The organism is Daejeonella sp. AP26, from assembly GCF_056680515.1.
Map to the genome: position 1 here is coordinate 1,439,809 of NZ_CM155286.1, position 461,373 is coordinate 1,901,181.

Sequence of the window (461,373 nt, forward strand, 5' to 3'; positions counted from 1 at the left end):
CCGTGAGGAATTGCAAGAATTTAATGATAAGAACCTCTTGTTTTTATCCGTCAAGCAGTCGTCTAGTTCCCTTTGAAAATGAAATTATCCATTGTAGATATATCAACAGTTTTACCGGGAGAAACGAGGCATGATGCACTAATGCACAGCATTGAGCTTGCCAAACATGCAGAAGTCTTAGGTTACAACCGGATTTGGCTGGCTGAACACCACGGAGCAGGTTTTATTGCAGGCAGAGCACCGGAAGTCCTGATTGCTGCTATTGCTGCCAATACTTCAAGCATTCGTGTTGGATCAGGCTCAGTATTACTTAACCACTACAGCTCTTTCAAAGTTGCCGAAGTGTTTTGCACTTTGAACGAGCTTTATCCGGGACGGATAGATTTAGGCGCCGGACGGGCAACCACCGGTCCGGTAACTGATTTTGCTTTACAACAAGACAGAAGCAAACAGTTTAACAGCGATTCAAATCAGCAAATAGCAGAGTTGGTAGCGTGGCTGGATAACAGTTTTCCTGCTACCCACCCCTTCTATCAGTCTCCACTGCACACTATCGACTCTAAGCCGCAACTACATTTGTTAGGTTCAAGTCCCTGGAGCGCTTCTGCAGCTGCTGAACTTGGATTGCGTTATGTGGCTGCAGGCTTTATCAACCAACGCGGAGCTTACCAGATCATTGAATCCTACAGGAATAGTTTTAAGCAATCTCAAACATGCAGCGGCATCCAGAAACCGGAGGTTATTCTTGCCATCCACGCCGTTTGTGCAGACACAGAGGAAGAAGTCCGTCGTCAGCTAGCGCCTGTTCATGTAATGTATAAAAACCTGTCTCTTGGCAAACTTGATGACCCAATACCTGCCGCTGACCAAGCAGTTGAAGAGCTGGGCGGCTTACCAAAACTAGAAAAGTACATTCCTGAATCCGGTATATTGCCTAAGTTTATCGGTGGAACGCCCGAGAGTATACGGGAACAGTTTGAGCAAATTGCTCAAGATTTTGCTGTTGACGAGATCATGATTCAAGATATGATCATGGACCAGGAAGCACGTTTGCGTTCTTATGAATTACTCGCTGCGGCATTTAAAATTGAAACCACATAGATGAAGACTCTAATTGTTACGACTGATTTTTCTAAAGAGGCAGAAAATGCGATAGAGTATGCCGGTGCCCTCGCGCAGCAGATGAAGAGAAAAGTAATTTTATTTAATTCATTCACCATTCCGGTCCATGCTACCAATTCCTTGCTGCCCGCTTCTGCTTTTCAGGAGATGGTTGTTAGGAACAGAGAGATCCTCGAAGCCCGGGCCCTTAAACTAGCTCAGACTTATCTTATTGAAGTTGAGTACGAGTCTGGTTTATTGGATCTGAATGAAGGAGTAGAAGATCTGATTGAGAAACATAATGGTTCAATAGTTATTATGGGTATGGCCGCAAAGTCCATTGATCAGGATCTTTTTGGCAATACCACCACCTCGTTAATGATGAAGTTGAAATATCCGGTTCTGGCTATACCGATCGGGTCGACCTTCAAGGGTATAGACCGGATCCTGTATGCTTGTGATGAATTGCAGGAGAAACCTATATTGGATATGATCAGAGAAATTGCGAAAGTATTGCAGGCAGAGGTTGAAATCTTCCATGTAGGCAAGCATGTGGCGCGATTGGCAGACGAGGAAGCAGAAATTCCTTATGCGAATTCAATTGACGAAGCATTGGAAGAGGTTCCTCATTATTACAAGAACGTTCAATCAGGAGAGGTGATCAATGAAATTGAAGCTGAAGTCCTTAAAAGTAGTATAGACCTTTTAATAATGGTTCCCCATAAGTATGGGTTCCTTGATTCTCTTTTGCACCGCAGTAAAACCAGGGTAATGGCATCAAACAATAAAGTACCGCTTCTATCGATACCTTTTAAGGCAGAGAAGAAATAGCTCTTGTTGTTAGAAAAATTATCTGCCTATCCCATAGAGGATAAAGTCAACAATGCGATCACACGATTTCTCACTGGCCGTCAGGCAAGCTGAAGTACTGGAAGGTAATTGAAGGCCGCTGAAGGCGGCGGTAGTCCAGATGCTATAAAAGGAAATCTCTTCATCGCAAAGGTCTTTAAATTCACCACTCTGGACTCCTCCGGCAACTATCTCCTTGATGAAGTCCACCTGCACATTTTCAAACTGTACCTTGATGCGGCAGATCTCCGCGTAGTTATTGAAGATATCATTATAAACAACCTCTCCCAGATTTTGAACCTTCTCACGAAGTTTTAAGCGAACCATCAGAAAGGCTTTAAGTTTTCCTTTAGAAGTGCTTTCAGCGTTTATTGCCTGACGAATCGCTTGGATCAGCCGCTTTAACTCATCATTTACAACGGCTTCAAACAACTCCGTTTTACCCGGGAAGTAATAATAAAGTGTGCTCTTTCCTTTGCCTGTAGCCTTGCCTACATCTTCCATGGTAGTCTTTTTCAAACCGTATTGCGAGAACAGACGCTTGGCCGCCTCAAGGATCTCTCGGACTACTTTTTCATCCCTTTCAATTAACTCACTCATTCGACTGATCTAATAATTTAGTCTAATATACGAAAATTATTCCAATTAGGCTTACCAGGCTTGCATAGGTTATCCAGAAATGTGTTTCGACATTGTGCACTCGCTTCAAATAGGGCTAAAACGCCCCTATTGTCAATTACATGCAACCTTATCGTCAGAAAAGGATCATACAAGCAATAAGTCAGGCACTTAGAAACGGGCCGGGTTTGTAAAGGTAGTAATCACTTGACTACTTCAGAATATTGGACTATATTTGTATCACAGTCGAAAGACATAAATTAAATAGAAAACAAAAAACACAAAATCATGAAAAAACTAATATTATCCGTAACCGCTGTATGTGCTATTCTTTTCAGCGCGAGTGCTCAAACCGAGAAAGGGAAATTCCTGTTAGGCGGAACAGCCTCCTACCAATCCACTAAATCAGATGCCGATGGAGCCAAAGCTGATCAGAATCTAAGTTTGGTACCTAACCTGGGCTACTTTGTGGCTGATAACTTTGCCCTGGGTACCGGCTTGGGATACAATTACTCTAAAGTGGGAACTGCCAGCCCTGCTGGTCAGAACGAAGCGATCGTCGTCAGTCCCTTCGGACGGTACTATGTAAATTTAAGTGAACAATTTAAGTTCTTCGGGCAGGCTTCAATACCAATGGCCTTTGGCACCGTGAAAGCTACTGATGCCAACGGCGATTCAGGAGCAAAAGCAGGTACTTCTACCTCAATTGGCGTGGCTTTGTCACCAGGATTTGCTTACTTCCCGACTAAAGAGATTGGTATTGAATTCGCTTTCCATGGAGCCTCTTACAACAATTATAGCGTTGAAGATGCAAACGATAATGACATTGCAGGTGCAGGCCGCGAAGACTTTAGTGTTGGAACCAGCTTCTTTACCCCTAAAATCGGGTTACAGTTCCATTTCTAATAACTGATACCTTTATTCGAAAGGCGCCTCAACAGGCGCCTTTTTTTGTGACTTTAATTATCGAAATTCTTTCGGAGCAAATAAATCTACATTGTTGTCTGTCTGACCGTGGAAGATTGACCCATTATTCGTTTTTGAATAATCAAAAAACTGTATGAGCAAATAATTTAATGGACATGCAGGCTTATACTTAGTCGCTTTAAGCTCATTACATTTAAGACTCTTCACGTCATCGTTTTATCTGCAGGTTTTCATCAAAGAAGCCTGTAATTCTTTTATACATCTATTTCATCTCCAGAACCTGCTAAGCCATTATAAGGTGAAGAATGCATTCATAGCCGAAGGTGGCGAGGCAACGCTGGCCGCTAAAAGAAAGGTTTCAAATACCAACTAACACGTGATTGATTAGTGATTCGATTAAATAAATAAGCGATGATGAGAAATGATAAAACTATTAGCCTTATGCTCATTCTGGGCGCGGTCGGCGTTTTTCTCCCTTACACCATCTTAACAGTCATATTTAGTTATCCTGACATTCTCCGGCAGGAAACTGGAGTTATCCTGACCCGGTTTCATCAAGGCGGTTCGTCACTCATATTCACCTGGCTTGCCTTTCCCATGCCTGGTGTTCCTTTGCTTATGGCGTATGCCATGATTGGGCAAAAAGTAGAAAGGCAATTACCCTATACAAAGTGGATTACTAATTTCGGGATTATCTCTGTTGTGCTGCAAATAATCGGCCTTTTGCGCTGGGTATTTGTGGTGCCCGTTCTCGCCAGAGATTTCATTAGTACGAATAATGCAGCCACCCGGGAGGCAGTTAAAATTACTTTTAAGGCCGTTCATCAGTTTGGCGGGGTACTTTTAGGCGAACACCTTGGGCAGTTGTTTACCATTATCTGGACCGTTTTCATTGCATCCGCTCTTTCTAAAATAAATGTCATCCCTAAATGGCTTGCCTTATGGGATATGCAGCTTTTTTATTTATTTGCTGGCCAGGCAGAATTGTTGGCTACAGTAATTCACGATTTTCCTGTTCTTGATTTAGCAGGGTTCATTGGAAGCACCCTCTGGTTGATATGGCTCATCTTACTTGGCATTAACTTTTTAAAATAGAAAGACGACGTGAAATCTGAAAGTTAAGCGAACTATCGCTGACGTAACATCAATTACTGACCGTGGGTGGTTCCCAGAACATCCAACCACCACTCCGAACAGCCTGGCGTAGTGCATATTGTAAAATTTTTTACCGGCCAACTGTTCACAGTAAATATTATACTCAGTAAATTTGTAAATAAACAAGAACGTCATGGAAGATAATATCCCAACTCTAAAAAGTTTGCACGACCTGCTTGATTATGATGCAAGTAAGTTTACCAGTGCGGAAATTCAATTGTTGAAAACCATTCCTGGATGGATTAACAAGGCAAGTTCTCTGAAGTTAAAAGCTGTTTTGCAGAAGTACAGAGATTTATTACAACAACATATTCGAAAAATGGAAGAGTTTTTCGAAGAAGAAAAGTTTAGTTCACTAAGTCTGAACAACAGGATAATGCAGACTTTTATAGAAGAAGCGGAAGAAAAGCTTTCGATTTGTGGCGAACCGGATGTTAAAGATGCCTGCCTGCTTGCGAGTATTCAAGCTATTAATCATTTCAAGATCAGTGCATTTGGCACTGCAGCAGCATTTGCCCACACGCTGGGAATGGAGAAACATGCAGCAATTTTTCATGAAGCAGAAGTTAATGAAAAACAGATTGACGATCGCCTGTCGCAGTTAGCCGAACATGAGATTAATATCAGGGCAAAGGAGATTGGCATGTTGCCGAATGATTGAATAGCTTTAATTTCAAAAATTGAATTTCCGGATTTGGTTATACGGGAAGTAGATAGATCGATTTCGGATTATTTAGGATTGGAGCCTGCATTGCGTAATTTCATAAGCATAAACAGACCAAAGCTAATCTCAATTGCCGAAGCAGTTAATATGGAAATATGAGGTTGTGCATCTAATTTGAATAACAGATATGCAGTAACTCCCAGCACTATCCCTAATACCCAGTAAGTTCGCGCACCAAATAGCGTAGCAAAGGTTAGGTACCGGCCTCCGATGATTAACAGCATGCCTTGAAAAAACCATTCTACTTTTTGCAATGACAAGGCATAGGCTAAGGGCATGCACATAATCATGAATATTGTGCCTTCCATTGCAAGCTGGCCTAAAGGATTGTTTGGTGCATGGGAACCACAGGCACCGAAAGCTTTGTTGACCAGGATGGCAATAGGATGAATGAAAGCACCACTAACAAGCAATGTCCACATAGCCTGCATTGGTGAAAAATAAAGGGCTACGATTCCAGCAATAAGCCAAACTACTCCCGACACCATAACACCGGTAAAACCATTTAAATAACCGACACGCATATTGAGTTGTGCATGTTTTATATTCAACATATCAACTTCTTCGGCAATTTTATTCGCTGGTGATTGGCGGTAGATTTTTTCCTTATTCATGCTTGTTAGAACACTGGAACTGTGTTTAGTTACAGCTTCAGTTAATCTGCCGCCATTCATATTGTAATTTAGAGCTAAGCTAACAGATACAAACGGCGACGCACTTCCGGCAAGGAGTCAAATGAGCTAACTCTTTACAACCCGACTCCTGCTATCTACTTTCGGACGCTTCTCTAAGAATGGATTTAAAATCTTCAATTTGAAAAGGCTTGCTGATATAATCATCCATACCCGCAATAAAACATTCTTCCCTGTCTTCCTTATAAGCACTGGCTGTCATGGCTACAATTCTCGGCTGCTCTCGCAATTGGCTTCTAATCTGGCGGGTGGCTTCTAAACCATCCATCTCTGGCATCAGGAGATCCATAAGAATTAAATCGTAGGGATGTGCAGAAGACATTTCCAGAGCCTCACGACCATTATTAGCTAAGTCTGGATTATAACCAAGTTTGTTCAATATCCGAATTGCAAGCTTCTGATTGATCAGATTGTCTTCAGCCAGAAGGATCCGTAAAGGAAAGTCAGATGCAAATAGTTCTGAAAAGACGTAATTTTCCTTCTTCTGAACCTGAATGTCTTTACATGCATCGGCACTTCTGCTTGGTATTGTGAAGGTAAAGGTACTTCCCAAACCGGCCTCGCTTTCCACATCCATTTCACCACCCATCAGTTGAACCAGGCGGTCGCAAATAGCGAGGCCCAAGCCAGATCCACCGTATTTCCGGGTCGTTGAGGCATCCACCTGGATAAAGGGATGAAATAACCTTGGTAACTTCTCTAAAGGGATTCCAATTCCCGTATCCTTCACGGTAAATAAAAGATTGAATTCCCCTCCGGAGAGTTCTTTAAATCCTACGTTCAGAACGATTTCACCCTTTTCGGTAAACTTCAACGAGTTATTGATCAGGTTAATAAGGATCTGACGAATACGGAGATTATCACCCTTTAGCATGTCGGGTACCCGCCGGTCTATCTCATACTTTAATGATATACATTTCTCGGAAGCCATTCCTGTAAACAAGTTTACAGCATCATCAACACAGGATCTTAGGTCAAAATCATTTTCTTCGATCTCCATATTTCCGGACTCAATCTTAGAAAAATCCAGAATATCATTGATTACGGACAACAAAGCTTCACCACTCGATGTGATCATCTTTACGTATCCCTGTTGTTCGTCATTAAGCGGTGTTTCATTTAAAAGCGATGACATTCCAATCACACCGTTCATTGGTGTTCTGATCTCATGGCTCATCGTCGCTAAAAAAATACTTTTCGCCTTATTAGCTTCTTTGGCTTTTCTTTCTGCCACCTCAGCCAGTGTTTGTGCCAGATAGGCTTGTTCTTTTTGCTTTTGCAGTTCTTCATTGATCACATAGACCTTATCTGATTGCTTCTGCAATTCCTCAGACTGCGACAGCAATTCTTCATTTAAAGATTGTAGGTCCTCTGCCTGCGATTGAATAGTTTCAAGGAATGAGCGCTGCCGGGTAATATCTTTCGCGATAGTATGCACTCCAATGACCTTCCTATCTACAATCACCGGTATTTTGGTTACATCTAAAAGCAGGCTATGACCGTTTTTCCCTATGCGGCGTTCAAACTTAACCGGTTCCTTCTGAAGCAGACTTTCGGTTGAAAAATCATAGTCCAGGCTTAGATCGGCTGAACGATGACTGTTGATAATCTGATCTGCAGATTTATTTAACAGATCTGCTCCTGCTGTGTTGATTTGGAGGATCAATCCCTCATCATCTTCATAATAAACAAGATCAGGATTGTTATCAAACAAGGTTTTATACTGTCTTCGGCTTCTTCTAAGTTCCTTATCTCTTTTCACCCGTAAAGTAATATCACGCATGCTAATAGCAACTGCTCCAATGTTCGGATTTTCTATGTGATTAGATGCCTGGCCTTCCATCCAAATCCACTCTCCCGTTGCATTTTTTATACGAAACTCCGCACTTTGGTCAGTTTTCTTAACAATAACGTCCAAAAGTACCTGCTCTAAGTCACTGACATCATCTGGATGCAACAGGTCAAAGCCACTAGTACCGACGAGTTCTTGACTTTTATATCCTAGTATCCTGTAAAAGTTATTGCTCACCATCGTGAACGTGCCTTCGTGGTCTATAAGGGCCAACAAATCGAGTCCCTGTTCAGCCAGAGTCTGATAAAGTTCTTCTTTTTGAGCTACCTCCCGCCGGGCTATTTTAATGGCTTCCAGTGATTCCTGCAGGATTAATTCTTTCCGCTTCGATTCGTTTATATCCTGTATCATCCCCCTAATACTGGTAACATTTCCGTCAGTATCTGTAATTGGCTGTCCAATTATTCTTACCCAGCTATTAAGACCTGGTCGAAGCAGCTCAACTTCTAACTCATAGCGTTCTTTGTTTGTTAACGCCAGGTGAAAGTGACTAATTATAGCATCCTGCGACTTAGGGTTAAAATATTTGATAGTCTCTTCAAAGGATATTTCACGAATATCTTCCAGACCTAATAACAGCAACCCTTCCTTAGTCAAAGTTATCTTCATGGAGGGTATAAATACTTCCCAGCCTCCCACACGCGCCAATGTGTTGCTCTCTTCCAGCAGGAATTGAGACTGCTCAAGTTCTTTTCCTTTTCTGATCACAGGTCATTCTTAATGATATCCCGGCTTTCGTTAATCTTATTGAGCTGAAATGAACTGTATAACAATTGAACGGTTAGAAAAATTATAAAACCGGCAACCATTACTACTACCCCGTCCTCCTGATCATAGTATCCTAGTTGTTGCCCTTTCAATCTTAAATATCCAGCAACAAAAGGGATCAAAACAATCAGTAAAAGAACTTTTTTAATAGCCGCGCCACTATTTTCAGTTTCGAAAAACTTCAAAAAACCTTCCTTACGGGAAAAAAGCAGCAGACAGGATGCAGCCAGCAGAAAAACGAAATTTAATAACAATGAAAGGTAGTTGGTGCCTGTATCTGTTACTAATAATTGATGCAAAAGGTAGCCTTCAAAATAGATAACACCTAAACAAATTGAAAGAATAATTAATACCTGGAAAAAATAGGTGCTTTTAAAAAAGGCTCTTGCAAGAAGACCGAAGCAAGCCAGTAATAGATTGATGAATATAAAAGGGTTTGTACGAAAACCGTCACTGGCAAAAAGATCATCAATCGTCAAATAGCTGCTTATCAGATTTCTGCATCCAACAGCGACCGTTAAAAGAATGATTACAGTTATTACTTTTAAAAGAAGAGAAAAGAGAGATTTTACCCTGCTAGTTTGGTTATATAGAAGTATCCATACACCTAGCAAGACAAAACTAAATGGTGCATAAACGTCAAGTTGCAGCAACCCCGGAATGATATTAAGTAGATCTGTGTACTTTGTCAAATAAACCGACAGCAACATAAAGCCAGTACCCGATGTCAAAAAACCGATAAAAACAGGTAGCTTAAACCCCTCCCCACTTAGCCTACGAAAAAACATATATATAAATATCCCCGGGCGGGAATACGAAACTGGCCTGCTAAAGTTTCAATATTATCGTTAAATATACAGGACTTGCGTTGACGGATAGACTTTTGTAATGTTTTGAACAATTATTCTATTAGATTACCAGAGATGCCCTTCTTTGAAGAGCCCGAAAAATCAAGCGGCTGGATAGCTGAACCCCCGCCCTACTCAATCCCAGCGTTTAAAGATAGAAGGGCAATATCAATAGTAAGAAAACCTGGTCGATTGCTAACAGTCACAGGAAGTTACATAAAATGGTGCAGTTATTTGATTTATTCACTCCGATCCGTTTCCTGAGTTGGTTTCTCTCCCAGAAATTCCACCCATGCCTTTTTCATACAAGGATAGTGCTTGGATGCTTCCACAAGGTTCAAGAATCCGATAAGGTTGTCTTCAAACCTTTTTGACAATGTGTCATCCTTGAGAATGCCCTTGTCGTCAAAAGACTCATGGGCCACAGCTAATGAAAACATGTTCGGATAAACTCTTGCACCAAGATGCTCAAAGGGAACTCTCAACGACCATAACCCCCTGTTACCGCCAGCCATAGAAGGGGATGCAGACATTATTAAGCCGTGACGCTCATTGAAAGGTTGGGGACGAAAACGTGAAACCCAGTCAATCACATTTTTCAGAAACCCGGGCATGGAGCCGTTATACTCTGGCGATGCAATCACAAACGCATCATTTGCCAAAAGACGCTCACGAAACGCTTCGGCACCTTTCGGGTGATAGCTGTCTTTTTCCAGATCCTGATTGAAAGAAGGACAATCAAAGTCATTCATACTTGCAAAATCCACCCTGCCACCATTCCTCTCAATGATAAGGGCAGCCAATTTTGCTAATTTTGTGTTCAATGAATCACTTCTTAAAGATGCGGAAAAAACAAGAGTACTTGTTTGGCCTCGTTCATTGTTTTTTTGTTGCTCTTCCATTTGATCTTTTTTATGACCAGGGTGTTTGTGTTTCCCTGTCAATATAAAGCTAAAAAACGGCGAAGTGTTTAAGTAGTGTTGTAATTATAATAGCAAGATATAGGTAAAGAAGGATGATATCGTTTGAAACTTCCCTAGCCTAGTCGGAGGAAAGCCCACAATTCTTATCACTAATTATTATGCCCGTGGCGTAAACAAAAAAAAGCACCCCTACCACAGGGTGCTAAAGCTTAACCAACCAACCAATCAATCATAATAGAAATGAAAATCAAAGGTATCCCTGCTGGCGGTGTTTTACAATCCATAAAGGTTATCTTTATATTAACTTTTTGCTGAACATGATGAGATAATTAAAATCAATAATCTGCAGGTCGTAGTATTCGAAGATCTACTCCTTGTAATATTGTGATTCATCTATTACCTTCAGGCGATTCAGCCCTGCTCAGTTGACCCCGTTAGTTCGAAAGTCAGCATTGTTCGTTAATAAATTGATTACGTAATCATAATATTAAATTCACACAGACCATTTAACTTAGAAAAGGTCCTTTCCTGCGCTAATATTTAACATCATGGAACTAAATATCGCAATCATCTCAGTTGTCGTGATCTTGGCAATCCTGCTTGTGATCTTTATTATCCGTAAAAACTTCAGGGATCAAAGGGAACTGGAGGAAAAGATAAAAAAAACCGAACTAGGCACCGATCACCATAAAGAAGAAAAAATTTAGATGGGTTTCAGGGAGTAATTTATTGGCTTAACTCATCTTGCAGATCGCAACTAATTGCCTATAACAATTGATGCATTATGATAAATTCTTTAACGGAATTTTAGTATGCATCCGCTACCTTTAGTCACTTTCTCCGACAGATGGAGGTCTGAAAACAAATAACCAGTGCCCAACTTCCCATACCTACCAGGAACTAATTCAAATTATGGATTTCTTTGAGTTTGAGAAATCCCAAGTCGAATTGTTTAACTTCTGATCTTCATATTCTTTAATTAGCCTTAGTAAAGATTCCCGTTCCTGATACTCAGATGTACCCGGGAATGCCTTATAAGTATTAAGAACACTGCTCAATGCTTCAACATATTCAGCCTTATTAGTTATTTTTTTCAAGCTTTTCATTTGTGCTCACTTTAGAACTCGGAATTTATATAGTCTCTTAAAGATATTTATTAAGTTAAAGTTATCCCACATTATGTAATACTTAATGAATAATCGTATAGGTTATGGTAATTTTGAAATATCTTGCTGTTATCAAGGAATTAACTGTGTCTTAAAACTTTTGCAGCTGAAGATGACTGTAACAAATTACTAATACACTCGAGCTGCACTAAAATGATTTTTGTTAAAGATTGGGCTAAGAAGTGTGACTGCCCTTTAATTCAAAACAGAATAAACACTTCGCGGTTATCCTACTATCTGCCTTACTTACGCCTACAACTTTCTAAACATTTAATAAACCGGTATAAGCTAACCAAACTTAGCTACTATGAGAAAGGTATTATTCTTCATCCTCAAGGGATTGCTATATCTTATTTCCATTTTGCCTTTCTCGATTATTTACCTTCTTTCAGATATCCTATATATCTTTTTCTACTATGTATTTAAATACAGAAAAAAGGTGGTTTACGAAAACCTAACCAGATCCTTCCCTGGAAAATCGAGAAATGAAATTGAAGCTATTGCGAAAAAGTTTTACAAATTCCTATGCGACCATATTCTTGAGTCTGTTAAAATGCTCACTATTTCCGAGGACACAATCAGAGCAAGGTTTCGAATAAACAATATTGAAGAGATTCAAAAGCATTTAAATGACAACAGATCAATTATAGCTGTCACAGGCCATTACGGAAATTTTGAGTGGGGTATACTGATTTTGTCCATCCATATCAAAACACCTGTGTTTATTGTTTACAAACCCATTAAGGATAAGCGCATTGAAGGCATGGTCAATAAAATGCGGGCAAAATTTCACGCAGTTTTAGTTCCAATGCGAAGTATATTAAGGAAGATGTCGGAGAGTAGAAACGCATCTTATGTTGCAGTTTTAGTGAGCGATCAAACACCGGCAAAGTCAGAAATAACATACTTTATCCAGTTTTTAAACCAGAAAACTCCTGTTTTCCTGGGTGTGGAAAAACTGGCAAAGATGACTAATGATCCTGTGGTCTATTGCCACATCGATCGACCAAGACGTGGATATTATGATTGTACGTTTGAAACTCTAATTGAGGAGCCGCAGCTTCATCCTGAAAAGCACATCACTGAGTGCCATACCAGGAAGCTAGAGGAAATAATCCGGAAAAAACCAGAACTCTGGCTCTGGTCGCACAGAAGGTGGAAATACAGTATTTAATTTATGAAAAGGTCTCCTTTCCATTTTCCAGTGACAGCATTAGTTAAAATCTTTTTCCATAGTGATCACCACATTTCCAACTTTTTCTCCGGATGCTACATACTTATAGGCGTCCCTGATTTGTTCCAGCGGATATTGTCTATCTATAAGTGGTTTGAAACTTCCATTATCTATTAGCTTTCCGAAAAATTGAATACTGGATTTAATTTCAGAAGGAACTGGAAATATCACTTTCTTCTCACCCACTACTTTCGTTATAAGCTAGTACTGAATTTTGTATCATGGGACCCAGTTCGGATGAGATATATACACCACTCTGTTTGAGCAGAGGCTTGCATTTGGAAAAATTGCTTTTGCCTACAGCATCAAAAACAAAATCATATTTTTCATTATCTTTTGTAAAATCTTCTCGCTTATAATCGTCTACCTTATTAGCTCCTAATTCCCGTATCAACTCCATATCTTTAGTACTGCACACCGCAGTAACATCGAGGTTAGAATATTTTAGCATTTGAAGAAGCGCTGAACCTATGGCTACTGTTGCACCATTGAGGAGAACTTTATTGCCCTCCTTTAAGTTTATTTTATTGATGAAATTATAGGCATAGTGGCCACCTTCAATAATTGCAGCTGCTTGTTCGTAAGAAACGTTATTGGGGATTAGTGTTAACGGCCTATCTTCTGAAAAGACCATATATTCTGCATGTGAACTTGAGCCCAGGTCATTAAATCCCCAAACTTTGTCAGACCGCTTAAAGTTTTTCACGCTTCTACCAACATCGACAATTATACCGGCGAAATCTGTCCCTGTAGTTGCCAATTTTGGGTTAAAAAACACCGGTAAATAATCTCATTATGTACGGTTTGCCGGTTAGTATGGCACAGTCAGCTCGGTTGACTGTACTGGCATATACCTTAATCAGTACCTCGTTACCCATAGGCATAGGTATAGGCACGTCGTCAATTGCAAGTGTATCGAACGAACCGTATTTTCTACGAATGGCAGCTTTCATCATATTATTTTAAACCTTAGGTATAGACTTCGACAACTTAAGGTAAGTACTTTCTTATGATTGCAAGATTAAGTAGATTAATGCTGCTAGGATTAAGGTCAACAAAGAAAAATATTTCTCAAGAAGCGTTTTGGCAAACAAGTTCCCAACTGTGTTAGCAATAAACAACAGCAGAAATACCCACAGTGTCCAGGTTACAGCGTTATCAGATAACCCATTTGTTAAAATATTAGCTTTAAGTAATAGCACCCATGATAGAAACAAGTTGATCCCGATGGAAACAATTTCAAAAATGTACATCTGGGAATCGCTTTTTAGCCGCCCGCCCCAGGCAATGTGATACGGAACAACCTTCACCAGCATCAACGTATGAAATAAAATTATTATAAATTGTAAGCCGAGTATGATTTTTATGGCATGACTTGAAATATATTCCATGTGACCCTGTAAAAACTATTAAATCTATTTGCATTACCCCCCTTTGGGGCCAAACTTCATCTAATCCAGCCCGGTGCTCTAAATGCCGAATTCTTCGGACGATTAGTCCTGTAACCTAAGTTTGACATTGCACAGAGATGATCCTTTTAGAGTATCATACTGTAATCAATCTAACTTTGCTCTCCTAACTCCCTCAAACGTGATCTTGACAGGAAGGATGGAATCCCCTCTGAATTTCATTTCATCAATACAGGTCACCCGGCGATTTCGGTCTGTTTCACCCAGAGGTCGGCGGTGATAGACCAAATACCACAGGTCTTTTTTCGGATGCTGTATTATCGAATGATGTCCAGCACCGGTAGCAACGGCAATATCTTGTCTCAAAATCTTATCAGCTCTTTTGAAAGGGCCAAAGGGCGAATCAGCAATTGCGTAGGCTACCGAATAATCCGGACCAGTCCAGCCACCTTCTGACCACATAAAATAGTATTTCCCGTTTCTCACAAACATTAATGGCCCTTCCACATATTGATCGGGTGTAATCTCTTTAAATACAGAGCCGTCGGGAAATGGTACAAAACCAGTAAAATCCTCATTGAGCATGGCTATATTACAATGCTTCCAGCCGCCATAAATTAGATAATAGCGGCCGTCGGTGTCTTTAAATACAAATTGATCAATAGGCTGAGCGCCGTTATGGAACTTGCCAATTAACGGCTTACCCAGGTGATCTTTAAAAGGACCTTCTGGCTTATCTGAAACCGCCACCCCTATTCCACCGATCTCCTGGTTACTTTGAATATCATTCGCTCCAAAAAACAGAAAATAACGGCCATCTTTTTCAGTAATGGAGGGCGCCCAGATGGCTTTCTTCGCCCACTTAATTGACGCAGTGTCTAAGATCCGGCTATGTTTCTGCCAGTTCACCAGGTTGTCAGAGGAAAACGCGTCAAGAAATACCTGTTGCTCATATGGCGCTGAGTAGGTAGGATAAATAAAATATTTGTTGCCAAAAATCACTCCTTCCGGATCGGCATACCAGCCCGCAAAGACAGGATTCCCTGATTTTACCGGCCTTTGCACCAGACAGCTGCCGAGCACAGCACATAAAATAATACTGAATGCTAATTTCAACTTCTTGATTTTAGTTTTTGCTAAAAGCCCCCGCATCATTAAATCTAAAGTTCTTATGTTATTATTAAAAATAGTTTATTCCTGTTTGATATCTATTGTGGGTGGTCCAACAATTTCAAATCCCCAGCTTTTTCCTTTTTCTGTGGCTGGAACACCTTTCTCCATCCAATGTGGCGCGGGTTTTCCTTTAAGATAGTGGTCGAAGAACTGCTGTTCCCTGATCTGAATATCTTTACGGTTTTGGCGTTGCACAAGGTTATGGGCTTCATTATTGTAATTCAGCATCCACACAGGTTTATTCAATCGGCGTAAAGCTGTGAACATTTCGATCCCCTGATACCATGGCACCGCTCCATCTGCATCGTTGGCCATAATCACAACCGGAGTGTTTACCTTAGGCAAGTGGAAAAGTGGTGAATTCTCGATATATAATTCCGGTTTCTCCCAAAGGGTAGCACCTATCCGACTCTGAGTCTTTTCATATTGGAACTGACGATTCATACCGCTGTCCCATCTAATACCACCATAGGCCGAGGTCATATTCACGACAGGTGCGCCAGACCAGGCCGCTGCGTACATATCCGTTCTGGTGATCAAATGAGCAACCTGGTACCCTCCCCAGCTTTGACCTTGGATGCCTATTTTAGAACCATTAACCCATGCATTCTTTTTTAAGCTTTCAACACCCGAATTGATAAATTCTTCTGCTGATTTGCCCGGATAACCGATCTCGTAGCTGACATCCGGTGCAAAAACTATGTAACCATTACTTACAAAGTATGATATGTTTAAACGTGACGGAGTAGGTGTTGGGGCGATGTAAGTATTCAGACCGTCAGAAAGTTTCTCATAAAAGTAAACGATCATTGGATATTTCTTGTTCGGATCAAAATCCTCCGGTTTGTACAGTATCCCTTCAGATTTGTAGCCTTTAGGGGTAGTCCAATTAACCAGTTCTGCGGTTCCCCAGTTGTACTGACTTTGCTGTGAATTAATGGCGCTCAGCTTTGTCTCCTTTTTAAAATCATTTGAAACGTACAGGTCAGGACTTGATTGATAATTGCCTTTGGTATATACGAATGAACTGCCGTCCCTTGCAATAAGTGGTTTTGAATAGCTATGGGACGACATAATAATCCTTTTAGGATTATTAACACTAGTTACACTGGCCGTGTACCAGCCACTTTCTTTAGTGACATTGTTAAAAGCACTTAATATAATTGGCAGCTTCGAATTAATTACTTTGTCATCAACACTAAATCGTCTGAAAGTACGCGGCGCATCGAAATCAATGTAACGGAAGGTAAGCAAGTTTTTTCTGCCATATCCATTAGTTATTATTTTTGGAGTTCCTAAGGCCGGATTAAAACTCCAGATATCGTAACGATCATTAATTAATACTTGTTGATCGTTTTCCGTCCACGTAGCGATGCCGTAAGGGCTTGGATCGTCTGGAACGTCATTCAATTCGCTATAGAATGGTGTATCCAGACCCTTGTTCAAAGCAAGTGTAACACCTGTTTTAATGCTGTAGGTATACCAGTTTCTGTCGGTATGGTCGTACCATATTACGTAATTAGCTCCCGGGGACAGATTTGCGCCACCACGAATCTTCGAAGCAATCTTCTGTCGCTTTCCAGTTACTGTTGACAACAGGTGAAGATCTCTATAAGTTGAACCTGTCCACTGGATCTCTTTTCTACTTTCGATATCACCTGAAACCAACGCATATTCACTATTGCCTTCATCACCTAATTCAATATCAGGAATTTCCAACGACCCTAACTGAAGTATCCTTGGTAAATTGTTTTTTGGATATATGACTGCCATGTAGCTGCGTTTTAATTCCCGCTCCACGTTCTTTAGTTGCATGGGCTGCAGATAATCATCCTTGTAATTCCACACGTCAACCTTTGCTACTTCAAACTCGACAATATTAGTGTCCTTGGGTGCAATGATTGGGGAGGTACCAAAGAACAGTTTTTCAGAATTTTTGCTAAAGAAAACGCGCCCCTCAACATTGACGTTCCAGTCGGCAGGCATTCCCATAGTGGTTTTATCTGCAATCACCCTTGCACTGTCTAACAGGGGGGTGTAATAATACAAACTGTAGAACTTTTGAAGTGATTTTTCAGGTCCCTTTTCTGCGGTAAAGGCAAATTGCTGATCCAAATCGTCAAAAGCCAAATTCTTATAATTTCCCTTACCTGAGCTGATGTATTTCAATTGATCTTTCTCAACATCATACCAAAAAAGTCCCGCCTTAATTACTGAATCTTTTTTAGAACCACTGCTTACAAATGCAAGGATCTTACCATTATTACTCAATGAGTAATCTGTAACATACTTGAAAATCTTCTGGGTTCCTCCTGTTAGCTTATGTAACACCAGGTCGGTTCCTTCTACTTTAGCAGCATTTGATGGTGAATCCTCATCAGCCAGAAAATCTGAATCGGTTATTCTATTAGTTTCCTTTTTCTTTTTAACTGTATCGACTGGTGCTTTGTCCATTAGGTAGACCACGACGTTTGATGCGTTTTCCGGAAGTTTATAAGATTTAACACGCCCAACCTTTAAAACCGGTGCCTGTCCTAAAGCCATAATACCTAAGGTATCTTTAGGCATATCATCCGCTTTTTTCTTCTTGATTTTGGCTAACCTGGTCTCCTGATAAAAGGGCTTGATCAGAAATACGGCATACCTTGAATCCTCAGAAAACTCGGCTGAGTTAACTCTTTGAACATTGGAAATAGCTTTTGTTTTAAGATTGGTTATTGCAAGTTTGGCGTCTCCTTGCTGAGGGGTGACAGCATACATCACCCAGAGGCCATTATTACTTATCCGCTGGGAATTAATTGATTGCCAGGCATCGTAAACCTGATGATCTAATGGCTTTTTTGACGGTTGCTGCCCAATGGACAAAAAGGAAACCGATGACAGAATTATAAAGAGTAAAGGTTTTCGCATATGTTCTTTAGCATTTTATGAGTTAGTGCTAAAGATGCGAAATTTGGGTTGAACGGAATGGGCATAGCTGGTTTAATTAGTCAACTTCAATATAATGGTTACATAATATAAGATCTGGGCGCTCTTTCTTTGACCCTGCAAATCCACAAGTCTCGCCTGCTTCTATCAATTATATTTCATAAAGAGTCCTCAAACATCAGCATCGCCTTTTGTGTTGAATTGAGAGAATATTTTATGAGTAATAACCCTAAACACACTGACTACAAACAAAAGTTTGAAGAATGTAACGATAAATTTGAGACAATATTCAGATTAACATCCGTTGCATCTAAGATCATTAATTCAGATCTCACCATTCTAAAGGTCAACAAAGCACTCACCGAACTTTTAGGTTTTTCTGCAGAAGAAATTGAGGGAACAGAGATTCTGGATTATGCCTGTGAAGAGTTCAAAAAACACTGGCATGATCTGCAGGATGAATTATGGAGCAAGCAAAGTCCATTCTTTAAATTAGATGTCTGTCTGATAAGAAAAGATAAATCACTCGTCTGGGTAAATGTAACCACTGTCTTATTCAATGAAGATGGTATTACCTACGGCTATTCGGTTTTGGATGACATCACCGGGAAAAAGCATTTTGAAGAAAGTGAAAGAAGGTTGAATCTGGCTTTACAATATTCGAAGATGGCTGCCTGGGAAATGAATCTGGATGATCATTCAGTCATCCGATCACAAAACCATGATCAGATTTTTGGCTATAAGAATCCGATTAACCAGTGGAGCCTTGAACATTATTTGATGCATCTTCTTCCGGAAGATTCCGTTCGTTTCCAGGAGGCCGTTCAATCACTATCCCATCAGGGCCTGTTAGATTTTAAAGGACGAATCCATACCGACAATCTGTCTTTTAAGGTAGTACACTTTCAGGCTGAGGCTGAATTCAATGCGGCTGGCAAGGCTGGCAAGGCTGGCAAGGCTGGCAAGGTAATCGGCACCGTTAAAGACATTACCAAAGAGAAATTATTGGAAAGACAAAAAGAGGATTTTATCAGTATCGCCAGTCACGAATTAAAAACTCCAATTACAAGTTTAAACGCTTCGTTGCAATTGATCAATAGAAAATTAAGCAGTCAGGACGAGAAGATTCAGGACCTGGTTAACATGGCCAATAAAAGCATGACGAAGGTAAGCGGATTGGTTGAAGATCTGCTTAGTGCGACTAGCATGAGCAAAGGCCAAATGCACTTAACTAAATCAAATTTCAACCTATCGGAGCTGATAGCAGATTGTTGTGATCACATACGCTATGGCGATGAATATTCTATAAAAACGAACGGAGATCTAAATTTGACAATTCATGCTGATGCAGAACGCATTGAACAAGTAATTACCAACTTAATTAATAATGCAGTAAAATACGCACCGGATTCGGAGGAAGTAAACGTGTTTATCGAAAGACTTGATCACATGGTAAAAATATCAGTCGTAGACAAGGGGCCAGGAGTTCCCCCTGAAAAAATTGTCCATTTGTTTGACCGATTTTATAGGGTTGAAAGTGGTGGAAGTCGATATTCAGGTTTGGGATTGGGCCTATATATCTCGTCGGAGATCATCAAAATGCATGAAGGTGAAATCGGTGTTAACAGCGAAGTCGGTAAAGGCAGTACTTTCTGGTTCACCTTACCGGTGGAACAATTTGCCATCTCGGTTTATTAACGTCTTTATTGAACTTATCATCTCTAACTAATCAGGGCTGCCATTCGTTTTACTAACCTTGAATTGAATAAACTTTCTCAATGCAATTTAAATAATAGAACAATCACCATCCTCGATTTTGTTATAGAAGCTCGCATTGCCGCAATCAGTCAATCGATGAAGGTTAAACGCATTCTGCCATTTCGGTTACGACGAATGGTTGGTCCTTTTATCTTTATGGATCACGCCGGCCCGGTACTGCAGGTGAATTCAAAACTTTCTTCACTAGATGTGTTGCCACACCCGCATATTGGACTTTCTACAGTAAGCTACCTGTTTGGTGGACAAGTAACACATCGCGACAGTCTGGGCGTTGAACAGATCATCCGACCGGGAGAAGTAAACTGGATGACGGCAGGTAGTGGTATAGCTCACTCAGAGCGGTTTGAGGATCCGGCTGCACTGGCTGGAGGAAGGTTAGAAATGATACAGACCTGGGTAGCCCTACCCGAAAAAGATGAAGAAACCGCACCTGCGTTTAACAACTACACTCCTGATCAGTTACCTGTTTTTACCGACAAAGGAGTTTGGATGAGGCTGATAGCCGGCGATGCTTACGGACTGACTAATGATGTAAAGACAAAATCTCCGCTGTTTTATCTTCACGTAATTCTTCAGAAGGGTGCACAATTTGAACTTCCAAAAGAACATTCAGAACGCGCTTTTTATATCGTGAAAGGAACTGTTGCAATATCAGGCACAACTTATCCTGAAGGACTAATGCTGGTCTTCAGCAAAGGGGTTGATCCAATACTAACGGCAAAAGAAACTACAACTTTAATGCTGTTGGGTGGTGAACCTTTAGGCGAACGATTTATTTGGTGGAATTTTGTGTCTTCACGAAAAGAACGAATTGAGCAAGCGAAAGAAGACTGGAAGCAAGGGAGGATAGTATTGCCACCAAGCGATAACCAAGAGTTTATTCCACTTCCTGATGATTCATCCAAACCAGCGGGCAGCGCACCGAGGCCTGAGCCGCTTTCATAAGAGAAACTCATAGGGCTCTCTTAGAAATTGTATAAAAGCCTTATTTAAATTCCTATTATTCTATAGAAAGGTTCAAGTCCAGGAATCTTATGGAATTGAACCTTTCTGTAAGTTTCTCAAGCCGGGAAATACAAACCCTTAAAACCATTCTTGAAGCCCGTTATGGCCACGTATCTATTTTACCGGTGTAATAACAATCTTTCTGAACTCGATCGGCCCATGATCTCCCTGGATATATATCGGACCAGGTTCGCCCTCATTACTATCCAATGCGCCACCAGTAATTCCAGGAATTTCCTGGTTGCTAATGATCGTTTTACCGTTTGCAACGACCGTAACCATGCGACCAACTAATGTAATATCATAAGTTTGCCATTGATCAGGTCCCAAAGCAGCAATCTCACTAGGTGTCAGGAATCCATAAACACCTCCGAACAAGACATTCGACGGGTGTGCATCTTTTGGCGCATCTTCAATCTGTACTTCATACCGTCCTCTTAAATAGACCCCACTATTACTGCCTTTTGGATATTTGAACTCTACACGTAGTTTGAAGTCTGTAAACTTTTCGTTTGAAACCAGGTTAGCGCCTGATTTAGGACTGGTTAGAATACCGTTTTTAACTGCCCATTGATTCTCACCCATTGCTTTCCAGCCACTAAGGTCCTTACCGTTAAACAATTGTACGGGCGATCCCCAAGCGGGCGGCGATGTTCTTGTAAGATAGGGCGCTTTCACACCTTTCCAACTATGGTTCTTTCCCTCACTAGTAGTTATTGTACCACTAATTGTTGCACCAACAAGCTTACCTTCAATTAAAAAATCCTGCTCACCACTCTCCCACTGCGGCGGAATAGTAAAGTTAAATTCACCGTTGTTAAACTTAACTTCGGCTACCGGACGTGCACTGCCGGATATGCCTACGAAACTACCTACTAAAGTCTTGTTTCCCGAAAGCTTCACTTCTAACCAGGATGGCCTCGGCTTGCCGTTTTCATCGATGGTAATATCCCAGCGTCCTATAAGGTCTTTTGATTCGACTGTATTTTGCATACTGGAACTTGAAGTGTTTGCAGCCATTAAAGAATTAGCAGATCCTAAAGTTAAAAGACCACCCAAGGTCAGTACAAATAGTGTTTTACGCATACAAAGTTTAAATTAAGTTAAAATTAGCTCTCCGGTAAATACATTTCAATGCTCCGATAGTACCGTAAGATAGGATTTATTGATTGGTTACACCAAATTAAATGAATGAAGCTCGCTAGAATAATTGCTTTATGGCACCGCCGGTATTCACGAATTACGTTCTTAAGTCGTTTTACTTCCTCAATATGTTGACCTAACGTCAGTTGGGTTAGGTCAGCATTTGTTTCCATAACTTTAAAACTAGGGCTTTAAAGTCATGAAGCCTCAGAGTGCTTGCATCGCAGGTAAAAAAGCTGTGTTCTAAATTGCAATATGGAACTGAGATTAGTCTAAACAAATCGTTTAATGACGTTGATCATCTTCTTCCGATGCCTTAAGTCACTCTTTAGTTTACACTTTTTGCTGAAATTTATCAATTAAAAGCATTGAGTTATGGAAAATCAGACATTAAGTGCCGAAAGTAACACCGTGGCTGCAACAGGCAGACTAATGAGAGGTTTGGTCTATGGCGGACCAGGTATCATTGAGTTAAAAGAGATTTCCGTTCCGGTGATTGAAAAATCGACAGATGCCCTTGTAAAAATATTAAAGACAACCATCTGCGGAACCGATCTTGGTATTCTACATGGAAAGACGCCAAGCTGTAAGCCTGGTACTACCCTTGGCCACGAAGGGGTCGGGGTTATTGAAGAGGTTGGTGCATCGGTTAGAAATTTTAAAAAAGGAGACCATGTAATCATCTCGTGTATCACATCGGATGGTACCTGCGAATACTGTAAAAAACAGATGTACTCACACTGCGAAGACGGAGGCTGGATACTTGGCCACCTGATCAATGGTACCCAAGCTGAATATGTACGTATCCCCCACGCTGATAATAGTCTCCATGCAATACCAGCAGGAGCTGACGAAGATGCGTTGGTTATGCTTAGTGATATATTGCCAACAGGCCACGAGATCGGTGTGCTGAGTGGCTGTGTTAAACCGGGAGATACAATTGCAATTGTTGGTGCCGGACCCATCGGTATGTCGGCGTTGCTAACAGCACAGTTTTATTCACCCGCCAGGATCTATATGATCGATTTGGATGACAATCGTTTGCAAGTGGCGAAAAAGTTTGGTGCAACGGATATCATCAATTCTGCCTCGGAGGATGCGGTCAAGAGGATAATGTCTGAAACAAAAGATGGCGTTGATGTGGCCATCGAGGCTGTCGGAGTTCCTGCCACTTTTGATGTTTGTCAGAGAATTGTTCGTCCAGGCGGACATCTGGCAAATGTTGGCGTACATGGGAAAAGTGTAGACCTTCAAATTCAAGATCTTTGGATCCAAAACATCACAATTACCATGGGATTGGTTAATACAGATACAACCCCCATGTTATTAAAAACAGTTTTATCAGGAAAGATCAATCCGGGTCAACTGATAACACACCACTTTAAATTAGATGAAGTACTTAAGGCTTACGAAGTATTTGGTAACCCGGCCAAAGAGAAATCTCTAAAAGTCATTATCGAGCCGTAGTAAGCGCTACTTTAAGATATCCTAGCTGGATTGTTGAAAAGGCCGCATTGGTAACCCGTGCGGTTTTTTTTACCTGGTGATATATATAAACACTTAGAATTACCGCTTTAGAAAATTGTCTTAACAAACAAAAAACGTCAAACAATGAAAACATCAGATTTCACTACTGCCATATTGGTAAACCAGACTCCGAAAGAGGTATTTGATGCCGTCACGAATGTTCGCGGATGGTGGTCACAAGAAATTGAAGGCCCAACAGCTAAACGGGATGACGACTTTAGATACCATTATGAAGACGTTCATCGCTGCCATATAAAATTAATAGAAGTCATTGCTGACGAAAAAGTCGTTTGGCTTGTGTTGGAGAACTATTTTAAGTTTACGAAAGACAAAAGCGAATGGACAGACACAAAAATGATTTTTGAAATCTACAAAAAGGATAATAAGACCCAACTCCGCTTTACTCACGAGGGCCTGGTTCCTGAATATGAATGTTTTGAGGTTTGTTCAAATGCGTGGACACACTACATCCAGGAGAGTCTATTCAAACTGATCACTACGGGTAAGGGAGAGCCTAATAGTACGGGCAAACCGCAAACTGCTGATGAGGAGAGGCTCGGTTCACGACACAAGTAATGTTGATAATTTTGAGATTCTAAATTAACTGGTATTGATTTTCAACATTAATTAATGGCTTAGAAAGATGACTGATCAGCAGGAATTTGATTTTCCATAATGAAATACATAATTCGAACATTGCCGATTCATTTCTTCTGAGCCTGTCACAATCATCATAAGTAGTAATCGAGATCATTGGCTTAAAATTTAATTTTTCTTATATTGATAGTATTCCATTTTAAACAAAATATTCGCCCTACTATAGAAAAAGCGCCGAATTAATCTTAAAAAGAAACCGAGAGTCCGAATTCTTGGACCAAATTTCTCATTGAGCGAAATATCAGATCCAATCGATAAAGCAGAATTGATATATAATAGCACAACTTCCGAATACAACCATATTTAATATTTAAATATTAAAGCCTGTATTATGAAAAAGTCCTTACTATTTATTATTTGTCTTTTGACCTGTATGGTTTCTGTGAAAGCACAGATTTTGTTTGGCACCACCTCTGGCGGGGGAAAAGGCGGAGGTGCCATCTACAAGCTTGTACTCGAAACAAATAAACTAACCGTTGTTAAATCTTTCGAAAGCCTTGCCAAAGGACCAAGCTCTAAATTAATCCAGGGTAGCGATGGATTGTTATATGGCATGACACAGCTTGGGGGAAGGAGTAACAGCGGCGTTATCTTTGCATTTGACCCGCTCGCAAAAATATATAGAAGACTCTGGGATTTCGACCACATAAATGGACAATACTCTGAAGGTATCCTATTACAAGCAACCGATGGGAAACTTTATGGAATGACTTCTCAGGGCGGGGCTAATAATCTGGGGGTGATCTTCTCCTTTGACCCCTCCTCCGGGAATTTTAAAAATTTATTAAATTTTGACGGAATAAATGGCAGTGGGCCATTAGGAGGCCTTGTTCAAGCGAAAGATGGAACTTTATATGGCATGACAACTTTTGGCGGAAGCACTAATAACGGGGTAATTTTTTCGTTTATGCCTTCATCCTCAACTTATACTAAACTGAAAGATTTTAACGGGGTTAATGGAGCTCACCCTTATGTGAGCCTTGTCACCCGGCGTTTACCTGGTCAGGCTTTCTATGTCTCAAAAAGCAGAAACTTTTAAGATAATAATTACTGAGTAACAGAGCAGAAAATGCAAAAAATACAAAGCAAATATTATAAAAACTGATACGATCCCGATCAAACGTATCCACTTGAACGCATTGAAAGAAATACCCACTTGGATTATTTCCTTTTCGTCTCATATCAATCCTACTTTCCGATACAGAATATTTACAAGCCTCCTTAAAGCCTCTGTACTTAACTATTCAATTATTAAAATCTGTATTATGAAAAAGATTTTTCTAACATTCATTTGCTTGACATTAGACCTGTGCGTACCTGATCTCGTTTTTGCGCAACCTGGCACGCTTGATAAAAGCTTTGGCACGAACGGACGTGTTGTGGTTCCACGAAGTGCAAATCCATATGTTTTTGGGAGTATTGGGGGTAAGGAATATGGGTCAATGGCTATACAAAAAGATGGAAAAGTATTAATAACTGTAGGCGCTCTTCATTCTACGACGAAAATGGCCGCTTTTGGAATTGTGCGCTTAAATCATAATGGAACATTGGATGAAAGCTTCAGCGATGACGGAAAAGCCTTTGCAGAAATGTCCAACTTCTATGCGGTTCCATGGGATATATGTATAGCTCCTGATGGAAAAATAATCGTCACCGGCGAAGTAGCGAATTCCCGCGGTGAAGATATGATTTATCACAGGTTTGCAGCCGTTCGTTTAAATCCGGACGGCACGCACGACAAGAGTTTTGATGGCGACGGAATCCTTTTGCTTGAAGAAGATTCCGGAGGTGATAGCTACAGCGTAGCTGTACAGGAAGATGGTAAGATTTTACTGGCTGGCTATGGCATAAACCCAAAAACCAATGAACCTAATTTCAAAATTATACTTCTTAATGAAAATGGGTCTATTGATACTGGTTTTGTGGAAAAGGGAATGCTTTTTATTGACCTGACGTTAGGTAACAAAATAAGATTACAACCAGATAAAAAAATATTGATTTCCGGAGATGATTCATTTGATTTGAATAGTAGTTTCGACTTCACAATCGTTCGTTTGAACCCCGGGGGAAGCCTGGACACCAGTTTTGGCTCGGGAGGAAAAACTTATATTGATTTCGACGGAAACACTGACCACGCAAATGACCTGGTAATTCAGGATGACGGAAAAATACTTGTGTCGGGAACCACATACAGTCGAAATACGCCGACTCTTTTTACTGGTGATTACGCATTAGCACGGTTAAATGGAAACGGAACTTTAGATAGTAGCTTCGCAGTAAATGGTAAAAAAATAATCGACTTCGCTAATTCCGATGATCTGGGGGGCGGCGTAGCCGTTCAAAAAAACGGAAGTATTTTAATGAATGGATCTTCGCCTGCCGAGATTGAACTTACGCCTAACTCCTCAAAAAGGAATTTTGGAATAGTGCGGCTATTGCCCGATGGAAGTTTGGACACTGCTTTTAATGGAGATGGAAAACAATTATTAGATTTTGGTTCTTCAAGCTGGGGTTTTGGTGTGCTTATTCAACCGGATGATAAAATTGTCGTAGGTGGTACACAATTTGGAGTCCCTGCCCTCGCAAGATTGATGTTTGATGACAGCCCCCCTCCAGTTAATTTACCCCCATCTTTTACAAAAGGTCCTGATCAAACCATATTAGAAGATACTGAGAAATTTATAGAACACTGGGCGACTGATATATCTCCCGGTGAAGGTGAAGCTAATCAAACTATAAGGTTCATCGGTGCTAGTAAAAATAAAGATTTGTTCCAATTTCCCCCGTCTCCCAGTGTGAATGGAGATTTGTTTTTAAAACCGCTATTAAATGCAAACGGCTCTGACACGATAACCCTGGTTCTAAAAGATAACGCCGGGACAGACAATGGAGGGATTGATGAAAGCAGTCCTAAAGCTTTTACCGTAACGGTAATACCCGTCAATGATGCGCCGGCCTTTACTTTAAATACCATTCGCTTTGTAACAAAGGTTAATAGTGGTCCTCAGTCAGTAAAAGAATGGGCGTCCGAACTTTCCAAAGGTCCTGGAAATGAATCCGGACAAAAGCTCCGGTTTTTAGTGAGCAATAATAATAACAGCCTGTTTTCAACCCCACCATCTATTGATACAAGCGGAACATTACAATTTACAGGCGCTAAAAGTGCGACTGGTATAGCGGAGGTTACCGTTACTCTAAAAGATGACGGCGGCACTGAAAATGGCGGAATAGATCAAAGTCGTTCTCTCACTTTTACCATTACTATAAATTCTGCAAATGAAAAGATAGTGACTTTATATAGCACCACGTCTGAGGGAGGGACAGGAAATGGCGGAACTATTATAAAATTTGTCCCTTCTTCCAATAACTTAACTGTTCTCAAATCATTTGATTTGAACTCGAAAGAAGATGGATATTCTGTAACCGGCACCCTGGTTCAGGGTAATGATAAAAAACTTTACGGTATGACCACCTTTGGAGGTAGCAAAGGCTATGGGGTGATCTTTTCCTTTGATCTTGCGAAATCGAAATACACCAAACTTAAGGATTTTGATAACGCTAATGGGGCCAATCCAAAGGGTGGGCTCCTGCTGGCCAGTAATGGGAAGTTATATGGGATGACAGCAAATGGGGGAAGCAATAACAAAGGGGTTATTTTTTCCTTTGACCCCAGCAAACTTGCTTATACTAAGCTAAAGGATTTCACCGGCCCAGACGGTGAGAATCCTCATGGAAGCCTTATGCAGGCAACTGATGGAAAACTATATGGCATGACAAGAAATGGCGGTGCGGGCTCAGGCGTGATTTTTAACGTTGACCCTACTAATTCCAATTTTACTAAACTAAGGAATTTCGATAATGAGGTAATATTCGATTTCAGCGAAGGACGCTTCCCTTATGGAAATCTGATTCAGGCGAATGACGGAATCCTTTACGGCTTGACATCCAGGGGTGGTTTTGACACAGGCGAGGGCGCTATTTTTTCATTTGATCCCAAATCCTCCGTATATAATTTAATTTATAATTTTTTTTCTCAGGGAACAGAACCGAATGGAAGTTTGATACAAGCAAACGATGGTAAATTATACGGTATGACCACGTGGAATGGAGAGTTTGATTCTGGAGTTATTTTTTCCATTATTCCTTCCCAACAATACTCTCGACAAGCATACTCAGTACTTCATAATTTTGATTTCGCAGAGGGCTCTCGACCAAGAGGCACGTTAATTCAGGCTAGCGATGGAAAGTTATATGGCATGACCCAGGAAGGTGGAATCAGTACTAAAGGAGTTATTTTTTCTTTCGATTCTCCAACTGGTGTGTTTTCTAAGCTGAAAGATTTTAACGGTGATAACGGCGCTTCTCCAGATCTCGGCTCTAGCTTTATTGAAGTTAGCATCGATGAAATTAACACCGCTCCGGTTCTTACAGCCATTGGCAATAAATCTATTAATGAACTGGAAGATTTCAGATTTACTGCGAAAGCTACCGATGAAGACTCACCGGCTAACACATTAGAATTCTCACTGGCTAATGCTGCTGCAGGAAAATTCCCTGAAGGAGCTACTATTGATAAATCCAGCGGCTTATTTTGCTGGACACCTACCGAAGCCCAGGGTCCGGGAACTTACCGGGTTAAAATTGTGGTTTCCGATGGTGCATGTACCGATGAGGAAGAAATAGAAATCAAAGTTTGTGAAGTCAACTCTAAACCAGTTTTAGCTACCATCGGCGACCATACAGTGGACGAAAATAAGATGCTGACTTTTACAGCCAAAGCTGTCGACAAAGATATTCCGGAGAATACCTTAAAATTTTCGCTTGCTGATCCATCTACAGGCGACTTTCCAACCGGTGCAAGCATCAATTCCTCTACCGGAGCATTCAACTGGCTGCCCTCAAAAACTCAGGTTCCCGGAACTTTTAGGATTAAAGTGATTGTTTCTGATGGCACTGCCACAGATGAAGAGGAATTTGCAATCAATGTTCGGAAAACCAGTCCTGCATCCCTTACTGCCTTTCCCAATCCATCTGCTCAACATGCGACTGTCCGGTTTGCAGTTCCAACTGATGAAGCAATGGTTACACTGGTAGTTTATGATTTTAAAGGACAGCAAATAAACCGGCTTTATGAGGGGCGCGCGGAAGCAAGCAAACCTTACAGCTTTGATCTAGACGGTTCTAATCTGTCACCCGGCGTATACCTGATCAGACTTTCTATGTCGCAAAAGGCCGAAACATTTAAGATAATAATCACTGATTAACAGAGCAGAAATGCAAAAGAAATAATCACAGATATTGCAGAAGCACACGGATCGACTGTATTAGATTGACACTTGGTGAAAGTATCTTCACAGTTAGGATATTCCTATCTGTTGCCTTCTATTTCCCGATACAGAACTTGGAGAAAATGTTCTCCAGCAGATCATCTGTGGTCACTTCGCCCGTAATTTCACCCAGGTAATACAGCGCCTGTTTGATATCCATGGAAAGGAAGTCGGAAGTAACGTTACCATCTACGTTATCTAAAACTCGTGAAAGAGCTTCGCTGGTCTTTTGAAGGCTTTCCAGGTGGCGGATATTGCTAACCAGTACGTCATCAGTGTTAATCTTTGCAAGATTAACTTTCCGCAGAATTTCATCCTTAAGCTCGTCGATACCGTCTTTATTTTTTGCGGAAATATAATTAGGATTAAGGTGAGCAAATTCAACCTGCTGTTGCGGGCTAAGAAGATCGGATTTGTTAACGACCATTACATAGGGGATGTTAAAGGCGTCGAGTTCTTCCAGCTGACTTTCAATCTCTTTAATAGGTTGCAGAGGATCTACCAGGTAGATAATCAGCTTGGCGGACTTCATTTTTGCGTAGGTACGTTCCACGCCCTGCGCTTCCACGATATCTTCGGTGGTACGAATTCCGGCTGTGTCAATAAATCGGAACGTGATGCCATGGATATTAATCTCATCTTCAATGGTATCACGTGTAGTGCCAGCAATTTCAGATACAATGGCACGCTCTTCATTCAAAAATGCATTCAGCAAAGTAGATTTACCTACGTTTGGTTTTCCGGCAATAACCACCGGGACGCCATTCTTCATCACATTGCCTTGTTCAAACGAACTGATCAATCGCTGAAGAACATGATTGATCTTATAAATGAGTGCTTTTAAATCATCCCTGTTAGCAAACTCAACATCCTCTTCAGCAAAATCAAGTTCCAGTTCGATCATTGAAGCAAAGTGGATCAGTTGCTCACGTAAGCCCTTCAACTCATTAGAAAAGCCGCCACGCATTTGCTGGAGTGCCATTTGATGAGAAGCTTCAGAGTTAGAAGCGATCAGATCTGCAACAGCCTCCGCCTGAGAAAGATCAAGAGCGCCATTGAGGAATGCCCTTAAGGTGAATTCTCCGGGTTTAGCGGGCCTTGCTCCGTGCTTCATGCCCAGCTTTATAATTTGTTCTATAATAAACTTAGAATTATGGCAGGAGATCTCGACTACGTCTTCTTTGGTATAAGACGACGGTGCGATAAACAGAGATACCAAAACCTCATCAATTACAACATCATTCTCTCTGATAGTACCAAAATGAATAGTATGGCTAGCCTGTTTACTGAGGTCTTTACCTTTGAATAACTGATTGGTAATAGATACAGCCTGTGGACCAGAAAGACGAATCACTCCTATGGCCCCGCTCCCTGCAGGAGTTGCCAAAGCAATGATAGTATCTGTATGGTAGTTCGTAGCTGCGCTTGAGTTCATGCAGGCAAAGGTACAAGCAAATTAGCAAATGTGCGGATGAGTGAATTAGCAAATGAGAGGAATAGTAAATGAGCAAATTGATGATCGAGTAGTCAGCTAAAAAAGTTTGCTCATTAACTCATTTTCTAATTCCCAAATTTGCTCATTTACTCATTTCCATGCTCATCGGCTCATTCCTTTATAGATCATCTCCGAAACCTTCGCCATAACCTCCTTGCCCGCTTCTTCATCTTCCAAACCTTTTGATAAGATTACAAGCACATATTTGCGACCATCAGGAAGATAAACAATTCCGGCATCATGCTGTATTCCGGTAATCGAACCCGTTTTATGAGCTATCCTCACCTCTTTCGGAAGCCTGGCAGGAATAACATCGTTGAACTTTTGGTCAAGTAAAATGCCGATCATTGCTTTAGAGCTTTGAGGATCGGCAACGTTGCCCTGTGCCAGCGCAGAGTAGATTACCATTTGATCGTAAGCAGTGGTTGTATTATTCAGGCCTTTCTCATAAGCTTTTATATCTTCCACACCTCGCAACACCTGAATATCATTGGCACCGAGGTTTCGCATAGTCTGATTGACATTTTCAGCTCCTACCAGTTCAATAATCATATTGGTTGCCAAATTACTGCTTTGAATAATCATCCGGTAAAGCAGGCTGTAGATATCCAGTTTACCGCCTATTAACTTATAAAGTTCTTGGTCGCTGTCGCTGCTTTGGTCTAATACGTATTCAGAGCTATCAGCTATGCTTTTGAAGTTCTGGTGCACCGTCAGCGAGTCTGTTAATGCAATTTTCCCGGTTGATACCTGTCTATAAGATTCCATCAGAACCGGCGTCTTCATGGTACTTGCCGCATGGAATGACTTCCGCTCATTGATTAGAATTTCTCTTCCCGATTGCAAATCCCTGAAAGCAAGAGCAAATTCTCCTTTTACAGAGGAAAAGTGTTTATTAATTTGACCCTTCAAGTTAGTATCTACTGGTGAAAACGAGGAAGACGCTGACGTGAGGAAAATTAGAAATAACTTGAACATGCGTCAAGATAGGCAAAATACACACAAGTACTAAAATCAGCGAATTAACGTGTTTTGTTTAGACTAAGTGAGGTTAACAAGTCGGTTTTATTTGATAAACACAAGAGAACAGTGACCTTTATATTTCGGTTTGAAAACCAGGTTAGTCGTTTCGGCAACACCGTTTAAGTGACGGATCCATGCGATCACTATTTCCTCCACGACGCCGTTTTCTGAATCAGTTCGATGGAAAGGAAATACCCTTATCCTATGAGGCGGATGAATTGGAAACGAAGCTTTGACCAAAGTTATCATCGTGTAGAACCATTCGCACGAATACTCTGGATCATCTAATTCAAAAATATCTCATCAACAAATAGCCACGCCGGTTCACCTTTACCAGGATGCCAAGCCGGAAGTTTCTTCACATTCTTAGCTACGATCTTCAGGAAGGAGATCCGTTGCGGTTTAAACTTAGCCTCCACTTTAATGAACGACTCCTCATCACCTTTCATTGTGGTTTTTGGTTTCGTGACGCCTAATAACCGCAGGTTACTTTTAGTGCTGCCGCCCCAGATTTCGATCCCGGCAGGAGGGAAAATATAGGTTGGTAATTGTCGCAGCACATTTAACGTTACTGATTGCACGTTTACCGGTTGTTTAAAGAACAGCATGGCCTCCATGTTATTCTCTCTAAAGCCAATCCACTTTCCGGTATTAATATCATAATCCCCCAGTTGCTTATCGGTCAGGATTGTTGCCCCCTCTGACCTGTATTTTTCATTAGGCGGCAATAGAAACAGAATGCTATCAGGTTTGTAGGTACTCTTGTAAAAATTGGTAGTTACCGCATCGCTGCCATACCAACCGGCCTTGTAAGCCCGGGCTTTCAAAGTAGTATTTTCTTTAACTAGGATTTCTTTGTTATAGATAAGAGATTTAAGGCTATCCGGTTCAGACCCATCTGTGGTATATCGGATCTTAACTCCATTTATCGGATGTTTTATTTCTACCGGGATGGAAGTTCTAAAAACAGCTGCTTCTGTATTAATGCGTGGCTGATTTAACTTAATAGGATGATTCCCGTCATCTTTAAAGCCGGCGATTATAGCTATGCCCCTGGTTGTTTTTTGTAGCTGCTGAATTTCTGATTCGCTAACCCTGGTATTCCATAGCGTCAGTTGTTTAAGGCTATTCATCTTCCCGGCCTGCTCAACAAAATTATAACTCACCTTCGTGCCGGATAAAGACAAAGCCTCTAGATGTTTCAGGACCAGTAACTGTTTTAATCCTGCGTCGCTGACTTCGGTAAAATTAAGGTTCAGTCTCCGAAGGTTCTCAAACCTGGCAATTATTTTCAGATCATCATTACTTACAGGGATCTTGTTCAAATTCAGTGACACGATTTGATTTCTGATCGGGCTAAGCTCCTCTAATATCTTTGATTTGTAGGAACTTCCGTTGTAAATATTCACAGCCAAAGCCGGAGACTCTTTAGCCAGAGGAGAAACAATCCGGTAATTATTGTTGAGTTTTTTTATCGTGTTTTCATCAGCCGCAGCAAATTCATATTTTTCTGCGGGGGTTTCTGTTGGTGTTAAAAATGTTGTTGCCAGCAATCTTAAAGAATCATCAGGCGGTAAATCAATTACTTTTCTTTTCAATTCGGCGTTGTTTTTTATCCATAGGTGCAACAGGGTAATTTCTTCCTTTGTCAATTGCGCTTTATCTTTGGGGGGCATGTGTTTCTTTTCATCCAGCGGCAGATGTATACGCTCGAGCAAAAGGCTGATCTCCGGTTTTCCGGGCACAAATAATTTCCCTGTTTTTCCGCCTTTTAGTAAGGATTGGACATTATCCATCATCAAACTTCCTTTGGCTTTGTCTATGTTGTGGCAGCTCAGGCACTTTTGCGTAAAAATGGACATAATCACATGATCAAAGACTTTGGCCTCAGCTATCGGCACTGCAGCAACTTCTGCCGGGGATGTCACTGATTCAAGAACAAAGTTATCTCCATGAGTTAATGTAGCACCGTAGTGACCGGCCACAATTACACAGACGGCCGTGAGAATAGCTCCCGCCCTGGCCGCATACGTATTATACCAGGAAGAATTTCTGCACCAGTAAATAATGGAGGCTATAAAAACAATGGCTACGCCTGTCCATTTATGCCACTGCAATATGTCTCCGGAATATCCATCTTCCATAGATAAGAAGAGTCCCATAACTACTGTTACGGCTGAAAAAAGTGCTCCTGCGAGTAATAAATTCGAAGTGAATTTTTGATATAACTCCTCTCTTGAGTTAGCGTCCTTAAAACGAAAGAACTCGAGAAACATGGCCAGCATCAGGATTACTATCGGGAAGTGCAATACCATCGGATGCATCCTGCCTAAGGGCTGCAACCAGTAGGGAACCGTGATTTGATCTTCAAAAACCAATAAAAAAACAATAAAGATATTGGCCGCAAAAAGTACATTCTCAGCAAGACCTTTAACAGTAACTTTCATAGCACGTTATACGCGGGTAAATTTATATGGATAGACTTTTCCGGAAGCCCATTGCGCTACGTAGAGGTTTTCATCATCATCCACACATACATCGTGCGGGTTTAACAAAATCTTTTCAGCTTGCGCCATAGGTTGCAGCACACCGTCTATATAATTGGGTGGGGTACCTCCGATATTGGATACAACCTGATTGTTTTTGTCTAGTATCGTAGTAAAACCACTCCCATCTTTGCTCAAATCAGGCGATCTTAATACAGCTGCATACAGGTGATCATTTTTTATGACCGGCCTGCAAACACAGGCTCCGGGCAGATTGATTATCTCTTTCAAATTGCCCTGCATATCAAAACGTTTAAAGCAATTACGAGTACGGTCTGTAACCAACAGCGATGGTAAGCCCTGCCGGGTATCAATACAGATTCCATGGGCATTATCCAGGTTTTTGGGCTCCTCTCCTCTGCCACCAAAATAGCTCAGCAGTTTGCCATCAGCACTGTAATGAAAAACATATTGCAAACCATAACCATCGGCGATAAAGAAATCCCCATTATCGGCCACTGCTGTCTCGGTAGGTACAAACTCCTCATTTTTCTTATATAAGCCAGTCTCCATTGGACAATCAATGGTCATCAGGATCTTCCCATCCAGGGTGGTTTTATATACCTGATGCCTGTTGGTATCGGTAATGAATAAAAACTCTTTGCCATTTTCCTTTGCCAGGGTCAAGCCGTGAGCACCGGGAAATTCATGCCCCCATGAATTCAGCAGTTTTCCTGATTTGTTATAAATAAGGATATTGTTTTTAGTCTCATTAGTTAGTAAAATGATCCTTCCCTTCGCATCCTGTACCATTTCATGACAATCGTTTACCGGATGTTTTAGGGGATTTAATTGTCCCCATTTTGTATCCAAACGGTACCGCATGTTATTATGTCCATAAATAGGCCCTTTGGGTTTTGCAAACAGGTCGCTGGCTATAAAAAAGCTTGCCGAAGCTACCGATGTATGCTTTATAAATTCTTTTCTATTCATCTTAAATAGTATTGAGATGTGAGTAGTGAGTATTGAGATGGATTTTCATGCGCCTTCGATTTCCAGAATGGTCATATGGATTTCATAGAGTGTCCTTAAAAGTATTTTTTTTCTTAATTTCTAATTTTAATCTGCTTCGTTTTGCACGCAGAGTTGGATATAGGCACGCAAAGTCTACATAGTCTTACACAATGGTTCTAAGATTAAACTTTGCGGCCTCTGCGCCTTCTTTGCGGCCTTTGCGTGAAATAACCAATGTCTTAAAGTTAGCATCCATGTTTTATCATTCCCATGATCTTGGAATCTGTGGTGGCCCTCTTCAGATTTGTTAAATGGAAGAATGAGCCAACAGAAACCATAAGCGTTATACTAAAATGTCTTTCACAACTTTTCCGGCAACATCAGTAAGCCGGTAACGGCGCCCCAAATGTTTAAATATTAATTTCTCATGATCTAATCCTAATTGATGCAGAACTGTTGCCTGGAAATCATGCACATGTACCGGGTTTTTAAGCACGTTGTAGCCAAATTCATCCGATTCACCATATACAACCCCAGGCTTAATTCCACCTCCGGCCATCCAGATGCTGAAACAGCGGGGATGGTGGTCACGTCCATAATTATCTTTTGTCAGTTTCCCCTGACTGTAATTGGTCCGGCCAAATTCGCCGCCCCATATAACCAGCGTTTCATCAAGCAGCCCCCTTTGCTTCAGATCAGTAATCAATGCTGCCGAGGCCTGATCTACATCTTTCGCCTGGCCGGCCATCTCTGAGGGAAGGTTACCGTGCTGATCCCAGCCCTGGTGGTATAATTGCACAAAGCGGACACCATTTTCGCTTAATTTACGGGCAAGCAAACAATTAGCCGCAAAAGTCCCCGGCACCAGGCAATCGGGTCCGTAAAGCTTTATAATATCATCCGGTTCTTTAGAGAGGTCGGTAATTTCAGGAACAGCGGTTTGCATCCGGTAGGCCATTTCGTATTGCTGCACCTTCGCATTGATCTCCGGGTCACCAAATTTCTGGTACGACAGATCGTTCATTGCAGCCAGATTATCCAGCATTTTTCTCCTTTCAAACCTGTTGAATCCTTCAGGATCTTTCAGGTAAAGTACCGGATCTTCACCACTGCTAAACTGTACTCCCTGGTGGGTTGAATCCAGGAATCCATTTGTCCAAAGTTTCGAATATACGCCCTGGCCGTTGCCTTTACCCCGTGAAAGCAGAACGGTAAAAGCTGGCAGGTTTTTATTCTCGCTGCCTAATCCATAACTCAGCCAGGCACCCATACTGGGCCTGTTTCCTTGTTGTGCCCCGGTTTGAAAAAAGGTTAAAGCCGGATCATGATTGATCGCTTCAGTATGCATGGATCTGATGATACAAATATCATCCACCACTTTTGCGGTATAGGGAAAGAGATCACTGATCCATGCCCCGGACTGACCGTACTGTTTGAAGTCATAGTATGAACCAACCAGTGGAAAAGAAGCCTGATTAGATGTCATCCCCGTAAGTCTTTGCCCTGCACGGATGGATGGAGGGAGTTCCTGCCCCATCATTTCCCTAAGCTTAGGTTTGTAATCAAAAGATTCCAGCTGAGATGGAGCGCCGTTCTGGAATAAATAGATCACCCTTTTCGCCTTAGGTGCAAAGTCCGGAATTCCCGGCGGAAGGCTTGTGTCATCCATTCCCCCGGTAAAAAGATCTGGTATAAGCAGGGAACCCAAGGCAACACTACCAAGTCCTAAGCTTAACCTGGATAAGAAACGGCGCCTGTTATAGTTAAGGCCATGTTCTAAAAAATCCTTTTCCATATATCAGGTTTTTGTAATGGTTTCTTCTAAATTATAAATGGTGGTGATTACTCCCATCATTGCCGCCAGGGCAGTTTTGTTGATTTTCGCAGGAACTGGATACTCTCCTACAGCTAATACTTTCGCAGCATTAGATTTTTGCTGAAATACCTTTAACTGATCTGAGTAGTAGGCTGTAAGCAGGCTAATTTCTTTTTCAGTGGGGTTACGACAAACGATCAGACGAAACGCCTTTCTAACTTTTGCTTCAGCCTGGCTATTCTCCTGTAATAATTTAGCTGCCAAAACACGGGAGGCTTCCAATACGGCAGGGTCGTTCAGCATGACCAATGCCTGCAGCGGGGTATTAGTATTTAACCGCTTCACTTCGCACTGATCCCGGTTGCTTGCATCAAAAATGCCCATCGCAGGTGGCGGAACGGTCCGCTTAATGAACGTATACATTCCTCTACGGTAGAGACTTTCACCATGATCCTGCTTATAGTTCGCCAGCAGGCCCCGGCCAGATGTTGCGCTTTCCCAAAGCCCTGCAGGCTGGTAAGGCTTTACACTTGGGCCGCCTATCGTTTTGACGAGCAGTCCGCTGCTGGCTAAAACCAGATCTCTTACAAACTCTGCCGGGATCCGGTAACGTGGTGCACGTGCAAGCAGAAGGTTTTCCGGATCCATTCGTAATTTTTTGGATGATATTTCTGCCGACTGCCTATAGGTGCTCGAAAGGACGATCAGTTTTACCAAGCGCTTGATGTTCCAGCCATGGTTCATAAAATCTACCGCCAGCCAATCCAGCAATTCCGGGTGAGACGGAAGCTCGCCCTGCATTCCAAAATCTCCGGACGTTTTAACAATACCGCGTCCAAAAAACTCCTGCCACACCCGGTTCACGAAAACCCTTGAGGTAAGGGGATTTTGCTTGTCGAATAACCATTGCGATAAACCCAGTCTATTTTTAGGATACTTGTCACTGAAAGACAACAAAGCTTTCGGAGTTCCCGCCTGTACTTCTTCCCCATGCGAATCGTATACGCCCCTGTTGAGGATATGTGTTTTTCGAAGTGTATCCCTTTCACCCATAACTGAAACTATCAGTTTGCCGGTATCCTGCTTGTTCACAAACGCCAGTACCTTTTTTACATCATCGTTACTGATTTCCATCAGCGGTTTTTTAGCAAATGTTTCAGGGCCACCGACTGTTGATTCCAGACCTACTTCCTTAACGTTGTTGAAAAAAGCATATACCTGGTAATATTCCTTCTGCGAAAAAGGATCGTATTTATGATCATGACAATGCGAGCACTCTAAGGTAGCCGCAAGCATGGCCTTGCCGAACGTATTAGTGCGATCGGTAACATATTCTACACGATATTCTTCATCAATAACTCCTCCTTCTTCGGTGATCTTATGATTCCGGTTAAAGCCTGTGGCCAGAATTTGCTCTTTCGTAGCGTTTGGCATCAGGTCGCCCGCCAATTGCCAGGTGATAAACTGATCATAAGGAATATTTTTATTGAAAGCGTGAATTACCCAATCTCTCCATGGCCATTGCGAACGATAGTTGTCATCCTGGTAACCATGCGAATCCGCGTAGCGGGCAACGTCGAGCCAGTGCAGGGCCATTTTTTCTCCGTACGCCGGACTTTGCATCAAGGAGTTTACCATTTTTTCATAGGCATTGCTGCTATTATCTGCCATGAACTTGTCCATCATCTCAATGCCGGGAGGCAAACCGGTAAGATCAAGACTGAGCCGTTTCAACAATCTTTCCTTATCAGCTTCCAAATTAGGCTTAAGCTTTTTTTGCTCCAGTCTTTGCAGGATAAAATGGTCGATCTCGTTGGTTACCCAATCTTCGTCATTCACCTTTGGAATAGCCGGTTTCTTTGGCGCAGTGAAAGCCCAGTGACGCTCATACTTAGCCCCCTGTTGAATCCATTTTTCTATAATTGAAATCTCATAAGCTGATAACTTGAGGTTTGAAGATTGCGGGGGCATCAGAAAAGCCGAATCCTGTGAAGAAATTCTTAAAAACACTTCTGATTCCTGGGGTTTAAAAGGAACAAGGGCGTGAGCTGAAGGCTTTTCTTTTAAGGCTTTATAAGCTTCTTCAGCGATATCCAACCTTAAACCGGCTTCACGCTTATTGGCATCCGGGCCATGGCAAGCGAAACACTTATCGGAAAGAATGGGCCTGACGTGAAAGTTATAACTAACGATATCAGGCACGTCTTCTTCACCTACTGTACTTGTTGACGAACTATTACACGCTTGAATAGCATAGGTAATAACCGAAAATGTCAGCATTAAATAAAACAGTCTCCGATACATATCAAGAATTAATTGGTTTGACAGGTTAAAGTTACATTCCCACCTTCAGTAAATTTATAATATTCCAGCCCGATAATTTAGTGAATATGCCGGAAATTATTGAGCTATTCTACCATTTTCAATAATTGTTTAAGTTTTTAGCCCGCCGGATGAAAGGAATATGGGGTATACGGAAGGAAGCTTTATATTTATGGTTGTGTGGAAGGATCTGTTTGCAGTATGACAGCTAAGTTTCCGTGAGCCAGCTCCTAATCTTCAATCCCTAACTGGATTGTAATGACGGGCCCGTGGTCGACGTCCCACAGGGAAATGTTATTTACGCAATATCGCTACATTAGATGGTTTGGAAGGACCAGGTCTTCTGTACCTGTCGGACAATTGAGGCAACACTCCATCCCAGAAAATATTTAATAATATTCCCCGCCTTAGTTAATTAGCGATAATATTGCATACCGTTAATCAGGATGCAATACGCCTATAAGTTGATGTATAAGAATAAACAGTCCGAATCCATTTATACTTTACAATTCGGGCTTGTTTGTTTAAGCTCTTTTCTATTTTCAGCCAGTTTTAACATGCTGATTCCTGAGCTGCCGGAGTATTTGAGTGCGATGGGGGGTGCAAACTACAAAGGATTGATCATTGCGTTATTTACCCTTACTGCCGGATTTTCCAGACCATTTAGCGGGAAGCTGACCGATACTATCGGGCGGGTACCGGTTATGGCCGTAGGGTCCATAGTTTGTGTGATCTGCGGGGTCCTTTATCCGGTATTAACCACAGTATCCGGCTTCCTCTTTTTAAGGCTGCTCCATGGTTTCTCGACCGGATTTAAGCCCACCGCAACGTCAGCATATGTGGCCGACCTGGTGCCTGAAAACCGATGGGGAGAAGCCATGGGTGTTCACGGCGTTTGCTTCAGTACCGGGCTGGCTATCGGCCCTGCCATTGGCAGCACGATTACGGATAATTATTCCATCAACACCCTGTTTTACTGTTCTTCCCTATTTGCGTTTCTATCTGTTGTCATTTTGGGCCATATGAAAGAATCGCTCGAAGCTAAGCAGCCTTTTCGGCTTGCCCTCTTAAAAATAAATAGAAATGAAATTATTGAATTCAAGGTAATCCCCGCGGCACTGATCACCTTTCTGAGTTACATTAGCTATGGAGCGATACTCACAATCATTGGAGACTGGGGAAATTTCCTCGGAACAAGTAACAAAGGACTGTTTTTTATGGTATTCACCTTGGCTTCCCTGATGATCAGATTTATCGCAGGCAAGGCATCGGACCGTTATGGCAGGGTCGGGATTATTAAGATCTCACTTGTGCTGCTCGCAGTTGCCCTTATACTGATAGGTCTCGCTAGTTCCTCATTTTATTTGATGTGCGCTTCGGCACTCTACGGCGTAGCTACCGGTATGCTTTCCCCCTCTGTCAATGCCTGGACCATTGACTTAAGCGATCCCTCCCACCGCGGTAAGGCTATTGCGACCATGTATATCGCGCTTGAAGCTGGTATAGGGCTTGGTGCCCTCATTGCCGGCTGGTTGTTTATCGATGATATTGCCATGATTCCTGTTACTTTTTACATCTGTGCCGGAATCACGGTCGCTGCCCTTGGGTATTTATTCATTAAGCCTTTAAAAAATCGATCTTAAAATATTTAATTCTGCTACGAAATTAGTATTCTAATATAAAAGGAGTAGTCATTGCCCTCTCCAGTCTAAAGTTTTGCCAGTTTCTATTTTGGCTTTTGAGTTGACATCTTCAAGCCTGTAGTTTCAGCTTCTACGGGCACTTTGCACTTAACCAGCGGTCCCGGTAGGTAGTACAAAACGCAATTTTTAAAAGGCTTCGTAAATAATCCTTCAGACGTGGAACCTAAAGCGCTTTTTGTTTGTTAAGAAATTTTACTTTCTAAACTAAAAGCGCAGGAAGATTTCTTTTTCTAAAATTAATCAGATCACTAAACTCAACTATCAAAAGCAAATTTATACTAATGAAAAAACCTCAAAAACCAACGGCATCAGTAGCCAATGAGAAAAAGGCAAAGCTGGAATCTAACACGACCGAAGACACCGGTCAGTTTATGACCACCAACCATGGAGCGCGTATAAATGATGATCAAAATACGCTGAAAGCAGGAGAGCGCGGATCTGCCTTGCTCGAAGATTTTATCTTTCGTGAAAAGATGACTCATTTTGATCATGAGCGGATACCCGAACGGGTGGTACATGCCCGTGGTTCAGGGGCTCATGGCGTATTCCAGGTTTATGAGTCGCTCTCATCTGTTACCAAAGCTAAATTCCTTTTAGATCCTACCGTAGAAACTCCCGTATTTGTGCGTTTCTCTACGGTAGCGGGCTCCCGGGGTTCAACAGACCTGGCCAGGGATGTGCGGGGCTTCGCAGTCAAGTTTTATACCCAAGAAGGGAACTTTGATCTGGTAGGCAACAATATGCCGGTGTTCTTTATCCAGGATGCCATTAAGTTTCCCGACTTGGTACACGCCGTTAAACCGGAGCCCGACAATGAAATACCACAGGCAGCTTCTGCCCATGACACCTTCTGGGACTTTATCTCCCTGATGCCGGAGTCGGCACATATGATCATGTGGTTAATGAGCGACCGGGCGATCCCGCGCAGTTTTAGAATGATGGAAGGCTTTGGGGTACATACTTTCCGTTTGATCAATGAAGCAGGGACATCCAGCTTCGTCAAATTTCACTGGAAACCTTTGCTGGGCGTCCATTCAGTGGCCTGGGACGAGGCTCAGAAGATCTCAGGTAAAGATCCCGATTTTCACCGCCGCGATTTATGGGAGGCGATAGAATCCGGCGCTTTTGCCGAATGGGAATTAGGATTACAAATAGTACCTGAGGAGGATGAATTCAAGTTCGACTTTGATCTTCTCGATCCTACTAAAATAATTCCCGAAGAACTCGTTCCGGTACAACGGGTAGGTAAAATGACGCTAAACCGGAATCCGGATAACTTTTTTGCCGAAACGGAACAGGTAGCTTTCCACCTGGGCCATGTGGTCCCAGGAATAGACTTTACCAATGATCCACTTTTGCAAGGCCGGCTTTTTTCTTATACCGACACCCAGTTAATTCGCCTGGGGGGACCGAATTTTCAGGAGATTCCCATTAACCGTCCAATTGTACCTGTGCATAACAACCAGCGGGACGGGCATATGCGACAAACTATCAATAAAGGTAAAACAAGCTACAATCCGAATTCATTAGGCAACAATGACCCTGTGCAGGCTAAAGCGGCTGAAGGCGGCTTTACTTCTTATCCTGAACGTGTGGACGCGCAGAAAGTAAGAGCCAGAAGCAAAAGTTTCTTTGATCATTTTAGCCAGGCCCGGTTGTTTTTCAACAGCCAGTCTGATCCGGAAAAGAACCACCTGGTTGATGCGCTTACATTTGAACTGGGCAAAGTAAAGTCAATGGCCATCAGAGAACGGATGCTGGGTATTCTCAAACAAATTGATAAAAAACTCGCCTCTCAGGTAGCCTATGGTATCGGTGTAGACGTACCGCAAAACCCCGAACAACCCATGAACCGCAGCATACCCGCTGACGGAAATCCCGCTGATTTTCAGCCTGTACCAGTGGAGGGTTCCCTGGCTAAATCTGAAGCTTTAAGCATGGCCAAAACCATAAAGAACTCTATCAAAAGCCGCAGAATTGCGATTCTGGCTGCCGACGGTGTTGACATAAAATCACTGAGCAGGGTAAAGCAGGCACTTTTAGCTGAGGGTGCGATGGTTGAAGTGGTCGCTCCTAAACAGGGCTTTCTGGCAGGTGCGGGTGATGATGATGAGCCGATCATGGCCGATCAGAGTTTCCTCACGACTGCTTCTGTAGTTTATGATGCCGTATATGTCCCCGGCGGAACTACCAGCGTGGCTACCCTGGAGGCGGAACCAGATGCCGTACATTTCTTAAACGAAGCCTTTAAGCATTGTAAGGCTATAGCCGCCGATGAGCAGGCCATACAGGTCCTGAAAGCGACTTACTTTAGTAAAAAACTTCCATCAGATTACAGTGATGAAAGCATTTTAGAGGAAGGTATTGTTATTAGTGATAGTCTGGACAAACTGGCTATGCAGTTTATTGCCGCCATTGCGCAGCATAGATTCTGGGAGAGAGAGAAACCTCGAAAAATACCCGCCTAATAATACTTCCCCCTAAAATTCAAAAAAGGCCTGTTCTACGACAGGCCTTTTTTATGAGATCTTTACCGTAGCAAACCAGCTAGTTCTTTGGGATTTGCAAGCCCGCCGCTAATTAAACGTGGAATTGAAACCCGTCAAAAAGAGTATAAATTTCCAATTGGTATTGTTATAAATCAATCTATACCTTCTAACGAATCAAGATCATCTTCACCTTTTCCTTTATTGTTTCAGTTAACTTCCTTCATAAATACTTCCTTGTAGTTTACTAGTACTTGATCCCTACGAAGTCCCTAGAAAACCCCTAGGAAACTACTACTAAACTACTAGGAAACCCGACGGAGTTAGATTGCTTAGTAAATCCGAATTTAACTTAAACAATAATTGCTATTGCTTTCTGGGTAGTCGGTGAGTTTGGATAATCCCTGCAAAATTATAGCCGTCACCAGAACAAAACCTGTATCGAAGACCTTCCCACCATTCCAAATAACGTTCGCTACTGAAGAATGCGCTTCCGTATCGAGCATGTTGGCAAATTCTATGTCAGTCATTTCTTCCTGAAGCTTTTTTTAACGCTATTCATAATTTAGTCAATACCGATTTTGCGCCTGCATGGTAATGTCTTTGGCCGCTGAATGAAGTTTAGATTGATACCAACCATAACTCTTAGGGTCCCTACCTAGCGTTTCTTACAATCTTTAAAATCCCCGAGGCTTGTGAATTGATAGTTTTTCGTACCACCTCTTACACCATATCTTAAAAGGTTTCAAGGTCAGGCAATAGATCCGGTTGTTGTTCGGGATTTTAGGTTTGCAGCAGACTATTAACAAATAGTTCACCCATTCCAACTGCGGTGCATTTTCAATCCTTCCTGGGCAGTAGGATGTCCTAATTTATGCAGGACGAGAAAACCAAAGAATGGCATCATGCTGTAGGAGACGTGGAGATTTACCATACGCTTTCGCAACCTGTGCTGCCAGCGCTGACGGAATCTGATCTACGGGAGTAAAAGCTGCGCTAAAAGTCATTATCCTCGGAAGGCACGGCCAGGCGGACATGGTCTAAAATGTGAGAAATTACCATCGACTATCCGGCCCATTGATATGGGATTGTTGCTGTAGATTATCAATGATTGAAATGGTGTTGGAGGATAAGAAGTCACAACCTCCTTAATATTTTCCGGCAATAACACGTTCCCCGTTGATAGGTTCAGCACATATTCCTGTAAAGCCGGTGCGGTATGTAAATTTTAACCTCCAATTTAGTGAATGCTTAGATAACGTTGTTATTTATGTTTTTTTAAAGCTTAACGCAGGATTAGTAAAATGGATAATCGTGTCAACTAAAGCTTAGATTTCATTCGTTATTTCTATGGGAATAGAGAACATTCCCGGTTCGGTTTCTTTTTTTGGGTTTGCTTAGCCCGGCAGTAAATGCCATACTGCTAACGTTTTGAGGCTTGCCGAAGGGCGGGATTTATTACTAAAGTTCGAACGACGCACAGTATTTGATGAGCACAAATGCCTATACGAAGTACGTCATCACGCCTTTTGGCACAACATTGTTAGGTGTTCGTTGCTTTCTTCGACTAAATTTGTCCCTTATAATTAGGATCAAAATCTACCATCCATTCAATTCCATATTTGTCTCTGAACATACCAAAGTATGACCCCCAGGGGCTGTCGACAATTGGCATTTCAATTTGTCCGCCTGTTGAAAGGCCGCTAAATAGTTTGTCAGCTTCTTCTTTACTTTCTGCACTGATGACAATTTTACTCCTGTTCTCATTTTCGTTTGTTCGTCCCATACTTTCAGGAACGTCGTTGGCCATTAGAACGTCCTTCCCAATAGGCAAAGCAATGTGCATTATTTTATTTGCTTCGCTTTCTGCTACTTGAAATTCAGCACTCGCAAGGTCTTTGAAACGCATAATTTTTGAGAACTCTCCGCCAAAGACTGATTTGTAGAAATTAAATGCTTCTTCAGCATTTCCGTTGAAGTTAATGTGAGGGTTGATTGCTGCCATAATTCTATTTTTAGTGTTATTTAGTTTTTTAATGTCAGTTTCAGTCCGGTGTAATACATGCCTAATTGCACCTAAAGGTTAGGGGTTGAAGTTGTAGCGGATTGTTCCACTTAGCCTGCCTTATCACTAAAGTAGGTAGAAAGCAGTTAGTTTCAAATTGCTGTGACCGATATAGCTTGAAGCCGTTTGTTAGCAGCTGTGTTGTATGTCGTTTCTTGTCAGGCATTAAGTTGTCCCGTTTGGATAAGCCTGTTTTTAATTCGTCTTTGTGCTTCGTCGTTTGTTATGCCTGGTAATAGTCCCTTACAAGTGGACGGGCAAAGTCCTGATGCAGTATATCTTCTGGTTGTTGGTTGCCTGTTAGAGTTTTTACCTTTGTCGGTACGCTTAGAGTATTGTCATAGTCGGATAGGCTATTGCAAAGGAATATATAATAATTTATATAGCAGACCTGATTCATCCACAGATAGCCTTCCATTTTTATCGCCGCAAATAAATGGTAGATAAAGTCCCTGATGATTCTGCTGATCTTAAAGCCATGCTCTCACCCATCCACTGATCCACGGCGCTGGAGTAAACTTTTCATCTTCGCCACAGTCTGAAGAGTATAAACGCTGCTGATACCAGGCAAATTAAATTATCAACGTGGAAAGCATGGTGGCTTTTATTACCAGAGTTGTTTTTATATCCGGAAGTTCATTTAATCTTCATGTTCAGGCCTCAACTTTACTAAACCTTAATATCAATAAAAACAAATACACACGAAATGCGCAGAATCCTATTATTGGCTGTCCTCTTTGTAGCATTGGGAGCAACCACATCATCAGCACAATACAGCAGCCGCGACAGGGTCGATAGAAGAGTAACAGAACCGGGAGTATATCAGGATGATAGAGGCGACTACCAGTGGCAGACCGTTGAAAGACGGGTTTGGATTCCGGAACGCCGCACATCTGGAGTATTCGGCATTGGCTCACGAACCATACCCGGACATTACGAAATGCGCACCGATCGCGTTAAAGTTTACCGGAACGGAAGTAACCGTAACGACCAGTATGGCTCAAAACGAAAGGGATGGGAAGGAAAACATCCTCATGGAATGCCGCCGGGACAGCGTAAAAAAATGGAAAACAGAAATGACGACCGACGTTATGACGACCGCCGTTATGATGACAGACGCTATGATGACCGCCGTTATGATGACAGGGACGATCGTTATGATCGTAATTACCGGGATGATTCCAAATCAAATAGCAAAAAGAAGGGTAAGAAAAATTAATACTCTTTTGTAATATTTTCAAGTCCTCAGAGGTCACTCTCTGAGGACTTTTTTATTTTATTAGCTTTGGCCTGAAATAATAACGTGCATGAAAATTAATACCAAAATAGCAGCATTAGCTGGGATGATGGCGCTCGCCATTGCAGGCACTTCCTGGAAAGTATTCGAGGAAGGAATGTTTCCTTTAAGTGAGATCAGTAAACTCGACTTAAAGAAAGCGGGATTGAAAATTGATCAGAAAGATATTTACAATCCTAATGGAGTAAGTTTAATAGATGCCCTGGTGAATGTAGGTGGCTGTACCGGATCGTTTGTATCCGATGAAGGGTTGATCATCACCAATCATCATTGCGCCTTCGGTGCCGTGCAACAAGCCAGCACACCTGAGAAAGACTACCTTACCAATGGCTTTGTAGCTCGTGAACGGGAACAGGAAATTGAAGCTAAAGGCTTAACATGGCGTATAACAGATAGTTATGAAGATGTGTCGGCCCGCATATTAGGTGCTGTTGCAAATGAGAATGACCCCTCTAACCGGATCAGGATCATCACTGAGCAGATGAAAAGTATCGCCGAAGAGGCAGAAAAAGAAGATTCAAGCATTAAGGCAGAAGTCTCTGAGATGTTCATTGGCAAAAGTTATGTGCTGTTCAGATACAAGACTATCCAGGATGTACGACTGGTTTATATCCCACAACGCTCTATCGGCGAATTTGGAGGAGAAACCGACAACTGGGTGTGGCCACGTCATACCGGCGATTATTCGTTTATGAGAGCTTATGTGGCTCCGGATGGTTCGCCAGCAAAATTCTCTAAGGATAATGTTCCGTACAAGCCTAAAAAGTTTTTAAAAGTTAATCCCAAAGGAGTTAATGAAGAGGATTTCGTATTTATTCTTGGTTATCCGGGCCGTACTTTCCGTCACCGCCCCGCACAGTTTATAAAATTCCAGGAAGACTTTTTACTGCCATACGTATCAGAGCTTTATGACTTTCAGAATAAAACTATGGAAGAAGCCGGTAAGAAGGATAAAGCTTTGGAGCTTAAGCTAGCTACGCGAATTAAGAGAAACGCGAATGTTATGAAGAATTACCGCGGCAAACTGAAAGGATTAAGTGGCTTGCAACTGGTTGACCAGAAAAAGAAAGAGGACGAAGCTTTGGCCCAGTTCATCAATTCAAACGCAGAGGCTAAACAAAAGTATGGTTCGCTAATGCCGGATATCGATAAGCTTTATAACCTGATCTATAGCGACGCAGCACAGGATATGTGGTTAAGCCAGATCTACGCCAGCACCAGCCTGTTGAACGTAGCTCGTCACATCAACAACTTTAAGCAAACTCTGGCGGCTCAACCGGCAGCGAATCGTGCTGAGTATTACAATGCTAATATTGCTAAGCTTGAGCAGACTGTAAGAGGCGTATACGACAGCTATGATCTCAATACCGATAAAACTATTTTTAAACGAATGGTCAACGATGCTTCTGCCCTGCCGCAAAACCAGCGGATTAAGGCGGTAGATAAACAATTAGCGAAAGGGTTTGATAAGAAAGAGCAGGCTAACAAATTTGTAGAAAGCACCTTACAGTTTACTAAACTGAAAGACCTGAACTATACGCTTAACACAATTTTCAAATCTCAAAAAGCTTTAACCGATTATAATGATCCCCTTTTAATCTTTGAACAGGAAGTATCTGCAGAAGCTACGAAGCTGAAGGTAGAAAAAGATCGCAGGAACGGCTTGCTGAACAAATTGATGGGCGACTATGTGGCAGTCAAAGAGAAATTCCTGAAGAAGGACTTCGTTCCGGATGCTAATAGCACCCTGAGATTGACTTATGGTTATGTTCGCGGATATTCACCGGCAGATGCTTCTTACATGAAACCCTTTACAAGCGTAAAGGGAATTATCGAAAAGGGAAGCACCAACAATCCGGAGTTCGCCTACCCTCCTCAAATTAAAGATCTCTGGCTTGCGAAAGACTTCGGCATCTTTGCAAAGAAAGATATGAACGATGTTCCTGTTGCGCTTTTATATGACATGGATACAACAGGTGGCAACTCCGGCTCTCCTATTATGGATGCAAATGGTCAGCTGATTGGTGTAAACTTCGACAGAGCTTACGAGGCTACGATTAATGACTACGCCTGGAATCCAGATTACAGCCGTTCTATTGGTGTGGATATTCGGTATGTACTCTGGGTAGCATCTAAAATTGATAAGGCCGACTTTTTATTAAAAGAGATCGGAATCTAAAACCTGATTATACCCCCGGTGAATAAATTGCCGGGGGTATTTTTATATTTTTTTTTAAAACGATGATCGTCTCCATTAGCATTGTGAAATACCGGAGTTTATATATTCCGTTTGCGTTGCTGGCGATGGCATTACATCGTATCCCCCTGATGCTCGATAAAAGTTGCACCTTCTGGAAACTGATGGGTTCCGGCAAAGACGGAAAGTTTACACTAAAGCCCGACTGGCAAATGTGGGTTACTCTTGCAGAATGGAAAACCTCGGAAGACTTTAATAAATTTTATCAAAACTCCTTTATCTCAGTTTGGTGGCGAACGTTTGCAACAGAGGAGTGGACAATCTTATGTGAACCTTTAGCATCACACGGAAAATGGTCTGGTAAAGAGCCATTTAAAAATAAATCAAGAGTTCAAGAGAGCACGGTTTCAGAGCCTATAGTAGTGTTAACCAGGGCCACCATCCGGCCTTCGAAAGTAAAAAGCTTCTGGTCGAATGTCGGTTTGGTATCCGCAATGATGGATACCTCTAAAGGTTATATCACTTCATTCAGTATGGGTGAAGCACCGTTTTATCTACAAGCCACGCTATCAATGTGGGAAAGTATGGATGACGTGATTAATTTTGCTTACAAATCTCCTGAGCACGCGGAAGTGATCCGTAAGACGCGCTCCGAGAACTGGTATAGTGAAGAATTGTTTGCACGTTTCAGGCTGGTGGCGAGTTATGGAAGCTTGAATGGGAAAGATCTCTTTGCCGAATTTCAGAAAGCTAAGGGCGTTTGTAAAAACTGATATTTGATAGCGCCCGCAAACTTTTGACTAGTAAAAACCTGATTTACAGATATTCCCGATGGCCGCTCTTCGACTCCGCTAAGAGGGACATGCTGCGATGGGCAACCCGCTAACAAGGTCTGATTCGCCATAGGCCCGCTCATAGTTACACTACCCGATTAAAATTATCGACTTATTTCGACTTGTTGAGCGGACCGTGTTATCCTGCGCGGAGTCGACGGAGACTTCCATCGGGATAAAAATAGTTTACGACAACTAGTGATAAAGACTCTTGGGTGGCTCCTCTTCGGCTCCCCTCAGAGTGACATACTCCGATGGGAATTATTAGTTAATTAAAGAATATATTCCCTGGCATTCGACATGTCCCGATCTTTTATCGGGAGAGTAAAGGAAAGGATTCTTAATAAAGTCCACTTCACAAATCAAACAATCAAAAATTAATCTGTTATAGATAGTAGCACTTTCTTCGTAATTTAAAAGTTATTTCAAACTGTGCTCCTAATTCGCATCATAAAATTCACATCATGGGAAAAGATCCGTACCAGATTAAAAAGATTTTAAATACCAAAAACGGCACCTACACTTATTACAGCCTTCCGGAACTTGTTAAACAGGGTCATGCGATCGATAAGCTCCCCTTTTCTATTCGCATATTACTGGAAAACGCACTGCGTAACTTCGATGATTTTGCAATCACCACCGAGAATGTAGAAACTTTGTTGAACTGGAAACCTGAGGCCTCTGATAAAGACATTCCATTCAAGCCGGCAAGGGTGCTGATGCAGGATTTTACCGGCGTGCCTGCTGTCGTTGATATTGCTTCATTACGGGCCGAGATAGCCCGGAAAGGTAAAAATCCCGACGAGATCAATCCTCTAATCCCAGTTGACCTTGTCATTGACCATTCGGTACAGGTAGATTACTTCGGGACCGATTACGCCTACGACCGTAATATGGATGAAGAATATAAGCGCAATAAAGAGCGCTACCAGTTTTTGAAATGGGCTCAAAAATCTTTTACCAACTTCAGTGTAGTTCCTCCGGGAATGGGGATCTGTCATCAGGTAAACCTGGAATACTTGTCGAAGGGCGTCATTGAACGAAACGGCGAAGTATTTCCGGACACCTTGGTGGGCACCGACAGCCATACACCGATGGTGAACGGAATTGGTGTGGTAGCCTGGGGTGTGGGCGGAATTGAAGCTGAGGCTGCCATTCTTGGTCAGCCCATCTATTTCATTATGCCGGAAGTGATCGGATTACGCTTAACAGGCAAATTACCGTTGGGCTCGACAGCAACGGACCTGGTGCTGACTATCGCAGAGCTTCTCCGGAAGTACGGCGTGGTAGGGAAATTTGTTGAGGTGTTCGGGTCAGGGCTTGATAATCTTTCTGTTCCCGACAGGGCTACCATCGGCAATATGTCGCCAGAGTTTGGTTGTACTATCACCTACTTCCCTATTGACGATAAAACGTTGGAATACATGTGTAAAAGCAATAGATCTGAAGAACAAGTTAAACTGGTAGAAGATTATTGTAAGGCTAATATGCTTTGGAGGACAGGTGACGAAAACATCACTTACACCGATATCGTGGAGTTAGACCTGGACACTATAGAACCAACCGTTGCGGGGCCCAAACGTCCCCAGGATAAGATCTTATTAAAGGACTTTAAACCCACTTTCATTGATTTGCTGCACAGCACCTTTGGCCGGAAATATATTAAACCGCCGGATTTGACCAGATGGTACGCCGAAGGGGGCAGCCAGCCGGTAGATAGTCCGGTAGACATGCCTCCGGAAACCAAGATTGAAGAAAAAATTGAAGATGGGATGAAGAAAGTATGGGTAACACTGGGACAAAGGAAATTCGAGGTTTCGGATGGCTCTGTCGCTATTGCCGCCATAACTTCCTGTACAAATACCTCTAATCCTTTCGTCATGATCGGCGCCGGTTTAGTAGCCAGGAAGGCCCGTGAACATGGTCTTGACACAAAGCCCTGGGTTAAAACCTCCCTGGCTCCCGGTTCTAAAGTAGTAACCGACTACCTCGAGAAGGCAGACCTGCTGGACGACCTGGAAGCTTTGCAGTTTCATGTGGTTGGTTATGGCTGCACTTCCTGTATCGGCAATTCGGGACCGCTGCCCCCTTACATCGCAAAAGCGGTGGAAGAACACGACCTGGTAGTTGCTTCTGTACTTTCAGGAAACCGGAATTTTGAAGCACGTATTCATCCGCAGGTTAGGATGAATTTCCTGATGTCGCCTATGCTGGTTGTCGCATACGCCATTGCCGGTCGCGTTGATATTGACCTGATCAATGAGCCGATAAGCTACGACCCCAACCAGCAGCCTGTTTATTTGAAAGATATCTGGCCTTCAGATGATGAGATCAACGATTTGATGAGCAGTGTCTTATCTCCTGACCATTTTGCTAAAAGCTACGGCGAAATCTTTGAAGGCAATGAGATCTGGCGTAACCTGGAAGTACCTAACGACCAGCTTTATGTTTGGGACGATGAGTCAACCTACATCAAAGAAGTGCCCTTCTTTTACAATATCTCTGATGATGCAGAGCCCTTAAAAGATATTAATGATGCAAGGGCCTTGCTGGTATTGGGTGATAGCATCACAACAGATCATATTTCACCGGCAGGATCATTTAATGAACACTCTTCTGCCGGTCAATATTTAACCGGAAGAGGGATCGATAAAGCAGACTACAATTCTTATGGCTCCCGTCGTGGTAACGATGAAGTGATGGTACGTGGGACCTTCGCAAACGTAAGGATCAAAAATCTGCTGGCAGGCAAAGAAGGTGGTTATACCTCGTTTTTACCCTCCGGCGAAGAAATGTCTGTTTATGATGCATCGCTAAAGTATAGAGACGCTAAAACGCCGCTGGTGGTATTAGCAGGCAAAGAATATGGAAGTGGCTCTTCCCGTGACTGGGCAGCTAAAGGCACCTTCCTATTAGGAGTAAAAGCAGTGCTCGCTGAAAGCTATGAGCGTATTCACAGAAGTAATCTGGTAGGTATGGGCGTTTTGCCCCTTCAGTATAGGGTTGGAGAATCTGCTGCTACACTAGGACTTACCGGTCGTGAGATATTTAGCATCACCGGGATTGCAGAAAGCATCAGTCCGTTAAAAGTGCTGGATGTAATTGCGAAGCGAATTGACGGCCAGGAAATCCGGTACCAGGCCATTGCCAGGCTTGACTCTAAGATTGAAATTGAATATTACCGGCATGGGGGAATATTGCAATATGTGCTACGTCAATTTTTAGACAAAGCAAATGAATAGATCCTAGATATGAGATGCCAGATATGAGACAATAAATCATATTGAAGATAGAGCGGCGTTTATGATTGTACGGAGTTTTAGTGTACGTTCGTCCCATATTTTATTTACTATCCCAATCCTAAAACAATGAGAGTAATCGCAGAACTCCCGCACCCTGTATGCAAGATCACCATTTTTTCCATGAACCAGAAGTTTATCATTAAGCTAGAAAAGGGTGTGTATGAGCAGAGTTATAAAGTTTCCGAAATCGATCTGACCGATGGCGTAGATGGTGTCTTCAAGATTCTGGATGATGAATTTATGGCTACCGTTGCTGAGCGTTTCCAGCAAATGCGTGCTGACTTTGGGGCCGCTTTTAACAGGTATGAGGTGTTGTAATAACTCCCTTTGAAAAGCGTAAAGTCTAACTCTCCGTCGTTAAATATAATCACTCTTACTCATCACCGTAACATGTTGAGTGGCTAATCCAAACTAACAGCATTGACTTAATAATTCAAATCGTCTATTTGGCGGATCTGTATAAAATTCTGTTACCCATACACATAGGTTTTTAATGTGCATAATGATTATATTTAAGAAGAAATCATTGTTTAAGGTGACCTGAAGGATTAAATGGCTGTTTGGCAAGTATTCTATTTATACCAGGTTTCCTGACTAATTAAAGCCAAAAAAATGTCGATGCATCTTCCCAGATTTCCGATAACAGTGTTTTTAGTGATATTTTCCCTAATTGCTTGCAAGAAGAAAGAAAAAGAACCGTTTGTTATATATACGTTTATTGGAAATGGTTCGGGTAGTCAGGTTGTTCCTTCTGTGACAACTAATGGGACCGCTACTTTTAAAGCTCAATATACGAGGCCAACACTTAAGCTCTTTGTTTACAGTGTGTTTTACAAAGATCTTTCGGGTCCATGGACTAAAGTTAGTATTCATGGTCCAGCTATGCCTGGAGTTAATACACAAGAAATCACCGTCGCTGAGGGGAATCTTGCTTCAACATCCGGACAAGTTGATGGAAGTTACCCCATTCCGGATTCCCAGGTGAATGATCTTCTCAATGGTCAGTGGTACTATATAATCCATACAGAGAAATTTCCCGACGGAGAAGTAAGGGGTCAGATTATTAAAGAGTGATTCAAAAGTTTGATCAATTTGAATGCTCAACGAGTTTTTCGATCAATGCACTTTCAGCAATGAACTATTTCAGCACCTTTATCTTCCTCAACCATTTCTTCACTTCTTCCTGCTCTTCTTTCTCTTTTTCACCCTTTATCACAAAATAAACACCGTCTCTCTCCACCCCACCTTTAATTGAAAATCCATCCAATACAGTGCTGTTGGGAGCCATCTTTTTCAACGTTTGAAAACTGCTGCCGACTCCATAACCTGCATTGGTATTGAATGGTATAACAGTCTTCCCGCTTAAGTCATACTGCTTCAAGAAGCTCTTCATTGGCGGCGGCAGCTGCATTCCCCAGGTAGGAAAGCCTATAAACACCACATCATACGTATCCATACTGTCGATTCTTGTTTTGAGGGGTGGTAAAAAGCCTCTTTCATTCTCGTTGGCCACCTGGTTAACGATTGTGCGGTAGTCTTTAGGATAGGGGTTTACGAGCTCCAGTGAAGCCAGCGTTCCGCCCACATTTTTATGGATGATCTCCGCAATAGCCTTCGTATTGTTGGTTCTTGATAGATATACAATCAGTATCTTATTATCGGCAACCACACTCTTAGATTCATTTGCTGAATCCTGCGCATTGGAACAACCGGATAACACACATAGCAGTATGGTTACCATTAAACCAGTGGATTTTATTAATTTCATATGCCTTTCTTTCAATCTAATCCGAGCTACCCTGTTAGAGAATTTCTGCGTTAAATTCTTCCTGTCGTTCTCAAAAGAATTGTTTTTTTACGGTGCGCTTGTTGGCGCCGGTCTACCGTACTCCTGATCGGTAACTTTTGTTAACCATTTGGTTTTCCCGTTTTGTGCAGGTGAAATTGCAACATAGTTAACGCCACCTCGGGTGTTGCGCCATGCCAGTGCTCTACGCCCGGAAGGCATTTGACAACATCGCCTTTACAGACTGTCTGCTTTGGTTTGCCTTTCTCCTGAGAGTAGCCGATGCCTGCAGTGATCATTAAATTTTGCCCGGCGGGGTGCATATGCCAGTTTAATCGGGCACCCGGATCGAAGACCGCCACAGAGGTGCTATAAGTAAAAATACTGTCGGCTTCATTTAGTTCTATGAGCCAAACGTTTCCTGTGTGATTAACAACGGCACCCTTCCCTCCTTTAGAAAAAACAGGCGCATTCCTGAGCATGGCTTGCCCAGAATAGACCACAGTAAGTGCGATCGTATACAATGCTTGTTTTATCATGTTATATTTTGCTGTGATATCTAAAAATCCAATCCTTCCAGAACACCTGAGACCTTTATATCGTCAATTTATCAACGGTCGATCATTTTTTGTGCTTGTTCTGAATAACGGTCACCCTGCACATCGAGCTTGGAGATGGCTCCGTTTATTTCCTGAAGATCATCGTTGGAAAGCACTATGTCTGCTGATCCAAGATTCTCGTCCAGCCGGTGTAATTTAGTAGTGCCCGGAATTGGCACGATCCATGGCTTTTGCGCCAGTAGCCAGGCAAGGGCTATTTGAGCGGCACTTGAACTCTTTGTCTCGGCTAGGCTGGCCAGCAGATCAACCAGCGCCTGATTAGCTTTACGGTTTTCTTCAGAAAAGCGGGGAACCGTATTCCTGAAATCATTCTTGTCAAAGGACGTTGTCTCATCAATCTTGCCCGTCAGAAATCCTTTACCAAGTGGACTAAAAGGAACAAACCCGATTCCTAATTCCTCCAGGACGGGCAATATTTCCTGTTCAGGCTCTCTCCACCAAAGCGAGTATTCACTCTGGAGGGCGGTTACCGGCTGAACGGCATGGGCTCTGCGAATAGTCGCCACGCCAGCTTCGGATAAGCCAAAGTGCCTTACTTTTCCTTCCCTGATTAAATCCTTAACGGCTCCTGCAACTTCTTCAATAGGAACATTGGGATCTACCCGATGCTGATAAAATAAGTCTATGACGTCTGTCCTGAGTCGCTTCAGCGATGCTTCGGCAACTGCTCTCAGGTTTTCCGGCCGGCTATCAGTGCCTGCAATAGCTCCGTTATCGAATTTAAAACCAAACTTGGTAGCTATAATCACCTGCTCGCGAAACGGCTCTACAGCTTCCCCCAATACTTCTTCGTTGGTGTATGGTCCGTAAGCCTCAGCCGTGTCAAAAAAGGTGACGCCGCGCTCGAAAGCCGCCCGGATAAGTTTAATCGCATCGTTCTTTGCCGTTACTGTTCCGTAACCAAAACTTAATCCCATACATCCCAAACCAAGAGCGGAAACTTCTAAACCACTCTTACCTAATATTCGTTTTTTCATGGTCTTCATTTTTTAATTTAGTACCGAAATTGTTTACTCACCAAACTGGATACACCTACACTGCGTAGATTTTCGTAATGCTTGCTAAAAATATTAAGGACTGAAAAAAGGTTTTGTGTGATTTGAACCCATTTTCCCTTATTGTCTGTTACAAAGGTCCTCTGAATAAGCGGCTAACCTGGTAGACGGATTACGGTTTTATCAACCAATTTTACTGATTATCAAATTGGAAGATTACTAAGGCTCATAAAGTCTAATTTTGAGTTGGAAAGACCGATGATAAACAATGAATTACTACTTTAGAAAAGCAAACCCTTCTGAGATTCCGCAAATCTGGGAGATCCTACAAAAAGCGATCGTTCGCAGAAAACAAGATGGCAGCGATCAATGGCAGGATGGTTATCCAAATCCGGAAGTCATACACCAGGATATTAAAAAAGATGCCGGATTTGTTTTAACGGAAGGAGAAACAATTATCGGTTACAGTGCAGTATTGGTGAATGACGAACCCGCTTATGCAAAAATCGAAGGAAAGTGGCTATCCAACGATGATTTTGTCGTTTTGCACCGGATAGCCATTTCGGACCAGCATATAGGCAAGGGTCTGGCGAAAAGGATCCTGGCATTTATAGAAGAATTTGCAGTAATTAATAACATCTACAGCATTAAAGCAGACACCAATTTTGACAATCTTGCCATGATGAAAACTTTTGAAAATGCAGGTTATACTTACTGTGGTGAAGTTTACTTCAGGGGAAGCCCAAGAAAAGCTTACGAAAAAGTGCTGGCCAGGCCGGCTGAGGAAAAGTAATTATCATACCTCATGACCTTCTATTTTTAACTTTAAAGCTGCTGATACGGTTAGCGCTTCAGTTTAACTGATTCAGAAGCCGTGTCGCCATTTACCAGGTTATTAAAATCATAGATATAGCGCCTTCCACAATAGTAACCAGCTCGACATCTTTTTCTTTCCCTACCGGCTGCAAATTTAAGCGCATGATAGCCGTCATTTCGGCCGATCTAATGGAAGCTGTTCTGGATGGTAAATAGTTGCAGAATTGATGCAGTATGGGGCTACTATTTGTCACAGGAGGAGGACATGGAAGGAATTGCTTAGATGAGCCCCGAAGTTGAGATCCAAGCGGACTTCCCGATGGCACAAAGCTCGTCACGGTACATGAACCTATCTGATACCATCTATAAACCTATATAGATGATACCCAAAGAATGTTTTCTAAAAAATGAACCAATTAAATAAACCAATGGGTGCCGCACAGCTACTGTAACCGTGGTTAATGCTACACTTTGCCGGCGCGCTGGCACCGAAAAAGAAAGGCTGCCCGGGGGCCTGAAATTAAATATCCCGAATCAAACTTCTCGGTTTCTCCCGGGGTTAGATGCATTCGTATCGATCTATAATTTTTTATGCATCGAAGCAATAAGTGGCACAGATTGCTTTCTATTACAATGATATTTATTCATATTTTTAATATTTTATAGTATATTATTAGTTTTATGGTCTGAAATAATCATATATTTTCTAAAAGCACCAATAATTATAGATAAAAGACATAATAATTGTCATTTTCTAAACGGTAATAGATAAAAGAACAAATTAAATTGCATTTATAATTATAAATAGATATTTTTTAGCAACACAATTGAGTAAAAGTCAAACAATATGATGATAACCTTAATAAATTTTTTATTTTACTTGCATAAGTGTTATCAGTACACTATGTTTGTATCGGTTTATATCTGTGGTTAGTTGTAAACTTTATTGGTTGGTTAAGAACATCTCCATTCTCCCCGTTTGGAGATGTTCTGTTTTATACTAAATCATATTCACCATCTTTTTAATGGCTTCCCATTTTTAATTGAGACCGCCGGTTGAAGAACCCGATATCGAAATAAACTCGAATGGCAGAGCTTAGGCTAATGGACTGTTCCTTTCCGATCCTCAGGCAAGGTATATCATCACGAAAATCAACACGCATCCATACATACAGAATGAAACTTGCTTGACCTGATTCCAGCCAGCTGACTGTTCTTATACACTTATAGCCAGACCTACAAAAAAAGGTGGAGTGACAGTGATTATTTAGGAGCGGCAGGAATGGCTAAATGTGGTTGAGGAATAAGGGTCCGCATTATGAATTTGGGCAATGGTAATGAAGAATTAAGCACCCGGTGGCATTTTTATAAAGAAACGATTAGGAAGAGTAAATAAATTGCCTATGCGCCAGCTTTTTTTGTAAGAAGCCAAACTAAGTCTGGACTGCACCGCTGAGATTTTTCGCTATTTGTTGATTTTAAATGGTTGTACTACCGTTTTCTGCTGTTATTTAACACTTGGGATTTTGATTTATCCATTTGTTTAATTCATTTAAGTAGTATGGCAAGTCGGCGAGCAGAAAATACAGCCGTTAACCTGATCAAAGTGATTTTTGGCCCGTTGTACGGCCCCGGCACAGGAGTAAAATTCGCTCAAATAAAATCGATTTTTTACACCTGGTAAATAGCGGCAAAATTCATCGTGCACTTCATGATCTCCATTCTCTTGGGCTTGGTGGTTTACGTAATACTTCTTCATTTATCTGGAATTTATAATCAAAGTTAATCAGACATTACCCACCGTATTTACGGGAAACCGTAACGGACCATTTTTATAAAGAAGTTTAATAGAATAGCGGGATTTTAGAATTCAGGATATTCCTTAGCATTTAGGTAAACAAGGTTTTACAGCTCCGCTTTTACCATTTAGGAGGACTAAATGATGCCCATGTCTTTACAATACGCAACCAACTGCTCGTTTTTTGAAAAACCGAGAGACTCTTTCATCAGGTTAAGACGCTTCTCGACACTGCTCAGGCCAGAGGGGCGAATTTGGTTTTGATCGAGGTAAGTTGGTATATCTTTCTGAAGCGTTCCTCTCGACAAAAGCGTGATGACGGTGACATCAAAGTCTTTAAAATCATGCGTATTCTTTAACTTAATCGCTTCGCGAAAGTGGACAGGCAAGTGGCGATTACCATTAAATAGGCTTTGCACGGCCTCTTTAAGTTCCAGAGCATCCCGGCGTGCTTTACGAACATAGCCATTAATTTTATAGTCACGGAATAATCCTTCAATAACTGCCGGCCGGTGTTCTGCCGAAAACACGAGGATTTTTAAATCAGCATGCACCTGACGTACGGCTGCAACGAGCGCCGCACCACCGTCAAGATTCTGTACGCGATTATCCTCCTCGAATGAAAGATCAGTGATCAACAGATCATACGGATCTCCATCAAACAAGGCTTTCTGTACCCTGCTCAGCGCATCATCACAATAATATACATATGTATGCTTAATGCCGAGGTCATCGAGGGTTTTCCGAAGGGAGATGCTCGCGCTTTCGTGGTCCTCTGCTATTAGTACACTTTTGAACATGATTGATCCTTTAAGTACACCGGGAAGGAAATCGTAATTGTAATTCCAAGTCCGTTGGTTTGGTCAAAAGTAATTGTACCTTTTAAACCTTTAATACGGTTTCCCGTATTTTCAAGTCCGTTGCCATACCTAACATCTTCGGGAAAGCCTATGCCATCGTCCGAGTAGGTAATGTTGATGTGGTCATCAATCTGGCCAAATTTAATCAGCACATTGCTTGCCTGGCTATGCTTTTTCATGTTTACCATTAGTTCCTGAAGTATGTGGCCTACCTCCTGCCTGGCGCTTTCATTAGTGCTTTGCCATAAATTTTTGCTGTTTCCCTGCAGCAACACTTTTGTCGTGCTGCTAGCAAACGATTTGACCAATTGGGCAATGGTCTTTTGGAAATCGTCAGTTGTAAACGCCGTCTTTTCATATGAGAGGTCTCGCGAACGCTCGTACATGTCCTCGATCTTATCCAACAAATGATCTTTGTTGACCTCGCTCCCGTTCTCAATTTCCGACATCATTCTATAAAGACCATTGGCAACCACATCATGCACCCTTTTGGATATTCTGAGTTGATTTTCCTTGATTTCATTCTGCGCTTCGAGATGCAGCCGCTGCTTTCTTTTCCGGTACCAGAAAATAAAGCTTACACATACTGCCACCAGCAACGCAATGGCAATTTTCACCTGGTATTCTTTCTCGGAGTTGTCTTTTGAAAGCCTGAGGTTATCCGTTTCATGCTTTTCGGCTTCGTAACGGATCAGGGCGAACTGATTGGCGGCTGCATTACGGGCATAGAGAACACTATCGCTCAAGTGCTGGTACACAGCAAAGTAACGCTTTACAGACTGAGGCGGACTCAGGCTGATCAGTTTCTGCAGAGCTTCAAGCTGATCTACCGGACTGCTTAGTTTTCTTGCGATATTATACATGCTTTGCGCATAGAACAGCGCCGAATCGGGACGTTCTAAAGTATAATAATCAGAAAGATGAAAGTAGCTCGAGTTTAATCCCCAGAGGTCCTTTTCTTTTTTCCGGATCTGCAGGCCTTTCAAGAGTTCAGGCGCTGCGTTGTAATCCGGGTTCTGAAGCCACTTAGTTTTCGCCGCATTGGTTAATACCCTTGCGTAGGATAATGGTTCCCCCCGTAGCTCGGCAAGAATTTCCTGGTATAACTTCAATGCTTCCGGATAATTTTTTTTCTTCTGGTAAACCTTTCCTTTATTGTTGACGATAGTAAGCCGGAATCCCTTATCGTCAGAGAATTTTATGGCCCGATTGTAATAAGTAAGGGCCTTATTATAGTTCAACAGGTTTAAACTGGTAGTTCCCAATTCATTATAGTTTGATGCAAGGCACCACCGGTGTGCTTCTTTTGTTTCATTTAAAAAATTCAGGGAGGTGAGCAAGTTTTCCTGGCTGCCGAAATAGTCACCGGCATCCGACAGGATAACGGCCATGTTGTTGTAGGCCATTGCCACTTCGAGACTGTCTTTAGAACGAGTGACAACCTTATTGAAATAATAAAATGCAGAATCATTTTGGCTATGTATGAAAGACTCTCCTTTTTTGTAATCCTTCCCTTCGGCAACAATTGGAGAATAGTTCTTTTGACAAGAGCAAATGGTCAAAATGAAACCCGATAAGAAAACTAGTAGCCTTTGCAAATTCTGTTTTTTTTCTAAAAATAGAAAAAAGAGATTGCCTGACACTAAGCACCGTAATGTTAATCTTTGTTACGGGACTTTACAGCAAAACGTAAGTCAAGAATGCTTCGCTGCCTGATAAAAACCATAAGGTTTAGGTGGTTACGGGGAGCGTGACAGGGTATCAACGCCGGTGCAGTATCTTCATTAGTATTCGAGCTGGTGTCATCTTTTGCGAGGGCAATTTCTTTCGGGACTCTGAATCGGATAGAAAATTCATTACTAGTTTCTCTAATCCGGATGAAAATTATGATAACAACAAACGACAGTAATTGCGAACTTATTTAAGTTTTAAACGTAAGCGCGTTTAAATATTCTGTTCTTCATCTCTTCTTCATGTTGGAAGGCTATTTTTAATTATCCAAATGAAAGACAAGTGAGAATAGAGGCCTTTGATATTGAAGTGAAACTTAGCACCCATGATGTAACACTGTTTGTGGTACCCTTTGAGATTCATTCCACAGCACCAACAATTGGCTATTTGCTGGTCAGAAATAAAGAAAGCCTTGGTTCGATCTTTCTAGGTGAAGATTATCGATGGACAACCAGAGAAACACTTCCCTGGAATTCGCAGGACCTTCAACTGATTGGTAACGAGATCGAGTCTCTTTATTTTCTATTCCAGGATTAAAGGCATTACAATTTACCTGACTACTTCTTAATCTGGTGAGTATCCCGCACACTGCTGAATGTCAGTGCCAACAATTTCCAATCTCTGCCTCGTTTTAGATAGACTTCGGTTACAGTGAATTCAGTTAAAGCCTCATTTCCCCTGACAATTGCCGCAAGAGTGATCCGGTTCCAGACAATGGCCGTCTTCTCAAACATTTCTACCGCTACATCATGAACTTTAGCCTCTTTATACCAGATTTTCCCCGTTTTTATTATATCGAGCTCCTCGTCCTTTTTCCAGGTGCCGCTCATGTGAACAAACTTTGATTTGTTGTCGAAGAGGCGTTGCAGTTTTTCTACGTTCTTATCTGCCATCCATTGCCATTTGTCTTTTGATAACTGGATAATTGTTTGTTCCTCTTTTGATAATTGAGCGAATGAACATGTGGTACTCAATAGGAATAAGGCTAAGCCCAGGATATGTTTTGTCATTTTATTTGGTGTTTATATCTTAAATTATTCGCTTGCATAGTTGTTTTTAGAAACCTAAATCAATCAAACTTACCCTATAGTTTGAAAGTAAAGTACTTCCCCACTCATTATCAGTAATAATGGTTCATTAATCAGTAATATGTATCCTATTAACAAAAATAAAATGACCGACTTTTGAGGGAGCACTCCGAAAAACACTTTGGCGAAAGGAAAAGTGACGGAAATACAATTGCCAGAAATTTAAGATTACCTAGAAGATCTAAAGACATGAAAAAATTGATTATTGCCATGCTATTATGTATCGGTACTGTACAGCTAACACATGCTCAGGCTAACCTGCCATCTTCAGAAACGACAGTCAAAACTAAAGACGAGCAGGAAATTATAGAACTTTCCAAAAGTAAATGGGCCTGGATGGCCGAAAAAAACGTGGAAGCTTTAGGCGGTTTGTTCGATGAAAAATCTGTTTTCGTTCATATGGGTGGTAGTTGGGGAAAGGGCCGGGAACTTGACGTGATAAAAAGCGGCGGAATCTGGTATAAGAAAGCAGAGGTTTATTCAGCTGCTGTAAACTTTGTGGGTAACACTGCTATTCTGTTAAATGATATCGACCTGGTGGCAGTCGTCGGCGGAAATGAAGTGGTCAACCCATTTATGGTGACTGAAGTATATGTTAAAGAAAATGGGAATTGGAAAATGGCCTCACTCACATTTTCGAGATTGCTCAGGCCGGTAAAAATTATTAGCAATAATAACGATCCTGAAAAAAAGCCCTGACATTAAGATGATACCCCGAGGTTTTACAAAACAGAGCTGGAATAGACAAAACTTAATTGAATGAAACAGGAATTACTGAAATGCCTCGTTGCTTTGACTTTATTGCTGACCACCTCAATATCAGTCACCGCCCAGAATAAACAAAAACCGTTAATTATTGCCCGCCAGGGCAGCTTTGCTGTTGGAGGTACTAAGATTACAAAGCCCGGGAATTTCGATCTGAATGATGCCCTGAAAGGCCAAGGTCAGACCTTCCACGGTGATCATGCATATGCGTTTTATCAAATTCCCGTAAAGGCTCGCCGATATCCCTTAGTTTTTTTGCATGGAGCTGGTCAGTCTAAGAAAACCTGGGAATCTACACCGGACGGAAGAGAAGGTTTTCAGAATATTTTTGTGAGAAGGGGTTTTAGCGTTTATCTGCTCGATCAGCCGCGGCGTGGCGACGCTGGGAAGAGTACTGTGCCTGTAACGATCACCCCTGCCCCTGACGAACAATTCTGGTTCACACAATTCCGGATCGGTAATTATCCTGATTATTTTCCAAACGTACAGTTTCCAAAGGATTCTGCTTCGCTGGAACAGTTTTACCGGCAGATAACCCCAAATACCGGCGAATTTAATGCGGAAGTTATTTCTGAGTCAATTTCCGCGTTATTCAATAAGATCGGAGAAGGTGTTCTGGCAACCCATTCGCAGGGAGGTGGCCCGGGTTGGCTTACAGCTATCAAAAATGATAACGCAAAAGCTGTTGTAGCTTACGAACCATACAGCGGTTTCCCGTTTCCTGAAGGTGAATTGCCCCAGCCTATACAATCAAAGGGCCTGTTAGGTGAACTTAACGGAGTGGAAATAGCGCCATCCGATTTCAAAAAGTTAACCCGTATTCCCATTGTTATATACTACGGAGATAATATTGCGCTGGAGCCGACCAATGTATGGAATAAAGACCATTGGCGTTCAGGGCTTGAAATGGCGAGAATTTGGGCCTCAGTTATCAATAAACATGGAGGAGATGCAACAGTCATTCATTTGCCGGAGGTTGGTATCAAAGGAAATACGCACTTTCCGTTTTCAGGCCTGAACAATCTCCGCGTAGCGGACGAATTGTCGAGATGGTTAAAAGGAAAAGGATTGGATAAGTAACATCTTCTTCTACTGTTTCGCACCATGACTAGTATCTCTACAAAAATGAACTACTCAGGAGGCGAAATTGCCCGATGTCAATTTTTGCCGGCGAGGCTTAGCGAATCCCACATGGTAGCCAAAGGAAAGGCCGGAAAAGTAATTTTGGTACATAATACCGTAATATGTATACGAACTTCTACCGCGCTAACTCCGAAGTTTATATCATCACTTCTCCGGTACAAAAAACATCTATTCGATTGAAGTGAAAAACGAGATTAACTATGATTAAATTATTGAAATCTATAACGATTACCCTACTCCTCTCGACTGCAGCAAGTGCGCAAACCAATACCGAGAAAAAGCTTAGCGTCAGGGAGCAGGCAATTGTCCGTATTTCAGCTGCTACCGGAAAAGGCGACCTCCCAAAATTAAAAAAGGAACTTAATTCAGGTCTTGAAGCTGCATTAACTGTTAACCAAATTAAGGAAGTCCTAATCCATGTATACGCCTATGCCGGATTTCCCCGGAGCATTCGGGGCTTGCAAACTTTCATGGCTGTATTGGAAGAACGAAAAGCCAAAGGCAATAACGATGTGCTGGGTACAGAAGCATCTCCTATAACAAATGATCGCAGCAAATACGATCGTGGAAAGCGGATTTTAGACAGCCTGCTAGGCGCTCCCCAAAATGGCCCCGCACCGGGTTATTCAGCCTTTGCGCCGCAGATAGAGATCTTTCTTAAAGAGCATCTTTTTGCTGATATTTTTGAACGCGATGTGTTAACCTATGCTGAAAGGGAGTTGGCTACGGTATCGGTGCTCAGCAGTATTGGAGGCGTTGAACCTATGCTCCGTTCACATTTAAATATTTGCCTGAATGTTGGCCTACACCCGATTCAATTACAACAATTTGTAGGTGAGATAAGATCAGGCATAGGTGAAAATGAAGCAAAGGCAGCCCAGGCTGTATTGGATGAAGTATTAAAAGCAGGTAAATTTTAATAATGAAAAAATTAACATCAATAATTGCATTAGCTATTTCAGTTGCAACTATCGATTCGGTAAATGCACAGAAGGTGCGGCAACAAAATCCCTACACCCTGGTATATGAAGGAGCCATTTCTAAAAACGAAAAAGGAAAGGTAAACATCCACCAGGTGAGTTATAAAATAGAGGATATTACAATAGCTGCCAATGTTTACACCCCACCTAACTACGATGGTTCAAAGAAATACCCGGCTGTAGTTGTAGCCCACCCTAACGGAGGCATAAAAGAACAAGTTGCAGGCTTATACGCTCAGCGATTATCGGAGCAGGGTTTCATTACTATTGCAGCCGATGCCGCTTACCAGGGAGCCAGTGGTGGAAAGCCCCGCAATGTGGATAAGCCAGCAAACCGAATTGAGGATATTCACGCCATGGCCGACTTTATCTCTCAATTCAAAGGTGTTGACACAGCAAAACTTGGTTTACTCGGCATTTGTGGCGGCGGCGGTTACTCGTTAAAAGCGGCTCAATCTGACAAAAGATTTAAAGCAGTTGCCACATTAAGTATGTTCAACTCGGGTTTGGTAAGGCGTAATGGTTTTATGAATTCACAATCGTCAATGATCCAGGAACGATTAAAACAAGCATCAGATGCCCGGGCACAGGAAGCGGCAGGTGGTGAAGTAATTTATGCAGGAGTGGTAAACCCGACAGATGAGGAAATTGCTAAAATACCAACAGATCTGTACCGGGAAGGCTACGAATACTATTACAGAACCCATGCACATCCAAATTCAACCTTCAAATACACGATGAGCAGCTTAATGGACTTGATGACTTTTGATGCCAACACCAATATGGATCTAATAAACCAGCATCTATTGATGATCGCAGGTAGCAAAGCCGACACTTATTATATGACGGATGAGGCATTCAAGAAAGCAACCAACCCTAAAAGTAAGGAGTTGTTTCTGATTGATGGGGCTACTCATATACAGACTTATTGGAAACCTGAATACGTATCGCGAGCTTTAAATAAACTGGTTAATTTTTATCAGGCCAACCTGGAAATTTAAATGACTGATTTCAGAAGATTCACCGGCAGAATCAGATTACAATAAATTCAAAGTTTTTAAATCGGAGAATAAAAGACATCAGTCATGAATATAACAGTATTAAAAATCAGTGGTTTAATTTCCATCATTGGTATTTCGACGGGATTGGGCTCTTGTAATAATACCAGGGAGCAACATTCCGAAACCGAGCAGCCCGCAGCCACTATGGTTTTTCCAAAAGGGCAAAAAGTGACGAATAATAACTTCACCGGAACGGTATGGCTCAATTATCTGGCAGAAAATGATACTACCTACAATGTCAACATTGGTTCAGTAACTTTTGAGCCGGGTGCAAGAAGTAATTGGCACTATCATAAAGGTGGGCAAATACTCTTGGTGACGGAAGGGAAAGGATTATACCAGGAGAAAGGGAAACCAATTACAGTAATTGAAAGGGGCGATGTGATTAAATGTCCTCCAAATATAGAACATTGGCACGGAGCCTCCCCTGCCAATTCAATGACACATGTTGCCATCGGCACCAATACGAAGCTAGGCGGAGCAGTATGGTTGAAGCCAGTAACGGATGCAGAATATAATAAATCACCCATTGACATCGATGAATCGTAGTAAAGCGGTATTTTAGTTTAGTGTAAATAGTCGTTACATCTCTTCATAAAAATCACAGATGACAAATCAAAAAACTTCCATTTCCAGGCGATCATTCCTGAAATCTTCGGCACTTGCGGGAGGCGGACTGATGATAAGTTTCACCTGGTTGTCAGCATTCACCGCCCCCGGTAAGATCAGTGACCCTGAAGGTAGTGAGTGGTTAGAGTTAAATGGGTACATAAAGATCACCCCCAATAACATTGTAAAAATTCTTAATCCTAATCCCGAGTTTGGGCAGAACGTGATGACCTCACTTCCAATGATCGTAGCCGAAGAGTTGGAGGCAGACTGGCAAAAAATAATAGTCGAAATGGGTCCACATGACAATGTAAAATTAGGACCTCAGTTTACCGGGGGAAGCAATTCGGTGCGGATGTATTGGAAACCGCTTCGTGAGGCCGGAGCTGCAGCGCGCTATATGCTGATTGAAGCCGCAGCTCAGATCTGGAGCGTACCCTTGGATGAGATTACAACTAAAGCCGGAATGGTATATCACCAGAAGAGCGGCAAATCAGGAACGTATGGCAGTTTTGCATCAAAAGCTGCCGGCATACCCATACCCAAAGAATTGAAGTTAAAGGACGTGAAAAACTTTAATGTAGTTCGCAGCTCAAAGAAAAACGTAGAAGGAGTAAAAATTATTTCTGGTAAGCCCCTTTTCGGAATAGACTATAAACAGAAAGGAATGTTGATTGCCATGATTGAGCATCCACCTGCTTTTGGGATGAAGCTAAAATCATTTGATGCATCGCAAACCCTGAAAATGCCGGGCATCAAAGATGTTTTTAGTCAGAAGTTATATGAAGATGGTTTTGAGCAAGGCGGATTCGATACACGCACATTTAATGATTTACTGGTGGTGGTTGGAAGTTCCACCTGGGAAGTAATGCAGGCCCGGAAAAAACTAAAAGTAGTTTGGGAGCCGGCCGGCGATACGAGGGATACTATGGGAGGCAGGGGCCCGAAACGAGAGGTTGTTATACCGGAAGAGCTTGAGAGTACAGAGGGAATGCTTAAGAAAATGCAGGAACACGCAAGTAAACCAGCCCAGGAATTAAGAAAAGACGGCGATCCGAAAACAGCGTTTAAAAATGCAGCTCAGATTATCGAACGTACCTATAATGCTCCATTTTTGGCTCATAATTGCCTAGAGCCGATGAATTTCTTCGCCCATGTTACGGATGAAAAGGCCCTGGTAGCTGGTCCTTTGCAGGCACCGGGTTGGTCGGAGCCTACCCTTGCAAAACTTTTAAACCTGCCGGCAGAAAAGATCGAAATTCAGATGACACGCATGGGTGGCGGCTTTGGTCGCAGGGCCTACGGTCATTATCTCTACGAAGCGGCCCTGATCTCTAAAAAAGTAAAAGCTCCGGTCAAATTGGTTTACACCCGAGAGGACGACATGACTTATGGTATTTATCGCCCGATGTACACCGCTACTTACCGGGCGGCTCTTGATGTCAATAAGAATTTAATCGCGTTCCATGTAAAAGGTGGCGGAATTCCTGAACATGCCATCCATGCCAACAGGTTTCCGGCAGGGGCAGTTGATAATTATCTTGCTGAGGGCTGGATGATCCCCTCAAATATCACCATTGGAGCATTCAGGGCGCCACGATCAAACTTTAATGCGGCTGCAGAACAATCTTTTTTAGATGAACTGGCGGAGGCAATGGGCAAAGATCCTATCGACCTTAGATTGGAGTTATTGAAAAGAGCCAAAGAGAACCCGGTTGGTAAAAATAATGATTACGATGCTGATCGCTACGCTGAAGTGTTAAAACTGGTAAAAGAAAAGTCGGGATGGAATAAAGCTGAGAATAGCAAATTCAACCGTGGAGTTGCTGCTTATTTCTGCCATAATTCTTATGCGGCCCATATAGTAGATATGGTAATCAGGGACGGGCAACCTTATGTGGAAAGAGTAGTTAGCGCCATTGATTGTGGCATTGTTATAAATCTGGATGCGGCAACAAATATGGTTGAAGGCGCCGTTATTGACGGGATTGGAAATGCTCTGTATGGCGGATTAACACATAAGGATGGTGGCGTGGAACAGAATAATTTCCATAACTACAGAATAATCCGAATGCACGAAGCGCCAAAAAAGATCGAAGTTCACTTTGTGCAGAATGATATCGATCCTACAGGCTTGGGTGAACCACCGTTTCCCCCGGTATTTGGAGCTGTAGCAAACGCACTGTACAAAGCTGCCGGCAAGCGTTTTTATCAGCAGCCGTATGATCTGGAGTTGAAGAGTAAACCTTCTATGTAATCAATTGATAATCATAATAATACTATCCCCTATGCTCAACTTAACCATCAATAAAAAATCCTATAAAGTAGATGTAGATCCGAACACCCCGTTGCTGTGGATACTCAGGGACACCCTTGGTCTTGTTGGAACAAAATATGGCTGTGGGGCTGCACAATGTGGTGCCTGTGTAGTTCACCTCAACGGTGAAGCTGTTCGTTCATGTGTTACAAAAGTTAGCCGGGCCGCCGGAAAGGAAGTTGTAACGATCGAGGGATTATCAAAAACTAATGAACACCCACTACAAAAAGCCTGGCTCGAGCTGGATGTACCTCAATGTGGATATTGCCAGTCAGGTCAGATCATGTCAGCGGCGGTGCTTCTGATAGAGAATAAAAACCCGACAGATGAGGATATCGACGCGGCTATGGCCGGGAACATATGTCGCTGCGGAACTTATATGAGAATTCGTAGCGCGATTCATTTAGCAGCCGAAATGCAGAGGAATGAAGGTTAGCAGAACTCTTTTCTAAGTGAGAATAATTTATTATAAACATCCAGACCATACTCAATGCTAAAAAAAACTATCCCTATTCTGGCAATAATCATCTCTGTAGTCATTTTCCTGAGTTTCGGTGTAGAAAATCAAAATAAGCTAAGCACGGCGAAGATCGGGTCTGTTAATAAAGATAGTGTTGAATCGGTTAAGGCATTTATGACTGCCTACGCGGTTTTAATGAGTCCCCGTTGTATGAATTGTCATCCCTCAGGTGACGTGCCATTACAGGGCGACGACAGTCATCTGCACACGATGCTGCCACGCAGGGGGTTAGATGGAAAAGGAGTTTATGCTATGAAATGTTCGAACTGCCATCAGCCGGCCAATGTGGAAGGTTTACATAAACCACCCGGCGATCCTGACTGGCACCTGCCGCCGGCGGATATGACGATGGTATTCCAGGGAAAGACACCTAATCAACTTGCCAAACAATTGGTGAACTCGCAAACAAACGGCAATAAAACGTTGGAGCAGTTGATAGAACATGCCGATGACGGCTTGGTAAAGGCGGGGTGGAATCCGGGCGAAGGCCGTACACTGCCTCCCATCAGCCATAAGGAATTTAAAAAGGCATGGATCACCTGGATTGAAAAAGGCGCATATGCGCCTGCTGGTAATTAAGCAATTTATGAAACCAGCACACTTTCTTTTCGTAAATTAAATTGACTTTATTTTTTGCCGATAATTGCTGAAATCCAATACTTATTCTATAGAAATCTGACGTTGAAAATCATTTATTTTTTAGAAAACGCGTATCTTATTTGATTTCAGCCAGCTATCAATACTACTCCCGGTTTCTTTCAGGTAACCGACAGCAAATTAGTAATCTTCTGATATAATAGTTTTTGATCCACCGGTTTAGTCATCCAGTCATCAGCTCCCAGGTTAAGAATCCGTTCCCGGGTAGATTCCATCACATCTGCCGTAATTACAATGATGGGAACCAACTTATTTTTTAGTCCGGATTCGCCATTCCGAATAGCGGCAGTTGCTTCATACCCATCCATCACTGGCATCTGCAGATCCATTAAAATAATATCAACATCAATGTTCTTCAAAGCTTCCAGACTTTCAGCGCCGTTATTCGAAAAAGTAAGAGTGGTATTCAACCATTGTCTCATCATCATTTTAATGACCATCTGATTCATTGGGTTGTCTTCAACAACCAGAACATGCGTGCCGAGCAAATCATAAGACTCATCCGGGAACTTGTTTACCGGCTTCACTTCTTCTGCAGGCATAAAATATTTTAGGGAAATGCTGCAGTCTGTCCCCCTGTTTTCTATACTGGTTAATCTGATAACTCCGCCATGCAAATTAACCAACGAATTAACTATACATAGCCCAATGCCAAAGCCGCCATATCTGCGTCTATCGCTAATATCCACCTGCGAGAACATTTCAAAGACAGAAGCCAGCTTTTCCGGCGCTATTCCAATGCCTGTATCACGAATAGTCAATACCAAATCCAGATGGCCCTCAGTTTCTACTGATTTAGCATCAAACGAAATACAACCCGACGAGGTAAATTTTAACGCATTGCTTAATACATTATTTACCATTTGTTCCAGGCGGTTTGGATCCCCCAATACCCGGATAGTCTGCTTCAAATTGGTAGAAAACTTAAATTCCAGGCCCTTTTTTGTGGCCTGCTTTTGGTAATTTAACCTGGCTTTCTCTAAAATAGAAAATGGCGAAAATATTACACGATCAAGCCGGATCTGCCCCTTCTCGATCTTAGAAAAGTCCATGATATCATTGACAGAAGAAATCAAGCTAAAAGCCGCATCTTTTATCTCCTCACAGGTAGCTTTGATCTTTTCGTCTGCAATTTCACTTTCCATGCTGTTAGTCAGACCGAGTATCGCGTTCAGCGGTGTTCGCAACTCATGGCTCATATTCGAAAGAAAGTACGACTTTACATCGTTCATTTCCTGCGACTTTTGCAGCGCTATTGCTTGCAGCTCCTCCTTCTTACTTTTAAGCACCCTGATCCGGTTCGCCATCGACAATGAAAGCGCAATAATTTCAAGTCCGATGCCCGGTTTAGTAATATTTTCAATAGAAAAACTGGTTATAAGTCCAAAGTTTAGCAGAATAGCTAGCGTAAAGCAAATAAAGAGAATGGCAATTCCAGCGGTGTAAAAAAGGTCTAATGGCTGTTTCTTTACAAAAAGTACAATGATTGAAAGAACAATCAGCAGCATCCCAACCAGCGTTAAAATGTTAACAGCAGGGTATGAGATTTTTAAGAACGAGGGAAATAAAACGATGCCTGATAAGACGATAGCTAACAATATATATAAAACTTTGAATGCTATATAAACACCCTTACTATTCTGTTTAATATTCAGAACCAGTTCGCTGTACTTGCCAAAAAGATAAGCTGCCGAAATAGCAAAAATTATAACTGCATGCAGATTTATCCATGAATTGCTCCGGTCAATGAACTGGTGAAAAAAACCGTCAAGGGCAAACTGGCATAAACCTACGCAGGCTACATATAAAGAATAGTATAGAAAAATGCGCTCGTTTAAAGCAAAGTAAAAAAACAGGTAGGTAATGGTAATGATAAATAAAATGCCATAAAAAATTCCCATTACCAGCTGGTCATGGTAAATTATTTCCAAAAACCGTTCAGGACTGATCAGGTTTAGCGGCAGGTTATTTTTTTCCCCGTCATTCTTCACTTCCAATAAAGCCTGTTTTTTTTCTCCCGGTTCCAGTTGAATCTTAAAAATGGTTTTTCGAAATGCAACGCTCCTTTCGGCAAAAGACAGGTTATCGCCGCTCTTCTGGGTTGTGAACGAATTTGCTTCGTCAAACAAATAAAAGTTTACATTATCGGTCACAGGCTCAGCAGTCTCCAGGTAATAGAAAAGTGGCCTGTCTGATTGATTTTGGAGCTCAAACTTCACCCAGTAGGTACGATCTGTAAAGCCAAGGTTACCGTTTATTCCTTTAATCGGCCTGAATTGAAGCCTGTTCGGCTTGTTTCTTACTTCATCGATCGATAGCTCGCGGTCACCTGCATCAGCGATACACGCGTATTGAATAAGAGATATTTGATTAGGAATCGAACCGGGTTTGAAAATGTACTCTGCACTGACGCCGTGAAAAGCAAAAAATAACAACAAAAAGAAGAAGGCCCTTTTCAATATAGATGAGATGTACGTGTATAAGTAACGAGAATATAAATGAGAGAGTCTGTAAAACTACTACAGAAAGGATAAACTGCAAATAAATCCGAAGAATGTTTTCAATGGAAATCTAACGGATTTTCTGATTCTGTGATGGCATGGAGTAATAGAAGTACACGTTTAAATTTCGTTTGCTATCACAGCAAGCCGCTTGCGACCAAGGATACCCACATCCTCTAGCCCGATATAGATACCAATAAGGAAATGTCTTTTACGTTGTGTTCGTTATCTGCAGAATCGTTTTTCCGATGGTCTGCAAATACAAGCAATAGATTTTACTCTTCACTAATCGGGGCCAGGTCAGTCGGCTCAGTCCTGTCGGCAATTTTCCTCAAAATATCATCGAGTTCTCTTCCCGAAGCGACAAGGTATTTTAGTAATTCCCCAAACTCCGGTGAATGTTTTTCTACATCCTCAAACAGGTTGATAATCTCCATCATCCTCGCTAAAGGCGCCCGTACAACGTGCGACTGCATAAAAGCAATGTCATTAAGCTTTTGATTTTGCTCTTCCAGGGCTAATACACTCTGCACACGTTCTGTAATGTCATTTGACAGCATTAATGCAGCCATAGAACCGTTGAAATCAATAATATTCTTTTGAATTTCCACATAAATAATAGCACCATTCTTCTTTTCATGCCTGTGTAAACCGCTTGAAAACATTTGTGGGAACTTTTTAGCAAAGTGTACGGCCTCAAATAACCCCAACCTATCGCCGTTAAAACTAATATCATTGATCGACATGTTGAGGAATTCTGCACGGCTATATCCGTATTCCAGAACAGCAGTTTCATTAACATCCAGAATTTGATAAGTATCTATATCATAAATCCACTTAGAAAGAGGGCTGGTTTGGAAAAGCAATTCATACTTTTTTTCCGACGCTTTTAAAATTTCCTCCGCCTGTTTTTTCTGTGTAATGTCTACCATTAGCCCACGCAGCAGTTCTGGCTTCCCATCCACACTAATTACAGATACAATATCTTCAAGCCAAATTATTTCCCCATTGGCTTTAATCATCCTGTATTCAAACCGGTGGTTTTCACGCGCAAGGGTCATGGCCTGGCAAAAGTTGATGGCGTTATCGAGATCTTCCGGGAAAACATGCTTTTGCCAGAATTCAGCCTCGCCCATCCATTTTTCCGGGGTATAGCCCAATATATGCTCGGCCTGTGGACTTACATAGGTAAAGGCAATAGTGTGGGCGTCAGCCTCCCAAACAATTCCATCAATGCTCTGAACAAGATTTTCAAATTTTTCCTTAACAACTCTGGCTTTTTGCTTTAGTTCCACCTGAGTTTTAACCTCCGCTGTTATATCCTGAACGGTGTGGATAATATACACCGGCACGCCGTCAACTAAAACAGGGATATTCTCGGGGTTCCAGTACCTGGCTTCATATTCATCGGTACCATAGGTAGGTAGAAAATATTTCTGAACCTCCATTTTATGGGGCACACCGGTCTGTATCACCTCACTAAGCGAGAGAGCCAGGTTATCTGAAACACCGGTGGAATTATCCGGGAAAGCCTCAAATACGCCTTTGCCAATTAAATCATCTTCATTCATTCCGGTAACCTTCAGGTAAGCGAAGTTCACTTCTGCAATGGTGAAGAGGGGCGCATCACTTAATAGTAGCAGGCTCGGTAAAGGTGTAGCCTTAAAAATTTTGTTGAAATATTCGTTTTGAATCACAATAAGTACTTAAATATATATCTGAGGCGGCTTTTTCTTAAATGCGGATATAGTTCTACGATCTGGGTGCCGTAAAAACGCTTTATATGAAATAACAGTTAATGAGAAAAATTTAAAGATTCTTAAAATGATTCCTGCGCGAGCAAGCCAGGGTACAAAAATATGAATTTAAACGAGCAATTCAATTCGCTCATCACCCACCGCAGCGAAACAAGGGAATTTAGTCTGGTTTGTGTTAACCTCAATGATTGCGCTATTTGAATAAAAATTCACTCGCTTAACTTCTATATAAATACAAATCCGCTACGGATTCAAAAATATTCCTGCCAGATACCATAGAGTAAAGTTCTAACTATTTTTTGATTTCACCTTCTGCCGGGTTTGAGTCAATTGTCGTTCAGTGTCGTTGATGTTAACACTCTGTTGTTTGTGCCGCTAAATCTGGAAGTGTCTATAACTTTTCTTCCTGCTTTAAGCCGGTCATTAATAATTACCCCCATTGCATTCCCGGAAAAGCCCTCCTTACAGAATATGTAAAAAGACCTTCAGCAAAGATCTCCGTATTGAATTGATGGCCGGATGAATCCGGTGATTGATATTTAAAGCTTACTGTCAATTCCTAAAAAAACTATACACTAAAATCAGTGTATGGAAACCAAAGAAAAGTTAGAGCCGTTCGTAGTACGGCATCACAAAACTCAGCCGTTTGATAAGCGGTTGATCAAAGAGATCGTCTCGCTTGTTGAGGGCGGCCTGCCCCGAAGCGCAGCGGTTGAAAAGTATGGGATGGTGAAGTCTACCCTGGGCTTGTGGATGACCACCTATGGATCTAAAGAATACCAAAGTAATAAACGGTGTGCTTATCCGCTCACGCTAAGGCGTTCCGTTTTGCGGGCTATAGAGTCGGGAATGACGATCAGTCAGGCCCGCATTACCTTCAACGTAAAAAGCGTTACGGCCATTAAGCATTGGATTAAGGCCGATCAGCAGGAAAAATACGATCTTGTGGGTCATCAACCCGCACCATCGATGGCCAGGACATCCCAAAAGAAAAGTAAAGATGAAGTAAAAGACCTTCAGAAGGCTCTTGCTGAAGCTGAACTAAAGATAAAGGCGCTTGATACCTTGATCGATATCGCCGAAGAACAGCTTCAAATTGATATCAGAAAAAAGTCTGGTGCCAAGCAGTCGGAAGAATGAAACAGGACTTTCCCCAGCAGGGGATCAAGACCCTGTGTCGACTGTTTGGCAAAACAAGACACGCCTGGTACGACCACCAGTGGCGCACTCAGGATGAAGGCTTAAAAGATGAGATCATCCTGCAAAAGGTGCTTCAGATCCGCAAGACACTTCCGCGGGTGGGAACCTTAAAGCTGCATTACATGCTCAAGGAAGAGCTACAGGAACAGCAAATAAAGATTGGAAGGGATTATTTATTTGACTTGATGCGGACGCACAACCTGCACATCCGGCGACGTAGAAGAAGAGTCATCACGACCGATTCGAAGCACTGGATGCGTAAATATGCCAATCTGGTAAAAGACATGATCATCTACAGGCCAGAGCAACTTTGGGTAAGTGACATCACCTATATTCGAATGATCGGACAGTGGGGATACCTCAGTCTGATAACAGATGCGCATTCACGAAAAATCGTTGGCCATGCCTTTCGTAAAGACTTATCTGCGCAGGGATGTATCGATGCATTACAGATGGCACTGCAGAGCCGGATGTACAGCGAGCAGCTGATTCACCACTCCGACCGGGGATCTCAATATTGTTGCAAGGCCTATGTGGATCTTTTAAAAAGAAATCAAATCGCCATCAGTATGACGGAGAACGGGAACCCTTATGAAAACGCTTTAGCAGAACGGGTCAATGGAATTCTCAAATCAGAATTCGATCTGTATAGCACCAATGTGGGACTTGCCAAGTCCAGGACTTTGATCGCTAAAAGTATCCAGGCCTATAACCAGGTTCGGCCGCATAGCAGTTGTGATTATCTGACACCCGAAAACGCCCACTTGAAACAGGAAATTCTCACGAAACGATGGAAGAAAAGACCAATTAAAAAAAGGGAAAAAGATAGTTGTATAACTAAATCCCAATTACCAAATTGCAATGTATAGTCTATCTACAATTAATTCATAAACCTGTATAGCTATTTTAGGACTAGACATACAACTTTGAAATTACCCCTGTGTTGGGCTCTGGTTCGGGTCGTGCTCGGTTCCTGTTCGGCTAAAAGTCCCTTTTTCCCAGTTCCAGCCCAACACTGTCCCTATCTGAACCGAACCAGGTAGTAGTTTGGTAAGTGGCAGAAGAGGTTAGAAGGTTTTGAGAGTCATTGTTCGCGGTTATTTATGGATAATTTATGAAAACCGCCAAAAATATTTACCGATTATCAAATATACCCTTCAGTTCAATTCGCCCAGAGCTCGTTGCGTGTGTATTACTGCATTCAGGGTCTTAACCTATTTGAGATTTGTAGAAAAACCGCTGCTACTTGCGAAATGAATCAATATAGGAGCCCCACAGCATATAGATGGACGCTGTCCTCGATGCGACCGGTTCCTGTCGTAATCAGGAGTTATGTAAATGTGCAGGCAATTAAAGCTGTTGACTTAGCAAATTGCAAAACATGACCTTCCTCCTGTTAATAAACTGCTAAATATTTTGTCAGACCATTATTCTTTAAAAATTCTAATTTTTTTTGGTGTAAACTCTATTCATAACTCTTATCTGCTATAGCGAAGAGCTTGCTCTAACTTACGTGGCAGTCGGGATATTCTTTCCATATTACTAAAACTTTAATTCAATAAGGGGTGTTGCTTCTAAACATTTAAATACTTTTTATGAAAGCAGCAGTTTTTCACAAAATCGGAGACATCAGTGTTGACAATGTGGATGATCCACGTATCGAAGATCAGGAAGACATTATTGTCAGGGTAACCTCTACTGCCATTTGCGGCTCCGACTTACATATTTTCAATGGTTTTTTCCCCCAGTTGAAGGATATGGTAATGGGCCACGAGTTTATGGGAGTTGTTGAAGAGGTTGGCACATCGGTTACTCACATTAAAAAGGGCGACCGCGTGGTGGTTCCGTTTGTGATTGCCTGTGGTGCTTGCTTTTTTTGCTCTCATAACCAACATCCTCACTGTGAGAATACGAATCCCGAAATGTACGGGCCGGAAGGCCATTTGATGAAAGGTAAAGGAAGCGGTCTTTTCGGATTTACAGACATGTATGGTGGCTATGATGGTGGTCAGGCTGAGCTTGTCAGAGTTCCAAAGGCTAATACTGGGCCACGTATCATTCCGGAGGATTTGACCGATGAGCAGGTTTTATTTTTAACCGATATTTTTCCTACCGGATGGTCCGCTGTTAAATGGGCCAAAGTAAAACCAGGAAGTACGGTCGCCATCTTTGGCAGTGGTCCGGTTGGCTTGATGGCCCAGAAGTCTGCATGGTTAAACGGCGCCGAAAGAGTGATTGCGATCGACCCTCTGGATTACCGTCTGCAAAAAGCTAAGAACGTCAATAATGCAGAGATATTAAATGCGCATGATGAGCATTTGATGGATAAGATTAGGGAGATGACCGGCGGACGTGGTGTGGATTGTGCTATCGACGCAGTGGGCTTCGAAGCAGAGCGGGGATTCCTGGGAAAGCTGAAAGCGGTGGTTAATTTAGAAAAAGGAACTTCTAAAGTTATCGAGCTCTGCATAGAGGCTGTTCGAAGGGGCGGATCAATAAGTGTAGTTGGTGTGTACGGAAGTAACTATGATAATTTCCCCGTTCACCAACTTTTTGAAAAGGGACTAAACATCCGTTTCGGCCAGGCTTATGTGCAGAAGTATATTGACGAGCTCTTCAAAATTGTTCAGGACGGTAAGGTAACCCTTGATGATATTATTACTCATCGTATGCCTCTGAGCCAGGCTGCAGAAGCCTATGATATTTTCAAGAACAAGAAAGATGATTGCGTTAAAGTGGTCCTTACACCTTGATGCGCAGAAGAAGTATAGATTATGAACTTAGCCATCGCCATGGAGAAACACAGAAGTAGCCCCATGGCGATGAGCTTAGATCGCTTGTTGGAAATAAACTAAATAATCAAAACACCAGTGAGGTCATCGGAACTAATTGGAGCCGACGTATGCTGATGAATCACCTTCCATCCTTCTTCAAATTTTGAAAATCCAAGTGTCATTCTATTTTTCATGCTTCTTAAAACCTCGCCATCGCTTGAAATTGCCTGAAACTGAATCAGCGCACTTGCAAATCCAACGTTGCCTGACTGATTAATTTTTATCATTTCGAATTTCACTTCTACTTTTTCGTTACCCAAAGAACCAAACCAGTTTTTAATACTTTTAGCCCAATCTGATAGATTTAAATGAAAACCCTGGTCCCACATATCGAATATGACGACTTGCTCGTCATATAGATCAATCATAGCATTGGAGTCCTTATGCCAGGCTGAATTTCGATAGGTCGTGAAAAAGTCTTTGATCTCCATATAAATTATTTAAAATTTTCAGATTACTTTTTTAGAATCACCCGCAACGGAATTTAGACTATAAGCCTCTGCCAATTGCCAGCTAAAGATATAAACTGTTATTAGCTTAAGGTACTTGTTTTTTCCCGGAACCACACATTTAAGGCGTATAGATCAAGTAGGTTCTTTTGCCATGAGAATGATAAAGTGACGCGAGGTTGTAATCTTACCTTCGAGAAAATGATTCGATTGGTCAAGTAAATAGCTATACAGAGAATATCGTAGCAGAAATTAGAGTTTTCAATCCCGATGGTATTAGAAAATACCTTAATCCAACTAATTTAGCGTTCGGAATTCCAATGGCGAGCGGCCGACACGCTGCTTAAATACCCGGGCGAAATGCTGGGGATATTTGAAGCCTAATTCATATGCAATCTGGCTAACCGATTTGCTGGTATCAAAGATCCGCTCCTTTGCAATATCAATTAACTTGGATTGAATATATTCCTGGGGTGATTTTCCCGTTTCCTTTTTGATCAGATCGCCAAAATAGTTAGCAGACAGGTTGAGCTCATTGGCGCAATATGCAACTGTCGGCAATCCAATGGTCTGTGGTTTGTCAGACAGAAAATAATTTTGCAGCAGATTTTCAAATCGTTCCAGGATACCATTATTTACATTATCACGCGTAACAAATTGACGGTCGTAGAAGCGGACACAATAGTCCAGCAACAGTTCAATATTGGAAGCAATGAGTCTTTTGCTATGCTTATCGATCGCACGGTCCAACTCATACTCTATTTTTGAAAAACAATCAAGTATTAATTTTCTTTCACGTTCTGAAAGGTGAAGTGCTTCGTTTGACTGATAGCCAAAGAATGAATAATCCTGAATGTGGCGACCGAGTGGCGTACCATGTATTAAATCGGAATGAAAAACAAGTGCATAGCCCTTCGGCTGATAAAAATCGCCATTGCTGTTAACGCCAGCCACCTGTCCGGGAGCCAGGAAAACCAAAGTCCCTTCCTGGTAGTCATACGTATTTCTACCATACACCAGGTCGCCACAAACGACCTGCTTAAGAAATATCGTGTAAAATCCAAAGTACATGCGTGACCCTTGTCTGGGGTCGGCCTTTGATAAATCAACAACACTCACCAGCGGGTGGCGGGTTTCATTCTTATTGAAAGCATTGTACTCAGCGATAGTATTAAATCGAAGCATTTCCATAGCATTTGTATGAATCAAACCAAAGTTATCACTTTATTCATTCCCTGATTGATTGATCAGCCGGATCAGTAATAATGGTATACAAATCAGTAATCTGTATCCGATACAAACAGATAAAAGATAACATCTTTGATTTGATAAGAAGGTCAATTATTATAGAAAAACTATTAATAGGGTTGGCATTGCCATTGATTTTCACCAGTTCATTATATGCACAGCAATCGTTGCCCACTCCTTTCGCTCCAACGGTTCGTACGCGTTCCGGTGTGTTGCGTGGAGTTAGTGAAGGAGTGTCGCCAGCTTTTAATGGAAATAACTCATCACATGCAAACAAAGCGATTATATTGGTTATTATCGTTAGTGACAAAACTCATTTAGCTGCAATACAAATGTGAGCGGTTCCTGAAATGATTAATTTCACTTAAGTCATCGCCAATAAACTCTTTACATCATTAAGTTATGGACGAAAAAGAATGTCTCCACAATAAGAAAGATCAGTCTGTACCTAATGAAGCCAGGCGGGACTTCTTAAAGAACACCTCACTGCTGGCGGCTTTTGCAACCATACCCCCGTCGCTGTTACACGCAGCTGAATCTCAATGGGACGAAAAAACAGCCGCCTTTTTTGAAAAGATGTCACTGTCGTTGGAAGTCAACGGCACCGCACATCAGTTATCAGTTGAGCCCCGCGTAACTTTGCTGGATCTGCTCCGTGAGCAGTTATCTTTGACAGGGACGAAGAAAGGTTGTGACCATGGGCAGTGTGGTGCCTGTACCGTTCATGTCGACGGCAAGAGGGTGCTCTCCTGTTTGTCGCTAGCCGTAATGCTTGAGGGAAAAAAGGTTACTACGATCGAAGGCTTGTCTGCCGGTGATAAGCTTCATCCCATGCAGGAGGCATTTATAGAACATGATGGTTTCCAGTGTGGCTATTGTACTCCAGGTCAGATTATGTCAGCCGTTGCCTGTATCAAAGAAGGCCATGCTAGTACAGACGAAGAAATCCGTGAGTACATGAGCGGCAATATCTGCCGCTGCGGCGCCTACCCAAATATTGTGAAAGCCATTAGCGATGTGAAGAAGGGAGGCAGGATCATATGATAGGCTTTGATTATGTGCGTGTTTCCAGTGTTAAATCGGCTATAGAAGCTATAGTTAAGAACAGTACTGCTCAATGGATTGCAGGTGGAACCAACCTGGTTGACCTGATGAAAAAGGGAGTGGCCGGCCCTGAGAAGCTGGTGGATATCAACAACCTCCCTCTGAAAGAGATCTCAAAACAGGGCAGCAATTTACGCATTGGCGCTCTTGCCCTTAACAGCGAAGTTGCCGAGCATGAATTAGTAGTGAAAGAGCAACCGCTGCTTTCTCTGGCGCTGCAAGCCGGTGCTTCGCAACAAATACGGAATATGGCCACAGTTGGCGGCAATATGATGCAACGCACCCGCTGTCCTTATTTCTACAACACCGACATGCCCTGCAATAAGCGTGAGCCGGGATCAGGTTGCGGCGCGCTGAAAGGTTTCAACCGGATGCACGCCATTTTCGGTGGTTCAGACAAATGCATAGCCGTCCACCCGAGTGATATGTGCATAGCATTGGTCGCTTTGGATGCCACCGTTTTGGTGACGGGACCAAATGGTGACCGTAAAATTGCCTTTCAAAACTTTCACCGTTTGCCGGGTGATACTCCGCAAAAAGACAACACACTGAAGAAAGGTGAACTGATTGTGGGACTGGAAATACCGGAGAATGAGTTTGGGAAACATGTGCACTATTTAAAGGTTCGCGACCGCGCTTCATATGCCTTTGCATTAGTGTCAGTAGCCGCGGCGCTGGATATCAAAGGGAACACCATCAGGGATGCGCGGCTGGCTATGGGCGGGGTCGCCCACAAGCCATGGCGGCTGACCGAAGCGGAGAATTTTCTAAAAGGAAAACAGGCTTCAGAGGAGGTCTTCCGTCAGGCGGCAGAGTTAGCGCTCCGCAATGCGAAGGGCTATGGTCACAACAATTTTAAGTTAAAGCTGGCGCCGAACACGATTGTTGAAGCTTTGAAAACAGCCACGGGGAAATCATAAGCAATATGGAGAAAGACAAGACAGCCGATCGCATTGACCGTGTAGACGGCCGGGCAAAGGTAACCGGCAACGCTTCGTATGCCGCGGATCATAAAATACAGAATACCGTTTATGGCATGCTGGTTGGAAGTACGATCGCTAAAGGTCGTATCAAAACCATTGACACAAAGAGTGCCCTTCGCGCCCCCGGCGTACTGGCCGTAATTACTCATTTAAATGCACCCAAACTGCCCGGATATACCACCGGAAAAGACCCGGCAAAACCGCCTTCGGGAGGTGCACCGCTGCGTTTCTTCGCAAGCAATGAAATTCTGTATTATGACCAGGCAATTGCCCTGGTCATAGCCGATACTTTCGAGCGCGTAGTACATGCTACGCGCCTGGTAAAGGCTCAGTACGATAAAGCAGTCCATAAGACAAATCTGCATGATAATTTGGATGATGCTAAAATTCCTACAGGACCGCGGTTTGAAGATTATAAGCGCGGGGACGCCGAAGCTTTTCAAAATGCAGCGGTTAAATTAGACCAGGAATATTATCATCCGGCGGATGTTCACAACCCGATGGAACTGGCAAGCATCATGGCTGTTTGGGAAGGTGCCGACCGGGTTACAGTGTATACAAAAACGCAGGGCGTACAGTCTACCCAGCGATCGATAGGCGAAGCATTTAAGCTTCCGTTGGAAAATGTAACCGTTCATGCCGAGCATATCGGTGGTGCCTTCGGAATGGGCCTTCGTACCTGGCCTTACGAGATCGCCGCGGTTATGGGCGCCCAAAAGGTAGGTAAGCCATTAAAATTAGTTCTGCATCGCGAACAAATGTTCACTAACGTAGGCTACCGGCCCGTAACGATTCAGAGAATGAGAATGGGTGCCACAAGGGATGGGAAGTTAACTGCGTTGTCACATGAGGCCACCGGTAACACATCAGCTTATCAGGAGTTTACTGAAGCAACAGTTAATATCTCCCGTTTCATGTATACCTGCCCGAATGTCACCACGCGTTATCGTCTTGTTCCTTTAAACATCTGTACTCCTATCTGGATGCGCGGGCCTGGTGAAGCCACCGGCTCTTTTGCCCTTGAATCGGCTATGGACGAGTTAGCATTCAAACTGAACCTGGATCCGCTTGAATTCCGGATCCTTAATCATTCGGATAAAGATCCGGAGAACAACCTGCCCTGGTCAAGTAAATATTTAAAAGAATGTTACCAGCTGGGTGCTGACCGGATCGGGTGGAAGCACCGGAAAATGCAGCCAAAAAATATCAAGGAAGACGACTGGTTGGTCGGTTATGGCATGGGTACGGGTGCTTTCGGTGCCTTTCGCGGCGCGGCAACAGTGAAAGCCCGGTTGATGCCCGACGGTAAGCTGCTTTTACAATGTTCAGTAAATGACATGGGCCCGGGGACAGCTACTATGATGACTGCCATAGCTTCGGAGGCGATGGGCTTGAAGCCTGATCGCATCAGGGTGCAGATGGGAAGTACCGGCTTACCACCGGGACCTATGCAAGGCGGATCTACTGTAACATCAACAGTCGGTTCCGCAGTGCACGATGTCTGTTTAGCATTGAAAGAGCAGATCGCCGAGCTCGCAGTTAAGGATGGTTCTGCATTCCGCAAATCGGACCTGCAAACACTAAAAGCAGCTGATCTGAGCTTTTCAGAAGACGGCATTTCACTGGAGAAAAATTCTTCCGTAAGAATGTCGTATAGCGATCTCCTAAAACAGAACAACTTATCGGTTATTGAAGTCACCCGCGAATCGAAAGGGAAAGAACAGCCTTACTCTAGCTATTCGTTCTCGGTACACTTTGTCAAACTCCGCGTCCATCTCGCAACGGGAAGAATAAAGATCGACCATGTAGTATCCTGCGCTGATGCCGGTACTATTGTCAGTGCTAAAACTGCGGAAAGCCAGATGATTGGCGGCGCAGTTGGTGGCATTGGGATGGCCCTTATGGAAGACCTGGTTATTGACCATCGTTTTGGAAGGCCCATCAACAATAATTTCGCTGATTACCATGTGCCGGTCAACGCGGATATTCCGAAGGTGGACGTACTGTTCGTTAATAAAAAAGATCCGTACATAAATCCGCTGGGTTCAAAAGGTCTCGGGGAGATTGCACTGGTTGGGGTTGCTCCCGCTATCGCCAATGCGGTCTTCAATGCAACGGGGCAGCGGATACGGTCTTTGCCGATCACCGCGGATAAACTGATTCAGACTGAGGCATAGTTTACGCAACTGTGAGCAGATCTTTAAATGTTTCTTCTAACACTTGAGTGAAACTGCTCTAAAATACTGACCAACAACTCCTTATGAAGGAAATTACTGATATACTGAAAGCTTATCAAATCGCCCGAAAGGAAAAACTAAAAACGGCCCTGGCTACTGTTGTCAGAGTTGAGGGCTCCTCCTACCGAAGACCGGGTGCACGCATGCTGATCACCGAAGACGGCCATCTAACAGGTGCTATCAGCGGAGGTTGCCTGGAGGGAGATGCATTAAGGAAAGCCCTTTCGGCTATTGTGCAGCAGGAAAACAAGCTAATTACTTACGACACCACAGATGAGGAGGATGCGAAGATCGGCGTACAGCTGGGCTGCAACGGAATTGTGCACATTCTTTTCGAGCCGGTCAATGCGGACGATCCGTTAAACCCTATTGACATGTTAAGCACCTTGCAAAGCGAACGCAAAAATGCGGTAGTGGTCACCCTTTTTTCCCTTGAAGGCAAAATACAACCCGGGACTAGTATGCTATACCGGGAAAATACACTAGAGACAAAAATCCCCGCTTCTATAAGTGCGCAGGTAATCAAAGATGCAGCTGATTCATTAGGCAATAAGCTTTCAGATTTCCGGACTTACGATGTTGATGATCGTAGAATTGACGGCTTTCTGGAATTTATTCCGCCGCCTGTTTCCCTTATTATTGCCGGTGCCGGGAATGATGTGCAACCACTGTCGGAGATTGCTTACCTGCTGGGCTGGAATGTAACTATTGCTGACGGCAGACCTTCGCATGCTTCCGTTCAGCGTTTTCCAATTGCGAACCGGGTGTTAGTTGTGAAGCCGGCTCAGCTCTTATCGGAAATAACGATTGACGAGCAGACTGCCATTTTACTGATGACCCACAATTACAATTATGACCTCGAACTGCTTGACCTTCTGTTGAAAACAAATGCGCCTTACATCGGCAGCCTGGGACCAAAGAAAAAGCTGCTCAGAATGCTGGATGAACTGGGGCAGAATACTGAAGAAAACCGTTTGCGGGTACATGGCCCGGTAGGCTTGGATATTGGTGCGGAAACCGCCGAAGAGATTGCTATCTCGATCATTGCCGAGATTAAGTCAGTTTTTTCGGGTGGCTCGGCCAGGTCTTTAAAAGAGAAAGCGAATCCTATTCATCAAAACTGGTAATATTTATGAACACAGGAATCATCATATTAGCGGCGGGAGAATCAAGCAGGTTGGGCAAACCCAAGCAACTGCTAACCTACCGGGGAAAAACGCTTTTGGAAATCGTAAGTGATGCGGCAATAGACTCCGGTTTTGAGGTTATTGTTGTTGTACTCGGAGCCTATGCCGATGAGATTTCAAAACAGCACCATCATCCGGATATTACTTATATCATCAATGATAGTTGGAGGGAAGGCATGTCGTCGAGTATCGCTGCCGGAATGTCGGCTCTTCTGAGTGAGGATAAAGATCTGGAAAACGTGATCATCGCGGTTTCTGATCAGGCCTATATAACCGCGGAAATATTTAAGAACCTTTTGAACAAGCGGGAAAAGACAGGCAAGCATATTATTGCGAGCCGTTATGCGGAAACGACAGGCACCCCTGCACTTTTCAACAAGGAATACTTCGATGACCTTATATCGCTGGAAGGCAATAAAGGAGCAAAGGAACTGCTTAGCAAGTTCCCCGATGATATCGAAACTGTTGATTTTGAACTTGGCTATATTGATATTGACACTGAAAAAGATTATATGAATTTAATTGATCACAGATGATAGCGGATTCCTTTAGACGAGTGCATGATTACCTGCGGATATCGCTTACCGATAACTGCAATTTCCGCTGCTTTTACTGTATGCCGGAGGAAGAATATGACTTCACTCCCGCTTCCCGGCTGATGCAAACGGATGAAATTGTCAGGCTGGCAAAGATATTCGTAGAACAGGGTGTGAAAAAGATACGTTTAACCGGCGGCGAACCGCTGGTTCGTAAAGATGCTGCGGAAATCATTTCCGAGTTGGGTAAACTGCCTGTCGAATTGGTGATCACCACCAATGGAACCCGTATTGCCGAACTTTTGCCCACGTTAAAAAACGCCGGCATCAAAACGATCAACATCAGCCTCGACACGCTTCAGCCGGAAAAGTTTCTGTTGATCACCCGTCGCGATGTGTTCCACCAGGTTCGCAGCAATATAGAATTGCTTTTGCAGGAGAAGATCACCGTAAAGATCAACATGGTGGTGATGAAAGGACTTAATGATGGCGAGATCAAAGACTTCATCGACTGGACAAAGCATTACCCCGTTCAGATCAGGTTTATCGAATTCATGCCGTTTAGCGGGAACAAATGGACCAGCAATAAGATGTTTTCCCTCCAGGAGATCCTGGCCGCAATAGAGAAGGATTTTACCGTACTGCCGGTTACCGACGAACCTCACGATACAGCCAAGAGTTTTTTGATCCCCGGTCATGTGGGGTCCTTTGCCGTCATCAGCACGATGACCGCCCCATTTTGCAGTACCTGCAACCGGATGCGGCTGACCGCCGATGGGAAACTTAAAAATTGCCTGTTCAGCGATGGCGAGACAGATCTGCTTACCGCGCTCCGGAATAATGAAGACGTACTTCCTCTTATCAAGGCTTCGATCTGGAGTAAGAAAAAAGAGCTCGGTGGGCAGCTGACCACCCAGTTTGAAAACCTGGATGCGGCGGCTATCCATAACCGGAGTATGATCACCATTGGAGGATAATTGCAATATGATCAGTGTTTCCGAAGCCAAATCCCTCATAACAAATCACATCACACCTCTAAAACCTGTTCGTATCAGTCTGGAAAAGGCTGCCGGCCTGGTGCTGGCATCCGACATTTACGCCGGGCTTGATCTTCCCCCCTTCAGGCAATCGTCGATGGACGGTTATGCTTTAAGGTTTGAAGACAGGCAGCGAGCGCTCCGGCCTGCCGGTGAAATGGCGGCTGGAGCAGCAGAGATCATTTCGCTAGAACCCGGAGAAACCTGCCGGGTGTTTACCGGGGCACCTCTTCCCGAAGGTGCCGACTCGGTGGTCATGCAGGAAAAGATCATTCAGCAGGATGGCAGGATTATCATTCAGGACAAGGATTTGACGGCGGGATCAAATGTTCGCGAGAAAGGCAGCGAGATCCGGTCGGGCGAAATGGCCATGAGAAAAGGTAACCTGCTAACTCCGGCAGCGATAGGCTTCCTTGCCGGCTTAGGTATTGCAGCAGTTGATATTTTGCCAACGCCCCGCGTGTCAATTATTGTCACCGGGAATGAGCTGTGCAAACCGGGATTGGACTTAAAGTTCGGTCAGGTGTACGAAGCAAATTCCTATGCGCTTTCGGCAGCCCTGAAAAACGAAGGCATTGAACATTTCCGCATTAAAGAAGCAGAGGATGATCTTGAAATATTGACGAATGTATTAAAAAGTGCTTTGCAGGATGCTGATGTTATATTGCTTTTCGGTGGCATGAGCGTTGGCGATTATGATTTCGTAGTCGAAGCATCACAGCGCTGCGGAATTCATCAGGTATTCCATAAAGTAAAACAGAGACCCGGCAAGCCGCTTTTTTTTGGAACACTTGCTAATAAGTTAATTTTCGGGCTACCCGGAAACCCCTCGTCGGTTTTGAGCTGCTACTATAATTACGTGCTGCCGGCCCTGAAACAGTTGTCCGGAAAGAAAAACTCCTTGATAGAATTAACGGTGGAACTGGCTGAAGGCTATAAAAAAAACACCGGGCTTACCCATTTCCTGAAAGGTATTTATGAGGATGGCAAGGCGACGCCGCTTAGCGCACAGGAATCCTTCAGGCTGAGCTCATTTGCCCATGCAAACTGCCTGATCCGTTTAGACGAAGACCGGCAAGACTTTAAAGCCGGCGACCAGGTTACGATCATGCTTTTACCAGCTTAGAAAGTGGAGGAATACTATATACTTTTTTATGTCCTGCTTTTCATCGTAGCCTTTCTGTATGCGTCTATTGGGCATGGTGGGGCAAGCGGTTACCTAGCCCTGATGGCCATATTTGCGGTATCACCGGCCATTATGAAACCAACTGCCCTACTGCTAAACCTTTTTGTTTCCTCCACTTCTTTTATCCAATTTTACCGCGGCGGACATTTCAGGTGGAAAACGTTCTGGCCTTTTGCTATGACCTCTATCCCACTCTCCTTTGTGGGCGGAACCATGGCAATTGAAAGCTCTGTGTATAAAAAGATTCTCGGTGTTCTTCTGGTGATTCCGGTTATAAGGTTTTTTTTCATAGATAGTGACCCAAAGGAACTCAGGAATTCAAATACTATTCTTTCAATCGCAATTGGCGGCGCCATAGGCTTGATATCCGGAATGATCGGTATTGGCGGCGGCATCATCCTCTCCCCCGCCCTGATCTTGTTGAAATGGGCCGATCAAAAACAGGCGGCTGCAGTGAGCGCAGCATTCATTTTCGTCAACTCTGCTGCAGGGCTGGGAGGTCAGATGTTGAAGGGTTTTGAATTCAACCAGTACATGGTGGCTTATGTGGCCGTGGCCTTTACAGGCGGCATCTGCGGCGCTTACTTTGGAGCTCTAAAGTTCCCGCAAACCGTATTGAAGAATGTGCTGGCCGGAGTACTGGCACTGGCCGCTTATAAATTATTGTTTACACAAGCGTAGCCCTGAAGATGATCTGCAAAAGGCTGTTAAATTGTATCTAGACCAGTGAAAAAGACGCAGAGTACATTGACTGATGAAATTTCAGCATCTTAAGTTTAAATTAGCAGAATGGAAATCGAGATCATCAGTTTTGGGAGAATATCCGAATTCATCGGGAGCCAGAGAATTGAAGTATCCGGAACCGGCAACACGGACGAGCTAAAAGGATACTTGGAAAAATCCTTTCCGATGCTAAAAAACGTAAAATATAAGCTGGCTTTGAATAATAAGATTGTACAGGGAAATCTGCCGATCCTAAATAATGATAAAGTAGCCATTATGCCACCGTTCTCCGGAGGTTAAAAAATATGTCAGCAGAAAGATATAACCGGCAGATCATCCTTAGCGGATTTGGAGAAGGCGCACAGCTTTTGTTGTCGCAGGCTCGGGTTTTGGTGTTTGGCGCGGGCGGTTTGGGCTGCCCCGCAATGCAGTACCTTGCTGCCGCGGGCGTCGGGCACATCGGCATTGTGGATGACGATACAATCGCGTTATCGAACCTGCACCGTCAGATACTTTTCACAACTGCCGACCTGGGCATGCTGAAAGTTGAGGTTGCCGCCTCCAGATTACGGCAAATGAATCCGCAGATTGAAATTATACCGCATTCGGTGCGCATCGTTAAAGGCAATGTCCTCAGTCTGCTGAAAAACTATGACCTGGTACTGGATGGAACGGACAATTTTGAATCTCGCTACCTGATCAATGATGCCTGTGCACTCCTTAAGAAAACGCTGGTATTTGCGGCGGTTTCCGGCTATGAAGGTCAGGTGGCGGTATTCAACCGAACAGATGATCATGGCGAAAGCATCAACTACCGTGATCTTTTTCCGGTTTGCCCAACCCCCGGCGAAGTGGCTAATTGTGCCGAAGGTGGCGTCCTCGGTGTTTTGCCGGGAGTGATTGGCACCCTGGCGGCCACAGAAATAATCAAGCTGATAACCGGAGTCGGAAAGCCGCTGGTTAACAAATTGCTGCATTACAATCTATTTACTAACGAACAAAATATCATGAATATCAGTCCGGGGCAGGATTACAAGCTGGCCACTACCGAGGAGGAGTTTTTCGACACGGAGTATCATACTTCCTGTAAGATCCGGGAAGGCTATCTCGAAATTGATGCCCTTCAGTTAAGTTCGCTTCGGCAACAACCTTCTACCCTTATTCTGGATGTTCGGGAAAGGCATGAGTTGCCTCAGCTCGACAGCAGGATCTTTAAGCAGGTTCCCATGTCTGAATTCGCCGATTTCCTGGAGACCGAGAGCCTGGAAGAAAACATCATCCTGATCTGTCAGCATGGCATCCGGAGCGCAGCAGCCGCTGAAGACTTGTTCGAGAAATATCACGATACCAAAAAGATATATAGTCTAAAGGGCGGGATAGCCAAATGGAGAGATCATTTTTAAAGATTATATGAGCGACAGAAAAGTAAAAAACATATTTGTTAACGGAAAGATAGATCCCACTTTCATAGCTGAAAGAATTTCTAAGCACAGTACGAAAACAGCCATTGGCGGCCACAGCATATTCATGGGGCAAGTTAGAAAGGATGAGATTGAAGGCAAGTTTGTATTAGGTATTGAATACACTGCCTATGAAGAACTGGCCCTGGAAAAAATGCACCAGATCAGGGAAGACATCTTTCAAAAATACCCGCTGCACTGCCTTCATGTGCACCATAGTCTGGGTTTAATAAATGCAGGAGAAATCTGCTTGTTTGTATTTACCTCTTCGACGCACCGCAAACCGGCTATTGATGCCTGTTCAGAGCTCGTGGAAAGGCTAAAAGCTGAATTGCCCATCTGGGGACGCGAAATATTCGAAGACGATACACACCAGTGGAAAGAAAATAATTAGATGGTAAATATTACAAAGAAATCCAGCACGCTAAGGATTGCCATTGCCCAGGCCACCGTGAGCGTATCCAAGCAGGAAACTATTGATGCGGTCGAACAGAAAAAGATCCCCAAGGGTGATGTATTCGAATTTGCCCGCGCCGCTGGTCTCCTGGGGGTAAAGAAAACCAGCGACCTAATTCCTGATTGCCACCCCCTGCCCATCGAGTTTACTTCAATCACTTATGAAATCGCCGGACTGGATATTTTGATCACGGTGGAAGTGCATACCATTTACAAGACCGGTGTAGAGGTTGAGGCCATGCATGGTGCCTCAATCACTGCACTGACCATGTACGACATGCTGAAGCCAATTGATAAGGGCGTAGAGATCCGGAACATCCGGTTGCTGAAGAAGTCCGGAGGGAAATCTGACTTGTCGGCCGCTCGTTTTGAACATATCAAAGCCGCAGTGGTCGTTTGCTCAGATTCTGTATCGGCAGGCATTGCACAGGATACGTCAGGCAGAGCGATCATTGACCTTCTCGATCAATTTGCTATCAAAACGTTGGCATATGAGATCGTGGCAGATGATGTCTGTGCGATCAAAGAAAAAGCGCTGGAACTCTGCGGACCGGAGCACCAGTTGCTCATATTTACAGGGGGAACCGGCCTTTCTGCCAGAGACGTAACCCCCGAGGCTATCCGCCCGCTGATCGACCGAGAGATTGATGGTATCATGGAAGCGGCAAGGCGATACGGCCAGGAACGGATGCCCCATGCCATGTTATCGCGCGGTGTCGCCGGATTTATCGGCGAAACGCTGGTGCTCACCTTTCCAGGCTCCAGAAATGGCGTGGAGGAATATATCGCTGCCTTATTTCCACAGGTGTTGCACCTTTTCAGCGTGAAACAGGGTCAGCAACATTAAAATTAACTCAGGCACGTATAAGTATTTTGAATATAGACACCCAGTATTTTAAATAATTGTTCTATACGGCAATTTATGTCGCGTCGGGTGGAGCTTGGGATAGCAGGAACGTTTTTCGGATGGAGGATTATTGCAAATGAGATCACTATCGAAAAAGCAATGTTGCAAACAGGCGTAAAGCACCTATTAGGATAGAATTAAAAGTTTATATAGAGTATACTAACACCTTTAAAATGAACTTTTTACGAAACTAAATTCGACGTTACAATTTTTTTCTACATTATCTTACATATTTACGATTGGCACAATGATTAGCAAGACCTCAAAAGCGCCTACGACCAATATAAAAAAGTCTAAAGTACCAGCACTGATCAATACTAGCTTCTACCCTCAATACGCATAATTAGAAATTTCAGATCTCTTGGGAATGCAAAACTAGCTATCGAGGTTTGTAAAACTTCAATTTTAAAAAAATCATATATCTATTTCATCTTTATAGTTTTATATAGTCATACATGGTTCTACACTTTAAGTAAATAAACTTGACAGGCGCCAAAATTATCCCTGTAAGCGCCTTACTCCCTTCTTTTTCGCGGCCGGAACCTTATATAGCTGTGTCGCTAGTTTAAACTCCAGCTACGGAATTCCATGATGATCTTTGAAAAAGGATCTTTTTAGTACCAAAATACAGGGTGCTCCTTCTAAACCAATGAATCCGCAAGACTCTAAGAATTTGTTAACAATTTCCTTACAGGTTGCTTACTATCTGATCACAGCTTTACGATATAGTGATGACATAGTAAGCACATACTAAGCACATACTAAGTTCGGTCTGAGGTGAGGATCAGATCTACTGTCCTTCGGTCCGCAATTTTCGTGGAGCAGGAGGAATTAATACTGCATTACAGCCACATTCGGCAAGCAACTCTTACTAAATCTAGACGAAGTGCGGGGATCTTTAAAAACTTGTTCAAATAATCGGTTTTAAATCAATCGAAATGTCATTCTGTACGTTTTTTGTGAATTCGCTTATAAAGCTTGGTCTAAAGTTTAATTACAGTTCCGAATACTAGAGGGAGATAATCTGATCATTTTAACCGCTGGATAAAACTGACGCCTGGAGATTTGTGTTCAGGCGAATACGATATCGGGACTTCGTTCATGTTTGTCAAATAATACTAACCCATCGGTAGATAGACCAGAAATCCTTAGAGCTTAAAAAGCGAGCTCAATAGCCTTAAAAATTGGATATAAATACTTGATATTAAGTAATTTATTAGATGAAACAGAATTTAATTTGGCAAACAGCCACTCCCATATATATAAAAGTCATTCTTATATGGATAAGCACTCTATATAGAGTTATACAAGTAGCTGATAAATAGACTATTGTAAAACGTGTCGAAATTTTATTCTGACGGTCAAAAGTGCCAAATAAAGGAGATTTAAATACCTGATGATAGATTTTTATTTCACAGCATAGCATCCAAAAAAAAATCATAATTTTGGTGCATGACAGAACAAATCAGATCTCCGAGATTTTTAGTTTTAACTATTCTAATAATCTGCGCAGCCTTAACCAGAGCATTACCCCTGTTAATTCCACATATCTGGAACTTCACTGCTATTGGCGCGTTAGCAATATTTTCAGGCGCTCAATTCAATGACAGACGCCTGGCCTTTATCATGCCTTTGGCAGCTATGGCGATTTCAGATCTATTTATCGGTAATGGTTTTAGTATGATCGTTTACCTGGCATTTACTGCTATGGTTCTCTGCGGATTTCTAATCCGTGAAAAAGTTTCGGTTCCTAACGTTGCTTTGTCATCAATAGGGGGTGCTCTGATATTTTATCTGCTTACTAATTTTGCATTGCTCTATCCGGTGAGTTTGTATCCGCACAACATGCAGGGGATCATTGCTTCATATGTTGCGGCTCTTCCATTCTTGAATAACATGGTTGTTGGAAACCTTCTTTTCAGCGGTGTTCTTTTCGGAAGTTTCTATTTGTTATCTAAGCGTTATCCAGTATTAATTAACAGGTAACCGTTTTTACATATACATAAATTGAAAAACCCCGGACGCTAAAGCCGGGGTTTTTCAATTATAACAAAACTAGTGTTGAGTGTTAGGGGTTGTTCAGCTTCTTTCCATCAGATCGTTAACTAGCATACGTACTCCGCGGACTGCCTTCTCTTTGATGTGAACGATCTTATTGGAATGAGTCACGGTTGTTTTTGGGTCAACCAAGAAAACTTCAGTATTTAATGGAAGTACATCCAGCAAACCCGCAGCCGGGTATACCTGCAATGATGTACCAATAACGATTACCATATCAGCCACACTACAGATCTCAATAGCTTTTTCAATCAACGGTACCGGCTCGCCGAACCATACAACATGCGGTCTGAGTTGATATCCTCTTTCACACAGGTCTCCCATCTTTAGGTCGGAACCTTGGATATCATAAGTGAGGTGTGGATACTTTTCTGACTGGGCTTTGGTAATGATGCCATGCAGGTGAATCACTTGTTTAGAACCCGCCCGTTCATGCAGGTCGTCAATGTTCTGCGTGACAATGTGCACATCGTATTTGTCTTCCAGCAATACCAGGGCTTTATGTGCATCATTAGGCTGGGCTTTCAGAACAGACCTTCGGCGGATGTTATAAAATTCCTGCACCATCACCGGATCTCGTTGCCAGGCTTCAGGGGTGGCAACATCATAGACGTTATGTCCTTCCCATAAGCCATCCGCATCCCTGAAGGTTTGCAGGCCACTCTCCGCTGAGATACCTGCCCCTGTTAATACCACAATCTTCTTTCTGCTCATATAATGTCAATATATGCAAATGTGTTCCTGACCGTTTTATTCGTTGACTTGATGTCAAATGATTCAAAATGGCTTGCGCCTGCTTCAAATTTAACGGGCTGTTTGAAAACTGGTCCGTCAAAACAGAATGTATGAAATTCGCCATTTTCGCCTGCAGGATCAACACCTTCAGGTAAATCTTCCAGAAACCGGTTATTCAATTCCTTACCTAACAAACGCTCATCCAGAACAGCATGATCAATGCAGCAGGTGATGGCTTTAAATCCTGATTCGATGAAGTCATTCATTAGCACGCCGGATTCAATTTGCCATAAAGGAAAAAGAGCGGTCATTCCTGCTTTGTGCAGCAAGTCTTCTCGGTAGGTTTTTATATCCTGTAAGAATATGTCCCCGTAAATAACGGTGCTGATGCCTTCGTCTTTTAATTGGGCAGAGATTTTAAATAATTCATTCTCATATTCATTATTGTCCGACATCGCATTTACCCACATTTTATGTAAGGGTAAACCGGTTTGTAACGCCTGCCTGGCGAGCACGGATTCCTTGATCTTGTGGCCTGCCGTTTCGTTTGTTCCCTTGTGGAGAGTAGTAACTAATCCGACAACGTGGGTCTGGAGATCCTGTTGTGCTCTATGTAACGCCATAGCGGCATCCTTACCGCCGCTCCAGAAGACTACTGCTTTGCTCATCTTTATATTAGGATATTCTAGTCATTTTAAAATTAAAAGCTTGCTGAGTATTTCGCAAAGTAGCTAAGAAAACGCAAAGCGCGCAAAGCATAGCACCTAAACCTATTCTCTTTTCGATCTCTGCGATTAACTTTGCGCGCTTTGCGTGAAACCACGATAACGCTTAAACCAAAAATAGCGATGAGATCCCTCCCATCGCTATTCAAATAACAACAACCCTTACCTGATCTCTAACCTTAAACCGGCGTTGAAGTTTAAACCCCGGGTGGTGTACCCGGCGAACTCGAGGTAATCCTCGTCTAATAGATTTTTAACATCCGCGAACAAAGTAAGTTTAGAAGCCGGCTTGTATTGAATATAAGCATCCAGCATATTATAAGAAGCTAACGTGGCGCTCACCTGGTTAAATGAAGAGTCAAAATAGAAGTCTTCCCGGTTTCCGGTGAACTTATAAGTTAAATTAACATCAACCTTCGCTCCCATGCTAATTCCCATACTGGCACCGAAGGTGTTTTTAGGACGCCTGAACAAGTTAAATGCAGTGGCGGATGGCGAGGTCATCTCACCGTCTACATAGGCATAGAACGCATTTAAACTCACCGCCTGGAAAGGATTAGTACTCAGTTCTATTTCAAAGCCCTTGTCTTTCTGCTCATTCTGATTGATATAGCCGAATTGATTCGGACTCAGCTGACCGAAATCAATTACATCTTCGATCTCCCGATTGAAATATGAAACATTAACATTCAACTTCTGCGGAAGCAGATCAAAGTCAAAGCCAGCTTCATAGGTGCGCGAGGTCTCGGGTTTTAGATCCAGGTTGCCATACTCTGAAAACAACTGGTATAGCGAAGGAACGCGGTAGGCAGAAGAAACGTTTACAAAGAACTTGTACCGGTCATTAAATACATACGAAGGGTTGACGGTGTAAGTGAAATTTTCGCCATATTGGCTATGATCATTCACCCGTCCGCCCAACTCTGCATGGAAACCGCTGTTGGTTTTAAAGAACAGCGAGGTGAATAAGCTCTTGATATCGTTATCAGCCACAAGTGCAGCGGAATATGGATTGCTTTGTTCTGTAGCTGATCGTTTAAAACTGGCCCCGCTGGTGAGATCGAGGAAGCTCAGCAGCTGATAATTCACACCTGCTTCAATTTGAGAGATCTCTCCTTTGTTATTCGTTATTGACTCCTGGTTGTCGAACAGGTTTTTCACATTATTTTGACTCAGGTTAAAGTTGAAGTCGCCGTTATTGAAGTTTAGCTTTCCGCCTAAACCAGCAAGAATAGAGTTTTTGCGATAATTGTAGTCGATAGCATCGGCGAAAGCGCCATTATCCAGGCCGGCCTGGTTACCGTTCGCCTGTACATTCGCTCTTAGTAGAAAACTTTCTGAGACCTGCTGCCCGAGATTTAAGCTTACGGACCGTTGTGTAAAGTTGTCTTTATCGAAGTTCGTTTCTCCCTGCGCTGGAGAAGCAGTAGAATAGTTCTTCGAATCTAAATTCGAGCCATTGATAGCGATAGATGTTTTACCGATCTGGCCATTCAGCCCTAACACCTGCTTGTAAGTCTCGTAGCTTCCGCCTGTAGCCAGTAAGCTTGCGGTGAGTTTGCCAGAGCCTTTTTTGGTGATGATATTTATAACACCTGCAACGGCATCAGAGCCATATAAGGTGGAATTCCCGCCTTTCAAAATCTCTATGCGTTCGATCTGCTCAACCGGCAGGGCTGCGATATTATACTCGCCGCTAATATTCGAAGCGTCATTAACGGGAATCCCGTCAATCAGGATCAGCGTGTTTCCAGGCGCGGCGCCTCGCAGATAAACAGCTTTGATGTCGCCGGGCGTATTGCCATTGCCGCCGATAGTTAATCCTGCGACGTTGTTTAAGATCTCAGGGAGACTGCGGCCCTGGCTTTTTGAAAGGGTTTCGGCGGAAATCACCCGGACAACTTTACCAATTTCAGACTGTTTCTTGGAGGATCGGGTTGCGGTTACAACCACTTCATTCAGGTCTCGCACAGGCTCCTGCTGAGCCAGGGCATTGCCGCTCAGCAATACCAGTTGTGCAAGCCCCAGGCCTGCAGCAACATAATTCTTTTTTGTTTTCATTTTGTTGTGAGTGATAAATACTCACAGCAAACAGTACATCAGAATACTTTAAATGACCGTATACGGTAACCGTAAACGCTCATTCAAGCTTCAATCCCCGAAAGCTATGAATTAATAAATCTTTGGCAGGTCTTCTGACTTACTCCCCTTGGTTCGTCTTCCCATTCTACAGAACAGTGACTTAGATTGAACGCCGGTACTTGGAGCTTACAGCTGCGGGACAGTAACGGATTTACACCGTTTTCCCTTTTCATCCCGATTGCGACACCGGGAACCAAAAGCGCTGCAAATGTAAAACAACCTGAAGTATTTACAAACCCATTCTGCCAATAAATCATCCTGACATATTCTTTATATTTAGCAGATGAAACAAGGCATGTTAATCTTTTTATTGATTCTAATGATTTTCCAGAGTTCTTATAGCCAGTCAAAAGATTATATCGATACTCAATATTTAGAGAAATTACTGAAGGACAACCAGGTGCTTTTCGGCAATATCTTAAAGAATCCCACTAAAAATGAAATACAGATACTCTTTACCCGAATAGAACGGGATGAAGATAACATGCCGCATTTCAAGTCATTTGGCTATCGTCTGGATCCGTCCTGGTACTTCTATCCGGCCAGTACAGTAAAGTTGCCCGCTGCCATTTTTGCTTTGGAGAAAATCAACAGCTTAGATATCAAAGGGCTGACTAAGGAGTCGACCATGCTGACCGACAGCAGTTTTGCCGGACAAACCAAAGTGCGGAGAGACAGTTCATCTCAGACAGGATTACCCAACATCGATCACTACATTAAAAAAATTCTTTTAACCAGTGATAATGATGCTTACAACCGGATCTATGAATTTGTGGGCAGGGCTGAGATCAATAAAAAGCTTCAGAAAAATGGTTTAACAAAGAGCAGGATCTTAAACCGGCTGGCGATTGGCGATTCCGGAGAATCAGCGAAGCATACTAACCCCATCTCTTTTTACAATGGCGATAAATTGGTATACAGCCAGAAAGCTCAATACGACCCGAAGGATTACCCCCTTGAACTGCAGAACCTGACTCGGGGAAAGGGTTATATGGACGCAAATGATCATCTGGTTAATGAACCCTACTCCTTTGCTGATAAAAACGTTTATACCGTTGAGGACCAGCAACTGGTGCTGAAAAAGCTCTTCTTTCCGGAAGCTTTCCCTAAAAAAGAACGTTTTAATCTTAGAGCGGATGATTATAAGCTGATCTACAAATACATGTCGATGCTGCCTTCCGAAAGTGACTTTCCTAAATATGATTCAACAGAATTCTGGCCTTCTTATAGCAAGATGCTGTACTACGGACGCGAAAAGGACGCCGTGATAGACCCTGACGTCCGGATCTTTAATAAATACGGGGATTCGTACGGCTATATTATCGACAATGCCTACTTCGTGGACTTTAAAAATAAGGTAGAATTTATGCTGACCGCGGTGGTTCAGTCAAATGAGGATGAAATTTATAACGACAGCAAGTACGAATACGAGACTGTATGCTATCCTTTTATGAAAAACCTTGGACGAGTTCTGTATTCTCATGAATTGAAACGGGAGAAAAAGCATTTGCCCAGCCTGCATAAATTTCAGTTCAGGTATTAGTGTCGGGTATTTAAGTTGACTCCAACTTTATCGAGAAGCTCATTGAACCGGGGATCAGAATGCAAAGAGTCAAACTTGGGATCAATTTTAAGACTGCATAAGGATTCCTCGTGCCTTTCATAACTTTTTTGAAGCCATTCAAATGCCTGATCTTTTTCTCCGAGTGCGGCATACACCAGGGCCATTGCGCGATGATCATTGGGTCCGAATTCAGTTGATTTTATTTTTTTGATTAGAGGCTGTGCTTGTTCTTTACGCCCGGAAGCGGCGCAAATATGAGCCTGCGCCAGGTCTGTTTTAACTTTGTTTTTCGTAAACTTTCCCCACCGCCGGTTTTCAGCGATAGCCTTGTCGATCATGCCCTTAGCCTGGTAGCAAAGAGATAGAAGTCTGTAGGTAGGTACAAAATCCGGATAGATTTCCACTGTCTTTAGGCCGACTTCTATAGCCTTATCAAACTGACGGGTATAATAGAGGTGGATGCCTTTGTCTTTCAGAATTCCAGGGGAGACTGGATCAAGGTCTACGGCCTTAGAGATCTCGCTCACTGCTTCCTCAAATTTTCCGGTAAAAAGCAACCATTCGGCATACCAATGCCTTCCAGTGGCATAATTGGGATTGAGCTCCAGGCCCCGCTTAAATTCCTTCTCAGAGTTTATCCAGTCCCAATCATTGAGCATTAAAGACGTAGCCAGGGAAATGTGAGCCTCGCCCAGGTTAGGGTCTATCTCTAAAGCTTTATTAACGGCCGCCATTTGCTTTGGATAAAGTTCTCTTCTGGAAATATTGGTGTATTCACCCATCAGGCTGTATGTATCGGCCAGGCCGGTCCATGCTAGGGCATAGTCAGGATCTTTTTCCAGCGCCTTTTCAAAAAGCAGGATGGCCGCTTTCATCCCTTCTTCATTTCGCCGATTCCAATAGAAGCGACCCTGCAGGTACAGTTGGTAGGCCTCCGGATTTTGTGTATGCGTTTTAGTAATCCGTTCACGGTCGTTTCCGAGTAACGTTACCCTTAATTTCTCTGTGATAGCTAGTGCGATCTCATCCTGAATAGCAAATACATCCTCCATTTCACGATCATAACGTTCGCTCCATATATGAAATCCGTCTTCAACATTGATTAGCTGGGTCGTTATCCGAAGTCGGTTTCCTTGTTTACGAACGCTACCTTCGAGCACTGTGTTTACTCCTAATTCCTCCCCAATGATCCGCAGGTCAACATTTTTACCTTTGAATTGGAACGAAGAAGTCCGGCCGGCAACCTTCAGGTCTTTAACATGTGCCAGGGAGCTAAGAATTTCTTCAGCCATCCCGTCACTGAAATATTCCTGTTCTGGATCATTACTCATGTTAACGAATGGGAGGACAGCAATGCTTTTTTCAGGAAGTTTTTTAGATTGATCATTCACTTTCGAAATATTTAAGCCGGGATCTGTCACTATTTTATAAATCTTGACCGGGAGCTTTACGTTCTTTAGCGATTCCTGCCGAACAAACTGGGTAACTATGCCGTGTTTATTAGAAACATTATTGTAAACAGAATCTGAGATATAAATATCACCCGGTGCGGCTATTGCCTGGATTCGCGAAGCAATGTTTACTCCATCTCCAAATACATCGTTGTCCTCAAATACTACTTCACCGAGATGAATTCCAATACGTAATTGAAATTCTTTGGCCTGCTTGCATGCTTCCTGGATTTTAATGGCTGCATTTACTGAGTCACTTACGGTTGAAAAACTGGCCATAACACCATCACCCAATTCCTTTAGCCACTTGCCCCCATACTTTTCTATTATAGGCCGCTGCATCTGTCGGTTCTTAGTGAGCAAACTAAATGCATGTTCCTCGTTATTACCCATAATGGAGGTGTAACCGACAATGTCGGTAAACATAATAGCAGCTAATTGGCGGGATTGCGACACGGTAACTTTTTTTTGCAGCATTAAGTTAAGAAAACAGATGCGTTATGAACGCATAATCGATGTTGGTTAAATCTTTTATAGCGATCAGATTTGCCTTTTTAGGCAAGAATGATTATGAAGTGGTTAAAACAGCAAAGGCCTAATTCTGTTATCTAATCACAAACCATCACAAAAAGAAAATCTCTATGCTAGAATCAATCACGAACAAGCTTACTGATGCTGTAAAAGGTCCGTTGCTTCAGGAAAATGAAAATGCCAATGTAAATATGCCCGAGCGGATTTTGTCCATTCTGGCCGGTGCTGTTATCACATATAAAGGTATTAAACAGATCACAAATCACCCGGTAATTGCTTTACAAGAAGCTATGGTAGGTGGTATTTTATTATATCGTGGTGCTACAGGCGTTTGTCCCATTTACTCCAGATTAGGAAAAGACAGTACGGACACGAAAGCCATTAGCATCACTGAGCGGTTTATTGTTAACAAACCGAGGGAAGAGGTTTATGCTTTCTGGAGAAACTTTGAAAACCTCCCGAGGTTTATGAAACATCTTGCTTCGGTGGAGGAACAAGGTAATAATCGTTCGCAGTGGAAAGCTAATCTTCCTGGCGAGATAGTTAAGTTAACCTGGAATGCTGAAATTACACGCGAAGAAGAGAATCGATACATAGGCTGGCAATCGATAGAAGGATCGATGGTTGACAATGCTGGAAAAATCGAATTTAACGATGCGATCAATGGTTCAGGAACCGAGTTAACTGTTGAGATCAGCTATTTCCCGCCTGCCGGCAGCTTAGGCCAGGGAATCGCTAAATTATTGAATAATGTTTTCGAAGATAAGATCCGTGAAGATGTAACTAACTTCAAACATTATGTAGAGGGTGAAGAATATCAAACCTATGTCACCTCCCCAAGCTTTGTAGAAAAGCTTCAGAATACCTTTAAAAAGGAGTCTTAAGGTTTAGCAATAGCATAAATAAAAAAAGCCATAGTATCCCTTTGTATATCATCAGGAGACTATGGCTTCTTTATTTGATCTGATCTAGCTATAGATCTTGCCTTTGACAGGAACAACCCGGTCCAATGCACCCATCGTGATCAGGTATTGGGCAAGCATATAGGTGGCGATAATCAACACTCCTGAAGATTCAAAATGTTGTACAAATTTATTTATAGCCAGAAGCGTATCTGAGATAACAAACAGGATGGCGCCGGCTAATATTAGTTGAAAGCTCAGCAAATTTACGCGCTGGTATCGGAATCCCGCCATAATGACCATTATAGAAATAATCACCATGTAGGCCATCACCGGAATCTTCATATCACCTAAATATGATCGTATGAAGATGTAAAAGCCAACTGTAAACGCCGCCATTATGAATAGTATCATATTTCCATGCTTGTTTGAACCCGTCGGGTCGTATCGGTAATCTCTGAAAAACGCAATGGAGTAAAAAACATGAGCGATTAAGAAGGCTATCAGACCTATTAAAAAGAAGGTTGCATTAGTGTCAGCAAACAATAAGGCCAGGTCACCGGCTAATGAAAATAATAATCCTCCGAAGATCAATTTACTGAAATGACCATAAAGCCTTGTCCTGCTCACCAGATACCCGGTTAATATGAGACAGATCAACGGCTTTACTAAAAATCTGGCTTCAGCAATATTTAGCAGCTCGACAATCAGATACAACATGGCTATTAAGCCATAGCTTACACTAAAGCTGAGATGACGTTTCCACATAAAGCAAATTTGGTTTGATCAGGTGAAACCAAACAAATGAAAAAATACACAAGAGTGCACTTACATATATTAGTGGGACATTTCCCGCCTCAGCTTTGTATGTAAAAATCGTGCCTAGCCAAAATAACAGCCTGAAGTATTCGAATTTCGCCAACCACCTTCTTTGTTCCAGAAGCGCTCCGCAGGTGGTCAAAGACAGAATAACCAACAACGTGGATGTGATTAATTGTAAGGTAGTTAGTTTGCTGTAGGTAAACAGAATCAATGTTGCTAGCGATAAAGCGAAAAGGAATTGTACCAAAAGGTACCAGTTTAGTTTGCTGTTATATTGAGGACTGAATTTCTCACGGCTGCTGCTATTCGAATAAGAATTATTCGGCTTATGGTCGCCCTCACTTTCTGGCTGCCAGCCGGGGGGCTTAATAAAGACATTTAATTTATTCCTCACCGATGATGTTTTCCCAGCCATATTAAAAAGGTCGTACCAGTAATGAAAGTTCGCCCAAATAGGGTTCCAGCTGGCCAACGGTTTTGTAATGCCGTAGACCACCTCTTCTTCTTCTGCCTGGAATGTACCGAACATCCTATCCCAGATTATTAATGAGCCTGCATGATTTTTATCTATGTACTTTTTGTTTGAACCGTGATGTACCCGGTGATGCGAAGGGGTATTAAAGATCCATTCCAGGGGTCCCATTTTTCCAATCGTACGGGTATGTATCCAAAACTGATATAGTGTGTTGAAAGAGCTTACGGTAAGGAACATGAGGGGATCAAACCCGACGATGGCAAGAGGCAGGTAAAAAGCCCATGAGAAGCCGCCCTGAAACCACGACTGGCGCAACGCGACTGTCAGGTTATATTCCTCTGATTGGTGGTGGACGATATGCGAAGCCCAAAGCGCATTCACCTCGTGGCTCATACGGTGGAACCAGTAATAGAAGAAGTCGACACCAAGAAAAAGAAGTAACCACGTCCAGAAAGTATTTGGGAAGGTGTAGATGCGCCAGTTATCGAATAGGTACAAGTACCCAAAGAAGGTGACTGTTTTAAGGAAGATGCCGACCAGCTGTGAGCCGATCCCCTGACTTAGATTGGCGATTGAATCATTGAACCGATAATAATTGAGCTTCTTACATAAAGAGTAAATGACCTCTACTCCAATGAGGATAAAAAATAAAGGGATTGAAAGCGCAATGTAATCGACCATTATAAACCAATTTAAGCATTTAACACTGATATCGAAATACACAGACTACGATTCCTGATTCGCAAATGATATACATATTTCTCAGTTAATATCTATCTTCACCACCTTTAATTTATTACTATGATAAAGAAATTAATCTTATTAGCTGCACTGGTCCCAATGATTGCCAATGCGCAGAAGAAAAATAACCAGCAGGTAAAAGCAGCACACCCAGCTATTTTAAAATCGGCAACCGATTCTGTAAGCTATGCTTTCGGATTAAAAGTGGCCACGGACTTAAAAGCTGGCGGAGTTGAGAGTTTGAATTATGCTTTGTGGAGCAAGGCAATGGAGCAAGTATTTAATGGCGAAAAGGCGGAAATGACTGATGAGGAAGCCCAAAATGCGATTACGAGATTTATGACTTCAAAAGGTGAAAGGAAATCGGCGGAAACGAGTGCTGATGGAGATAAATTTCTGGCAGAAAATAAAACGAAGCCGGGAGTTATAACTACTCCTAGCGGCCTACAGTATATCGTATTAAAACACGGCAGCGGCCCGAAACCTAAACCTAACGCCGAAGTAACTGTTCATTACAAAGGGACGTTGCTGAATGGAAAGCAATTTGATAGCTCAATTGACCGCGGAGAACCACTTACCTTCCCACTTTCCAGAGTGATTCCGGGATGGATTGAAGGGTTGCAGCTTATGCAGGAAGGCTCAACTTATCGCTTTTTTATTCCATGGAAGCTTGCCTACGGTGCACAGGGTGCCGGACAAGATATTCCGCCTTACAGCGTTTTGATCTTCGAGATTGAATTGTTAAAGGCAGGTAAGTAATGTCCCCATCAATCAACAACGTATTAGTCCCATTAAAAGAGTAAGGTCGCTGATCTTACTCTTATCATTTATAAGCATAGATTATGAAATTCAAATTAGGAGATTTTGTTCGTTTTGTTGACGAGCGGATCGAAGGATATATTACCCGGATCATCAACGAAGAAACTGTTGCGGTGACAGACCAGGATGATTTTGAAATACCCGTTCTGATATCACAAATAACCTGGGTACATGGCCATGAACCCGCTGATAATAAGAAGCAGGAAGAGAGTGAACCAGTAGATGGCGGGAACTTCCAGCAGCAGGGAATTTTTTTGGCTGTTGCTGCCGATGACCGCACGTCATCGGTTGTTCATTTTCACTTGCTTAACCAAAGTAACTTCAAGCTGCTGGCTACTTTTAAGACTGAGAAAGACGGACATTTTAAAGGAGAGTTTGCGGCGGAACTACCAGAGCAGTCTATCCAGAAGGTTTACTCAGCTAACTTGTCCGAATTGGATAAATGGCCGGAATTTCATATTCAGGTACTGCGTTACACCGGCAGAGATCTGAAACCCGATTTGCCGTTATTTATCAGCAGAAAGTTTCGAGGAAAAGATTTTGCAGGTGCGAAGAAACAAATCCCTCTGACTAAAAGCAGCGGATGGCTAGTTCAGCTTGATGAACCTGAAATGAAAATCGATGCACAAAAGCTAAAAGAAAGCTTTCATAAACCGGCAATCGAAAAAAAGGAGATTGAAAATCCAGGGAAACAAGTGGATCTTCATATAGAAAAACTTCGTGACGATTACCAGTTCTTGAACAGTTCTGAAATATTAGATATACAGCTTAATTTCTTTAAGAAGTCGCTTGAAGCGGCCATTGTGCATAAGCTTGATTCTATCATCTTCATACACGGAACTGGTAATGGGGTATTAAAGAACGAAATCCACAAGTTAATTAGTAAGCATCTACAAATTAAGACTTTCATGGATGCTCACAAAGAAAAATTCGGCTATGGGGCTACGCAAGTTGTTCTGAAATAGCATCTAATTTACTTTTTTCTCTTCTCTTCTTCTTGTTAAGTCGCTGGATCCACATGATGGTGCCGGTTACCGGGAAGGTGGCACCCAGCAAACAGGTGATAAAAGCGATCACCTTTGAATACACTCCAAAGATTGAACCTGTATGTACGGGTTTGAAACTGGAACGTACACGCTGTCCCAGATTTTTATCACTAAACATCAGCGAACCGATTACTTTTCCACTGTATTGATCCAGGTAATAAGTATTGGATGCCATGTCATAAGCCTTCTCAGGCAATACAGTTACGGAATACGCTCCTGCTGAATCCTTTGGTGCGGAGATGTTATAATACAATACATCTTTAACTTCTTTGGAAGCACGGCTTAACACTTCATCATACCCGATAGTCGCAGATCCTGGAATCAGGGTTGAGGAAGGTGGCTCAGCAGGTGGTTTCATCTCTGATCTTGTAACTGTGTAGATACCTTTGTTGAACCACTGGAAGGACCAGGCAAGACCTGTGAAAGAAAATATAAAAAGGAAGATAGATGTATAGAATCCGAGTACTATATGGAAATCATGGTTTAATCTTTTCCAGCTTCCGTCCCATTTAATCTTAAGGCGCTGTTTAAGAATATTTCGGGTCTTAGGCCACCATAAGATTACTCCGGTGATCAGGATAAACAAAAAGATCAGAGTAGAGGTCCCCACAATATATTTTCCAATTCCATCATTTTTACCAAGCAGCCAGCGGTGAAGAGCAAATACCTTGTAGAAAAATGTTTCGCGATAGCTGTAAAGTTCCACAACCTTTCCGGTGTAAGGATTTACAAAGGCTGTCTTTCTAGCCCCTTCGCCCCCCTTTTTCGCTTGATCCTTACCCTCTTTTCCTGCCTTCTCTTCAATGATAGGTTTACCTGAAGATTCTCCTTTCGGTGCTTCCGGACTGCTGACCCCAACTTCAACCGTGCGGTTCGGATCTGTGTAAGCCTTCAACGAACCTATTTTAACATCCGGATATTCAAGCCTAACTCTTGCGATCAGTTCATCGGACGACAAGCGCCGCCCTTCTGGCTTTGCAAAATATCTGTCCGAACTGAATGTTTCCTGCAGTTCCTTCTCGAACACCAGTATTGCACCCGTAAAACAGGCGATCAAAATGACTATTCCTGCTGCGAGACTCAAGTACAGGTGGATATTACGGAAGAATACCTTCATAAAAACGTTAAGAGGACAGTGCTGATTAACTAAGTTAAAACTTGTAGGATATAGTTGTGAAGAGTTGACGCGGCGCAATCGGGTTGATGCTATTATCATCATGGGCATTGTAGCTTAGCTTGTTTGTTAGGTTTGAAACTTTAACACGAAAAGCTAAACTTTTGTACTCATAACCAGCAGATGCATCAATCATCGTGAAAGCAGGAAGTGGCATCAGCTTAAACGCATCGTTCGCTACGGTCAGACGAGTTGAACGGCCCGCAAACCGGTCGCCGAAATAAAGGGCGCCCAGACCCAGATTAAGCCCCTGGAACTTTCCGTTGTTGAATCTGTAGTATAAGTTTGCGTTAGCAGTACTTGATGGGTTATATCTTAGTTTACTGCCCACTTCGTAGATAGTGCTCTTGGTATAGCGGGTATCGTTATAACTGTAACCGGCCATTAATGAAAATCCTTTGTAAGATTTACTCGACAGATCAACCTCAAAACCTTTGCTTGTTACTTCACCTGCCAACTCCTGAGCTGTAGGATACAGGGTGTTATATTCAGGAGAGCCCGGAAGAATAGCCTGAGCCTGATCACTATTAACAATCTTATAAACGGTAACATTAGCTGAAAGTGCCCCCTTCAGAAAATCATTTTTGATTCCGGCTTCATACTGATTCAACATTGATGGAGCCAAAGCAGAACCGGTGTTATCAATACCAGAATTCAGGTTAAATGAATTCGCGTAGCTTGCAAACAAGGCCATTGTTTTTATTGGCTGATAAACAACCCCTACTCTTGGCGTGAAAGCGTCGTCGTAACGGGGCTTTCCAAAGGCAGTCACATTAGTAGCTTTCCTCAGCACATTATTTTTGGTTTCCATATAGGAATAACGTAAACCGGCGAGAACTTTAATTTTGTCAGTCAAACTGATCAGATCCTGAGCATATACTCCTGCCCTGTTCACCGGGTTGATATTAACTGTAGTAATTGTTGATTCAGGAATATCAGTTCGCTGAGCTGACTGGTCAAAATTGAAAATATTCACCACATCGTATGTAGTTGAACTAGGATCAAGGGGGTCGAAGACAAAAGAAAATGCATTTGTACGGGTATTATACTTATCAATATCAGCACCTACAAGTACACTATGCTTGATATTCCCCGTTAAGAACTCGCCAGTTAGATCTAGTTGACCCAAATAATAGTCCTCTGAAATTTTGCTTCTCTGTAATCCTCTGTTCCAGGTTCCATCAGCTTTAATATTAGTGGGCCGTGAAGTGCTGAACTGATCCAGGTTATAATTCTGTGCAGAAGCAATGGCTTTTATCTGCCAGGTCGTATTTAAATTATGCGTTAATGTCGCAGTTGAAGAAAGCTGTCCAACGTTATAGTTAGCCCAGGAGGCACCAATAAATTGATTCCTTGGAACATTAGCAATCTCATAGTTTATAGCCCCGATTCCAAAGTCAGGTTTGCGATCATCATTTAAATAATCGACTTCAACCAGTAACTGAGTTGTATTGCTGATCTGGTATAAGAGTGACGGATTGACATAGAAACGTTCTGAGTTTACGTTTTTACGGAAACTTCCGGCATTTTCATATGTGGTATTCAGTCGGTAAGCCAATTTGTTACTTTGACCTACGGCCCCATATACATCAATTGCTGGTTTATAGAAATCGTAGCTACCGGTTCTGAATGAAACCTCGCCGCCATTTTCAAACTTAGGTTTCTTAGTGACAAGGTTTAAAATTCCACCAGCACCGACATTACCAAATAAAATAGCGTTGCTTCCCTTTAAAATCTCTACACTTTCCAGTGAACTGATCTCAGGCATCACACCATTATTGAAACGAGACCCGTTTTTAAAAGTATTATTACTGCCGAAGGCAAAACCTCTTCCGGCAATTTCCTCCTGTGTGCCACCGGTCGTACCCATTATATAAACGCCATTTACATTTTTGAGCACATCGCTCATTCGTAGCGTTTGTTGCTGAGTTAGAACTTCATTGCCAATGATAGCAACACTTTGCGGCATATCAAGAGGTTTAATATTTGCTTTTCCTGCCCTTGCTGGAATTTCATTAATAGTTCTTCTGATGGCAGTAACTACTATCTCGTTCAACTGCATAGCATCTTCTACCATGATAAAATTCGCTTCTACTGTTTGGCCAGATCGCACATAAACAGTTTGCGTTTGTTCTTTAAGTCCAATGAAGCTTGCCTTTAATGTATAGGTTCCTTCTTTGATATTCTTTAGTGTATAGTCTCCCTGATCATTTGAAGTTGTTCCGCGATTTATTTCAAGCAATGAAACGTTTACAAAAGCTGCTGCCTTACCATCAGCACTTTCAACCGATCCAGTGATGGTTCCACCCGGAGCCTCCGCCCTTAATATAGTTACACACGCTAAAATAATAGCTGGAGCTGCAACCAAGACCCTTTTTAATGTAGAGATATATTTCATTGTTATTTAGACTAATTCTAATTTACTGCAAATCTACAAGAGAAATTTAATTATCAAAACATTATTTAGAATTATTATCAATAAGGATTAACATCGTTAGTCGGGCTATAATCACGTTATTAGTCTCTGTAAATTACTAATTTTGTTAGCAGATGAAACGTTCAGGCTCTGCAGATCTGCCCCTACATTATGGTTATGTACCCACATGGCTTGCTGAGCGTATGTCAAAGCTCGGACTAGCAATTATCGAAACTATTGTTGCTGAATACGGCAATGCCGAAGTTTTAAGAAGACTGAGCGATCCTTTTTGGTTTCAAAGTCTGGGTGCTGTGATGGGAATGGACTGGCATTCTTCAGGCATAACAACTTCAGTTATGGGGGCTTTGAAACGAGCTATAAATCCTCACTCCAAAGAATTGGGAATTTATATTTGCGGTGGAAAAGGAAAGTATTCCAGGAACACGCCTGCTGAGCTACATAGAATAGGCGAACATACAGGACTCGACGCAGACTACCTGGTTCGATGCAGTAAACTAAGTGCTAAGATTGATAATACGGCCGTTCAGGACGGATTTCAATTATATATGCACAGCTTTATTGTTAACGACAAAGCGGACTGGGCTGTAGTGCAACAAGGCATGAGTGGAAGCAGTTCTACCGCACGAAGATATCATTGGCACTCTCCTGAAATCAAATCATTTGTGGATGAGCCTCATAGCTTTGTCTACGGTCAAAACCAAGGCGAGATACTTAACCTGGTGGATCACGAAGCATTTGCAGTTCATGATGTGATGATTGAGATGACAAGGGAGAAACCACAACTTTTATTGAGCGAAGCCCAAAAGCTGGTCATGCCGGCTCATCATGATGTGAGAGTTAAAGATGTTGATTTAAAAAGGCTCGGCGCGATGCTGTGGCTGGCTCATGAAAAGAAACCTTCCGACTTTGAAGGACTGTTGTTGCTAGAGGGCCTTGGACCGCGAACGTTGCAATCGCTCGCATTAGTCAGTGAAATAATCTACGGCACACCTTCCCGTTTCAAGGATCCGGCGAGATTCTCCTTTGCCCATGGCGGTAAGGACGGTCACCCTTTCCCAGTGCCCTTAAAGGTATATGATGAAAACATTGGCATTTTGCACAATGCGGTCCGAAAGTCGAAACTGGGTATCAATGATAAAAATGAAGCTATCAGGCGTTTGTCTGCAATTTCCATTGAGGCTGAGAAAGATTTTACTCCAAACACAAACCTGGATGCCGTGATTGAAAAAGAACGTAGTAATTCATGGAAATACGGAGGCCGAACTGTTTTCGGTAAAGCCAAACCTCCGGTTAATCAGCAACTCAAACTATTCTGAAGTATCCTTCCTTAATCTTTTAATTAATGTATAAGCTGATAACGCCGCCAGTGCAAAGATAGATGCACTCAGCAAAGGATCGAATGGTTTTGGCGGAAGATACTGTACACCATCATCATCCATGATTGCGGGGTCGTCAACATACCGACCATGTTTTGGCACGGCGGTTTGCTTAAAGTTCTCTACCAGCTTTTTAAGATCCTGAGCTAGTTCCTCGCCGCTCATTGGTACTCCATGCCCGGTGGCCGCTACTGAAGGTTTAAGGTCGGCAAGTTTTCTTACAGACTCTTCTGCTGCAACCCAATTATTGGTAAAGTACCGTGGTGGTCCTGATAGATGCTTTTTCTGCGTTAAGGATGCAAAAGCAGATTCCTGCCTGGTAGTTACAAACGCATCGCCTGCAATGAGCGTGCGATCACTTTGTCTAAACAGAGATATATGCCCCGGAGCATGACCGGGTGTGTGTATATATTTCCAGTTTTCTATGAAAGGAATCTGTCCGTTATCAGGCAACGCTTTTACCATTCTTCTCAAATTAATCGGACCCGTTGGAAAAGCCCACGAAAGAGAACTCATTAATCCTCCGCCTACTGAAGGATCTGGTGGTGGATACGCAGATTTTCCGGTCAAATAAGGCAGCTCAAGATGATGCGCATAGACCGGTACCTGCCAATGTTTCAATAAATCTTTTAGTGAGCCTACATGATCGAAGTGGCCATGGGTCAAGATAATTGCAGATGGAGGAGTGCCGATGCCGAAAAGGTGCTCAGCCATTTGTATTATTTTTTTCGATGAGCCTGGAACCCCTGCATCAATTAGCACCCATTCTTTGGAACCGGGTGATTTGGATATCATGTAAACATTCACGAAAACTATCTTCATGCCCCATACTCCCGTAGATACGTTGAAATAATTTACTTCTTTCTCCTTTGGTTGTGGTTCAATTAATTGATTTTGCATAGGACTCTTTTTAAACTTTCAATTTAGCCAACCGCCATTAGAATATACAATTAGCCTCTTATTTATTTAATCCATCCCTTATCTTCTGCGCTGCGTTAAGATGTTTGGCTAGTACAGGTAAAGTTTTACTAGCAAAGTCACTGATTTCAGCGTCATTTATTTTTGCTGCCCGTTCAAAGAGCTCGATATCTTTCTTATGGTCGTCTACCATCATGTCCATATATTTTTCATCAAATTCTGCACCGCGTAGTGTGATCATTTCATTAATATGCCTTTCATGATTTTCGTTGACCGATGATGGAAGGTCGATTTTCTTTGCCAATGCTATAGCGTTTAACTCTTCATTGGCCTTTCCGTGATCTTTGATCATCATTATTCCAAAGTTTTTAACCCCCTGGCTTTTCGAATTCTTTTCTGCCATCTCTCCCAACTGAACTTCCATGACACCACCACTCGCAGCTTCGATTAGAAATTCCGATATATCATCATCGAGGGTGCTTGAAGTATCGGCCATTGTCTTCCCATTTTCGTTATAACTACCTGATTTTGACCCACCGGTGCAGCCGTGGATAGACCAAATCACTACAATTACGAGTAAAAGAAAATCCGCTTTTTTCATATTTACCATAGCATGAAGGTACTTTTATTATTTTGGAACAGGTTGAGTGTTTGAAGGTTTTATCTTAAAACAGGTATTTTTTGCATTAAAAATTCTTTTTTGATTTTAATTTTATTCCATACCTTGCAGTAATAATTAATAAACCAACACAATGAAAGAAGGTACAGTAAAGTTTTTTAATGAAACTAAAGGATTCGGGTTCATCGTACCCGCAGAAGCAGGTGAAGAAGATGTATTCGTACATTCATCTGGTCTAATTGATCAAATTCGTGAAAACGATAAAGTTCAGTACGATGTTGAGCGTGGCAAAAAAGGCCTTAACGCTGTTAATGTGAAAGTTGTTTACTAAAATCAACATATATCATTGAGCAAAAAAGCATGTCGAGAGACATGCTTTTTTGCTTTATACCCATCTCCTCGATTACAACAGATCATTTGCCAGGTTCGCCAGTTCACTTCGTTCACCCTTTTGAAGAGTAATGTGAGCGTGCAAAGGATGGTTCTTCGCCTTATCTATTAAATACGATAATCCATTACTTTCAGCATCCAGGTAGGGAGTATCAATCTGGTAGATATCGCCCGCAAATACAATTTTTGTATTTTCCCCAGCCCTGGAGATAATCGTTTTAACCTCGTGGGGTGTCAGGTTCTGCGCTTCATCAACAATAAAAAATATCCTCGATAGCGTTCTCCCCCGAATAAACGCCAGCGGTGCAATCACAATCTTCTCATTCGCCACCATCTCATCGATACGAGCTTGCGCTTTAGTGTCTTCAGCAAATTGCTCCCTGATAAACCGCAAGTTATCCCAGATCGGTGCCATATATGGGTCCACCTTTGATTTAGCATCACCGGGGAGAAAGCCGATGTCTTTATTACTAAGCGGAATGATCGGGCGCGTTATAAATATTTGTCGGAAATTTTTCCGCTGTTCTAAAGCACTTGCTAAGGCCAACAAGGTCTTGCCCGTGCCTGCATTACCCTGTATAGTCACCAGTTTAATTTCATCACTAAGTAAAGCATGGATTGCAAAGGCTTGCTCTGGATTCTTGGGGTGAATTCTGAACACAGACCGGTCTACCATATATTCCAGCCTGTTTACTTTGGGATCATAGTAGGTATTGATAGTCGAGCCGTTCGCTGGTATTGTATAGTAATGGATGCTTTGTAAAATAGGAAGATTCAACTTATCCGCTGGCAAGGATCCTGTTTTGCTTAATTCAGAAACCAGTTTACCGGGTACTTTTGCCAGATCTGTTTTACCACTATATAACTCCTCAACATTTTTCACTTTGCCGGTCTCATAATCTTCAGCTGGCAAATTAAGGGCTTTAGCTTTCAACCGAAGACAAATATCTTTAGATACAAGGACAACTTTTTTATCAGGATTGTGATCTTGAAGGTTTAAGGCGGAGTTAAGGATTCGGTGATCAAACTTTCCCGCACCAAAGATATCTTCCGCATCATTTATGGCGGGCTTATCGTCCATAATGATCTTAAAGTTCCCATTACCTTTGCCTGGCAAAGGAAGCCACTGATTAATGAGGTTATCTTTAGAAATCTCATCAATGAGCCGGATGAAACTACGTGCTTCAAAGTTGCGGGTTTCATTTCCCGCTTTCATATTATCGAGCTCTTCCAGCACTTGGATAGGAATAGCAACATCGTGTTCCTGGAAATTTTGAAAAGCGGCGTGATCATAAAGAATAACCGAAGTATCTAGTACAAAAATCTTCTTTCTGGTAATAAGTGAGTTCTTAGCCATAAGGCTAAAATTACAGAAAATAGGATAAAGTCTTTGGCGGGAAGTAGGGAAAGTCACTACAAACAAAAACGGAAATCCGCCTCTTTCGATTTAGATTCCCGTTTTAACTTTTTCCGTAACCTTAGTTACGTAAAAGTACCAAGCCTCTGTATCTTCAACCAATTCGTAGTCTATATGTCTTTTCAAACATTAGTACCCGTAATTCTTTACTTTGTCATTGCATTTCATCCATAGACTCAACTGCAACATAGGTAACGTCTGCCTTTTGGGACTTAAGTGTTCAGTCTTGATCTTTCGATTTCCGATCTGAGTTTAAGCTTAAAGTATCCAAAACCGGTGAAGCCTAAGCTTTTCGTATTTTTCGTGGACTTTTATCAGACTGTCAAAGTACTTCGTTCTTGATAATTCTAAGGTAGGCAATTACATGTATACGTGTCAAGTAAAAAATGAAATTTCTTTTAAACAATTTATTAACAGCTTTATACCGGTTATCAACAGTGAGAATTCCTCTTAATTACCCTTTTAAGCCCTTTATCATCGGTTTATTAACAAATCCCTCATTCGGTTAATTCACATAAATGAAGAGGATCGCTTTTAACAAAAGCTTATTCGATCCCGAGCATTATCCTATATCTGAAAATCTTATCGAAATAATTTCGCCTCTTGGCACAGTATTTAAACAAAGCAGGGCATGAATAAGCTATACACAGCTGTTGTCACAGCTAAAGGAGGCCGAAACGGCCATATCAAATCGTCTGACGGTATTTTAGAGATGGATCTGCGAAAGCCACATGAGATGGGTGGTCAGGGTGGTGCATCTAACCCGGAACAACTCTTTGCAGGAGCGTGGGGTTCTTGCTACCTGGGTGCTCTATCTGCAGTAGCCGAGAAAGATGGTATTGATCTGTCTGAAGCGAAAGTTGATGTACACGTATCATTTAATGAAGATGGAAATTCCTTCGCACTCTCTGCGGAGCTGGATGTTCACATTCCTGGAATTCCTGTTGAAGAAGCTCAAAACCTGGCAGATAAAGCTCATCGCGTTTGTCCTTACTCTAAAGCCACTAAAAACAATATAGAAGTTCGGGTAACCGCAATATAATTCACCTCTTCTAAAGCCCTGTATCCTATTCCCAAAGAAAGTCGATGCAGGGCTTTTCTGTGTCTGATTTATAATGGCACGACAAAACATTATCTTAGCACTTTTACAAACCTTTTTTAATGATTCAAACCAGAGAGGTAAAAAGCTTCATTTTCAGCCAGTATTTCTCTGACGGCCTTCTGATTACTTGCGGTGTCCTCCTGCCCTCTTTAATCTTTTATCATTACAATCAGATAGAGGTTGGCATTACGATATCTCTCGGAGCAGTGGCGGTTAGCATCGCGGACAATCCCGGACCCGTTATTCACAAAAGAAACGGAATGCTAATTTGTAATCTCTGCGCTTTCCTAACTGCTATTATAACTGGTTTGATCAATCAATCTCCCATTCTGCTTGGTATCGAGATCCTTGTTCTTTGCTTCTTTTTCTCGATGTTTTCGGTTTATGGGACCAGGGCCTCATCAGTTGGTACGGCCGCCTTACTGATCATGATCATCAGCATCGATCAGAAGTTAACTATGGCCGGCACTCTCCGCCATGCAATCTATGTACTAACCGGCGGTATCTGGTATATGCTGCTGAGCTTATCCGTAGCTCAGATACGACCCTATCGAGCCGCACAACAGGCCCTGGGCGAGTGTATTAAACAACTGGCGAAGTATGTTCGGTTAAAAGCTGCCTTTTATGACACCGATGCCAATTATGAAAAGAACTATAAAGATCTGATTGATCAGCAGGTTATCATTCACCAGCTACAGGATTCAGTTAGGGAGATTCTCTTTAAAAGCCGGATGGTAATGAAGGATTCGACTCCTACCGGACGTATGTTGATCCTGACTTTTGTGGATATCATTGATCTTTTTGAACAAACCATGGCAACCTTTTATGATTACCAAGCACTAAGAAATACATATGGAAAAACGGAGGTACTTAAGGAATTTAAGGCCATCATCAATAAAGTTGCAGATGAACTGGAAGACCTAAGTTTTATAATTACCAGCAATTACGCGGTTGCACGAATGAATAACCTCCAATCAGAGCTGGAAAAATTAAAGACTAAAATCGATTCTGTGGAAACAGAACATGGTTTGAACAACCTGCTTCTCAAAAAGATCCTGATCAATGTGCGTAATATGATTAACCGTACGCAAAAGATCTACTCCTATTTCAATCCTAAAACCTTAGCTCAGCAAGAGATCAGGTCAAAGTCAGACCTATCTAAATTTGTGTCCCATCAGGACTACGGCATTAAGTTTCTGCGGAATAATCTAAATATGGAGTCGGGAAATTTCAGGCATGCCATACGGGTTGCACTGGTTATGCTCATCGGCTACCTGGTTTCAAAACTATTTCCCTTTGGCCATCACAGTTACTGGATATTATTAACCATCCTTGTGATCTTAAAACCCGGATTCAGTTTAACTAAAAAACGAAATTATGAACGTCTGATAGGGACCTTAGCCGGCGGGTTGGCTGGTGCCTTTATTTTGATGGTAATTAAAGATCAGACTGTATTGTTCAGCTTACTATTGTTATTTATGGTCGCCGCATATAGCTTTCAAAGGCTTAATTATATAATAAGCGTCCTTTTCATGACGCCTTACATCCTTATCCTTTTCCATTTTATTGGAAGTTCAAACAATTTGCTTATAGCTCAGGAAAGAATTACGGACACATTGGTCGGCTCCGCCATCGCACTGCTAGCTAACTATTTTATTCTTCCTACATGGGAATATCAGCAATTGAATAGTTCAATGCGCGAAGTGTTGGTCGCTAATTATAAATACCTGCTGAATGTGGCCGACATGCTGACAGGTAAGCACTGGGATGTCACCGCCTATAAGCTAACCCGAAAAGCGGTATATGTAAGTTCAGCAAATATTGGGAGTACTTTTCAACGAATGATGTCTGAACCAAAAAGCAAGCAGAAAAGCGTGAAGGATCTTCACAAATTTGTTGTTTTAAATCATGTACTTTCTTCTTATACGGCTACCCTTATTTCTACTTTGCAAGAAAATAAGTCAGAGAACGTAAATATGGATCACATAAAACTTATCCGGAAATCTCTGCACCATTTAAACGAAGCGATCTATCAGTTAGGTGACCCTAAGTTTCCGGCAATCAAAGAGATAGAATCACAAAACGTTCTAACTACGGAAATCAGAGATTCGGAAAACCTTGATTACGACTCCCGATTTTTGACCGAGCAGCTTGAGCTTGTTAAAACAACCACCGCCGATATTTTGAAAGTGAGCAACCTGCTGTCTTCCCAAGGTTAAAGTCCTATCTCCTGTTTAATATTGTTAATCCTAAGTTCCATAGTTTCATAATCAGCGTACCCCTGGGCTATCAGATAAAATTTCATTTCTGATTGCTGTATGAAAGCAGAAGGATAACTACTCACCTGCAATTGTTTACCTAGTGCAAGATCGTAGCGCGCCGCTTCTTTGAACTGCTCATCATTCATTCTGCTTTCGAATGTATCAGGATCAATACCATAATTAACGGCGAGGTACCGATATAATTCAACATCATTTGCATCCCTACCATCAAAAAAGATTGATTCCTGAATGTTACGGGCAAAATCCAAGGCTTTTTCAACGAATAAACTTTTGAATACAGAAAGGGCAATAGCTGGAATCTCAGAGGACATTAACATTCCGCCCTTATCCAAATTTTGCAGAAAAGCCGGGCCAAATATAATGCCGGTGATCTCTGAAACTTCCTTGTACTTATCATAATCAGAACCGGTTAGCAGTGACCCCGGCGTTGCTATTTCTCCCAATACCATTCCGCCGCTCAATACCTCAAAGTCAAATTCATGGCAGTAATTGTCGTGTATGGCCTGCATCACAGGGCTAAAAGCGTAACACCAGCTACATAAGGCATCGTAAAAATAAATGATCTTGGGTTTCATGCATTTAGTTGTTGTCTAACACTTTAAACCTATTATTCATCGGGTCTGTTTGACCAATATTAGTAGAATGATTCTTTCCCGGACTTTCAATCCAAATACGTATCATTCATAAGTTTTCTCTTGGGGCAATTATTTCGATATCCTCATCAGCAAGTTGCTCCTCTAATTTCCTAAACGTGAAAGCTGCAGTAATACCATGAATAATTATCGAAATAAAAACAACAAATGATACGATGGCCCAGAGTTCTTTACCATGGTTGAAAAAGGTTTGATTTAAAGCAAACGAAAGGTAAAAGAATGAGCCAATACCGCGAATTCCAAAGAAACTGATAATGCCTTTTTCTTTGTAATGTAGATTAGGTCCGGTTAAAGCGATATAAGCGGTCAGTGGTCGTATGATAAAGATGAAGGCAATTCCAAATAACGCCATTTCCCAGGTGAGACTTTTCAGGATGCCGGTTACTAAAATGCCTCCGAATAAAATCAATACAATTGCGAGTAAGATCCGTTCGATCTGATCTGTAAATTCATGTAGTTTTTTATGAAATTTGTGCTGCCGCTCGTAGGCGCGCATTGTTATAGCACAAACAAAAACCGCTATAAAGCCATAACCATGAATTAATTCGGCAATACCGTATACAAGCAAGGTAGCCGCGATGGCAATAAAGCCATCTCTGGTTAGTAAAAAATTCCTTTTCTCTGGAAGGTCAAAAACCAGGTAACCAAGAATTTTACCAAGAATAAAACCACAGGCTACGCCAGCGGCAATCCGGTAAAATACATCCATCAAAAGCCACTCCTGTATGCTTGCGTTGCCATTGCCAGCGATTATGGCAAGCGTTATTGCAAGCCATACAAAGGGAAAGGCAGAGCCATCATTCAGTCCCGCTTCAGCAGTTAATGAAAACTTGACGTTATCCACCTCCTCTTCATGGGGCGGTCCCACCTGCACGTCAGATGCCAGAACTGGATCCGTTGGAGCTAATACAGCACCCAGCAATAATGCCGAGGCCCAGTCAAATTTAAAAGCCCACCAACCCATTACCGTAACCAGTGCAATACACAAAATCATGGTGATGATGATAAGCCTGAACGGAACCCGCCAGTTTCTGAAAGAAAATGGCTGATCAATTTTAAGTCCCGTTCCCATTAGGGAGATTATAACTACCAGTTCGGTCAAATGAACCGCAACGACCTCATGCCGGTCAACGTCAGGTTTTGGTAGAAAGTCGAAGAAACTATATAATAACGCTCCAAAAGCGACATAAATAATTGAATAAGAAATTCCCGTCTTTGCAGTGATAGCCGGCATCCAGGCCATGGAAAGAGCGGCAAAGCCTATTACCGTGAGTATCAGTATATATTCATTCATTCCTATCTTGAACAACCAACTTTAAAAATGTTTTTATGAAAAACGATGCAGCCATCAAGAATGGATTGAGAGACACAGCTGAATGTTATACATCAGGCAATCAAAATTAACTCAAAGTGTTTTCTGATGACTAAAAGCATTATAAAGTTAAAACCGTATGATCGAAAGGCATGTAAAGTTTATTCAGTATGACATTTATATTTGTCAAGCTTAATCCCTAATCCGTTCGCTATCTGCAAAGCTATTTCAGGATAACACATACTTCCTTCCTACCTACCTGGTTCGTAGCATGTTCGTGTCTTGCCGCTAAATTAGTGGCAAAACACGAAGAAGACCCGAACAAGACCCGACCGATGTATTGATTTGATGCATGGTTTATCTTGAAGATGCTGAAGAATGGACAGGCTAATCCTCTAATTATTTAATTAGCTGACTAGAAAAAAACATGATCGCTAATGAGGGTTGTAAATGCTTCCTGTAAAACTATCAGAGATTAGAATTTTCGTTGAACGGAAACCGGTTTATTAAATCACTGTGGGATGTTTTACAATAAAAGTTTGCTCGCTAAACCTAGTAACAACAGGAAGCCGAATACATCGGTAAAAGTGGTAATGATAATAGATGAAGCGATAGCGGGGTCAATACCTACACGTTTCAACATCAGGGGGATTGCTGAACCAGCGACACCCGCAATAATCAGGTTGCCGGTCATAGCGGTAAAAATAACTACACCAAGCATTGGATTTTGATCGTAGAAAACAGCGAAGAGAAAAATGATCAAGCCGTTAGTTGCTCCATTTATTAAACCTACGGTAAACTCCTTTAATACAGTTCGATAAGCCTGGTTATCTGTCAGATCAGTTAAGGAGATCCGCCTTACGGTAACCGCCAAAGCCTGGGTTGCGGCGTTCCCGCCCATACCAGCAATCATGGTCATGTAACCTGCCAGGATGCCTAGTCTTACAATGGTGTCGTCAAAATAGCGGATCACCGAGGCAGCCAGGAATGCTGTTCCGAGATTTAAAATAAGCCAGGGAAGGCGACTCTTTACGGCTTCCTTCCAATTACCTGCAAGTTCCTCATCCTCAGATACTCCCGATATTTTCAATATATCCTCGGTATTCTCCTCCTCCATAACGTCGATAACGTCATCGAAAGTGATACGGCCAAGCAAATGCATTTGGTCGTCGACAACTGGAATACTAGTTAGATTGTATTGTGAAATTAAACGTGCCACTTCCTCCTGATCGGTTTCAGCTTTCACGTATACGAAATCAGCCTGTATCAATTCGCTGATTTGAACAGTGTTACGCGATTTAATAATATCTTTTAATGAGACGATCCCCTTGAGAACATTGTGCCTGTCGATAACATTGATGGTATAGAATTCCTCCATCTCTTCGCTTTGGCGGATAATTTCATCCAGCGCTTCTTTCTTGGTTAGATCTGCGTTGATTTTGATTACCTGGGTGTTCATTATACCACCCGCTGTATCTTCTTCGTACTTTAATAAAGAGCGAATATGGGAAGCATCTTCTTCGTCTATGTGCTTCAGAATTTCCTGCTGCTGTGCTTCAGGGAGCTGGCTGATTAAATCTGTCGCATCATCATAGTCAAGCTCTTCAACAATTTCAGACCGACGCTCAGGATGCAGATTTTCAAGAAGCTTTTCAGGATGGAACTCAGCATCCATCTCTGAGATGATCTCAGAGGCGGTATCAGCAGGAAGAATACTGATAATTCGAGCACGCGACTCTTGTGGAAGACTTTCGAATAAGATCGCAATCTCTGAAGCATGGTATTCTGATACCAGCTTCAACAGCTCTTCATCATCGCTTTCAAGGGCTTGCTTGAAACGAAGAACATCGGTTTTATTTAACTCAAAAGATTGCATCAGGCGCTAAAAATAGGAAAACAGGGCGACAAAACTTCCTTTTGGCTGAATTCTATTCTTTGAGGTTTTTGTAAAATTATTTATCAGAGAACACTCTGGCAAAATTTATCGGTTTGTTCCTGCCGGGGGGCAATGTTAAAAATCGCATGAAAAAGTTTACGGTTCAAAAGTAACCGTTTGGACCAGTGCATAAATTAATTCCTGGAATTTAACCAGCCTTTGCGCCAGAAATAAATGATTTGGATAAGAGCGATGAAAAACATGGCAATCATTGTATAAACATAGCCGTTCTCTGCATAAAGTTCAGGCATATTGTGTTTCAGAATCTTACCAGTTTCCGGATCCTGATATGAAAAGTTCATCCCATATACGCCCGCGATGAAGGTTAAGGGAATGAATATGGAGGAGATAATTGTCAACACTTTCATAATTTCATTCATTCGGTTACTGATGATGGAAAGATTCATATCAATTAAGCCGGTGGTGATATCACGGTAGCTTTCCACCAGGTCAATGATCTGCATGGTATGGTCGTAGGTATCGCGCAAAAAGGTTTTGGTTTCCGCGAGTATCAATGGCGAATCGCTGCGAATCATGTCATTAATCTTATCCCGTTCAGGCCATACAGCGCGGCGAATAAATATCATCGCTCGTTTAATAGCCTGAATATCATACATCATTGATTTGCGGGGTTGCCGGTATAACAATTCCTCCAGCGTTTCGAGTTCATCGCCTAAACGATTGATCAGTTCGAAGTAGTTATCGACAACAACATCCATTAGTGAATACAGCATATATGAGGACCCGCTTGTGCGAATGCTGCCTTTATCAGTCTTCAGACGGTTAATGACAGGTTCATAAAATGAAGTGTAGGATTGTTGAAAGCTGATCAGAATCTTTGAAAAAAGAAGATAGGAAAGCTGTTCATTATCAACTTCCAGGTTTTCGTTGATGTACAATGAACGGCTGATTGCGAATAAATAATGCTCAGATTCATCCAGTTTAGGCCTTTGACGGCTGCTGCTGATATCTTCCAGAACGAGCTTATGGATATTAAACCTCTGCTCGAGGTACTCAAATAATTTCTTGTCGCCAAGGCCCTCAATGTGAACCCAATGTGTATAATTCGGAAATTTAGCTAACTGTTCATCAATTTCCGTGTATTTTTCTGTTACTTTTTCTTCATAGTGATCATCGTCATATGAATGAATAGTGATTTTTGGCTTAAGGTCAGACTCTAGTAGTTCGAGTAACCCGGGACTACTTCCCGGCGTGGTTCTGTGGTTATTTGATTTAACCCGGATACGTTTTATCTTTCCCATTACATAAGATATTTGCTGCTCTGTGGACCCTGGTTAAATAACAGATCAAGAATGCTTAAATTTTTCAGGAAGCCGTTTTTTTCTTCAAACACCTGAAAGTAGGTTTTAAAATTTATTGGGGATTCTTTCTTCGGATGAATGATCTCGCGATAGTCAGTAAGATCTGCGTAGGAACTTTCATATTCATCAGTAAACTGATAATTGACGTTAAGCTTCAGAGCCCCTAGCAGGAAGAGCAGGATAGCCTCATTATAATCGCAAAGAAATTCCCATTTCTTTTCGTAAAAAGGGAGAAGACTGTCTTCGTAAAATTCGAAGTAAGCCGAACTTCTGTATGAGGTTTGCAAACTCATCAGGTGCATACGTTGCCAGTTAAACTCATAACTTATGCGGACGTCCTTAAGCGGAGTATGCACGTTTGATCCTTTGATAACGGGAACAATCAGGTCTAACTTTCCATTAGGCGAATGGATAGATGCGCGATTCCGAAATGTTTGTTTTGGGAAATGCTCATGCTTTTCGAGCAGAACATTTTCTTTATGTGTTATTAAACGGCTAAAGTACTCTACGGGCGGGTGATAAAATAACGGGAAAATTGCTCCTTTTTGCATCGTATACGTTAAGTTTGCAGACAATTTTTTTGTCGAAATTAAGGATTAAAGCTTCCGGCTCCAAAAGAACCGTAAGAATAACAAATTACATTACCGGCAAACTTAAAGGCCTTAAGCAGTCGATAATCCCAAGCAGATGAATACGAGTCTAAGCAGGCTTAATACATTTTTTCTATCTCTTATCTCCCATCTCCCCTTTTGGTTGTTGTACCTGCTTGCGGATCTTGTATTTATCGTACTCTTCTACCTCGTAAAATATCGCCGAAAGGTTACCCAATCCAACCTTGCGAATGCTTTTCCGGAAAAATCAGATGAGCAAAGAAATCAGATTGAACGGAAGTTCTATCGTTTCCTGGCAGATATGATTATGGAATCGCTAAAAATGAATTCCATTTCCGCAAAAGACATTACAGCCCGCTGTCATATTACTAATCCTGAATTACTTCAGGGGTATTTTGATCGTGGTCATTCTGTTCTATTGGCCACCGGTCACTACGGAAATTGGGAATGGGGCAATCTTTTTATGCCGCTGCGATTCAATGAAAATATGCTTGTCATTTACAAACCCCTCAGTGATAAAATTTTTGAAGGATATCTTAACAAGATGCGGTCGCGGTTTGGGTCAGTAATGATTCCGATGAAGCTTACCCTGCGTAAGATCATTGAGATGAAAAATGAAAAGTATATGGTTGGTTTTGCAAGCGATCAAACACCTACCAGGCATGAATCAAAGTATTTCACTAACTTCTTAAACCAACCTACAGCAGTGTTCCTTGGACTGGAGAAAATCGCCAGGGCGACCAATCACCCGGTCATATTTGTACAGACAGAGCGCCCAAGAAGAGGGCATTATCAATATACTTTTATCACCATTACCGAAAATCCTGCTGTTACTTCCGAATATGAAATTACGGATTGGAACGCTCAACAGTTAGAACAGATAATCCGTCGCAGGCCCGAATTGTGGCTTTGGTCGCACAAGCGCTGGAAGTTCACTCCTCAAGAAATTAATCTATAATGTATTTTCCTAAAGTTGCCGTTGTTATTTTGAATTGGAATGGGAAAAATTACCTGGAAAAATTTCTTCCATCGGTATTGGCAAGTTCCTATCCAAATTTGGAGATAGTTGTGGGAGATAATGCTTCTACAGATCAGTCTGTGGCATTTATTAAAAGGAATTATCCATCAGTCAAAGTAATTTCCACAGGAAAAAACCTGGGATTTGCTGGCGGATATAACGAAGTTTTAAAGCAGGTAGAAGGCGATTATTATGTCCTTCTAAATTCTGATGTAGAAGTAACTGTCAATTGGCTTGAACCTGTTATTGAACTGATGGAGAGTGACCGGGCTATTGCGGCTGCGCAACCGAAAATACTCTCCTATCACAATAAAAAGGAATTCGAGTACGCAGGCGCGGCAGGCGGATTTTTAGACCGCTTCGGCTATGCTTTTTGTCGTGGACGAATGTTTGACGCGGTTGAAAAAGATGAGGGACAATATAATCAGGCAACTGAAATTTTCTGGGCATCGGGTGCCGCGTTTTTCATAAGAAAGGCAGTCTGGGATGAATCAGGGGGATTGGATGCTGATTTCTTTGCTCATATGGAGGAAATCGATCTTTGTTGGCGGTTAAAGAATAAAGGTTTCAAGATCATGTATTGCCCAGCTTCCGAAGTTTATCATGTTGGCGGAGGGACCCTAAACGCGGAAAGCGCTTACAAGACTTATCTGAATTTTCGAAATAACCTGGTAATGCTTCAGAAAAATCTTCCGCCAGGAAAGGCTTTTCGTATAATTTTCGTCCGTTTTTGGCTCGACCTGTTATCATTAGTTAAGTACCTCCTCCAGGGAAGCGCAAAAAATGCGCTAGCTATAAGCAAAGCGCACTTTTACTTTTTTGGCAATCTGAACGGCAACCGTAAAAAGAATCATACCGACAAGTCACGGTTCAACTCTGCCGGACTATATCGTGGAAGTGTGGTTTGGGATTTCTTTGTTCGAGGAATCAAGCGGTTTTCTGATTTGAAGTTTTAAGCATCTGTCTTGGCCAGGTTCATAAAATAGGAGGTAAAACTTTCAAAGTCATCAAATTTTAGATCGTATTGATCTGTTTTCCCGAATCCGTAACTCAGAAACACAAATGGCACTTCTGCCATCCGGCTTTCTTCGCTGTCGGTTTCAGTGTCTCCAATATACACCGGGTTGCTAAGCTTATACTTGTCAATAAGCAACCTGATATTGTAGTGCTTGGGTTTTGAATTTACCCCATGGGCCATTTCATCGGTAATCAAATGTTCAATATTTGCCCACTCCATAAATTGTTTGATTACGTTATCCGGGCAATTGCTTACTATAAATAACTGATATTTAGTGGCTAGCTGCTCCAGCCCTTCCTTTACGCCTCCGTAAAGGACGCCACCCATTTGCGGGATCAGTTCCGCTCGCACTTCGTTAATTGACCTGAAGATCCGCTCTTGCTTTTCTTCATCGAAATCGGGCATCACATGTTCTAGGACTTTTCGCTTTTCCCAACCCATCATGTGACTGAGATCTGCGCGGCTTATAATCTTATCTATATTCTCATTTTTGAAACCCTCATTCCATGAAGCCACATACGTATCGGCGGCATCCCAAAGGGTGCCGTCCATATCAAAGATTAAACTGTCCGGTTTATTTATCATAGTATTGAGTAGTTAGTAATTAGTACGGAGATTGGAATCAAATACCAATTATATTAAACACATGTTTTAAAATTACGTTGATTTTATTTACCGAAGATATAAGAACTATTAGGATGGCTGATTGGAAGAAATTATTTAGTGATGTGAGTTCCGATGTTGAACAAAAATTTGACGACCTGTTTTTTAATCTCAGGAAGCGACTTAAATTAAATGATCCGCTGCAGATTGTCACCTACCGAAGTTATGGAACGATGAATAGGTTGTATATAAAGGGTCGCGTGCTAGAGGATAAAGGCATTGATGCTGCTACCGATAATGATACGATCGTTAATAACCTGGTTAATATGTACCATCGCTTTCAAAGTGATGAGATTCCGGGCGCATCTTTGAAAGTATGTTTCCAGGACCAGGAGCACATCGTAGTAACAGATGAAGAAGGTTACTTCATGCTAAACCTTGCTCCGGAAACACCTATAGAATGGATGGATATGTGGCATGAGATAGACATTCAACTAATGAAAGCTCCTGTCCCATTTTCGCCTGGTTTAAAGGGTATAGCCGAAGTTTTAGTGCCTCCTTTAGACGCTGAGTATGGTATTATAAGCGACATAGACGATACTGTGGTGCAAACCAGCGCGACGGATGTTTTGGCTATGTCAAGAAAAGTTTTTCTTCACAATGCACGTACCCGGCTTCCTTTTGCGGGAGTATCTGAGTTTTATAAGGCTTTGCAGCTCGGCCGGAATGGACAGCGAAACAATCCATTCTTTTACGTATCCAGCAGTCCGTGGAACATGTATGACCTTCTGAAAGACTTTTTAGATTTAAATGAGATTCCCGAAGGTCCGCTTCTTCTCCGTGATTTTGGCCTTCAGGATAATAAGTTTATCAGCTCGGGTCACATGGGGCATAAATTTAAAGAAATTGAAAATATTCTCCTTACTTATCCCCTTTTAAATTTCGTTTTAATTGGGGACAGCGGACAGGAAGATCCAAAAATTTACAGAGAGGTTGTAAAGAAATACCCCGGCCGCATTCTTGCAATCTACATTCGTGATGTTCAGTTAGCGCAACGGGAGAAAATAGCAACTGATATTTCAACAGAATTAAAGGACTACGTGGAACTGGTGATAGTTGATAATACTGTTGAGGCAGCTGAACACGCTGCTAAAACCGGACTTATTTATTCCGAGGCAATTGCGGAGATTAAGTTAGACAAAGAAAAGGATAAGGGTGAGACTGCGGGAAAAGAAGAAGCAACAGCAATGGAAATAGATTAAAAACCTGTTGTGAAGGATTCAAGGACTTCTAATTGCCAGCCCCTATCCACTTAGACCATGTCCTTTTTTGTTAGAGTTGGATTGTCTATAGGGTAAAGAAAAGACTACAATACGGAGTGATTTACTTATCTCAAAAAGTGAGATAAATTACACACCAGTATACATTTATCTTCCCAACAACTCTTTTTCATAGGCTTTAAGCAAGCATTAAGGTAAATTTATTTACCTAAAATCATCTGCTATGAAAACTAATTACGGTCTTAGGAAACGAAGCTTGCTTATTCTGGTAATTTTTTTTGGCGCATGCGATAAAGAACACGCTCAATTTGTGAACACAAGTGAAGATTTAAGCTTGGAAGTGTATGCAGGAACAACCGCAGGCCGCAAAAACGGACCTGTGCTAGAGGCGCAGTTTCTATACCCAACCCATATTGCTATTGGTCCTGATAAATCACTTTACGTAGTAGATGGTGGATCAGCGATTGGCAAACAGCCTTTTTTAGTTACGGGCACTAAAATCAGAAAAATCACCCCGGATGGTATCGTATCAACATTTTTCGATGTTGCCAGTTCACAATCGGGAATACAAAGCATTAACGGAATTGCGGTAAACAAAGCTGGTGATGTTTATATTTCTGAAGGTAATCAAATCAAAATGATCCGCCCTGATGGTAGAAGCGTCGGATTAATCGCTGGAACTTTAGGCCAGGATATCATGAAAGATGGGCCTGCTATAGAGGCAACCTTTCACGAACCATCGGGCTTAGCTTTCGATAAAAACGATTGCTTGTATATCCTGGATACAAAAAATAATGCAATTCGCTTTTACTCAAACGGAAAGGTGAGTACAATTGCCGGTGGGAATAATAACTTTATTCCCGGTAACGCACCTATGGACGGAACTGGCCCTCAAGCTCAATTTGATTATCCGCAATTTATAACATTAGGGCCCGATGGGTCTATTTATGTGAGTGGTGGTTATTTTCCAATTATTCGAAAAGTAACCCACTCCGGGGAAGTAACAACATTAGTGAAAAGTTCAAGCGAGTATGAACCGGGGAATGTCCATACCATCAGAGGAATTACATTTGGGCCGGAAGGCAGGCTTGTTGTGAATCTTAATTCTGGAAAACCTTCCAGAAAGACTTTTTCTTTTTCGGTGTCGGCGGTTTCTGTTGAAGATTTGGCATTTACTGAACTTGCCTCAAACTCCTACGAAATAAACGATCAATATCCCTACGATGATGCAGATGGTTTTCCGAGTTCCCGGGAAGAGGGTTTAAATTTTCCGACAGGTATGCTGGTTCATGAAAAGACTTTATATATCGTTAACTCGAACAGTCATAAAATTCTTACAATAAGCTTAAAGTAGTTTTGAGGCTTTTTGTTTAGCGAAACAAAAACAATTGGAAGAATACATTGTCACTACCTTCAAACAGACTGAGCAGTCTATAACGCCAATCTCTGAAAAAACTAGAATAGAACGACTATTTCACGGCTCTATAAAAAACTCTCGACAGCAAGCCTGTAGCCATCCAACCCAAAACCAGTAAGCACACCTTTGCAGTTCTTGCCGGTTAACGAAACATGCCTGTATTCTTCGCGAGCATAAATATTAGAAACATGCACCTCAACTACGGGCGAATTTATAGCCGCAATTGCATCTGCGATGGCTATCGATGTATGGGTGTAGCCCCCAGCATTCAAAATGATACCATCAAAGCTAAAGCCCACTTCATGCAGCTTATTGATCAATTCACCTTCCACATTGCTTTGGAAGTAATCTATTTCAAGGATGCTGTATTTCCCCTTAAGATCTTCCAAAAATGTAATGAAATCGCTGTTTCCATAAATAGATTGTTCGCGAACTCCTAATAAGTTTAAATTTGGACCGTTAATTATCTGAAGTTTCATTCGCTGAAATATGAGATTTTTGAAATTAGATTTTTGAAATTAGTAGTAGTTTAAAAGCCCCCGGCTTTTAATATCCAAACTTATAAAAACAAATTGGACTGGCAATCAGCTTTAAAAGGCTTCAAAGTATATCTGCGTCTTGAAAGATCTTTGTCTTCTAACACTATTGAAGCGTACATTCATGATGTTAGAAAGCTTCAGCAGTATTTAACTGCTCATGAACTGGATCGGGATCCTTTACAGATAACAACTGATGACTTAAAAAACTTTGTTTTTTGGGTTGCTCAGCTGGGGATGCTTCCCGCTACTCAGGCAAGGGTCATATCAGGATTAAAGGCTTTCTTTAAATATCTTCTATTGGAAGACCTCCTCCAGGCAGACCCCTCCTCTTTGCTGGAAAGCCCGCGCATGAGCAGAAAATTACCGGATACACTCAATATTATCGAAGTAGATAAGCTGATATCTGCTATTGATTTATCAACTCATGAAGGGATGCGAAACAAAGCAATGCTTGAGGTTCTTTATGGTTGTGGGTTGAGGGTCACCGAATTGTGTAGCCTTAAAATATCAAACCTGTTTTTGGATGTCGAGTTTATTAAAATAACGGGCAAAGGAAATAAAGAACGACTAGTGCCCATCGGTTCAGAAGCGGTGAAATTTCTTAGGATCTATCTGGATGATATCAGGGTGCATCTAAATATTAAAACTGGCAAAGAAGACTTCGTATTTCTTAACAGAAGGGGAAGTTCGCTGTCAAGAGTTATGGTCTTCATTATCATAAAGAATCTTGCTAAAGAGATTGGATTGAAGAAAAGCATCAGTCCGCATACTTTCCGGCATTCCTTTGCTACTCACCTGGTGGAAGGTGGTGCTGATTTACGAGCCGTGCAAGAAATGCTTGGCCATGAAAGCATTACTACCACTGAAATCTATACACATCTGGATCGAAATTATTTACGCGAAGCAATCATTCAGTATCACCCGAGAAGTTAAGAACTTTCTGGTTTTTTGCCTCAATCCACCTTGACATAAATTTGGTACTTGCCATTGTATGATGCATTAACATCGATCCGGTAAAATTATTCAGCCGGTGGACTGCTAGCTCATCCCTAAGGTTTGTAAGCTTGGTAGAAAAGTTTGCGTTGAAATGTTCGTCAGAAAAAAAGTGATTTACAATCTGTACTCCGTTTTGCTGGGCGTTGGTCCATAACCTTTTATCAGTATACAGCTTGATAGCAGCTTCAGCAATTTGATTCGGGTCGTCGAAGATAGCTCCATTCCAAGGCAAGCTTTCATGCATTGCTTCTGCGCCAATAGTTGTTGTTACGCTCGGGGTTCCACACTTCATTGCCTCCAGCAACTTACCTTTTAAGCCTGCGCCAAAGCGTAAAGGTGCCAGGCACACCCGGGCGTGCTCCATCACCGTCATCGCATTATCTGCTCGTCCTTTTATCAGAAAACCTTCCCTCGGGTTATGTAGCTGAAGGACCTTTTGAGTCGGATATGCTCCATAAATATGTAATTCAGCTTCCGGCAGAGATTTTCTGATTAATGACCATATGTCTTCTCTTAAAAATTTAACAGAGTCAAAGTTAGGCTCATGGAGGAAATTACCAATGCTTATAAAATTCTGACGCTCTGTGAATGACAGCTTCTGTGAAATCTGTTTCAAGTCGAGCCTATGGGTCATAAATGGGAGGTAGTATAGAAGACTTCCATCTACTTTAAATACTTCTTTAAGAAGTTTTAACTCGTAACTGGAAATAATAAGTGAAATATCACTTCGCAATATGCTTGCGATTTCCCTCCTTGCCACATCAGTCGAAAGGAGATCATCTGTGTTGAATTCCCTTAACTCCTTGATGGCTTGGTGGCGAGCACGGCGTAAACAGTGCAGATCTTCTGTATCTAGAATCCGCAAAGCATTTGGACATTGCTCTGATACCCGCCATCCGAATTGCTCTTCTACCATAAACCGGTCAAAGACAACGATAGACGGACTTAACTGACGAATAAATCGATCAAAGTCCGAACTATTCAACTCCACTTTTGCTTTCTCCACATGTAAGCTTGATAAATCTGCGCAATAAGGACTGTCGGCGGCAGCACTGGCAAAAGTTACCTTTGACCCATTAGAAAGGAAAAATTTAATCAGCTGCATCATTCTGACACCGGCTGCCGAGGATTGAGGTTCGGGCCAAACTGAACCAATAATTAGAACATTTTGATTTTGGGTCATTGAAATACTAATCAAATTTGACGATACTTCACAAAGATAGGTTTATCAAGCCATCGGTTTCGGCAGCAATATATTATCGCCGCTTATTGTCAGGAAAAACTGCTTACAAATAGTCCCTTTACAAATTACCTTTTTAGAGAAATAATTATTTTTATTCTATATTTAAAATATTCAACTTAAAACCTTAAAGCCATGAGTGTAATTTCAGAATTTAAAGAGTTTATTTCCAAAGGCAATGTAATTGATCTTGCCGTCGGTGTGATCATTGGTGCCGCATTTGGTAAAATTGTAACATCCCTGGTAGATGACATCATTATGCCTCCCTTGGGTTACATTCTGGGAGGAATTGATTTTGCAGAAAAGAAGTGGGTACTTGTACCTGAAGATACTTCTACAAAGGTGACTGAGGTGGCAATCCGTTACGGAAATTTCATAAATATTGCAATTCAATTTTTAATAATAGCAGCCTGTATTTTTGCAATTATTAAATTGATTAACAGTTTAAAACGAAAAGAAGAAGCTGCACCTGCTGCAGCCGTTCCTACAAAGGAAGAAGCTTTACTTGCCGACATTCGCGATATTTTGCGTTCACAAAACAGATAATTGTTTTCCAGGTTGTTTTCATCTTGTGAACTAGCAGGATGAAAACAACCATTAATTTTCCACACTATTTAAAACAAGGTTAATTTCAGACTAATTGCCTTCGACGTATTTCTTAAAATTATCTAATATCGCCTGCCATCCGCTCCTTTGTAATTTAACTGAATTTGTGCTCTCAGGATCAAATATCTCAGATATTTGGGTTGAGTTCCCCTGATCTGTAAAAGTTATTTGAACTTTTCTGCCGTCACCAAGAGTATAAGCAATGTATTTGTTCGGAATTACTTGATCGTAAATTCCTTCGAAGTCAAATCCAAAACTCTTGTCTCTGGCTTCCATTCTTGATAAGAATTTGCCACCCACTCTAAGATCGTTTATTGAATGCGGAGTGTGCCAATCGTCAGAAGCATTATTCCACTTCATTATATGATCAGGCTCAGTCCAGTATACCCAGGTTGTTTCTACCGGTGCGTGAACAGTGGTTTCGACCATTATTTTTTTTTCTTGTGTTTCCATAACCGTTGCTGTTAAAATTGATGACTATTGAGTTCGGTTTGAGAACTCTAAGTCGTCAGGTATACTAATTTAATGATTAAAGATTTTTCTTTTGATCCGAACGACAAATAATCAGCGATAACTTTTTCGACCTTGCTAGTTCATGTTTGACTTGTTAATTCAAATGCGGGGAAGCGGGTTCATATGTCAACCACTCACCGCACTTTTGATTATAGTTATTCAAAATCACGTGAACCAATGGCAAAGGGCCACCAGAGCGTTTCGGATTCCTACCGAGTGTTTCTCAAGAATTTTCAATCGTTCTGAGGGGCACTAAAGCGATTCCACTGTTCCAGGAGTACAAGGAAAACAAGAATGTCTAATGAGAAATACTTTATGATAAATCTTTCATTAAAAACGAGCCTGAGGTATTAGCGAACTAAAGATACAGTTATTAGCAAAGCAAAATTGACAGGAAGCAGCCAGGTGGAATTACCCTGGTTGAAGATTTTTTTCTATCAAGAGTTGGATTATTCCGTCAACCAGTCCCACTCTGGGAACAAAAATCTGTTTTACCCCTCCCCATTTCATCACAGTAAGGTAAATCTCACTAGCCGGAATGATTACGTCGGCCCGGTCTGGATTCAACCCCAAAACATTAATACGCTCTTTTAAAGAGTATGAATTTAAATAAGAATGAAGCGACCTTAATTTAGTAAAACTCATTGGTATACCCTCCTTCTCATCAGCCATTTTATACAAACGGTTTATATTTCCACCTGTGCCAATACCGAGGAGATTTTTATGTGTCCGGTTTTGTTCTTTAATCCAATCTCTCATTTCAAACCAGGTTTCTTCTTTATCCTGATTATCAAGAATGCGTATTCCTCCGAGATTGAAGGAACGGGAAGAAACTATCTCCCCCGCAGAAAACACAGATAATTCTGTGCTTCCGCCGCCTACATCGATGTACAGATAATTCTTTTTACGATCAAGGTGCTGTTCAATATGGCTACTATAAATGATATTTGCCTCTCGTTGCCCTTCGACAATTTCGAGGTTAATGTTCGCTTTAGACCGAATCAGCTTGACCATCTCCGGGCCATTTGTCGCTTCCCGCATTGCAGAGGTTGCACAAGCCATATAATCTTCTACGTGATAAACATCCATCAGATTACGGAACGCCTGCATAGTCTTCAAAAGCTCTTCAGCTTTCTTAGAAGATATTTTTTTATCCAAAAAAGCGTCGTCTCCCAATCTTAAAGGCACCCGAACAAGGGTGTTTTTCTTGAAGGAAGTCTCCTTTTCACTCTCAATTATATCCGCAATAAGAAGTCTTATAGCGTTTGATCCAATGTCAATAGCAGCGTATCTCAAGGTTTACTGTTTTTATATTTCAAATAAGTGTAGATATCCGATTGAGCACGATATGCTGTTTTAAGACGGCCACGAAGATACCTGTTATTATTGTACTGGTTAATTTCTCTGGCCTTCGTATTATCCTTCAATTGAATATCAATAATATCTCTGATCTCCTGCTTGATATCCTTATCAAAAATCGGGAAGCCAACCTCCACCCGATGATCAATATTTCTGGTCATCAAATCTGCCGAACTAAGGTACATCAACTCCTTGCCGCTGTTAGCGAATATCCAAACCCTTGCATGTTCCAAAAATCTATCAACGATACTTCGCACCGTTATATTCTCGCTATACCCTTCAAGTCCGGGAATTAAGCAGCACATACCGCGTATGATGAGCTGAATCTGAACTCCTGCATTGCTGGCATCATACAGTTTCCCGATCATGCCCTCATCACTCAGACTGTTCATCTTCAAAATCATATAAGCCGTATTACCGGCTTTGGCCTGTTTAATTTCGTTATCAATCAGGGCGTATAACTTTTCGCGACTTTCAAGTGGGGAAACGATCAGGTGTTTGTACCCACGGTAAAACACCTTTTTCTCTAAGCCAATAAACAACTTGCCAAGTTCGAGTGTAATATTTGGATTTGCGGTGAAAAGACTGTGATCACAGTATGTTCGGGCAGTTTTTTCGTTAAAATTACCGGTGGCTAAATTAGCGTAATAAACACTTTTCCCTTTTTCAATACGTTTAACAAGGCAGATTTTTGAATGAACTTTATAATCGGGCATTCCATAATTAACAATTATTCCCTCTTCCTCCAGCCTTGTAGTCCAATAAATATTGGCTTGCTCATCAAACCGGGCCTTCAATTCGAGCAGGCAATTCACCTTCTTGCCGTTCTTTGAGGCATTTATTAACGCATTAATAATTCTTGAATTCTCGGCAAGCCGATATAATGTTACGCTGATCTCTTTAACCTTCGGATCTATAGCAGCTTCTCGTAAAAAATGTATAATGTAATCAAATGCCTGGTAAGGTAAATTGATAAGAAAGTCTTTGTGCGCGATTTGTGCGAACATACTTTCGCCTGTATTCAGATCCCTTAGAGGCAATGGGGGCGTTTTTCGATATTCTAACTCCGGCCCTCCGACATTTGGGAAATTAATAAAATCCTTAAAATTATGATACCTGTTTCCCGGAATTAACCCATCGGCCGATAAATCTAATTGGGCAACCAGAAAGGTGAGCATATCAAGCGGCATTGCCGTATCATAAAGCAATCGCATTGGCTTACCCTTCCCCCGTTTCTGTAAACTTTTAGCAAGAGCATCAATAAATTTCTCACTTACTTGTCGGTCAAGATCCAGCTCTGCATCGCGTGTAAGCTGAATTGAAAAGGCTTCTATCTTATCAAAATCGAAAATGAAAAATATCTCATCCAGACAATACCGGATTATATCATCCACCAGAATCACATATTTCAATTGATTGGTTTCGGGCAGAACCACAAATCGGTCCAGATCACTGGTTGGAATCTCAATGAGAGCAAATCTTGCTTTTGGGCTGTTTGACCTGGTCAGCCGAACTAAGAAATAAATACCGCGGTCTTTAAGCTCCGGAAACGGATCTTCGAGGTTCAACATAACCGGCACAAGTGTACTCAATACTCGTTCACGAAAATAGTTTTTAACAAACTGGCCTCTCGAGACATTCAGCTGCTGTTCGGTGATTATAAAGATTTTTTGAAGAGCAAGTTCCTTTATAATGTCATCCTCATACAAGTGGTTAAACTTGCGCTCATGCCTTACCACTATACTTTTGATCTGTGCTAAAGTTTTTTTGGGGCTATATCCGATTAACTCCTTTGCCTTATTATTGATTTTTGAAAGGCGGTTCAATGTAGCCACCCTAACTCTATAAAATTCATCAAGATTAGATGAAAATATAGCCAGGAATCGTACACGCTCTATTAAAGGAACAGTTTTATCCGCCGCTTCCTGCAAAACCCGGTCATTAAAAGATAACCAACTGATTTCTCGATTAATCAGCGGAATGTTTTTAGGCATGGTATATAAATAAACAATCCCGACCGAAAGAAGTCAGGAATGCAAATATGAAAAATATCTTGTTAACTGAATATTAACCTCAGATTAACATACTATATCGTGTTGTTATTTTCATCCTGAGGGTTGCCGTTTTGTTCGGTAGCTTTTGGAGCAACAGTTGGTGGTTCTGCTTTAGCCGAAACTTTCACTTTTGGCGTCCTGGAAGTAGCGGGCTTCTTCGCAATCGCTGATTTTGGTGCCGAAGGTTTGGAAGCTTTAGAAGCGCTTGAGATAGCCCTCTTTTCTCCGTCCACCGGAATTATGGCACGACGAGTATAAGCTCGTTTAGGTTTTACCTCAGCATTAATTCTACTAACTCTCGCTACAACCTTCTCTGCTTTCGCAACCGATTTAGAAGTTGGAATTCTGGGAGTAGTTAACGGCTTTTTTATTTTTACCTTGCTCTTGTTAGAAATCTCAATTTTATCCCCTACCGCTTCTTTGACTTCGTGAAATTTATCGGCAAGCTTTTTTGCGAGTTGTCTGCTTGCCTTTTGAATGTCTTTCCCTAATTTACTGGCGTCGTGTCCTAAGTTCGAAATCACCTCGCTGAACCTATCCATTATCGATTCCTCTAATTCTTTCTTTTCGGCCCGACGGGTAGTTTTTTTAGCAGCTTTCTTGTTGGTTTTGCTTTTACTTGACTTCATAATTTAAGGTTAGGGAATTTAAAGTGATTAAAGCTAAATTTGCAGACAATTAAATATATCAACAAAAACTTAATTTCCCAATAGTATAAGAATTATGCCAACATTCGATATAGTAAGCAAGGTAGACGGTCAGACATTGGACAACGCAATTAATACCGCAAAAAAAGAAATTTTGAATCGCTATGACTTCAATGATTCGAAGAGCACTATCGAACTTGATAAGAAATCCAGTGAGCTAACTATTGTAACTGAAAACGATATGCGTCTACGTGCCATCGAAGATACAATCATATCAAAGATGGTTAAACAGCAACTTGATCCGGATAGTATGGATCGCGGCAAAGAACACTATGCATCAGGAAATATGATCCGCAAGGAAATTAAGATCAAAGAGGGACTTGATAAGGAGACCGCAAAGAAGATTGTGAAAGCGATAAAAGACAGTGGTTTAAAGGTACAGGCTTCTATCATGGATGACCAGGTTAGGGTACAGGCCAAAAAAATCGACGACCTGCAAGGTGTTATAGCCCTCTGCCGTAAAGAAAATTTTGGTCAACCATTGCAGTATATCAATATGCGAGACTAATAATCGGGAATCATGTTGAGGAATAATGATGTTCAATAGCGAGCCCGATGTTCTCTAAAAAACCTACATCTGCGTAGTGATCATCCGTTAACCGCCAGCAACCATATTTATTTGCTATGAAGAAGCTCGAACCGTTTTCATACAGTATTCGATAACCCTGTTCGCCGTTGTACCTTTCAGGTTTTGCTTCCAGCGAATAAATTAATCCGGTGGAAGGATCTTTCGCCTTGAATTTCATGGTTAATTTATTAGAGTCCGCCTTCTATTACAGATTGTAAATGTTTCTGAAACCACCCAAGAGCAAGGACGGCTACTTCCTCCAATTTTCCTGGCTCCTCAAACAGATGACTTGCATCTTCAACAATCGCGATCTTTTTCTTCGTGTTTAATAGATTAAAGGCTAATTCGTTCAATCCAATAACTTCATAATCAAGACTGCCAACAATAAGAAGAGTTGGAGCAGTAACTAAAGGCAATTTGTGGGCGGCCAAATCTGGTCGGCCGCCTCTTGAAACAATGGCATATACCATAATTCCTAAAGCGGCGGCCGCTTCCAGTGCTGCCGCTGCGCCAGTACTGGCTCCAAAAAAAGCTATTTTTAACCCGGTTGTTCTCTTATCTGTTGTTAGCCACTCTGTAACCCGAATTAATCTATTTGTCAACAGATCGATGTCGAATCTTCGGGTGGTATCCCTATCCTCCTCCAAACTAAGCAGGTCAAATAATAATATGCCAAATCCTGCCTGGTGCAACATGTCTGCAACAAGCTTATTTCTTGGACTTTGCCTGCTACTACCACTTCCATGCACAAAAACTACGATAGCTTTAGCGCCTTGTGGAATTATCAACGATCCTTTCAAACGGGTGGTTCCAACCGGTATTTCGATCTCGTCGTTTACTTCTTGAATTACCATACGTGTACCTTAGAGAAAATCATCTAATGCACTTTGCACCGACATTTTGAGGTTATTATTTCTGTACAGTTCTAATATTTTTCTGCTTTTTCCAGCAATGCCATTAATTTTTCATCGTCAAACTCGCTAAAGTTCTCGTAAACCTGCCCTACAGCATAAAATGAAGTCGGCTTAATTAATACTTCAATTGCGTCTGCTTCATTAAGTCTTTCATTATAACTGGTACCTGAAACAGGTGCCGCAAGTATGATTTTCGCTGCCTTCTTTTTCCTGCAAAGCAAAATAACCGGAACGAGGGTGACGCCCGTCGCAATACCATCATCTACAATGATAACTGAACGTCCTTTCATCTCAGGAAGAGGCATTCCATGCCGGTATTTTTTAATCCGACGCTGTACTTCCAGTTCCTGGTCTGCTATGATCTGATTAATCATTTCTGGCGACAGCATATTTTCGACTTTAGGGGAGACGTAAATTGAATTTTCTTCGCTTACTGCACCGATACCGAATTCAGGTTGTTGCGGCAGGGGAAGCTTTTTAGAAACAATGATAGATAGCGGCGTATGCAATTGCTTGGCAACATAAAAAGCGACTTCAACTCCTCCACGTGGTATTCCAAAAACCATAGGATTGAGATTCCTATACTTCCTTTCCAACAGAAGCCCCAAATCATAGCCAGCCTCTTTTCTGTCCCTGAAAAACCGTCTGTTCTCTGCATAAACCATTTTAATAGATTTACAAGTCGCAAGGTTGCAACTAGAAGGCCTTTATAAAGTCAACCTATAAAGAAATAAAAAGTTTAAAAAAATATGAGTGTGATAAAGTTGCTTAAATCGGTTTCAGTTAAAAGACATATCTTAGAAATTACCATGAATAAGGTGTTCAAATGTATATATTTTTACAATCTAAACGCCCTTTACATCTTTAGTATCATAATCGTCGATATCCGTGATGTAATTATTTTGAATCAAAAACTCAAACAATGGTTTCGCTTCCGCAGATACAGGCATATTCCGGGTTGTAATAATCTCGTTTGACTTTTTATTTAGATATGGATAAGCATATAACTTAACGTTTCTGCTGAACAAGTCACTGATATAGGCCAATAACTCATCAGTATAGTTTGCCCCATAGTTATCTGAATTAAAAATATTCTTAAGATTTGAAATATTGGTTGATATGCCCACGCTATTTGCGTTGCAACGTGATAAATATTGGGCTAATTTATGGTTGCGCGCAAAATCTGATACAATTACATAGTTGCCGGTTGCACAAAGTTCTTCCGCGCGTTTCGCAAAGGTTTCCAGATCCTCATTATTAAATTCCCGGTTATCATCAAGTAAATTCGTCATCAATACTTCTACAAGAACAATCATGTTTTCGTCCTTCACAAGTTGCGAGCGTTTAAACTGTTCTACTGCCCGGTTGAAAAGATCAAAGTTTGGAGTCGATTTCTGGCCGAACTTCGTACGTAATATCATTACATCCTTTTTATATAAAAGATCTTTACTCTGTCTGGCTTCACCGCTAGCATCAAAAATGGCGGCTCCCGAAAAACCTTTCGCAATCAGGTACAGATTAACCAGTCGATCGTTTGCATTTTTAAAAGCAGGCCCCTTAATGCTCACCAGATCAATTTCCACCGAGCCGATCGATAAATTATCAACCAGTGATTCAATCATTGTCTGAACATCGTCATTGTGGAAGTAAGCCGCATAGACTAAGTTTACACCCAGAACACCTAAAACATTTTGCTGGAGGTTGGCATCGCTATCGAGAAGCCGCACATGAAAAACGATATCGTTAGACTCCCCGCCCGGAGTAACCTGGAAACGGATACCCAACCATCCATGCGGATCATTACTCTTGCTAAAATTTAATGTAGTTACAGTATTGGCAAATGCGAAAAATGTTTTAGTCTCATATTTTGGTCCGTATAAACGTTCCGTCAACAGATTAAACTCATGACTGATCATTTTATCCAGCCTTGATTTGGTCACATATCGTCCGTTTTCCTCCGCACCATAAATAGAGTTGCTAAAAACCATATCATATGCGGACATGGTTTTAGCTATCGTACCGGAGGCAGCGCCGGCAGTAAAAAAATTCCGTGCAACCTCCTGCCCTGCTCCAATTTCAGCAAACGTTCCATAAATGCTGCTATCTAAGTTAATCTTTAACGCTTTACGCTTATTCTCTAATATTTCCCTGACCATATCGGCTAAATTACAAAAATTGCAATGTCGCTTAAAAGAAAAGGTGCCATGCTTTCACAAGGCACCTTTTCAGGAATTAACAAACGTTAAAATGAAACCAGCAAATTCTTATTGGATAGAAATCTCGCGAGACTGCATTTTAGCTTCCTCTTTTTTAGCTACAGCCACCTTTAAAATCCCATCTACATACTCAGCTACAATCTTAGTGTAGTCAGCGGTATCAGGAAGAGTAAAAGTTCTTACGAATGAATTATAGCTGTACTCGCGCCGGTTGTATCTTTTATCCTGGCTGGCTTCTTCACTTTCTAATTTAGTTTCGGCAGAAATACTTAAGATATTTCTATCCAGGTTAATTTTAAAATCATCCTTTTTCATTCCAGGGACCGCCAGTTCAATATGAAATTCATTCTCAGTCTCAGCTATATTCACAGCAGGAACACGAGAAGTTAAGCGATCGGATACAAATGAATCATTGTTAAAGAGTGATTCAAAAACATCGTTAAACAATGGGCTTAACGCTTGTGATTTGTTGCCATTTGAAAACTTTACTAGTGTCATTTTTTGGTCCTCCTTTAAGTTTTTTTATTGTTATTTGATAACTGCTAAACAATCGGTATACCAAGCGGGTTTAATCACTATCCGGAAGGACTTTTAAGACAGTTTGGCACTGAAAAATTTTCACATACGACAATATGACATATGACCTTATTAACTGATTTCCATTATAAATCCCCGATTGCGGTACGCTTTGCGGATATTGATGCTTTCGGACATGTAAATAATGCGATATATCTCACTTATTTTGAGATAGCCCGCTCAAGTTATTGGAGTGAAGTGGTTCATTGGAACTGGGAGAAAATGGGAATCATTATCGGAAGAGCAAACATTGATTATTTGAAGCCGATCGGGCGAAATGACCAGGTGTTTGCTTACGTACGTACATCACGGATAGGCAAAAGTAGTTTTGACCTTGAATATGTCCTGGTGAGATCAGACAACGGAGTTGAGGAGATTTGCACCACAGGCAGCACCGTTTGCATTTCATTTGATTACCATCTTAACTCTTCTTCACCTATTCCGGAAGAATACAGAATTAAAATGCAAGAATTTGAAGCACTAGAAATTTAAATCTCAATTATTTCATGCTCAGATAGAAGTCTTTCAGTGAAGCGCTTTACATTTTTTTTATTCCCGGAAACTTCCATTGCTACTCTAAAACAGTTGTCCTTTTTGTAGAAATCTTTTTGCAGAAGTTTTAGGCTGTGCTCTTTAACCAATTCTTCTACCTTATCAAAACTTTCCAGGTTGGTATTATTGAAGGTCAAAGTGTATTTTTTGCGATGATTAGAGATATCTATCAACATCTCCATCTTTCCAAACACTGATAATATTAAAAGAACAAACAGGGCAAGTAAAACGCTCAGCAAATAATCGCCGATGCCAATCAACATTCCTATAGCAGCAGCAACCCAGATTACTGCCGCAGTGGTAAGGCCTTTTACATCAAGGCTGCCTTTAAAAATCACCCCAGCACCTATAAACCCAATGCCGGTAATAATATTAGCAGCAATACGGTCGTCACTTCCACCAATGCGTTGAGACACTATAGTAAAAACCGTGGCACCTAGGGAGATTAATATAATTGTCCGAAAACCAGCAGACTTGTTCTGATATTCTCGTTCAAATCCGATAATGCCTCCGCAAAGCACAGAAAGCAAAATCTTAATAACATCTTCAGAAAAGATTTCCATCTGTAAATTTCTTCAAAGGCAATAATTAATTTTCTTAATATATAGTATTTCCCTCAATAATTTCAGGAATCATCTTCCCGGGATTTAAAATACCTTTAGGATCAAAAGTATTTTTTATCCCACGCATCAGACTAAAATGAATTTCTGAATATTTCAAAGGCATATATTCCCGCTGCACAAGACCGATTCCATGTTCACCTGATAAGGTTCCGCCAAGCTTTACGGTCAGCTCAAATATCTCCCTTATCCCTTCCTTTAGTTTTGTTCTCCAATCTTCATCACTCATGTTTCCTTTTATGATGTTTACATGAAGATTTCCGTCTCCTGCATGGCCATAACAAACGGATTCAAAACCATAGCTCTTACCAATTTCCTTTATGCCATGAATCAAGGCCGGTAACTCAGCTCTTGGAACTACCGTATCTTCTTCCTTATAAATTGAGTTTGATTTAACTGACACAGCCATGGTGCGGCGCATTCGCCATATATCCTCTTTCTGAGCTGAGGAATCAGCGAAAAGAACATCAGTGCAGCCGCTTTCCTCTAACACTCCGTTTATCAATTCAGCTTCAGCGAATAAAGTATCCATGTTGGTCCCGTCTACCTCAACCATTAGAAAGGCCTCAACACCATCTTTTAAATCGAACCGTATATGGTCAAATCGAATAACCCATTCAACTCCTTTCCTTTCCATAAATTCAAGAGCTGAAGGTGTAATGCCGGCTCTGAAAATCGCTGAGACAGCCGCACACGCTTGCTCATTACTAGGAAATGAGGCAAGCATCAATACATTATGTGCAGGTCTTGAAATTAGCTTTACAACTATCTTCGTGATGATACCCAGGGTACCTTCCGAACCGATCATCAATTGCGTAAGATTATAGCCTGATGCATATTTAAGAGTGTTAGCACCGGTCCAGATGATATCCCCTGACGGAAGAACCACTTCGAGGTTTAATACATACTCCCTTATGGTCCCATACTTAACCACTCTCGGGCCACCACTTCCATGGGCTATATTTCCGCCCATGAAACAGGTTCCTTTACTGGAAGGATCAACTGGATAAAGCAAACCTTTTTCTCTGACCGCGTCCATAAACTCTTCAGTTATGACCCCCGGTTCTACTGTAGCCTGAAGGTTGCGTTCATCAATTTGGATAATATTAGTAAAACGCTCCATTGAAACTAGGAGTCCACCCTTAACAGGTAGTGCTGCACCACTTAAACCAGTTCCACCTCCCCTCGGCGTTACTGGAATGAAAAACTCATTGCACAATTTTAGTAAGGCAGAAATCTGTCCCGGAGTCTCCGGTTTAACCGCTACCTCCGGATAATAACGAAGATCTTCGGTTTCATCGTGAGCATATTTTTCAAGTTCCGAACGATCGGTCAGCATATTATCAGCACCAACAATTTGTTCAATTTGATCGGCAATATCTGCGGTTATAAGTTGAAAGGGCATTATCTGTTAAAAATTAATTCAATTAAAGAGTTTTCTACCTGACCCGCGAGCGGTGGATGCATTTTGCGGATTGCAACCCGGATAACTTTTACCGCAAGAAACTCGTGTCTTATCTTCTCAAGTATACCATGTGCTACTGTCTCAATAAGCTTACGAGGTATATCCATCTCCGCTTTAGCAATATTGAACAAGCGTTCATAATTAACCGTGTTATTTATGTTATCGTCGCCATGTCCATAGACCTCCAATTCAGTATCAATATCTACAATGAACTCACAGCCTACAATCTGTTCGTCCGGGTAAAATCCATGATAGGCAAAAAACCGAATTCCTTGCAAAGCTATTTTCTGCCGTATAATTCCCATACAGGCAAAAATATAATATTGATTGACATAAGGGACTCTATTTATATGATTTTGATACCCGGGAAAAGAGTCTGTGGGCGTAAATACTTATTCAGCTAATTTACTAATTTTGAAAAGTACTTTAAAGTCGTGGGTGTTAAGAGTAACATCCAAGTGATTGATTTAACCGAAAGATCGAAAAAACCATTCCTAGCCATTATTTATCTAAACCAACAATTTATGCATACCCTAACACCTGAACACGAAATCCGCCGCTCATTAAAAAAGGATTTGTATGAAGCCCCGGATTATTACCAGATTGATGAGTTGTTAACCGATGAACACAAGCTTGTTCGGGATAGTGTGCGTGATTGGGTTAAGAAAGAAGTGAGTCCAATTATCGAAGACTTCGCCCAGCAGGCAAAATTCCCGAAACACCTTATAAAAGGCCTGGCAGAAATAGGAGCCTTCGGCCCTACTATACCAACGGAATACGGAGGTGCGGGCCTTGACTATATATCTTACGGTTTAATCATGCAGGAAGTCGAGCGTGGAGATTCTGGCATCCGTTCCACTGCCTCGGTGCAAGGCTCTTTGGTGATGTATCCAATATTCGCATATGGATCTGAAGAACAGAAGCGTAAATACCTCCCCAAGCTTGCCTCAGGCGAATATATGGGATGCTTTGGTTTAACCGAACCAAACCACGGCTCAGATCCTTCCAGCATGGAAACCAATATAAAAGATAAGGGGGACCATTACTTGCTGAACGGTGCCAAGCTGTGGATATCCAACTCCCCTTTTGCGGACATCGCGGTAGTATGGGCGAAGGATGACCAGGGAGATATCAGGGGAATTGTCGTTGAACGCGGCATGGAAGGTTTCTCGACGCCGGAAACACATAATAAATGGAGTTTACGAGCTTCGGCAACAGGTGAGTTGGTCTTCGATAACGTTAAGGTTCCAAAAGATAATCTGTTCCCCACTATTAAAGGCCTTAAAGGTCCCCTGGGATGCTTAAACCAGGCCCGCTACGGCATTGCATGGGGCGCATTAGGTGCGGCTATGGATTGCTACGATACGGCTCTGCGTTATTCTAAGGAAAGAATGCAATTTGATCGTCCTATCGGCGGATTTCAATTACAACAAAAGAAGCTTGCGGAGATGATTACTGAAATAACCAAGGCGCAGCTGCTTGTATGGCGATTAGGTGTCCTTAAAAATGAGAACCGTGCAACCCCTGCGCAGATCTCAATGGCTAAACGGAATAGTGTGGAGACGGCATTAAATATAGCTCGCGACGCCCGCCAAATGTTAGGCGGCATGGGCATAACAGGCGAGTTCCCGATCATGAGGCATATGATGAATCTGGAATCAGTTGTAACTTATGAGGGAACCCATGACATCCATTTGTTAATCACAGGAATGGATGTAACCGGACTAAATGCCTTTAAATAATTTAAAAGAAACCTTTACTAAAAGAGACACCCTTAGCGTGTCTCTTTTAGGTTAATAGGTTATGCTGAAACAGCCTTTAATCCAATTAAAGAAGAAATCAGGGTTGTCAGAAAAAATAATCTCCAGAAAGTAGCCGGTTCTTTAAAGATGAAAATCCCAATTAGCACGGTCCCTACAGCGCCAATACCTGTCCAAACAGCATAGGCGGTCCCGATAGGCAACGTCTGTGTTGCTTTATAGAGCAGGAACATGCTGATCGTAAGACATACAAAGAACCCACCCATCCAATAGGTGGCTGTCATCCCGCTAGTCTCCTTTGCTTTCCCCAGGCAAGAAGCAAAACCCACTTCAAATAAACCTGCAATTATTAATATGATCCAATTCATTAGATAGACGACAAAACAGAAAAATGAAAATTAAAACCTGCCCGAAGAATAAGAGAATGATCTTTCACTTATATCGATTGCCAAAAGACGGCAATTAATACAATAATCGCTACAAACATCAGCACAATTCCCACTAAATCCTGACGTCTTTTCCGAACGACCTTCTCGCGGTTTTCATTCAGGTAATATCGACCATCATGAATTGCTACTAACACCCCATTCCTGACCATATTATTAAACAGGCGTCCTTTCGCGACTCCGTGCTCCAATGGAAAAATCGCATTGAAAGACGTTAAGGCATCAGCCTTCCGGAATATATTAATCATTTTTTCCTGCCTTGTCATTACATCCGAACGCCTGGTTATTGAAAATCGTATTATCAGTTGAAGCTATCTAATTTACTTCAAAAATGCATTTTTATATCTCAATACCGTTTTATTATTCGGTTAATGTTAATAGTTTTGCCGCTGCATCCACCGTCTATGACCTTTAAAAATTTTTCTCTGTTACTCCTCTTTCTCCTTATTTCCGATCAAACTTTTAGTCAGAGCAGTGCGACCCTCAAAAAAAGAAAAGAAACTTTAAACCGGGAAATTGAAAACCTTAAACGAAGCAGAAGTAAGGTTGATAAAAATAAAAAGCTTTCCTTACAACAGATTCAATTAATTAATGCTCAGATAAACCTCAGGGAAGAGAAAATTAACACCATAAATTCTGAGGTGAAGATTCTTGAAAGCAAGATACAGGACAATACGAGCGAAGTGCGCAGCCTTCAAGGCCAGCTAGGCAAGCTAAAGGCTGACTATGCCAAGATGCTGCAGTTTGCGCAAATGAACAAGAACTCGTACAATAAACTCATGTTTATTTTTGCTGCCCAAAACTTCAACCAGGCTTACATGCGATTGAAATATCTTCAGCAATTCACATCATACAGAAAACGTCAGGCGGGATATATTCAGAATACACAAAGCAACCTAAAGGTTCAGATAAACAAACTCGATAGAAATAAGAAAGAAAAAACTATTCTACTTCACGATCAGGAGGCCGAAAAACAAGATCTCGGAAAGGACAAGGAAAACAAGTCTGAGGAACTAAATAAATTAAGCAAACAGGAAAAAGAGCTAAAACTTCAGCTCTCTAAAAAGCAGAGGCAAGCAAATGCTTTAAACAGTGCTATTAAAGCCGCTATCCGGAAAGAGATTCTGGCTGCACAGCGTCGCGCCGCAGAAGCAGCCCGTGTTGCTGCTGCAAAGGCAAAAGCAGCAAGTGTTAAAGCTCCCGTTGCCAAGCCTGAGGCCAAAGGCACGTCCATCCTCGCATCAAGTCCTGCTGATGCAAAGCTTTCAAGCAGCTTTGCCGGAAACAGAGGACGCTTTCCAAAGCCGGTGAGTGGCGTTGTAGTAGAAAGTTTTGGATCACATAAGTATGGGAATGTAACGGTTTACAACCCTGGAATCAACATTAAAGCCACGCCGGGTGCAGCGGTGCATGCAGTTTTCGATGGGGAAGTTTCAAACGTAGTATTTATTATAAATACCTATACCGTCATCTTAAGACATGGGGAATATTTTTCTATCTATTCGAAACTAAAAAGCGCCAGTGTTTCTAAGGGCCAGAAAGTTACTACCAGGCAAGCTATCGGAATTGTAGCCACAGAGGGTTCAGAAGGTACAACCGAGCTTCAGTTTCAGATATGGAAAGGCGGAACTCCCGTTAATCCATCGAGCTGGGTTGGCGGTTGATGGAAGAAGACACTTTCTTTTCTGATGATGATAAGAAATTCTCATATCTTTTCAATCTAATCGCTGAAAGTTTAGTCCTTAACGACTATGCCCAACTGATTTAAAAGCATAGTTGCATTAAAGGTTTTGCACTCTCCTACCTTTAATTTATAATCGAATTGCATCTCCTGGTCCTGCACCCATATATCGAAGTAGAAGTTGCGGACGTACTCTGGATAGTCTTTCTCCAGGTGCGCTATCTGCAGATCATGAGTAGCCACAATCCCAACGGCTTTTTCGGCAATCAATTTCTCGATTACCGCTTTAGAACCTTTGTATTTATCTATTGAATTGGTTCCCCTCAGCATCTCATCAATTAAGAAAAACACCTTACCTTCCTTGCTCAGAACTTGCAGTAAGAGCGCTAAGCGATCTAATTCTGCCTTAAAAGTTGATGTGTTTTCATTCAAAGAATCACGTATGCGCATGTAGCTGAATACCGTCATAGGCGTTACCTGCATGGCGGCAGCACAAACAGGTGCACCACATAAAGCCAGCACGGTATTTATTCCCAATGTTCTCAAAAACGTTGATTTACCAGCCATATTTGATCCGGTAATTATATCGATCTTCAGTTCATTAAGTAAAGAGTAATCATTTAAAACCCTGACTTTAACCGGGATAAGCGGATGCCCGACAGCGGAGGCGGTTAAGGTATAAAATTCATCAGCAGTAATTTCCGGAAAGTGATACTCATCATGATTGATCTTTAAACTTGCCAGACTGTACAGTGCTTCAAAATCCGCAATCACCTCGAAAGAAGCCGCGATATTTTGACTGTTATTCCGTTTCCATTCTTCGATTGCCAAAAACTGGCGAATATTCCATAGCATTGAAACTTTAACGACGAAGCCAACTAAAGGCACTGAACCTAAATTCATCCGGTTAGTTAAAACAAACAAACGTTTAACCTGGCTCGAGATGCCTTTACCTTCAGCTCCCCGTAATCGTTCGGCATACAGTTGACACAAGCCTGATGTCCAGGTCTCTTTCTCGATCAGCTGAAATGAATCCGAATATCCAGAAAGGGTGACTCCGGCTTTTGAAATCAACAATTCCGTTCTTTCAGTGACCGGCGAGGTCATTTGAATAATGAAAAGATTGACAATCGCCAGTACAATCACTGCGAGCCAAAGCACCGGAACAAATATTGAAACCACAACTAATGGAATAAAGATCCAGCCAATGATCCTCACATAGATGGTTAAACCATTTGATATCGTCTGCGGCTCTAAGTCAAGGTATTGGAGCAGGCTCCCGATGTGATCTACACCCGGCTTGTTTGCAAATAACAACCGGGCTTGAAATTCCAGTTTCCAGGCAGACTTTCCAGCAAGTTCTGAAACTGCTTCCTGTCTTTTTTTAATTGCCGGACCCTCTGAAGGGTGTAGTAGCCAATCCGCCAGCTTAGCATTTCCAATTATGGTAGCACAGCGATTTATTAACTGAAATAAAGAACCTGTACCGAATATGTCAAGATCGGATGTATAAACATGGCCATCATTCTGCCATTTAGAACCATTGGAATAGATGTTATTATAAGTATGGATGCTTTGGATTTCATTTTCATTGACGGTCCTTAGGTCTTTATGAAACTGCATATTTTTCTCAAACCGGCTCTGTTTGCTGACAAGCCAGGCGAAAAAAATAACCACTGCAAAAAAAACGAGTTCAGTAACCCAGATCAACTCAAATTTGAGAGATTGGTAGATCAGAATAAAGCCTAATGCTATCACACAAAGGCGTAAAAAAGAATAAATGTTGATTAATTTATCCGCCTTTTTTATCTCCAGCTCAGCGACCGCTATGTTATCCTGGTAACTTTTGATAATTTTTTGAATCATTTCTTTAGGGGTGTATATTACCTGATCAGTCCGAATAGACCGACCGAACCCTCTCACGAAGATTGTATCCCGAAGACATTACTTCTCCATATGCCCCAGCCGTTCGTATGGCCACCAGGTCTCCTCGTCTGGTTAAAGGCAGATCAACTTCTTTTCCAAAACAATCGGTGCTTTCGCAAATTGGACCTACCACATCATATTTTAACGTCAGGCGCTTATCTTTGAGAACTTCGGATTGCGTAAGTTGCTGGTGGTCTGTGCTTAGATTTTCAATGTGGTGATACGCCTGATATAAAGCCGGGCGCATCAGCTCGGTCATACCCGCATCCAGAATAACGAAGTTTTTCTTTAGGCCATTTTTCACAAATAACACCCTGCTTATCAGGCTGCCACAACTGGCAACTAAAGCTCTGCCTAGTTCAAAATGAATTTCCTGTCCGGGCTTTCTCTCAAGAAACTTATCAAAGATTTCAAAATACTTTTCAAAATCTACGATCGCACGAACGTCCGGATGATGGTAATCTACACCCAAACCACCCCCGACATTTAAGATCTTTAACATAAATCCCCGCTCAGAAAACCACTCATGTATTTCATTCACCTTTATACAAAGGCTCTTAAATACGTCGAGATTTGTTATTTGAGAACCTACATGAAAATGAATTCCAACAAATTCCAGGCTTTTCGTTTTCTTTAGAACTTCTACACAATTCGGCAGTTCCCACTGATTAATCCCGAATTTATTCTCCTCCAAGCCTGTGGTAATATATTGGTGGGTATAGGCATCTACGTTCGGATTAATCCGAAGGGCGATTCTCGCGAGCTTATTCTTTTTAGCAGCCAGGGAGTTAATTACCTCAAGCTCTTCAACAGATTCCACATTGAAGCAAAATATATTGTTGTCAAGCGACTCATTAATCTCTTTATCCGACTTTCCGACACCTGCAAAAACAACTTTCTCCGGGCTAAAACCAATTTCAATTGCTTTTTTGACTTCATTTCCGCTAACGCAGTCCGCACCAAAACCATTACGATTAATGGCTTTTAAGATCTCCGGGTTGAAATTAGCTTTTAAAGCATAATGAACATGAAAACCATATTTGTCAGCGGCAAGCTTACAGCTGTCGAGCGTTTGGTTAAGTAAAATAAGGTCGTAATAGTAAAAGGGCGTCTCTATATCTTCAAAACGCTTTAAGATATCCTGATCGAACATGTAATTTAAAATAGGCGGCTGTGAAGAGATCTTAATGCCTCCACTTTATCAGCCGTATTAAGCAAAAGAGAAATATTGTAGCTGCTGCCTCCGTAAGAGATCATCCTGATCGGAACATGTTTAAGCGCCTCAAATACTCGTGAAGCATAACCATGGCGATGAGCACCGAAATCCCCGACAACGCAGATGATCGTTTGCTCAGCATCAACCTCAACGGTCCCAAACCCGTTTAATTCGTTAATAATATCCGATAAATGACGGGTGTCATCGATGGTTAACGATACGGCCACTTCAGACGTAGTGATCATATCAATGGGAGTCTTATAGCGTTCGAAAACTTCAAAAATGCGTCTCATAAATCCATAGGCCAGCAACATCCGGCTCGATTGGATCTTAATTGCGGTAATGCCGTCTTTCGCAGCTATCGACTTGATCTTTCCTGGTTCACTATCATGACTGATCAGTGTTCCCTCTGCCTCGGGATCCATAGTATTTAACAACCGTACCGGTATCTTGTATTTCTGAGCCGGAAAAACACTTTGAGGATGTAGTATTTTTGCTCCGAAGTAAGCTAGCTCGGCAGCTTCATCAAATGATAACCTGGCGACAGGTTTAGTGCCTTTAACAATCCTTGGATCATTATTATGCATCCCATTAATATCCGTCCAGATCTGAACTTCTTCTGCTTTGATGGCGGCGCCAATAAGCGATGCAGTATAGTCACTTCCCCCACGCCGAAGATTGTCGATCTCACCAAACGAGTTGCGGCATATGAACCCCTGAGTAATAAATAGCTTAACATCAGGATTTTGATCAAGTAAAGGCTGAAGATTCTTACCGATGTAATCCACATCCGGCTCATTATCTTCATCAATCCTCATAAAGTCTAAAGCCGGCAAGAGCTTCGAACTGATACCAATCTCTGAAAGATAAAAGTGATATAGAGTCGTTGAGATCAATTCCCCCTGCGCCAGAATAACTTTCTCTTCAATAGGAGTAAAAAGCTCATTTGCAAACGATGATATCAGGCCAAAATGATAATCAATCAGGTCCTGCGCGCTCTCTAAACCTTGCGGAGTTGAAAACAATTCTTTGATAAATCGATTATAAGAATCGTGTAATGTATTAACCAGATGGGCAGCCTTTAGCTTATCGCTTTCCAGGAAAGCTTTAGAAATTTCAACCAGGCTGTTTGTAGTTCCCGAAACCGCCGACAGCACCACGATCTGCCTTTGGCCTGGATCGATAATTTTTAAGAGTTCTTTTATTCTGTCAGGACTACCTACTGAGGTGCCCCCGAATTTTAATACGAGCATTTCTAATTGTTAATTTTATTTTGCAGCTAATGATATTTATACTTGTACATAATTACCAACCAATTAAATTTCGTTTAAACTATCTACAAAGCCGCTAAAATTAGTTAAAAGCAGGGAATTTAGGCACAAACAAAATTTTATTTGAATAATACAGCGCTGCAAAGCCAAAAAGAATTTACAGCAACGGACAGAAATCAATTTGAAACCTTAAATTAACATCTTCCCAACCATAACCTTATGAATGAATTAGAACCTTCCGTTTTAGAAAAAGTAAACAGCTGGCTAAACGGCAATTATGACGATACCACAAAGGGGTTGATCCGTGAATTACTTAACGATCGGGCAAATACCGAGTTAACCGATTCTTTTTACCGCGACCTCGAGTTTGGTACAGGCGGGCTGCGGGGTATTATGGGTCCTGGTTCAAACAGAATTAATAAATATACAATTGGCAGTGCCACGCAGGGTTTAAGTAATTACCTGAAAAATAAGTATCCCGGTGAAGAGATAAAAGTGGCAGTCGCTTATGATAGTCGCAACAATTCGAGGCTGTTTGCTCAAATCACTGCTGATGTATTTTCGGCTAACGGTTTCAAAGTATATTTCTTTAAGGAATTGCGTCCTACTCCCCTGCTTTCATTTGCCATCCGGCGGCTAGGATGCCGGAGTGGCGTCATGCTCACCGCATCTCATAACCCAAAAGAGTACAATGGTTATAAGGCTTACGGTGCTGATGGCGGTCAGTTCACTTCTCCTGATGATAAACTCGTGATGGATGAGGTTTCAAAGATCACCAGTATTGATCACGTCAATTTCAATTCGATACCTGAAAATATTGAATCAATTGGCGAAGAAATGGATAAACTATACCTGGATCAGATCGTTGAGTTTTCAGTTTCAACTGAAGCAATTCAAAGGCAGAGAGACTTGAAGATCGTTTTTTCTCCGATCCATGGAACAGGAATTACCCTGGTGCCACAAGCATTGGAAAAATTTGGATTTACAAACATTAACCTCGTCGAAGAGCAGGTTAAACCGGATGGAAATTTCCCCACTGTAATATATCCTAATCCGGAAGAGAAAGAAGCATTAACCCTGGCGCTCGCCAAAGCACGTCAGATTGATGCTGACCTGGTGTTAGCTACCGACCCCGATGCTGACCGTGTCGGCATAGCGATTAAAAACAATGATGGTGAATTCATTTTGTTAAACGGTAATCAAACCGGCAGTTTGCTGATCAACTATATGCTAACCGCATGGGAACAAAAAGGTAAGTTGACCGGCAACGAATACATTGTATCGACAATTGTAACTACAAATCTGATCGATGAAATTGCGAAAGCTAAAAATGTGTTTTGTTATAACACGCTTACCGGTTTTAAATGGATTGCTGCGATCATGACAGCACTTGAGGGCAAAAAAACGTTCATTGCAGGTGGTGAAGAAAGTTACGGATACCTTGTAGGTGATCATGTACGTGATAAAGATGCAGTAGTAGCAAGTGCTTTCATCGCAGAAATGACAGCCTTTTACAAAGATCAGGGAAGCAGCCTCTATAATGCTATGCTGAACATGTATAAGGAGTATGGATTCTACAAAGAGAAACTTGTATCGATTACTAAAACAGGCAAAAGCGGAGCTGAAGAAATTAAAGCAATGATGGAGCGTTTCCGCAATGCGCCTCCTCAAACACTTGGAGGTTCCCAGGTAATTTCACTAAAAGATTATGAGCGGAGATTAGAAACGGATCCTGCCAGCGGTACATCCAAAGAACTTGACTATCCAAAATCAGATGTTCTGCAGTTTATCACTGAAGACGGTAGCATTATTTCAGCACGTCCCTCAGGGACTGAGCCGAAGATAAAATTCTACTGCAGTGTAAAGGCTGATCTGCCTGATGTTTCTCTTTTTGCGGAAGTTGATAAGCAGCTTGATGATAAGGTAAAAACCATTATTGAAGATCTGGCTGTCTAAATAATGTTAGTGAAGATTTGATGCTAAAAGTGATTCCCATCATATTTAAAAGTGTCAAATCTTCTCTATTTAAAAGCGCTCAAGGATTATCTTTGTATGAAGATATGTTACAGAAGCCAATTAGTTTTTTACTGATCCTGTTAACCCTTTCCAGCGGGTTTACCAGGCTCTACTTCTATGCGGGTTACGAGCTTAATAAAAATTATATTGCTACCACACTTTGCGAAAATATTGCAAAACCTCAATTGCAGTGTAATGGTAAATGCTATCTGAAAAAAAAGATTAAACAAGCTGAAAAATCAGAGCAGAAATCAGAACAATCAAACTCAAAACGTTTCTTTTCCGATCAGTTTCTCATAACTGATTTGAGTTTCAAGTCATTCTTCCGGCAAACAGCACTTTATTTTCCTGTTAATAAGCAATGGAATGTTTCAGTGAATTCTAACGCAATTTTTCACCCTCCACAGGCCTGATTATTTCTTCTTTTTGCCATTTACTTAAGGAGCCACCTCTATGTGATCCGCACTTAATGGTCAAACGCCTTTTATTTTTTAAAACGCCTTGAACTGGGCGAGCCTATACATTTCGTGCTCCCTTGTTCAAAGTTTGCTCGTACACTTATTTCGAAGAAATAATGAACAAAAAACTATTTGTATTATTGTTACTGGTTGCCGTAACTTTCAGAATACAGGCGCAAACCACTTCCCTAATTAGAGGGAAGGTCTTTGACGCCGAAACTAAAGAACCCTTAAAGGGAGTTACTATTATTGAACTCGCTTCATCGAATAAAACAAGCACTGCAGAAAACGGAGTATTTTCCCTGCACAGCAGCTTACCGACCCCTCAATTGCTGGTTTCCTTTGTAGGATTTGAATCTCAAACGATCAGAGTAACCAATAATCAGCCATTTACTATAGCCCTTCAACAGAAAGCGGAAGGTTTGGAAACCGTGGTAATTACTGCTAACCGCGAAGCCGGTCTTCGAACCGAAGCTCCGGTTGCCATCAGTAAAATAACTGCAGGCCAGATAACCGATACGAAAGCTAACCTTTTGGTTGAATTGATTAATAAAGTTCCCGGGGTGGTGATGCTGAATTATAATAATGAGCAACATGGCATGGGAATCCGGCAACCTTTTGGTACCTCGGCTTATTTCTTATATCTGGAAGATGGCATTCCGATGCGACCACTAGGCATATTTAATCATAATGCGCTGATCGAAACCAATATTTTCGCCCTCAGTAATGTGGAAGTTATAAAAGGTCCGGCCTCATCTTTATACGGTGCTGATGCTGTTGGCGGGACTATGAATTTCATCACCCAGAAACCTACTGCTGTACCTACAGCCAGGGTGGGTGTACAAACAGACAACTATGGATATCGAAGAGTTCAGTGGGGCGCAGGCGCTTACCTGAATAAAAAGGTTGGAGTCTTTATTGGCGGATTCGTCGCCGGGCAGAATGACAGCTGGCAAACCCGGAGTGATTACAATAAGTTTTCGTTAAATGTCCGAACCGACTATCATCTGTCTCCAAAAACCGACCTTACAGGAAGTCTGTCCGTTAACAATTACTTTTCGCAGACCGGTGGGAGTGTCGATAGCCTGGCTTATTACCAGCGTAAATATTCAAGTAATAATGATTTCACTTACCGAAAAGTTGATGCAGCAAGAGCCAGTGCTAAACTTACCCACAACTGGAACCCGGGTGCGCGCTCAGAGATCACGACATATTATAGAAATAATTCTGTTGGACAAAATCCTTCCTACTCCATCCGGTGGATTCAGGGCACAACCAGGGCCTCAGGAGAGATCAATGAAAACAGTTTCAACAGCCTTGGACTAATTGCCCAGCATAGTCAGCATTTTAATTGGTTTAACTCAAACTTATTACTTGGAGCTTCAGCGGATCGGTCGCCTAATACAAATCATGCATATAAAACAGAACTCGAAGCTAATTTGAGAGCCGACAACAAATCTGTAGAAAAATTCACCATTATTCGCGAGCTGCCTGATGATCTTTTGACTAGCTATCAGGCAAACATTTTTAACTCGGCTTTATATGGCCAGTTTGATTTTCACCCGGCTCATTTTCTAAAAGCGTCGGTGGCAGGTCGCTATGATCGTATGTTTTTTAACTATGACAACTATCTCGACAGAACTTCAGGAAGCAAATCCTATGGTCAGTTCACACCTAAAGTTGGACTTACCGCTGATTTAGGTAATGACATAGGCTTTTACGCCAATTTAAGTAAGGGTTTCTCTCCTCCGGGCCTTTCGGCTATCTTCCGTAAAAAAACAATCATTAACCCAGGTGATGAACCTTTTTATTACAACCTTAAGCCCGCCCTATTTACCAATATGGAGATGGGTGGCTGGGCAGCATTTCTGAACAACAAAATTTATGTTGACTGGGCAATCTATAAAATGAATGGAAGAAATGAGTTGCTCAACATCCGTCAGCCGGATGGTTCCCTGGATTACCAGAGCGCTGGAAAAACGCTCCATAAAGGGATCGAGTATTCTATAGCATATAAACCAAATAGTCAATGGTCTTTTAGATTTGGTGGCTCTAATGCTATTCATCGTTTTGTTGAATTCACGTTAAGCGCTCGCCAGGCCGACGCTGTTAAAAACGTTAATGGTCTTGATATGCCACAGGCACCAAAATGGGTTGCCAATACCGAATTAGTTTACAAACCCGCTTATGTAACAGGCTTGCGTGTTGGTCTTGAGTGGCAGGCCATTAGCTCCTGGTACCAAAACCAAATCAATACAATTAAATATAATGACAAGGGTGCTTTTGGATTTAAAGGTGTTAGTGTGATCAACCTGCGAACCGGCTACCAATTCAAAGCTCTGGAAGTATTTGTCAATATACTTAATGCAAGCAACGAACTGTATGCTTCTTCGGCAACCCGGGGCAACAATACAACCGATCGTAGTACCTATACCCCCTCCGCACCACGCACTTTTACCACCGGCATTCAATATAATTTTACCGGAAAAAACTAGCTATCCCATGAAAATATCAAACATATTTATTCTCTCCGTTACTATAATTCTTATTAGCGCTTCCTGTAAACAGAAAGTCCAAGATTCCATTGTAGTTAAGTCAATTAAGACTACCAGTAAAGAAGCAACAAGTGTCTATTTAACAAATGACAACCAAGGTAATGCGGTACTGTGCTGGACGGAACGAAGCGCTAAAGACTCCCTCTACAGATTAATATACGCGATCTACGATCCATCAACCCATAACTTTGGAAAATCCACCATAGTGATCGGTTCAGCCGGAACAAAAGCCTCTCCGGAAAGTATGAACAAGATCGCTTTCAAATCCGACGGAACAGTCATAGCTGTCTATACACGTAAATTTGAAAACCAAAAGAATCCGTTTGCCGGGGCTATCCTATACAGCTCATCAATTGACGAGGGTAGAAGCTGGTCAAAGGAACAATATCTGCATTCTGACACGGCCCATACTTACGGGCGCAGTTATTTTGACCTTGCGCGTATGAACAATGGTGAGATTGGCGCGATATGGCTTGATGGTCGTTATGGAAAGGCAAATCCCGGCTCAGCGCTATTCTTTGCAAGTACATCGACAAATAAAGGTTTTGCGAATGAAAAGCGTATAGACACCAGTACCTGTGAATGCTGCCGCACAGAGCTCCTGGCTGCTAAAGATGGCAAACTGCACATTGCTTACCGACGTATCATGTTTCCGGTTAAAATGCTTGGCAAACAAGTACGTGATATGGCTTACACCGTCTCGGAGGATAACGGTCAGTCTTTTCAAAAAATCAAAACCATTAGTCATGATAATTGGGCTATTGATGGTTGTCCGCATACAGGTCCTTCGCTTGCCGGGAACGGGAATGATATTTACGCACTTTGGTTTACAGCAGGAAACTCATCAGGTGTATATTCTACTAAGAACAAAGGTGCAGGAACGGACTTCGATCCACGGGAACTTCAAAGCAAATCAGCCCGCCATCCGCAATTGATTAGCATCGACGACAAAAGGATTGCTATGGTCTGGGAAGAGGATTTGAAACCTGAATCAGCTTCCACTCCGAATAATCATCAGCATAACATGACGATGAAGCACCAAAAAGCGTCATCTGCTAAAATTTCTTTGAAAATACTGAAAGATGGAAAAGAGCAAAAGAATCTCGATCTTACTACTGGCGATCAGGTAGATAATCATGCGGTTCTTACCAAGATAGACAAGGGTGTGTTAGTTGCCTGGGTTAGTGAAGATAAAAGCGTTTCAGCGATTCATTATGCTTTAGTTAAAACGGATGAGTAGACACATCCTGCTAATACAGCTTCTTTTTAAGGCAATCGCGATATAATTGATAAATTTGCCGCCATGAAATTAATCCTTCCCCTACTCCTTGCTTTAATAATCCTTCAATCGTGTAATACAAGTGAACCCAAAAAATTACCTATCCTTGGGGAACGTGAACCTGTCGAAAGCGTGGTAGATGGAAAAACGGTAGTCGACACAATCTATCATACCGTTGCCCCTTTCAGCTATTTAAACCAGGACAGCGTCCCGGTAACAGATAAAGATTTCGCCGGTAAAATTTATGTCGCCGATTTCTTCTTCACGAGCTGCAACACTATATGCCCCATCATGCACCGCAATATGTTGAACGTGTATGAGAAGTTTAAAGGAAATTCGGAGGTGAAGATCCTCTCGCATTCTATTGATGCCAAATATGATGTTCCCTCCCGCTTGAAAAAATATGCCGGCAAGCTCGGCATTGAAGGCAACCAATGGGAATTTATAACCGGTTCCAGCGATTCCATCTATAATGTTTCCGCAAAAAACTACTTGGTAGCCGCTTACGAAGATAAAAGTGACCCCCAGGGATTTGTTCACCAGGGCTGGTTCATATTGGTTGATCAAAACAAACATCTTCGCGGCGCTTACGACGGCACTAAAACCGACCAGGTAGAGCAATTGATAAAGGATATTCAGGTCTTGCTGGATGAAAAAGCCGCCAATGCGAAATAAAGCCCTCTATTTTTCCTTTATCATTATCTGCCTCTGTATTATTTTCCAGGCCTGCCAGAGCGAAGATGAAATAACTTATGCACGCTACTATGTTAACGGTAAGGGCCTCTATGAAAAACATTGCCAGAACTGCCATGCATCTGACGGTTCGGGTCTAAGAAATCTCTATCCGCCGCTTACAGATACCGCATATATCAAAAGTAATCAGGAAATACTGGCTTGCATCGTTAAATACGGTATGAATGATACTATAACAGTGAATGGACAGATCTACGACAGTAAAATGCCTTCGAATACAGAATTAACTGATATAGATATCACTCAAATCCTGGTTTATATTGGTAATTCATTCGGTAACAAAGTCGGCATCTTTGAGTTAAATCAAGTGAGCGCAGATTTGAAAGAATGCCAGTAATAATGATGAATTACGAATTTTAAACAACCATCTCAAATCTCATATCTAAAGTCTAAACTCTCAAGTTTCGCACCAAATCCTTATCTTTGCGGCAAGCAAGCCGTTCTATCGCTGTTCATCTTAAATGAAGAGAGGAAAGTCCGGGCAACATAGAGCATCCTGCTTCCTAACGGGAAGGCTTCGCGCCACGCGGAGACGGAAAGTGCCACAGAAAATAAACTACCCTGTGCAAACCGGGAAAAGGTGAAAACGTGAGGTAAGAGCTCACGGTTTCCGATGGTAACATCGGAGGCGGTAAACCCCAGGAGTTGAAAGACCAAATAGGCTAACGCATGTAGGGCTGCTCGTCCGATGTTAGCGGGTAGGTCGTTTGATCCCGACAGCGATGTCGGGACTGGATAAATGATAGAAATCCCGATTTATCGGGATACAGAACCCGGCTTACAGGCTTGCCTTTTTATTGAATTGCTCTACTCGATTCCGGATACAGATACAAAAACAATCATTATATTCGCAAAAATATATTTCCCTAATCCTTACTGGAAATAACAGGAGCACACTTTATATGGCAAAAATTTTAATTATCGATGATGAGCGCGCTATCCGGAACACTTTACGTGAAATTCTGGAATACGAAGAATATCAGGTTGACGATATTGACAATGGTATCGATGGGTTAGGACTTATCCGAAAGAATAAGTACGACCTCGTTCTATGTGATATCAAGATGAATAAAATGGATGGCATGGAAGTGCTTACTGAAGGCCTTAACATTCATCCAGATCTGCCGTTTATCATGATATCAGGTCACGGTACTGTTGAGACTGCCGTTGAAGCCAGTAAAAAAGGAGCTTTTGACTTCATTTCTAAACCACCGGATTTAAACCGTTTATTGATCACTGTACGTAACGCCCTCGAACGCGGAAACTTAGTTACAGAGACCAAGGTATTAAAACGTAAAGTCAGTAAAACACGCGATATGCTTGGTCAGTCGGCTGCCATATCACGCATCAAGGATACTATCGAACGTGTTGCCCCTACCGATGCCCGTGTACTGATCACGGGTGCCAACGGTAGCGGTAAAGAATTGGTTGCTCGTTGGCTGCACGAAAAATCTAACCGTTCGAATTCTCCTCTAATTGAGGTTAACTGCGCGGCTATCCCTTCTGAGCTAATTGAAAGTGAACTGTTTGGTCATGAGAAAGGATCTTTTACATCCGCTATTAAACAACGGATCGGAAAATTCGAACAAGCAAGTGGTGGTACTCTTTTTCTGGACGAGATTGGTGATATGAGCCTTTCGGCACAAGCCAAAGTTCTGCGTGCCTTACAGGAAAATAAAGTGACCCGTGTTGGTGGCGAGAAAGAAATTGAAGTAGATGTACGGGTAATTGCCGCAACCAATAAGGATCTTCAAAAAGAGATTGAGGCTGGTACTTTCCGTATGGACTTATACCATCGTCTGAGTGTTATCTTAATTCACGTACCTCATTTAACAGAGCGTAAAGATGATATACCTTTGATCGCAGAAAGCTTCTGTTCAGAAATATGCAACGATTACGGTATGCCCGTCAAGAAGATCAGCCCTGATGCTATGGAAGCTTTAAAAGCAATGCCATGGACAGGAAACATACGTGAACTAAGGAATATGGTTGAACGTCTGATTATCCTTAGCGACAAAGTGATCACTGATAAGGATGTCAGAAACTTTGCCAATCCATCAGCGGCGCCAACAACAACAACAACCCAATTGAATGGCACTGCCAGCACATCTCACACTAATTTTGATCAGTTCACCAACTTCCAGGAATATAAGGATGCCGCAGAACGCGAATACATCAAATACAAACTAGAAAAAAATAACTGGAACGTATCAAAAACAGCCGATGACATCGATATTCAGAGAAGTCATCTATATAGTAAAATAGAAAAATACAGTTTGAAAAGAAGCGAATAAGCCGCAGGTCGATCTGGTCATATTGAAAGCCGTTACGAGGAAACTCGTGACGGCTTTTTTATACGTTAAATTTCAGAATTCGTCCATTTTGACCAATATCTGGAAGGTAGCTTACCATGTGCTCACTATGTGCTTACTATGTGCTTACTATGTCATGACTATATCCGCGACATAATAAGGACATTGTTATTATATAGCGAGCTAATAGTTAAGGTGGGAGCAGGTTAAATAAAGTTTTGATGATACAGCGGAGATAGGTTTGGTTAAACCCGTTGATTGTCTGGGTTCGGCAAGATCAATGGCAAACACTTGAGATAGTAAATTAGAATGCAAATGCAGGATTTACCCATTGGATTAACCAACAGATAAATTTTAAATATCAAATAAGAAAATGATGGCTACCTGGGCAGGTAGCCACGGGAATTAAGTGAGATATTAGCTGAATTAGTACTCTAGTAATAATAAGTTATTACTAGAGTATTACAGGCTTTTGATTTCAGCAACCAATTTCTGTAATACTTCCTTGGCATCGCCAAAAAGCATTGAGGTTTTAGGTTGAAAGAAGAGTTCGTTTTCAATACCTGCGTAACCTGGTTTCATGCTTCGTTTATTTACTATCACCAGCTTCGCTTGTTCAACATCCAGAACGGGCATTCCGTAAATTGGCGACGAGGGATCAGTTTTGGCGGCAGGATTCACAACATCGTTCGCACCAAGAACTAACACCACATCAGTAGAATGGAACTGTTCGTTAGCCTGTTCCATCTCCTGCAGCTTGTCGTAATCAACATCCGCCTCGGCAAGCAGCACGTTCATATGACCGGGCATCCTTCCGGCAACCGGGTGGATCGCATAGGTAACTTCCACCCCTTTATCAGTGAGCACTTTTTCAAGCTCGTGACAAACATGCTGAGCCTGCGCAACCGCTAATCCATATCCGGGAACGATGATCACCTTCTGAGCATAACTCATTACAACAGCCGTATCGTTGATATTGATTTCTTTGAAGTTACCCTGATCTGTGTTACCCCCTTCAATTCCCTTATGATTTCCTCCGAACGAGCCGATCAATACATTACTAAGCGGTCGGTTCATAGCTTTACACATTAGGATAGTTAAGATCGTTCCTGCTGATCCGACCAGGATACCTCCAGTTAGCATAACCGGGTTATCGTATAAAAACCCACCACATGCTGCAGCTACCCCTGTAAAAGAGTTAAGCAGCGAAATGACTACCGGCATGTCGGCACCACCAATTGGCAACACAAAAAAGACACCGTATAGTAAGGAAAGAGCAAACGCTGTGTAGAAAATGAAATTTAAGTTCGCCTGAGGAACAATAATAAAATAGGCAGAAGCCAAAATTATGACCGCAAAGAGCAGGAGATTGAAAATATGCTGTCCGCTAAACGAATAATCTTTTATTCGGCCATTTAGCTTTGCCCACGCGACCATGCTCCCGGAAAATGATATGGCGCCGATAATTAATCCCGCAAAAATAACCAGTAAAGTTACGCTGTTTGCAGATTCGATATTGTGGCTTAGGTGGCCAAACTCAACAACAGAAATAAGAGCGGCACAGGCTCCCCCCATCCCATTAAAAAGACTCACCATTTCGGGCATAGCCGTCATCTTCACTTTTCGGGCAGCCATGGTGCCGGCAACGGTGCCAATAGCCAGACCTGAGAAGATCCAGGCATAGTTGCCAAGTTTCGCCCCTTCTTCCTGGTATAAAAAGATAGTCCCAAAGATCGCGACGCCCATACCGGTGGCTGCAATCAGGTTTCCCTTTCTGGCAGTTTCCGGATGGCTTAACATCTTCAGTCCGACGATGAAAGTTATTGAACCTATTAAATAGCAAATGGTAAGAATACTTATTTCCATATTATATTGATTATCAATCTTTTCAGATGATTACTTCTTCTTTTTAAACATCTCCAGCATCCGGTCCGTAACAACAAAGCCGCCGACCACGTTGAGCGTTCCGAGCACTACAGCAAGAAAGCCCACCATTAAAGCGATGTAGTTGTCCTGCTCGGCCTTTCCCATGACAATGATTGCACCGATGATCACCACGCCGTGGATGGCATTTGCGCCACTCATAAGTGGCGTATGCAACACACTGGGAACCCGACCAATCACTTCTATGCCCAGAAATATACTAAGGATGACAATGTAGATCATCTGCTGATGTATTGTAAACCAATTTAAAAGTTGTTCCATTCTAAGATTCTTATTTAACTATGCTTAACTAAGAGATTGCTTTACCCGCTCATTCATCACTTCGCCTTTATTAGTTATGCAGGCGCCTTTTACCAGATCATCTTCAAAGTTTAGATTGAAAACCCCCTCTTTAGAAATGAGCAACTGCAAAAAGTTCAGGACATTCTTTCCATATAACTTACTCGCATCGGCAGGCATCCCGGCAGCAAGGTTTGAATCTCCTATTATACTTACTTGATTAGAGTTTACGGTCTCGTTATTTTTAGTTTTCGCGGTATTGCCGCCAGTAGAGGCAGCCAGATCTATGATCAGGGCACCGGGTTTCATCTTTTCTAAAATAGCATCAGTTATTAGAATCGGGGCTTTCCGTCCGGGAATCTGAGCGGTAGTAATGATCACATCGGCCTTTACCGCTTCATCGGCTATCCGTTGCTGCTGCTTTTGTTTGTACTCGTCTGTTTGTTCTACAGCATACCCACCGGCAGCGGATGCATCAGCCGCCCCTTCTACTTCGATAAATTTAGCGCCAAGGCTCATCACCTCTTCTTTTACGCTCGGACGGGTGTCAAACACTTGAACAACTGCGCCTAAACGACGAGCCGTCGCGATAGCCTGTAAACCCGCTACCCCTGCTCCCAGGATCAAAACTTTGGCGGGGGTTACACTACCAGCCGCTGTCATGAACATGGGGAAATACTTCGGTAGATGCAGGGCGGCCATTAATACCGCGCGATAGCCGGCAATATTAGCTTGCGAACTCAATACATCCATACTCTGCGCCCTGGTTGTTCGGGGCAGCATATCCAGGCTAAACACCGTCGAGTGACTAGATGTCCATTGGTTAATAAGGGCATTCTGAGAAAGAGGATTAAACATTCCAACCACTATTGCATCTTTTTTGAGAATCGCCATCTCTTCTGCAGATAAAGGATGGATACACAGAATTATATCGCTTGTCTGTAATACATCCTCCCGGGAAGCAATTAAGGCATCAACTTTCAGATATTCATCATCAGAAGCGAAGGCTTTCAGCCCACTACCTTTTTCAATAAGGATCGTAATATCTTGCTTTCTTAACGGGATAACATGCTCCGGCAATAAAGATACCCTAGATTCAAACGCTGGTTCGTGCAGAATTCCGACTGTCATGTATTGTATTTAAATGGTGTGGTGGCCTAAATTAATAAAAAGAACTTAAGTTAAATTGCTGTACGCGTTTATTAGTCGAAAAGTGATTAGAGTCATTTAAGCCGCTGTGCATTCGATTTTTTCGTACTTTTTAAAAGATTTTCCGGTAACGGTTTTATCCAAATTTTATGCAGTCAAAAAACTATCTTTGCGGCTGAATGAAGCATATACGTAACTTTTGCATTATAGCACACATCGATCACGGGAAGAGTACATTAGCTGATCGCTTGTTAGAATATACCAATACTATTTCATCGCGTGAAGCTCAGGCTCAGCTGCTTGACAATATGGACCTGGAACGCGAACGGGGCATTACTATAAAAAGTCATGCTATCCAGATGGATTATGAGCTGGATGGTCAGAAGTATATTTTCAACCTGATCGATACTCCCGGTCACGTTGACTTTTCATATGAAGTTTCCCGGTCTATTGCCGCATGCGAAGGCGCTTTATTGATTGTAGATGCATCGCAAGGAATACAGGCTCAAACGATCTCTAACTTATACCTGGCATTGGAACATGATCTGGAGATCATCCCGATCTTGAATAAGATGGATCTTCCGGGAGCTATGCCTGAAGAGGTAAAAGATCAGATCATTGAGCTGATTGGCTGCAAGCGTGAAGATATTATCGCTGCATCCGGAAAAACCGGCCAGGGTGTTCATGATATCCTTGAGGCAATCGTTCACCGGGTACCGGCACCAAAGGGAAATCCCGATGGAGAACTACAGGCGCTGATCTTTGATTCTGTTTTTGACTCGTTTCGCGGAATTGTAGCCTATTTTAAGGTGCTTAACGGTGAGATCCGCAAAAAAGATAAAGTAAAGTTTGTTGCAACCGATAAAGAATATATTGCCGAAGAAGTTGGCACACTAAAACTAAAGCAATCTCCCCGAGATGTAATTAAAACCGGTGACGTTGGTTATATAATTTCGGGTATTAAAGAAGCCCGGGAGGTAAAGGTTGGTGATACCATTACCCATAAGGACAGGCCAAGTAAAGAAGCTATTAAAGGCTTTGAAGAGGTTAAGCCTATGGTATTTGCGGGTATTTACCCCGTTGACACCGATGAGTTTGAAGAGTTGCGTGAAGCGATGCATAAACTGCAGTTGAACGATGCTTCGATTGTTTTCGAACCGGAGTCATCAGCAGCATTAGGTTTCGGTTTCCGTTGCGGATTCCTGGGAATGCTCCATATGGAAATCATACAGGAACGTCTTGAAAGGGAATTTGATATGACGGTGATTACTACCGTTCCTAACGTTTCATACAAGGCATTCACTACCAAGGGTGGTGGAATTGATGTGCACAACCCCTCAGATCTACCTGATCCGAGTAAGCTGGAACATGTTGAAGAGCCTTATATTAAGGCCAATATTATCACTAAATCTGAGTTTGTCGGCCCAGTGATGTCACTGTGTATCCAAAAACGAGGAACCATAGTTAACCAGTCATACTTGACCTCGGACAGGGTGGAATTAGTATTTGAGATGCCTATGGGCGAGATCGTTTTTGACTTTTACGACCGTCTGAAAACTATATCGAAAGGTTATGCTTCTTTTGACTATCACCAGATCGGTTACCGACAATCTGACCTCGTTCGCCTAGATATTCTATTAAACGGTGAGCACGTGGATGCTTTATCGTCGCTGATCCATAGAAGTAATTCTTATGATTTCGGCAAAAGGATCTGTGAAAAGTTGCGCGAACTTATTCCCCGTCAGCAGTTTGAGATTATCATTCAGGCTTCTATCGGTGCGAAGATCATCGCCCGTGAAACCGTAAAGGCATTGCGTAAAGATGTTACGGCAAAATGTTACGGCGGTGATATCTCCAGGAAACGCAAGCTTTTAGAAAAGCAGAAAAAAGGTAAAAAGCGAATGCGCCAGGTTGGAAACGTAGAGATTCCTCAATCGGCGTTTATGGCGGTTTTAAAATTGGATTGATGCTTATAGTATCAGGTATCTATTATAAAGTAGCAGGACAAAGCGGCTATGATACCTGATACTTTATACTTACTACTTGATACCCTATGCAATTACTCGACGGAAAATACGTATCGGAGAAGATTAAACAGAAAATAGCAATTGAAGCAGCAGAGATCCTTGTCAGCAGGGGTCGGAAGGCGCATTTGGTTGCTATTTTGGTTGGAAATGATGGTGGCAGTGAAACCTATGTTGCCAGCAAGATGAAAAATTGTGAGAAGGTAGGTTTCAAATCTTCGCTTTTCCGGTATGATAACAGCGTTTCAGAGGCTGAGTTACTGGCCAAGATTGAGGAGATAAACCAGGATCAGGAGGTGGACGGTTTGATCGTTCAGTTGCCCCTTCCTAAACATATAGATCCTGAGAAAGTAACTGAAACTATTGATCACCGAAAAGATGTGGACGGCTTCCATCCTATCAACCTGGGCCGGATGATGCGGAACCTTCCTTGTTTCATTCCTGCAACTCCCTATGGGATCTTACTGATGCTTCAGGAATATAATATTGAAACGTCGGGCAAACATTGTGTGGTAGTTGGCCGAAGCAATATTGTAGGAAGCCCGATGAGTATCCTGATGGCCAGAAATGCAACCCCTGGTAACTGCACGGTTACGTTGACTCACAGCAAGACAAAAGATTTGCGGGAGCAGGTTCTTCAGGCCGACATTATTGTTGCGGCTATCGGCAAAAAGAACTTTATTACCGCTGATATGGTTAAGACCGGTGCAATTGTGATTGATGTCGGAATTAATCGGGAAGTGTCAGCGAAAACAAAGTCAGGCTATAAGTTATACGGCGACGTAGATTTTGAAGGCGTGGCGCCAAAAGCTTCATGGATTACACCAGTTCCGGGAGGTGTAGGTTTAATGACAATTGTTGGACTTTTAAAAAACACCTTAGCTTCCGCAAAGAAAGAAATTTATAATTAGTGTACGGATGCATTTTAAATCTATTACGTAATGATTTTCTTTGATAAAGGAAATCAACGAAATGGCTTCAGAGGAAACAACACTCGATGTTTAAGAAAGTAAGGCCACTGTTGCGAAACAAAAGATAGAACTCCTTGCCGGAATATAAATATCGCAGAGAACTCAGCTTTTACAGTGAGTGGGGCATTTGGCGAATCGTAGAGTTTATGACTTTGAAGATGGGCTGCAGTATTATGCGGCTCTCGAAAGTGGTTGTAGCTGTATTATCACAGAAGACGGTAAGGAAGCTCTGAGCAGCAAGGAATTTCTAATAAAACATTTGGCAAAATAGGTTGCAGCGGTGAACTTATTTTCCGTCAGCAATCTTATAACATGTACTTTTCTGGGATTACTAAGCCTTCTTTCTCGAAACTCCAGATTACAGACGTTATGAGCCATCTGCCCTCGATACAGATGTACTGAATGAAGCTGACCCCTCGTTTCCAATTGGGCGTATCTTTTATGAAACTGTACTCAAATACACTAATGCGCTGGGCCATTGTTCCAAAAATCTCTGTTTTGTCGGATATTTCTTGCTGTACAAAATAATCCGCCTCCCCAGTTTCAATCTCCGCCATGATCGCATGGCCGAAAGTTTGAAGGGTAAAGTCTAATGGTTTTTCCAGGTTATTATTAATCAGCTTGCCTGAACCATAAAAAAGTTCTTTAAGCTGGTCGAAATTGGGGTAATGTTCGGTGCTAAAGCAAAGGCTTTGATAAAAGTGTTCCGTTAAATGATCAATTTCCTGTGTAATCATATCTTAAAGATATTTTTAATGAACGCCCATTTTTCTTTTAGACCAATATAAAGGCCATCTTCACGTTGCTCAACCGGATAAATATTTATGTAATCGCCCTGTCCGGGGGAACCCCGACCTGTACTAAGATCATACTCATAACGGTGAAAAGCGCAAATGAGTTTTTTATCTTTACAAAAACCCTGGCTCAGATCAGCGCCGGCATGAGGGCATTTACTTTGAGTCGCAAAAAACTCATCATCAACTTTTACCACACATATTTTCTTACCCTCTACCTTAATGAGCCGAATAAAGTTTTCCGAATTATAGACGTCATTTGGCAAAATCTTTATCCAGTTCATTTATTAAAGTAATTTGTTCTCGTCACCTGTGTGTCGCAATGCACATTAAGCATCTCTCCGTCCTATAATCTGAGTATATTTGCAGCCTAATTTACAAAATGGCACATCAAATACCATCCGACGGAACACTATTACCTTTAATGGAAGAATTTTACACCATTCAGGGTGAAGGATACCACTCGGGAAAAGCGGCTTACTTTATCAGACTGGGTGGCTGCGATGTAGGCTGTCACTGGTGTGACGTGAAAGAAAGCTGGAATGCTGAGCTGCATCCCTTAACGCATGCCGATACAATCATTGAGAATGCTTCTGTGCATCCGGGTAAAGCGGTTGTTATCACTGGTGGCGAGCCACTGATCTATAACCTAGATTACTTGACCCGGGGGCTGCAGGCCCGGGGTATAAAGACTTTTATAGAAACATCCGGAGCATACCCACTTTCGGGGAGCTGGGACTGGATTTGCCTGTCTCCTAAAAAATTTAAGGGACCCAAGCCCGAAGTAAGTTTGGAGGCTGGCGAACTTAAGGTTATCGTTTTTAACAAAAGCGATTTTGCCTGGGCAGAAGAACATGCGCAACTTGTTTCAGAAAACTGCAAACTTTACCTGCAACCTGAGTGGTCAAAGGCAACAATTATCACTCCGTTGATTATTGATTATGTAAAGCAAAACCCTAAGTGGGAAATCTCTCTTCAGACGCATAAATACCTTAACATTCCCTGATATTGGCCAGATGTGCTATATTTAGGTAAATAATGCACATTATCCATGAGAGCGCTCAAGTTTTTCACCATACTAGTCATTACTTTGTTGTTTAACGATATTGTAATAGGTCAGCAGAAGGCAGTTAGCTACGTTGACGGGAACTTCAAACTGCAGGGATATTTGTCTAAAGCAAAAGCTTCGAAAGACAAAATTCCAGGGATAATTATTATTCCGGCCTGGTTTGGACTAACTGATCATGAAAAAGAGGCTGCCAATAAGCTTGCCCTACTTGGTTATCACGCGTTAGCTGCTGATATCTACGGTCCCGGCAATACTCCCAAAACTCCGCAAGAAGCAGGAGAAAAAGCAAATTATTATAAAGCTAATTTCAATGTTTTTCAGTCCCGGATTAGGGCGGCAATCAGGGAAATTATTAAACAAGGTGCCGATCCGGCACAGCTTGTAGTTATGGGTTATTGTTTTGGCGGCACCGGGGCGCTGGAAGCTGCCCGGGGCGATTTGCCAGTGAAAGGTGTTGTTTCGTTTCATGGCGGATTGGGTAAAGATCCAAAAAGAAGTAATACTATAATAAAACCCGCTGTCTTGGTACTTCATGGTGCCGATGATCCCTATGTTCCTGCAGCTGACATCACCAGGTTCCAGCAAGAAATGAGGGAAGGAAAGGCCGATTGGCAAATGATCTATTACGCCGATGCTGTTCACGCCTTCACCGAGAAAAACGCCGGCAATGATAATTCAAAGGGTGCGGCTTACAATGAGAAAGCAGATAAACGTTCATGGGGACATATGAATCTGTTTTTAAAACAGCTATTCATGTAACACATTATTCATGGATACGTACAGTGTGCAAGTCTCTTAACAACATCTTCAGCAAAATGCTTTAACCTTGTGAAAAAACTCCTGTTCTTTATATTGCTAAGCCTGGCAAACTTTGCCTACGCACAGAAAAAAAATTTCTCAGAAAACAAGCAGGCTCAAAAAGCTTATGAACTGGCGAGCCAATCTATTTCTTATAAATTTTATGACAAGGCTATTGAGCAGCTAAAACATGCTATATCTTTTGACTCTAAGTTTATTGCTGCTCATCAACAATTGGGGGACGTATACAGGAAGGTTTCAGATTATAAAAGTGCTAAGCTTAGCTACCAGAAAGTCTTAGACCTAAATCCAGAATTTCTACCCCTCACCTACTTTGGTTTGGGAGAAAGTGACTTAAACACCGGTGACTACGCAAATGCACTGAAGCATCTGCAAAAATACGCTACCTATCCTCTGCAGGTAACAAGCAAAAAACTCGTTGAAAAATTAATCAAAGACAGTCAGTATAGTCTGGAAGCTATTAAAAACCCAGTCAATTTTCAGCCACGGAACATGGGTGAAGCGATAAATACGAAAGAGCAGGAATATTTACCAGTTTTAACCGCAGATGAACAGCTATTAATTTTTACACGCCAGGCAAATAGAAACGAGGACTTTTATAAAAGTATTCAGACGGATAGCAGCTGGTCGCCTGCAGAGCCATTAAGTGAGGCTATCAATACTAAAATCTACAATGAAGGGGCTCAGTGCATCTCTCCGGACGGCATGTATATGTTCTTTACAGGATGTAACCGGCCGGATGGACTTGGTAGATGTGATATTTATTTATCCAAGAGAGAAGGGAAAAACTGGAGTGCGCCATTTAATATCGGTGGCCCGGTAAATACACCGGGCTGGGAATCGCAGCCTTCGTTAACAGCAGATGGAAAAACGTTGTATTTTGTGAGTACAAGATCCGGAGGACAAGGTGGCTATGACATATGGAAGTCTGACTTAAAAGACGACGGATCGTGGACGTACCCTGCCAACTTAGGACCAACGATAAATACTCCTTATGATGAGCAATCACCATTCATCCATACTGACGGTCAGACATTGTATTTCTCGTCTAATGGTTGGCCAGGGCTTGGAAATAAAGATCTTTTTATCAGCAGGAAAGATTCGGCTAATAAGGGCTGGAGCACACCCCAAAACCTGGGTTACCCAATAAATACTTTTGGAGAGGAAAGTGGCTTGACGATTAGCAGCGATGGTAAGACGGCTTTTTTTGCTTCGGATCAAAAAGGAGGATACGGCGGATTAGACATTTACTCTTTTGAAGTTCCTACTTTATTGCGCCCTGGTAAAGTAACCTATGTAAAGGGAGTTGTCTTTGATGCTGACAGTAAAGAAATGCTAAATGGAAAAATTCAAATTATCAATTTGAATACCGACCAGGTAGTTTATGATGATATATCGGATCTTGAAACCGGAGAGTTCCTGGCGACGATGACCATCGGCAAAAAATTTGGCTTAAACGTTTCTAAAGATGGGTATCTGTTTTATTCGAAAAATTTTACTTTGGATAGTGAACTGGGAGATAAGCCTTTTAACATTAGAGTTCCGCTGCAAAAAATCAAGGTAGGTGGTTCTGTGGTGCTCAACAATATCTTTTTCGATTTCAACAGGTTTGATCTGCTAGCGGAATCGAAAGTAGAACTGCAACAGCTAATTCAATTTTTAAACTCCAATCCGAAAATATCTATCGAAATTAGCGGGCATACGGACAATGTAGGTGATGATAAATCTAATCTTACATTATCTGAGAATAGAGCAAAGACAGTTTACAACTTCTTAATCGCAAATAAAATTCCGGCTAATCGTTTAAGTTATAAAGGGTATGGCGAGACCAAACCTATAGCAGAAAACAATACAGAAGACGGCCGTAAAAATAATCGACGCACTGAATTTAAGATCACCAAAAATTAATATGGAACAAAACTTTAAAAATCATTCCCGAATTGTAAAACCTTACCATGTACTTTTATTCTTATTGCTGATCGCTGGTCTGATAGGGTCGGTGGTCAATTTAACAATGTCGTATAATACAGATCATGTGTATTCCGCCAGCCTCTTGCTGCTATTATTCGTTATTTGCCTGTTGATAACCTGGTATGCAAGGGCTTTTCCACTTAAGGCACAAGACAGAGCTATCCGTGCGGAGGAGAGCTTAAGGTATTATATAATGACTGGTAAACCGCTTCCCCAAAATTTGAGAATGGATCAAATAATAGCTCTTCGGTTCGCTTCAGATGATGAATTAGCGAAACTAATTGAAAGATCTCTTCAAGAAAACCTTAGTTCAAAAGAGATTAAAATGGCTATTAAAATGTGGAAATCAGACCATTATAGAGTTTAATTATAAGATCGCTTCGCGAACGCGAATCAACTTAATTAATAGCTGTTCCAATTTATCTAAGGGGAGCATGTTGGCACCGTCTGACTTAGCATTTGATGGGTCAGGGTGGGTTTCCATAAACAGACCGTCAGCACCAACAGCTATTGCAGCCTTTGCTATGGTTTCAATCAACCCGGGCTTACCACCAGTAACTCCACTTGGTTGATTAGGCTGCTGGAGCGAATGGGTGCAGTCCATCACTACCGGCACGTTGAATGAGCGCATTTCGGGAATACCACGATAATCAACAATTATATCCTGATATCCAAAAGTATTTCCGCGATCAGTTAGAATGACATTTGGGTTTCCGGACTCAATTATTTTGTCGACGGCAAACTTCATCGCGCCTGCTGATAAAAACTGACCCTTCTTTACGTTTATGGTTTTGCCTGTTTTGGCAGCTGCGACCAAAAGGTCGGTTTGCCTACATAAAAAAGCCGGTATTTGAAGCACATCAACATATAGAGCGGCTATAGCTGCCTCCGAACTTTCGTGGATATCTGTTACTACCGGCACATCAAATTCACTACCTACTCTGGCTAGAATTTTAAGTGCTTTTTCATCTCCAATACCTGTAAACGAATCAAGTCTTGAGCGATTAGCCTTCCGGTAAGATCCCTTGAAGATCAGGGGTATTTGAAGATTATCTGTAATTACTTTGATTCGTTCGGCAATCCGCAAAGCAATATCTTCCCCCTCAATAACGCATGGACCGGCCATTAAAAAGAAATTATTGCTGTCCGTGTGTTTAATTTTCGAGATGTTGTTGATTATGCTGCTTGCGGTCATATAGGATTAGATTAATAGGATTATGAATAGATGGCTCGGGCGTTAAAATGCCCTCAATTAGTTTCCTAATTCTGATAAGAATTTGATCCTCATAAGTTGCAATTCCTCCCGCGAATAATCTTCATCGCCAAGCTCTGATAAAGCTGCATCAATTGAGTCGACTTCCGAAGCTCTGAAATAGTCATAAACTTCCTCCTGCCTGTCTTCATCAATCATATCATCTATGTAATAATTCAGGTTTAATTTAGTACCCGAATTTACAATAGTCTCTACCTCTTTAATAATCTCTTCGTAAGACATGCCTTTTGACGAGGCAATATCTTCCAGCGCAATCTGACGATCTATATTTTGAATAATGGAGACTTTAAGAGCCGATTTATTTGCAGCTGATTTGATAACCAGATCTACAGGCCGGTCAATGTCGTTTTCCTCAACATAGAATTTGATCAACTCTACAAAGGGTTTCCCAAATTTTAATGCCTTGCCTGCTCCCACTCCATGTATTTGTTTTAATTCATCAATAGAGATTGGGTAATGAGTACACATTTCTTCCAGAGAAGGATCCTGGAAAATTACAAACGGAGGAAGATTGTGTTGCTTTGCAATCTTCTTCCGAAGGTCATTCAACATCATTAGCAAATGGGTATCTAACACCCCTACCTGAAGCCCTGACCTTTCACTATCATCCTCGGGTGACTGAATTGGAGTATTGAGAATGAATTTAACGTTATGCGGGGACTGAATAAACGCTTTTCCAGATCTAGTTAACTTCAGTAATCCGTAGTTATCTACGTCTTTAAAAACAAAATTGTTAAGGACCGCCTGTCGCATTAAAGATTTCCATAAAATCTCGCCGCTATCTCTACCGGATCCAAAAATTGGAAGTTTATCGTGTCCGTATGAGGAAATCTGAGCATTGTCTACGCCCATCATAATGTTAATGATGTGTTGATCATCGAACTTCTCACCGAAATCTTCAATCAATTTGAGCACCTGTTGTAAGGGCTCCTCAGCGGCGAAAAATTTCTTATTTGGGTTACGGCAGTTGTCACACATGTTATTACAGCCTGCTTCGTTGAAATTTTCACCGAAGTAATGTAAGATCTGCTTACGCCGACAAACTGAGGATTCCGAATAGTCAATAACTTCCTTTAGTATCTGTGTGCCTATTTCTCGTTCGGAAACAGGCTTGTCTTTCATAAATTTTGTAAGCTTATCTATATCTTTTTGAGAGTAGAAAGCAACACAAACACCTTCCCCACCATCACGGCCAGCTCTACCAGTTTCCTGATAGTAACCTTCCATACTTTTCGGGATATCGTGATGAATTACGTAACGTACGTCGGGCTTATCTATTCCCATTCCAAAAGCGATAGTAGCAACAATTACATCTACATCTTCCATCAGAAAGTTATCCTGCGTTTCAGCTCTTGTTTTAGGATCTAAGCCGGCATGATAAGGCAAGGCTTTTATACCGTTCAATCTTAAGGCTTCCGCTACCTCTTCCACCTTTTTTCTGCTGAGGCAATATATAATGCCGGTTTTCCCCTCCTGAGACTTTACATACCGAATGATCTCTTTCAGTACATCCCGCTTTGCTCTTACTTCATAAAATAAATTGGCCCGGTTGAAGGATGATTTGAACAACACCGCATTGGTCATCTGAAGATTTTTCTGAATATCCTGCTGTACCTTAGGGGTGGCAGTTGCAGTTAAAGCAATAATAGGAATATTATCACCTATGTTATTAATCACCTGCCGTATCCGTCTATACTCAGGTCTGAAATCGTGACCCCACTCTGATATACAGTGAGCCTCATCAACGGCTACAAATGATACCGTGATGCCTTGTAAAAATTCTATGTTTTCTGCCTTAGTAAGTGATTCCGGCGCTACATATAGCAATTTGGTTTCGCCGTTAGTTACATCCTGTTTCACCTTGGCAATCTCTGCTTTATTAAGGGATGAATTTAAGAAGTGTGCAATGCTCTCTGTGCCGCCAAATGCCCTGAGCTGATCTACCTGATTCTTCATTAATGCGATGAGCGGTGAAATTACTATAGCGGTGCCTTCACTCATCAATGCTGGTAATTGATAACATATAGATTTGCCACCGCCGGTAGGCATAATTACAAAAGTATCCTTCTTTTGAAGAATGCTGGTGATAATCGCCTCCTGGTCGCCTTTAAAATTATCAAAGCCAAAGAAATTCTGTAAATTGTCAAATAATGATTTATTGATCTCCATTTTTGTTCTGGAACGTGTGGGAAAGGGTAAGATTGAAAATGAGGGTAAAATTATTAATAAAAAACATACTTTTGCGCTAAAATTGCACTTAAATAAATATTCCTGATTGAAAACCAGCAAAGAAATTTTAGAAATAGCACGGAAAACAATTCGGATTGAAGCTGATGGATTAACAAGACTTTCAACTCAATTAAATGAAGATTTTGCTACCATAGTGCATAATATATTATACTTAAACGGGCGGGTTATTGTTACAGGAATTGGTAAAAGTGCAATCATAGCTCAAAAGATCGTAGCAACCTTAAACTCGACAGGAACCCCCTCAATTTTCATGCACGCGGCAGACGCCATTCATGGAGATTTGGGGATGATTCAAAACAATGACTTGATCATTTGTATTTCAAAAAGCGGTAATACTCCCGAGATTAAAGTTTTAGTTCCACTGTTGAAGCAGGCGGGTAATACACTTGTAGGCATGGTTGGCGACCTTAACTCTTTTCTTGCCCAACAGGCAGACCTTATACTGGATACAACTGTCGAGTTGGAAGCCTGTCCTCATAACCTGGCTCCAACAACTAGTACAACCGCCCAGTTGGTTATCGGTGACGCACTGGCTGTGTGCTTGCTTGAAAGCCGAGAGTTCACGAGTGCCGACTTTGCAAAATTTCATCCTGGCGGGGCATTAGGAAAACGTCTATATCTAAAAGCTGGCGATCTTTCCAGCCAGAATGAAAAACCGCAAGTGTTACCTTCCACCGCTGTTCGCGAAGTTCTGATTGAAATTACAAAAAACCGGCTTGGTGCGGTGGCGGTTATTGAGAACGATCAGATTGCGGGAATAATCACGGATGGAGATATCCGCCGAATGATGGAAACCAATAGTTCCATTGACAGTTTAGAAGCCCGGGACATCATGAGTAAATCTCCCAAGCATATTGACAAGGATGAACTGGCAGTGAAAGCTCTGGAAATTATGAGGGCCAATAATATCACCCAGCTTCTGGTGAGTTCAGAAAATAAATATCACGGTATTGTCCACCTTCACGATTTGCTCAAAGAAGGAATAATTTAATATTATACAGCTTAAATGAAAGATAACTACGTACTCATAATGGCAGGCGGGATAGGAAGTCGTTTCTGGCCCGTAAGCCGGGCATCCCATCCCAAACAATTTATCGATATCCTGGGAACCGGCAAGACTCTCATTCAGCAGACGTATGAACGCTTTTTAAAGATCGTACCTAAAGAGAATGTATTCATTATTACCAATGATCTTTACAAATCTTTGGTAAAGGAACAACTGCCTGAGCTTGCAGATTCCCAGATTTTGGCGGAGCCAATTATGCGAAACACGGCACCTTGCATTGCATATGGCTGTCATAAGATCCATAAGATAAATCCCAACGCTTGTGTGGTAGTTGCGCCGTCTGATCATCTCATACTCGACCCTGAGGGTTTTATCAAGGCAATCAACCAGTCACTTAAAACCGCATCTGAACAAGATTGTCTCATTACGCTTGGAATTAAACCTTCAAGGCCTGACACTGGTTATGGATATATCCAATTCAATTCATCAACAATAAACGGTGATTTCCATAAAGTGAAGACTTTTACTGAAAAACCTAATCTGGACTTAGCAAAAACGTTTATTCAAAGTGGTGAATTTCTGTGGAATGCAGGGATTTTTGTATGGTCAGTCAAAAACATCATCAAGGCATTCAGTCATTATTTACCGGAGATAAACGACGTCTTCAAAGAAGGGGAAGCCGTTTTCAATACTGCGGCTGAGCAGGCATTTATTCAAAAAGCTTATTATCAGTGCACCAATATCTCTATAGATTACGGCATTATGGAAAAAGCTGACAATGTATATGTTCTTCCGTCCGAATTCGGCTGGTCGGATTTGGGTACCTGGGCTTCAGTTTATGAGCTTGCAGATAAAGACTATGTAGGAAATGCGGTGATGCCGACTGACCGGGTTATTATGTATGATTCATCAAATTGCATGGTGAATGTTCCAAAGGAAAAGCTGGTCATCTTACAGGGCCTGCATGATTTCATCATCGTAGAAAACAACAATACGCTGCTAATTTGTCCAAGAGACGAAGAACAGAACGTTAAACAGGTTGTTGCAGATGTGAAGCAACGGTTTGGCAGCGAGTTTATTTAAGCGTGCGTTGACGTATCGCCTCATATATCATTATTCCAGCTGAAACGGAAACATTCAACGATTCAATTTCGCCAAACATTGGAATTTTAGCGAGATGGTCCGCTATGCGGATCAGCTCATTTGAAATTCCATCTTCCTCTGAGCCCATGATGATGGCGGTGGGTATAGTATAGTCGGGCTGATAGAGATTTTCATTTGTTTTTTCTGTGCAGGCCACCAACTGCAGACCAGATTCCTGTAAGAAGGATGCTGTTTTCGCAAGGTTGTCATGCCTGCAAACCGGAATTGTATACAGCGCGCCCGCTGATGTTTTTATAGCATCCGGATTGATTTGGGCCGACCCTTTTAACGGAACCACAATAGCATGTACACCGGCACATTCCGCAGTGCGTGCGATGGCACCCATGTTCCGCACGTCCGTTATTCCGTCGAGAATTAATATTAATGGAGTTTCACCTTTTTCAAAAACGGCAGGAATTATATCTTCTATCTTCTGGTAGATAATCGGTGAAATGAAGGCGATCACACCCTGATGATTTTTTAAGGTAATGCGATTTAACTTTTCAACTGGAACTTGCTGATAAGTCAGATCATTTTGTTTAGTAATTTCCTTCAGTTCGTGAAATATATCTCCTCCTAACCCTCGCTGCACATAAAGACTTTCTATCTCTTTCCCACTTTTGATAGCTTCAATAACTGCTCGAATCCCAAACACCATTTGGTTAGATTCGCGTTTTTCAAAGTTACGTTTGTTGGAGAATGAGTTAGTGTTCATTTGTTTTTTTTATAAGGCTTCGAAGGTAACTATAATTTATGTTTTGAGTATAATATACCTCAACTATCACCTTTGAAGCTGGGATTGTTAACATCTCTAAAAGTTATAAACATACGGTTTAAACGATGTGAGACGGATATTTCCGACTGGATAAACAGGTTATCAACATCTTGTGTGAACAACAAAGATTGAAAGAGGCATGAATATCAGTTAGTGTGATTTGCTAAAAAATTTGGATGTGAACAACTTTGAGTAGCTAGCACCTCTTTTTAATTTACTTTTGAAGCTATGAATTCAGAGAGCAGTCAGGACTTTAGCCGGAGTAGTAAAACTCCAACAACTGACAGAAGAACCCGACTAAGTGGAGTTACAAGTGGGCTTGGAAAATTACCTCCGCAGGCTGTTGATCTGGAGGAAGCAGTACTTGGAGCGTTGATGTTGGAAAAGGATGCACTCTCCGCGGTGATTGATATTTTAAATCCGAACGTTTTTTATAAAGACAGTCATCAAAAAATATTCACAGCCATCCATACTCTGTTTCAAAAATCTTCCCCAGTTGATATCTTAACTGTTACGGCTCAATTGCGTCAGCAGGGAGATCTGGAAATGATAGGTGGTGCTTACTACATTACTGAATTAACCAACCGGGTAGCATCAGCGGCTAATATTGAGTACCACGCCCGTATCATTTCTCAAAAATTTATACAGCGAGAGTTAATCCGGATTTCTACCGAAATAATTAGCAATGCTTATGAGGATACCACGGATATTTTTGATTTGCTTGATAATGCAGAAAAGAACCTTTTTGACATCGCTCAAAACAATCTTCGACGTGACTCCAGGAAAATGGATGATATTATTCGAGAGTCTCTGGATAATCTGGAAAAAATTAAAGACCGTGTAGACGGTTTAACAGGAGTAGCTTCGGGATTTACTGCATTAGATCGAATCACATCCGGCTGGCAACCTTCTGACCTGGTTATTATAGCCGCCCGCCCGGCAATGGGAAAAACAGCCTTCGTTTTAAGTTGCGCAAGAAATGCAGCAGTTCAGTTTAATAAACCTGTTGTTGTGTTCTCATTGGAGATGTCTTCCGTTCAATTGGTCAATCGTCTGATATCCGGAGAAGCTGAAATTGAACAGGAGAAAATCCGTAAAGGTCAGTTAGCTGAATGGGAGTGGCAACAGCTGCATTCCAAAATTGGGAAGTTAACAGAGGCTCCCCTGTTCATAGATGACACTCCAGCGTTAAACATTTTTGAATTCAGAGCAAAATGTCGTCGACTGAAAGCCCAGTACGATATACAACTTATCATTATCGATTATTTGCAATTAATGCATGGCAAAGGAGAAGGCAAAGGCGGTAATCGAGAGCAGGAGATCGGTAGTATCTCCAGAGCGTTAAAATCTGTCGCTAAAGAGTTAAACGTTCCGGTTATTGCGCTCTCGCAATTAAGCCGAGCTGTAGAATCACGTCCGGGAGCCCAAAAGAAGCCAATGCTTTCCGATTTAAGGGAGTCAGGATCAATTGAGCAGGATGCAGATATGGTATTATTCCTGTATCGCCCTGAATACTATGGTTTAACTGAGGATGAGCAAGGGCGCTCAACAATCGGTGTCGGTGAAGTAATTATTGCGAAGCACAGGAACGGTGAAACAGGTACAGTTCCATTACGGTTTGTAGGTAAATTCGTTAAGTTCACAGACCTGGAAGAGGATTTCTCTAGTCCAACCTCCTTTAGCAATTCAGATCCTTTTGCTGGGATTAGCCCGTCACAAGATTTTGAGAAGCCGAGTAACTTTATAATCCGGCCGTCAAGAATGGATGAAATGGATGACGAACCGCCATTTTAATATTAATGTGGCATTAGAGTATTAATCCTAATAATACGCCCGCAAAAATTAACATAGGTGCTGGCACCCGGCTAAATGTCAGAAATAAAAATGTAATGACAATAACTGAAATGGATAAAGGAGTTATCCCAATAGGTTGAAGTAAAAAGACTATAGCTGCCGTTAGAAACCCAACTGAAACGGCATTTATCCCTGACAGCGAGTTTTTTATTCGGCTGATCTTTTTCAGATCGTTCCAAAATGGAACAATGAAAAGAATGAGTATAAGCCCCGGAAGGTTAATACCTAGTGTGGCTACCAAGCTACCCAGCATTTGACCAAGGACACCATATCCCGCATTTTTAAGCGTAATCCCGCCGAGAAAGGAAGAAAAGGCGAATGTGGGTCCCGGAATAGCTTGCTGAAAAGCAAACCCTGTCAAAAACTGATCAGCACTTAAATACTTCTTCATCTCCACAAATTCAGTAAACATATAAGGAACTAAAACCTGCCCGCCGCCGAATATTAAAATGCCGTTACGATAGAAATTTTCAAACAAGCGAATTGGCAAACTGAATGGTGAAGTTCGGTTAATAATAGCACCTAAAGCGGCAAACAATAACAAGATACCTATGAAATAGGCAATCTTCTTCGGATTTACCTTTGAAAAGAGCTTAAATCGCAGCTCGCTTTCTTCTAACGGGGTATCTATTGCAGATGAAATTATTCCACCAAGTAAGATCAGGATTGGAAATACATAGGCGTTTCTTAGAATTAATGTTGCTATTAGCGATGAGATGGCCAACCATATCGCTGTAGGAGTTTTTAAAATTGATCTGGCTAAAACGAAAGCAGCAGAAGCAACGATTCCAACAGCTATTGGCTGTATAAATTTGAGTACTGTTTCAAATTTTTGCTTTTCTCCTAAAAAGGAATAGCTTATGGCGGCAAAACTCATAAGACTGGCCGAAGGCAGTATCCAAATAAAAAATGTGATAATAGCTAGCGGCAGGCCCCCGACTTTGTAGGCTATCCCCACCAAGGTTTGTGTTGAAGCGGGCCCTGGAAGTACTTGAGTCAACGCATTTAACTCTAACAGCTCGCCTTCCGAAATATAATTTCTCTTTCTAACGAACGTATTAAGCATTATACCGATGTGTGCTTGTGCACCCCCAAAAGCGGTTAAGGTATACCATAACACATCACGTAAAAAAATTAACTGACGCTTGCTGATCACAAAACAGAATTAATCATCTTCATAATCCTGTCCAACAGCTGAATTATATACCGCCTGTAATTCTGAAAAAGTGTGGTTATCCTTAGATTTTCTTGCAACCGACATACCGTCCTGATAGGTTTTGATAGCGTCGGTTTTGCGGTCTAAAGCTTCATATAGCTTACCCAAATGGTAATAGGTTCCCACATAATCCGGATGATTATGAATGAGATCTTCGTAATAAAAAAGTGCTTTATCTGCTTCGTTCGAATTTAAATACTCGGTTGCAAGAGCATATTTTAAGAAAGGATCGTTGGGTTCATTTTCAAGGAAATCAAGAAGCTTTTGTAATCGGTTTCGTTGCATTTAAATTTGGCTTTTTTAAGTAGATTTGCAAAAACAGAATTCTATATGAAAGTATTAGTATGTGTAAGTAATGTTCCGGATACTACAACAAAAATAACCTTTACCGATCAAAATACGCAATTTAACTCGGCAGGTGTTCAGTTCATACTGAACCCGTATGATGAGATTGCTTTGGCTCGCGCTATTGAGCTTTGTGAAAACGGAAAAGGAACTGTAACCGTAATAAATGTTGGAGAAGCAAGTACCGAGCCCACAATCAGGAAGGCGCTGGCCATTGGAGCTGATGACGCCGTAAGGGTAAATGCAGCACCTCGCGATGCTTATTTTGTATCCTATCAAATTGCTCAATATGCTAAAGAAAACAGTTTCGACCTAATCCTAACAGGACGGGAGTCCATAGATTATAATGGTTCACAGGTTGCTGCCATGATTGGAGAATTTCTAGATATGCCATCCATCTCTATTATTAAGAAGCTGGAATTAAATGATGGAACCGCTACAGTTCAGCGTGAAATTGAAGGAGGCAAAGAGATGCTCACTGTACTTTTGCCGCTTGTTGCGAGTTGTGCAGAAGGGGTAGCAGAGCCGAAGATTCCGAATATGCGCGGGATCATGTCAGCACGTACCAAGCCGCTCCAGGTTATTGAGGCAAAAGAGATTGAAAAGATATCTGAATATAAAAATTTTGAAACTCCGGCTCCCCGGGGTACAGTTACCATGATTGATGCGAGCGAAACAGAGAAACTTGTTAATTTATTACACACCCAGGCAAAAGTTATCTAATCAGATCTAGAGGAAAAAAGTATGTCAGTTTTAGTATATGTAGAAAATGCCGACGGCAAGTTTAAAAAATCAATCTTTGAAGTTGTTTCTTATGCGAAAGCAGTAGCCGATCAATTAAACTCTAATCTTACAGCAATCTCTATTGGTGGTGTGAGCAATGAAGATTTGAGCAGTTTAGGGAAATATGGAGCAACAAAAGTTTTAAATGTTTCTAACGAAAAATTAAAAACATTTGTAAACCAAGCGTATGCTTCCATTATAGCAGAGGCTGCTAAATCCGAAAGTGCAAATGTGATAGTTTTGGCTAACTCATTTACCGGAAAAGGGTTGGCACCACGAATTGCGGTTAAGTTACAGGCGGGATTAGCTGACAGTGCTATTGAACTTCCTGAGCTGACTGATGGGAAGTTTATTGTTAAAAAAACAGCCTTTTCAGGAAAAGCGTTTGCCCATATAGAGTTAACATCAGAGATCAAAATTATCGCTTTAAATCCTAATTCTTATCAGGTAAGTGAAAATGGCAACGTTGCGTCAGTTGAGGATTTTCAATCTCAAGCTAGTGAATCCGATTTCAAAACAATGGTTCAGGAAATTGTAAGAGCAACTGATAAAGTATCATTGCCAGAGGCAGAATTAGTTGTTTCAGCAGGGCGTGGAATGAAAGGTCCTGAAAACTGGGGAATGATTGAGGAACTTGCCAACGTATTAGGCGCAGCAACTGCATGTTCAAAACCGGTGTCGGACGCGGGATGGCGTCCACACGAAGAGCATGTCGGACAAACAGGTATTGCTGTTAGCCCTAATTTATACATAGCCATCGGAATATCAGGAGCGATTCAGCACCTTGCCGGTGTTAGTTCTTCAAAAACTATTGTTGTTATCAACAAAGATCCGGAAGCACCGTTCTTTAAAGTAGCTGATTATGGAATAGTTGGTGATGCTTTTGAAATAGTGCCGAAATTAACTGAAGCAATCAAAGCTTACAAAGCTCACGCCTAACATACCTACAGATTTAGGGCTATCAAATTGAGAGCCTTAACATCCGATATAATTATGAAAAAAATCAAGTTAGACATTGTCGGTTTATCTTATAGTCAAACTCAATCCGGAGCTTATGCCCTTGTTTTAGGCGAAGTGAACGGCAGACGTCGGTTACCGATAATTATTGGAGGGTTTGAAGCGCAAGCAATCGCTATCGAGATTGAGAAAATGACGCCAAGCAGGCCTTTAACTCATGATTTATTTAAATCCTTTGCTCAGGCTTATCATGTCAACATCCTTGAGGTTATCATCTATAATTTAGTAGATGGTATATTTTATGCCAAACTAATGTGTAATGATGGCAAAAAAACAGTAGAAATTGATGCGCGAACTTCAGATGCCATCGCCCTAGCCGTGAGATTTGAATGCCCGATATATACATACGAATTTATTCTTGCCACCGCTGGTATTGTCATAGAGGGAAATGATTTCGTTTTTCTTGAGAATATTGAAGCGACGACTGAAGAGAAAGTCGCGACTTCATCTTCAAATTATACCTCGTTGTCAGATGAAGAGCTGAAAATTAAATTGCAGGAAGCTCTGACCGAAGAAGCTTACGAAAAAGCAGCAAGAATCAGAGACGAAATATCCAGACGTAAATCGTCATAAAGAATAATCTCCTTCCTACATTAGCAGCTTTAATTCCTATTTATAAATTTCCAGCTTAATCCAGTTTAAATTCTTTTATGGAGAGATTTACCGGCCTTATTGGCATTATTCTCATTTTTGCTATCGCCTTTCTTTTATCTAATAACCGAAAAGCCATTAATTACCGGGTTGTATTATCTGGACTGGCGGTTCAGCTATTTCTAGCCGTCTTTATTTTAAAAATACCACTAGGTAAAACGATTTTTTCATATCTGGGAGCTGGCGTTACTAAGATATTGAATTTTTCGCAGGCTGGCGCAGCCTTTGTATTCGGCCCTCTTGTGAACGTAGAATACATGACTAAGGCGTTTGGAGTCGGCCATGACTTCATTTTCTTTTTCAACATCATCCCTACAATCATTTTTGTGGCCGTGCTGGTAAGCGTTGCATATTACCTTGGAATTATGCAGCTGATTGTTAAATTCTTCGCTTTCATAGTATACAAATTGATGAAGGTTTCGGGTTCAGAAGCGCTTTCCAATGTTGCGAGTGCGTTTGTTGGACAGGTAGAGGCCCAAATTATGATCAAACCCTATTTAAAAGGAATGACAATGTCAGAACTGCTAGCATCTATGGCGGGTAGTATGGCTTGTATTGCCGGAGGTGTTATGGCTGTTTATATTGCCTTAGGTGTTCCGGCTGAGTACTTGATAGCTGCCAGTTTAATGGCGGCGCCAGGCGCTCTTGTTATTTCAAAGATTGTGTGGCCCGAAACAGAGATCTCTGAAACTAAGGGAAAGGTATCTCTTGATATTAAAAAAACAAACGCAAATTTGGTGGATGCCATTTCACATGGAGCAAGTGAAGGTTTGAAAGTAGGGTTAAATGTGATTGCCATGCTGATTGGTTTCATAGCAATTATAGCTCTTGTTGATTATGTGTTGGGCAAAATTGGTTTAGGATTAGATAGCTTAGGAATGTCTCTGGCATTTATCGGAATAGAATTGAAAACATTGAGCCTGAACCAGATATTGGGTACTATCTTTTCTGTGTTTGCTTACGCCATGGGCGTACCCGGAAAAGACATACAGGTTGCTGGTTCACTTATGGGCACCAAAATGGTGATTAATGAATTTGTTGCCTACTTGGATTTAGCCAAAATTAAGGAAACTTTGGACCCAAAAACATTGCTTATTACTAGCTTTGCCCTTTGTGGATTTGCTAACTTCAGCTCAATTGCGATTCAGGTTGGGGGAATCGGGGAATTGGCGCCAGAACGGAGAACTGACCTTGCAAAGTTGGGCGTAAAGGCTTTGATCTGCGGTACTCTTGCTTCTTATTTATCAGCAACTATTGCAGGAATCTTAATGTAATAAGGCATTTATTTTATAACAGAAATCCCGACCTGATAGATCGGGATTTCTGTTATAAGTAGTTCTATCTTTCCGATATATCCTGAAATTGTCGGTTCACTTCACCAGTGTAAATCTGCCGAGGCCGCCCGATAGGCTCCTTATTTTCACGCATTTCTTTCCATTGCGCAATCCATCCAGGTAAACGTCCTAGTGCAAACAGAACCGTGAACATATCAGTTGGAAAGCCAAGTGCACGGTAAATAATTCCGGAGTAGAAATCAACATTGGGGTATAATTTGCGTTCTACAAAGTATGGATCATTTAAAGCAGCAGCTTCTAATTTTTTGGCGATATCCAGGATAGGATCATCTATTCCTAATTTCTCCAATACCTCATCACATGCCTTCTTTATAATTTTTGCTCTCGGATCAAAGTTCTTGTAAACCCGGTGACCGAATCCCATTAATCTGAAGTTATCATTCTTGTCCTTTGCTTTGTTTATCCATTTGTCAGTATCTCCCCCGTCTTCCTTGATTTTTTCAAGCATTTCGATGACGGCCTGATTAGCACCGCCGTGCAGGGGTCCCCAAAGGGCTGAGATACCTGCAGCTATTGAAGCGTATAGATTACAATCTGAAGAACCAACCATCCGCACAGTTGAAGTAGAGCAATTTTGTTCATGATCAGCGTGTAGAATCAGCAATGTGTTCATTGCACTTACTACTACCGGATCAATTTCTATTTCTTCTGTCCGCTGACCAAAAGTCATGTTCAAAAAATTGGTTACATAATCATATTTATTCTGAGGGTAAATAATAGGATGGCCCATTGATTTCTTGTAGATCCATGACACCACAGTCGCCATTTTAGCAAGTAGCTTAATCATAGTCAGATTTTGCTCTTCAGCAGTCTGTTCAGGATTCAACGACTCCGGATAAAACGATGACAGAGAAACAACTAATGACGATAGCTGACCCATAGGATGAGACTTTGACGGAAAACCATCAAAGAATTTCTTCATGTCTTCATGGATCAATGTATGTCTTGAGATCTCAGATTGAAAATCGACTAACTGTTTCTGCGTTGGAAGATCTCCATAGATCAAAAGATAGGTAACCTCCAGAAATGACGATTTCTCTGCAAGTTCTTCAATTGAGTATCCCCGATATTTTAAAATACCTTTTTCGCCATCTAAATAAGTAATCGCGCTCTTGGTTGCTCCGGTGTTTTTATAACCTGAATCCAGAGTTATATAACCTGTTAATTCCCGGAGTTTAGAAATATCTAACGCTTTCTCATTTTCAGTTCCCGTAATAACAGGAAGTTCAAATGTGCTATCACCTAGTTTTATGGTTGCAGTTTCTGACATATTATTTTTCTTATGAAACAAAATTAATTAAATCCATGTCTTTAGCATGAATTATTCAGGAATCCTTTGCAATAATAATGTTATAATTAGAATGCAAAATGTTTTCTTATCCATTTCTATGATAAAGGTCGTTTAGATGTGATGACTATGTTCGAAAGAGACTTTATGAGAGGATGTGGGAAGTCGAAGATATGAGGAGCGTAGCGTAAGCAGTGTGTATTCTGATTAGCACAAGATGTAGATTCTGCTATCGCACTATATGATTATTCTAAAACAAAAAAGTCCCGCCGAAACGGCGGGACTTCAAAAATCTTTTGGAGATTATTTACTTAATTTAAAGCCGTAAGCAACTCTCAGAGCTACCTGCCCCAAGTTACTGCCATCTTGTGCGAAGCCTTCATAACGTAATCCCAAGTCGATACCAGTGTTGGTACCTATACCAATACCCGGAGCATATACTAAAGCCGTTCCTTGTCCTTCATCTGTACCAAATGCCGCACCAACTTCTCCAGAGATGTAGAAACGTGCAACCGGGAAAATCTTGATTCCAGCTTTAACAGGTATAAAACCTAAACTTTCATATCCCAAAGCAGCCTTTGATTCATCCTTAACTGAGAAATTAGTGTATCCCGCGGATAGAGTTCCGGAAATATTGCTGAAAAAATCCTTTTGCAAACGAAGATCACCACCTAACGCAATGTTATAATTATCATTAGTTGGTAAACCTGCACTCACTCCTGCACCTAATCTCCAGGCTTGAGAATCTGTTTGCGGCTCCGAGGTTTGTGCACTTGCTGTATTGACTCCTATAAATATTGCGAACGCAGCTACTGCGGATGCAATCAGTTTTGTAGATCTTATCATATTTGTTGTACGGTTATTTTAACCGAACATCGCTAAACAAGCATTATGCCAATAATATAGATTTCACTTTAAAGATCTGATCGTTAATTGATTATTATTTTAGCCGTTTTCTTCTCATTTTGATCGTTAGTGATAATCATATAGTAAACACCCGGTATCAGATGATGGGAATTTAAATCGAAGCTGACTGTACTTACGCCCTTCTCAAGGTTCACTTTTGGAAATTCAATTGCACGACCTAGCGTGTTGAACATTTTGAAACTCCATTCACTTCGATCTTTCACACTAAATGTTATCGAGAAATACTTTTGAGCTGGGTTTGGATGAATCGTTAATATTTCGTCTTCAATATTGCGCTTACGTATGTTTAATGACAAATTTAAGGGCATGGATTCAGTAGAGAGAGCCTGTGGAGATGTTTCTGCAACATAGATTTCGAAGCTGATACTGTCGGCCAAATTGGTTTCATCTGTAACAATTATCGACACTGTGTACCTACCCGCCTCGTCAGTCACAAAACCCGATATCCTCCCTGATTCCACATCAATTGCAAGGCCTTCAGGCATTCCGTTTGCCAAAAAAGCATAGACGGGATTTATATCAGCGTCCGATACCGCTAAATAATATTCCCAAAAATCACCCGGTGCTAAATTTACAGGGGCTGGCGTGCTCAGTATAGGCCTGTTATTAACCATCATATTAAAACTCATCTGATCTTTTGCATTATGGTTGTCTGCTACGGTTACTGTAATCGGGTAATCGCCGCTAGAATTAGTTGCTGTTCCTGAAATGGTACCTGCATTATTGATATTTAATCCTTCGGGCAGGCCTGTAGCGCTAAACGTTAAAATAGCATCCTGATCAGGATCATTAGCTAACGTTTGATAATTAAACGGTTCGTTTGCAACGACTACCAGATTGTTAATCGCGGTAATCTCTGGGATCCTGTTGCTACTACTCACCGTAATGTTTAACTGCCTCTCAATTCCAGATAGGCCATGTTGATCTGTTACTGTTAACGTAGCGCTATATTCACCAGGCAAAGCGGTTACAGTCCCAGAAATTAGTCCCCTACTACTACTGATCGTCAAACCTTCTGGCAGATCAGTCGCTAAATAAAGTAAGCCTGTCGTTCCGTCCTCTGGATCATTGGCAATCACTTGATAGTTGAAGTCTGAGTATTGAATAATAGCCTGAACCACCGGCTGGGTAATTACCGGAGCTTGGTTGGCGTTGCTCACCGTGATCTTAAAGCCGATAGCGGCAGCTGCCAAACCATTCTTGTCTTCGACATTTAACGTCACCTCATACTCGCCCGCTAAGGCAGTCACGGTACCTGAAATCAGTCCGGTAGTTGTGTTGATTGTTAGGCCTTCAGGTAGACCGCTGGCTGAATAAACCAGCCCGCTAGTCCCGTCTTCGGGATCACTGGCCTCCACCTGATAACTGAACGACTCGCTCCGGGTAGCCGTGCGGTCACCCACACTGGTAATTACCGGAGCCTGGTTGGCGTTGCTCACCGTGATCTTAAAGCCGATAGCGGCAGCTGCCAAACCATCCTTGTCTTCGACATTTAACGTCACCTCATACTCGCCGGCTTGGGCAGTCACTGTACCCGAAATCAGTCCGGTCGCTGTGTTGATCACCAGGCCTTCCGGCAAACCATTAGCCGAATACGCCAGCCCGCTGCTTCCGTCTTCCGGATCACCGGCCTCAACCTGGTAACTGAACGACTCGTTACGCGTTGCTCTAAGGTCACCCCCACTGGTAATCACCGGAGCCTGGTTGGCGTTGCTCACCGTTATCTTAAAGCTGACAGCGACAGCGGCTAAACCATCCTCATCCTTGACATTTAGAGTCACCTCATAGTCGCCGGCGATGGCAGTCACTGTACCCGAAATCAGTCCGGTTGCTGTGTTGATCACCAGGCCTTCCGGTAAACCATTAGCCGAATATACCAGGCCGCTGCTTCCGTCTTCCGGATCACTGGCCTCAACCTGGTAACTGAAGGACTCGCTCTGGATAGCCGTAAGGTCACCCACACTGGTAATCACAGGAGCCTGGTTAGCGTTTCTCACCGTAATTTGAAAGCTCACAATCACAGCTGCCAAACCATCCTTGTCTTCGACACTTAATGTCACCTCATAATCGCCGGGTACAGCGATCACTGTACCTGAAATCAGGCCGGTCGCGTTGCTGATTATCAGCCCTTCCGGTAAACCACTGGCCGAATACACCAGCCCGCTTTTACCGTCTTCCGGATCACTTGCCTCGACCTGGTAACTGAAAGACTCGGTCCGGATAGCCGTCCTGTCGCCTACACTGGTAATCACGGGAGCCTGGTTGGCGTTGTCCACCGTGATCTTAAAGCCGACAGCGACAGCTGCCAAACCATTCTTGTCTTGGACCCCTAACGTCACCTGATACTCGCCGGCTACGGCAGTTACGGTACCTGAAATCAGGCCGGTGGATGCGTTGATCACCAGGCCTTCTGGTAAACCATTAGCAGAATATACCAAGCCGCTGGTCCCATCTTCCGGATCGCTGGCCTCCACCTGGTAATTGAAAGCCTCGTTCCCGATAGCCGTGCGGTCACCCGCACTGGTAATTACCGGAGCCTGGTTGGCATTGCTCACCGTGATCTTAAAGCCGACCGCAACAGCTGACAAACCATCCTTGTCTTTGACATTTAACGTCACCTCATACTCGCCTGCTAAGGCAGTCACGGTACCTGAAACCAGTCCGGTAGTTGTATTGATTGTTAGGCCTTCAGGTAGACCGCTGGCCGAATAAACCAGCCCGCTGGTCCCATCTTCCGGATCACTGGCCCCCACCTGATAACTGAACGACTCGCTCCGGGTAGCTGTGCGGTCACCCGCACTGGTAATTACCGGAGCCTGATTGGCGTTGCTTACTGTGATCTTAAAGCCGACTGCAACAGCTGACAAACCATCCTTGTCTTTGACATTTAACGTCACCTGATAATTGCTGGCTACGTCAGTCACGGTACCTGAAATCAGTCCGGTGGATGTGTTGATCATTAGTCCTTCTGGTAAACCACTAGCAGAATACACCAAGCCGCTGGTTCCGTCTTCGGGATCAATGGCCAGGACCTGGAAACTAAACGACTCACCTCGGATAGCCGTGCGGTCGACCCCACTGGTAATCACCGGAGCCTGGTTGATTTGATTGATAACATTAAAGTTAATCGTTAAGGGTGTTCCTGCTATACCACCTGTGGAAGTTGAGTAGGGTGTGGCCTTCAATGTATATGACCCAACAGTGGGAGTCCATGAATTATAGTTACCGTTGGAATCGCCAAATAAAGCGTATGGAGCTCCAGTTTCAGACTGATTACGCGTTTGTGTTCCAGTGAGTGCGAAAACGACTCTGCCAACAATCGAAGGACTGGTATTTGCCCGAATATTAAGATTTCTACTTTGAAGTGTGGCCAAATTTAAAGTTGTATTACTTTCAATCGTTTGAATCTCTTGATCGGTGTTAGCATTTATCAGCGAAAAGCTCAAAACTTGCTGACCATTAGATGATGGATTAACTATTACTGTTACCCGATCAGAAGCACTGCTTAAAAGTTCCTGATCTTTGACGATCAGATTGAAAATATATGTGCCAGCTGATAAGTTGCTTACTGTCGGTTCTTGAAGTGAGCCGTTTAAAACAGCAGTAGAAGGACCGCTAATCTGGCTCCATTCATAAGTTACATTCGCACCATCTTCGGGATCTGAGCCCCAGCCATTTAAAATGACACTCGAAGTGGGAAGCGTTATAGTTTTATCTAGGCCTGCGTTAGCAGTGGGGACCTGGTTATTAGTCCCATCTGATTGAAAATATACCGCAATCCCTGAGATTTTGGCATTATCGATAATCTTAGACAGAGAGATATTAAGCACTCCATCGCTTACCTGTAAATTTTCAGCTTTAATAACAGATGCCGCATATCGCCCTCCATAATCTTTATACAGGTCTATATTCTGTAAGGCAAATTGACCACCTTCTATGCTTACATTGAATATCCTTCTTCCGGATGCTGAAAAATATAATTCAGCAAAATGCAATTCAACGGTATACTTTCCACTATTAGGAACAGGAATATTGTAACTAAAATTGCCAAATCTTTCCGTTTGATAAAGAGCATCGTTAACCGTATTACTGATTGGATTCAACGCACTAAAAACAGTTCCTCCGGTGAAATACTGATCAGCTTTCCATTGCTCATTTCCAAACTGAACACCAGGTCCACCGGTGTTAATACGAATAACTTCTGCTAAAGACACAGTGGTAGCAGGTTCAACATTAATTGTGAAGTTAGTTGACGCAGTACCATTGTCCTGATCTGTAACTGTTAAATTTACAGTGTGGGTACCGGTTACGTCGAACACATTTCCGGAAATCAAACCTGTGCTAGAGTTGATTACCAACGAGGCAGGCAAATTTAATGCTGAATAAGTTAGTACATCTGCTGAATCTGGGTCGGAAGCATTGATTTGGTAGTTTACAACCTGATTTACTTTTACTACTAAATTTGCGGGTTGAGAAATCTTGGGCGGATTATTAGCTCCTTTAACTGTAAGTAAAAAACTTGTAGAAGCGGCCAGACCCTCTTGATCTGATACACTTAAGGATACAGAATAAGTGTTAGGACTCCCGGTAACCGTACCTGATATTAATCCTGTACTTGCATTAATTACCAAAGATGCAGGAAGATTTGAAGCCGAATATGTTAAAACACTATCCAGGTCAGGGTCTGATGCGATCACCTGATAATTAAAAGTTTGGCCAACTTTCCGACTAAAGTTGTCAGGTTTGGTAATCACTGGTGGCAGATTAGAATCAGTTATGGTAATCTTGAAATCAGTGCTGCTTGACAATCCCTGTTGATCACTGACCGATAACAAAACTGTAAAAGTTCCTGCAGGGGCTGTGAGACTTCCTGATATCAAGCCCGAGGTGGCATTAATACTTAAAGAAGGAGGTAAATTAGTAGCGGAGTATGTCAAAACGAACGCTGAGTCCGGATCCGATGCAAGAACCTGATAGTTAAAAGCCTGACCAGAAGTTAAGGTCATATCGGAAGGCTTGGTAATCACTGGCTGCTGGTTTGGGCTATTTACAATAATTTGGAAATTGGTGCTGCTTGATAACCCCTGTTGATCGCTGACCGATAACATAATAGTAGAAGTTCCGACAGAAGTTAAAGTACCTGAGATTAACCCAGTGGTAGGATTAATTGTTAAGGAAGAGGGTAAATTACTAGCTGAATATGTCAAAACTGACCCTAAATCATTGTCGGATGCGATAACTTGATAGTTAAAAGACTGACCATTTGAAACGGTTATATTTGGGGGTTTTACAACTACTGGTGCGGAATTCTCAATAGTGGTACTTGATTGAAGAAACACAGCTATTCCAGAAATTTTAGCATTGTCAACCACATTGGTAAAGGAAAAGTTTAAAATTCCATCCACCACCTGAATATCTTGGGCTCTAATGACGATCGCTTTGAAAGGTCCTCCGTAATCCCGGTTTAAGTCAGCATCCTGCATCCGAAACTGCCCATTTTCAATATCAGCAGTGAATATTCTAGAACCGGAGTTTTGAAAGTATAACTCTGCAAAATGTAGCTCTACTGTATATTTACCTTGCTGAGGTACCGGAATTGAATAAGTCATATTTCCAAACCGTTCTGTCTGGTAAAGCACATCATTTGTTGTGTTGCTTATTGACACAGTGTTTTTGTAAACTTTTCCACCGTTGAAATTTTGATCCGCTTTCCACAGCTCGGTTCCTAATTGAAGGTTAGGACCACCCGCATTAATTCTTACTACTTCTGTCAAATTTGCTGAGTTTGAACTAGGTACGGTAATAACAAAATTTGTAGTGGCTGATAAATTAAACTGATCTTTGACCGTCACATTTATTGTGTAAGGTCCGGCTCCCGCAGAAACAATTCCTGAGATGATACCTGTATTTGGATCAATCATTAAGGAAGACGGGAGATTTGTTGCGCTATACGTTAACGTCGCTCCAGCATCCGGATCTGATGCACTAATTTGATAAGCCCAACGCTCTCCAGAAGTTAAGGTGATATCTTCAGGCTTAGAAACTGTTGGGGGACGGTTTGGCGCATCTGACTGGAAAAAAACAGAAATTCCAGAGATCTTAGCATTATCGACAACATTCGCTAACACTATCGTTAACAGGCCATCGTTAACCTGTACATTTTCCGCACGTGTAACTGAAGCAGCAAATCTACCCCCATAATCTTTAAAAAGGTCAATATTCTGCGCGAGGTACTGGCCATTTTCAACATTTATATTAAAAATCCTTCGGCCTGAACTTGTAAAATATAATTCTGCGAAATGCAAGTCAACCGTGTACTTTCCACTTTGCGGAACAGGAATATTATAGGTCATATTCCCAAATCTTTCGGTCTGATAAAGTACATCATTTTCGGTTTTACTAATTTCTGTGTTACTGCTAAAAATTTTGCCTCCGTTAAAATATTGATCTGCTTTCCAAAATTGATCGCCATACTGGACGTTCGATCCCCCAGTGTTTATTCTTATTACTTCTGTCAAAGTTTGAAGAGTTGAATTAATAACTTTTATATAATCCCAGGAAGCGGTGTATGGACTTTTATCACCGCTAGTAGCTATTAATCCAACTGCTAAAGCGTTATTATCTTGCAATACTCTCAGCACATTGCCAGTCATGGTAAGCACCGGGCCAACGCTAACAGGCACTGTACTTGAGTTTGTTTTATACTTACACTGAACTAAGCCTGTAGCGGGATTGATATCTATGAAAAGATCAATTGCACTGGCAGATAGAATATTAGCAACGGGGAATATATTCTGGTAACTGATCTCTCCGCCATTTTCGATAAGGATTTGAATTCCCGGATTCCCATTGTTAGCATGCAAAACTAACTTAAGATAATTATCCTGATCTCCGGTGCCAAAGTACATTCCTTGGGATTGACTCCCCAGTTGGCTTCCAGATGCACCATCAAAAAATGAAGAGCCGAGAATCTTACCTTGAATAGTAAATGGCAAGGTATTCTGATTCACATTTATGCCAAATTGAAAAGCGTATTTTTGATCATTGGTCAAGGCATCACCCGAGTCTGCAGGAGCGGTAGCAATTCCGACAGCTCCGCCCATTACTAAATTTGGTTTCTCAATATCATAGTTTTCCTTATAATCGGTGGTATTATTACTCATCAATCCCGTAAAACCTAAACCAAATAAGCCAAAACCGGGATTTCCATTTAGGAAAGGATAATCTATAGGCATACTGGTTGAAGTACCATTAAATTTATCCAACGAAAACTTATCAACGTTATCATCAAGTCCGTCATTATCATCGTCAGGGTCAATAAGATTGGAAATTTCATCTAAATCAAAATCATCGGGTTTACTAGCCGAAGAGCAAGGATCTGTACCATTCGCCGTTTCATCACCATTACTAAAACCATCATGATCATCATCCATTAGAAAATTGTTTACATCGCCTGTACAATTGGCAACGTAAACGGCAGTCGACATCGAATTAGTCTGCCCGTTTCCACCTTGTTGATTGGCACCAGCACATAAGAATAACTTTCCCTGGTAATAGATCATTTGAGTAGCATGCCTGCCGATATTAAGGCTCGGTTTTGTCAGCCAACTATTATTCAGCGGGTTGTAAGCTTCAACCACAGATAGCGCCGAACTGGAGGTTGCAATTTCACCACCTGCCACTACAAGTTCGCCATTCACGAAAGCGACGCCTGGAGCACCCCGTTGAGTAGGTATCTGAGTTGGAGTCGACCATGTATTACTTTCGATATCAAACACATTTACCTCGGAAATTGTATTCGCTGCAAAATCCGGATAATGAGTTTGGCGACCTGCGGCAACATATATTTTACCGTTGCTAAGAGAGGCCATAAAATGATCTCTGGCTATCGGCGCATCCGGTAAAATTCTCCAGACACCGGTTTGAGGATCGTATTCATCAACCCAGGAAACCCAGCCGTCACGATGTCCGTTTTGAATTCCGCACACAATGTAAAATTTGTTGTTATGTAGTACTACGCCTGATGACCCTCGCCTTCGGTCTGCGGGGATCGACGCTCCAATAGACCAGGTATTGGTTTGAGGACTATATTTATAAATATTTTGTACAGGTACTTCATTGGGATATGAACCGGTCATTGCGCCAATTGCATAGATTTCATCATTGTAAACTACTGCCTGAAAATGGTGTAATTCTATGGGCGATGCAGCTCCTAAAGACCAGACCTTAGTTACAGGGTCAAAGATATTCACGTTCTTTTCAACGCGACCACCAATAAGATAAAATTTCCCATTAACCTCAGCAAAACCATTTTCATGTCGTACGGGTGGAATAGTGCCGGACGAATTATACACCACATTGCTCCAAACTTCGGTTGGAACAACCGGCTCAAAAACTGTGATACTACTCGCTCCATAGGTTACAGCCCATACCGTACCTGGAAAAATATCATTATCACCCTGAGCTATCACATCAAGTGGTTGACTTCCAAAGCCTCCTGCTAATACTGAAACCGAAACTACAGATGTACCTGTCGAATTCAATTTAATACGGTAAATGTTTCCATCAAAAGACGCAGCAAGTAAATCGCCTCTTAATTCACCATTGAAATTAGCCGCCGAAGTATACTCAGCTATACCATTGGTAGAAGATCCCCAGGTATATAAGGCTCCGTCATTTACTCCCGGATTTCTATAATCTGCTTCAACCGGGTCGGCCATGGTAACTGGCACCGGAGGCCAGTCTACAGTTGGATTAAGGGAAAACATCCCTAACCCAGTAGTGTTATTAAAAGCATACAGTCCTGCTCCGGCAGGATTAGCTCTTATAGGATTAGGGTGACCACCATAAATAGGCGCCAGTCCCGGCGCAGAAACCAGATGCAAATTATCGCGGTTATTTACCTTTGCATCACTTATGCCCGCTGCAGTAGAACCCGGTTCACCGGGAACATAATTATTAGTCACACCAGACGTTCCCTCCTTATCGGGATAGCCTCCCCAACCTCCGTTAGCACCGTTGTCTATGGTATACATCCGCCCCTCCCTCCCCGGAGTTTTGGTGATAAGCAGATCATAGGCGTTTCTATACCCGGCAGAATGGATTTGAACGGGTCCGTTGAAAACTAGTTTAGCCTGGTTAACACCGTCATTTCCACCCCAGGGATCGTTTATATCTGAATTGTTTGCTCCGCTATTGGCTCTGGTCGGATCATCAAGTGTCGGTAAAGTATAGCTTCCTCCAAACTGTGTCTCAATCGTATTCAAGTCAATTTTCAAAATTGCCGCAGATAGTGCATACTCTGTAATAAAAGCAAAATTATTAGAAGGTGAACCCGCGTTTGTATGTCCGCCAGACGCGATATATAACGTATTAGTCGCTAACTCTAATGTCAGACCGTTCGAAGAATGATTCTCTTCCGAGCGCGGCAAACCCTTAACGATATCGGTTTTTACCCAGGAAGTACCATTCCACGTTAATTTTGAAAGGATCCCCGAGTTAGTGTCAAGATTTTTATCTCCGGCAGTGCCGCCTCCACCTATCCTGGGATCACTTGAACAAACATAGATAATTGGATTGGCAGCCGTGCCCACTACCAATAGTCCGGTTACTTGCCTGGTGTTGATAGCAGTATTAGGAGATCCATCATCATCATGATTTGGAATATTTCGAATCAAATTAATGGTTTCGGTGCTAGTTACGGAATAACTATTTGTAGCATTCTTTTGAATTGTATATGCGAAGATGGTTCCATTCTGTTGCGAAACGTATAACCTGTTATCAGGGCCGAATTGCAACGAAGTAGGATTAGTTAAATTTTCACCTACAAGCGCACTTGATCCAAAATTAATTGTAGTTTGGGCTATTGAAAGCGTAGAATTAGAACCCATAAGAAACACCAGAGCAATCAAAATGCTCGAGTAAAATCTTACGTGGAGAGCGTAATTTTTCATTTAAAGTTACTAATAAGATTAAAAATAGAAGATATAGGCTGAAAATTAAGTTAATAAATAATTACTTAAAGTAAAGAATAACGAGCGATTATTCATAAAGTTTTTGATTTTTAACTTTCTGTAGTCGAACAATCGTATGCATTAAATTGAGGCCTGTTTACCAAAAAATTTCATTGTTTGTAGGGGCGCAATTACTGATGAAGCAGCGGTTAACTATACTGACTTTCAACAAAGGTGATTGTAGAATCGCTGTAAGTGTCTACTACGACGCGTCGTCTATTGGGCTTCAATTGCTGACTAAAATGTAGCTAATTCTGGATCTGGATCCGAGACTTTATAAACAAAAAAATGGGCAAATTGACCTCGTCAATTTGCCCAAAATTATTATTCGACTATAAGCTTCTTTCTAATTAATAATTAATTTGATGCTATTCCTTTCATTTAGGCTATTGGTCAAGATTAAATAATAAATTCCCGGAACTAAGTTATATGAAGTTAAATCAAAGCTTACCGTATTTATTCCTTTTTCGAACGATTGTTGAGGAAGGCGAATTATATGTCCGTTGGTATTATACAAAATGAAATCCCACTTGCTCCGCTTTTTATTAATAAAAGTTACAGAAAATTCTTCGTGCGCAGGATTCGGAAAAACTCTTGTTTCAAAATTAGAATTGTCGGCTGAAACGGTAGTGTTCTCATAAAGAGGTAGCGAGTTGGTACTCATTAATAATGTTTCTTCTACGGTAATAACGAAATTGGTAACAGCACTGGCAGTATGCTCATCTACCACCGTCAAACTTACAGGGTATATCCCGGGAGAAGTTACCGTTCCGCTAATTAAACCGTCGCTGCTTATTGTAAGAGAAGCCGGGAGATTGGTAGCAGTATAAGTCAAGCTGTTATTTTCAGCATCAGAAGCCAAGACCTGGTATGACCATTGGTTTCCCAACGCTAACGTTACATCGGCTGGCTTTGTAATGGTTGGAGCCTCGTTATCAATTAGGGTGATTACGAAACTTGCACTGACTGCCTCTAACCCTTCCTTGTCGCTTACATTCAATATTATATCATAATCCCCTACCTCAGCAGTTGCAGTTCCTGAGATCAACCCAGTTGCCGGATTGAGGCTGAGGCCACCCGGCAAATCGCTTGAAGTGTATTGCAATCCATTTTGTCCGTCTTCAGGATCACTGGCTTGTACTTGGTAGCTAAAGGAAGTATTTCGAGAAACAATCAGATTTCCCGGGGAAGTGATCACCGGCGGCTGGTTAGGATTACTAATTCTGATGGTAAAGCTCTTTTCAACCCCCGACAAGCCCTCCTTATCTTTAATTCCCAGCGTCACTGTGTAATTGCCCGGAGAAGCGGTAATAGTTCCCGAAATTAAACCGCTCGTAGAACTAAGCGTTAAACTGGCTGGCAATCCATTTGAGGAGTACACTAGTCCAAGTTGACCATCCTCCGGATCGCTTGCCTCGACCTGGTAAGTAAAACTATTATTTAACGTAGCTACCTGATCAATCGGTTGAGTAATAATCGGTGCCTCGTTTGCAGAGCTAACAGTGATTGTGAAAGTTTTTCCAATCCCTGATAATCCTTCTTTATCCTGAACATTCAAAAGGACTGAATAATCACCCGCGATATCTGTTACCAAGCCCGAAATCAGACCCGTCTCAGAATTTATACTTAGGCCTGTTGGTAAACCATTTGCCGCATACACGAGGCCAGTCTTCCCATCCTCAGGATCATTCGCCTCTACCTGATAACTGAACGAAACATTTTGCGTCGCAATAAGTGAATCCGGCTGGCTAATGACGGGCGGTTGATTTGCGTTCATAACAGTGATTACAAAGCCGGTGCTGGCAGTTAAACCCTGTTGATCTTGAACTTCTAATATGACTTCGTAATCTGCTGCCTGATCATTTACAATACCACTGATTAAACCAGTGAATGCATTGATAGTCAAGCCTACAGGTAGATTTGTAGCTTTATATTCCAGTGCGGTACCTTCCGGGTCATTCGCCATCACCTGATAGCTGAAGCTTTCACCTGCTATTACGCTCATATTTTGCGGCCTCGTCACTACCGGAGGCTGATTTGGATTACTCACAGTAATTGTAAAACTTGTGGTAGCCGCTAAGCCGGGTTGATCTTTAACTGTAACAGTAACTGTATAAACACCTGCTGCTCCGGTAACAGTGCCGGAAATCAGTCCGGTGCTGGAGTTGATATTTAAGCTCGCCGGCAAATTATTCGCCGAGTAGCTGAGGGCAGTCCCTTCCGGATCATTGGCGACCACCTGGTAACTGAAAATTTGACCCGTGATAACATTTGCATTCGCAGGTTCGGTAACAACAGGAGGTTGATTGGCCTGATTTATTACCGTAAAAGTGACTGTTAAAGGGGTTCCCGCTGTTCCTCCCCCGCTGGCGCCAGAATAGGGAGTGGCCTTCAAACTATAATTACCAACAGCCGGAGTCCAGGCATTATAATTCCCATTCGAGTCTCCGAATAAAGCATAAGGTGCGCCGGTCTCTGTTTGATTACGCGTCTGGGTACCACTCAGGGCAAACACTACGCTTCCCACTGTCGCAGGGCTGGTATTTGCCCGGATATTCAGACTTTGACTGGGCAGGGTAGCCAGATTTAAAGTTGTATTAGAAGAAAGAGCTTGAATATCCTGTTCGTTAGCGGCATTTATCAGCGTAAAGCCCACGAGTTGCTGACCGCCCCCGGTTGCTGGATTGACAATAACGTTAACCTGATCAGCAGGGCTGCTTAACAGCTTCGAATCTTTAACAATCAGCGCAAAAACATACGTTCCTGCAATCAAATTACTTACTGTAGGACTGGCCTGAGCATTGGAGCTGAACGCAGCGGTAGAAGGGCCGCTGACCTGACTCCAGGAATAAGTGACATTAGTTCCGTCTTCCGGATCTGAACCCGAACCGGATAATACGACGCTGGAAACTGGAAGTGTGATCGTCTTATCCATACCCGCATTGGCCACAGGGGCCTGATTAGTAGTTCCCATCACCGTAATCACAAAACTAGTGCTGGCCGATAAATTCTGTTGATCCTTAACCGTCAAATTAACGGTGTAAGTATCTTGGACTGCCGTCACACTACCGGAGATCAAACCAGTGTTAGCATCAATGGATAGCGAAGCGGGCAGGCTGGTTGCCGAATACGTTAATATGCTCCCCGGGTCCGGATCAGATGCTTGAACCTGGTAACTCCACGATTGGCCAATATTTAATGAAATGTTCGCCGGCTTAGTAACTACTGGCGGACGATTGGCCTGATTAATTACCGAAAAAGTAATTGTTAAAGGCGTTCCTGCCGTTCCACCGCCACTCGCGGCCGAATACGGAGTACCTTTTAAGGTATAACTGCCTACGGGAGGAGTCCAGCCGTTATAGTTCCCGTTTACATCGCCGAATAAAGCATAGGGAGCACCGGTCTCCGTTTGACTACGCGTCTGGGTGCCGCTCAGGGCAAACACCACGCTGCCTACCGTTGACGGGCTGGTATTCGCCCGGATGTTCAGGCTCTGACTGGGCAGGCTAGCCAGATTCAACGTGGCATTGGTGGCGAGCGTTTGGATCTCCTGTTCGTTACTTGCATTCATCAGCGTAAAGCTGACCAGCTGCTGACTGCCGCCGGTGGCCGCATTGACAACCACACTGACCTGATCCGGCGGACTACTCAGCAGCTTGGAATCCTTCACGATCAGTCCAAACACATACGTGCCGGCAATCAAATTGCTAACCGTCGGACTGGCCTGCGTAGTGGAACTGAAGGCAGCCGTTGAAGGGCCGCTCACCTGACTCCAGGAATAGGTGACATTGGTGCCGTCTTCCGGGTCTGAACCCGATCCTGATAATGCTACGCTGGAGGTTGGTAGAGTAATCGTTTTATCAGGACCGGCGTTGGCCACAGGAGCCTGATTGGTAGTTCCTCCTGATTGCTGAAAGACCGCTATACCCGAGATCTTTGCATTATTGACCACGTTGGTTAACGTAACGGTTAAAAATCCATCGCTCACCTGCACGTTGGACGCTTTAATTACCGTGGCTGCCGCTTTTCCCCCATAGTCTTTGTACAGGTCGATATTCTGCAAAGCAAACTGGCCGTTCTCTACATTGACATTAAATACCCTCGAACCGGCAGTCGAAAAGTAAAGCTCGACAAAGTGTAAGTCCACGGTGTACTGCCCAGTTTGCGGTACCGGAATGTTATAGGTCATATTCCCAAATCGTTCGGTCTGATACAGGGCATCATTGGTGGTATTACCGATGGCGATGGCACTGGTGAAGATGCTGCCTCCCGAAAAGTTTTGATCGGCTTTCCACAACTCCGTCCCAAACTGGAGGTTCGGCCCCCCGGCATTAATCCGGACTACTTCCGTTAAGCTTCCTGTACCCGCGACGGTTACGACAAAGCTGGTCGAGGCAGATAAATTCTGCTGATCTTTCACCGTTAAGTTAACGGTATAAGTACCGACCGATGCCGAAATACTCCCCGAAATTAAGCCGGTGCTGGTATTAATGCTTAGGGATGCTGGTAAACCGGTGGCCGAATAAGTTAAAACCGCTCCGGCATCCGGGTCCGAAGCGATGACCTGGTAACTCCAGGACTGTCCACTCATTAAAGTGATATCGGCAGGCTTGTTAACCACAGGCGGGCGATTTGCTGGCGCTGAGCCCGATTGCATGAAGACCGCTATCCCGGAGATCTTTGCATTATTGACCACGTTGGTTAACGTAATGGTGATAAATCCATCACTGACCTGCACGTTGGATGCTTTAATCACCGCGGCCGCTGCTTTTCCCCCATAATCCTTGTACAAATCGATGTTCTGCAAAGCAAACTGGCCGTTCTCCACATTGACGTTAAACACCCGCGAGCCGGCAGTAGAGAAATAGAGTTCGGCAAAGTGAAGATCCACCGTGTACTGGCCGGCCTGCGGTACCGGGATGTTGTAAGTCATATTCCCAAATCTTTCGGTCTGATACAAAACATCATTGGTGGTATTACTGATAGCGATGGCGCTGCTGAAGGTGCTGCCTCCCGAGAAGTACTGATCGGCTTTCCATGACTCACTTCCAAACAGAACCGCAGGCCCCCCCGCATTGATCCGGACTACTTCCGTTAAGCTTCCTGTACCCGCAACGGTTACGACAAAGCTGGTCGAGGCAGATAGATTCTGCTGATCTTTCACCGTTAAGTTAACGGTATAAGTGCCCACCGACGCAGAAACACTCCCCGAAATTAAACCGGTACTGGCATTGATGCTTAGAGAAGCTGGTAAACCGCTGGCCGAATAAGTTAAAACCGCTCCGGCATCCGGGTCGGAAGCGATCACCTGGTAACTCCAGGACTGTCCACTCGTTAAAGTGATATCGGCAGGCTTGTTAACCACAGGCGGGCGATTTGCTGGCGCTGAACCCGATTGCAGGAAGACGGCTATCCCGGAGATCTTCGCATTATTAACCACGTTGGTTAACGTAATGGTGATAAATCCATCACTGACCTGCACGTTGGATGCTTTAATCACCGCGGCCGCTGCCTTTCCCCCATAGTCTTTATACAGGTCGATATTCTGCAAAGCAAACTGGCCGTTCTCTACATTGACATTAAATACCCTCGAACCGGCAGTCGAAAAGTAAAGCTCGGCAAAGTGTAAGTCCACGGTGTACTGCCCGGTTTGCGGTACCGGAATGTTATAGGTCATATTCCCAAATCGTTCGGTCTGATACAGGGCATCATTGGTGGTATTACCGATAGCGATGGCACTGCTGAAGGTGCTGCCTCCCGAAAAATATTGATCGGCTTTCCATGACTCACTTCCAAACAGGACCGCAGGCCCTCCCGAATTGATCCGGATTATCTCCGTTAGGGATTGGGGAACGGAACTAATGATTTTCAAATAGTCCCAGGAAGCAGTGAATGCACTTTTATTCCCAGCAGAGGCAATTAGCCCCACGGCAACCGCATTGGTATTCTGCAAAACGGTCAACATATTGCCGGTCATTGTAAAAGCAGGACCAATTAATACGGGCGATGCAGCGGAGTTGGTTTGATATTTACATTGCACAGCCCCGTTTGCCGGGTTAATCTCAAAGAAAACATCGATGGCACTTGCCGAAAGAATGTTACTTACCGGAAAGATATTGGAATACGTAACCACGCCACCATTTTCAATCAGAATCTGAAAACCGGGATTTGCATTGTTTGCGTGAAGGACCAGTTTCATGTAATTGTCCTGGTCGCCCGTACCAAAATAAACCCCCTGAGACTGGGTTCCCAGCTGGCTCCCACTCGCCCCGTCAAAAAAGGAAGATCCCAGGAGTTTGCCCTGAATGGTAAATGGAGGGGTGGTTTGCCTAACATTTACACCAAACTGAAAAGCATACTTTTGATTGTTCGTTGTTGGATCACCGGGCTCTGCGGGAGCTGTAGCAATGCCGACGGCACCGCCCATCACCAGGTTTGGTTTACTTAGATCAAAATTGTTCTGATAGTCGGTGGTATTGTTGGTCATTAATCCCGTAAATCCCATACCAAATAAGCCAAAGCCGGGATTACCATTTAAGAAAGGATAATCGATCGGCATATTGGTAGAAGTGCCGTTCAGGTTATCCAACGCAAACTTATCCGTCATATCATTCAGCCCGTCGTTATCATCATCCGCATCCCGCAGGTTCGATACAAGGTCTCCATCAAAGTCTTCAGGCTTGCTGGCGGCAGAGCAGGGATCCGTGCCGTTGGCTGTTTCATCGCCATTACTGTAGCCGTCACCATCATCATCTAAGACAAAACTACTAACATCGCCGGTACAGCTGGTCGAAGCTTTGGGTTCAAAGATGGTGATACTATTTGCCCCATAAGTGGTAGCCCAGATGGTGCCTGGAAAAATAGCATTATCGCCTTGTGCAGTCACATCCAGCGGCTGACTGCCAAAACCACCCGCCAGAATGGACACGTTGGATACCGCTGTGCCGGCAGAATTTAGCTTGATACGGTAAATATTCCCGTCAAATGAAGCAGCCAGCAGATCTCCGGCTAAAGCACCATTAAAGGCAAGGGACGTATACTCGGCGATACCATTGGTAGAAGAGCCCCAGGTGTATAGGGCACCGTCATTCACACCTGGATTTCGGTAATCCGATTCAACTGGGTTGGCCATGGAAACGGGCACTGGTGGCCAATCCGTAGTTGGAGTAAGAGAAAACGTCCCCACCCCCGTCGTGTTATTGAAAGTATAAATTCCGGCACCAGCCGGGTTAGCACGTATAGGGTTTGGGTGACCTCCGTAAATTGGCGTCATACCCGGAGCTGATACTAAGTGCAGATTATCCAGGTTATTAACTTTCGCATCATTCACTCCCGCCGTAGTCGAACCGGGTTCACCCACAACATATTTATTGGTTACACTTGCGGTTCCTTCTTTATCCGGGTAGCCACCCCAGCCAGAATTAGCACCGTTATCAATGGTGTACATCCTTCCGGTTTTTCCCGATGTCTTAGTGATCACCAGGTCGTACGCATTCCGGTATCCCGCTGAATGAATCTGAACAGGCCCGCCGGCAACCAGTTTGGCTTGATTTACCCCGTCATTGCCACCCCAGGGGTCGTTTACATCCGAGCCATTAGGTCCTGAATTCGCCCGGGTCGGATCATCAAGGGTAGGCAAAGTATAGCTTCCCGCAAATTGGGTTTGAATTTGACTTAAATTAATCTTTAAAATTGCTGCCGAAAGCGCATATTCCGTTATAAAAGCGAAATTATTGGATGGCGAACCAGCATTGGTGTGGCCACCCTGGGCAACATATAGCGTATTGGTTGCTGCATCCAGGGCCATTCCATTATTTGAATGGTTTTCTTCTGAGCGGGGCAACCCTTTAACCAGATCCACCTTTACCCATGACGAACCGTTCCAGGTCAGTTTAGAGATGATCCCGGAATTGGTATCTAGATTTTTATCTCCGGCTGTTCCTCCTCCGCCAATCCTTGGATCACTGGACGAAACATAAAGAACCGGATTAGCGCTTGTTCCAGTTACCAGGATCCCGGTAATCTGTCTGGTTGTAATCGTTGTGTTAGCAGTTCCATTATCATCGTGATTTGGAATATTTTTAATACTCAGAATCGTTTCTGTAGTTAAAACAGAATAACTGTTCGCACTATTTTTTTTGATTGTATAAGCTAAGATGGTTCCATTTTGCTGGGAAACATAAAGCCTGTTATCTGGTCCAAACTGCAGGGATGTAGGATTGGCTAAAGTTTCACCTGTCAGCGCACTGGAAGTAAAATTAACGGTGGTTTGAGCGCTGGCAGTACCATTTAACAGGTTAACAAAGATCACCAGCCAGCACAGGTGCATAACTATTTTTTTTGAAAACACCTTCGCGGGTAAAGTGTAAAAAGTATTCATAATAGGTAGTTTATACATTATTTAACAATAGATTTCAGAGATTTTACAAACCCAAATGACTATAATTAAGTTACCAATTATTATAAATAGGTTGCCATTTTTCACACCATTTTCGCCATTAGAAACGTTTAGGAGCACCTTTTCGCGTTTATTACTCGGAAGTTTATAAAATTATTGATAGGGAAAGTTGCCTCTATAAATTATAAAAAAGAGACTCGGGAGTAAATTTTTTATACCGGGGGGGATAAAGGAAGTTGTGTTATTAAACTGGCTCTGAAGCGGAATTGATAAGCTGGCACCTTTACTGAGCTGCGACTCGCCCGAATATTTAAGGAAAGAATTTCCACTTGCTAGGTTGATCTAGTTAAAAAAGGCAGATTAACTAAATCAATCTGCCTTTAACGATTTTGCTAATCAGCAACAATTATCTTAATTGATTATAATTTTGCTGTCTTTCCGTTCATTTAGATTATTAGTCATAATCAAGTAATACACACCAGGAACTAAATTAAATGAAGTCAGATCAAAACTTACCGTGGTTATTCCTTTCTCAAACCAACCCTGACGAAGGTGAGCCATTTGTCCATTAGTGTTATATAATGTGAATTTCCACTCACTCCGGTCTTTGATTTCAAAAGTTACCGAAAACTCGCTGTGTGCAGGGTTTGGAAACACTTTTGTTTTAAATTGAAAAATATCATTTTCAACGAGGGTGCTCTCATATAGAGGCATAAGTTTGGCAGTCATTATTGCAGATTGCTCTACTAAGTTTTCACGCAGCTGGTTTACAGCTAGCCCGGCACTTGCATCTATTAGGTGTATAATGAAGCTTTTGTCCACTCCTGACAAGGCTTCCTTATCCTGGACATTCAATCGCACCTGATAATCACCAACAATATCTGATGCTAAGCCGAAGACTAAGCCGGTTTGTGAATTAATACTGAGGCCTGCTGGCAAACCGTTTGCCGCATAAATTAGTCCTGTCTTACCATCTTCCGGATCATTTGCTTCAACCTGATAATTGAGCGACATATTCAGGGTGACAGTTTGAGGATTCAGATCGCCAATAACCGGAGCTTGATTATCATTTATAACAGTTATCACAAACTGAGTGGTGGCGGTTAACCCCTTCTGATCTTGAGCTTGTAAGGTAACGTTATAATTTCCTGCATGGTCGTTCACCCTACCACTAATTAAACCGGTATTGGTATTTATAACCAAACCCCGGGGAAGATTCGTGGCTTTGTACTTCAAAGGTTCGCTTTCAGGATCAACGGCGCTCACCTGGTATTTAAAATTTTGCCCGGCCAGCACACTTGTGTTCTCTGGCGTTTGGATCGTATGAGGCCGATTTGATTTGTTTACCTTAATGGAAAAACTGGTGCTGGCTGTTAGTCCGGGCTGGTCTTTGACTGTCAAAGTTACGGTATAAGTACCTTTTGGTGCGGTAACCGTGCCTGAAATTAACCCTGTCGCCGCGTTTATGGTTAAGCTTGCTGGCAAATTATTCGCACTGTAACTTAGAGCAGTCCCTTCCGGATCACTTGCTATTACCTGGTAACTAAAGGTTTGCCCTTCTATCACATTGGCATTTGGCGGTTTAGTAACAACCGGGGGTTGATTAGCCTGACTTTGATTAACCACAGTAAAGTTGATAGTTAAAGGGGTCCCTGCTGTTCCGCCTCCATCGGCGCCTGAGTAAGGAGTACCTTTTAAGGTATAACTTCCCACGGGAGGCGTCCAGCCATTATAGTTCCCGTTGACATCACCGAATAAAGAATAGGGAGCGCTGGAATCTGTTTGATTAAGCGTCTGGGTGCCGCTTAGGGCAAACACCACGCTGCCCACCGTCGACGGGGTGGTATTGGCCCGGATGTTCAGGCTCTGACTTGGCAGGGTAGCCAGGTTCAACGTGGCATTGGTGGCGAGCGTTTGGATCTCCTGTTCGTTACTTGCATTCATCAGCGTAAAGCTGACCAGCTGCTGACTGCCGCCGGTGGCCGCATTGACAACCACACTGACCTGATCCGGCGGACTACTCAGCAGCTTGGAATCCTTCACGATCAGTCCAAACACATACGTGCCGGCAATCAAATTGCTAACCGTCGGACTGGCCTGCGTAGTGGAACTGAAGGCAGCCGTTGAAGGGCCGCTCACCTGACTCCAGGAATAGGTGACATTGGTGCCGTCTTCCGGGTCTGAACCCGATCCTGATAATGCTACGCTGGAGGTTGGTAGAGTAATCGTTTTATCAGGACCGGCGTTGGCCACAGGAGCCTGATTGGTAGTTCCTCCTGATTGCTGAAAGACCGCTATACCCGAGATCTTTGCATTATTGACCACGTTGGTTAACGTAACGGTTAAAAATCCATCGCTCACCTGCACGTTGGACGCTTTAATTACCGTGGCTGCCGCTTTTCCCCCATAGTCTTTGTACAGGTCGATATTCTGCAAAGCAAACTGGCCGTTCTCTACATTGACATTAAATACCCTCGAACCGGCAGTCGAAAAGTAAAGCTCGACAAAGTGTAAGTCCACGGTGTACTGCCCAGTTTGCGGTACCGGAATGTTATAGGTCATATTCCCAAATCGTTCGGTCTGATACAGGGCATCATTGGTGGTATTACCGATGGCGATGGCACTGGTGAAGATGCTGCCTCCCGAAAAGTTTTGATCGGCTTTCCACAACTCCGTCCCAAACTGGAGGTTCGGCCCCCCGGCATTAATCCGGACTACTTCCGTTAAGCTTCCTGTACCCGCGACGGTTACGACAAAGCTGGTCGAGGCAGATAAATTCTGCTGATCTTTCACCGTTAAGTTAACGGTATAAGTACCGACCGATGCCGAAATACTCCCCGAAATTAAGCCGGTGCTGGTATTAATGCTTAGGGATGCTGGTAAACCGGTGGCCGAATAAGTTAAAACCGCTCCGGCATCCGGGTCCGAAGCGATGACCTGGTAACTCCAGGACTGTCCACTCATTAAAGTGATATCGGCAGGCTTGTTAACCACAGGCGGGCGATTTGCTGGCGCTGAGCCCGATTGCATGAAGACCGCTATCCCGGAGATCTTTGCATTATTGACCACGTTGGTTAACGTAATGGTGATAAATCCATCACTGACCTGCACGTTGGATGCTTTAATCACCGCGGCCGCTGCTTTTCCCCCATAATCCTTGTACAAATCGATGTTCTGCAAAGCAAACTGGCCGTTCTCTACATTGAGGTTAAATACCCGCGAACCGGCAGTAGAGAAATAGAGTTCGGCAAAGTGAAGATCTACCATGTACTGGCCGGCCTGCGGTACCGGGATGTTGTAAGTCATATTCCCAAATCTTTCGGTCTGATACAAAACATCATTGGTGGTATTACTGATAGCGATGGCGCTGCTGAAGGTGCTGCCTCCCGAGAAGTACTGATCGGCTTTCCATGACTCAGTTCCAAACTGAACAACAGGCCCTCCCGAATTAATCCGGATTACCTCCGTTAAAGAAGGGGGAACGGAACTGGTGACTTTCACATAATCCCAGGAGGAAGTGAATGCCGCTTTGTTCCCGGCCGATGCAATTAACCCCACAGCGACCGCATTGGTATTCTGCAAAGCGGTTAATATGTTACCCGTCATGGTAAAAGCAGGACCGATCAATACGGGCGATGCAGCAGAGTTGGTTTGATATTTACATTGCACGGCCCCGTTTGCCGGGTTGATATCAAAGAAAACATCGATGGCACTTTCTGAAAGAATGTTACTTACCGGAAAGATATTGGAGTAGGTAACCACACCATTATTTTCAATCAGAATTTGAAAACCCGCGTTTCCATTGTTTGCGTGGAGAACCAGTTTCATGTAATTATCCTGATCTCCTGTTCCAAAATAAATCCCCTGGGACTGGGTTCCCAGCTGGCTCGCACTCGCCCCGTCAAAAAAGGAAGATCCCAAAAGTTTGCTCTGGATACTAAATAAGGGGGTTGCCTGGGTTACATTTACACCAAATTGAAAGGCATACTTTTGATTGTTCGTTGTTGGATCACCTGCCTCCGCCGGAGCTGTAGCGATACCAACGGCACCCCCCATCACCAGATTCGGTTTACTTAAATCAAAATTATCTTGATAATCGGTAATATTGTTGGTCATCAAGCCCGTGAAACCCAAACCAAATAAACCAAAGCCTGGATTCCCATTTAAGAAAGGATAATCGACAGGCATATTGGTAGAAGTGCCGTTCAGGTTATCCAACGCAAACTTATCCGTCATATCATTCAACCCATCGTTATCATCATCCGGATCGCGAAGATTTGACACAAGGTCACCATCAAAATCTTCGGGTTTGCTGGCAGCCGAGCAGGGATCCGTACCGTTGGCCGTTTCATCGCCGTTACTGTAGCCGTCGCCATCATCATCTAAGACAAAACTACTGACATCCCCGGTGCAATTAACTGACAAAGCTGGTTCAAAAATGGTAATACTACTTGCCCCATAGGTGGTGGCCCAAACAGTGCCGGGAAAGATGGAATTGTCCCCTTGGGCGGTTACATCCAGTGGCTGACTCCCAAACCCGCCCGCCAGAATGGACACGTTGGAAACTGCGGTGCCGGCAGTATTTAATTTAATACGGTAAATATTCCCATCAAAAGAAGCAGCCAACAGATCCCCGGCTAAAGCGCCATTAAAGGCAAGGGACGTATATTCGGCGATACCATTGGTAGAAGAGCCCCAGGTGTATAGGGCACCGTCATTCACACCTGGATTTCGGTAATCCGATTCAACCGGGTTGGCCATGGAAACGGGCACTGGTGGCCAATCCGGAGTTGGAGTAAGAGAAAACGTCCCCACCCCCGTTGTGTTATCGAAAGTATAAATTCCGGCACCGGCCGGATTAGCACGAATTGGATTGGGGTGACCTCCGTAAATTGGCGTCATACCCGGAGCTGATACTAAGTGCAGATTATCCAGGTTATTAACTTTCGCATCATTCACTCCCGCTGTGGTCGAACCGGGTTCACCCACAACATATTTATTGGTTACATTTGGGGTTCCTTCATTATCCGGATAGCCACCCCAGCCGGAATTAGCACCGTTATCAATAGTGTACATCCTTCCGGTTTTTCCCGACGTCTTAGTGATCACCAGGTCATACGCATTCCGGTATCCCGCTGAATGAATCTGAACCGGCCCGCCGGCAACCAGTTTGGCTTGATTTACCCCGTCATTGCCACCCCAGGGGTCGTTTACGTCCGAGCCACTAGGACCTGAATTCGCCCGGGTCGGATCATCCAGGGTAGGCAAAGTATAGCTTCCCGCGAAGTCGGTTTGAATTTGACTTAAATTAATCTTTAATATTGCTGCCGAAAGGGCATATTCCGTTATAAAAGCGAAATTATTGGATGGCGAACCAGCATTGGTGTGGCCACCCTGGGCAACATATAGCGTATTGGTTGCTGCATCCAGGGCCAATCCATTACTTGAATGGTTTTCTTCAGAACGAGGCAACCCTTTAACCAGATCAACCTTTACCCATGACGAACCATTCCAGGTCAGTTTAGAGATGATCCCGGAATTGGTGTCCAGGTTTTTATCTCCGGCTGTTCCTCCTCCGCCAATCCTTGGATCACTGGAAGAAACGTAAAGAACCGGATTAGCGCTTGTACCTGCTACCAGGATTCCGGTTATTTGTCTATCAGTAATAGTTGTGTTGGCAGTTCCATCATCATCATGATTCGGAATATTTTTAATACTCAGAATCGTTTCTGTGGTTGAAACAGAATAACTGTTCGCACTATTTTTGGTTATTGTATAAGCTAAGATGGTTCCATTTTGCTGGGAAACATAAAGCCTGTTATCTGGTCCAAACTGCAAGGATGTAGGATTAACTAAAGTTTCACCTGTCAGCACACTGGAAGTAAAATTAACGGTGGTTTGAGCGCTGGCAGTACCATTTAACAGGTTAACAAAGATCAGCAGCCAGCACAGGTCCACAACTAATTTCTTTGAAAACACCTTTGCGAATAAAGCGTAAAGAGTATTCATAATAGGTAGTTTATACTCAGTTAGCCAATGGAATCCGGAAATTTTAAAAACCCAAATGACCTTATCTTTAAGTTACTAATTATTATAAAAAAGCAGCAATTTTTAAAACCATTTTCGCAAATAGAAACAATAGAATTACATTCGGGCAACTGTTACTTTACAGTTTACAAAATTAATATAGTGATGATTCATACCGGGGCCTTATCCTTACGGCGAGTTTGGTAAAGCTGCTCCCTAGTAATGTATGAGTTTAACAACTTTACTCCCGTTCAAGCTACTCACCATTCGTAAATAATACAATCCGGTTGGTAGATTGTAAGGACGTAAATCGAAAGTCAGTATTTTAACCTCATTCGTAAGATTTGCTTTGGGAAACTGGACCACAAGTCCCAGGCTATTGTAAAGTGTAAAGCTCCACTCATCCGTATGATTAACAGTGAGTTTGACGTTGAAGTATGTTTGAACAGGATTTGGATAAACTGTTATCGAATCAGAAATTAATTCATAGTTTAATATTTGGAACTCTTTGTCTAATGAAGAACTACTACTCATCATAGTAGAGGTTGAGTTGGCCTGATTAACAATGTTAAAATTTATGGTCAACGGAGCTCCTGTACTACCAGTTCCTCCTGAACTGGAATAAGGAGTGGCCTTTAACGTATAACCGCCAACTGCTGGCGTCCAGGCATTATAATTCCCGTTTACATCACCGAATAAAGCATACGGAGCACCGGTTTCTGTTCGATTCTGAGTTTGCTGGCCGCTTAAGGCAAACACGACACTGCCCACTGTGGCGGGGTTAGTATTTGCTCTGATGTTCAGGCTTTGACTGGGAAGATTTGCTAAATTAAGGGTCGCATTTGAACTGATGTTTTGAATTACCTGTTCATTACTAGCGTTAATCAATGTAAAACTGATAACTTGTTGAGAAGTTGATGAGGAAGTCACCGTGATTACAAAACTGGTGCTGGCGGTTAAACCAGCCTGATCTTTAACCGTTAAGGTAACTGTATATGACCCTGTTTGAAGACCTACCGTACCTGAAATAAGACCAGTGGTTGAATTAATAGCTAAACCACCGGGGAGATTAGTTGCCTGGTAACTAAGCATACCGCCTTCCGGGTCACTCGCCAGAACCTGGTAGCTAAAATTCTGACCCACAACCACACTGACATTTGCGGGCGTAGTAACCCCGGGTGGTTGATTAGCCTGATTTTGATTAACCACCGTAAAAGTAATCGTTAAAGGCGTCCCCGCTGTTCCGCTGCCACTCGCGGCTGAGTACGGAGTTCCTTTCAAGGTATAACTGCCCACCGCAGGAGTCCAGGTATTGTAGTTTCCATTCACATCGCCGAATAAAGCATAGGGAGCGCTGGTCTCCGTTTGATTACGCGTCTGGGTGCCGCTTAGGGCAAATACCACGCTGCCTACCGTCGACGGGCTGGTATTGGCCCGGATGTTCAGACTCTGACTGGGCAGGGTAGACAGGTTCAACGTGGCATTAGTGGCGAGCGTTTGAATCGCCTGTTCGTTACTTGCATTCATCAGCGTAAAGCTAACCAGCTGCTGACTGCCGCCGGTGGCAGAATTGACGATCACACTGACCTGATCCGAGGGGCTACTCAGCAGTTTAGAATCCTTCACGATCAGTCCAAACACATACGTGCCGGCAATCAAATTGCTCACCGTGGGGCTGGCCTGCGTAGTAGAACTGAAGACAGCCGTAGACGGACCGCTCACCTGACTCCAGGAATAGGTGACATTGGTGCCGTCTTCCGTGTCTGATCCCGATCCGGATAACACCACACTGGAAGTGGGAAGCGTGATCGATTTATCCGGACCCGCATTGGCAACAGGAGCCTGATTGGTAGCTCCTGCCGATTGCTGAAAGACCGCTATACCCGAGATCTTCGCATTATTGACCACATTGGTTAACGTAACGGTTAAAAATCCATCGCTCACCTGCACGTTGGATGCTTTTATTACCGCGGCCGCTGCTTTTCCCCCATAGTCCTTATACAGGTCGATATTCTGCAAAGCAAACTGGCCGTTCTCCACATTGAGGTTAAATACCCGCGAACCTGCAGTCGAAAAATAGAGCTCGGCAAAGTGCAGATCTACTGTGTACTGGCCGGTTTGCGGTACCGGAATATTATAGGTCATATTCCCAAATCGCTCGGTCTGATACAGGGCATCATTGGTGGTATTACCGATAGCGATGGCACTGGTGAAGATGCTGCCTCCCGAGAAGTTTTGATCGGCTTTCCACAACTCCGTCCCAAATTGAAGGTTCGGCCCCCCGGCATTGATCCGGACTACTTCCGTCTGAGAACCAGCAGGAGCAGATACATAGTCCCCAACTGACATTGTATTAGTTTGTCCATTTCCACCGCGAGAAGTGGCCCCCGCACATAAATAAAGCTTTTCCTGATAAGAAATCATTTGTGTAGCGTGTCTGCCAACATCAAGCCCAGGCTTCACCTGCCAGGTATTTGTAACGGGGTTATATCCCTCAACTGTTCTAAGCGCAGTGCTTGAACTCGAAACCTCACCACCGGCAATAATGAGCTCCCCGTTGATATAAGCTACTCCCGGCGCACCGCGGGGAGTAGGAATCTCAGTTGGGCTTGTCCATATTTTGGTGGCAATATCATAAACATCCACTCGGGCGATAGTATTTGCAGAAAAATCAGGGTAATGGGTCTGCCTCCCCCCTGCCGCATAAATTTTTCCATCGATTAAGGTAGCCATAAAATGATCCCGGGCGACAGGCGCATCCGGGAGTTCTGTCCAAGTGCCTGTAACCGGATTGTACTCATCCACCCAAGGCACCCATCCATCTATATGCCCGTTTTGAATTCCACAAACTATATAAAATTTATTGTTGAATAAAACAACGCCGGCAGAGCCTCTACGCCTATTTGAAGGGATTGATGCACCTGTTCGCCAGGTGTCCGTCTGAGGATTGTATATATAGACATTTGCCAAGGGCGTTTCGTTTGGATAAGATCCCGTCATAGCGGCAATAGCATAGATTTCGTTATTGTATGCAACACCTTGATAGTGGTGCATCTCTAAAGGAGAAGCTGCTCCCAAACTCCATGTCCTGGTCACCGGATCGAAAATATTTACGTTTCTGACAGTCCGTCCACCGAGTAAATAGAACTTACCATTAAGTTCCACAAAAGCATTTTCATGCCGGGAACTTGGAGTTATTCCGGACGAACTATAAACCACCGGGCCCCAAGTTTCTGTCACTAAAGGACTGCTTGCATTAATTTTTTTGGTTTTTACACCTGCTTTAAAATTATGAGGATTAAGCTTCCAGGTTGCACCAAAGGAGAAGGATTCTCCTTTGGCATTTGAGAATCTATCTACAAAACCCGAATTAATTATGAAGATGCTCAAATACAAGCAAACGGAAGTGTAGAACTTTTTCATAGACGAAAAATTATGTTCTTACTATAATCCTTAGAATAAACAACTAACCGATATAGTTAATTGGACGTCATTAAGTTAATAATAAAAACTATTTCTAACAATAGATATAAGTCACTTCTATCGATTACTAGCTCCTGCCTGATCGCTTTTAGGTCAGCCATTTTCGCTTATTTTCATACGGTTGTACTACACTCACAGACCCGCTCGTCATTTAAGCTTACCATATGCTTACTATATACTTACTATATGATTACTATGTCATCCTTCGATCAAATACCTGTGAGCACACTGGTATCATATAGTTAGTATATAATGAATCGTAAAGAAGTTAGCCAGGTTCGATTCAAATTAATGTTAGAACATTAGGATCTTGTCGAGAAGAAAGTGAGAATGAGGCTTAAAAGAAATAAATCCGAAGAATAAGATTTAATTTGATTAAAATAATTTAAATTAGTACAACACATAACCTGTAGAAAAATGATGACACTTGATGTGGATACTTCGCCGTATCCATTGGTTCATTCTGAATTCCTCCTAAAACTCAGAAATTTGTATTCCGCAGAAAATTATTGCTTTAGGCGGATACCTGGATTATTAAAAAAGATTCCTGACAACCGCCTTCATCAAATACTTACAGAGCACCTTCCTGTAATCGTGGAAAGGATGAGAAGACTTGAAAAGATATTTGACGAAATCAATGTTAAAACCGGCGGAGCGGTTTGCAGAACATTTAAAAGTTTGATCTCTAAAGCAGGTAACTCAATCTATCAAATTAGACTTAAACATAACCATAACACTTCCGAACTACTATCAACCCTGATTGAAATTAGTATTTACAGGTGTTCGATTTATAACTTTCTCCAGGAATGGATTATTAACAACATCCAAAAGCCTTTTCTGATTCATGCTTTAGGAATGTGTGTAGTTGAGGAAGATAGATTTTTTCGGGCCCTGTTGAAGATCAGGAAAAGTCAATCATCAGGTGAGTTCAACTTTGGCTCTTCAGTCTTGCAACCAGCTTAGGCCTCCTGGTTGTACAGTTTAAGTCTTTCAATTTAATGACCTAGTGGCGATCATTACCATGGCGCCCAAGCTGCTGCAGTGCCAAACTGACAGCTAAAATTATTTGGAATACCTCTTGCAGAGTATCAGCAAATAAAATCTAACCCTATTATGCAAGAAAAAGGCACAATTTCAATTCATACGGAAAACATTTTTCCCATTATTAAGAAATTTTTATACTCTGATCATGAGATCTTCCTTCGCGAACTGGTTTCAAATGCGGTAGATGCCACACAAAAAATAAAAAGACTTGCTTCTATTGGACAATATAATGGCGAGCTTGGAGACTTAAAGGTTGAGGTATCATTTGACGAATCTGCTAAAACGCTTACCATCACTGATCGCGGTTTGGGTATGACCGCTGAAGAGATAAAGAAATATATCAATCAGATCGCTTTTTCAGGGGCGGAAGAATTCGTCGAGAAATTTAAAGAATCCAAAGATGCCAACGAGATAATCGGAAAGTTCGGGATGGGTTTTTATTCATCTTTTATGGTTTCTGATCAGGTTGAAATTCAGACTTTGTCTTATCAGGACGGTGCCGAACCAGCTCACTGGATCTGCGATGGCAGTACCGAATTTGAAATAGGCCCAGGCACCCGGACAGAAAGAGGTACTGAGATCATCCTGCACATTAACAAAGATTCTGAAGAGTTTTTGGATAAGCAGCGGATACAGGGAATTCTGGATAAGTATTGTAAATTCTTACCGGTTCCAATAAAGTTCGGAACTAAAAACGAACAACAGCCTGACGGTGAAGATAAAGATGGTAAACCCCAGTATAAGTCGGTTGAAATTGATAATATAATTAATAACACTGCTCCAATTTGGACTAAGTCTCCGAATGAGCTTAAGGATGAGGATTACCTGAGTTTTTATAAGGAACTATATCCGTTCTCAGAGGATCCACTTTTCTGGATACACTTAAATGTAGATTATCCATTCAACCTTACAGGGGTTCTGTATTTTCCCAAGCTAAAGAACGATTTCGAAGTTCAGCGCAATAAAATCAAGCTATTCTCACGCCAGGTTTTTATTACTGACGAAGTGAAAGACGTGGTTCCTGAATTTCTGATGCTCTTGCACGGTGTAATAGATTCACCAGATATTCCCCTGAACGTATCACGTAGTTTTCTTCAGGCCGACAGTCATGTCAAAAAGATTAATAGTTACATAACTAAGAAAGTAGCTGATAAATTGGCAGAGCTTTTCAAGAATGATCGCAAGGCATTTGAGGATAAATGGACTGATATCGGATTATTTGTAAAATACGGAATGATTAGTGAAGAAAAGTTTTACGAGAAAGCGAAAGACTTTACTTTATTGAACAATACAAAGAGCGAGCACTTCACTTTGAACGAGTATGCTGAAAAAGTTAAGTCTCACCAGACCGATAAAGACGGCAATGTAGTGTATCTGTACGCCACCGATGTGACCAAGCAAGATGCGTTTATTCAATCTGCTAACAAGAAAGAGTTTGATGTCCTAGTGATGAGTTCACCGATTGATACTCACTTTATTAGCCAGCTTGAGCAAAAGCTTGAAAAGACATCTCTTAAACGTGTGGATGCAGATGTTATCGACAAGTTAATATCTAAAGACGATACTCCGGAGCATGTATTAAGCAAAGATGAAGCTGAGCGGGTTAAAGGCATCTTTGAAAAAGCGATCTTAAGGCCGAACATGAACGTTGAAATTGAAAGTTTGAATCCAAGTGAATTCCCTGTCATTGTTACTATGGATGAGTTTATGCGGAGAATGAAGGATATGTCTCAAATGGGTGGTGGAATGAGCTTCTACGGTTCGATGCCCGACAATTATAAGGTAACTATCAATGGTAATCATAAGCTTATTAGCAGAATACTTCAGACAGAAAGCGAAGAAGAACAGACCGGTTTAGCCAAGCAAGCTTTTGATCTTGCTTTACTTTCTCAAGGCATGTTAAGTGGTGCCGAATTAACGGAATTTGTTAGTCGTAGCGTGAACTATATCTAATGTAAGTATAAGCCCTGATTCATTAAGATGAGTCAGGGTTTTTTATACCTTTGAATTATGAAAGTTGAACTGAGCCACGCAAACGATAAAATCGAGAAAACCGTTATTGAAGTAAACAGCCTTGATGATCTGTTAGAGATCTGCAAAAAGTTTGATCGCGACATTATCCTTTCATTGCCAATGCAGAACACAAAGAGTAAGTTTGATTTCTATGTAATGGTTTACGATGATAGTATAGAATAACTTAAAGTGAACTTAACCTAAATCCTAAAATAATTGAACCGCCGTATAATATGGCGGTTTTTTTTATGTGATGACGCTGCCCAACACCGAATTAAAGTTCCGACTAAAACATTAAATTTAAAGAAGGTATAAAACTTATGAAACTGCGGATTTTGATTGTTTTCTACTTCCTTTCCGCCTTATCGGCTAACGCACAAAAAGTGGGCCTTGTGCTAAGCGGAGGCGGAGCGAAAGGTTTAGCTCACATAGGTGTTTTAAAAGCATTGGAAGAAAATGAGATCCCGGTTGATTATATCGTCGGCACTTCTATGGGTGGAATTGTTGGAGCAATGTATGCGGCCGGATACTCACCTTCGGAAATGGAATACATTGCTCTTAGTGATGATTTTCAAGCATGGGTAAATGGCCGCTATAAAAGCGACTATGGTTTTTTTTTTCGAAAAAAGCCCGATAACCCTTCTCTGATAACTGCCAAACTGCAGATTGATAGTGGCTTTAACGCGCGGATTCGTCCAAATCTAATTAACGATATCCCCCTAAACTTTGCGCTCCTGGAGCTTCTCGCGCAGTCGTCAGCCAATGCCCATGGCGACTTCGATAAGCTGTTTGTGCCTTTCCGTTGCATGGTTGCAGATGTTTTTTCACAGAAATCAATTGCAGTAAAAGATGGTAGTCTGGTGGAGGCGGTACGCGGAACCTTTACAGTACCACTAATTTACCGGCCGGTTAAAGTAGCGGGGCAGTATGTTTTTGACGGAGGTTTGTACAATAATTTCCCAGTTGACATAATGAAGGAAGATTTTAAACCGGATTATATCGTTGGTGCCAATGTTTCGTCAAAAACCTACAATGAATATCCAAAAGACGATGATGAAAAATTGATGAACCGCCTTTTGATTTATCTCTTCCTATCTAAATCAGACTCAACCGCCATTGGTGAAAACGGAATATACATTCAGCCAAAGGTTGACAAATTCAGTGTCTCCAATTTTAGGCCCGTTGAAGAACTCATTAAAGAAGGATACGATGCAACAATAGCCGATCTGCCAAGAATAATGAAAGCTGTTAGCAGAAGGGTATCAGCAAATGAGCTTAAAGTTAGGCGGCTAAAGTTTTTAAAAGCCAACCCGCCGTTAACTTTTAGAAGCGTAAAGGTTACCGGAGTGAATTCAAATCAACAAAAATATGTTGAACGTGTATTCAGCAGCGATTCAAAGGAAATCACGCTGCAGTCAATAAAACAGGGTTACTACAAACTGGTTGCCGACGATAATTTTGAAACCGTCTATCCGCGGGTCAGCTATCTTCCGGAAAAAGAAATATATGAATTTGAATTGCAGGTACAGCCTCAAAAGAACTTCAACGTAGACCTTGGAGGAGTAGTTTCTAGCCGACCGCTGAGTACAGCATATCTTGGACTCAGCTTTAATTATCTTCATTCAAACTCTTATACATTTACAGCCAGTTTCTATTCAGGGAGGTTCTACGAGTCAGCTCAAACTACTGCCCGAATGGATATTCCAACGCGCGTGCCGTTGTTTCTAGAATCCGAGTTCACCTATAACCATTGGAATTATTTAAATACGAGTCAGATTTTCTTAGAAAAATCTGAGCCTAAATATATTGCCCAAGCCGATCGAAGAATCACTTTTAAGGCCGGCATCCCGGCTCTCAAAAACGGGAGACTTCGTCTGGAGACGGGCCTGATTAATTTCAGCAATCAATACAGCCCCGACAATACTTATTCTCTGGGAGATATCCTTGACAATCAAAAATTTAATGGTTTTCTAGCCGGTATCATATTGGACAAGAATTCTTTGAATAGCCGCCAATATCCAAATGCTGGCTCAATGTGGGAATTTAGCCTGAATTATTATAAAGGGAATGAAGAGTATGCCCCTGGAAATATATTTAGAGATGAGTCATTTTTCCCACAGATAAAACCTATCAATCAAAACTATCACTGGATTAGGGTCAAATTAGCAAACGAAAATTACCTTTTAACAAAAGGAAGATCTGCACTGGGATACATGTTTGAAGCAGTACTAAGTAATAAACCGTTATTCAGCACCTTCAATTCTAATTTACTTAGTACGCCGGCTTTTAATCCACTTCAAGATTCTAAGTCGTTGTATTTAGAGCAATTCCGCTCAAATTCTTACGCAGCGGTGGGATTAAAGAATGTTGTGCAAGTATATAATAATCTGGATCTGAGGCTTGAAGGGTATATGTTTTTACCGTTTCAAGAGTTCCAATTAGTGGGCGGGCAGGGAACTCAATTCGGGAAATACTTTTCAGACCGCCATTATGCGGCATCTGCCGGGCTGGTGTACCATACAATTGCCGGACCTGTCAATTTAAGCATAAATCACTATGATGATCGTCAAAATCGACTAGGCGTGATGTTTCATATTGGATTTTTACTCTATAACAAACGTTCTTTTGAATAATCTCCAGATCAGCTTAAAACCTCAAATATTAATACAGGGACCTGCTTATTTTTCAAAGTTGCTTCTCCAATCGGTTGGCAGTTAAATGACTGCTTAATTTGCTGATAATCCCGATCATCGATTAAAATCTGACTTGCTTTGGCTTTTGACTGTAACCTCTGAGCAGTGTTCACCACGTCACCTATCACTGTATAATCAAGTCGCCTAAGATTCGCGGACCCTATATTGCCTGAGATAACTTCTCCACTTTTAATACCGATCGCAACCTCAGCTTTAAATTGCTCGTCATCGACTGGCGGCAATTCATTTAGTTCTTTGCGGACTGCAAGGCTTGCCTCTATTGCGCGATCAAGATGATAATCCCCACGGAAAACTGCCATTATAGCATCCCCCATAAACTTATCTACATGGCCACCCTGCGAAATAATCTTATTTACCATGACATCAAAGTACCGGTTTAAAAGTTTGACGACTTTATCGGCAGGCTCTCGCTCAGCAAAGGATGTGAAGCTGCATATGTCGAAAAACACCACTGTTGCCTCGACCGTTTCATTCAGAAGCAGAGTAGTCTCGGCACTTTGATGACTCATAAAATTCAAAACGTTCTCATCAACATACATGCGAAGTATATTATTCTCTTTAATCGCCTGAAGTGTACTTTTAATTTGATTTACATGTTGGATTGTTTTTTCCAATGTCAATTCAAGATCCAGGAAATTGATCGGTTTGACCACAAAATCAAAGGCTCCCCGGTTCATTGCTGTTCGGATATTTTCCATATCTCCATAGGCAGAAACCATTACAGTTTTTACCAATGAACTGGCTTCACTAAGCTTGCTTAAGAGGCTCAATCCGTCAAGTTCGGGCATGTTAATATCGCTTAGCAAGATTGAAATATCTGGATGCTCTTCTATCATATTTAATGCTTCTCTCCCATTCAATGCGAAATAAAAAGCATATTTACTTTCTCGAATTTGGCGACGGAATTTTTGCTTTATTAGTCCTTCTAAATCTTTTTCATCGTCTGCAACAAGTATTTTTACCATGATCACGTCAGTTTAAAATTGGGTCTTAGGTAGTGTGAGATATAATATATTAGCTTTCGGAAAATGTATCTAAATGTATATTCTTGCTAACTGGAAGAATTACCGTGAATTCTGCGAATTCCCCTTCCCTAGTGTCCAGGTTCAAGTCGCCATGGTGTGCTTTAATGATATCGTAACTGATTGATAAACCAAGTCCGGTACCTTGTCCCGAAGGTTTAGTAGTAAAGAAAGGCTGATAAATTTTTTCAACAATTTGTGCCGGCACACCAAGCCCATTATCGTGTATCCGGATTAAAACCTTATCGTCTAACCTTTCCGTTGTCACGGCTACAGCAGGTTCAAAGTGACTGTCATTTTTTAGGCGGCACTTCTGAGCAACCGAATAGAATGCGTTATTATACAAGTTCAGTAAAACCCGGCCGATATCCTGAGGTACCACAAGAAGCATGGGAAGGTCTTTAGCAAAATCTGTATTGATCTTCGCATTAAAGGTTTTGTCTTTCGCGCGCAGTCCATGGTAGGCAAGTCTGAGATATTCATCCGCCAGCATATTAATATCTGTGGTTTCCCGGGTTCCGGTATTACCTCTTGAATGAAGGAGCATCCCTTTCACAATCGAGTCAGCCCGTCTGCCATGCTGATAGATTTTCTGTTCGTTCTGAGCGATGTTATCTGCCAATGCCATTGCAGTTTCATTATTACCCTCTCTCAAGATCAATTTCATTTCTTCAATTAGTTCTTTATTAACATCCGAAAAGTTATTGACGAAATTTAAAGGGTTCTGAATTTCATGGGCGATACCTGAAGTCAATTCTCCAAGGGAGGCCATTTTTTCTCTCTGGATTAATTGTGCCTGCGTAGTTTTCAGTTCATCAAGCGCATGCTTGATATTATCCCTTTGCAGAGAAATTTCTTCTTTTTGTTTCAAGATTTCCTGAGTCCGGCTTTTGACTTTTTCCTCGAGGATATTACGTTCTCTGATTAAATTCCGGGAACGATACTGGGAGATTCCCCAAACCCCGCCGATTAAAAAAAGGGCGAAAAAAGCGTAGGCCCACCAAGTCTGCCACCATGGACGAGCGATAGTCACCTCTATATTTTTTTCAGCCCAAACACCATGGCTATTGGCAGATTTGAGTCTAAAGTAATAGTTACCCGGGGGCACGTTAAAATAGTAGGCGCGGCCATTTTTATCCGCAATACGCCACTCGTTATCATAATTTTCAAGCCTATAAAGAGTTCGGTTGGCTTCAGGATTGCTGTATGCGATGGTGACAAAATCGAACGAAAAAACATTCTGGTTATGCCCAAGCTTAATTTTTTTGGTTTGCCAGAGCCTACCTGAGAAAGGTGCGCCGGGTCCTTCCTCCACCACCTTGTTCGCTATTTTAAATGACGTTAGTAAACTTTCAGGTGGACGGGAATATTCATTTAATGCTTTCGGCGAAATTACAAAGTAGCCAGCAGTATCACCGAAAAAAAGCTCTCCATTTATACCTTTGTATGCCGATGTATATATTAATGAGTTTTCGTTAATACCAAACTTTTCTCCAAAAAGGGTGGATAAATTGCGTTGGGGGTTCAATCTTAAAAGACCATAACTACTACCCATCCATAGGTTTTTTTGATCATCTTCGATGATTGAAAATACGTCGGAAATACCCGTCACCGAACTGGGATCAACATATCGCGAAAAAACTTGTGAAGATTGGTTGAATTTATAGAGCCCGTCATCGCCTCCTGCCCATAGTTCTCCGTCCGTATCCTGATAAATACTTGCAACATTAATTCCTTTAAGAAAATTATTAAATTTTCCCGACTCTTTGTCTAGCTGATTCACGCCGTTCTGTCCCCAAGCCCCAATCCATAGTGCCCCGTTGCTGTCTTCCAATATGTTGGTTACCAGATTAGGTCCAAAATTTAAAGTATCAATTGGTTCAAGAAGATAATGCGTAAACGATTTTGTTCTTTGATCCAGAAGGTTTAAACCTTGCATGGTTCCTACCCATATGTTATTTTGACTATCCTCATATATAGGCACCACAAAATTGCTGCTTATGGTGCCGCCGGTTCTCGAATCGTGTTTAAATCTGGTAAAAGTCTCACGTTCTCTATTAAACAAATTTAATCCCCCCTCTGTTCCAATCCACATTCTACTCGTTCGGTCTACATACAATGACATCAATACATCACTGCTCAAAGTATTGGAATTGGATGGGTTATGTAAAAAACGTTTAATAATTCTTTTATTTTTATCTGCCTTTAATAGGCCACCCGTGCTGGCGAGCCATAGCGTTCCATTGGATTCCTGATAGAACGAGCTCACGGGTCCGGATTTTGACGCGAAATGGGTAAATTTTTTCAGGAACGGATCTATTGTAAACAGATCTCCCACCATATTACTAACCCATAGAGTACCATCACGAGAACTATAACCAGCCCATGCATTTGATCCTTTATATTCACCAGGTCCCGCGGTATCGGAGGTATAGTGTCTAATTTTCTGGGTTTTAGGGTTAAAATAACTCAGGCCTGCATCAGCTGTTCCAATCCATGTACCTCCCGTTGCATCTTCTGTGATAAAAGTAATATGTGCAAATGAAACATCCGCTTTTTGTATTGGCGGACGGCTCAGGTTGCCAGGATGAGAGTTATTAAAAAGATGGCGTTTGAAAGTACCGGTAATTCGGTTCATTGTATGCAGGCCATCTCCCGCTGTGCCAACCCAAAAATTGCCCTTTGTATCTTCAAAAATCGCCCTGACTTTATTACTAATTAGACTTTGTGGATTACCTGGCTCGTGTTGATAGCGGGTAAACTTTTCTGTCTTCCTATCAAACCGGTTTAAACCGCCCTCCCATGGCTTTCCACCATCGCCGGCGAAAGGACTGCCGGTTCCAACCCAAAGCGTTCCCTGCCGGTCTTCATACAGGGAACGAACCTGATTATTGCTTATCGTTAAACTATTTTTTGGATCATAACGATAATGAATAAACTGGTTTTTCTTTGGATCAAAGCGATCGAGTCCTTGATGAGTACCTACCCATAGTGTTCCATTGTGATCATAAAGAAGAGAGGCCACAGTATCGTTACTTAAACTCGATCGTTCGTTTTTATTATGGCGGTAATGTGTAAACTTCCCTGTAGATGGCTCAAACTTGTCGAGACCTGCGCCAAGGGTTCCAATCCAAATCATTCCGTCAGAATCGACGCATACTGATTCAAGTATGTTGCTGCTAATCGAATTTGTATTAAGCGGACTATTTTTAAAGGACGTCATTCTATAACCGTCATATTTGAATAAGCCTTTCTTAGAAGCAAACCACATGTAGCCTTGCTGATCCTGCACGATGCCCGTAACATGCTCAAAGGTTTTTCCTTCAGATGGGTAGACCTTATTAAATATCACTTCCTGTGAGAGCACCGCCGACGAACGCAGTACCGTTATAAAAATGAAAGCGATATGAGCGACTTTAAGCTTCATTTTGAACTAGCGGCAAGTAAATTATAAATTCTGCGCCTTCCCCTTCTCTGTTAATTACTTTAAGATCTCCGCCATGCGCCTTAATTATATCATAGCTTAGCGATAGACCGAGTCCCGTTCCCTGACCGGCGGGTTTAGTGGTGAAAAACGGTTGATAGATCTTTTCGATTACTTTGGCTGGAATACCAGTGCCATTATCTCTAATCTTTATTAGCACCTGGTCTTCAACTTTTTCAGTCTCTACAAATATTGCAGGGTCCTCATTCGAATCAACTACTTTCTTGTGTTTTTCGATCACCGAATAAAAGGCATTGTTATAGAGATTCAATAGTACCCGGCCAATTTCGGGCGGATTAACGAGAACTAAGGGTAAGTTGCTGGCATAAGTAGAATGAATGGCTGCATTAAATGACTTATCTTTTGCTCTTAGTCCATGGTAGCTTAGACGCAGGTATTCCTCTACCAGGTCATTTATATCAGTCGGTTGTTTTAGTCCTGTACTTACCCTTGAATGCAATAGCATCCCTTTCACAATAGAATCCGCTCTTTTACCATGGTGATTGATTTTTTCCAAATTCTCAATTACATGACCGAACATTTCATCAGCTTCAGCTTTATACTCTACGGGCATGTTTGTACAGACAATCTTGTGAAGTTCCGTTAAAATTTCCCCGCTTACCTCAGCAAAATTATTTACAAAATTCAGTGGATTTTGGATTTCATGCGCAATACCTGCTGTAAGTTCTCCGAGTGAAGCCATTTTTTCTCGTTGAACCAGATGACGCTGTGTTTCGCGCAGATTGGTTAAAGTCTGTTGTAAAATTTCTGCCTGTTTGGATAACTCAACCGTTCTTTCTTGCACCCGCTTTTCAAGTAAAGCATTTTGTTCAGAGAGAATCAGCTGCTGTTTCTCATTTAATGCTTGAAGATCTTTATGATACTGTAACTTTTTCCGCTGACTGCTGATAAAAAGAATCAGAAAGCTGCAAAATAGCAGCAACATAGCCGAGATACCGATGATGACCCTTGTTTCTATGTTAAACTCAGGCAACATGGCAGAATGATTTCGCTATCATTACACATAGAAAAATATAGACCACATTGTGGACATTCCACATATTAGAAGCAAGTGTTTCATTTTCAGTCATCATAGGTACATAGAAAAGAAAAACAAAAAAGTTAGTTACCACGTAGATACTCAAGCCAACTACAACCCAAAAATCTTTCCCTCCTGTCAACACCTTTTCCTCTTTTAATTGGGATAGATAATAAATCATACAATAGGTCAATAAAATGTATGCCTCCGCCGCCAGTAAATTTCCGCTTAGATGGTGTGGATTAAAAAAATCATCACCCATACTAAAGTTAATACTTAGAAAAAGAATAAATATGAAAGGCAATACTTTCTTAATCAATTTATAATAAGGTTGCTGAAGGAGAATGAAGAATAAGCTAAAACAGGTAAATCGAACAAGAGAATGTACATTATACAATACCACATTCCCTTGTAACCAGGAAGGGAAATATGATTTGAAGTCGGCGATAATATCACCAGAAATGTTAAGCAAGAGCGCTATCCATAAATAGATTACTACAGGCTTGAGATATTTCGGTTGCTGTTTGTGGTTCCTCAACACCGATAATGGTATCAAAAGAGCCCATACCTCTGACCAATTAAGGATTGTAAAAAACGCTTCACTCATTTATTGATCTTCATGACTAATGGATCTTTATCGTAGTTAATGATATATGTGCTAGAGTGTTGTAATCAATAGGCATTTAGTATCCTATGATTTAGCTTTGACCAACTAGCCGTTTAACTGTTGTGAAAAGTAAGCTCGATCGGCAAAAAAGTTGCTTATGAGTAGTTTTATATTAAATCAAAAAATATTTATCAATCGCCCCATTTAAGTCTAGTAAGGCGGAGAAGGATTTAATTTTCCACGCGAAACGGGAAGGATTTGTGAACTTAGATCTCTTAACGAGTTAGTAAACGTTATAGAAAATTCAATAACATAAGTACCTGCGGCTGAGAATCGCTTCAGCTCCGGAGTAAAAATCACGTAATTCTTAGTCGAATCATTTCTGGATGCAGTGTTCACTGATTCTTTTAGCAATTTAAATACTGAATCATTGTCCAATTTCTGGTCTCCTAAAAATACTTCCTTGTCCCCCACATCTTGTACGATGTCGTCTACCAGCCCTAATATCTGATAATTGGGATTGTAATCTTTATCGTTTTGCTTACCCGCAAATGCCACCAGGGTCAGTCGTCCATTTTTAAATTTATAGAACTGAAAAAGAAGTTTTTTATAACTCTGATCACTCAGCAACCGGGCAAGCTGGTTCTTAGAAGTATCCGCAAAGTTTTCCAGGTATAGCGTACTCAGACCCGAATTGATTGAAGCCGAAGACAACCCATCAACGCCTGTAGAGGCCATCAAACCAGACTTGTCTACCTGAGCAGGAGAATCTGATTGATCCTTATCATTACAAGCATTCAGCATTGTTATCAGGATTACCAACCTGAAATATCGCGAGTAAGATGTTGTAAGAATTGGAAAAATATCGAACCGATAGCGGGTTAGTTCTTTTAATTTTTTCATAAGTAAAAATTTACGGCGGTAACCCAAATTCAAACTTTAATTGCTATTAAATATATAAATTTATAAGGCTATGGTCAAGATTCACATGAAAATGAAATTTTATGGTTTATCAAAAAGCGTTACTTCAAATTAAAGAATTTGTCGAAAACTACTATTCAGACAATCTTAATCCAAATCGGCTCTATCATAACCTTCAGCATACTCAGGAAGTTGTTGACTGGGCATTGCAAATTGCAGGACATTATAAGCTCGATAGTAAGAGCCTATTTATCATTCAGGCAGCTGCATGGTTTAGTGATATTGGATTTCTGGACGATCCAGTCAACCCAGAAAAAAGGGGCGGCAGGATTGCAGAGAAATTCTTAACCGAAATACAAATGGATGCTGATATAATTAAAAGTATTAAAAGCTGCATCCTTTCGACCCGTTTACCGCAGGCGCCAGAAAATTTCATGGAACAGGTAGTTTGTGATGCAAATATGTTCTATCTGGGGCTTGATGACTTTGAACAAAGAAGCAAGCTTATTAGAAAAGAGTTTATTCTGATCACCGGAAAAAAAATATCGAAAGATGAGTGGAAACACAGAAACATCGAACTTTTGCAAAATCATCGTTTCAAGACCGATTACAGCAAACAGTCGCTCACAGTTCAGCAGAAAAAGAATCTTGACCAGCTATTGGATTTATCGGAAAATTCTACAGAATTATTAAAAGACGCCGGGAACGCATTGAATAGATCAGGGTCTGATATAGTACCGACCACGAACAGCACGATTTCCCAGCGAAATGATGCGTCTCCCCAGAAAATAAAAAAGGTTTCAGAATCCAACGGTTCCTCAAAAAACACAAATCGTCCAGACCGCGGGATCGAAACAATGTTCCGAATCAGTTCTACAAATCACCAGGCGTTGAGTCAAATGGCGGATAATAAGGCGCACATCATGATTACCGTTAATTCAATAATTATTTCGGTATTACTCTCGGTCTTATTTAGAAGCTTGGATAACGAGCCTCACCTGGCAATCCCGGTTGCAATTCTCTTGCTGGTGAATGTGATCACAATTATATTTTCTATCCTGGCAACCCGACCAAACATTCCTCCCGGCAATTTCACGAAAGAGGATCTGGATAATCAAGAGGTTAACCTTTTATTTTTCGGTCACTTCTATAAAATGCAGCTTAATGATTATTCACAGGCAATGACCCAATTGATGGAAGATAGAAATTTTCTATACAGTAGTTTGATCAAAAACTTATATCAACAGGGGCTTGTTCTTGGAAAAAAGTACAGGTTTTTGAGGGTTTCCTACAACGTTTTTATGTATGGTCTTGTCCTATCAATTGTAGCTTTTGGAATTGCCATATTAATAGATCAGCTATAATATCTGCTTGTTCATTTATTTATTGATTATTAGTATCAATATTATTAGTATCATTATGACGATTAGAAATACTTTGATCTACTATCAAAGCTTGCCATCATAAAACACACCTGTTCAATGCGAGTAAAACTTATAACTCTTTGCTTTCTTTTTCTAGCGGTTTTTCCAGTCTTTGCCCAAACAGATTTAGATAACTCAAATCAAGTGGCGATTAACAACTTCCTCGTCAAAGAAAATCTTCTTAAAAATGATAAAATAGCTATAATTGCCTGCGACGCTAATGAAAGGCCTTTAGAGAACGTTAGTGGCACCTTTCAATTCAGTATTAACGGCTTCAAACAAGCTTTGCGCTTTAACGATGGTGTTGCGGTTTCGCCACAACAGATCGATAAGTCAACTTTCATATATCTGCGTCATGAAAATGAGAATGGAACCCATGGCAAATTATACTATGTATTAAAGAAAGACCTGGATTTAAAGCTAATTAAAATAAATTGGGTTTTATTAATCTTGATACCACTTATCGTAGTTATTCTGGCTACCATGTTTCGCAAATTTATTCTTATCGCAGCGATTCTTTTAATTATACTCTTCGTTTTCAATTCAAGTAATGGACTGAAAATAGGTACATTTTTCGAAACTGTAATTGATGGACTTAGATCGATCTTTTAAATTAAACCTTAATAATTCCTACTCATAGAACAACTGAGCACAGATCTGACTTTAACTCGCTAATGTTTCGCACGTTGAATAAGATCAGGCCACAACGAGAAATCTATTTTTTTATGACTAAGTGTTAGTAATCGCTTATGGATACAAAAAACGAATCTTGGATATGATCCGAGCTTTACTATTTGCCCCCTTATCATTCATTCTATTCCTTCTATCCCTATCAATTTCCGGTTATGCTCAAACGCGGGCGGATTCTATTCAAAAGCTACAGGAAGTTGTTGTTAAAGCTTATCTTTCAGAGCAACAGATCTTAAGATTACCTTCGTCTGTATCGGTTATAGATAGCCGCCAATTGAGGAATCAGCCTGGTACTACCCTTTTACCGGCACTCAATTCACTACCTGGGCTACGAATGGAAGAACGTTCGCCCGGCAGCTATCGCTTATCCATTAGAGGAAGCTTATTACGTTCGCCTTTTGGCATCCGGAATGTTAAAGTTTACATGGACGACTTTCCGCTGACAGATGCTGGAGGTAACACCTATTTGAACTTAATTGACGTCGAAAGCATTAATGGTATAGAAGTTCTCAAGGGGCCCGATGGAAGTTTGTTTGGCGCTAACTCCGGAGGTGTCGTTGTAATTAATCCTTCTAACAGACGTGCTGATAGCTCAAGTGCGTCTGCAAATGTGTCATTGGGTTCCTTTAACCTGCTGCAAGAAAAGTTCAATATCCAGCGGAATCTCGGAAAACATTTTTTCCAGCTTACGCAGACTTATCAAAAATCTGATGGCTATAGAGAACATAGCGCTTTAGACCGACACTATGCGCTCGCCAGATATAACTGGAGTTATTCTGATGATAATCAGCTAAGAGCTTTAGCTTTTTATTCCGATATGGATTATCAGACACCGGGCGGATTGACTAAGAGCCAGTATGATGCTAACCCTCGCTCGGCACGGCCCGCCACAGCATTTATACCCGGCACCATAGAGCAGCATGCCAGCATCTTTAATAAAACTCTTTTTGGAGGATTATTAAATGAATCTAAGGTTTTAAAACAATTGCGACATACAATAGCGGTATTTGGATCTCATACAGATTTCAAAAATCCATTCATTACCAATTATGAGATCCGCGATGAAACAACGGCGGGAATCAGGACATATCTAGAATTAAGGGGATCCCCTGGACGAAAATTGGTATGGAAGGCAAATACCGGCATCGAGTGGCAACAAACAAGCACAGATATTCGAAATTATGACAATAACTTCGGCGAAAAGGGTGCTATTCAATCGTCGGACGAACTTTCGGCCAGGCAATATTTTTATTTCGCTAAACTTTCAGCGACTATATCTAAACGTGTTGACGTTGAAGTTGCATCGAGTATCAATTATTATCGCTTTGGTTTCGGCAATAATGACCTGCTGGCTGTTAATCATTTATCGTTCAAACCACAAATAATGCCCCGGTTTGCCCTTTCCTATCAGTTTTCTGAAAACTTGGCCTGGCGTAACTCTGTGAGCAGGGGTTATTCACCACCCACAGTTGCTGAACTGAGATCATCCGATCAGCGAATAAACACCCACTTAAGGCCTGAAAGTGGCTGGAATTATGAAACAGGGATCCGCACAAGAAGCAATTCAGACCGTATTTGGCTGGATGCTTCAATATTCCATTATAGGCTTCAGGACGCTATTGTAAGAAGAGTGAATGCTGATGATACGGAATTCTTTTTAAACGCAGGGGGAACACAGCAGCTGGGATTTGAAGCACAGCTTTCAGCGTGGCTAATTGCACCTTCTAAAATTGGAATAGTTAGAGGACTCCGATTTAGAAACAGTGTAACACTTAATCATTTTAAGTTTCGTAACTATCAAAACGGAGAGTTAGATTATTCTGGAAACCGCTTAACCGGCGTCCCGGACAGAGTAATTGTAAGTAGTGCGAACCTGACTTTACCCTCCTCATTTGACCTATTTATTCAGTATAACTACACTTCAAAGATTCCAATCAACGATATAAACACTGAACTTGCTGATAGCTATAACCTGGTACAAATAAAATTTAACTGGCGTAAACAAATCACAGCTAAATCAAAGGTTGAGTGCTTCATAAGTGTGGATAATCTGTTGAATGAAAAATATAGTTTGGGGAACGATTTAAATGCCTTTGGAGGACGGTATTATAATGCAGCACCTTTCCGCAATTTCTACGGAGGTGTAAAAGCTGCCTTTTAAATCTCTGCAATTTGAGGAGCGTTTGGACAATAATTACCGTTTGTTTTATATTTAAAAAGGCATCCCGATTCCAAAATTATATTGAACAAATCTGTATACATCCGGCCAGTTTGTTATTGCATAGCGATCTTTGAAATCCCTCTTACTAAACAAATTCTTAATGACCCACTGATCTGATCCTGTAAATTGGGGATCTTTAACTTTAAGACCAGCATCTAGCCTAAAGACAAAATAATTTAAGTCAAAGCGCAATCCGGCACCCGTACCGATAGCTAGTTGATTTAGGAATTTGTTAAACATAAACTCTCCACCGGGGTTTTCAACAGTCTGCCGTAATTTCCATACGTTCCCAAAGTCGGCAAACGCTGCACCTTTTACTTTCGCGCTGAAGAAATTATCTACTATTTTAAATCTGTATTCGAGGTTTCCCTCCAATTTTATTTCGCCAAGTTGATCCAGGTTACGCAAATTTGTTCGCAAAGTATCAGCCCTCCCACCAACACCAAGAGAAGCTCTGTTATAGTTTCCGGGTCCGAGCGTGCGTGCCTGCCATGCCCTTACCCCGCTTGAACCACCTGCATAAAAATTCTTTTCGAAGGTCAGGAAATCACTGTTACCATATGGAATACCGACACCTGGATTTAAACGGGCAACAAACTGCCGCTCGTTACCAAAAAATTTATATATCCGGACATCAGTTTCGAGTTTAACATATTGTTGAAAAGGGATTCCGAATAGTGTACGGCTCCCAGCAGCATCAGTTTGTGGATTAATAACTTTGGTCAGCAAGCCAAGGGTGTTCCCCGCTGCATCAATATTTCCCCGGAAGTAGATGAAGTTATTATAAGTATTTAGCCTTATCGCGTTTAGTGTATACGCATATTGACTTCCCAGGTTAAAGAGCTGCCGATCGTTTGTACGTACATACAGTAAAAAGCCACGATTGATTAATGTATCTCTAAAGATAGGATCAAGTTTACCGCGCCGGAATTCAATATTGATCGGAGTTACCGAGTGAAGTTTGTATCGCGTTTCATTCCAGTCATAAGAGATTGAGTTAATCAAAACCCGGTTAGAAAAGGCACTTTGCTGATCGAAAAGTTGAAAGCTGCTCGAGATAGTAGTATGTGGAATGCCGTGCCTACCAATTTGTGGAAGACGAAACGGTACCAGCAACTTAGGAACAATCAGATTAGCTCCAATTTGGAAATCCCTGCTAAATATTCGCTTGAGTACGCTGCCGCTTGCTCTGGCGTCAAACTGGATACCATATCTTGCTTTTATCTCCAGCAACTCTGCTCCACCAAAAAGGTTTCTGTTAGAGTAAGTATCACCAAAATTGAAACCGTTGCGACCGGAGTTAAATGTGAACTCCCCCTCAATTCGGTTACTCATCTTTTTTAACGGAACAATGTCGACACGAGGATTTAACCGATTGGTACTATCAGCAGTTTTGATGTAATCGATCTTGACGTTTTTGAATACATTAAGATCATATAGGCGGTCATAAGTGAGGTCCTCCTTACTAAGATCGTAGATATTTCTTTTCTTTATGTAGTTAAATTTGGCGAGTAACTCAGGATCAAATTTGCGCGAATAATCTTTAACATGATATTGCGAATCTATAATAGCGGAATCCGGTTGAATATTGAGAGTGTTTCCATTACTAGTTTTGATGTTTATGAAGCTTTCGTTAATCGTATATATTTGATGAGCATTCTTATCAACAGGGTTTGAGAGAAACATTTTAAGATCAGCCTGGCTCGAGTATAAGTTGGTATCTACCTCAAATCGCACAAATTGCCTGACATAATCATAATACCCACTACGTTTCATCATCACAAATATTTGCTCCCTCTCGTAAGCCAGTGAATCTGCATCGTAACGCTTTCCAGAATCAATATGACTAAAATCAGCCTTGCTACGACCATAAAGATCTGCTACCAGTGAATCGCTTATCACGTATTCAATGTTTCTAATATTAAACGCGGGGCCGGGAAGAGCAGTAAATAATATTTTGGCTTTTTTGTTCTTTTTCTCGATAGCACTTTTAACTTTTGCCCTGAAGAAACCTTTGCTTTGAAGAAATTTTTCAATCTGCAGGCGTGATATTTCAACCAAAGAACTATCTAAAACGTTAGGCGCTTCCCCAATTTTCTTCAATCGATCGGTTCTATAAGCTCCGTTTTTTGTATTAAAGGTGTTGTATAATGCTAGATTAAGGCGAGAATTAGGTCGAATATCTTTTTGAATATAAAGCAAGGCTTGTTCAGAAAACTGCTTATCTATTCCTTCAATCTTAGCTTCTTTTACCAAAGCCTGATCCTCAGGCAGAAAGCGGGAGGCGTTACAGCTACTCAATATGATCATCAAAAGCAGTATACTTGCAATCGGGAAATTACGTGTCTTAAGATATGCTTTCAAAGTCTCAGATAAGTTTTATAAAATCATTACATCAAAAAAAATTCAGAAGAGAGCACAAGCTTTTTATAGTTGAAGGCATAAAATCTGTCACCGAATTTATTCATTCTAATTATTTAGTTGATAGTGTCTACTGCATTGAAAATGTGATGCCAAAGTTGGCTAAATTACCTCAAAAAATAAAGCTAAATGAAATTACTAATGTCGAACTTGCAAAGATCAGCACCCTTACCTCTCCCCAGAACATTTTGGCACTTGTTCAGGTCCCTAACGACAATGAAATAAAAACATTTTCTTTTAAAGGAAAATTTACCCTTGCTCTTGATGGAGTGCAGGATCCGGGGAACTTAGGCACTATTATAAGAACAGCCGACTGGTTCGGCCTTTCGCAAATTATTTGTTCGGAAGATTGTGTAGAAGTATATAATCCGAAGGTGGTTCAGGCCACCATGGGGTCGCTATCACGGGTAAATGTTAGATATGGTGATCTGTCAACTGTTTTAAAGAATCCTCAGGTATCTGTCTTTGGTGCCATGCTTAATGGAAGCTCAATCACTACGACCGACTTTGGAACCGAGGGAATTATCGTTTTAGGAAACGAGGGGAACGGGGTAAGCGAGGCAATTGCAAATGAAATCAGTCATCGGGTAACTATTCCAGGCCTTGGAAAAGCTGAATCATTAAATGTAGCCGTCTGTGCATCATTGTTTTGCTATGAACTTAAAAGAAATATCTTAAAATAAAATTGGGTGGCAACATTAATTTACTATTTTTGCAACGTTAAAAAATATGGTCGGGTGGCCGAGTGGCTAGGCAGAGGTCTGCAAAACCTTTTACAGCGGTTCGAATCCGCTCCTGACCTCTCATAAAGAATTAGAAAAGAAGATCATGGGTGTTACACGCTTAAAAAGAAAAGACAGAAAAAACAAGACTACTTCTCGTTTAGAAGTACAGTGGTTAAAATTAGCCCGCAACGTAGAAACAGGAAGCCGCTCTGCAGAATCACCTAAAAGTCAGATCAGCATTAATAATGCAGTCTTAGCTCAGGTAGAAGCAGCAGCCAAAAACTAATACGCTGCTAAGAATATTAAAGCCTGGTCATTACTTGACTGGGCTTTTTTAATTAAGAAGGTTTTTAAGGGGTCGTTGAACCTTTTTTGAATGATCTAACAATTATTGCTCTGAGGCTTCTTTCTTCTTCTCTTTATTCCGTTGAATAGGCCCCACAACAACTTCCTTCGCTTTACGATTTTTCTTAAAAATACGTTTTTGAAGATCAATTACCCTGACTGAAAAAACATTAGAGGACTTGGAACTGCTGCTGAGCTCGTCCAGATTTGAATCTACGATATAAATCTTGTTGCCTACCGTTTCCGCTCTGTTAGGATAAATGTATTTGTAATTATCAGTTCGTAATACTCTCGCCGTTTTCCAACTGTTATTGCTATTTAAAATATGTACCTGGTTATATCCTTGTGCCTGCGACATGATCAGCAAGTGATTCGAAGTGAATTGCAAACCATTAACTCCTTTAAAATCCCCCTCTATCTCAACCTCCGAGATCTTACTGCTGTCCTTAATGTCAATCTTGAATAATTGGCCACTTTTGCTTCCCACAAGAAGGTAACCGTGCGAATGGTAGACAATTCCATTCAGGTTCTTCCCCTCGCTTTTAAAGTGATCGCTATTTACCCAAACAGATGCTTTGCCATTGGGCTGAACTTTGTAGATCACAGGTGAATAACTGTCTGTCACATAAATATTTCCGGCATCATCAATTGTGAGATCGTTTACAAAATGAGGGCCGTTAAAAAGAGTATCGAGGTTGATTATAGAAGTTATCTTATTAGACAGAAGGTCAATTTTAACAAGTCGGGCTAAATTATTTCTACCTTTCTCGGATGAGTAGGCCGAATAGCCCAGGTCACCACTCAACACGTAAAGATCATGTCCTTTAATCTTCAACCCGGATGTTGCAACGAGGGCACTATCCTTCAATAACAGCGTATAGTCCCCTTTTTCGTTTACAGATCCTATTTGCCCCTTTTTCATAGAGCCCACAATAAACTGCTTTTTGGCAGGATAATAAGCAATACTCTGCGGATAGATATCCGCTTCAAAATAGTTAATCACGAAATTTTGGGCCTGGATACTCGCTGACAGAAACAGCGTGAATAAAAAAGTTAGTATAACCTTCATAGCATACATTTAATTCGGTTGCTGCATAGCATGAATCAGATCTTCGTACTAATTCATGTTAAAGATTTTGTTAAGCAACTTTAAGTTACAGATTTTATAACTTTCTATGATATAGATTTTTAATTTGTATAAAAGCGATATTTGGAAGGTTAAATTCATTTAAATTAGAGTGGTAAAAGCTAACACGAATATTGAACCTTCCGAATCACTCTATCCAGTTTTTAAATGAAAAACAGGTAGAAGTAAAAGCACATGAAAGCATCCTGGATGCAAGTCTCAGAGCCGGCATTCCGCATTATCACGTTTGTGGTGGTCATGCCCGTTGCTCTACCTGCCGCCTACTCATTATCGACGGAGCCGGGAATCTTTCAGCACCCAACGAAAGAGAGACTGCGCTTAAAGAAAAGCTCGGCTTATCGGATAACATTCGCCTGGCCTGTCAAACTTATGTACTAGGCCAACCTATAACGGTTAACCGAATTGTAAAAGATTCATCCGACGTGCAATTATATCTCAATGATAACCTGAACCTAAAGAAGCGCCAAATCGGCCAGGAAAAGAAATTAGCTTTATTATTTATGGATATCAGAGACTTTACTCCGTTTATGGAAAAAAATCTCCCTTTTGATGTTATCCATGTAATCAGTAAATTCTTCTATGCTATTAAATTAACCCTTAAAAAGTTTGGCGGGAGAATCATTGAAACTGCAGGTGATGGACTATACGCAGTTTTTGGTATCGACGAAATGGAGGGGAATTTTATTAAATCTTCAGTTGATGCGTCATTTGCTATGCATAAGGCTACTGAAGAATTTAATAAAAGCTATCTGCTTCCGTTTTTTATGCATGAGTTTGAGATAGGTATTGGATTGCACGCAGGCAACGTGATCTATGGAAGTTTTGACGTGGATCAACCTGAACAACTTGCTGTAATGGGTTTTGCAGTTAACATTGCCGCCAGACTGCAAAACGCCACCAAAGAATACAACAATTCATTTATTGCTTCCGAAACGATTGTTAAAGAATTAGAAGGTGATTTCTGCGAACATTGCAAAGTTGATGTTAATTTAAAGGGCGTCAGCCAACCAGTACCGATCTATCTGATGGGAACGCCTTTTAAAAACGGTAATGCCATACGATAAAGTAAATTGTGGTATCAGGTTTCTGGCTGATAATTTTCCAAAATCCCTTCATTTATTTTCTTTATTAACCCAGGTCCTTCATATATGAAGCCGGTATAAATCTGAATCAATGACGCGCCAGCCTCCAGCTTTTCCAAAGCATCGGCCGGTGAATGAATCCCACCGACCCCTATGATTACAAATGATCGATTTGATTTTTCAGAGAGGTATCGTATCACTTCGGTCGACCTGTTTCTTACAGGCTTTCCGCTCAGCCCGCCGGTTTCGCTTTTCAACTCTTCCGAAGACTTTAGATTGTCCCTGCTAATAGTTGTATTGGTAGCTATTACGCCGGCTATTTTTGTTTCCTGAACGATCTCAACAATATCATTCAGTTGAGAATCACTCAGATCCGGGGCAATCTTTAACAGGATTGGGCGTGAAACCTCATTTTTAAGATTCCGCTGCTGCAGTGTGTTCAATAAATTTTTTAATGGCTCCTTTTCCTGTAACTCTCGTAGACCCGGAGTATTCGGTGAGCTTACATTCACTACGAAATAATCTACTACGTCGAATAAGCGGTCAAAGCATTTAATATAATCACTCACCGCATCCTGATTTGGCGTCATTTTATTCTTCCCGATGTTTCCACCAATAATCAAACCGTTCCGCTTAATTCGCTTTAAACGATCAGCAGCTATATCCACACCCTGGTTATTGAAACCCATTCTATTGATAAGCGCCTCATCCTGCGGAAGCCGAAACATACGTGGCTTCTCATTACCGGGCTGAGGTAAAGGCGTTACGGTCCCGATCTCTATAAAACCAAAACCAAACTCTGCAAGTTCTTCCACCAGTTCGGCATTTTTATCAAAACCTGCCGCCAAACCTACCGGGTTTTTAAATTTCAAACCCATTACTTCACGCTCCAAATGAGGATCATCGAGCTGATATGTGTTTTTTATCATCTTCTTTGCTCCCCAGATCCGGTTTGCTACCCGCAAACCGCTGGTTACAAAATGATGAATATTCTCAGGATCGTATTGAAATAATACTGGTTTAAGATACTTGTACATAGCGCAAATATAAGATGATTAAAGATCAGAGTGCATAGCTTTTAATCTCCATTAAAATTCACGACTATCTATTTATTTAGGTATTTTAAACCTTGAGTTCAAATAATGACTTCGCTCATTAAGTAAGCGACTCTATTTCTCTACTTTGCACGAACTCACGGTATTTTATCGGAAAGTATTAGAAACGATTACATAAATGAAAAACTGGATAGCCTCGCTTGCCATTATCTCCTTGATAGCATGCAATAAAAGTCAACCAGGTACTAAAGTCCGAAAAAGTGATATCACCGAATCTGTGTATGCCTCCGGAATAATAAAGGCAGTTAAGCAATACAATGTCTACGCGACAGTTAATGGCATACTCCAAAAGGCATATGTATCCGAGGGTGACCGGATCAAGAAAGGCGATCCACTGTTTCTAATTGATAATCAAACTTCCACCTTAAACACAGACAACGCCCGGCTCGCTCTTGAACTGTCAGCACAAAACATCCGCGAGAACTCTAACCGCCTGCGTGAACTCGAACTCCCGTTGAACCTGGCGAAGGAAAGGCTTCAAATAGATTCAAGCATGTATGCACGGCAACAAAATCTTTGGAGCAATAACGTCGGCACAAAAGTAGAACTTGAACAGCGCAAGCTTGCCTATGAGTCTGCCCGTTCAAATTACCTGTCTGCACTAAGCAGATACCGCCAGGCCAAAACACAGTTTGAAACGGAGTACCGCCAGGCGCAGAACAATCTGAAGATCAATAAAGAACTGGAAAGTAACTATACTATTCGCAGCGAGACGGATGGGGTAGTGTATGACATCTTGAAAGAACAAGGTGAATTGCTTAATCCGCAAGCTCCGATAGCGGTTATCGGCAAGGCTACCGACTTCCTGATGGAACTGCAGGTCGATGAATATGATATTGTAAAGGTGCGTGAAGGCCAGAAAGTCTTAGTGACCATGGACAGCTATAAAGGCAAGGTGTTCAACGGAACAGTTAGCAAGATCTACCCGATCATGAATGAGCGGTCGAGAACTTTCACAGTCGACGCTCTGTTCAAAGAGAAACCTGAAGAGCTTTATCCAAATTTAACGCTGGAAGCAAATATTATTATTCAAACCAAACGGAACGTGCTGATCATCCCTCGTGAATACCTGATAGACGAACAATATGTCTATAAAGATCCTGATAAGGAAGAACGATCAAAGGTCAAGGTTGGATTAATGGATTACCGATATGCCGAAATAGTTAGCGGTCTGGACACCGGCCAATACGTTTACAAGCCCTAATCATGCAGTCACTTCTAATTTTAAATATCTCCCGGACATTACTTCTTGCGCGCTTGCGCCAATCGATTATTGCAGCCATAGGCGTTACCTTTGGAATAACCATGTTCATTACCCTGGTGAGTTTCATGACCGGATTGAATAAGCTTTTAGACGGGCTGATCCTTAACCGAACTCCACATATCCGACTTTACAACGAGATAAAAGCGTCAGCACAGCAACCTGTTGATCTTTCAGCGGAGTTTAAAAATGACATTAACATCATCCGATCCGTCAAGCCTAAAGAACGCCCATTGGAGATTTATAACAGCCAGGCGATCATGCGGACTCTAAAACAGGATCAGCGGGTATTAGGCGTAGCGCCTAAGGTTACGGCACAAGTTTTCTTTAACGTAGGCGCTATTGATTTGAATGGTATAATAAACGGAATCGATGTACTGGCAGAGAATCAATTATTTTACTTCGGTGATTACGTAATTAAAGGCGATTTGCGTGATCTTAAAACCGTTAACAATAGTATTATCCTGGGTAAGGGTGCAGCAGACAAAATGCTTGTCGATATAGGAGATGTAATCCAGGTAACTACTGCCCGTGGCGAACGTTTACCGCTAAAGGTAGTGGGCGTGTTTCAGCTCGGCATAGCCGACATTGACAATGTACAAAGTTATGCTTCAATTCAAACCACCCAGAAACTGCTCGGCGAGACAAACAGTTATTTAACCGACATCCATGTTAAATTAAAGGACCTCAGTTTCGCACCTGCAATGGCCAAAGAATATGAGAAGTTGTTTAACATTGATGCTATCGACCTCCAGGAAGCCAATGCGCAGTTTGAAACAGGCACCAACATCAGAAACATTATCACCTATGCGGTAAGTATCACCCTGTTGATCGTAGCCGGGTTTGGAATCTACAACATCCTTAATATGATGATCTACGAAAAAATGGATTCCATAGCGATATTAAAAGCCACTGGCTTTTCCGGACAGGATGTTAAGGCGATATTTCTGAGTATTTCATTGATCATTGGAATCACCGGTGGAATACTGGGTTTGATTTTCGGTTTTACATTCTCATCAATAATCAACCAGATCCCATTTGAAACAGCCGCATTACCGGCAGTGAAAACCTACCCAATAAATTTTAATTCTTTATACTATGTGATCGGGATAATCTTTGCAATAGTTACTACCTACATCGCCGGCTTTTTCCCGGCCCGAAAAGCCAGCAAGGTAGATCCAGTAGAAATCATCCGGGGCAAATAGATGGAAAAAGTTATACTCGAAACCCGCAATATTAACAAGTACTTCCACGACCCGGTTACCAACCAGGTGTTAAAAGACATATCCTTTTCAATGAGACAGCGCGATTTTATCTCAGTAGTTGGTAAATCCGGTTGCGGAAAATCAACGCTTTTATATATCCTGTCAACTATGGATACGAATTTCGAAGGCGAATTAATTCTTGATGGCGAATCCATGAGCGGAAAATCTGACAAAGAACTCTCGAGCGTCAGAAATGAAAAGATTGGTTTTGTGTTCCAGTTCCACTACCTGCTTGCAGAATTCAGTGTATTGCAAAACGTAATGATGCCTGGGTTAAAGTTGGGGCGGTATGACGCCAAAGAAGTAGAGCATCACGCCATGGGGCATCTGCAAAGTCTTGGAATAAGCCACCTGGCTACAAAACGTGCAAGCCAAATTTCCGGAGGTGAAAAACAACGAGTCGCGATTGCGAGGGCGCTAATCAATAATCCGCTCATAATAATGGGAGATGAACCCACAGGAAATTTAGACCGTAGGAATAGTGATATTGTGTTTGATATTTTCCATCAACTCGCTGCAGAAACGGGCCAATCACTTTTGATTGTTACACATGATCATGAATTTGCCGAGCGTACAGACCGGATTATTGAAATGGATGATGGCAGAATAGTGAAACTAAACAACAACTCATAGCAACCAGCCTATACTTTGGAAACATAGTGATTTATTTACCTATTTTTAATGAACATTTAAATTGAATATGATCATTAACCATTGAAATCTAATTGCTTATGAATTCAAAATATATGGCCCTTGTCTTCATTTTTATTCAGGCTACCAATGATAGTTTTAGTCAGGTACCGGATAAACTTCAAAGTAATTTGCAGACAATAGATGTCGAGTCGAAGCAGATTAAAACGATCCTATCTTTAAATCAGCACCTCGAGGCTCCTAACTGGTCGAGAGACGGGAATTATTTTATTGTGAACAGCAACGGTAAATTATACTCGATAGACACTGTTGGAAATAAAGAATTAAAAGAAATTAACACAGATTTTGCCGATCAATGTAATAACGACCACGGAATTTCCCCCGATGGTAAGCAACTGGTTATCAGTCATAATAAGAAAGTGGCTAATGGTAGAAGTTCAAGTATTTACCTTCTGCCGATTAGCGGGGGTAAGCCCGTTGAGATCACCACTCAAACCCCCTCATACTGGCATGGCTGGTCTCCTGATGGCCAAACTCTAACCTATTGCGCCTCGAGGGACGGAAACTTCGATGTTTATGCTATTCCGGTATCCGGTGGTAATGAAACCAGACTTACTTTTGATGACGGTTTAGATGACGGTCCCGAATACTCGCACGACGGAAAATATATTTATTACAATTCATTTAAAACCGGAACAATGCAATTGTGGCGAATGAATAGCAATGGTACTGTTCAAACACAGCTAACTAATGATGCTTTGTCGAATTGGTTTCCTCACCCCTCACCGGATGGTCGGTGGATTGTTTTTATTTCTTACCTGGAAAACCAGGGACAAGACCATCCTTTTGGCAAACGTGTAAAACTCAGACTGATGTCTTTGAGCGATAACTCCATCAGCGATCTGACAGACGTTTTCTATGGCGGACAAGGAACTATCAACGTTCCCTCATGGTCACCGGACAGCAAGCAGGTTGCCTTTGTGAGTTATAAAGACCTGAGATGATGTATAAGCCATTGATATGTATTACAGACTCCGTTAGTTCTGCCCCAAGTCTTTGACGCCATGGAAATGTCATTTGAACGCTGTCTCATAAATTAAAAAACGTAATTCAAAAAAACGTACTTTTGCGCCCAAATGATTGCGATAAACAACCTCACGTTCGAAATCGGTGCAAGGGCATTATACGACGAAGCGAACTGGCATATTAAACCCGGTGAAAAAATAGGATTAATTGGTGCTAACGGAACCGGAAAAACCACACTTTTAAAGATTATTGTTGGAGACTACGCTCCTACCAGCGGTACCATCTCGATGGCTAAGGACCTTAAAATGGGCTACCTCAACCAGGATCTGCTGTCTTATCAAAGTGATAAAAGTATTTTACATGTAGCTATGGAAGCCTTCGAGCGTCAAAACCAGCTGCATACTGAAATTGAGATTCTACTTAAAAAATTAGAAACCGAATATACTGACGATCTAATTAATAAACTTAGCGACAAACAGAATGAGTTTGAAGCATTAGATGGCTACAGTATCGAATACCGTGCGCACGAGATCATGGCGGGTTTAGGTTTCAGTGAAGCTGATACTCACCGAACCTTGTCTGAATTCTCCGGAGGCTGGCGTATGCGGGTAATGCTTGCGCGAATTCTACTGCAGGCACCTGACATCCTGCTGCTCGATGAGCCTACCAACCACCTGGATCTACCTTCAATCAAATGGCTTGAGACTTACCTGCAAGCATTCGAGGGTGCGATTGTTATTGTTTCTCACGATAGATATTTCCTTGACCGTGTTGTTAGAAAGATCGTTGAGTCACGCAAAGGCAAATTGATTCCTTATTCAGGTAACTACTCGTTCTATGTAGAAGAAAAAGGCTTAAGAAGTGAAATTCAAAGCGGGCAGTTCAAAAATCAGCAAGCTAAGATAAAGCAAGAAGAAAAACTCATTGAGCGTTTCAGAGCGAAAGCCAGCAAGGCAAAGATGGCCCAATCCCGTATTAAAGCTCTTGATAAGATGGAACGTGTCGAGGATGTGGATAACGATAACCCCGAAGTAAACTTCAGTTTCAAGTTCAGCAAACAATCAGGACGACACGTTATCCGGATCGAAGACTTATCTAAAGCTTACCCTGGGGTTCCAATCCTGAAGAATGCGACAGCGACGATTGAAAAAGGGGATAAAATCGCCTTAATTGGGGCTAACGGCCGGGGTAAATCAACTCTTTTAAAAGTAATTGCCGGCGCAGACAAAGACTTTACCGGAATGTGCGAAACCGGTCACAACGTAACGCAGACATTCTTTGCACAGCACCAGTTGGAAGCATTACATCTCGACAATGAGATCATTCGCGAACTGCAGGCTTTCGCACCCAAGCACACTGAAACAGAATTAAGATCTATACTAGGATGCTTCTTATTTACCGGTGACGATGCTTTCAAAAAGATCAAAGTTTTATCAGGAGGTGAGAAATCACGTGTAGCTTTGGCAAAGGCATTAACGGCTGATGCTAATTTCCTGATTCTTGATGAGCCAACCAATCACCTGGATATAGCGTCGGTAAATATTCTAATCCAAGCCTTGCAACAATATGAAGGTACCTGTATCATCGTTTCTCACGACCGGTATATGCTTGATAATGTGGCAAACAAGATCTGGTTTATCGAAGATCAGGAGATTAAAGAGTATCCTGGAACTTATGCAGAATATGAAGTCTGGAACTCTAAACGGGTATATGTTCCTAAGAAAATAGAAGACGCGCCTAAAAAAGAAGAGAAGAAGGTGGAAGCCAAACCTAAGGTTATTTTTGAAGACCGATCAAAGGACTTGAAAAAGCTGAACCAGGCTCTGCAAAAACTCGAAGAAGATATCGCGGAACAGGAGAAAGAAGTTAAAGCCGCTGAGGCAGAGTTAGCTAAAGAGGAAATCTACAGTGATTCGGAGAAGTTATCTGAAGCCAATCGTCGTTACCAGCAGTTGAGCCCACGCTTACTGAAAGCTCAGGCTGAATGGGAGCGCCTTGCTGAAGAGATAATGGAACTGGAAGCAAAATAAAATCTAATAAAACAAAATGAGCTCCGCTGGAACCACTTTTAAGAGGACGCCTGCGGAGCTTTTTATTTAGCGCCTTGTTGCTATAGCAGCATTTGCTCTTCACAACCACGCGCGTGCCGACCTACATTCCATTACTCATGTTCGTGTCTTGCCACTAGTTTAGCGGCAAGACACGAACATGATACGAGCAAGACCCAAAGCTTTCTGCTTCTGCTGGCACAAGCAGAGTCCCCAGCTCTCAAATTATAATCTTCTAAAGGGTCATTTCTCATTTTAGACTAAAAGCCTTACTTTACCGAAGCTTAATGAACAATTCCAATGAGTAAACTCGTTTTTGTTTTTCTGATACTAACATTCAGTACTACTTACGCACAGAAGAAAAACCGTGTAAATCGTCAAACTGAGCGTGCACCAGAACAACAGATCAGGTACGAGAACTTTACCTATATACCTGAAATTAAAACTGTTGAATTTTATAACCGGGAAAAAGAGCAATCAATACCGGTTTATATCTTAGGAGGTCAGCAAGATCTTCTGTTAGCATTTGATGACCTACGCGCTGGCAACCGCAACATCTATTACAGTATTGAACATTGCGACTTTGACTGGAAAAGTAGCCGCTTGTCTCCTATCGACTATCTTGATGGCTTCACAGAAGAACGTATTAATGATTATCGCCTATCGTTTAACACACTTCAGAAATATACTCATTACGAAGTTTCGTTGCCGAACCTGAGCATCAAACCAAAGATCAGCGGCAACTACTTATTAAAAGTCTACGAAGATAATGACCAAAGTCGCCTGTTGATCACACGAAGGTTTTTTGTGGTGGCATCTTCAGTGAACATTCTGGCAGAGATAACGCGTTCAAACGATGTCTCCCTCCGTAACCAGCGACAAAAGATTAATTTCCAGGTAGAACATCCGCAGGTAAACATCACCAATCCTTATCTGGATGTTCAGGTAGCAGTAATGCAAAATGGACGCTTTGATAACGCTCAAACTACCGCCCGACCTACTTTTGTACGTAATAATCAGTTGGTGTACAACGATGTACGCAGCTTTGACTTCTTAGGCGGGAATGAATTCAGGAGGCTTGACACCCGCAGCCTGCGCTTTCAGTCTGAAAATATTGCCCGGATAGTTAAAGATTCCCTCAATACCGTTGTTTTGCTAAGCGATCCTGTATTGAATCGTATGAGTTACACCTATAATTTTGACGAGAACGGAGCTTTTTATATACGTAACCGGGATGGCCGTGATAACAAGACAGACGCTGATTATGCCAACATGCAATTTTCATTAGTCGCCAAGCGACCGACAAATACCGGTGAGGCTTACCTGGTGGGCCAGTTTAACGCATACCGAATCACTGATGAGTACAAACTTACCTACAACGAAATCCAAAAGCGTTTCAATGGTACTGCATTCCTCAAGCAAGGTGTTTACGACTACCATTATGTATGGGTTGATGACAATAAAGTTGATGACGTGGTTTTCGATGGCTCTTATTTTGAAACTGAAAATAACTACCAGATATTTTTCTATTACCGCCGCCCCGGTTCCCGCTGGCAGGAACTAATTGGCTTTAGCCAGATTAATACGGTACGGAGGTAGATTGGCATAAAGAATAAGGAACAAAGATGAAGGGTTCTTACGCTGCTTAACTCTGCTAGTTTGATCATTTCACTTTTTGCTACACTACTCTTCATCTTTGGTCCTTAACTTCTGCCACTGTTCCGCCTTATTGGTGCTCTTTGCACTCTGCTCCTTCTTCTTTCCTCTAAAAAATCTCTGTCAAAAACATACCTTTGCAGCCATATGGCTATAATCTCCAAAAAAGCAAGAGAATCGTTTACAGTGATGAACGAGTTGGTTTTACCCAACGACACCAATACCCTGAATAATCTAATGGGCGGCCGTTTATTGCATTGGATGGATATTGCAGCGGCTATTTCCGCGCAAAAACATTGTAACCGCATTGTAGTAACTGCCTCTGTGGACAATGTTTCCTTTAAGCATGCAATTAAGCTTGGTGATGTGGTTACTATTGAAGCAAAGGTTACTCGGTCTTTTAATACATCAATTGAGGTAAGGCTTGACGTATGGGCAGAAAATATTCCTTCTGGCTCAAAGTTAAAGTCAAATGAAGCATACTATACATTTGTTGCTGTTGACCAGAGCGGGCGCACCATACCTGTCCCAGAGCTTAAGCCGGAAACTGAAGAAGAACAAGTCCTCTACGATGGTGCTTTGCGCCGTCGGCAGTTGCGACTTGTATTAGCTGGCAAAATGAAGGCTGATGATGCACACGAACTGAAAGCTCTCTTCTTTAAAGTAGCTGAATAACCTAAAGGATATGTGATCTGGTTAATTTAGGGTAAAACCCAATGTTATGGAAAATCATGATTGGACTAAATTCACTAAAAGAATTCCTGTTAAAGCCAGGATTCCCGAAATCTATAATTTAATCAGTAAGCGAGAAGGGCTGGAAACCTGGTTCCTCCGGCTGGCAGAATTCACCACCCCCGACAATGAGATCAGGGCGAGGAATTCTGAAATCGGGGAAGGTGATACTTACCGGTGGATGTGGCATGGCTACCCGGATCATGTGGTTGAAAACGGTCGCGTACTTGACGCCAATGGAGTAGATACTATTCGCTTCACCTTTGCGGGAGAGTGTATTGTAGCTATTACCGCGAAACCTCATAATGATATTTCCGTTGTTGAGATCACTCAGGAAAATATCCCTACTGACGAAAAGTCAAAGATCAACTATTTCATTGGCTGTGGTGAAGGTTGGGCATTCTACCTTGCAAATCTTAAATCTATTTCAGAAGGCGGTATCGATCTTCGAAACCGTGATGAAACATTACAGGGAGTTTTGAATTCTTAATTGTTCTGCCTGAAATCAATTCTTGGGCTGCAATATTGAAAGAAACTTATGTCAAAAATCATTTGACGTTATAAGCTGGTAAAAGAAACCTGAGATAGGCTATTCAGCCGGTACCCTTGTCGGGCTTGCTTGCGAGTAGCGCAGTAAAACCGGCTGGATATTCTTAAATGATGTTTCCTTGTTAACATTCTCGAATCGATGAACGGAACTAACAGCGTTAACCAGTGAACCGATCAAAACACCACCAACTGCTGTTGCAACTACTATTACAGGCAAGGCCAGTGAACTGAGCTTGCCTTTATTATTCCCGTCGATATAAATCGGAATCCCTGCAAGTGCGCCGATACTGCCCGCGATGAGGGCATGTTTTTTACGTGAATCTACGCGTTTGATTCTTATACTGCTTATACTGTCGGCACTGAAAAACTTCTGCTTTCCCAAAAAATCGATAGTCAGTCCCTTATCGGAGACATCCATCAACAAACCTTTATATTGATTGTCAGTATTTGTTACGATCAGGGCATCATAGTTTTTAGGCTTTTGATCCGCAAACAGCGCCTTACCTGATAGCAGAAACAGGCCGAAAAAAAAAGCAATTTTGAATAATGATGATTTAACTGACATAAAATAAAAAGATATGGTAATGGTAACTTAACTTCCCAACTCGATAATCCGGTCAAACTCCTCGCCTTTCAGAGCCATCACGGAAAGCCGGCCCTGGCGCACCAGTCCAATATCCTTTAAGCGGTCGTCAGCTTTCACTTGTTCTAACGTAACAGGGTATTTTAAGGTTTCAACTGGTTCAAGATCTACCACGACCCAGTTTTTGTCGCTGGTAGTCGGATCCTGGTATGCCTCTTTAACCACTTTTGCAATGCCGACCACTTCTTTCCCTTCGTTGCTGTGATAGAACAAAACCAGATCGCCGGTTTTCATCTCTCGCAAGTTGTTGCGCGCCTGGTAATTGCGGACACCATCCCAAAACGTACGACCATCGTCGTTGAATTTTTTCCAACTATATTTATGCGGTTCACTTTTTACTAACCAATGATTCATTTAATTCTTTTCTTCATGCATGATCGAATATCAGGCGGTTCTTGCCGGATAAATTCAAAACTAACAAATATGAAAGAATAAGCGTATTTATTGATAAAATTGGTAGAAGCAAGCTCTGAATGATGCTCCCATAATACATTATGCAGACGGCCAGCCCTGTTGTGCGGCATAAATGTTTCCCGCCTGAATCTTGTGCATAACAAATTTGATTGTAACTTAAAGCCCGTTTGCGAACTATATAATTAACGGTATAAGTTCGTTGACTAATTTTGAGAGAATAAATACTTATGAAGTGTTTCATTAGCTATACGGCCATTTTGCTTTTTATACTAGGTTGCGGAAATCCGGAATCTGCAGAAAGCTATATAGTAATTCTTATAACCGACAAGGCATCGGAAAAAGATGGCCTATATTTAAATCTATCCGATCCTGAAATAATAAGTCAGACATACTCTGGAGAAGCTGTAAGGTATTTTGCAGAATTTGACAAAAGTGACCGAAAATCGATTCCTTACGCAGAAGCGTATAAGAACTATAAGGACAGATATAAGAAATCCTATTATGAGCTTTTCCCGAGTGATTTTCTCACTCAAGTACCCAATCGAACTTATAATGCCATTATGATAGACACATTAAAGAAGACAGCCTTTACGAACAAAATAGGCATCACTGTTAGGATGTACTAACTCCATTGCTTCTGCTTCAGCTATTGGTCAGCTAAAAGGCCCTCCAGTGTATCAGAGGTAAAGAGTTGGTGACTAGGAACTGAACAAAAAGTGAACCACGGCACTTTGTGTCAGGCTGATTTCTGTGTCTGTTAAATATGGATCGCTAAGCAGTGCGAAGACAAAACATCCAGGCTGACTATTTATGATCGGTATGGCCCAAATCCATTTGCGGGTCAACCATGTCACGTACTAATTTTTTCAATTCCTTGATCTCCGGAAAACGCTGCAAATCTTTTCTGTTAAAGATGATCTGATCGTTTAAAGAAATGACGAAAGCTCCACCGGTCTCGCTGGGAACCAGCATTACACCCTTAAGCTGGTCGGCAAAGGTACTGAGCAGTTCCTGAGCCATGTAAGCCGAACGAAGCATCCAACCGCACTTCGGACAATATTCTATAGTGATAACCGGTTTGTTAATCATGAAGGACATCAATTAGCTGATAAAGATGTGAATTTTTAAGTGATCAGGAGAGCTGATTTTCAGACCTTTGTTTCTCGGCCACCCACTCAGCCTGTATTCTTTGTCCTTCCGAATTATCTTTGAAGTCGTCATCCCGGTTTGAAGCCATCGTTTCTGAGAAAGGCGTCGTCTGGGGGATATAATCTTTGTGATGTCCTGGTTTGCTGTAATCATACGGCCAGCGATAGATTGTAGGAATTTCTCCAGGCCAGTTACCATGAATATGCTTCACAGCAGTGGTCCACTCCATGGTGTTAGACTGCCATGGGTTCTGACTGCTCCTCTTTCCGGCAAATATTGAACTGAAGAAATTCCACAGAAAAGCGGTTTGTGCAAATGCCCCAACAATGGCGGCCCAGGATATAAAGCGGTTAACAGAAATCCATGCATTCATGAACTCAAACTCTGTAAAAGCATAGTAACGTCTCGGAACTCCATCGAGTCCCATAAAGTGCATCGGGAAGAATACAAGATAGGCACATCCGAATGTTAGCCAGAAATGAAGGTAACCCAGCCGTTCATCCATCAGCCTTCCAAACAGTTTAGGGAACCAGTGATATACCCCAGCCAGCATGCCGAATATGGAAGCGCAGCCCATTACCAGGTGGAAATGAGCGACCACAAAGTAGGTGTCATGTAAATTGATGTCTAACGAGGCATTACCCAAAAACAAACCTGTAAGTCCGCCTGAGATTAGGAAAGAGACGAAGCCAATTGCAAATAACAAGGCAGGCGTGAACCTGAGATTACCACGCCATAGAGTAGTTAGATAATTAAAGGTCTTGATGGCCGACGGAACGGCTATAATCAGGGTGGTGATCATAAACACGCCGCCGAGAAAGGGATTCATTCCGGAGACAAACATATGATGTCCCCAGACAAGGAATGAAAGCACAACAATCCCGATCAGCGAATAAACCATGGCATGGTAGCCAAAAATAGGTTTGCGGACATTAGTGGCAATCACTTCAGACACGATTCCGAAGGCAGGCAAAATGGCAATGTAAACTTCTGGATGGCCAAGAAACCAGAAAAGATGCTCCCATAGGATAGGACTACCACCTTCGTTTGGCATCACGTGTCCTTGTATAACAATATCCGAAAGATAGAAGCTAGTGCCGAAGCTGCGATCCATAATAAGCAATACTACAGCTGAAACGAGCACCGGAAAAGTAAGGGCACCAAGTATGGCAGTTAAAAAAACTCCCCAAACTGTTAATGGCATTTTCCACATATCCATGCCATTTGTACGCATATTCAAAACCGTACTTATATAGTTCAATGCACCCATCATGGAAGATCCCACAAAAAGGAAAATACTGGTAAGCCATAACGTCATGCCAGTGCCCGATCCGGGAATAGCTTTTTCGAGTGCAGAAAGGGGTGGATACACCGTCCAGCCGGCGCTCGCCGGACCACTCTCAACGAAAAAAGAAGCTGCCATCACCACACATGCACTAAAAAAGAACCAGTACGAAAGCATATTGATAAAAGGCGATGCCATGTCCCTCGCTCCTATCTGCAGCGGAATTAATAGATTGCTGAATGTACCGCTTAGCCCTGCCGTTAACACGAAAAAGACCATGATAGTACCGTGGATGGTTACCATAGCTAGATAAAACTCCGGCTTTATGCGCCCTCCGGTCGCCCACTTTCCAAGGAAAGTTTCGAGCAGCGGAAAGTTTTTATCGGGCCACCCAAGTTGAAGCCTGAAAAGAACTGACAGCAACATCGCAAATACCGCCATAATAATTGCTGTAATGAGAAACTGCTTGGCTATCATTTTATGGTCATGACTGAAAACATATTTGCTCAGAAAACTTTCTTGATGATGCTCAGGAATAATAGAATCAGCATGAACAATGGGAGTAGTTATGATGTTTGCCATTATGAAAGATATTTAATGAGATAAAAAGTCGTGTCCGACATCCTATAAAAATACTCTTCAATTATTTAAGCTTTGCCATGAAACAGAGCTGGCTGCCTATTCAAGATACAAAACTATTTTGGTAAAGTTGAACGGTTTGGAGCATTTGCCGCATATGGTTGTACACGCCAGAGAGGCGCGGAATCGCTTTCTCCGTAGTTATCGGTTAAAACTTTAATTAGATGCTAAATACCGCTCAGAAACGTTTTAAAAGTGTTCTTATTGGGCTGAACTATTTTTCAATTTCCTAAATTGCTGCCGCAAAGACATGAACTATATTGACTTGCTCTTATTATCAATAGTATGCCTATCGGCGTATTCGGGCTGGAAGCATGGTTTCATTTTTTCCTTTGTTGAATTGGTCAATTGGACAGGTAGCCTGGCCATCGGTTTTATGATTTACCCCTTGTTATCAAGCATAATATTAAAGATTATAGATGTAGAAAGTTTTTGGACAATCCCGCTTATATTTTTAGTTTCAATAATTGCAGCGAGGATGCTTCTAGCTCTTATCCTGGATAACGTTTTAAAATTGGTCCCTGAATCCTTACACGACAATCTTTCTAATAAGTTAGTAGGCACTATTCCAGGATCAATCAATGGAGTCATATTTGCCGCGTTATTAGCTATCGTCATTTCGGGTGTTCCGTTTGGGAACAACTTCTCAGAAGAAGTTCAGAATAGCTCTTTAGTTTATAGGTTAACTGCTCAAACGAAATGGATAGAAGACAAAGCCCGACCGATTTTTAGCAATATGCTAAATGAGTCGGGAACGGTTATCACCATCCATCCAGAGACCAATAAACTGATTAAACTTCCGTTTAAGATAAATTCTTCAAAAACAAGGCCCGATCTTGAAGCACAGATGCTTGTTATGATAAACCATGAACGGGTTGAAAGGAATCTAAAACCATTGAAAGCCGATCCGTCGCTAAGAGAGGTGGCCCGCAGTCATTCTATCGACATGTTTAAGAGAGGGTATTTCTCTCATAATACTCCCGAGGGCAAGGACCCCTTTGATCGCATTAGAACGGCTCATATCCCCTTTATGACCGCAGGTGAAAATCTCGCTCTTTCTCCTAATCTTAAGACCGCTCACAGCGGCTTAATGGAATCACCCGGGCATAAAGCAAATATCCTTCATCGCGACTTCGGTCGTGTGGGTATCGGAATTATTGATGGCGGGAATAACGGAATAATGGTGACTCAGAACTTTAGAAACTAGAAGACGTATCGGCTTTAAATAACGTGGTTTAACCGTGCGTGTTAATTCTGTGATCCTAAAGAGCATCTTAAATGATATTATGGGGTTCCGGAAAAGAAAAGCAAGCCATCCTGGCTGGCCCGTATCCTCTCAACCTAACTTTTTGGAATCTTCTCTCTTCATACCCATATTTAAGAATGGAGTGATCAAATCAATGGGGACCGGGAAAATGGTTGTTGAATTATTTTCAGCAGAAATTTCCTTTAACGTTTGCAGGTAGCGTAACGTCAATGCGCTTGGCTCTTCGCTTAATACTTTAGCAGCATCAGCCAGACGCTGTGCTGCCTGGAATTCACCTTCGGCGGCAATTACCTTACTCCTTCTCTCACGCTCTGCCTCTGCCTGTCTGGCCATGGCGCGTTGCATCTCTTGTGGAAGGTCAATTTGCTTTACTTCCACATTGGAAACTTTAATACCCCAGGGCTCCGTTTGAGAATCTATGATCTGTTGCAGTTTATGATTGATAACATCTCTCTGTGACAGAAGGTCATCCAACTCTGATTGACCTAATACACTTCGTAAGGTTGTTTGGGAAATTTGAGAAGTCGCCATTAAAAAATTCTCCACTTCAATTATGGCTTTATCGGGCTGCAACACCCTGAAATAAACAACGGCATTTACTTTAATCGATACGTTATCCTGTGTGATTACATCTTGCGGCGGAACGTCCATTACAATAGTCCGTAAGCTTACTTTAACCATCTTTTCAATAAAAGGAACTAAAATAATAAGTCCTGGCCCGCGGACGCCAACCATCCGGCCCAAACGGAATACAACGCCGCGCTCATATTCATTAAGGATTCGGATTGAACTAGCCAGGATGTACAGTAAAAATACTACGAGAATGACTAATGTAAATGGGAATGTTTCCATACTTTTCTAAGTTTGTTATGATTACGACCTATTTTATTTGTTTAGCTGTTCTACATAAAGAGTCAGGTTGCGAATAGCCTTAACTATTATTCTTTGTCCTCGATCAATGCTTCCTGACAGGGATTCAGCATTCCAAAGTTCGCCATGAACCCGTACGGTCCCAGACGGTTCCAGCCTCGCCAATGCTTCACCTTCCTCTCCTATAATTCCCTCTATACCCGTCATTGATTTTAATTTCTGTCCTTTAATAGCAAGTCCAACTAAGAAGAAAAAGAAAGCTGCAGTCACCAGGGTAGTTGGCACGATTACTCCCCATGATATTTTAAGAAATTCCAAAGCAGAATCAGTTCTAATCAGCATAATTGAGCCTAGTGCTAAAGCGATAACTCCCCCTATTCCCAACACACCGTAGCTTGTAATTTTAACTTCTAAAATAAACAGAATAAAGGCAAACAGTATAAGCCCCAGACCGGCATAGTTTACCGGAAGTGTATGCATAGCATAAAAAGCTAAAATTAGGCATATAACACCTATAACGCCAGGAGCAATTGCCCCGGGACTATATAACTCAAACAAGATTCCATAAAAACCAAGCATCATCAGTATATAAGCAATATTCGGGTCGCTGATCATATTCAGAAATCTTTCCGAAAAGTTCATTTCCACTTGTTCTACCTTAACGTTTGTTGTTTTTAAAGTTTTAGTTCCTGAATTTAACTGCACCGCGCGTCCGTTAATCTGCCTTAATAACGCTTGTTCGTTTTGCGCGACCATATCAACCACTTTATTCCTTACGGCCTCTTCTTCAGTTATTGAAACACTCTTACGCACCGCTTCTTCTGCCCATTGTAAATTCCTTTTTCTCTTTTCGGCTATGGCCCTGATAAATGCGGCGGCATCATTCGTGGTCTTATCATTCATAGTAGAATCCATTCCACCCTGCATACTCACCGGATGTGCGGCACCAATATTTGTAGACGGAGCCATTGCAGCAATATGAGCTGACATGGTTATAAAGACACCCGCAGAACCGGCATGAGCGCCACCAGGTGAGACATACACCACAACCGGTACCGATGATTCGAGTATATCACTAACGATAACCCTCGTTGATTTCAATAACCCTCCAGGGGTATTTAGATGGATGATAATGCATTCAGCATTGTCTTCTGTAGCCTGTTGGATTGTGCTTTTTATAAAATCAGCAAGAGCAGGATTAATTGACCCATCAACTTTTATCGAGACCACCTTTTGAGCACTCAGAAAAAGTGGTAATAAGAGGACGATTAAAGAGATATAAAGGCGCTTCATAAAGCAGGTTTTTAAAGTTGGCCAATGATAACTTGTAATATAACAAATTCTGTTGACATCTGTAATGAACCCGCCAGGAGAAAGACACGAGTTGAGAAACTTCATTCCAATTCAACGCATGGCGTTTAAATCGGACGAATTACGCTACGAAGAAGGTCTCTGATTAACGGATTTTAAGTAGCGGTCTTCAACCAGACGATTGTCCTTAACAAGCTCTGTAATGTGATAAGGTTGCCTATTCTGCGGTTCTTCAACCAATTATATGAATATGCGCAGGAATGGTGTTACTAGGATGACGAGCAGCCCTTATGCTCCTAATTTCGAATTTACCATAGTTATCTGTTTTACACCATCCGTGTAAGCGTCCATGCCAGTTTTGTACTCCCTGGTCTTTTCCGCTTTTAGAATAATATCCTTCGCTATCGGTTTGATAAGCATAAAGCATTACTTCAGGATAAGGGGTCTTAACATCTGATTTAACGAGAGTCTCGGAAATTGAATCCTCTCACCGGTTCATTTTGACCAGCAATGAACATCACCTTCGTCAGTGATGCAGGCATACGAGTTAAAGAGCAAATTATATCTGTATCCGGTTTTTCGCAGATGTCTTTTCTGCACCTGGCTGTTTGCACCATATTCTACCTATCCGCGAGATCTCACCGGTCCGCACGTGATTGCTTGAATCAGCGACTTTCATACTTACCGAAATTTAAAGATCGATTATTTAGTTTACTCATCTCACTGTGGTTTGAAGAAGTCTTCCCCCATTTCAGAAGATCCTAAAATAAAAAAGCGGGTGTGGCTCACCCGCTTTTTGAAAAAATTATAGAAAGGAAATTACTTGTAGATAATTCTAGTGATTCCTTAGCTTACCGACTACAGTGTCCAGAGAGCTTTTTAATTTGTCGACAGCACCTTTAACAGCCTGTTCAATAGTGTCTGCGTTGTTGGTAACCGCAATGGGCTGAAGTCCTTCCAATCGCGCCTCCAACACGCACCGCTTATCGTTCTGACCTTCTTTATTGCTGTTCTCATCAGTTAGGTGAACTTCCAATCGGGTGATTTGATTGCTGAACCTGTTTAACGATTCTGTCAAGGTGGTGGTGAAATACTCATTAAGTCGTTCGCTGCCTTCTATGTTGTTGTCGGTATTGAATTGAATAATCATAGTGCTGATTTTTTGGTTACAATGATCCGTTCTATTTCTATGCCAATAGTTAGAAGTCAGGAACCAGGGGTGAAATCTGACAAAAGTTTGTAGATGCAACAATAAGAGTTTAAATCTGTTAGTCAGGATATTTAAATTAGTTCCATTCACAACCTTAGTTATTTCCGCTTCGGATGCTAATCATGTAATATGAGTTTTTTTAAAAAAGTAACTATTGTAGCGCTCTTTATAATTGTCATACTCATTCTCAGGTCAACCTTCAACGTTCTGCTGATGGCCTTAGCAGCCTCGATTATTGCGCTTTACTTTCATGGATTTGCCGGATTACTGAAACGAAATTTAAAGTTGTCACATAAGTGGAGTATGTTCCTCTCCATTGCAGGATCCTTTTTAATTCTTGCGTTATTATTTTGGCTAATTGGAGCAAGAGTGCAATCACAGATTTCGGATCTAAGAAACAAATTGCCTTTTATGGTCGAGCAGGCGAAAAGCCAGGTTAGTCAGTATTCATGGGGAAGTGAGCTTATCAATCAAACGTCTGGCGAAAATTCTAAGAAATTAATGGCAACAGCAGGCCGGTTTTTTAGTTCAACTTTTGGGGTGTTAGGAGATCTCTACGTCATTCTTTTTTTAGGAATCTTTTTCACGGCCGATCCCAATATATATAAGAAAGGTATAGTTGCCCTCATACCGCCAGAAAGGAAAGAAGAAGGGCGCGAGTTGTTAAATGAACTAGGTTCAAAGTTAAAAAGCTGGTTTAAAGGGATGATCTTCTCGATGCTAATCGTAGGTACGCTCACCGGAATCGGGCTTTCAATAATTGGCGTCCCAATGTTTTTTGCTTTAGCGGTTATAGCGGGAATTCTTAATTTCATACCCAACTTTGGACCTTTAATCGCCATGGTGCCCGCCGTCCTGATAGGGTTGACACTTGGAATGGATACAGCCTTAATTATAGCCGGCATGTATATTTTCATTCAGGCATTGGAGAGTAATTTAATTACACCATTTATTCAAAAAAAGCTGGTAAGCATCCCTCCAGCGCTCATTATACTAGCACAATTGATAATAGGATCAATAACCGGCTACCTCGGAATCATTCTCGCCACCCCGGTTCTATTGATCCTTATGGTAGTCGTTAACCAGCTATATGTTCAAAAGCAATCAGGCCAATACCACCTCTCGTCCGATTAAGAGATCTGTTAACCAGACCCGCAATAGTCAATTCACGTTAAACAAACTGCTTGTAACAAACATTTGATCAGAGCTGTCCTTGTTCCTTCTTTTGGCAGGTTATATCCAGAACAACACCTGTAATATGAATCGGCACGCCAACGTCGTTGAAGTATGTTTTTCCTTTAACTCTTAACCATTGAGGTTTTTTCGTTTTTGCATTTACAACTTTAAGCTCGTGATCATATACCCCTTTATTCTCTCCCTTGAGCGTTTTTTCAAAAGTTTCCTGAATGGTAATTTGATCGTGGGTGGAGATGATCTGGCTGAAAACATTCAGATCAACATATTCTCCGGGCTCAAAGCCTAGAAGCTCGTTACACCGCTTATCTGATATCCACTCTTTAGTTTCGACATTATAATCCCAGGTACCAAGCTCGGCAGCTACGGTAGCAAAGTGCAGGCGCTCGGTATATTCCTCTAACAGCGCTTCTGCTTCCACAAGTCCCTCGACCATACCGCGCTTGTAAGTTATGTCTTCAATAGAAAGGATCACTAAATTTTCTCCGGTAATAGATTCAATTTGATGGGCGTTCAGGCAGACTGTTTTCAGCCCGATAAGGGGAAAGACATGTTTAACCTCAAAGTCTTTAATCGGTTTTTTATCCTGTAAGACCTCAGTCAATAGTTTTCGAAGAGCCAGAATATCCCACTGGCCGTCGCCAAGGTCATAAATATATCTGCCTTCTGTGTCCTTTTCACTTACTTTAAACTTCTTGTAGAAACCTTCTGTGGCTCGTAAAACGTGCAACTGATTATCCAGCACAAGCAGAGGGTCGCGAATTGTATCTAGAATTGCTTCTGTGTATTTTCTGGAAATATTTAATTGATCGTTGCGGTCGACCAGTTCTTTGTTAACAATCGTAATCTCTTCATTGGTACTCTGGAGCTCTTCCTTCGACGTCTCAAGTTCCTCATTTAAACTTTGCAGTTCCTCACTGCTTGATAGTAGTTCCTCATTTGTGCTCTGTAATTCCTCATTCGCAGATTCCTGCATTTCGGTTATTGTTCGCATATCTTCGCGCACCTGCACTAACTCGTTTTCCAGCTGCTTAATGTGGAGGTCACGCGGATCTTGACTATGAGAAAGGGTGTCATCATGGCTCTCACCCAAACGCTTTTTGGGGGATATACTGTTTTCAAACAACACCAGATAATGAAATCCGTCAGCCTCCGTTATGGGCACAACTTCTATATTCACATAATGCTGTTTGCTACCCGATTTAAAGAAGATACCCTCCTTACGAGCGGGAGCGTTTTTTTTCTTGGCAAGATGAAGCAGATTTCGGAATTCGAAAGCCAGACCCTCCCTTGCCATCTTCATGATATTCAAACTCGCTTTGCCTGGTAATGGAGTTAGCCAGGTATCCGTCAAGCCGCGAAATTGGATGATATCGTAGTTTTCGTTTACCAGAACGCCGGCCGGAGTGTACTTTGCCAATAGAACTTCATCCGCAACCTGATAGATGCTTTTGTCCGTGCCCGAATGGGTTTCCTGATCCAGGTCACTCATCGTTTGTTCACTGCGGCTGCTGGTCACATTCATATATCGTCCACGCGGACCAATGCGTGAAAAGATCTTTTCCTGGCTATTGTAAGATGTAAACAGATCGGTATTTGTACTGATTGACTCTGCCTTACCGAGCATTAAAAAGCCGTTATCGTTTAAGGAGTAATGAAATGTGCTTAAAGCTCTTTTCTGCAACACCGGCTCAAGATAGATTAATACGTTCCTGCAACTAATCAAATCCATTTGCGAGAAAGGAGGATCTTTAAGAAGGTTATGTTGTGCAAATACACACAAATCCCGGATAGACTTATCAACCTGGTAATTGCCGTCCAGCCTATTAAAAAACTGCTGCAGCCTTGAGGGCGAAACCCCGCTTAGGTCTGACTGACGATAGATTCCGGTACGAGCTTTGGCCAAAGCACTTTCTGAAATATCCGTAGCAAAGATCCTGATCTTCATCGTGGAGGCTTTATCACCAAGGTATTCTAACAGGCAAATGGCCATAGAATAGGCTTCCTCACCGGTGGCACAGCCGGCTACCCATATTCTGAGGATATTGCTGTCTTTTTTCTGCTTAATCAGAATTGGAAAGATAGTTTTGCTGAGCAGGTCGAAGCTTGCCTCATCACGAAAGAAATTGGTGACTGAGATCAGCATGTCATTGTAAAGTGCATCCTGCTCGATTTTATTTTCGCGGACAAAGGCCAGGTATTCCTCAGGCTTCTCAATCTTATTTAACGCCATCCGCCGCACTATCCTGCGTTTTAAGGTGCTTGATTTATAGAACGTAAAATCAACACCCCGGCGAACCCTTAGTACGGTAATTAATTGCTTAAACACTTCCTCATCTTTCTCCGGTAGATGTCTGGCGATTTCTGAATGTGTATAGTTATCACGAAAGGGCTGATTAAGCTGGATCAGCTTTTTGACCATCTCACTGGGAGGCAATACAAAGTCCACCGCTCCGGCCTTTACCGCGCTAGTTGGCATTTCATTAAAGGCCGCAGATCCTTCATCCTGGGCCATAGTAATGCCGCCGTAAGTTTTAATCACCTGGAGTCCAAGCGTCCCATCGTTTAAGGTGCCCGACAGTACAATGCCTACCGAAAAGCTTTGATGGACCAGACCGAGGGAGGAGAAGAAAACATCGATGGTTTTCGACTGATCTTTCTTTTCGACAAGCTTTAATTTCCCATCATCGGTAACTAATATTTTGTTAGACGGAATGGTATAGAAATGATCCTTTTCCAGGTTAATATTCTCTTGAACCTCCAACACCGGTATTTTTGAAAGAGGTTTTAAAATCTCTGGTAAATGGCTTTCCCGATCAGCGCTTAAATGCTGCACGAAAACATAAGCCATTCCCGTTTTGGCAGGGATAGTCTGAATAAAATCTTTGATGGCATCTAAACCACCGGCTGATGCGCCGATACCAACGACAGGAAATTGTGAATTGGAAACTTCAACAGTATTTTGATCAGGATTAGACATATTGCTTGGTAACTCGCGACTATAAATAAGAGGATGTTATATAGTATTACAAAATTAAATAGAGATTGTTAGCAATCACAGAACATGCGAATGGACAGGTATAATCTAAATATACCACTTGATTTTCTCTTTTTAAATTTCTTCCTTAAAAAAAACTTTATAATAATTCATTGATTTTTCATCATCAAAGCCCTTTTCTATTAATTCCTTATTGCCATGAATGTAGATGTGGAAGTTTTTGTCGAGCTTCAGCACACTTTTAAAGGTGCGGGCTTGCTTTTTCACGGCGGCGCCTGATATGTCAAATGAGCCGGTTAAATCGGTTTCAAACTCTTGCTCATAATCCCGGGTGAAGCTTTTAAATGACTCTGCCGCTTTCTCGTTGCCAATAACTTCTTCAGAAAATTCGTCTATGTTAAAAGTCTCTTTCTCTTTGAAGTATTTCATGGATCGGTTTAACAAATCAATTTTGTCCGCTTTAGATACTTCAAAATCATCGTCAAGCTTCTGAGTTATAAAGTTCTTGTAGACGCTGAGCGTTGTATTCGTCTTATTAAAGCTGTCGTTCCTGATCTTTAATTTCAGGAAGTCATCTTTCCAGTAGACAGCGTCCTGGTTATTTGTTTTATCCAGCACCAGAACTTTAAAGCCAGCTTCCTTTTCGCAATTGAAGATCAGGCATCCTTTATCAAGCTTTTGAATATTAATCCCTTCCTGCTCATATTCAAGGTTAAAACCTCCTGTATCGGGATACACCTTTAAATAGGTTTCCTTAGTCTCAGATTTGAAGATACCTATTGCATCCAGCAGCTCGCCTTCCAGCTGAACACCTGTGAAATAAACTAAATATAACTCACCAGACTTTATTCGCGGATGATCAGAAAGATCAAAGAGATACTTTGTTATCTTCTGGCTGATCTCATGAAATGTATTGCCGTCAGTGAAGGCAGTTGTCGCATAGTGAAATATCTCATTAAGTTCCAAATCACCTGGATGGGTAAAATGATACACTTCATTTATCTTCTCAAACGATCCAAGAAAATATTGAAGAAGAATTTTATTTAAAAACTCATCTTCGATCTTAAGTGAATTGTCTGAGAGGGCATAAAATTCATTTTGTGACTTATTGCCAACGCGGTGGACGGAAAGACGGCTCATTGCAGCCTCGAAAGATGAAACCATTATTAGTAGTGGAATGTGAGATATAAGTATTGAGAATAAGCAAGCGCCAAATATGAGGATTGAAACTTGGAATTGAAAACAAGATAAACTTAAACTAGACCCTCTCTTTAAGAATATCAATTGATCTACTCGGAAAGCATTACGGTAGGATTACTGCAAATCAATTCAAAAGGCGAAACCGAGAACCTGATGAAGCTAAATTAATTTAAGACGAACTTTAGTATTCCAACAGTTCGGGTGACTGTGTTGACCAATCTATAACGGAACTGCTTTCGCGGTAACCGAAATAATGTCTAATTCAAATACACATAAGTTATTCCGTCTCCCCCTCTGTCGGCATGTTCGTCTTCCAAACGATTTACATGCGGGAATTTGCGTAAATATTCACGAATCATTTTTCTAAGAATACCATCACCCTTACCATGAATTATCTTTAAGCTTGATAAACCCATCATCAAAGCTTTATCAAGATATCTTTCGACCTCATAAAGTGCTTCCTCGCCCCTTTTGCCCCGAAGATCAAGCTCAGGGCTGAATTGAGAAATATCTTCAGTGAGGCTTGAGCTGTATGAAGAACGGCGAATTTCTTTAGGAACAGTTTTATTAGATACTTTCTGAAGCCGCTTTAGTTTAACAACGGATCTAAGATCACCAATTGCCAAAACAACATTGTCCCTGGCAATACTAATTACCTGGCCGATGGTTTCTGAATCTTCAAGCCTCACCCAATCGCCGGATTTAAGTTCGGCTTCGGCAACCGGCAACTTTACAGGCTTTTCCTTAATTTGATTCTTATTCAATTCATTCTGAAGATTTTGCCTTAAACTTTGGGTTTTTTCTTTATCAGCCTTGCTTTCTATTATCTGGGAGATTGTATTTTCAATTAATTTATTGGCGCTTTTTATGATGTTCTGAGCCTCCAGTTTAGCATCCTTAATAAGTGTTTTTTTGTTTTCTTCCAGAAAAGACTTGAGTTTTTCATTTTCATCAAGTAAGGCTTTTACGTGTCGCTCTCTTTTTTCAACTGCCACACGAACATCCATCAACTGCTTTTTATCACGCTCCAGATCAACCAATAATGTATCAACTTTCTTTTGGTGTTCGCCTATTTTATTTCTTGCAGCCTCTAAAACTTTAGGCGGCAGTCCAATTTTCTGTGCTATCTCAAAAGCATAAGAGCTGCCCGGCTTTCCCATCTCAAGAATATAAAGAGGTTGCATCTCAAGATTATTGAATAGCATAGAAGCGTTTTCCAGTCCCGGTGTGGAGTTAGCAAACACTTTAAGATTAGAATAATGCGTAGTTACAACTCCCTTTACGTTTTTTTGATTCAAAGATTCCAACACAGCTTCAGCAATCGGCCCGCCGAAGAGCGGATCAGTTCCGGTACCAAACTCGTCGATAACAACCAATGTTTTGGCGTTAGCATTCTCGACGAAATATTTCATTTTCGAAAGATGCGCACTGTAAGTACTCAAATCGCTTTCAATAGATTGATCATCGCCAATGTCTGCAAATACTTGCTTAAACACACCAACTTTGGAATGCTCATCAGCCGGAATCAACAGCCCTGCCTGGACCATTACCTGCAGCAAACCAACCGTTTTCATACAGACAGACTTCCCCCCGGCATTAGGTCCCGACACCACAATAATACGGTCGACGTCGTCAATTTTAATATTCAAAGGAACCACCGTTTGCTTTTCCTTCTTGAAATTGAGCAATAACAGTGGATGCCGGGCATTAATCAGATTAATCTCTGCGTGGCGGCTTAACTCCGGCATTTCCGCTTCAATGTCTATCGCAAATAAGGCTTTAGCCCGCACAAAGTCTAATTTGGTTAGAAGACCATGGTAAGACAAGAGTAAGGGCACAGAAGGACGTAATTGATCTGACAGCGCGATTAGGATTCTGATGATCTCACGGCGTTTATCAAACTCAAGATCGCGAATCGCATTATTCAGCTGGAAAACTTCTTCAGGTTCGAGGTACACCGTTTGGCCCGATGCTGATTCATCATGTACAAACCCTTTTACCTTTCGCTTATTTTCAGCAAGAAGCGGAATACAGAGCCTTCCATCACGAATAGTTAGATTGCCATCTGCAGTCCAGTTATTGTTCTGCGCACTTTTAAAAATCTGATCAATCTTTTTACGGGCTTCCTGTTCAGCTTTCGCAAGATTGGTAATGATATCTAAAAGTTCTTTTGAAGCATTGTTTTTAATTTTCCCTTTCGGATCAATAACTGCCTCAATTTTTTGAATGATGGATTTCTCGATAGGCAGGTGCTCAAAGAGAGCTTCCAGATTAGGATAGATACCTTCACGCTGTGAAAAATAGTGAATGACCGAGAACACCGTATTCAGCGACAGATATACCTGGAAGAATTCATCTTCACTTAAATACGTGCCTTCAATTTTAAGCTTGGCGGCAAGTGATTTAATATCAAAAAAGTTATTGATCGGAAGCGGTGAATCGTTCAGCAGTATATTTTTAAACTCCTTAGTCTGACTCAGGAATTTATGGATATGGTCGTAATTAGTTAACAGCTGGATCTTATCAACCATTTGCTCCCCCATCGGACTGATGCAAAAGCCTTTAATAAGTCCCTTAATTTCTGCGAAACCTAGTTTTTCTGAAGCGTTATTGGGATAGATCATTTAGTAGTGTAGGAAACCCAGTTTCTTAGATTATGGCCAGGCTGATGGATGTTGTTAATTAAATAAGCCGGCAGTATCATTTTTAAAAAAACAATTAGGCTGAGGTTTTAACCTGATCTCAGCGTTTTTCTTTTGGATCTTTAGCGCTTCTGCTTCTTTAATCTTTTGTTGTTCATTGCTATTCTCAATCAGCTCCATAGTTTCTAGTCTTTTTAGCACCTTGTAATACATGGTGTCCAGAAGTTCCGGATCGCGGGAATAATACCGCAGGCTCTTTTGAATTTGCACTGAGTCAGTGTTATATTTTCGATACATTACCTTGTAATAATTGGCAGCAGGCTGAGTGGTGGTATCATATGCGGCACTGCTGACATATGAATCAATCAAATGTAAATCGGTTAATAACAGTATCATTTTCCCATTTTCAATAATCCCCTTAGGAACCTTGTTGCCATTACAGGCGGTTACAAAAATCAATACGAAAAAACCCAGTATTAAACGCTTCATTTGTTATTTTTGCGGTTCAAAAATTATTCAAAAATACAGATTTTAATGAGCATTGCCACCAACATATCAGCTTTAAAGGGCGAACTGGAAAGTATAGACGTAAAATTAATAGCTGTTTCAAAAACCAAAAGCTCCGAAGAGATCATGGAAGCCTACGATGCTGGGCAACGGGAATTCGGGGAAAATCAAGTACAAGAGCTTGTAGAAAAGCATGAGAAGCTGCCGAAAGACATTAACTGGCATATGGTAGGGCATTTGCAGACTAACAAAGTAAAATCTATTGCCCCATTCATTACCCTTATACACTCTGTTGATAGCCTGAAGTTATTGCAGGAGATCAACAAGCAGGCGTTAAAAAACAATCGCGTAATCGACTGTCTACTACAGATCTATATTGCCGATGAAGAAACTAAATACGGGTTAGATTTCGACGAGGCTGTTGAACTGTTACGCTCTGAAGAATTCGCTCAACTTAAGAACATCAGGATAACCGGTTTGATGGGAATCGCAACTAACACCGAAAATCCCAAACTAATTAATGAAGAATTTTATGAGCTGAAGACACTGTTCAAAGGAATTAAGCAGAGTTTCTTCCGTAAAGATGAAAACTTCAAGGAAATTTCAATGGGTATGTCAGCCGACTACAAAGCTGCTGTAGAACAGGGCAGCACCATGGTAAGACTTGGAAGTACTATTTTTGGCAACCGTTAACGGTGCTATAAATTCTCAATTATAACAACATCACTATGAATATAACTATCCGTGAAGCACTTAAAGAAGACTGTCCAAGGCTGCTTGAACTGATAAATGAACTGGCAGTTTATGAAAAGGCACCGGAGGAAGTTACTGTCACTCTTTCCGAATTTGAAGATGCTGGCTTCGGACAACAACCGGTCTGGAAAGCCTTTGTTGCTGAAGCTGATCAGACAATTCATGGTTTTGGTTTATACTATGTAAGATATTCAACATGGAAAGGGTGCAGGCTGTATCTGGAGGATCTGATTGTTACAGAAGAAATGCGGGGAATGGGTATTGGCAAACTTCTCTTTGACACTCTGGTCACAGAAGCTGTAAATAAAGGTTATAACGGAATGACCTGGCAGGTGCTTGATTGGAATGAACCGGCTATAAACTTCTACAAAAAATACAACGCCCATATTGAAAGTGGCTGGCTGAATGGTGCATTATCCAAACAACAAATAAATCTACTACAGGGGAATGCAGATTTATAAGTTTGGTGGCGCGTCTGTAAAAGATGCTTCAGGGGTTAAAAACCTTGCGAGAATAATTTCCCTGAACAAGGATAAAAAAATAATTATTGTTGTTTCAGCTATGGGAAAAACAACAAATGCACTCGAATCATTGACAGATGCTTATGTTAAGGGTAGCAGCAACGTGCATGAATTGTATGAAGAAATTCAACAATATCATCAAAAAATTCTTTTTGACTTATTTGAAGATCAGAATAACCCGATTTTTGACGAAATAGCAAATACACTAATTGAAATTGAATGGATGTTGGAAGATGAACCGCATCCGGCTTACAACTTCAATTATGATCAGATCGTCTCTATTGGCGAACTGCTCTCCAGTCGCATTGTTTGTGCTTACCTTAATTCCCAAAGCTTGAACAGCCAATGGCTTGATGCACGAGGATTTATTCAGACAGATAATAACTACCGGGAAGGAATTGTTAATTGGGATAAAACCTGCAACGCAATTCAAAGCCGATTGCCACAACTGCTGAAAGAGCATTTTTTAGTCACACAGGGATTTATAGGTGGAACTTCGGAAAACTTCACTACCACTTTAGGACGTGAGGGTTCAGACTATAGTGCTGCTATTTTTGCTGCCTGCCTTAAAGCTGAAAATTTAACTATTTGGAAAGATGTTCCAGGTGTTTTAAATGCAGATCCTAAATTATTTTCCGACACTCGCAAGTACGCAGAGCTTCCTTATTCTGAAGCATTGGAAATGTCTTACTATGGGGCTACCGTTATTCACCCTAAAACAATAAAACCCCTGCAAAATAACCATATCCCTCTTTTTGTGAAACCATTTTTAAGTCCCGAAGAAGAAGGAACTATAATCAGTGACTGTGATCAATTCTCTATTGATTTTCCAGCTATTATAGTAAAACAAAAGCAAGTTTTGGCTTCTATTTCGACTAAAGATTTTTCGTTTATTACAGAAGAACATTTAGCTGATATCTATCGGACATTTGCACAGGTTAAAATGAAAATTAACATGATGCAAAACTCGGCGCTCAGTTTATCTGTATGTTGTGATGAAGATCCGGAGAAATTTAATACTCTTCTCCAACTCCTTGAACCTGATTTCAAAGTTAAATACAACCAGCAATTGCAACTGATCACCATCAGGCATTATACAAAAGAAGTTATTGATCAACTTAGTGGCGGCAAGGTTGTATTAATGGAACAACTTAGCAGAAATATGGCCCAACTGGTTATTAAATAATTTGAATCAGGCAATATTAAATAGCGAAGTACAGTCATTTATTGAGGCTAACCTGAATACAGATACAACACGGATCCTTTTGACTAAGAGTCCGTTCTCCAATGTTACTTCTCGTGAGTTAGCTGAACAAATCGACAGCAAAAAACGCTGTGAGAAGAAACTTCCGCTGTGGTTTTCTACTCCCGGTATCTACTACCCTCCCAAAATATCAATAGAGCAGGCATCCTCAGAAGCTACTGCCCAATTTAAAGCGACACTGGTTAAAGGAAAAACTTTGCTAGACCTGACAGGAGGGTTTGGGGTTGATAGTTATTATTTTGCAAAAGCAGGAATGCAAGTGTGGCACTCAGAACTGAATGCAGAACTTTCTGAAATAGCACATTACAATGCAAAAGTGTTAGGCATCTCTGCAATAACGTTCCATCAGGGAGATGGACTCGGTCTGCTACAAAAAGACAAGTTCTTTGATACTATATTTATCGACCCTTCGCGCAGGGTTAACCGCCAGAAGGTTTTTCAATTAAAGGATTGCGAACCAAACGTTCCTCAGCACCTGGAAAAGTTATTAAAGGCATGCTCCTGCTTAATTATAAAAACTTCTCCCCTGCTTGATTTGCAAGCGGGCCTGAAAGAACTAACTAATGTCAGCAGTGTATATGTAATAAGTGTTAAAAACGACTGTAAAGAATTGCTTTGGATCTTAGAACCAGGTAATACGTCCACAGAGCCGGAAATTATCTGTCACACCTTTGGTGATGAGGATCATAACTATCGATTCAAAGCCTCAGAAGAACGTTTGTTAACATTAAAACGATTTTCAGAACCATTAAAGTATCTTTACGAGCCAGATGTTGCTCTGTTGAAAGCCGGTGCGTTCAAACTTATCAGCAAAGATTTTAATATTCTGAAGCTTCATACAAATTCTCATGTGTATACTTCAGAAACCTTAAACCCCAAATTTCCGGGACGCAAGTTTATAATAGAAAAGTGGGGCGATTATAAAGGCTTCATGAAGCAGAATAAACTTAAGCAAGCGAATATAATAACCCGTAATTTCCCATTAAGCCCTCCTGAGATAAAATCCAGGCATCATGTCACTGACGGTGGCCATCAGTTCTTAATATTTACAACAGGCTCCGCAGGCCAGTTACTTGCCATTCAAGCTCATAAAGTATAAATAAAAAAAGAGCTCCGTAGAGCTCTTCTAATTTTTATGGTTTGGGATTTATGACTTCCTTACGTTCACCGCCTGCATGCCTTTTCTCCCTTCAGCTATCTCAAATTGAACATCATCGTTGTCCCGAAGAGAATTGACTCCCCCGTCAACGTCCTTAAAATGTACAAAGATGTCTTTCCCGTCATCCTGTACAATAAAACCATAACCTTTCTGTGTGTTGAACCATTTTACTTTTCCAGTTTTCATAAAATATTGGTATTAGAGCGTTAATTAAATTATATGTTTTAGGTAAGTCAGATCACTAAAAAGTATTATAAAGATATAAAATTATCTGATAAAACAAATTTTACAAAAAAGCAAGATTTTTTAATTTTTTATTGGGTCAGGCTGAGGAGTCATGCGCAGATAGGACTTAATTTCAGTGAACCCTTTTGGGAACTTAGCAGGTATATCTTCAGTCTTGATAGCTGGAACTACCACCACATCTTCTCCTGATTTCCAGTCGGCGGGTGTTGCAACACTATGGTTAGCCGTCAATTGCAATGAATCAATTACCCGTAAAATCTCCTGGAAATTTCTTCCCGTAGATGCCGGATAAGTAATCATCAGCTTTATCTTTTTATCCGGGCCAATAATGAATAATGAACGAACAGTCACGGTCTCCGATGCGTTCGGATGGATCATGTCGTAAGCTTCTGAAACCTTTCTGTTATCGTCAGCAATTAGCGGAAAATTAACCTCCACATTTTGCGTTTCATTAATGTCGTTGATCCATCCTTTATGTGATTCAAGAGAATCAACACTTAAAGCGATAACTTTTACATTTCGTTTATCAAACTCTTCTTTCAGAGCTGCAGTTCTGCCAAGTTCAGTTGTACAAACTGGTGTGTAATCGGCAGGGTGAGAAAACAATACTCCCCAACTATCGCCCAAATATTCATGAAGACTAATCTCACCCATTGAGGTCTTCGCTTTAAAGTCCGGGGCGATATCACCTAGTTTTAAACTCATAATCGTAATATTTAATAGTAATATTTAAATTAGTTAGCTCTCTAATTTAAGAAAATGTATCCTGCAATCAAACATTAATTACATACGTAAATCGTTGTCTAAGAAACTGTCTTATTGACGTTGAAGCGCGCGAATGGATGGGGGCATTTTCCGTAACCGGTCTTCAATTTCAATTTTCGGAACAAATTTGTCCAGACCAGCGTTTGCATCGGACAAGTCGAACTCGGTGATTCCCTTTGTTGACAAGATGCGCTTTTGTGTGGTTGAGCTAAAAGCCCCGGTATTCAGGTATTTCAGTGCTTCCTTTAAACTGGCCTCATTTAAATCTCCAAAATCATATGAAAGATCATCAATTGTGTTCTTGTCAACTTTAAATCCCTGGTAGTAGTCCGAAGAGCCTACACTGTTAACCGTTTTGAACGAAACAGGATAAATATTATATTGAAATACCGGGATTGGGAAAAAGCCTACAGGCTTGCCGAAGGTGTGATCCTCGCCAACCAGTTTCACATTTAAAACTGGCTTCAGATTATTAATCAAAAGTTCACTCGCTGAGGCAGATGCTGGCGTTACGATGAAAACGATACGACTCAAATTCAGACTGCCGGTTTTATAAAACAGCGTGTTTTCGTTGGATGCGCTGTAGCGTTTGTTAAACTCGTAAGTATACATTACCTTTTGTCCCCTGCCTACATTTTGCGGGGCTAGCATATTAGCCAGAGTATCCTGTGTTGACACATAGCCCCCACGATTATATCTCAGATCTACAATCACGTCATTAACTCCCCTTGACTGAAAGTAATCCATGGTCACAATCAGTTCTTGAACAGAGGAGGGACCCGAGAACTGGTTATAAACAAAATAACCTACTTTCCGTGATCCGGCACTATAAACGTTTTTGTATATAACAGTATTTAGAGGATAAACACCTTTGTTGATTGTGGTATTAACAACTGAGCCATCGGGTTTCACAAATGCGAATTTGGCTGAGGTAGAGGAACCGAAGAAGATCTCATTGATGTAATCCATATCCGCCTTCTTACTCCCGTCTAACGCGCGACCATTTATGCTTTGTACTCTCCATCCGCGTTTAATTCCCTTGTTACCTCCCGGCGAATACGGATAAACATAATTCACTCTAAGATCTGTGAGGCTCGTATGAAATTTAACTAAGAAGCCGAAGTCACTTGTAAGCCCCTGAGTCGCCCGGTCGGTCTCTTCTTTGGTTTCTACAAAGCTGAACCTGTCTAAAGGCTGAAAAGATCTGACCTTGGTCATTACTTCATAAATATCTTTAGAATCACGAGGCCTGAACTCCCGGATGGATGGCAACAGCTCAGTCCATAAATAGATATCTTTTATTTTCAGATAGGCCGAATCTCTTACTTCATTCTGGACGGTATAAGGTTCAACGTTGGAATCTTTCTTACAGGATGCTAAAATTAACCCTGTGAAAACAACTGATAACGTTAAATATTTAATTTTATGGAGGGAATATTGTAATTTAATCATGGCACACTTATAACGAAAAACCCGTGCCAATTAATGTTGTTCTCTGTCTTTACTGGGTAAAAGAATCGAAATAAATGAAGTCAACTCCTGCTGAACTTGCGAACTCCGCATCAATTTCATTGCTGCCAATTATTATCAGGTCCTTTCTGAGTAACTGATGTTTACTGAGTATTAACTCAAGCACATTGGTTTCTGGCTTCGGCTTAACCTCATCAGCAAAATAAACAACCAGGTATTGCTCAAGTCCATTCCATTCCACTTGCTTAATTTTATTAAGTTGAATTGCCGGGTTGCCATTCGTAACCAGGAATATTTGTTTCCTGTCAACTACCATTTCCTGCAAGAGAGGCAGCATTCGATCGAAAAGAACCAGTTTTAGGGGTAGTCTTGCTGTATAATGGAGCTTCTCAAAATTATCTTTATATTTTCTATCAATTCCGAATACCTCACTTGCCCGTTCAAATAATCCCGCCGACCCGTGATTCTCATAGGCTGTCTTCATGAAGGATACCAATTCCTTAGAAGAAGGAACGGTCTCCGTGAATTCAATGAAATTGGCGAACAAGTAATATACCTGGAGCAAGTAGTCCCTTTCGGGATAAAGCACATTATCAAGTTCAAAAATAAAACCCTTCTTAGAAGGCGCTAAATCAGAATAGCTTAGCATCAGGCTGTAAACAGTTTAAATGTAATAGTATCTATCATTGATTCAATATAAAAAATCCCGCTAAAGTTTTCCTCTGGCAACAATATAGAGTCAGGCAGACTACCGGCTATCACATTCCCCCTCTCTATAACAACAGGTTGCGAGGAAGCAACTTTAGACGCCGGCTTTTGCCCATTGAGCCACAAAACAGATGGCACCATGACAGAGATCCCATACTCAAAAAACAATTGCCTGGACTCGGCAAGAGGCATCATTTCTTCAATTTCAAGAGGAAAGATTTTCTCAATGCCTTCATTAAGCGCTATATCTAACATCTCATGGGCATAACTGGGCGAGTTGCCTTTCGGAATCCTGAGAAACTTTTTTCCCGAGAATGCAAGATGTGGCAGTTCCTGGCTATCAGCAAAAATAACATCAGAAAGCTGAAGCAGCCTTTCAAGTTTATAAGCTTCGGCATGAGAAGCCGCGGTAATAAGTACAGACATCTATTGGATAATTAAACCGTCTTTCATTTCGACTTTACGATTTGCCATATTGGCCAGACTTTCGTTATGGGTCACAATGATCAGTGTTTGGTTCAGGCGATCGCGCAGGTCAACAAATAAGCGGTGGAGACTTTCAGCGTTATTTGAATCCAGGTTTCCCGAGGGTTCATCAGCCAGTATTATTGAAGGATTATTGATAAGAGCCCTTGCCACGGCCACCCGCTGCTGTTCACCTCCAGAAAGCTCATTGGGCTTATGGTTGATCCGATGACTCAAGCCCAGCAGTTCCAGTAATTCCGCTGCCTTTATGCCAGCTTCCTTTTTACTCCTTCCGGCGATAAAAGCCGGGATACAAATGTTCTCCAATGCGGTGAACTCGGGTAATAAATGGTGGAACTGGAAAATGAAACCAATTTCTTTGTTTCTGAATGCACTTAGCTTCTGTAGCGATAAAGATTGGACGGCAATACCGTTGATCTCAACATGTCCATGCTCGGGCTTGTCCAAGGTACCGATGATGTGCAGCAACGTACTTTTTCCGGCTCCGGAAGGGCCAACTATGGTAATAATTTCGCCTTTGCCAACCTCCAGATCAACCCCTTTTAGTATTTGTAGTTTTCCGTAAGATTTTTTTATTCCCTTTGCTTTTAGCATGGGTGCGAAGATACAAAGTATAGCTGAATTACGTTTTCAAAAGCGAATCTGCAGGTGTCTAAATAAAAGAGCCTGATATATCACCTTTCAAAGATTTCAATTTCCAACTAACTGCTTAACCTAAATGACTTATTCCTAAATATAAGTTTTAGAAATTGAACCAAAATGGTAGTTTTACGCCAAATTTCAAACAAATGAACATTCACGAGTATCAGGGAAAAGCTATTCTAAAAAGCTTTGGCGTACGCGTTCAGGAGGGCATTGTTGCCGACACTCCTGAACAGGCTGTTGAAGCTGCTAAAAAGCTTAAACAAGATTATAATTCTGACTGGGTTGTTATTAAAGCCCAGATACATGCCGGTGGCCGTGGCAAGGGTGGTGGTGTAAAGCTGGCTAAGAACCTTGATGAGGTTAAAGAGCGAGCAGAGCAGATCATTGGTATGCAGCTGATAACACCGCAGACAGGTGCTGAAGGTAAATTGGTAAGTAAGGTGCTGGTGGCTCAGGATGTATATTATCCCGGAGAGACTGAAACTAAAGAATTTTACGTGAGTGTTCTTTTAGACCGCTCGAAAGGCCGCAACATCGTTATGTATTCTACTGAAGGCGGAATGGATATCGAGGAAGTTGCAGAGCACACTCCTCACTTGATTTTCAAGGAAGAAATTGATCCAAAAGTAGGATTACAGGGTTTCCAGGCTCGTAAGATTGCCTTTAACCTGGGTCTTAGCGGCGAAGCTTTTAAAGAAATGGTGAAGTTTGTTACCGCCCTGTATAAGGCTTATGAGGCAACAGACTCCTCAATGTTTGAAATCAATCCTGTCTTAAAGACATCTGACAATAAAATACTGGCGGTTGATGCGAAAGTCAACCTTGATGATAACGGATTATTCCGTCATACGGATTATGCTGCACTTCGTGATTTGAGTGAAGAAGATGCAACAGAAGTAGAAGCTAGTAAATCAAACCTTAACTATGTGAAACTTGACGGTAACGTTGGTTGTATGGTTAATGGTGCGGGATTAGCAATGGCTACGATGGATATCATCAAGATCGCCGGCGGAGAGCCTGCTAACTTTCTTGACGTAGGTGGTACAGCTAACGCAGAAACTGTGAAAGCTGGATTTAATATTATTCTTTCAGATCCCAACGTTCGCGCTATTTTGATCAACATCTTTGGTGGTATTGTTAGATGCGATCGTGTTGCCCAGGGTGTGATTGACGCTTACAAGGAGATCGGAAATATTCCTGTCCCGATTATTGTTCGATTACAAGGAACAAATGCGGTAGAGGCTAAAAAGTTGATTGACGAATCAGGCCTGAAAGTATTCTCGGCTATCCAGTTAAAAGAAGCAGCCGACTTGGTAACTAAAGTACTAGCGAACTAAAGCAAATAATTATCTAATAAAAAAAGGCGCCAATTGGCGCCTTTTTATTTAACCTTAGCTTCAGTCTTTCCTACAAAGTCCGGCAACTCCAGATTAACACCAAGGCGTTCATTAATCTTCTTAATGGTGTAATCCGCTAATATCGGCGTATCGCTTTCATCATGCTGATGCAAGAAGAAGTATACGGATTGCAAACCCTGCGTCTTCCAGTCAGCTAGCCGATCTGCCCATGCGTCAACTCTTGTAAAATCAGAATCATGCAGTCCATTTCCAACAAAGCGAATAAACGCATGCGGTGTTGAAAGATTCATATGCACGCAGTCTCTTCGCCCGGTTGCATCGGTAATTACTGCACCTTTCTTAAGCTTCCTGAACATTTCAAAAACATCCTTTCTAGCCTCCGCATCAGCGTACCAGTCCTTGTGTCTCAGTTCAACAAACAGGTCAAAGTCATCCGGTAAACCCTCAAGATAATTGTGCAATATGTCAATATTCTTAGGCCCGAAATTATCACTGAGCTGCAAAAAGGAAGGCCCCAAATATCTACCAAAATGAGAAATACTCTCCAAATATTTACTCGTAAGCTCCTCTGCCCCTTTTAAACGCTTAATATGACTGATCCCTTGAGTTACTTTAGGACAAAACTTAAAATCTTGTCTCTCACTTTCAGCTTTTTCACGCCATTTACTAATCTGTTCAGCAGTAGGCATTTTATAAAATACAGCGTTCAGTTCAATGCTGTTGAAATGTTTTACATATTCATCCAGAAACTTCGCCTCCTTTGTCTTTTCCGGATAAATCAGGCCGACCCACTCTTTACGTCCCCACTTTGCGCAACCTACGTACACCTCCGGCAACTTAGTCCTTCCGGCACTCTTTAAAACTTCTTTAGTTAATTCCGTATCAGGTGGCAAAGTAAAGTCCACTTCAGGAATCAGTTCAGGGGCAACGCGTCCAAAATCCATCTCTAAAAATAGCAAAAAAAAAATGTCCCTCATTTTCATGAGAGACATCTAAATATTATTTAAGCAATAACTATTTTACCGTTTCAACGATCGCTTTAAAAGCTGCCGGATGGTTCATAGCCAAATCAGCTAAAACTTTACGATTTAAAACGTTACCGCTAGCAGTCAATTTACCCATAAATACGGAGTAAGATAAGCCGTGCTGACGGGCACCCGCATTGATACGCTGAATCCATAACGCTCTAAATTCTCTTTTCTTAGCTTTACGGTCACGGTATGCATATTGCAAACCTTTTTCAACTGTGTTTTTCGCAACGGTGTAAACCTTGCTTCTTGATCCGTAATAGCCTTTGGCCATATTAAGGATCTTTTTTCTTCTTCTTCTTGACGCTACTGCGTTTACCGAACGTGGCATAGTGTGTTGTTTTTGATAAGCGGTGGCCCTTGGGGGAACTTATAAACCGGTTACCTGGTTAAAATTAAATGATTACTTCCCGATACAAAGCATACGCTTTACGTTGCCCATATCAGCATCAGATACTAAACTGGTCTGACCTAAGCCACGCTTACGCTTGTTACTCATCTTGGTTAAGATGTGACTTTTGTATGCGTTCTTTCTGGCGATTTTACCTGTTCCAGTAAGCTTGAACCGCTTTTTTGCACTGGAACACGTTTTCATTTTTGGCATAACTGTTATCTATTTTTATTTGTCAATGATTCAATTTGAGTCAATTCGTCAATCTTATTATCAAAGCCCCTAATGGAGAATTTGACAAATTGATAAATCGCTTTTACTCATTTGCAAAATTTACTCATTTGCAAATTTGCACATTTACTTCTTACTCCCTGCTTTAGGTGCCACGGTTAGAAACATCCGCTTACCCTCTAATTTAGGTAGCTGCTCTACTTTGCCAACCTCTTCCAAAGCCTGGGCAAACTTAAGCAACAAGATCTCTCCCTGCTCTTTGTACACAATGGCCCGGCCTTTAAAGTGAACATAAGCCCGTACCTTTTCGCCGGATTCCAGGAAACCGATTGCATGCTTTAATTTGAACTGGAAATCATGCTCATTGGTGTTAGGCCCGAAACGGATCTCTTTAATCACCGTTTGCTTGGCATTAGCCTTGATTTCCTTCATCTTCTTCTTCTGCTCGTATATAAACTTGTTGTAATCAACAATTTTACACACAGGCGGAACCGCATTTGGAGAAATTTCAACTAAATCCAAATCCTGCTCAACAGCCTTAGCTAAAGCTTCGCGAATAGGATAAATCCCTGTTTCCACGTTATCACCAGTGAGGCGAACTTCCGGAGCCCTGATCAATTCATTGATCTTATGCTCTGCTTCTTTCTTTTTAAACGGAGGGCGTGGTCCTCTGTTAAAGCCTGGTCTTCCTAATGCCAAATTATATTTTTGTTAAATCTTAATTTCGTTAACTAATTGATTTTCAAACTCCTCAACTTTCATGCTTCCCAAATCACCCTGGCCATGTCGGCGAACTGAAACCAGTCCTTCTTCCATTTCCTTCTCTCCTACTATGAGCATATAAGGGATTTTTTTCACTTCGGCGTCGCGAATTTTGCGGCCAATCTTCTCGTCCCTGGAGTCAATCAAGCCGCGAATATCGGAATTATTAAGTGATTCTAAAACTTTTTTCGCATAATCCTCATATTTTTCCGAGATAGGAAGTACGATAAATTGCTCAGGTGTAAGCCACAATGGGAATTCACCGGCACAGTGCTCGATCAGCACCGCGACGAACCTCTCCAAAGAACCGAAAGGTGCCCGGTGGATCATTACCGGCCTGTGTTTCAGGTTATCGCTACCGGTATATTCCAGTTCGAATCGCTCCGGCAAATTATAGTCAACCTGGATAGTTCCCAGTTGCCATTTCCGACCCAACGCATCTTTAACCATGAAATCCAGTTTCGGTCCATAGAAAGCAGCTTCACCAAGTTCTATGACTGTTGTTAAGCCTTTTTCTTCAGCTGCCTCGATGATAGACGATTCAGCCAAAGCCCAGTTCTCGTCACTGCCAATATATTTCGCTTTATTTTCCGGATCCCGCAACGAGATCTGGGCAGTATAATTATCAAATCCCAAGGCTTTAAATACATAAAGCACCAGGTCGATCACCTTTTTAAACTCCTCTTTCACCTGGTCAGGACGACAAAACAAGTGCGCATCATCCTGAGTAAAACCACGAACACGGGTTAAGCCATGCAATTCTCCACTTTGCTCATATCTGTAAACTGTACCAAATTCAGCATAACGAACCGGAAGGTCTTTATAAGAACGAGGTTTTGTTTTATAGATCTCGCAGTGATGCGGGCAGTTCATCGGCTTCAGGAAAAACTCTTCCCCCTCCTGCGGTGTTTTGATAGGCTGAAAAGAATCCGCGCCATACTTTTCATAATGACCGGAAGTAATGTAAAGGTTTTTATGACCGATGTGCGGAGTAATTACCTGCTCATAACCTGATTTAACCTGTGCCTTTTGTAGGAAGTTTACCAGTTTCTCACGCAAAGCAGTCCCTTTAGGTAACCACAGTGGTAAACCCATCCCCACCTTTTCCGAAAAAGCAAATAGCTCAAGTTCTTTACCAAGCTTGCGGTGATCACGTTTCTTGGCTTCTTCAATCATATGAAGATAATCCGTTAGCTCGCTGGCCTTCGGGAATGTTACGCCATAGATACGGGTCAACTGCTTTTTACTCTCATCACCTCGCCAGTATGCGCCGGCGACATTCATTAATTTCACAGCTTTAATAAAACCGGTATTGGGTATATGCGGACCACGGCAGAGATCAGTAAAGTTACCCTGGTTGTAAAATGTGATCGTTCCGTCTTCCAGATCTTTAAGCAAATCGAGTTTATACTCATCGCCTTTCTCAGTGAAATATTCTATCGCGTCAGCCTTTGATACTGCTGTTCGCTTATACTCAGACTTAGTCTTCGCCAGTTCAACGATCTTATTCTCAATCGTTTTAAAGTCATCCGAAGAAAACTCCCGGTCGCCGAAGTCAACATCATAATAAAAACCTGTTTCTATAGCCGGACCGATACCAAATTTAGTTCCCGGATATAAAGCTTCCAGTGCTTCGGCCATTAAGTGAGCAGAGGAGTGCCAGAAGGTTGACTTACCATCCTGATCATTCCAGGTCAGCAATTTTACTTTAGCATCCTCATCAATAGAGCGGCTGGAATCCCAGACCTGGCCGTTTACCTCAGCTGCTAATACATTTCTGGCTAAGCCTTCCGAAATCGACAAGGCTATCTGGTGGGGGGTAATTCCCTTTTCATACTGACGAACAGTTCCGTCAGGTAATGTAATGTTGATCATCTACAAAATGATTTAGAAGTTGTGAGAATTAAAAAAATACCAATCACCTACTATGTGATCTTTAGTTCGAGGTGCAAAAATAATATTATTATATGATTACACTGATTTTTATAAAGATTTCACCAATTAGGGATAATTTCACTGATTGTAAAGGATTACCGATTATGAAGGGGCGCACCGATTATAAAATATTGGAGGTGACTTAGCTAGGAATGATAATGGTCTGGTTCGGGACTTGTTCGTGTCTTGCCGCTAAATTAGCGGCAAGACACGAACAAGGGTAAAGCCAGTCCAGAACAAAGTAGAGTTGATTGACCATTAAGCCTCATGAAATAACCGGTCGCTTAGGCAGTCCGCTCAAGATAAGTGCAAGCACTTTAAAAATCGGTGCAATCATTTAGCAATCTGTGCAATCATCTCTCTAATTATGTATTTTTAGATTATGAACTTTAGCGAGCTGACCGAGATTTTAAACGAAATAGCTGATCCACGTGCCCTGGCCAGTTGGCAGCGGTTAAATATTCAGTCGAAAGATACCTATCTGGGTACCGGAATGAGCAAACTTAAAGAACGTGCTAAAAAGATGCCCAAAGACCATGACTTAGCCATGGAATGTTGGCGCAGTACTATCCATGATGCCAAAATGATGGCTTGCTTTATCGATGAGTCAAGGAAGATCACCGAAGACGAAGCCGACGAAGTTATTCACAGTATTGATGTTTGGGGGCTAGGTGATCAGTATGTAAAAAATCAAATAACGAAAACACCCTTTAAGGTCGAAAAGGCTGAACAGTGGGCCAATGATAAGCGTGAGTACGTACGGAGGGCGGGCTATCAGTTGATACAGACACTGGCTGAAGATGACGACAGCCTGCCGGATACCTGGTTTGACGCCTATCTGCGCCATATAGAGAATTTACAGCAAGAAGCAAATTTCGTTAAAGAAATGATGGCTTATGCCCTGATGGCTATTGGGGGCAGAAACAGGGATATGCATTCCAAAGCTTTACAGATAGCTAAAAGAGCAGGAAAAATTCAAGTTGATTATGGAGACACCTCATGTCAAAGTCCGGATCCGCTGAGCTTCCTGAATAATAAAACTTTTTAGTTTCCGCCTTCGCGAATAATCACCTGATTGCCATTACCACCACGGTTTCTGAACTGCTCCTGCATTCTTTTGCGGAATTCAGACTGCCTGGTAGTGTACTCTTCTTCAGTGATCAGCTTGCCCTTTTTAGGCATCGCTAGTTCAGAATCTTTGATCTTGATGTATTCAATGCTGCTGGCGTAATATTTCATCCTCGCATTTTCCACCCCCAGCACTACTCCTTCTGTCCATAAGGCAGGAACCGGAGAAGCCGCAAAGGCAAGATCCGTAGTATACCACACCGTAGTTGGTAAACCATTCTTGTCTTTAATATTCACTTTTTTACAATCCAAACCTGCAATTTTTTTCGTCTCATCAGTTATGGCGATTTCGTTAGCTGATGAACCTAAGGTTCTTTCTAAAAGCAATTGCTCACCATTCATTTCAAACGATTCAGTTACTTTCTTACTAGCAAAATTGAAAAACATTTCCCGGTCCGCATTTCCTCCAAAGCGCATTACCCGCATTCCCTCCTGATTACCGGCCTGGCTGATATCTTCTTCCAATTCTGATTTTTGAAATTTAGCTCCGTTCGCGTTAAAAATAATCTCCATTTTATTAGTGATCTTATCCGGCATATTGAATCCGTTGCGTCGGGGTCCTTGCTGCACCTGATCCTCGGCACCTGCCCTCATTGCCTTCGTATCAATAACCTGGGTATAATAAATTACACCAGAGGTTTTCTGCTGAGCAAAAACATAGGATGTAAATACCAAGCAAAAGCTGAAGAGTACTAAAAGCTGTTTTGACATAATACTGGAGATTAACTGACTCAAATATATTATTAAAATGTAATGGGATCTGTTAAAGCTTAGTTAAATCAATAGCAAAGTTAGTTGCCAAGTAGCAACCATAAAATCCACATGTGTATTAGATTGAATATGTGTTAGACAGTTTAACATGCCGGAAACTAATCAATAAAATATGACAGGGTTTTTTAATCGTGAGAAGTAGGTTTCCGGAACGACATCCTAAAGAAAAAGCTATTTGAAGATAAAACAGACCGGAAAAGCTGTGTTTAACCCGCATTACGTCGCAAAACAAAACAATTAAATGTAAGTTTCTTATCTACCTATGAAACCGTTTCTATTCTTAACTTCAATATTTATAATCCTGACAGGCTGCACTGATTTTGAATATAGCCCGCATCAGGCTTTTGACCCTGACAGTCCAACTAACCTCAACGCAAAAAATCTCGACAAACTCCTTAAAATCCAGAATGACGACACTGTTCGGTTCATTATTTCTGGTGATTCCCAGAAATCTTATGCTGAAGTAGAACTCTTTATTGAAAAGGCAAACAAAATGCCTGGAATTGATATGGTCTTTATTGCCGGAGACCTTACCGAATTCGGGACTTTACAGGAAATGGATTGGGTAGCTGATCAATTTAATGAACTTAATGTCCCGTTTTTCGCGGTAATCGGTAATCACGATCTGCTTGCGAAAGGATCAGTTGCTTTTCAAAGGATATTCGGCAGTCTGAATTATTCTTTCGCGTATGATGGAGTAAAATTCATATGCCATGATACCAACGGAAGGGAGTATAAGTTTAATGGCAAAGTACCTGATATTAACTGGCTTCAGGCTCAAATGTCTGCGTCGGGAGACGTGAAGAGTTATGTTGGCATCTCACATGTAAGGCCATTCAGCAGCGACTTTGACATTAAACTGGATACTGCATACACTAATATTTTAAATAACAATCCAGCATTTCTGGCGTCGTTTCATGGTCATGACCACAGCTTCGGCGAGTATTTTCCTAATAACTCCAGAGTGCCTTTCGTAGTCACTACTACGCTGGGCAAAAAGGGCTTTTTATTAGTTGAAATTGTTAATGATCAAATAAAATACAAACGTGTCACTTATCAAAAATATGACCTTCATAATCTTACTCTTTAGTGTACAGAGTAAGGTATTAGCTCAAAAGTTCCTGATTCCGAATGGGGCTATCGTGCAGTATGCCGGAAGCATTGGTTATTTCAGCGGAGGTGTCAGTTACAATCTCTTTAAGAATAATAGGGGAAGTTTTGATGTGATGTACGGTTTCGTGCCAGAATCCAGAGGCGGCTCATTTAGTACGCTGACCACCAAACTGGCCTACCGGCCTTTCGAAATTAAAGTTAATGATTGGATGATCATCCATCCCGTAAATCCGGGAGGGTTTTTCAGTTACACCATCCAGAAAGATCTTGACCTAACCTGGGATAAGGATCAGTATCCCAAGGGTTACTATTACTGGTCGGAGGCCTTACGGGCACACGTCTCGCTGGGCAGCGAATTTACCTTCAATACTACCAAGCTACTGAAGTCAGGCAAACCTCAGGCCCTTACACTGTTTTACGAAGTGAATACCAATGACCTGTACCTGGTCAACTTTTTTCAAAACTTACAAGCGCTACCAGTAACAGAGATATTTAAGGCTGGCGTAGGTATAAAAGCGTCCTTTTAGGTCTGAAAAGTTAAACGTTTCCCCAGCCATTGGTGAGCACGTCGGCCAGATGCATGGTTTTAATCGGAAGGCTGTGCTTATCAATATACCCTTGCAGGTTTAACAGGCACGATGCATCAGTTGAGATAATATAATCGGCTTCCATCTCCATGGCATTATGCACTTTTTGTTCGGCCATGGCGCTTGAAATGCCATCAAATTTCACGGCAAACGTTCCGCCGAAGCCACAACAGGTATCCGTATCACGCATCTCTACCAGGTCGAGGCCATGCACTTTACTGAGCAAGGCACGAGGTTCGGCCTTGATATTACATTCGCGTAAACCAGCGCACGAATCGTGATAAACTGCACGACCATCAAGCTCGGCACCGAAATAATCCCTTTTGATCACATTCACCAGGAAATCAGAAAGTTCATAAATGTTATTTTGTATTGCCCGGCACTTATTGTGAACCGCGGTGTTTGTGAAAAGGTCATTATAGTAATTTTTGACCATTCCCGTGCAGGATGCAGAGGGTGAAACAATGTAAGTAGTTTCCGAGAAGTCATTCAAAAACTTGCTTCCTACTGTTTTTGCTTCTTCCCAAAAGCCGGCGTTAAATGCAGGCTGACCACAACAAGTTTGTTTAGGATTATAAATAACCTTACAGCCTGCTTTCTCAAGCAATTTGAGCGTACTAAAAGCGGTTTGCGGGTAAAGTTGATCTATAAAACAAGGTATAAACAGTTCGACGGTCATAGTAAGGTTATGCGCTTATCCAAGCAGTTACTCAGTAAATTAAAAGACTTCAGCAGATTTTAGTTTAACCGAAGGCTCTGGTTTCATAAACAAAATCGAGAATAAGATAACCAGTCCTACCAGGAAATAACTTCCCAAAGTTAAAGCAGAAACTCGCATACTTCCCGTAAATTCTTCAATATAACCAAAACTAAATAATCCAATAACTATTGCCATCTTCTCGGTTACATCATAAAAACTAAAGAAAGACGCCGTGTCCGGTGTGTTTTCAGGAATTAATTTCGAATATGTAGAGCGTGAGATCGATTGAATACCGCCCATAACCAAGCCCACAATAGCTGCTAGTGCAAAAAACTGGTACTCGGTTGTAATGAAATAAGAGCATATACACACACCTATCCAGATGATGACCACGAAAATCAGCACCGGAATATTCCCGTATTTTTTAGCGAACCGTGACATGATTAAGGCTCCAAGGATTGCCACCAGTTGAATGATCAAAATTGTAGTAATCAGCTTAGTAGTTCCCAGGTTTAATACCTTTTCACCAAATGCGGCAGCCACGAGCATGATGGTTTGCACACCCATCGCATAAAAGAAAAAGGCCAGTAAAAACCGTTTAAGCAATTTCATCTCAGCTAGTTGTCGCCAAACCTTCTGCAGCTCCTGAAAACCTCCGTGAATCACCTTTCTATTAATCCGATTGTAATTAGGACTTCCGGCGGGCAACACTTTAAAAGGAATTTGTGCGAATATAACCCACCAGATCCCTACTAGTAAGAAAGATAAACGGGGTGCGAAGGACGCATCTGTGATACCGAAAAGCCCAGGTTTAAGTATAAATACGAAACAAATTATTTGAAGAATAACGCTTCCGATATAGCCATAAGCAAAGCCCTGTGCACTTACCTTATCCTGGTTATCTACGGTAGCAATTTCTGGAAGATAAGAGTTGTTAAACATGACGCCCCCTATATAGCCCATCGCTGCCAGCGCGAAAAGAATAATACCCACCTCCAGGGTATCGATCTTAAAAAAAAATAAACCGGCGCAGCTAATTGCCCCCAGGTATGTAAAAGCTTTCATGAAAATTTTCTTATTCCCCCGGTAATCGGCAACTGACGACAGAATAGGAAGTAAAATAACCATTATAAGGTAGGCCGCCGAAAGCGCATAGTTAGATAAAGCGGTATTGGTAAAACGCCTTCCAAAAAAGAAGACTTTGTCATCTAACCCGGCGGTAATAGCCACATAATACGCTGGAAAAATAGTGGAAGTGATCACCAGATTATAGGCGGAATTTGCCCAGTCGAACATAGCCCAGCCCCTGATGGTTTTCTTATTATTTTTTTGTTCCATTCCTCCTCTAAAGTAGAGAAATTTCGGAAATCAGAAAATTGGGTATTAAGCTACAGATAAAAAGCATTCAAATTCAACATGCAATTGGCGAACATAAACCGAAGCTATTCATTTGAACTTTAGAAAAAGGTTGAATGAATGTTAATCGAGGTTGAGAACACCATGTAAATTTCAGATGGTTTTTGATTGCTATCTGGTTAACATCTGGAAAAGATTATTTTGAACATAACCCGCCTCCTGCGTCGGCTTCGTGCCTGTAAAACAAAAAAGTCTTTCAAATATTTACCTTGAAAGACTCTTTTGAATCCAGACTTAACATGTTTATATTCTTTATTTTATCTTCCTTACACTAGAGGCGCCTTGATCATTGTTGCTGACTTTTGACGGGTTACCGCGATATTCTACATCGCTCGATCCGCTCGATTTAACTTCTAATTCATTCAATACATTTATTTTAGATTCACTTGCACCGCTGGATTCGATACGATACTTACCTACTACAAAGTCAAGTGCGCTAATTGAAGAGGAACCGCTCAGATCGACGTCATGACTGCTTGCCTGGCCTTTAAGTGAGATTTCGGCAGAGCCGCTTGATTTAGTGCTCACATTAGCTGCATTCATATTCAGGTTTACCTTACTTGAACCGCTAAGATCCATCTCAAAATCTTTCAGCTGCAGTAAACCATCACTTACTATTTCGACCGCACCGGAAGCATTAACACCTTCATACGCTTGCGAGCTGAGGTACACTGTAATTTGTCCTGTATTGCAAAAGTTCCCTTTCATGTCAATGTCTAAAGTATTGCCGCTTACTTTGGTTCGAATTTCGTCCATCAGGTTATCATCGGCTGTGATCTTTAGTTCCTGTGGACCCTGCTTCAGCACCAACTTAATAGATCCGCTTGTTTCTACAAAGGTAAAAGGCGCGACATCCCGTGTTGTAGTGACCTGATTTCCAGAACCCTGTATACAATCACTATTACATCCCCCGATCAACAAGCCGGCTGCTGCTATTAAACATCCTTTAAGTACTGATACTTTCATATTATTTAAATGGTTAAGACCGATGAATGTAAGACAAGCTGGCTATATAAACAAAAAAGGAAGCGGTTTTTATCGAACAGCCTCCTTTAGTGAGATGTGGGATTGAGATTTGAGACTTAAGCTGGATGAATGAAATGAAATAGTGTGATCTTAAAATTCAAGGTCAAAGTTTAGCGTATTTTCTTTTTCTGGAACTCTTGAATAACTTTTGATTGTAGTTGATTGGCCACCCTGGTTAATGGATGCCGCAGCACCCTCGGATATCGTCAATGAACGGCTTGGAGAAGTAAAACATGTAGCTTGATAATTAGCTTCGCCACTTAAAGAAAGATGCTGATTGTCTGATTCACCGGATAACTCGAGTTTAGATTGATCTTGTAGGGAAGTGCTAATATTTACGGCCTGTGCATCAATCTGAGCGGTGGCGTTGTTCTTTAGTTGTATATCCAGATCAATGGTACTTAGTTGGTTCATACTGCGAACATTCACATTACCGCTAGCTTCTATAGCCGACAAATTACTCACTGTAATTGTAACAGTTAGCTTTTCTTTATTAAATGAAGTAATGCGCAATTCCCCGTTTTCCCACTGCACCAGCGCATTCTTCGTATAGTAGTTGTCGTAAACCTTGAGATTCTCTTCAATTCCCTGGGTCAGGTAAACATCAACATTCCCCATCAGAACTAATTTATTTATATGTTTTACGTCTTTAAATTCAGTGATAAGAAGATTCTTATCAGCCGCATTGGATTTTTTGGAACTGCTGATAAAAATTACAACGAAAGCCAAAACTATTAAGGCCAGCATTTTAGGGATTGATGATTTCATTTTTTGTTAGGTCATTAAAAATTTAACATTTAATTAATTATCACATAAGTTTGGTGCCAGATAGCGTGTTATACATACTACCTTAGGGTTTTCTGAATACGCGGTTTATTATGTTTCTATCACGCTTTATAGGACGCATCAAAAAAACAAACGTTACAGCAAGACCCAAAAAAATGTGTTAAAAGTTTGTTAAATTTTATCTACTAAGAAACTTAACTTTCGGCAGGCCGCTAAATGCCTGTACGTATAAGTGCGTAAATGAATATGAGCAATTTGTAAGAAACCGATTTATGACATGGCAAACATTCCGTTTGTTGAAAGACTGGCAAATTAAAAATCAATGCGTGCAAATGACTGGCTTATCATAGACTATGAAAGCAGACCATACAAATAACCAAATCCACGGAAAAGCTGAAGGACTGAGAATCCTTCAACGACTATTTAATTTGCGATAGATTCACCGGCTAGTTGTTCTTTGATGACGGCTAACAAATAGTCGATATCGAAAGGTTTCTTTACAACCTCATCAGCACAGATCTCTTTTACGGTTTCAATTTGAGCGTGAGTAGACAGGACAATTACCGGAATGTGTTTCGTGGTTTCGGCAGCTTTAATTTCCCGGCATAAAACTGTTCCCTGCTCAGTAGGCCTTACCACATCCAGCAAAATCGCGTGGGGTTTGTTTTCCCGAATTACATCAAAGATTCCATGTTCATTCTTACATTCAATAGGTTGATAACCTTCATCAGTTAATACATGACCAATGATCTGAAGAATGTCAGGATCATTTTCTACTACAAGAATCTTTGCGCTCATCGCATCAAAGATATATAGATTCTAAATTTATCGTACTAAAAAGTTTGGCGCCGGCTTCTTTTTACACTTACACGTATATCGGTCATACATAGAACCGTTCGCCGTCTGATTTCAGCTTCCCTGCATCGACCAGCTCTCGTATGACCCCCAGTTTTTCCTTCTCATTTCCGCTGTTAAGCGACTGGACAAGCTCATCTAATAGCATCCGGCCGGAAGCCAGCAGGCTAAAGATCTCATGAGTAATTTCATCAGCAATGCTTTCTCTTTTGCGCAGCCGCTTTTCTTCGAGGCAGACATCGCAAACTCCACATCTACCCGCGTCCGACTCATCGAAATATTGGAGTAATGACTTGCTCCGGCAGGTCTTATCCTCTGCGTAGGCAATAACAGCTCTCACCTGGCTTTGCGAGATTTGCTGGCGCTCAGATATATGTTTGCCGTTTATAAATAAACGGCTGGAATCAACCCTGGATTTCACCCACTCAACGTGGGGCTTGTCGGTTTGTGGGAGGTATTGCAAGAGTTGAAAGTTTTGCAGCTTTTGAAGGATGGTTATTACCTCAAACTTCGAAAGGCCTGTCCTTTTAGCTATCTCAGTTTCTTTAACCGGAACATAGTGATCAAAGATGCCGCCATAAGACCTGAGTAGCGTTTTAATGAACTGATCGTACGCTGGCTGCTCTATCTGGAAATGATATAATGACTCCTGCCCTGAAATAAACTGGACCCGGGAAGGCAAAAAAACCGTTTCACTTAACGCAATATATTCATCGCGCTCTAAGAACTTCAGTGCATTGATAGTCTTGATGGGTTCCAGCTTAAAGCGTGTACAGAATTCACCGACATCAAATTCCAGAGAAAGACCCTCTCCCGCGCCTATTGCCAGTTGAAAATAGTTTCCTAGCCCATGATAGACCTGTTTGATTTCTTCAACCGTTGGGAAACTTTGCTCTAGTCTTTTTAGAAGCTGCTGCTTATCCGATGCGTTATAGAGTAACACGGCAAATGCTTTTTTATCGTCACGACCTGCGCGACCGGCCTCCTGGTAATAGGCTTCCAGACTCTCAGGCAGATCCATATGAACCACAAATCGCACGTCCGCTTTGTCGATTCCCATCCCGAAAGCATTGGTAGCCACGATAATCCTGGTTAGCCCCTGCTTCCATTTCAATTGCTTCTGCATTCTTAGAGGGGTATCTATGCCGGCATGGTAGAAATCGGCAGAGATGCCCTGCAAGCTAAGCTGCCTTGCTATTTCCTGAGTCTGGCGGCGGTTTCGGACATACACAATTCCGGATCCAGCAATCCTTTTCACTATGGTCAGAAGCTTTCCATACTTGTTTTCCTCATCTGACACCACATAGCTCAAGTTTTTTCGCTCGAAAGATTTCCGCAGAATGTTGTTCTGATTAAACAGTAACTTCTTTTGGATGTCTTCAGCAACACGGGCGGTAGCAGTGGCGGTGAGTGCCAGCACGGGCACTTGCGGGTGAATCTCCCTAAGGTCGGCAATATGCAGGTAAGGAGGCCTGAAATCATAACCCCATTGCGAAATACAGTGTGCTTCATCAACCGTAATCAAATTTACTTTCATATGACTGATGCGCTCGCGGACAAGGTCTGAAAGCAGTCTCTCGGGAGATAAATAAAGAAACTTAATGTCGCCGTAGATGCAATTATCTAAGGCAATGTCCACTTCGCGTTTACCCATCCCCGAAATAATGGCGACAGCCTTAATGCCTTTGGCTTTCAGGCTCTCTACCTGGTCTTTCATTAGGGCAATCAGCGGAGATACAACAATACAAATTCCGGGTTTTAGTAAAGCAGGTACCTGGAAACAGGCAGATTTGCCCCCTCCTGTTGGCATGAGCGCCAATGTGTCTTCTCCGTTTAAAACAGACTGAATCACCTCCTCCTGCAACGGTCGGAATGTGGAGAAACCCCAGTACTGTTTAAATATTTCGTGAATGGTCATGCGCTGAGCTCAAAACTAAGAGAATGATCTGAGATTCGTCATTTAGAATTTACCCTGCCTCAATTTGCAACGTTCTCAGAGCCCCGATGGCATCTTAAATGTTACTGAGCAAACCTCTGAATATTTGCTAAATTGCGCGCTCAATCAGCGTAAAACATGAATAAAAGCGTTATTTCCACACTTTGTATCCTATTGTTCAGTCAGCAAAGCTTTAGCCAGGACACTCCTTCCAAGTCTAAATGGAATATCGAAAAACCCTCCGGTCCTACCAAATCCATCAACATAAACACAAATGAAGGCACATGGATGAACCTTGATGTGAGTCCTGACGGCAAAGAAATCGTATTCGACCTTTTGGGCGATATCTATAAAATACCAATGGCCGGCGGAAATGCTACAGCGCTGGCCAGCGGTATGGCATTGGAAGTGCAACCAAGATTTAGTCCTGATGGGAAGTATATATCCTATACCAGTGATAAAGAAGGTGCGGATAATATCTGGGTAATGAAAGCAGATGGCAGCGGGAAACGGGCAATAACCAAAGAAACCTTCAGACTTTTAAATAATGCGGTGTGGACTCCGGACAATCAAAACCTGATTGCACGCAAGCACTTTACAGGAACCCGTTCATTGGGAGCCGGCGAAATGTGGATGTATCATATAGCAGGTGGCGGCGAAGGCGTACAATTAACAAAGCGTAAAAACGATCAGCAGGATGCCGGTGAGCCGGAAGTATCGCCTGACGGTAAGTTTGTTTACTTCTCAGAGGATGTGTCACCCGGCCCGTTTTTTCAGTACAACAAAGATCCTAACGGTGAGATTTATAACATTCGACGGTTAGACCGCTCGACCGGCGAGATTAAAACAGCTGCCGGCGGACAAGGGGGTGCTGTTCGTCCACAGCTTTCTCCGGACGGGAAATATCTCGCTTTTGTAAAAAGAGTGCGGCTGAAATCCGTGTTATTTGTTCAGGACCAGGAAACCGGCGAAGAATGGCCGCTATACGACGATCTTTCCCTGGATCAGCAGGAAGCATGGGCCATCTTTGGTTTATATCCTAACTTCGACTGGACTCCGGATAGTAAGAACATTGTTTTTTACGCTAAAGGAAAAATCCGAAAGTTGAACTTGATCACGCAGGTAGTAAGTGAGATTCCTTTCCAGGTCAACTCGACCCATACGATATCAGAAGCGCTTCATTTCCAGCAGAAGGTGTTTCAGGAAGAGTTCGACGTAAAGATGATCCGTCAATTGACCACATCCCCTGACGGTAAAAAAATTGCGTTCAATGCTGCAGGTTATATTTACGTAAAAGAACTACCCAACGGAGAGGCTGAACGGGTAAGCAGGGGAATTGACTTTGAATTTGAGCCCCAGTTTAGCCCTGACGGCAAATCATTACTGTTTGTGAGTTGGAATGATGAGAATAAAGGGTCTATCAACAAAATAGATCTGAAGAACGGGCGAATCACTAAACTTACCACCGAGAAAGGCTTCTACTACTCACCCAGATTTTCGAATAAAGGCGATAAGATTGTTTACCGAAAGGGATCAGGAAATGATGTTTTAGGTCATGCTTTTGGTAAGAACACTGGTGTTTATGTAATGCAGGCGAATGGATCAAATGTAAAACTGATTTCAGAATCTGGAATACGACCTGTGTTTAACAGCAGCGACGACCGCATTTATTTCCAGAGCAGTGAAGGGAGCAAAAAAGCGTTTAAAAGTGTTGACCTGAATGGCGGAACTCCAAAAACGCATTATACATCCACCTATGCAAATCTATTCGTTCCAAGCCCCGATGGCAAGTGGATAGCATTTACTGAATTGTTTAACGCCTATATTACCCCCATGGCAAGCGCTGGCACTTCACTCGATCTATCGTCAACTAATAAAGCGCTTCCATTAATTAAAGTAAGCCGCGATGCGGGCAATTACTTGCACTGGAGCAGCGACAGTAAGAACTTGAATTGGTCCCTGGGTCCGCAATATTATTCCAGAGAGATTAAAAACTCTTTTGCCTTTGTTGAAGGAGCTCCCGAGAAACTGCCGGCAATTGACAGCCTGGGATTGTATGTTGGGTTCAAAATGAAATCAGACCTGCCTTCAGGAAAAATAGCCATCAAGGGCGCCCGTATTATTACCATGAAGGGCGATGAAGTGATTGAGAACGGAACGATTCTAATAGAGAAGAACCGCATAATAGCAATTGGAAAAGATATTGCAATTCCTTCTGACGCAAAAGTAATTGAAGCAGATGGTAAAACAATAATGCCCGGAATTGTTGATGTTCATGCTCATTTGAGAACAAGCCCTGATGGTGTTAGTCCTCAGCAAGACTGGAGCTACTACGCAAACCTTGCTTATGGGGTAACCACCTCACATGATCCTTCCAGTAATACAGAGATGGTATTCAGCCAATCTGAGATGCTGAAAGCAGGAACAATGGTAGGACCGCGTGTTTATTCAACAGGTACTATTCTCTACGGAGCTGATGGTGATTTCAAAGCAGTGGTTAACAGTCTGGATGACGCCCGCTCAGCCCTTCGCAGGATGAAAGCGGTAGGCGCATTCTCCGTGAAATCATATAACCAGCCTCGTCGTGACCAACGCCAGCAAATCATACAGGCAGCGCGCGAACTGCAGATGGAAGTAGTGCCAGAAGGCGGATCTACATTTTTTCATAATATGACCCATATTATCGACGGTCATACCGGTGTAGAGCACAATATTCCGGTTCTCCCAATTTACAAGGATGTAAAATCTCTATGGAACCAAAGTAAAACTGGCTATACTCCTACCCTGATTGTGAGCTATGCTTCTCAATCAGGCGAAAACTTCTGGTATGACCGTACGAATGTTTGGGAGAATGAGCGCTTGCTTAGTTATACCCCTCGTCACATAATTGACGAACGGTCACGCCGCAGAACTACTTCTGAATTTGGCGATTACGGTCATATCGAAGTATCGAAAGCGGTTAAGCAACTAGCTGACGGCGGCACTAAAGTTAACCTTGGCGCTCATGGACAAATCCAGGGTATCGGCGCTCACTGGGAGTTGTGGATGCTTGCTCAGGGGGGCATGACGCCGTTACAAGCTATTCGAAGCGCCACGATCAATGGAGCCGAATACCTTGGAATGGGCAAAGAAATTGGATCTCTGGAAACGGGTAAACTGGCAGATCTGATCATTATGGACGAAAATCCACTGGATGATATTCGCAACAGCGAAAAAATAAAGAATGTGATGATCAACGGTCGCTTATACGATGCAGAGACTATGACCGAGACAGGAAGCCGTGAGAAAGCAAGAAACAAGTTTTGGTGGCAGATGGGACGGTCTGAGAATTTCAGTATGCCGGCTGAAAATGTGGAGACGCATATATTCACTCATCCGGAATGTGACTAAGGTTGGTATTTCAGGAGCTTTTGGAGGCTCCTGAAAGTGTACCTCCGTTAGTAACTACGGTTCAGAATTAATGCAGTTCTTCCACCTCTGATTTCTGCGACTCTTCAGCGATCCGCCTTTGCAGATCAGGGGAAACCGGGGCATAGTCGGCAAAACGGCTCTTTACTTTAGCGCGGCCCTGGCTGATGCTTCGCAGGGATGACAGAAATTTATCGAGTTCGGCTAAGGGTGTACGTGCCCGGATCACCTGGGCACCGTTCTCACTTTCCATGTTCATTATGGTACTGCGCCGAGCCTGCAATTCGGTCATGGCATCTCCCATCATCAGGTCGGGAATTGAAATTTCCAGCTCATGGATTGGTTCGAGTAAGAGAGGTTCGGCGTGCATGAAGGCCTCTTTAAAGGCCATCATACCGGCGATTTTAAACGAAATATCATTACTGTCGACCGGGTGCATCTTTCCATCGTAGACACTCACCCGTACATCACGTACATGGGAACCAGTGATCGGGCCTTCATTCATTTTCTCCATGACACCCTTTAAAATAGATGGGATGAAACGGGCATCGATCACACCACCTACAATACAATTATTAAAGACCAGTTTGCCGCCCCACGACAGTTCAATCGTTTCCGTGTCACGCACCTGGAATTCAGTTACCTGGGGCATCCCGTCATAGTAAGGCTCGATCTTCATAAAAACTTCTCCAAACTGACCGGCGCCTCCGCTTTGTTTCTTATGCCGGTAAGACGATAAGGCAGGCCTTTGAATAGTCTCACGATACGGTATCCTCGCCTTCTGGAACTCTACCTGCATTTTGTAGACCTGCTCCAGTTTCCATTTGGTAACAGCAAGGTGAAGTTCGCCCTGTAGCAGGAGTATAACCTGGCGTAGCTCGCGGTTATACTCAATATCCATGGTTGGGTCCTCAAGGTGAATCTCGTTTAGCACTTCCCCAAGCTTCTCTTCATCCTGCTTGCTTTTGGTCACAATGGATACGCGCATCTTAGGGGTAGGAAAACGCATAGGCTCTATACTGCCTTTTGCCCCCTTCCCGTTCAGCGTATGATTGGTAAAAGAGTTCTTCAATTTCAGCGTACACCCGATATCACCAGCCTTCAACTTTTCAACTGAATTCCTGTTCTTACCGTCGGTGATGAATAATTGGCTGATACGCTCAGTAACCGACGTCTTTTCATTATACAACTCCATCCCAACGGTCACTTCGCCGGATAAAACTTTGAAGAAGGACAGTCGGCCCAGGTGAGGTTCGGTAAGGGTTTTGAAAATAAACAGCCGGGTAGGTGCTGCCGGGTCGCACAGCACTTTCTCGCCTTCTTCAGTCAGCTCTGGCGGCATCTCCATAGCTGAGGGCGCCACATTATCGATAAAGCCCATCATTCTGCCGGTGCCCATATCTTTTTTCGCCGATAGACAAAAAACCGGGAACACCTGGTGGTTCATCATCCCTATCTTCAGACCCTTGCGCAGCTCATCCTCATCAAGATTACCTTTCTCGAAATAGAGTTCCATTAATTCCTCGTCATTTTCTGCCGCCTTTTCTACCAGCTCATTATGCAGCTGACCTGCCCTCTCCTGCTCACTTTCCGGAATTGGTAATTTCTCAGGCTTTCCACCCCCCTCCGGAAACCTATACATCACCATCTTCAGCAGGTCAATGATGGAGTCAAACGCGGCCCCGGGATTTAAGGGGTACTGCACTACTGTTACCGAAGAACCGAAAAAAGATTGCGCCTCTGCGAGCGTCTGGTTGAAATCAGCTTTCTCACGATCCAGCTGGTTGATGGCCAGAATGGTAGGTTTGCGGTACTGATCAACGTAATCCCACAATAACTCCATCCCTACTTCCAATCCGCTTTGAGCATTCAGCAGGATGATCGCTGTGTCGCTTACTCGAATGGAACAGATCACTTCGCCGATGAAGTCATCCGGACCGGGGGTGTCAATAATGTTGATCTTATAGTCGCGCCATTCGGTATGCAGGGTGGTGGCATATATAGAACTCCCCCGCTCATGTTCAATTTCGTGGTAGTCGGATACCGTGTTTTTCTCTTCCACCGTTCCCCGCCGGTTAATGAGGCCGGCTTCAAACATCATCGTCTCTGCAAGCGTGGTTTTCCCGCTTTTCGCGGAACCGATCAGCGCCACGTTCTTGATATGTTTCTCATCATAAGTTTTCATAGTTCGGATTTTTAGGGCGTTTGCTAGATAAACTTTAAGAAAAGAATAAGATACGAAATTTGAGTTTCACGCCCTAATGAAGACGACTTCTTTCAAAAAATATTCAGGTAAGCAAAGAAAGATTGAATGATGCGTCCTGGAGATCAGACCAACAGCGAGTCAATGCGGTGTGCGTGTACCATAGCTTCGCTTTCCGACCAGGTGAAAACTGTAAAGTGACCATCCTGTGAAGCGACCAGTGCAAGAGAATCCCGCTGATCGTTTACAAATTGCGCTGCCGACAAATGACGAGTGCCCCCGTTACTGGATGGATGGGCAATGACTGCTGTGCTTCCCACAACCGGCTCGGTAATTACAATCTGTCCTACCATTTCATTGGCCAGGGGACGAACTATCTTAGCCCCAAAAGCCAGAAGCTCATGCCGGTCGCTGATCACCGTAGCCCCATCAATCGCGGTAAGCCCGGCAATACTTTCCACCTCACGCCGTAATGCTGCTTGCCAGGCACTACTACTTCTTTCATTCGCGTCTTTCGACAGTAGTTCGGTTAGTGATGAAAATCCGCGGGTTATGGAATACTTTATCGGTTGAAGTATAGAGTTACGCCAGGCATCGTTTCCGGCGGGAACAACCAAGAGTAGACCGCCACGCTTATGTGCCCGCATAGATACAGCAAGCTGGATTAAAACATTGACAGATTTGTCTCCGGAAGATCGAAACCCAAGCAGGGACGTTAGAAGAGAGGGACAATCGGGCAGGTAAGCGCTATTTTGATCGATCACTTTTACCTGGTCGCCTTTTAGTACGGCAATATTAACAAACTTGCCAAAGCCAAATATGCGGCGATGCTTTATTACCAGCAAAGCCGGTTCAGAAACATCCAGAACAAAACAATAATCGGGGATATTATGGGTAGTTCCCCAAATATAGAGGCCATGCTCATTGTGCCAAACCCCCACGTGAATGCCCGGACGTTCTACCCCCGGAGCAAGTTTAGTCAGTGCATCGGGACTCAGTACAATTTTATGTTCAAATAACAGCGGCTCACCCGATTGCCCGGGTGGAAGCAGCGCCAGTGAGATTTTTGGTGAAATACCTTCTTCCTTTCGCAAACTGGCCCAGAAAGCCACATCGATAAGCGCTTCAATAACCTGTGCGTTGGGATGAGAAACCAGATCTTCATCTCCCCTGTCTCTTGCGGTCGCCAGGTGTGAGGCAAAATGCGCCTCAATTGCCGGAGCTACGACAACGGCAGCCTGGTAAGTGGAAACGCTGAAAGTATTGATGTTCTGATTCATATACTATTCCAGAGTAGATCTGATGTCACCAGTATGATATTGAAATAATGCTAATCTACGGGTTTTCTGAATATTAGTCCAATTCACAGCAATCCTCATCTATCAATCTATGTTTATTGTCCAGTTTACAAAAGGCATTTTTACAAACCCGACATAAATCTATACAGGAGAAGCCACAAGCACTTGTTACTGTCCGAGATTATAAATGAAAAATGGATCAAACAAAAGGCTGCCCTTTTTGGGGGCAGCCTTTTTCATTACTAATGTGTGTTTACTATCTATTTAACCGGAATTACGTCGATTATAACGGTACGATTATAGAAACGCTCTTCAGGTAAATTGTTTTCAAAAGGTGAACGGGTAAGATCTTCACCAAAACCGGCGGTTTCAAATTTTACGTTTTTAATACCTTTTGCAGACAAAGCACCTTCAATGATTTTTTGAGTTTCAGAAGCTCTGCCGGCAGACAGCGTTTGGTTGTAATCATTCTCACCAATAACATCTGTATGACCGTGTATAATTACGGTTGAACCGTCAGAGATCAATGGAGATACTATATCTTTCAGAAAGGTGTTGTAAGATGCAATGGTCTTTGTCTTATCAAAATCAAAAAGGATGCTGTAGCGATAAGCCTTTTCAATGCTGGCAGTCGGACGTGTTAAATGAACTGAAGCCTCTTTGGTAACTGGAGTTCCGTTTTTAGTCTCCCCGGTCATAATCATTTTATAGTTTCCTTCCGTGCGGTCACCTAGAACAGAAGCTACTGAAACACCTTCCTGATCATTGGTAAATGGTCCGCAATTTTGAACTGCTCCGTTTTCATCTGTGATTGTTACAGACCAGGTTTTCAGCATATCCTTTGCACCATCTACAGTAAATACTACCTGTGTATCTAGTGGATTAGATGTTGTAGAAACAATTTGAACCGGCTTCATCATTTCACCACCGACCTGCATCAATAATTCAGATGAGTTACTTTGGATATCTACACGACGATCGCCTTCACGAAGAAGAGTCAATTCTTTGGTTGCACCAGGCTGCTCAGATGGGATAAGTGGTTTTGTACGCCCCTGCGTTGTAACGCGGGATCCGCTGATACCGAATACCGACACCAAATATTGCTTTACTGATTCAGCAAAAGATTTACCTTCTGCAGGTCCTTTTGCTGAGGCTCCGCTCAAGGAGATAGTCGAAGATGGATTTGACCTCATCCGGTCGCCAAGAATGTTCAGGATGTTGTGATATACATTCAACTGACGCGCTGAACGGGCAGCAGTACTTTCGGTTGGCTGCTGCAGTAATACTTCTTCTTTGAAATAAGATGCCTGATCAGATGTTAAAACAACATAGCGGCTTGGTACAGCAGTAGAACCTTCATCAAAAAACACTGAATTACGCAGCGGCAAAGTTTCGCTTACCTGGCGGTGTACCGGCTCGCTGATCGGGCCACGCACTGCAAATGTAACCTGGCGAACAGGAACTTCAGCAATTGGGTTTTCTGTAACCGGCGCCTTACGAGCCTTGCCGAATTTCAAAGCAATACCGGTTCTCACGGTTGTTAACGAAAGACTTTCGATATCACGTGGATCCTGGCCAAAATATGGGTGGAAAGAAACAAATGGAGACAGGTTAACCTGTGTACCGCTACCCTTAGGAGAGATTGGAAATTCATAACCCATACCAACCTGTCCGGAGATAATTGTAGAACGCATGGCAGTCAATTCGCCATCAGTATCCGGTTGTCTGAGTTGAGTATATTCAAAATCCTTTTGCTGATTAAAGGCTATCCGCGGACCGGCGAATAAGTAAAAGTTGGCTAAAGATAAACGCAGGCTGGGCTCAACGGTTATGTAGTCCATATTGGTCTTTAAAGTTGCAGGGCAATCACAGGCCGCCACTACTCCGTCAAACTTGCCACCACGGCCATCATAACCAACATTAAGCATTGCACCTAGCAATCCTGCTGGGCGGTATTCTACGAAAACAGAACCGTATGGACGTACTCCGTTACCTTCATGAAAGGCAGCTGGAACGATCAGTGAATTATTCAACCTTTGGGTTGTACCGCTATAGAAGTTTAAGTTAGCTGCACCAGAAACACCAAACCACCAGGTTGGTTGAGCAGCAGTGGTCTGCGCCTGCACGGTGCCGAAGGCTGTTACGACCATCATCGAACCGATGACGATCTTTTGTATTATTTTATTATTGGATAACATGGGATAAATCTTTTAGTATTGAGTTCTTGTTTTGTGATAGTGACAGGTTTATCCCCCGAAGGGGAATAAACATATCGTTGAGGGATAATTAAGGCTTAACTACTGTACTTGTGTTTAAAGTAACAGCTGTTTGTGCCAATAACCTACCAGTAACTTTTGAACCTGTATTCAGGGAAATAAGGGTTTTACTCAGGATATTTCCGAATAACACCGTGTTAGTTCCAAGTACTGCCTGACCGGCAACAACCCAAGTAATGTTTTTGGCTTGTGCACCACCTAACAATTTAACCTGTGCACCTGTATTGAGCGTAAGATCCTGAGCGATTTGGAAAACCCAGGTATCATTTGCTCCACCGGATAAGGTAACACTGGCATTAGGGTCTATTAATACTCCTGTGCTCCATTTGTATAGCCCAGGAGCTAAAGTCAGACCGCTGATATTTCCGGCTCCTTTTTGAAGAACGGGTGCAGGGGTTACCAGGTTATTTGCAGTAGTATAAGCAGTTTCCATGTTTGCAATAGCTATCGTCAAATTGGCTGGAGTAGGTGCAGCGTAATCAGAAGCAAACACTTTACCGGTTACATGAGTCGCAATGGTTGTGTGTGATGACTGTCCATTCGTATCCATAATTAATCCAAAACCGGTGATTGCGGTTGCAGCTGCCGGACTAACTCCTATGTTACCTGCAACAGCGGTTACGCCGGTACTTGAAATTCCGGATTTTGTTAAGATTGAATAATCACCAGCCAGGCCAAGAGGAACATTGATAGGACCTACAGGGAGTACTGCTGTAAAGTTAGCGGTGATATTTTTATCGGAAGTCATATTAACCGTTAGGGGGTTAACTGTGCCGGTAGCGTTGCCGCTCCAGGAAGTAAATACGAAACCTGCATTCGGTACGGCTGTAAGCACTACAGAACTTCCGTGGTTGTAAGTTGCTTGTGTTGGATTTTTAGAAACCGTTCCGTTTACTCCGCTTGCGTTTAATGTATAGGTTTTGATTGCGAAATTGGCAACCAAAGTTCTGTTAGCACTTAGAGCGAAAGTATAATTAGCACTGGATGAAACAACAGCACCTGTACCTTTGTCGGTCCAGTTGGTAAATGTATAAGCAATGTTGGGAACAGCAGATATCGTTACGGATGTACCAGCGGTATAAGCACCCTCTCCATCGGTAGTTCCGCCTGTTGCCGGGCTCGAGGATAATATAACAGCAAACTGTGATGCTGGAATAACTTTGAAATTGGCAACCAATGATCTGTTACCGTTAAGAGCTAACTGGTAGTTTGAACTTGTTGAAACAACTACTCCATTATCTGTCCAGTTTACGAAGGTGTAACCTGCATTGGCAGTGGCAGTTATTGCTAAATTAGATCCCCTGGCGAATGAACCTGAACCTGTGGTTGTTCCACCAGCTGCGGGACTTGATGATAGATTTAATGCAAAGTTACCCGCTACAACCGGTGCGAAATTAGCTACCAGCGCTTTGTTTCCTGCCATAGTGAACAAGAAGCTTGGACTGGTTGAAACGGCTGTTCCGCCTTCAGTCCAGTTAACAAATGTAAAGCCTGTTAATGGTGCAGCGGTCACTGTAACTGCAGAAGACTGGGCGAATGACCCGGCTCCAAGAAAAGTACCGCCTGCTGCCGGAGTAGCCGATATAGTTACAGCCGGAATAGTTGTGAATGTCCAGACGTAATCGTTAATCATTGCAGTACGCAGAGTATCTGTAGCGCCTGTTGTGATTGTACCCGTGTAGGTAGTAAATGGCAATAGGGCTATAGTCGGTGTAAAAGTGAATGTTGTACCGTTAGCTGTAGGAGCAACTGTTCCGGGGATTACCGTTGTTCCCTGTTTGATTGTAAAGGTTGTGCCGTTAATTGTTGATGGGGCCATGTCTGTATTGAAGGTGGCCGAGATCACCTTGTTAAGCACAACATCAACTGCTTTATCCATGGGATCGGTAGATACTACTACCGGGCAGAGTCCAACGATCTCGCCTTCAAAGTCATCCTTTTTACATCCTGCCGCAAACACGGTAAGGAGTAAAACGAATGAGCACATGGTTTTGAATACATTAGAATAGCCTCTGCTCTTACACACTTGAGTACTACTCTCAATAAGAGTACTTCTTTTGGTCATATAAATTATATTAGATAAATTGATAAATAAATGATCTGCTACCTGATTCAGAATTGAATCAGAATTTAAGATGCGACAAACCTAGAGAAGCCTGAGGCGGGAAAGTTATATTATTGTGTGAATAAGTTACATGATTCACACATTTCCGAGCGTCCGGTGAGAGCTGACGCCATAATGCTTGAAGTAGGAAGGAGTTACACCAGTAACCTTTTTAAACTGGTTTGACAAATGCGCTACACTACTATAGTGCATCTTCAGGGAAATTTCGGTAAGATTAAGTTCATTATATCCGATCAGCTCTTTTACCCTGTAGATTTTATTCAGAATGATGAAATTTTCGATAGTGGTACCCTGAACTTCCGAAAATATATTAGCGAGGTAAGTATAGTCCAGATTTAACCTGGCACTCAAATAATCAGAAAAATTAGTTTTTAGCTGACCCTCCGAATGATGAACCACTTCGATAATTATATGCTTAATCTTTTCGATCAAGATATTTTTCTTACTATCCATCAGTTCTAAACCTGACCGGAGTAAAGCTGTCCTTACACTACTGAGCTGTTCGAAAGAAAGAAACCCGGCCACCGTTACCTTACCGTACTCTAACATTGTGCAATGCAGTCCGAGCTTTTCTAATTCGAACTTCACTACCAATTTGCAGCGGAGGCTAACCATGTTCTTTATATAGAGTTCCATTATGACCTTATACGCAAAGCGGGTGCCCGCGTTGCACACATTTCTTTTTTGTTTTAATTAGTTTCACTTAATTAATAAAAAGGCACTCTACAGCACTAAAACAGTAATTTGGCCTTTGCTAAAGCAGTTTGGAACATTAACAAACCGTCCTTTTTTGCAGGTTTTATGCACGAAATTCGTCCTTTGACGAAAATATTGTGTGAAAAGTTATTTATTCCTTACCAAAAATTTAACTAAGCTAACCACTATTCCCTTATCAAGGTTTTTCATAAAAATATTCATTGACGATTATTAAACTCTTTGCTTTTGCCTCGGCCTCTTGCGACCAACCAGATAAAACCGTCCTCATCCTGGTAAGCTTTATCACCGGTATAGTATAATCCAAAATTAAATAACTCTTTTCCTTCTTTAAGGATCACCAAAGTATTCCCTGAATATGCCGTTTGGCTTCCGGGTATCCATTCTCACACAAATAGTTCCCTCTCGCGCACCGGTAAAGTTTGGCCCTCTTCATCAGCAATAATTACTTCATATAAAAAGGTAGGCTTACCCATATCCGGAAGATTCGCTACCAGGCAGGTGCTTTCCGCCTGTCCGAAGCCGTCACGGATCAGCACCCCTGTTCCTGCTTTCCACATTTCAATAATCTCGGCATTCAAAGGTTCTCCGGCAGCCACACATTCGCTAAAATTAAAGCGGTAGGCTTTCAGGTCTTCAAGAATCAGGAGCCTGAGTACAGTAGGCGGTGCACAAAACGTAGTGATCTGGTGCTTTTCCATCAGCGTCAAAGTATCACGTGCATTAAAACGTCCTGGCTGGTGGTAGGCGAAAACCGTAGCACCAACGTTCCACGGTGCAAATACGCAGCTCCAGGCAAACTTGGCCCATCCGGGCTGCGATATATTATAATGAATCAAAAATATCCCTGGCCCAGTTACATTTTTCGGGCTTCGGGATTTCTAACCTGTGTAATTCTTCAAAATTTTTAAAGGCAATAAGGTCGCGGACTTCTCTGAATAATTTTTCCATGTGTAAATTCAGGAGTTACTCTTAGAAACGTGTGCATTACAAAGAAGCAGTTTTCTGCTTTATTTGGCTTGTATATTGATTATTTGGTATATTAAAGTAATATAGCCAGCTAGATTAATCTGTTAAAATCCCCATAATCCCAGAACCTATGATGAAGATTGTTTTTTTGTTTTGTGCCTTCTGGATCAGTAGCACAGCAGTATTGGCGCAAAGCGATGAAACTACCACTAAAGATAGTGCTGAATTAAACACTGATACCCTTACAACAGATAAGGGATTGTTTAGCCGTTGGTATCGGTCTTCGGGCGTGAGCCCGGCCGCAGATCTTCGTTCTGAGGATGGATTGCTGTTGGGCTTAACCTTTAAAACTAAGGAAGATAAAAATTCAGGGGAACCAAAAGGTAATGTGCACTCACTAACTGCTTTGCATAGCCTATCTACAAAGTCCTTCATCCTAAAACAGAAATCTGAATGGCTTAAGGTGTTTGCAAATACAGATATCATCATCAATGCCATTGCGGATATGACGGGAAATATCATGAATTATTATGGGCAGGGAAACAATACACCTTTTAAACGCGAAGGTAATCATGCAAAATTTTACCGTGTAAACTTTTCATATTACCACGCTGAGGCGGCATTACGATTTAATTTAAGAAATAATGTAACCGTCAGCGTGGGTCCGTCCTTCCAGTATTATTCCAATGGCAATAACAACGACAGATTTATTTCCACCCCGGAAATCATAAATTCTTACGACAACATATTCGCTGACAAAACCCATGGGGGAGCCACATTATCCCTTGGCTGGGATAAACGAGATGACCCTTTGACTCCCAAAAGAGGTTTCAATTTTGAACTGCGGATCCACGGTTACGAAGGCTTAAATGATGCGTCAGACGCTTATGCACAGGCATTCCCACAATTCTCGTTTTATATACCTTTAACTAAAAAAGGCAACCTGATACTTGCTGAGCGTGTTGGTGCCGGTTTCACAACAGGCGAAACGGCGTTCTATCAAAGTGCGTTTCTGGGTAGCCAAAACAACTTGCTTGGGTTTAGAAAATATCGCTTTGCTGGGGAACACTTGCTTTTCAATAATCTTGAACTTCGCTTTAGCTTTGCTGAAGTAGAACGGGGATTTTTACCCGCCAGGATGGGCTTGATCGGAGTTTATGATGCCGGGCGGGTCTGGATTGATAATGAAGACTCAGATCGGATACACCATGGTGTAGGAGCTGGTATGTATTTGTATCCTTTTAACCGCTTCTTTGTCCGCGGTATTGCCGGTTATTCGAAAGAAGGCTGGCAACCAACCATTACCTTACATCAGCGGTTTTAAGGGAGTGGCGGGTGAAAATTGGCAGGTTAATGGTTTTAAGTATCAAGTATCAGTAAGAAAGAATTCCCTGTGTTTTAAAGTTCTTTTTAATCCATATTTTGCAGGTTAAATTCTGAAAGTATGGTAAAAATAGGAGTTATCGGTCTGGGGGACATAGCAGGTAAAGCGTACCTTCCGATCTTGAGCAGCCAGCAAGGCGTAGAAATTCATCTTCTATCAAGAAACAAAGGTGTGCTGGCGGACGCCGGCAATAAATACAGGTTCGGTAATCTTCATCATACTTTAGATTCATTGATCCAAAGCGGAATCAGCGCCGCTTTTGTCCACACTGCTACCACTGCTCATTACGGTATTGTAAAAATACTGCTCGAGCATGACATAAACGTATTTGTGGATAAGCCCGTTACACTCGATTATAACTCTTCAAGGGAACTTTTTGAATTGGCTGAAAGCAAAAGCCTGATACTCATGGCCGGCTTTAACAGGCGGTATGCTCCTGTCTATCAGAAACTAAAGGAACTGACGGAACCCAGTATGATCATTATGCAAAAGAATAGGCAGGCCTTACCCTGCGAATTGCGGAGCTTCATTTTTGATGATTTTATACATGTAGTAGATACTTTAAGATACCTTTTCCCCTACCCTGTTGATCGTCTACACGTCAACGGTATGAAAAAACATAACGTCCTCTACCAGGTCACAATCCAGTTTCTAAGTGACAACGGTGCGACAGCTATCGGCATGATGAATCGCGATGCAGGCACAACAGAAGAAAAAGTCGAAGTGTTCAGCAGCGGGGAAAAAAGGGTGGTAAATAATGTTTCTGAACTGTTTATCCATAAGGGCACCAACATCAGCCGGATCGGTTCGAGCGATTGGGAACCGATGCTTCATAAACGGGGCTTCGAACAGATGATCAAGGACTTTCTCCAGTCCCATGAAAACGGCAAGGTTCCAAAGATATCAGGAAAGGATGCCCTTCTGACCCATGAAATGTGCGAAAAGATTGTAGGACAGCTTGAGGATCAACTAAAGCTGGCTTAATTAGTAGCTCACCTATTTTCACAAAACGTTCCCATGGAACGAAATTGCACACCCTGTCTGTATTTCTACTAACGAGACGTTCCGATGGAACGAAAGCCTTATTAATTAACTTTGCTGAATCGGAAGCGCCATTCCTCATTCTCCAGCTTTAGCTGGAGGAGGAATAGAATGCAGGACTTGATTGGCTTCAGCCAAAATATAGTATTGTGTATTTAAAATAAAGAAGATTTGGCTAAAGCCTTAGGACAAAGGTCTTTTTTATCCACTGGCTAAAGCCAGTGGCAATTGAAAAATGCTATCGAAAACTAGGAGGAGCCATTGCTACGTTCCTAAGGGCTTTACAGATTGATATATTAGGAATAGTCCGCCACTCTCAACTGGACCGCTTTTAATCTTACATAAACTCCCAGGCACTCTGATAACCATTCATCTTTTCTGCATAATCAATAAAACCGGAGTAGAACGGCAATCGCGAAAGCGTGGCACTGTCGCCAATTACCACCAGCTTTTTACGCGCCCTCGTCATAGCTACATTCATCCGGCGAATGTCGGACAGGAAACCGATATTACCTTCGGTATTGCTGCGCGTCAGGCTGATATAAACAATATCCCGTTCCTGACCCTGGAAACTGTCAATCGTATTCACCGCAATCTGGTTTACAAAAGGTTTTAATTCGTCGGCCTCAGCGAGCAGTTCTTTCAACACAAAGATTTGCTCTTTATAGGGTGAAATGATGGCGACCGACGGGGTTTGTTCAAAGGTAGAAGAAGAATCGAGCTTCACGAGGACTGATACCAGGTGCTTAATCAGCAGTGCGGCCTCATCGGGATTAGTAGTACTCGTGCCTTCCGTCTTCTCATCAAAGCCGCAACCTGCAGTGTCAATAAAATGCAGTGCATGGTCGCCGGGGAATAGGCGGTGATCGGCTACAGTAATGTGAGCACGCAATTTATCCTGGTAGAAGATCCTAGAAGAATATCCCATGATAGGAATATTCATCCGATACTGTTCCTCTAATAAAACCACGGCTTCGGGATGCTGCTCAATGCACTTTTCCAAAAGGGTGCTTCCCAGGCCTTTTCGGGCAGCTTCGTACGATTTAATGGTAGGGGACAACTGAAAGGGATCCCCAGCCAAAATAATCTTTTGCGCTTTCAAAACCGGTATCCAACAGGCAGGTTCGAGCGCCTGCCCCGCTTCATCAATCACTACTGTATGATACTTTAATCCGGAAACTGTGTAGTGATTTGAGCCGACCAGCGTAGCAGTGATTACTTGTGCTTTAGCAATCAGATCTTTCTGTATGTAATCCTCAATGTTGGCTACTTCTCTGATAATCTTATGAGCCTCATCAAAAAGAGCTTTCCGTTGCTCGCGTTCCGCCCGTCCGAAATTGCGCTTATACTTATGCGCCATATTGCGGTATTCGTTAGCCTGCTTCTTCAAACCCCGCACTTCCTTCATACTGCTGTGAGCTGCAGTTTTGCTATCGAGCGTTAACGACATCAGTTTGTCGGACACACGTGCAGGATTACCCACCCGAAGCACATTTACCCCTTCATCATCAAGTTTTTCAGTAAGCAGATCCACTGCGGTATTGCTTGGAGCTACTACCAGTATCTGCTTCCCGTCCTGTTTAACTAAAGCCTTGATCGCCTGAATAAGGGTCGTGGTTTTCCCTGTACCCGGAGGACCGTGAACAATCGCCAAATGTCTTGCTGCAAGGATCATGTTTAAACTCTCCTGCTGTGAAGCGTTTAGTTTAGGAGCGATAAAGACCGGAATATCAGTATTAAATGACGGCTTGTTCTTCCCGGTAAGAATTTTGACCAGCCCGTTGTCTTTGCTTTCAATGAGCCTGGCTGCTTCTTTAAGAGCGGCTTGCATTTCGTCATAGCTTTTATCATCGAAAAGCAACTCTATACCAAGCTTGCCGTCGCTCGCCCAGTCGGGAAGCTCATCAACCCGCAAGTTTATTTTACAGCGATTTCCGCTTTGCCAGGTGATGGTTCCTTCCAGTCTGTCATTCCTTGGATCATGATTTGAAAACAAAACGGCCGAAGATCCAAAACGTAATTGGTGGCTCAGGTCATGATGGGTGGTTCGCTCAGCCTCAACGGTAAGGTAATCGCCCCTGCTCATTTCAGTATTGCGAATCGCAATGGGGTACCAACTCAAACCCGCGATCCTTCGTTCGGCTATAGAACTTAACTCGCTGAGCTGCTGGTATGCATACAAATCTGCGTCACGTTCAATCTTCAATAAGCTAAGAAGATCCTGGAAATATGTGGTAGACAATGTTTGTAATTTGAGGGGTAATTCAACCTTGCTATTCTGGAATAGCTAGTTGGGTAAAAATAATCACAATAGCGCGCGATCAACAATACATTGCTGGCATGCAGACATTGGCCACATTAAGTGACTCTCGTATTGACATATTAACATATGACAGATTAATACGTTTTCGCATTAACGGTTAATGCATTGCCGTACTAACGTATCGACAATTAGCGCATTTTTTAAAGAATGCTTACCGAATCGTAAACCAGCACCTTTTCCCACAGCATCTCTGATTCTTTAATAAAAACCAGGTGGGTATCCTCAACCTGGTATTTGTCCTGATCAGCTTTCGACGCGAAGGTCAAGCTAAGGCAATAGCTGTAAGAGCTGTCAATAACAGGGCGATTAGTGCTTGCAGGAACTCCTATATGTTTAGTCTTAATGTATTTGGAACTATTGATATAAGTCTTCATAGATTCTTCAAACCTGGCCCTTACAGTTTGATCAGCAGGGTTTTTTAACCAAAAATAAACCGTATGAACGAACTCTTTATTTTCTGACTTTGTTTCTTGAGCCTTTGCGGCTGATAATGGATCTATCATAAAAACGATGGCGATTATTAAAATGAAATTCTTCATAAGCTAGGGCATTAAAATCTTCAGATTCAATGATATGTATTAATACTCATTCACAAATTAGCAAATTAATTATCGTTTATACACTAATAAGAGCTGATCTTTACCATAAAGGTATAATTTGTCTGCCTTAACATCATAGCGGGTTACGTTCTGTAAATTGGTAACAATCTGATTTTCTTCATCCATCCGGCCTTCGCAGTACTTTTTGGTTGTAACAACGCTTTCGAATGTAATCGCAGTTTTTACTATTTCATAGCCGGCGGCAAAGCTGTTGCAAGCAGCAATACCGCTTACCTTGTTCTCCTTTTCGTCGAATTGTATAACAGCGTTTCCACCCAGGTTTGCAGGCACTTCGTTGATAGAAACAAGTTTCCAAGGAGTAGCACCCAGGTTAGCATGATCGGATTTCTGGTTTATAATGCTGCAACTGCCAAGCATTCCAATGATGAATAGTACAAAAAGTTGAAGTAGTCTCATAGCTGTTATTTTGGCCATTCAATGCAATAACTATTCCTAAATGATTTACAGCTCCTGGGCTATGATATACCCGCTTGCCCAAGCCCACTGGAAGTTATAGCCTCCCAGCCAGCCGGTCACATCAACACACTCCCCCCCGAAATACAGCCCCTTAACTTTCTTAGCTTCAAGGGTTTTCGATGAAAGCTCGTCGGTAGCCACACCGCCGCGCATCACTTCCGCTTTGTCATATCCCTTATCGCCGGCAGGCTTTACTTTAAACTCATGAATAAGCGATTCCGCTTTCTGAATATCCTCCTTTGTTAAAGAAGCCAGATTTTTATTTACGGGTAAGTAAACACCCAGCGCTTCGGCGAACTTGCGGGTATATAAGTCGGCAAGCAGGTTCAAAAAAAGCTTACGTCCATTTTGTTGCCTCTCCCTATTAATTAGTTCTGAGATATTCTCTTTGGGGAGCAGGTCAATGTTAATGCTTTCTCCGGGCTTCCAGTACGAAGAGATCTGAAGGATCGCAGGCCCGCTTAAACCCCAATGGGTAAAGAGAATATTCTCCTCAAAGCTGATCTTATCATTAGAAACACGACAGAACACCGAGTTCCCGGAAAGCTGTGCATACCAGTCGGCATCTTTTCCCGTAATAGTTAAAGGGACGAGCGCCGGAGCCGTCTGAATTAATCGCAGGCCGAACTGCTTGGCAACACGAAGGCCGAAATCAGTAGCTCCCATCTTTTGGATAGGCAGACCGCCAGAAGCGATCACAACCTTTGGAGCTATAACTTGCTTTAACTTTCCGTTTTGCACGTAGCTAATCCTAAAACTTCCCTCTTCCAGACGCTCGACTGAGGTAACTTCGGCAGCACATACTATTTCTTGCCCCATCTCCCCGCATATATTCTCAAAGACGTTCACAATATCCCTCGCATTGTTTGACACCGGGAAGAGTTGTCCCAAAGTCTTCTCCTTGCCACTGATGCCGTACGTCTCAAAAAAATTGATCGTATCTTCGACCGTCCAGCGCGAAAACGCAGACTTTGAGAAGTGCTCATTCTCGGAAATAAAGTTAGATGAATCAGCATAAAGGTTGGTATAATTACACCGTCCCCCTCCCGAGATCAGGATCTTGGCGCCCACATTTTCATTCTTTTCCAGCACCAGGGTTCGCTTACCCAGGTATCCCGCCTGCACGGCGCACATCAGTCCGCATGCGCCCCCGCCAATTATCACTCCGTCAAAATTATTCATATTGCTAAACTCATCGCAAAGATATGCGCCTTTTCTTAACTTATACTTACAAATACCTTAGGCACAATTAAACATCAAATCATTGAAACTAAGCCAGATAATCCTGCGTATGAAGCCTTATTAAATCTTATAATAAGTGAGCATAAAGCGATTAAATAAAGCCGTAAATCATTTTACCACAGCAGTAAAAAGTTTAATGGAAGCCCAGCCGGAAGAAAAGGTGATAGCCCACTTTGCCAAAAGCCCATCCGTTGAACTGAGCCAGATATTGGAGATCTGTGAGCAATTGGAAGAATATGAGATCTGTCATGTAGTTTCCAGTGCCCTCAAGTCCAAAGAACAAGTTGCCGCATAAGCACTACTTAAACTTATTCTTTAAAGCAGCCAGTTTGCTTTGAAGATCTGTTTCGGGTACATCCTTCTTTACTTTCACTTCCTTCCGGAATTCGGGCTTCGTAACCCGCTTTTGTTCTGCCTGTTCCGTCTTCATTGAAAGAGCTATCCGTTTACGCTGCACATCTATTTCGGTAACGGTAACCATTACTTTTTGACTCACTTTAACCACTTCGTTCGGATCTTTGACAAAACGATTGGCTAGTTGGCTTAAATGAACCAAACCGTCCTGGTGCACGCCGATATCTACAAAAGCTCCGAAAGCAGTAATATTGGTAATAATTCCCGGGAGCTTCATCCCTGCCTTCAGGTCGCCAATTGAATTGACACCCTCGGTAAAGCTGAATTCTTCAAACTTTTCCCTCGGATCTAATCCAGGTTTCGCCAGCTCTTTTATAATATCATTTAAAGTGGGCAGCCCCACCGTTTCACTTACATAGCTCTGCAATTTGATCTTTTTTCGCAGCTCATCCTCTTTGATCAGATCCACAACCTTGCAGTTGAGATCCTTAGCCATTTGCTCGACAAGCGCATAGCGCTCGGGGTGAACAGCACTGCTGTCAAGCGGATGCTCAGCACCCCGAATACGCAGGAAACCTGCGGCCTGCTCGAAAGCCTTATCGCCAAGGCGTGGAATCTTTCTTAACTCAGCCCGCCGCTTAAACGCTCCATTCTGGTTGCGGTAGTCTACTATATTTTGGGCCAGCTGAGGACCTAAGCCCGATATATACGATAAGATCTCCTTGGACGCTGTATTCAATTCAACGCCAATGGCATTCACGCAACTGATTACCGTATCATCCAGCGAAGCCTGCAGCTTATTCTGGTCAACATCATGCTGGTACTGCCCCACGCCTATTGATTTCGGATCTATCTTCACCAGTTCAGCAAGCGGGTCCATCAAACGGCGACCAATAGAAACCGCTCCCCTTACGGTGATATCTTTATCCGGAAATTCCTCACGGGCTATATCCGATGCGGAATAGATGGATGCTCCACTTTCATTCACCATCACAATCGTGACAGCCGGCAAATTCAAACTGCGCACAAAAGTTTCAGTCTCACGACCAGCGGTACCATTACCGATCGCAACAGCTTCCACCGCGAATGTTTCTGCCAGGTGCCTAAGAGTTTTCTCCGCTTCTTTTACATTTCCCGCACCCGTATGCGGGTAAATGGCGGTGTTCTCCAGTAATTTTCCCTGCTCATCAAGGCATACCACCTTACAGCCGGTCCGGAAACCCGGATCAATGGCCATCACTCTTTTCTGACCCAGCGGAGCAGCCAGCAGCAACTGCCGGGCATTTTCTGCAAATACCCTAATAGCTTCTTCATCGGCCACTTTCTTGCTCATCAGGCGTACCTCGGTTTCCATGGCCGGCTTCAGCAAACGCTTATAACCGTCGGCAATAGCCAGCGAAACCTGCTCTGATGAAGCATTGCGGCTGGTGATAAATTGTTTCTCCATTATCTCAATAGCCTCCTCTTCCGGTACCACCACATCCAGCGAAAGAATGATCTCCTTCTCTGCACGGCGCATCGCCAGAATCCGGTGCGACGGGGCCGACTTAAGCGGCTCTTTCCAGTCGAAATAGTCTTGGTATTTGGTTCCCTCGGCTTCTTTTCCCTTAATCACTTTCGACTGGTAAGTTCCCTTTTGCAAGAAAATGTTCCTCACTTTCTCCCTGATCTCCGCCTGCTCAGAAATATGCTCGGCAAGTATATCACGGGCCCCGGCTAATGCTTCTTCCTTATTGGCCACGCCCTTCTCCGAATTGATAAATCGGGCAGCCTCCGTTTCAATATCCAGGTTTTTCTGACTTAGCATAAGATCCGCTAAAGGCAACAAGCCCTTCTCACGTGCAGCAGTGGCACGGGTTTTCCGTTTAGGCCGGTACGGCAGATAAATGTCTTCCAGCGCTGTAAGCGTCTCGGCCCCCGCTACCATCAGCTCAAGCTCAGAGGTTAAACTACCGGTATCGGCCAACGATTTCAGAATAGACTCACGCCTTTTCTCCAGGTCGCGCAACTGCTGCGCACGGTCTCTGATGGCTGCAACCTGCACTTCATCCAGACTGCCTGTCAGCTCTTTACGGTAACGCGAGATAAACGGCACCGTAGCGCCTTCGTCCAATAAAACAATTGTGGTGGAAACCTGCTTTTCTGAGATAGAAAGTTCCCTGGCTATTTTTTGAGAATGATTGACCATCGTGTATCGAGAGGCTTCAAAGCCCCCTATTTATCCGGCGAAGTTGAGTTTATTGCTTTGAAAATGCAAGAAAAGATTACTGACATATGTAAAATCGAGATCTTAGGAAACTTACGAAATTCTTAGCAGGTTATTCGGGTGGAAGATTCTCAATATTGAAATCCTAGGTTTAAGCCATCCGATTTTTGCTCCTGGTTCCTTAAATTTTATTTTATTTCTCTGGTGGGCAAGCTTTTGGAAGTAAATCCCCACTTAGTGTCTTCTTTTTCACAACAGGAATTGCTAAAAAGAGTATTATTTGCTTGCTATAATGGACGAAGCCGTCTCCAAACAACTTGAAGACGGCTTCTCGACCCTTTTAAAGGCAGAATCTAAGAGCATAATTTCAAAAAGTGCACCAATAAGAGAATATAAAAAATAATGGGATCTCAAAAGCAAAACGCATAGCGGCTAAAAAAAACTATCAAAGGTTCCGTGCATCCGGGACTTAATTGTTCGTGCTACGCACGCAACGAAGTCCTATTTGTTGTGCGGTCGTTCTTTTTATAGGTCGACGGTGAGTTTCAAATGTCTCCCAAGTCCGGTTTGAATAATTTTCATTAAGGTTGACAGCCGGATGTCAGAAGCATTATTTTCGATTCTGGAGATATAGGATTTATTCGTTCCACATTAAATTCCTTTTAAAACAAAATAATTCGACTTGCAAATATCCCCTTCGTTAAGTAGAGTTTCCTTTTTGTCTATTCTTTTGATTTGGAAAAATTGAAAAATTTCAGTGAATTCCTCATCACTTACCGTTGTGAATTTGTTGATATGTGCTTTAAATTGTTCGGACATTTTTTATAGTGAGCGTTTCAATAGAGTTGCATATAACGTTCGGTGGCTTGCCGAAGGCGGGGATTAACAATCATTACCTCTCAAGCCTGCACTAAAGATAATTAATTCCAGAAAGTTTGTTCCACCACTGTCTCCCCCGCTTTTGGCAAACCGCTGTTATGCGAGGTTTCTATTCCGGTTCCTGGCGTTATAGTTTGATAGAAAACTCCAGGTGGCCGCCTAAGCCAAGCTCGACTATCTTTTGAAGGGTTGAAAAACGAACCTCTTTGATGTTGTTCTCGATTTTGGAAATGTAACCCTTGTTTGTTCCGCACTTTTCGGCTAGTTCTTGTTGTGTCATGCCTCTTTCCAGGCGCGCCTGTTGAAGAAGAAAGCCAAGCTTGAACCCTTCGTAATCTTTCTCAAACTCGTCACGTTTGGGAGTACCCTTTAATCCGTATTGTTCGTCCACGAACTGGTCTAGGGATTTCAAATTACTTTTCTGTTTCATATTCTTTCTTTATTTTAAGCGCTTGTTCTATTTCAGACTTCGGTGTCTTCTGAGATTTCTTTTGGAATCCATTTGCCAGTACAACAAGCTTGCCCTCGTCAAAAAAGCAAAATATCCGAAAAATGTCGCTTCCAAGCTGGATTCTTATTTCATAAAGTCCGTCAGTGCCCGTGAGATGCTTTAAATAATTCTCCGGTACTTGCTGTATAGTTTCGATCAACCTAAACGTCCAGATAATCTTTTCTTTCACTTTCGGCTTTTGCTTATCGTAAAAGTCAGTGAAGTACTCCTTGTACAAAAAGATAGTCCTGAATTTTTGTACATTCATACAACGCAAAGATAAACAGAGTTGTCCGAATGTGCAACTCTCCGTTTCTGACTTAGGCTAAATCAGGGGGAATCGTCGATGGGAATAGATCGTGTGAAATCTCGCATAACGTTTTGGCGCTTGGCGAAGAAGCGGATTTCGAAGCCCTAAACTGTCAACCCAGCACAAAATTTGATACGAGGTAGAATGTTCATTTAACCACTGAAACCGCTTTTTTGCCAAACGCCTGTTAGCGGTTCGGGCTTCTTTTCTTAGAACTTCATTTTTTCCTATTGATATCCTTTTTGTAATTCTTTACTATTTTTCCGAATTCTTTATCTTTTTTCCGTCTTTCAACAACCGAAGATTCAAAATGAGCTTTCTCTCTTTCTAATTTTAGGTAATTTTCATATGAAGCTCGGTCTATTTCTCCCTTTTCAACAGCTTCAATAACAGAACAACCTATCTCATTCGTGTGGGTACAATCTTTGAACTTACAATTCTGAGAAAGCCTGATAATCATATCAAATGTAATTTCTAATCCGCTTGTTGAATCGGCAATACCTACTTCTCTCATTCCTGGATTATCAACTATTATTCCTCCATTTTCAAGAATAATTAATTTTCTGTGACTTGTAACGTGTTTCCCTTTATTTGTACTCTGGCTAATTGTATCTGTTCGCATTATAGATTTGCCAGAAAGATTATTTAATAGAGTGGATTTTCCAACACCTGAAGAACCAAGCATACAATATGTTTTACCTTTTTCAATAATCGCTTTTATTTTGTCGTACCCATCTTGTAATTCGTTACTTATTGCAATAATCGGAACATTATTAATTCGAGCTTTTATTTTCTCCAATATCTCAAAAGTCCGATGTTCATCAATTAAATCAATCTTAGTGAGCACTATAATGGGGCTAACCTTTGATGAATTACAAATTGTCAGATATCTTTCAAGTCTATTAATATTGAAATCCCTATCAGCGGCTTGCACCAATAATGCATAATCAATATTTGTTGCTATTATTTGTATCTCTCCGAATTTACCAACGTCCTGTCTTGAAATAACGGAGAATCTCGGTAATATGCTGTGAATAATAGAAAAATCTGAATCATGAATTGTTATTGCAACCCAATCGCCAACGGCTGGAAAATCTTCACGACTTTTTGATGAAAATCGTGAATTCCCTGTTATCTCGGCTTCAAATTCTCCTTTTTCAGTTTTCACAATATATCTTTCTTTATGTTCTGATATAACTCTTCCAATCTCAAACTCTTTAAGGTTATTCTCATTCCTTAATTTTTCAAGCTTATTATTATATCCTAAATCTTCTAATTTCATTTCAATATAGAATTGATTAGCTTATTCAATACTCACAGTCATTTTTTAGCCTGACCGCTAACGTTATTGGTTTGCGCTGTTAGTGTCGGCTTGTGGGTTGGAAATAGCGCAAAACATGTGTTAACTGCTGATGTTTATTAGTTCAATTGACTAAACGGTTTTGTTATGTAGCTTCAATAAATTAGTTTCATAAACACCGCCTGCATCAACACGAGTAATTTCATCTAATGCAATTAATAGAAAGCCTCGGGCAAGGGTAGATTTGATCCCAAACTCCTTGATTACAATGCTTTCATTGTCTATTTCTTTAATTTGTCCAATTATGCACATTCCACTATAAATGTTTTGGATTGTAATAGAAACACATATTATGTAATGCAAGGGGGCCTGGCAAATGGTTATTGTCCCTATGCATTGGCAGGCCATCACTATGCAGGCTGGGTCCTCTACAAGAGACCCTGCTTAGACAAATAAACTGTAACCTGCCAGCCTATTCTTTCGTTGCTTCGGCAAAACACCATCATCTCACTCGTATTAACTTAAACGAAGCATAAATACCTCTGGAATAAACCGAAATGCGGCGCAAATCAGGTCGTATTCAGAGTATCTCGAAATTAATGATAACAGTATGTAAACAGTATGTTAACAGTATCATAACCATGTGCTGAATATATCGCAATATAATGAGCATACTGTCGTCACCCTGCTAACAAAGGGTTGATAAATTATTATCGTAAAACCTTATAACAATTAGTTCGCGGGCAATAATGAAGTAATAATCGCGCAATAGAATTTTTGGGGGAATAGCGGAATATGAGAGTTTACCTGATGCTAGCTACGATCCATCTTAATTTTCCATTGCGCTTTCAAAAGCTCGACAACTTTCTGATCGGTTGGGAAAGTGACATCATCAACAGTGAGGTCTGCGATATTTTTCCAGCGGAATACTTGCAGCAGGTCTCCCTCTGAGTCGAAGTCGAAGATTTCTTCTTTAAAATTTAACAGTAAGTCTGTTTTGGGCTTAACCACATAGTATACGCTGATAACCTGGCTATCGTTGAATACTGATTTAATAAAAAAGTCGGTTGTGTAAAAATGATCGGTAACATCTATCTCTACCTCACATTCTTCTACAAACTCCCTCTTCAAAGCGTCTATCAGCCCTTCACCATATTCTAATCCTCCACCTGGAAATTTACTGAATCGTAAACCATATTCCTCTTCGTCACTTAACAATACCTGGTCCTGATCATTGATCAGGATCCCGTAGACGCGCACATTGAATGGATACATTATGAGAAATGCTTTTGATTACGGGTAACGTTGTGAGTATTCCACGCGATGTCTGTTCGCAGGGGCTCGCTTCTCACCGGACAGTCATCCATCCGGCAATAATGGCAACACTGCGGTAAACACGGATCAGCATGAATAAAAAACTCAGTCTGTACACGAGCACTTTCATTCACCAGTTTATCCAAACCGGAGACCTCTTCGTGTACCCTGTTCAAGTCGAAATAATACGGTAAAGTTAAGTGGCAGTCAATATGTAAGTCAGTTCCATAACGTTGTGTGCGGAGGTTGTGTACATCAATCCATGAGTTATGCCGATTATTATTCAATATACTGATCACTTCCTCAACCACTTCAAAATCCGACTCATCCATTAAACCGCCTACAGACTTGCGTATTAGTTTATAACCATGATAGATTATATATAAACCGAGCACAATAGACAGCAGGCTGTCCAAATAAGTGATACCCGTAAAATGGATTAATAACAAGCCAACCACCAAACCGGCGCTCGTATAAGCGTCAGATTTTAAATGCTTACCGTCGGCATATAACGTTAAGGAGTTGAATAACTCACTTTGCTTGATCAGATAGTGCCCTAACCAATAATTAACAACACCTGTTATTGCGATAATGATCGTACCGCTTACAAGCATTTGAATTTCCTGTGGTATAAATAAGTTATAACCAGATTTAAATATGATAATAATTCCGGCAAGCAAAATCAGGCTTCCCTCCACAAAAGCTGAGAAAAACTCCACTTTGCCGTGTCCATAAGGATGGTTTAAATCCCGCGGCTGCGACGCGAGGTAAATACTATAAAAGGCAAATGAACTGGCCAGCACATTGACAATGCTTTCGGCAGCATCGGTTAGAATTGCATTTGAAGAGGTTACAAAGTAGGCTGTAAATTTGGCAAGCATCAATAAGATGCCTACACTTAAAGAGAGCAGAATGACTTTTTTTTGTTTTTGCACAAGCAATTTTTAGAAGCACGGCAAATTTATATAATCCTTGCAGCATTTGTAACAAGAATACCTTTTTAAGGTATTTCCAAATAATATGGCGGCTATTGACCCAGGTTTCTATATTTGCGAATTAAAACTATTCGTTATGTTATCTGATCGTATAAACCAGCTCTCTGAATCCCAAACTATAAAAATGGCTAAAATGGGCCGTGAACTAGCGGCGAAGGGTATTGATGTAATAAATTTAAGTTTTGGAGAGCCTGATTTCCACACTCCGGAATTCATTAAAAAGGCCGCAAAAAAGGCTTTAGATGAGAATTATACTTACTATACGCCGGTTTCCGGCTATATCGAATTACGGAAAGCAATCGCCGGAAAGCTGAAAAGAGAGAATGACCTGGAGTATGGAATTGATCAGATAGTTGTTGGAACGGGCGCCAAGCAATCTATAGCAAACGCTGTTTTGTGTGTGGTAAACCCCGGAGATGAAGTTATTGTGCCCACTCCCTACTGGGTATCGTACTCAGAAGTAATTAAGCTGGCTGAAGGTGAACCCGTTTTTATTAAAAGCACTGTCGAACAGGAATTCAAAATAAACGCCGAACAACTTGAAGCAGCTATCACCCCAAAAACGAAGCTTTTCATGTTCTCTACACCCTGTAATCCAACAGGAAGCGTGTATAGCAAAGAAGAATTGAGAAGTCTCGCCGCAGTATTTGAAAAATATCCTAATATATATATTCTCTCTGATGAGATCTACGAGCACATCAACTTTGTTGAAAAACATGAATCGATTGCCCAGTTTGATGCCATCAAAGATCGGGTGATTATTATCAACGGTTTATCTAAAGCTTACGCGATGACTGGCTGGAGATTAGGATATCTGGCAGCAAATAAGGAAATTGCTCAGGCTTGCGACAAAATGCAGGGACAGATTACGTCAGGTACATGCTCTATAACCCAGAGAGCCGGAATAGCTGCCTATGAAGGCGGGTTGGAAAGTGTAATGGAGATGAAAAACGCATTCCTTCAACGTCGGGATGTTGTCTATGAACTCCTCAAAGAAGTTCCTGGTGTAAAAACGAACCTTCCTGAAGGCGCGTTCTACTTTTTCCCGGACATTAGCTCCTATTTTGGTAAATCATTTGAAGGGACTCCGATTAACAATGCCACAGACTTATGTTTGTATCTTCTGGAACAAGCTCATGTTGCTGTTGTTACCGGGGAAGCATTTGGAGATGATTCGTCAATCCGTATTTCATATGCTGCGTCTGAAACGATGCTACGCGAAGCTATTAAGCGTATTTCTAATGCTCTTTCTAAACTTACCTAAATAAATACTGCTGATATTTTCTTAATAACATTCTATGCGTCACATTTTCCAGAAGTTCAGTGAACTAACCGTTCTGATTATTGGTGATGTAATGATGGATACCTATTTGTGGGGCCGTGTAGAACGAATCTCACCTGAAGCCCCGGTCCCAATAGTATCAGTTACAAAAAAAGAAAATCGTTTGGGTGGGGCAGCCAATGTCGCTTTGAATGTTCAGTCATTAGGAGCCCACCCAATTATATGTGCCGTTATTGGCGATGACCAGGAAGGCACTGAGTTTTTAAAACTATTAGACAACCAGAAACTATCTGATGAAGGGATCTTAAGGATCAGCGGTAGACCGACAACCGTTAAAACCAGGGTAATAGGTCATAATCAACAAATTGTCCGTGTCGATGCAGAAACAGATCAGCAAATTTCCGCTGCGATTTCAGAACAGATCTTCTCCAGCGTACAGCGAATAATTCAGCAACACAAGATCGATGCAATCATTTTCGAGGATTATGACAAAGGTCTGCTCGGTGAGGAGCTGATTAGCAAAACGGTTAAGCTAGCTAATAGCCATCAAATATTAACTGTTGTTGACCCCAAAAAGCGGAATTTTTTGAGCTATCAGAATGTGTCTCTTTTCAAACCGAATCTCAAAGAGCTGCGCGAAGGGTTGAAAGTTGACATTGAACCCCGTCAGATAAAAGATATCAATGAAGCGGTGGTGCTTTTACAGAATAAGCTGAATGCGAAGATGGTAATGGTCACTCTTTCTGAACTGGGTGTATATATTAGCTCCTCTAAGGGACAGAAAGTGCTGCCCGCACACATTCGCAATATTGCCGACGTTTCCGGTGCCGGAGATACGGTGATTGCCACAGCAACTCTTTGCCTGGCCGCCGGACTTGATGAGTTCAAAACTGCCGAGATTGCCAACCTGGCCGGAGGGCTGGTTTGCGAGCAGGTGGGCGTTGTTCCAATAGATTACGACTTATTACTCTCGGAAACCAATAATCTTTAACCTGCGCAGCTTATTTGCTTCTGATGGCCTCTACCGGATCCAGTCTGGATGCCATGAATGCAGGAATGAATCCGGAGATTAAACCAATCATGGTAGAAAGAATAATGGTCAGGATAACTTTGCTGATGTCTACCACAATCTCGAGATCGAACGCTGTCTTTGAAATATATGCGAGTAAATAAACGATAGCTAACCCGACTGCTCCGCCCATTAAGCATAACAATACAGACTCAATTAAAAATTGAAGCATAATGAAGTAGTTTTTCGCTCCCAGCGATTTCTGAATCCCGATGATATTAGTCCGTTCCTTAACCGAGACAAACATAATATTGGCGATGCCGAAGCCACCTACAAGAATTGAAAAACCGCCGATAAATGCTCCGGCAAAGTCAATTATTCCAAAAAGCTGATCTAACTGCCCAGTGAGCATGGTTGTCTTATTTAGCGAAAAGTCATCTTCTTCTCTTGGGCTAAGCCTGTGTATTGAACGAACATTGCCCCTTATCTGACTTTCAATCTCGGTCACTGATAGCCCTTCAACTCCCCTAACCGTTATCTGGGGATTGTACCTTTCATCTTCCACATCGACAATATTTTTCGCAAAGTTTAGAGGAATTAAAACGGTTTTGTCCGCTGAGATTCCCAGCATGTCCTCCCCTTCCTCTTTAAATACTCCTATAATGGTGGCTTTGCGACCCAGAACACTGATCACCTTACCAATTGGATCCTGATTCGGAAATAATCCATCTGCAACCGAATAACCTATAATGGCGATTGGTCTGCCGCTCTTAGACTCAGAGTCGGTGAAATATCTCCCTGATTCAAAATCAAACTTCCAAACCCGATAGTAGTCATGTGAGGTTGCATCAATTTGTACCCCTTCAATGCTGTTGTTTTTGTGTTTGATGGTACGGTTACCCATACTAATTTGAAAAGCAACACCTTCGGCACTTTCCTCCATCCGTTCTGATAGCTTGTCAAAATCTCTAATCGTTGGACTGGGACGGCTAATATACTTCCACCATGGAAAGTCGGGCCCGCCTACCCACGGCCATTTTTGTATGTACACCGTATTACTGCCCAGTTTTTCAACACTGCTTTGAATATTGTTTCGTAAAGTATCAACCGCAGAAAAAACCCCAATAATCGTCATAATACCAATAGTTATCCCCAATAAGGATAAAATGGTACGCAGCTTATTTCCATGAAGGGCTTCGAATGCGAAGTTGAAACTTTCTTTTACGAGTTTGAAAAATATCATATAGGGGTTAGACCAGTAATATTATAAAACGTTACAATTTTTAAGGAGGAAAGTAACGGAAAGAATTCTGAAATTAAACAAAATCAAGCAATTGTGCTTTAAGTAATACAAATAATAATTTATAACTTTGCGCCCTAAAATTCTTACTGAGTATCATTATGAAATTATCACAATTCAAGTTCAATTTACCCGAATCTTTAATAGCACATACACCGGCTCCAAGCCGTGATGAAGCTCGTTTGATGGTCTTAGACAAAAAAACGGGAGCTATAGAGCATAAAATTTTCAAGGATGTACTGGGCTATTTTGAAGACAAGGATGTGATGATCTTGAACAACACAAAAGTCTTTCCGGCCCGTTTATACGGCAATAAAGAAAAAACAGGTGCCACCATCGAAGTATTTTTGCTTCGTGAACTAAATAAAGAGTTACGCTTATGGGATGTTTTAGTCGATCCGGCTCGTAAAATCCGGGTAGGTAATAAACTGTATTTTGGTGACGATGATCTTCTTGTTGCAGAGGTGGTTGACAATACGACTTCAAGAGGACGTACTATTCGTTTCCTTTTTGACGGTACGGATGAGGAATTTCGCAGGAACATCGAAATACTGGGTGAAACCCCGCTACCTAAATACATAAAGCGCAAGGCGACTGCTGAAGATAAAGACCGCTATCAAACCATTTTTGCTAAAAATGAAGGCGCAGTAGCAGCTCCGACGGCTGGCCTGCATTTCAGCCGCGAGTTAATGAAACGCCTGGAGTTAAAAGGCGTTAATTTTGCCGAGGTAACGCTGCATGTCGGTTTAGGTACTTTCCGTGCCGTTGAAGTTGAAGATCTGACCAAACATAAAATGGATTCAGAACAGTTCATCATTGAACAAAAGGCTGTTGATACGGTGAATAAAGCTATTGAGGAAAAACGTAGGGTATGTGCGGTTGGAACTACATCCATGCGTGCTATCGAATCAGCTGTTTCTGCAGGACGTATTTTAAAGCCGGCTAATGATTGGACGAGCAAGTTCATTTTCCCTCCATACGAATTCAGTATCGCTAACAGTATGATTACCAACTTCCACACTCCGGAGTCAACCTTAATGATGATGGTTGCAGCCTTTGGTGGGTATGAACACGTAATGAATGCCTATGAAGTAGCTGTTAAGGAAAAATATCGTTTCTACAGTTATGGTGACGCCATGCTGATAATTTAAATTCTGTATAGGGTATACACCAACCGCCTGTAAAATTATACAGTCGAATACGTGAATACCGTAAGTACTAAAATTTCATAAATGAAATATTACGCTATTATTGTTGGCGGAGGATCTGGTTCCCGGATGGGTAGTGCGATTCCTAAACAGTTTCTAATTCTTGATGAAAAGCCTGTATTGATGCATACAATACAGGCTTTCTATTTTTCCTTTTATAAACCTGAGATAATCCTGGTATTAAATATCGATTTTCATCAGTACTGGGAACAATTATGTGAAGAGTATAATTTTACCGTCCCTCACACGCTGGTAAAAGCCGGAAGTCAGCGTTTTCACTCTGTAAAGAATGCTCTATCGTACATAAAAGGACAGTCAATTGTTGCTGTGCACGATGCTGTGAGACCCTTAGTCAGCGATGAGCTGATCACCAATACTTTCCGCGAAGCAGAGTTGAAGGGAAACGCAGTTTGTGCGGTTCAGGCTAGTGATTCAGTTAGAAAGCTTGCAGGTAACTATTCGGAGAGTGTAAATCGGGATGATATATTTTTAGTGCAGACCCCACAGGCCTTTGAAAGTGGGATTTTAAAGAAGGCTTATAAACAGCCATACAGAGGTATTTTTACTGATGATGCATCCGTTGTCGAAAGGTCGGGAGTAGATATAAACCTGATTCCGGGAGAAAAAAACAACCTTAAAATAACCTACCCTGAGGACATTTTAACAGCGCAGTTATTTCTGAGGAAATTACTGAAACAAAAAAACCCGTACTGAATTTAATCAATACGGGTTTAATTTATGTATCTGCTTAGACGGTACCGCCTCTAATCACTCTTAGTAAAATTGCTATAATGGCAATGACTAAAAGGATGTGAATAAGGTTTCCACCAAACGGAGAAACAAACGCTCCGAAGATCCAGACAATGATTAAAATTACAGCGATGATGTACAGCAAATTTCCCATGATTTTAGTTTTTAAGTTTAAATGAGATATGATTTAATTTAACTTGTAAATACTAAAACCATTCCATTTGTTTAAACTTTGTAAAAATTTGGTCGAAAAAGTGAAATAAACTGTAAAAAAAGCCCCGATAGTCAGGGCTGCTTTTTAATATTCATCTTCGTTAAAGAAGAAATCATCTTTGGTAGGATAGTCGGGCCATATTTCCTCAATATTCTCATAAGGCTCACCGTCATCCTCCAGCGCCTGCAAGTTTTCTATGACCTCAACTGGAGCACCTGACCGTATAGCGTAGTCAATTAGTTCATCTTTGGTGGCTGGCCAGGGAGCGTCTTCCAAATGCGACGCTAATTCTAATGTCCAATACATATTCCTAGAATTTTTAAAAAGTAAATTTTGGCAAAAGTATAATAAAATTTATAAGATTATAAAAAACTTTTTTTTTCAAGTTATAACCTTGGAATCCACTGATTTTCCGCCACGTTTTGTTCATTGCCAATTTGCCTGGCTAATACAAATAAGAAATCACTTAAACGGTTTAAGTAAATCATTATTTTTTCATTTACATAACTATCTTCAGCCAGATGAACACTTATTCTCTCCGCTCTCCGGCATACGCATCGCGCGATATGGCAAAAAGAAACAGCCACTGTACCACCCGGCAGAATGAAATGCTTCAGATCCGGGAGTGATTCGTTCATGGTATCCATCTCATGCTCTAAAAACTCAATATCTTTATCGTATAGATCAGGAATTTTCATTCTGGACTTCTCCGGATCTGACGCCAGCGAAGAGCCTATTGTAAATAAGCGGTCCTGAATTTCCTTAAGTACGGTTTTTTGGTGATCTGATATAGCATCCTGATCGCGTATCATACCAATGTAGCTATTCAACTCATCCACTGTTCCGTAACTTTCAATACGCAGGTGATGTTTTGGTACCCTGGTTCCTCCAATCAAAGACGTAAGGCCTTTATCGCCGGTTTTGGTGTATATCTTCATAATGGTAAATAAAAAGAAAATCCGGCTTATGTGCATTAAGCCGGCCCCTGTATTTTGTGTTTAGACTTTTTATTGAATCTTCTCGAAGTCCGCGCCTTTTTGCTCCATAGACGCCAGCCTTGGTGATACGGTTTTAATATTATCGTTAAGATAATCTTTTTCAATCAGCCCGTCACGCATACGAACAATGCGGTGGGCATGCTGGGCTATATCTTCCTCGTGGGTGACCAGAATAATAGTATTACCTTTAGCATGGATATCTTCCAGCAGGCCCATTATTTCAACAGACGTTTTAGTATCCAGATTTCCGGTAGGCTCATCCGCTAAAATAATCGAAGGGTTGTTGATCAGCGCTCGTGCAACCGCCACGCGCTGACGCTGACCTCCAGAGAGCTCGTTTGGCTTATGATCCACACGATTACCCAGTCCCACATTTTCAAGAGTCTTACGGGCCCTTTCCTCACGTTCTTCACGACTCACTCCGGCATATACCAACGGCAAGGCTACATTATCCAGTGACGAAGACCGTGGTAGCAGATTAAAGGTTTGAAAAACGAACCCTATCTCTTTATTTCGTACTTCAGCGAGCTCATTATCTGTCATTTCGCTAACGTTGATGCCGTTTAAGATATATGTCCCTTTTGTCGGGGTATCTAAACAGCCTAATATATTCATCAATGTAGATTTCCCAGAACCTGAAGGCCCCATCAATGCTACAAATTCACCTTTGTTTATATCCAGCGTAACCGATTTTAGCGCATGTATAACTTCTGCGCCAATAACATATTTACGCCCAATGTCATTGATAGTAATAAGGGAATTTTGTTCAGTCATGATTTTATTCTTTAGACTTCAATAAGAAACGGAATGTTACAAAACGTCAGTGAATTGCTGACATTTGTTATTAATAATTTATGCCGGCTCTCACCTTTTCTGTCGGATCAAGCAATTCTTCGTCAATGTTGTGAGGGTTGCCGTTTAACCTGGTATTTATTAGTTTGTAAACATGCGCTCTTAATTCCTCTGCATCATTAATATTTAGTTCTGAAGTCTCAACCGGCTCGTGGATATATACGTTACTGATGCCGGGCTTGCTCCCTGACTTAGATCCATCATCCCACATAAGTTTCCAGTTATCTGAAATGGTTACAGGCAGTATAGGAATGTTTTGTTCAATTGCCAAACGAAAAGGCCCTATTTTAAACGGATGTAACACCGGCGGAAAGTCATTACCAATGCGACCTTCAGGGAAGATCACTAAATGCGTTTTCTTTTTAAGATACTCTTCAGCCCGCTTAAACGCGCGGTAAGAAGACATTTTACTGTCCCTGTTTATTGGAATATCGATAGTTTCGAAATAAATCTTAGTAACTATGTTATCCAGCAATTCGTCTTTACCGAGGAATACAAAATTGCGCTTCGCCAGCAAAATAATAGTTGATATATCCAGGTTGGAGGTGTGATTTGCACAAATGATATAGGTCTTTGACCAATCAACTTCCTTGTCATATTTAAAATTGAAAAAAATACCCGACAGGTAAGACGTAAAAAGGCTTAAGATCCGGCGCATGAAGTTCATTCCCGCAAGGTTTACAGGGCTGCGTGCGAAAAAACGAACGAAGGGATAGATGAACAGGAAGACCAGGCCTATCACGAATTTGTAGTAAACAAAGTGGGCTTTTTTCAGCTGCTTCCTCATGTGTATCCAAAATTAGGAAAATATGCCTTATTCGCAAGCAGACTGGTTTCTTATTGCCTAACCCTTGCATAGATTTTGCAGCATTCCTACTTCTTTGCTGCCCTGTCCGTTTGTAAAAAATTACTTACTTTCGCCACCTATGGAAACTGTTGTTAGTGGTATACGGAGTACGGGAAAACTTCACTTAGGGAATTACTACGGAGCTGTAAAAAACTTCGTGCAAATGCAGGATGAATATAATTGTTTCTTTTTCATTGCCGATTACCATTCCTTAACAACCCACCCCACCCCCCAGGACCAACATGGCAATGTAAAGCAGGTTCTGATAGAATATCTGGCAGCAGGTATAGATCCTGAGAAGGCAACTATTTATGTTCAATCGGATGTTCCTGAGGTTATAGAACTCTATCTTTATCTTAATATGAACGCCTATATGGGAGAACTTGAAAGAAGCGCTTCCTTTAAAGATAAGGTGCGTGCAAATCCCGACAATGTAAATGCGGGTTTATTAACCTACCCGGTTCTAATGGCTGCCGATATCCTGATACACAAGGCGACGAAAGTCCCGGTAGGAAAAGATCAGGAGCAGCATTTAGAAATGGCGCGCACCTTTGGTAATCGTTTCAATCGTTTATACTCTGCAGACTGCTTCCCCGAGCCTTACGCATTTAATTTCACTAATCAGCTGGTCAAGGTTCCCGGCCTTGATGGAAAAGGTAAAATGGGCAAATCTGAAGGTGAGGCCAACGCTGTCTATCTTTCAGATGATCCGGATACTATCCGCAAAAAGGTAATGCGGGCGGTGAGTGATTCTGGTCCGACCAGAGAAAATGAGCCTAAGCCGGAAGCCATTCAAAACCTGTTCGATCTCATGAAAGTGGTGTCGGCTTCAGATACTTATACCCACTTCGACAGTTTATATAATAGCTGCCAGATCAGGTATGGTGACATGAAAAAGCAGCTTGCAGAGGATATGATTATCGCTACTGCACCAATGCGTGAAAGAATCAAAGAAATCTCCAACGATACATCGTACCTGCGCCAGGTTGCTTCTCACGGAGCCATTAAAGCTCGCGAAAGCGCCTCAAAAACGATCAGGGAAGTCCGTGAACTTATTGGCTTCAAACAATTTTAATTAATTACCACCAGATACGCTCTTCATTCCTATAAATTCTGAACCACGAAATAATTAAAGAAAAATGCACATTGCCATAGTAGGAAATATAGGTGCCGGAAAGACCACTCTTACCGAGTTACTTGCCAAACATTTAAAGTACGAACCACAGTTTGAAGCCGTAGATCACAACCCTTATCTCGAAGACTTTTATAGTGACATGAAACGCTGGAGCTTCAATCTCCAGATCTATTTTCTGAATAGCCGCTTTCAACAACTTCGGGATATTCAAAGTGGTGATAAAAATATTATTCAGGATCGGACTATATATGAGGATGCTTACATATTCGCAGAGAACTTGCATGACATGGGCCTTATGACCACTCGTGACTACGAAAACTACAGGGCCATTTTCGATAATATGACCTCCTTTATTAAGCCGCCAGATCTTTTAATTTATTTAAAAGCATCAGTACCTACGCTTGTTAATAACATTCAACGGCGTGGTCGTGAGTATGAAGCTGGTATTCGCCTGGATTATCTATCTAAATTAAATGATAAGTACAAAAACTGGATAGACAATTATACAGTTGGGAAATTGCTGGTGCTGGATAAAGATAATTTAGACTTTGCTAATAAACCTGAAGACCTCGGGTTTGTAATTCAAAGTATCGAAAGGGAAATACACGGTTTATTTTAATTAACCTACGGTATGCATAAAGACTTCCGCGACGATGACCCAGAAAACTGGAAGTGGGGAGTATTTTATGTAAATGCAAAAGACGACCGGCTGATCGTTCCAAAAAGAATAAAGAGTATGGGCTGGACTTTAAACTTTGCACATAAAAAAGCATTAATTGGCGTTGGACTTATCATAATTATCATAATAGCTTCACAAATCTATTTTAAAGAATCATGAAATTTACAGGGATTATACCAGCGCGATATGCGTCTACGCGTTTTCCTGGAAAGCCTTTAGCAGATATTAGGGGTAAAAGTATGATTCAGCGGGTATACGAGCAGGCATTAAAGAGTGAATTACTGTCATCAGTAATTGTAGGTACTGATGACCAGCGAATCTTTGATCATGTAATCTCCTTTGGAGGATCGGTTCACATGACCTCAGGCACCCATCAAAGCGGCACAGATCGTTGTGCTGAAGTGGCCTTAAAACATCCCGATTCTGATGTCCTCATCAATATCCAGGGTGACGAGCCATTTATTGACCCCAGGCAAATAGATATTCTGTGTAAATGCTTTGAACAACCCGATGTACAGCTGGCAACTTTGATTAAACAAATCACTGTATATAATGAACTGACAAACAACAACACCCCTAAAGTTGTGATTAACAATCTAAACGAAGCAATCTACTTTAGTCGTACTCCAATCCCATTTTTAAGAAACCACGAGTTTAGCGAATGGTTGAATCATCGATCATTCTTTAAACATATTGGTATCTATGGATATCGTAGAGAGACGTTGCAGCAAATTACCCTGCTGCCGGTTTCAGGCCTTGAGCAAGCAGAAGCACTTGAGCAACTTCGCTGGATTGAAAACGGGTTTCGCATTAAGGTCGCTGTAACCGATGTGGAAAGCATCGCAATAGATACCCCTCATGATCTTGAAATGGCACTCTTGTCAGTTGATCTGAGCAACTACCCCTAGCGATTGCAGGCAACCTGACGTTTTTAAAACACCATGCCTATATTTCTGTTCATAAAAGAAAAATAGATCTGGAATGAAAAAGGTGCTTATAGTTATGGTTATTTTGGTGCAGGCTTTTCTTTATTATGCCTGTGATAACGGTAAGAACCCCGATAAATCAACAGTACTGGTAAATGAATCGGATGTCGATGATGGCGGTAAAGCGTTTATGAAAGCAGCCTCCGTGAGCGGCATAATGGAAGTTGAACTGGCAAAAATTGCTCAGCAACACGCTACTTCCCCGAATGTTAAGAAATTTGCTGAAGTGATGATCTCAGACCATACCCGTATTTTTAATGAGCTGAAAAAACTTGCTACCGATAAGCATATCCTCCTTCCAATTGAACTGGAACAAGAACAAACAGCAGAGTTAAATAAATTAAAAGAACTGAATGGTACCGAATTCGACAGAAGCTATATGCGATTGACTGTCAGAGGCCATGAACAAGCTGTGAAGGATTTTGAAGCCGGTGCAAGGAATCGAGACCCACAAGTAAACAAATTAGCTTCCGATAAACTTGAAACGCTGAAAGAGCATCTTTCTGAGTCCAAGTCGATTTTCAATAAAGTTATCGTGAGCCGGTAATATACTTAACACCTTAATTATGGAGACCATTAGATTGAAAGATCCCCTCTCAAACGCAGACATGGAATTGCAGATAGCTGCCGAAGAGTATAATCAGCAGCAGGCCTGGCGTGTTAGCTTTCAGGATGGAAAAACCACCTTGCTTGGCTTAGATCAGCACCGCATCTGGAAACAATTTGACGGAAGTCCTTTAGGCTCAGCTCTTACAAATAGTATCGGTCGTGCAATTGAAGAAAAGCAAAATTACTCATCCTGAATAAACCAAATCGCCTCAGGATCTGAGTTCCTTATCGATAAGCGCATCCCATTTCTTTTGAGCAGCTACATTTGATCCATGGCTTGTTTCCGTGTCATACTCCACCTGTATCCTGTTCATCTCACGCAATGTCTCCAGATACTCTACCGATAAAATGCCCTGGTAATTATCCACATTCAGATCCTCATCTTTTATCCTCTTTTTAAATCGCTCAGCCGATAGCTTCACTATGTCGAAATGCCTCTGCTCATGATTTAGAGTTTGCTGCGTCCTTGCATCATTCTTGACCCAGGAAAAACTTCTAACCAGGTAAATCTTGAGTTTGATATCTACCTTGATTACTCCATTTACGATTTTATATGACTCCTCGAAAGCCAAAAAAGGGAAAATCTCCGCTGCAAACCTACTTCGAATATCAGGCTTGCTTTTAAAGTCAGCAAAACTGAGGGGCTTTCCCGCTTCATAAAATAGGGTGTCGCTCGTAAGATCATTCTTAACCTCGTAGAATGTCAATTCGAGGCTCCTGGCAAGGTTCTCATTCCGACCAGCCTCCTGATTGATCCAGGTATTGAAATATCCAACAGCATTGATCACGGATGCACTTATTACCGACTCAATTAACGCTTGTTGATTTGCTGATCTTATGTAACTGGCTCCGCCCTTACGATCTGTCAACTTTACTCGCTCATTGTTTCTGACAATCTCGAAAGAAACGTTGAAATCAAGGTTACCGCTGATTCTTCCATCCGGCATTGGCGTCTCCGTTATTTTTAATTCATTTATAGTAAGGGTGATCGGGCGCAGACTGGTGTCACGAGTTAAATTTCTAGAGATAAAACTGAATAAAGAATGGTCGGCACCACGTTTCAGATCTATTTGCAATTTTTTAACCGGTGTGTTCGGGGAAATAACTAAGCTGCCGATTGATTCCTTCTTTTTACGGTTGTCGACAACCTCTTTAATGTAAAACTCCTTGGGTATAAAGGGAAACTTCTCCTCCTTTAGTTCTATCACTCCAACGGAGCTTTGAGCAAGAGCAAAAGATGCGTGAAAAATAATGCAAAGACTAACGACAAAAAAAGACGAAAATGATTTTTTATTAGTTCTATTCATAATAAAGCAGAAATACACACAAACTTCTCTATCGGTCAAAACGTAATCCGATTTTTTTTGTTCTAACGTCTGAACATCAAAAATAAACTCTTTAAATTTATATAACGATCTACCTATCGCCGTGACGGTGCCCTGTGCTTATGTAATTATTTCTACTCTTTTTTTAATTTTTAACATTCCAGAGTATGAAAAATCTTACTATATGCCTCTTTATTGTCTTTATTTTAATTGGAGCTTTTAGCTGTAAAAAAGATAATTCACCACCGGTAGTCATACCAGACGAAACCTATAAGGTTACCTCAGAAGAATTCCGGAATGACCTTCTATTTGTTAATAGAAATGACTTCAAGATCTTAACCGATAAGCCTGCTGAATTCTCATCTGGCGATTCACTGATTAAAATAACTTTAGATGGAACTATTGAACGGTTAACCTCGGGTGAAGTCGTGGCTATTGATATTAAATGGAAAGATAACCCCGCCAAGAAGACTAAAATATATGCACTCGGCAGCACCGATGATAATCATGATGCACCTTACAGCAGGTATCATGGTAACGAGGCTTCGAGTGCTTATGAATCGTACCGCCTGGGATGGCAAACACTGCAAAAATTACCGGCATCTACTCAGTCCTATGCGATTATTTTACGTCACGGTGATGCCGATGAGGGACGTGACTTTACTGCAGCAAATCCCGGAAGTGATGAACCTGATAACTGGTGGAAGTCATGCGATAATACTTTGGCCCGTCAGTTAAACAACCGCGGCAGAGACAGGTCTACCGAACTTGGTAAAGTATTTAAAGACTTAAACTATCCTATCACCAGGGTAATCAGCAGCGAGTTTTGCCGGTCAGTGCAAACTGCTCAACTGATCAACGCTGGACCTCCAATAGTGCAGGATGAACGCATTAATCACCCGGAACATAATAAGACTGGCAAAGGATTATTCAACGGAATGATAGAGATCATGAAAGAGCAGCCTGTGGATAACAAAATGACGCTGGTGGTTCTGCATCATCCAGTTAATGAGACAGGCCCCCAGGGATATCCCTCTTTCCCTTTAGTGTCACCATTCACCTGGACAGGTGCCTACATTGTTAGTGTTTCGCCAGATAAGACCATTAGCTACCAGGGAGCTGTTTCATTTGCAATGTTCAATTATTGGAGGAATTTGAAACTCAAGAGACTTTAGGCTTGAAGTCATAAATCAAACAGGCTTATTCCGATGAATTGGAATAAGCCTTTTGATTAAGAGATTTGGGATCAATTAAACAATAAGAATCAACAATAAAATGATAATGATGATAGCTCCAACAGAAAGATAAACACCTCCTGATAACGCTTTAGCTTCTTTTTTCATTTCTTGTAACTCCTTACGAAGATCTTTACGCTCAGCTCGTGACAAGGAAGATCTGTCCATCGTTTTGATCTCCTGAACTCGTTGCTCAATGCTCTGAAGTTTAATTTGCTGTTGTTCGGTTAAAGGTGCTTTAGCAGGTTTCGAATCATTGGCCATTACAGCAGGTGAAGCCAAACTCAAAATAATAGCAGTGGCTAAGAAGTAAATTTTCTTTTTCATGTGAATTAAAATTATAATGGTTAAACAAATTCAACAGCAGAATATAAACTGTTATTTATTCCCTTAACAACAAAAATTGTTCCGCAAAGTTTAAAATATAAACCTGCCATAATTGAAAGAACAAAATATTTTAGCCTAACTATAACAACATACTCTGACCACCATTTTGTATCCCTAAATAAGCTAACAACATATCCGTTAAGTTGATGTTCAGTAACACCTTCATACTAGCAGATATTCGAATGGAGTAAGAGAAATCGGATTCTAAAAAGACGTTATATAAACGACTGCTATTGTAACCTATACCTCCAGCATCGTTATTTTTGCGGGAAACTTTTGAGCGTGTCCATAGATCAGATTACGGAGGTAATCATTTGCAGGATAAGGTGTTAATTTAGATTTCAGCAGTTCCAGATTAAGTGTTTCGGGTAAAGACTCAAGAAAGCCGACACCATAAAACTTTCCATGTTCCATTAGCACGCAGCTTCGCTCCCGCTCAGATCGCCCTTCATCGATAATGGCAAAACTTGGCATTGAGGTTTTCAATCCCTGGAGTGCAGCTTCGACACGTTCATTATAAATTACTGATGACTCCTGTTCAGTACAAACCATACATTGCTGATCGCTATGTACCCGGCACTCATCCCCTTTCTGAATAAAACAAAGCCGTGCGCAAAGATTAAATTCGCTGATGAGCCTGTTTAAAAGTATGTGTCCTTCCAGGATGTAATTAAAAGTGTACAATACCGGTAAAGATTTACGGCATCTATCAATCGCGAGACGTTTATATCCTTTTTGATCCTCAAAAACATACAAACCGTATGCATGTTCGTAGCGTTTCAAAGAACGGTTATTGGCGGGCCATAAACGCTTTATTTCAACGGCTTCTTCAATTAAGGCCATCAATTCTGTACCGCACTCTTTGAAAGTTATCGAATAGATATCACGAAGAAATTCTTGTTTCTGCCTTCCGGGATTATTGTTTGAAAAATGACTAAATACTCTTTTCCTAATATTCTTCGCCTTTCCAACATATATGACCTTGCCTTTGGCATTGTGGAAATAATAAATCCCAGCGGTGAAAGGCAGTTTATTAACATCTTCCTTAGGCAAATTGGGGGGCAGTGACTGTTCCCTTGACCGGCTATTTAAAGATTCTTTGATATGTCCGTCTTTGTCGTTTTGCAGCAGCAATGAAAATAGCATCGCTGTAGCCTCCGCGTCTCCCGCAGCCCGGTGCCTGCTGGTGTTTATAATCCCGAGGTGATTGCAAAACCTGCCTAAGCTGTAAGACGGTAAACCAGGCAATATCTTTCGCCCCAGGCGAACCGTGCATAGCTTTTTTGTCTGGAGGTCAAACCCTGCTGAAGTAAGATGATGGCGCAAAAAAGAATAATCGAAATTAACGTTATGGGCAACAAAAATCTTGTCACGAAGCAAATCGAAAACCTGAGGAGCCACCTCTTTAAATGATGGTGCAGCCTGCACCATCTCATTGCTGATGCCCGTTAATGCTCTTATATATACAGGAATATCGATACCAGGATTTACCAGCGTCTCAAATCGCTCAGTTATTTCGGTGCCGTTATGGACTCTGATCGCAATTTCTGTTATGCCGTTAGCATTAGCATGCCCGCCTGTGGTTTCAATATCAACTATTGCATACATAACAATTAAACAAATTAGCTCTGCAAAGATAAAGTAAAATAAAGCTAATTTATTTAGTAATACATTATTAGATGACCAATTTATTCGTCGTCATCGAGCCTGAACGTTTGGTTATAAAAAATGGATCCGAATCCAGCCTCTTCAGGACTTCCAAGAGTTATTGAAGGTTTACTCACTCTTTTTCGTCTTACCCGTTTGTAGCTGGCTTTTAACGTCTTAAGATTTTCTTCAGAAATCTGACGTAGACCGCTGTAAGTTAAAAGGTAGTCTGAGGGTTCGGATGTTTGACAGTTGATTCGATCCTGTGGATATTGGCTTTTCATAATTCATTGCATAGGTAATTTATATAATACCCTAGCCATGCAAAATGTTTTGCCACTTAGCGCCTTTTTAACGGAGCCAGGAGGTACTCCAGCCCATTTAATTTAATTTCATAAATCGTTGACAGCAACATCCCCATCTTCCCATCCGGAAATCCTTTCGACTGATACCATGAAAGGTAAAACTCCGGAAGATCGCAGATCAGATAGCCCTTGTATTTGCCATAGGGCATCCTCATTTTAACAAGCTCTTCTAATATCTCGGGATTCATAACTTAAAGTCTATCGGGAATCGAATAAAAAAGGCCGGTATTTCCGGCCTTTTAATTGAGCAATAATACTAAACATCGACCATTATAATTTCTACTTTCTGGTCATCTTGATCTCCATTGACTTGAATTCCTTACCATCTATGGTGGTATACATTTCCATTATTTCAGTATTATCATCAATATGTTTCATTACCTGCCTAATTTTCAGCTCCTTGCCGCTAACGGGATCTACCGATGTGCTATTAAATTCTGCCGACTTAGTGGCATCATTCCATTTCCCTTCCGAATACATAATGCCCGTACCCATATTATCAATCCAGGTACTTACAAGCACCTTTTTTGCATTATCATAACCAGTAATGGCAATCCCTTCGAATGGCGATCCCATCATCATACCGGTGTGAGTAGAATGTTGGTACCGACCGCCTAATATCATTTTGTTAACGGCAGTCGAAGTGCTTTTAGTGGGCTCGGCTCCCGGTTCCATCCACATGGTCACTTCTTCCTTCCACTCGCCATCCGATTTGGCCAACATTTTATGGATGGCGCCCGGAGTCATGTAGTCATTCCAAGCTTTCTGTTCTGCGGCCTGCTTATCGGTTTGTGAGTAAGCCGGACTAAACGCCAGCGCAGAGAACAAACCGAACATGATTTTTAATACAGTTTTCATAGTTTAATGATTTAAACAGTTAATGATATTAAAACAGCCATTTCAACAGCTACTTAAATATACTTAATGTTTAAAAAAAATTAAGGGCTTAATCCGACTAAAGCAGGAAGTCAGGAACATGGATCCTAAGTGACTCAACGGTGGCTAAGGATGGCTATCTGTTTTGTGCAGATTTGACCTTACAGATAGATAACAAAAATGCTTCTATTAGAAAAATAGAAAAACTTGTGTATTTGGAAGGTTAATAATCCGGCAGTCTGCTATTTGCCCGTCTGCAAACCGATCGCCTTGGCAATAAGTGCCATTTTATGAAGCCAGGTTTTTAACAGAAATTCTTTTCCTTTAGAATATCTGATCGTTAGATTTATCTCTTCTGTATGCTCGTCCATCTCTGAAGACATAAAATTAAATCGAAACCTATTATTAAAGTGCTTACCGAAGTCGTGGTTCAAAGTCTGTGAAGCAAGCATGATATCACCAGATAGCCATTCCTTCTGCTCGTATAATTTCAAAAGTTCAGTCTCGGTGATTCCCATCATAAAAGCAAATTCATTTGCCGAGTGACCTGCAGAATAAGCAGCGTTTTTAACTATTTTCCCGAAATGCATTGTATTAACATTAGTAGCCCCGCTATAAAACATGCGGTTCTATTACGCTTTCGTATTTTATCCCGTAAAGGTTACATAAAGTTTGAGTTAGGCTGAAAATAGGATTCCATATTATCTTCTATATTTGGCCACATTATTTTTAGCTAAAACATGAAGCGTTTCATAATCATACTTCTCAGCATTTGCGCCTTAAACTCAAGTGCACAAACAAAGAAAAACCTGATACAATACGTAAATCCCCTCATCGGTACGGAAAAGATGGGCCATACTTATCCCGGTGCCACCGTTCCATTCGGGGCAGTGCAGCTTAGTCCCGACACCGATACCATTCCGTATGCCATGAATGGCAAATACAATAAGGATGTTTACAAGTATTGCGCAGGCTATCAGCATGACGATAAGACAATAGTTGGTTTCAGCCACACACATTTTAGTGGCACAGGTCATTCGGATCTGGGCGATTTCCTGATCATGCCCACCACCGGGAAACTTCAACTGAATCCAGGTACGGAAGATAAGCCTGAAAACGGTTACCGGTCAGCATTCTCTCACAAGAACGAAACAGCTGAAGCTAATTATTATAAAGTAAAACTTGACGATCATAATATCCTGGCTGAGATGACTACGACCAGTCGTACGGGCTTGCATAAGTATACCTTCCAAAAATCAGACAGCGCACATATCATTTTGGACCTGATGGCAGGGATTTACAACTACGATGACAAGAATGTTTGGACATTTATTCGCGTAGTCAACGACAGCCTGGTTACGGGTTACCGCCAGACTAATGGCTGGGCTCGCACAAGAACAGTTTACTTCGCCATGTCATTTTCTAAACCGTTTAAGAGCTATGGTTCTAAAGATCATTCGCCACAGCAAGTTTATAAGGGCTTCTGGAGGAAATTTAACCAGGAGAACAACTTCCCTGATCTGGCTGGCAAAAAGCTGAGAATGCATTTTGATTTCGACACCAGGCAGAACGAAAGCATCATGGTGAAATTCGCACTGTCGCCTGTCAGTCAGCAAAATGCCCTTGTTAACATGCAGACTGAAATTCCGCACTGGAATTTCGAGAAGGTGAAAACGGATGGTCAGCAGGCATGGAATCAGGAATTAAATAAGGTTGTTATTGAAACTAAAAATGTTACTGACAAGCAGAACTTTTATACTGCCATGTACCATACATTTCTGGGTCCCACCACCTACATGGACACCGATGGCCGCTATAAAGGACTTGACCAGGAAATTCATCAAAGTAAAGATTTTACCAACTACACCACCTTCTCGCTTTGGGACACTTACCGTGCCTTACACCCGCTATTCAATATCTTGCAACCTGAACGCAATTCAGACATGGTTGAATCTATGTTGGCTCATTATGATCAAAGTGTTCACAAAATGCTGCCTGTTTGGTCACATTACGCCAACGAGAACTGGTGTATGATCGGTTATCACAGCGTTTCTGTTGTCGCTGACGCAATTATCAAAGGTACATACACAGGCGATGCGAATCGTGCTTTGGATGCCTGTGTTGCAACTGCCCGTTATAAAAAATACGACGGCCTGGAATACTACATGGCTATGGGATATGTACCCGAGGATAAAAACGGCTCATCCGTATCGAAGACTTTAGAGTACGCTTACGATGACTGGTGCATTGCCCAGGTTGCTAAAAAACTAAACCGTCAGGATGTTTATGATGAGTTTATGAAACGTTCAGATAATTGGAAAAACGTGTACGATAAGTCTACAGGATTTATGCGCCCCAGGCTTAGTGACGGAAAGTTCAGAGAGAAATTTGATGTTTTGCAAACCCACGACCAAGGATTTATTGAAGGGAATGCCTGGAACTATAGTTTGTATGTACCTCACGATCCGAATACGATGATCAATATGATGGGGGGCAATGATCGCTTTACTACGCATCTGGACTCTTTGTTTACGATGCACCTGCCTGATGAATTCTTTGCGGAGACTGAAGATATTACCCGGGAAGGAATTATAGGCAACTATGTTCACGGCAACGAACCGGCGCATCATGCAGCTTATCTGTACAATTATTCTGGCAAGCCCTGGAAAACCCAGGAACGGGTGCGGATGATCCTAAAGAAGATGTACCAGCCTACCCCTGACGGGCTGGGTGGTAATGATGATTGCGGACAAATGAGCGCCTGGTATATATTTAGCTACCTTGGATTCTATCCTGTAGCACCGGGTTCAGAGGAATACGCTTTAGGAAGTCCTTCAATGGTCTCGGCTAGTGTTGATGTTGGCAAAGGTAAAACCTTTATTATCGAGGCACGAGATCAGCGTGATAAAAATGTATATGTGAAAAGAATGGAGTTGAATGGCAAGCCTTACAGTAAGAACTTCATTAGTCACTCGGATATCGTGAGCGGCGGCAAACTAGTATTTTACATGACTTCTAAGCATCCTTAAGATCAGACATGGATATCTTCGGTCAGGCTTTACTTGATTACAGCCAGGGGACGTTAAAATCGAAGGTCTGGCTGCATAATAATTACGGACCTCCTGAAGAAATGCCCGTTGATGTTTTTTTCAGAAGCGGAGCGGAAATGCCTGAGCTGGAAATATTAGCCATGGGTTTGTGCGAAGGAAGAGTTCTGGACATTGGTGCGGGTGTTGGCAGTCATACACAAGTGCTGCAGCATAAAGGATTTGATGTAACAGCGCTCGAAATATCCGCGTCCGCATGTCAGATCATGGAAGCCCGCGGGGTTCGTAAAGTTATCAACGCGGATGTCATGCAGTTTAGCGCAGAAAAGTTTGACACTCTTTTGTTGCTGATGAACGGCATTGGTTTAACCGGAGATCTGGCAGGATTAAGTAATTTCCTAAATCATGCAAAGACATTGCTCAACCCTGGGGGAGCACTGATCTTTGATTCTTCAGATATACTCTATTTATATGACGGAATTAAATTACCAACTGAGAAGTATTATGGTGAGATCGCTTTTCGATACGAATACAAAAGACAACTTGGAGATTGGTTTAAATGGCTCTATGTTGATGCCACGCTACTTCGAAAAATAGCCTCCGAAGCAGGCTGGCAAATGGAGTTACTATTTGATGATGGAATGGATCAGTTCCTGGTACGACTCAAACCGTCTAATTAATGGCAATTGTGAAGTCGGCCTCGAAAACATGACCTTTTTCCAGGATATGGATTGATTCTTTCTCAGAGAACTCGGAAATCTTTCCCTCTGTATCCGCGCAGCCAAGCCAGGGCTCCAGACACACAAACGGGGCTCCGTCCTTAGACCAAATTCCCAGATAGCTGAAATGAGGATATTCTATTGAAACGCTATGGGAATGATTTTTACTTTTTAAACTGACCTTGCGAGACTTGAGATCTTTGAATACCAACGCATCTTTTGCGAAAAGTTCTTTATTTATAGGTAGTGTATTGCCTTCCCTTTCAACGATCTCCGTCTCACCGCTATAGAATCCACTTGGTGACAGGAGATGTTTGTTTAACGGCTCATCATACTCGAATTCCAAAAAGTAATCCTCCTGCGCTTCATTGGCAAAAAAAGGAATATTGAAGCCCGGGTGCCCTCCCACCCCGAAGTGTATCGACTTGTCATCGTAATTAATCACTTTGTAAGTAACACGAACTTCCCTTCCTGTTAGATTATATAAAACCTGGAATGAAAACTTATATGGAAATATAGCCAGTGTTTTTTCATCATGACTTAATGAGAACTTTGCATAAGCCTCGTCTGACTCAATGAGGATAAACTCTGAATGACGCGCGAATCCGTGTCGCTGCATCGGATAGGAAATTCCATCAATAATGATCTGATTGTTTATACACCCGCCGACAACGGGAAAAAGATTCGGAGCGTGCCATTCCCAAACGTTTGGGTCTGCCTGCCATAAATGCTCGGTGTTAGTCTCCTTGCTAAACAAGGAAGTCAGCTCTGCTCCTTTGTTGGAAATAGAAACTTTTAGATATTCATTTTCAAGTGTGATCATATTCACGGGTTGTAACCGTAAAAATGACAAAAAAACTGCTATTGTTTGGCACTTTTATAATTACAGGGAATTAGATCACTGATCTGCAGAAAGCCGCTGCGTACTAATGAGCCGGTTCTAAATATCTAAGCGCTTGCTTTTCTTTTAACCCAGGGTTTTTTCTTTTTGAACGGACTTTTACGTTTTATCTCAGGCTGGTATAACGGGCTTTCACCAAGTTCTTCCGGTAAAGCAACCCTGGCAATCTCTCTGCCTATCAACTCTTCGATAAATGAGAAACGGCGCTGATCTTTTTCATTAACGAAAGTAATAGCAGTACCGGTAGTCTCAGCTCTTGCCGTTCTTCCAATGCGGTGGATATAATCTTCCGGGTCTGGTGGTACGTCAAAATTAATAACCAGGCTGATTCCTTCAACATCGATACCCCTGCTTAACACATCAGTTCCGATAATAACGGGCAATTGTCTGGCTTTGAAGCTTCTAAGAATGGTTTCCCGTTGCTCTTGTTCCAGATCTGAATGAAAAGCTTCGGCCTTAATGCCTTCTCTTTTCAGAGTTTTATTAAGCTCCTTCACTGTCTCCTTACGGGAAGCGAAGATCAATACACTTGGATGAACATCACCTTTTAATAAACTGGTGATCAGCTTTATCTTTTGATGATCGTGAACCATATAGACCTGCTGTAAAATACCAACAGCCGGCTGAGAAAGAGCGATGTTGATCTGCTCCGGCTCTTTCAGAATAGTGTTTGCAAGCTTGCGAATCTTAGAGGGCATTGTTGCAGAGAAAAGCATTGTCTGGCGTTTCTCGGGCAGGAAACCAATAATGCGAATTAAATCCTCATAAAACCCCATATCAAGCATCCGGTCCGCCTCATCCAATACAAGGTATTCCACATGCTCTAATTTTATTACTCCCGAGGAAAGGTGAGCTATCAGCCTTCCCGGTGTGGCAATAATAATATCGACACCATCCACCATGGCACGGCGTTGCTGCTCGTATATCATACCATCTCCACCACCATAAACAGCGATTGAGCTAATGCCTGCGAAGTAAGCAAGTCCTTCAACCTGCTGATCAATCTGTTGAGCTAACTCGCGGGTGGGTGCTAATATTAAAGCTTTTGTGTATTTTTTATCTGTTGTACTTATCTTTTGTAGAAGTGGAAGCAAGTAAGACGCGGTCTTACCGGTGCCTGTTTGGGCACATGCAATCAGGTCGTGATTATTAAGAATAATAGGAATCGCTTGCTCCTGGATGGGTGTTGGTTTTAAATAACCCATGCTTTGTACACCTTCAAAAAGCTGGGGATCGAAGTTAAAATCGTTAAAAGTCAAAATTTGTTGTACTGTTTTAAATGTTAGCTGCAAAAGTAATCAAATTGTTCGGTAATTCAGTCAGGCAGTCCTGCAGGTGCTTCGTTTTCAGTACGTTTCGATTTATACAAGGGCCGGATTTAATGCTTTTTACATAAACAAAACTACATGGGTCAGCGTTTAATTTTTAAACTACAACCAATATAATCTAACTATGAGCAGCACACAACAAACCCATGATCACCAGACTATAAAGGACTGGGCTATAGAAAGAGATGGCGTTCCAGCAAAGGTGAAGGGAACGGGTATAGATACTGACGAGGGAGTTTTGCGCATTCACTTTCCCAGAAAGAGTGAAAACAATGATAACTTTGAAGAAATAGAATGGGATGATTTTTTTGAAAATTTTGAAGAAAACAACCTTGACCTGATCTTCCAGAATAAGAAAAAGGATGGGGAAGTAAGTACTTTTCACAAATTTGTTAAACGCGCATAACCCCAGAGTCTTAGCAAAATTAATTAAGTAAAATGTTTAAAACTTTTCTTAGCGGAATGAAAGGCTTTTAAATTCATTTGGCATCTGCTTTGTATATTTATAAGCACGAAACAAACTTAACTTAAATGCTATGAATAAGATCCTTAATTATTCCGCCATTAAAGATTACAAATTCCCCTCAAGAAAAAATGCATTTAAGTATGCCGATACTTTTATCGCTTTGATTTTTTTGCTGATGCTTATCAAACAATTAATTAGTTAGTGATCTAAGAATATTCAAAGTACCATTCGCTATCGGCCTGCAAAGGCGGGTTAAACGAGCGAATGCTATTAATTGTGTAATGTTTAGAGGGCTCCTTTGGGAGCTCTCTGAATTTGAGGGCTTCTCCAAGGTCCTTATGCACAAATTGTATTTTCTCAACAACAGCGGCAGATTCAGAAAAAAACCCTACTTTTGAATCCCGTACAAAACGATGTTTTTTATCATGATTTCGGCCTTAAAAATCCGTTCTGGTAAAATTTCTCAACAATCCTTATTTTATCATGACCAAATACATTTTTGTTACGGGCGGCGTTACTTCGTCGTTGGGAAAAGGTATTATTTCCGCCTCATTAGCTAAACTTTTACAAGCCAGGGGGTACCGGGTTACCATCCAAAAATTCGACCCCTACATTAACATTGATCCCGGAACGTTAAATCCCTATGAGCATGGCGAGTGTTATGTAACAGAAGACGGGGCAGAAACCGATCTTGATCTAGGACATTACGAACGGTTTTTAAATGTCCCTACCTCCCAGGCTAACAATATAACCACGGGCCGCATCTATCAGAACGTAATTAACAAAGAACGTGAAGGGGCGTATTTGGGTAAAACTGTTCAAGTTGTTCCCCATATTACCGACGAGATTAAGCGTAACATGCTTATTCTGGGCCAAAACGGTGAGTTTGATATTGTGATTACCGAATTAGGTGGTACCGTAGGCGATATCGAGTCATTACCCTACATTGAATCAGTACGACAGTTGCGCTGGGAGTTAGGCTCAGGTAATTCACTGGTCATCCACCTTACCTTAGTACCATACCTTGCCGCTGCCGGTGAGTTGAAAACAAAACCTACTCAGCACTCCGTTAAGATGTTATTGGAATACGGTATTCAGCCGGATATTTTAGTCTGCCGTACCGAACATCATATTTCTCAGGAAATAAGGAAGAAAATTGCGCAGTTCTGTAACGTGAACATCAATGCAGTAGTGGAATCCATAGACGCTCCGACCATTTACGACGTGCCCCTGCTAATGTTAAAAGAGCAGCTTGACCGTACGGTATTGACAAAATTAAAACTACCTCATAAGAACGAGCCTGATTTGGAGAGCTGGAAATATTTCCTTGGCAGACTGAAAAATCCTACCAATGAGGTCCAGATCGGAGTTGTGGGTAAATATGTTGAACTTCCTGATGCTTATAAATCGATCACCGAATCCTTCATTCATGCAGGTGCTAAGAACGAATGTAAGGTACATGTTAAGTACATCCACTCGGAAAGCCTGACTCCTGAGAACGCTATAGAAAAACTCAAGGGCCTTGATGGAGTGCTGGTAGCACCCGGATTTGGCAGTAGAGGGATTGACGGCAAAATTGATGCAATAAGGTATGTGCGTGAGAACAACATTCCATTCTTCGGGATTTGTTTGGGAATGCAGTGTGCTGTAGTAGAATACGCAAGAAACGTACTGGGATTAAAAGGGGCGGAAAGTACCGAAATGAATGAAGACACCAAGTTTCCGGTGATCTCCATGATGGAAGAACAAAAAAAGATTAAGAATAAGGGGGGAACTATGCGCCTTGGTTCTTATGCCTGCGACTTGAGAAAAGGCAGCAAAGCAGCAGCTGTTTACGGCAAAAGCCACATTAACGAGCGCCATCGTCATCGTTATGAATTCAACAACAAATACTTAGAGCAGTTCGAAAACGCGGGCATGATTGCTTCAGGTATCAATCCGGAGAATAACCTGGTAGAAATTGTTGAGCTTAAAAATCATCCGTTCTTTGTGGGAGCGCAATTTCATCCTGAATTAAAATCAACTGTTGACAATCCACACCCACTTTTTGTTAACTTTGTCGCCGCTTCTTTAATCCACTCAAAAAAGAAGTAGTTGCATTGTAGCAATACGAAATATTAAAAATGGATAGAAATACTTTTACAGGACTCTTCTTGATCCTGATCATTCTAGTCGGTTCAACTTATTTTCTTAAACCTTCTGAGCAGGAAATTAAAAAAGAGCAAATACTTCAGGACTCGATAGCAAGGGCAAACAATAAAACACCCTCAAAGCAAAAACCAGCTGATATAGTCAAAATTACGCCTGCTAAACCGGTTGTTGATTCAGCTGCATTAGCAGGCCCGTTCGGCTCTTCCCGTACCGGAAACGATCAAGCCGTTGTTTTAGAAAACGATTTAATGAAGGTAAGCATCAGCCCTAAAGGCGGCCGCGTAGCCTCAGTTTTGTTGAAAAACATGAAAACTTTCGACGGCAAGCCGTTGATCATGTTTGAAGGCGAGAGCAACAAATTCGGGCTACTGTTTGGTGCAGGAGGAAAAAATATCAGCACCAACGATCTCTATTTCACAACTTCAGAACCAGGTATTTCGGTTTCTAAGCAGGATTCAAGCTCATTAACCATGCGCCTGACCTATGAAGAAGGCAAATACATTGATTACATCTATTCCTTAAAAGGAGATAGCTACCAGTTGGGTTTCACTATTGCTACAAAGGGTATGCATGATGTGATCAGTACTCAGCAGCAGCAACTTTCTCTAAACTGGGAGTCCGTTTTGATGCAAAAAGAGATGGACCTCGTTAATGAGAACCGTTATTCGACAGCCTACTTTAAGCCACTTGAAGACGATGTAGATCATTTGAGTCTGACGGAAAGCCAAACTAAAGAATTGAATGAAGGTAAAATTCAATGGATCTCCTTTAAGCAACACTTCTTCTCAAATGTTTTAATTGCCAAAAACGGTTTTAGCGGCGGAACTTTGGCTGTAAACATCTCCACAGAGCCAAACACAGTGAAAGGTTTTAAAGCCACCATGCATCTTCCTTTCACAGGACAGGATACGACTTATCCCATGGAGTTTTTCTTTGGACCAAATAAAATAAGCATTCTCGAAAAGGCCGGTTATGATGTATCCAAGCAAGTTGATTTGGGTTACTGGCCATTAAAATATATTAACCGTTGGGTAGTTCTGCCTGTATTTAACTTCCTGGAGGGGTTCAACTGGGGTTATGGTTTAATTATTCTTGTCCTGACCATCTTACTTAAAATGGTTCTGTTACCACTAACCTACAAGTCCTACCTTTCGATGGCCAAGATGCGAATCCTGAAGCCGGAGATGGATGAAATTAAGGGTAAAGTAGGTGATGACAATCCAACACTTCTTCAACAGGAATATTTGAAGTTATACAAGAAAGCCGGTGTTAATCCACTTGGAGGCTGTCTTCCTATGTTGATGCAATTGCCGATCATTATGGCGTTCTTCTTCTTCTTCCCTAACCTATTTGAACTGCGGCAGGAAAGCTTCCTTTGGATGAATGACCTTTCAACCTATGATTCGTTTTTCAACCTTGGTTTCACCTTGCCGTTTTTAGGAAATCATATCAGTTTGATGTGTATTCTGATGACTATCTCCACACTGATTTATACCTATTTTAATAACCAGGTATCCGGAGCGACAGGGCAAATGAAGTACATTGGTTACATTACTCCTATCATTTTCTTTGGGGTGTTAAATAGCTATCCATCCGGATTAAACTATTATTACTTCCTGGCCAATATGCTGACCTTTGCACAACAGTATATCATCCGTTTGTTTGTAAACGACGAAAAGATTCACGCCAGAATTCAGGAGAACAAAAAGAAACCTGCTTCTGAGAAAAAACAGAGCGGCTTTCAGAAACGTATGGAGGATTACATGCGCAACCAGCAAAAAGCCGCAAAACCTACTGAAATTGCGCCGGTAAAAGGTTCCGGTAAAAAGAAATAATTACAGCTATAGAAAGCCGCCCCTAAGGCGGCTTTTTTGTTGACTTTCCATTATGGTTACACAGCGAGCTGCTCGTTGTACTTATTCCGATACTGAATGGGCGATAACCCGGTCACCTTCTTAAATATGGTTCGGAAAGCTTTCGTATCTGTGTAGCCCACTTTAAACATCACTTCGTTGACATTCTCTTTGGATGATTCAAAGCTCATCTTGGCTACTTCCATTTTAACCCGTTGAATATATTCTACAACTGTGTTTGACGTAGCTTTCTTGAATCTTCTTTCCAGGTTCCTGCGTCCAATTGCAAACTTCATGGCAAGCTGATCCACTGTGATCTTCTCCTGAAAGTTTTGCTCGATGAATTCCTGTGCCTTCCTGATCGGCTGATCTGCGTGCTCTTTCTGACCGTGGAAGATCACAAACGGCGCCTGACTGTTCCTTTCTATTTCAATCTCGAATATCTTAGAAGAGAGCAAAGCCATCTGCCTTCCTGCAAACTTTTCCACTAAATATAAAATTAGGTTCAGTGATGAATAGGCACCGCCGCTCGAATAGATCCCACCCTCATCAGTAATGATCTTATGGGGCACCAGCTTGACGTTGGGGTACATCTGTTTAAATTCTTCTGCTGCAATCCAATGGGTAGTACAGCTTTTACCGTTTAACAAGCCAGTGCCCGCCAGAATAAAGGCACCAATACACAAGGACACCACCTCTGCCCCTGCCTTATAATGCTTATTGATCCAGGGGAAAAACTTTTTATTTATCTCAACCACATTTCGCATGTCACCATGTACAGCTGGAATGATAATCAAATCAGTCCGAATATCATCGTCAATGGTTAGCTCAGGCTTGATCGTAAACAGGCCATTTTTCAGAGTACATTCTTTTGTCAACCCGATAGTCTGAACTTTAAACAAAGGCGGTTTTCCCGCGCGTTCCATCGCCTCGTTCACTTTAGTGAACATTTTAAACGAAGCTTCGATATTGCTTAAGCTGACATCACCTTCCGCAATAAGTATTGAGATGTGTTTCATAACTTAAATCTAAGGGTTAATACTGTCGCAATCAACCCCTTATATTGCCGCAATACGCCTTTTCATATTGGATCGAATCCAATAAATTTGTCTTGTTACTTAATACTTTATATTACAAATGAAAATGATTGAAGTATTTAAAACGAACGTCGAAAAAGTGCAACAGGCCACCATACTCATTGATGAACTAAGCCTGCACTTCCCGGGAAGCAAGATCAACTTCGATCTGGATGATTGCGACAAGATTTTGCGGATTGAAGGAATTCATTTTTTAACAGAGAAGGTGATGTTTCTTTTAGAAGAAAATGGTTTCAATTGCAGATTGCTGGAATAGAAATCGGTAACAGTTTTAGTAAAACCAATACTAACCCAACAAATATGGAAATCCAACCAGCTGATAATCGAATGTTTTCGTTAATTGTCCTACACGATATGCATACCAAGTTCTTCTTAAGTGCTCTTGAAGGAATTAAAGATCAGGACGCCCATAATAGGTTAAATACTAAAGCAAACCACATTGCCTGGCTTACAGGAAGTCTTGTTGAAGAAAGATTTGAGTTAGCAGGTGCTTTTGGAATCAAAGAAAGGCAGAAGGCCCACGAATTTTTCAAGGACCATCAAGGGATCAAGGAGGGTATCACCTATCCACCGCTCTCTGAATTTAAACAGGATTGGGAGAAGATCAGTCCAATTCTTAGAGATTGCCTGCTGAATGCAAGCACAGAAAAGCTCAATTCTACCTTCGAAATGATGCCCGGTGATACCATGAGTTATTACGACCTAATCACGTTTATGACTTACCGGGAAGCTAATTGCATCGGACAAATCGCCTTATGGAGACGATTGCTGGGATATGATGCGATGAAATATATGTGATTGCAGATTTACACATCAAATAAATAACTTAATGGCAATTGTAAGAGTGAACTAAATTAAATTGAAGCTAATGGAAAGGTTAAGTTTTTCAGTCAACATCAATGCTCCCAGAGAGAAAATATGGGGAGTTTTATGGGGAGATTCTACCTATAGCGAATGGACCGAAGTTTTTGGGGAAGGTTCCCACGCCGAAACGGATAACTGGAAAGAAGGCAGCAAAGTGAAGTTTCTCGCTCAGAATGGCGAAGGCATGTTAAGTTTGATATCAGCTAACAGGCCCAACGAGTATATGTTATTTAAACACCTGGGCATGGTTAAAGGCGGTGTTGAAGATAAGGAAAGCGAGGAAGGAAAGAAATGGGCAGGAGCTTTAGAAAGTTATACGCTGCAAAGTAACAATGGCTCAACAACATTAAAAATTGAAATAGATATCACACCTGAGCATAAAGAATACTTTGACAAAACATGGCCCAAAGCCCTTGACAGGGTAAAAGCACTGTCTGAACAATAATTCTAAAATTTTCAGTGATGGACACATCTTATCAAACAACCCCTGTTGCAGAGTCAGGGAAACAGGGTTCAGAAAATACTACACAGCAAAAGATTACACCGTTCCTATGGTTTGATGGCAAGGCCGAAGAGGCGATGAATTTTTATACCTCAATTTTTAAAAATTCAAGTATTCTGAATACCAGGCCGGGCGCTGACGGAAGAGTTATGACGGGCACCTTCCAGCTCAACGGATACGAGCTGATGGCACTGAATGCCGGACCAATGTTCTCCTTCTCGCCTGCTGTGTCCTTCTTCGCCACCTGCGAGAACGAACAGGAGATAGATCGTCTGTGGGCGAAACTATCTTCCGGTGGCAGTGTGCTGATGGAGCTGGATAAATATCCCTTCAGCGAAAAGTACGGCTGGTTACAGGACAAGTTTGGGGTATCCTGGCAACTCTCCATATCTGACACTAGTCAGCAAATCTCACCTTCTCTACTCTTTGTTGGCGATCATAAAGGGAAGGCTGAAGAAGCCATTCAATCCTACACTTCTTTATTTCCGGATTCCGCTATAGCGCATATTGAACGCTACGGTGATGAAGATCAGGATCCGACTGGCACCATTAAGTATGCCTCGTTCTCTCTGAATGGCCAGGATTTTTCGGCCATGGATAGCAGTATGTCGCACGAGTTCACTTTCACGCCGGCGATATCTTTCTTTGTTAAATGCAATAGTCAGCCCGAAATAGATAGCTATTGGGATAAGTTATCCGAAGGCGGTGAAAAGCAAAGATGTGGCTGGGTCAGGGACAAATATGGCGTCTCCTGGCAGATCATCCCTCCGGTTTTAGGGAAATTGTTAGGCGATCCCGACAAAGAAAAATCTAAACTGGTAATGGATGCCATGCTTCAAATGGATAAAATAATCATTACTGATCTTGAGCAGGCCTACAATGGTAATAACGAAAGTCAGCAAGCAAACACAGATAACGGAGATTTGGTGATTAGCAGGGAATTGCACCTCCCAGTTGACAAAGTATGGCAGGCATGGACAGATCCTGAAACCTGTAAGAAGTGGTGGGGACCAAAAGATTTTACTTGTCCGCATGTGTACATAGATCTTCGGGTGGGCGGTAAAAGTCTCAGCTGTATGAGATCTCCTCAGGGTGAAGAATTCTGGTCAACCGGGGTGTACAAAGAGATCATCCCTCACAAAAAGCTGGTAACAACCAATAGTTTTTCAGATGATAAAGGCAATGTGATTCCTGCAGCCAATCTCAACATGCCGGGCAACTGGCCTATGGAACTTCTTGTCACCGTTACTTTTGAGAAAAAAAATGGTCATACTTTAATGCAACTCAGGCACCACGGAGTTCCTCGGGAAATTATTGACAATTGCAGAACCGGATGGCAGCAGTCCTTTGATAAAATGGAGAAAAACCTGAAAGAGAAAATGATTCTGTAATAAACAAAAACCTAAAATCATGGCAACTAAAATCTTTGTGAACTTACCTGTTAAGGATCTCAACAGGTCGGTAGAATTCTTTACTAACCTGGGATTTACTTTCAACCCCCAGTTTACGGATGAAAATGCAACCTGCATGATTGTCAGCGACAGTATTTTTGTGATGCTCCTGGTAGAAGACCGTTTCAAGGATTTCACCAAAAAGGAAATTGCGGACGCTACAAAAACCACAGAAGTCCTGATTTGCCTTGACGCCGCAACCCGTGAAGACGTTGACGAAATTGTTAACAAAGCGGTAGCAGCTGGTGGTTTGAATTACCGGGATCCAGACGATTATGGCTGGATGTATAGCAACTGTTTCGCCGATCTTGACGGCCATCAATGGGAATTCGCCTATATGGACGAAAGCAAGATCCCACAGGACCAACAGGTAAGCAGTAACCAGGCCTGAGAAAGACAACTCATCGACCTAAAACTAATAGGATGACCGACAATAAGCTGACAGTTATGCAGTATATAGAGGGCTTCAACGCTGGTGACCATGGAAAAATCCTATCCTGCCTTACCGACGATGTTTATTGGGAGATGCCTGGCCTGTTTCAATTGTCCGGAAAGGAAGCATTTGACAAAGAGATAGAAAACGATGCATTTGAAGGCAGACCTGTTATTAACATTACCAGACTGGTTGAAGAAAATAACATCGTGATAGCGGAAGGTGAAGTCAAATCAAAACGAAAGGACGGCGAAGCGTTTCAGGCCGTATTTTGCGATGTCTTCCATATGCAGAGCGGAAAAATCAAACAGCTTAGCACCTATCTGATGAGTATATGACGTAAGGCAACCTCTGGTCGCAATGTAAAATATTGAATCCTTAACTCAATTGTCATGGCAGCAATAAACCCCTATCTAACCTTCAACGGCAATGCTGAAGAAGCGTTCAATTTCTACAAATCTGTATTTGGTGGCGATTTTGCAGGCGGTATCAATCGCTTTAAAGACACACCGGGGTCGGAGAAGATGTCTGCTGAAGATCAGCAGAAGGTAATGCATGTAGCACTGCCTATCGGAAAGGGAAATATGCTGATGGCCAGTGATTATGTGGAGGGAATGGGTGCGCCATTCGCCGAAGGAAATAACTTTTCGATCACTATTTCCGCCGACACTGAAGAGGAAGCCCGCAGGCTATTTGACGGATTATCCGCTGGCGGAACTGTGGCTATGCCACTCGGAAAAACGTTCTGGGCGGACTTGTTTGGCATGTTCACCGATAAATACCGGATCAACTGGATGGTGAATTATGGGGATGGACAAGGTAGTTAGTTGCCAGTGAGCAGTAGCAGTTTTAAGTAGCAGTGGCAGGATTTAAGCAGCAGGTTGGAAATGGCAGTGACAGGCGGGAATAGCGGTAGCAGAAATTACCTGCTTGCTGCAACCCCAAAACTTGCTTCTCTCCCCTGCTACCGTTACTTGGTATTTTCTGCTACTCTCCCCTGCTACTGCAACTGGCTACTTCTGTACTGCAACTTGCAACTCCTTTCCTGCTACTTTCTTCCCTTTTCTTTACTTTAGCACAAAAGTATTCGAGGGCCTTAAAATGAATATTCTATCAGAACATTATTCACATTACCGCGAAACATCCATTAGCAACCGGTTCATCAAGCACGCAGATCTTATTCAAACTCTCACAGAGCTGGAACAGAACCTACTATTTACTACTTCGATAGCAGGTCATTCTTTCGAAGGACGTAGTTTAAACCTGATCAAGGCCGGTACAGGCGAAACGAAAGTGTTTATCTGGAGCCAGATGCATGGTGATGAAGCCACGGCTACCATGGCTATTTGCGACCTGCTTAATTTTCTTATTGCCGATGATGGTTTGAATGATTTACGTGCTCGAATACTCGAGAGTTGCACCCTATACATCCTGCCCATGGTGAACCCTGATGGCGCGGAGGTATTCACACGACGAAATGCCCAGGGAATTGACATCAATCGCGATTTCCATAGACAACAAACTCCCGAGGGAAGAGTATTGAGAAGCTTACGCGATCAGATCAATCCACACTTCGGGTTCAATATGCACGATCAAAGTACACTCTGGTCTGCAGGGGCTACCGGTAATCCGGCAACTATTTCTGTACTGGCCCCCGCCTATGACGCAGAATTGTCTATTAATCTGAGCCGTGAACGTGCTATCCAGGTTATTAATAATATTAATAGCGGACTTCAGAAGCTAATCCCAGGGTATGTAGGTCGTTTTGATGACGAACACGAGCCCAGAGCCTTCGGAGATAACTTCCAGGCTGCCGGCACCAGTACCATCCTGATCGAAGCAGGAGGATACAAGGATGATCCCGAAAAACAATTCATCCGTAAATTATCATTTATCGCCCTGCTAACCGGACTTGAATCGATCACCAGTAAAAACTACATGACTACACCAACACGGCTGTACTTTGATATCCCTGAAAATGATAAACGGCATTTCCATTTGATATTGAGGAACTGCAAAGTAACATCAGCAAAAAGCTCTTACATCCTGGACATCGGTCTTGTGGCAGATGAAAAATTAAATCCTGATCAAAGATCAACCTCTTTAACTTACCTGGTTGATGATGTAGGTGATCTGACTGGGTTTTATGCTTACGAGGATATTGATGCATCTGCTTACCAATTAATACTGACCCGCCCATTGACTGTTGATGAGAACGCTGATTTTATTCTTCAGGATAACCTTGAAAACGTTTTATGTATAGAGAACGGACGCATTACAAACAATAGATTGGTTGGTTAGATGGTTAGATTAAGAATCCTGGTAAATCGATGTTCAATTAAACATAAAAAATCTAATCTTTACCGTAATAAAACTTGAAAATCGTAAACTGCAAGCCTAATTCATAATTCTTAATTCTTAATTCTTCCACCCCTTCCCCGCATGGCCCTTAATTACGTCTGGATTGCATTTTTTCTGATTGCGTTTGTTGTAGCCCTTGTTAAACTCATATTTTTTGGTGATACCACCATTTTCACCGGCGTAGTTAACGGAATGTTCGACAGCGCTAAAACCGGTGCAGAGATCTCGCTTGGTTTAGTAGGAATTATGACTTTCTGGCTGGGTATCATGAAGGTCGGTGAAAGAGCGGGCATGATCAGTTTATTTGCCAGAGGAGTGGCGCCTTTCTTCAGCAAACTATTTCCGGATGTGCCCAAAAGTCACCCGGCTAACGGCTCCATTATCATGAACTTCTCGGCTAATATGCTGGGGCTGGACAATGCGGCAACTCCGGTTGGCTTAAAAGCTATGAAGGAGTTGCAGGAGATCAATCCGGTTAAAGACACCGCCAGCAATGCCATGATCATGTTCCTCGTTCTGAACACCGCTGGTTTAACACTTATACCTACGTCAGTAATAGCGTTGCGAATGGCTAATGGAGCTGCCAATCCCGCCGACATATTTATCCCCTCTCTGATTGGTACCTTCATATCATTTATCTCCGGGATGATCGCCGTTGCGTTTTATCAAAAGATCAATCTATTTAAACTCCCGATCCTTATCTTTTTTGCAGGTTTTCTCTCACTCATGGCTGGTTTATATTTCTGGCTGGGTAACCTGCCGCCAGATCAGATCCAAGTTTATGCGGGTTTACTGGGTGGTATCATCATCTTCTCGATCATTACCCTGTTTATAGCGTATGGTGCCGCCAAAAAGATCAATGTTTACGAAGCTTTCATTGACGGTGCTAAAGAAGGATTTCAAACATCGGTAATGATCATTCCATTTTTAATAGCTATCCTGGTTGCCATCAGCGCTTTCAGGACAACAGGCTGTATGGATTACCTGGTGAATGCGATAGGTGCCCTGGCAGCAGCCTGTGGGCTTGACACATCGTTTGTCCCTGCTCTTCCGGTCGGGCTAATGAAAACTCTTAGTGGAGGTGGTGCCCGCGGGCTTATGGTTGACGTAATGAAAACCTATGGTGCCGATTCGTTCGAAGGACGCCTGGCCAGTATTATACAGGGGTCGACAGAAACCACCTTTTATGTACTGGCAGTATACTTTGGTTCGGTTGATATCAAAAAACCCCGATACGCTTTAACATGCGGCCTGATAGCCGATCTTGTGGGGCTTATTGCAGCCATATTTCTAGCTTACATATTTTTCGGACATACTATTAAATAGATCGCTATGATCACAATAGCCCTGATTGCCCACGATGCCCGCAAAGACGATATGGTGTCATTTGTTAACGACCATTACGACATCTTAAAGAAAATGAACCTGGTGGCCACCGGAACAACAGGTCGCCGGGTGCAGGAAACTGGTCTCGAAGTTACCTGTAAATTAAGCGGACCGCTGGGTGGTGATGCTCAGATTGCGGCTATGGCTGCCGAAGGCCAGCTGCAGGGCATCTTCTTCTTTCGCGATCCGCTGGGCAAACATCCGCACGAACCCGATGTGCAAATGCTGTTACGAATCTGCGATGTACACAATGTCCCTTTGGCCACTAACCACGCGACCGCTAACTACGTGCTTCTGGGCATGGATGAAGGACTGAATATTACAGCCTAATCTGACTAATTTCCTTTCAACTTTCGCCTGGTAGTTGTACTCCAGACTGCCTGTCATAATATAACTCCGGATAACGGCAATCCAAACGGATCTCAGACCGCCTTGAAGCTAGTCGTTTCGCGCCCGGGTTGTAACCGCCTACGCAACCTTTGAGGGGCTGCTGGGTTGCACACGGTTAATTTTACAGACCCGACTCGGCCCTCGATCACCGTGTACTTGATATGTACTCACAGTGTGTTGACTATATGCTGATCGAAGGATGACATAGTAAGCACATAGTAAGCACATAGTAAGCACATGGTAAGCTCCGAAGTAAACAGGAAAACTTCAGGCTCAAAAATACCGGTTTGGGAAGCGTGCTTATTGCATGAAATTATTGGAACTTAGGCTACTCATATAGTCAATAAAATTCTTCTTCGGAAAAACACAATCAGAGTCAGCTTTTTAACTTTTGCAACGATATAGCGGCACCAAACTTGCTCAGCAAAACAACTAACCCTACCTTCATTGCAGTTTGGGTTTAGCTAACCTATTATTATGGAGAACAGACGGGACTGGAAAATCAAGAAACCACAAGATTTTTGGGGAGAGATTGCTCCATGTGAGCATGTGCTACAGATCTATGAAACTAATGAGGCGTTTTTAAATACGCTTGCAGGCTTTGTAGGTGATGGGATAAATTCCAATGACTGTTCTATTGTAATTGCCACCCGGGCTCATCTTAATTCTCTGGAAACTCGCCTCACCTCTCACGGAGTTAACGTCGAATCCCTGATTAGCGAAGATCTTTACATTCCGATAGATGCCGAAGAAGCTCTTGCTGTTTTTATGATAAATGACTGGCCTGATCCGGAATTGTTTTTTAATATGGTTTCGAACCTGATTCAAAAAGGTCGTTTAAGAAATAGAAATATCCGGGCGTTTGGTGAAATGGTTGCTTTATTATGGGCCCAGGGTAATAATGGTGCAACGGTGCAATTGGAACATTTATGGAACAGGTACTGTGAACAACAGCAGATCACTTTGTTTTGTGCATATCCTAAGAGTGGTTTTACTGATGATGCTGAACATTCGCTTCAGCATATATGTGCCGCTCACTCTAAAGTCATTTCCGGAAAATATACGGGTGAGTCAGGTGTGCATTATAAAGATGCCAGCCTTCTGGCTTTTTAGCACCAGGTTCACTGCATCCCCGATAGCGAAGCTTACCATTAATTATTGATGGGAATTTATGAAATTCGGAAGTCGAATTTTGTGTCGGGCTTAATGTTAGACGGATTATACCAGTATCCTTTCATTCAGATGCTTCAGATGGCGTTTCCTCAAGCCATTTTAATGCAAGTTCTTTTTCTGTAAAAAATTGAGAGGTGATACTGCCGGTTACTATATACAGAGTTCTTCTTGCGAATACGCTTCACCGCGAAATTGGTAAGAACGCTTGCTTAAAATAGAGTTTGAAGAATTGAGATCGTGCTATGAAATCACAAGGCTGGTAGTATTGAATGTCAACGTAACTGAAGCACTACTGTTTGGCATGGTAACTAAGACGAAGCTCAATACCCCTGGCAAACGCATACCTGTATCCTCAATCTTTTAACAGAAAACACGTCAATAAAAAAAATTTAAGGCCGGTTTGAGCTCTCAGAATGGCATAAAATCATGGCTGTAATTATCCAAATAATCCAGGCTCAATTTGTTGGGGAAAAAACGTAAGTCAGGCAGCTGCGTTTTCTCAAATTTCCCCATCAACGATTTTATTAAAAGGACTGTATTTCAATGTTAATAAAAAAATAACAGGCTTCTAACTAAGCAAATACCGAATTATCAATGGAGTTAGCTGCCTGGCTTAAAGTCGGCACAATGTTTACATAGTCGGCAGCATAACGCATGAAAAATATTTTATAAGAAAGGTTGTTTTATAAAATATTATGTACTTATATTAGAATTATATTATTAAACTATTAGGATAACAGAATTATTTGAGAAAACTCTACTTTTTATTTCAGGCTTGCGTGTAACTCGGGTATCTACTCTCCGGTAATAGCCAATCCTTCTCATTCATTTCTTAAGTACTGATAGTACCTGTTTCAATTTATGAAATTAGATACTACCTCATTCTGCTTTTGCTCAAGCTCTTCAGGTTTCCTGTGGGGCCATTCGTTTTTAATACAGTCCTCTTCAAAATCTATAGCAGCAGAACCTCAATCTGCTGCAACCAAACCTTTTCCCTACTTCAAAAAAGCATCATTATGAAAGTAAAATTTGCTACCCTACTGATTGGGTTCATGGCTCTGTTCTTTACAGGACTGAGTGTGCAGGCACAGACTGACACAACCAACGTCTCCAATGCGTATGCCGCTGCAGGCAAAGCTTCGCCTACGGTAACATCTGATAAGGATGATTATGCGCCTGGGGAAACTGCCATCATTACGGGTACAGGTTGGACGCTGGACAGCTTGGTTGACATCCATCTTGAAGAAGATCCTGCACACGACCATCATCATGGTTATCACGGTACTGTGGTTGATGCAAATGGTAATTGGAGAATTGAGTATCCGATTGAGGAAAGGCATTTGGGAACAAAGTTTACAGTGATTGTGGAGGGTACACAAAGTGGGTACAAGGGTCTGGCTTATTTTACAGATGGAAATACAAGTTTTAGAGCAAGTGGCATCCCCGACGGCGTTTTAATAACTGTAGATTATACTTATGTGCAAGGTTCATCAACCACGAACTCATCGAAAACGTTTACTACTCCTTCAACTTCTACAACAGACGGCTTAAACAATAGGACTGTTAATTTTACATACCCGGCTACTATTTCGGTTGGAAGTTCCGTTTATAGTTATAATGGAGCTAATTTTCCTAACCCGTTTAATACAGGTGGCGGATCAACGGTAAATGTTGTTACGGGAAATTATGTATTAAGTTGTACTTCACCGACCATAACCACGCAACCAGCCCATCAACCTATAGTCTATGGTAACAATGCTGTTTTTTCGGTTGCTTCCAGTGGTTCAGCTACTCTAAATTATCAGTGGCAGGAGTTTATCACCGCCTGGAACAATATTTCTGATGGAGGCATATATTCTGGAACTACTGGATCAGTATTAACTCTAACTAAGCCAGGTGTTTTGCTGAGCGGAAGAAAGTATCGTGTTATCATATCTAATAATTGCGGAATTGAAACAAGTAATGGTAATTCAACCCTAAATGTTGCGAAAGCATCTTCTACAACACAGGTAAGTATCACCGGAGATCCTTTTACTTATACCGGTGCAGATCAAACACCAGCTACTGTCAGTGTAATCGGTGCTGGTGGATTAGCCCTCACCCCAATTGCCAATTATGCTAATAATACCAATGCAGGTACTGCTACTGCCTCCTACACATTTGCAGGTGACGACAATCATGAAGGTTCCACCGACAGTAAAAACTTCACTATTGGTAAAGCGGCTACTACCACAACGGTAACAATCAACGGCGCTTCGTTCACTTATACCGGTGCGGCTCAAACGCCGGCGACCGTTAGCGTTACCGGTGCAGGTGGACTAAACCTGACGCCAGTTGCAGAATATGCAAATAACACTGACGCAGGGTCGGCAACAGCTTCCTATACTTATGCTGAAACTGCTAACTACTTAGGCAGCGCCGACAGTAAAAACTTTACCATTGGTAAAGCGGCTACTACCACTACGGTAACAGTCGTAGGTGGCCCGTTCACCTATACCGGTGCCGCTCAAACACCGGCTACAGTAAGTGTAACCGGTGCAGGTGGGTTAAACCTGACGCCAGTTGCAGAATATGCAAATAATACTGACGCAGGTACGGCAACAGCTTCCTATACTTATGCTGAAACATCTAACTATTTAAGCAGCGCCGACAGTAAAAACTTTACCATTGGTAAAGCGGCTACTACCACAACGGTAACAGTCGTAGCTGGCCCGTTCACCTATACCGGTGCCGCTCAAACGCCAGCGACCGTCAGTGTAACCGGTGCAGGTGGATTAAACCTAACGCCAGTTGCAGGATATGCAAACAATATTGACGCAGGATCGGCAACAGCTTCCTATACTTATGCTGAAAATGCTAATTATTTAGGCAGCGCCGACAGTAAAAACTTCACCATTGGTAAAGCGGCTACTACCACAACGGTAACGATCGTTGGTGCTCCATTCACTTATACCGGTGCGGCTCAAACACCGGCTACAGTAAGTGTAACCGGTGCAGGTGGGTTAAACCTGACGCCAGTTGCAGAATATGCAAATAATACTGACGCAGGTACGGCAACAGCTTCCTATACTTATGCTGAAACATCTAACTATTTAAGCAGCGCCGACAGTAAAAACTTTACCATTGGTAAAGCGGCTACTACCACAACGGTAACAGTCGTAGGTGGCCCGTTCACCTATACCGGTGCCGCTCAAACGCCAGCGACTGTCAGTGTAACCGGTGCAGGTGGATTAAACCTAACGCCAGTTGCAGGATATGCAAACAATATTGACGCAGGATCGGCAACAGCTTCCTATACTTATGCTGAAAATGCTAATTATTTAGGCAGCGCCGACAGTAAAAACTTCACCATTGGTAAAGCGGCTACTACCACAACGGTAACGATCGTTGGTGCTCCATTCACTTATACCGGTGCGGCTCAAACACCAGCTACAGTAAGTGTAACCGGTGCAGGTGGATTAAACCTGATGCCAGTTGCAGGATATGCAAACAATACTGACGCAGGAACGGCAACAGCTTTCTATACTTATGCTGAAACTCCTAACTATTTAGCCAGCGCCGACAGTAAAAACTTCACCATTAATAAAGCAGCAACCACAACAACGGTAACGATCGTTGGTGGTCCGTTCATCTATACCGGCTTGGCACAAACACCAGCTACAGTAAGTGTAACTGGTGCAGGTGGATTAAACCTGACGCCAGTTGCAGAATATACGAACAATACTGATGCAGGATCGGCAACAGCTTCCTATACTTATGCTGAAACTGATAACTATTTAGGCAGCGCGGGCAGCGAAAACTTTACCATCGCAAAAGCGGCCCTGACTGTAACCGCCGAAGACAAGTCCAAGGACTACGGTGCAGCGCTTCCAGGCTTAACCGTGAAATACACCGGTTTAGTCAATGGCGATCAGGCGACCGCTACGCCAGGAACTGCCAACACACTGGCTACCGCCTCCAGCCCGGCAGGAACCTACGCCATCACGGCAAGTGGTGCAGCAGATCCGAACTATAACATCACCTATGCTGCAGGAACTTTAACCGTGAATGCGGTGGACGTACTGGTAACCGCTGAAGACAAGTCCAAAGACTATGGTGCGGCTCTTCCAGGCTTAACGGTGAAATACACCGGTTTAGTCAATGGCGATCAGGCGACCGCTACGCCAGGAACGGCCAGCACACTGGCTACCGCCTCCAGCCCGGCAGGACCCTACGCCATCACTGCAAGTGGTGCAGCAGATCCGAACTATAACATCACCTATGCTGCAGGAACTTTAACCGTGAATGCGGTGGACGTACTGGTTACCGCTGAAGACAAGTCCAAAGACTATGGTGCGGCTCTTCCAGGCTTAACGGTGAAATACACTGGTTTAGTCAATGGCGATCAGGCGACCGCTACGCCAGGAACGGCCAGCACACTGGCTACCGCCTCCAGCCCGGCAGGAACTTATGCCATCACCGCTAGTGGTGCAGCAGATCCGAACTATAACATCACCTATGCTGCAGGAACTTTAACCGTGAATGCGGTGGACGTACTGGTTACCGCTGAAGACAAGTCCAAAGACTATGGTGCAGCGCTTCCAGGCTTAACCGTAAAATATACCGGTTTAGTCAATGGTGATCAGGCAACCGCCACGCCAGGAACGGCCAGTACACTGGCTACCGCCTCCAGCCCGGCAGGAACTTATGCCATCACCGCTAGTGGTGCAGCAGATCCGAACTATAACATCACCTATGCTGCAGGAACTTTAACCGTGAATGCGGTGGACGTATTGGTTACCGCCGAAGACAAGTCCAAGGACTATGGTGCGGCTCTTCCAGGCTTAACGGTGAAATACACTGGTTTAGTCAATGGCGATCAGGCGACCGCTACGCCAGGAACGGCCAGCACACTGGCTACCGCCTCCAGCCCGGCAGGAACTTATGCCATCACGGCAAGTGGGGCAGCGGATCCGAACTATAACATCACCTATGCTGCAGGAACTTTAACCGTGAATGCGGTGGACGTACTGGTTACCGCTGAAGACAAGTCCAAGGACTATGGTGCGGCTCTTCCAGGCTTAACGGTGAAATACACCGGTTTAGTCAATGGCGATCAGGCGACCGCTACGCCAGGAACGGCCAGCACACTGGCTACCGCCTCCAGCCCAGCAGGAACCTACGCCATCACGGCAAGTGGTGCAGCGGATCCGAACTATAACATCACCTATGCTGCAGGAACTTTAACCGTGAATGCGGTGGACGTACTGGTTACCGCCGAAGACAAGTCCAAGGACTACGGTGCAGCGCTTCCAGGCTTAACGGTGAAATACACCGGTTTAGTCAATGGCGATCAGGCAACCGCCACGCCAGGAACGGCCAGCACACTAGCTACCGCCTCCAGCCCGGCAGGAACTTATGCCATCACGGCAAGTGGTGCAGCGGATCCGAACTATAACATCACCTATGCTGCAGGAACTTTAACCGTGAATGCGGTGGACGTACTGGTTACCGCCGAAGACAAGTCCAAGGACTACGGTGCAGCGCTTCCAGGCTTAACGGTGAAATACACCGGTTTAGTCAATGGCGATCAGGCGACCGCTACGCCAGGAACGGCCAGCACACTGGCTACCGCCTCCAGCCCAGCAGGAACCTACGCCATCACGGCAAGTGGTGCAGCAGATCCGAACTATAACATCACCTATGCTGCAGGAACTTTAACCGTGAATGCGGTGGACGTACTGGTTACCGCTGAAGACAAGTCCAAAGACTATGGTGCAGCGCTTCCAGGCTTAATCGTAAAATATACCGGTTTAGTCAATGGTGATCAGGCAACCGCCACGCCAGGAACGGCCAGTACACTGGCTACCGCCTCCAGCCCGGCAGGAACTTATGCCATCACCGCTAGTGGTGCAGCAGATCCGAACTATAACATCACCTATGCTGCAGGAACTTTAACCGTGAATGCGGTGGACGTACTGGTAACCGCTGAAGACAAGTCCAAGGACTATGGTGCGGCTCTTCCAGGCTTAACGGTGAAATACACTGGTTTAGTCAATGGTGATCAGGCAACCGCCACGCCAGGAACTGCCAACACACTGGCTACCGCCTCCAGCCCGGCAGGAACCTACGCCATCACTGCAAGTGGTGCAGCAGATCCGAACTATAACATCACCTATGCTTCAGGAACTTTAACCGTGAATGCGGTGGACGTACTGGTCACCGCGGAAGACAAGTCCAAAGACTATGGTGCGGCTCTTCCAGGCTTAACGGTGAAATATACCGGTTTAGTCAATGGCGATCAGGCGACCGCTACGCCAGGAACGGCCAGCACACTGGCTACCGCCTCCAGCCCGGCAGGAACTTATGCCATCACCGCAAGTGGTGCAGCAGATCCGAACTATAACATCACCTATGCTGCAGGAACTTTAACCGTGAATGCGGTGCCATTGGTGATCACGGCCGATAACCAGAGCAAGCCTTACGGCGCTGCCCTGCCAACCTTAACCGTCAGCTATGCCGGTCTGGTCAACGGCGATACCGCTCCGGCAACCTTGGCCACCATCAGCACCACCGCTACGGCAACCAGCGCATTCGGAACGTATCCGATCACTGCTACCGATGCGGCCGATGCCAACTATACCATTACTTATGCACCGGGTACTTTATCGGTAACCGCTGTGCCATTGGTGATTACCGCTGATAACCAGAGCAAGCCTTACGGCGCTGCCCTGCCAACCTTAACCGTCAGCTATGCCGGTCTGGTCAACGGCGATCAGGCAACCGCTACGCCAGGAACTGCCAACACACTGGCTACCGCCTCCAGCCCGGCAGGAACCTACGCCATCACTGCAAGTGGTGCAGCAGATCCGAACTATAACATCACCTATGCTGCAGGAACTTTAACCGTGAATGCGGTGGACGTACTAGTTACCGCTGAAGACAAGTCCAAGGACTACGGTGCAGCGCTTCCAGGCTTAACCGTAAAATATACCGGTTTAGTCAATGGTGATCAGGCAACCGCCACGCCAGGAACTGCCAGTACACTGGCTACCGCCTCCAGCCCAGCAGGAACTTATGCCATCACCGCTAGTGGTGCAGCAGATCCGAACTATAACATCACCTATGCTGCAGGAACTTTAACCGTGAATGCGGTGCCATTGGTGATCACGGCCGATAACCAGAGCAAGCCTTACGGCGCTGCCCTGCCAACCTTAACCGTCAGCTATGCCGGTCTGGTCAACGGCGATACCGCTCCGGCAACCCTGGCCACCATCAGCACCACCGCTACGGCAACCAGCGCATTCGGAACGTATCCGATCACTGCTACCGATGCGGCCGATGCCAACTATACCATTACTTATGCACCGGGTACTTTATCGGTAACCGCTGTGCCATTGGTGATTACCGCTGATAACCAGAGCAAGCCTTACGGCGCTGCCCTGCCAACCTTAACCGTCAGCTATGCCGGTCTGGTCAACGGCGATACCGCTCCGGCAACCCTGGCCACCATCACCACCACTGCTACGGCAACCAGCGCATTCGGGACTTATCCGATCACTGCTACCGATGCGGCCGATGCCAACTATACCATTACTTATGCACCGGGTACTTTATCGGTAACCGCTGTGCCATTGGTGATTACCGCCGATAACCAGAGCAAGTCTTACGGCGCTGCCCTGCCAACCTTAACCGTCAGCTATGCCGGTCTGGTCAACGGCGATACGGCTCCGGCAACCCTGGCCACCGTCAGCACCACCGCTACGGCAACCAGCGCCTTCGGAACGTATCCGATAACTGCTACCGATGCGGCCGATGCCAACTATACCATTACTTATGCACCGGGTACTTTATCGGTAACCGCTGTGCCACTGGTGATCACGGCCGATAACCAGAGCAAGCCTTACGGTGCCGCCCTGCCAACCTTAACCGTCAGCTATGCCGGTCTGGTCAACGGCGATACCGCTCCGTCAACCCTGGCCACCATCACCACCACTGCTACGGCAACCAGCGCATTCGGAACGTATCCGATCACTGCTACCGATGCGGCCGATGCCAACTATACCATTACTTATGCACCGGGTACTTTATCGGTAACCGCTGTGCCACTGGTGATCACGGCCGATAACCAGAGCAAGCCTTACGGCGCTGCCCTGCCAACCTTAACCGTCAGCTATGCCGGTCTGGTCAACGGCGATACCGCTCCGTCAACCCTGGCCACCATAACCACCACCGCTACGGCAACCAGCGCCTTCGGAACGTATCCGATCACTGCTACCGATGCGGCCGATGCCAACTATACCATTACTTATGCACCGGGTACTTTATCGGTAACCGCTGTGCCATTGGTGATTACCGCCGATAACCAGAGCAAGCCTTACGGCGCTGCCCTGCCAACCTTAACCGTCAGCTATGCCGGTCTGGTCAACGGCGATACCGCTCCGGCAACCCTGGCCACCATCAGCACCACTGCTACGGCAACCAGCGCCTTCGGGACTTATCCGATCACTGCTACCGATGCGGCCGATGCCAACTATACCATTACTTATGCACCGGGTACTTTATCGGTAACCGCTGTGCCACTGGTGATTACCGCTGATAACCAGAGCAAGCCTTACGGCGCTGCCCTGCCAACCTTAACCGTCAGCTATGCCGGTCTGGTCAACGGCGATACCGCTCCGGCAACCCTGGCCACCATCACCACCACTGCTACGGCAACCAGCGCCTTCGGGACTTATCCGATCACTGCTACCGATGCGGCCGATGCCAACTATACCATTACTTATGCACCGGGTATTTTATCGGTAACCACTGTGCCACTGGTCATCACGGCCGATAACCAGAACAAGCCTTACGGCGCTGCCCTGCCAACCTTAACCGTCAGCTATGCCGGTCTGGTCAACGGCGATACCGCTCCGTCAACCCTGGCCACCATCACCACCACCGCTACGGCAACCAGCGCCTTCGGAACGTATCCGATCACTGCTACCGATGCGGCCGATGCCAACTATACCATTACTTATGCACCGGGTACTTTATCGGTAACCGCTGTGCCATTGGTGATTACCGCCGATAACCAGAGCAAGTCTTACGGCGCTGCCCTGCCAACCTTAACCGTCAGCTATGCCGGTCTGGTCAATGGCGATCAGGCAACCGCTACGCCAGGAACTGCCAACACACTGGCTACCGCCTCCAGCCCGGCAGGAACCTACGCCATCACTGCAAGTGGTGCAGCAGATCCGAACTATAACATCACCTATGCTGCAGGAACTTTAACCGTGAATGCGGTGGACGTACTAGTTACCGCCGAAGACAAGTCCAAGGACTACGGTGCAGCGCTTCCAGGCTTAACCGTAAAATATACCGGTTTAGTCAATGGCGATCAGGCAACCGCCACGCCAGGAACTGCCAGTACACTAGCTACCGCCTCCAGCCCGGCAGGAACTTATGCCATCACCGCAAGTGGTGCCGCCGATCCGAACTATAACATCACCTATGCTGCAGGAACTTTAACCGTGAATGCGGTGGACGTACTGGTCACCGCTGAAGACAAGTCCAAAGACTATGGTGCGGCTCTTCCAGGCTTAACGGTGAAATACACCGGTTTAGTCAATGGCGATCAGGCGACCGCCACGCCAGGAACGGCCAGCACACTGGCTACCGCCTCCAGCCCGGCAGGAACCTACGCCATCACCGCAAGTGGTGCCGCAGATCCGAACTATAACATCACCTATGCTGCAGGAACTTTAACCATAAGCAAAGTAGCCCTAACAGTAGTGAATACAAACCGCTCGAAAGTATATGGCACCATATTGACTAATGCCGACTTTACCGGAAGCATCACTGGCGTTGTAAACGGAGATAACATTACTATAACTCGTGGCAGTTTAGGTGCCCCAGCTAGCGCAACAGTTGATGGTTCTCCCTATCCAATTATAGGAACGTTGGTAGATCCTAATGGCAAACTTTCTAATTATAATATTACCAATCCTAATGGTGCTCTTACTCTAACCAAGGGAACCTTATTGGTAAAAGCTGATGACAAATCTAAATTCTGTGGCCAGGCCAATCCGACGTTCACTGTCACAATCACCGGTTTTGCAAACGGAGAAACTGATGCGGTTATTGATTCGCGTCCTACGGCTGCTACCCTGGCAAATGAAAGCAGCACGGCAGGTAGTAACCCCATAACTGCCTCGGGCGGATTAGATAATAATTATAGTTTTATTTATTCTTCGGGAACTCTTACAATTCACTCAGTAGCAATTGACGCATCGGCAAGCAGCAATCCAGTTGCGGTAGGCAGCACTGCTACCCTTTCAGCTACCGTTTTTCCTGCTGCTGGCGGGATACCAGTAGTATTTACACTTGACAACGGAAATGGTGGAATAACTAGTTACAGTGCTGTTACAAATAGCTCAGGTGTGGCAACGACAACCGTGAGTAGCCTTGCAGTCGAAGTTTACCTGGTGACGGCAAAAGCAGGAAATAACTGCGCAACAGCTATAGCATACTTGCCTGTATACGATCCAAACGGCAGCTTTATCACCGGTGGCGGCTGGATCATTTCACCAGCTGGCGCTCTAGTAGGTAAACCAACGACTGGTAAAGCCAACTTTGGATTTAACGCTAAATACAAAAAAGGCAATAACCAGGTTGATGGGAACACCGAATTCCAGTTTCAGGAAGGCGATTTCAATTTCAAAAGCAACGTCCTGAATGCCGGTACTCTGGTCATCTCAGGTGCTAAGGCAACTTTCAGAGGTGTTGGAACTGTAAACGGAGCAGGAAATTACGGCTTTCTGATATCCGCAACTGATGGAGCCATAAATGGTGGCGGCGGATTGGATAAATTCCGGATAAAGATTTGGAATATCGCTACCGGCAATACCACCGTTTATGATAATCAAATTGATCAACCAGAAAATGCCGATGCAACCACTTTACTTGGTGGCGGCTCAATCGTCATCCACGAAGTGAAGGGCGGCAAGGTCTCATCTACCACTCCTTTAGCCGAAGTAACCCGTGGCCTGGATATGAAGATTGTTGAACCAGTATTGGAGCAGAGAATCAAGCTTGGCGCTTACCCGAATCCATTCGGCAAACAATCTACGATAGCTTTTACTCTGCCTACTGATGAGCAGATGGTTACCTTGGATGTGTATGATCTTAAAGGTTCTAAAATTAAACGGATGTATGAAGGAAAAGCCGGAGCAAACCAAACACTGGAGTTTGAGTTTAATGGAGCTACCCTATCTCCAGGAATGTATCTGCTAAGATTAACAACTCCTAAAAAAGTAGAGAACTTCAAAATGATCATGACTGAATAAGTAAAATTTTAATTAAACGAAAAAACCCCGGCTAGCCGGGGTTTTTTCGTTTAATGGCTTATTGATATAGTAAAACAACCATTAAAGTGTTTCTCTGTACTCAAATCTTACTACTGCAACGTTATTATCCATAATATAACTATGAATAACGAAAAAATATTTCGCAGAATAGATTTATTTAGTAAAACTTACTTATATTAGAATAAATATCTTCTACTCTTATGATAATTTAATATCGTGAGAAATCTAGCCAGTTACCCTGGTTCTCTATAAGAATACGACCACCGCCTTCATCTGACTTAAATTGAAATGAATTTCTCTGGAATTTATTCCAGTGGCCTTTGCTTTCAAGACCACCTCTAACCTGTTTAAAATTTTCAAGTTTAACCTTAAAAATAGATCATGAATGTAACTTCAACTACTCTACTATTTGCTGTGTTCATGGCTTGGTTCTTAACAGGATTGAGCGTCCAGGCACAAACTGCTACAGTAATAACCGACAAAGCAGATTATCATCCGGGTGATACTGTTGAAATAAGTGGTACAGGATGGCAACCGGGAGAAACGATAACAATAGCTTTGGAGGAGATTCCTAAGCCGGCGCTCTGCAATGAGCATACCATGTCATTGATAGCTGATGCGGCTGGTAATATTTACAGTAAACAATTTTTGATAAGAGTTAGCCATTTAGGCGTTTTTTTCAATCTTAATGCCACTGGAATAACTTCAGGATTAACTGCTCACACATATTTTACTGATGCCACAGTCACGTCGATTTCATCAGGAGAGTGGCATAAAGGAAGTACATGGGCACAAACTATAAAGACTGGTACGATAACTTCCTCCAATTCCTCAACACTGGTTAACGGCAAAGGCACATTATTTACTGCCGAACTAGCAATCGGGAGTGTCTTACGCAAACAAGGGATAATTATAGGAACCGTAGCGGCGATTACAGCTGATACAAGTTTAATGCTAAATACAAATGCCGGTTACGCAGTGTTAAATGAGATATATTCAGCCCAGGTTGTTCCTAAGTCTGGTGATGCCGTTGTTATTGGAATGAATAACGTCGTAACTATTAAAGAGTCTGCCGATTGCTTTTCAGTGCTGTTAGCCAGTCCCACAACTGGCACTTTTCAAGTTACCAAGCTCATAATAAATTCAGGCAAAACGTTTACTGTTGGGTCGGGAAGCGGACTGGTAACCATCGGCAATAATGCGCCACCAGGAAGTGGTTCTTTTCATAATGTTTCACTCAATGTTGATGGAACATTGCTGTCGGGTGAGATTAACCAACGCCCTTCCGCAAGATCCTCCGGTTCTGGAAAAACGGATACGTATTTAAGTATCAGTTCAACCGGCACTGTCACTGTTAATGGAAATGCTACGGGCAACAATGCTATAGGAGCTCAAGTCGCAACTGCGAATGTCCGTTTTACAGGTGAGGGAAAGTTAAATTTAACTGGATTGTTTCAAACCGCTGGATTCGAATGCTCAACCGGAACTGTGAATTATAATAACTACGGTTCCCAATCTATTAGAGCAGCGACATATCATAATTTAAGTATTAATGGAAGTGGCATTAAAAAATTTGCTGGGATCACAACAATAAACGGTTCTCTATCAATAAGCTCTAATACAGTTGTTAATTTAGACCGCTATGCTCATACGACAAACACTCTTATGCTTGGCGGGTCAGGCACTTTTTCAGGTACCTGGGGAAGTACCAGCTCAAATCCATTAGCAACTCATACAAATGACATATACTTTGCCGCCTCAACTGGCAGGGTAACAGTTGCAACCGGCGGTGCCTGCGTGCCACCATTGGCTCCAACACCAGGAACGAATACATTTACTTACGATGGGGAATTAAAGATAGCAACGGCAAGTGTATCGCCAGGCGAAATAATTGATTGGTATGGTGCTGCCACTGGTACAGTTAAAACCACCGTACCAACTGGAACGAATGCTGGCACTACTTCGGCTTATGCTGAAACTAGAAATATAAACTCTGGTTGCGTAAGTATGACAAGAAGACTTGTTACTTTAACTATAAACAAATTCCCTCTCTTGGTGAGCGCAACAGGCATCAACAAAGTGTACGATGGTAAAATAACCGCCGGGACAACCTTAAGTGATAACCGTGTATCGGGAGACGTTTTCAATACAAAGTATACCGACGCCAGCTTTAACGATAAAAATGTTGGAACAGCAAAACCGATTAATGTCACCGGAATTAGCATCACTGGAGACGATGCAGACAACTATACCTTCAATACGTATGCATACAGCGAGGCTGATCTTACCTTCAAAGTTTTAACTATAAGCGCAATAGGGATCGACAAAATATATGATGGCAACGTCTCTGCCACTGTGACTTTAAGTGATGACCGAATATCAGGGGATGATTTCAGTAAGAGCTATACGACCGCCAGGTTTGACGATAAAAATGTTGGAACCGGAAAGCCAATTAACGTTGATGGAATTAGCATCATCGGAACGGATGCCGTCAATTATAAATTTAATACGTCTGCATCCTGCGAGGCGGGTGTTACCCCCAAAGTTTTAACTATAACCGCAAAAGGGGTCAACAAAATATATAATGGCAACGTCACCGCCACTGTGACTTTAAGTGATGACCGAATATCAGGGGATGTGTTCAGCACAGGCTATACAGCCGCCAGCTTTGAGAATAAAAACGTTGGAACAGGAAAGCCGGTTAATGTTAACGGAATTAACATCACCGGAGCTGATGCAGCTAATTATGCGTTGAGCCCTTTATTAACCATAGCGGCCAACATTATCCCCTTGCCCCTTATTGGAAATTTCACTGCTAGCAATAAACTATATGACGGTAATAATACAGCTACAGCAATTAGTAGAACGCTTGACGCGGTAATACAACATGATGAAGTTAGTATGATAGGCGGAACTGCAGCTTTCGTTGACAAAGGCGCCGCTATTAATAAAACGGTCATCTTGACCGGGGCAGGGCTCACAGGGATTGATTCCGGCAATTATAGCTTGCAGACTATAGAAACCGCATTAGCCGATATTTCCGCCTTGCCGGTAAGTGGCCGCTTCTCTGCGTTTAATAAAATTTATGATGGTAATATTTCGGCTTCAGTTGCCAACCGTTCATTGGAGGGTACGATAGCATCCGATCACATTATCCTTGCAGGTGGGACGGCAACTTTCGAAAATAAAAATGTTAGAATAGCTAAAGTGGTCAACCTTAATGGCGCAACCCTTACCGGTACAGATGCTGCAAACTACATCTTAACCGGTGTAGCCATTACCAACAACAACATCTCTCCCCTTGCTATCTTAGGTACTTTCACCGCAGATGACAAAATTTATGATGGCAACACGTTGGCTACGGTATCCAGTCGTTCATTACAGGGTAAAATCGAATCCGACCATGTTGACTTGAATGGCGGAGCTGCAACCTTTAATAATAAGAACACTGGAACCGCTAAGGTGGTTACTCTCCATGAAGGAATTCTCACCGGTACAGATGCGGCAAACTACACCTTAATCGGTGTAGCCGCCGCTACCGCCAACATTACCCAAAAGGTTCTCTTCATCGCAATCTCGGCGGAGCATAAAGAATATGATGGTAACACCACGGTTACTACCTCTGCGGCGATTGCAAGCGGACTTGTCGAAGGCGACGAGGTGATGGTTACTTCAGAGAGCGGAACATTTGGGAACGAGAATACAGGAACCAGCAAAACTGTGACGGCGACTGTGAGTAAGTCCGGAGCAGATGCTGAAAACTATGCAGTTAATACCACTGCTACGACCATGGCCAACATCACCGCCAGATCAATTACTATTACTGCAGATGGAAAATCGAAGACATACGGTAATGTCGATCCTCTTCCCCTTACTTATCAAATTTCAAGTGGCAGTTTAGTAAGCGGAGAAAGCTTTACCGGGTCATTAAAACGTGTCGCCGGAGAAAACGTTGGATGGTATGCTATTCAGCAGGGATCGGTAGCCCTAACAAATAACTATGTTTTGAGTTACGTGACTGATAACCTTATCATCACTCCAAGGCTTATCACCATTGCCGCTGCTCCAAAAACAAAGTACTGCAGCCAGGTTGATCCTGAGTTAACATACTCCATTGTATCCGGCAACCTTGTGAATGGTGATACTTTCTCAGGCAGTTTAATTAGAAATTCAGGTGAGAGTGCTGGGCAGGCCTATGCAATTAACCAGGGAAGTATTGCTCTGAGTGCTAATTATACGCTAGGTTATAGCGGTGCTGTGTTCACTATTAATGATGTAACTGTTGATGCAAACGGAAGTAGTACTCCCCGGGCTATTTTAACGCCGATCACATTAACAGCTTCCGTAAGCCCGCAAGTAGCCGGAGTTACCGTTAGTTTTTATGTTGACAATGTAACTAAAGGAACATCCACTACCAATACCTTCGGCTTAGCAACTATTACCATTCCCGCATTACCATCAAATGTATATGAGGTAAAAGCGATTGTCGGTGTAGGCTGTTCAGAGTCTGTGGTTTTTCTGCCAGTCTACGATCCCAACGGTGGTTTTGTAACAGGTGGCGGTTGGATTTCCTCTCCTGCAGGCGCTTATAAGGCCGAGCCAATGGCTACAGGGAAAGCCAACTTCGGGTTCGTAGCTAAATACAAAAAGGGTTCAACCATTCCTGAAGGAAACACTGAATTCCAGTTCCATGCAGGCAACCTAAATTTTAACAGCTCGGCTTATGATGATATGCGTCTGGTAATTGCCGGAGCCAAAGCAAATTATAAGGGAACCGGCAAAATTAACGGAAGCGGCTTTTATGGATTTATGGTATCAGCCATTGACGGCCAGCTTAATGGTGGAGGTAACATTGATAAGTTCCGCATCAAGATTTGGGATAAGAATAATCTAGACAGAGTTGTTTATGACAATAACCTGGATCCATTGTTTATTGATGAAAATGCTGTACCCGCTTCTGCGTTAGGTGGCGGTTCCATCGTCATCCACGAAGTAAAAGGCGGAAAACAATCCTCTACCAATGCTCCTTTAGCTGAAACATCCAGAGGTCTGGACATGAAGCTGGTTGAAAGGGTATTTGAGCAGAAGATCAAGTTTGGTGCTTATCCGAATCCGTTCGGCAAACAAGCTACAATCGCTTTTACCCTGCCTAACGATGAGCAGATGGTAACAATTGATGTGTATGACCTGAAAGGCTCTAAAGTTAAACGGATGTATGAAGGAAAAGCTGGAGCGAACCAAACTCTTGAATTCGAATTTAACGGGTCCAGCTTGTCCCCCGGAATGTATTTATTGAGGTTAACGACACCTAAAAAAGTAGAGAACTTTAAAATGATCATGACTGAATAAAAAGGATCTGACTTACTGACAAAAGTCCGCTAGCCGGGCTTTTGTCAGTTAAATACGGTAGAATGCCTTGTCTCCTATTTAAAATCTGATGCCTAATATCTCATATCTCAATATCTCAAATCTCTAATCTCACAGATTTGGCTTAAACTTGCATTAATTATGAGAGCCTTTTACGGAGATTTAAAATTAGGAATTCTGGGTGGCGGTCAGCTTGGCCGCATGCTGATTCAGGAAGCGATCAATTACAATGTGACCACGAAAGTGCTGGATCCTGACAAAGACGCTCCGTGCAGGAATCTTTGCGACGAGTTTATTACTGGTTCTTTAACGGACTATGAAACTGTTTATGCCTTCGGTAAGGGGCTTGACCTGATCACCATTGAGATCGAAAAAGTAAATGTCGACGCCCTCGAGAAGTTGGAAGCAGAAGGTGTGGTAGTATACCCGCAGTCGCGGGTGATCCGTTTGATTCAGGACAAAGGATTGCAGAAGCAATTTTTCAAGGAGAACGATATACCAACCTCCCCTTTCAGACTTATTTCAAAGAAAGATGACCTGAACGACTCAGGTTTTGCTTTTCCATATTTTCAGAAGTTACGTAAAGACGGCTATGATGGTCGCGGGGTATATAGGGTTGAGTCGCCTGCTGATTTCGGCAAAGCATTCGAAGAGCCGAGTATCATCGAAGAATGGGTAGACTTTGACCGTGAGCTTGCCGTTATTGTCGCCCGCAATGAGAACGGCGATGTAAAAACTTTTCCCTGCGTTGAAATGGAATTTAATCCACAGGTAAACCTGGTTGAATTCCTGATCTCACCCTCTAATTTACGTCAGGACATCTTGCTCAGGGCCGATGAGCTGGCTATTAAAATTGCCGACGATTTGAAGATTGTGGGGATACTGGCAGTAGAAATGTTTTTAACCAAAAATGGTGAAATTCTAATCAATGAGCTTGCACCAAGACCGCATAACAGCGGCCACCAAACCATTGAAGGGAATTACACCTCGCAATACGAGCAGCATCTGAGGGCGATCTTCAATTTGCCTTTAGGAGATACCCGAAGTATCAGCAATGCGGTAATGATAAATCTTCTGGGTGAACCTGGCTATGAGGGCCTTGCTGATTATGAGGGCATACATGAAGTGATGAAGATGGCTGGCGTGTATATTCATTTGTACGGAAAGAAAATAACGAAGCCTTTCCGGAAGATGGGCCATGTGACTATTATCGATGACGATCGTGAAAAAGCGGTCGAAAAAGCCAAATTTGTACAGGATACCATCAAAGTGAAGATCTGAATGAAATAGGAAGATCAATCAATTATATCAATATTTAATAATAACCGGATGAGTAGAAAAGTAGGAATTATTATGGGCAGCAAGTCTGACCTGAACATTATGCAGGAAGCAGCTGATATCTTAAAGGAACTTGGAGTAGATTTTGAGATGACTGTGGTATCAGCACACCGCACTCCCGAAAGAATGTTTGATTACGCAAAAAATGCAGCATCCCGTGGATTAAAAGTGATCATCGCGGGCGCCGGTGGTGCCGCTCATTTACCGGGAATGGTAGCCTCGATCACTCACCTACCCGTTATTGGTGTCCCTGTTAAGTCGTCTAATTCTATTGATGGATGGGATTCTATCTTATCTATCCTGCAAATGCCAAACGGTATTCCGGTGGCGACGGTAGCTTTAAATGCGGCAAAAAATGCAGGACTGCTGGCTGCCCAAATACTCTCTACAGCCGATGAGAAACTGGTAGGTCGTCTGATCAGTTACAAGGAAGATCTCAAAAAGAAAGTAGAAGAAACCGCGCGCGAGATGGAGGGATGAGATTGGTGGGAGGCAGGAAGAAGAAGTGTAGTTTAAAAGCTGCAATAGCGGTAGAAAGCGGCAGTAGCAGTTATAGCTCAACGCAGCAGTAAACCAATACCTCATACCGGATACCTCTTACCTGATACCTCATACCTCATACCTGATTCCTAATTCCACATTGGGTTTTCAGGGAAGTTTACGATATGTGCATATTTAGGACCCAGGCTGATGACCACTTCTTTCCATAGATTTTCGCCGTCTTCAGCGAACAGGGAATCTGCGGAATACTCGTTGCTGATGATCCACGAGTTTTGCTCCATTTCTGTCTCCAGTTGTTCCTCTCCCCAGCCGGAGTAGCCAATAAAGAATCGAACCTCGTCTGCTTTGATCTCACCATTATTGATCATTTCTTTCAGCTTTTCGAAATCCGCACCCCAGTAAACACCGTCTTTGATCTCTATGCCGCTCAACAACTTGTCGTAGCAGCGATGAATAAAATGCAGCGAGTCGTTTCCCACAGGACCGCCTATAAAAATTGGGAAGGTACAATCCCAGCATTCTGGAACAACGTCACTGAATAAAAGATTGGTTCGCTGATTTAGCACAAAGCCCACGCTGCCGGCAGATGAATGTTCAGACAGCAAAACAACAGATCTTTTAAAATTAGGATCCAGCATAAAGGGCTCAGAAACTAACAGGCAACCACTTTCAAGGTTCTTGGCACTCATCATAGCTATTAAACAACAGATTTAACTTTTCTGTTTCCTTAATTATATTACATATTTATTTAACAACAATCCGTTCCTGCTTTAGTAGATTTGCATCAGAAAAATTACCATGACCATAGAAAAAGATATATTAGAGAATCTGCGCCAGGATTACCGGTCGGAAAAGCTTACAGAAAAAGATGTTGCTGACAATCCGATCAGTCAATTCAGCAGGTGGTTTAAAGAAGCCCTGGCAGCTAATTTACATGAGCCTAACGCTATGACACTAGCGACCGCCGGAATAGATAGAAAACCAACTGCACGCATAGTTCTGCTTAAAGGTTTCGATGAAAAAGGTTTTGTATTTTACACTAATTATTTAAGTGCGAAGGGAAAAGAAATGGCTAAGAACCCAGCTGTAGCCCTTGTCTTTTACTGGGGTGAATTGGAACGCCAGGTACGTATTGAGGGAACTATTGAGAAATTAAGCAAGGAAGAATCAGAGCGTTATTTTCAAAGCCGGCCGAAGGAAAGTCAGATTGGCGCTGTTGTTTCGCAGCAAAGCCAGGTATTGGCTAACCGTACAGAGTTAGAAAAGAAATGGGATGAAATGGAAAAGGTTTACGCAGATACGAAGGTTCCAAAGCCGGCCTACTGGGGCGGATATGTTGTAAAGCCTACGTTGATTGAATTTTGGCAAGGTCGCACCAGCAGGTTACACGATCGGATAGTTTACAAAAAAGCAGATAAGAAAACCTGGAAAATAGTAAGGTTAGCTCCCTAAATTGAAATTTAGTCATAAAAAAAAAAGCTGTCCAATTTATTTGAACAGCTTTTTTTGTTTATGTTGTTCTGATCAATAGACCTTAACCATAAATATATAATTCTTGAGCTTTTTTATCTGATCGGTACGGCTCAAACCTGCTAACGTATTCTTCTTATTTAGAAGTAGTTTAGTAGTAAGTGAATCCTGGGGAATAGCATCTATTGACTGTAATAGATAACGTGATTTGATGGCAAATGCGGCCCCGTCCGTTTCCATTTGCTTCGCATTGATAATACCTACCACATTTCCTTTACTGTCAAGCAGCGGGCCTCCACTATTACCAGGGTTTACAGATATATCAACCTGGTACGCCACCGTGTCGCCGTTATAACCAGTCAGCGAACTTAAATAGCCACGATTCACCACATGGTCCTCGCGTGGGAAACCAATTGTATAAACATCCTCTCCAAGATCAGAGCCGGACTTCTTAAATGTGTATGGAAGTGAAGACAAAGGCTTAAACCCTGTGTCGACAATCTGGAGAACAGCAATATCGTAAGCAGGATCTACGTAGATCTGTTTTACTTTAAAAGATGTGCCTTCAGAATTTTGCACATATACCGAATCAGCATCTTTAACTACATGATAATTGGTAACCACATAACCATCTGCAGAAAGCGCAAAGCCCGTTCCGCCAAACTGGCCGGGGCTTGCAGGGCCTTTTGCGGGTAAATCATTTATCCCTTTGATCAATGCGTTATGAGACCGCTTGATACTGTTAATATCGCGTCTCAGGGCACTGTAGTTATTCGTAACAGTTTTATCAAAATAGCCCGTTGAAAACAGGGTGGCAAAGACGGTGAAGATAGCCACAGCGGCGGCGATTGCCGTGTTGAAACGGTATTTACTAATCAAAGTCCGGATCTTAAAGGAGGCAGGAGTAAGATCCTCCTTTAGCGCCTCGATATCCAGCAACGCATGGGCCGCATCCATATCGGCATTTAATTGTTTACGTTCGGCATATTCCGTAATGTGGCTAAGAAAGTTTTTGTGTTCCACTACTTTATGATCAATGGCAGCATCCTCATTCCTCAGTTTCTCAAAAGCGGTTTGCTCCTCCACTGATAATTCACCTCTTAAATAAGCTTCAATCTTGTTGATCAATTCTAATTCACTGTTCATCTTCTCGTTATTATACCTGGAAAAATAATTTTTTCAGGCGCTGCAGGCATTTATACTTTTGCGTTTTGGCATTATCAGCATTGGTGTATCCAAACTTCTCGCTGATATCCTGCATAGACCTGTTCTGCATATAGTAATCTTCAATAATCGTTTTACAGGGTTCACCTAGCAGTTTCAATGCTTTATCCATCTGTCGGAACTGGGCATCTTTCTCTTCATGATAGGCCAGATCCAGATCCACGGCTTCTACATTTTCTAAATCGATCAAGTCTCCGGAAACGTTCCTGCTTTTTTGATTCAGCCGCTTCAACCATAAACGACGGCAAACAGAATAAATAAATGTTTTCAGCTTGCTGTTTAACTCGAAACCTCCGCTTTTTACCTTATTATAAAGTACGATAACCGATTCCTGGAAGATGTCCTTGGCATCGTCTTCATTTCCATTGTTGTTCAGCACTAGCTGTAAAACCATCGGAAAATAAGATTTATATATCTGGTTGAGCGTATGCTTTGAGTCATTCAGAATTCCTACAATCACCTCACTATCCGCTGGAACTGAACTTTTTATCTCTTTGCTCACTCTTAATACTTAATATTTGAAATTGTAACCCAATGATAGGGAAATATAATTTTGTTTGTCCCGGGAGCGCTCTGGGTTACCTATCAGCTTTCGGGGTATTAATAATAACTTCAAACTTAAAAAAAACCACTATGAAAAATGTATTCAAATATGGCTTTTTAGCCATCACGCTAACTTTGTCGGTCGCAGCTTGTAATACTAATAAAGCGGATGGTGACAAAAATGATACAACAATGTCTGACACTACGATGATGGACACCACTATGACAGATACTGCAGATACATCAACGTTGTAATTTGTTCCTAAATATAAAACCGTCTGAAAGATTCAGGCGGTTTTTTTTTTATTTATGGGGTTACCTTTTGAAAGTTTAAGTATTAACAGTAATTATTTAAAACAAACACAAAACATTAGAATGAAAAACTTATTCAAATTCGGTTTCTTAGCCCTAGCTATTTCTTTATCAGTTGCAGCTTGTAACACTAACCAAAGCGAAGACGCAGCTTCAGATTCAATTGATTCTACTGCTGAAGTAACTACTGACGCAATTGATTCAGCTGCTGATGCAACTATCGACACTGTTGATTCTGCTGCTGATGCTAAAGTTGATTCAGTTCAAAACTAATTGATTAATCTTTAATAGGACCATCACCCTTTCGGGTGATGGTTTTTTTATCTCTTCTTTACTCGACGGGTTACCTTTTTAAGTTAACCGTATTAACATTCAAATAATTCAACTTAAACAACATGAAAAATCTATTCAAATTCGGTTTCCTGGCTTTAGCTATCTCTTTATCAGTTGCAGCTTGTAACACTAATCAAAGTGAAAACAATGCTTCTGATTCAATTGATTCTACTGCTGAAGCAACTACTGACGCAATCGATTCAACTGCTGATGCAACTATCGATACTGTTGATTCTGCTGCTGATGCTAAAGTTGATTCAGTTCAACACTAATCACTAAATAAAGCATAAAAGCCGTCGTAAGAAATTACGACGGCTTTTTTATTGTCAATTTTTTAAACAGTGAAACAGTGTCTAACACAAATGATCAGACACTTCCCTAAAACGTTAAGCGGCTTTTCTAAACCAGCCTTTTACTTTTCTAGAATTAATATCTGCTAGTAGATACATACATGGCACCAGTATCAATGTAAGAAAAGTTGCAAAACCGAGCCCGAAGATCATAGTCCATGATAAAGGTCCCCAGAAGGCAACGTTATCCCCGCCGAAGAATATATGCGGCTCGAATTCTGTTAAGAGCCTGGCGAAATCTATGTTAAAACCAATAGCTAAAGGAATTAATCCGAGCATGGTGGCCGTTGCGGTTAACAACACTGGTGTCATCCGCGTACGTCCCGCCTCTATTACCGCCTCTTTAACTGACATGCCCTGTTCGATCATCAGATCGGTGAACTCTACAAGCAAAATACCATTCCGAACTACAATACCTGCCAACGCAACGATACCAATCCCCGACATTACTATCGACATTTCCATGCGAAAAATGGTTATTCCCAGCAACACACCGATTATACTGAATACAATCTCGCTAAGGATGATAAGAGGTTTGCTGACCGAGTTGAACTGTGTAACCAGAATTATTAAAATAAGTCCCAAAGCGACTAACAGTGCCGTTCCTAAAAAGGCTGCAGTCTCCATCTGCTCTTCCTGTTCACCTGCCATTTTTATCTGAACGCCAGCAGGAGCATGAAACTGGTTAATTTCATTCTGAATGTTTGTCACAACCTCGTTAGGGTTGTAATCACCCAACACATTTGACGACAATATAATAATCCGTTTCTCCTGCTTGCGCTTAATACCACCATAGGTATTTACATAGTCGATATCGGCAAACGACGACAAAGGAACCTGCCGGATAATGCCACCCATCCCCATATCCCTGTAGGTGACCTTCATATTGCGTAATGCCTGCAGATCATTTCGCTGTTCTTCTCGGGCACGAAGATTAATTTCATAATCCTCGTCAGCATCCCGAAACTTAGAAACCTCTTTTCCATAGATAGCAGTCCGTAGATCCGATCCGATCTGGCCTGTCGAGATACCTTCCCGGTTAGCACGTTCGCGGTTTATATCAAAAATAATCTCGGGCTTATTGTTCTGAAAATCAGACTTCAATTCCTCAATCCCCGCAATTTGCTTCGTCTCCAAATATGCCTTCAGCTGCTCGGATGCTTTCACGAGCGAATCCAACTCATCACCTGTAATTTCGATACTGATAGGCTTAGATGTTGGCGGGCCACCCTGCTCTTGTGCTACCGTAATTTCAGCGCCGGGAATGCCTTTTACTTCTTTACGGATCTTATCCAGATACACAGCTGTATTCACCCCATCACGCAGACCGTACTGAACGAATGCCACAGTGACTTTACCTCTGTTGGGATAATTACCCTGATCTTCATCCTGCGGATCTGTTACCCCCACTGTTACGTTAGAGATGATTGATGATACAACCGGGTTGTTCTTTCCATCAACAGCTTTGGTTACGGTTTCTTCGACCTTCTTAACCACTTGATTAGTATAAGCTTGGTCTGTACCTACGGGAAGGCTAATATAAACGTAAACAAAGTTTGGATCACCGGTTGGGAAGAACACTACTTTAGGAGGAATAACTCCAATTAGCGCAATGGTAAATATCAGCAATCCAACGGTGCTCCATAACATGGTACGTGGACGGTCGAGAGCCCAATCAAGGACGCGGACATATTTATTCTGAATATTAGGCCAAACCTTGGTCTGAAAATTATGAATGACACCTGTAAGAAAAAAGTGATTGATCAGGTATAAAATAGCAATAAACACAACCAGGTTTCCAAAGCCAAAGTTAATCAGGTAAGCCAGTACGGCCAACCCGGCAAAGATCATTAGAGTGCGTTTAACCTGTCTATCAAACGTAGGTTTTCTATTAATATGATCCTCCGGATGCATGAAGTCGACAGCGAATACCGGGTTGATGATATAAGCCACCACCAGGGAAGCCAATAACGTAATAATCAATGTTACTGGTAAAAAGAACATGAATTCCCCAATTACTCCAGGCCAGAATAGTAATGGAACAAATGGAGCCAGAGTGGTTAAGGTTCCCGAGAGAACGGGCATAAAAACTTCACCCGCTGCTACTTTTGCAGCTTTAACAATAGGCACATTTCCATTATCGAAAATCCGATGGGTATTTTCAATTACCACTATGGCGTCATCCACAACGATTCCCAATCCCAGTAAGAACGAGAACAATACAATCATATTCATAGTAAAGCTAAACCCAAGCATTCCTCCAAGTGCGGGCATAGCCATAAAGGCAATGAACATAGAAAGCGGAACAGACAGCGCCACAAACAGCGCGTTTGTGACCCCCATGAAAAACATCAGGATTATAGTAACCAGTATAAAACCGATGATAATCGTGTTAATCAGATCATGCAACGTAGTTCGGGTCTGATCTGACTGATCGCCGGTAACGGTTACCTGCAAATTTTTAGGCAATTCCTTGCCCTTCATGTCCGCTATCAGCGCATTGATCTTATCAGATGCTTCAATCAGGTTTTCGCCGCTTCGCTTTTTAACGTTCAGCGTTATTACGTTTTTACCATATAAACGGGCATAACTTTCCTGCTCTTTAAAAGAATCCTTTACATCAGCAATATCTCTCAAATAGACCGATGCACCTGTCGGAGTTTTGATGATCAGATTAGCTATCTCGTCCGCATTTTTAAACTCATTCTTAATATTTAAAGTTCTGCGCACGCCATCCATTTTTACGGTACCGCCCGAGATAGTAAGGTTTTCATAACCAACCGCCGACTCAATATCCCTGAAAGAGATCTGCGCAGCAGCCATCTTATTTAAATCAACATTGATCTGAACTTCCGGATCCAAAGCACCAACCACATCGACTCCCGAAATCTCTTTCAGGCCCTCGATACGGTCCTCCAGTTCATCGGCATACTCCTTCAAACGTTTCAGGTCAAAATCGCCGGAAATGTTGACGTACATAATTGGCAGATCGGCCAGGTTTATATCCTGAACATTTGGCTCATCCGGTAAGTCATTTGGCAGATCCGCTTTGTCAACCGCATCCTTCACCCTTTGCTTGGCGTCCGTAATATCGATGCTGGTATTAAACTCAGCAGTGATTATAGAGAAATCCTGGAAAGAATTTGAAGTAACTTTTTTCAGCCCTGACGTTGACTGAAGTTCCTTTTCAATCTGCTTGGTCACCAGGTTTTCCATATTCTCTGGTGAAGTACCAGGGTAAACAGTAGTGACGAAGATCTTGGGAATTATAACTTCCGGAAAGTTCTCTTTAGGCAATCCCATATAGGAGAAATATCCCATTACAGCTATAATAACTGTAAGAACATAAATTGCAGTTTTATTGTCAATCGCCCAACTGGACGGTCCGAATTCTTTATCTACGTCTTTCATTTGAATATAGTTAAAATCAACTGACCTAACCTGCAAGCAATGCAAGCTGATAATCTTTTATACCTAAAATTTTATTATATCCCCCTCATTCAAATCCTGGAAGCCGGCGGTAATAACCTTATCACCAGATTTCAACCCGGATAAGATCTCTGCTTTACCTTCAGATACTTTACCCGCTTCAATATTAACCCTTTTAGCCTTGCCCTTATCTGCAATGAAGACGTAGTCACCGCTTTCTGCCTTCTGTATTGAGTTAACCGGAATTATTAAAGCTTTATCGTTTTTATAATCCACGATCTTAAGTACTGCCAGCATATTTGGACGGAAAGTAGCTTTTGAGGGTAATTTCACTTCTACGTTAAAGCTTCTTGAGACTGGATCGATAGTTTTCGACGCAAAAGAAAGTTTTGTTTGAAGGGTATCAGGTACGTCAGGTAAAATGATACTAACTTCATCGCCTTGGTTAACCCTGGCAGCATATGACTCTGCTACCTGGGCTTTAACTTTAAGGTTTGAAGCGTTAATAATACGGATACCTGAAACACCCGGGGTTACTGCCTGTCCCACTTTTAGTTCCATTTCGTCAATAGTACCTGAGATCGGCGCCTTAATCTTATACATGGAGGCCTGAGAGCGCAACGTGGAAATACGTCGCTCAACACTCTCTTTCTGCGTTTTTGCGTTTAGATATTGAACCTCTGTACCTATCTTTTGGTCCCATAGATTTTTTTGACGCTGAAAGAGGGCATCAGCCAGTTGCAGCTGAGTCTTTAGCTCGGCCATATTCTGGTCCAGAACTTTATCGTCAATTTGCGCCAGTACTTGTCCGCGGCCAACTCTCTGTCCTATTTGCGCGTACACCGCAGTAACAACACCGGGCGCTTCAGGTGTCACTTGTACGTTCTCTTCCGCATCTACCTTTCCCTGTATCTCTACAAAGTTTTTAAAAGCATTTTCAGAAACCTCAAAAACTGTGACCTCTTTTGGGGCGGCAGGAGCTCCCCTTGTACCAATTTCAGCTTCCAGGGCAGCAATCCGGGTATCTATTTCCGTACGCTCTTTTTTAAGCTTTTCAAGCTCTGACTTTTTATCGGTAGATTTTCCTGCACACGATGCCAGGAAAATCACTACAGCGATTGATATTATCCGTTTCATTTTATATGTGGTAATAGTTCGATTAATAATTAATTTTTCCGGATGCTTTATCCAGGTTTATTTTGTTGATCAACAAGTCGTATAAAGCTGTTATATAATTATTTTGAGCTTCAATCAATGCTGTTTCCGAAGTGGTAACCTCCAGGCTAAATCCAACCCCCTGCTCATACTTGATCCTCGACACTCGAACTACCTCTGTGGCCAGTTCAATATTTCTTTTCTGATTGTCTAAAGAATTTACTCCATTCTGATAGGCAGTTTGCGCGTTCCCTATCTCCAGGTTGATTCCATTTCTTAGGTTGACCAGCTCATTCTCCGATTTTTGAACTTCTAACTTTGCATTTCGCATTTGGTAAAGTTTCTGGCCGCCAGAAATTAGCGGAACAGATAAGCGCAGGCCAATTACCGTTGTTGGGAAATTCTGATCAAACAACGCTGAATAGGAATTAGATTGATAGCTGTTCGATGTATTGGCAAAACCTTTAAGTGTTGGTAGAAACAGGCTCTTATAACGCTTCAGGTCGAGTTCATTCAGTTTCTTCTGAGTCTGCAGGAGCGAGTATTCAATTCTATTTCGGTATGCGGTAGAGTCAACAACAAGCGCTGCTTCTTCCAAACTTTGCAAACCCTCAATGTCATCTTTCAAAGAAAGCTTGGTTTCTATGGGCATTCCCATTTGAAACTTAAGCATATCTAAACTTACTGCCATCAGCCGGATCACGTTCTCACGATCAGTCACCAGGTTATTATTCAATACATTCAGCCGATCTACATCTATCTTTTCTACGAAGCCATTCTTAAACATCGCCTCAGTGTCAAATAAAGATTTTTTTAGTCGGGCAATATTTGCATCGAGTAATTCAAGCTGCTCATTTCTCACTAAAACTGTATAGTAAGCCTGGCTTACTGCTACCGCGGTCTCAATCAAACTACGCCGAAGATTCTTACTTGACAGTTCCCTGAATGTTTTCGACGCCTGCAATCCAACCAGGTAAGAACCGTCAAAGATCAGCTGGTTTAGCTCTAACCCAATTGACGACTGGTATTTAACCCCAAATTTAACGGGTATCTGAGTTCCCGGCTGACCAAATATTTCTCCAGGCAACAAACTAGTGGGTACTTTAATATAATCCGAGAAATTAGCATTCCCGCTAATTTCAGGTAAACCAATTCCCAAAGTTTGCTTGACCGTATTTTTAGCAATCTGCTCATCCACACGTGCGTTTAAAACCGTGCTCTGATGGTTTTGAGCATAGTCAATTGCTTCCTTTAAAGTAAGGCTATAAACTAGTGGCTCTCCTGATTGTCCCCATGCTTCAAGGCCCAAAACCAGGCAAAGTAAAAAGGTAATTAGTTTGTGTTTCATTTTTCTTCTTTAACTTTTTCAGCAATTTGTTTGTACTTATCAATCAGTTTATAACCCTTGGGTGTACAGAGGCCATATAGAAAATGCTCGGTGATTTCAGTCATCAGAAGAGCAATATTGTATTCATCCATTGGATAGGTGTTTTGACTTAAAACCGTATCAATTTGCCCTATCCGCATCCAAGTTAATATATCAACATTGATCTCTTTGCGATAATTCCCCTCTGAAATGCCTCTTTTTAAATTGTCATGTATCACCTTAAATAATTTCTTCTCTCTAAAGGTTACATAAAACTGCCATGCTTCCGGATAGTACTTTTGAAGATCATAAAATAACATCGGGTTCATCTTAGATAACAAATGCTGCATTTGTGTTACAGCAAAAAACACTTCGTGAACAGCATCCTCTGAATTGTCTATGCAATGATCCATTACACATACCTGGTTCTCCAGCTTTTCCCGCATCAGTTCAACCACCAGAGCATTCTTATCGGTGTAATTGAGATAGATTGTCTTCTTCGACATGCCCAAATGCCTGGCAATATCATCCATAGTAACGCTCTTAATCCCATACTGGCAAAAAAGCATATCTGCCTGAGTAATAATGTGTTCTTTTAATTCCAACTCTTTACTAGATTACACAATAAAACTATGGAAACTATTTTTAACTTCAAAGTTTCCTGTAGGTTTTTTATCAATAAGGGATAGTACCTGTGCCTATGCTATAATTCGGCAGGAACACGAAATGATTGAGTACCAAAATTTGCTGCCCTTTATTATTTTATAACTTTGCGAAAATTTTATAGCATGAGCCTTTCTCCACTAACTGCCATATCTCCTATTGATGGTCGGTATCGTAAAACCACTTCTGATCTTTCGGCCTACTTTTCTGAAGCCGCATTAATTAAATACAGAGTATATGTAGAGATCGAGTACTTCATCGCTTTATGCGAACTGCCCCTGCCACAATTAGAGAATTTTGACAGTCAGAAATTTGAGGCACTCCGTAACATTTACAAGGAGTTTAATGATGGTGACGCCGAGGCAGTAAAACAAATAGAGCAAGTCACCAATCATGATGTTAAGGCGGTGGAGTATTTTATTAAAGAAAAATTTACTCAGCTTTCGCTGGATGAATTTAAAGAGTTTATTCATTTCGGCTTAACCTCTCAGGATATAAACAATACTTCAATTCCCTATTCCTTTAAGCTCGGTATGGAGAATTCATACTATCCCGCTTTAGCGGAATTGCATGAATTACTGGAAAAGCTTGCAGCAGACTGGGCCAGCTTGCCTATGCTTGCTCACACCCACGGACAACCGGCTTCGCCAACACGCCTGGGCAAAGAGATCAATGTGTTTATCGAAAGGCTGGGTGTTCAAACATCACAACTGAAACTTATTCCATATTCGGCTAAATTTGGCGGAGCTACGGGCAATTTTAATGCGCATCATGTCGCATATCCGGAGACCGACTGGAAGGCATTTGCCAACAATTTTGTAAACAAAAACCTCGGACTTAACCGGTCGCAGTATACTACCCAGATTGAGCATTACGACAATTTTGCAGCGCAATGCGATGCGCTAAAGCGTATCAATAATATCCTGATCGACCTTGACCGGGATATGTGGACTTATATCTCGATGAATTACTTTAAACAGCGAATAAAAGCTGGCGAAGTAGGTTCATCAGCTATGCCGCATAAAGTGAATCCGATTGACTTCGAAAATTCTGAAGGTAATCTGGGAATTGCAAATGCCCTGTTTGAGCACTTTGCCGCTAAACTTCCGGTTTCAAGGTTGCAAAGAGACCTGACCGATTCAACGGTATTACGCAATATAGGCGTTCCTTTGGCTCATACCCTTATCGCAATCAAGTCTACTGTTAAAGGATTGAATAAGCTTTTATTAAATGAAGATGCGATCCGCCGTGACCTTGAAGATAATTGGGCAGTTGTTGCAGAAGCCATTCAAACAGTCCTTCGCCGCGAAGGGTATCCTAATCCTTATGAAGCTTTAAAGGAACTCACCCGTACTAATCAACAGATTAATGCCGATTCTATAGGCGAGTTTGTTGAAAAATTAAATGTTTCGAATGCAGTCAAGGAAGAGATAAAAAACATCAGTCCTCAGAACTACACCGGCATTTAGTATCAGCTACATGTAAAATACCCGGCGGTATAAAAGACATGTAATTATAATTGGCTAATTTTACAATCATAAATTTTTGATTCATGAGCGCAGCAACATCCACTATAAACGTTTATACAGAAGGTACGCCTAACCCGGCTACCATGAAGTTCCTTGTAAATAAATTATTGATCAACAACAGTATCGACTTTCCGACAAAAGAAAGTGCTGAAAGTTCACCTTTCGCCCGCGAACTGTTTAGGTTTAACTTCGTTACAGGTGTGTTCTTCGCCAGTAACTTTGTTACCATAACCAAAGCTGAAGGATCTGACTGGGCTGATATTGAACCCCTATTGAAAGAATTCGTTAAGGGTGCAGTAGAATCTGAGTTGAAAGTTGTTGAAACCGAACAGAAAACCGCTGATTTTGAAGGTACCGATACGGAAATCAAAATTCAGCAGATATTAAATGACTATGTACGCCCTGCCGTAGAACAGGATGGTGGAGCAATCAGCTATAAGTCATTTAACGAGGGAATTGTAACTGTCGAGCTTCGTGGCTCGTGCAGCGGCTGCCCTTCATCAACCATCACTCTCAAAGCCGGTATTGAAAATTTATTAAAGCGAATGGTTCCTGAAGTTACTGAAGTAGTTTCAGAAGCGCTGTAATCCTTTTGTAATCTGGCCTATACCTTTGTCAGGTTTTATAATCAATTAAATAACGTTATCCTTACCCATTAGGATCTACAGAATACTTTATTAAAAAAGCCATCCCCGAACCAACCGGAGGATGGCTTTTTTAATTTAAAACCTAATAAATCCGCTCGCTGGAGGTCCTCTAAAAACTCGCCTTTTCTTTTACGCTTACTCGATGATTACTATATGCTTAGTATGTGCTTACTATGTGCTTACTATGTCATCCTTCGATCAACATACTGTAAACACACAGTAAGCACATAGCGAGTACCTTGTTAGCCCAGAGAAAGCAGCGTTACACCGTTCTGGAACCTACCCGAAACCTGACTGATACAATTCTTATTGAATTCTTGGAATCCTTTTCTTCAGATCTAAACCATCTGGAGAGCTTTTTATCTAGCACGAGCTGAAGAAGAACTATTTAGAACTGAAGAAAGCACCACAATATTGCGCATTTCTTTTATTGCCGGACCAAATTTCATTCTGGATTGAGCGGTAAATGAGAAGTGGTTCTCGTTACCTCATACAAAAAAAACGACCGCCAGTGATGACGGTCGTTTTTTCGTTTGGAAGGGCTCTCTAATAACAGGGCCAAATAATTTTTTTTTTTTAAAGCTCAGTCGGGTAAGTTTTATTGGATATTAGGCTGGATTTGTTTACGAATACCAGATGCCCATTCGGTAATCGCTATCCTTTGCTCCTGTGTAAGTCTTGAATCGGTATGTATAATCGAATATGATTTAAGGGGCATTTCTTCTTCCTTCACCATTTCAATAAATTCCTCCATTTTATGATCTGCTTTTTTAGCTTCATAGGAAGTGAATTCAGAAAAATTAAACTTCCTTTTTCCTTCTTTAATATGATCATTAAGCCACCAGGCTATCGGTTGAATCTGCGAATACCATGGATACACTGTATTATTTGAATGACAATCGTAACAAGCGGTTTTAATCAGCTGTTTTAACGAATCAGGTGCCTGGTAGTGCGCGAATAGTTCATTCGGAGTGGGCGCTGAGGATTCATTCTTTTCGGGCCTGAAGAACTGGATAATTATAAATACCGCTAATGCTCCCAGGATTACTTTTTGAGTCTTTGACATACAATTAATTTTGGTTACGGTTTCTCTGTTATAAAATGTCTCGAAATGATCTCTAACAGCTCCTGGGTAAGCTTACCATTGGTAGCGATTACTTCCCGTTTAGGTATGATCTCATTGCCACCCGCAAAATCGCACACCTCACCTCCAGCCTCTCTGACCAGCACAATGCCTGCTGCGATATCCCATGAATTTAAATTATATTCAAAATAGCCATCAAACCGACCAGCGGCGACATAAGCCAGATCTATAGCTGCGGAACCTATACGGCGAATGCCGTGACATTTCCTCATTACCTCTTTAAAAACTTCCAAATAAGGTTCCTGCTTTTCAAAATCATAAAACGGAAAGCCGGTTGCCAGTAGGGTGTTCTCAAGTTTGGGAGCGAGCGATACGGAGATAGGCTTGCCATTCAAGAATGCCCCCGCATCTTTCCAGGCATAGAAACATTCATCACGATTTATTTCATACACTACTCCCAGAATCAAGTCCTTCTGGTATTGAAGCGCAATACTAATGGAGAAGGTTGGTATTCCATGAATAAAATTAGTGGTTCCATCCAGGGGATCTATGATCCAGCTGTAAAGTTCGCTTTGTTTGACAATCGTTTCTTCCTCAGTTATAAATCCCGCCTCCGGTAACAGAACAGAAAGCCCCTTCACCAGCATTTCTTCCGCAGTCTTATCAACGTATGAAACCATATCATGGAGGCCTTTATACTCGATATGGGCACTGTCAAAGACGAGCGACTCTTGGCGGATAAACTCGCCAACCTTTTTACTCAGATCAATAACACCGGGTATGAGAGTTGATAGATCCATAGTTAAACCGCCGGTATGGTTTCAGGATGCTTCCTTGCGTTATTCATCGACAAAATGACCCCGATGATGCCCCCTATTACTAATATGAACGAAATCAGTTCTGCCTGGGTGAAGCTTAAACCCATCACATGGTATTTTGAATTAACGCGGATCAACTCTATAAAAAATCTTTCAAGCCCGTTAAAGATCAGATATATAGACCACATCAAACCGGGAATCTTTATATAGCTACGAAGCGACCATAATACAGCAAAAAGGATCAAGCAAACAACGACTTCGTAGAAAGGCGTTGGAAATACAGCAACAGGCAGTTCATTGCAAAAATTGCCAACGCAACCCGGAATTGGAGTCCCTTCGTTAACCACGTTATGGGGATACTTAAACGACCAAACCCAATCCGGAGCCCAGCCTAACCAGGACGGTTTAGGAGCAATGTTTTCAATTCCCCAATCACCATCACCAGACATATGACAACCGATACGGCCCACAGCATAAGCCAGCATCATTCCGGGTGCACCAATATCCAGCATATGAATCCACTTGATTCCGTATTTATTAGCGTGATAGAGAACCGCAGCACCACCACAGATCAAACCGCCATAAAAAGTAAGGCCGCTGAAAGAAAGCAAACCATCAATGGGGTCTTTCATAAACTCATCCCAGTACTCCAGGTTATGAAATATCTTAGCGCCTAAGAATCCCCATAAAGCAGCCCACATAATTAGGGTGCCCATCAATTGGTATGGGTGAACGGTTTCTTTAACAATTTTTGGATGTGGAAGCTGTTCTTTCTTCTTTTCGGAATAAGCCCAATAAACAAAAACAGCAGCTAATAAAACTCCGCCGAGAAAACTACCCTGCGTTGAAAGAATAAAACTCTGCGGATTAGCGACAAACTCGCTGTAATTGAATAATCCGCCAAGAAGCTTATAACCTACAACAAATCCAAAAAAGCCGTTTAAGACCATTTCTGACAGGGTTGCCGGTTCGCCGACTTTTACACTGCGGGTGAATGGATAAACTAGGCCTTGTTTTTCTTTACGCTTGAATTCCTGTGAAAAGGCCCAATAGGCGGCCACAAATGCAAAGGCTACAAAAAATCCGAAAGTTTGTATTGGAAGCGGAACATGAATACCGAACAGGTACTCGATAAGGTAAGTTATAGTTGGAAACATGCCCTAAATATACAATAAAGCTTAAAAGATGAAAGGGAGGATTTGGATTTGAACAATAAGATTCACATCAAGCAGAAAAAAACGAGCACACACTGCAATGCTTACTATGGTGCTTTCCTCTTTGAATCTTCGGCCGCTGCTTGAAATAATAAATTATAACACATGTACTAATGGCTTAGTACTTCCCGGTATTCTTCGACCTCCATATCGCCATCGTCGGCTACCGCGATGAGTTTAACAGATTTGATGTCATTAACGAGCAAAGGATCGTAAGCAGTTTTCACTTTAACGTAGTTACGACTGAAACCATGCATAAATCCATCTTTATGATCGCCTTCAAACAGTACTTCAGCATCCTTGCCTGCCTGACTAACATAAAAGGCCCGACGCTTCTTCTCAGACAAAATATGCAGCATCTTACTGCGGTCAGCTCGCTGAGAACCCGGAACAGGGTTCGGCATTTCCGCCGCTGGCGTGTTTTCTCGCTCAGAGTAAGTGAAAACATGCAGGTACGAGACATTTAATTCATTCAGGAAATTGTAGGTATCCAAAAAATCTTCTCTTGTTTCATCAGGAAAGCCAACAATTACATCCACCCCAATACAACAATCGGGCATGACTTCTTTAATTTTCGCGACCCGTTCTGTGTAGAGTTCGCGACGGTAACGACGGCGCATTAAGCCAAGGATCTTATTAGAGCCGGATTGCAATGGTATGTGAAAATGGGGCACAAAGCGCTTCGAGGAGGCGACAAAATCGATAACCTCGTTAGTTAACAGGTTAGGCTCGATAGATGAGATACGGAAACGGTTGATTCCCTTTACTTCATCCAGGGCGATGATCAGATCTAAAAAGCGATTCTCACGCTTGCCTTCCCTAATACCGAAATCGCCCAGGTTCACACCTGTGAGTACAATTTCATTGATACCCGACGCTGCTATTTCCTCGGCCTGTTTAACCACGTTCTCAATAGTATCGCTACGACTGGCACCGCGGGCAAGCGGAATAGTACAGAAAGTGCAAGAGTAATCGCAGCCATCCTGAACTTTTAAGAAAGTGCGGGTCCTGTCTCCAATGGAAAAGGCCGGGATAAACTGATTAGTGTGCTCAATCTCCTGGTTGAAAATAAGCGTTTTCGGTTGTTTAGTGAGATCGGAAATGTGTTCGGTGATCTGAAATTTCTCGGCTGCGCCCAGCACTATATCCACTCCGGGAATGGCGGATATTTCGGCCGGCTTCAGCTGGGCATAACAACCCACAATAGCAATATAGGCGTTCGGCGAATGCTTAAGCGCTTCTTTAACTACTCTGCTGCACTTTTTATCAGCATTTTCGGTAACCGAACAGGTATTAATCACATATACGTCGGCTTGGTCGGTAAAAGCAACCGTATCAAAACCTGCTTTCGAAAACTGGCGACCGATCGTGGAGGTCTCCGAATAATTCAGTTTGCAACCAAGTGTGTAAAATGCGACTTTCTTGTTCATAGAAGCCGCAAAGATAATAAATAGTCGGGAGTGTTAGATTTGAAGAATGATGTTCCCGCAGTAAAAATCCGCGGCGGTTATCTAAGGTTGGCCCCACCGGTATGAATCATTATCTAAGCCTGCAAGATCAATTACCCTGCTGATAACGGTTTCCGCAACTTCGTCAACCGTTTTTGGCAAACTGTAAAAGGATGGGGTTGCCGGACACACAATTGCTCCAGCTTCCGTTACCGTTTTCATGTTGTTTATTTGAATGAGGTTTAATGGCGTTTCCCTGAGTAGTAGAATTAGCTTGCGCCTCTCTTTAAGCATTACGTCGGCTGCACGTGTCGTGAGGTCGTTAGACACTCCGCTAGCTATTCTGCCAAGGGTACCAGCAGAACAGGGACATATGATCATCGTATCAAAGCGGGCAGATCCCGAAGCAATCGGCGACATGAAATCGTTTTTATCGTAAAACTTAAAATCATAGTTTTTGTAATTCTCATTGCCGAGCTCAAACTTCCAGACTGATTTTGCATTGTCTGACATCACTACTGCAATCTCTTTTATCTGATTTCGCAGCATTAACATTTTTTCTAATAGTATGCGGGCATAAATTGCTCCACTTGCCCCTGTAACCGCTATGGCAATTTTTCGTTCAGTCATTCTGCTAAAGGTGGAAAATTATATGGAACAAAAAAAGGGCCGAATACAAGTATTCGACCCTACATCTACCTATGAAAAACATGCCCTTTGGGAGGGCACTACAAATATAAATAAATTACAATATTCTCCAAATTTAATTGAAGGTATTTAACCTATATTATAAGAAGTTATTTTAGTAAAAAAGATATATTTATTCATAACTCGTTAATGAACAGCTAACTGCGTAAGAAATACTATTTAAAACATTTTAACATTATTATATTAATGATTCATGACGAAAATTTTTAAACCTGGCAGATTCCGTTCCATAGAGAATTCAGGTTAAGCAATTTCTATGGACTAATCTGAGAGAGTCCGTCCTGAACAAACGCAGGCAGACGATGTTATAGAACAAATTCAGAGAATATGCTAAACTTAATTCTTGATCTTGATAATACCATTTATCCTGTAAGTTCTATTGGCGAAAAACTATTCGCTCCCCTTTTTGAGCTTTTGAAATCACCGGAATACCATCTTCCCGAAGCTACAATTGATGATGCAAAAAAACAGATTATGCGTATCCCCTTTCAAAAGGTCGCAGATCAGTTCAACTTTCCTAACAACTTAACGGACACAGCTCTTGACCTTCTTAGGAATTTAACCTACAATGAGGAGATGAATTATTTCAAGGAATATCAGTTAATAAGAAATTTAGATACGCGGAAATTTCTGATCACTACCGGCTTTAAGAAATTACAGGAGAGTAAAATCAGGTCATTAAACATCTCGCACGATTTCACCGAAATCTTTGTGATTGATCCGGACATAAGTGAAATGACCAAGAAAGATGCGATGATAAAGATTATGGAGAAATACCAATTGCAGGTTTCTGATTTGCTCGTTGTGGGAGATGATCCGGAATCGGAAATTAAAGCAGCGAAAGAGCTGAGGATTGTCTCATTTTTACTTGACACCAACAATAACTATCCCAACAGCGAGGCGGATTATATTGGGACGAGTTTGGTGGATGTCTTGCGTTATATCGGATAATAACAAATCATCCGCTTTAAAACAGAGAAAGCCTTCCATTTCTGAAAGGCTTTCTGGGGTAAATGATGGGGCTCGAACCCACGACCCTCGGTACCACAAACCGATGCTCTAACCAACTGAGCTACATCTACCGTTTATTGTGTCTGCAAAAGTAACCAATTTGACAATTTTTACAAATTTATTTGTCCAATCGGGGCAAAAAAGTCATTGCTAAACACATCCCGCTGGAATACAATACATTAAATAATATTATTTTAAAAACAGTTCGCATTTTCGGTTCCCATTAGGATAAAATAACCGGTTATACCGATGCCAGAGAAACAAAATCAGTAATATTGCGCTCTTTACTCACAGTTTAAATGATAGAATTATTCACCGATGGAGCATCAAGCGGAAATCCAGGTCCTGGGGGATTTGGAACGATTTTACGCGCAGGTAATCATTACAAAGAGATCTCTGGTGGTTACCGGCTGACAACCAATAATCGCATGGAGTTGCTTGCCGTTATAGTGGGTCTGGAAGCTTTAAAAAAACCTGGCCAGGACGTGACGATCTATTCCGACTCTAAATATGTAATCGATGCAGTCGAAAAAAAGTGGGTGTTTGGCTGGCTTAAAAAAGGCTTCGCTGGAAAGAAAAATAAAGATTTATGGATGCGTTTCCTATCGGTTTACAAACTGCATAATGTAAAATTCACCTGGGTTAAAGGGCATGCCGGCCATCCGGAAAATGAACGCTGCGATGTATTAGCCGTTCAAGCCGGCAAACAAAGAGATCTTTTAATTGATTCGGTATTTGAAATGGAAAATAAAAGACCGGACTTATATAGTTAAATCGCGCCCTGTGACGACATAAGTTCCTTTTTTACAAAAAATAGTAGCAGTTACTCCTCTTCCCTTTCCGGTTGCAATCAGCGAATATATCTAGTTTATCCGAACCTTGCATCAATCCTTGCGTATGAAACACACATACGAGAATAAATATTATCATGGATAATAAAGGGCTACTAGAACTAATTTTACATAAGGAAGGCGCAAATGAAGCGTTTCAGGAATTGTCTTCTAAATTTAATATTACGGACTCCGTACAAATAAGAAGAAATTGGAGTGAAGTTGAAAACTTGCTATTAAATTTCACAGTTAAGAGATATAGCATTAGTACAGACTTTTTGCTATCGGAAACGGTCATACAACCGTTTAAAAACGGCGATGAAATAGAGGAAGTTAAAAAGTATTTATTTAATTAAAAGATTAAAGGGGTTACGGCTTATGATATCAAAAGGGAGAAAAAATATAGAATTTTCTCCCTTTTTTAGTTGACTGGCTGAAAATGACAAGCGCAGCCAGCAGCTACGCGCACATACAGTTAGTCTATCCCACCAATTATGCCCAGATCTTCAAGCTTGGCTTCCACTACCCTATTATCAGGCACCTGTGGCGAATATTCACGCATCAATTCTTCAACTTTAAGTACCATATTTTCAGACCCGATGAAAATGCAGGAACGCTGATGCAAGCTTACCACATCTTTCTCCATAATGCGCCGAAAACCATCGGTTGCACGCCCGCCAGCCTGTTCAATAATAAAAGCCATTGGATTGCATTCGTATACTAAACGTAATTTGCCATTAGGGGCACTTGCAGTAGTGGGATATAAGAATACGCCCCCCTTGATCATATTGCGATGAATATCAGCCACCATGGAACCAATATATCGGGACGTGTAAGGACGGTTGGTAACGAGGTCTTCAACCTGGCAGTATTTTAGATACTTTTTAACGCCATCAGGAAAATGAACATAATTACCTTCATTGATGGAATATATGGTACCGTCTGCCGGAATCTTCATCTCAGGATGGGAAAGACAGAATTCGCCGATTGAAGGATCGAGAGTAAACCCGTTTACGCCTTTGCCCGTAGTATAAACCATCATCGTTGAAGAACCATAAATTACGTATCCGGCTGCTACCTGCTCTGTCCCATTTTGCAGAACATCTTCCAGTGTAGCTCTTCCTTGCGTAGTTTTACGTCGGTAAATAGAGAAGATAGTTCCTACCGCAACGTTAACGTCAATGTTTGAGGAACCGTCGAGCGGATCAATCGCGACAATATATTTGGCATTTTTTGAAACCTCACCGTCGATATGTACAAACTCATCATTCTCTTCAGAAGCTACAATACAACATTCGCCTCCGCTTTGTAACGCTGATATAAATTGCTCGTTGGCATAAACATCCAGCTTTTTTTGAGATTCTCCCTGAATGTTCATTGTCCCCGCGTCACCCAGAATATCCATCAAGCCCGCTTTGTTCACCTCACGGTTTACAATTTTAGCGGCGATACCAATGTCGCGGAGCAGCCGTGAAAGTTCACCCTTTGCATAAGGAAAATCATTTTGCTTTTCAATGATAAACTGACCGAGCGTTTTAACTACCTGCATATACCTTAGTGTAAATTAAACATTATCTAATACCCAATTCTATAGCCTCTAATGTATGGATATTTTTCTCAGTTATGCAAAACCGAAGCAATGTGCGCACTTTATGCCAACCTTCTTTTCCCGCAGCTCCGGGATTTAAGTGTAAACATTGTATTTTCGGATCAAACATAACCTTCAAAATATGGGAATGCCCAGATATGAACAGGTCGGGTGGATTTTGGTTTATTTCTGCCCTTATTTTCGGATTGTACTTACCCGGATAACCGCCGATATGAGTCATCCAAACATTCACCTGCTCACAGCCAAACTTTAAATGCTCGGGATATTTGCGGCGAATATCATTTGCATCGATATTGCCATATACTCCCCTTAATGGCTTGAATGCCGAAAGCTTTTCTGCGAGCTCCAAATTCCCAAAGTCGCCAGCATGCCAGATCTCATCGCACTGCTCAAAATGTCGAAAAACCGACTCATCAAGAAAACTGTGGGTGTCTGAAATTAAGCCGATCCGAACCATATAAATATTAACTCTAAGCTGTGCATTTTGTGCAGCTAAAATATGCTAATTGTGAAGTGTTTCACAGGTTATTTGTTCGGATAAGAAGCAAAATATATCTGTAAATTTAATAGCACCCTCGATTATCCCTTTTGTTTTTGAGCCCAGGCTGCCCTTATTTAGATCGAGATAAGACCCAGATTCTGAAAGTACGTTAATACGTTGTACCTAAAATACACGAAGGTATCATACCAAACCGCAACGCTGTTTAAAGTCAAAACTTAATAAATTTTTATTTAATCTATTTATTTAATCAACTTAAAAAGGAGGTTCAAATGAAAACTTTCACGAAATCTAAGAATCGGCATTCTAGTAGCCAGGTGAAGGTTACACTATTACTAATTCTGTTTTTTAGCGTGTTGTTTAGTTGTAAAAAAGACTCTGAACCGAGCCTGGATGTGACTAATAGAGGCGCAGAAGCAAGTATAAAAGACAAACCGGACATCACTGTTAAAGCGGGTGGCTCTATTCAGCAAGCGGTTAATGATGCTAGCCCAGGAGACGTTATCAAGATTATGCCAGGTGTTTACAATGATTCAGTATTGGTAGACAAGCCGGGCATAACCATCAGAGGTACTGGAAAAGTTGTGATTAATAATCCCGGAGAATTAGAAAATGGAATTACCGTTAGATCTAATGGCGATGGATTTACGCTCGAAAACGTAACTGTTCAGGGATTTGAGGAGAATGGTGTCCTTTTAGTCAGGGTGGATGGTTTCACTCTCCGGAAAGTTATCACCATTGATAACGGAGAATATGGCCTCTTCCCTGTAGTATGTAGCAACGGAAAGATAGAACACTGCACTGCAAGCGGGCACTCAGATACCGGCATATATGTAGGTCAGTCAACTGATATAGAAATTAGTCATTGCACTGCCTTTGAGAATGTTCTTGGCATTGAAGTGGAGAACTGTTCCAACGTACAGGTTCTTCAGAACCACAGCTATAACAATGTAACCGGCATACTCGCGGTTCTGCTGCCCCAGTTGCTATTAAAAGAATCTTCTGGAATTCTGATCAGCAAAAATATTGTAACTGACAATAACCATGTTAATTTTGCTCCCGCGGATGGCGGGTTTGAATCCATTGTGCCTAGCGGGATTGGAATTCTTATAGTTGGAACTGATCATACCACCATTGAACAGAACCAGGTAAAAGAAAATGACTTTTTGGGAATTGGAATATTTAGTTCTCTAACAATTGGCCAGATTGCTAATATTCCACCAGCAGCATTTGATATTGAACCCAATGCTGATTTCGCCAGGGTAGTTGACAATAACCTGGTAAACAACGCGACCCGACCATCACCATTACCTTTTCTTCCTGCCGTAGATTTAATCTGGGACGGAACTGGGACCGGCAACTGCTGGCTAGGAAACAATTATACAACAAGCGCCCCTTCCCCATTACCAACCTGTAATTGAACAAATACCACTTAACCGGAATTTACCATGATGGTTAAGTGGTTTACTGCATTTCTGGGTTGCAACAAGTCATTTTAAAAACGAACAAAGTTTCGTAAATTTAAGAGTGGTCATTTGTATGACTATGTTTTTATGGATATTATCATCCGTTGAATATTTAAATACTGACTATAATCTGATTTATAATCCTCTAAATATAATTCATCATGTCACTCTCATCAAAACACGCAACAAGCCGCCGCGGCTTTATAGAAACAGTTGCCGCTGGCGCAGCAGTGATCGGTTTATCCGGTTTAGTCAACCCACTGGATAGCCATGCTCAAAATTTAAGTTCTTCCATGAGTTCTGTAGATGCCTGGTTTGATAAAATTAAAGGCAAACACAAGATGGTCTTTGATGCCACCCGACCTCATGAAATTATGCCTTTCGCATGGCCAAGAGTATTCCTGTTAACGAATCAAAAAACAGGTTCTGACGAAAAAGATTGCACAGCTATGGTGATCCTCAGACACGATGCCATCCCATATGCTATGGAAGACAGTCTCTGGAAAAAATACAAATTTGGCGAAATGTTCAAAGCAGATGATCCGGCAACTAAAACCGCTGCAATGAGAAATCCCTTCTGGCAACCAAAACCAGGTGATTACAAGATACCCGGTATCGGAAATGTGGCCATTGGAATAAATGAACTGCAGCAGAGCGGTGTACTGTTCGGCGTTTGTGACGTAGCACTTACCGTTTATAGTGCTGTGGCAGCTGAAATTATGAAGCTTCAACCTGAAGACGTTAAGGAAGAGTGGGTCGCTGGTATCTTACCGGAAATCCAGGTGGTACCATCGGGTGTATGGGCTATAAACAGGGCTCAGGAACGCGGTTGCGCTTATTGTTTTGCGGGCTAACAAACAATCTGTGGTTTTACAGCTTCTTAGACAGCAGATATGAAACCTGATAAAAGATGCGGCATAAGATTATAACCGGGATACTGATTATACTATTAATATTTACCGGTGTCTACGTTTATAACGAATCTTTTAAGGGAAAAAAGAAAACCGCGTTAAATAAAACCAATGTATCTGCAAAGGCAACTCGTGTTAAGGCATGGGTAGCACCTGATACTAATACAATTCCGCGAACCAGAGAAGGCGAGTTGATTCGATATGGCCAGAAGCTAATTACCAATACTTCGGAGTATTTAGGTCCGAGGGGAAGTATTGCACACATCTCAAATGGCATGAATTGCCAAAACTGCCACCTTAGTGCCGGTACCAAAAGCTTCAGTAATAACTTCGCTAAGGTTTCCTCTGGTTATCCCAGATATCGCCCAAGGAGCGGCCGTATAGAAAGCATCGAGTTTAGAGTGAATGATTGTCTGCAACGAAGTCTCAATGGACAAAAAATAGACAGCCTAAGTAAGGAAATGCGTGCATTTGTAGCCTACTTTAAGTGGGTTGGGAAAGATGTAAGCAAAGAAGATAAAATACAGGACGAAGGGGTTGAGAGTCTTCCACTTTTGAACAGGGCAGCTAATCCGCAAACAGGGAGGATGCTTTATTTAAAGAAATGTAAAATCTGTCATGGCAGCAACGGAGAAGGTTTGTTGAGGTATGATTCTGTCGCCTTTACTTACCCTCCATTGTGGGGACCCCATAGCTACAACTCAGGTGCTGGCATGCATCGACTGAGCAGATTAGCCGGGTTTATCAAGAACAACATGCCTTTTGGAACCACCTACGAAAATCCACAAGTGAGTAACGAGGAGGCCTGGGATATTGCAGCCTACATCAGTTCTCAGTCGCGACCTAATTACAATATAAACTTTGACTGGCCAGATATTTCGACAAAACCGTTTGATTATCCTTTTGGCCCCTACAATAACGGGTTTTCAGAGAATCAGCACCAATATGGGCCTTTTAGACCAATTAAACAAGCCAACGAAAGGTTAAAGAAGAAAAGTCTCTGAGGTGAGGTTTCTTTCTAAAAAATTGTAAAGAAATCTTTTAAGAGGCGGCAGTATGCTGCGGAATATTCTTTTAAGCGGCTGTAAATAACGAAATCTTCCTGTTCGGCTTGTCTAGGTTTGAATCCGAAAGAAATAACATGTCTGTGTGGCTTATCATTAGCGAAAGAACAAATGCTAATTTTCTTGTGAAGGTGTAGGCCGTGTCTCAAAGCCAGTCCTTGCACCATTCCCGAAAGTGCTACCGGAAGGATCATAAGAAGCTGGCCGTTCGCTTCAAGGCGCAGTACGGAATTCTGAAGTAAAGTCTCAAAAAAAAACTGATCAGTATGCCGGGCAATTGTCTTTAATGGATCATCAGATTTCAATGATCCGATGAAGAACGGAGGGTTCGAAATAATCAAATCGAACTTAGCACCTCGATTATCTTCAAAATAATTTTCAAAAGAGGAATGATGACCTGTTAACCGGGAACTGAATACAGACTTTGAAAAATTATTGTTGGCTGTAGAGGCGGCGCTTTTATCGATTTCTACAGCGACAATCCTGGCAGACGAAAAGCGCTGGGCCATCATCAAAGCAATCACACCTGTACCTGTACCGATATCAAGAATATTTTGCGGCCTCACCGCGTCTGCCATCACCGCAAGCAGAACACCGTCGGTATTAACCTTCATTGCACAGCCGCTTTGATCAACGTCGAACTGCTTAAACTTGAAAATATTATTTTTCGTAGAGCTCAAGGGGAAGATTGTCAGGGTCTGCAAAAAAGGTAAAGCGCTTTCCAGTAATCTCATCGACACGAATGGCTTCAACCTCTAAATTTTTTGCTCGCAACATTTTAACGCTTTTATCAATATCATCCGTGGTGAAAGCCAGATGTCGTAATCCCTGTGCCTCCGGCCGGCTTAATCGTTTCGCTGAATCAGGAAAAGAAAATAACTCTATTTGTATGTCCCCTACTTTTAAGTCAAGCTTGAAAGAATCTCTTTCTTTACGGTAAGTCTCTGACAGAATTTCAAACCCGAGCAATTCAGTATAAAACTTCTTTGAGACAGGATAGTCAGCGCAAATTATTGCTATATGATGTACACTAGTTATGTTGAGCATATCAATTGAATTGCAAAGTTACAGGTAATGAAATGAGTATTTAAAGGGCATTTGTAACTATGGTTAGTTTGTTGGCAAACGGAGGCATCTTGCAATTTCCCGCGTAGTCAGCCTTTCAGTAACAAAAACGCTGACAGGATCGAACCTGTCAGCGTTGACTATAATCTATTAACACTAAGAGCTTAGGCTCCTAATATTTCATGCAATACATGATTAAATACTCTTGTTGATTCACCTACTACACCAAAACTTTCTTCATCCACAAGCAACTCTCCGGAAGTAACTTCACCAAGTAAGCTGAAGTCAGTTTCAGAAGTGGCCAGTAACTCAACAAAAGCATCCTGGTTTTCCGGCTTCACCGATACTACTACTCGGCCTTGAGCCTCGCCAAACAAGAAAGCATCTTTGCGGATGTCTCCATCAGTTTCTACAGAGAATCCTAATCCGTTAGGCATAGACGATTCAAGCAAAGTAATATATAAGCCACCATCTGACACATCATGTGCTGATGAAACCAAGCCCTGAGAAATTAACTGCTTAATCACCTGGTGCATAGCATACTCTTTTTCAAGATCGAAAAAAGGAGCCGGACAAGCAGTGATGCCATGATACGACGCCAGGTATTGAGATGACGAAATATCATTTACACTTTCACCTACCAGGTATATCAGGTCTCCTTCTTTCTTGAAGTCAGAGGTCATGAAAGTTTTAACATCGTCCAGCACTCCCAACATTCCGATAGTTGGAGTTGGAAAAACCGGTCCTTCATCAGATGACTGATTATAAAAGCTAACGTTCCCGCCGGTTACCGGAGTTTCAAACCTGGTGCAAGCTTCGCTCATACCTTTGATAGCACCCACAAATTGCCAATACACTTCGGGCACATACGGGTTACCAAAGTTTAAGCAATTAGTAATGGCTACTGGCTCTCCGCCTGCGCAGGTGATATTACGCGCAGCTTCTGCAACCGCAATGGCACATCCTTTTTGCGGGTCAGCGTAAACATATCTGGAGTTGCAATCAACAGTCAAAGCAATCGCTTTCTCAGTTCCCTTAATATTTACTACAGCGGCATCACTTGGCTTATTGGTAGTCATAGTGGCCGTACCAACCATTGAATCGTATTGTTCAGTTACCCAGCGTTTAGAAGCAATATTAGGATGTGCTACCAGGTGACTGGCAACGGCCTTAAGATCTTCCGGTTGCTGAACACCATCAATACTAAATTTTTTATTTTCCTGGTAATAAGCAGGTTCACGATATTCCCGTTGGTATACCGGAGCACCCCCACCCAAAACCAAATCATCTGCAGGAACATCTGCTACCAGTTGACCATTCATATAGTACTCCAGACGCTTGGTATCTGTAACTTGTCCTATTTCAACACAATTCAAATCCCACTTGTCAAAAACTGCTTGCACTTCTTCCTCTCGACCTTTTTCAACTACAATGAGCATCCGCTCCTGTGATTCTGACAAAAGGATCTCAAAAGGCTTCATATTTTCCTGCCGTACAGGAACCTTGTCAAGGTCTATGCGCATACCGTGTTCGCCTTTCGCACTCATTTCTGAGTTTGAACAGATAATACCGGCGGCTCCCATATCTTGCATTCCGATAACGGCCCCTGTTTTAATAACTTCTAAAGTCGCCTCAAGTAATAGCTTTTCCTGAAAAGGATCTCCTACCTGTACTGAAGGAAGATCGTTTACGGAATCTTCGGTTATGTTTTTTGAGGCAAAGGCCGCCCCGTGTATCCCGTCCTTACCGGTTGCTGAACCCACAATATAAACCGGATTTCCAACTCCATAGGAGGTTGCAGAAACAGTTCCTCCAGATTCAACAATACCCGCAGACATTGCATTCACCAATGGATTTATAGTATAACAATCATCAAAAAATAACTCTCCGCCAACCGTGGGAATTCCAAATGCATTTCCATAATCACCAATGCCTTTAACCACGCCTTTTAAAAGCCATTTATTACGCTCAGAGTCGAGATTACCAAACCGAAGAGAGTTTAATTGTGCAATAGGACGCGCACCCATGGTAAAAATATCGCGGTTTATACCACCCACCCCAGTTGCAGCTCCCTGGTAGGGTTCCAATGCCGACGGATGATTGTGAGACTCTATCTTAAAAACACAGGCAACACCGTCACCAAGATCAACCATACCAGCATTTTCCTCTCCTGCTTTGGCAAGCATTCGCGGACCATCTTTAGGAAGTGTTTTTAACCAGGTAATTGAGTTTTTATAGGAGCAGTGTTCACTCCACATGACCGAAAAAATAGAAAGCTCGGTAAAATTAGGAGTACGCCCTAGAATCTCCTTAATACGATCAAACTCTTCAGGAAGCAATCCCAGGTCTTTAGCAGTTTCTACGGTTGTCTGTTGCAATTTTTCCAATGTTACGGGGGTTTTGAAAAGAAGCCCAAAAGTAGGAAAATTTGCTAATTAGCTAAGGAGTCTAATTGTCAATTTCTTAATAAGTTGTTAGGCTGGTCTAAATTGCTCGAATTAGCATCTCAGAACATGTATTATTCAATATAGTTGGCACCTATAGAAAAAACATAGGCAAAATCATCCTAAGCTGCAAAACACTATGCCGGTACTCAGGTTCATTGATCATAAATTTATTTAACCCTCCCTGGAAGCGTAATTCAATACCCATATCCGCCTTATCATTTAAATATGTGCCTATGGTACCAACTGCATCAAAAGCGGTCTTATTGACAGTGCCTTCGCGAAAATCTAACTTGGATCCGCCTTTAGTAGTGATGTTGCCATCAATATAAAATCCAACCTGAGGGCCTACTCCAACATAGAAATTGGAGGTTTTAGATAAATTAAATCGCACTATTGCAGGAATGTTAACATACCTGAATTTCATGTATTCCGCACTCGAATTTCTATTTACGTTGTCCAATTTAAAACCCTGTTCAGAAAAGGAAGCTTCTACCGTCAAACTTAACGGAACTGATTTATTGATCATTGTCAAAACCCCAATCCCGGCATTAAATGTAGCAAAAGGACTAATCGCTGAGTCATTTTCAAAACCGGAAATACTGGTCCAGTTTAAGCCACCTACTAAATAAGGAACATACGGGGATTTAGACATGGTGATCTCATTGTTTTGAGCCGACACATTATCGAACACAAATAGCGAAAAAACAAGAAGCATTAAGCGATAAAATCTCATTTCCGAAAGTTAGATTCAATATATACCCCAATAAGAGGCGGGTTGTTTTACCTAGCGAGACCGGTAACAATGTAAGCGCAACCATTATCCGCAAGGTATATAATTGTATAAACATAAAAAAAACAGCCTTGGATACTGACTTAATGATGTCGCAGTTTAAAGACATTAATGGCAGCATGGAATCATTTGGAATGATTAAATTATCAAAGCATGGTTAACCGACCTTATTCCTCAATCTTAATAAAAGGACTTATTTTTTAGCTTTTTTGTATAAAAATCGGTTTTTTATGATTTTTTTGATAACTTTTTCAATATTTAACGTAAAAATTAGAATCAATCACCTACTTTTGTCATGATTCATCAAAAAAACAGACCCAATATGCCAACTTTAAGATTTCAGGCTTTAAACGCCGTGCTTTCCAGAACAATCCCTGAAGTAAAACCTCCATCATCAAAAATCTCAGATTTTTACGGAGTAAATGTTTTTGATAAAAAGAAAATGAAAGATTTCTTATCAAAAGAAGCATTCATAAGTCTTAACAACTCGATTGATCTGGGAGAGTCTCTTCACAGGGAGGTTTCAGACCAGGTAGCGTCAGCCATGAAAGCATGGGCTATGGCAAAAGGTGCAACACATTATACACACTGGTTTCAGCCCCTAACCGGTACCACCGCCGAAAAACACGACTCATTTTTCGAGCCTACGAGCGATGGCTCAGCAATAGAACATTTTTCAGGTGATGCACTTGTTCAGCAAGAGCCGGATGCATCCAGTTTCCCTAGTGGTGGAATTCGTAATACTTTTGAAGCCCGTGGATACACTGCCTGGGATCCTTCTTCACCAGCGTTTATTATTGAAAGTGCTTCTGGCAAAACCTTATGTATACCAACTGTTTTCGTATCGTATACTGGCGAAGCACTTGATTACAAAGCACCGCTGTTGAAAGCTCTTTCTGCCCTCGATAAAGCTTCTACAGACGTTTGTCATTATTTTGATAAATCGATAGAAAAGGTAAATGCCTCATTGGGAATTGAGCAAGAGTATTTTCTTGTCGATACCGCTTTATTTCATGCCCGCCCGGACTTATCCATGACTGGCCGCACGTTGTTCGGTCATATGTCAGCTAAAGGCCAGCAACTGGAAGATCATTACTTCGGAACGATTCCGGAGCGTGTGTATGCTTACATGCTTGACTTTGAAACCGAGGCTTTAAAGTTGGGTATTCCTCTGAAAACGCGTCACAATGAGGTAGCCCCTTCGCAGTTTGAATGTGCGCCTATCTACGAAGAAATTAACCTGGCAATTGATCACAATCAATTACTGATGGACCTAATGGACAAAGTAGCCAAGCGTCACCATTTTAAAGTGTTATTACATGAGAAACCTTACGCCGGTATTAACGGTTCCGGAAAACATAACAACTGGAGTTTAATTACCAACACAGGCAAGAACCTTTTGTCACCCGGAAAAACTCCGAAGAACAACCTGATGTTCTTAACCTTCTTTGTAAATATTGTGCGTGCAGTTCACGAACATGCAGACCTTTTGCGTGCTTCAATTGCTTCGGTAAATAATGATCACCGCTTAGGTGCTAACGAAGCCCCGCCGGCAATAATCTCAATTTTCCTGGGAAGTCAGTTGAATGAAGTACTTGATGAAACTGAAACCTCAAGAGTAACTAAAAAGGTGAAGGAAGATCCTAATCTATGGCACGGAATCCCTAAAGTACCTAGTATCCTGCTTGACAATACAGATCGTAATCGTACTTCTCCTTTTGCTTTCACTGGTAATAAGTTTGAATTTCGTGCAGTCGGATCTTCGGCTAACTCTTCCGCGCCAATGACCATCCTGAACACCATCGTTGCTGATCAGTTGGTTAAATTTAAGGTCGAGGTAGATAAGCTGATCAAAAAAGGTGACAAAAAAGATCTTGCCATCTTAACCATTGTTAAGAAATACATCAAAGAATCCCGGAATATCCGTTTCGAGGGAAATGGTTACAGTGAGGAGTGGGAAAAAGAGGCTGCAGAACGGGGATTGTCGAATATTAAAACTACTCCAAAAGCCCTTGATGCATATATCAGTGAGAAATCTATAGAATTGTTTGAAAAGAACGCCGTTTTCAATAAGCGCGAGATCCATGCCCGTCATGATATCTTATTGGAGAGTTTTTACAAAAAACTGCAGATCGAAGCTCGGGTAATGGGTGAAATGATTAAAACCAGCATTATTCCCGCTGCTATTGCTTATCAAAGCAAACTCGTTGAAAGTGTCTGCGGTTTAAAGGAGATCGGCTTAAAACCGGAAAGCTACAAGGCGCAGCTTGAAATAATCAATGCGTTAGCTCTTCACATCAATTTTATCAAAACAAACGTTGATGAAATGATCGAAGAACGTAAAAAAGCTAATGTCATTGAAGATACCAGGGAGAAATCCATTGCTTATGATGAGAAGGTGAAAAGCTATTTTGAGCCACTTCGCTACCACGTAGACAAAATTGAACAATTGGTTGATGATGAATCATGGCCATTACCTAAGTTCAGGGAATTATTGTTTATTAAATAGATTTGAGAAATTAGATTTTAGATAAAGTTCTGCTTCGGCGGAACTTTATTGTTTTATGACAAACCCGAACATGTCTATTAAGACAAGTTCCAGGCTATAACGACAATCTCAAATCTCATGTCTTACATCTCAAGTCTTAAACCTAAATTTGTCGCCATGTCTGATCTCAAATACAACCAGCGCGGCGTATCTGCCGGTAAAGAAGATGTTCATAATGCTATTAAAAATATTGACAAGGGCATTTTCCCTAAAGCTTTCTGCAAGATAATTCCTGATATCCTGGGTGGTGATGCAGACTGGTGTAACATTATGCATGCTGACGGTGCCGGTACAAAATCATCATTGGCTTATATTTACTGGAAGGAAACCGGCGATCTATCCGTATGGCGTGGTATTGCACAGGATGCTATCATCATGAATCTTGATGATTTGCTTTGCATTGGTGCGACAGATAACATTCTGCTTTCATCTACCATCGGGCGAAACAAAAACCTAATTCCCGGAGAAGTAATCGCAGAGATCATCAACGGCACTGAAGACATTCTTTCAGAGCTTCGTGATCTCGGTATCGGCATCTACTCAACGGGCGGCGAAACCGCAGATGTGGGCGATATTGTGCGCACGATCATCGTAGATTCTACGGTGACTTGCCGGATGAAAAGGGAGGATGTTATCTCAAATGATCGCATTCAGGCAGGAGATGTAATCGTTGGTTTATCTTCATCTGGTCAGGCATCTTATGAAACTGAATACAATGGCGGTATGGGATCAAATGGCCTTACATCAGCCCGTCATGATGTATTCCATAAATATGTCGCTGATAAATATCCGGAGAGCTATGACCCTTCAGTTCCCTATGAACTGGTTTTTGCTGGAAATAAAAAGCTTACAGATAAAATAGAGGTAGAAAGCGGTTTAACGGTCGATGCAGGAAAGTTAGTACTCTCTCCTACCCGTACGTATGCACCGGTTGTTAAACAGATCTTGGAAAAATACCGCAGTCAAATAAATGGCATGGTTCATTGCAGTGGCGGAGCACAAACCAAAATACTGCACTTTATCGATAACCTGCATATCATCAAAGACAACCTCTTCCCGGTGCCACCGCTTTTTAAGCTGATCAGGGATCAATCAGACACTGCTTGGGAGGAAATGTATAAAGTCTTCAATATGGGTCACCGAATGGAGTTCTACGTGCCTGAAGAGATCGCACAAACAATTATCGATATTTCACAGTCATTCAATATTGAAGCGCGAATTGTTGGTCGTGTAGAGCAAGCAGATACAAAGCAAGTAACTATCCGTTCCGAGTTCGGAGAATTTGTTTACCATTAGGCAAGGTCAGTCTATTTATCTGGATTAACCTCCATTGACCAGCCTCTATCTAAATGGTTCTTTATCCGGTTCGGGAAAATAGCGTTCTTTAAAGCGGTTGTCACTGTTTGTGTGCCTGCGGCAGATAAGAAAGTTAGGGCGGTCGGTACGCTGGCTTCGCTGATAATGGCGGCCACAGCGCCCGTTATGCCAACTCCTGCAACTCCGTATATAATCTCGGCAGTTGGCCTAAAGTTAGAGTAACGCCGGAAACCTGTGATATCCCGAATAATTATTGTTTGTTCTGGCCCCTTCTTCTTCAGGAATTTTTTGAGAGGTGAAATATGAATGATGCTATCGCCTATAGCCAATACCGTCCCCTCTATTTCCTGAGGTTGTTCCATATACCCTTCATAACTGAGTCGGACTAAATCTTTCTGACTAATGGAGATCGTCTCGCCGTTGTCTACATTTATGAAGACCAATTTATTCTGAGCATTTGCAGAAACGCTCACGCAAAAAGCGATAATGAGCAGAAGATAGTTCATAAAATCAGTTTGAACATTCAAGTTACAGAATATTCAAACGTTGAAGCACATCACCTTTAAAAAAGAAGCCCCCTTAAACATATAGCTTGAGGGGACTTCTTTAAATCGTTTAAGAGCCTACTTAGACTTCATGATCAACTTACTCTTATCAACCGGAATTTTCTCCCTGCGGATATCAAGTTCATTAATAATATTCTTAGCCCCGCCTAACACGTCGATACACCATAATACAAAACGGGCATCAACAGAAATAGTACGCTTGTAGTTCTTATCAAAAGCGATATCACCGCTCATTGCCTCCCAGTTGCCATCAAAAGCCAAACCCATTAGCTCGCCGTTACCGTTGATAACCGGTGAACCCGAGTTACCGCCTGTAATATCATTATTAGATATGAAATTGACAGGCAGCGTACCATTCTCCCCATACTCGCGGAAATCGCGTTTTGCATAAGCGTCAAGCAATGATTGAGGAAGATCGAACTCGTCATCACCTTTCTGGTATTTAGCTACCATCCCGTCAATATCAGTTGTGATATCATAAGTGATCCCGTCCTTAGGTGAATAGTTCTGTACCTGTCCGTATGAAATACGCATCGTCGAATTTGCATCAGGATAAATTAATTTCCCTTTATTATTTGCAAGCATCGCTTTTAAATACAAGTTATCCAGTTTGTTTTTCGCAGCAGCGAAATCGGTGGTGATGCTACCGAAGTTATTCTTAATGTATTCCTGAGGATTTAAATTCTTCGCATACTCATAACCTGGGTCTTTTTCAAGGGCAGCCATATTGGGATTGGTAAGGAATGTACGCAATTTAGCCGGATCTATCAGGCTGCTGTTTGCCCATAGATAGTCAGCATAGTTTTTAAACGTTGCTTCCGGTGAACCCTTCCAGTATTTTTCGGCAATTGTGGTAATAAACTTAGGATGTTGAGATTTAGGAACATCATTGTAAAAAGAAGCTAGTAGCTGTGCAAATATTTTTTTATCAGCAATCTCGTTGTAAGTTTCCTGATAGGTATTTACCATGCTGTTTAAATTCTCTTTAACACGCGCAATATATGCTTCATCATCTTTCTTCTCTGTCATAGCATTAAAAGCGCTGCCTAGCTGCGAAGCATTTCGCGCCCATGGAGACGCAAGCAGGCCTTCGCTAAGGTAAGTTAAATGCACTGCATAAGGCTCGTAAGCGGCGTACGCTTTTTTGTACTCATCCATCAAGCCTGCATAAACAGAATCAGATTTAACCGATGCAGTGAATTTGGCTTCTTGTTTTTGTTTCTCCTCGTAAATATTAAGACGTTTAAGCTGTTCGGTTTGACCTATATAATATTTCCAGTAATTGGCAATCTGTGCGTACAAAGAAGATAGCTTTAAACGTGTATCTACACTTTTATCCATTTCTTCTTTCCATGCCTTCAACCGAATGTCACGAAGCTTAACGGTAGTCGGATTGGTTTTTTCAGTTGCCAGTGCTACACCGTATGAGGTCAAATAGCGGTCTGTACGGCCCGGAAATCCGTAAACCATCGCGAAATCATTGTTTTTAATCGGTTTTATTGACACCGGTAAGAACTTTTTCGGAGTATAAGGTTTATTGCTGGCGCTGTAAGCAGCAGCTTTGTTGTCAGCACCCGCATACACTCTGAAGATCGAGAAGTCACCGGTATGACGTGGCCATTCCCAATTGTCTGTATCACCACCAAACTTACCAATAGACTGCGGTGGAGCACCTACCAGGCGAATATCTGTAAAGCGGTCGTAAACGAATAATAAAAACTGATTAGCCTTATAGACATCCTTCACTTCTGCCTCAGAGGTTGTACCCGATGTAGCATCAGCCGAAAGCTTTTTACTAATCTCGGCTATTTTAGCAGCTCTTTCACCATCCGTAACACCAGCCAGTGCTGCTGTTACTTTAAGAGTGACATCTTCCATGCGCACCAGGAAACGTACAAACAGTCCGGGTATGGCTTTTTCTTCAGCATGAGATTTAGCATAAAATCCGTTATCAAGAATGTTATTTTCCGGAGTTGAATTAGATGCTACTGCATTATATCCACAATGGTGGTTGGTAAAGATCAATCCGTTTTTAGATACGATCTCACCAGTACAAAATCCGCCGAAAGAAACGATGGCGTCTTTAATGCTGGCTTTGTTTACACTATACAGATCTTCAGGGGTTAGCTTAAAGCCCTGTTTTTTCATCTGCTCGTAATTTTTACCGATAAGCATCGGCAGCCACATACCTTCATCTGCCTTGGCCATATTGCCCATCAGGAGGACAAAAACCAACAGCATAGAAGCTATAAGTTTCATTTTTTTCATGTTTTAATTATTAGTTGTAATAAGAATCCAGTCAATGGATATCTGTATAAATTTTTTGGTCTGCGAAGATAAGCAAGCAGACATAGTGTATTGTTATTTAATCTTCAAATTTTGAGCCATAAAAAAACCCGCTCCTGTTAAGGGCGGGTTTTTTTAACCTAGAAGCTAGACTAGTTAAAGATATATCTAACACCAAACTGTGCAGCCCAACGTGAACGGATTTGGTCAACACCATAAGCAGTTCCCCCAGCCGGAGTTCTGAAAGTGTAACCACCACCGTTGCTTGATGAGTAATTGATTAATGTACTGGCGTTGTTACCCAATGAGTAAGCTCTGCCCCAATCTTTATTTATCAAATTACCTACGTTAAACACGTCAACAGATAACTGAATCTTGTTTGCGTTAGCTCCAATCAAACCACCGAAATCTTGTAATAATCTCACATCAAAAGCATGTTCCCAAGGCATACGTGCACCAAAGCGCTCTGCGTACTGACCTCTTCTTCCACTCAGGTAAGAGTCATTTTCAATAAAAGTATTTAAAGCATCCCATTGCTCTGCAGGAGATAATGCAGGCAGTGTAGTTGTTGCTGGCAGTGGGTTAAGCTTGATCTCTGATGCGTTCCTAGGAATGTACATCAAGTCATTCTGATTAGCACCATCACCGTTCAAGTCACCAAAATAAAGATAACTTACAGGCTCACCAGATCTTCCGGCATAGAATGCAGCGATTGAAGTTCCGAATAATTTTCCTTTACCGTATTTAACGCCGTAGCTTAAGCTACCAACAAAGCGATGACGAATATCAAATCTGGAGAAAGACGTTTCAGCATCGTTTGGATTTAAAACGATTTGATTGAACTGCCAGTTAGAACGTGCCGTTGAGCTGGTACCACTATTCTTATCTAAAGCCTCACCATAAGTATAAGCAATCGATGCATTTAAACCAAACATAAACGACTTCTGCATCTGAGCGGTTAGTGAATATGAAGATCCAGCGCTTGTGTTAGTCAATAGAATTGCATTGGTAACCGTAGAGTTTACTTTGCCACCATAAGTTGGTCTTAAATCGTTACCTCCGCTAAGTGCAGGGTTTAGTGTTCCTCTAACACCCTGAATATTGATATCAGAGTACTCGATATTATTTAGAGTTTTATTATAGATCGCTTCTAAAGTAGTTACGATGCCACCAGGCAATTTGAAGTCAGCAGCAAGATTACTACGGAACGTCTGTGGCAACTTAAAGTTATCAGAGATTAAGTTTAACTCATAAGTGCTTTGTGTACCACCTGCAGTCGACTGCTGATTAGGGTCAGGTTGAAAGGCTGTTGGGTTGTTCTGGAATACTGTTCCGAACAAAACACCATTGTTGGTAAACTGATTTGAAAGCCATACAAACGGAACACGTCCGGTAAAGATACCTGAACCACCACGGAATTGAAGGCTTCTGTTACCAAACGGATCAAAGTTGAACCCTATACGTGGAGACACCAATGGTCTGCTTTTAGGAGTAACATCTGTTCTGTAACCAAAAGCAGTCTCAGCCAAAACATTTCTTTCTGGCTTGTCTCCAAAAACAGGAATATCAATACGTAAACCGGCAGTTAATTTCAATTCCGGAGAAACCTGGATTTCATCCTGGGCATAAAAACCTAATTGCGCAGCGCTAAAGCGAGCTTCACCTGGATTATCAGTTAACGGATAAGTTGCTTCAACCCGGGCAGGCTTGGCAGCCATAAAATCAGCAAGGTTGTTAAACTGCCAGTAACCGTAACGATTGTTTACAAACAGGTTTCTGAATTTAAAAAACTCATTGTGTGTACCTACCGTAAATGTGTGGTTTCCTGCAAAGATCTTGAAGTTATTAGTCAGTTCGAAAATATCCTGATCTAACTGATTAGCAGTACTGCTACGCTCAGAACCAAAGTTGATCTGGTTTCCTGAACCGTTATAGTTGTTGATCTGTATATGCGGGAATAATGAACCTGATATTGAACGTGCATCACGAATTCTTGAATAACCTAACAACAAGTTATTTGACAAGTTCTGAGAGATACGGCTGCGTAATTCTAACACAGAAATGTTCTGATCGTTATTATTCCTTCCACCGTTATTACCGAACTTAAAGTTATTGTTTGAACGTGAAAACACATCATCAAACGCCTTGATGTAATTATGACGAAGCATTAACTGGTTTGCATTATTAATATTCCAGTCTAATCTTCCGAAAACTTTATCATTTTGCGTCTGACTATTTACTTCACCAAAACCACCAACATCATATCCGTAAGTAGTTTGTACGTAGTTAGCCAGGTTCTGAGCATCAGCTGTGGTTAAAAGGGAACCATTCTCGCCTGCATTTAATACGCTTGGAGTTTTAACGCGACCCAGCTCAGCGTTTACAAAAAAGAATAATTTGTCTTTTACGATTGGACCACCTACGCGGACACCATATTGATAATTGCTGAAATCATTTGACTTAACCCCATTCGGCTGCGTGCCTACTGTACCTTGATTTCTGCCAAAAGCATAAACAGAACCTTCAACTTTGTTAGTTCCAGAACGGGTAATAGCGTTTACACCGGCACCGGTAAAGTTTCCGTAAGTGATGTCGTAGGGCGCTAATACTACCTGAATCTCCTGAATTGCATCCAAAGAAATTGGCTGAGTATTAGAACCGCTTCCCGGAGTAATAGCCGAGCTTGAGGCAGCAAAAACATCATTGTTTACAGCGCCATCAATCGTGATATTGTTATAACGACTGTTTGCACCACCAAATGAGTTACCATTTGCCTGAGGAGTTAAACGGTAGTAATCACTTAATGATCTGCTCAACGTAGGTAAAGCTTCAATTTGTTCTCTGCTGATCGAAGTGGAAGCACCTGTTTTCTTATTGTTAAAAACTGCATCCTGAGTGCCTACAATAACAACTTCACTTAAGCTTACTCCACTTTGTTTCAAAACGACATTGAAATTAAATGGCTCGCCTAATTTTAAGCTAACGTTATTAAGAGTTTCGGGTTCGTAACCTAAATAGGTTACTGTAATGGTGTAGGGTCCGCCAACACGCATGTTTTGAATGCTAAAACGGCCGTCAGCATTGGTGGATGCTCCGTAGAAAGTTCCGGTTGGATCATGTATTGCCTTCACTGTCGCGCCAATTAAAGCTTCTTTTGAGTCTTTAACGGTACCAGTTAAACTACTCGTAGTCACCTGGGCAAACGTGCTGAATGCCGTCAGTAAGAGTACAAGAGTAGAAAGTAAAATTCTCTTCATAAAATTTGTTCTTTGCTGTTTTTTTAAATTTTGCGCAAATATAGAAACCATTTTTCTTAATTCATATTAAGATATTGTTAACAACCTCCTTATTTTTAGACATTTCCGTTTTAAGGTATATTATAAGGCGGCGGCCTTCGCTTATCAGCGGAAACATTTTTCACTAGCTGACTATTTTCTTAGATTTGGCGACAATTATTGAATCCTCACACATAGATTATATGAATTACGACATCATCGTTATTGGAAGCGGACCCGGCGGATACGTGGCAGCCATTCGTGCAGCTCAGTTAGGCCTCAAAACCGCTATTGTTGAACGCGAATCATTAGGAGGCATTTGCTTAAATTGGGGTTGTATTCCAACCAAAGCCTTGTTAAAAAGCGCCAACGTATTTGAGTATATCACCCACGCTGCCGATTACGGGATTACCGTTCAGGATTCAAAGGCGGATTTCGGTGCTATTATAAAGCGCAGTCGTGGTGTGGCTGATGGAATGAGCAAGGGTGTGCAGTTCCTGATGAAAAAGAATAAGATCGACGTCATCATGGGAACCGGTAAGATTAAAAAAGGCGGCAAGGTCGATGTAACGGCGGCTGATGGATCGGTAAAAGAGTATAGCGCAAAGAATACAATCCTGGCTACCGGTGGCCGCTCACGTGAATTGCCGAGCTTAAAGCAGGATGGAAAGAAAATAATTGGCTACCGCGAAGCAATGGTATTGCCTGAGCAGCCTAAATCAATGGTTGTTGTAGGTTCCGGCGCTATCGGCGTCGAGTTTGCCTACTTCTACAATGCTTTGGGTACCAAGGTAACAGTAGTAGAGTATCTTGATAACATCGTACCGGTAGAGGATGAAGATATATCCAAACAATTGTTGCGTAGTTTAAAGAAGGCGGGGATCACCATTATGACCAGCTCTAATGTTGAGTCTGTCGATACTTCTGGAAATGGCTGTAAGGTTCAGGTTAAAACGAAAGCCGGAACTGAAACCTTAGAATGCGACATCGTTCTTTCCGCGGTTGGTGTAACTGCCAACCTGGAAAACATTGGATTGGAAGAAGTTGGTGTTAAAACAGATAAAGGCCGTGTACTGGTTGATGATTTCTACAAAACCAATATCGAAGGCGTTTACGCTATTGGCGATATTGTAAAAGGTCAGGCCTTGGCTCACGTGGCGTCTGCCGAAGGAATTATCTGCGTTGAGAAAATTGCAGGTCATCACCCAGAGCCATTAGACTACAATAATATCCCTGGTTGTACGTATTGTTCACCGGAAATCGCTTCTGTAGGATATACGGAGAAGGCAGCCAAAGAAGCGGGTTATGAGATCAAAGTAGGTAAATTCCCTTTCTCCGCCTCGGGTAAAGCAAGTGCCGCCGGCACGAAAGACGGATTCGTAAAAGTGATCTTTGATGCCAAATACGGCGAATTCCTCGGCGCCCACATGATCGGGAACAACGTTACCGAGATGATCGCCGAAATAGTGGTTGCACGTAAGCTTGAAACTACCGGAATGGATATCGTTAAATCGGTACATCCCCACCCTACCATGAGCGAGGCCATTATGGAAGCCGCCGCTGATGCTTACGGCGAAGTGATCCATTTATAAATTTGGTTTAAATATTAACAGAAAGGGCCTGCGGAAATGCGGGCCTTTTTTGTTTAACATATTGAAGGAAAATACTTAGCTGGTACTGGTCTGGTTCGTAACAGGTCCGTGTCTTGCCGCTAAATTAGCGGCAAGACACGGATAAGACCTGAACAAGTCCTATACAATAGAGGGCTGAATTTACCTGCGCTACGGATTTTTTTGTTTTGCCCATGTACCAAACTCTACTGAAAAAGAATAAAACAATCGATCTTGGGAAATCTCCACATCATAAAAATTGTTAATCTTGTGTATTCATTGATTAATATCCTCGTCAAAATCATCAAACCAAACCTATGAATCTATACACCATTGATACCGGCTTATTTAAATTGGACGGCGGCGCGATGTTCGGCGTAGTGCCAAAAAGTATCTGGCAAAAGCTGAACCCGCCGGATGACAATAATATGTGCACCTGGGCTATGCGTTGCTTGCTGGTTGAAGACGGCGATCGGCTGATCCTGATAGATAATGGAATGGGTAATAAGCAGGACGAAAAGTTCTTCGGGCATTACTATTTGCACGGCGATGACACGCTCGATAAGTCGCTTGCAAAGCATGGCTTCTCTAAAAGCGATATCACCGATGTTTTTCTAACTCACCTGCATTTTGACCATTGCGGTGGCTCAATTATTCGCGAAGGCGAAAAGCTTAGACCCGCCTTTGATAATGCCATCTATTGGAGTAATGAGAAGCACTGGGACTGGGCGGTGAATCCAAACGATCGTGAAAAAGCATCATTCTTGAAAGAAAACATTCTTCCCATACAGGAAAGCGGACAGCTTCAATTTGTTGACACTGAAGATGGCGTAGCATTTACAGAAAGTATTAAGATCCGGTTCGCCTATGGGCATACCGATGCGATGATGCTTCCGCAGATCAACTATCGCGATAAAACAATCGTCTACATGGCTGATTTGCTGCCCTCTACTGCACATCTGCCTCTCCCCTATGTAATGGCTTATGATATGTTTCCGTTGCAGACCCTGATGGAGAAAAAAGCCTTTTTAAAAGAGGCTGTAGAAAACGACTATATTCTGTATTTCGAGCATGACGCGGTAAATGAGTGTTGCACACTGCAGCAGACCGAAAAAGGTGTTCGTGTGCAGGATACTTTTGCGTTGACCGAGATTTGATAAAGTGTATTGGGATGAGTGTATAAGCTGGCGAACATTAGTCGATACTCGATCTTACTCTAAGGAGTATTCTCATCTAAAATTATGGATCGAAAAGCACTACCAATTTGTGTTTCTGGGTTTAATTTACCATTTAAACAATTCAAAAATTCACCTTCAGAGTCAAGCCCTGGACTGATTTTAACTTCAGGGTGTTTTGCTCCTTGAGTAAAATTGGCTGACTACTGAGACTAATTTGACTTGTGCTGCGGCTTTCTTTACCGGCACTAATAAAAAAAGGAATACTGGCTAAGGCAACTACACCTCCGCCAATGGCTATATAGGTTCCGGTGAAATCAAAATTAAACCCCTCACGTTGATTTTCATGCAAAAGCTGAATGATACCGCCCACGGCAGCAACGCCAAGTCCCGTTCCTAACAAAATCCAACCTGTCGTTTTTTTTTCGTTTCTTTCTTTAGTGAGAAAATTGTTGTTAATTTTTACTCTGCTTACCAACTGCTGACAAAAGCCTTCTCCTACAAAGAAGAGTAATGCTATTAGAATAATAAATTTTCTCATATCAAACCGTTAGCTACTTAAATATACAGATTAAGCAGCATTTTTTTGAAAGCGTTTTGATTTTAAATTATTGTGATTCCGCTACACTTCTATAAACTCCGGTTTATTTCCCAGTAAACTGTCGATCTCGGCCATCACCTGATCATCGATTAACGGCAAGATCTCTAATGTTGTTAAATTCTCTTTTAATTGAGACGTTTTAGAAGCACCAAGGATCACTGTACTGACATTCGGATTTTTAAGGCACCAGCCCAGCGACAGTTTAACAACCGGAATACTCAAACGATCGGCGATACCTTTAAGACCTTTTACTTTCTGCAGATTCTCCGGTTTCAGCCAGCGTTCCTTCAGCCAGCCAATACTTTCTATCTGTGCGAATCGTGTATCGTTAGGGTCGGCTTCGTTGTACTTTCCGGATAATAAGCCTGAAGCTAATGGACTCCAGATCGTGGTACCCATTCCAAAGTCTCGAAATAACAACAGGAATTCCTTTTCCATCTTCTCCCGCCATAGCATATTGTATTGCGGCTGCTCCATCGTTGGAGGTACCAGATGGTTTTTAGCCGCAAAGTAATGCGCCTGCATTATCTCAGAAGCGGTCCACTCCGAGGTGCCCCAATAAAGAATCTTGCCCTGTTGAATTAATTGATTCATGGCCCAAACAGTCTCCTCAATCGGAGTATTCTGATCAGCACGATGGCAGAATAGCAAATCCAGATGATCAAGCTGCAAACGCTTTAGCGCGTTATGCGTACCTTCAAACAAATGCTTTTTAGAAAGGCCGGTCATGTTTGGCTTTTTCTCTTCAGCACCAAAATAGATCTTACTGGAAACGATATAAGAACTGCGGTCCCAATTTTTCTTTTTAAGGATATTACCCATAACTATCTCTGACTTACCCCCGGCATAACCTTCGGCATTATCAAAGAAGTTCACCCCGCTGTCATAAGCGATATCCATCAATTCTTCAGCAACGCTGTCCTCAATTTGATGTCCAAAAGTCAGCCAGCTGCCTAATGACAAGGCGCTTACCTGTAATCCTGATTTTCCTAAACGACGATATTCCATATAAATCAACTAAACTGGTAAAACATATAACCGGCTTTAAAAATAAGATTTGTTTCTTAACTTAAAGGGTAAAATGCAGAAACAACCTATTGAACTTGAATGAGCGAGCAAGTACCTCCATAATTTATTACTTTACTGAAAAATTTATCCAGATGAGAAAGCTTTTATTAATCTTCTGTCTAGGCAGTATCTCCTATGCAGCTTCAGCTCAGGAATACAAAGTTGTAACCATAGTCGAGTCGATTGTACCTGCCGGATTGGGTAGATCCCGCATTATTGAAAACAAAACCGATGTCAATGTAAATGACTTTACTACCGAAAGAGTTAACGGTAAAGAAAGCGAGCAAAGCAATGTTAAACGGAGCAACGTTAAAATAGATACGTTCTCAGAAACTAAGTTGCTTAACTTCTTTAGTATTGGAGGTATCAACTTTCAAAACATTGCTTCCAATGATGCAGTGATCACCTCAAAAATGAATGAGCTGGGTAAAGAAGGATGGAAACTGGCATTTGTAACCAGCGGAGTAGAAAGTAACGCGGGTACCTAGGATGGAGAAGGAATTTTTATCACCCGCTTGGTTTTTAGCAGGCCTGATAAATAAGACTATTGAAATTATCTACCTTAATTATTGAAAGTTTACTAAACCTTACATTAACCTTTGTTTGATTTTTCATCCTGTTAAATTCATCTGCAATTGATCGATAACATAAAGATACTAGGCACCGAAATATTATCCGACAACTGGTACACGTTAAAAAAAATCACGTACGAGTATTCTAAAAAGAATGGTTCAACTCAAACACAAACCAGGGAAGTTTATGACCGAGGTAACGGCGCGACGATTTTACTATATAATAAAGAAGATAAGACGGTCATCTTAACCCGGCAATTTCGGCTACCCACGTTTGTGAATAAAAATCAGTCCGGCATGTTGATTGAGGCCTGCGCCGGCTTGCTGGATAAGGACAATCCGGAAGATTGTATAAGACGGGAAACTACTGAAGAAACAGGTTACCAGGTTACCGAGGTTCGAAAAGTATTCGAAGCTTACATGTCTCCGGGCTCAGTGACGGAAATCCTGCACTTTTTTATTGGAGCCTATGACAGCTCAATGAAACAACACGATGGCGGCGGCTTAGATCATGAAGAAGAAAACATTGAAGTTCTTGAAATGAAGATCGATCAGGCTATGGAGATGATTCGATCCGGAGAGATTAAAGATGCCAAAACGATCATGCTCTTGCAGTATGTCAAATTGAATAAGATTCTTTAAGTGCTCATTTTGAAGTTTCTTTTTCGTGGTTATTGAGAATTTCCAGATATTGCTTTTTAATAAAGGGATCTTTTGCAGATTGATAAATTGCTTTAAGCGCCAGCGTCTGGGCTTTTCGCAGTGCATGCGCTGGACTGGTTTCAACCTCGGGAACAACACCCTTTCCTTCCCAGTTAGTTTTGGTAATTGGGTTTTGTACACGGCCTGTCGGAATAAAGAAATCAATCCTGGTTCCATCAGCGAAGGTGTAGACAGGAACAGTTCCGCCGGGATTGGCTCCCCCACCTGTGCGTTCGCCAACTATCGTAACTCTCTTTAGCGCCTGGAGATCGTAAGCAAACTCCTCGGCAGAGGAAAAAGTTCCTTTGTCTGTAAGTAAGTAAACCGGCTTGTCTAAATATCGCGGACCACTTAATTTATTGATCGTTCGGATAGTATCCACACGTTCGTTCCACGTTATCGTAACCAGGTGTATTGAATCAGCAGGAAGTAAATAACTGCTGACACCATTGGATAGCATCCCACCTCCGTTTCCTCTCAGATCGATAATTAATGCCTGTGTGTTAGCAACAAAAGTAAAGGCCGAAGGTAATAGGTTATCCATAGATCCGAATGCCTGTATTTTCATAAAACCAATATCACCCGGAAGAATCTCCAATGCGGTTAATCCATTATTTAAGAAACGGGGATTTAAGAGATGCCAGGGGACATTCTGAGCAGATTCGCCCATCTTTGTAGTTTCCTTTTCTCTGATAAAAAAATTAAGATGACCGTCACGGGTTAAGTGTTTGAAATCTGCAGCCAGTGAATCGGTAAATTCCTTTCTTCCCGTAATAGCCCTATACCTTCCCGAAGCCCATTGCTCATCGAGGTAATCAACAGTTGGCGCTATCTTTTCCTTGAAGTGATAGGTTTTGGAAAATTCCTGCTTTGCCCGGTTGAATATTGCCTCCTTCTCCTGGTCGCTTATCGTTTGTGCTGATAGACTACTGCATGTAAAAAACAGTATTGCTGTTATCACTTTAGTTTTCATAGCGTCGAAGTTTCTAATTATGACCTGCTTATCAAACTCCAGGTTACACCATACAAGGAAACGTCAGGTAAATCAAGAGGAGATTAGCCGATGCTCCTAAACAATTTCACCCAGATTATTGGACGTACTAATAAGTTAAGAAATATTATAAAATGGTCCGCTGACTATTTTAAAAAACATTAAGAAGATACAACCGCTTACCTGGGCAATCAAGTTTTCCAAACTCCTTTATGCTATAGTCTCCGCTGGCCTACCAAATCTTTTGTTTTAATCATAGCATACTTCCTTCCGAAATAGACCATCGAAAAAACAGTAAGCAAAATCCCGATTGCTGAGAGCCCAATTACACTGTTTGAAAAGAAGGTGACCCAGTTTAGCTGCACCTTAAAGATCTCTTTGCTAAACAAAACCCCCACGCTGCCGACATAGCCAACGGAATCGGCCACGTAAATCAGAAAGCCGACATTGCCTGTGTATTTGAAGGTTGAGATCAACCTGTCGAAGAATACGGCATTGAAGGGAATATAGACCATGTACAAACCCAACCCGACAAGCATCATCCACCAGATAGGTTCGATTGAACTAGCCGTAAAAACCAGTGTCGATGCTCCGGCAACAGTAAATCCAATCAGAATAAATACATGAGCAGTTTGCAGAGCCCTATAATTATTTTTTATGAGCACCATGCTTCCAATCAAGACCAGGATGATCAGCGTTATCGGAGTTTCAGTCTTTGAAAATATAGCCGGCTGATTGAAGTAACCCAGCTCTTTCCACATCTCTGCACTAAAGTTATCACGGATATCCCTGAAAATGGTTGCAAAAGAATAGATCAGAACACAAGCTGCTATGCCCGGAAGAAATTGTTTCAAAAAGGCTTTGCGATTTGCTTCGGTCATCGGCAGGCGTTCTGACCGTAGTTCGATGTCCTCTTCACTCGGAGATGGAATTTTTTCCATCAGGTACACAAAGAACAGCAGGGGCAGCGCAAACACTAATCCCGTATAGAATGGCACCCAGAATTCTGAAACGCCAAAAGTCACCATTAACCAGGCACCTACAGACTTTACAAACCCGGAAGCGAAGATGAAACTTACCGCCAGCGTTGCGCCAATAAAATCAGTACTTCTACGACCCTCCACATAGGAAAAGACAACTCCCCAGAGCATTCCTAAAGGAAAACCATTTATTAAAAGGAAAATAATATTGTAAGGGACGGGGACAATGGCAAAAAACAACCAGCTCATCCAGGAGATACCTGTTAGAATTAGAATAATAGTACCCCGCCCTGTCCGTCTTAGTTCTGAAATATATTTAATGCCGTAGAATTTGGCCAGCATGTAGCCTAAAACCTGGCTTATCACTAATATAGTTTTATAGCTATAACCCGCGATTTCAATCCCGTCAAAAGTGGCTACAGTAAAGGATTTCCTGAAACCAAAGATCATGGTATAAGCCAGGAACACGACAACCGCTGCATAAATACCTACTTTTAACCGGCTATGTTGCTTCAAAATTATATCAGACATATTATTTATTTACTTTGTTAGAATGTAATTCCGTTGGAATGTAATTATTCGCATCGGAATTTCATACATTCTCAACTGTATCAGAAATAGGATGATGTTTACACATTTGAATAACCTACTTTTCGGGAATCTAATCTTGCGTAAGCAATAATCAATTTAATCTATCGGACAGTAAACTAGTATCAATTAATACCATATGCAAGTTCGTCTCATCCCATTCTTGTTACTAATCTTAGGCACATCCAGCCAGCTTTGCGCTCAATCCCGTGATCGCGTGAGCAGCTTTAATATCAACATTGGCGTGTTACCGAAAGGCAAGCTTAACGCTATCACCGACGTAGCAGGCGTTAAGGTGGGACATCTGACATTGATAAAAGACGATTCCATCAGAACAGGTGTAACAGCTATCCTCCCGCACAGTGGAAATTTGTTCCAGCAAAAGGTTCCTGCAGCCATTTATGTAGGCAACGGATTCGGTAAACTCGCTGGAATCACCCAGGTGAAGGAATTGGGTAACCTGGAGTCTCCAATTATTTTGACGAATACGTTAAGCGTTGCTACCGCAATAGATGCAGCTATTACACATAGTCTTTCTCAAAAGGGAAATGAAAATATCGCGTCGGTAAACGCCGTGGTGGGCGAAACAAACGACAGCTATCTGAATGATATTCGTGGCCGTCATATTTCACCTGCACATGTGCTGCAAGCTATTTCGGCCGCTAAGGAGGGCCCGGTAGCAGAGGGTAATGTGGGCGCCGGTACAGGCACCGTTTGTTTTGGTTTTAAGGGAGGTATAGGCACTTCCTCCCGGGTTATTCCTAAAAGCCTGGGTGGTTATACCGTTGGGGTACTTGTACAGACCAATTTTGGTGGAGTTCTTCAGGTAGACGGTGTTCCGATAGGCGAAGAATTAAAAAAGTACTACCTAAGCGACAAGTTAAATGATCCGGCTGATGGAAGCTGTATGATTGTAGTTTCAACTGATGCACCCCTGGATGCGAGGAACCTCGAACGGCTGGCTAAAAGAGCATTTATGGGCCTTGCAAAAACAGGCGGCATTGCCAGCAACGGCAGCGGTGACTATGTGATTGCTTTTTCAACCGATACATCTTTAAGGGTACCTCATAATTCTGATAGCATAATGCAGCGGCAAAACATCCTGAATAACGATGCTATGTCGCCTTTGTTCATGGCGGCAATTGAAGCCACTGAAGAAGCTATACTTAACTCTATTTTCATGGCCGAAACGATGAAAGGAAAAAACGGCAGAACCGTTGAAGCCCTGCCCCTTGACAAAGTGATTCATCTACTCAAAAAACATAAACGCATTAAATAGTTTAGGTGTAATGGGTTTTTAGGAACTATCTAAACAGGAAAGGGCAGAACTGGTCATTCGTATCAGCAATCAACTCATAGATGGTCTGCGAAATTCAGAATCTGGCAAAACCAAGCTTTTCTTCGCCAATGATGACACATACATCCGGAAATCAGCCTATCTGTCTGTTGGGAGAATCTATTTTACACATACTCTTCATCAATCCTCAATCATCAGTTTACTTGATACCCTATTGCTTGAGGAATAATTCAAGATCCGCCAGACGGCTATCAACGCCGCAGGAGAGAAATCGGCAGGAAAGAATTCGCCATTGTTGAGCACTTTTTTGACAAAGGGCTATTTGATAATCATCACTCGGTCAGGAACGCGGTGATAGGCTCTGTTAAAGATGGGTGAAGTGAACCCTGGTCCTGTATTAAACTGGACACGTAACTATTTGCATCATCCTGACAAGGAGATCCGCAGAGAGACCTGTCATGGTATAGAGCTGAGAGGAAGAAAACACCCGCAAGATATTTTGCCTTTACTTTAGGAATTAGAAGATGACCGGACAGCAAGAGTCCGTAATACATTGGTACATGTACTGGGTCAGATAGCCTACAAAAAAGGCTGCCTGGCTATCGTGGTGGATCATCTTAAAAACTGGAAGAACAAACCGCTTGTCGCTGATGCGCTAGAAGAGATCGTTGATGTCCATCACCGTTATCGCGATTTCTCTGCACTGACACAGACGGAAGCCCGAAAATTCATACAAGACCATTTATGAAGCTCTCGGAGTAATAGGTTTCCTACGTAACAATCTGTAAAAACTTAACGTAAATCTGTATAATTCCCTAAATTCGACGGGAACAAGAATTCCGTATACCGTAAACATGCAGCTTACCCAACTGGACATTAAGGGATTTAAGAGTTTTGGTGATAAGATCACCATCAATTTTAATGAAGGGGTAACTGCCATCGTCGGACCGAATGGATGCGGTAAATCAAACGTAGTTGATGCTATTCGCTGGGTTCTGGGTGAACAAAGCACCAGAATGCTACGATCGGAGAAAATGGAGAATATCATTTTCAACGGAACAAAGAACCGGAAGCCTTCTAACCTGGCTGAAGTTTCGCTTACATTCGATAACACAAAAAATATCCTTCCTACGGAATATTCTCAAGTCACATTGACCCGTAAACTCTACCGTACCGGTGAGAGTGAGTATCGATTGAATGATGTTCAATGCAGGTTGAAGGATATTACTGATCTATTTCTTGATACCGGCGTCGGTTCTGACTCCTACTCTATTATCGAATTAAAGATGATCGATGAGATCATTGCGAACAAAGAGGGATCACGCCGGGCCTTATTTGAAGAAGCTTCCGGAATATCAAAATACAAGCTGCGTAAGAAGCAAACCTTTAGCAAACTGAAAGACACTGAGGCCGACCTCAGTCGGGTGGATGATCTGCTGTATGAGATAGAGAAGAATCTCAAAACACTGGAAAACCAGGCTAAGAAAGCAGAACGGTATTACCGTATAAAAGATCAGTATAAGTCATTTAGCATTGCACTGGCATCGTTTAAAATTGTCGGTTTCCGTGATTCATTAAACAAGCTGGAAGATCAGGAACAGCAGCAAGCTTTTGAAAGGTCAGGAATTACCGAACAGCTCAATTTACTTGAAGCAGCCCTGCAAAAACAAAAACTGGAAAATCTGACCAAAGAAAAAAACCTCTCTGTTCAGCAAAAGACAGCGAATGATTTCATAGCCAAAATAAGAGCTTATGAAAGTGAGAAAAAGCTAAAGAATGAACAACTAAGGTTTCTCGAAGATAAAAAGACACGCATAACAGAAGAACTGGAACGCGATCAAAATCAATTGAATCACGTCATCTACAACCAAAAACGATTGAATGAAGAACTTCTGCAGGAGAGTACAACATCAGGGGAACTAAAACTGGATGTTGAATTCAGAAAGAATGAACTGGATGAATTAAAACTAAGTCAACAGGAAGCAAAAAATGTTCTTGATTTTAATAACCGGCAGAATAATGAACTTCAAAATCGGGTGCATCAGCTTGAGAAAGACATAGCTATTTTAAATATTCAAAAAGATGCCCTGGGTCAGGAAAGCAAACGGAATACCGAAGACGCACAGTCTAAAGAAATAGAGTTAACCGACTTCAACCGGCATGTGGCTGAATTACAGAACAGGCTTGAAACCCGTCAGCAGGAAATGAATACCGCAATCAAGCTTGAAGAAGAGTTACAGCTGCAAGTAAATCTAACTGCCGAACGAATTGCTCTTCATAAAGAACAATTGAATCTCGAAAGCCGTAAGCTGGATTCTAAGCAAAACGAATACAACCTGACCAAATCGATGGTCGATAATCTCGAAGGCTTTCCTGAGTCTATACGCTTTTTAAAAAAGAACACACATTGGGCTAAACAGGCCCCTCTCCTGTCGGATGTTTTGTTCTGTAAGGAAGAGTACCGGATAGCGATTGAAAACTATCTGGAGCCCGTAATGAATCACTATGTGGTTGACACGCAGTCTGAAGCCGTGCAAGCCATCCGTCTTCTAAATGATTCATCAAAAGGACGGGCAAACTTTTTTATCCTCGAAGCCATTATGTCGGCAGTTAAGCGTGCTATAGTGATTGCAGAAAATGAAAAGCTGATCTCAGCGCTTGATATAATTTCTGTAGATGAGAAATATCGCCCCCTTTGCGAAATGTTGCTGCACAATGTCTTCCTGCTTCAAAGTGGCGAAGAGGAAGAGTTAAACAGCGGGTTACCTAAGGAACAGGTGGTTATACTAAGCGGCAGCGGAAAATTCTCTAAGACGAAAACAGGCATGTCAGGAGGTTCTGTAGGCTTGTTTGAAGGAAAGCGCATTGGCAGGGCTAAGAATTTAGAGAACCTCGCCAAAGAGATGAAAACCCTGGAAGCAGCCATAAATATCCTGAAGAATTCGATCCAACAGGAAACGCTGAAGCTGGGTACATTAAGATCCTCTTCCCAAAGCACCGTCATCCAGCAAATCCAACAAGACATTAATCGACTGAACAATGAGCACATTTCAGTAAAAACCAGGCAGGAGCAATATGTTGCCTTTATTGAAAACAGTCAGAATCGGAAGCAGGACATCGAAAACAAGATCACTTCTATAAGCAATGAATTACTGGCTGCCGAACCGCAGCTGCTTGAATTAAAAGCCCAGAAACAGATCCACAACGACCAGCTAATTTCTTTGCAGCAGGAGTTCAGTAATCTTGTAGAAATGGCAACTGTTAAATCCGGTCACTACAATCAGGAGAATATCCGCTTTCACCAGCAACAAAATAAGGTGTCAGGTATTCAGAAAGACCTTGAATATCGCGAAAGTCAATACCGCAGCCTGGAGACGCGCATTATGGCTAATCAAAAGGAAATGGAAAAGATCACTGCTGGAATTAAGGAGGCTCTGAAACACTCCGATCACTCAGACGAAGACTTAATGACTATGTATCTTCAGAAGGAAGAGCTGGAAAAGGGTGTTCAGGAACTTGAACAGGAGTACTTTGCGTCGCGAGGCGCTATAACCGCTTCAGAAGATGAAATTACTCTTTTAAGAAGAAAAAAAGATCACGCTGACCTGTTGTCTGGTGAACTGAAGGATCAGAAGACTAATTTAAAAATAGATCTGAATGCATTGAAGGAACGCTTGTCCGTAGAGTTCTCAGTGGATATTTCCGAAATGCTGGATGATGAAAATAACCAAAACGAACAAAAGCAAACCGAAGCTGAGCTTAAAGAGAAAACGGACCGTCTAAAACAGCAGCTCGAAGAGTTTGGTGCTATAAATCCGATGGCCATGGAGGCCTATCGGGAAATAAACGAACGCTACAGTTTTATTCAGGCCCAGAAGAAAGACCTGGCCGATGCTAAAGCATCGCTTATGCAAACTATTAAAGAAATAGACGATACCGCGCGGGAAAAGTTTCTTGAGGCATTCTTCAAAGTTCGCGAAAGCTTTATCGAGGTCTTCCGTTCCCTTTTCAATGAAGAGGACAGCTGTGACCTTGTCCTCAGTGATCCGCAGAACCCACTTGAGTCGGACATCGATATTCTCGCTCGTCCAAAAGGAAAGCGTCCGCTTTCTATAAATCAGCTCTCAGGAGGGGAAAAGACCCTGACAGCTACTGCCCTCCTCTTTTCCTTATACCTGTTGAAGCCGGCTCCTTTCTGTATTTTCGACGAGGTTGATGCCCCGCTTGATGATACTAACATTGATAAATTCAATAATATAATCCGCACTTTTTCTGATAGATCTCAATTTATCGTCGTGTCTCATAATAAACGAACCATTGCCAGCACAGATATTATTTATGGTGTAACAATGGTCGAGCAGGGTGTCTCTAAAGTAGTAGCTGTAGACTTAAGAGAAGTGGCCTAAATATTGCCGGTTGACCAAAAAACTCTGACATTCGAACGCCGCTGCAATAATTATCACATTCCACTATATGACCAAAATCTTTACCCTCATTGCGCTGCTTGCGTCTGCAAGTGTATCCGCACAAAATATCAACCGTAAACAACTGCTCAGCGATGTTGAAATACTATCATCCGACGTGTACGAAGGCCGTAGAACAGCAACACGGGAGAACCAGATGGCCGCTAATTATATCGTCGATCGCTTCAAGACTACTGGCCTTAACTTTTACCAGGACAGTTTTAAGCATCCCTTCACCTTTCAGAACCGGAGTAATCAAAGTATTAACGGAACTAACCTAATTGGTTATGTAAAAGGCAGAACCAATGATGTGATCATCATCTCTGCTCATTACGACCATGTAGGAATCTCTAACTCACTTATCTATAATGGTGCTGATGATAATGCTTCGGGTGTTGCCGGGTTGCTCGCTATGGCCACATACTTTAAGGAGCATAAACCGAAAAACACACTAATCTTCATCGCTTTTGATGCTGAAGAAATGGGCTTGCAGGGTGCTTATGCTTACCTTAAAAATCCTATTATAGAAAGCTCCCGCATAAAGCTGATCGTAAACTTAGATATGATATCGCGCAGCGATAAAGGAGAACTTTACGCAGCTGGCGCATTCAAAAACCCTGTATTAAAAAAGATCCTTAAAGGTGCTGAAGCAGGGACGGGCGTAAAGTTGATTTTTGGTCATGACGACCCTAAGCTCGGACGTGATGACTGGACGATGCAAAGTGACCAGGGGCCTTTTGCTCAAAACAATATTCCTTTTGTATACTTCGGTGTCGAAGATCACAAGGACTACCACAAGCCAACAGATGAATATGAAAACATAAACAAAGATTTTTTTTACCCCGCTGCTAACGTCATTTTGAACAGTGTGGTGAAGCTGGATAAGCAGCTAAAGACCGTAACTAAAAACAATAGATTTTCGGCTAAAAAAGCGGTGGCTGATAAAGTGGCTTTTCATGGGAATTAATTTAGCCTGCATCATTGATCAATAAAGTGATGAGTTAGAACAGTTGAGTTAAAGAAAAACGCCCATCGAAATTCTCAATGGGCGTTTTTTTATTTTCTGAGTCCTAATATTTCAAATCTAATTTATAGACCTCGCTTTAATTTCGGCAGCCTTTTCTCTACCATTCCTTTAAAGTCGTTCTTATTCAACTGCTGGTTGATGCGTTCTACATCCTCCCTAACTACCGGACTGAGGCTACTGATACGATCGGCACCTTGTTTAACTGCCAGAAAGGTACCTTTCTCTGAATACGACAGCGCATTAGCCAATAAACGCTCCTGTGGGTCGCCGAAATCCTTGCCTATGTCATCAAAATCACTTTTATCTACCGCTATCCCATCGAAATAACCACCTTGATCTAAAAGATTTTTGGTTTCAAACTGAGGAATATACAAATCCAGTTGGTCAATAGTAAGCGCAAAAAAGCCGACAGGTTTGCCATATGTTTTACGCCCAATCAGCTTAACGTCCATTACCGGTTTCAAATTGTTAATTACTAGTTCACTTGCAGAAGCAGTAGAAGCTGTCACAATAAAATAGGCTTTACTTATATTAGCTGAACCCTTTTTCTCAAATCTGGACACGTTACCTGCAGCTTCTGTAGGCTCATAGTTATAATCGAAAAAAGAATACCAGCGAAATACTCCGTCATTCCCTTCACCCCAAAATTTCTGATTCTTTAAAATAGTTGCGTTTCCCTCCTGCATTTTTTTTGTCCAGTAGGTAGTATACATTACTTTACCGGTTGCAGATGAAGGGGCAATAAGATTAGTCAGGTGCTCTGCAGTTGAAACAGACCCACCACCATTGTACCGCAAATCCACAATAACTTCTGACACCCCGTCAGCAGTGAATTTTGTAAATACCTCATCTAACCGGGGTGTTGAATTTGTAGTAAATGAGCTAAACACAACATAACCTACTTTTTTCGATCCAATAGTATACACTTTGGTAAAAAGCACAGGATCAATGCTGTAAGAACCGCGGTTTACCACAACATCAACGTTTGAACCATTCTTTTTAGTTACGGTCATAGAGACCGAAGCGTTATTGCCGAAGATGGCAGCATTTAAAAAATCGAGGTTAGCCTGAGAGTTACCATCAAGATTAGTTCGGCCATTTAATTTGATGATCCGGTCACCACGACTTAAATTTTGCAAACCGGCAGGAGAATTAGGATACACATACCTGATACGCAGGTCATTGCGGTCACCATTGTTGAAATTAGCCGAAAAGCCGTAATCGCCGCTCAGTCCGCCAAGTTCTTCCGACAGGCTTCCATCATCTAAAAAAGAGTACTTATCAATTGGCTTGCCCGTTGAAGCATCTATTTTATACTTCTTAATCGCATCTAATTCTAATTCAAAATCACCGAAAGACCGGGCCTTAAAAACATCATAAGTCGGCAAAGCATCGTTCCAGTAGTAGGTATCCTTTGCGTACAGAAATATCGAATCTTTGGTTAGCTGCTCTCTTGTTGCCTGAACAGGATTCACTGGAACAGGATCAATCTTAGGTTCTTTCTTACATGCTGTAGCAAAAAACAATAATCCTATTACAAAAACAGAAATTTTCAGGCTTCCTCGTTTTGGAGTTGTAAACATATTTTATCTATGAAAAGAGGTATCAATAAGAAAGTTAAATATAATATTTCAGTCTTGTTATTACATATGATACGATGATTTTGTTCAATCGGATGTCCGACAAACGTAATTATGACATAGTGATTGAGAGATGGTTTAATATGAACTGTTTTATATAACAGAACGATTTGTATTTTTGCGGCTCAATAAAATTTATATGGTAAAGCGCACGCGGATAAAAGAACTATTAGCAACGACAGAATTTAACCGGGAGGTTACAGTAATGGGTTGGGTTAGAACATTTAGAAATAACCAGTTTATTGCAATAAATGATGGCTCTTCGCTGAATAATATCCAGGCTGTAGTTGACTTTGCTAATACCGACGAAGCTTTATTAAAAAGGCTGACCACAGGGGCTTCTGTTTCTGTTACCGGAAACCTGGTGGAATCTTTAGGAAAGGGACAGCGTGTTGAACTGAAGGTTTCAACCCTGGAAATCATTGGTGACAGTGATGCTGAAAAATTCCCGTTACAACCTAAGAAACACAGTCTGGAGTTTTTAAGAGAAATCGCGCACTTGCGTTTTCGCACCAGCACATTTAACGCGGTGTTTAAAGTCCGTCACGCACTTTCATTTGCCATACACCAATTCTTTAACGAAAAAGGATTCGTGTATATGCACACTCCAATAATCACTGCCTCCGATGCTGAGGGTGCCGGTGAAATGTTCCGCGTATCTACGTTTGATCCGGATAACATACCGCGAAATGAAGACGGCAGCATCAATTACAAAGAAGATTTCTTTGGTAAAGCAACCAACTTAACAGTATCAGGTCAGCTGGAAGGCGAGCTTGCCGCGATGGCTTTCGGAGATGTATACACTTTTGGTCCAACCTTCAGGGCAGAAAATTCCAATACTACACGCCATCTTGCTGAATTCTGGATGATAGAGCCCGAAATGGCCTTTTATGATCTTGATGGCAACATGGATTTGGCGGAAGAGCTGCTTAAGTATGTAATCAGCTATGCTATCGAAAATTGCGCTGACGAGCTCGAGTTTCTAAATAATCGTCTGCTTGAGGAAGAAAAATCAAAACCCCAAACCGAGCGTTCTGAGCTAAGCCTGTTAGCCAAGTTAAACTTCTGTTTGGAAAACGACTTTGAGCGCCTAACTTATACAGAGGCTATTCAAATTCTGAAAAGCTCTAAGCCTAACCAGAAGAAACAATTCAAATATCTGATAGATAACTGGGGAGCTGATCTGCAGTCTGAACACGAACGCTATTTGGTAGAAAAACACTTTAAGAAACCGGTTATCCTAACCAACTACCCCTCTGATATCAAGGCTTTCTATATGCGCCAAAACGAACCCGATGAGCAGGGACGGAAAACTGTGCGCGCAATGGATATCTTATTCCCGGGCATCGGCGAAATTGTAGGTGGCTCGCAACGCGAAGAACGTTTAGAAAAGCTGGAACAACGCATGAATGAAATGGACATTCCTACCCATGAAATGTCGTGGTACCTTGATACCCGTCGCTTTGGATCAGCGCCGCATGCTGGCTTCGGACTGGGCTTTGAAAGACTGGTACTCTTTGTAACCGGAATGACCAATATAAGGGACGTTATTCCTTTCCCAAGAACGCCAAAAAACGCTGAATTTTAGAGGCTTAGTCCATATTACTTTATGAATATAGTCGTTAATGAAAACATCAGGCTTGAATTAACCACTGTAAAACATGCGCTTCAACTTTTTAATGCAATAAACAACAGCAGGGCTCACCTTTCGGGGTTTCTTCCCTAGGTAGATAATATTCAGTCCGTTCAAGACTTTACAGACTATTTAACAAGTTGTGAAGGGTTATATCAGCAAAAAAAAGAAGTAAGCTTTGTAATATTCTTCAAAGAAAGCATAGTCGGCCGGATCGGATTACATCATTTAAACCTGCAAAATAAGACTGGCGCAATAGGATATTGGTTAACCAAAAGTGCAGAAAGAAAAGGAGTAATTATTAACGCTTCCAAAGCTGTCACAGACTACGGTTTTCACGATCTGGGCTTACATAGGATTGAGATCAAAGCAGCAGTAACAAACTTTAAAAGTCATGCAATACCAGAAAAATTTAATTTCCATAAAGAGTGAGTTCTAAGGCAGGCTGAACTCCTTAAAAATCAATTTGTTGACCTTATTTTGTACTCGATGCTGGCCGAAGAATGGGAACGGAAACAAAGCGAGAATTAGCACCCATCTTTAGTGTATCTTACGCTAAGATACACTATCTGATAGTCAATAACCAATGAGCAATGATTATGTATTATTACACGGCCGCAATTCAACCACGTTGATTCTCTAACATGATAAATATTTTATTGCTTGCCTTTTATTTCAATTCTTTGTTCAAACGATAAAGCTGCGGCATCTTTAACGCAAGCTGAAAACATTGAATCAAAAACCACCATTGTTAAAACCCAAACCTCGGATGCTTTGAAAGGCACCATAACAGGTTATCTAAATTGGTACAGGTTTAATAGATTAAGACTTGAACAATTTGATCTAGTGAGCGGAACGCCTGGAGATACTTCCAAAGCCTATGCTGTTAATTTTTCACAAACAGAACTGTATTTGACCCAATTGAAAAAGAGTGGGTTTGTTTCGAACACTTATATCGAGAACTTTAGGGAATATTTTAGGACTTGTAATGAAAACTTATTAAAATACCGTCAATATGACGGCCCGGCATTAGGATTTGAGTTCGACCAGGTTACCAGAAGTATGGAACCCGAAGAAATCTTGGACAAAATCGATAAGCTGAAAATAATCGGTAAAATACAAGGAAATAATGCGTTGGCATCAGTCAACGTTAGTAATTATATGGAATTACGGATAAGTTTAACGAATGTAAATACGAAGTGGCTGATTGATTCGATAGGTTTTGGATCTATTCAGAAGTAGCAACCTCAAAAATTTTAAGACAAAACCGGGAGTATTACTTTTAAGATCCGGTCAACTTTGCAATCTGCTTAGTTAATTCACCTGCACGAGCGGTATTTATGGTAGCACTGCAAGTTTGTCTGAAAACAGATGCAGGATAAATATATGTCCATTAAATTTATAATCTAACCGAACAACTCTTCTCTAAACACACTATTATAAAGTTTGTAAGTATTCGTTGTCGGCTTTTATTACAATTTAAGTTTAAGCTATGGACTATTTAAAAAAACTCGTTACTGAAATCGAACTTCACTCCATCGAAGGGATCAAAGAATGTTTTGAGAATGGAATTAGTCCGAACGATAAATACCGAAACGAACCACTCATTTATGAGCTGATAAGCGAGTATACGCGAACTTCAAGATTCAAAGAATGTGTTAATGTTTTTGTAGGGTACGGTCTGCATTTTGAAGATAAAGCACTGCTGGCCGTTTTAGCTGATAATGCCGCTTCTCTAAAATCTCTTATTGATACACAATCCGGTATAATTTCACAGACCTATAATCTTCGTTGCGCTTATACTCCATTTGACCAGGTTACCCTGCTACATATTTGTGCCGAATTTAACCACGTTTCTTGTGCTAAAGTTCTGGTCAGCCATGGTGCAGACGTAAACGCGAGAGCTGGAATCGATGAGTATGGCTTCGGAAGTCAAACACCTATCTTCCATACCGTCAATCAAAATTCAAATAATTCGATTGATATGCTCAATTACCTGCTTTCTCAATCAGCAGACTTAAAGATAACAGTTACCGGCCTGATATGGGGAAAGGGCTATGAATGGGAAACCTTAATTCCGGCTGTCAACCCTGTCAGCTATGCGATGATGGGTCTTCTTCCGCAAATGCACAGAAACGAAGTGGTAATTTCAAAGGTTGTGTCCATATTACTTAAAGCTGCTTACGAAGTTGAATACTCATCGCCAAATGTTCCGAATTCTTATTTGAAATAAGTGTTGATCTGATATATCCCTCCTTTTCCCATCAAAATTATCTTACTTTTTAATAGCAATTTTCGTGTCCCCAAAAGAATATGACGTCTTAGTCTGTACTATTCTGGGATTACACTTACTATGTGCTTACTATGTGCTTACCATGTGCTTACTATGTCATCCTTCGATCAGGATATAGCTAGCACATGGTGAGTATATAGTAAATACATGGTTTACCACGATCCGTAAGATGTCTGATCTTTGAAGGGTCGCTGACAATTTTGTGGAAACAAAAAAAACCGCCCCTTTTAGAGGCGATCTTCTTTAAAAAAAAATCTATGAATTGAAAAACCTATTGAGCTCTTCCGGTTTTTTTGTCTTTCTGACGACCAATTACATACCCGGTTCCGGCTCCAACGACTCCACCGATCACTGCACCGCGACCATCCTTTTTATCCACCAGGATTCCGGTAACGGCGCCAGCACCGGCACCGATGGCAGCACCTTTGGCTGCTGAGCTCCAGCCTTTTTTAGCTGGAGCAGCAGGCGCGGCAGCATAAGTATGATGAACTACTGTTTTTGAGCTAGTTTTAGAAGCTGCAGCTGCTGCCGCTGTGTTTTGATTTTCAGCAAGTTGAGCTTCCTCCTCACGACGGTCAATTTCTTTTGCAACCGCTTCAGCTCTTTGAAAGCTATCTAATCTGATACTGTCTTTATATCTTTTTGTAGTCTGATAGGTTTCAGCATTGGTACTCGCGTTACTATTACAGGCAGCAATTCCGGCAGCCATTGTAATCATTATAAGTATTCTTTTCATGTCTCTTGAATTTAAATAACTTGCATCTAATAGTTATCGCATTTGTATGTGGTATAAGAGAAAACAATGCCAGAGAATTACAAATGCTTATCCGGTAATACGCGAATAGCTATCTATAAAATTTGAATTTAAAGTTCGTATATCCTTCAAAATTACGGCGCATCTAATTGAAAAACAGCTAATGGTGCCACAGAATGCAAGTGAATAAAACTATAATTGAACAGGCGATAAACGGTTAAGTGGTCACACAGTCGAGCATCGAACGCTCTTATGAATTGATGGTAAAGATATTCATGGAGGCTTGGACCTGACCTGGAAAACATACAAAAGCCTTTAATATCGGGCAACGTTCAACGGTATTATTTTCCATTTGTTTTAATTATTATTTGTGCATATATATAATCGAACATAACGGAGTCGAATTAGATTTGTAAAGCCATATCTCATGAAAGATAACCTTTTGCTTTTCAATGTAGTTGGCATCAAGCAGGAAACCGAAACAGCTAAAACCTATGAGCTGGAATTAAATAATGGCAAACCGCTCAAATTCATTCCCGGCCAGTTCCTAACCTTCATCATCAATGTGGACCAACAGGAATATCGCCGCTCTTATTCAATAACATCACTTCCCCGGGAAGCGCTGAAAGTAACTATCCAGAAAGTAGACAACGGACTTATTTCACGGTATATATTAAATTCGTGGAAAGTTGCAGACAGGCTGGTGTCGCTGCCACCGATGGGGAGGTTTACGTTACGCCCGCAAACTATTGTAAAACGAGATATCTTCTGCTTTGCCGGCGGGAGCGGCATTATTCCGGTATTACCTCAAATAAGAAAACTGTTATTGGATGAACCGCAAAGCATCATCCACCTGATCTACAGCAATACCAACGAGAGGAAAACTTTATTCTTAGATGAAATTGAGAAACTCAATAGAGAGTATCAACGACTAGAAGTTACATTTCTATTTTCCGAGCCAGCGCTCAGAATAAAGGAACGCGGCAGGCTTAGTAATCTCTATACGGAAGAGTTGGTAAAACGGATGTTAAGGTATGAAAGATCAAATACGGTTTTTTTAATCTGCGGACCATTTACTTATATGCGAATGCTGGGGATCACCCTACCCTCTCTGCATTTCAGGAAAGAAAATATTTTGAGAGAGAATTTTATTCCTGAAATTATGCGGTCAGGTTACGTTAGCCCGCCAAGGTTTCCTGACACGGACATAAGCATTGAACTAAACGGTCAGTATAATCAATTATCAGTGGCAAGTGGGCAGGATATTTTAACTGCAGCCATACAAAAGCGCTTAAACTTACCCTACAGCTGTCGTGGAGGAGTTTGCGGTAGCTGTGCAGCAATTTGCAAAAAAGGAAAAGTATTTATGAGCATCAATGAAGTGTTAACAGATGAAGATATAAAAGCAGGATGGGTGCTCACCTGCACAGGATATCCTGCCGAAGAAGGCACGGCAATCGCTTTTTAAGATAAAAAAGATTAAGGATCAATAATAAAGGAGTAATCCTCTTTGTTCCTTAATCTTTGACCCTGGTTTATTCCCCTTCCAGAGAATGTCCTCCCGGATCTTTTTCCTTCTTTAACTGATCAAGAGAAAGGTTAGTACTCCCACTTAAGTTTTCTTCTATTTCTTCTTCAGTTCCCTGGGTGGTTGCAGGCACTTCATTTTCTTGGGGATCCACGCGATTTTCATTTCCCTGATTCTGACGATCGTCGGTTTCGGCATCTTTCTGATAAGATGGAGGTGCGGTGTGCGTAGCTTCAAGAATTCTCTCCCCTTCACGAGCGTTATTAGCGGCAGCATCACTATTAGAAGCATCCTGGGCTCGGTCGTCGTTACCGGGTGATTGTAGATTCAACGGCTGGTCTTCGCCGTTAAAATTGTTAGTGTTTTCTGGCATCATAAGTGTTTATATTTATACTCTTAGTTAATTCCTGAGGTTAAAATAAATCTCATCTCTCCGGTTATATTAAACCAACGGCGGGTACAGATGTTTTTACCAATAATTATCTAAGCCAACCTAAATCAACAAAACCTCTCATGCCCCGTTGGACAAGAATTACTTTGAAAGTTGCCGGAATTTTCCTGGCGCTGGTTATCATCGCCTGGATGGCTATTGCCGCCTATGTCCATACACATAAAAAGCAGCTACTCGAATCTATTACGGCGCAGCTGAATGAAGACCTGACAGGCACTTTGACTATCGAAAAGATGGAACCTGCGCTTATCAGAGGGTTTCCGGGGATATCCGTGAGTCTGAACAATGTAGTACTGCGTGATAGCTTGTGGAAGAACCACCGTCACGATGTATTGAATGCTAAAGAAGCTTACATTTCCGTTGATGCATTTTCAATCTTAGGAACTACTCCAATTATAAGAAACATCAAGATCACTAATGGCAAGCTATATCTCTATACCGATAGTTTGGGTTACTCAAATACAGATCTCTTTAAAAAGAAAACTGCAAATGATCAGGCAACTGAGGGCAACCGAAAAAAAATCAACCGAATAGACCTTGCCAATGTAAAGCTGGTGATTGAAAATCATTTGAAAGCAAACCTTTTTGATTTCAACATCGCAAGTTATACCGGAAAAATCAGATACAACAACGATGGATGGAAAGCCAATGCTAACTTGAAAACATTAGTTAACAGTTTAACATTCAACACTAAACGTGGAAGCTTTATAAAGAATAAAACCCTTGAAGCCGACATAGAATTAAGTTTCAATAAAGAAAATCAGCTGTTAACAATTCCTATTCAGGATATGAAAATTGGCAACAGTGATTTTGAGATTGGAGGCAAATTTTCACTTGCAGAGAACTCTTCGGCATTTGCCCTTGATATTAAGGTACCAAGCCTAAATCTAAAAGATGCCAGTTCACTTTTTACCCCCAATATTACTTCAAGGCTTAGCGGATATACATTAAAAGATCCGCTATCTGCCAACGCTAGTATCAGGGGTAATTTGAAGGGTGGCGTTGATCCTAATATTAAAGCCACCTGGCAGGTTAAAAACAATACACTGGTGGCTAATGGTGAAACCATTACTGACTGTAATTTTAATGGCAGGTTCACAAATGAGGTAATTAATAAGCAAGGAACGAATGACAAAAACTCTAGTTTGGGCTTATACGACATGACTGGAAGCTGGCGCGGAATCCCCTTTAGAGCTGATTCTATCACCCTAACCAACCTAAAGGCTCCTATAATGGCCGGAGCGTTCTTTGCAGATTTTCCACTGAAGAAACTAAATTCTGTTTTTGGGGAACAGACATTTTCTTTTGGCAGCGGCACTGCTAAACTAAACTTGCTGTATAAGGCACCGTACTTCAGCAAAGATCAAAGCCAGCGTTATATTAACGGTAATGTACAAATCAAAAATGCTTCGCTGAATTACTTGCCGAGAAACCTCCCTTTCAATAATGTTAAGGCACTGATTAATTTCAGTGGTCAGGATCTTTTTCTTCGAAACATTAATGTTCAAAGTGGTGGAAGTTCCTTGCAGATGGAAGGTTCAATTCGAAACTTTCTAACTCTCTTTTACACCGATCCGACGAAGATGCTGCTTGACTGGAAGATTAAAAGCCCTCAGATTAATCTGGGCCAGTTTCTATCTTTTCTAGGTAAAAGACAGGCCAGTAAGCCGGCAGGAAGGATTAACAGATTTTCGCGCCAGCTTGACCGTATGCTGACTGAGGCAAGTGTGCAAATGCAGATGCAGGTTGACAAGGTTATTTACAAGAAGTTTGTTGCTCATAAGGTAAAGTCTAATCTCACTTTAAAACAGCAGGGAATCAGCATTAATAATATTAGTTTAAGTCATGCCGGCGGAAGTTTGCAGATGAATGGAAATATAGATCAGAAAGGCAAGCTTAATCAGGTTCAACTGAATACCAGTATTCGGAATGCTAATATCCAGCAGCTTTTTTATGCCTTTAACAATTTTGGGCAAAGTGGAATTACTGACCAAAATTTACGAGGTACTTTCAATGCGGACACCAGAGTTTCGGGTACTATGCGTGATAATGGCGATATGGTTCCGCGAAGTATTCGTGGCACCATTGATTTTAGTCTGAAGAATGGCGCACTGATCAACTTTGAGCCTATGGAGCGCATTGGCAGCTTTGCATTTGCTAACCGGGATTTCAAGAATATTACATTTAAAAATCTCTCTAACCGGCTGACTTTGGATGGCAATACGGTGAATATTCCACCTATGAAAATCGAGTCTAGTGTATTGAATATTTACCTGGAAGGGGTTTATGGTTTCTCATGGGGGACTAACATCGCCATGCAGGTACCGCTTCGAAACCCTAAAAAAGATGAGTTCATTTTTGATAAAACTGAACGGGAAAAAAGAGCCAAAAAAGGTATTGTGATCAATTTGCACGCCGTTGACGGAGAGAACGGCAAGGTGAAGATCAAGCTGGGGAAAGACAAAGTTCTCTAGTAGAGTTCCATTAGTTCCTCCAGATCCAAATGCTCTGTCACCATCTGAATATTACCATGTTCATCGAGCGGCCATTGATCCCTGGGTCTATCCCAATATAGCTCTACCCCGTTACTGTCGGGATCGTTCAAGTACAAGGCTTCCGAAACGCCATGATCTGCAGCTCCGGTTAGCGGATAACCTGCGTCATTTAGCCGTCGCAGTACCGCTGCCAGATCTTTTCTGTCCGGATATACAATTGCGGTATGGAACAAGCCTGCTGCCCGCTGAGGAGCCGGCGGAGCTCCTTTAGAATACCAGGTATTTAAGCCGATATGGTGATGGTATCCCCCTGCCGAAATAAAAACTGCCTGATCACCGTATCGCTGGGTTATTTCAAACCCCAAAAGATCATGATAAAAAGCCAGGGCTCGTTCAAGGTCGGCAACCTTTAAATGTATATGGCCGATTCGGGTCTGCGGTGGAATCTTGTAAGTCATCATTTAAAGCTAGGCAATTTGAATTTGATTAAGAATGGTTCTTAGAAATTCCTCTGTCTGCCAGCATTATTTCTGCATTCTTAAAACTCCATATCGGAGTCCTTTGCTTTATTCGCTATATTCATAGGCAGCCATAAATTAAAATGCAAGGAAGCAGTTTTAATGATTTATCTGTTAAGCAATTAAACCGATGGAAAATACTTCTTCAATAATAGTAGAGGCTCAGATGCTCATAAGAAAACCCGCATCAGTGGTCTTTCAGGCGTTTATAGATCCACAAATAACGACCAACTTTTGGTTTACTAAATCAAGCGGCAAATTGGAAGTCAACAAAACGATTACATGGGAATGGGAGATGTATGGGGCTTCGACAGATGTAGTTGTAAAGGAAATTATACCAGATAAAAAAATCTCAACAGAATGGGGCGACCCTGCAACGACGGTGGACTATGAATTTAAAGCTTTAACCGAGGACACCACCTATGTGGTTATCAAAAATTATGGGTTTAACTTGGTGGGCGGAGAATTAATAGAAGCCGTTAAGGATAATACGGGTGGGTTTACTACTGTACTGGACGGTTTAAAGGCTTATTTAGAGCATAATATTAAATTGAATTTGATTGAAGATAAATTTCCGATTAAAAATACTTAATTCGATAGGTTGGAAGCAAAAGCACAGGTAGTCATCGTAAACAAAAGCTACAGATTAAACAATGAATATTTTTTGTTGTAGTTTTAACCATGCTCATCAAAATCTATCCGGATAACCCAAACGAAAAAGCCCTGGAGCAAGTAGTTGAAATATTGAAGAAGGGTGGAATAATCATCTACCCTACCGATACAGTTTATGGCCTGGGCTGCGACATTACAAACCAAAAGGCAATCGAAAAGATTGCCCGTATTCGGGGAATCAAACCGGAAAAAGCCCATTTCTCGTTCATCTGCCATGATCTGAGGCATATTTCTGATTACATCAAGCCTATTGATAATGAAACATTTCGGGTATTAAAGAAAGCCTTGCCAGGAGCGTTCACTTTTATCTTCAATGCCAGCAAGAAGGTCCCTAAGTTGCTCAGTTCTAATAAAAAGACAGTCGGCATTCGGGTTCCTGATAACAATATCGCACGCGGAATTGTTAAATTATTGGGCAACCCGATCATCTCTACGTCCATACGGGATGAGGATGAGATTCTAGAGTATTCTACTGATCCGGAATTGATTTACGAAAAGTTTAAAGATCTGGTTGATGTAGTGATTGATGGTGGTTATGGAGATAACGAACCTTCTACCGTTATCGATTGCACTACCGGAACCTTTGATGTGATCCGTCAGGGAAAAGGTAAACTCGAACTGGTTGTGTAAATTCGGCTTATTCAATTCCAATCCGGAATACTTTTATTAATTCTTCTGCTGCAGCTAAGTCCTGCAATCCGGTTGTTAAAGCAGGAAATGCCTTATAAAAATGGTTAAAACATAAATTTTGTACTTTAGCCGCCTATGAGCAAACTGATTAACCTAAAACCTTTTAAAGACTTCTTTCAATCAGGTCAGGTTGGCGGAATTATTTTACTTATTTGCGTTATTATATCGTTAATTATAGCCAACAGTAACTGGAGCGAAGGTTTTAATGAGATCTTAACAACTCAAATTGGTTATGAAACTTCCAGCATTCATCTTCGCTATCCCATAGCCTTGTGGATAAATGACGGCCTGATGGCTATCTTTTTTCTGTTGGTGGGCCTGGAAATAAAACGAGAGATCATTGAAGGTGAACTCTCATCTCCAAAAAAGGCGGCAATGCCTATTTTCGCGGCTTTGGGCGGGATGCTGGTGCCGGCCGGTGTTTATTTTCTGTTCAATAATTCTACTGAAACAAGTTCAGGCTGGGGAATCCCGATGGCTACTGATATTGCTTTTGCCCTTGGTATCATTTCTTTGCTTGGCAAGCGTGTACCTGCTTCTCTCAAGATTTTTTTAGCCGCCCTCGCAATCGTTGATGACCTGGGTGCCATACTCGTGATTGCCATATTTTATACAAATGAGCTTCATTGGGATCAGTTACTTTACTCAGGTGGCATACTTGCAATGCTTATGTTATTTAATAGGCTGGGAGTAAAAAACCTTGTCTTTTATCTTATCCCGGGAATCTTGTTATGGTACTTTGTTCACCACTCGGGTATACATGCAACGATTGCCGGTGTACTATTAGCTTTAACTATTCCAACCAATCCAGTTAAAGAAACCTCACCTCTGGAAAGTCTCGAGCACGCTCTAGTGAAGCCTGTTAACTTCCTGATTATGCCCATCTTCGCATTAGCAAATACTAATATTCGTTTTGAGTCCAAAATGCTTGAAGGACTGGCCAGTCCTCTTGGACTAGGTATCATTTTAGGCCTGCTGATAGGCAAGCCTATCGGAGTAACGCTGTTCTCATGGCTTTCGGTAAAGTTAGGCTTTAGCTCAATGCCCTCTAAGGCTGGATGGCGCCACATAGTTGGTGTAGGGCTACTTGCGGGCATCGGTTTTACTATGTCCATTTTTATTGCCCTGCTTTCTTTTCCTTCCTCTGCGGAGTTTCAGATTGAGGCAAAGTTTTCCATCCTGGTAGCCTCTGTTTGTGCAGGCATCTCGGGATATATCTTTTTAAGTGTACTTGATAAAAAGAAGAAGAAAAAACACTAGCAAAGCTTGCAATAGTTTGCCGTCTCTTTCCACATGAACCGTCTCACCTATCAGATAAACGGCATATGGAATTAAACCGGTCGACTGATCTATATCAGTCAGTTATATGAATGCCACCAGTTTTTAAATTCTTGATAAAGTCGCCCACTTGTTCAAGATGATCAGGCTGGCTTAGAATCTTAACGAATGCACTGCCGACAATTGCTCCGCGTGTATACTGGGCGGCTTTATTAAAGCTTTCGTTATTTGAGATTCCAAAACCGATCATGGTGGGATTTTTCAGGTTCATCTGCTGTATCCTTGAAAAGTAACGATCTGCCTTATCGTCTAAAGCCAGATTCTTGCCTGTTGTAGATGAAGACGAGAGCAGGTAAATGAATCCATCGCTCAGGTCATCTATCTTTCTTATCCTGTCGTCTGAAGTTTGTGGGGTGATCAGGAAAATATTGCTGATGCCGTGGCTTTGAAAGCAGTCCTTATACATACCTTCATACTCGTACATCGGCAGATCAGGGACGATGACACCATCTACACCTGCATCTGCACATGCAGCACAGAATTTTTCAACACCATATTGAAGGACAGGATTAAAATATCCCATTAACAATACCGGGATAGTAACTCGCTTCCTAAGATCTTTTAACTGCTTAAAAAGCAGCTCGACGGTCATTCCGTTCTCTAAAGCTGTTTGAGAGCTTTGTTGGATAACCGGTCCATCAGCAAGCGGATCTGAGTACGGAAAGCCAATCTCTAAAAAATCTGCGCCTGCTTTTTCAAGGGCGTCGGCGATGTCTAAAGTGCTGGCTAATTGAGGGTAGCCTGCTGTAAAGTAAATGGATAGTATAGGCTCCTTTTTATGGGAGAAAAGTTCGTTTAGCCTGTTCACGGAATAGAATTAAGAATGATGAAATAAGATTTAAGAATTATAAAGTGACAACATAAAACTAGAGATTGAAGTATTTCATGTACGTATCCAGGTCCTTATCGCCGCGGCCTGAAAGACAGACAACAACGGTCTCCTGCCCGGTAAATTTCATTTTTTCAAGATGCGCGATCGCATGAGCCGATTCAATAGCTGGAATAATTCCTTCCAGCCGTGCACACAAAAGGCCGGCTTGCATAGACTCGTCATCAGTGATGCTGACATATTCTGCACGCTTTACCTTATACAAGTGGGCATGTTGAGGACCAATACCAGGATAATCTAACCCTGCTGAAATAGAGTACGGCTCTACGACCTGTCCGTCTGGAGTTTGCATCAGTATAGATCGGCTGCCGTGCAGCACCCCTTCTTTTCCAAGTAGTGTTGTTGCAGCAGATTCGCCGCTGGTTACGCCTTTACCCGCAGCTTCTATGGCAATCAGCCTTACATTCTCGTCATCCAGGAAATGATAAAACATGCCCATTGCATTGCTCCCGCCACCAACACAGGCTAATACATAGTCCGGCGTCTCTGATCCGGTCTTTTCCTTTAATTGAATTTTTGTTTCCTCAGAAATTACAGACTGAAAGCGGGCAACCATATCAGGATAAGGATGCGGCCCCACTACCGAACCGATGATATAATGGGTGTCCTCCGGATTGTTAATCCAGTCGCGCATGGCTTCATTAGTAGCGTCTTTTAATGTTTTACTCCCAGAGGTTGCGGGAATAACCGTCGCTCCCATCATCTTCATTCGTGCAACATTCGGCGCCTGACGTTCAATATCAACCTCACCCATATACACGATACATTCAAGGCCTTTTAAAGCGCAAACAGTTGCCGTGGCCACACCATGCTGGCCTGCTCCTGTTTCGGCGATGATCCTCTTCTTTCCAAGACGTTCGGCCAGTAGGATCTGGCCAACCGTATTATTGATTTTATGCGCGCCTGTATGATTCAGATCTTCTCTCTTGAGGTAGATGGTGGTTCCGTATTTTGCTGATAAGCGTTCCGCCAGGAATAAAGGTGAAGGCCTGCCCACATAGTCTCTTAACAGTTGCTGAAACTCCCGCTGAAATTCCGGTTCATACATAATCTTTAAGTACTGCTGACGCAGGTACTCTACATTTGGATAAAGCATTTCCGGGATGTAAGCTCCCCCAAAGTCACCGTAATATCCATTCTCATTAACCTGGTAATTATTCATTCCAAAAGTATTAGGTACTTAGTATTTAGTATTTAATTCGGCAAAACTGTAATCTTACCTGCAGAGGTTTTATTACTGTTCTCCGTCAATTGTTTTTCTTATTATTCGCAATGGCTTTAAAAAGATTGAAAGCCCTGTTTAGTTGTTCAATGTTCTTTAAGCCTGGACTGGTTTCAAATTTACTGTTCAAATCAACAGCATATAGCCGGTGATCGTTTATGGTTGTCATCTCATTTAGGTCTTCCAAACCTATCCCTCCACTTAAAAAGTATGGCTTGTCTAAACGATAATTTTCGAGAATCTTCCAGTTAAACTTCAACCCGGAGCCTCCATGTGTGGGAGTCTTCGTATCGAACAGAAAATAATCAACCGCAGCATTATAGAGTTCAAGTGTTGTAAAATCAAAGCTCTCGTCTACTCCAAATGCCTTAATCAATGCGACTTCGTTGAACGCTTTCTTAATCTCTTCCCGCAGCGCCTGACAATACTCCGGAGTTTCACTTCCGTGTAGTTGAATAGCTTTCAAACCGTATTGTTTCACTTTGTGCAAAACAACTGTTAACTCCTCATTTACAAAAACTCCGGTTATGTCAATATCCGCAGATAAATCCTTCAAACCGGGGTCAAGATTGTTAACATATCTTTTAGATCCGCGGTAAAATATCAGCCCTATGTAGTCAGGCTTGAGTTCTGCAAGTGCACGAATATTTGCCTCATCTCTCATCCCGCAGACCTTTACTTTCATAGCTGTTAATCTCAATTTAATGCTAGTAATTTATTGAAGCTTTTTAAAGCCTGTTTATTTAACAGAGATTCTTCGGCCTCATAAAAACAATCCGAAAAAGAAGACTCAGATTTAATTGTTCTTATCGCAGCAGCTGCATTGCACAAAACGACGTTGTTCTGCTCGGTAGTTCCTTCTCCCTGTAACACGGATCTGAAAATACTAGCTGATTCCGGTACCGTACTGCCGCCGGCAATGGTTAGGGGGTCTATCTTTTCAAACCCTAAAGCTGCTAAGGAATGTAGCTCTTCCCCTTTATTGGTGTAGGTTTTAAAATCACAGGTCAAAGATATTTCATCGTAACCCTCTAGAGCGTGAAGGACTGTGTATTTCAAGTCTTCCTTTTGATATAAATAAGCAAAGAGCCTGGCAAGCTCGAGACTATAAACCCCAACCATCTGAAACTTTGGTTTGGAAGGATTGACCATAGGTCCAAGCATATTGAAAAAAGTTTTCACTCCTAGTTCTTTACGGATTGGAGCAACGGTTTTCATTGCAGGATGAAACAGCGGAGCATGCAGAAAGCAGATTCCGGCATCTTCTACATTCCGGCGCAGCATATCGGTATCGTTAGTAAACTGATAGCCAAGGTACTCCATCACATTTGAGGAGCCGCAACCTGATGAAACGCCATAATTACCGTGTTTAGCTACCTTATAACCGGCTCCGGCTACTACAAAAGATGCAAGTGTAGAAATATTAAAGGTATTTTTACCGTCTCCTCCAGTACCGCAAAGATCGATCAGGTCGAAATCATCCAACTTGGTTGGCCTGCAGAGTTCAAGCATGGCGTCGCGGAAACCTTCAAGCTCATCAACTGTAATATTGCGCATACAATAAACCGCCATAAAAGCTGCCATTTGAGAAACGTTGAATTTCCCCTGGGTCATATCTGTAAGTATTTCCTTAGCCTCTATTTTGGTAAAGGTTTTCTGTTCAAATAACCTGTTTAATATCTTTTTCATTCGCTATAGGCTTAAACGTTAAGGCATAAAAAAAGGGCTACCATATGGCAACCCTAAAGTCTTTTATATATTAAAAACATACATACTTTACCTGATTGCCGAACGATCTCTCATTTGCCACCAATAGCCTGCAGGTATGTTATTTACTTTCATGAATGGCAAATATGGCTAATCTTTTTCTGTGCTGCAAACCTTTTTTAAGTATTTTTAGCGATGAAGGCAACGCGGCGGTCCAGAAATTTATTCCTTTTAAGAGTTCGACTGGGTCGTATCCTGCTAATCTCTCTTGGTGTTCTACTCGCCGCGTTTGGTTTAAAAGGCTTCCTGGTTCCCAATCATTTCATCGATGGCGGTATCACCGGCATATCCCTTTTAACTGCCCAACTGACAGGAGTGCATGTATCTGTATGGCTGTTTATTTTTAATATTCCCTTTATTTACATGGGATTAAAGCAGATAAATAAAAGTTTTGCCCTCAATACTGCTATGGCCATTTTTACGCTAGCGCTGGTTATCTATTTTATTGAATTTCCGGTGATCACAGACGATAAGCTACTTATCTCGATATTTGGCGGTTTCTTTCTTGGCTCAGGAATTGGTCTCGCAATCCGTGGTGGCAGCGTGATTGATGGAACTGAAATTCTTGCGGTTTACATAAATCGCAAAAGCATTTTGAGTATTGGAGATATTATTCTTTTGATCAACGTGGTCATATTTCTAGTTGCCGCATTCATATTAGGCATTGAAACGGCTTTGTACTCCATCCTCACCTATCTATCAGCTTCAAAAACGGTAGACTTCATAATCCAGGGTATTGAGGAATATACAGGAGTTACCATTATCTCAAATAAAAGCAATGCCATCCGGGAGGCAATCACAGAGAAATTAGGACGCGCCGTTACCATCTACAAGGGTGAAAGGGGCTTAACGGATAGTCAGTTTAAATCGAAGGATATCGATATAATATTTACAGTTGTCACTCGTCTGGAACTTTCAAAGTTAAAAGGTGAAATTGAACGAATTGACCATAAGGCTTTTATTGTAATGAACCCAATAAACGACACCAAAGGTGGCATGCTTAAGAAAAGACTATTGCATTAAATATTGCTCGTGCTTCTTTAACAGGATGAGTGAACAAGACAAGTCCAAAAAGTATGGCCTGGGTAAGATAAATTAGTCCGGCAACCCAGATGAGGACAGAATTGTACTGACTTCCCGATTTTAGCAAAGCCATACTACCGATAAAGAAATGAGTAACATTGCTGATTGCAATGGGCCTGCTATATATTCCGCCAATAATATTTCCACGAGTCATCCAGTTAAGCATTGCATAAGCAAAATACAGGGCGCCTAAGATCTGCACGATTATTAGTAGCGGATTTTGTTCGACCGGAGAGATATAACTCAGTAATTCTTTAGGTAAGAAAGTCAATAAAACGCCTGCTACTGCCATAGTAGCCGCACTCAGGGACATTGATACTTTAGTATTCATAAAAATCCATTAAGTTAAGAAGCAGAATTGATCACTCGTCAATTAGCACATTCTGTGTGTACGATGAAAAGGATAAGGATTTGTTATAGGAAGCGATAAAACTGTTATAAATCTAAAGTAAAAACCTTTTGCTCTTTTATTTCCTTAAAGCCAATGTGTTTGTAAAATTGATGTGCCGGAAGCCTGCGGGTGTTAGAACGGACCCGCAATGTTTTAACCCCCTTCATCAGCGCCCAATTGGTAACTACAGTAACCAGTTTCTCGCCAATATGCCTGCCTCTAAAATTCTCGTCAACAACCAATCCTCCTATTTCAACAAAAGGTGCTGACTCAATCCGCACAGCATAATATGCATGTATCCAACCTACTACCTTCTCATCAATTAAAGCTGTGAAGACACAATTAGCTCTATCGCTGGCCATTTTAGTTATGCGGGTTTGAATCTCTTCGACTGACGATGGATATCCTAATTGGAGAGAAAGCTCAGCAATAGTTGGGCTGTCATCTAATCTCATCTGCCTGATCTTTACATCTATTTCCATTGTGACTGCGCATAAATGCCTTTAACGAATGTAATTATCATATGCTTCAAAAGGAAATCAAACGAAACAATAGAAATATGGAGCTGTTCTCATTCACATTACTAATAGATTATGGAAGATCAACCGAAGAGCTTTCCGCCACAGGAACAGCGGCATCAGCCGGGAAAAGAAGAGAAAATGACGCCGAAACCCGAGTATATTAGCCCGGATTATAAAGCTGGCGGAAAACTAAACGGCAAAGTTGCCGTAATCACAGGGGGCGACAGTGGAATTGGGAGGGCTGTAGCGGTTCATTTCGCAAAAGAAGGCGCGGATATAGCTATCGTATACCTGGATGAGCAGGCAGATGCTGAAGAAACTGGTCAACTGGTCGAAAAAGAAGGAAAGCGTTGTCTATTATTGAAAGGAGACGTAAGCGATGCAGGTTTCTGTAAGCAAGTAATCGAACAGACCGTAAAGGAACTTGGAAAGCTCAACATTCTGGTCAATAATGCGGCACAGCAATTCCCGCAGGAAGAATTACAGCAGATCAGTCATGAGCAACTCGATAAAACTTTTAAGACCAATATCTACTCCTATTTTTATCTTACGCAGGAAGCTCTTAATCATTTAAAAGAAGGGGATTCTATCATTAACACCACCTCTGTAACTGCGTACCGGGGCAGTGAACATCTCCTTGATTATTCATCGACTAAGGGAGCTATCGTTAGCTTCACCCGCTCATTGGGAAAAAACCTGGCTGCAAGAAAGATCAGGGTGAATGGAGTTGCGCCGGGACCTATATGGACCCCACTAATTGTATCATCATTTGATGATGAACATATCAAGCATTTCGGAACCGACACTCCGATGGGGCGCGCAGGACAACCCTCAGAAGTAGCACCCGCCTATGTTTACCTCGCATGTAATGACTCCTCATACGTAACTGGCCAGATAATTCATATCAACGGTGGCGAAGTGGTTGGAGGATAGCACGTTAACATACAATCCGTTAAATAGCTAAAACCAAGTTGTGATTAAATAGTTATAAGGTAACATCAAAAAATAATAGATATGGAAACCAATGACAATGCAGTTGAAGTATTAAATGATTTAGTAGAGATAAATAACGATCGTATTAAAGGGTATGAAAAAGCTATAGAAGAAACTGAAATGGACGATTCTGACCTTAAGGTTATCTTCGAGCAAATGGTAACTGAAAGCCGGCAGTATAAGCAAGCGTTGAGAGATGTGGTGGTTAGTCTGGGTGGCGAAGTTGAAACCGGCACAACTGCAAGTGGCAAGATCTATAGAGCGTGGATGGATGTAAAGGCCACGTTTTCTGGTAACAGCCGGAAATCAATTCTCGAGAATTGCGAATTTGGTGAAGATGCAGCTCAAAAAGCTTATCGCACTGCTCTCCAGGATGATGACCTTCCAGCCTCTGTGCGTGAACTGGTTATGAGACAACAGCAAGCCTTAAAATTGTCTCACGATAAAATTAAAATGATGCGCGATCAGCAATTATAGTTATACGATTCTTTAAGGAAGCCGGTTTGATCATTCATCAAGCCGGCTTTTTTGTTGCCTTGCTTGCCGCCATAAAGTCAACAATCAGCTGGTACATTTTATTCCTCCCGAAAACCATCTGGGTGATCATCCCAATATGTTTCTTTTTAGCTACCTGTTCGAAGCTGGCAGGTTGGCCTTTAGCCTTGAGCAACTCATACAATCGTCGCGATTGAGTTTGTATGGCCGGGTAAGTACGTTCTCCTACAAGAATAAGATAAGGATTATCAATATTAGCAAAGTGGGTCAGCGGCGAACCCTTCTTCCAAACCTCCGTATCAGTACCGAAAGTTTTTAAAAAGCTAGCAGTCTGCTTTGTTTTTTCGGCTGTAAGAAGGTACTCATGCATATCCAAACCAAAGCCGTCATTTAAGATCACTCCCTGGATAGGATTATCAATGCCTTGTTCCTTAAAAAAAAGAGGATCTGAATTAATAAGGGCGGCAAGATGCCCGCCGGCAGAATGTCCCATTACAAATATTCGATCAGCGTTACCTCCAAACCGACTAATATTATTCTTAACCCATTTAATGGCTGCAGCACCATCAGAAGCCATTTCGGCATATTGGTGTCCTGGTGCCAGCCTGTAATTTATATTAACCCCGACGATGTCTTTGTTTGCAAAATTGCGGCCCAGCCACCAGTAAATGTCCTTCTTACCACTATCCCATGAACCTCCATGAATGAAAACCAGTACATCTTTAGTTTTGCCGTCTATCTCCGGATAATAGACATCTAATAAATTGCTTTTTCCAAAAATTGTATTGGTGTAAGCAATATCTTTCTCCGATTTAACCCTTGCGGTTAAAGCCGTACTTATCGTATTGAAATATAGAAACATTAAAAAGAAGTGCTTTAGTTTCATGGGAGAGGAGATTTTATATGAGCAAAATCCTAATCCTTAATTTTTTAATTATTGAATCAGCGGGTCTTTCTCTTTTGTGAAATGAGTATAAACCAATCCATCCAAAAAGGATGGCAAAAATTTATTTAGAAAAACCGTTAGTTTCCCTTGCCCGGTCATAATCAAAGTTCGTTTTCGTGCTATCACACCCTGAACAATAATTTCAGCAACCCTCTCTGAAGTCATCATCTTTCCTTCATCCATACTGCTCTCCCCCTGGGCGGAGCCGTCCTTCACTAAAGCAATATTACGAATGTTAGAAGCAGTAAAGCCCGGCGAAGCAATCATCACATGTAAACCGTTTTTCAAATTCTCAACTCTTAAAGCTTCCAGGAAACCATTTAAGGCAAACTTAGAAGCTGAATATCCAGTACGCCCCGGCAAGCCTCGGTATCCTGCAATGGAAGATATGCCCACCACCGAACCTTTATTTTTTAAAAGTTCCGGCAGCGCATACTTTGTACAATACACAGCTCCCCAAAAATTAACATCCATTAAATTACGTAAAACAACCAAGTCCAGATCTTTAAATAAAGCCCTCATGGAGATTCCCGCGTTATTAATCAGAATATCAATACGGTTAAATGTTAAAAAAGCCTGCTTTATCAAATGTTCACAGTCCGCCTCTTTTGATACATCGCACTGCACTGCTACAGCCTTGACACCATACCGTTTTTCCAGATCCTGTGTTATTTCACACAGCGTTACGTATTGCCGCGCGCCTAATACCAGATTTGCTCCCTGACGGGCAAATTCTTCTGCACATGCTTTTCCAATCCCGGAGGAGGCACCAGTGATTATAACTGTTTTAGACTTAAGAGACATAGGGGAATAGGATAATTAAGAATTGGGAATTAAGAATTAAGAATGATGGACAATCTATTGCTGACAACTGATAGCTGACAACTAACAGCTACTTCATCAGCGAATTTTCATAAGGCACACGGGTAGCAATAGAACGACCAAGAGTTATTTCGTCAACATATTCCAATTCCCCTCCAAAGGCTATTCCACGGGCAATGGCACTAATTTTAACACTCTGATCTTTAAGTTTTTTATATAAATAAAATATCGTAGTGTCGCCCTCCATTGTGGAACTTAAAGCGAGTATTACCTCTATCACTTCACTGGTTGATGTACGCTCAACCAAACTCTCTATATTAAGGTCGGAGGGACCAATGCCATCCATAGGAGATATCAGTCCCCCCAGCACATGGTAAACGCCGTTGTACTGACCTGTGTTTTCAATAGCCATTACATCTCGGGTATCCTCCACAATACAGATCAAACTTTTATCTCTTTTCACAGAAGCACAGATCTCACAAACCGGCAAGTCAGAAATATTGCGGCAAACCTTGCAAAAGCGTATTTCGTTTTTTAAACGGGTAATTGCATTACTAAAGCCCGCAACATCAGCTGCCGGTTGATTCAATAAATGAAGAACCAGCCGTAAAGCAGTTTTTTGCCCTACTCCCGGCAGTTTGGAAAACTCATTAACTGCGTTCTCAAGCAACTTTGACGAAAAGTTCATGTTGCAAATTTATATTTAAAAATATAATCTCTGTTATAACAATCTAAAGCAGACTTTAGCTTCGCAAATTACCATCAGGCAATAACCAAAATTTTACCTGACAGAAAATCTAATAGCCGTGTTTGAAAACTATAATTATTACATTTAGCCCCGAACGAAATTAAAGTATATGTCCCCAATTGTTTTACTATCATTCCTTATCGGCTATTTTGCTGTTCTAATTATCATCGCTCACTTTACTTCCCGAAAATCAACAGACAACTCCACTTTCTTTACAGCTAACAGAAATTCCAAATGGTACCTGGTCGCTTTTGGAATGATTGGGACCGCTCTATCAGGAGTTACTTTTATCTCGGTACCTGGTGAAGTGGGGTCGCCGGCAGGTAACGAATTCAAATATTTTCAATTCGTATTAGGTAACGCGATAGGCTTCATCCTGGTAGCCACCGTTTTGCTTCCCCTGTATTACCGCATGCGGTTAACTTCCATTTATACGTATATCGAGCAGCGTTTAGGTACCTGGAGCTATAAAACCGCAGCCAGTATTTTCCTGTTAAGCAGAACCATTGGATCTTCGTTCAGGCTCTACCTTGTAGTAATCGTCTTACAGCGCTTTATTTTTGATGCTTACAATATCCCCTTTTGGCTTACGGTGCTGATCGCGTTAGGACTTATCTGGGCCTACACTTATAAGGGCGGGTTAAAGACTATTATTATTACTGATACATTGCAAACCGTGTTTCTGGTTTCTTCTGTTTTCCTGACCATTTATTTCATCTGCGACAGTTTGAACTTAAATATCCCGGAGGCCTTCGAAACTATTAAGGAGAGCGGTTATTCTAAGATCTTCTTCTTTGAAGATTTTGTAACCAGCAAATTCCACGTCACTAAGCAACTCTTGGGCGGTATATTTGTAACTCTTGCCATGGTAGGCCTTGACCAGGACCTGATGCAAAAGAATCTGAGCTGCAAAAACATCGGTGAAGCTCAAAAGAACATGTTTACATTCACGGCAATATTTGTACTGATTAACATTTTCTTTCTAAGTGTTGGTGCACTGCTTTATGTGTACGCAACCGCAAACGGTATAGCTATTCCTACGGATGCGGCGGGGAATGTACGTACAGACTTCCTATTTCCCGAAATTGCTTTTAATCATCTTGCTTTAATTCCGGGAATTGTCTTCATGCTTGGCCTTACGGCTGCCACTTTTGCAACTACCGACTCGGCATTAACGGCCCTGACAACTTCTTTTTGTGTAGACTTTTTAAATTTTGATAAAAAGGATAACATTAACGACCCGACGGTTGTGCGAAGCAGACATTTTGTACATATTGGCTTTTCAATACTAATGTTTCTCGTTGTAGTGTTGTTTAACGCTGTGAATAATGCCAGTGTTGTGAGTGCCATTTTTACTGTTGCCTCCTACACATATGGCCCCTTGCTGGGTCTATATGGCTTCGGCCTGTTTATGAAGAATCGCGGGGTCAGGGACAAGCTGGTTCCCTTTATTTGTTTGTTATCTCCGGCTGTATGCTTATTTCTGAATGCCAACTCCAAAACTCTAATGGGTGGCTATGTTTTTGATAATGAACTGATCGTAATTAATGGCTTGATCACCTTTATCGGTTTACTGCTAATTAGCAAACCTACAACAGCCAAAACTCAGTATTAACAGTAGAACTTTCCAGATTTATGACTAGTGACGAAAAAATAAGAAATGCTTTTGAAAACAAGAACTGGCAAGAAATAAAGGTTACCGACTCCTGGCAGATATTTAAAATCATGGCTGAGTTTGTTGATGGTTTTGAAAAGCTGGCCCGTATCGGTCCCTGCGTCTCCATCTTTGGGTCTGCGCGTACCAATAATGAAAATAAGTATTACAAGCTGGCCGAAGAATGCGCACGCTTATTAACAGAACGCGGCTACGGTGTTATCTCAGGCGGCGGTCCTGGTATTATGGAAGCAGCCAATAAAGGCGCTTATGAAGCCGGTGGGAAATCCGTAGGACTGAATATAGAACTTCCGTTTGAACAGTTCCACAATAAGTATATCGACCGCGACAAGATCCTTGAATTTGATTACTTCTTCATCCGCAAGGTGATGTTCATGAAATACTCGCAAGGCTTTATTGTTTTGCCTGGAGGCTTTGGTACGATGGATGAAATGTTTGAAGCTTTAACCCTGATACAAACTGGCAAAGTAGCCCGTTTCCCAATTGTTTTAGTGGGCACTGAATACTGGGGAGGTTTGATGGAATGGGTTAAGAACACCATGCTGGCTGATGAAAAGAACATCAGTGAGGAGGATTTAAATCTTTACCGTTTAGTGGATACTGCCGAAGAAGCAGCGGAGCACATTTTTAGGTTCTATGATAAGTATGTATTGAAACCGAACTTTTAGAATGAAAGAACAAAGATTAAGGATAAAGGACCAGAAAATCTTTTATCCTTAATCTTTACTCCTTCAATTGTTACGCTCAAACATATATCTCCCCCTTCAAATAAGTGACCGCCTTGCCGGACATCAATACCCTGTCGCCTTGAAGCTGACACCATAATTCTCCTAAACGTTCTGATACCTGGAAAGCATAAAGGTCATTCTTACCTAGCTTATTGGCCCAGTAAGGAATCAGGTTACAGTGCGCAGAACCGGTTACGGGATCTTCGTTGATGCCGGCTGCGGGTGCAAAGAACCGGGAAACAAAATCACTGTTATCTCCCGGCGCTGTTACGATAATGCCTAGCGCATCAATTTTGGATAAAGCATTAAAATCAGGCTTTAGTGCTCGTATTTCAACTTCTGATTTATAAACCAGCATAAAATCGCGGGAGCGCAACACCTCAATTGGCTGGCTGCCGCCTAGCGCATCCAGTAATCCATCCGGAGCTTCAGATGGTTCTGCCACTCTCGAGGGGAAATCTAAAGTATACAGACCGTCGTTACGGGTGACTGTTAACCTGCCTGCTTTTAATGTATGAAAGTGAATCACATCCCCCTGATAACCCAGTTGGGTGAAGATAATATGAGCCGTTGCCAGGGTAGCGTGGCCGCAAAGATCAATCTCCAACTCAGGGGTAAACCACCGCAACTCAAAGTCATTTCCTTGCGGGATAAAGAAAGCAGTTTCTGCAAGATTGTTTTCTGCAGCAATCTTCTGCATTTGCGGTGCCGGCAGCCATTCAATCAAGGGACATACAGCTGCAGGATTACCTCCGAACAACTTATCGCTAAACGCATCGGCCTGGTAGATTGGTATTATTTTCATTTTAAACAAGATTGAAGATGTGAGATATGAGACATTTCGTAGAATCTAAAGCACTCAATCTTATGACAACGGCCGCCTGGCTTCATTCCTTCACAAACACATAAGGGTCGTACTCAATGAAGTCGTTGGCTTTGATCGTTACGGAATTTACTTTTTTGTCCTTAATATCAAATTTAGTACTGAAAACTCCATAAGCAATGTTATTATACTTCAGCATCCATTCGTCATTATCCATGTGATCTAAGGTTGCTTTTAACTCTTTATGATTAGTGAACACTACTTCCAGCTTAGTTTTACTCAGCTTATTGATACGGATGGTACCATAAATTTCATTCTTATAATTACCGGTGTACGCATCAATTGTCAAAGCAGGCTTGGCCTTCCCCACTCGCTCCTCAAATTTCAAAACATCTTTTTTAGCTTCCGCGAGATCTTTCAAATGGTCCGGCAGAGCCATTTTACTACGGTTAACGTACGGTTGCTTTAAATAAGCATCGAGGATCTGATAACGCAGTAATTCGAAAAAGCCCTGATTATCATTATTCGTCAAAATAGTTATACCCAGATTTAACTCCGGAACAAAGCATGTATTGGTCACGAAGCCAAAAGCGCCGCCGGTATGCCAGAAAACTTGCTTGCCTGCGTAATCGGCCATGAATACGCCTAAGCCATAACCTCTGAAATGTGTGGGATATGTTGCGCTTTTACGACTCGAAGTGGCAATGTTAATGTCCCTGGTCTTTTGAATCACCGGCCATGGCAGCACTTGTTTACCCTGAAAGCGTCCGCTGTCCAGTTGCGTCAACAACCATTTAGAGACATCACTTACACTACTAACCATACTCCCTGCCGGACCGATATTATCTACCTGGTCGTATGGGAGCTCTGTAAGTTCGCCGGTAAACTGGTTTGTATAGGGTTTAGAAACGTTATTCCGTTGAGCCATACCTGCGGTTAGCATGTAGGTATTATTCATCCTGATAGGCCTCAGTATGCTATCCTGGATGTATTCTTCCCAGCTCTTTTTGGTCACTACCGGAATTACCTCGCCGGCTGTCAGAAAACAGGAGTTGCAGTAGCCGTAGTCCTGGCGAAATACGCCGACCGGCTTCAGTAATTTCATCTTCTCGATAACCTGCTGACGGCTCAGAGTGCCATTCCAAAAAGTAAAATCACCCTGAAAGGTTTTGGTACCGATGCGATGACTCAGAACGTCTTTAATGGTAACCAGTTCTGTCGATGTTTTATCGTAGAGTTGAAATCCAGGCAGATACTTGGTAATTTTATCATCCAGTGAAAGCTTTTTATTGTAGTCTAACTGCGCTAAAGCGGTCCCGGTAAATAATTTGGTATTGCTGGCAATCATGAAGAGAGTGTTCTCATCAACGGGGGCTTTGGTTTTTATATCCCGTACACCAAAGCCCCTCATAACAACCGGTTTACCGTCTTTAACTATGGCGATAGCCAAACCCGGAATATTCCAATCTTTAATTCCTGTTTTGATATAGTTCTCCAGGCTGTCGGATATAAATGTGGGTGTTTGCGCGTAAGCAGTTTTGCCAAGGAACTGGAGAACGAATATTGCTAAAACAAGAAATCTTTTCATGCGAGGGATTAAAATAAAGATTGAAAAATACTAAAATTTTTTTGAAGCAAGGTATCTGTGAAGTTACGTGGATGAAAGTTTTCATGTTACACCCATTTCCGTTGACCCGCTAAATAGTCATCTAAAGAGCCCCTTCCGAGCTTAAAAAAGTGCGAATTTTTGCCGGCCTGCTTTCGAGCTTAGTATGTGCTTACTATATACTTACTATGTGCTTACTATGTCATGACTATATCAGGAAGCTGTGATCATATAGTCAGTACCTAGTGAACTTATTGTTACCCCATTTTTTAGCATAATGTAAGCTTAACTGAAGTAACAGCAGGAATTATCGGGTTGGGCACTTTCCAAGGCTAGAGAAACTCCGGAAACGGATTTCATATCTGACGGATAGCCAAAACTGAGTTCACAAAAAAGGCCGCCTTTCGCGGGGCAGCCTAAATGAGTGTTGGGTTTAAATGCTAATAGTAAGTAAGTCGGATTACACCTGCTAACGATTTAGCCAGACGAACCACCTGACGGGTATAACCATATTCATTGTCGTACCAAACATACAGCACAGCCGACTTATTATCCTTCGATAGAATAGTTGCAGGACCATCGATGATACTGGCGTGTGAGTTCCCGATCAGATCGCTGGATACTAATTCATTTGATATTGAATATTCAATTTGTTCCACCAGGTTACCGAAGAGAGAAGCGTTCTTTAAAACGGTTTCCAGTTCTGCTTTAGTGGTTTCACGTGATAGCGTAAGGTTGAGAATTGCCAGGGACACATCAGGAGTAGGAACACGAACGGCGTTACCGGTTAACTTACCTTCAAGGGTTGGTAATACTTTGGCCACTGCTTTATCCGCACCTGTTTCAGTAATCACCATATTTAAAGCAGCTGAGCGGCCGCGGCGATATTTAGCATGGTAATTATCCAGAAGATTCTGGTCGTTGGTGTAAGAGTGTACCGTTTCAATGTGCCCTTTTTCTATGCCGAACGTCTCTTCCACAATTTTTAGTACCGGCACAATAGCATTGGTTGTACATGATGCCGCTGAAAAAATGGTTTCCGATTTGT

The 461,373-nt window shown here is 42.1% G+C and carries 381 protein-coding genes, 2 tRNA genes, 1 other RNA gene and 1 riboswitch (2 of these 385 cut by a window edge); of the genes, 187 read left to right on the plus strand and 197 right to left on the minus strand.

Annotation, left to right across the window (positions count from 1 at the left end):
• The 3 genes in view from AC1MCB_RS06240 to AC1MCB_RS06250 are tightly spaced (at most 2 nt apart) and all read left to right on the plus strand, a layout consistent with a single transcriptional unit that may run on beyond the window.
• Nucleotides 1-76, plus strand: partial view of a hypothetical protein gene (locus AC1MCB_RS06240; RefSeq protein ID WP_479967878.1) — the final stretch only. 401 nt of this gene lie to the left of the window's left edge; the window shows 76 of its 477 coding nt (coding positions 402-477); the start codon falls outside the window, past its left edge; the stop codon is at nt 74-76.
• A gap of 2 nt (nt 77-78) precedes the next feature.
• Nucleotides 79-1,101 carry an MsnO8 family LLM class oxidoreductase gene (locus tag AC1MCB_RS06245; RefSeq protein WP_479967879.1) on the plus strand — a complete coding sequence of 341 codons (1,023 nt, stop codon included), beginning with the start codon at nt 79-81 and terminating at the stop codon, nt 1,099-1,101.
• Entirely contained in the window at nt 1,102-1,932 is an 831-nt protein-coding gene (locus AC1MCB_RS06250) for a universal stress protein (RefSeq protein WP_479967880.1), read from the plus strand.
• Nucleotides 1,933-1,950: 18 nt separating this feature from the next.
• Here the strand turns inward: AC1MCB_RS06250 and AC1MCB_RS06255 are convergent, their stop codons facing one another.
• A complete protein-coding gene (locus AC1MCB_RS06255; RefSeq protein WP_479967881.1) occupies nt 1,951-2,550 on the minus strand; it encodes a TetR/AcrR family transcriptional regulator in 600 nt (199 codons plus the stop codon).
• Between the two features lie 306 nt (nt 2,551-2,856).
• Between AC1MCB_RS06255 and AC1MCB_RS06260 the strand changes: the two genes are divergently transcribed.
• The 3 genes from AC1MCB_RS06260 to AC1MCB_RS06270 all read left to right on the plus strand — a co-directional run bounded on the left by AC1MCB_RS06260 (nt 2,857) and on the right by AC1MCB_RS06270 (nt 5,311).
• The gene (locus tag AC1MCB_RS06260; RefSeq protein WP_479967882.1) at nt 2,857-3,474 is read left to right on the plus strand and encodes an outer membrane beta-barrel protein; all 618 of its coding nucleotides are present in this window, start codon (nt 2,857-2,859) and stop codon (nt 3,472-3,474) included.
• Nucleotides 3,475-3,906: 432 nt separating this feature from the next.
• Nucleotides 3,907-4,590: a DUF4386 domain-containing protein gene (locus tag AC1MCB_RS06265; protein ID WP_479967883.1), complete on the plus strand. Its 684-nt coding sequence runs from the start codon at nt 3,907-3,909 to the stop codon at nt 4,588-4,590.
• 193 nt (nt 4,591-4,783) lie between these two features.
• Entirely contained in the window at nt 4,784-5,311 is a 528-nt protein-coding gene (locus AC1MCB_RS06270) for a YciE/YciF ferroxidase family protein (RefSeq protein WP_479967884.1), read from the plus strand.
• 68 nt (nt 5,312-5,379) lie between these two features.
• On the opposite strand, the gene AC1MCB_RS06275 is transcribed toward AC1MCB_RS06270, so the two are convergent.
• From AC1MCB_RS06275 to AC1MCB_RS06290, 4 genes are all read right to left on the minus strand, one after another.
• Complete coding sequence (locus tag AC1MCB_RS06275; protein ID WP_479967885.1) at nt 5,380-5,988, minus strand: DUF7010 family protein; 609 nt, start codon at nt 5,986-5,988, stop codon at nt 5,380-5,382.
• Between the two features lie 151 nt (nt 5,989-6,139).
• Nucleotides 6,140-8,626: a PAS domain S-box protein gene (locus AC1MCB_RS06280; protein WP_479967886.1), complete on the minus strand. Its 2,487-nt coding sequence runs from the start codon at nt 8,624-8,626 to the stop codon at nt 6,140-6,142.
• Nucleotides 8,623-9,378, minus strand: coding sequence for a hypothetical protein (locus tag AC1MCB_RS06285; RefSeq protein ID WP_479967887.1), 756 nt, complete (start codon nt 9,376-9,378; stop codon nt 8,623-8,625). The genes AC1MCB_RS06280 and AC1MCB_RS06285 overlap by 4 nt, the downstream gene beginning before the upstream one ends.
• Before the next feature lie 395 nt (nt 9,379-9,773).
• A complete protein-coding gene (locus tag AC1MCB_RS06290; RefSeq protein ID WP_479967888.1) occupies nt 9,774-10,436 on the minus strand; it encodes an NADPH-dependent FMN reductase in 663 nt (220 codons plus the stop codon).
• Between the two features lie 569 nt (nt 10,437-11,005).
• Between AC1MCB_RS06290 and AC1MCB_RS06295 the strand changes: the two genes are divergently transcribed.
• Nucleotides 11,006-11,164: a hypothetical protein gene (locus AC1MCB_RS06295; RefSeq protein WP_479967889.1), complete on the plus strand. Its 159-nt coding sequence runs from the start codon at nt 11,006-11,008 to the stop codon at nt 11,162-11,164.
• 198 nt (nt 11,165-11,362) lie between these two features.
• On the opposite strand, the gene AC1MCB_RS06300 is transcribed toward AC1MCB_RS06295, so the two are convergent.
• Entirely contained in the window at nt 11,363-11,563 is a 201-nt protein-coding gene (locus tag AC1MCB_RS06300; RefSeq protein WP_479967890.1) for a hypothetical protein, read from the minus strand.
• Nucleotides 11,564-11,930: 367 nt separating this feature from the next.
• Here AC1MCB_RS06300 and AC1MCB_RS06305 point away from each other — a divergent pair, with 367 nt between their 5' ends.
• Nucleotides 11,931-12,797, plus strand: coding sequence for a lysophospholipid acyltransferase family protein (locus AC1MCB_RS06305; protein ID WP_479967891.1), 867 nt, complete (start codon nt 11,931-11,933; stop codon nt 12,795-12,797).
• Between the two features lie 39 nt (nt 12,798-12,836).
• On the opposite strand, the gene AC1MCB_RS06310 is transcribed toward AC1MCB_RS06305, so the two are convergent.
• The 6 genes from AC1MCB_RS06310 to AC1MCB_RS06335 form a co-directional block, all read right to left on the minus strand.
• Nucleotides 12,837-13,043 (minus strand): zinc-binding dehydrogenase, encoded by a 207-nt coding sequence (locus tag AC1MCB_RS06310; RefSeq protein WP_479967892.1) that lies wholly within the window; start codon nt 13,041-13,043, stop codon nt 12,837-12,839.
• Complete coding sequence (locus AC1MCB_RS06315; RefSeq protein WP_479967893.1) at nt 13,036-13,617, minus strand: NAD(P)-dependent alcohol dehydrogenase; 582 nt, start codon at nt 13,615-13,617, stop codon at nt 13,036-13,038. Before AC1MCB_RS06315 ends, AC1MCB_RS06310 begins: the two co-directional genes overlap by 8 nt.
• A 7-nt stretch (nt 13,618-13,624) precedes the next feature.
• Nucleotides 13,625-13,813: a hypothetical protein gene (locus tag AC1MCB_RS06320; protein ID WP_479967894.1), complete on the minus strand. Its 189-nt coding sequence runs from the start codon at nt 13,811-13,813 to the stop codon at nt 13,625-13,627.
• 51 nt (nt 13,814-13,864) lie between these two features.
• Nucleotides 13,865-14,248 (minus strand): hypothetical protein, encoded by a 384-nt coding sequence (locus AC1MCB_RS06325; protein ID WP_479967895.1) that lies wholly within the window; start codon nt 14,246-14,248, stop codon nt 13,865-13,867.
• A gap of 165 nt (nt 14,249-14,413) precedes the next feature.
• Complete coding sequence (locus AC1MCB_RS06330; RefSeq protein WP_479967896.1) at nt 14,414-15,382, minus strand: glycoside hydrolase family 43 protein; 969 nt, start codon at nt 15,380-15,382, stop codon at nt 14,414-14,416.
• A gap of 75 nt (nt 15,383-15,457) precedes the next feature.
• Nucleotides 15,458-18,349 (minus strand): alpha/beta hydrolase family protein, encoded by a 2,892-nt coding sequence (locus AC1MCB_RS06335; RefSeq protein ID WP_479967897.1) that lies wholly within the window; start codon nt 18,347-18,349, stop codon nt 15,458-15,460.
• A 234-nt stretch (nt 18,350-18,583) separates the two neighbouring features.
• On the opposite strand from AC1MCB_RS06335, the gene AC1MCB_RS06340 reads away from it, so the two are divergent.
• Together AC1MCB_RS06340 and AC1MCB_RS06345 are read left to right on the plus strand one after the other, a co-directional pair.
• Nucleotides 18,584-20,065: a PAS domain-containing sensor histidine kinase gene (locus tag AC1MCB_RS06340; RefSeq protein WP_479967898.1), complete on the plus strand. Its 1,482-nt coding sequence runs from the start codon at nt 18,584-18,586 to the stop codon at nt 20,063-20,065.
• Between the two features lie 63 nt (nt 20,066-20,128).
• Nucleotides 20,129-21,091: a pirin family protein gene (locus AC1MCB_RS06345; RefSeq protein WP_479967899.1), complete on the plus strand. Its 963-nt coding sequence runs from the start codon at nt 20,129-20,131 to the stop codon at nt 21,089-21,091.
• 174 nt (nt 21,092-21,265) lie between these two features.
• Here the strand turns inward: AC1MCB_RS06345 and AC1MCB_RS06350 are convergent, their stop codons facing one another.
• Nucleotides 21,266-22,237: a 3-keto-disaccharide hydrolase gene (locus AC1MCB_RS06350; protein ID WP_479967900.1), complete on the minus strand. Its 972-nt coding sequence runs from the start codon at nt 22,235-22,237 to the stop codon at nt 21,266-21,268.
• Nucleotides 22,238-22,669: 432 nt separating this feature from the next.
• On the opposite strand from AC1MCB_RS06350, the gene AC1MCB_RS06355 reads away from it, so the two are divergent.
• The 4 genes from AC1MCB_RS06355 (at nt 22,670) to AC1MCB_RS06370 (ending at nt 29,742) form a co-directional block, all read left to right on the plus strand.
• Nucleotides 22,670-23,761, plus strand: a complete 1,092-nt coding sequence (locus tag AC1MCB_RS06355; protein ID WP_479967901.1) for a zinc-dependent alcohol dehydrogenase family protein — start codon at nt 22,670-22,672, stop codon at nt 23,759-23,761.
• Nucleotides 23,762-23,905: 144 nt separating this feature from the next.
• Nucleotides 23,906-24,397 (plus strand): SRPBCC family protein, encoded by a 492-nt coding sequence (locus tag AC1MCB_RS06360; RefSeq protein WP_479967902.1) that lies wholly within the window; start codon nt 23,906-23,908, stop codon nt 24,395-24,397.
• Nucleotides 24,398-24,809: 412 nt separating this feature from the next.
• Nucleotides 24,810-25,517 carry a choice-of-anchor tandem repeat GloVer-containing protein gene (locus tag AC1MCB_RS06365; RefSeq protein WP_479967903.1) on the plus strand — a complete coding sequence of 236 codons (708 nt, stop codon included), beginning with the start codon at nt 24,810-24,812 and terminating at the stop codon, nt 25,515-25,517.
• 226 nt (nt 25,518-25,743) lie between these two features.
• Nucleotides 25,744-29,742 carry a choice-of-anchor tandem repeat GloVer-containing protein gene (locus AC1MCB_RS06370; protein ID WP_479967904.1) on the plus strand — a complete coding sequence of 1,333 codons (3,999 nt, stop codon included), beginning with the start codon at nt 25,744-25,746 and terminating at the stop codon, nt 29,740-29,742.
• Nucleotides 29,743-29,860: 118 nt separating this feature from the next.
• Here the strand turns inward: AC1MCB_RS06370 and mnmE are convergent, their stop codons facing one another.
• From mnmE to AC1MCB_RS06400, 6 genes are all read right to left on the minus strand, one after another.
• Entirely contained in the window at nt 29,861-31,240 is a 1,380-nt protein-coding gene (gene mnmE, locus AC1MCB_RS06375; protein WP_479967905.1) for a tRNA uridine-5-carboxymethylaminomethyl(34) synthesis GTPase MnmE, read from the minus strand.
• Between the two features lie 162 nt (nt 31,241-31,402).
• Nucleotides 31,403-32,278 (minus strand): serine hydrolase, encoded by an 876-nt coding sequence (locus AC1MCB_RS06380; protein ID WP_479967906.1) that lies wholly within the window; start codon nt 32,276-32,278, stop codon nt 31,403-31,405.
• Between the two features lie 329 nt (nt 32,279-32,607).
• A complete protein-coding gene (locus AC1MCB_RS06385; RefSeq protein WP_479967907.1) occupies nt 32,608-34,770 on the minus strand; it encodes an FN3 associated domain-containing protein in 2,163 nt (720 codons plus the stop codon).
• Between the two features lie 6 nt (nt 34,771-34,776).
• Nucleotides 34,777-35,802 carry an NHL repeat-containing protein gene (locus tag AC1MCB_RS06390; RefSeq protein WP_479967908.1) on the minus strand — a complete coding sequence of 342 codons (1,026 nt, stop codon included), beginning with the start codon at nt 35,800-35,802 and terminating at the stop codon, nt 34,777-34,779.
• Nucleotides 35,803-36,166: 364 nt separating this feature from the next.
• The gene (locus AC1MCB_RS06395; protein ID WP_479967909.1) at nt 36,167-37,618 is read right to left on the minus strand and encodes a DUF1501 domain-containing protein; all 1,452 of its coding nucleotides are present in this window, start codon (nt 37,616-37,618) and stop codon (nt 36,167-36,169) included.
• Between the two features lie 3 nt (nt 37,619-37,621).
• Nucleotides 37,622-39,919 (minus strand): PSD1 and planctomycete cytochrome C domain-containing protein, encoded by a 2,298-nt coding sequence (locus tag AC1MCB_RS06400; protein ID WP_479967910.1) that lies wholly within the window; start codon nt 39,917-39,919, stop codon nt 37,622-37,624.
• A gap of 488 nt (nt 39,920-40,407) precedes the next feature.
• On the opposite strand from AC1MCB_RS06400, the gene AC1MCB_RS06405 reads away from it, so the two are divergent.
• Both AC1MCB_RS06405 and AC1MCB_RS06410 read left to right on the plus strand, forming a co-directional pair.
• Nucleotides 40,408-41,604, plus strand: a complete 1,197-nt coding sequence (locus AC1MCB_RS06405) for an MFS transporter (protein WP_479967911.1) — start codon at nt 40,408-40,410, stop codon at nt 41,602-41,604.
• Nucleotides 41,605-41,945: 341 nt separating this feature from the next.
• Nucleotides 41,946-44,132: a catalase gene (locus tag AC1MCB_RS06410; RefSeq protein ID WP_479967912.1), complete on the plus strand. Its 2,187-nt coding sequence runs from the start codon at nt 41,946-41,948 to the stop codon at nt 44,130-44,132.
• A gap of 365 nt (nt 44,133-44,497) precedes the next feature.
• On the opposite strand, the gene AC1MCB_RS06415 is transcribed toward AC1MCB_RS06410, so the two are convergent.
• Both AC1MCB_RS06415 and AC1MCB_RS06420 read right to left on the minus strand, forming a co-directional pair.
• Nucleotides 44,498-44,680, minus strand: coding sequence for a hypothetical protein (locus tag AC1MCB_RS06415; protein WP_479967913.1), 183 nt, complete (start codon nt 44,678-44,680; stop codon nt 44,498-44,500).
• A 1,037-nt stretch (nt 44,681-45,717) separates the two neighbouring features.
• Nucleotides 45,718-46,155 carry a VOC family protein gene (locus AC1MCB_RS06420; RefSeq protein ID WP_479967914.1) on the minus strand — a complete coding sequence of 146 codons (438 nt, stop codon included), beginning with the start codon at nt 46,153-46,155 and terminating at the stop codon, nt 45,718-45,720.
• 766 nt (nt 46,156-46,921) lie between these two features.
• Here AC1MCB_RS06420 and AC1MCB_RS06425 point away from each other — a divergent pair.
• The 6 genes from AC1MCB_RS06425 to AC1MCB_RS06450 all read left to right on the plus strand — a co-directional run bounded on the left by AC1MCB_RS06425 (nt 46,922) and on the right by AC1MCB_RS06450 (nt 54,918).
• Entirely contained in the window at nt 46,922-47,434 is a 513-nt protein-coding gene (locus tag AC1MCB_RS06425) for a hypothetical protein (RefSeq protein ID WP_479967915.1), read from the plus strand.
• 124 nt (nt 47,435-47,558) lie between these two features.
• Nucleotides 47,559-49,691: a S46 family peptidase gene (locus AC1MCB_RS06430; RefSeq protein ID WP_479968720.1), complete on the plus strand. Its 2,133-nt coding sequence runs from the start codon at nt 47,559-47,561 to the stop codon at nt 49,689-49,691.
• Between the two features lie 62 nt (nt 49,692-49,753).
• On the plus strand, nt 49,754-50,482 hold the full coding sequence (locus tag AC1MCB_RS06435; RefSeq protein WP_479967916.1) for a DUF3291 domain-containing protein: 729 nt from the start codon (nt 49,754-49,756) through the stop codon (nt 50,480-50,482).
• Between the two features lie 524 nt (nt 50,483-51,006).
• Nucleotides 51,007-53,784 (plus strand): aconitate hydratase AcnA, encoded by a 2,778-nt coding sequence (gene acnA / locus AC1MCB_RS06440; protein WP_479967917.1) that lies wholly within the window; start codon nt 51,007-51,009, stop codon nt 53,782-53,784.
• Nucleotides 53,785-53,910: 126 nt separating this feature from the next.
• Nucleotides 53,911-54,162, plus strand: coding sequence for a hypothetical protein (locus AC1MCB_RS06445; RefSeq protein WP_479967918.1), 252 nt, complete (start codon nt 53,911-53,913; stop codon nt 54,160-54,162).
• A 336-nt stretch (nt 54,163-54,498) separates the two neighbouring features.
• Nucleotides 54,499-54,918, plus strand: coding sequence for a CHRD domain-containing protein (locus AC1MCB_RS06450; protein WP_479967919.1), 420 nt, complete (start codon nt 54,499-54,501; stop codon nt 54,916-54,918).
• A 64-nt stretch (nt 54,919-54,982) separates the two neighbouring features.
• Here AC1MCB_RS06450 and AC1MCB_RS06455 read toward each other — a convergent pair whose 3' ends face one another.
• From AC1MCB_RS06455 to AC1MCB_RS06465, 3 genes are all read right to left on the minus strand, one after another.
• Nucleotides 54,983-55,612 (minus strand): flavodoxin, encoded by a 630-nt coding sequence (locus AC1MCB_RS06455; protein WP_479967920.1) that lies wholly within the window; start codon nt 55,610-55,612, stop codon nt 54,983-54,985.
• Nucleotides 55,613-55,752: 140 nt separating this feature from the next.
• On the minus strand, nt 55,753-56,169 hold the full coding sequence (locus AC1MCB_RS06460) for a cupin domain-containing protein (RefSeq protein ID WP_479967921.1): 417 nt from the start codon (nt 56,167-56,169) through the stop codon (nt 55,753-55,755).
• A 71-nt stretch (nt 56,170-56,240) separates the two neighbouring features.
• The gene (locus AC1MCB_RS06465) at nt 56,241-57,227 is read right to left on the minus strand and encodes an aldo/keto reductase (RefSeq protein ID WP_479967922.1); all 987 of its coding nucleotides are present in this window, start codon (nt 57,225-57,227) and stop codon (nt 56,241-56,243) included.
• A gap of 286 nt (nt 57,228-57,513) precedes the next feature.
• On the opposite strand from AC1MCB_RS06465, the gene AC1MCB_RS06470 reads away from it, so the two are divergent.
• Nucleotides 57,514-58,038, plus strand: a complete 525-nt coding sequence (locus tag AC1MCB_RS06470; RefSeq protein WP_479967923.1) for an N-acetyltransferase family protein — start codon at nt 57,514-57,516, stop codon at nt 58,036-58,038.
• A 1,958-nt stretch (nt 58,039-59,996) separates the two neighbouring features.
• Here the strand turns inward: AC1MCB_RS06470 and AC1MCB_RS06475 are convergent.
• Together AC1MCB_RS06475 and AC1MCB_RS06480 are read right to left on the minus strand one after the other, a co-directional pair.
• Entirely contained in the window at nt 59,997-60,659 is a 663-nt protein-coding gene (locus AC1MCB_RS06475) for a response regulator (protein WP_479967924.1), read from the minus strand.
• Nucleotides 60,641-62,317 carry a tetratricopeptide repeat-containing sensor histidine kinase gene (locus AC1MCB_RS06480; RefSeq protein WP_479967925.1) on the minus strand — a complete coding sequence of 559 codons (1,677 nt, stop codon included), beginning with the start codon at nt 62,315-62,317 and terminating at the stop codon, nt 60,641-60,643. The genes AC1MCB_RS06475 and AC1MCB_RS06480 overlap by 19 nt, the downstream gene beginning before the upstream one ends.
• Nucleotides 62,318-62,732: 415 nt before the next feature.
• Between AC1MCB_RS06480 and AC1MCB_RS06485 the strand changes: the two genes are divergently transcribed.
• On the plus strand, nt 62,733-62,987 hold the full coding sequence (locus AC1MCB_RS06485; RefSeq protein WP_479967926.1) for a hypothetical protein: 255 nt from the start codon (nt 62,733-62,735) through the stop codon (nt 62,985-62,987).
• A gap of 20 nt (nt 62,988-63,007) precedes the next feature.
• Here AC1MCB_RS06485 and AC1MCB_RS06490 read toward each other — a convergent pair whose 3' ends face one another.
• Nucleotides 63,008-63,460, minus strand: coding sequence for a nuclear transport factor 2 family protein (locus AC1MCB_RS06490; protein ID WP_479967927.1), 453 nt, complete (start codon nt 63,458-63,460; stop codon nt 63,008-63,010).
• Nucleotides 63,461-63,727: 267 nt separating this feature from the next.
• Between AC1MCB_RS06490 and AC1MCB_RS06495 the strand changes: the two genes are divergently transcribed.
• The 8 genes from AC1MCB_RS06495 to AC1MCB_RS06530 all read left to right on the plus strand — a co-directional run bounded on the left by AC1MCB_RS06495 (nt 63,728) and on the right by AC1MCB_RS06530 (nt 71,512).
• On the plus strand, nt 63,728-64,237 hold the full coding sequence (locus AC1MCB_RS06495; protein WP_479967928.1) for a nuclear transport factor 2 family protein: 510 nt from the start codon (nt 63,728-63,730) through the stop codon (nt 64,235-64,237).
• 60 nt (nt 64,238-64,297) lie between these two features.
• On the plus strand, nt 64,298-65,383 hold the full coding sequence (locus AC1MCB_RS06500; protein ID WP_479967929.1) for an alpha/beta hydrolase: 1,086 nt from the start codon (nt 64,298-64,300) through the stop codon (nt 65,381-65,383).
• Nucleotides 65,384-65,646: 263 nt separating this feature from the next.
• Nucleotides 65,647-66,366: a carboxymuconolactone decarboxylase family protein gene (locus AC1MCB_RS06505; RefSeq protein ID WP_479967930.1), complete on the plus strand. Its 720-nt coding sequence runs from the start codon at nt 65,647-65,649 to the stop codon at nt 66,364-66,366.
• Nucleotides 66,367-66,368: 2 nt separating this feature from the next.
• Entirely contained in the window at nt 66,369-67,427 is a 1,059-nt protein-coding gene (locus AC1MCB_RS06510; protein WP_479967931.1) for an alpha/beta hydrolase, read from the plus strand.
• An 84-nt stretch (nt 67,428-67,511) separates the two neighbouring features.
• The gene (locus AC1MCB_RS06515; protein ID WP_479967932.1) at nt 67,512-68,036 is read left to right on the plus strand and encodes a (R)-mandelonitrile lyase; all 525 of its coding nucleotides are present in this window, start codon (nt 67,512-67,514) and stop codon (nt 68,034-68,036) included.
• 58 nt (nt 68,037-68,094) lie between these two features.
• Nucleotides 68,095-70,353, plus strand: coding sequence for a xanthine dehydrogenase family protein molybdopterin-binding subunit (locus AC1MCB_RS06520; RefSeq protein WP_479967933.1), 2,259 nt, complete (start codon nt 68,095-68,097; stop codon nt 70,351-70,353).
• Between the two features lie 31 nt (nt 70,354-70,384).
• A complete protein-coding gene (locus tag AC1MCB_RS06525; protein WP_479967934.1) occupies nt 70,385-70,849 on the plus strand; it encodes a (2Fe-2S)-binding protein in 465 nt (154 codons plus the stop codon).
• Nucleotides 70,850-70,903: 54 nt separating this feature from the next.
• The gene (locus AC1MCB_RS06530) at nt 70,904-71,512 is read left to right on the plus strand and encodes a hypothetical protein (protein ID WP_479967935.1); all 609 of its coding nucleotides are present in this window, start codon (nt 70,904-70,906) and stop codon (nt 71,510-71,512) included.
• A gap of 179 nt (nt 71,513-71,691) precedes the next feature.
• Here AC1MCB_RS06530 and AC1MCB_RS06535 read toward each other — a convergent pair whose 3' ends face one another.
• Both AC1MCB_RS06535 and AC1MCB_RS06540 read right to left on the minus strand, forming a co-directional pair.
• Nucleotides 71,692-74,028, minus strand: a complete 2,337-nt coding sequence (locus tag AC1MCB_RS06535; RefSeq protein ID WP_479967936.1) for a 7TM diverse intracellular signaling domain-containing protein — start codon at nt 74,026-74,028, stop codon at nt 71,692-71,694.
• Between the two features lie 338 nt (nt 74,029-74,366).
• Complete coding sequence (locus AC1MCB_RS06540; protein WP_479967937.1) at nt 74,367-75,788, minus strand: PAS domain-containing protein; 1,422 nt, start codon at nt 75,786-75,788, stop codon at nt 74,367-74,369.
• Between the two features lie 648 nt (nt 75,789-76,436).
• Between AC1MCB_RS06540 and AC1MCB_RS06545 the strand changes: the two genes are divergently transcribed.
• The 3 genes from AC1MCB_RS06545 (at nt 76,437) to AC1MCB_RS06555 (ending at nt 79,801) form a co-directional block, all read left to right on the plus strand.
• Nucleotides 76,437-76,988, plus strand: a complete 552-nt coding sequence (locus AC1MCB_RS06545) for a hypothetical protein (RefSeq protein ID WP_479966271.1) — start codon at nt 76,437-76,439, stop codon at nt 76,986-76,988.
• Nucleotides 76,985-77,917: an IS3 family transposase gene (locus AC1MCB_RS06550; protein ID WP_479966270.1), complete on the plus strand. Its 933-nt coding sequence runs from the start codon at nt 76,985-76,987 to the stop codon at nt 77,915-77,917. The genes AC1MCB_RS06545 and AC1MCB_RS06550 overlap by 4 nt, the downstream gene beginning before the upstream one ends.
• A gap of 726 nt (nt 77,918-78,643) precedes the next feature.
• Nucleotides 78,644-79,801 (plus strand): zinc-dependent alcohol dehydrogenase, encoded by a 1,158-nt coding sequence (locus AC1MCB_RS06555; protein WP_479967938.1) that lies wholly within the window; start codon nt 78,644-78,646, stop codon nt 79,799-79,801.
• Between the two features lie 98 nt (nt 79,802-79,899).
• Here AC1MCB_RS06555 and AC1MCB_RS06560 read toward each other — a convergent pair whose 3' ends face one another.
• The 3 genes from AC1MCB_RS06560 to AC1MCB_RS06570 form a co-directional block, all read right to left on the minus strand.
• Nucleotides 79,900-80,313, minus strand: a complete 414-nt coding sequence (locus AC1MCB_RS06560; protein ID WP_479967939.1) for a YybH family protein — start codon at nt 80,311-80,313, stop codon at nt 79,900-79,902.
• Between the two features lie 315 nt (nt 80,314-80,628).
• Complete coding sequence (locus AC1MCB_RS06565) at nt 80,629-81,522, minus strand: helix-turn-helix domain-containing protein (protein ID WP_479967940.1); 894 nt, start codon at nt 81,520-81,522, stop codon at nt 80,629-80,631.
• A 37-nt stretch (nt 81,523-81,559) separates the two neighbouring features.
• Nucleotides 81,560-81,889, minus strand: coding sequence for a hypothetical protein (locus tag AC1MCB_RS06570; protein ID WP_479967941.1), 330 nt, complete (start codon nt 81,887-81,889; stop codon nt 81,560-81,562).
• Nucleotides 81,890-82,155: 266 nt separating this feature from the next.
• Here AC1MCB_RS06570 and AC1MCB_RS06575 point away from each other — a divergent pair, with 266 nt between their 5' ends.
• From AC1MCB_RS06575 to AC1MCB_RS06635, 13 genes are all read left to right on the plus strand, one after another.
• Nucleotides 82,156-82,623 (plus strand): (2Fe-2S)-binding protein, encoded by a 468-nt coding sequence (locus tag AC1MCB_RS06575; RefSeq protein ID WP_479967942.1) that lies wholly within the window; start codon nt 82,156-82,158, stop codon nt 82,621-82,623.
• Nucleotides 82,620-83,603, plus strand: a complete 984-nt coding sequence (locus AC1MCB_RS06580; RefSeq protein ID WP_479967943.1) for an FAD binding domain-containing protein — start codon at nt 82,620-82,622, stop codon at nt 83,601-83,603. The genes AC1MCB_RS06575 and AC1MCB_RS06580 overlap by 4 nt, the downstream gene beginning before the upstream one ends.
• A 5-nt stretch (nt 83,604-83,608) precedes the next feature.
• Nucleotides 83,609-85,843: a xanthine dehydrogenase family protein molybdopterin-binding subunit gene (locus tag AC1MCB_RS06585; RefSeq protein WP_479967944.1), complete on the plus strand. Its 2,235-nt coding sequence runs from the start codon at nt 83,609-83,611 to the stop codon at nt 85,841-85,843.
• Nucleotides 85,844-85,926: 83 nt separating this feature from the next.
• Complete coding sequence (locus AC1MCB_RS06590) at nt 85,927-87,030, plus strand: XdhC family protein (RefSeq protein ID WP_479967945.1); 1,104 nt, start codon at nt 85,927-85,929, stop codon at nt 87,028-87,030.
• Between the two features lie 5 nt (nt 87,031-87,035).
• A complete protein-coding gene (locus AC1MCB_RS06595) occupies nt 87,036-87,626 on the plus strand; it encodes a nucleotidyltransferase family protein (RefSeq protein ID WP_479967946.1) in 591 nt (196 codons plus the stop codon).
• Entirely contained in the window at nt 87,623-88,603 is a 981-nt protein-coding gene (gene moaA, locus AC1MCB_RS06600) for a GTP 3',8-cyclase MoaA (protein ID WP_479967947.1), read from the plus strand. Before AC1MCB_RS06595 ends, moaA begins: the two co-directional genes overlap by 4 nt.
• Nucleotides 88,604-88,610: 7 nt before the next feature.
• Entirely contained in the window at nt 88,611-89,789 is a 1,179-nt protein-coding gene (locus tag AC1MCB_RS06605) for a molybdopterin molybdotransferase MoeA (RefSeq protein ID WP_479967948.1), read from the plus strand.
• A gap of 3 nt (nt 89,790-89,792) precedes the next feature.
• Nucleotides 89,793-90,530 carry a sulfite exporter TauE/SafE family protein gene (locus AC1MCB_RS06610; protein WP_479967949.1) on the plus strand — a complete coding sequence of 246 codons (738 nt, stop codon included), beginning with the start codon at nt 89,793-89,795 and terminating at the stop codon, nt 90,528-90,530.
• Nucleotides 90,531-90,638: 108 nt separating this feature from the next.
• A complete protein-coding gene (locus AC1MCB_RS06615) occupies nt 90,639-90,872 on the plus strand; it encodes a MoaD/ThiS family protein (protein WP_479967950.1) in 234 nt (77 codons plus the stop codon).
• Nucleotides 90,873-90,877: 5 nt separating this feature from the next.
• Entirely contained in the window at nt 90,878-91,975 is a 1,098-nt protein-coding gene (locus AC1MCB_RS06620) for a ThiF family adenylyltransferase (protein ID WP_479967951.1), read from the plus strand.
• A 7-nt stretch (nt 91,976-91,982) separates the two neighbouring features.
• Nucleotides 91,983-92,426: a molybdenum cofactor biosynthesis protein MoaE gene (locus tag AC1MCB_RS06625; RefSeq protein ID WP_479967952.1), complete on the plus strand. Its 444-nt coding sequence runs from the start codon at nt 91,983-91,985 to the stop codon at nt 92,424-92,426.
• Entirely contained in the window at nt 92,427-93,335 is a 909-nt protein-coding gene (gene moaCB, locus AC1MCB_RS06630; protein ID WP_479967953.1) for a bifunctional molybdenum cofactor biosynthesis protein MoaC/MoaB, read from the plus strand. It begins immediately after the preceding gene.
• A 1,512-nt stretch (nt 93,336-94,847) separates the two neighbouring features.
• Nucleotides 94,848-95,381, plus strand: a complete 534-nt coding sequence (locus AC1MCB_RS06635) for a DUF6580 family putative transport protein (protein ID WP_479967954.1) — start codon at nt 94,848-94,850, stop codon at nt 95,379-95,381.
• 93 nt (nt 95,382-95,474) lie between these two features.
• Here the strand turns inward: AC1MCB_RS06635 and AC1MCB_RS06640 are convergent, their stop codons facing one another.
• From AC1MCB_RS06640 to AC1MCB_RS06650, 3 genes are all read right to left on the minus strand, one after another.
• Nucleotides 95,475-96,167, minus strand: coding sequence for an SIR2 family NAD-dependent protein deacylase (locus AC1MCB_RS06640; RefSeq protein WP_479967955.1), 693 nt, complete (start codon nt 96,165-96,167; stop codon nt 95,475-95,477).
• Nucleotides 96,164-96,856 carry a Dph6-related ATP pyrophosphatase gene (locus AC1MCB_RS06645; protein ID WP_479967956.1) on the minus strand — a complete coding sequence of 231 codons (693 nt, stop codon included), beginning with the start codon at nt 96,854-96,856 and terminating at the stop codon, nt 96,164-96,166. Before AC1MCB_RS06645 ends, AC1MCB_RS06640 begins: the two co-directional genes overlap by 4 nt.
• 219 nt (nt 96,857-97,075) lie before the next feature.
• On the minus strand, nt 97,076-98,974 hold the full coding sequence (locus AC1MCB_RS06650; protein ID WP_479967957.1) for a TonB-dependent receptor plug domain-containing protein: 1,899 nt from the start codon (nt 98,972-98,974) through the stop codon (nt 97,076-97,078).
• 107 nt (nt 98,975-99,081) lie between these two features.
• Nucleotides 99,082-99,268: riboswitch (cobalamin riboswitch) on the minus strand.
• Nucleotides 99,269-99,374: 106 nt separating this feature from the next.
• Here AC1MCB_RS06650 and AC1MCB_RS06655 point away from each other — a divergent pair.
• Nucleotides 99,375-100,598, plus strand: a complete 1,224-nt coding sequence (locus AC1MCB_RS06655) for a serine hydrolase (protein WP_479967958.1) — start codon at nt 99,375-99,377, stop codon at nt 100,596-100,598.
• On the opposite strand, the gene AC1MCB_RS06660 is transcribed toward AC1MCB_RS06655, so the two are convergent.
• Complete coding sequence (locus AC1MCB_RS06660; RefSeq protein ID WP_479967959.1) at nt 100,595-102,547, minus strand: tetratricopeptide repeat protein; 1,953 nt, start codon at nt 102,545-102,547, stop codon at nt 100,595-100,597. The genes AC1MCB_RS06655 and AC1MCB_RS06660 overlap by 4 nt on opposite strands.
• Before the next feature lie 164 nt (nt 102,548-102,711).
• Between AC1MCB_RS06660 and AC1MCB_RS06665 the strand changes: the two genes are divergently transcribed.
• Entirely contained in the window at nt 102,712-103,485 is a 774-nt protein-coding gene (locus tag AC1MCB_RS06665) for an SRPBCC family protein (protein WP_479967960.1), read from the plus strand.
• 84 nt (nt 103,486-103,569) lie between these two features.
• On the opposite strand, the gene AC1MCB_RS06670 is transcribed toward AC1MCB_RS06665, so the two are convergent.
• Nucleotides 103,570-104,271 (minus strand): lysoplasmalogenase, encoded by a 702-nt coding sequence (locus AC1MCB_RS06670; RefSeq protein WP_479967961.1) that lies wholly within the window; start codon nt 104,269-104,271, stop codon nt 103,570-103,572.
• Nucleotides 104,246-105,481: a sterol desaturase family protein gene (locus tag AC1MCB_RS06675; RefSeq protein WP_479967962.1), complete on the minus strand. Its 1,236-nt coding sequence runs from the start codon at nt 105,479-105,481 to the stop codon at nt 104,246-104,248. Before AC1MCB_RS06675 ends, AC1MCB_RS06670 begins: the two co-directional genes overlap by 26 nt.
• A gap of 120 nt (nt 105,482-105,601) precedes the next feature.
• On the opposite strand from AC1MCB_RS06675, the gene bamJ reads away from it, so the two are divergent.
• Both bamJ and AC1MCB_RS06685 read left to right on the plus strand, forming a co-directional pair.
• Entirely contained in the window at nt 105,602-106,300 is a 699-nt protein-coding gene (gene bamJ / locus AC1MCB_RS06680; protein ID WP_479967963.1) for a BamJ family beta-barrel-assembly machinery protein, read from the plus strand.
• Between the two features lie 83 nt (nt 106,301-106,383).
• Nucleotides 106,384-107,325 (plus strand): Smr/MutS family protein, encoded by a 942-nt coding sequence (locus AC1MCB_RS06685; RefSeq protein ID WP_479967964.1) that lies wholly within the window; start codon nt 106,384-106,386, stop codon nt 107,323-107,325.
• Here AC1MCB_RS06685 and AC1MCB_RS06690 read toward each other — a convergent pair.
• Nucleotides 107,303-108,523: a PepSY-associated TM helix domain-containing protein gene (locus AC1MCB_RS06690; RefSeq protein WP_479967965.1), complete on the minus strand. Its 1,221-nt coding sequence runs from the start codon at nt 108,521-108,523 to the stop codon at nt 107,303-107,305. The two genes, AC1MCB_RS06685 and AC1MCB_RS06690, sit on opposite strands and share 23 nt — an antisense overlap.
• 34 nt (nt 108,524-108,557) lie before the next feature.
• Nucleotides 108,558-110,978, minus strand: a complete 2,421-nt coding sequence (locus AC1MCB_RS06695; protein ID WP_479967966.1) for a TonB-dependent siderophore receptor — start codon at nt 110,976-110,978, stop codon at nt 108,558-108,560.
• Between the two features lie 152 nt (nt 110,979-111,130).
• Here AC1MCB_RS06695 and AC1MCB_RS06700 point away from each other — a divergent pair, with 152 nt between their 5' ends.
• Nucleotides 111,131-112,333, plus strand: a complete 1,203-nt coding sequence (locus AC1MCB_RS06700; protein WP_479967967.1) for a DUF763 domain-containing protein — start codon at nt 111,131-111,133, stop codon at nt 112,331-112,333.
• On the opposite strand, the gene AC1MCB_RS06705 is transcribed toward AC1MCB_RS06700, so the two are convergent.
• Complete coding sequence (locus AC1MCB_RS06705) at nt 112,325-113,293, minus strand: MBL fold metallo-hydrolase (protein WP_479967968.1); 969 nt, start codon at nt 113,291-113,293, stop codon at nt 112,325-112,327. The two genes, AC1MCB_RS06700 and AC1MCB_RS06705, sit on opposite strands and share 9 nt — an antisense overlap.
• Nucleotides 113,294-113,351: 58 nt before the next feature.
• Entirely contained in the window at nt 113,352-113,912 is a 561-nt protein-coding gene (locus AC1MCB_RS06710; RefSeq protein WP_479967969.1) for a DUF4142 domain-containing protein, read from the minus strand.
• 151 nt (nt 113,913-114,063) lie between these two features.
• Here AC1MCB_RS06710 and AC1MCB_RS06715 point away from each other — a divergent pair, with 151 nt between their 5' ends.
• Nucleotides 114,064-114,261: a cold-shock protein gene (locus tag AC1MCB_RS06715; protein ID WP_163401954.1), complete on the plus strand. Its 198-nt coding sequence runs from the start codon at nt 114,064-114,066 to the stop codon at nt 114,259-114,261.
• Between the two features lie 72 nt (nt 114,262-114,333).
• Here AC1MCB_RS06715 and AC1MCB_RS06720 read toward each other — a convergent pair whose 3' ends face one another.
• Nucleotides 114,334-115,677, minus strand: coding sequence for a PhoH family protein (locus AC1MCB_RS06720; protein ID WP_479967970.1), 1,344 nt, complete (start codon nt 115,675-115,677; stop codon nt 114,334-114,336).
• A gap of 691 nt (nt 115,678-116,368) precedes the next feature.
• On the opposite strand from AC1MCB_RS06720, the gene AC1MCB_RS06725 reads away from it, so the two are divergent.
• Complete coding sequence (locus AC1MCB_RS06725) at nt 116,369-116,779, plus strand: organic hydroperoxide resistance protein (protein WP_479967971.1); 411 nt, start codon at nt 116,369-116,371, stop codon at nt 116,777-116,779.
• 119 nt (nt 116,780-116,898) lie between these two features.
• Nucleotides 116,899-119,058, plus strand: a complete 2,160-nt coding sequence (locus AC1MCB_RS06730) for an FUSC family protein (RefSeq protein ID WP_479967972.1) — start codon at nt 116,899-116,901, stop codon at nt 119,056-119,058.
• On the opposite strand, the gene AC1MCB_RS06735 is transcribed toward AC1MCB_RS06730, so the two are convergent.
• The 5 genes from AC1MCB_RS06735 to AC1MCB_RS06755 all read right to left on the minus strand — a co-directional run bounded on the left by AC1MCB_RS06735 (nt 119,055) and on the right by AC1MCB_RS06755 (nt 124,895).
• The gene (locus tag AC1MCB_RS06735; protein WP_479967973.1) at nt 119,055-119,696 is read right to left on the minus strand and encodes a DsbA family protein; all 642 of its coding nucleotides are present in this window, start codon (nt 119,694-119,696) and stop codon (nt 119,055-119,057) included. The two genes, AC1MCB_RS06730 and AC1MCB_RS06735, sit on opposite strands and share 4 nt — an antisense overlap.
• A 106-nt stretch (nt 119,697-119,802) precedes the next feature.
• On the minus strand, nt 119,803-121,068 hold the full coding sequence (locus tag AC1MCB_RS06740) for a cation:proton antiporter (protein ID WP_479967974.1): 1,266 nt from the start codon (nt 121,066-121,068) through the stop codon (nt 119,803-119,805).
• 544 nt (nt 121,069-121,612) lie between these two features.
• Nucleotides 121,613-122,962 (minus strand): magnesium transporter, encoded by a 1,350-nt coding sequence (gene mgtE / locus AC1MCB_RS06745; protein WP_479967975.1) that lies wholly within the window; start codon nt 122,960-122,962, stop codon nt 121,613-121,615.
• 194 nt (nt 122,963-123,156) lie between these two features.
• Complete coding sequence (gene corA, locus AC1MCB_RS06750; protein ID WP_479967976.1) at nt 123,157-124,284, minus strand: magnesium/cobalt transporter CorA; 1,128 nt, start codon at nt 124,282-124,284, stop codon at nt 123,157-123,159.
• Nucleotides 124,284-124,895: a WbqC family protein gene (locus tag AC1MCB_RS06755; RefSeq protein WP_479967977.1), complete on the minus strand. Its 612-nt coding sequence runs from the start codon at nt 124,893-124,895 to the stop codon at nt 124,284-124,286. Before AC1MCB_RS06755 ends, corA begins: the two co-directional genes overlap by 1 nt.
• A gap of 136 nt (nt 124,896-125,031) precedes the next feature.
• Between AC1MCB_RS06755 and AC1MCB_RS06760 the strand changes: the two genes are divergently transcribed.
• Both AC1MCB_RS06760 and AC1MCB_RS06765 read left to right on the plus strand, forming a co-directional pair.
• A complete protein-coding gene (locus AC1MCB_RS06760) occupies nt 125,032-125,913 on the plus strand; it encodes a lysophospholipid acyltransferase family protein (protein WP_479967978.1) in 882 nt (293 codons plus the stop codon).
• Nucleotides 125,913-126,929, plus strand: a complete 1,017-nt coding sequence (locus AC1MCB_RS06765; RefSeq protein ID WP_479967979.1) for a glycosyltransferase family 2 protein — start codon at nt 125,913-125,915, stop codon at nt 126,927-126,929. The genes AC1MCB_RS06760 and AC1MCB_RS06765 overlap by 1 nt, the downstream gene beginning before the upstream one ends.
• Here AC1MCB_RS06765 and AC1MCB_RS06770 read toward each other — a convergent pair.
• The gene (locus AC1MCB_RS06770) at nt 126,926-127,576 is read right to left on the minus strand and encodes an HAD family hydrolase (protein WP_479967980.1); all 651 of its coding nucleotides are present in this window, start codon (nt 127,574-127,576) and stop codon (nt 126,926-126,928) included. The genes AC1MCB_RS06765 and AC1MCB_RS06770 overlap by 4 nt on opposite strands.
• 113 nt (nt 127,577-127,689) lie before the next feature.
• Here AC1MCB_RS06770 and AC1MCB_RS06775 point away from each other — a divergent pair, with 113 nt between their 5' ends.
• Together AC1MCB_RS06775 and AC1MCB_RS06780 are read left to right on the plus strand one after the other, a co-directional pair.
• Nucleotides 127,690-128,856: an App1 family protein gene (locus AC1MCB_RS06775; protein ID WP_479967981.1), complete on the plus strand. Its 1,167-nt coding sequence runs from the start codon at nt 127,690-127,692 to the stop codon at nt 128,854-128,856.
• A 241-nt stretch (nt 128,857-129,097) separates the two neighbouring features.
• Nucleotides 129,098-130,228 (plus strand): hypothetical protein, encoded by a 1,131-nt coding sequence (locus tag AC1MCB_RS06780; protein WP_479967982.1) that lies wholly within the window; start codon nt 129,098-129,100, stop codon nt 130,226-130,228.
• 128 nt (nt 130,229-130,356) lie between these two features.
• Here AC1MCB_RS06780 and AC1MCB_RS06785 read toward each other — a convergent pair whose 3' ends face one another.
• Entirely contained in the window at nt 130,357-130,770 is a 414-nt protein-coding gene (locus AC1MCB_RS06785; protein WP_479967983.1) for a type II 3-dehydroquinate dehydratase, read from the minus strand.
• 93 nt (nt 130,771-130,863) lie between these two features.
• Between AC1MCB_RS06785 and xerD the strand changes: the two genes are divergently transcribed.
• Nucleotides 130,864-131,763, plus strand: a complete 900-nt coding sequence (gene xerD / locus AC1MCB_RS06790) for a site-specific tyrosine recombinase XerD (protein ID WP_479967984.1) — start codon at nt 130,864-130,866, stop codon at nt 131,761-131,763.
• Here the strand turns inward: xerD and AC1MCB_RS06795 are convergent.
• Nucleotides 131,738-133,009, minus strand: coding sequence for a glycosyltransferase (locus AC1MCB_RS06795; RefSeq protein WP_479967985.1), 1,272 nt, complete (start codon nt 133,007-133,009; stop codon nt 131,738-131,740). The two genes, xerD and AC1MCB_RS06795, sit on opposite strands and share 26 nt — an antisense overlap.
• Before the next feature lie 192 nt (nt 133,010-133,201).
• Here AC1MCB_RS06795 and mscL point away from each other — a divergent pair, with 192 nt between their 5' ends.
• Complete coding sequence (gene mscL / locus AC1MCB_RS06800; RefSeq protein WP_479967986.1) at nt 133,202-133,612, plus strand: large-conductance mechanosensitive channel protein MscL; 411 nt, start codon at nt 133,202-133,204, stop codon at nt 133,610-133,612.
• Nucleotides 133,613-133,702: 90 nt separating this feature from the next.
• Here the strand turns inward: mscL and AC1MCB_RS06805 are convergent, their stop codons facing one another.
• The 4 genes from AC1MCB_RS06805 to AC1MCB_RS06820 all read right to left on the minus strand — a co-directional run bounded on the left by AC1MCB_RS06805 (nt 133,703) and on the right by AC1MCB_RS06820 (nt 138,227).
• Entirely contained in the window at nt 133,703-134,125 is a 423-nt protein-coding gene (locus AC1MCB_RS06805; protein ID WP_479967987.1) for an SRPBCC family protein, read from the minus strand.
• A 471-nt stretch (nt 134,126-134,596) separates the two neighbouring features.
• Complete coding sequence (locus AC1MCB_RS06810; protein WP_479967988.1) at nt 134,597-135,481, minus strand: Ppx/GppA phosphatase family protein; 885 nt, start codon at nt 135,479-135,481, stop codon at nt 134,597-134,599.
• The gene (gene ppk1 / locus AC1MCB_RS06815; protein ID WP_479967989.1) at nt 135,478-137,538 is read right to left on the minus strand and encodes a polyphosphate kinase 1; all 2,061 of its coding nucleotides are present in this window, start codon (nt 137,536-137,538) and stop codon (nt 135,478-135,480) included. Before ppk1 ends, AC1MCB_RS06810 begins: the two co-directional genes overlap by 4 nt.
• Before the next feature lie 92 nt (nt 137,539-137,630).
• Nucleotides 137,631-138,227 (minus strand): hypothetical protein, encoded by a 597-nt coding sequence (locus AC1MCB_RS06820; RefSeq protein ID WP_479967990.1) that lies wholly within the window; start codon nt 138,225-138,227, stop codon nt 137,631-137,633.
• A gap of 94 nt (nt 138,228-138,321) precedes the next feature.
• On the opposite strand from AC1MCB_RS06820, the gene AC1MCB_RS06825 reads away from it, so the two are divergent.
• Complete coding sequence (locus tag AC1MCB_RS06825; RefSeq protein ID WP_479967991.1) at nt 138,322-138,813, plus strand: YajQ family cyclic di-GMP-binding protein; 492 nt, start codon at nt 138,322-138,324, stop codon at nt 138,811-138,813.
• 10 nt (nt 138,814-138,823) lie between these two features.
• Here AC1MCB_RS06825 and AC1MCB_RS06830 read toward each other — a convergent pair whose 3' ends face one another.
• From AC1MCB_RS06830 to AC1MCB_RS06850, 5 genes are all read right to left on the minus strand, one after another.
• Entirely contained in the window at nt 138,824-139,051 is a 228-nt protein-coding gene (locus tag AC1MCB_RS06830; RefSeq protein ID WP_479967992.1) for a hypothetical protein, read from the minus strand.
• 10 nt (nt 139,052-139,061) lie between these two features.
• Nucleotides 139,062-139,727: a dienelactone hydrolase family protein gene (locus AC1MCB_RS06835; RefSeq protein ID WP_479967993.1), complete on the minus strand. Its 666-nt coding sequence runs from the start codon at nt 139,725-139,727 to the stop codon at nt 139,062-139,064.
• Between the two features lie 71 nt (nt 139,728-139,798).
• Nucleotides 139,799-140,452 carry a phosphoribosyltransferase gene (locus tag AC1MCB_RS06840; protein ID WP_479967994.1) on the minus strand — a complete coding sequence of 218 codons (654 nt, stop codon included), beginning with the start codon at nt 140,450-140,452 and terminating at the stop codon, nt 139,799-139,801.
• A gap of 180 nt (nt 140,453-140,632) precedes the next feature.
• Entirely contained in the window at nt 140,633-141,943 is a 1,311-nt protein-coding gene (locus AC1MCB_RS06845; RefSeq protein ID WP_479967995.1) for a nicotinamide mononucleotide adenylyltransferase, read from the minus strand.
• A gap of 108 nt (nt 141,944-142,051) precedes the next feature.
• On the minus strand, nt 142,052-142,501 hold the full coding sequence (locus AC1MCB_RS06850) for an Hsp20/alpha crystallin family protein (protein WP_479967996.1): 450 nt from the start codon (nt 142,499-142,501) through the stop codon (nt 142,052-142,054).
• 141 nt (nt 142,502-142,642) lie between these two features.
• On the opposite strand from AC1MCB_RS06850, the gene AC1MCB_RS06855 reads away from it, so the two are divergent.
• On the plus strand, nt 142,643-143,071 hold the full coding sequence (locus AC1MCB_RS06855; RefSeq protein WP_479967997.1) for an acyl-CoA thioesterase: 429 nt from the start codon (nt 142,643-142,645) through the stop codon (nt 143,069-143,071).
• On the opposite strand, the gene AC1MCB_RS06860 is transcribed toward AC1MCB_RS06855, so the two are convergent.
• From AC1MCB_RS06860 to folB, 3 genes are read right to left on the minus strand one after another with little or no spacing between them, the layout of a single operon-like run.
• Nucleotides 143,068-143,694 carry an MgtC/SapB family protein gene (locus AC1MCB_RS06860; protein WP_479967998.1) on the minus strand — a complete coding sequence of 209 codons (627 nt, stop codon included), beginning with the start codon at nt 143,692-143,694 and terminating at the stop codon, nt 143,068-143,070. The two genes, AC1MCB_RS06855 and AC1MCB_RS06860, sit on opposite strands and share 4 nt — an antisense overlap.
• Before the next feature lie 34 nt (nt 143,695-143,728).
• A complete protein-coding gene (locus tag AC1MCB_RS06865) occupies nt 143,729-145,156 on the minus strand; it encodes an FAD-binding oxidoreductase (protein WP_479967999.1) in 1,428 nt (475 codons plus the stop codon).
• Nucleotides 145,156-145,521, minus strand: a complete 366-nt coding sequence (gene folB, locus AC1MCB_RS06870) for a dihydroneopterin aldolase (RefSeq protein WP_479968000.1) — start codon at nt 145,519-145,521, stop codon at nt 145,156-145,158. Before folB ends, AC1MCB_RS06865 begins: the two co-directional genes overlap by 1 nt.
• 219 nt (nt 145,522-145,740) lie before the next feature.
• Between folB and AC1MCB_RS06875 the strand changes: the two genes are divergently transcribed.
• Entirely contained in the window at nt 145,741-146,958 is a 1,218-nt protein-coding gene (locus AC1MCB_RS06875; protein WP_479968001.1) for an acyl-CoA dehydrogenase family protein, read from the plus strand.
• 59 nt (nt 146,959-147,017) lie between these two features.
• Here AC1MCB_RS06875 and AC1MCB_RS06880 read toward each other — a convergent pair whose 3' ends face one another.
• Together AC1MCB_RS06880 and AC1MCB_RS06885 are read right to left on the minus strand one after the other, a co-directional pair.
• Nucleotides 147,018-147,344: a DMT family transporter gene (locus AC1MCB_RS06880; protein WP_479968002.1), complete on the minus strand. Its 327-nt coding sequence runs from the start codon at nt 147,342-147,344 to the stop codon at nt 147,018-147,020.
• A gap of 68 nt (nt 147,345-147,412) precedes the next feature.
• Nucleotides 147,413-147,670: a hypothetical protein gene (locus AC1MCB_RS06885; protein ID WP_479968003.1), complete on the minus strand. Its 258-nt coding sequence runs from the start codon at nt 147,668-147,670 to the stop codon at nt 147,413-147,415.
• 123 nt (nt 147,671-147,793) lie between these two features.
• Between AC1MCB_RS06885 and AC1MCB_RS06890 the strand changes: the two genes are divergently transcribed.
• Nucleotides 147,794-149,086 carry a murein hydrolase activator EnvC family protein gene (locus tag AC1MCB_RS06890; RefSeq protein WP_479968004.1) on the plus strand — a complete coding sequence of 431 codons (1,293 nt, stop codon included), beginning with the start codon at nt 147,794-147,796 and terminating at the stop codon, nt 149,084-149,086.
• 71 nt (nt 149,087-149,157) lie between these two features.
• Here the strand turns inward: AC1MCB_RS06890 and AC1MCB_RS06895 are convergent, their stop codons facing one another.
• The 3 genes from AC1MCB_RS06895 to AC1MCB_RS06905 are packed head-to-tail and all read right to left on the minus strand — an operon-like array spanning nt 149,158 to nt 153,498.
• The gene (locus AC1MCB_RS06895) at nt 149,158-150,969 is read right to left on the minus strand and encodes a MutS-related protein (RefSeq protein ID WP_479968005.1); all 1,812 of its coding nucleotides are present in this window, start codon (nt 150,967-150,969) and stop codon (nt 149,158-149,160) included.
• A 25-nt stretch (nt 150,970-150,994) separates the two neighbouring features.
• Nucleotides 150,995-152,182, minus strand: coding sequence for a diaminopimelate decarboxylase (gene lysA, locus AC1MCB_RS06900; protein WP_479968006.1), 1,188 nt, complete (start codon nt 152,180-152,182; stop codon nt 150,995-150,997).
• Between the two features lie 5 nt (nt 152,183-152,187).
• On the minus strand, nt 152,188-153,498 hold the full coding sequence (locus AC1MCB_RS06905; RefSeq protein WP_479968007.1) for an aspartate kinase: 1,311 nt from the start codon (nt 153,496-153,498) through the stop codon (nt 152,188-152,190).
• A 237-nt stretch (nt 153,499-153,735) separates the two neighbouring features.
• Between AC1MCB_RS06905 and AC1MCB_RS06910 the strand changes: the two genes are divergently transcribed.
• From AC1MCB_RS06910 to AC1MCB_RS06940, 7 genes are all read left to right on the plus strand, one after another.
• The gene (locus tag AC1MCB_RS06910; RefSeq protein WP_479968008.1) at nt 153,736-155,472 is read left to right on the plus strand and encodes a phospho-sugar mutase; all 1,737 of its coding nucleotides are present in this window, start codon (nt 153,736-153,738) and stop codon (nt 155,470-155,472) included.
• A 634-nt stretch (nt 155,473-156,106) separates the two neighbouring features.
• Complete coding sequence (locus AC1MCB_RS06915) at nt 156,107-158,485, plus strand: TonB-dependent receptor (protein WP_479968009.1); 2,379 nt, start codon at nt 156,107-156,109, stop codon at nt 158,483-158,485.
• 7 nt (nt 158,486-158,492) lie between these two features.
• Nucleotides 158,493-159,785: a sialidase family protein gene (locus tag AC1MCB_RS06920; RefSeq protein WP_479968010.1), complete on the plus strand. Its 1,293-nt coding sequence runs from the start codon at nt 158,493-158,495 to the stop codon at nt 159,783-159,785.
• Nucleotides 159,786-159,848: 63 nt separating this feature from the next.
• Complete coding sequence (locus AC1MCB_RS06925) at nt 159,849-160,499, plus strand: SCO family protein (protein ID WP_479968011.1); 651 nt, start codon at nt 159,849-159,851, stop codon at nt 160,497-160,499.
• The gene (locus AC1MCB_RS06930; RefSeq protein ID WP_479968012.1) at nt 160,489-160,914 is read left to right on the plus strand and encodes a c-type cytochrome; all 426 of its coding nucleotides are present in this window, start codon (nt 160,489-160,491) and stop codon (nt 160,912-160,914) included. The genes AC1MCB_RS06925 and AC1MCB_RS06930 overlap by 11 nt, the downstream gene beginning before the upstream one ends.
• 92 nt (nt 160,915-161,006) lie before the next feature.
• An RNA gene (rnpB, locus tag AC1MCB_RS06935) (RNase P RNA component class A) lies at nt 161,007-161,374 on the plus strand.
• 105 nt (nt 161,375-161,479) lie between these two features.
• Nucleotides 161,480-162,871, plus strand: coding sequence for a sigma-54-dependent transcriptional regulator (locus AC1MCB_RS06940; protein WP_479968013.1), 1,392 nt, complete (start codon nt 161,480-161,482; stop codon nt 162,869-162,871).
• A gap of 480 nt (nt 162,872-163,351) precedes the next feature.
• Here AC1MCB_RS06940 and AC1MCB_RS06945 read toward each other — a convergent pair whose 3' ends face one another.
• The 3 genes from AC1MCB_RS06945 to AC1MCB_RS06955 are packed head-to-tail and all read right to left on the minus strand — an operon-like array spanning nt 163,352 to nt 166,243.
• Entirely contained in the window at nt 163,352-164,755 is a 1,404-nt protein-coding gene (locus tag AC1MCB_RS06945) for an NAD(P)(+) transhydrogenase (Re/Si-specific) subunit beta (protein ID WP_479968014.1), read from the minus strand.
• A 30-nt stretch (nt 164,756-164,785) separates the two neighbouring features.
• A complete protein-coding gene (locus tag AC1MCB_RS06950; RefSeq protein WP_479968015.1) occupies nt 164,786-165,094 on the minus strand; it encodes an NAD(P) transhydrogenase subunit alpha part 2 in 309 nt (102 codons plus the stop codon).
• Between the two features lie 24 nt (nt 165,095-165,118).
• Entirely contained in the window at nt 165,119-166,243 is a 1,125-nt protein-coding gene (locus AC1MCB_RS06955; RefSeq protein ID WP_479968016.1) for an NAD(P) transhydrogenase subunit alpha, read from the minus strand.
• Nucleotides 166,244-166,440: 197 nt separating this feature from the next.
• Between AC1MCB_RS06955 and lepA the strand changes: the two genes are divergently transcribed.
• Nucleotides 166,441-168,228, plus strand: coding sequence for a translation elongation factor 4 (gene lepA / locus AC1MCB_RS06960; RefSeq protein WP_479968017.1), 1,788 nt, complete (start codon nt 166,441-166,443; stop codon nt 168,226-168,228).
• An 86-nt stretch (nt 168,229-168,314) separates the two neighbouring features.
• On the plus strand, nt 168,315-169,196 hold the full coding sequence (locus AC1MCB_RS06965) for a bifunctional 5,10-methylenetetrahydrofolate dehydrogenase/5,10-methenyltetrahydrofolate cyclohydrolase (protein ID WP_479968018.1): 882 nt from the start codon (nt 168,315-168,317) through the stop codon (nt 169,194-169,196).
• Nucleotides 169,197-169,561: 365 nt separating this feature from the next.
• Here the strand turns inward: AC1MCB_RS06965 and AC1MCB_RS06970 are convergent, their stop codons facing one another.
• Together AC1MCB_RS06970 and AC1MCB_RS06975 are read right to left on the minus strand one after the other, a co-directional pair.
• On the minus strand, nt 169,562-169,993 hold the full coding sequence (locus AC1MCB_RS06970; RefSeq protein ID WP_479968019.1) for a hypothetical protein: 432 nt from the start codon (nt 169,991-169,993) through the stop codon (nt 169,562-169,564).
• Nucleotides 169,990-170,334 (minus strand): Rieske (2Fe-2S) protein, encoded by a 345-nt coding sequence (locus tag AC1MCB_RS06975; protein WP_479968020.1) that lies wholly within the window; start codon nt 170,332-170,334, stop codon nt 169,990-169,992. Before AC1MCB_RS06975 ends, AC1MCB_RS06970 begins: the two co-directional genes overlap by 4 nt.
• Nucleotides 170,335-170,432: 98 nt before the next feature.
• Here AC1MCB_RS06975 and AC1MCB_RS06980 point away from each other — a divergent pair, with 98 nt between their 5' ends.
• The 4 genes from AC1MCB_RS06980 (at nt 170,433) to AC1MCB_RS06995 (ending at nt 174,276) form a co-directional block, all read left to right on the plus strand.
• On the plus strand, nt 170,433-171,056 hold the full coding sequence (locus tag AC1MCB_RS06980; protein WP_479968021.1) for a 7-carboxy-7-deazaguanine synthase QueE: 624 nt from the start codon (nt 170,433-170,435) through the stop codon (nt 171,054-171,056).
• A 45-nt stretch (nt 171,057-171,101) separates the two neighbouring features.
• Nucleotides 171,102-171,878, plus strand: a complete 777-nt coding sequence (locus tag AC1MCB_RS06985; RefSeq protein WP_479968022.1) for a dienelactone hydrolase family protein — start codon at nt 171,102-171,104, stop codon at nt 171,876-171,878.
• 69 nt (nt 171,879-171,947) lie between these two features.
• Nucleotides 171,948-173,846 carry an OmpA family protein gene (locus AC1MCB_RS06990; protein WP_479968023.1) on the plus strand — a complete coding sequence of 633 codons (1,899 nt, stop codon included), beginning with the start codon at nt 171,948-171,950 and terminating at the stop codon, nt 173,844-173,846.
• 1 nt (nt 173,847) lies between these two features.
• Entirely contained in the window at nt 173,848-174,276 is a 429-nt protein-coding gene (locus tag AC1MCB_RS06995) for a DUF6526 family protein (RefSeq protein WP_479968024.1), read from the plus strand.
• On the opposite strand, the gene kdsA is transcribed toward AC1MCB_RS06995, so the two are convergent.
• Nucleotides 174,277-175,104 (minus strand): 3-deoxy-8-phosphooctulonate synthase, encoded by an 828-nt coding sequence (kdsA, locus tag AC1MCB_RS07000; protein WP_479968025.1) that lies wholly within the window; start codon nt 175,102-175,104, stop codon nt 174,277-174,279. It lies immediately after the preceding gene.
• Nucleotides 175,105-175,161: 57 nt separating this feature from the next.
• Entirely contained in the window at nt 175,162-177,351 is a 2,190-nt protein-coding gene (gene recQ / locus AC1MCB_RS07005) for a DNA helicase RecQ (RefSeq protein ID WP_479968026.1), read from the minus strand.
• 106 nt (nt 177,352-177,457) lie between these two features.
• On the opposite strand from recQ, the gene AC1MCB_RS07010 reads away from it, so the two are divergent.
• Together AC1MCB_RS07010 and AC1MCB_RS07015 are read left to right on the plus strand one after the other, a co-directional pair.
• Nucleotides 177,458-178,423 (plus strand): KpsF/GutQ family sugar-phosphate isomerase, encoded by a 966-nt coding sequence (locus AC1MCB_RS07010; protein WP_479968027.1) that lies wholly within the window; start codon nt 177,458-177,460, stop codon nt 178,421-178,423.
• A gap of 15 nt (nt 178,424-178,438) precedes the next feature.
• On the plus strand, nt 178,439-179,521 hold the full coding sequence (locus tag AC1MCB_RS07015; protein ID WP_479968028.1) for a mannose-1-phosphate guanylyltransferase: 1,083 nt from the start codon (nt 178,439-178,441) through the stop codon (nt 179,519-179,521).
• Here the strand turns inward: AC1MCB_RS07015 and rlmB are convergent.
• A complete protein-coding gene (rlmB, locus tag AC1MCB_RS07020) occupies nt 179,514-180,296 on the minus strand; it encodes a 23S rRNA (guanosine(2251)-2'-O)-methyltransferase RlmB (RefSeq protein ID WP_479968029.1) in 783 nt (260 codons plus the stop codon). The two genes, AC1MCB_RS07015 and rlmB, sit on opposite strands and share 8 nt — an antisense overlap.
• 288 nt (nt 180,297-180,584) lie before the next feature.
• On the opposite strand from rlmB, the gene dnaB reads away from it, so the two are divergent.
• Nucleotides 180,585-182,150 (plus strand): replicative DNA helicase, encoded by a 1,566-nt coding sequence (gene dnaB / locus AC1MCB_RS07025; RefSeq protein ID WP_479968030.1) that lies wholly within the window; start codon nt 180,585-180,587, stop codon nt 182,148-182,150.
• 13 nt (nt 182,151-182,163) lie between these two features.
• Here dnaB and chrA read toward each other — a convergent pair whose 3' ends face one another.
• Nucleotides 182,164-183,366 carry a chromate efflux transporter gene (gene chrA / locus AC1MCB_RS07030; RefSeq protein WP_479968031.1) on the minus strand — a complete coding sequence of 401 codons (1,203 nt, stop codon included), beginning with the start codon at nt 183,364-183,366 and terminating at the stop codon, nt 182,164-182,166.
• Between the two features lie 9 nt (nt 183,367-183,375).
• Entirely contained in the window at nt 183,376-183,711 is a 336-nt protein-coding gene (locus tag AC1MCB_RS07035; RefSeq protein WP_479968032.1) for a tetratricopeptide repeat protein, read from the minus strand.
• A 45-nt stretch (nt 183,712-183,756) separates the two neighbouring features.
• Between AC1MCB_RS07035 and AC1MCB_RS07040 the strand changes: the two genes are divergently transcribed.
• The 4 genes from AC1MCB_RS07040 (at nt 183,757) to AC1MCB_RS07055 (ending at nt 187,496) form a co-directional block, all read left to right on the plus strand.
• Nucleotides 183,757-184,494, plus strand: a complete 738-nt coding sequence (locus AC1MCB_RS07040) for an electron transfer flavoprotein subunit beta/FixA family protein (protein ID WP_479968033.1) — start codon at nt 183,757-183,759, stop codon at nt 184,492-184,494.
• A gap of 21 nt (nt 184,495-184,515) precedes the next feature.
• Entirely contained in the window at nt 184,516-185,493 is a 978-nt protein-coding gene (locus AC1MCB_RS07045) for an electron transfer flavoprotein subunit alpha/FixB family protein (protein ID WP_479968034.1), read from the plus strand.
• Between the two features lie 54 nt (nt 185,494-185,547).
• On the plus strand, nt 185,548-186,144 hold the full coding sequence (locus AC1MCB_RS07050; RefSeq protein WP_479968035.1) for a bifunctional nuclease family protein: 597 nt from the start codon (nt 185,548-185,550) through the stop codon (nt 186,142-186,144).
• A gap of 77 nt (nt 186,145-186,221) precedes the next feature.
• The gene (locus AC1MCB_RS07055; protein ID WP_479968036.1) at nt 186,222-187,496 is read left to right on the plus strand and encodes a NupC/NupG family nucleoside CNT transporter; all 1,275 of its coding nucleotides are present in this window, start codon (nt 186,222-186,224) and stop codon (nt 187,494-187,496) included.
• Nucleotides 187,497-187,560: 64 nt separating this feature from the next.
• On the opposite strand, the gene AC1MCB_RS07060 is transcribed toward AC1MCB_RS07055, so the two are convergent.
• The 6 genes from AC1MCB_RS07060 to AC1MCB_RS07085 form a co-directional block, all read right to left on the minus strand.
• Nucleotides 187,561-188,847: a citrate synthase gene (locus AC1MCB_RS07060; protein WP_479968037.1), complete on the minus strand. Its 1,287-nt coding sequence runs from the start codon at nt 188,845-188,847 to the stop codon at nt 187,561-187,563.
• 321 nt (nt 188,848-189,168) lie between these two features.
• Nucleotides 189,169-189,711 (minus strand): hypothetical protein, encoded by a 543-nt coding sequence (locus AC1MCB_RS07065; RefSeq protein ID WP_479968038.1) that lies wholly within the window; start codon nt 189,709-189,711, stop codon nt 189,169-189,171.
• 83 nt (nt 189,712-189,794) lie between these two features.
• Entirely contained in the window at nt 189,795-199,745 is a 9,951-nt protein-coding gene (locus tag AC1MCB_RS07070; protein ID WP_479968039.1) for a putative Ig domain-containing protein, read from the minus strand.
• Between the two features lie 406 nt (nt 199,746-200,151).
• Nucleotides 200,152-208,185, minus strand: a complete 8,034-nt coding sequence (locus tag AC1MCB_RS07075) for a putative Ig domain-containing protein (RefSeq protein WP_479968040.1) — start codon at nt 208,183-208,185, stop codon at nt 200,152-200,154.
• A gap of 429 nt (nt 208,186-208,614) precedes the next feature.
• A complete protein-coding gene (locus AC1MCB_RS07080) occupies nt 208,615-214,212 on the minus strand; it encodes a malectin domain-containing carbohydrate-binding protein (RefSeq protein WP_479968041.1) in 5,598 nt (1,865 codons plus the stop codon).
• Nucleotides 214,213-214,446: 234 nt separating this feature from the next.
• Nucleotides 214,447-217,653 (minus strand): malectin domain-containing carbohydrate-binding protein, encoded by a 3,207-nt coding sequence (locus AC1MCB_RS07085; RefSeq protein ID WP_479968042.1) that lies wholly within the window; start codon nt 217,651-217,653, stop codon nt 214,447-214,449.
• Nucleotides 217,654-218,130: 477 nt separating this feature from the next.
• Between AC1MCB_RS07085 and AC1MCB_RS07090 the strand changes: the two genes are divergently transcribed.
• From AC1MCB_RS07090 to AC1MCB_RS07105, 4 genes are all read left to right on the plus strand, one after another.
• On the plus strand, nt 218,131-218,676 hold the full coding sequence (locus AC1MCB_RS07090; protein ID WP_479968043.1) for a DUF892 family protein: 546 nt from the start codon (nt 218,131-218,133) through the stop codon (nt 218,674-218,676).
• Nucleotides 218,677-218,826: 150 nt separating this feature from the next.
• Nucleotides 218,827-220,710, plus strand: coding sequence for a molecular chaperone HtpG (gene htpG / locus AC1MCB_RS07095; protein WP_479968044.1), 1,884 nt, complete (start codon nt 218,827-218,829; stop codon nt 220,708-220,710).
• Between the two features lie 57 nt (nt 220,711-220,767).
• Complete coding sequence (locus AC1MCB_RS07100; protein ID WP_479968045.1) at nt 220,768-220,953, plus strand: hypothetical protein; 186 nt, start codon at nt 220,768-220,770, stop codon at nt 220,951-220,953.
• Between the two features lie 137 nt (nt 220,954-221,090).
• Nucleotides 221,091-223,403: a patatin-like phospholipase family protein gene (locus AC1MCB_RS07105; RefSeq protein WP_479968046.1), complete on the plus strand. Its 2,313-nt coding sequence runs from the start codon at nt 221,091-221,093 to the stop codon at nt 223,401-223,403.
• 8 nt (nt 223,404-223,411) lie between these two features.
• On the opposite strand, the gene AC1MCB_RS07110 is transcribed toward AC1MCB_RS07105, so the two are convergent.
• From AC1MCB_RS07110 to AC1MCB_RS07130, 5 genes are all read right to left on the minus strand, one after another.
• On the minus strand, nt 223,412-224,449 hold the full coding sequence (locus tag AC1MCB_RS07110; RefSeq protein WP_479968047.1) for an adenylate/guanylate cyclase domain-containing protein: 1,038 nt from the start codon (nt 224,447-224,449) through the stop codon (nt 223,412-223,414).
• Between the two features lie 49 nt (nt 224,450-224,498).
• Complete coding sequence (locus tag AC1MCB_RS07115) at nt 224,499-227,933, minus strand: two-component regulator propeller domain-containing protein (RefSeq protein WP_479968048.1); 3,435 nt, start codon at nt 227,931-227,933, stop codon at nt 224,499-224,501.
• A complete protein-coding gene (locus tag AC1MCB_RS07120) occupies nt 227,923-228,987 on the minus strand; it encodes a sensor histidine kinase (protein ID WP_479968049.1) in 1,065 nt (354 codons plus the stop codon). Before AC1MCB_RS07120 ends, AC1MCB_RS07115 begins: the two co-directional genes overlap by 11 nt.
• The gene (locus AC1MCB_RS07125) at nt 228,977-229,636 is read right to left on the minus strand and encodes a hypothetical protein (protein ID WP_479968050.1); all 660 of its coding nucleotides are present in this window, start codon (nt 229,634-229,636) and stop codon (nt 228,977-228,979) included. Before AC1MCB_RS07125 ends, AC1MCB_RS07120 begins: the two co-directional genes overlap by 11 nt.
• A gap of 210 nt (nt 229,637-229,846) precedes the next feature.
• A complete protein-coding gene (locus AC1MCB_RS07130; protein WP_479968051.1) occupies nt 229,847-230,539 on the minus strand; it encodes a hypothetical protein in 693 nt (230 codons plus the stop codon).
• Between the two features lie 101 nt (nt 230,540-230,640).
• Between AC1MCB_RS07130 and AC1MCB_RS07135 the strand changes: the two genes are divergently transcribed.
• The 3 genes from AC1MCB_RS07135 to AC1MCB_RS07145 all read left to right on the plus strand — a co-directional run bounded on the left by AC1MCB_RS07135 (nt 230,641) and on the right by AC1MCB_RS07145 (nt 234,832).
• Nucleotides 230,641-231,921, plus strand: coding sequence for a Pycsar system effector family protein (locus tag AC1MCB_RS07135; RefSeq protein ID WP_479968052.1), 1,281 nt, complete (start codon nt 230,641-230,643; stop codon nt 231,919-231,921).
• A gap of 204 nt (nt 231,922-232,125) precedes the next feature.
• A complete protein-coding gene (locus tag AC1MCB_RS07140; protein ID WP_479968053.1) occupies nt 232,126-232,593 on the plus strand; it encodes a hypothetical protein in 468 nt (155 codons plus the stop codon).
• A 163-nt stretch (nt 232,594-232,756) separates the two neighbouring features.
• Entirely contained in the window at nt 232,757-234,832 is a 2,076-nt protein-coding gene (locus tag AC1MCB_RS07145; RefSeq protein WP_479968054.1) for a TonB-dependent receptor, read from the plus strand.
• A 51-nt stretch (nt 234,833-234,883) separates the two neighbouring features.
• Here the strand turns inward: AC1MCB_RS07145 and tamL are convergent, their stop codons facing one another.
• Nucleotides 234,884-237,256, minus strand: a complete 2,373-nt coding sequence (tamL, locus tag AC1MCB_RS07150) for a translocation and assembly module lipoprotein TamL (protein ID WP_479968055.1) — start codon at nt 237,254-237,256, stop codon at nt 234,884-234,886.
• Between tamL and AC1MCB_RS07155 the strand changes: the two genes are divergently transcribed.
• The 3 genes from AC1MCB_RS07155 to AC1MCB_RS07165 all read left to right on the plus strand — a co-directional run bounded on the left by AC1MCB_RS07155 (nt 237,247) and on the right by AC1MCB_RS07165 (nt 238,324).
• Entirely contained in the window at nt 237,247-237,996 is a 750-nt protein-coding gene (locus AC1MCB_RS07155) for a TrmH family RNA methyltransferase (RefSeq protein ID WP_479968056.1), read from the plus strand. The two genes, tamL and AC1MCB_RS07155, sit on opposite strands and share 10 nt — an antisense overlap.
• Before the next feature lie 48 nt (nt 237,997-238,044).
• Nucleotides 238,045-238,115 (plus strand) — tRNA-Cys (locus AC1MCB_RS07160).
• Between the two features lie 26 nt (nt 238,116-238,141).
• Entirely contained in the window at nt 238,142-238,324 is a 183-nt protein-coding gene (locus tag AC1MCB_RS07165) for a spore protein (protein ID WP_479968057.1), read from the plus strand.
• 102 nt (nt 238,325-238,426) lie between these two features.
• Here AC1MCB_RS07165 and AC1MCB_RS07170 read toward each other — a convergent pair whose 3' ends face one another.
• Entirely contained in the window at nt 238,427-239,452 is a 1,026-nt protein-coding gene (locus AC1MCB_RS07170; protein WP_479968058.1) for a hypothetical protein, read from the minus strand.
• Between the two features lie 191 nt (nt 239,453-239,643).
• On the opposite strand from AC1MCB_RS07170, the gene AC1MCB_RS07175 reads away from it, so the two are divergent.
• Complete coding sequence (locus tag AC1MCB_RS07175) at nt 239,644-240,594, plus strand: adenylate/guanylate cyclase domain-containing protein (RefSeq protein WP_479968059.1); 951 nt, start codon at nt 239,644-239,646, stop codon at nt 240,592-240,594.
• 14 nt (nt 240,595-240,608) lie between these two features.
• Here AC1MCB_RS07175 and AC1MCB_RS07180 read toward each other — a convergent pair whose 3' ends face one another.
• A complete protein-coding gene (locus AC1MCB_RS07180; protein ID WP_479968060.1) occupies nt 240,609-241,649 on the minus strand; it encodes a quinone-dependent dihydroorotate dehydrogenase in 1,041 nt (346 codons plus the stop codon).
• 196 nt (nt 241,650-241,845) lie between these two features.
• Here AC1MCB_RS07180 and AC1MCB_RS07185 point away from each other — a divergent pair, with 196 nt between their 5' ends.
• From AC1MCB_RS07185 to AC1MCB_RS07220, 8 genes are all read left to right on the plus strand, one after another.
• Nucleotides 241,846-242,931, plus strand: a complete 1,086-nt coding sequence (locus AC1MCB_RS07185) for an efflux RND transporter periplasmic adaptor subunit (protein WP_479968061.1) — start codon at nt 241,846-241,848, stop codon at nt 242,929-242,931.
• A gap of 2 nt (nt 242,932-242,933) precedes the next feature.
• Complete coding sequence (locus AC1MCB_RS07190) at nt 242,934-244,193, plus strand: ABC transporter permease (RefSeq protein ID WP_479968062.1); 1,260 nt, start codon at nt 242,934-242,936, stop codon at nt 244,191-244,193.
• Nucleotides 244,194-244,886, plus strand: coding sequence for an ABC transporter ATP-binding protein (locus tag AC1MCB_RS07195; RefSeq protein WP_479968063.1), 693 nt, complete (start codon nt 244,194-244,196; stop codon nt 244,884-244,886).
• Between the two features lie 98 nt (nt 244,887-244,984).
• Nucleotides 244,985-245,908 (plus strand): TolB family protein, encoded by a 924-nt coding sequence (locus tag AC1MCB_RS07200; RefSeq protein ID WP_479968064.1) that lies wholly within the window; start codon nt 244,985-244,987, stop codon nt 245,906-245,908.
• 132 nt (nt 245,909-246,040) lie between these two features.
• On the plus strand, nt 246,041-247,960 hold the full coding sequence (locus tag AC1MCB_RS07205; RefSeq protein ID WP_479968065.1) for an ABC-F family ATP-binding cassette domain-containing protein: 1,920 nt from the start codon (nt 246,041-246,043) through the stop codon (nt 247,958-247,960).
• Nucleotides 247,961-248,278: 318 nt separating this feature from the next.
• Entirely contained in the window at nt 248,279-249,577 is a 1,299-nt protein-coding gene (locus AC1MCB_RS07210; RefSeq protein WP_479968066.1) for a type IX secretion system plug protein, read from the plus strand.
• A 204-nt stretch (nt 249,578-249,781) separates the two neighbouring features.
• Nucleotides 249,782-250,309, plus strand: coding sequence for an acyl-CoA thioesterase (locus tag AC1MCB_RS07215; RefSeq protein ID WP_479968067.1), 528 nt, complete (start codon nt 249,782-249,784; stop codon nt 250,307-250,309).
• 46 nt (nt 250,310-250,355) lie between these two features.
• Nucleotides 250,356-250,856, plus strand: a complete 501-nt coding sequence (locus AC1MCB_RS07220; RefSeq protein WP_479968068.1) for an SRPBCC family protein — start codon at nt 250,356-250,358, stop codon at nt 250,854-250,856.
• Nucleotides 250,857-250,955: 99 nt separating this feature from the next.
• Here AC1MCB_RS07220 and AC1MCB_RS07225 read toward each other — a convergent pair whose 3' ends face one another.
• The gene (locus AC1MCB_RS07225; RefSeq protein WP_479968069.1) at nt 250,956-251,480 is read right to left on the minus strand and encodes a hypothetical protein; all 525 of its coding nucleotides are present in this window, start codon (nt 251,478-251,480) and stop codon (nt 250,956-250,958) included.
• Nucleotides 251,481-251,507: 27 nt separating this feature from the next.
• Nucleotides 251,508-251,912 carry an EVE domain-containing protein gene (locus tag AC1MCB_RS07230; RefSeq protein ID WP_479968070.1) on the minus strand — a complete coding sequence of 135 codons (405 nt, stop codon included), beginning with the start codon at nt 251,910-251,912 and terminating at the stop codon, nt 251,508-251,510.
• A gap of 287 nt (nt 251,913-252,199) precedes the next feature.
• On the opposite strand from AC1MCB_RS07230, the gene AC1MCB_RS07235 reads away from it, so the two are divergent.
• Nucleotides 252,200-252,598: a hypothetical protein gene (locus tag AC1MCB_RS07235; RefSeq protein WP_479968071.1), complete on the plus strand. Its 399-nt coding sequence runs from the start codon at nt 252,200-252,202 to the stop codon at nt 252,596-252,598.
• Nucleotides 252,599-252,776: 178 nt separating this feature from the next.
• Here AC1MCB_RS07235 and AC1MCB_RS07240 read toward each other — a convergent pair whose 3' ends face one another.
• Nucleotides 252,777-253,061: an Rdx family protein gene (locus tag AC1MCB_RS07240; RefSeq protein ID WP_479968072.1), complete on the minus strand. Its 285-nt coding sequence runs from the start codon at nt 253,059-253,061 to the stop codon at nt 252,777-252,779.
• A 43-nt stretch (nt 253,062-253,104) separates the two neighbouring features.
• The gene (locus AC1MCB_RS07245) at nt 253,105-254,988 is read right to left on the minus strand and encodes a cytochrome c oxidase subunit I (protein ID WP_479968073.1); all 1,884 of its coding nucleotides are present in this window, start codon (nt 254,986-254,988) and stop codon (nt 253,105-253,107) included.
• Nucleotides 254,989-255,295: 307 nt separating this feature from the next.
• Here AC1MCB_RS07245 and AC1MCB_RS07250 point away from each other — a divergent pair, with 307 nt between their 5' ends.
• Nucleotides 255,296-256,252, plus strand: coding sequence for a CvpA family protein (locus tag AC1MCB_RS07250; protein WP_479968074.1), 957 nt, complete (start codon nt 255,296-255,298; stop codon nt 256,250-256,252).
• Nucleotides 256,253-256,381: 129 nt separating this feature from the next.
• Here AC1MCB_RS07250 and AC1MCB_RS07255 read toward each other — a convergent pair whose 3' ends face one another.
• The 4 genes from AC1MCB_RS07255 to AC1MCB_RS07270 form a co-directional block, all read right to left on the minus strand.
• Complete coding sequence (locus AC1MCB_RS07255; protein ID WP_479968075.1) at nt 256,382-257,164, minus strand: slipin family protein; 783 nt, start codon at nt 257,162-257,164, stop codon at nt 256,382-256,384.
• Between the two features lie 33 nt (nt 257,165-257,197).
• Nucleotides 257,198-258,475, minus strand: a complete 1,278-nt coding sequence (locus tag AC1MCB_RS07260) for an NfeD family protein (protein ID WP_479968076.1) — start codon at nt 258,473-258,475, stop codon at nt 257,198-257,200.
• Between the two features lie 306 nt (nt 258,476-258,781).
• On the minus strand, nt 258,782-258,913 hold the full coding sequence (locus AC1MCB_RS07265; RefSeq protein WP_479968077.1) for a hypothetical protein: 132 nt from the start codon (nt 258,911-258,913) through the stop codon (nt 258,782-258,784).
• Between the two features lie 415 nt (nt 258,914-259,328).
• Complete coding sequence (locus tag AC1MCB_RS07270; protein WP_479968078.1) at nt 259,329-259,643, minus strand: HPF/RaiA family ribosome-associated protein; 315 nt, start codon at nt 259,641-259,643, stop codon at nt 259,329-259,331.
• Nucleotides 259,644-259,832: 189 nt separating this feature from the next.
• Between AC1MCB_RS07270 and AC1MCB_RS07275 the strand changes: the two genes are divergently transcribed.
• On the plus strand, nt 259,833-260,837 hold the full coding sequence (locus tag AC1MCB_RS07275; protein WP_479968079.1) for an AI-2E family transporter: 1,005 nt from the start codon (nt 259,833-259,835) through the stop codon (nt 260,835-260,837).
• A 67-nt stretch (nt 260,838-260,904) separates the two neighbouring features.
• Here AC1MCB_RS07275 and AC1MCB_RS07280 read toward each other — a convergent pair whose 3' ends face one another.
• The 4 genes from AC1MCB_RS07280 to AC1MCB_RS07295 form a co-directional block, all read right to left on the minus strand.
• On the minus strand, nt 260,905-263,877 hold the full coding sequence (locus AC1MCB_RS07280; protein ID WP_479968080.1) for a CheR family methyltransferase: 2,973 nt from the start codon (nt 263,875-263,877) through the stop codon (nt 260,905-260,907).
• 132 nt (nt 263,878-264,009) lie between these two features.
• Nucleotides 264,010-265,059, minus strand: a complete 1,050-nt coding sequence (locus AC1MCB_RS07285; RefSeq protein ID WP_479968081.1) for a nucleoid-associated protein — start codon at nt 265,057-265,059, stop codon at nt 264,010-264,012.
• Nucleotides 265,060-265,352: 293 nt separating this feature from the next.
• The gene (locus AC1MCB_RS07290; RefSeq protein WP_479968082.1) at nt 265,353-267,719 is read right to left on the minus strand and encodes an endonuclease MutS2; all 2,367 of its coding nucleotides are present in this window, start codon (nt 267,717-267,719) and stop codon (nt 265,353-265,355) included.
• 54 nt (nt 267,720-267,773) lie between these two features.
• Nucleotides 267,774-268,226, minus strand: a complete 453-nt coding sequence (locus AC1MCB_RS07295; protein ID WP_479968083.1) for a DUF4296 domain-containing protein — start codon at nt 268,224-268,226, stop codon at nt 267,774-267,776.
• Between the two features lie 45 nt (nt 268,227-268,271).
• Between AC1MCB_RS07295 and AC1MCB_RS07300 the strand changes: the two genes are divergently transcribed.
• Genes AC1MCB_RS07300 through AC1MCB_RS07315 form a run of 4 tightly spaced genes read left to right on the plus strand, consistent with a single transcriptional unit; the run spans nt 268,272 to nt 271,881 of the window.
• Nucleotides 268,272-268,937, plus strand: a complete 666-nt coding sequence (locus AC1MCB_RS07300) for a YggS family pyridoxal phosphate-dependent enzyme (protein WP_479968084.1) — start codon at nt 268,272-268,274, stop codon at nt 268,935-268,937.
• A gap of 35 nt (nt 268,938-268,972) precedes the next feature.
• Nucleotides 268,973-269,458, plus strand: coding sequence for an N-acetyltransferase family protein (locus tag AC1MCB_RS07305; protein WP_479968085.1), 486 nt, complete (start codon nt 268,973-268,975; stop codon nt 269,456-269,458).
• Entirely contained in the window at nt 269,445-270,704 is a 1,260-nt protein-coding gene (locus tag AC1MCB_RS07310; protein ID WP_479968086.1) for an aspartate kinase, read from the plus strand. Before AC1MCB_RS07305 ends, AC1MCB_RS07310 begins: the two co-directional genes overlap by 14 nt.
• Before the next feature lies 1 nt (nt 270,705).
• The gene (locus AC1MCB_RS07315) at nt 270,706-271,881 is read left to right on the plus strand and encodes a class I SAM-dependent methyltransferase (RefSeq protein ID WP_479968087.1); all 1,176 of its coding nucleotides are present in this window, start codon (nt 270,706-270,708) and stop codon (nt 271,879-271,881) included.
• Nucleotides 271,882-271,929: 48 nt separating this feature from the next.
• On the opposite strand, the gene AC1MCB_RS07320 is transcribed toward AC1MCB_RS07315, so the two are convergent.
• From AC1MCB_RS07320 to AC1MCB_RS07345, 6 genes are all read right to left on the minus strand, one after another.
• Nucleotides 271,930-272,127, minus strand: coding sequence for a cold-shock protein (locus AC1MCB_RS07320; RefSeq protein ID WP_479968088.1), 198 nt, complete (start codon nt 272,125-272,127; stop codon nt 271,930-271,932).
• 120 nt (nt 272,128-272,247) lie between these two features.
• A complete protein-coding gene (locus AC1MCB_RS07325; protein WP_479968089.1) occupies nt 272,248-272,892 on the minus strand; it encodes a peroxiredoxin in 645 nt (214 codons plus the stop codon).
• A 111-nt stretch (nt 272,893-273,003) separates the two neighbouring features.
• Nucleotides 273,004-274,404 (minus strand): S41 family peptidase, encoded by a 1,401-nt coding sequence (locus AC1MCB_RS07330; RefSeq protein ID WP_479968090.1) that lies wholly within the window; start codon nt 274,402-274,404, stop codon nt 273,004-273,006.
• Nucleotides 274,405-274,453: 49 nt separating this feature from the next.
• Nucleotides 274,454-275,071: an HAD family hydrolase gene (locus AC1MCB_RS07335; RefSeq protein ID WP_479968091.1), complete on the minus strand. Its 618-nt coding sequence runs from the start codon at nt 275,069-275,071 to the stop codon at nt 274,454-274,456.
• Complete coding sequence (locus AC1MCB_RS07340; protein WP_479968092.1) at nt 275,071-275,556, minus strand: hypothetical protein; 486 nt, start codon at nt 275,554-275,556, stop codon at nt 275,071-275,073. Before AC1MCB_RS07340 ends, AC1MCB_RS07335 begins: the two co-directional genes overlap by 1 nt.
• On the minus strand, nt 275,557-276,210 hold the full coding sequence (locus AC1MCB_RS07345; protein WP_479968093.1) for an ABC transporter ATP-binding protein: 654 nt from the start codon (nt 276,208-276,210) through the stop codon (nt 275,557-275,559).
• Between the two features lie 194 nt (nt 276,211-276,404).
• Between AC1MCB_RS07345 and sucC the strand changes: the two genes are divergently transcribed.
• Entirely contained in the window at nt 276,405-277,598 is a 1,194-nt protein-coding gene (sucC, locus tag AC1MCB_RS07350) for an ADP-forming succinate--CoA ligase subunit beta (protein WP_479968094.1), read from the plus strand.
• Between the two features lie 44 nt (nt 277,599-277,642).
• On the opposite strand, the gene AC1MCB_RS07355 is transcribed toward sucC, so the two are convergent.
• From AC1MCB_RS07355 to thrS, 5 genes are all read right to left on the minus strand, one after another.
• Nucleotides 277,643-278,611: a DUF72 domain-containing protein gene (locus AC1MCB_RS07355; RefSeq protein ID WP_479968095.1), complete on the minus strand. Its 969-nt coding sequence runs from the start codon at nt 278,609-278,611 to the stop codon at nt 277,643-277,645.
• A gap of 22 nt (nt 278,612-278,633) precedes the next feature.
• A complete protein-coding gene (rplT, locus tag AC1MCB_RS07360; RefSeq protein ID WP_479968096.1) occupies nt 278,634-278,978 on the minus strand; it encodes a 50S ribosomal protein L20 in 345 nt (114 codons plus the stop codon).
• Between the two features lie 72 nt (nt 278,979-279,050).
• The gene (gene rpmI, locus AC1MCB_RS07365) at nt 279,051-279,251 is read right to left on the minus strand and encodes a 50S ribosomal protein L35 (RefSeq protein WP_026899382.1); all 201 of its coding nucleotides are present in this window, start codon (nt 279,249-279,251) and stop codon (nt 279,051-279,053) included.
• 144 nt (nt 279,252-279,395) lie between these two features.
• Nucleotides 279,396-279,968, minus strand: a complete 573-nt coding sequence (gene infC, locus AC1MCB_RS07370; RefSeq protein ID WP_479968097.1) for a translation initiation factor IF-3 — start codon at nt 279,966-279,968, stop codon at nt 279,396-279,398.
• Between the two features lie 12 nt (nt 279,969-279,980).
• Nucleotides 279,981-281,906 (minus strand): threonine--tRNA ligase, encoded by a 1,926-nt coding sequence (thrS, locus tag AC1MCB_RS07375; RefSeq protein WP_479968098.1) that lies wholly within the window; start codon nt 281,904-281,906, stop codon nt 279,981-279,983.
• Nucleotides 281,907-282,348: 442 nt separating this feature from the next.
• Here thrS and AC1MCB_RS07380 point away from each other — a divergent pair, with 442 nt between their 5' ends.
• Nucleotides 282,349-283,014, plus strand: a complete 666-nt coding sequence (locus tag AC1MCB_RS07380; protein WP_479968099.1) for a DNA alkylation repair protein — start codon at nt 282,349-282,351, stop codon at nt 283,012-283,014.
• On the opposite strand, the gene AC1MCB_RS07385 is transcribed toward AC1MCB_RS07380, so the two are convergent.
• Nucleotides 283,011-283,805 (minus strand): GLPGLI family protein, encoded by a 795-nt coding sequence (locus AC1MCB_RS07385; RefSeq protein ID WP_479968100.1) that lies wholly within the window; start codon nt 283,803-283,805, stop codon nt 283,011-283,013. The genes AC1MCB_RS07380 and AC1MCB_RS07385 overlap by 4 nt on opposite strands.
• Nucleotides 283,806-284,127: 322 nt before the next feature.
• On the opposite strand from AC1MCB_RS07385, the gene AC1MCB_RS07390 reads away from it, so the two are divergent.
• Together AC1MCB_RS07390 and AC1MCB_RS07395 are read left to right on the plus strand one after the other, a co-directional pair.
• Entirely contained in the window at nt 284,128-284,955 is an 828-nt protein-coding gene (locus AC1MCB_RS07390; RefSeq protein WP_479968101.1) for a metallophosphoesterase family protein, read from the plus strand.
• A complete protein-coding gene (locus AC1MCB_RS07395; RefSeq protein WP_479968102.1) occupies nt 284,930-285,505 on the plus strand; it encodes a hypothetical protein in 576 nt (191 codons plus the stop codon). The genes AC1MCB_RS07390 and AC1MCB_RS07395 overlap by 26 nt, the downstream gene beginning before the upstream one ends.
• A gap of 10 nt (nt 285,506-285,515) precedes the next feature.
• Here the strand turns inward: AC1MCB_RS07395 and AC1MCB_RS07400 are convergent, their stop codons facing one another.
• The 6 genes from AC1MCB_RS07400 to AC1MCB_RS07425 form a co-directional block, all read right to left on the minus strand.
• A complete protein-coding gene (locus AC1MCB_RS07400; RefSeq protein WP_479968103.1) occupies nt 285,516-286,244 on the minus strand; it encodes a (Fe-S)-binding protein in 729 nt (242 codons plus the stop codon).
• 39 nt (nt 286,245-286,283) lie between these two features.
• Entirely contained in the window at nt 286,284-287,603 is a 1,320-nt protein-coding gene (locus AC1MCB_RS07405) for an MFS transporter (protein ID WP_479968104.1), read from the minus strand.
• Between the two features lie 330 nt (nt 287,604-287,933).
• Complete coding sequence (locus AC1MCB_RS07410) at nt 287,934-288,647, minus strand: head GIN domain-containing protein (protein WP_479968105.1); 714 nt, start codon at nt 288,645-288,647, stop codon at nt 287,934-287,936.
• Nucleotides 288,648-288,797: 150 nt separating this feature from the next.
• The gene (locus AC1MCB_RS07415) at nt 288,798-289,475 is read right to left on the minus strand and encodes a GIN domain-containing protein (RefSeq protein WP_479968106.1); all 678 of its coding nucleotides are present in this window, start codon (nt 289,473-289,475) and stop codon (nt 288,798-288,800) included.
• 441 nt (nt 289,476-289,916) lie between these two features.
• Nucleotides 289,917-290,291, minus strand: a complete 375-nt coding sequence (locus tag AC1MCB_RS07420) for a response regulator transcription factor (protein WP_479968107.1) — start codon at nt 290,289-290,291, stop codon at nt 289,917-289,919.
• A gap of 82 nt (nt 290,292-290,373) precedes the next feature.
• Entirely contained in the window at nt 290,374-292,266 is a 1,893-nt protein-coding gene (locus tag AC1MCB_RS07425) for a RecQ family ATP-dependent DNA helicase (protein WP_479968108.1), read from the minus strand.
• A gap of 156 nt (nt 292,267-292,422) precedes the next feature.
• Between AC1MCB_RS07425 and AC1MCB_RS07430 the strand changes: the two genes are divergently transcribed.
• On the plus strand, nt 292,423-295,674 hold the full coding sequence (locus AC1MCB_RS07430; RefSeq protein ID WP_479968109.1) for an amidohydrolase family protein: 3,252 nt from the start codon (nt 292,423-292,425) through the stop codon (nt 295,672-295,674).
• 67 nt (nt 295,675-295,741) lie between these two features.
• On the opposite strand, the gene AC1MCB_RS07435 is transcribed toward AC1MCB_RS07430, so the two are convergent.
• The 6 genes from AC1MCB_RS07435 to AC1MCB_RS07460 form a co-directional block, all read right to left on the minus strand.
• Nucleotides 295,742-297,877 carry an elongation factor G gene (locus tag AC1MCB_RS07435; protein WP_479968110.1) on the minus strand — a complete coding sequence of 712 codons (2,136 nt, stop codon included), beginning with the start codon at nt 297,875-297,877 and terminating at the stop codon, nt 295,742-295,744.
• A gap of 143 nt (nt 297,878-298,020) precedes the next feature.
• On the minus strand, nt 298,021-299,175 hold the full coding sequence (locus AC1MCB_RS07440; protein ID WP_479968111.1) for a putative sensor domain DACNV-containing protein: 1,155 nt from the start codon (nt 299,173-299,175) through the stop codon (nt 298,021-298,023).
• A 278-nt stretch (nt 299,176-299,453) separates the two neighbouring features.
• The gene (locus AC1MCB_RS07445) at nt 299,454-301,391 is read right to left on the minus strand and encodes an OmpA family protein (RefSeq protein WP_479968112.1); all 1,938 of its coding nucleotides are present in this window, start codon (nt 301,389-301,391) and stop codon (nt 299,454-299,456) included.
• Between the two features lie 88 nt (nt 301,392-301,479).
• Nucleotides 301,480-303,534 carry an ice-binding family protein gene (locus tag AC1MCB_RS07450; RefSeq protein WP_479968113.1) on the minus strand — a complete coding sequence of 685 codons (2,055 nt, stop codon included), beginning with the start codon at nt 303,532-303,534 and terminating at the stop codon, nt 301,480-301,482.
• 135 nt (nt 303,535-303,669) lie between these two features.
• Nucleotides 303,670-304,230, minus strand: coding sequence for a helix-turn-helix domain-containing protein (locus tag AC1MCB_RS07455; RefSeq protein WP_479968114.1), 561 nt, complete (start codon nt 304,228-304,230; stop codon nt 303,670-303,672).
• Between the two features lie 464 nt (nt 304,231-304,694).
• Nucleotides 304,695-305,147 carry an AMP-binding protein gene (locus AC1MCB_RS07460; protein WP_479968115.1) on the minus strand — a complete coding sequence of 151 codons (453 nt, stop codon included), beginning with the start codon at nt 305,145-305,147 and terminating at the stop codon, nt 304,695-304,697.
• A gap of 260 nt (nt 305,148-305,407) precedes the next feature.
• On the opposite strand from AC1MCB_RS07460, the gene AC1MCB_RS07465 reads away from it, so the two are divergent.
• Together AC1MCB_RS07465 and AC1MCB_RS07470 are read left to right on the plus strand one after the other, a co-directional pair.
• On the plus strand, nt 305,408-306,601 hold the full coding sequence (locus tag AC1MCB_RS07465) for a BamA/TamA family outer membrane protein (protein WP_479968116.1): 1,194 nt from the start codon (nt 305,408-305,410) through the stop codon (nt 306,599-306,601).
• 120 nt (nt 306,602-306,721) lie between these two features.
• On the plus strand, nt 306,722-307,645 hold the full coding sequence (locus tag AC1MCB_RS07470; protein ID WP_479968117.1) for a Gfo/Idh/MocA family protein: 924 nt from the start codon (nt 306,722-306,724) through the stop codon (nt 307,643-307,645).
• Between the two features lie 394 nt (nt 307,646-308,039).
• Here AC1MCB_RS07470 and AC1MCB_RS07475 read toward each other — a convergent pair whose 3' ends face one another.
• The 4 genes from AC1MCB_RS07475 to AC1MCB_RS07490 form a co-directional block, all read right to left on the minus strand.
• Nucleotides 308,040-309,944, minus strand: coding sequence for an AAA domain-containing protein (locus AC1MCB_RS07475; RefSeq protein ID WP_479968118.1), 1,905 nt, complete (start codon nt 309,942-309,944; stop codon nt 308,040-308,042).
• A 221-nt stretch (nt 309,945-310,165) separates the two neighbouring features.
• Nucleotides 310,166-310,564, minus strand: coding sequence for a Dabb family protein (locus tag AC1MCB_RS07480; RefSeq protein ID WP_479968119.1), 399 nt, complete (start codon nt 310,562-310,564; stop codon nt 310,166-310,168).
• A 69-nt stretch (nt 310,565-310,633) separates the two neighbouring features.
• Nucleotides 310,634-311,041, minus strand: coding sequence for an META domain-containing protein (locus AC1MCB_RS07485; RefSeq protein ID WP_479968120.1), 408 nt, complete (start codon nt 311,039-311,041; stop codon nt 310,634-310,636).
• A 45-nt stretch (nt 311,042-311,086) separates the two neighbouring features.
• Nucleotides 311,087-312,283, minus strand: a complete 1,197-nt coding sequence (locus AC1MCB_RS07490) for a BaiN/RdsA family NAD(P)/FAD-dependent oxidoreductase (protein WP_479968121.1) — start codon at nt 312,281-312,283, stop codon at nt 311,087-311,089.
• A 136-nt stretch (nt 312,284-312,419) separates the two neighbouring features.
• On the opposite strand from AC1MCB_RS07490, the gene AC1MCB_RS07495 reads away from it, so the two are divergent.
• Nucleotides 312,420-312,638, plus strand: coding sequence for a hypothetical protein (locus tag AC1MCB_RS07495; protein ID WP_479968122.1), 219 nt, complete (start codon nt 312,420-312,422; stop codon nt 312,636-312,638).
• Between the two features lie 3 nt (nt 312,639-312,641).
• Here the strand turns inward: AC1MCB_RS07495 and AC1MCB_RS07500 are convergent, their stop codons facing one another.
• The 7 genes from AC1MCB_RS07500 to AC1MCB_RS07530 all read right to left on the minus strand — a co-directional run bounded on the left by AC1MCB_RS07500 (nt 312,642) and on the right by AC1MCB_RS07530 (nt 320,131).
• Nucleotides 312,642-314,885, minus strand: a complete 2,244-nt coding sequence (locus AC1MCB_RS07500) for a Tex family protein (RefSeq protein WP_479968123.1) — start codon at nt 314,883-314,885, stop codon at nt 312,642-312,644.
• Between the two features lie 1,024 nt (nt 314,886-315,909).
• Entirely contained in the window at nt 315,910-316,212 is a 303-nt protein-coding gene (locus AC1MCB_RS07505) for a helix-turn-helix domain-containing protein (protein WP_479968124.1), read from the minus strand.
• Nucleotides 316,196-316,540, minus strand: a complete 345-nt coding sequence (locus AC1MCB_RS07510) for a type II toxin-antitoxin system RelE/ParE family toxin (protein WP_479968125.1) — start codon at nt 316,538-316,540, stop codon at nt 316,196-316,198. Before AC1MCB_RS07510 ends, AC1MCB_RS07505 begins: the two co-directional genes overlap by 17 nt.
• A 259-nt stretch (nt 316,541-316,799) precedes the next feature.
• Nucleotides 316,800-317,864, minus strand: a complete 1,065-nt coding sequence (gene rsgA / locus AC1MCB_RS07515) for a ribosome small subunit-dependent GTPase A (RefSeq protein ID WP_479968126.1) — start codon at nt 317,862-317,864, stop codon at nt 316,800-316,802.
• Nucleotides 317,865-318,014: 150 nt separating this feature from the next.
• Nucleotides 318,015-318,194 carry a hypothetical protein gene (locus tag AC1MCB_RS07520; protein WP_479968127.1) on the minus strand — a complete coding sequence of 60 codons (180 nt, stop codon included), beginning with the start codon at nt 318,192-318,194 and terminating at the stop codon, nt 318,015-318,017.
• Between the two features lie 501 nt (nt 318,195-318,695).
• Nucleotides 318,696-319,157 carry an NUDIX domain-containing protein gene (locus AC1MCB_RS07525; protein WP_479968128.1) on the minus strand — a complete coding sequence of 154 codons (462 nt, stop codon included), beginning with the start codon at nt 319,155-319,157 and terminating at the stop codon, nt 318,696-318,698.
• Nucleotides 319,157-320,131 (minus strand): cation diffusion facilitator family transporter, encoded by a 975-nt coding sequence (locus AC1MCB_RS07530; RefSeq protein ID WP_479968129.1) that lies wholly within the window; start codon nt 320,129-320,131, stop codon nt 319,157-319,159. The genes AC1MCB_RS07525 and AC1MCB_RS07530 overlap by 1 nt, the downstream gene beginning before the upstream one ends.
• Nucleotides 320,132-320,267: 136 nt before the next feature.
• Between AC1MCB_RS07530 and AC1MCB_RS07535 the strand changes: the two genes are divergently transcribed.
• Both AC1MCB_RS07535 and AC1MCB_RS07540 read left to right on the plus strand, forming a co-directional pair.
• Nucleotides 320,268-321,455: a pyridoxal phosphate-dependent aminotransferase gene (locus AC1MCB_RS07535; RefSeq protein ID WP_479968130.1), complete on the plus strand. Its 1,188-nt coding sequence runs from the start codon at nt 320,268-320,270 to the stop codon at nt 321,453-321,455.
• 34 nt (nt 321,456-321,489) lie between these two features.
• On the plus strand, nt 321,490-322,464 hold the full coding sequence (locus AC1MCB_RS07540) for a bifunctional heptose 7-phosphate kinase/heptose 1-phosphate adenyltransferase (RefSeq protein WP_479968131.1): 975 nt from the start codon (nt 321,490-321,492) through the stop codon (nt 322,462-322,464).
• A 10-nt stretch (nt 322,465-322,474) separates the two neighbouring features.
• Here the strand turns inward: AC1MCB_RS07540 and AC1MCB_RS07545 are convergent, their stop codons facing one another.
• A complete protein-coding gene (locus AC1MCB_RS07545; protein WP_479968132.1) occupies nt 322,475-323,725 on the minus strand; it encodes an ABC transporter permease in 1,251 nt (416 codons plus the stop codon).
• 158 nt (nt 323,726-323,883) lie between these two features.
• On the opposite strand from AC1MCB_RS07545, the gene queA reads away from it, so the two are divergent.
• Both queA and AC1MCB_RS07555 read left to right on the plus strand, forming a co-directional pair.
• Nucleotides 323,884-324,933: a tRNA preQ1(34) S-adenosylmethionine ribosyltransferase-isomerase QueA gene (queA, locus tag AC1MCB_RS07550; protein ID WP_479968133.1), complete on the plus strand. Its 1,050-nt coding sequence runs from the start codon at nt 323,884-323,886 to the stop codon at nt 324,931-324,933.
• Between the two features lie 81 nt (nt 324,934-325,014).
• A complete protein-coding gene (locus tag AC1MCB_RS07555; RefSeq protein WP_479968134.1) occupies nt 325,015-325,704 on the plus strand; it encodes a 2-C-methyl-D-erythritol 4-phosphate cytidylyltransferase in 690 nt (229 codons plus the stop codon).
• 34 nt (nt 325,705-325,738) lie between these two features.
• Here the strand turns inward: AC1MCB_RS07555 and AC1MCB_RS07560 are convergent, their stop codons facing one another.
• The 5 genes from AC1MCB_RS07560 to AC1MCB_RS07580 all read right to left on the minus strand — a co-directional run bounded on the left by AC1MCB_RS07560 (nt 325,739) and on the right by AC1MCB_RS07580 (nt 328,591).
• Complete coding sequence (locus AC1MCB_RS07560) at nt 325,739-325,894, minus strand: lmo0937 family membrane protein (RefSeq protein WP_479968135.1); 156 nt, start codon at nt 325,892-325,894, stop codon at nt 325,739-325,741.
• 144 nt (nt 325,895-326,038) lie between these two features.
• Nucleotides 326,039-326,260: a DUF2795 domain-containing protein gene (locus AC1MCB_RS07565; RefSeq protein WP_002996718.1), complete on the minus strand. Its 222-nt coding sequence runs from the start codon at nt 326,258-326,260 to the stop codon at nt 326,039-326,041.
• A gap of 80 nt (nt 326,261-326,340) precedes the next feature.
• Complete coding sequence (locus AC1MCB_RS07570) at nt 326,341-326,892, minus strand: cob(I)yrinic acid a,c-diamide adenosyltransferase (protein WP_479968136.1); 552 nt, start codon at nt 326,890-326,892, stop codon at nt 326,341-326,343.
• Nucleotides 326,893-326,961: 69 nt separating this feature from the next.
• Nucleotides 326,962-327,726 carry an ABC transporter ATP-binding protein gene (locus AC1MCB_RS07575; protein ID WP_479968137.1) on the minus strand — a complete coding sequence of 255 codons (765 nt, stop codon included), beginning with the start codon at nt 327,724-327,726 and terminating at the stop codon, nt 326,962-326,964.
• A gap of 70 nt (nt 327,727-327,796) precedes the next feature.
• Nucleotides 327,797-328,591, minus strand: a complete 795-nt coding sequence (locus AC1MCB_RS07580; protein WP_479968138.1) for a lysophospholipid acyltransferase family protein — start codon at nt 328,589-328,591, stop codon at nt 327,797-327,799.
• Between the two features lie 139 nt (nt 328,592-328,730).
• Here AC1MCB_RS07580 and trpS point away from each other — a divergent pair, with 139 nt between their 5' ends.
• The 6 genes from trpS to AC1MCB_RS07610 all read left to right on the plus strand — a co-directional run bounded on the left by trpS (nt 328,731) and on the right by AC1MCB_RS07610 (nt 332,254).
• On the plus strand, nt 328,731-329,726 hold the full coding sequence (trpS, locus tag AC1MCB_RS07585) for a tryptophan--tRNA ligase (RefSeq protein WP_479968139.1): 996 nt from the start codon (nt 328,731-328,733) through the stop codon (nt 329,724-329,726).
• Between the two features lie 64 nt (nt 329,727-329,790).
• Complete coding sequence (locus AC1MCB_RS07590; RefSeq protein ID WP_479968140.1) at nt 329,791-330,405, plus strand: deoxynucleoside kinase; 615 nt, start codon at nt 329,791-329,793, stop codon at nt 330,403-330,405.
• A gap of 12 nt (nt 330,406-330,417) precedes the next feature.
• Nucleotides 330,418-330,624 (plus strand): DUF5808 domain-containing protein, encoded by a 207-nt coding sequence (locus AC1MCB_RS07595; RefSeq protein ID WP_479968141.1) that lies wholly within the window; start codon nt 330,418-330,420, stop codon nt 330,622-330,624.
• Entirely contained in the window at nt 330,621-331,373 is a 753-nt protein-coding gene (gene kdsB / locus AC1MCB_RS07600; protein WP_479968142.1) for a 3-deoxy-manno-octulosonate cytidylyltransferase, read from the plus strand. Before AC1MCB_RS07595 ends, kdsB begins: the two co-directional genes overlap by 4 nt.
• Nucleotides 331,374-331,446: 73 nt before the next feature.
• Nucleotides 331,447-331,998: a DUF4142 domain-containing protein gene (locus tag AC1MCB_RS07605; protein WP_479968143.1), complete on the plus strand. Its 552-nt coding sequence runs from the start codon at nt 331,447-331,449 to the stop codon at nt 331,996-331,998.
• 19 nt (nt 331,999-332,017) lie between these two features.
• Nucleotides 332,018-332,254: a hypothetical protein gene (locus AC1MCB_RS07610; RefSeq protein WP_479968144.1), complete on the plus strand. Its 237-nt coding sequence runs from the start codon at nt 332,018-332,020 to the stop codon at nt 332,252-332,254.
• Nucleotides 332,255-332,269: 15 nt separating this feature from the next.
• Here AC1MCB_RS07610 and AC1MCB_RS07615 read toward each other — a convergent pair whose 3' ends face one another.
• Nucleotides 332,270-333,367, minus strand: a complete 1,098-nt coding sequence (locus AC1MCB_RS07615) for a hypothetical protein (protein WP_479968145.1) — start codon at nt 333,365-333,367, stop codon at nt 332,270-332,272.
• A gap of 185 nt (nt 333,368-333,552) precedes the next feature.
• Here AC1MCB_RS07615 and AC1MCB_RS07620 point away from each other — a divergent pair, with 185 nt between their 5' ends.
• The gene (locus AC1MCB_RS07620) at nt 333,553-334,560 is read left to right on the plus strand and encodes a histidine phosphatase family protein (RefSeq protein WP_479968146.1); all 1,008 of its coding nucleotides are present in this window, start codon (nt 333,553-333,555) and stop codon (nt 334,558-334,560) included.
• A 75-nt stretch (nt 334,561-334,635) separates the two neighbouring features.
• Here AC1MCB_RS07620 and AC1MCB_RS07625 read toward each other — a convergent pair whose 3' ends face one another.
• The 6 genes from AC1MCB_RS07625 to AC1MCB_RS07650 form a co-directional block, all read right to left on the minus strand.
• Nucleotides 334,636-334,947, minus strand: coding sequence for a hypothetical protein (locus AC1MCB_RS07625; RefSeq protein WP_479968147.1), 312 nt, complete (start codon nt 334,945-334,947; stop codon nt 334,636-334,638).
• A gap of 300 nt (nt 334,948-335,247) precedes the next feature.
• Nucleotides 335,248-336,615, minus strand: a complete 1,368-nt coding sequence (locus AC1MCB_RS07630) for an exonuclease domain-containing protein (RefSeq protein ID WP_479968148.1) — start codon at nt 336,613-336,615, stop codon at nt 335,248-335,250.
• Between the two features lie 80 nt (nt 336,616-336,695).
• Nucleotides 336,696-336,938: a hypothetical protein gene (locus tag AC1MCB_RS07635; protein WP_479968149.1), complete on the minus strand. Its 243-nt coding sequence runs from the start codon at nt 336,936-336,938 to the stop codon at nt 336,696-336,698.
• Nucleotides 336,939-336,994: 56 nt separating this feature from the next.
• On the minus strand, nt 336,995-337,207 hold the full coding sequence (locus AC1MCB_RS07640; protein ID WP_479968150.1) for a DUF3820 family protein: 213 nt from the start codon (nt 337,205-337,207) through the stop codon (nt 336,995-336,997).
• Between the two features lie 91 nt (nt 337,208-337,298).
• On the minus strand, nt 337,299-337,877 hold the full coding sequence (locus tag AC1MCB_RS07645; protein ID WP_479968151.1) for a DUF1579 domain-containing protein: 579 nt from the start codon (nt 337,875-337,877) through the stop codon (nt 337,299-337,301).
• A gap of 260 nt (nt 337,878-338,137) precedes the next feature.
• Nucleotides 338,138-338,518, minus strand: a complete 381-nt coding sequence (locus tag AC1MCB_RS07650) for a hypothetical protein (RefSeq protein WP_479968152.1) — start codon at nt 338,516-338,518, stop codon at nt 338,138-338,140.
• Nucleotides 338,519-338,635: 117 nt separating this feature from the next.
• Here AC1MCB_RS07650 and AC1MCB_RS07655 point away from each other — a divergent pair, with 117 nt between their 5' ends.
• Both AC1MCB_RS07655 and AC1MCB_RS07660 read left to right on the plus strand, forming a co-directional pair.
• Nucleotides 338,636-340,924: a GH92 family glycosyl hydrolase gene (locus AC1MCB_RS07655; RefSeq protein ID WP_479968153.1), complete on the plus strand. Its 2,289-nt coding sequence runs from the start codon at nt 338,636-338,638 to the stop codon at nt 340,922-340,924.
• 8 nt (nt 340,925-340,932) lie between these two features.
• Nucleotides 340,933-341,622: a class I SAM-dependent methyltransferase gene (locus AC1MCB_RS07660; protein WP_479968154.1), complete on the plus strand. Its 690-nt coding sequence runs from the start codon at nt 340,933-340,935 to the stop codon at nt 341,620-341,622.
• On the opposite strand, the gene AC1MCB_RS07665 is transcribed toward AC1MCB_RS07660, so the two are convergent.
• Entirely contained in the window at nt 341,615-342,484 is an 870-nt protein-coding gene (locus AC1MCB_RS07665) for an aldose 1-epimerase family protein (RefSeq protein ID WP_479968155.1), read from the minus strand. The two genes, AC1MCB_RS07660 and AC1MCB_RS07665, sit on opposite strands and share 8 nt — an antisense overlap.
• A 125-nt stretch (nt 342,485-342,609) precedes the next feature.
• Nucleotides 342,610-343,821, minus strand: a complete 1,212-nt coding sequence (locus AC1MCB_RS07670; RefSeq protein WP_479968156.1) for a DEAD/DEAH box helicase — start codon at nt 343,819-343,821, stop codon at nt 342,610-342,612.
• A gap of 193 nt (nt 343,822-344,014) precedes the next feature.
• Between AC1MCB_RS07670 and AC1MCB_RS07675 the strand changes: the two genes are divergently transcribed.
• The 3 genes from AC1MCB_RS07675 to yidC all read left to right on the plus strand — a co-directional run bounded on the left by AC1MCB_RS07675 (nt 344,015) and on the right by yidC (nt 348,342).
• Nucleotides 344,015-344,296 carry a hypothetical protein gene (locus AC1MCB_RS07675; RefSeq protein ID WP_479968157.1) on the plus strand — a complete coding sequence of 94 codons (282 nt, stop codon included), beginning with the start codon at nt 344,015-344,017 and terminating at the stop codon, nt 344,294-344,296.
• Between the two features lie 543 nt (nt 344,297-344,839).
• Entirely contained in the window at nt 344,840-346,450 is a 1,611-nt protein-coding gene (locus AC1MCB_RS07680) for a CTP synthase (RefSeq protein WP_479968158.1), read from the plus strand.
• Nucleotides 346,451-346,479: 29 nt separating this feature from the next.
• Nucleotides 346,480-348,342 (plus strand): membrane protein insertase YidC, encoded by a 1,863-nt coding sequence (yidC, locus tag AC1MCB_RS07685; protein ID WP_479968159.1) that lies wholly within the window; start codon nt 346,480-346,482, stop codon nt 348,340-348,342.
• Nucleotides 348,343-348,398: 56 nt separating this feature from the next.
• Here the strand turns inward: yidC and AC1MCB_RS07690 are convergent, their stop codons facing one another.
• Nucleotides 348,399-349,379, minus strand: coding sequence for a GlxA family transcriptional regulator (locus AC1MCB_RS07690; protein ID WP_479968160.1), 981 nt, complete (start codon nt 349,377-349,379; stop codon nt 348,399-348,401).
• A 124-nt stretch (nt 349,380-349,503) separates the two neighbouring features.
• On the opposite strand from AC1MCB_RS07690, the gene AC1MCB_RS07695 reads away from it, so the two are divergent.
• The 15 genes from AC1MCB_RS07695 to purE all read left to right on the plus strand — a co-directional run bounded on the left by AC1MCB_RS07695 (nt 349,504) and on the right by purE (nt 376,532).
• Complete coding sequence (locus AC1MCB_RS07695) at nt 349,504-349,713, plus strand: hypothetical protein (RefSeq protein ID WP_479968161.1); 210 nt, start codon at nt 349,504-349,506, stop codon at nt 349,711-349,713.
• Nucleotides 349,714-349,757: 44 nt separating this feature from the next.
• Nucleotides 349,758-350,255 carry a DinB family protein gene (locus tag AC1MCB_RS07700; protein WP_479968162.1) on the plus strand — a complete coding sequence of 166 codons (498 nt, stop codon included), beginning with the start codon at nt 349,758-349,760 and terminating at the stop codon, nt 350,253-350,255.
• 70 nt (nt 350,256-350,325) lie between these two features.
• The gene (locus AC1MCB_RS07705; RefSeq protein ID WP_479968163.1) at nt 350,326-350,766 is read left to right on the plus strand and encodes an SRPBCC family protein; all 441 of its coding nucleotides are present in this window, start codon (nt 350,326-350,328) and stop codon (nt 350,764-350,766) included.
• A gap of 17 nt (nt 350,767-350,783) precedes the next feature.
• Nucleotides 350,784-352,214 carry a VOC family protein gene (locus tag AC1MCB_RS07710; RefSeq protein ID WP_479968164.1) on the plus strand — a complete coding sequence of 477 codons (1,431 nt, stop codon included), beginning with the start codon at nt 350,784-350,786 and terminating at the stop codon, nt 352,212-352,214.
• 19 nt (nt 352,215-352,233) lie between these two features.
• The gene (locus AC1MCB_RS07715) at nt 352,234-352,665 is read left to right on the plus strand and encodes a VOC family protein (RefSeq protein ID WP_479968165.1); all 432 of its coding nucleotides are present in this window, start codon (nt 352,234-352,236) and stop codon (nt 352,663-352,665) included.
• Between the two features lie 32 nt (nt 352,666-352,697).
• A complete protein-coding gene (locus tag AC1MCB_RS07720) occupies nt 352,698-353,045 on the plus strand; it encodes a nuclear transport factor 2 family protein (protein WP_479968166.1) in 348 nt (115 codons plus the stop codon).
• A 54-nt stretch (nt 353,046-353,099) separates the two neighbouring features.
• A complete protein-coding gene (locus tag AC1MCB_RS07725) occupies nt 353,100-353,534 on the plus strand; it encodes a VOC family protein (RefSeq protein WP_479968167.1) in 435 nt (144 codons plus the stop codon).
• 274 nt (nt 353,535-353,808) lie between these two features.
• Nucleotides 353,809-355,008 carry a M14 family zinc carboxypeptidase gene (locus AC1MCB_RS07730; RefSeq protein ID WP_479968168.1) on the plus strand — a complete coding sequence of 400 codons (1,200 nt, stop codon included), beginning with the start codon at nt 353,809-353,811 and terminating at the stop codon, nt 355,006-355,008.
• Nucleotides 355,009-355,149: 141 nt separating this feature from the next.
• On the plus strand, nt 355,150-356,394 hold the full coding sequence (locus tag AC1MCB_RS07735; protein ID WP_479968169.1) for a nucleoside recognition domain-containing protein: 1,245 nt from the start codon (nt 355,150-355,152) through the stop codon (nt 356,392-356,394).
• 6 nt (nt 356,395-356,400) lie between these two features.
• Nucleotides 356,401-356,784 (plus strand): methylglyoxal synthase, encoded by a 384-nt coding sequence (locus AC1MCB_RS07740; RefSeq protein ID WP_479968170.1) that lies wholly within the window; start codon nt 356,401-356,403, stop codon nt 356,782-356,784.
• 537 nt (nt 356,785-357,321) lie between these two features.
• Entirely contained in the window at nt 357,322-357,957 is a 636-nt protein-coding gene (locus AC1MCB_RS07745) for an MEDS domain-containing protein (RefSeq protein WP_479968171.1), read from the plus strand.
• A 1,076-nt stretch (nt 357,958-359,033) separates the two neighbouring features.
• Nucleotides 359,034-369,326, plus strand: coding sequence for an MBG domain-containing protein (locus AC1MCB_RS07750; RefSeq protein WP_479968172.1), 10,293 nt, complete (start codon nt 359,034-359,036; stop codon nt 369,324-369,326).
• A gap of 402 nt (nt 369,327-369,728) precedes the next feature.
• Nucleotides 369,729-374,696, plus strand: a complete 4,968-nt coding sequence (locus AC1MCB_RS07755) for a YDG domain-containing protein (RefSeq protein WP_479968173.1) — start codon at nt 369,729-369,731, stop codon at nt 374,694-374,696.
• 159 nt (nt 374,697-374,855) lie between these two features.
• Nucleotides 374,856-375,995, plus strand: a complete 1,140-nt coding sequence (locus AC1MCB_RS07760) for a 5-(carboxyamino)imidazole ribonucleotide synthase (protein ID WP_479968174.1) — start codon at nt 374,856-374,858, stop codon at nt 375,993-375,995.
• Between the two features lie 48 nt (nt 375,996-376,043).
• Entirely contained in the window at nt 376,044-376,532 is a 489-nt protein-coding gene (gene purE / locus AC1MCB_RS07765) for a 5-(carboxyamino)imidazole ribonucleotide mutase (protein ID WP_479968175.1), read from the plus strand.
• A 149-nt stretch (nt 376,533-376,681) separates the two neighbouring features.
• On the opposite strand, the gene AC1MCB_RS07770 is transcribed toward purE, so the two are convergent.
• Nucleotides 376,682-377,245: a YqgE/AlgH family protein gene (locus tag AC1MCB_RS07770; RefSeq protein ID WP_479968176.1), complete on the minus strand. Its 564-nt coding sequence runs from the start codon at nt 377,243-377,245 to the stop codon at nt 376,682-376,684.
• A 106-nt stretch (nt 377,246-377,351) separates the two neighbouring features.
• Between AC1MCB_RS07770 and pdxH the strand changes: the two genes are divergently transcribed.
• Nucleotides 377,352-378,005 carry a pyridoxamine 5'-phosphate oxidase gene (pdxH, locus tag AC1MCB_RS07775; RefSeq protein ID WP_479968177.1) on the plus strand — a complete coding sequence of 218 codons (654 nt, stop codon included), beginning with the start codon at nt 377,352-377,354 and terminating at the stop codon, nt 378,003-378,005.
• Between the two features lie 72 nt (nt 378,006-378,077).
• On the opposite strand, the gene AC1MCB_RS07780 is transcribed toward pdxH, so the two are convergent.
• Together AC1MCB_RS07780 and AC1MCB_RS07785 are read right to left on the minus strand one after the other, a co-directional pair.
• On the minus strand, nt 378,078-379,169 hold the full coding sequence (locus tag AC1MCB_RS07780) for a S1C family serine protease (RefSeq protein WP_479968178.1): 1,092 nt from the start codon (nt 379,167-379,169) through the stop codon (nt 378,078-378,080).
• A gap of 10 nt (nt 379,170-379,179) precedes the next feature.
• Nucleotides 379,180-379,749: an RNA polymerase sigma factor gene (locus AC1MCB_RS07785; RefSeq protein ID WP_479968179.1), complete on the minus strand. Its 570-nt coding sequence runs from the start codon at nt 379,747-379,749 to the stop codon at nt 379,180-379,182.
• Nucleotides 379,750-379,880: 131 nt separating this feature from the next.
• Between AC1MCB_RS07785 and AC1MCB_RS07790 the strand changes: the two genes are divergently transcribed.
• The 3 genes from AC1MCB_RS07790 (at nt 379,881) to AC1MCB_RS07800 (ending at nt 380,707) form a co-directional block, all read left to right on the plus strand.
• A complete protein-coding gene (locus AC1MCB_RS07790; protein ID WP_479968180.1) occupies nt 379,881-380,045 on the plus strand; it encodes a hypothetical protein in 165 nt (54 codons plus the stop codon).
• A gap of 120 nt (nt 380,046-380,165) precedes the next feature.
• Nucleotides 380,166-380,375 (plus strand): hypothetical protein, encoded by a 210-nt coding sequence (locus AC1MCB_RS07795; RefSeq protein WP_479968181.1) that lies wholly within the window; start codon nt 380,166-380,168, stop codon nt 380,373-380,375.
• Between the two features lie 122 nt (nt 380,376-380,497).
• A complete protein-coding gene (locus AC1MCB_RS07800) occupies nt 380,498-380,707 on the plus strand; it encodes a hypothetical protein (RefSeq protein ID WP_479968182.1) in 210 nt (69 codons plus the stop codon).
• 114 nt (nt 380,708-380,821) lie between these two features.
• Here AC1MCB_RS07800 and AC1MCB_RS07805 read toward each other — a convergent pair whose 3' ends face one another.
• The 4 genes from AC1MCB_RS07805 to AC1MCB_RS07820 all read right to left on the minus strand — a co-directional run bounded on the left by AC1MCB_RS07805 (nt 380,822) and on the right by AC1MCB_RS07820 (nt 387,340).
• Nucleotides 380,822-384,196 carry an efflux RND transporter permease subunit gene (locus tag AC1MCB_RS07805; protein WP_479968183.1) on the minus strand — a complete coding sequence of 1,125 codons (3,375 nt, stop codon included), beginning with the start codon at nt 384,194-384,196 and terminating at the stop codon, nt 380,822-380,824.
• A gap of 63 nt (nt 384,197-384,259) precedes the next feature.
• Nucleotides 384,260-385,351, minus strand: a complete 1,092-nt coding sequence (locus tag AC1MCB_RS07810) for an efflux RND transporter periplasmic adaptor subunit (protein ID WP_479968184.1) — start codon at nt 385,349-385,351, stop codon at nt 384,260-384,262.
• Between the two features lie 22 nt (nt 385,352-385,373).
• Nucleotides 385,374-386,717: a TolC family protein gene (locus AC1MCB_RS07815; RefSeq protein WP_479968185.1), complete on the minus strand. Its 1,344-nt coding sequence runs from the start codon at nt 386,715-386,717 to the stop codon at nt 385,374-385,376.
• Complete coding sequence (locus AC1MCB_RS07820) at nt 386,714-387,340, minus strand: TetR/AcrR family transcriptional regulator (protein ID WP_479968186.1); 627 nt, start codon at nt 387,338-387,340, stop codon at nt 386,714-386,716. The genes AC1MCB_RS07815 and AC1MCB_RS07820 overlap by 4 nt, the downstream gene beginning before the upstream one ends.
• 183 nt (nt 387,341-387,523) lie before the next feature.
• Here AC1MCB_RS07820 and purB point away from each other — a divergent pair, with 183 nt between their 5' ends.
• Both purB and AC1MCB_RS07830 read left to right on the plus strand, forming a co-directional pair.
• Entirely contained in the window at nt 387,524-388,867 is a 1,344-nt protein-coding gene (purB, locus tag AC1MCB_RS07825; RefSeq protein WP_479968187.1) for an adenylosuccinate lyase, read from the plus strand.
• Nucleotides 388,868-388,950: 83 nt separating this feature from the next.
• Nucleotides 388,951-389,514: a NifU family protein gene (locus tag AC1MCB_RS07830; RefSeq protein ID WP_479968188.1), complete on the plus strand. Its 564-nt coding sequence runs from the start codon at nt 388,951-388,953 to the stop codon at nt 389,512-389,514.
• Nucleotides 389,515-390,172: 658 nt separating this feature from the next.
• Here AC1MCB_RS07830 and AC1MCB_RS07835 read toward each other — a convergent pair.
• The 5 genes from AC1MCB_RS07835 to AC1MCB_RS07855 all read right to left on the minus strand — a co-directional run bounded on the left by AC1MCB_RS07835 (nt 390,173) and on the right by AC1MCB_RS07855 (nt 394,768).
• Nucleotides 390,173-390,640 (minus strand): heme-binding domain-containing protein, encoded by a 468-nt coding sequence (locus tag AC1MCB_RS07835; RefSeq protein WP_479968189.1) that lies wholly within the window; start codon nt 390,638-390,640, stop codon nt 390,173-390,175.
• Nucleotides 390,641-390,654: 14 nt separating this feature from the next.
• Nucleotides 390,655-391,458, minus strand: coding sequence for an inositol monophosphatase family protein (locus AC1MCB_RS07840; RefSeq protein WP_479968190.1), 804 nt, complete (start codon nt 391,456-391,458; stop codon nt 390,655-390,657).
• A gap of 2 nt (nt 391,459-391,460) precedes the next feature.
• Nucleotides 391,461-392,633 (minus strand): prolipoprotein diacylglyceryl transferase, encoded by a 1,173-nt coding sequence (locus AC1MCB_RS07845; RefSeq protein ID WP_479968191.1) that lies wholly within the window; start codon nt 392,631-392,633, stop codon nt 391,461-391,463.
• A gap of 167 nt (nt 392,634-392,800) precedes the next feature.
• Entirely contained in the window at nt 392,801-394,120 is a 1,320-nt protein-coding gene (mtaB, locus tag AC1MCB_RS07850; protein WP_479968192.1) for a tRNA (N(6)-L-threonylcarbamoyladenosine(37)-C(2))-methylthiotransferase MtaB, read from the minus strand.
• A gap of 81 nt (nt 394,121-394,201) precedes the next feature.
• Nucleotides 394,202-394,768, minus strand: a complete 567-nt coding sequence (locus tag AC1MCB_RS07855; protein WP_479968193.1) for a UbiX family flavin prenyltransferase — start codon at nt 394,766-394,768, stop codon at nt 394,202-394,204.
• A 405-nt stretch (nt 394,769-395,173) separates the two neighbouring features.
• On the opposite strand from AC1MCB_RS07855, the gene AC1MCB_RS07860 reads away from it, so the two are divergent.
• Entirely contained in the window at nt 395,174-395,797 is a 624-nt protein-coding gene (locus tag AC1MCB_RS07860) for an HAD family hydrolase (RefSeq protein WP_479968194.1), read from the plus strand.
• A 54-nt stretch (nt 395,798-395,851) separates the two neighbouring features.
• Here AC1MCB_RS07860 and AC1MCB_RS07865 read toward each other — a convergent pair.
• Nucleotides 395,852-395,928 (minus strand) — tRNA-His (locus AC1MCB_RS07865).
• Nucleotides 395,929-396,156: 228 nt separating this feature from the next.
• Between AC1MCB_RS07865 and rnhA the strand changes: the two genes are divergently transcribed.
• Together rnhA and AC1MCB_RS07875 are read left to right on the plus strand one after the other, a co-directional pair.
• Complete coding sequence (gene rnhA, locus AC1MCB_RS07870) at nt 396,157-396,630, plus strand: ribonuclease HI (protein ID WP_479968195.1); 474 nt, start codon at nt 396,157-396,159, stop codon at nt 396,628-396,630.
• Between the two features lie 155 nt (nt 396,631-396,785).
• On the plus strand, nt 396,786-397,043 hold the full coding sequence (locus AC1MCB_RS07875) for a hypothetical protein (protein WP_479968196.1): 258 nt from the start codon (nt 396,786-396,788) through the stop codon (nt 397,041-397,043).
• Between the two features lie 119 nt (nt 397,044-397,162).
• On the opposite strand, the gene fbp is transcribed toward AC1MCB_RS07875, so the two are convergent.
• Together fbp and AC1MCB_RS07885 are read right to left on the minus strand one after the other, a co-directional pair.
• A complete protein-coding gene (gene fbp, locus AC1MCB_RS07880; protein WP_479968197.1) occupies nt 397,163-398,236 on the minus strand; it encodes a class 1 fructose-bisphosphatase in 1,074 nt (357 codons plus the stop codon).
• Between the two features lie 22 nt (nt 398,237-398,258).
• On the minus strand, nt 398,259-398,753 hold the full coding sequence (locus AC1MCB_RS07885; RefSeq protein ID WP_479968198.1) for a metallophosphoesterase family protein: 495 nt from the start codon (nt 398,751-398,753) through the stop codon (nt 398,259-398,261).
• 314 nt (nt 398,754-399,067) lie between these two features.
• On the opposite strand from AC1MCB_RS07885, the gene AC1MCB_RS07890 reads away from it, so the two are divergent.
• From AC1MCB_RS07890 to AC1MCB_RS07900, 3 genes are all read left to right on the plus strand, one after another.
• Nucleotides 399,068-400,216: a parallel beta-helix domain-containing protein gene (locus tag AC1MCB_RS07890; protein WP_479968199.1), complete on the plus strand. Its 1,149-nt coding sequence runs from the start codon at nt 399,068-399,070 to the stop codon at nt 400,214-400,216.
• Nucleotides 400,217-400,422: 206 nt separating this feature from the next.
• Nucleotides 400,423-401,115, plus strand: a complete 693-nt coding sequence (locus tag AC1MCB_RS07895) for a twin-arginine translocation signal domain-containing protein (RefSeq protein WP_479968200.1) — start codon at nt 400,423-400,425, stop codon at nt 401,113-401,115.
• 56 nt (nt 401,116-401,171) lie between these two features.
• A complete protein-coding gene (locus tag AC1MCB_RS07900; protein WP_479968201.1) occupies nt 401,172-402,176 on the plus strand; it encodes a c-type cytochrome in 1,005 nt (334 codons plus the stop codon).
• Nucleotides 402,177-402,190: 14 nt separating this feature from the next.
• On the opposite strand, the gene AC1MCB_RS07905 is transcribed toward AC1MCB_RS07900, so the two are convergent.
• The 4 genes from AC1MCB_RS07905 to AC1MCB_RS07920 form a co-directional block, all read right to left on the minus strand.
• Nucleotides 402,191-402,850, minus strand: a complete 660-nt coding sequence (locus AC1MCB_RS07905) for a tRNA1(Val) (adenine(37)-N6)-methyltransferase (protein WP_479968202.1) — start codon at nt 402,848-402,850, stop codon at nt 402,191-402,193.
• Nucleotides 402,851-402,896: 46 nt separating this feature from the next.
• On the minus strand, nt 402,897-403,283 hold the full coding sequence (gloA2, locus tag AC1MCB_RS07910) for an SMU1112c/YaeR family gloxylase I-like metalloprotein (RefSeq protein WP_479968203.1): 387 nt from the start codon (nt 403,281-403,283) through the stop codon (nt 402,897-402,899).
• Nucleotides 403,284-403,465: 182 nt separating this feature from the next.
• Nucleotides 403,466-405,688: a phosphoribosylformylglycinamidine synthase subunit PurL gene (gene purL / locus AC1MCB_RS07915; protein WP_479968204.1), complete on the minus strand. Its 2,223-nt coding sequence runs from the start codon at nt 405,686-405,688 to the stop codon at nt 403,466-403,468.
• Between the two features lie 151 nt (nt 405,689-405,839).
• Nucleotides 405,840-406,481 carry an outer membrane beta-barrel protein gene (locus AC1MCB_RS07920; RefSeq protein WP_479968205.1) on the minus strand — a complete coding sequence of 214 codons (642 nt, stop codon included), beginning with the start codon at nt 406,479-406,481 and terminating at the stop codon, nt 405,840-405,842.
• Nucleotides 406,482-406,860: 379 nt separating this feature from the next.
• Between AC1MCB_RS07920 and AC1MCB_RS07925 the strand changes: the two genes are divergently transcribed.
• Nucleotides 406,861-409,047 carry a glutamine synthetase III family protein gene (locus AC1MCB_RS07925; protein ID WP_479968206.1) on the plus strand — a complete coding sequence of 729 codons (2,187 nt, stop codon included), beginning with the start codon at nt 406,861-406,863 and terminating at the stop codon, nt 409,045-409,047.
• A 156-nt stretch (nt 409,048-409,203) separates the two neighbouring features.
• The gene (locus AC1MCB_RS07930) at nt 409,204-410,382 is read left to right on the plus strand and encodes an AIR synthase related protein (protein ID WP_479968207.1); all 1,179 of its coding nucleotides are present in this window, start codon (nt 409,204-409,206) and stop codon (nt 410,380-410,382) included.
• Nucleotides 410,383-410,393: 11 nt separating this feature from the next.
• Here the strand turns inward: AC1MCB_RS07930 and AC1MCB_RS07935 are convergent, their stop codons facing one another.
• The 3 genes from AC1MCB_RS07935 to AC1MCB_RS07945 form a co-directional block, all read right to left on the minus strand.
• Complete coding sequence (locus tag AC1MCB_RS07935) at nt 410,394-410,909, minus strand: hypothetical protein (RefSeq protein WP_479968208.1); 516 nt, start codon at nt 410,907-410,909, stop codon at nt 410,394-410,396.
• Between the two features lie 117 nt (nt 410,910-411,026).
• Nucleotides 411,027-413,237 (minus strand): S46 family peptidase, encoded by a 2,211-nt coding sequence (locus AC1MCB_RS07940; RefSeq protein ID WP_479968209.1) that lies wholly within the window; start codon nt 413,235-413,237, stop codon nt 411,027-411,029.
• A 170-nt stretch (nt 413,238-413,407) separates the two neighbouring features.
• Entirely contained in the window at nt 413,408-416,512 is a 3,105-nt protein-coding gene (locus AC1MCB_RS07945; RefSeq protein ID WP_479968210.1) for a TonB-dependent receptor, read from the minus strand.
• A gap of 221 nt (nt 416,513-416,733) precedes the next feature.
• Here AC1MCB_RS07945 and lpdA point away from each other — a divergent pair, with 221 nt between their 5' ends.
• A complete protein-coding gene (gene lpdA, locus AC1MCB_RS07950) occupies nt 416,734-418,122 on the plus strand; it encodes a dihydrolipoyl dehydrogenase (RefSeq protein WP_479968211.1) in 1,389 nt (462 codons plus the stop codon).
• Between the two features lie 335 nt (nt 418,123-418,457).
• Entirely contained in the window at nt 418,458-419,297 is an 840-nt protein-coding gene (locus AC1MCB_RS07955) for an MBL fold metallo-hydrolase (RefSeq protein WP_479968212.1), read from the plus strand.
• A gap of 142 nt (nt 419,298-419,439) precedes the next feature.
• Here the strand turns inward: AC1MCB_RS07955 and AC1MCB_RS07960 are convergent, their stop codons facing one another.
• Both AC1MCB_RS07960 and AC1MCB_RS07965 read right to left on the minus strand, forming a co-directional pair.
• The gene (locus tag AC1MCB_RS07960) at nt 419,440-419,856 is read right to left on the minus strand and encodes a hypothetical protein (protein WP_479968213.1); all 417 of its coding nucleotides are present in this window, start codon (nt 419,854-419,856) and stop codon (nt 419,440-419,442) included.
• A gap of 81 nt (nt 419,857-419,937) precedes the next feature.
• Nucleotides 419,938-420,924 (minus strand): aldo/keto reductase, encoded by a 987-nt coding sequence (locus tag AC1MCB_RS07965; RefSeq protein ID WP_479968214.1) that lies wholly within the window; start codon nt 420,922-420,924, stop codon nt 419,938-419,940.
• A 152-nt stretch (nt 420,925-421,076) separates the two neighbouring features.
• On the opposite strand from AC1MCB_RS07965, the gene AC1MCB_RS07970 reads away from it, so the two are divergent.
• Nucleotides 421,077-421,472, plus strand: a complete 396-nt coding sequence (locus AC1MCB_RS07970; protein WP_479968215.1) for a hypothetical protein — start codon at nt 421,077-421,079, stop codon at nt 421,470-421,472.
• Nucleotides 421,473-421,619: 147 nt separating this feature from the next.
• Nucleotides 421,620-422,198, plus strand: a complete 579-nt coding sequence (gene nudK / locus AC1MCB_RS07975; protein WP_479968216.1) for a GDP-mannose pyrophosphatase NudK — start codon at nt 421,620-421,622, stop codon at nt 422,196-422,198.
• 4 nt (nt 422,199-422,202) lie between these two features.
• Here nudK and AC1MCB_RS07980 read toward each other — a convergent pair whose 3' ends face one another.
• Nucleotides 422,203-423,231 carry a S41 family peptidase gene (locus AC1MCB_RS07980; RefSeq protein ID WP_479968217.1) on the minus strand — a complete coding sequence of 343 codons (1,029 nt, stop codon included), beginning with the start codon at nt 423,229-423,231 and terminating at the stop codon, nt 422,203-422,205.
• A gap of 233 nt (nt 423,232-423,464) precedes the next feature.
• Nucleotides 423,465-424,760 (minus strand): DUF5690 family protein, encoded by a 1,296-nt coding sequence (locus AC1MCB_RS07985; protein ID WP_479968218.1) that lies wholly within the window; start codon nt 424,758-424,760, stop codon nt 423,465-423,467.
• A gap of 196 nt (nt 424,761-424,956) precedes the next feature.
• Here AC1MCB_RS07985 and AC1MCB_RS07990 point away from each other — a divergent pair, with 196 nt between their 5' ends.
• The 4 genes from AC1MCB_RS07990 to AC1MCB_RS08005 all read left to right on the plus strand — a co-directional run bounded on the left by AC1MCB_RS07990 (nt 424,957) and on the right by AC1MCB_RS08005 (nt 431,544).
• Nucleotides 424,957-426,096 carry a DmpA family aminopeptidase gene (locus AC1MCB_RS07990; RefSeq protein WP_479968219.1) on the plus strand — a complete coding sequence of 380 codons (1,140 nt, stop codon included), beginning with the start codon at nt 424,957-424,959 and terminating at the stop codon, nt 426,094-426,096.
• 571 nt (nt 426,097-426,667) lie between these two features.
• Nucleotides 426,668-426,862: a hypothetical protein gene (locus AC1MCB_RS07995; protein ID WP_479968220.1), complete on the plus strand. Its 195-nt coding sequence runs from the start codon at nt 426,668-426,670 to the stop codon at nt 426,860-426,862.
• Between the two features lie 106 nt (nt 426,863-426,968).
• Nucleotides 426,969-430,520: a chromosome segregation protein SMC gene (gene smc, locus AC1MCB_RS08000; protein ID WP_479968221.1), complete on the plus strand. Its 3,552-nt coding sequence runs from the start codon at nt 426,969-426,971 to the stop codon at nt 430,518-430,520.
• A gap of 67 nt (nt 430,521-430,587) precedes the next feature.
• Nucleotides 430,588-431,544 carry a M28 family peptidase gene (locus AC1MCB_RS08005; RefSeq protein WP_479968222.1) on the plus strand — a complete coding sequence of 319 codons (957 nt, stop codon included), beginning with the start codon at nt 430,588-430,590 and terminating at the stop codon, nt 431,542-431,544.
• A gap of 122 nt (nt 431,545-431,666) precedes the next feature.
• Here the strand turns inward: AC1MCB_RS08005 and AC1MCB_RS08010 are convergent, their stop codons facing one another.
• Nucleotides 431,667-433,187 (minus strand): S41 family peptidase, encoded by a 1,521-nt coding sequence (locus AC1MCB_RS08010; RefSeq protein WP_479968223.1) that lies wholly within the window; start codon nt 433,185-433,187, stop codon nt 431,667-431,669.
• Between the two features lie 196 nt (nt 433,188-433,383).
• On the opposite strand from AC1MCB_RS08010, the gene asnS reads away from it, so the two are divergent.
• The 4 genes from asnS to AC1MCB_RS08030 all read left to right on the plus strand — a co-directional run bounded on the left by asnS (nt 433,384) and on the right by AC1MCB_RS08030 (nt 437,110).
• A complete protein-coding gene (gene asnS / locus AC1MCB_RS08015; RefSeq protein ID WP_479968224.1) occupies nt 433,384-434,832 on the plus strand; it encodes an asparagine--tRNA ligase in 1,449 nt (482 codons plus the stop codon).
• Between the two features lie 147 nt (nt 434,833-434,979).
• Nucleotides 434,980-435,309: a GNAT family N-acetyltransferase gene (locus AC1MCB_RS08020; RefSeq protein WP_479968721.1), complete on the plus strand. Its 330-nt coding sequence runs from the start codon at nt 434,980-434,982 to the stop codon at nt 435,307-435,309.
• A gap of 231 nt (nt 435,310-435,540) precedes the next feature.
• Complete coding sequence (locus AC1MCB_RS08025; RefSeq protein WP_479968225.1) at nt 435,541-436,119, plus strand: hypothetical protein; 579 nt, start codon at nt 435,541-435,543, stop codon at nt 436,117-436,119.
• 250 nt (nt 436,120-436,369) lie between these two features.
• Nucleotides 436,370-437,110: an ankyrin repeat domain-containing protein gene (locus tag AC1MCB_RS08030; protein ID WP_479968226.1), complete on the plus strand. Its 741-nt coding sequence runs from the start codon at nt 436,370-436,372 to the stop codon at nt 437,108-437,110.
• Between the two features lie 331 nt (nt 437,111-437,441).
• Here the strand turns inward: AC1MCB_RS08030 and AC1MCB_RS08035 are convergent, their stop codons facing one another.
• On the minus strand, nt 437,442-437,906 hold the full coding sequence (locus AC1MCB_RS08035) for a YMGG-like glycine zipper-containing protein (protein ID WP_479968227.1): 465 nt from the start codon (nt 437,904-437,906) through the stop codon (nt 437,442-437,444).
• A 445-nt stretch (nt 437,907-438,351) separates the two neighbouring features.
• Here AC1MCB_RS08035 and AC1MCB_RS08040 point away from each other — a divergent pair, with 445 nt between their 5' ends.
• Nucleotides 438,352-439,392, plus strand: a complete 1,041-nt coding sequence (locus tag AC1MCB_RS08040) for a 2Fe-2S iron-sulfur cluster-binding protein (protein ID WP_479968228.1) — start codon at nt 438,352-438,354, stop codon at nt 439,390-439,392.
• 67 nt (nt 439,393-439,459) lie between these two features.
• Here AC1MCB_RS08040 and AC1MCB_RS08045 read toward each other — a convergent pair whose 3' ends face one another.
• Nucleotides 439,460-439,828, minus strand: coding sequence for a hypothetical protein (locus AC1MCB_RS08045; RefSeq protein ID WP_479968229.1), 369 nt, complete (start codon nt 439,826-439,828; stop codon nt 439,460-439,462).
• 137 nt (nt 439,829-439,965) lie between these two features.
• On the opposite strand from AC1MCB_RS08045, the gene AC1MCB_RS08050 reads away from it, so the two are divergent.
• The gene (locus tag AC1MCB_RS08050) at nt 439,966-442,377 is read left to right on the plus strand and encodes an AsmA family protein (RefSeq protein WP_479968230.1); all 2,412 of its coding nucleotides are present in this window, start codon (nt 439,966-439,968) and stop codon (nt 442,375-442,377) included.
• On the opposite strand, the gene AC1MCB_RS08055 is transcribed toward AC1MCB_RS08050, so the two are convergent.
• Nucleotides 442,374-442,859, minus strand: coding sequence for a VOC family protein (locus AC1MCB_RS08055; protein WP_479968231.1), 486 nt, complete (start codon nt 442,857-442,859; stop codon nt 442,374-442,376). The genes AC1MCB_RS08050 and AC1MCB_RS08055 overlap by 4 nt on opposite strands.
• Before the next feature lie 187 nt (nt 442,860-443,046).
• On the opposite strand from AC1MCB_RS08055, the gene AC1MCB_RS08060 reads away from it, so the two are divergent.
• From AC1MCB_RS08060 to nhaA, 3 genes are all read left to right on the plus strand, one after another.
• Nucleotides 443,047-443,508, plus strand: a complete 462-nt coding sequence (locus AC1MCB_RS08060; protein ID WP_479968232.1) for an SRPBCC family protein — start codon at nt 443,047-443,049, stop codon at nt 443,506-443,508.
• Between the two features lie 89 nt (nt 443,509-443,597).
• Entirely contained in the window at nt 443,598-444,218 is a 621-nt protein-coding gene (locus AC1MCB_RS08065; protein ID WP_479968233.1) for an L-threonylcarbamoyladenylate synthase, read from the plus strand.
• A 135-nt stretch (nt 444,219-444,353) separates the two neighbouring features.
• Complete coding sequence (gene nhaA / locus AC1MCB_RS08070) at nt 444,354-445,538, plus strand: Na+/H+ antiporter NhaA (RefSeq protein WP_479968234.1); 1,185 nt, start codon at nt 444,354-444,356, stop codon at nt 445,536-445,538.
• Nucleotides 445,539-445,632: 94 nt separating this feature from the next.
• Here nhaA and trpA read toward each other — a convergent pair whose 3' ends face one another.
• From trpA to trpD, 4 genes are all read right to left on the minus strand, one after another.
• The gene (trpA, locus tag AC1MCB_RS08075) at nt 445,633-446,424 is read right to left on the minus strand and encodes a tryptophan synthase subunit alpha (RefSeq protein ID WP_479968235.1); all 792 of its coding nucleotides are present in this window, start codon (nt 446,422-446,424) and stop codon (nt 445,633-445,635) included.
• A 58-nt stretch (nt 446,425-446,482) separates the two neighbouring features.
• Nucleotides 446,483-447,667, minus strand: a complete 1,185-nt coding sequence (trpB, locus tag AC1MCB_RS08080) for a tryptophan synthase subunit beta (protein ID WP_479968236.1) — start codon at nt 447,665-447,667, stop codon at nt 446,483-446,485.
• A gap of 85 nt (nt 447,668-447,752) precedes the next feature.
• Nucleotides 447,753-448,412, minus strand: coding sequence for a phosphoribosylanthranilate isomerase (locus AC1MCB_RS08085; protein ID WP_479968237.1), 660 nt, complete (start codon nt 448,410-448,412; stop codon nt 447,753-447,755).
• Between the two features lie 11 nt (nt 448,413-448,423).
• Entirely contained in the window at nt 448,424-449,416 is a 993-nt protein-coding gene (trpD, locus tag AC1MCB_RS08090) for an anthranilate phosphoribosyltransferase (RefSeq protein ID WP_479968238.1), read from the minus strand.
• Nucleotides 449,417-449,629: 213 nt separating this feature from the next.
• Between trpD and AC1MCB_RS08095 the strand changes: the two genes are divergently transcribed.
• Entirely contained in the window at nt 449,630-450,517 is an 888-nt protein-coding gene (locus tag AC1MCB_RS08095) for a YitT family protein (protein WP_479968239.1), read from the plus strand.
• On the opposite strand, the gene AC1MCB_RS08100 is transcribed toward AC1MCB_RS08095, so the two are convergent.
• Together AC1MCB_RS08100 and AC1MCB_RS08105 are read right to left on the minus strand one after the other, a co-directional pair.
• Nucleotides 450,495-450,908, minus strand: a complete 414-nt coding sequence (locus tag AC1MCB_RS08100) for a hypothetical protein (protein ID WP_479968240.1) — start codon at nt 450,906-450,908, stop codon at nt 450,495-450,497. The genes AC1MCB_RS08095 and AC1MCB_RS08100 overlap by 23 nt on opposite strands.
• 104 nt (nt 450,909-451,012) lie before the next feature.
• The gene (locus AC1MCB_RS08105) at nt 451,013-451,450 is read right to left on the minus strand and encodes a GNAT family N-acetyltransferase (protein ID WP_479968241.1); all 438 of its coding nucleotides are present in this window, start codon (nt 451,448-451,450) and stop codon (nt 451,013-451,015) included.
• A gap of 111 nt (nt 451,451-451,561) precedes the next feature.
• On the opposite strand from AC1MCB_RS08105, the gene AC1MCB_RS08110 reads away from it, so the two are divergent.
• Together AC1MCB_RS08110 and AC1MCB_RS08115 are read left to right on the plus strand one after the other, a co-directional pair.
• Complete coding sequence (locus AC1MCB_RS08110; RefSeq protein ID WP_479968242.1) at nt 451,562-452,422, plus strand: SDR family oxidoreductase; 861 nt, start codon at nt 451,562-451,564, stop codon at nt 452,420-452,422.
• 81 nt (nt 452,423-452,503) lie between these two features.
• Entirely contained in the window at nt 452,504-452,959 is a 456-nt protein-coding gene (locus AC1MCB_RS08115) for a PA2169 family four-helix-bundle protein (RefSeq protein WP_479968243.1), read from the plus strand.
• Between the two features lie 37 nt (nt 452,960-452,996).
• Here AC1MCB_RS08115 and AC1MCB_RS08120 read toward each other — a convergent pair whose 3' ends face one another.
• The 3 genes from AC1MCB_RS08120 to recR form a co-directional block, all read right to left on the minus strand.
• Nucleotides 452,997-453,863: an alpha/beta hydrolase gene (locus AC1MCB_RS08120; RefSeq protein ID WP_479968244.1), complete on the minus strand. Its 867-nt coding sequence runs from the start codon at nt 453,861-453,863 to the stop codon at nt 452,997-452,999.
• A gap of 48 nt (nt 453,864-453,911) precedes the next feature.
• A complete protein-coding gene (locus AC1MCB_RS08125) occupies nt 453,912-454,727 on the minus strand; it encodes an SDR family oxidoreductase (protein WP_479968245.1) in 816 nt (271 codons plus the stop codon).
• An 88-nt stretch (nt 454,728-454,815) separates the two neighbouring features.
• Nucleotides 454,816-455,433: a recombination mediator RecR gene (recR, locus tag AC1MCB_RS08130; protein WP_479968246.1), complete on the minus strand. Its 618-nt coding sequence runs from the start codon at nt 455,431-455,433 to the stop codon at nt 454,816-454,818.
• A gap of 169 nt (nt 455,434-455,602) precedes the next feature.
• Here recR and AC1MCB_RS08135 point away from each other — a divergent pair, with 169 nt between their 5' ends.
• The gene (locus AC1MCB_RS08135) at nt 455,603-457,108 is read left to right on the plus strand and encodes a sodium:solute symporter (RefSeq protein WP_479968247.1); all 1,506 of its coding nucleotides are present in this window, start codon (nt 455,603-455,605) and stop codon (nt 457,106-457,108) included.
• A 20-nt stretch (nt 457,109-457,128) separates the two neighbouring features.
• Nucleotides 457,129-457,836 carry an LOG family protein gene (locus AC1MCB_RS08140; protein ID WP_479968248.1) on the plus strand — a complete coding sequence of 236 codons (708 nt, stop codon included), beginning with the start codon at nt 457,129-457,131 and terminating at the stop codon, nt 457,834-457,836.
• Between the two features lie 76 nt (nt 457,837-457,912).
• On the opposite strand, the gene AC1MCB_RS08145 is transcribed toward AC1MCB_RS08140, so the two are convergent.
• The 3 genes from AC1MCB_RS08145 to AC1MCB_RS08155 form a co-directional block, all read right to left on the minus strand.
• Nucleotides 457,913-458,701 (minus strand): PhzF family phenazine biosynthesis protein, encoded by a 789-nt coding sequence (locus tag AC1MCB_RS08145; RefSeq protein WP_479968249.1) that lies wholly within the window; start codon nt 458,699-458,701, stop codon nt 457,913-457,915.
• An 82-nt stretch (nt 458,702-458,783) separates the two neighbouring features.
• On the minus strand, nt 458,784-460,307 hold the full coding sequence (locus AC1MCB_RS08150) for a serine hydrolase (RefSeq protein ID WP_479968250.1): 1,524 nt from the start codon (nt 460,305-460,307) through the stop codon (nt 458,784-458,786).
• Between the two features lie 458 nt (nt 460,308-460,765).
• A protein-coding gene (locus tag AC1MCB_RS08155; RefSeq protein ID WP_479968251.1) for a glyceraldehyde-3-phosphate dehydrogenase crosses the window boundary here: on the minus strand, nt 460,766-461,373 show its final stretch. Its footprint extends 838 nt past the window's final position; 608 of the gene's 1,446 nt are visible here — the last part of the coding sequence; the start codon falls outside the window, past its right edge; it ends in the stop codon at nt 460,766-460,768.

What these genes read in the sequence shown, in the direction of transcription:
- AC1MCB_RS06245 (WP_479967879.1), top strand. Translation starts at nt 79, where the DNA reads ATGAAATTATCCATTGTAGATATATCAACAGTTTTACCGGGAGAAACG.
- AC1MCB_RS06250 (WP_479967880.1), top strand. Translation starts at nt 1,102, where the DNA reads ATGAAGACTCTAATTGTTACGACTGATTTTTCTAAAGAGGCAGAAAAT.
- AC1MCB_RS06255 (WP_479967881.1), bottom strand. Translation starts at nt 2,550, where the DNA reads ATGAGTGAGTTAATTGAAAGGGATGAAAAAGTAGTCCGAGAGATCCTT.
- AC1MCB_RS06260 (WP_479967882.1), top strand. Translation starts at nt 2,857, where the DNA reads ATGAAAAAACTAATATTATCCGTAACCGCTGTATGTGCTATTCTTTTC.
- AC1MCB_RS06265 (WP_479967883.1), top strand. Translation starts at nt 3,907, where the DNA reads ATGATGAGAAATGATAAAACTATTAGCCTTATGCTCATTCTGGGCGCG.
- AC1MCB_RS06270 (WP_479967884.1), top strand. Translation starts at nt 4,784, where the DNA reads ATGGAAGATAATATCCCAACTCTAAAAAGTTTGCACGACCTGCTTGAT.
- AC1MCB_RS06275 (WP_479967885.1), bottom strand. Translation starts at nt 5,988, where the DNA reads ATGAATAAGGAAAAAATCTACCGCCAATCACCAGCGAATAAAATTGCC.
- AC1MCB_RS06290 (WP_479967888.1), bottom strand. Translation starts at nt 10,436, where the DNA reads ATGGAAGAGCAACAAAAAAACAATGAACGAGGCCAAACAAGTACTCTT.
- AC1MCB_RS06295 (WP_479967889.1), top strand. Translation starts at nt 11,006, where the DNA reads ATGGAACTAAATATCGCAATCATCTCAGTTGTCGTGATCTTGGCAATC.
- AC1MCB_RS06300 (WP_479967890.1), bottom strand. Translation starts at nt 11,563, where the DNA reads ATGAAAAGCTTGAAAAAAATAACTAATAAGGCTGAATATGTTGAAGCA.
- AC1MCB_RS06305 (WP_479967891.1), top strand. Translation starts at nt 11,931, where the DNA reads ATGAGAAAGGTATTATTCTTCATCCTCAAGGGATTGCTATATCTTATT.
- AC1MCB_RS06320 (WP_479967894.1), bottom strand. Translation starts at nt 13,813, where the DNA reads ATGATGAAAGCTGCCATTCGTAGAAAATACGGTTCGTTCGATACACTT.
- AC1MCB_RS06325 (WP_479967895.1), bottom strand. Translation starts at nt 14,248, where the DNA reads ATGGAATATATTTCAAGTCATGCCATAAAAATCATACTCGGCTTACAA.
- AC1MCB_RS06335 (WP_479967897.1), bottom strand. Translation starts at nt 18,349, where the DNA reads ATGCGAAAACCTTTACTCTTTATAATTCTGTCATCGGTTTCCTTTTTG.
- AC1MCB_RS06340 (WP_479967898.1), top strand. Translation starts at nt 18,584, where the DNA reads ATGAGTAATAACCCTAAACACACTGACTACAAACAAAAGTTTGAAGAA.
- AC1MCB_RS06350 (WP_479967900.1), bottom strand. Translation starts at nt 22,237, where the DNA reads ATGCGTAAAACACTATTTGTACTGACCTTGGGTGGTCTTTTAACTTTA.
- AC1MCB_RS06355 (WP_479967901.1), top strand. Translation starts at nt 22,670, where the DNA reads ATGGAAAATCAGACATTAAGTGCCGAAAGTAACACCGTGGCTGCAACA.
- AC1MCB_RS06360 (WP_479967902.1), top strand. Translation starts at nt 23,906, where the DNA reads ATGAAAACATCAGATTTCACTACTGCCATATTGGTAAACCAGACTCCG.
- AC1MCB_RS06365 (WP_479967903.1), top strand. Translation starts at nt 24,810, where the DNA reads ATGAAAAAGTCCTTACTATTTATTATTTGTCTTTTGACCTGTATGGTT.
- AC1MCB_RS06370 (WP_479967904.1), top strand. Translation starts at nt 25,744, where the DNA reads ATGAAAAAGATTTTTCTAACATTCATTTGCTTGACATTAGACCTGTGC.
- mnmE (WP_479967905.1), bottom strand. Translation starts at nt 31,240, where the DNA reads ATGAACTCAAGCGCAGCTACGAACTACCATACAGATACTATCATTGCT.
- AC1MCB_RS06380 (WP_479967906.1), bottom strand. Translation starts at nt 32,278, where the DNA reads ATGTTCAAGTTATTTCTAATTTTCCTCACGTCAGCGTCTTCCTCGTTT.
- AC1MCB_RS06385 (WP_479967907.1), bottom strand. Translation starts at nt 34,770, where the DNA reads ATGAAAGTTACTGTTAAAGGTCTTGCTGAGAATGTACTTTTTGCGGCC.
- AC1MCB_RS06390 (WP_479967908.1), bottom strand. Translation starts at nt 35,802, where the DNA reads ATGAATAGAAAAGAATTTATAAAGCATACATCGGTAGCTTCGGCAAGC.
- AC1MCB_RS06395 (WP_479967909.1), bottom strand. Translation starts at nt 37,618, where the DNA reads ATGGAAAAGGATTTTTTAGAACATGGCCTTAACTATAACAGGCGCCGT.
- AC1MCB_RS06400 (WP_479967910.1), bottom strand. Translation starts at nt 39,919, where the DNA reads ATGCTGACATTTTCGGTTATTACCTATGCTATTCAAGCGTGTAATAGT.
- AC1MCB_RS06405 (WP_479967911.1), top strand. Translation starts at nt 40,408, where the DNA reads ATGCAATACGCCTATAAGTTGATGTATAAGAATAAACAGTCCGAATCC.
- AC1MCB_RS06410 (WP_479967912.1), top strand. Translation starts at nt 41,946, where the DNA reads ATGAAAAAACCTCAAAAACCAACGGCATCAGTAGCCAATGAGAAAAAG.
- AC1MCB_RS06415 (WP_479967913.1), bottom strand. Translation starts at nt 44,680, where the DNA reads ATGACTGACATAGAATTTGCCAACATGCTCGATACGGAAGCGCATTCT.
- AC1MCB_RS06420 (WP_479967914.1), bottom strand. Translation starts at nt 46,155, where the DNA reads ATGGCAGCAATCAACCCTCACATTAACTTCAACGGAAATGCTGAAGAA.
- AC1MCB_RS06425 (WP_479967915.1), top strand. Translation starts at nt 46,922, where the DNA reads ATGCGCAGAATCCTATTATTGGCTGTCCTCTTTGTAGCATTGGGAGCA.
- AC1MCB_RS06430 (WP_479968720.1), top strand. Translation starts at nt 47,559, where the DNA reads ATGATGGCGCTCGCCATTGCAGGCACTTCCTGGAAAGTATTCGAGGAA.
- AC1MCB_RS06435 (WP_479967916.1), top strand. Translation starts at nt 49,754, where the DNA reads ATGATCGTCTCCATTAGCATTGTGAAATACCGGAGTTTATATATTCCG.
- acnA (WP_479967917.1), top strand. Translation starts at nt 51,007, where the DNA reads ATGGGAAAAGATCCGTACCAGATTAAAAAGATTTTAAATACCAAAAAC.
- AC1MCB_RS06445 (WP_479967918.1), top strand. Translation starts at nt 53,911, where the DNA reads ATGAGAGTAATCGCAGAACTCCCGCACCCTGTATGCAAGATCACCATT.
- AC1MCB_RS06455 (WP_479967920.1), bottom strand. Translation starts at nt 55,612, where the DNA reads ATGAAATTAATAAAATCCACTGGTTTAATGGTAACCATACTGCTATGT.
- AC1MCB_RS06460 (WP_479967921.1), bottom strand. Translation starts at nt 56,169, where the DNA reads ATGATAAAACAAGCATTGTATACGATCGCACTTACTGTGGTCTATTCT.
- AC1MCB_RS06465 (WP_479967922.1), bottom strand. Translation starts at nt 57,227, where the DNA reads ATGAAAAAACGAATATTAGGTAAGAGTGGTTTAGAAGTTTCCGCTCTT.
- AC1MCB_RS06470 (WP_479967923.1), top strand. Translation starts at nt 57,514, where the DNA reads ATGAATTACTACTTTAGAAAAGCAAACCCTTCTGAGATTCCGCAAATC.
- AC1MCB_RS06475 (WP_479967924.1), bottom strand. Translation starts at nt 60,659, where the DNA reads ATGTTCAAAAGTGTACTAATAGCAGAGGACCACGAAAGCGCGAGCATC.
- AC1MCB_RS06490 (WP_479967927.1), bottom strand. Translation starts at nt 63,460, where the DNA reads ATGACAAAACATATCCTGGGCTTAGCCTTATTCCTATTGAGTACCACA.
- AC1MCB_RS06495 (WP_479967928.1), top strand. Translation starts at nt 63,728, where the DNA reads ATGAAAAAATTGATTATTGCCATGCTATTATGTATCGGTACTGTACAG.
- AC1MCB_RS06500 (WP_479967929.1), top strand. Translation starts at nt 64,298, where the DNA reads ATGAAACAGGAATTACTGAAATGCCTCGTTGCTTTGACTTTATTGCTG.
- AC1MCB_RS06505 (WP_479967930.1), top strand. Translation starts at nt 65,647, where the DNA reads ATGATTAAATTATTGAAATCTATAACGATTACCCTACTCCTCTCGACT.
- AC1MCB_RS06510 (WP_479967931.1), top strand. Translation starts at nt 66,369, where the DNA reads ATGAAAAAATTAACATCAATAATTGCATTAGCTATTTCAGTTGCAACT.
- AC1MCB_RS06515 (WP_479967932.1), top strand. Translation starts at nt 67,512, where the DNA reads ATGAATATAACAGTATTAAAAATCAGTGGTTTAATTTCCATCATTGGT.
- AC1MCB_RS06520 (WP_479967933.1), top strand. Translation starts at nt 68,095, where the DNA reads ATGACAAATCAAAAAACTTCCATTTCCAGGCGATCATTCCTGAAATCT.
- AC1MCB_RS06525 (WP_479967934.1), top strand. Translation starts at nt 70,385, where the DNA reads ATGCTCAACTTAACCATCAATAAAAAATCCTATAAAGTAGATGTAGAT.
- AC1MCB_RS06530 (WP_479967935.1), top strand. Translation starts at nt 70,904, where the DNA reads ATGCTAAAAAAAACTATCCCTATTCTGGCAATAATCATCTCTGTAGTC.
- AC1MCB_RS06545 (WP_479966271.1), top strand. Translation starts at nt 76,437, where the DNA reads ATGGAAACCAAAGAAAAGTTAGAGCCGTTCGTAGTACGGCATCACAAA.
- AC1MCB_RS06550 (WP_479966270.1), top strand. Translation starts at nt 76,985, where the DNA reads ATGAAACAGGACTTTCCCCAGCAGGGGATCAAGACCCTGTGTCGACTG.
- AC1MCB_RS06555 (WP_479967938.1), top strand. Translation starts at nt 78,644, where the DNA reads ATGAAAGCAGCAGTTTTTCACAAAATCGGAGACATCAGTGTTGACAAT.
- AC1MCB_RS06560 (WP_479967939.1), bottom strand. Translation starts at nt 80,313, where the DNA reads ATGGAGATCAAAGACTTTTTCACGACCTATCGAAATTCAGCCTGGCAT.
- AC1MCB_RS06565 (WP_479967940.1), bottom strand. Translation starts at nt 81,522, where the DNA reads ATGGAAATGCTTCGATTTAATACTATCGCTGAGTACAATGCTTTCAAT.
- AC1MCB_RS06575 (WP_479967942.1), top strand. Translation starts at nt 82,156, where the DNA reads ATGTCACTGTCGTTGGAAGTCAACGGCACCGCACATCAGTTATCAGTT.
- AC1MCB_RS06580 (WP_479967943.1), top strand. Translation starts at nt 82,620, where the DNA reads ATGATAGGCTTTGATTATGTGCGTGTTTCCAGTGTTAAATCGGCTATA.
- AC1MCB_RS06585 (WP_479967944.1), top strand. Translation starts at nt 83,609, where the DNA reads ATGGAGAAAGACAAGACAGCCGATCGCATTGACCGTGTAGACGGCCGG.
- AC1MCB_RS06590 (WP_479967945.1), top strand. Translation starts at nt 85,927, where the DNA reads ATGAAGGAAATTACTGATATACTGAAAGCTTATCAAATCGCCCGAAAG.
- AC1MCB_RS06595 (WP_479967946.1), top strand. Translation starts at nt 87,036, where the DNA reads ATGAACACAGGAATCATCATATTAGCGGCGGGAGAATCAAGCAGGTTG.
- moaA (WP_479967947.1), top strand. Translation starts at nt 87,623, where the DNA reads ATGATAGCGGATTCCTTTAGACGAGTGCATGATTACCTGCGGATATCG.
- AC1MCB_RS06605 (WP_479967948.1), top strand. Translation starts at nt 88,611, where the DNA reads ATGATCAGTGTTTCCGAAGCCAAATCCCTCATAACAAATCACATCACA.
- AC1MCB_RS06615 (WP_479967950.1), top strand. Translation starts at nt 90,639, where the DNA reads ATGGAAATCGAGATCATCAGTTTTGGGAGAATATCCGAATTCATCGGG.
- AC1MCB_RS06620 (WP_479967951.1), top strand. Translation starts at nt 90,878, where the DNA reads ATGTCAGCAGAAAGATATAACCGGCAGATCATCCTTAGCGGATTTGGA.
- AC1MCB_RS06625 (WP_479967952.1), top strand. Translation starts at nt 91,983, where the DNA reads ATGAGCGACAGAAAAGTAAAAAACATATTTGTTAACGGAAAGATAGAT.
- moaCB (WP_479967953.1), top strand. Translation starts at nt 92,427, where the DNA reads ATGGTAAATATTACAAAGAAATCCAGCACGCTAAGGATTGCCATTGCC.
- AC1MCB_RS06635 (WP_479967954.1), top strand. Translation starts at nt 94,848, where the DNA reads ATGACAGAACAAATCAGATCTCCGAGATTTTTAGTTTTAACTATTCTA.
- AC1MCB_RS06640 (WP_479967955.1), bottom strand. Translation starts at nt 96,167, where the DNA reads ATGAGCAGAAAGAAGATTGTGGTATTAACAGGGGCAGGTATCTCAGCG.
- AC1MCB_RS06645 (WP_479967956.1), bottom strand. Translation starts at nt 96,856, where the DNA reads ATGAGCAAAGCAGTAGTCTTCTGGAGCGGCGGTAAGGATGCCGCTATG.
- AC1MCB_RS06650 (WP_479967957.1), bottom strand. Translation starts at nt 98,974, where the DNA reads ATGAAAACAAAAAAGAATTATGTTGCTGCAGGCCTGGGGCTTGCACAA.
- AC1MCB_RS06655 (WP_479967958.1), top strand. Translation starts at nt 99,375, where the DNA reads ATGATTTTCCAGAGTTCTTATAGCCAGTCAAAAGATTATATCGATACT.
- AC1MCB_RS06660 (WP_479967959.1), bottom strand. Translation starts at nt 102,547, where the DNA reads ATGCTGCAAAAAAAAGTTACCGTGTCGCAATCCCGCCAATTAGCTGCT.
- AC1MCB_RS06665 (WP_479967960.1), top strand. Translation starts at nt 102,712, where the DNA reads ATGCTAGAATCAATCACGAACAAGCTTACTGATGCTGTAAAAGGTCCG.
- AC1MCB_RS06670 (WP_479967961.1), bottom strand. Translation starts at nt 104,271, where the DNA reads ATGTGGAAACGTCATCTCAGCTTTAGTGTAAGCTATGGCTTAATAGCC.
- AC1MCB_RS06675 (WP_479967962.1), bottom strand. Translation starts at nt 105,481, where the DNA reads ATGGTCGATTACATTGCGCTTTCAATCCCTTTATTTTTTATCCTCATT.
- bamJ (WP_479967963.1), top strand. Translation starts at nt 105,602, where the DNA reads ATGATAAAGAAATTAATCTTATTAGCTGCACTGGTCCCAATGATTGCC.
- AC1MCB_RS06685 (WP_479967964.1), top strand. Translation starts at nt 106,384, where the DNA reads ATGAAATTCAAATTAGGAGATTTTGTTCGTTTTGTTGACGAGCGGATC.
- AC1MCB_RS06690 (WP_479967965.1), bottom strand. Translation starts at nt 108,523, where the DNA reads ATGAAGGTATTCTTCCGTAATATCCACCTGTACTTGAGTCTCGCAGCA.
- AC1MCB_RS06695 (WP_479967966.1), bottom strand. Translation starts at nt 110,978, where the DNA reads ATGAAATATATCTCTACATTAAAAAGGGTCTTGGTTGCAGCTCCAGCT.
- AC1MCB_RS06700 (WP_479967967.1), top strand. Translation starts at nt 111,131, where the DNA reads ATGAAACGTTCAGGCTCTGCAGATCTGCCCCTACATTATGGTTATGTA.
- AC1MCB_RS06705 (WP_479967968.1), bottom strand. Translation starts at nt 113,293, where the DNA reads ATGCAAAATCAATTAATTGAACCACAACCAAAGGAGAAAGAAGTAAAT.
- AC1MCB_RS06710 (WP_479967969.1), bottom strand. Translation starts at nt 113,912, where the DNA reads ATGAAAAAAGCGGATTTTCTTTTACTCGTAATTGTAGTGATTTGGTCT.
- AC1MCB_RS06715 (WP_163401954.1), top strand. Translation starts at nt 114,064, where the DNA reads ATGAAAGAAGGTACAGTAAAGTTTTTTAATGAAACTAAAGGATTCGGG.
- AC1MCB_RS06720 (WP_479967970.1), bottom strand. Translation starts at nt 115,677, where the DNA reads ATGGCTAAGAACTCACTTATTACCAGAAAGAAGATTTTTGTACTAGAT.
- AC1MCB_RS06725 (WP_479967971.1), top strand. Translation starts at nt 116,369, where the DNA reads ATGAATAAGCTATACACAGCTGTTGTCACAGCTAAAGGAGGCCGAAAC.
- AC1MCB_RS06730 (WP_479967972.1), top strand. Translation starts at nt 116,899, where the DNA reads ATGATTCAAACCAGAGAGGTAAAAAGCTTCATTTTCAGCCAGTATTTC.
- AC1MCB_RS06735 (WP_479967973.1), bottom strand. Translation starts at nt 119,696, where the DNA reads ATGAAACCCAAGATCATTTATTTTTACGATGCCTTATGTAGCTGGTGT.
- AC1MCB_RS06740 (WP_479967974.1), bottom strand. Translation starts at nt 121,068, where the DNA reads ATGAATGAATATATACTGATACTCACGGTAATAGGCTTTGCCGCTCTT.
- mgtE (WP_479967975.1), bottom strand. Translation starts at nt 122,962, where the DNA reads ATGCAATCTTTTGAGTTAAATAAAACCGATGTTCTTCGTTTCAAGCAA.
- corA (WP_479967976.1), bottom strand. Translation starts at nt 124,284, where the DNA reads ATGGGAAAGATAAAACGTATCCGGGTTAAATCAAATAACCACAGAACC.
- AC1MCB_RS06755 (WP_479967977.1), bottom strand. Translation starts at nt 124,895, where the DNA reads ATGCAAAAAGGAGCAATTTTCCCGTTATTTTATCACCCGCCCGTAGAG.
- AC1MCB_RS06760 (WP_479967978.1), top strand. Translation starts at nt 125,032, where the DNA reads ATGAATACGAGTCTAAGCAGGCTTAATACATTTTTTCTATCTCTTATC.
- AC1MCB_RS06765 (WP_479967979.1), top strand. Translation starts at nt 125,913, where the DNA reads ATGTATTTTCCTAAAGTTGCCGTTGTTATTTTGAATTGGAATGGGAAA.
- AC1MCB_RS06770 (WP_479967980.1), bottom strand. Translation starts at nt 127,576, where the DNA reads ATGATAAATAAACCGGACAGTTTAATCTTTGATATGGACGGCACCCTT.
- AC1MCB_RS06775 (WP_479967981.1), top strand. Translation starts at nt 127,690, where the DNA reads ATGGCTGATTGGAAGAAATTATTTAGTGATGTGAGTTCCGATGTTGAA.
- AC1MCB_RS06780 (WP_479967982.1), top strand. Translation starts at nt 129,098, where the DNA reads ATGAAAACTAATTACGGTCTTAGGAAACGAAGCTTGCTTATTCTGGTA.
- AC1MCB_RS06785 (WP_479967983.1), bottom strand. Translation starts at nt 130,770, where the DNA reads ATGAAACTTCAGATAATTAACGGTCCAAATTTAAACTTATTAGGAGTT.
- AC1MCB_RS06795 (WP_479967985.1), bottom strand. Translation starts at nt 133,009, where the DNA reads ATGACCCAAAATCAAAATGTTCTAATTATTGGTTCAGTTTGGCCCGAA.
- mscL (WP_479967986.1), top strand. Translation starts at nt 133,202, where the DNA reads ATGAGTGTAATTTCAGAATTTAAAGAGTTTATTTCCAAAGGCAATGTA.
- AC1MCB_RS06805 (WP_479967987.1), bottom strand. Translation starts at nt 134,125, where the DNA reads ATGGAAACACAAGAAAAAAAAATAATGGTCGAAACCACTGTTCACGCA.
- ppk1 (WP_479967989.1), bottom strand. Translation starts at nt 137,538, where the DNA reads ATGCCTAAAAACATTCCGCTGATTAATCGAGAAATCAGTTGGTTATCT.
- AC1MCB_RS06820 (WP_479967990.1), bottom strand. Translation starts at nt 138,227, where the DNA reads ATGAAGTCAAGTAAAAGCAAAACCAACAAGAAAGCTGCTAAAAAAACT.
- AC1MCB_RS06825 (WP_479967991.1), top strand. Translation starts at nt 138,322, where the DNA reads ATGCCAACATTCGATATAGTAAGCAAGGTAGACGGTCAGACATTGGAC.
- AC1MCB_RS06830 (WP_479967992.1), bottom strand. Translation starts at nt 139,051, where the DNA reads ATGAAATTCAAGGCGAAAGATCCTTCCACCGGATTAATTTATTCGCTG.
- AC1MCB_RS06835 (WP_479967993.1), bottom strand. Translation starts at nt 139,727, where the DNA reads ATGGTAATTCAAGAAGTAAACGACGAGATCGAAATACCGGTTGGAACC.
- AC1MCB_RS06840 (WP_479967994.1), bottom strand. Translation starts at nt 140,452, where the DNA reads ATGGTTTATGCAGAGAACAGACGGTTTTTCAGGGACAGAAAAGAGGCT.
- AC1MCB_RS06845 (WP_479967995.1), bottom strand. Translation starts at nt 141,943, where the DNA reads ATGGTCAGGGAAATATTAGAGAATAAGCGTAAAGCGTTAAAGATTAAC.
- AC1MCB_RS06850 (WP_479967996.1), bottom strand. Translation starts at nt 142,501, where the DNA reads ATGACACTAGTAAAGTTTTCAAATGGCAACAAATCACAAGCGTTAAGC.
- AC1MCB_RS06855 (WP_479967997.1), top strand. Translation starts at nt 142,643, where the DNA reads ATGACCTTATTAACTGATTTCCATTATAAATCCCCGATTGCGGTACGC.
- AC1MCB_RS06860 (WP_479967998.1), bottom strand. Translation starts at nt 143,694, where the DNA reads ATGGAAATCTTTTCTGAAGATGTTATTAAGATTTTGCTTTCTGTGCTT.
- AC1MCB_RS06865 (WP_479967999.1), bottom strand. Translation starts at nt 145,156, where the DNA reads ATGCCCTTTCAACTTATAACCGCAGATATTGCCGATCAAATTGAACAA.
- folB (WP_479968000.1), bottom strand. Translation starts at nt 145,521, where the DNA reads ATGGGAATTATACGGCAGAAAATAGCTTTGCAAGGAATTCGGTTTTTT.
- AC1MCB_RS06875 (WP_479968001.1), top strand. Translation starts at nt 145,741, where the DNA reads ATGCATACCCTAACACCTGAACACGAAATCCGCCGCTCATTAAAAAAG.
- AC1MCB_RS06880 (WP_479968002.1), bottom strand. Translation starts at nt 147,344, where the DNA reads ATGAATTGGATCATATTAATAATTGCAGGTTTATTTGAAGTGGGTTTT.
- AC1MCB_RS06885 (WP_479968003.1), bottom strand. Translation starts at nt 147,670, where the DNA reads ATGATTAATATATTCCGGAAGGCTGATGCCTTAACGTCTTTCAATGCG.
- AC1MCB_RS06890 (WP_479968004.1), top strand. Translation starts at nt 147,794, where the DNA reads ATGTTAATAGTTTTGCCGCTGCATCCACCGTCTATGACCTTTAAAAAT.
- AC1MCB_RS06895 (WP_479968005.1), bottom strand. Translation starts at nt 150,969, where the DNA reads ATGATTCAAAAAATTATCAAAAGTTACCAGGATAACATAGCGGTCGCT.
- lysA (WP_479968006.1), bottom strand. Translation starts at nt 152,182, where the DNA reads ATGTTCGATCAGGATATCTTAAAGCGTTTTGAAGATATAGAGACGCCC.
- AC1MCB_RS06905 (WP_479968007.1), bottom strand. Translation starts at nt 153,498, where the DNA reads ATGCTCGTATTAAAATTCGGGGGCACCTCAGTAGGTAGTCCTGACAGA.
- AC1MCB_RS06910 (WP_479968008.1), top strand. Translation starts at nt 153,736, where the DNA reads ATGAATGAATTAGAACCTTCCGTTTTAGAAAAAGTAAACAGCTGGCTA.
- AC1MCB_RS06915 (WP_479968009.1), top strand. Translation starts at nt 156,107, where the DNA reads ATGAACAAAAAACTATTTGTATTATTGTTACTGGTTGCCGTAACTTTC.
- AC1MCB_RS06920 (WP_479968010.1), top strand. Translation starts at nt 158,493, where the DNA reads ATGAAAATATCAAACATATTTATTCTCTCCGTTACTATAATTCTTATT.
- AC1MCB_RS06925 (WP_479968011.1), top strand. Translation starts at nt 159,849, where the DNA reads ATGAAATTAATCCTTCCCCTACTCCTTGCTTTAATAATCCTTCAATCG.
- AC1MCB_RS06930 (WP_479968012.1), top strand. Translation starts at nt 160,489, where the DNA reads ATGCGAAATAAAGCCCTCTATTTTTCCTTTATCATTATCTGCCTCTGT.
- AC1MCB_RS06940 (WP_479968013.1), top strand. Translation starts at nt 161,480, where the DNA reads ATGGCAAAAATTTTAATTATCGATGATGAGCGCGCTATCCGGAACACT.
- AC1MCB_RS06945 (WP_479968014.1), bottom strand. Translation starts at nt 164,755, where the DNA reads ATGGAAATAAGTATTCTTACCATTTGCTATTTAATAGGTTCAATAACT.
- AC1MCB_RS06950 (WP_479968015.1), bottom strand. Translation starts at nt 165,094, where the DNA reads ATGGAACAACTTTTAAATTGGTTTACAATACATCAGCAGATGATCTAC.
- AC1MCB_RS06955 (WP_479968016.1), bottom strand. Translation starts at nt 166,243, where the DNA reads ATGACAGTCGGAATTCTGCACGAACCAGCGTTTGAATCTAGGGTATCT.
- lepA (WP_479968017.1), top strand. Translation starts at nt 166,441, where the DNA reads ATGAAGCATATACGTAACTTTTGCATTATAGCACACATCGATCACGGG.
- AC1MCB_RS06965 (WP_479968018.1), top strand. Translation starts at nt 168,315, where the DNA reads ATGCAATTACTCGACGGAAAATACGTATCGGAGAAGATTAAACAGAAA.
- AC1MCB_RS06970 (WP_479968019.1), bottom strand. Translation starts at nt 169,993, where the DNA reads ATGATTACACAGGAAATTGATCATTTAACGGAACACTTTTATCAAAGC.
- AC1MCB_RS06975 (WP_479968020.1), bottom strand. Translation starts at nt 170,334, where the DNA reads ATGAACTGGATAAAGATTTTGCCAAATGACGTCTATAATTCGGAAAAC.
- AC1MCB_RS06980 (WP_479968021.1), top strand. Translation starts at nt 170,433, where the DNA reads ATGGCACATCAAATACCATCCGACGGAACACTATTACCTTTAATGGAA.
- AC1MCB_RS06985 (WP_479968022.1), top strand. Translation starts at nt 171,102, where the DNA reads ATGAGAGCGCTCAAGTTTTTCACCATACTAGTCATTACTTTGTTGTTT.
- AC1MCB_RS06995 (WP_479968024.1), top strand. Translation starts at nt 173,848, where the DNA reads ATGGAACAAAACTTTAAAAATCATTCCCGAATTGTAAAACCTTACCAT.
- kdsA (WP_479968025.1), bottom strand. Translation starts at nt 175,104, where the DNA reads ATGACCGCAAGCAGCATAATCAACAACATCTCGAAAATTAAACACACG.
- recQ (WP_479968026.1), bottom strand. Translation starts at nt 177,351, where the DNA reads ATGGAGATCAATAAATCATTATTTGACAATTTACAGAATTTCTTTGGC.
- AC1MCB_RS07015 (WP_479968028.1), top strand. Translation starts at nt 178,439, where the DNA reads ATGAAAGATAACTACGTACTCATAATGGCAGGCGGGATAGGAAGTCGT.
- rlmB (WP_479968029.1), bottom strand. Translation starts at nt 180,296, where the DNA reads ATGAACACTAACTCATTCTCCAACAAACGTAACTTTGAAAAACGCGAA.
- dnaB (WP_479968030.1), top strand. Translation starts at nt 180,585, where the DNA reads ATGAATTCAGAGAGCAGTCAGGACTTTAGCCGGAGTAGTAAAACTCCA.
- AC1MCB_RS07035 (WP_479968032.1), bottom strand. Translation starts at nt 183,711, where the DNA reads ATGCAACGAAACCGATTACAAAAGCTTCTTGATTTCCTTGAAAATGAA.
- AC1MCB_RS07040 (WP_479968033.1), top strand. Translation starts at nt 183,757, where the DNA reads ATGAAAGTATTAGTATGTGTAAGTAATGTTCCGGATACTACAACAAAA.
- AC1MCB_RS07045 (WP_479968034.1), top strand. Translation starts at nt 184,516, where the DNA reads ATGTCAGTTTTAGTATATGTAGAAAATGCCGACGGCAAGTTTAAAAAA.
- AC1MCB_RS07050 (WP_479968035.1), top strand. Translation starts at nt 185,548, where the DNA reads ATGAAAAAAATCAAGTTAGACATTGTCGGTTTATCTTATAGTCAAACT.
- AC1MCB_RS07055 (WP_479968036.1), top strand. Translation starts at nt 186,222, where the DNA reads ATGGAGAGATTTACCGGCCTTATTGGCATTATTCTCATTTTTGCTATC.
- AC1MCB_RS07060 (WP_479968037.1), bottom strand. Translation starts at nt 188,847, where the DNA reads ATGTCAGAAACTGCAACCATAAAACTAGGTGATAGCACATTTGAACTT.
- AC1MCB_RS07065 (WP_479968038.1), bottom strand. Translation starts at nt 189,711, where the DNA reads ATGATAAGATCTACAAAACTGATTGCATCCGCAGTAGCTGCGTTCGCA.
- AC1MCB_RS07070 (WP_479968039.1), bottom strand. Translation starts at nt 199,745, where the DNA reads ATGAAAAATTACGCTCTCCACGTAAGATTTTACTCGAGCATTTTGATT.
- AC1MCB_RS07075 (WP_479968040.1), bottom strand. Translation starts at nt 208,185, where the DNA reads ATGAATACTTTTTACACTTTACCCGCGAAGGTGTTTTCAAAAAAAATA.
- AC1MCB_RS07080 (WP_479968041.1), bottom strand. Translation starts at nt 214,212, where the DNA reads ATGAATACTCTTTACGCTTTATTCGCAAAGGTGTTTTCAAAGAAATTA.
- AC1MCB_RS07085 (WP_479968042.1), bottom strand. Translation starts at nt 217,653, where the DNA reads ATGAAAAAGTTCTACACTTCCGTTTGCTTGTATTTGAGCATCTTCATA.
- AC1MCB_RS07090 (WP_479968043.1), top strand. Translation starts at nt 218,131, where the DNA reads ATGATGACACTTGATGTGGATACTTCGCCGTATCCATTGGTTCATTCT.
- htpG (WP_479968044.1), top strand. Translation starts at nt 218,827, where the DNA reads ATGCAAGAAAAAGGCACAATTTCAATTCATACGGAAAACATTTTTCCC.
- AC1MCB_RS07100 (WP_479968045.1), top strand. Translation starts at nt 220,768, where the DNA reads ATGAAAGTTGAACTGAGCCACGCAAACGATAAAATCGAGAAAACCGTT.
- AC1MCB_RS07105 (WP_479968046.1), top strand. Translation starts at nt 221,091, where the DNA reads ATGAAACTGCGGATTTTGATTGTTTTCTACTTCCTTTCCGCCTTATCG.
- AC1MCB_RS07110 (WP_479968047.1), bottom strand. Translation starts at nt 224,449, where the DNA reads ATGGTAAAAATACTTGTTGCAGACGATGAAAAAGATTTAGAAGGACTA.
- AC1MCB_RS07115 (WP_479968048.1), bottom strand. Translation starts at nt 227,933, where the DNA reads ATGAAGCTTAAAGTCGCTCATATCGCTTTCATTTTTATAACGGTACTG.
- AC1MCB_RS07120 (WP_479968049.1), bottom strand. Translation starts at nt 228,987, where the DNA reads ATGTTGCCTGAGTTTAACATAGAAACAAGGGTCATCATCGGTATCTCG.
- AC1MCB_RS07125 (WP_479968050.1), bottom strand. Translation starts at nt 229,636, where the DNA reads ATGAGTGAAGCGTTTTTTACAATCCTTAATTGGTCAGAGGTATGGGCT.
- AC1MCB_RS07130 (WP_479968051.1), bottom strand. Translation starts at nt 230,539, where the DNA reads ATGAAAAAATTAAAAGAACTAACCCGCTATCGGTTCGATATTTTTCCA.
- AC1MCB_RS07135 (WP_479968052.1), top strand. Translation starts at nt 230,641, where the DNA reads ATGGTTTATCAAAAAGCGTTACTTCAAATTAAAGAATTTGTCGAAAAC.
- AC1MCB_RS07145 (WP_479968054.1), top strand. Translation starts at nt 232,757, where the DNA reads ATGATCCGAGCTTTACTATTTGCCCCCTTATCATTCATTCTATTCCTT.
- AC1MCB_RS07155 (WP_479968056.1), top strand. Translation starts at nt 237,247, where the DNA reads ATGCTTTCAAAGTCTCAGATAAGTTTTATAAAATCATTACATCAAAAA.
- AC1MCB_RS07165 (WP_479968057.1), top strand. Translation starts at nt 238,142, where the DNA reads ATGGGTGTTACACGCTTAAAAAGAAAAGACAGAAAAAACAAGACTACT.
- AC1MCB_RS07170 (WP_479968058.1), bottom strand. Translation starts at nt 239,452, where the DNA reads ATGAAGGTTATACTAACTTTTTTATTCACGCTGTTTCTGTCAGCGAGT.
- AC1MCB_RS07180 (WP_479968060.1), bottom strand. Translation starts at nt 241,649, where the DNA reads ATGTACAAGTATCTTAAACCAGTATTATTTCAATACGATCCTGAGAAT.
- AC1MCB_RS07185 (WP_479968061.1), top strand. Translation starts at nt 241,846, where the DNA reads ATGAAAAACTGGATAGCCTCGCTTGCCATTATCTCCTTGATAGCATGC.
- AC1MCB_RS07190 (WP_479968062.1), top strand. Translation starts at nt 242,934, where the DNA reads ATGCAGTCACTTCTAATTTTAAATATCTCCCGGACATTACTTCTTGCG.
- AC1MCB_RS07195 (WP_479968063.1), top strand. Translation starts at nt 244,194, where the DNA reads ATGGAAAAAGTTATACTCGAAACCCGCAATATTAACAAGTACTTCCAC.
- AC1MCB_RS07200 (WP_479968064.1), top strand. Translation starts at nt 244,985, where the DNA reads ATGAATTCAAAATATATGGCCCTTGTCTTCATTTTTATTCAGGCTACC.
- AC1MCB_RS07205 (WP_479968065.1), top strand. Translation starts at nt 246,041, where the DNA reads ATGATTGCGATAAACAACCTCACGTTCGAAATCGGTGCAAGGGCATTA.
- AC1MCB_RS07210 (WP_479968066.1), top strand. Translation starts at nt 248,279, where the DNA reads ATGAGTAAACTCGTTTTTGTTTTTCTGATACTAACATTCAGTACTACT.
- AC1MCB_RS07215 (WP_479968067.1), top strand. Translation starts at nt 249,782, where the DNA reads ATGGCTATAATCTCCAAAAAAGCAAGAGAATCGTTTACAGTGATGAAC.
- AC1MCB_RS07220 (WP_479968068.1), top strand. Translation starts at nt 250,356, where the DNA reads ATGGAAAATCATGATTGGACTAAATTCACTAAAAGAATTCCTGTTAAA.
- AC1MCB_RS07225 (WP_479968069.1), bottom strand. Translation starts at nt 251,480, where the DNA reads ATGTCAGTTAAATCATCATTATTCAAAATTGCTTTTTTTTTCGGCCTG.
- AC1MCB_RS07230 (WP_479968070.1), bottom strand. Translation starts at nt 251,912, where the DNA reads ATGAATCATTGGTTAGTAAAAAGTGAACCGCATAAATATAGTTGGAAA.
- AC1MCB_RS07235 (WP_479968071.1), top strand. Translation starts at nt 252,200, where the DNA reads ATGAAGTGTTTCATTAGCTATACGGCCATTTTGCTTTTTATACTAGGT.
- AC1MCB_RS07240 (WP_479968072.1), bottom strand. Translation starts at nt 253,061, where the DNA reads ATGATTAACAAACCGGTTATCACTATAGAATATTGTCCGAAGTGCGGT.
- AC1MCB_RS07245 (WP_479968073.1), bottom strand. Translation starts at nt 254,988, where the DNA reads ATGGCAAACATCATAACTACTCCCATTGTTCATGCTGATTCTATTATT.
- AC1MCB_RS07250 (WP_479968074.1), top strand. Translation starts at nt 255,296, where the DNA reads ATGAACTATATTGACTTGCTCTTATTATCAATAGTATGCCTATCGGCG.
- AC1MCB_RS07255 (WP_479968075.1), bottom strand. Translation starts at nt 257,164, where the DNA reads ATGGAAACATTCCCATTTACATTAGTCATTCTCGTAGTATTTTTACTG.
- AC1MCB_RS07260 (WP_479968076.1), bottom strand. Translation starts at nt 258,475, where the DNA reads ATGAAGCGCCTTTATATCTCTTTAATCGTCCTCTTATTACCACTTTTT.
- AC1MCB_RS07265 (WP_479968077.1), bottom strand. Translation starts at nt 258,913, where the DNA reads ATGCTTATCAAACCGATAGCGAAGGATATTATTCTAAAAGCGGAAAAG.
- AC1MCB_RS07270 (WP_479968078.1), bottom strand. Translation starts at nt 259,643, where the DNA reads ATGATTATTCAATTCAATACCGACAACAACATAGAAGGCAGCGAACGA.
- AC1MCB_RS07275 (WP_479968079.1), top strand. Translation starts at nt 259,833, where the DNA reads ATGAGTTTTTTTAAAAAAGTAACTATTGTAGCGCTCTTTATAATTGTC.
- AC1MCB_RS07280 (WP_479968080.1), bottom strand. Translation starts at nt 263,877, where the DNA reads ATGTCTAATCCTGATCAAAATACTGTTGAAGTTTCCAATTCACAATTT.
- AC1MCB_RS07285 (WP_479968081.1), bottom strand. Translation starts at nt 265,059, where the DNA reads ATGGTTTCATCTTTCGAGGCTGCAATGAGCCGTCTTTCCGTCCACCGC.
- AC1MCB_RS07290 (WP_479968082.1), bottom strand. Translation starts at nt 267,719, where the DNA reads ATGATCTATCCCAATAACGCTTCAGAAAAACTAGGTTTCGCAGAAATT.
- AC1MCB_RS07295 (WP_479968083.1), bottom strand. Translation starts at nt 268,226, where the DNA reads ATGAAGCGTTTAATACTGGGTTTTTTCGTATTGATTTTTGTAACCGCC.
- AC1MCB_RS07300 (WP_479968084.1), top strand. Translation starts at nt 268,272, where the DNA reads ATGAGCATTGCCACCAACATATCAGCTTTAAAGGGCGAACTGGAAAGT.
- AC1MCB_RS07305 (WP_479968085.1), top strand. Translation starts at nt 268,973, where the DNA reads ATGAATATAACTATCCGTGAAGCACTTAAAGAAGACTGTCCAAGGCTG.
- AC1MCB_RS07310 (WP_479968086.1), top strand. Translation starts at nt 269,445, where the DNA reads ATGCAGATTTATAAGTTTGGTGGCGCGTCTGTAAAAGATGCTTCAGGG.
- AC1MCB_RS07320 (WP_479968088.1), bottom strand. Translation starts at nt 272,127, where the DNA reads ATGAAAACTGGAAAAGTAAAATGGTTCAACACACAGAAAGGTTATGGT.
- AC1MCB_RS07325 (WP_479968089.1), bottom strand. Translation starts at nt 272,892, where the DNA reads ATGAGTTTAAAACTAGGTGATATCGCCCCGGACTTTAAAGCGAAGACC.
- AC1MCB_RS07330 (WP_479968090.1), bottom strand. Translation starts at nt 274,404, where the DNA reads ATGATTAAATTACAATATTCCCTCCATAAAATTAAATATTTAACGTTA.
- AC1MCB_RS07335 (WP_479968091.1), bottom strand. Translation starts at nt 275,071, where the DNA reads ATGCTAAGCTATTCTGATTTAGCGCCTTCTAAGAAGGGTTTTATTTTT.
- AC1MCB_RS07340 (WP_479968092.1), bottom strand. Translation starts at nt 275,556, where the DNA reads ATGTCTGTACTTATTACCGCGGCTTCTCATGCCGAAGCTTATAAACTT.
- AC1MCB_RS07345 (WP_479968093.1), bottom strand. Translation starts at nt 276,210, where the DNA reads ATGCTAAAAGCAAAGGGAATAAAAAAATCTTACGGAAAACTACAAATA.
- sucC (WP_479968094.1), top strand. Translation starts at nt 276,405, where the DNA reads ATGAACATTCACGAGTATCAGGGAAAAGCTATTCTAAAAAGCTTTGGC.
- AC1MCB_RS07355 (WP_479968095.1), bottom strand. Translation starts at nt 278,611, where the DNA reads ATGTCTCTCATGAAAATGAGGGACATTTTTTTTTTGCTATTTTTAGAG.
- rplT (WP_479968096.1), bottom strand. Translation starts at nt 278,978, where the DNA reads ATGCCACGTTCGGTAAACGCAGTAGCGTCAAGAAGAAGAAGAAAAAAG.
- rpmI (WP_026899382.1), bottom strand. Translation starts at nt 279,251, where the DNA reads ATGCCAAAAATGAAAACGTGTTCCAGTGCAAAAAAGCGGTTCAAGCTT.
- thrS (WP_479968098.1), bottom strand. Translation starts at nt 281,906, where the DNA reads ATGATCAACATTACATTACCTGACGGAACTGTTCGTCAGTATGAAAAG.
- AC1MCB_RS07380 (WP_479968099.1), top strand. Translation starts at nt 282,349, where the DNA reads ATGAACTTTAGCGAGCTGACCGAGATTTTAAACGAAATAGCTGATCCA.
- AC1MCB_RS07385 (WP_479968100.1), bottom strand. Translation starts at nt 283,805, where the DNA reads ATGTCAAAACAGCTTTTAGTACTCTTCAGCTTTTGCTTGGTATTTACA.
- AC1MCB_RS07390 (WP_479968101.1), top strand. Translation starts at nt 284,128, where the DNA reads ATGAAACCGTTTCTATTCTTAACTTCAATATTTATAATCCTGACAGGC.
- AC1MCB_RS07395 (WP_479968102.1), top strand. Translation starts at nt 284,930, where the DNA reads ATGACCTTCATAATCTTACTCTTTAGTGTACAGAGTAAGGTATTAGCT.
- AC1MCB_RS07400 (WP_479968103.1), bottom strand. Translation starts at nt 286,244, where the DNA reads ATGACCGTCGAACTGTTTATACCTTGTTTTATAGATCAACTTTACCCG.
- AC1MCB_RS07405 (WP_479968104.1), bottom strand. Translation starts at nt 287,603, where the DNA reads ATGGAACAAAAAAATAATAAGAAAACCATCAGGGGCTGGGCTATGTTC.
- AC1MCB_RS07410 (WP_479968105.1), bottom strand. Translation starts at nt 288,647, where the DNA reads ATGAAAGTATCAGTACTTAAAGGATGTTTAATAGCAGCAGCCGGCTTG.
- AC1MCB_RS07415 (WP_479968106.1), bottom strand. Translation starts at nt 289,475, where the DNA reads ATGAAATCATCAATCCCTAAAATGCTGGCCTTAATAGTTTTGGCTTTC.
- AC1MCB_RS07420 (WP_479968107.1), bottom strand. Translation starts at nt 290,291, where the DNA reads ATGAGCGCAAAGATTCTTGTAGTAGAAAATGATCCTGACATTCTTCAG.
- AC1MCB_RS07425 (WP_479968108.1), bottom strand. Translation starts at nt 292,266, where the DNA reads ATGACCATTCACGAAATATTTAAACAGTACTGGGGTTTCTCCACATTC.
- AC1MCB_RS07430 (WP_479968109.1), top strand. Translation starts at nt 292,423, where the DNA reads ATGAATAAAAGCGTTATTTCCACACTTTGTATCCTATTGTTCAGTCAG.
- AC1MCB_RS07435 (WP_479968110.1), bottom strand. Translation starts at nt 297,877, where the DNA reads ATGAAAACTTATGATGAGAAACATATCAAGAACGTGGCGCTGATCGGT.
- AC1MCB_RS07440 (WP_479968111.1), bottom strand. Translation starts at nt 299,175, where the DNA reads ATGAATCAGAACATCAATACTTTCAGCGTTTCCACTTACCAGGCTGCC.
- AC1MCB_RS07445 (WP_479968112.1), bottom strand. Translation starts at nt 301,391, where the DNA reads ATGTTATCCAATAATAAAATAATACAAAAGATCGTCATCGGTTCGATG.
- AC1MCB_RS07450 (WP_479968113.1), bottom strand. Translation starts at nt 303,534, where the DNA reads ATGACCAAAAGAAGTACTCTTATTGAGAGTAGTACTCAAGTGTGTAAG.
- AC1MCB_RS07455 (WP_479968114.1), bottom strand. Translation starts at nt 304,230, where the DNA reads ATGGAACTCTATATAAAGAACATGGTTAGCCTCCGCTGCAAATTGGTA.
- AC1MCB_RS07465 (WP_479968116.1), top strand. Translation starts at nt 305,408, where the DNA reads ATGATGAAGATTGTTTTTTTGTTTTGTGCCTTCTGGATCAGTAGCACA.
- AC1MCB_RS07470 (WP_479968117.1), top strand. Translation starts at nt 306,722, where the DNA reads ATGGTAAAAATAGGAGTTATCGGTCTGGGGGACATAGCAGGTAAAGCG.
- AC1MCB_RS07480 (WP_479968119.1), bottom strand. Translation starts at nt 310,564, where the DNA reads ATGAAGAATTTCATTTTAATAATCGCCATCGTTTTTATGATAGATCCA.
- AC1MCB_RS07485 (WP_479968120.1), bottom strand. Translation starts at nt 311,041, where the DNA reads ATGAGACTACTTCAACTTTTTGTACTATTCATCATTGGAATGCTTGGC.
- AC1MCB_RS07490 (WP_479968121.1), bottom strand. Translation starts at nt 312,283, where the DNA reads ATGAATAATTTTGACGGAGTGATAATTGGCGGGGGCGCATGCGGACTG.
- AC1MCB_RS07500 (WP_479968123.1), bottom strand. Translation starts at nt 314,885, where the DNA reads ATGGTCAATCATTCTCAAAAAATAGCCAGGGAACTTTCTATCTCAGAA.
- AC1MCB_RS07505 (WP_479968124.1), bottom strand. Translation starts at nt 316,212, where the DNA reads ATGAAACAGAAAAGTAATTTGAAATCCCTAGACCAGTTCGTGGACGAA.
- AC1MCB_RS07510 (WP_479968125.1), bottom strand. Translation starts at nt 316,540, where the DNA reads ATGAATGTACAAAAATTCAGGACTATCTTTTTGTACAAGGAGTACTTC.
- rsgA (WP_479968126.1), bottom strand. Translation starts at nt 317,864, where the DNA reads ATGAAATTAGAAGATTTAGGATATAATAATAAGCTTGAAAAATTAAGG.
- AC1MCB_RS07520 (WP_479968127.1), bottom strand. Translation starts at nt 318,194, where the DNA reads ATGTGCATAATTGGACAAATTAAAGAAATAGACAATGAAAGCATTGTA.
- AC1MCB_RS07525 (WP_479968128.1), bottom strand. Translation starts at nt 319,157, where the DNA reads ATGTATCCATTCAATGTGCGCGTCTACGGGATCCTGATCAATGATCAG.
- AC1MCB_RS07535 (WP_479968130.1), top strand. Translation starts at nt 320,268, where the DNA reads ATGTTATCTGATCGTATAAACCAGCTCTCTGAATCCCAAACTATAAAA.
- AC1MCB_RS07540 (WP_479968131.1), top strand. Translation starts at nt 321,490, where the DNA reads ATGCGTCACATTTTCCAGAAGTTCAGTGAACTAACCGTTCTGATTATT.
- AC1MCB_RS07545 (WP_479968132.1), bottom strand. Translation starts at nt 323,725, where the DNA reads ATGATATTTTTCAAACTCGTAAAAGAAAGTTTCAACTTCGCATTCGAA.
- queA (WP_479968133.1), top strand. Translation starts at nt 323,884, where the DNA reads ATGAAATTATCACAATTCAAGTTCAATTTACCCGAATCTTTAATAGCA.
- AC1MCB_RS07555 (WP_479968134.1), top strand. Translation starts at nt 325,015, where the DNA reads ATGAAATATTACGCTATTATTGTTGGCGGAGGATCTGGTTCCCGGATG.
- AC1MCB_RS07560 (WP_479968135.1), bottom strand. Translation starts at nt 325,894, where the DNA reads ATGGGAAATTTGCTGTACATCATCGCTGTAATTTTAATCATTGTCTGG.
- AC1MCB_RS07565 (WP_002996718.1), bottom strand. Translation starts at nt 326,260, where the DNA reads ATGTATTGGACATTAGAATTAGCGTCGCATTTGGAAGACGCTCCCTGG.
- AC1MCB_RS07570 (WP_479968136.1), bottom strand. Translation starts at nt 326,892, where the DNA reads ATGAAGATATACACCAAAACCGGCGATAAAGGCCTTACGTCTTTGATT.
- AC1MCB_RS07575 (WP_479968137.1), bottom strand. Translation starts at nt 327,726, where the DNA reads ATGACTGAACAAAATTCCCTTATTACTATCAATGACATTGGGCGTAAA.
- AC1MCB_RS07580 (WP_479968138.1), bottom strand. Translation starts at nt 328,591, where the DNA reads ATGAGGAAGCAGCTGAAAAAAGCCCACTTTGTTTACTACAAATTCGTG.
- trpS (WP_479968139.1), top strand. Translation starts at nt 328,731, where the DNA reads ATGGAAACTGTTGTTAGTGGTATACGGAGTACGGGAAAACTTCACTTA.
- AC1MCB_RS07590 (WP_479968140.1), top strand. Translation starts at nt 329,791, where the DNA reads ATGCACATTGCCATAGTAGGAAATATAGGTGCCGGAAAGACCACTCTT.
- AC1MCB_RS07595 (WP_479968141.1), top strand. Translation starts at nt 330,418, where the DNA reads ATGCATAAAGACTTCCGCGACGATGACCCAGAAAACTGGAAGTGGGGA.
- kdsB (WP_479968142.1), top strand. Translation starts at nt 330,621, where the DNA reads ATGAAATTTACAGGGATTATACCAGCGCGATATGCGTCTACGCGTTTT.
- AC1MCB_RS07605 (WP_479968143.1), top strand. Translation starts at nt 331,447, where the DNA reads ATGAAAAAGGTGCTTATAGTTATGGTTATTTTGGTGCAGGCTTTTCTT.
- AC1MCB_RS07610 (WP_479968144.1), top strand. Translation starts at nt 332,018, where the DNA reads ATGGAGACCATTAGATTGAAAGATCCCCTCTCAAACGCAGACATGGAA.
- AC1MCB_RS07615 (WP_479968145.1), bottom strand. Translation starts at nt 333,367, where the DNA reads ATGAATAGAACTAATAAAAAATCATTTTCGTCTTTTTTTGTCGTTAGT.
- AC1MCB_RS07620 (WP_479968146.1), top strand. Translation starts at nt 333,553, where the DNA reads ATGAAAAATCTTACTATATGCCTCTTTATTGTCTTTATTTTAATTGGA.
- AC1MCB_RS07625 (WP_479968147.1), bottom strand. Translation starts at nt 334,947, where the DNA reads ATGAAAAAGAAAATTTACTTCTTAGCCACTGCTATTATTTTGAGTTTG.
- AC1MCB_RS07630 (WP_479968148.1), bottom strand. Translation starts at nt 336,615, where the DNA reads ATGTATGCAATAGTTGATATTGAAACCACAGGCGGGCATGCTAATGCT.
- AC1MCB_RS07635 (WP_479968149.1), bottom strand. Translation starts at nt 336,938, where the DNA reads ATGAAAAGCCAATATCCACAGGATCGAATCAACTGTCAAACATCCGAA.
- AC1MCB_RS07640 (WP_479968150.1), bottom strand. Translation starts at nt 337,207, where the DNA reads ATGAATCCCGAGATATTAGAAGAGCTTGTTAAAATGAGGATGCCCTAT.
- AC1MCB_RS07645 (WP_479968151.1), bottom strand. Translation starts at nt 337,877, where the DNA reads ATGAAAACTGTATTAAAAATCATGTTCGGTTTGTTCTCTGCGCTGGCG.
- AC1MCB_RS07650 (WP_479968152.1), bottom strand. Translation starts at nt 338,518, where the DNA reads ATGTTTTATAGCGGGGCTACTAATGTTAATACAATGCATTTCGGGAAA.
- AC1MCB_RS07655 (WP_479968153.1), top strand. Translation starts at nt 338,636, where the DNA reads ATGAAGCGTTTCATAATCATACTTCTCAGCATTTGCGCCTTAAACTCA.
- AC1MCB_RS07660 (WP_479968154.1), top strand. Translation starts at nt 340,933, where the DNA reads ATGGATATCTTCGGTCAGGCTTTACTTGATTACAGCCAGGGGACGTTA.
- AC1MCB_RS07665 (WP_479968155.1), bottom strand. Translation starts at nt 342,484, where the DNA reads ATGATCACACTTGAAAATGAATATCTAAAAGTTTCTATTTCCAACAAA.
- AC1MCB_RS07675 (WP_479968157.1), top strand. Translation starts at nt 344,015, where the DNA reads ATGAGCAGCACACAACAAACCCATGATCACCAGACTATAAAGGACTGG.
- AC1MCB_RS07680 (WP_479968158.1), top strand. Translation starts at nt 344,840, where the DNA reads ATGACCAAATACATTTTTGTTACGGGCGGCGTTACTTCGTCGTTGGGA.
- yidC (WP_479968159.1), top strand. Translation starts at nt 346,480, where the DNA reads ATGGATAGAAATACTTTTACAGGACTCTTCTTGATCCTGATCATTCTA.
- AC1MCB_RS07690 (WP_479968160.1), bottom strand. Translation starts at nt 349,379, where the DNA reads ATGAAACACATCTCAATACTTATTGCGGAAGGTGATGTCAGCTTAAGC.
- AC1MCB_RS07695 (WP_479968161.1), top strand. Translation starts at nt 349,504, where the DNA reads ATGATTGAAGTATTTAAAACGAACGTCGAAAAAGTGCAACAGGCCACC.
- AC1MCB_RS07700 (WP_479968162.1), top strand. Translation starts at nt 349,758, where the DNA reads ATGGAAATCCAACCAGCTGATAATCGAATGTTTTCGTTAATTGTCCTA.
- AC1MCB_RS07705 (WP_479968163.1), top strand. Translation starts at nt 350,326, where the DNA reads ATGGAAAGGTTAAGTTTTTCAGTCAACATCAATGCTCCCAGAGAGAAA.
- AC1MCB_RS07710 (WP_479968164.1), top strand. Translation starts at nt 350,784, where the DNA reads ATGGACACATCTTATCAAACAACCCCTGTTGCAGAGTCAGGGAAACAG.
- AC1MCB_RS07715 (WP_479968165.1), top strand. Translation starts at nt 352,234, where the DNA reads ATGGCAACTAAAATCTTTGTGAACTTACCTGTTAAGGATCTCAACAGG.
- AC1MCB_RS07720 (WP_479968166.1), top strand. Translation starts at nt 352,698, where the DNA reads ATGACCGACAATAAGCTGACAGTTATGCAGTATATAGAGGGCTTCAAC.
- AC1MCB_RS07725 (WP_479968167.1), top strand. Translation starts at nt 353,100, where the DNA reads ATGGCAGCAATAAACCCCTATCTAACCTTCAACGGCAATGCTGAAGAA.
- AC1MCB_RS07730 (WP_479968168.1), top strand. Translation starts at nt 353,809, where the DNA reads ATGAATATTCTATCAGAACATTATTCACATTACCGCGAAACATCCATT.
- AC1MCB_RS07735 (WP_479968169.1), top strand. Translation starts at nt 355,150, where the DNA reads ATGGCCCTTAATTACGTCTGGATTGCATTTTTTCTGATTGCGTTTGTT.
- AC1MCB_RS07740 (WP_479968170.1), top strand. Translation starts at nt 356,401, where the DNA reads ATGATCACAATAGCCCTGATTGCCCACGATGCCCGCAAAGACGATATG.
- AC1MCB_RS07745 (WP_479968171.1), top strand. Translation starts at nt 357,322, where the DNA reads ATGGAGAACAGACGGGACTGGAAAATCAAGAAACCACAAGATTTTTGG.
- AC1MCB_RS07750 (WP_479968172.1), top strand. Translation starts at nt 359,034, where the DNA reads ATGAAAGTAAAATTTGCTACCCTACTGATTGGGTTCATGGCTCTGTTC.
- AC1MCB_RS07755 (WP_479968173.1), top strand. Translation starts at nt 369,729, where the DNA reads ATGAATGTAACTTCAACTACTCTACTATTTGCTGTGTTCATGGCTTGG.
- AC1MCB_RS07760 (WP_479968174.1), top strand. Translation starts at nt 374,856, where the DNA reads ATGAGAGCCTTTTACGGAGATTTAAAATTAGGAATTCTGGGTGGCGGT.
- purE (WP_479968175.1), top strand. Translation starts at nt 376,044, where the DNA reads ATGAGTAGAAAAGTAGGAATTATTATGGGCAGCAAGTCTGACCTGAAC.
- AC1MCB_RS07770 (WP_479968176.1), bottom strand. Translation starts at nt 377,245, where the DNA reads ATGATGAGTGCCAAGAACCTTGAAAGTGGTTGCCTGTTAGTTTCTGAG.
- pdxH (WP_479968177.1), top strand. Translation starts at nt 377,352, where the DNA reads ATGACCATAGAAAAAGATATATTAGAGAATCTGCGCCAGGATTACCGG.
- AC1MCB_RS07780 (WP_479968178.1), bottom strand. Translation starts at nt 379,169, where the DNA reads ATGAACAGTGAATTAGAATTGATCAACAAGATTGAAGCTTATTTAAGA.
- AC1MCB_RS07790 (WP_479968180.1), top strand. Translation starts at nt 379,881, where the DNA reads ATGAAAAATGTATTCAAATATGGCTTTTTAGCCATCACGCTAACTTTG.
- AC1MCB_RS07795 (WP_479968181.1), top strand. Translation starts at nt 380,166, where the DNA reads ATGAAAAACTTATTCAAATTCGGTTTCTTAGCCCTAGCTATTTCTTTA.
- AC1MCB_RS07800 (WP_479968182.1), top strand. Translation starts at nt 380,498, where the DNA reads ATGAAAAATCTATTCAAATTCGGTTTCCTGGCTTTAGCTATCTCTTTA.
- AC1MCB_RS07805 (WP_479968183.1), bottom strand. Translation starts at nt 384,196, where the DNA reads ATGAAAGACGTAGATAAAGAATTCGGACCGTCCAGTTGGGCGATTGAC.
- AC1MCB_RS07810 (WP_479968184.1), bottom strand. Translation starts at nt 385,351, where the DNA reads ATGAAACGGATAATATCAATCGCTGTAGTGATTTTCCTGGCATCGTGT.
- AC1MCB_RS07815 (WP_479968185.1), bottom strand. Translation starts at nt 386,717, where the DNA reads ATGAAACACAAACTAATTACCTTTTTACTTTGCCTGGTTTTGGGCCTT.
- purB (WP_479968187.1), top strand. Translation starts at nt 387,524, where the DNA reads ATGAGCCTTTCTCCACTAACTGCCATATCTCCTATTGATGGTCGGTAT.
- AC1MCB_RS07830 (WP_479968188.1), top strand. Translation starts at nt 388,951, where the DNA reads ATGAGCGCAGCAACATCCACTATAAACGTTTATACAGAAGGTACGCCT.
- AC1MCB_RS07835 (WP_479968189.1), bottom strand. Translation starts at nt 390,640, where the DNA reads ATGTCAAAGACTCAAAAAGTAATCCTGGGAGCATTAGCGGTATTTATA.
- AC1MCB_RS07840 (WP_479968190.1), bottom strand. Translation starts at nt 391,458, where the DNA reads ATGGATCTATCAACTCTCATACCCGGTGTTATTGATCTGAGTAAAAAG.
- AC1MCB_RS07845 (WP_479968191.1), bottom strand. Translation starts at nt 392,633, where the DNA reads ATGTTTCCAACTATAACTTACCTTATCGAGTACCTGTTCGGTATTCAT.
- mtaB (WP_479968192.1), bottom strand. Translation starts at nt 394,120, where the DNA reads ATGAACAAGAAAGTCGCATTTTACACACTTGGTTGCAAACTGAATTAT.
- AC1MCB_RS07855 (WP_479968193.1), bottom strand. Translation starts at nt 394,768, where the DNA reads ATGACTGAACGAAAAATTGCCATAGCGGTTACAGGGGCAAGTGGAGCA.
- AC1MCB_RS07860 (WP_479968194.1), top strand. Translation starts at nt 395,174, where the DNA reads ATGCTAAACTTAATTCTTGATCTTGATAATACCATTTATCCTGTAAGT.
- rnhA (WP_479968195.1), top strand. Translation starts at nt 396,157, where the DNA reads ATGATAGAATTATTCACCGATGGAGCATCAAGCGGAAATCCAGGTCCT.
- AC1MCB_RS07875 (WP_479968196.1), top strand. Translation starts at nt 396,786, where the DNA reads ATGGATAATAAAGGGCTACTAGAACTAATTTTACATAAGGAAGGCGCA.
- fbp (WP_479968197.1), bottom strand. Translation starts at nt 398,236, where the DNA reads ATGCAGGTAGTTAAAACGCTCGGTCAGTTTATCATTGAAAAGCAAAAT.
- AC1MCB_RS07885 (WP_479968198.1), bottom strand. Translation starts at nt 398,753, where the DNA reads ATGGTTCGGATCGGCTTAATTTCAGACACCCACAGTTTTCTTGATGAG.
- AC1MCB_RS07890 (WP_479968199.1), top strand. Translation starts at nt 399,068, where the DNA reads ATGAAAACTTTCACGAAATCTAAGAATCGGCATTCTAGTAGCCAGGTG.
- AC1MCB_RS07895 (WP_479968200.1), top strand. Translation starts at nt 400,423, where the DNA reads ATGTCACTCTCATCAAAACACGCAACAAGCCGCCGCGGCTTTATAGAA.
- AC1MCB_RS07900 (WP_479968201.1), top strand. Translation starts at nt 401,172, where the DNA reads ATGCGGCATAAGATTATAACCGGGATACTGATTATACTATTAATATTT.
- AC1MCB_RS07905 (WP_479968202.1), bottom strand. Translation starts at nt 402,850, where the DNA reads ATGAAGGTTAATACCGACGGTGTTCTGCTTGCGGTGATGGCAGACGCG.
- gloA2 (WP_479968203.1), bottom strand. Translation starts at nt 403,283, where the DNA reads ATGCTCAACATAACTAGTGTACATCATATAGCAATAATTTGCGCTGAC.
- AC1MCB_RS07920 (WP_479968205.1), bottom strand. Translation starts at nt 406,481, where the DNA reads ATGAGATTTTATCGCTTAATGCTTCTTGTTTTTTCGCTATTTGTGTTC.
- AC1MCB_RS07925 (WP_479968206.1), top strand. Translation starts at nt 406,861, where the DNA reads ATGCCAACTTTAAGATTTCAGGCTTTAAACGCCGTGCTTTCCAGAACA.
- AC1MCB_RS07930 (WP_479968207.1), top strand. Translation starts at nt 409,204, where the DNA reads ATGTCTGATCTCAAATACAACCAGCGCGGCGTATCTGCCGGTAAAGAA.
- AC1MCB_RS07935 (WP_479968208.1), bottom strand. Translation starts at nt 410,909, where the DNA reads ATGAACTATCTTCTGCTCATTATCGCTTTTTGCGTGAGCGTTTCTGCA.
- AC1MCB_RS07940 (WP_479968209.1), bottom strand. Translation starts at nt 413,237, where the DNA reads ATGAAAAAAATGAAACTTATAGCTTCTATGCTGTTGGTTTTTGTCCTC.
- AC1MCB_RS07945 (WP_479968210.1), bottom strand. Translation starts at nt 416,512, where the DNA reads ATGAAGAGAATTTTACTTTCTACTCTTGTACTCTTACTGACGGCATTC.
- lpdA (WP_479968211.1), top strand. Translation starts at nt 416,734, where the DNA reads ATGAATTACGACATCATCGTTATTGGAAGCGGACCCGGCGGATACGTG.
- AC1MCB_RS07955 (WP_479968212.1), top strand. Translation starts at nt 418,458, where the DNA reads ATGAATCTATACACCATTGATACCGGCTTATTTAAATTGGACGGCGGC.
- AC1MCB_RS07960 (WP_479968213.1), bottom strand. Translation starts at nt 419,856, where the DNA reads ATGAGAAAATTTATTATTCTAATAGCATTACTCTTCTTTGTAGGAGAA.
- AC1MCB_RS07965 (WP_479968214.1), bottom strand. Translation starts at nt 420,924, where the DNA reads ATGGAATATCGTCGTTTAGGAAAATCAGGATTACAGGTAAGCGCCTTG.
- AC1MCB_RS07970 (WP_479968215.1), top strand. Translation starts at nt 421,077, where the DNA reads ATGAGAAAGCTTTTATTAATCTTCTGTCTAGGCAGTATCTCCTATGCA.
- AC1MCB_RS07980 (WP_479968217.1), bottom strand. Translation starts at nt 423,231, where the DNA reads ATGAAAACTAAAGTGATAACAGCAATACTGTTTTTTACATGCAGTAGT.
- AC1MCB_RS07985 (WP_479968218.1), bottom strand. Translation starts at nt 424,760, where the DNA reads ATGTCTGATATAATTTTGAAGCAACATAGCCGGTTAAAAGTAGGTATT.
- AC1MCB_RS07990 (WP_479968219.1), top strand. Translation starts at nt 424,957, where the DNA reads ATGCAAGTTCGTCTCATCCCATTCTTGTTACTAATCTTAGGCACATCC.
- smc (WP_479968221.1), top strand. Translation starts at nt 426,969, where the DNA reads ATGCAGCTTACCCAACTGGACATTAAGGGATTTAAGAGTTTTGGTGAT.
- AC1MCB_RS08005 (WP_479968222.1), top strand. Translation starts at nt 430,588, where the DNA reads ATGACCAAAATCTTTACCCTCATTGCGCTGCTTGCGTCTGCAAGTGTA.
- AC1MCB_RS08010 (WP_479968223.1), bottom strand. Translation starts at nt 433,187, where the DNA reads ATGTTTACAACTCCAAAACGAGGAAGCCTGAAAATTTCTGTTTTTGTA.
- asnS (WP_479968224.1), top strand. Translation starts at nt 433,384, where the DNA reads ATGGTAAAGCGCACGCGGATAAAAGAACTATTAGCAACGACAGAATTT.
- AC1MCB_RS08030 (WP_479968226.1), top strand. Translation starts at nt 436,370, where the DNA reads ATGGACTATTTAAAAAAACTCGTTACTGAAATCGAACTTCACTCCATC.
- AC1MCB_RS08035 (WP_479968227.1), bottom strand. Translation starts at nt 437,906, where the DNA reads ATGAAAAGAATACTTATAATGATTACAATGGCTGCCGGAATTGCTGCC.
- AC1MCB_RS08040 (WP_479968228.1), top strand. Translation starts at nt 438,352, where the DNA reads ATGAAAGATAACCTTTTGCTTTTCAATGTAGTTGGCATCAAGCAGGAA.
- AC1MCB_RS08045 (WP_479968229.1), bottom strand. Translation starts at nt 439,828, where the DNA reads ATGATGCCAGAAAACACTAACAATTTTAACGGCGAAGACCAGCCGTTG.
- AC1MCB_RS08050 (WP_479968230.1), top strand. Translation starts at nt 439,966, where the DNA reads ATGCCCCGTTGGACAAGAATTACTTTGAAAGTTGCCGGAATTTTCCTG.
- AC1MCB_RS08055 (WP_479968231.1), bottom strand. Translation starts at nt 442,859, where the DNA reads ATGATGACTTACAAGATTCCACCGCAGACCCGAATCGGCCATATACAT.
- AC1MCB_RS08060 (WP_479968232.1), top strand. Translation starts at nt 443,047, where the DNA reads ATGGAAAATACTTCTTCAATAATAGTAGAGGCTCAGATGCTCATAAGA.
- AC1MCB_RS08065 (WP_479968233.1), top strand. Translation starts at nt 443,598, where the DNA reads ATGCTCATCAAAATCTATCCGGATAACCCAAACGAAAAAGCCCTGGAG.
- nhaA (WP_479968234.1), top strand. Translation starts at nt 444,354, where the DNA reads ATGAGCAAACTGATTAACCTAAAACCTTTTAAAGACTTCTTTCAATCA.
- trpB (WP_479968236.1), bottom strand. Translation starts at nt 447,667, where the DNA reads ATGAATAATTACCAGGTTAATGAGAATGGATATTACGGTGACTTTGGG.
- AC1MCB_RS08085 (WP_479968237.1), bottom strand. Translation starts at nt 448,412, where the DNA reads ATGAAAGTAAAGGTCTGCGGGATGAGAGATGAGGCAAATATTCGTGCA.
- trpD (WP_479968238.1), bottom strand. Translation starts at nt 449,416, where the DNA reads ATGAAAAAGATATTAAACAGGTTATTTGAACAGAAAACCTTTACCAAA.
- AC1MCB_RS08095 (WP_479968239.1), top strand. Translation starts at nt 449,630, where the DNA reads ATGAAGGCAACGCGGCGGTCCAGAAATTTATTCCTTTTAAGAGTTCGA.
- AC1MCB_RS08100 (WP_479968240.1), bottom strand. Translation starts at nt 450,908, where the DNA reads ATGAATACTAAAGTATCAATGTCCCTGAGTGCGGCTACTATGGCAGTA.
- AC1MCB_RS08105 (WP_479968241.1), bottom strand. Translation starts at nt 451,450, where the DNA reads ATGGAAATAGATGTAAAGATCAGGCAGATGAGATTAGATGACAGCCCA.
- AC1MCB_RS08110 (WP_479968242.1), top strand. Translation starts at nt 451,562, where the DNA reads ATGGAAGATCAACCGAAGAGCTTTCCGCCACAGGAACAGCGGCATCAG.
- AC1MCB_RS08115 (WP_479968243.1), top strand. Translation starts at nt 452,504, where the DNA reads ATGGAAACCAATGACAATGCAGTTGAAGTATTAAATGATTTAGTAGAG.
- AC1MCB_RS08120 (WP_479968244.1), bottom strand. Translation starts at nt 453,863, where the DNA reads ATGAAACTAAAGCACTTCTTTTTAATGTTTCTATATTTCAATACGATA.
- AC1MCB_RS08125 (WP_479968245.1), bottom strand. Translation starts at nt 454,727, where the DNA reads ATGTCTCTTAAGTCTAAAACAGTTATAATCACTGGTGCCTCCTCCGGG.
- recR (WP_479968246.1), bottom strand. Translation starts at nt 455,433, where the DNA reads ATGAACTTTTCGTCAAAGTTGCTTGAGAACGCAGTTAATGAGTTTTCC.
- AC1MCB_RS08135 (WP_479968247.1), top strand. Translation starts at nt 455,603, where the DNA reads ATGTCCCCAATTGTTTTACTATCATTCCTTATCGGCTATTTTGCTGTT.
- AC1MCB_RS08140 (WP_479968248.1), top strand. Translation starts at nt 457,129, where the DNA reads ATGACTAGTGACGAAAAAATAAGAAATGCTTTTGAAAACAAGAACTGG.
- AC1MCB_RS08145 (WP_479968249.1), bottom strand. Translation starts at nt 458,701, where the DNA reads ATGAAAATAATACCAATCTACCAGGCCGATGCGTTTAGCGATAAGTTG.
- AC1MCB_RS08150 (WP_479968250.1), bottom strand. Translation starts at nt 460,307, where the DNA reads ATGAAAAGATTTCTTGTTTTAGCAATATTCGTTCTCCAGTTCCTTGGC.